The sequence below is a fragment of the Streptomyces sp. NPDC046308 genome, from assembly GCF_055588065.1.
Map to the genome: position 1 here is coordinate 1,054,504 of NZ_JBVJFB010000001.1, position 459,880 is coordinate 1,514,383.

Consider the following 459,880-nt stretch of genomic DNA (forward strand, 5'->3'; position numbering starts at 1 on the left):
CGGGGCCGAGCCAGGGAGCGCACTTGCGCAGGTAGGCGGGGACCGACCAGAGGTCCGCGACGATGTCGGTCGCCTCGAGCATCGGCCACGCCCGGTGGAGGGCCTTCCGCAGCTCCCGGTCCTGGAGCAGCGCCCTCCGCAGCAGGTGGGGCGGGGCGTCGCTGTCGTCCTTGTCCATCAGGATCGTGGCCAGCTCCTCGAGGATCTGGTCGTGCGCCTCGTTGTGCGGGGTGCCGGACTCCACCGCGTCGAACGCCACCGCCCAGTCGTCGGCGCTCAGCCACAGGTCGGACCAGGGGGTCTCGACCTCCATCCCCTCGGTGGGCGGCTCCTCGTAGATGCGGACGGCCGCCTCGATCGCCTTCACCAGGCCGGCGGACGACTTCAGCCGGGCCACGTCCGCGTCGGTCTCGGCCCCCGCCGCGGCCCCTTCGGCGACGAGGTCGCGCAGGGTGCAGGTCTGCACACCCTCCTCGCCGAGGCTGGGCAGGACGTCGGCGACGTAGGCCAGGTAGGGCTCGTGCGGGCCGACGAAGAGCACGCCGCCGCGGCGGTGGCCGAGGCGGGGGTCGGAGTAGAGCAGGTGCGCCGCCCGGTGCAGGGCGACGACGGTCTTGCCGGTGCCCGGACCGCCGTCGACGACGAGGGCGCCGCGGGATCCCGCCCGGATGACGGCGTCCTGGTCGGCCTGGATGGTGGCGAGCACGTCGCGCATCCGCGGCGAGCGGTTGGTGCCCAGGCTGGCGATGAAGGCGGACTGGTCGTCGAGCGCGGCGTGCCCTTCGAGCCCGTCGGCGGTGAACACCTCGTCCCAGTAGTCGCTGATGCGGCCGCGGGTCCAGCGGTACCGGCGGCGGCTCGCCAGGCCCATCGGATTCGCGTGGGTCGCCGCGAAGAAGGGCTCGGCCGCGGGGGAACGCCAGTCGACCAGCAGCCGGTGCCCGGTGTTGTCGGTGAGGCCGAGGCGTCCGATGTACAGCGGCTCGGCGTCGTCGGCGCCGACGACGTGCCCGAGGCACAGGTCCAGGCCGAAGCGGCGCAGGGTGCGCAGGCGGCTGGTCAGGCGGTGGATCTCCGCGTCGCGGTCCATCGCCTCGCGGCCGATGCCGCCGGGTGCCCTGCGCGCGGCCTCCAGGCGGTCGGACAGTTCGGCGATCGACTGGGCGAGGCTCTCCGAGATGGCCGCGAAGTGCTGCTCGTCGCGGTCGATCAGTGCCGCGTCCGCCTTGCCGGAAAGGCGCTCGGGAAGGTCGAACGCGCTGGTCGTGGTCGGGGAGTTCACGGCATCAGCTCCGATCCGAGGTCGTATGACGGACAACTCGACAACAGCACACACACGTGGTGGATCTCCCGTTTCTGCAGGTCGGCGCTCGGTCCGCGAAGTCTGCACCACGGCCGGGGCCTTGCCGCAAGCCCCCCGGTGCGCTATAAGTTGAGAGTGGCAAGGAGCGGATCGACCTCCTTGCCTTTTTGTATGCCCTCTCGGCCTCCCGCCCTCCGGGCTCGCCGCCACCGTGCGGCTCGACCCTGTGGTGGCCCAGGTGGAGATCCCGTCGGGCCGGGCTCGACGAGGGCTTCGGCGACAGCCCGGTGCTGCTCGCCACCCGCCTCGACGAGGACCTCGACGAGGCGGGGGCGCAGCCGGTGGTCCCCTCGGACCGGTGCGGGGCGCGCCACGTCAGCGCCATCGCGCACGTGTGGTCCGGCGCCCCGGCGGCGCCGGACCTCTGATCGGGGATCAGGCGGTGGCGAGGGAGATCTCGGTCGACTTGATCAGCGCGACGACCTGCGAGCCGGCGGACAGCCCGAGCGCGTCGACCGCGTCGGCGGTGACGGCCGCGGTCAGGTGACCGCCGCTCACGTTCATCTTCACGGCGGCCATGGCCGGGCCGGTGGCGATGTCGGAGACGGTGCCGGTGAGCTGGTTGCGGATGGAGATGTTCTCGACCGGGCCGGTGGCCAGGGCCACCTCGGTGGCCTTGACGAGCGCCTTGACGCCGGAGCCCGTGGTGAGGCCGAGGTCCTTGACGGCGTCGGCGGTGATGGCCGCGGTGATTTCCTGCCCCCCGTCCAGCCTGACCTTGACCGTCGCCATGGCCTCGCCGACGGTGACGGCGGTGACGGTGCCTGCGATCTGGTTGCGGATGCTGAGCGTCATGAAGGTTCGACCTCTTATGTGGACGTGTCGTGCGGCCCGGAGGGAACCGCCCCGGACCGACCGTAGGCCCCGGGATCCGGCTCGCACGGACCCCCTCGCATCCGCCCGCGGGAACCACCCGCCCGGCTGGCGCCCACGGGTGGGAGCGGCTACAGCCGCCGCTTCTGACCAATCTCCGATTCAGCCTCGAGCATCACCCCTGTTCCTTTCAGAGCATGATGAGCAGCCGGGTTTTCGGCTTGAGCTTCCGGTTCACCGAACGGCTCTGCACGTAGACCTCCAACTTGGGATTCCGGCCCGCCTTTACCGAGACCGTTCCCTGGATTCCCGTGCCGAAGAGAAGGCTGCGCGCCGCGTCGCCCGTATAGGCGCGGTCGGTGTCCTTCTCGACGACGATGACTTCCTTGTCGGGCTGGACCTGGACGCGGGTGCCCAGCTGGTAGTAGCACGATCCGCGTTCGTACGTCACGCCCGGATGCGAGTCGACGAAGGACCGGATCTCGACCTCGGTGTCGACCTTCAGGAGGCGGTACTTGTCGGCCGGGACCGGTTCGAGGTTCGCCCGCACGTCGTCGACCGAGATGTCCTGGCCGACCGCGAAGAGGTTCTTCGTGCCGCGCACGCCCTGCTCGCGGCCCCGGAGGAAGCTGGTGGCGGCGGCGCGTACGGTGCCGATCGCCTCCTCGACGCCCTCCTGGGAATCCGCGTCCCAGATGGCGATGTTGCCGGCCGGGAAGCCGTAGTTCTGCGCGGTGCGCTTCGCCAGGGAGTTCGGGACCAGGATCGCCGAGGTCCAGTGGCCCGGAAGCGCGCCCATCTTCGCGGCGATCCTGTCGAGCCAGGGGCCGAGGATGGTCATGTCGCCGTCGTGCCGGCGGTCGCCGCCGGAGGCGTTCTCCTCGCCGTCCGTGACCACGATCTGGAGGAAGCTGTGCTCGCCGTACTCCTCCCAGATGTGTCCCAGGTCGTCCAGGGACTTCAGGGAGGCCTCGATGAGGGCCGTGGCGCCGTTGTTGACCTTGTAGAGACCCCGCATGGACGGAAGGTGCTTCACGTCCATGTCCCAGACCAGGTTCTCCACCCTGTGGTCGAAGGAATAGAGGCTGATCCGGGTCTCGTGACCGAGGCTGTCCGATTCGGCTTTCAGTCCCGCCACGAATTCGTCCACGACCCGGATCAGTTGGTGCTGGTGCTGGTGCATGGAACCCGAACTGTCCACTACCAGCGCGACGTGGTTCACCTTGTGCTGGATTTTGTTGGCGGACATGTCTGTGCTCCTTTTCGAGGCTCCCCGAGTGATGTCTCCACACTATGGGGAGGCACTGACAATGGAGCTTGACGAGCCGTCACCCGCCTTTCAGAGCGGTTCGCCCAGGGGTCCGTACTCCTCTTCCAGGTTCCGGGCCCAGTGGGCGGCGAAGTCCGGTTGTGTGCCGTCGGCGTCGGTGAATCCGTACTCCCGGTACAGGCCCCACGTGGCGAGGGCGCGTCCGGTCCTGGTCATGATCCGGGGATCGGCCGCGAGTGCGACGACCGCCCGGCCGAGGTAGGCGGGGGTCTCGGAGTGGGCGAAGTTCGGGTCCTGGGCGGCGCCGTCGCGCCAGTTGGCCTCGGTGACACCGAAGTGGTCGAGCAGGGCCTCCGAGCGCAGGAAGCCGGGTGTGATGGCGACGGCCGCGACGCCGTGCGGCTTGAGCTCGGCCGCCTGGGCGACGGCGAGCCGGATCACCGCGGACTTCGCCAGGTCGTAGAAGAACGAGCCGCGGTAGCGGGCGGTGTTGCCGTCGGTGACCTCCACGACCAGGCCGCTCCCGCGGGCGACCATGAGGGGGAGCGCGAACCGGCTGGTGATGACGTGGGTCTCCACCGCCTGCCGCAGCAGTCGGAGTCCGGTCTCCAGGTCCTGTTCCCACAGGGGGTGTTCCCAGTCGGTCATCCGGTCTGCGCCCCATACGGAGTTGACCAGGACGTCGAGCCGGCCGTCCTGCTCCGCGGCGATCCTGTCGACGAGGGCTTTCACCTCCTCGGGACGGCTGTGGTCGGTGCGGGCGGGGATGCCCAGGCCGCCCGCGGCGGTGACCTGCTCGGCGGTCTGCTCGATCGTCTCCGGGCGGTCCATGTCGGAGCGCCCGCCGGCGCCGCTGCGGCCCGTGACGTACACCGTCGCGCCGGCGGCCCCGAGCTCGACGGCGATGCCCCGTCCGCCGCCCCGGGTGCCGCCGGCGACGAGAGCCACCTTTCCTGCCAGCAGGTGCGTGTCGGTCATTTCGATTCCTCCGGGTCGTGGTCGGGGCGCGCGGGGATGTGCGGGAGCAGTACGGTGTCGAGCTCTTGCCGGAGCCGCTGCGCGAGGGTGCCGCGGCGGTCGAGCGCCCAGGTCAGGCCCGCTCCGGCGGTGATCGCCTGCACGGTGCGGGCCAGTGCCGTGACGTCCGTTCCGGCGCGCAGCTCACCGGCGTCCGCCGCGTCCGCCAGCAGCGCCTCGACCGCATGCCCCTGGGCCTGGTGAACGGCCAGGGCGTGCGCGTAGAGCTGCGGATCGGCGAGGTCCGTGCACAGGAACGCCAGATGGTGGGCGTAGGTCTCCGGCGTGTCGATACCGGCCACCGATTCCGCCGTGAGCGCCGCCAGGGCTTCGAGCGCCGAGGCGTGTTCCCCGCGCACCCGGCCGGCCCGTTCGCCCGCGTGCTGCGCGGACTGGTCGGCGAGGGCCAGGAGCAGACCGCGCTTCGATCCGAAGCGCTGGACGAGGGTGCCGGGCACCAGCCCGACCTCGCGCGCGACGGCGGCCAGCGTCAGGCCGGTCGGACCGCTCCGGCCCATGACCCGGGCCGCGGCGCGCAGGATCACCGCGTCCTCGACCCCTCGGGGACGTCCCACAGCGCCACTCCGTTCGTTAATAAATGCTCGTTCATTTATTAAAGCGTGCGCTCCGCGTCGCCGCAAGCTCCGAACCTCCACGCGGGCGTCGCCCCATCCGGGCACGGAACCCGCCGCGGCCGGGACTCGGCCTTGCGCCCCCGCCCGCCCCCTGGCCTACTACGGGAACGACGGACAACTCCCGCCGCGGCCGCCCGGCTGGCGCGCGCCGCGGCAAGATAGCAGCCTTTCCCGGGAGCGCCGGGATGTTTGTCCGATGGTGATGTCCTCCCGCAGTCGCGCCACCCCTGCCACTAGCGTCCCGTGACACCCCCGGGAATGCGGGTGTGCACCGCACGGCACGTGCGGCCCCTCCTGCCCCGCCACTTTCCCGGCCCATGGAGCGAGGAGGCACAGTGCTGTCATTGCGGCGGAGATCCTTCAGCGGCTTGTCAGTGGCCACGAGATACACGATCGGAAGCGGTGTCGTCATCGCCGCGCTTGCCCTCACCCTGATCGCCCTGCTGATACCCGTGGACCGATTCGGCAGCACCGCCTCGGCCGCCACAACGGGTCCGGCCGCGGCGGACGACGACGGCCTCGGGACGATGAGCACGGCGTACGGACCGCTGACGGCCGCCGACCGGGACTTCGTCCGCAAGGTACGGCTCGCCGGGCTGTGGGAGCTACCCGCGGGACGGCAGGCGCAGCAGCGCGGTACGCGCCCCGCGATCCGCACGGCCGGGGAACACCTCGTCGACGGCCACACCGAACTGGACCGGCAGGTCATCCAGGTCGGCCAGGCCCTCGGCGTCGATCTGCCCAACCAGCCGTCCGCGCAGCAGCAGGACTGGCTGGGCCAGCTGACCCGCGCCAAGGGAGATGAATACGAACGACTGTTCGTCCAGCTGCTGCGCCGAGCGCACGGAAAGGTCTTCGCACTGCTGGCGGGGATACGGGCGCAGACCCGCAACTCCATGGTGCGAGCCCTCGCCACGTCCGCCAACGCCACGGTCCTGGACCACATCACGGTCCTCGAGGACAGCGGACTGGTCGACTTCGACACGCTCTCCGACAATGTCCGAACGACGAAGTGAAGTGATCGCATGAGTCAAAAGGGCCACAAACGCCCCCGGTTGTCGAACAAGCTCCTGGCTGTGGTGTCCGCCCTCGTGCTGGGCGGTGGCGGGGTCGCCATCGTCGCCGGAAACGCGTCCGCGGGCCAGGAGGGCGACCGCGCGACGAAGGTGGCGGCCACCATCGACTGTCCCGACGTCGGGGAGAAGATCACCGCGGTGCCCGAGCAGGCCAAGACCCAGGTGGACGAGGGTCTCGCCAAGCTCGACGACCAGGTGGCCGACGCGTACCGGCGCCTCGCCGCCGGCGAGGCGAAGGGCAACGCCCTCCTCGGTGAGCTCAAGCAGCAGCGGGACAAAGCCATCTCCGGCATGGCCGACGCGATCGGCCAAGGGGGCCAACCCCCGCAGGAGATAAAGTCGTTGGGCGCCTGCACGATGAAGGAGGCACCCGTCGCGAACGACGGCGAGGCAGGCGGCGGGGGCGACCTGAGCGCCGCCGCCAAGAGCGGCGCCGGGGGGCAGAAGGGCGGTCCGGCGAAGAGCGACTTCGTCAGCATCAACAAGGTCAAGCCGAACGTGCGCACCCCCGCCGCGTCGGGGAACGCCTCGAAGGGCTCCTTCAGCTCGCAGTGCGGCCGCAACGAGAACGGCCACTTCAACCCCGACAACGTGATCGTCGCACCCGGCGTGTCCAACGGCGCCCACCACATGCACGACTACGTGGGCAACAAGACCACCGACGCCTTCTCCACCAACGACAGCCTCGCCGCCTCCGGCACCACCTGCGGCAACGGTGACCAGTCGAGCTACTACTGGCCCGTGCTGCGACTGCGCGACGGCAAGGCCGAGCGGGACGCCAAGGCTCCCGGCGGCGGCCAGGACGCCAACGTCGGCACCATCCTCAAGCCGAAGCAGGTGTCGATCACCTTCAAGGGCAGCCCCGTCGACAAGGTCACCGCGATGCCCCGCTTCCTGCGCATCATCACCGGTGACGCCAAGGCCTTCACCAACGGCAACGCCAACGCCAACGCCTCCTGGAGCTGCACGGGCTTCGAGAACCGCCAGTTGAAGGACAAGTACCCGGTCTGCCCCAAGGGCAGTGACGTGGTGCGCACCTTCACCTTCCAGAGCTGCTGGGACGGCCGGAACGTCGACAGCGCCAACCACCGCACGCACGTGGCCTTCCCCGACAAGAACGGCCGCTGCCAGAAGGGCTTCAAGGCCATTCCGCAGCTGGTCATGCGCCTCACCTACGGGGTGGCGCCGGGTGCCCGCTTCGCCGTGGACAGCTTCCCCGAGCAGCTGCACAAGCCGGTGACCGACCACGACGACTTCATCAACGTGATGTCGAACGGCCTGATGAACAAGGCCGTGAGCTGCATCAACGACGGGCGCACCTGCCGCTGACCCCGCCTGACCCCCTGGTCCGTACCGGTCCGGTTCCTCGAGATCCGGGCCGGTACGGGCCCTTCTGCTCCCGGGGCGGGGCGTTCCTCACCCCCACCACCGCGCCCGGCCCCGGGAAAGGTGTCGGCCCGAAGCCGACTTCGGGCCGACACCGCACACAACAGCCCGGCCCGGCCCCGTGACGAGGGGGCCGGGCCGGGCTGTTCGCGGTTCAGGTATCGCTTCGGGGGTCGTTACGGGAGTCGTTCAGAGGCCGTTGACGCGGGCCATGCGTCCGACGACGAGGGGGGTGAAGTCGGCGGTGATCACGCGCGCCGCCCTGCGGCTCACGCGCGAGTGCTGGCGTCGCACCTGGGCCATCAGCCGGCGGCTGCGCAGGGCCATCTCCAGTTCGAAGCGGGTACGGGGGTCGCGCAGGCCGGTGCCGAAGAGCTTCTCCAGCTGGCGCATCCGGTAGCGCACGGTCTGCGGGTGCACGCTCAGGGCTTTGGCGGCCTCCGGGGCCCCGCCGCCCTCCAGCCAGGCGAGCAGGGTCACCTCCAGGCGCTCGCTCTGGCGCGGGGTCAGGTCGGCCAGCGGCCGCAGCCACCGGGCGGCCAGCGCGTGGGCGAGCGGTTCGTCCTGGAGCAGCAGCAGGGTCGAGAGGTGGTCGTCCACGAACACGGCGCGGAGCTCCAGGCCCGGGCGCGCGGGGGTCAGGGCGAACAGGCGCAGCGCCCAGCGCAGCGAGGAGGCCGTGTCCCGGAGCGGGACCGCGTGCCCCACGGCGGCGAACCGGCCGCGGAGCAGCTGGTCCAGCGGGGCGCGGGTGTCCGGGTCGAGGCTGGGCACCAGCAGGCACGGCCGGCCCGCGAACGTGCCGGTGAGGGCGTCGGCCAGTACGGCGGCGAGCTGCTGGGCCTCGACGGGCGAGGCCGGCACGATGGCCCGTACGGCCGGGGGGAGGGGCCAGCCGGCCGCCTCGGCGAGTTCGACGAGGGAACTCTCGGAAGCGGCCCGGTCGTCGGTGAGGGCGTTGAAAAGGTCCTCACGGGCGCGGTCGCCCGCGCCGCCGCCCGCTCGGGCACTGTCCCGGGCGCCCTCACGGGCACCCTCTCGAACGCCCTCACGGACGACCTCGTAGCGGCCTTCGTGCGTGACCTCGCACTCGTCGTTCCTCTGGAGGGCAATTCCGACCTTGATCCGGGCCCTGGTCCCGGCCTTGGTCTCGGCCTCGACTCCAAGGGTGTCCATGTCCATGTCCGTGTCCGCGATGTCGTCCTCGCTCTCGTCCGGGTCCTCGTCCCGGCCCTCGTACTCGTCCTCGTCCGGTGTCTGTTCCCGGGTTTGCTCCTGGTAGCCGAGCGCGGTGAGGAGAGCCTCCTCCACGCACTGCCTGAGCAACTCGTCATCGATGGCATCGTTGTCATCGATAAGTGCGGAAAATTCCGGAATTCCATGCAGAAGCTCCTCCACTATCTCGCCGGCCAGCGCGGGCAGTTCTTTGCGCAGGACGCGGGTCCACTCGCCACGCGGGCGGGACCAGATGCGGTTCAGAAGTTCGCACATCGTTTTCCTCGTTCGTGCCGGGGTGAGGCTTGTCCGGGGAAGAGCGACAAGCCCGCCGAGGTTGCCCCCTGCGCCAACATCCTTGTCTGGCACGGGAGTTGCGGCCCTCGTACTCCCTCCTGAGAGGTCCGGCCACTTACGGTCCCGTAATTTTGCGGCGTTTTTGCCGTCCGGGACGCGTAGGTGACAGGCGGCGCGGTGGCCAGTCGCAACCTCCGCTGGAGGGGAATCTTCCGGTGTTGTTCGATGCGTCGGAGACGCGCTGCGAGAAATTATCACGTTTCGATAAATCCTGTGGAGCTGGTGTGCAGCTCCACGATGCTGCTGCACTCCGGCCCCAAGTTCCCTCGGCCGGCGCGGAGTTTCACAGCGCTGCCGGGCACAGAGGACACAACGACCCCCGGGTGCCCGAGCGCCAGGTGGAGTGCTCGGAGCCCAGGCGCACAGGAGAACTGGATGCCCCTGCCCCAGCCTCACATGTCCCGCTCACACAGAGCCCGCCGCAGAAGCCGTCACGCGGCAGCGGCAACGGCACCGACCGCCGGCCGGAGGGCCGTCCGGCGGCCCTCCCTCCTTCCCACCGCGGGCAGACTGCCGACCGGTGTGATCAGCGCCGCCGGCGCGGCCGTCGTCTCCCTCGTCGTGGCCGCCCGCGCGGGCGCACTGACCCAGCTGTGGGACTTCCTCGACTACGGGGCGGGCGTGCTCTCGCTCGTCTCGCTCACCTCCACCGTCCTGTGGGGGCTGGTGGCCAGCGACCGGCTCCTGCTGGGGTCCGGCCACCGGCTGCTCGCCCAAGGGGTGCACCGCGGCCTCGCGGTGGCGGGGCTGGGTTTCCTGGCCCTCCACATCTGGGTCAAGATCGCGGAGCAGCGCACGACGGCCGCCTCCGCGGCGGTGCCCTTCACGGACGTCGGCCAGCCGGTCCTGATCGGCCTCGGCTCGCTGGCCGGATACCTCTTCCTCGCCGTGGCGATATCCGGTGCCGTGCGCAGCGCGTTCGCCACCAAGGGCCGCTCCCTGTGGTGGCGGGCCCTGCACTTCGGGGCCTATCCCGCGTGGGGCGCGTCCCTGGTGCACGGCCTGAAGGCGGGCCGGCCCGCCGACGTCTGGGTCACGGCGTCCTACGCGCTGTGCCTGGCCGGCGTCGCCGGAGTGCTCGCCTTCCGCCTCAAGTCCCGTATGGGCGACGTACCGCCCCGGCCGGCCGGCCCGCCGACCGCGCCACAGCCGTCCGTCGTACTGGCGGCCGTGCCCCGGCCGAGACGGGGTACGGCTCCGGTCGCCATCGACCGGCCGGCCCCGCCGCCGGCCCGGCCCGACGACCCGCCCCGCGCCGCCGTGTACGCCCCGAGCCGGGCCGGTGGCGCTCTGGGCGGGAACGGCGAGCAGGTCGCCACCGGGGACCGGTGGCTGTGACCGGCCTTCCGACCCCCAGCCTGGGCTGCGTGGGCGCCCCCAGGCTGCTGGCCGGGCTCGACCAGGCGCCCAGGCTCGACCGCGTCGCCCATCTGACCGCGCACGGCTCGCTGCCGCGCTACCGGCCGGACGAACTGGTCGACCTCTCCGACAACATCGACCTGCGGGGCCGCGGCGGGGCGGGCTTCCCCTTCGCCCGGAAACTGCGCGCCGTCATGCGGTCCGCCCGGGGCGGCGACGGACAGACCGCTGTAGTCGTCAACGGCAGTGAAGGCGAACCGAGTTGTCTCAAGGACACCGCGCTTCTGCTGCACGCCCCCCATCTGGTGCTCGACGGGGCCCTGCTGGCCGCCGCCGCGATCTCCGCCGACGACGTCGTGGTGGGGGTCACCCGGACGGACGTGGAACAGTCCGTCCGGGCCGCCATCGCGGAACGCGGCCCGGCCGGCCGCCGGGTGCGGGTGACGATGCTCCCCGAGCGGTTCGTCACCGGAGAGGGAACCGCCCACATCAACGGCCTCAACGGCGGTGACACGCTGCCGTCCGGACAGAAGGTGCGGACCAGCGAACGGGGCCTGGGCGGCATGCCCACCCTGCTGTCCAACACCGAGACCTTCGCCCAACTCGCCGTCGCCGCACGGCTCGGCGCGCTGGACTACCGTACGACCGGCCTGCCGAACGAGCCGGGCACCGTCCTGCTGACCGTTGCCGGCACCACCGTCGTCGAGACGCCGACCGGGGCCGCGCTCTCGTACATCCTCGACCTGTGCGGCACCGATCCCGGTCAGGGCGTACTGGTCGGCGGCTATCACGGCAAATGGCTCGATCCGGGGTCCGCCCGCGCCGCGGAGGTGTCCCGGCAGTCCCTCGACTCGCTCGGCGCGCGGCTGGGGGCGGGGGCGGTGCTGCCGCTGCCCGAGGACACCTGTCCGGTGGGCGAGGTGGCGCGGGTGACCCGCTGGATGGCGAACGAGTCGGCCGGGCAGTGCGGCCCGTGCGTACGGGGGCTGCCCGCACTGGCCGACGTACTGGAGGACGCGATCCGGGGAGGGGGCAGAACCGCCCTCGACATGGTGGAGACGCGGCTCAAGGCGGTCCTGGGCCGCGGAGCGTGCAGCCATCCCGACGGCACCTCGCGCTTCGTGGCCTCGGCGCTCAGCGTGTTCCCGGACGAGTTCCGCGACCACGCCCTCGGCAGCGGGTGCGGCCGGCGGGTGCTGGGGGCGCTGCCGTTGCCCGAGGACGAGAGTCCGGAGCGGCTGGTCGTGGACTGGACCCTGTGCCGGGGCCACGGGCTGTGCGTGGACATCCTGCCCGACGTCGTACGGCTCGACGCGGACGGCTTTCCGGCGCAGGCGTCCATGCCGGTGCCGGGCCGGCTGCGGCCCAAGGCGCTGCGCGCGGTGCGGCGCTGCCCGGCCCTTGCCCTGCGCATCCAGGACTGAACCATTGCGCCGGGTTCAATCTTGGCGCGATCTGACAAATTCCCAGGGAATTCCGCTTCCACCGCCCGGCGCCCCGTATCAATTACCGGGGGCAAGAAAACGCGGAACCGAACCTGAAGGAGAGACCGTGAAGAGGATGCGTCGTGAGATATTCGCCGGGTCGGCGATCGCGGTACTGATGCTGACGGCCGCATGCGGTAGCGGGGACAATTACTCGGGAAAGGGGACATCGGTTCAGCCGGTGGGCGACAGCAAACAGGTCGGCAATGGCTACGACGACGTCTACGGCAGCGGATCCGGGGCCGACCCGTCGGGTGCGGCCGGCAAGAACGGTCCGGCCGGCCAGCTGAAGGTGCAGGAGATCGGGACGGTCGGTTCGGGCGTCGCCGACAGTCAGGGGTTCACCCTCTACCGCTTCGACAAGGACACGCCCAAGCCCCCCAAGTCCAACTGCGAAGGGGACTGCGCGAAGGCCTGGCCCGCCGTCTCCGCGGACGACGTCTCGGCAGGTGAGGGGATAGACAAGAGCCTCCTCGGCTCGGTCGCCCGGGCCGATGGCACCCGCCAGCTGACGCTCGCGGGATGGCCCGTGTACCGCTACGCGAAGGACACCAAGGCGGGCGACTCGCTCGGCGAGGGGGTCGGCGGGACCTGGCACGTGCTGGGGCCGGACGGAAAGCCGGCGGCTCCGGCCAAGAGCGGTGGCGCGGACGGCGGAAAGGGCGGCGGCGCGGCGGAGGGGACATCCGAACTCAGCGTCAATCAGAACGCCCAGCTCGGCCCCATCATCGCGGATGCCGAGGGCCGGACGCTCTACCGGTTCGACAAGGACAGCGCCTGGCCGATGAAAATCGGCTGTGTGGACGGCTGCACGGACACCTGGAAGCCCGCAAAGCCCGTCGACAAGGAAAATGTGACCGGAATTGCCGCCGAATTGGTGGGCAAGGTGAAGCGGCCCGACGGTACCGAGCAATTGACGATCGACTGCTGGCCGGTCTACACGTTCACCGGTGACAAGGAACCCGGGGACATCAGCGGCCACAACAACAAGGGCCTCTGGTTCGCCGTCACCGACAAGGGCAAGAAGGCGAAGGTCACCGGCTAGGACCGGGGCGGACCGGCCCCACCCGGCACGGTCCCCCGGCACACACCCCACCGCCCTGCCCGCCCCTCGACGCGTGGTGCCCGGGACCCCTCCCCACCCGGGCACCACGACCCTTGTCCCGACCAGCCAGAGAGGTCGCCATGCCCTCGTCCACCGACCGCCGCACCCGGCGGACGGGCTCGCCACGCGTGACCCTCGCCGCACTGTGCCTGGCGGCCCTCCTGTGCGGCGGCTGCGGCGCCGGGCAGACGGCCGCGCACCGCACCTCGAACTCCGCGCAGCAGACCTCGACCTCCCCGAGCGGCACCTCGATCGAGGAGATCGCCGCGGCCATCGGCTGTACGGCCGAAGTGAGCGTGGAGGCCGACGAGTTGCGGCAGGGGGGCTGCCAGACCGAACAGGGCGGCCCGTACCGCATGGTCACCTTCGCCGCCGAGCAGGGGCTGCGCTCCTGGCTGACCGAGGCCAAGACGTACGGCGGCCTGTACCTGGTCGGGGACCGGTGGGTCGTCACCGCGGGGACGGAGGACGCCCTCGCGGGGGCACGCGGCAGGCTGGGCGGCGCCCTGGAGAAGGGCGACACGCACGCCGGCCCCTCCGAGCACCCCGGATCCCCCGAACACGCGGGATCCCCCGAACACGCGGGGTCCTCCGAACACGCCGGATCGCCCGAGCATGCCGAGCCCTCCGGACACGCCGAGCACTCCACCCAGCCCTGAACTCCCGTGGCGTGTCGGCCAGTTGTCCTGATTTCAGCTCGTTCGCGAGGAGCACAAGGCACGACCCTTCGGGATGATTCGGCCGGGCGGTGCGTGCAACAAGGTGGAGCCGTAAGCGACTTCACCGAAAGGAACGCTTCGTGCTCCTGAAACGCTTCGCACCACTGCTCGCGGCCGCCGGACTCCTGGCCTCCACCGTGCCCCTGCTGTCGGCGACCCAGGCATCGGCGGCCCCCGCCGCGGACCACCTGCGGCAGAAGCCCGCCTGGCACCGCTGCAGCCCCGAGCAGCCGGCCTCGTACGAGTGCGCCACGCTCGAGGTGCCGCTCGACTACCGGCGTCCCGAGGGGCGCACGATCGACCTCGCGATATCCCGGATCAAGAGCGAGAACCCGGCCAAGCGACACGGCGCCATGCTGCTGAACCCGGGTGGCCCGGGCGGTTCCGGGCTCGACCTGCCGCTGATGATGAACGAGGCGATGCCCAAGGAGGTCCGGGACCAGTACGACCTCATCGGCTTCGATCCGCGCGGGGTCGGCGCCAGCGACCCGATCACCTGCGGGCTGGACGAGGCGGAACAGAACTTCGACCGCGCCTATCGTCCGGAGACCTTCGGCTCCGACGTGACGTGGGCCCGCACCGTCGCCGACAAGTGCCGTGAGAAGGCCGGTTCGGTGCTCCCGTACATCACCACCCGCAACACGGCGCGCGACATGGACACGATCCGCGCGGTGCTGGGCGAGCGCAAGCTCTCGTACCTGGGCTACTCGTACGGGACCTACCTCGGCGCGGTGTACACGCAGATGTTCCCGGACCGCACGGACCGCTTCGTGCTCGACAGCGGCGTGGACCCGCAGCGGATCTGGCGCGGCATGATCCAGGTCTGGGCCACCGAGGCCGAGCCGGCCTACGCGCGGTGGACGCGGTGGGCGGCGCAGCGGTCGGCGGAGTACGGGCTCGGCGACAGTCCGAAGGCCGTGTCCGACACCTTCTGGGCGCTGGTGGCGCGCGCCGACAAGGAGCCCATCGACCTCGAGGGCATGAAGGTCGACGGCGACATGATCCGTGCCGCGCGCGGGGTGTTCTTCTACCCGGCGCAGGCCACTCCCCTGATCGCGGCCCTGAAGGCCGCGGCCGAGGGCAGGCCGCTGCCCGAGGGCATGACCGTGACGGAGCTGAAGCGGCTGCTGACCGGCGGCGCGGCGGCCGAGCCCGCCACGGACAACGGCACCGCCGTGTTCTGGGCCGTGGTGTGCGGGGACACGGGCAGCTGGCCCCGCTACACCGAGCAGTACGAGCGGGACGCGGCGAAGGACAAGGCCAGGTACCCGCTGTACGGGGACTTCGCGTCCAACATCAAGCCGTGTGCCTTCTGGGACCGGCCGGTCGAGGCGGCCACGCCCATGAACAAGAGGGCGAACGTGCTGACCGTGCAGAACGAGTGGGACTCGCAGACCCCGCTCGTCAGCGGGCAGGGCCTGCACCGCGCCCTCAAGGGATCGCGGATGGTGCTGGCGGCCGGCGGTGAGGGCCACGGGGTGTACCTCGTCGACCCCGCCTCCTGCGCCAACGCGCCGGTCCACGCGTACCTGACCACGGGCAAGCTGCCCGCCCAGGACGTGACCTGCCAGAACCCGCCGAACGATGCGCGCCGGCGCGGGTCCCTCGCCCCGTCCAAGCCGCTGCCGATCCCGTCCGGACCCGGGCGGTTCTGACACCGCCCCGACCTCCGGCCCAACGCCGGCCGCGGACGGCTACCGGTTCGTGGGGGACGCCTCCGCGGCCGCCTTGATACGGCGGCCGAAGTCGGGGGCGTCCTTGCGTGCGGCGCTCGCCGCGAGGCCGACGAGCAGCTTGCCGAGGCCGTGTCCGTGCAGGGTGTTGAAGATCCGGACCCGGGTGCGGCCGCCGGAGACGGCTTCCAGGTCGTAGCCGCCCTCCGCGGTGACGAGGTTCTTGCTCTGCTCCGTCCAGCGGATCAGGCGCGGCGGGTCGAAGCCGTCGATGCGGAACTCGCGGGCGGTCTTCATCCCGGCGTCCTTGACCGTGCTGCGGAAGACCGTGCCGAGGGCCGTGGGGCCGTCCGGGATCCTGGTGATCTCCTGGACGCGCGGGCTGAAATCCGGGTCGTTGCGCCCGTCGGCGAGGTAGGCGAAGACCTCCTCGATCGGCCTGTCGATCTCGACGCTCGCCTCGAACTGTCCGGACATGATGGCTCCTCGCTGTGACGTCCCGTGATCCACGATCCCAGAGCGCCCTTCCCCGCGCGCGCGGAGCGGCTCACCGGGCCGCTCCGCGCGCCTCGAACCCGCGGCCGCTCTTGCGGCCCCGCAGCGGTCAGCCTTCGATCAGGGGGGTCAGGCCGTCGAGGAGTGCCTTCAGGCCGAGGCTGAAGAGCGCGTCGAGACGCAGGTCGTAGCCGTCCTCGAAGGATCCGACCACCTTGGCGAAGGTCGGGAAGCGGCCCGATTCCACCAGGGCTCCCAGGGCGGGGGCGCGACTGTCCATCCACTGCTCCTCCGACTGGCCCGTGGCGGCCTCGGCGTGCGCTTCCAGTTCCAGGTGCGCCGCGAGGCCGTGGACGTGGCTGTAGAGCAGGACGTGGATGTCGAACAGCGTGGTGGGGTCGAGGCCGTGGCCGTCGAGCGCGCCCAGCATCCACTCGCCGTGCACCATCAGGTTGGGTACGAGCAACGGGCGCGTGAGGGACCCGAGCTGGGACAGCCACGGGTGCTTCCGGTAGAGGCCCCACAGGGTCCGGCCGCCCAGCTCGACGCGGGCACGCCAGTCCGCCGGGGCGTCCGCGGGGTAGGACTCCTCGCCGAACGCGGCGTCGGCCATGTGCAGGACGAGGTCCTCCTTGCTCGGGACGTACCGGTACGTCGACATCGCCGCGACGCCGAGCCGGGCCGCGACGCCGCGCATGGAGAGCGCCGGGAGTCCTTCGGCGTCGGCGATCTCGATGGCGGCGCGCACGATCCGCTCCAGGCTCAGCTCCTGCTCGGGGTCCGGGGCGGACGACGGGCGTCTGCGGGCCGGCGCGGCGGGGGCGGCCCGCGCCGCTGGGGCGGGGGCGGCTCCGGCGACGACCGTGCCGATCCGCGGCCGGGCCTCGACGAGTCCCTCCAGACGCAGGGTGGTCAGGGCCTTGGTCGCGGTGGCGAGCGCGACGCCCCATTCCGCGGCGAGCTGCCGGGTCGAAGGGACCCGGTCCCCGGGGGCGAGTTCACCCTGTGCGATGCGCTGCCGGACCGCGGCGACGATGCGCAGGTAGGGCGGGGCCCCCGCTGCCCCTGTGGCCTTCGTCACGTCCTGCCGCCTCCCTCGCCTGTACTAGTGCAGAGGGTAGCAGCGGCAACGTCGCGCGAGGGCGATCCTGTCCTAGTACACCTGTCGTGCAAGGCCAGTTGAAGGGTCTGCGCGTACGTCGTACGTTCAGAGCTCGTACACCGTACACACACGGAGGACCCCCTCATGCTGACCGTACTCGTCTCCGGTGGCGGAATCGCCGGTCCCGTCCTCGCCTACTGGCTGCGCCGCCACGGCTTCGCGCCCACCGTCGTCGAACGCGCTCCGGGCCCGCGCCCCGGCGGCCAGGCCGTGGACATCCGCGGCGTGGCGCTCGAAGTCGTTGAGCGGATGGGCCTGCTGGACCAGGCGCGCCTCGTACGGACCCGGATGCGCGGCATGTCGATCCTCGGCCCCGACGGCCAGGAGGTCGACCGCTCCACCGAGGCGACCTTCAGCAGCGGCCGGCTCGACAGCGAGGACATCGAGGTGCTGCGCGAGGACCTGGTGCGGATGGTGCACGAGCACACGCGCTCGGGCGTCGAGTACCTCTTCGGCGACAGCATCACCGCGCTCGACGAGGACGAGAGCGGTGTGCGCGTCGGCTTCGCGCACGGGCCGTCCCGCACCTTCGACCTCGTGGTCGGGGCCGACGGCCTCCACTCCGCCGTACGTCGCCTGGCCTTCGGCCCGGAGGAGCGCTTCACGCACCATCTGGGCAGCTACCTCTCGGTGTTCAGCGCGGAGAACTTCCTCGGCCTGGACGAGTGGCAGGTGTGGCTGCGGGACGGGGACGCGGGCTTCGGCATCATGCCCGTGCGCGACAACACGGAGCTCAGGATCGCCTTCGGCTTCGAGTCCGGCCCGATGGCCCCCGAACTGCGCGAGGGCACCGCCCTGCGGCAGCGCGTCGTGGACAGGCTCGCGTCGATGCGGTGGGAGGGCACCCGCCTGGCCGAGGCCGCCCGGACGGCGCCCGACTTCTACTGCGACGCCATGGCCCAGGTCCGTATGAACCAGTGGTCGCGGGGCCGGGTGACCTTGCTCGGTGACGCCGGCTACTGCCCCTCCCCCCTCTCGGGGCAGGGCACCAGCCTGGCCTTGGTGGGCGCCCACGTGCTGGCCGACTGCCTGGCCCGGGACAAGGGCGACCACCGCGCGGCGTACGCGCGCTACGAGCGGCGGATGCGCCCCTTCGTCACCCTCAACCAGGCCCTGGCCACCGAGAACCCCGGCGGACCCGCCTCCGAGGACTCCGTGGCCCACGCCAAGAACGCCCTGTCCCTGGACGGTTGACCCGGCGGGGCGACGGTTCAGCCGAGCAGCGCGTAGACGGTCGAGGCCGTGGCGGCCGGTTCCGCCGAGCCCTCGGGGGTGAGGGTGATGTCCGCGAAGGCCATCCGCTTGCCCAGCTTGGTGACCCGTACGTGGATCAGCAGGTCGGCGCCCACCACCGGCCGCTGGAAGCTCGTCGACTGCTGGACGGTGGTCATCGGCCCGTACCCGCCGCGGGCGGCGGAGATCGCGATGACGGTGGCCGTGTCGGCGGCGGCCATCATCGCCTGGCCCGAGAGCCCGCCGCCGTCGCGGGCCAGCTCTCCCGACCAGGGCAGGCGCAGCACGGCGTGCCGCTCGCCGGTCTCCTGGACGGTCAGTCCGAGGGCGAGCACCCAGGGGGCGAAGTGGTCGGCGAGGATCTTGTCTGCGTCTGCGGGAGAGAACGTCACCGGGGCATTGTGGCGGCCCGGCCGGACCGCCACAATCCCCTTTCGGACGGTTCCGGTCAGAGCGAGGCGGCCAGTTCCGTCCCCTGCCGGATGGCCCGCTTGGCGTCGAGCTCGGCGGCCACGTCGGCGCCGCCGATCAGGTGCGCCTCGACGCCGGCCGCGCGCAGCGCCTCGTACAGGTCGCGGCGCGGCTCCTGGCCCGTGCACAGGACCACGGTGTCGGCGGGCACGAGGCGCTGCTCGCCGTCGACGGTGATGTGCAGGCCCTCGTCGTCGATCCGGTCGTACGCGGCACCGGCGACGGAGACGACCCCGCGGTGCTTGAGCTCGGCGCGGTGGATCCAGCCGGTGGTGGTGCCGAGGCCGGCGCCGACCTTGGTGGCCTTGCGCTGGAGCAGGTGGACGCGGCGCGGCGGCGCGGGACGCTCGGGCTTCGCGAGCCCGCCGGGGCCGGTGTACGCGGTGTCCACGCCCCAGTGGCGGAAGTAGACCTCGGGGTCCTGGGAGGCGCCCTCGCCGCTGTCGGTGAGGAACTCGGCCACGTCGAAGCCGATGCCGCCGGCTCCGACGACGGCGACGCGCTCGCCGACGGGGGCGCCGTCGCGCAGCACGTCGAGGTAGCTGACGACGCTGGGGTGGTCCACGCCCTCGATGTCGGGGGTGCGGGGGGTGACGCCGGTGGCGACGACGACCTCGTCGAAGCCGCGCAGGGTCTCCACGTCGGCGCGGGTGTTCAGGCGGACCTCCACACCGCTCTCCGCGAGCTGGGTGGCGAAGTAGCGGATGGTCTCCTCGAACTCCTCCTTGCCCGGGATGCGGCGCGCGACGTCGAGCTGGCCGCCGATGTGGCCGGAGGCCTCGAAGAGGGTGACGGCGTGGCCCCGGCCGGCGGCGGAGACGGCGCAGGCGAGTCCGGCCGGGCCGGCGCCGACGACGGCGACGCTCTTCTTCGTGCGCGTCGGGGACAGGACGAGCTCGGTCTCGTGGCAGGCGCGCGGGTTGACCAGGCAGGTCGTGATCTTGCCGCTGAAGGTGTGGTCGAGGCAGGCCTGGTTGCAGCCGATGCAGGTGTTGATGGTCTCGGAGCGGCCGGCCGCGGCCTTGGCGACGAAGTCGGCGTCGGCCAGGAAGGGGCGGGCCAGCGACACCAGGTCGGCGCGCCCGTCGGCGAGCAGTTCCTCGGCGATCTCCGGGGTGTTGATGCGGTTGCTGGTGACGAGCGGGACGCTCACCGCGCCCATCAACCGCTTGGTGACCCAGGTGTAGGCGCCGCGCGGGACGGAGGTGGCGATGGTGGGGATGCGGGCCTCGTGCCAGCCGATGCCGGTGTTGATGATGGTGGCGCCGGCCGCCTCGATCTCCTTGGCGAGGTGGACGACCTCGTCGAGGGTGGAGCCGCCGGGGATGAGGTCCAGCATGGACAGGCGGTAGATGAGGATGAAGTCCTCGCCGACGGCCGCGCGGGTGCGTCGGACGATCTCCAGCGGGAAGCGGACGCGGTTCTCGTACGCGCCGCCCCAGCGGTCGGTGCGCTTGTTGGTGGCGCCGGCGATGAACTCGTTGATCAGGTAGCCCTCGGAGCCCATGATCTCGACGCCGTCGTAGCCGGCGAGCTTGGCCAGGCGGGCGGCGCGGACGAAGTCCTCGACGGTCCGCTCCACCTCGATGTCGCTGAGCGCGTTCGGCACGAAGGGGCTGATGGGGGCCTGGAGGGCACTGGGGGCGACCAGGTCCTTGTGGTAGGCGTAGCGGCCGAAGTGGAGGATCTGCATCGCGATCTTCCCGCCCTCGGCGTGCACGGCCTCGGTGATCACCCGGTGCTCGGCGGCCTCGTCCTCGGTGGTGAGGCGGGAGCCGCCCTCGAAGGGGCGTCCGGCGTCGTTCGGGGCGATGCCGCCGGTGACGATCAGGCCGGCGCCGCCGCGGGCGCGCTCGGCGTAGAAGGCGGCGAGGCGTTCGAAGCCGCCCGCGTGCTCCTCGAGGCCGGTGTGCATCGAGCCCATGATCACGCGGTTCGGCAGGGTGGTGAAGCCGAGGTCCAGCGGGCTCAGCAGGTGCGGGTACCGGCTCTGGGAACTCTGCGGATTCATCGGGGTGTGCCTCCTCGCGCGGGGGTGATGACTCTGTTCTAGCGAGGGCAAGCCGGTTTTGCAACTAAGTGCATAACCCCGGGCGTGCGCCCCTCCCCCGGATGCGGGCGCCGCACGACCTCCCGGGCGCCACCTGTGTCGGACCTCACGCGCCGGTTGATCCCTCCGTGCTCCGAGCCGCCCGTCCGATGCGTCCGGGAGGGCCGTCCGCCCTCCTTGTCGGCCCCCTCCCCCCTCACTAGCGTCCGCCGCTGAGACCTCACACCGGTGGGGTCGGAGAGTGGGGACAGATGAAGAATGCGCTGCGGCGTTCCCTTGCCCTCGCCGGGGCACTGGCCGTCCTGCCGCTGATGACCGTCTCCGCGCAGGCGGAACCTCCGGGGCCGCTGTCCGCGGAAGCGGTCGCCGCGATGGCCCCGGAACGACAGGCCGAGGCACTGGGGCCACTGCGGGCGGCGGCCGATGCCGCGGCCCGGGTGGGCCAGGGGGCACGGGCGGACATCTACACGCAGGTGGAGATGGCGTCCGACTACCGCTCGGTCCGCGTGTACCTGACCGATCCCGGCCGCGGCCGGGAGTTCCTGGCCGCGGTGCACGAGGCCGACCCCGAGGTGAACGCCAAGCTGATCCACATCGTCCGGGCGAAGAAATCCCGCAAGGAACTCATGAAGGAGATCTCGGGGTTGACCGGCGGCGCCGGCCTCCCCTTCACGGTCTCCCTCGCCGGCAGCTCCGTCGACGGCTCCGCCATCGACCTCTCCGTGGACAAGCCCGAGGCCGCCCGGGCCTACTTCGACTCCCCGGCGGTGGCCCGGCAGCGCGAGGCCGCCGGCGCGACCCCCGTCCGCATCACCCAGGCACCGCCGTCGCGGCCGCTGAACCGCTGGAACGACACCTCCCCCTTCTACGCGGGGGCGGCCCTCGGGCCGGCCTCCGGCAGCCGGTCGTACTGCACGAGCGGAATCCCGGCCGTCAGCACGTGGGACGGCCGCCAGTGGCTGGTCACCGCGGGCCACTGCTACAACGTCGGCGACAACGTCTGGGCCGCCGGCGGCAACTACATCGGCCAGGTCAAGTTCAAGAAGCCGGAGATCGACTCCGCCTTCATCGAGGCACCGACCCACCGCTACACGTGGGACGGCGTGGACGCGAACGGCTACACCCGCTACCTCAACGGGGTGCGCAACGTCGCGGTCGGGGACTTCACCTGCCAGCTCGGGTACAACTCCAAGGTCGTCTGCAACATCCGTACGGTGTACGCGGGCAACGCCAGGTGGAACGTCAACGGAACCGACGTCTGGGGCAGTTACGGCGTGCCCCACGCCGGTGGCATCGTCGGCCGCGGCGGCGACAGCGGCGGCCCGGTGATCTTCATCAACGACCCGAACTCACGGCAGCTCAACGGCATCGTCAGCTACGGCTGGGGATGCAACGCCGCGCAGGAGTGCAGCACCGGACTCGGCTGGGTCGACGTCTGGGCCATCTTCAACGGCTTCGCCATCAAGCTGAACCCGTCCTGACCGGTAGGGCCCGACCTGACCCCGGCCCGGCGGGCCGGGGTCATCCGTACGTCCGGACCGTTCAGACCCGGTGGAGCCGGACGGTGACGATCTGGAACGGGCGCAGGGTCAGCGGGACCGCGCCCGCCGGGGTGGGGGCGCCCACCGCCGAGCCGGCCAGCGGGCGCTCCAGCAGGTCGCTCTCGACCGCGGCCGCGAGGGGGAAGTCCGCCGTCAGGAGCGCCGACGCGCGCCCCCCGAGGGACTCGTAGAGGCGGACGACCACGTCACCGCTGCGGTCCTCGGCCAGTTTCACCGCCTCCACGACCACCGCGTCGTCGTCGACCGCGATCAGCGGGGTGACCGGGCCCGCCCCGGTCAGGGTGCGCTCGGGCAGGTTCAGCGCGTGCCCCCCGCGGACCGCGTCCCCGATGGACGCGCCGGGCGCGAGCGAGAACCGCAGGGTGTGGGCGCCCTGGTCGGTCTCGGGGTCGGGGTAGCGCGGGGCGCGCAGCAGGGAGAGCCGGACGGTGGTGGTCTGGCCGCCGTCGGGCCGCACGTCCCGGGTGACGTCGTGCCCGTACGTGGAGTCGTTGAGCAGCGCGACCCCCCAGCCGGGCTCCTCCGCGTGGATCCAGCGGTGTGCGCAGATCTCGAACTTGGCCGCCTCCCACGAGGTGTTGGTGTGCGTGGCCCGGTAGACGTGCCCGAACTGCGTCTCGGAGGCGGTCCGTTCGGCCTTCACGTCCAGCGGGAAGGCCGCCTTGAGGAACTTCTCCGTCTCGTGCCAGTCCACGTCCGTGACGATGTCCACCGTCCCGGACCCGGCCCGCAGCGTGACCGCCTGGACGGCGGTGGAGGAGCCGAAGGAGCGGGTGACCCGGACGGTGGCGGCCGCCGGCCCGCTCTCGGCGACCTCCATGGCGTCCCACTCCACCAGGTCCGTGACCCGGTTGCGGTAGAACGCGTCGACGTCCCAGGCGTCCCACATGTTCGGGAAGTCGGGGTGGATCTGCAGCAGGTTCGCCGCGGAGCCCGGAGCGAGGGTCTCGCGGCGCGCCGCCAGGTCGTAGACGGACACGATCAGCCCGCGGCCGTCGATCTCCACCAGCAGCCGGCCGTTGGCCATCACGTGCCCGCCGCCGTGCCGCTCCTCCACCGTGACCGGCTCCCCGGGCTCGGCGGGGCGCCCCGCCCCGCCGGCCGGGACACCGCGCCGGGCGTGCGGGGCACAGTTGAAGACCAGCTCCTCGGCGCCCTCCCCGGCGAGCGCCCGCTGCGCGGCGAGGGTGATCCCCCGCAGTTCCTCGCGCAGCCGCGCGTACGTGGCGCGCGCCTCGCGGTGCACCCAGGCGATGGAGGAACCCGGCAGGATGTCGTGGAACTGGTGCAGCAGCACGGTCTTCCAGATCCGCTCCAGGTCCTCGTACGGGTACCCGTACCCCGGCACCTTCACGGAGGCGGTGGCGGCCCACAGCTCGGCCTCGCGCAGCAGCGACTCGCTGCGCCGGTTGCCCTGCTTGGTCTTGGCCTGGGAGGTGTAGGTGCCGCGGTGCAGCTCCAGGTAGAGCTCGCCCGCCCACACGGGCGCGTCCTCGTACTCGGCGCGGGCCTTCTCGAAGAAGGAGTCCGGGCGCTCGATGCGGACCTTCGGGGAGCCTTCGAGGTCCCGCTGGCGCCTGGCGCGGGCGAGGTGTTCGCGGGTGGGGCCGCCACCGCCGTCGCCCCAGCCGAAGGGGACCAGCGACCGCGAACCGCGTCCCTTCTCCCGGTAGTTGCGGGCGGCGTGCGCCAGCTGGGCGCCGCCGAGGTCGCAGTTGTAGGTGTCGACGGGAGGGAAGTGCGTGAAGACGCGGGTGCCGTCGATGCCCTCCCACCAGAAGGTGTGGTGGGGGAAGGGGTTGACCTGGGACCAGGAGATCTTCTGGGTGAGGAACCAGCGGGAACCGGAGAGCTTGACGATCTGCGGCATCGCGGCGGTGTAGCCGAAGGAGTCGGGGAGCCAGACGTTGTTCGTCTCGATGCCGAACTCGTCGAGGAAGAACTTCTTGCCGTAGAGGAATTGCCGGGCCATGGCCTCGCCGCCGACCATGTTGGTGTCGGACTCGACCCACATGCCGCCGACCGGCACGAACTGCCCGTCCGCGATCTTCTTCTTGATCCGCTCGAAGAGCTCGGGCCGGTGGGTCTTGATCCAGTCCAGCTGCTGGGCCTGGGACATCGCGAACACGAACTCGGGGTACTCGTCCATCAGGTTGACCATGTTGGACGCGGTGCGCGAGACCTTGCGGACCGTCTCGCGCAGCGGCCACAGCCAGGCGGAGTCGATGTGGGCGTGGCCGACGGCGCTGATCCGGTGCGCGGAGGCGCCGGCGGGGGCGGCCAGCACCCCGGCGAGCTCGGCGCGGGCCGCGGCCGCCGTACCGGGGACGTCCGTCAGGTCCACCGCGTCCAGGGCGGAGCCGATGGCCCGCAGGATCTCGTGGCGCCGGGCCTCGCGGGTGTCGAGCTGGACCATCAGGTCGTAGAGCACCTCCAGGTCCTGGACCAGCTCCCACACCTCGGTCTCGAAGACGGTGAGGTCCATCCGGGCGAGCCGGTAGAGCGGCTGGTCGCCGCTGGTCAGCCGGTCGCCCTCGTACGTGGCCGCGTGGTCGACCAGGACCGGGTTGGAGGCGGCCTCGACGTACCACTCGACGCGCTCGCCGCCCTCGGCGCGGTCGGCCACCCGGACCCAGTCGTTGTAGGGGTTGAGCGCCTTGATCTCACCGCCGTCGGCCCGGTGGACCAGGCCCTCGCACTGGAAGCCGGGCATCATCCGGTCGAAGCCGAGGTCGAGGACGGCCTCGACGGTGCGGCCGGCCCAGTCGGCCGGGACGGTCCCGGTGACCTTGAACCAGGTGGTGCCCCAGGCCGGGCCCCACGGATCGCCGATCGTGCAGGGCCCGTACGGCGCCGCCAGGCCCTCGGCGACGGGGACGGGCTCGCCCGGCGCCTCCCAGCGTCCGACGGTCAGCGGGACGGAGCGGGAGTGGACGGCGGGCTTGATCCGCTCCTTCAGGACCCGGCGGAGACGGTGCTCGGTGATGCTGCGGTCGTCGTGCATGACGGCTGCTCCAGGGACTGGGTGGTCGGTACGGACAGTGCTGCGGGCGGGCTCAGGCCTTGACCGCTCCCTCGCCCACGCCCTTGAAGAAGAAACGCTGGAGGACGAAGAAGAGGAGCATCATCGGCAGGAGCGCGGCCATCGCACCGGCCGCGATGAGCCGCTGGTCGTTGACGGTGGTGGCGCCGGCCAGGGTCTTCAGGCCGAGCTGGAGGGTGTAGTGGTCGCTGTTCGTGAGGACCAGCAGGGGCCAGAGGAAGTCGTCCCAGGCCCCCATGAAGCTGGTGATGCAGACGACGGCCAGGGCGCCCTTGGCGGCGGGGAGGAAGATGCGGGTGAAGCGGGTCCACTCGCCGGCCCCGTCCAGGACCGCGGCCTCCTCGACCTCCTTGGGCACGGCGAGGAACGCCGCCCGCATGATCATGATGTTGAGCACGGAGACCGCGCCGGGGAGCCAGACCCCGACGAGGGTGTCGACCAGCCCCATCTCGCGGACCGTGAGGAACATCGAGATCATCACGGACTCGAAGGGGAACATCAGGGTCGCCACGAGCACGGTGAAGACGGCCCGGCGGCCCTTCCAGGCGGCCCGCGAGAGGGCGTAGCCGCCCATGGCCGCGAAGAGCAGGTTCGAGGTGACCGCGAGGACCGCGACGGTGAGCGTGTTGCCGACGTACTGGAGCAGCGGGAAGGACTCGGCGACCCGGACGTAGTGGTCGAGGGTGGGCTGCGCGGGCAGCACGCCGTCGTACACGTTCTCGGTACGGCCGCGGATCGAGGTGAGGAACTGCCAGACGATCGGGCCCAGCATGATGACGAGCATCAGGACGAGTGTGGCGTAGCGGGCGGCCGGGCCGACCCACCGGCGCCTGCTCCCCGGGGAGGTTCGGGGGCTCAACTCTCGTCTCCCTTCGACAGGCGGCGGCCCAGCAGGCTGAAGACCAGGGTCAGGAGGAACAGCAGGATGGAGAGGGCGCACGCGTAGCCGGTCTCGCCGGAGAAGCCGAGGCCGACCTGCCGGATGAGGAAGGGCAGCGTGCGGGCGCCGCCGCCGGGGCCGCCGCTCTCGCCGCCGAGGATGTAGATCTCGGTGAAGACGCGCAGCGCGGAGATGGCGGAGAGGGTGCCGACGAGCAGCATCATCGGCTTCACCTGGGGGACGGTGATGCTGAAGAAGCGGCGGACGGGGCCGGCGCCGTCGATGGCGGCCGCCTCGAGGAGGGAGGCGGGGACGTTCCCGAGGGCCGCCAGGTAGAAGACCATGTAGTAGCCGAGGCCCTTCCACACGGTCACGAGCATCGCCGAGACCAGCAGCATCGTGCTGTCCGTCAGGAACGGGATCGGCTCGGAGATCAGGTTCAGCCGCTCGAAGACGGTGTTGACGAGACCGTCGCTGCGCAGCACCCACTGCCAGATCAGCCCGACGACCACGGCCGAGGCGATCACCGGGGTGTAGAAGGCGGACCGGAAGAACCCGATGCCGGGGATCTGGGCCTGGACGAGCACGGCGAGGGCCAGCGGGAGGAGGACCAGACAGGGGACGACGACCGCCAGGTACAGCACGCTGTTGCCGGTGGCGACCCAGAAGTCGGGATCGGCGAAGGCGCGCCGGTAGTTGTCGAGGCCGACGAAGGTGCCGCCGCGCAGGATCCGGGCGTCGGTGAAGGAGAGGACGACGGTGTTGACGAACGGCCAGAGGCTGAACAGCGCCACCATCGTCAGACCGGGGGCGAGGAACAGGTAGGGGGTCCACCACCTGCGGTGGACCAGGCCCGTATCGGCCTCCGAGGCACGCTGCGCGGCGCGGCGCCGCCCGCCCGCGGCCGTCACTTGTCGGCCGCGGCGGTGAGGAGCTTGTTCGCCGCTTCCTCGGCCTTCTTCACCGCCGTCCTCGGGTCCTGCCCGCCCGTGATGGCCTTCTGTACCTCGCGTACGACGGCGTCGCCCACCTGGTTGGTCCACTGGACGGGGGTGTTGGCGTCGAGCGCGGCGGTCTTCAGCTGCTCGGCGCCCACCGCCCGGGCCAGGGTCTCCGCGTCTTCGCCGTCTCCCTTGTCCGAGAAGAACGGGTCGGCGAGGCCCTGCGCGTGGGACGGGTAGATCGTGGCCTTCCTGGAGAACTCCACCTGGTTGGGGCCGTTGGTCACCCACTTCGCGAACTCGGCCGCCGCGTCGGGGTGCCTGGTGTCCTTCCTGATGCCGAGGGACTGGGCGTAGATGCCGATGTGGCCGAGCCTGCCCGTGACGGCTCCCGCGACCCGGGTCTTCGCGTAGACCTGCGGGGCGTTCTGCTTGATGTCCTTGACGAAGCCCGGGGAGCCCGGGCCGAACACGATCTTTCCGCCGCCGTAGAGCTGGTTGATGTCGTCGGACTTGAGGAGGGACTCCCTGGGCATGGCGCCCTTGGCGTACAGGTCCTTCATCCGCTCCACCCAGGCGACGGCCTGATCGGTGTCGAAGGTGAACCGGTCCTGCTTCTCGCTGAGGATCGGGACGCCCATCTTCTGCCAGTCGCCGGGCAGCCGGCCCTTGGGATCGGCCATGAAGGCGGAGTACCGGCCCCCGGACGAGGCGGCGATCTTCTCGGCGTAGTCGAAGAACTGCTCCACGCTGGTCGGCGGCGCGGCCGGGTCCAGGCCGGCCTTCTCGAAGAGCTCCCTGTTGTAGGTGAGGATCTCGGGCGTCACGTACCAGGGGTACGCGTACACGCTGTCTCCCTTGCCGGGGAGCCTGAACTGCTCCCAGGCGCCCGGCACGTACTCCTTGGCCGCCGCCCCGTCGAGCTTGGCCACATCGGCGAGCATGCCGCGGTCGGCGAGGAGCTGGAAGGAGTCGGTGGAGAGGTTGACCACGTCGGGGAGGGCTCCGGCCTGGGCGTCCGCGACGAGCTTCTCGTTGTAGCCGTCGCCGGGGACGTCCTCCCATGTGACCTCGACCTCGGGGTACTTCCGCTCGAAGGCGTCGATGACCCCCTGGACGTAGGCCGTGAACGTGGGCTTCAGCTGGAGGGTCCGGAAGGTGATCTCGCCGGCCACCCGGCCCGTCCTCTCGACCTCCTTCGCGTCACCGGCGCCACCGCCGAGGCCGCAGGCGGCGGTCGAGAGGAGGGCGCCGGTCAGCAGCATGGCCACGGCGGTACGGGTCGGGTACGAACGGGTCATCGTCGCCGCCTTTGCAGAAGTCCGGCCTCTTTGCCGGAGGCGGTGCCCACCGTCGCCCGAAGTCAGGACCCCGTCAATGAGGCGGAGCAACCATTGGCCGGTGACCCCCGGACCGCACATGCCCCAACCGGCCTGCGGAGAAGGCCGGATAACCTCAAGTCGGCTGGGTTGACCTGGACTGATGCGCTTTAGTGCACAGCCGGTTGAGCGCGTTGTCGATTCGATGGCGAAGCCCGGCCGGACGCCGACTTCCGAGCGGTTATGGCCGGTTCGAGAGGGTGTGCACTAATGCGCTTTACCCGCACGCCGCGAAAGCGCTTTGGCATCGCAGCGCCCCTCCTGGGGAGTGCGGCGGGCGCACTGAACACGTTCGGGGCGGGGTCGGCCGGGCTCCGCCGCCCGCCCCGAGGTTGGCTTCCCGGCGGCGAGCGGGCTGATAATGCTTCAGACCCCCTGGTCACGACTGGTGACCGCCCCTTCGGGGGGTGGCCGACAGCCGCGCGAAGCGGCTGCCCTGACGTAGTGGAAGGCGATCGCGTGAGCCCCAAGCACCACCGCCCGGCGCAGAAGAACGACGACCAATTACTGCAGTCCTCCCGCCCGGCCGCGACTCAGCAGCGGGTGGCGACGCCGCCGGTGGGGCTGATGGCGTTCCAGGCCGGTGCGGGCAACGCCGCGGTGGTGCAGATGCTCCGTCGGACCGCTCACTCGCCGACTCCGGAGCAGCACCGGCACACCGACGGATGCGGACACCCGCAGACCGAGCAGCCCGCGGTGCAGCGGTCCGCCGTCCACGACGTCCTGCGCACCCCCGGGCGCCCCATGGACAACGCCACCCGTACCGATATGGAAGCCCGGCTCGGCGCGGACTTCTCCGACGTCCGGATACACAACGACAGCGCCGCCAAGGCCTCCGCCGCCGAAGTCGGCGCCCGGGCCTACACGTCCGGCAGCCACGTCGTCATCGGTGACGGTGGCCACGACAAGCACACCCTCGCCCATGAGCTCACCCACGTCATCCAGCAGCGCCAGGGCCCCGTCGCAGGCACCGACAACGGGACGGGTCTGAAGGTATCCGACCCGTCGGACCGGTTCGAGCGCGAAGCGGAGGCGAACGCCAAGCGGGCCATGGCGGGCGGCTCGGCGGCCGCCCCGGACGTGCAGCGCCGCGCGGCGGCTTCACCCGCCCCCGGCTCTCACCCCTCCGTGCAGCGCGTCGCGACCCCCCAGGACCGGATGACGGTCGCGTACTGGGAGGACAAGGCGGGACTGGGCGCGTCCAGCAGCAGCGCCGCGAAGGACCGCACCAAGCAGATGACCGCGTCCAAGGCGGCCGCGAAGAAGTTCAAGGCCCACAGGCCTCCGCGGACGATCGACGAGATCGTCAAGACCGTCGGCCCCAAGCTCCTGACCGATCTGGCGGCGATGGGGGCGGACTCCGGGAGGATGGAGCTCTACCGGTCCATGAGTTTCGAGGAGGCCCACAGCGCCCTGACGTACTGGGGCGACACGGCCTCCCGCGACGCGCTGCTGGAGTACGTGGCGTCCGGCGAGGGCTCGGCCAAGGGCTTCAGGGAGCAGGGGTTCGGGGGCCTGACGATAGGCGCCCACCTCGGCGACCAGGGCCAGGCCGACGCCTACTACGACACCCTGGGTGCTCCGTACGCGGTCCAGCTGAAGTTCACCCTGAAGCCGGGGGCGCACGAACTCCTCTTCAACCAGGACCACATGGCTCTCGGGCCGGGCTACAAGAACGACCTGATCCGCAAGGCGAACGAAGACGGCGGGGCCTACAAGAACGCGAACGCGAACGAGGGCACCCTGGGCGGGTACATCGGCGTGAAGGCCGAGGACAAGGAGCCCTACAGCCTGGGCATCGCGCAGGGGGCGAACGGCAAGAACGGCAGGGAGCTCGGTGCGAGCCAGCTGCTCTTCCAGCTGTTCGTCGAAAACGTCGAACTCGTGAAGAACAGGTCGGGACAGGACCTGCCCTAGCCGAGTCAGGACGGATTGCCGCGGCTGCCCCGAACCGCTTCGGTCCGGGGCGTCCGCGCAGGGGGGGCCGGGCAGCGCCTACCGCATCGGGTACTGCGCCTTCTCCGCGAGCCTGCCGTCCTTGAAGCAGAAGCGGAGCACGGTCTCCTTGCCGTTCTCGGGGGCGCCGCTGGAGAGGTACCAGGAGCAGGTGCTGCCCTCGGGCTCGGCCGGTCCGCCCTCCTTGAGGGCGCTCTTGACGAAGCTTTCGCCCGACGGGAGCCGGCCGCGGACGTCGCTCTCCGCGTCGCCGGTCGTCACGGACGCGTAGACCGACGGGTCGACCAGGGTCTTGTCGGCCATGTCGAGGACCTTCCCCATGCCGAAGACCACGGCCACGAGGAGGCCCACACCCAGCACCAGCGCCACGCCGCACCCGATCAGACAACCCTTGCGCTGAGCCACGCCCGTTCCTCCATGTCGCTCCGTGTCCGGCGGCGGTCGCCTGGACACTGACACCCTCGCAAGGGACGGTGGCTCGGGGCTGTCCTCGAAAGTCGTCGGCCGTCACTACGATCGTCGTCCGAGGTCGGGCCGCCCTTCCGGGCAGGCCGTGCGGTCCTCCGCCGGAACCGTCGTGGTCGTCCGCGAGGGCGCGGACGAGGAGATCCAAGGCGCCGCCGGATGCCCGCGGGTCAGGCCGTGGCGGTCACCAGGTCCCCGGGGTCCGTGTTGGCCCCGCACAGGATGACGGCGACCCGCTCCCCGAGCGGCTCCGGCGCGCCGCGCAGCGCCGCCAGTGCGGTGGCCGCGCCCGCCTCCACCACGATCCGGTGCTCCTCCCAGAGGGCGCGCCGGGCCGCGGTGATCGCCGCGTCGGGCACGAGCACCGAGGTCACGTGCTCCTGCTGCGCGGCGGCGAGCGCGTCCGCCGAGACCCGGGTGGCCCCCAGGGAGTCGGCGGCGACCGAGTCCACGGCCACGTCCACGACCCGGCCCGCCGCCAGGGCCGCGTTCAGGGCCCGGCAGTTCTCCGGCTCGGCCGCGACCACCCGTACGCCGTGCCGGCGCGCGGCGGTGGCGACGCCGGCGAACAGTCCGCCGCCGCCGACCGCGACGACCACGGCGTCCAGCCCGGGCAGGGCGCTCCGGATCTCGTCGAGCAGCGTCCCGGCGCCCGCGGCGATGAGCGGGTGGTCGTAGGCGTGGCTGCTCAGCGCCCCGCTCGTGGCGGCGAACTCCTCGCAGGCGGCGAGCGCTTCGGCGTAGCGGTCGCCGACGAGCCGGACCTCGGCCCCGTATCCGCGCAGCCGGTCCACTTTCACGCGCGGGGCGTTGGCGGGCAGGAACACGGTCGCGGGCACGGACAGCGCGCGGGCCGCCCAGGCGCAGGCGAGACCGGCGTTGCCGCCGGAGGCGATGGTGACTCCTGCGGCCGGGAGGGCGCCGGCCTCGTGGTGCGCGGCGAGGAAGTTGCGGGCGCCGCGCGCCTTGAAGCTGCCGGTGTGCTGGAGGTACTCCAGCGCGTACCAGACCCCCTCGTCGGCGGCCGGGGCCACCGCGACGGGCCGTACCGCGCCGGCGATCCGGTCGGCGGCGGCGAGGACGGCGGCGTGGTCGAGCTGCTGGACGGGTGCTGCCTGCACGGTCTGTCTCCCTGTCAGTCGGTGGGCCGGGCGGCCTCGATCAGCTGGCGCAGGGCGCCGTAGTACACCTCGTGGTCCGTCAGGGGCGGCAGTACGTCGGCCGGTGCGCCGGACAGCACGGGGAACTCCGCCGGATCCAGCGCGGCCAGGGCGGCCCGCGAGGCGGCGGTGGCCGCGGCCGGGTCGCGGTGGTCGACGAAGGCCGCGCTGCCCAGGGTGAGCAGGTACATGCGGCGGTAGACGGTCATCGCCTCGGCGGCGGTCATCCCTGCGGCCACGCTGTCGGCGAGGGCGGGCTCGACGAGCCGGGCGAGGAGCTGGCGGCCGAGCCAGGGCCGGCCGCCGCGCAGCACCAGCAGTCCGGGGTGGGCGGTGAGCAGCAGGTAGAGCGCGCGGAACCGCTGCTCGGTGGCCTGCGCCCAGTCCGTGCCGGCGGGGATCTCGGGGAGCTGCGCGGCCAGGTGCTCGGTGCACAGGTCGAGCAGTCCGGCGAGGTCGGTGCAGCGGCGCTGGACGGTGGCGTGGGAGACGTCGAGCCGGTCGGCGAGGGCGCGGAAGCTGAGGCGTTCCGGCCCTTCCTCGTCGAGGATCCGCAGGGCGGTGACGGCGATGGCCTCGGGGGTCGCCCGGTCCAGGGCGTCTGATCGGCGCGGCATGAGATACACCGTAACATACGGCGTATCACTTCTTTCGTGTGACAGCGATTGCAGCCATATTGCTGGTCATTGGCCGACAACCAGCGACTCTTATTGACAGTGGGTAATCGCATCGCTGCACTGGGCGCACGCCTGCCCCCACGTCAAGGAGACTCAGTGCCGCCTCGTCTGCGTGCGTCGCTCCCCTGTCTGACCGCGGCCGCCCTGTTCGCCCTCGCCCTCTCCTCCGCCCCGGTGGCGGCCGAGCCCCGGGCGACCTCGGACACCCCGCTCGCGCTCACCCCGCCCATGGGCTGGAACAACTGGGCGCACTACATGTGCGACATCGACGAGGCCAAGGTCGTCGCCAACGCCGACGCGCTCGTGTCGACCGGGCTCGCCGCCAAGGGCTACGACACGGTGACGGTCGACGACTGCTGGATGACCAGGAGCCGGGACGCGCAGGGCGCTCTGGTCGTCGACACGGCGAAGTTCCCGCACGGCATGGCATGGCTCGGCGACTACCTGCACGCCAAGGGCCTGAAGTTCGGCATCTACCAGGATGCCGGCTCCCTCACCTGTGAGAAGTACCCGGGCAGCGGCGCGCCCCAGGGCGGCGGGGCGGACCACTACGCCCAGGACGCCCGGCAGTTCGCGTCCTGGGACGTCGACTACGTGAAGATGGACGGCTGCAACCTGTGGGTGCCCGCGGGGCAGACCAAGGAGCAGGCCTACCGGGACGCCTACAACGCCGTGGCGAAGGCACTGCGGGAGAGCGGCCGGGACATGGTCCTGTCGGCGTCCGCGCCCGCCTACTTCCAGCAGGGTGAATGGGGCGGCTCCGACTGGCACAAGGTCCTCGGCTGGGTCGGCGAGACCGGCCAGCTGTGGCGCGAGGGCAAGGACATCAAGGTCTACAACCCGGCGACGCCCGCCACCTCACGGTGGGGTTCGGTCCTCGGCAACTACGGCTACAACCGCTGGCTCGGCCGGTACGCGGGCCCCGGCAACTGGAACGACCCCGACTTCCTGATCGCGGGCGCCCCCGGGCTCACGGCGGCCGAGAGCCGCAGCCAGGTCGCCCTCTGGGCCATGATGGCCTCCCCCTTCATCCTGTCCTCCGAGGTCTCCCGGCTGACCCCCCAGGGGCTCGCGGCCCTCGGGAACACCCGCATGATCGAACTGGACCAGGACCCGATGGGCCGTCAGGGCGCGGTGGTCTCCTCCAACGCCACCTTCGAGATCCTCACCCGGCCGCTCGCGAACGGCGACCGCGCGGTGGCCGTGCTCAACCGCTCGACCACCACCCGGGACATCCGGGTGCCGCTCGACGAGATCGGCCTGAGCCACTGCACGGCCGACGCGCAGGACCTGTGGAACGGCAGCCGCCGGGAGGTCTCCGACGCGCTGACCGGGAGGCTGGCCGGGCACGACACCGCGGTCTGGCGGCTCAGCCCGCGCGGGTGCGCCGAGGCCGTGCCGACCGGGCAGGTCGTCGGTGACGGCGCCCGGTGCGCCGACGGCGCCAACACCACCGGCGTCGGCGCGGTCGTGATGGCCGCCTGCACCGGCGCCCCCGACCAGCGGTGGACCCTGGGCGACGACGCGAGCCTGCGGCTGGCCGGCGAGTGCCTCTCCGCGGGCGACGACGGCCTCGTGGAGCTGGCCGACTGCGCGCCCCCGCAGGACCGCCGGCCCGGCCAGAGCTGGGCGCACCTGCGCGGCGGAGCCCTCGTGGAGCGGGAGAGCGGAATGTGCCTGACCGCGCCGGCCGCCGCCGCGACGCCGGACGCCCCGGCCGCGCGCCTGCGGCTGACCGCCTGCGGCGACCACCGGGTCGACCAGGCCTGGGCCCTGCCGGTCTGACGGCCCGAGCCCACGCATGAGGAACCCGATGCCGCGAAGCGGGCGCCGGCTGCCCGGCTCCCGCCCCCGCCCCCGCCCGCTCGCCCTCGCCGCTCTTCCCGCGGCGCTGCTGGCGCTGATCTGCGCGGGGCCCGCCCCCGGGGCCACCGCCCCGGGGGCGGGGTCGCCCGCACCTGCCGCCGTACGGCCCGACGCGCGGGTCGCCGTACCCGCGCACGCGGGCGCGCCCCGGCCCCGGAGCTTCGACACCGCGCCCGCGCGGGCCGCCCTGGAGCGGCTGCTCCCGCGCCACCACGGCCAGTTCACCCTGGTGCCCGACACGGCCGCCGGTCCCGACACCTTCACCGTGTCCGGGACCGCCGGTGCGATCACCGTGCGCGGCAGCACCGGAGCCACCCTGCTCACCGGTGTCGGCTGGTACCTCCAGCACGTCGCCGGGGCCGACATCGGCTGGCCCGGCGAGAGCATCGGCCTGCTGCCCGCCCGGCTGCCGGCCGTCCCCGCGCCGGTCACCCGCAGCGCGCAGGTCCCGCACCGGTACGCGCTCAACGACACCGACGACGGGTACTCCGGCCCGTACCGCACCTTCGAGGAACACCAGCGGCAGATCGACCTGCTCGCCCTGCACGGCATCAACGAGGTGTTCGTGCAGGTGGGAGCGGAGTACCCGTACTACCGGGCGCTCCAGGACTTCGGCTACTCCCCCGAGGAGCTGCGGCAGTGGATCCCCGGCCCCGCCCACCAGAGCTGGTGGCTGCTGCAGAACCTGAGCGGTTTCGGCGGCCCGGTCACCGAGCGGCTGATGCGGGAGCGGGCCGACCTGGGCGGGCGGATCGCCGAGCAGCTGCGCGGCCTCGGCATGACCCCGGTGCTGCCCGGCTACTTCGGCACGGTGCCGCCGCGGTTCGCCGCGCGCAACCCCGGGGCCGCCACGGTGGCCCAGGGCGACTGGGCCGGCTTCGAACGTCCCGACTGGCTGGACCCCGCCTCGCCCGTCTTCCGGAGGCTGGCCGCCGCGTACTACGCGGAGCAGCGCGCGGTGTTCGGGGACAGCACGATGTACCGGATGAGCCCGCTGCACGAGGGCGGACAGACCGGGTCCGTGGACGTCGGCGCGGCGGCGGGCGCCATCCAGGAGGCGCTGCACGCCGCCCACCCGGGCGCGTTGTGGGCGGTGCTGGGCTGGCAGGACGACCCGACCCCGGAGCTGCTGGCCGGGGTGGACACGTCGCGGCTGCTGATCCTGGACGGGCTGTCGGACCGGTACAACCGGCTGGACCGTGAAGCCCGTTGGGGCGGCGCCCCGTACGCGATGGGCACCATCTACAACTTCGGCGGGCACACCACGATCGGCGCGAACACCTCGGTGTGGCTCGAACGGTTCGGCCCCTGGCGCGCCAAGGACCACAGCGCGCTCGCCGGGATCGCCTACCTGCCCGAGGCCACCGGGACCAACCCCGCGGCCTTCGACCTGTTCACGGACCTCGCCTGGGAGCCGGGGACGATCGACCACCGGCAGTGGTTCGCCGATTTCGCGGCCCGCCGCTACGGCCGGCCCGACCCCGCGGCCGCCGCGGCCTGGGAGGAGCTGCGCAAGGGGCCGTACAGCACCTCCTCGGGGCTGTGGTCGGAGTCGCAGGACAGCCTGTTCACCGCCCGGCCCGGCCTGACCGCGGCCGGGTCGGCGTACTGGAGCCCCAAGTCGATGCGCTATCCGGCCGGTTCGGTCCGCAGGGCGCTGGACCGGCTGCTGGAGGTGGCCCCGGAGCTGCGCGGCTCCAGCGCCTACCGCTTCGACCTGGTGGACACCGCCCGGCAGGCCCTCGCCAACCACTCGCGCGTGCTGCTGCCGAGGATCAAGGCGGCGTACGAGGCCAAGGACCTGCCCCTGTTCCGCACGCTCACGGCCGAATGGCGGGAGGGCGAGGCGAAGCTGGACGCGGTGACCGGCTCCGACCCGAACTTCCTCCTCGGCAGCCGGCTCGCCGCGGCCCGCGCCCGGGGCGCCGACCGGGCCGAGCAGGACCGGTACGAGTACGACACCCGGTCCCTGCTCAGCGTGTGGGGCCGCCGCAGCACCAGCGAGGGCGGCTTCCTGCACGACTACGCGAACCGCGAATGGAGCGGCCTGGTCTCGGAGCTGTACGCGAGGCGGTGGGCGCTCTACTTCGACTCGCTGGAGGAGGCGCTGGTCCGGCGGGCCGAGCCGCGGGCGATCGACTGGCCCGCCTTCGAGGAGGAGTGGGCCGGGCGCACCACCCGGCACCCGGACCGGCCGAGCGGGGACCCGTACCACCTGGCCGCCGCGGTCGCGGCGGCCCTCCCGCCGGCCCCCACGGCCTGACCCGCGCCGCGGGAACGGCACCCGGCCGGGCCCGCGGCGGCACGGCGTCGCCGCGGGGACGGCCGGGCGCGGCACACTTGCGGTGTGGAGGCAGACCCGAGCCGGTCCGCGCGGCCGCGGCGCGTGACGGGCGCCGTCAGCGGGATCGTCGCGGCCGTCGCCGGGCTGGCGTTCGCGGAGCTGGCGGCGGCCGCCGTGCGGCCCGAGTCCTCGCCGGTCCCCGCCGTCGGCGGGGCGGCCGTCGACCTGACGCCGGTGGCCGTCCGGGAGTGGGCCATCCGACTGTTCGGCACCGCGGACAAGCTGGTACTGACGCTCGGCATCGTCGCCGTCCTGGTCGTGATCGCCGCCCTGGCCGGGCTGCTGTCCCTGCGCCACCTGCCCGCCGGGATGGCGGTCGCGGGCGGGTTCGGGCTGCTCGGGGCGGTGGCCGCGCTCAGCCGTCCGGAGGCCACCTGGCGGGACGCGCTGCCCTCGCTGCTGGGCGGACTGACCGCGGCCGGGGCGCTGTTCCTGCTGGTCACGGCGGCGAAGCGGCCCCGGCCGGCGGGGGCGCCAGCCGGCAGGGGCCGGGCCATGGACCGGCGCCGCTTCGGCCGGCTGGTCACCGGGGTCCTGGCGGCCTCGGTCGCGGCCGGCTTCGCCGGGCGGCGCCTGGGCGCCCACGGTTCGGCCGGCGCCACCGCCTCCCGGGCCCGCTTCGTCCTCCCCCGGCCCACCGTGCCCGCGCCGCCGGTGCCGGCGGGCGCGGACCTGCGGGTGCCGGGGCTGTCCCCCTTCCTCACCCCCGACCGCGACTTCTACCGAGTGGACACCGCCCTGGTCGTCCCCCGCGTGGACGCGGACACCTGGCGGCTGCGCATCCACGGCGAGGGCGTCACGCGGCCCCTCACCCTCGGTCTGCGGGAACTGCTCAGCCGGCCCCTGGTCGAGCACGACATCACCCTCACCTGCGTGTCGAACGAGGTCGGGGGCCCGTACGCGGGCAACGCCCGCTGGCTCGGCGTGCGCCTCGCCGACCTGCTCCGCGAGGCGGGGGTGCGGCCGCCGTCCCGGGGCGGGCCGGCCGACCAGCTGGTGTCGCGTTCGGTGGACGGCATGACCATCGGCACGCCCGTCGAGGCCGTCATGGACGGCCGCGAGGCACTGCTGGCCGTCGGCATGAACGGCGAGCCGCTGCCCTTCGCGCACGGCTTCCCGGTCCGGATGGTCGTACCGGGCCTGTACGGGTACGTCTCCGCGTGCAAATGGCTCACCGAGCTGCGGCTGACCACCTTCGGCGCGTACGACGCCTACTGGGTGCGGCGGTCCTGGGCGCAGCAGGCCCCGGTCAAGACGCAGTCGCGGATCGACACCCCGCGCCCCTACGCCGACCTGGCGCCGGGCCGGGTGGCGGTCGCCGGGGTGGCGTGGGCGCAGCACCGCGGGATCGAGGGGGTCGAGGTACGGGTGGACGGCGGCCCCTGGCAGCGGGCGCGGCTCGGGGCCGCGGACGGGGTGGACACCTGGCGGCAGTGGGTGTGGCCGTGGGAGGCGACGCCCGGCGGACACAGGCTGGAGGTCCGCGCGACGGACGGGACGGGAGCGGTCCAGACCGGGGTCCGCGCCGGGACCGTGCCGGACGGGGCCACGGGGTGGCACTCGGTGGAGGTACAGGTGAAGGCCCTCGGCTGATCGCCGGGCCGCTCGACGGCCGGACTGCCCGCCTCGACGACCGGACTGCCTCGGCCGGACCGCCTCGGCGGCGCATCCACGGAATGATCCGAACACGCTGATCGTCGTGACCGCACCTCGGCGACATGCCCGGTGCGCTGGGGCAGTGCGGCAACACACCGCAGCGCCGGATCGCCGACCGGCTCGCGCAGGACCGGCCGGATCTCGTCGCACGGAACTTCCGTACGCTGTCCGCCCCGGGCGGCCGGGGCCCGGACGCGCTGGGCCGGCTGAGCACGGAACCGGCGCCGCCGCGCGCCTGCCGGGAGCCGTCCGCGTCACTCCCGGAAGGCCTCCGGAGTGCACCGGGCGGCACCCCCGGTTAGCGTGCGTGACGAGGCCTGCGACCGCGGGGTGGGGGATCCTCGCCTTCGACCCGCATGGAGGCACCGCTGTGCGCCGTTCCAGGATCCTGGCCCTCGCCTGTCTGAACCTGCTGCTGGGCGCCTCGCTGACGGCCGGGTGCGCCCTGAGCCGCGCCGAGAGCGCCGCGAAGGACTGCCCTGCCGGCCAGATCTCCCGGGGCGGCACGTGCCTTCCGGGCGACACCCAGGACTTCACCGCACGGCAGGTCACCGAGGCCCTCGCGAAGTACAAGCTGACGGCGGCGATGGCCGAGGTGTGGGTCGACGGGGAACGCGTGGCGACGTCCGCGGCCGGGGAGACCATGACGGGCTTCCCCGCGACGACGGACATGCGCTTTCGCATCGGGGCGGTCGCGATCCCCTATCTGACGACCGCGCTGCTCAAACTCGTCGACGAGGGCGAGGTCACGCTGGAGGACAAGATCTCCCGGTGGCGCCCGGACCTGCCGCACGCGGACGAGATCACGCTGAAGATGCTGGCCTCGACCTCCTCGGGGTACGCGGACTACGTCACGGACAAGGGCTTCGTCGACGCCCTCTACAAGAACCCCTTCCGCACCTGGACGGCGGAGGAGCGCGTGCGGATCTCGGTCTCCAAGCCCCTGGTGCTGCCCCCCGGTTCGGGTTTCGCCTACTCGCACGCCAACTGGGTGATCCTGCGCGACATCATCGCGAAGGTGAGGCGCAGGCCCCTCGAGGAGGTGATGGTCCAGGACGTCCTCAAGCCGCTCGGACTGAGCCACACGGCCATCTCCTCCAAGGCCGACATCCCCGAGCCGGTGCTGCACTCCTTCGACAACGAGCGGGGCGTGTTCGAGGACGCCACCTACTGGAACCCCTCGTGGACGCTGGCGCCGGGCTCGGTCATGACGGGCACGCTGGAGGACGCGGCGAAGTCCTTCGCCGCGATCGGTGAGGGGAGGCTGCTGACACCCGAGTCGCACAAGGCCCAGCTCACCGGCGTCGTCAAGATCAAGGGGGACACCTGGTACGCGCTGGGCCTGCCCGTGCAGAACACCTGGATCGTCCAGAACCCGTCCTTCGCCGGCTACGCGGGCACGGTCGCCTACCTGCCGTCCAAGAGGATCGCCATCGCGACGGTGGCGACGCAGGGTCTCGGCAGCACCGTCCAGAACGCCAGCTCCAACGTACTGCAGGCGATCGCCGGCCACGTGGCCCCGGAACGGCCCCTCACGCTGGGATGACGGTCCGCCGCCCGCCGGGAGCGGTCCCGGCGGGCCGCGGACGCGTCAGTTTCCGGCCAGGCGGACCGGCAGCGTCTCCACGCTGTTGCCGATGAAGCTGCGCTGGTGCGGGAGTTCGGCCTCGGGGATGGCGAGGTCGGGGAAGCGGGTGAAGAGCCGCTCCAGGGCGGTCGTGGCCTCCAGGCGGGCGAGCGGGGCGCCCACGCAGTAGTGCGCGCCGTGCCCGAAGGAGAGGCTGCGGGCGGCGGTGGGGCGGGTGATGTCGAAGCGGTCGGCGTCCGGGCCGTGGAAGGCCTCGTCCCGGCCGGCGGCGGTGTAACCGGCGAGCACGGGGGTGCCCTGCGGGATGACGGTGCCGTCGAGGGTCAGGTCGCGCGTGGGGTAGCGGAAGGGGAACCAGCTGACCGGTCCGTCCCAGCGCAGGGTCTCGTCCACCACGTCCGACCAGGTCGCCTTTCCGTCGAGGACGAGGGCGAGCTGGTCGCGGTGGGTGCACAGGGCCCGGACGGCGTTGCTGATGAGGTTGAGGGTGGTCTCGTGGCCCGCGACGAGCATCAGCCGCATGGTGCCGGTGAGTTCGGCCTCGCTGAGCTCGTCGCCGTCGTCCTCGCGGGCGGCGATCAGGGCGCTGGTGAGGTCCTCGCCCGGGGACTCCCGGCGGGTGGCGGCGATCGTGCCCATCAGCTCGACCAGCTCCCGTACGGCGGCCATCGCCTCGGCGGGGGTGGTGTCGGTGGCGATGATCACCTTGTTGGACAGGTGGTGCAGCCGTCCCCGGTGCTCGGGGTCCACCCCGAGCAGCTCGCAGATGACGCTCATCGGAAGCGGCAGGGCGAAGTGCTCGCGCAGGTCGGCGACCCCGTCGGGGGCCTGCGCCGCGGCCCGGGCCAGGTCGTCGAGCAGCTCCGCCGTCAGCTCCTCGACGCGCGGGCGCAGCCGTTCCACCTGGCGGGCCGTGAAGGCCCTGCCCACGAGGGCGCGGAGCCGGCGGTGGTCCGCGTCGTCGGCGGTGTGCATGCCCTGGGCGTTGGCGAAGGCCCGCAGCGGCCAGTCGCGCGGGATGGTGCCGTCGTGCAGGGCCGGGAAGTGCCGGGCGTCCTTGGCCACTTCGGGGTGGCCGAGGAACTCCTTCAGCGCCTCGTGGCCCAGGACGACCGCTCCGGGTACCCCGCCGGGGAGCACGACCTCCGCCACCGGGCCGTGCGCGGCGCGCAGCCGGGCGTTGAGGGCGTGCGGGCAGCCCCCGGCGGGGTCGATGACGTACGGGGCGTCCGGGGCGGACGGGGCGGGTGAAATCGGGGACGACAAGCCGGCTCTCCTGACCTGGGGACGGAACTCGGTCAACAGTGCGGCTTCGGGCGCGGGTTGGACAAGACCGTCCCCGTCGCGTCTCAGAACCAGGTGAGGCTGAGCGCGAAGGTGGTCCCGGCGGTGGCGCCGGTGGAGTCGGTCGCGGTGGCGGTGACCTGGACCGTGCCGCCGCCCCAGGGCTTGCCGGTGATCCGGCCGGAGGCGGTGTCGAGGGTCAGACCCCAGGGCAGGCCGGTGGCGGCGTAGCGGACGGGGGGCTTTCCGCCGGTGGCGGTGAGCTGGACGGTGCAGGACTGGTTGAACTTGCACGTCTGCGGGCCGGGGTTGGCGAGCCTCAGGTCGCCAGGGGTGGGCGTCGGGGTTGGGGTGGGGGTGGGTGTGGGTGTGGGCGTGGGGGTGGGCGTGGGCGTGGGCGTGGGTGTCGGCGTGGTGCCGCAGCCCGGGGTGGCCTCCGGCGGCAGCGGGACCCGCCAGACCTGGGTGTCGTTCTCCGATCCGACGAGCAGGCTCGTGCAGTCGGCGTACGTCACCGTCTCGCCCTGCGACTGGGCCGGGAGCGCGACGTCCGCGAGCTTGGCCCCCGCGGTGTCGTACACGGAGGCCGTGTTGGCACCGAGCGGTCCGCCGCTGCGCAGGGCGTACGAGGCACCCGACGGGGAGAACGCGCCGTCGGTGGCGAACACCGGGCCGGGCCGGACCGCCGTGAGGGTGTTGACCTGCCCGGTCACGGGAGGCAGCGGGGCCTGGTACAGCTGGCCGGCGGCTCCGATGACCTTGCTCGCGACGTAGAGCCGGCCGGTCGCGGGGTCGGCGAGCAGGGACTCGGCGTCGTGCCTGCCGTCGGCGTAGGAGAAGCGGTACGTCACCGGGGTGACCGTGGCGTTCGCCAGCTGGTCGGGCTCCGCGAAAGAGTGCACGGTGATCTCCGCGCGGCCGCTGAAGTTGTCGCCGATGTCCCCGACCAGGATCGCCGGGCCGCCCGAGGCGTCCCTGCCGAGGGCGAGGGCCTCCCAGTCGGTGTTGCCGACGCCGGAAAGGGTGTAGGTGGCCAGCAGCCGGCCGGTGGCACCGTTGCAGTCGACGGCGAAGACCTGGTTGGTGTTCCCGCTGTCGTTGACGGCGTAGAACACGCCGGGGTGTTTGCGGCTCATGGCGAGACCGCTGAACTCGGCCAGGCCGCCGGGGAGGGTGCACTTCTTCTCCGGCGCCAACGCTCCGGTGCCGGAGACGGCCGGTGTGGCGGAGACGGCCGGGGAGCCGGAGACGGCCGGGGAGGCGGTGGCACTGGCCATCCAGGCGACCGCGGGCAGGAGCGTGGCGAGGGCCGCGGTCGCGAGGGCGGCGGCCCGTGGGGGCGTCAGGAATCGGGACATGCGCACAATGTGCGGGGACATCGGTTGGTCTGCCAGGCCCGGTTCCCTCCCGTTCGAGCATCGTTCAATGCCGAGGGGGCATGTCCCGTCGGCGCACCGTCGGCGCATCGTCGGCGCACCTCAGCGCACGGGCTCGCGCACCGGCCCCTTGTGTCCGGCCTGCGCGATGAACGCGCGGGCCGCGCGGCTCAGCGGCCGACGGGCGTGGGCGATGCCCACCGGGCGAAGCAGCGGCGGGGTGAAGGAACGGATCTCGGCCCGGCTCCCGAACGCCCTCGACACCACGTCGCGGTACCAGATGAGGGAGCCGCGGCCGTCCGTCACACCGGTCACCCAGGCGAGCCGTTCGTCGACTTCGAGGCAGGGGACGGGCCGCACCCCGAGGCAGCTGAACATGGCCTCCATCTCGGTGCGCCGGCCGGTCCCCGGGGTGGGCAGGACCATCGGCAGCCCGTCGAGCATGCGCAGCGGCATCGGGTGGGGCAGCCGGGAGCCGAGCGGGGAGATCAGCACCACCTCGCGCTCCTGGATGAAGTGGGTGGAGAGCTCCTTGTCGACGGGCAGGTCCACCAGGGCCAACTCGGCTCGCCCCTGTACCAGTTCCTCGACGAGGACCTCCCTGCTGCCGCGCTGCTGGAGCCGGACGTCGACCGTCGGGTGCCGCTCGGTGAAGGCCCCGACCAGGTCGGTGGCCAGGTCCAGGGCGAGGGTGGGGGTGGTGACGAGGGTCAGGACGGCCCGGGTGTCCCTGCCGTGGGGGGTCCCGATGTCGTCGATGGCCTCCACCGCGTTGAGCACGGTACGGGCCAGCCGGACGACCCGGGCCCCCTCCGGCGTGAGGTCCACCCCCCTTCCCCGGCGGGCGAGGAGCTCGACGCCCAGATCGCGTTCCATGGCCTGGACGGCCCGGGACAGGGCGGACTGGGCGACGAAGACCGAGGCGGCCGCGCCGGTGATGGACCGGCAGTCGGCGACGGCGACGAGGTAACGGAGCTGCGCCAGCGTGGGGGTCATGACCGGACGGTAACCTCGCGAGGCCGTACCTGTAAGGGCTCGTCGGGTGAACAACTCCACGGTGGCCGGTTTGCCTTCATGCCCGGGCGGCGGTGAGGCATGCCGGTGCGGCATGCCCGCGGGGACGCGGTGCGCCGGGCCGCGCCGCGGGCGCGGCCGACCCGGGCCCGGTAACACCGCAGGCCACGGCTGGGCCGGGGCGGTTCGCGGGTCCGCTCGGGGTGCGCGCCGGGTGCTCCGCCGGTGCCGCGCGAGCGAAACACCTTACTCCGCATGGCTGTTGACAGTGCACGGAGACCACCGCACGATGCAACGCGGCATGAGGGTGTTTGACCACTGTTCAAGCCTGCCGCAGTCCGGCAGACGTGCGAGACCGCCGCACTCCCCTCCTCGCGCTCTGTCGCGTTCCCCGCTCTCCGCTCGGCCGTTTCCGCCGTTTCGCCATTCCCGCCATTTCCGCTACTTTCCGCCGTCCCGCCGTTCCGCCGTCCTGGACTCCGCCATGTCACACAGCACTGGAAGAGGAGCGCCCGTGACCCCCCACTCCCCGCAGTCCGCCGTCCCCCGCGATCTGGTCGTCGCGGTCAGTCCCTTCGAGGAGCCCTGCCCGGCCGTCGTGACCGCCGCCGAACGCGCCGGGGCCCTCGGACTGCTCGACCTCGGCCGGGACGCGAACGCCGCGCGGAGCGGACTCGCGGAGTCGGGCCGCCGGCTCGGCGGCAGCGGCAGGTACGGAGTGCGGGTGCCGGCGGCCTGCCCGCTCGGTCCCCGGGAGCTGCCGGCGGAGGTCGACACCGTGCTGCTCGCCGACCCCGCGTGGTACACCCCGGAGCGGGTGGCCGCGTGGACGGCGGCGGCGGGCCGGCCCCGGGTGTGGGCGGAGGTCACCAGCCTGTCGGAGGCTTCGGCCGCCGTGGCCGCGGGGGTGGACTCGCTCGTCGCCAAGGGCCACGAGGCCGGCGGCCGGGTGGGCGCGGCGACCACCTTCGTACTGCTCCAGCAGCTGCTCGGGGACCCCGCGATCCGGGTGCCCGTACGGGCCTTCGGCGGGATCGGGCCGCACACGGCGGCCGCGGCCGTCGCGGGCGGGGCCGCCGGGGTGCTGCTCGACGCCCAACTGGCGCTGACCGTCGAAGGAGAGGCGGCGCTGCCGGCGGAAGTCGCCGCCGCGCTGCGGGCCATGGACGGTTCCGAAACCCGGCTCGTCGACGGGCACCGGGTGTTCGCGCGGCCCGACCTCACCCCGCCCGAGGGTCCGGTTCACCTGCTGCTCGGCGCCCGGGACCTGCGGACCCGACTGCTGCCCGTCGGGCAGGACGGCGCCTCGGCGGCCCGGCTCGCCGAGCGGCACCGGACCACCGGCGGTGTGCTCCTCGCCGTACGGGCGGCCATCGGCGGGCACCTGGCGGCCGCGGCCCGGACCCGGCCGCCGGCCGTCGCCCAGGGGCCCATGACCCGGGTGAGCGATCAGGCGGCCTTCGCCGAGGCGGTGGCGGCCGCGGGCGGCGTACCGTACCTGGCGCTCGCTGTCATGGAGGGCCGGGACGTACGCGGGCTCCTCGCCGAGACGGCCGAACGGCTCGGGGAGCGCCCCTGGGGCGTGGGCCTGCTCGGCTTCGCCCCGCCCGGGCTGCGGCGCGCCCAGCTGGCGGCCGTGACCGAGGCCCGCCCGCCGCACGCGATCATCGCCGGGGGCACCCCCGCGCAGGCGGCCCCGCTGGAGGCGGCCGGGATCCGCACCCACCTGCACGTGCCCTCGCCCGGCCTGCTGGAGCGCTACCTCGCCGAGGGGGCGCGGCGGTTCGTCTTCGAGGGGCTGGAGTGCGGCGGCCACGTCGGGCCGCGCGCCTCGTTCCCGCTGTGGGAGGAGCAGATCGAGCGGCTGCTGTCCTGCCCCGAACCGGAGACGCTGGACCTGCTGTTCGCGGGCGGGATCCACGACGAACGGTCCGCCGCGATGGCGGTGGCGGCCGCGGCTCCGCTGGCCGAGCGCGGCGCCCGGATCGGGGTGCTGATGGGCACCGCCTACCTGTTCACCGAGGAGGCCGTGGCGGCGGGCGCGGTCCTGCCGGGCTTCCAGCGGGCAGCCGTGGAGTGCGCGGAGACCGTACTGCTGCGCACCGCGCCCGGGCACGCCACCCGCTGCGCGGACACCCCGTACGCCGAGACCTTCGAGGCGACCCGGCGGCGGCTCGCGGAGAGCGGCGTCGAGCCGCGCGCAGTCTGGGAGGAGCTGGAACGGCTCAACCTGGGGCGGCTGCGGATCGCCAGCAAGGGGCTGCGGCGCGCGGCGGACCGACTGGAGGCCGTGGACGAGGAACAGCAGTACGTGGAGGGGTTGTTCATGCTCGGTCAGGCCGCGACCCTGCGCACCGCGACCACCACGATCGCCGCACTGCACGCGCAGGTCACCGAGGGAGCCGCGGCACTGCTGGAGCGCCGGGCCCGGGACTTCGCCGACGAGGCACCTCAGGCGGCCGACCCGCTCGACATCGCCATCGTCGGCATGGCCTGCGCCTACCCCGGCGCGCCGGACCTCGCCGCCTACTGGGCGATGGTCCTCGCCGGCACGGACGCCGTCACCGAGGTGCCGGCCGAGCGCTGGGACCCGGAGCTCTACTACGACGCCGACCCGGCCCGGGCCGGGGAGCGCACGCCCTCCCGCTGGGGCGGCTTCCTCGGCCCGGTGCCCTTCGACGCCCTCGCGCACGGCATCCCGCCCGCCTCCCTCGCCGGGATCGAGCCGGTGCAGCTGCTGGCCCTGGAGATCTCGGCGCGGGCCCTCGGCGACGCCGGCTACGGCCGGGAGCGCGCCTTCGACCGTTCGCGGACCTCGGTGGTCTTCGGCGCGGAGGCCGGTACCGAACTGGCCGGCGCGTACGGGCTGCGCGCCCTGTACCCCGCCTACCTGGGCGCGTTGCCCCCCGCCCTGGACGAGCAACTGCCGCGGCTCACCGAGGACTCCTTCCCCGGGATCCTCGCCAACGTCATCGCGGGCCGGGTCGCCAACCGGCTGGACCTGGGTGGCGCGAACTGCACGGTCGACGCCGCCTGCGCCTCCTCCCTCGCCGCCCTGGACCTGGCCTGCCGCCAACTGCGCGACGGGGACAGCGACATGGTGGTGTGCGGCGGCGCCGACGTGCACAACGGGATCAACGACTACCTGATGTTCGCCTCCGTCCGCGCCCTGTCGCCGGGCGGCCGCTGCCGGCCCTTCGACGCGGCCGCCGACGGGATCGCCCTCGGCGAGGGGGTGGGGGCGCTCGTGCTGAAGCGGCTCGCGGACGCGGAGCGGGACGGCGACCGGGTGTACGCCGTGATCAAGGCGGTGGGCTCGGCCAGTGACGGCCGGTCCCTCGGCCTGACCGCGCCCCGCCCGGAAGGACAGCGGCGGGCCCTGGAGCGGGCCTACGCACGGGCCGGCATCGCCCCGGCCGAGGTGGGCCTGGTCGAGGCGCACGGCACCGGCACGGTGGTCGGCGACAGCACCGAGCTGGGCGTGCTCAGCGAGCTGTTCACCGCCTCGGGGGCCGCCCCCGGGTCCTGCGCCCTGGGCTCCGTGAAGTCCCAGCTCGGCCACACCAAGTGCGCCGCGGGTCTCGCCGGACTCATCAAGGCCGCACGGGCCGTCCACGCGGGGGTACGGCCGCCGACCCTGCACATCGACACCCCGAACCCGGCCTGGCGGGCGGAGACCAGCCCGTTCTCCTTCGACAGCGAGGCCCGCCCCTGGGCCGTACCCGTCGAGCGGCGGATCGCCGGGGTGAGCGCCTTCGGCTTCGGCGGCACCAACTACCACGCCGTGCTGGCCGGTTACGCAGGCGCGGAGGAACCCCGGCACGGCCTGGAGGAGTGGCCGGCCGAGCTGGTCTGCTTCCGCGGCGCGGACCGCAAGGCGGCCGGCCGGGCGATGGCGCGGCTCGCGGCCCGTCTGGAGGAGAACGACGCGGCCGGCCGGCCCTGGCCGCTGCGCGACCTCGCGGCGGAGACCGCCGCCGGCTCCGGTCCGGTCCAGGTGGCGATCGTGGCCGCCGACCTCGACGAACTGGCGGCCCGCCTCGAACAGGCCCGCACCTTCACCCACGGCACGGGCATCCACGTCGCACCCGAGAAGAACGGCCTGACGGCGTTCCTGTTCCCCGGGCAGGGCAGCCAACGCCCGGGCATGCTGGCCGAGTTGTTCACGGCGTTCCCCGCCCTGCGCGCCCTCCTGGACTCGGCTCCGCCCCCGGTCGTGGCCGCGATGTTCCCGCCCGCGGCGTTCACCCCCGAGGGACGGGCGGCCCAGCGAACGGCGGTCACCGACACCCGCGTGGCCCAACCCGCCCTGGGACTGGCCGGGGCAGCGGCCCACCTGCTGCTCGGTGAGCTCGGCGTACGGCCGGACTGCGTGGCCGGGCACTCGTACGGGGAGCTCACCGCGCTCTGGGCGGCCGGGGTCTACGACACCGGGAGCCTGCTGCGGCTGAGCGCCCGCCGCGCCGAGGCCATCCTGGACGCCGCCGGCGCCGATCCCGGCGGGATGGCGGCGGTGTCGGCGACGCCGGAGGAGGTCGCCGCTCACACCGACTGCACCGTCGCGAACCACAACGCCCCCCGCCAGTGCGTCATCTCGGGCGCCACGCCCGCCATCGAGGAGGCGATCTCCGCACTGCGCGAGGCGGGCCTGTCCGCGGAACCCCTCCCGGTGGCCTGCGCCTTCCACAGCAAGGTGGTGTCGGGGGCATCGAAAGCCCTGGCCACGGCCCTGGCGGACACGCCGATGACCAACGCGGCCCTCCCCGTCTGGTCGAACACCACAGCCGACCGGTACCCGACCTCACCCTCGGACATCCGGAACCTCCTGGCCCGCCAGGTGGCGGAGCCGGTCCGGTTCGTCGACGAGGTGGAGGCGATGTACGCGGCCGGCGTCCGCACCTTCGTGGAGGCGGGCCCGGGCCGGGTCCTCACCGCCCTCGTCGGCCGGATCCTGTCCGACCGCCCCCACACGGTGATCCCGCTGGACGTACCCGGCGAGCACGGCCTGGTCCGGCTGGTCACGGCGCTGGCGGAACTGACGGCGGCCGGCGTGCCGGTGGCACCGGAGGCCCTGTTCCGCGGCCGCACCTCCCGCCTCCCCGAGCGCGCCCCGCGCCGCCCGGGCTGGCTGGTCGACGGCCACCTGGTCCGCACCGCGTCCGGCACCCCGGTCCCCGGCGGCCTCCGCCCGGCGCACCGCGTGGCCGCGCCCACTGGAGCCGTAGATCCGCACACGACCGCGCAGGGAGGCACGGGCATGACCACGAGTCGGACGGCAGGTACCGAGGAGACGATCCTGGAGTACCTCCGCGGCACCCGCGAGCTGGTCGCGGCCCAGCGGGACGTCCTGCTGAGCTACCTGGGCCTTCCGGCAGCCGGTTCCACCGGGGCCGGGAGTGTGCCGGGGCGATCCCCGCAGGGCGCCGAACGCATCGGGGCTCCGCTCTCCGACCCCCCGCCACGTTCGGCGTCCGAGGAGACGTCCGGGCGCGCGCCCGGCCCCACCTCCCCCGCCCCCGCTGAAGCCCCGGCCCTCGACCGGTCCCCCGAGGCGGTCATGCAGGTCGTCCTGGAGATCGTCCACACCCGGACCGGCTACCCCCTGGACATGCTCGACCCGGGCCTGGACCTGGAGGCGGACCTCTCCATCGACTCCATCAAGCGCGTGGAGATCATCGGCGCCCTGGCCGACCGGATCGGGCTCCCCCAGGACCCGGGCGGTTCGGCCGAGTCCGCGGTCGAGGAACTGTCCCGGATCAAGACCTTGCGCGCCATAGTCGACTGGATCACCACACACACGGCCCCACCCCCACACGCGCACCCACACCCGGCCCCGCAGCCCACCACACCCCCACTCACCCGCCTCCGCGTGGAGACCACGCCCCTTCCCACCCCCACCGCGCTCCCGGAAGCCCTCCAGGGCCTGCGGATCGGCGTGGTCGACGACGGCCAGGGCCTCGCCCGCGCGCTCTCCGCGGCACTTCAGGCGTACGGGGCCGAACCGCACCCCCTCACCGAACCCGAGCCCGGCTTCGACGGCATCGTCGACCTGACCGCCCTGCGGACCGGCTCGGAGCCCGTCCTCCCCCAGCTCTTCCCCGCCCTGCGCCGCACCCTGACGGGCGGGACGCACCGACTGCTGCTCGTCACCGCACCCGGAACCCCCGCCGCCGGCCTGCACGGCTTCGCCCGCAGCGCCGCCCTCGAATTCCCCGGCGCACTCGTCCGCGCGGTGGACGTCCATCCCAAGGAGGCCCCCGAGCAGATCGCCGCGCAACTCCTGGCAGAACTGGGCTGCGACACGGCCCACCCCTCCGTGGGCTACACGCCCGAGGGCACCCGCACCACCCGCACACCGGTACCGGCCCCCCTCTCGGCCACCGAGGGCGCCGCGCAGCCCCTCGGGCGGGACTCCGTGGTCCTGCTCACCGGCGGAGCCCGCGGGATCACCGCCCGCGTCGCCCTCGCCCTGGCCCGGACCACGGGATGCCACGTCGAACTCCTGGGCCGCACCCCCGAACCCGCCGCCACCGCCACGGATGGGTTCGCCCAGGCCCAGGACCGCGTCGCGCTCCGCGCCGCCCTGATCTCCGCGGGGCTCCGTACGCCCGCCGAGATCGAGGCCGCGGCCTCGCGCATCCTCGCCGAGCGCGAGGTGCGCGCCACCCTGGACGCGCTCACCGCGGCGGCCGCCTCCGTCCGCTACCACTGCGCGGACGTCACCGACGAGCGGGCCGTACGGGCCGTCGTGGCCGACGTACGGGAACGCCACGGCCGGCTGGACGGCATCGTGCACGGCGCCGGCGTCCTGCGCGACGGCCTGCTGGGCGACAAGCAACCGGCCGACTTCGCGGACGTCTTCACCACGAAGGTGTCCGGCGCCCGGCACCTGGCCGCCGCGGCCGCCGAGCACGGCCCGGCGCCCGCCCCGCGCTTCCTGGCCCTGTTCGGGAGCGTCGCCGGGGTCTACGGCAACCGCGGCCAGACCGACTACGCCGCGGCCAACGACGCCCTCGACGGCCTCGCGCACACCTGGGCGGAGTCCTTCCCGGGCCGGGTGCTGTCGGTCGACTGGGGCCCCTGGGCCGCGGAGGCGGGCGGGATGGTCACACCCGAGCTGGAGCGTGCGTACGCCCGGCGCGGCATCCCGCTGATCGATCCGGCGGCCGGCACCGCCGCGTTCCTGGCCGAACTGTCGCACGGGACCGACGTACAGGTGGTCCTCATGGCAGCGGCGGAAACGGAACCGGCACAGACGGCGACGGCACAGAAGGACACGGCACGGGAGGACGGAGGCGATGAGTAGCCGCCGCGACGACACCGCCCCCCGCCCCACCGACGCCGCCATCGTCGGCATGGGCGCGGTCTTCCCGGGCGCCCCCGACCTGGCCGCGTACCGCCGCAACCTCCTCGCCGGTACGGACTCCATCGGCGAGGTGCCGCCGGGGCGCTGGGACCCCGAGGTGTACTACGACCCGGCCGCCGGGGGACCCGCCGGCGGACCCGCCGCCGGCGACCGCTTCTACTGCCGCAGGGGCGGCTTCGTCGACGGCCTCGCCGCCTTCGACCCGACCCGTTTCGGGATCATGCCGGCCGCCGTGGAGGGCGCCGAGCCGGATCAGCTGCTGGCCCTGCACGCGACGGCGGAGGCGATCGCCGACGCGGGCGGCGAGGACCGGCTGCCGGCCGACCGTTCGCGGATCGGGGTGGTGTTGGGGCGCGGCGGTTTCATGGGCGTGGCCACCGCACGCCTCGACCAACGCGTGCGCACCGCACACCAGTTGGCGCAGACCCTGCGGGAGCTGGCGCCGGAGCTGGACGAGCGGCGGATCGCGGCGGTGCGCTCGGCGTTCCAGGACGCGCTGGGACCGGAGCGGCCGGACGCCTCGATCGGGCTGGTGCCGAGCTTCACGGCCGCCCGGACCGCGAACCGGCTGGACTTCCGCGGCCCCGCCTACACCCTCGACGCGGCCTGCGCCTCCTCCCTGCTGGCGGTGGACCAGGCGGTGGGACTGCTGGCGACGGACCGCTGTGACGCGGTGGTCGCGGGCGCGGTGCACCACTGCCACATCGCGACGCTGTGGAGCGTGTTCACGCAGTTGCGGGCGCTGAGCCCGAGCGAGCGGATCCGGCCCTTCGACCGCCGGGCCGATGGGACCCTGCTGTCCGAGGGGACCGGGGTGGTGCTGCTGAAGCGGCTGGGGGACGCGCAGCGGGACGGCGACCGCGTGTACGCGGTGATCCGCGGGACGGGCGTCGCCGGGGACGGCCGGGCGGCGAGCCTGATGAGCCCCCTGGTCGCCGGCCAGGTGCAGGCCCTGGAACGGGCCTGGCGGGAGGCCGGGCTGGATCCGCGGGCGCCCGGCGCGCTGGGCCTGCTGGAGGCGCACGGGACGGGCACCCCGGTCGGCGACGCGGCCGAACTGGACACCCTGGCGCAGGTGTTCGGCCCTCCCGGGCCGGGGACCGGGCGCGGCGTCGGCTTCGGTTCGGTGAAGTCGATGCTCGGGCACACCATGCAGGCCTCGGGCATGGCCGGGCTGATCAAGGCCACGCTCGCGGTGCACGAGGGGGTGCTGCCGCCGACGCTGCACCTGGAGGAGCCGCACGCCGACCTGGCCCGGACCCGGATGCGGCCGGTGACGGAGGCGGAGCCGTGGGAGCGCGGGCCTCAGCCGCGCCGGGCCGGGGTCAACGCGTTCGGGTTCGGCGGGATCAACGCGCACGTGGTCCTGGAGGAGGCTCCGGCGGCCGCGCGCCCGCCGCTTCCGGTGCGGCGGTTCCTGCCGCTGGGGGCCGCGGCCGCGCCGGTGGGGCCGGCCGCGCGGGCCGACGTACTGCTGATCGGCGCGGACACCCCGGCTGAGCTGTCGGCGCGGCTGGCGTCCGCTGCGGCGGCGTCCGCTTCTCCGGCGTCCGCTTCTCCGGCCTCCGCTTCCCCGGCCTCCGGCGGCGACGGTCCCTGCCGGGTCGCGGTGGTCGGTCCGACGCCGCAGCGGCTCGCGCTCGCCGCGAAGGTGGTGGCGCGGGGCCGGCCGTGGCGGGGGCGCGGGGACGTGTGGTTCGCACCGGAGCCGCTGGGCGGCCGGGTGGCGTTCCTGTTCCCGGGCCTGGAGCCGGAGTTCGCCCCCGTGGTCGACGACGTGGCGGACCGGCTCGCGCTCGAGCCGCCCCCGCTCACCCGGGGAGCGACCCTGGTGGAGCGGGCCCTGGACGCGATCGCGACGGGCCGCTTCTTCGCCCGGGTGCTGCCCGGGCTCGGCATCGAGGCGGACGTGCTGGCGGGCCACAGCCTGGGCGAGTGGGCGGCGATGGTGGCCGCCGGAATGTATCCGCAGGAGGCCGCCGACACCTTCCTGGACTCGCTGCGGCCGGACGACCTGCGGGTCCCGGACCTCGTGTACGCGGCGCTGGGCTGCGGTGCCCGGCGGGCCGAGGCGGCGCTGCACGGCCTGGACGCGGTGGTGGTGAGCCACGACAACTGCCCGCACCAGTCGGTGGTCTGCGGGGACCCGGACCAAGTGGCCTCAGTGGTGGCGCGGTTGCGCTCCGACGGGGTGCTCGGCCAGGAGCTCCCCTTCCGTTCGGGCTTCCACACCCCCATGTGGGAGCCGTACCTCGGCCAGGTCCGTGCCGCCTTCGGCCGGCTGCCGCTGCGGGCCGGCTCCCTCCCGGTGTGGTCGGCGACGACGTGCGCGCCGTTCCCCGCCGCCCCGCGGGAGGTACGGGAGCTGGTGGTCCGGCACCTCCTGGAGCCGGTCCGCTTCCGCGAGTTGACGCTGCGGCTGTACGAGGACGGGGGCGTGCGCACCTTCGTCACGCTGGGGCCGGGCAGTCTGCCGGGCTTCGTCGAGGACACCCTGCGCGAGCGTCCCCACCTCTCCGTTTCCACCTCCTCCCCCCGCCTGGCCGGTCTCGCGGCGCTGAGCCGCACCTGCGCGGCGCTCTGGGCCGAGGGGCACGCACCGCGCTGGGGGCTGCTGGCCGGGGCGGCCCCGGCGGCCGGTTCGACGCTTCGCCCCGGCCCGGCCGCGCCGCGGCCGGCACCCGCCGGGCCGCGGCCGGCACCCGCCGGGCCGGGGCTGCGCATGCCGCTGGACCTCGGGTCCCCGCTGGTCCGCCTGGGCGAGGCGGCCCGCACCTCGCTGACCGGCCTCCTCACCCCGTCCGCCGCGCCCGCCGCCGGTCCGGCGCCCTCCGCCGCCCCGAGCCCGGTCCCGGCGGCCGGACCGGCGCCGGGAGCGGTCCGGCCGGTGCTGCTGTCCGCCCTGGACGCGGTGCTGGCCGACGCCGGCTCGGCCGCCCGGACCGTCACCGACGCCTGGTCGGCCGCTGCCGAGGCGCCCGGTCGCGGCGGTACGGGTTCGGGAGGGGCCACGGGGAAGGAGCTCCTGCGGCTCTCGCTCGCCGCGCTGCCCTCCGTACGCGACCACTGCGTGTACCTCCAGCCCGAGGGCTGGCCGGAGGACTCCGACCGGTTCCCCGTCGTGCCCATGACCACCATGCTGGAACTGGCCGCCGACGCCGCCCTGCGGCACGCCCCGCCCGGTCTCGCCGTCGTCGGCTACGAGGACGTACGGGCCCTGCGGTGGCTCGCCGTCGAGCCGGCCGTAGACGTCGAGGTCCGGGTGCGCGGTGACGGGCCCGGCCGCTCGCACGTCACCCTCGGGGAGTACGCCTCGGTGGTCGTGCTGCTCGGCGAGCGCTTCGGGGAGCCGCCCGCGCCCGACGACACGCCGCTGAGCGACCCAGGGCCGGCGCCCGTCAGCGCGGCGGCCCTCTACCGGGACCGCTGGATGTTCCACGGGCCGCGCTTCGCCGGGGTCCACGAGGTGCGGACGGTCGGCTCGGACGGCATCCACGGCGTGCTGCGGGCCCTGCCCGACCAAGGCGCGCTCCTGGACGCCGCCGGGCAGCTCTTCGGGCACTGGATGCAGCTGCGGCTTCCCGTGGACCGGCTGGTCTTCCCGGCGACCGTGGACCGGATCCGGTTCTTCGGGCCGCCGCCGGCGCCGCGGGAGCTGGTCACCGCGACCGCCCGGATCCGTGAGGTGCGCGACGTGACCGTGCGCGGTGACCTCGAACTGCGGCGGGCCCGCGGCGGGGTGTGGGCCCGGATCGACGGGTGGACGTACCGCCGGTTCGGCGCCGACGAGCGGGTCTGGCCGATGAAGTTCACCCCTGAGGTCTGCGGGATCGGCGAGCCCAGGCCCGAGGGCTGGTGCCTGGCCCGGCGCCGCTGGACCGACCCCGCCTCGCAGGAACTGGTGATGCGCCGCTACCTGGGCGCCGCCGAGCGGGCGGTCTACGAGCGGCTGTCGCCGCGGGCCCGGGCGCCCTGGCTGCTGGGCCGGATCGCCGCCAAGGACGCGCTGCGCGGGCTCCTGTGGGACGGCGGAGCCGGGCCGGTGTTCCCGGCGGAGGTGCCCATCGGGAACGACGCGGCCGGCCGGCCGCTCGCCGAGGGCCCACTGGCCGGGGGGTACCGGCTGTCGATCGCCCACAAGGACCGGATCGCGGTCGCCCTGGCCGACCCGGCGCGGGCGGTCGGCATCGACGTGGAGCCGGTGACCGCCGACCCGGACGCGCTCATCCGGATCGCCCTCGGGCCGGACGAACTCCGCCTCGCCGAACGGCTGGCGGCGCGCGGGGGCACGGGGCTGCCGACCGCGCTGACCGCCCTGTGGTGCGCCAAGGAGGCCGCCGCCAAGGCGGAGGGCAGCGGGCTGGGCGGCCGGCCGCGGGACTGGCGGGTGGCCGGCGACCCGGATTCCGGCGGTCTGCTCGTGACGTCCCCGGACGGGCACCCGTACCCGGTCCGCACGACCCGGCTCGGCCATCCGCTCACCGGCGTCCCGTCGGCCGCCGCGCCCGCCGGCCCGCCGCCCGCCGACCCGCGCCCCGTCGCCCCGCCACCCGACCACGTCGTCGCCTGGACCGCCCGCCCGACCGCGCCCTCCCCCGTCCCCTTCCACCTCACGGAGAACCGTCATGGCAACTGACATCCTCGCCGAGATCACGGGCATGCTCGTGGAGATCGTCGGCGACGAGTACCTCCTCGCGGAGGAGGTCACGATGAAGACGACCTTCAACGAGGACCTCGCCCTGGAGAGCATCGAGTTCGTCGCCCTCGCCGAGCTGCTCCACCACCGCTACGGCGCCGAGGTGGACCTGATGGGCTTCCTCGCGGAGAAGGACATGGACGCGATCCTGGCCATGTCCGTGGGCGAGCTCGTCACCCACATCGGCCGGATCACCCACACGTCCCTGGCCCGGGTCTCGGCGGGGACCTCTCCCGCGTCGGCCGGCTGACGCCATGGCCTTCGTCCTCGCCGACTCCCTGCGCTTCCACGTCCAGCGGCTCCCGGCCACCGAAGGAGCCGACGCCCCGGACCGCCCCGTCGTGGTCTTCCTGCACGGGCTGGTCGTCGACAACCTCTCCTCCTTCTACTGCCCCCTGGCCCTGCCGGTGGCCCGGGCCGGGCACGAGGCCGTCCTCTACGACCTGCGCGGCCACGGCCGGACCGAGCGGCCGGCCTCCGGCTACGACAGCCGCACCGCCGTACGGGACCTCTTCGCGCTGCTCGGCGCGCTGGGCCTCGGGCAGCGCCCGGTCCACCTGGTCGGCAACAGCTACGGCGGGACCCTCGCCCTGCACGCCGCCCTGGCCCGGCCCGACCTCGTCGCCGGGCTCACCCTCCTCGAACCGCCGCTCGGCGGGGCGTGGGTGGAGAACATGGTCGACACCCTGTCGGCGGCCGCGCTCAGCCTGGAGGACAGCCCGGTCCCCGCCGAACTGCTCACCCTGCGCCTGCGCAAGGCCGCCAACCTGACGGCCGTCGCCGACGCCCTCCTCAACCGCACCTCGCTCATCGACGACATCGCCGCCAGCCGCACCTTCACCCCGGCCGACTACGCCCGGCTGCGCTGCCCGGTCCTGACCGTCTGCGGCGAGCACTCCGAACTGGTCCCGGGCGCCCGGGAGCTGGCCCGCCACGCCCCGCGGGGCACGCTGCGGATCCTGCCGGGCCTGGGGCACGACGTGCTGAAGGAGAGCAGCGGGGTGCTGCGGGAGTCGGTGCTGGCCCATCTCGACACGACGGCCGCGCAGGCCTCGCCGACCGTGACGGCCACGGCGGCGCAGGCGGCGGCCCGGCCGCGGGCGGGAGCGCTGGTCCGGTGAAGGTGCTGTTCACCGTGCCCCCGCTGGCCGGGCACGTCAATCCGACGGTGGCCGTCGGGGCCGAACTGGCCGCCCGCGGGCACGAGACCGCCTGGGCGGGGCCGGCCTCGGCGCTGTCCCAGCTGCTGCCGGCGCAGGCCCGGATCCTGCCGGCCGGCGAGGAGTCGGGCGGCGAGTACGCGGCGCTGCACGAGCGCTGGCGCGACCTGCGCGGGGTGGGGGCGCTGCGGTTCCTGTGGGAGGAGGCGCTGGTGCCGCTGGCCCGGGCGATGGTGCCGGGGGTGGAACGGGCCGTCCGCGCCTTCGAGCCGGACGTGCTGGTCGCCGACCAGCAGGCCCTGGCCGGGCCGCTGGTCGCCCGGCGGCTCGGCGTCCCGTGGGCGACCTCCGCCAGCACGTCGGCCGAACTGACCCGGCCCTTCGCCGATTTCCCGAAGGTCGGGGAGTGGGTGGCCGGGCAGATCTCCGGTCTGCTCGCGGAGTTCGGTGACGCGGCGACGGAGCCGGGGGGCTGGGACCCGCGGTTCTCGGAGCGACTGGTCCTGGTCTTCTCCACACCCGAACTCGTGGGGACCGCAGGGGACTTCCCGGCGCACCACGCCTACGTCGGGCCGGCCTTCGGGGCCCGGCCGGCCTCCCCCGGATTCCCCTGGCAGCGGCTGGACCCGGCGCGGCGGCGGGTGCTGGTGTCCCTGGGCACCCTCAACCAGGAGGCCGGCGCCCGCTTCTACGGCGCGGTGCTGGGAGCCGCCGAACGGCTTGCCGAGGACGTCCAGTTCGTACTGGCGGCGCCTCCCGCCCTGATCGGGCCGGTGCCCGGCCACGTGCTGCTCCAGGAGAGCGTCCCGCAGCTGGAACTGCTGCCGCACCTGGACGCGGTGCTCTGCCACGCCGGTCACAACACCGTGTGCGAGGCCCTCGCCCACGGACTGCCGCTGGTCGTCGCCCCGATCCGGGACGACCAGCCGATCGTGGCCCGGCAGGTGGTCGAGGCCGGAGCCGGCATCCGGGTGCGGTTCGGCAGGACCCGGGCCGAGGAACTGCGCGACGCGCTCACGGCCGTGCTGGACGATCCCGGCCCCCGCCGGGCCGCCCGGCGGATCCAGGCCTCATTCGCCGCGGCGGGCGGGGCTGCCGCCGCGGCCGACCGGTTGGAGAAGCTGCTATGACGCCACCCCCGATCTCCCGGGTCCGGTGGACCTCCGCGGTGTTGCTGGCCGCGCTCGCCACCGGCACCGTACGCGCCGGGCGCCGGCTGCGGGCCATCCCGGTGCTGCCCGTGCCCCCGCCCGCGGGGGCCGACGTACCGCGGCCCGCCGGGTGGCGGCTGCTCACCGCCGGCGGTGTCGAGCCCGACCCGGCCACCTTCCTCGCCGCCTGCGCGCACGCCGAGGCGGAGGGCCTGCGGGTGCTGGACCTGCTGCCCGCGGACCTGCCCGCCGAGCGGGCCCTGGGCCTGCTGCGGCTGGTCGACCCCGCCCGGTACCGGGGGGACCGGCTCGGCGAGGGGCGCGGGGCCGGCTTCGCCGTGCTCGTCGCCGAGGAGGTGCTGGCGCGGGCCGAGGTGGATCCGCTCGGGCCGCGCGCGGATCCGGCGGAACTCTTCGCGCTGACCCGTCGGCTGAAGGAGTACGCCGCCGACGCGACGGGCCTGGCCATCGCCCCCGGCCTGAGCTGCGGCGGACCCGCCGAGCCCGGGGGGCCCGCGCGGGTCGCCGAGCTGCGGGCCCAGGGGCTGCCGCCGGGGGCGCTGGCCGCCGCGCAGCTCGGCGGGCTGGCCCTGCTGGCGGGCGCCGCGCTGCGCCAGGGCCGGTGGGGGGCGGCCGCGGCCGGGCTGTACTGGCTCCAGCCGTACCTCGCCCTGGGCGGCCCCGGCTCCCCGCTGCGCCCCGCCGGTCTGGCCCGGGCCACCGTGGCCCGGCCGCTGCGCTCGCTCGGCGCCGCCCTGCGTACGGCCGCGGCGGCCGGGCGGGGCGGGGCGGGCGGGGACCGCGCGCGGGACACCGCCCGGGCCGCCGCCTACCAGGCCGAACTGGCCTCGGGTGCGGGGCGGTTCCTCGAACCGCGCCGCACGGACTGCCCGTGGTGCGGCTCCGGCCGCCTCGCCGTCCGGGTCCGGGTGCCCGACCTGCTCCAGGGCAAGCCCGGCCTGTTCACGCTGGAGCAGTGCGGGGAGTGCGGGCACGTCTTCCAGAACCCCCGGCTGACCCCGGAGGGACTGGAATTCTACTACCGCGACTTCTACGACGGCCGAGGCGGCGAGGGCGCGGGCACGGTCTTCGGAAGGCTGGGCGCCGCCTACCGGGGGCGCGCCGAGATGCTCCTCCCGCACGCCGATCCGGGGTCCTGGCTCGATGTCGGCACCGGGCACGGGCACTTCTGCAACGCGGCGCGGGCCGTCTGGCCGCGGACCCGGTTCGACGGGCTGGACATGGGCGACGGGGTCCGCGGGGCGGAGCGCCGCGGCTGGGTGGAGACCGGATACCAGGGTCAGTTCCCGGAGTTCGCGTCGAAGCTCGCGGGCCAGTACGAGGTGGTCAGCATGTACCACTATCTGGAGCACACCCGGGATCCGCTCGCGGAACTGGACGCGGCGGCCGCCGTGCTGGCCCCCGGCGGGTTCCTGACCATCGAGCTGCCCGACCCGGAGTCGCGGATGGCGCGGCTGCTGGGCCCGCTGTGGCTGCCCTGGTTCCAGCCCCAGCACCAGCACCTGATGCCCGCCGCGAACCTGCGCGAGGCGCTGGCCGACCGGGGGTTCACCGTCCTCGCCGAGGAGCACGGACCGGCTCACCAGGGCAACGACTTCTTCGGCGCGGTGGTGCTCGCGGCGACCGCGCTGGCCCCCGACCCGGACCGTCCGTGGGGTCCCCCGGCCACGGCCGGCGCGCGGGCCCGCGCGCACGCCGTTCGGCTGGCCGCCCTGCCGGCCTTCGCGGGCGCGGCGGTGCTCGACGCCCTGCGCACGGCGGCGGCCCACCGCACGGACGGCGGCAACGCCTACCGGATGCTGGCCCGCAAGGACGCGTCGTGAAGCGCGCGCAAGCCCCGGGGCCGCACAGCGCCGCCGCGGCCGACCCGGGCACCGGGCCCGGAACCGACCGGGCCGGAGGGGATGCCGTGGCCCCCGCCGCGGCGGAGCCGGCCGGCCCCGCCGGAGCCGGCCTGGCCCGGCGGGCCACCGTCGATCCGCTGTTCCGGCTCGTCGCCTACGCCCTGGAGGCCGCGCACGGACGGCCTCCGGCCGCCGTGTGGAGCGCGCCGTACGCCTTCCACCTGGGCTCCCCCGGCCTGGTCGCGGCGGCCGGCTGGCCGACGGCGGCCGCCGCGGCCCCGCGCTCCGACGGCCTGGTACGGCTCAGCTCCCTCGCCCACCCGGCGGAGAGCTGCGATCTGCCGCTGACGCTGTCCGGGCCGCCGCCCGCCGCCCCCGACTGGGCCGTGCGGCCGTACACGGTGCTGCGGGCGCTGGCCCGCGCCGGCTACGGCCGCGGCGGGTCGGACCTGCACGTGCAGGGCTCCCTCACGGGGGCCGCCGGGCTGGCCACGGCCGAACCCGCCGAGTGCGCGGTGGCGTTGGCGGTGGCCGACGTACACACGCCGGCGGGTGCGCGTCCGGACCGCGCGGAACTGGCCGGGCTGCTGGCCGCAGCGCTGCCGGACGGGGACGACGGCCTGCGCCGGGCGGTGCTCTTCGCCCGGCCCGGCCGGGCCCTGCTGGTGGGTCCGGGGCCCCGGCGGCGACAGCGGTACGTGACCTTCGACCCGGCTGCGTCGGGAGACCGGCTGGTGCTGGTCGCCGTGCGCGGCGAGGCCGCGGACCGGGCGCGGGAGCCGGCCCGGGCCGTGGCCTGCGCCCGGCGGGCCGGTGCGCTCAGCGCGTGGCACCCCGGGCCGCGGCCGGGGCGCAGCGTGCTGGTGCTGCTTCCCGAGGCACGACTGACGGCGGTACGGGCCGCGGTCGCGGAGGACTTCCGCGGCCGCGGGATGCCCGTACCGCGCTTCCTGAACATCGCCGTCGCCGGTGCGGCGCGGCGCGAGGAATGACACCGGGTCGCCGGACCCACGACAGGGAGGAAACACCCATGCCCACCCCCACCCCCGCACCCTCACCCAGGGCCGGGCTGAGACGCCGGGCCCGCTGGTCGGCGCTCGTGGCCGGCCTCGGCGCGCTCGGCCTGCTGGGCGCCTTCACCGTGGCCAACTCGCAGGCGGCGGAGCATGTCCCGACCGCTCCCGCGGCGGCGGCCGCGGCCGCGCTGCCGGCCTACGACCACGTGGTGGTCGTCGTGTACGAGAACAAGCAGTACGGGGAGATCATCGGCAGCGCGAACGCCCCGTACGTGAACCAGCTGGCCAACGGCGGCGCGAGCCTGACCGGCATGAAGGCGCTGACCCATCCCAGCCAGCCGAACTACTTCAACCTCTTCTCGGGTGCCACCCAGGGCATCACGGGCGACGGCTGCTACACCCCGCAGTCGATGACGGCGGCCAACCTCGGCCAGGAGCTGATCGCGGCGGGCAAGACCTTCGCGACGTACAACGAGGACCTGCCGAGCGAGGGGTCCACGGCCTGCACGAACGGCCAGTACGCGCAGAAGCACAACCCGTGGTTCGCCTTCAAGAACGTGCCGCTGAACACCGGGAAGACCTGGACGCAGTTCCCGCAGAACAACTTCGCGGCGCTGCCGCACCTCTCCTTCGTGGTCCCCAACCAGTGCAACGACATGCACTCGTGCTCCGTGAACACCGGGGACACCTGGACGCGGAACAACATCGACGCCTACGCGCAGTGGGCGAAGGCCAACAACAGCCTTCTGGTGCTCACGTGGGACGAGGACAACTACCTCGGCTCGAACCAGATCGCCACCGTCTTCTACGGCGCGAAGGTCAAGACCGGCAAGTACGCCACCGCCTTCAACCACCACCACCTGCTGCGGACCTTCGAGGACCTCTTCGGCACGGCGACGCACGCGGGCAACGCGGCCAACGTCCAGCCGATCAGCGAGGTGTTCGACACCTCGACGGAGCCCACCCCGACACCGACACCCACTCCCACCCCGACACCCACCCCGACCCCGACACCGACACCGACCCCCACTCCGGGTGACCTGAAGCTGGCCAACCCCGGCCCGCAGACCTGCAAGTTCAACCAGTCCTGCACCATCCAGCTCACCGCCACCGGCGGCAAGCCCGCCTACCGGTACGCCGCCACCGGCCTGCCCTGGGGCCTGTCCGTCGACGCCGGCTCGGGACGCGTCTCCGGCAAGCCCTGGAGCAGCGGCACGGTCCAGATCACGGCGACGGCCACCGACTCCACCGGTGCCACCGTCACCGCCGCGTTCCCGCTCACCGTCAACTGGTTCTAGGCCGGGGCGTACGGCCCGGCCGCTCCCGAGGAGGCATGCGTGTACCTGTCGACCAGCCGGGCCGCGGACATCGCCGGTGACACCCCGGCCCCGAAGGGCCCGCTGCGGGCCGTCCCCGGCACGGTGTTCGCGCTCGGACTGGTCAGCCTGGTCACGGACGTCTCCGCGGAGATGGTCACCGCCGTCCTGCCGCTGTACCTGATGGCCGGGCTCGGCATGTCGCCGCTCGCGTTCGGCGCCCTGGACGGGCTCCACCAGGGCGCCACGGCGCTGCTGCGCCTCGCGGGCGGCCGGATCGCCGACCGCACCCACCGCCGCAAGCTCGTCGCGGGCACCGGCTACGCGCTCTCCGCGCTCTGCAAGGCGGCCCTGCTCGCCGTCACGACCCCCTGGTCGGTCGCGGCGGTACTGGCCGTCGACCGGACGGGCAAAGGGCTGCGCACCGCCCCGCGCGACGCGTTGATCTCGCTGTCCGTGCCGCCCGGGGAGCAGGGCCGTGCCTTCGGGGTGCACCGCGCGCTGGACACGGCGGGCGCGCTGCTGGGGCCGCTGGCCGCGTTCGGGGTGCTGTGGATGGCGGTGGACGGGTACGAGGCCGTGTTCACCGTGAGCTGCTGCATCGCCGTGCTGGGGGTGGTGATGCTGGCGCTCTTCGTACGCGAGGCCCCCGCGCCCGCCCCCGCCCCGGCGCCCGCGATCGTCCCCGCGCCCGCGCCCGCGATCGTCCCGGCCGCGGCAGCGCCCCGGGCTCCGCTGCCCCCCGTACGCACCCTCCTGCGACTGCCCGGCCTGCGGCGGCTGTGCCTGACCGCCGCCGTGCTCGGCCTGTTCACCGTCGGCGACGCCTTCCTCTACCTGCTGCTCCAGCGCCGGCTCGACCTGTCGGGCGCGTACTTCCCGCTGCTGCCCGTCGGCACGGCGGCCGTGTTCCTGCTGGCCGCGCTGCCCGTGGGCCGGCTCGCCGACCGGCTGGGTCGCCGCCGGGTCTTCCTCGGCGGGCATGCGCTGCTGCTCGGCGCCTGCCTGCTGCTGCTCGCTCCGGTGCCGGCCGGGGCGCCGCTGGTCGCGGGCGTGCTGGCCCTGCTCGGTCTGTTCTACGCGGCCACCGACGGCGTGCTGATGGCGGCCGCCGGGCCGCTGCTCCCGGCCGGGCTGCGCACCACGGGCCTCGCGGCGCTGCAGACCGCGCAGGCACTGGCACGGTTCGCGGGTTCGCTGCTCTTCGGCGCGGCCTGGACCCTGTGGGGGCCGGGCCAGGCCCTGGGCTTCGCGGCGGGCGGGCTGCTGCTGTCCCTGGCGGCGGTCGCCGTGTCCGGCGGGCGGAGGGCGGGGCGGTCGTCGTAGGGTCGGTCCATGCCTGGAACACAGCGGACTCTCGAAGGCAGGGTGGCCCTCGTGGCCGGGGCGACGCGCGGCGCGGGCCGCGGCATCGCGGTCCAACTGGGCGCGCGGGGCGCGACGGTGTACGTGTCCGGGCGCAGCACCCGCGGCAAGCGCTCGGAGTACGACCGGCCCGAGACCATCGAGGAGACCGCCGAGCTGGTGACCGCGGCGGGCGGCCGCGGGATCGCGGTGGTCGCCGACCACCTGGTACCGGCCGAGGTCGAGGCGCTGGTGGGGCGGATCGACACCGAGCAGGGGCGTCTCGATGTCCTGGTCAACGACATCTGGGGCGGCGAGCGGCTCTTCGAGTGGGACAGCACGGTCTGGGAGCACGACCTGGACAAGGGTTTGCGTCTGATGCGGCTCGCGGTGGAGACCCACGCCGTCACCAGCCATTTCGCGCTGCCGCTGATGCTGCGCGAGCCGGGCGGGCTGGTGGTGGAGATGACGGACGGCACCACCGAGTACAACGCGTCCAACTACCGGGTGTCCTTCTTCTACGACATCGCCAAGTCCACCGTCCTGCGCATGGCGTTCGCGCTGGCGCACGAGCTGGGGCCGCGCGGGGCCACGGCGGTGGCGCTGACCCCGGGCTGGCTGCGCTCCGAGATGATGCTCGACAGCTTCGGCGTGACGGAGGAGAACTGGCGGGACGCGCTGGCGAAGGTCCCGCACTTCGCCATCTCCGAGACCCCGGCCTACGTGGGGCGGGCGGTCGCGGCCCTCGCCACGGATCCGGAGGTCGCGCGCTGGAACGGCCGCTCCCTGTCCAGCGGACAGCTCGCGCAGGAGTACGGCTTCACCGACCTCGACGGCAGCCGGCCCGACTGCTGGCGCTACATGGTCGAGGTCCAGGACCCCGACCGCCCCGCGGACACCACCGGCTACCGCTAGGGGGTCCTGCCGGTCGGAGGCCTGCATGGCGTCGGCCCACACCTCCCCGCGGTCCACTGTGGTGACCGCGGACGTGGGATGTCCGGCGAGGCGTCTCTAGCGTTCCGGCCATGACGAGCCAATCTCCCGCAGCTCCCGGACCCTTCGCGCACGGCTGCGGCGTGGACCTTTCGGGGCGCACGGCCCTGGTGACCGGTGGCGGCAGCGGTATCGGACGGGCCTGCGCGCGGGCGCTGGCGGACGCCGGCGCCCTGGTGCACGTGGTGGACCTCGACGCCGGGGCGGCCACCGCCGTGGCCGAGGAGGTCGGCGGCCGCCCGCATGGTGTGGACCTCGCCGACGCCGCGGCGCTGCGCGCACTCCCCGACGAGGTGGACATCCTGGTCAACAGCGCCGGGCTGCAGCACGTGGCGGCCATCGAGGACTTCCCGCCGGCCCGGTTCGAACTGATCCAGAAGGTGATGGTCACCGCGCCGTTCCTGCTGATGCGGCAGTGCCTGCCGTACATGTACGGGGCCGGGTGGGGGCGCGTGGTGAACATCTCCAGCGTGCACGGCCTGCGCGCCAGCCCCTTCAAGTCCGCCTACGTCGCGGCCAAGCACGGCCTGGAGGGGCTGAGCAAGGTGGCCGCCCTCGAAGGCGCCCCGCACGGGGTGACGAGCAACTGCGTCAACCCCGGTTACGTACGCACCCCGCTGGTCGAGCACCAGATCACCTCGCAGGCCGCCGCCCACGGCATCGCACCCGAGGACGTGGTCACGGACGTGATGCTGGAACGCGCCGCGATCAAGCGGCTGATCGAGCCGGAGGAGGTGGCCGCGGTGGTGGTGTGGCTCTGCGGTCCGCTCACCGGCTACGTCACCGGCGCGTCGGTGCCCGTCGACGGCGGCTGGGGCGCGCACTGAGCAGCGGCCGCTGCTGCGGGGGCCTGAGTACGCGTACTCAGGCCCCCGGCCGTCCTTGCGGAGAGGCTGTCGGCATGAACACACACCGCGGCCCCCGGCCCGTCGTACCGGGAGCGTTCGCAGCGGCCGTCACCGGTGCGGTCCTGGCCTACGGAGCCGTGCGCTTCTTCTCCTGGGTCGAGCGGCGCGGCGCCCGGGCGTGCGAGGACTCCGCCGGCCTCTGCTGGACCTGGTGGGACTGGGCGGCCGTCCCCCTCGCCCTGACCGCCGCCCTGATCGTCCTGACGGCGGTCTACAAGCCGCTGGGCATCGGGCCCCGGCTCGCCGTCGTCCCGCCGACGGTCCTGCTCGCGGTGTTCCCCCTGGCCGCCGCCCGGGCGGACTTCGGCTGGTGGGCCTCCGCCCTCGCGGGCGGGGCGTGGGCGGGCTGCCTCGCACTGGCCGCGTGGGACCGCTACCGGACCGCCGGGCTCTCGGCCGCGGCCGTACTCCTCCTCGCCTCGCTCGTCGTCCTGTACCGCTGACCCCCGCGGCGGCGGCGCCGCGTCAGCGTCCCGCCGTGGGGTGCGGGCATCCCGGGAGCTCCGGCCGGTCCTTCGTGCGGACGACGGGCAGCCAGGCCGTGGGAGGTACGGACCCGCGCGGGAGGCGGACGCGGAACCAGCGGGTCGACTGCAGGTCCTCCTCGTTGATGACGGGCTGCCCGTCGGGCAGCTGACACTCGGCGGCGAGGACGTCGCCGTGCCACACCCGGGTCGGTACGACGTTGTCGGCGGCGTAGGGCCGCAGCGGATCGACCGCCAGCCCCAGACTGCACTGGGGGTCGCGGTCGACCCGCCCCTGGCAGCCCCGCTCCGCGTTGAACACCCGGACCGTGCCCGCGCTCGCGCCCGCCCGGCCCTGCAGGGCGGACGGGCCCTCCCGTACCGCGTCCGACCACAGGGTCGCGCCGGCGATCCCGCACAGCGCGGTGGCGAGGACGACGGCGCGGGCGCGGCGGCCCCGCGGCCGCCCCACCCCCGGCCCGCGCGCGCCCTGTTCGGCGGCGATGCGGGCGAGCAGGCTTTCGGCGGTGTGCGGGGCGCGCGCCGCGTGGGTCGGGGCGAGGCAGTCCGCGGCCAGCGCGCGCCAGAACGGCGGCACGGCGGGGTCCAGGCGCAGCGGCGCGCGCCCCTCGCCGTACGCCTGGACCGCGGCGCCCCGCGCCATGGGGGTGGCTCCGGCGAACGGGGAGGCTCCGGACGCGAAGACCTCGTGGATGACGACGCCCAGGGCCCAGATGTCGGCGGTCGGCCGGATCTGCACGCCCAGTTCCCCGAGGGGCGCCCGCCAGCGCTCGGGCGGGAGGTAGTCCAGCGTGCCCATGGGGGGCGCGTACCCGTGCGTGCCGGTCATCTCGGTGGCGAGCCCGAAGTCCGAGAGCCGCACGGAGCGGCCGGCGCCCAGCAGGACGTTCTCCGGCTTGAGGTCGGCGTGGACCCAGCCCGACCGGTGGAGATGGGCGAGCCCCTCGCAGATGCCGGTGATCAGCCGGGCCCGGTCGGCCTCGGCCACGCCCGCGTCGAGGAGTTCCCGCAGGCTGCCCGCGGCCCGCTCCATGACCAGCACGATCGCGCCGTCCAGGGCGGGTCGCTCGGGTGCGGCGAGGACGAAGGAGTCCAGCAGGCCGATCAGCCGGGGATGGCCGGCCCTGCGCCCGAGTTCGACCTCGCGGTGGGCCGATTCCACGATCCTGCGTGCCTGGCGCGGGGCGAACCCGGCGGTCGGCATGATCTTGAGCGCGACCTCGGCGGGTCCCGGAGCCCTGCCCGCGGGAGCGCCGCCGCTGCGGTCCGGGTGGCCGTCGCACGGCCGTGCCGCGTAGACCGTGGACCAGCCGCCGGCCCCGATCACGCCGGTGACCGTCCAGTCCCGCACCCGGTGGCCGGGCGGGAGCAGCTCCCCGGCTTCGCATGCGGTGGTGTCGCGCAGGCCGTGCGGCGGCGTCATCGTGCGCTCTGCCGCTCCCGCCCGCCGGCCCCCGTCAGGGGCGGCAGCAGCGTGAGGTGTTCCTCCCGTACGAGCCCGAACCGCAGCGCGAGCCCGACGATCTCCTCCCGCTTGCCGTTGCGGCGGTCGCTCTTGCCGGGTTCGCGGAGGTCCGGTCCGCCGATGCGCAGCTTCTCCTCGGCGAGGTAGTCGATGTGCGAGCTGATCGCACGCGCGGTCAGCGCGCCGCCGGTGACGTGCCCCTTGAGCCGCTCGACGATCTGGGGGGTGGTGGGCACCGCGACGCGGGACTGGTCGCGCAGGCGCGGTTCGCAGAGCGCGACGAGGACGAGGAAGTACGCCGCCGTCTCGTCCAGGGAGTACGCGGTGACCGTGAGACGGCCCCAGGGGGCGCCGATGGCGTCCGGGTCCAGGTAGACGTGGTCGGGCGCGAACACCTGGAAGGACACCCCGACGTCGCCGCGCGTGGGCAGCACCACCCGCGAGAACTCGAACGGGACCGGCGCCCCGACCCGTCTCGGCGCGACCCTCAGGTACTCCCCGGCTCCCTCCGGGTTCTCCACCAGGTAGCTGTGGGTGGTGCTGTGGTTCGTCAGTTGCCAGTGGTCGTCGGTCACACGGATCTCCCCGGCGAGGCGGGAGATGGCCGCGTCGGCGAGGCGAAGCTCGACGGGGGTCGTCGCGGAACCCCGTCCGAAGCGGGCGACCTCGCCAGGTCCGAGGCGTAACGTCACCGCCCCACCGTACGGTTCGCCGCCGTCGGTGCCACCGCATCCCTGCGGGAGATGGACGACCACGCCGCTCACCGCGCCCCCTGTTCCACGCGTCGTACCGGTCCGACGATGGGAACAATACTCATCTTCCGCGCGAGTTCAGGGGCGCACTTCGGCCACTTCGGGCGGGGTCACCCTGGCGAGATCCGCACCCCGTTCAGAGAGCGGGAGCGCCCGACACCCGAGGTGCGACCGAGCGGTCGCCGAAGGCGGTCCACGGCCGCCATCCGCCGCTCGGCCGGTCCTGGACTCGGGTGCGCAGCCGGCCCTCGGCGGTGACGGCGAAGACGTGCGTCCGGCCGGTCGAGTCGAGCGCGGCCGTCGGCGTGGCCGCGAGCCTGATGCCGGGCTCGCCGAACTCGCCGCCGGGAGCCCAGCCCCCGCCCGGGGTGGTCTGCCACCGGTGACCGAGTCTGGCGCCGCCGGGTGTCAGGGAGAACGCCTCCAGCCGGCCGTCGGCGTTGGCGGCGAACGCCGGGGCGGCGGCGCTCCAGCCGGACAGGGACAGCCACTCGTCCCAGCCGCCGCTCGGCACCGACTGCCGCCGGGAGAAGGTCCCCGTGCCCGAGGGTCCGAGCGCGGCGACGGTGAGCCGGCCGCTGCCGTCCAGGGCCACCCGCGGTGCGGCGCCGGCCGCGGTACCGAAGCGCTGCCAGCCCGCGGTCCAGGAGCCGCCCGGGCTCTCCTGCCACCGGTGGTGGATCCCCGCGCCGCCGGGCGAGAGGGCGAACACCTCCAGCCGGCCGTCGGCGTTCGCCGCGACCACCGGCGGAGCGCCCGCGGCCCCGCCGAAGCCGGGCTCCCACGGGTCCCAGGCCAGGGATCCGGGTGAAACCTGCCGACGCCGGGCGAGGGAGGCGCCGCCGGGGCTGAGGGCGAACGCCTCCAGCCGGCCGGCCGCGTCGCGGGCGACGGCGGGGGCCGCGCCGGCCGGGCCGCCGAACTCCTCCCACTCGTACCAGCCGCCGTCCGGCCGCTCCACCCGGTGGTGCAGGTTGACGCCCCCCGGAGCGAGCGAGAACACCTCCAGCCGGCCGCCCGCGTTGCGGCCGAGCGTGGGGACCGCACCGGCCGGCCCACCGAAGGCCTCCCACGGCGACCAGGTGTCGGAGTCCGGGTCGAGCTGGACCCGCCGCAGCATCGAGCGGTCGGAGGCGTCGAGCGCGAACACCGTGAGGCGGCCGCCGACGTCGAGTCCGGCCACCGGGTTGTCCGGGCTCTGCCACGGCGGTGGAGTCTCGCGCCAGTGCAGGGGCGCCACGTGCAGCCCGTTGCGGAACCAGCCCGCGGCGCTGGCGTACCACGCCTCCCCGTCGGCGACCACCTCCACGGCGTGAGCGGCGACATGGCCCGCGTAGCCGGCGAGGTCGAAGCGGAACGGGTCCCGGGACGCCAGCACGTCCGTGCCCTCGTAGCCGTTCCGGGGCCCGAGGAACAGGTAGTACCAGCCGTCCCGTTCGACGACGTACGGCGACTCGGTGACCGAGACGGTCGTGTCCGTCGTCGCGTCGGTGAAGGCGACGCCCGGCTCGCTCCAGTGCAGCAGGTCGGCGGACCGCCGGTGGGCCACGACGTGGTGGCCGCCCGCGCCCGACAGCTCGGTGTAGTACATGACCCACTCGCCGCCGACCCGCAGCACCATCGGGTCGCGCGCCGCGAGCCCGCGGAACAGTGGGCCGGACGGCTCGCGCGTCCAGGTGAACAGGTCGTCGGACGTGGCCAGACCGATCGCGGCACCGGTGCGCCCGCCCGCCGCGTAGAACATCCAGAACCTGCCGCCCGCCTCGACGACGTGGGGCGCCCACAGGTGTTCCTCGCCGAAGTAGGAGGGGTCGAGGGTGAGCGCGTCGGCGTGGGTGGTCCACGGCCCGTTCGGGCTCGGCGCGCAGGCGTGGGCGAAGGAGGTCTCCTTCGCGCTGTCCGGGGACTCGCCGCGCGGCGCGCTGTCCCCGACGATGCCGAACAGGTGCCAGCGGCCGCGGGCCTTGATCAGGGTGTGGTCGTTGAGGTAGCGCGGGCCGTCGGCGGTGGACGGGTCGTAGACGTGGGCGAAGGGTCCCGCGCCGGCCCACCGAGGGGGCGGCACGGCGTCGGCGGCGTCGGCGGCCGCGGCCCGGCCGGCGCCCAGGAACGGGAGCGCGCCCGCCCCGGCGGCGCCCTTCAGCAGGTTCCGTCGGCTGATCGCAGGCATGGGTCTCCCTCCGGAGGGACCGTGTCGCCGGCCGTGCCCGGGCGGGCACGGCCGACCACGGTCGGGTGTGGGGCGGTCGGGAGGCGGGTCAGTCGAGGCCGGGGCCGGCGGTGTCGCTGAGCCAGCTCCACTCGGACCAGGTGGAGAAGCCGGTCTGCCACTTGTGGTGGACACCGGCGCGGCTGGTGCCGAAGATCTCGATCCGTCCGTCGGCGTTGGCGGCCGCGGTGACCTCGGTTCCGCCGCCGCCGAAGGCGGACCATGCGTCGTAGGGCGCGTTGGCGGCGCGCTGCCACATGTGCATCGCCGTACTGGCGTTCACGGCGAAGACCTCGACCCGGCCGTCCGGGGTGTGTTCGCTGGTGAGCTGCGCGTCCGCGGGCCCGCCGGTGGGTTCCCACTCGGACCAGCCGCCGGGGCCGGTCTGATACTTGTGGAACACCCCGGCCGGGCCGGAGGCGAAGACCTCCAGTCGGCCGTCGGCGTTGTGGGCGGCGGTGAGGTCACGGCCGCCACCGCCGAAGGTGTCCCACGCGGACCAGCCGCCGTTGGGGTCCGTCTGGTACTTGTGCTGGAAGCTGTCGCGGCCCAGGGCGAACACCTCCAGACGGCCGTCAGGGGACTTCTCCATCTCCACCCGGCTGTCGGCGGGTCCGCCGCCGGTGGGTTCCCATGGCGACCACCCGCCGTTGGGGGCGCTCTGGTACCGGTGGAAGAGGCCGGCCGGGCCGGAGGCGTACACCTCGATGCGGCCGTCGGCGTTCACACCGGCCGCGGTGTCGCGCCCGCCGCCGCCGAAGTCCTCCCAGTTCGACCAGCCGCCCGAGGGGGAAAGCTGCCAGCGGTGCTGGAAGGTGGCGCCGCCCAGGGCGAACAACTCCAGACGGCCGTCGGCATTGGGTGCGATCGCCAGTTCGGCGTTGCCCGGCCCGCCCAGCGGTTCCCAGGCGGACCAGGTGCCGTTCACTTCCTGCTGCCAGGCGTGGTGCACGCCCTCGGCGCCCGCGGCGAACACCTCGAGGCGACCGTCGGCCGACCGGGCCGACACCACCCGGCCCGACTCCGCCGGATACACCGGTGGCGTGGGACGCGGTCCCCTGCCCGGGACGCAGGGCAGCACGACGCCGCGCTCCGCCAGATAGGCCTCGGGGTCGATGCCGTACGAGGTGGACCGGTCCCCCCAGATCCGCAGGTGGAGGTGGGGGCCGGTGGAGTTGCCCTCGGCGCCCATGAGGGCGATCTGCTGGCCGGCGGCGACGTGGTCGCCGACGAAGACGTCGCGCCGGGACATGTGCCCGTATTCGGAGATCCTGCCGTCGGGGTGCAGGACACGGATCCACTGGCCGTAGTCGCCGGTGTACCCGGAGATCGTCACCTCGCCGTCGCCGACGGCGTAGATCGGCGTACCGACGTCGTTGGCGATGTCCACGCCGTTGTGGCCGCTGTGGTAGTGCTGCGACACGATGCCGCCGGCCGGGCACGCGGCCGCCGCGGGGCCCGTGGTCCGGGCTTCGGCGGGCATCGGGGCCACCAGCGAGGACAGCAGGGCGGCCGTGGCGGCGGTGGCCGCGAGGACGCAGGTCAGGGCGCGTCGGGAGAGTCGGGAAAGTCGGGGAGGCACGCCGGTCACGCCTTGCGCAGCCGGTCGACGATGCCGTCGATGTCGCGCTGCATCATGTCGTGCCGGATGAAGTGGCCGCCGGGCAGTTCGTACCACTCGTGCGGGATCCCCGCGTTCCCGAGGAGGGAACGGAACTCCCGCTGGCCCGCGAGCACCTGGGTCTCGTTGGCCGTGTCGAACCAGTTGACCGGATCGGGGCTGGTGCCGGCGACGAGGAAGACCCGCTTGTTGCGGTAGCTCTCGATGCGCTGCACCGGGTTGTCCGCGTTCACCCGGGCCTCGTCCCACAGCGGCGCCCCGTAGACGGTGCCGCCGTTCAGGTCCAGGAGGGCGGAGGAGGCGTTGGCCCAGTGGACCACGAGGCCGTTGTCGCGGCGCAGGCTCGCCGGGCCGGAGTGGGCGCTGACCGAGGCGAAGTGGCCCCAGTACTTGGCCGCGTACTTCAGGGCGCCGAAGCCGCCCATCGAGAATCCGGACACGGCCCGGCCGTCGTACTCCGCGTACGTGCGGAAGTTCGCGTCGACCCACGGGATCAGCTGCTCGATGTGGAAGTGCTCCCAGTTCCGGGGGCCCGCGTTGGAGTTCACGGGGTTGGAGTACCAGCCCGCGTGGCCTCCGTCGGGCATCACCACGATGAGCGGCCTGCCCGCCGTCCAGGCGCGGATCCCCTCGCGGTCGAAGGTGATGAAGTCCTGGTCGGTGCCGCCACCGTGGAAGAGGTAGAGCACGGGGTACCTGCGTCCGCTCCAGTGGTAGTCGTCGGGGAGGAGCACGTTGACGGCGGGGTTCCAGCCGATCGCCCCTGTCTGGAACCGGTAGTACCACATGCGGGCGTCGACCTCGCCGCGCTCGACGATGTGCAGGCCGAAGCCGTCGCCGACGGCCGAGGCGGTCGATGCGGCGGCGAGGACACCGGCGCCGCCCATGGCCAGCGCGGCCGAGAGGCCTCCGGCGGTCTTGAGGATGCTCCTGCGGCTGGGGTGCTGCGCGCTCAAGGTGACCTCCTGGTCGCGAGTCTGACGGCGTGTCGGTGATCGCGGACCGGCCGGCCTGTCGATCCGGCCGACACCGGCGTCACGTTAGGACCGCGCCCACCGCCCAGGCCATCCGGAACGTTCCGGAGTGACACGCCGGTTCCGTCGCCCTTTCATCGAGGTGCTCCACGACAGAAGGGAAGACAATGGCGTTGGATGGTTTACGTCGCGCGTTCGCAAGACTGGCTTTCGTGGCCGGTACATGGGCGTTGGTCGCCGGCATGACCGCCCCGGTCGCCCTCGCCGCCCACCCGCCCGTTCCGGGCCCGGGCGACGACCGGTCCGGCGTCTCCCACTACTTCGGCGGCCCGCGGGGTCTCGCCATCCCGACGGTGCCCTGTGATCCGGCGGGCCCGTCGGCCGCCGACGCCATCATGGCCGACCAGCTCAACCCGCAGTTGCACGCGAAGATGGCCGGCTACATGAACGCCTACAAGGTGTCGTGCGCGCGGATGGTGACCCAGGCGGTGAAGGACCGGGGGCTCAACCAGCGGGCCGCGGCCATCGCCATCGCCACGGTCATCGTGGAGACCAGCATCAACAACTACTCGCAGGCCGTCGACCACACCAGCCTCGGGCTGTTCCAGCAGCAGGACTGGTGGGGCAGCCGGGAGGAGCGGCTGAACCCGGCCTACGCCACCAACGCGTTCTTCGACCGGGTGGACCAGCTGTATCCGGGCGGCTCGTGGAACAACGAGGGGATCGGCGAGGTGTGCTGGCACGTCCAGCAGCCGAGGGAGGACCTGCGCGGTCTGTACGAGGTCGAGGCGGCCGACGCGATCGTCATCGCCAACGCACTGTGGTCCGGTACGGGGGGCGGCCCCAGGCATCCGTACGGTGCGGGCCGGGTGGTGTCGGGGCGGTCCGCGGACGGGCGGCTGGAGGCCTTCGCCGCCGGCGCCGAGGGCGTGTACCACTCGTGGCAGACGGCGGTGAACGGCGGCTGGTCGCAGTGGCGGTTCGAGGGCGGCCCGCGTGACGCGCAGCTGGCCGTGGCGTCCAACGCGGACGGCCGGCTGGAGGTGTTCGCGCTGTCGGGCGGCACCTTCGACCACATGTGGCAGACCGCGCCCGCGGGGGCCTGGTCCGCCTGGGCGAACTTCGGCGGCGGGGGGTACCGGCTGGCCGCGGGGAACAACGCCGACGGGCGCATCGAGGTGTTCGCGTCCAACGCCGGCGGGGTGTTCCACCGCTGGCAGACCGCGCCCAGCGGCGGCTGGGCCGAGTGGGAGGGGGCCGGCGGCGGCCCGGCCAACGCCCGGCTCGCCATGGAGAGCGCACCCGACGGGCGCCTCGAGGTGTTCGCGCTCTCGGACACGACCTTCGAGCACCTGTACCAGACCGGGGTCAACGGCGGCTGGTCCGCCTGGGAGAACTTCGGCGGCGGCGGACGCGACCTGGCCACCGGCCACAACCAGGACGGCAGGCTGGAGGTGTTCGCGTCGAACGCCAACGGTGTCTTCCACCGCTGGCAGACCGGCCCGGGCTCATGGTCGGAGTGGGCCGGCATGGGCGGGATCCCCAACGCCGAGCTGACCGTCTCACGGTCGGCCGACGGCCGGGTCGAGGTGTTCGCGATCAACGCCGACACCGCGAGCCACGCCTGGCAGACCCGTCCGAACGCGCCGTACGCGGAGTGGGAGACCTTCGGTGGCGGCGGCACCGAGATCGGGGCGGGCACCAACGCCGACGGCCGCATCGAGGTGTTCGCCACCAGCCACGCCGGCGTCTTCCACCGGTGGCAGACCGGCTTCGCCACCTGGTCGCAGTGGGGCTGGCTGAACGATTCCGGCCCCGCGGTCGGCTAGGGGGTGGTGTCAGTGCGCTGAAGTATCCTTCCGGCCACCGCACACCGCCTCGGAGGACCAAGAGAATTGTCCGGCCTGTCTGCTTTCCCGCTGCCTTTCCATGCGTCCCGTTCCATATCGTTCGCGACACCCCGAACGCTGCGGGAACTGCAGATGACGCAGTGCAGCTCGCACATCCGGGCGAAGCCCGGGTGGTTCCACAAGATGAACGACCCCGAAATCGTCGCCAGGTGGACGAAGGAAGCGCTCGCCCAGGGGCTCACCGAGGCGCAAGTTCGCTACGTGCTCGCCGAACTCGCGCACTACGCCGCGCTGCGGGACGCGCGAACCGGCGTCGAGGTGTCCGCCGTCGACGGGGTGTGGCAGTCGGACACACTGGTCGACGACAAGCTCAGGACCCGGCTGCGTGAGGCGGTTCGCGTTCTGGAGCAGGTCCCCGAAGCAGAACAGGACTGGCATCCCGGATCCGACGGCCAGGTGCTGGATCTGGTGCACCCCTCGCTGTTCTGCCTGGTGCGAGAGGTGAGTGGCGCGCCCGAGGAGGCGTGGCAGAACCCGACGGACCGCTATTCGAAGTACGAGTTCTCGGAGAGGTTCCAGTGGCTGCCCACGGACGTCGACGTCAGCGACGACGGCGAGGTCACCTTCCGTTCGTACGTCAACAACGTCCACCCCGAAACGCACCACGAACTGCTCTCCGTCCTCCCGGACGTGTTCGCGCGCATGCGCCCGCTGCTGGAGAACGTGCTCACCGACCTGCGTCACCCGCGGCCCCTGCGGATCGAGGCCGACCCCTACGGGTGGTACGACTCGGAGCCGGAGTATCCGGACAAGTCCTCGTACGACGATTCCGAGGCCTACGCGGCGGCCCTGCGTACGTGGGAACGGGCGCAGGACGACTGGTGGGAGAACCGCCGCCCGGTCGTCCCGGACGCCCCGGTCTTCACCCCGCCCGAGGTGCCGGGCCCTGCCGCCCGCGTCGACCTGCGCGGCCGCCGCCTCCAGGTCATCGTCAAGCTCGCCACCATTCACCTCACCCCGGACAAGCCCGAGTACCCCGGCGGTTCCTGGCACGTCGAGGGCATGCTGAACGAGCGGATCGTCTCGACCGGCATCTACTACTGGGACAGCGAGAACATCACCGAAAGCCGGCTGAGCTTCCGTGCGGCCCTCGACGACCCGGACTACGAACAGAACGACGACAACGGTCTGCGCGAGGTCTACGGCCTGGAGGACGAAGACGCGCTGAACCAGGTGCTGGGATCGGCATCGACCCCGGCGGGCCGCTGCCTGGCGTTCCCGAACATCCTGCAACACCGCGTCAGCCCGTTCGGCCTCACGGACGCCACCCGCCCGGGACACCGCAAGATCCTCGCGTTCTTCCTGGTCGATCCGTCGGAAAGGATCGTCTCGACCTCCGATGTGCCACCGCAGCAACCATGGTCCGACACCTCGACCATGACGCTCGAACAGGCACGGGACTACCGCGAACAGCTCATGCGGGAAAGGAAGTTCTTCGTCGACGAGCACAACGAGCAGCTCTACGAGCGGGAGTTCTCCCTCTGCGAGCACTGAGCGCGAACCAGCCCCAGGTCGGCGACCTGGGGCTGGTTCGCCTGCCCGGCCCCCCGCTGGTGGTCAGGCGTGCTTGTCCGCGGGGTGGTGGGTGGGCTGGACCGACCAGGTCGGGGGTTCGTCGTTGCCCGAGTCCTCGTCGCTCTCCGCGTCGGCGAAGGTCGCCTGGACCTTGTCCGGGGCGTGGTGGACCGGGGCGTAGACGGCGTAGAGCTGCATGGGCTTATCGCCGATGTTGGTGATGTTGTGCCACGTGCCGGCGGGCACGAAGACCGCCCAACCGTCCTCGACCTCCTGGTCGAAGTCGAGGTGGTCCTTCGAGCGGCCCATCTGAACGCGGCCGCGGCCCGCGTCGAGGCGGAGGAACTGGTCGGTCCCCGGGTGCGCCTCCAGACCGATGTCCTCCCCCACCGGGATCGACATGAGGGTCAGCTGGAGGTACTTCCCGGACCAGGCGACCGAGCGGTAGTTGGTGTTCTCCAGCGTGGCCTGCTCGAGGTCGAAACTCTGGGGTTCGGGCCCGATGTCCTTGATGGTCATGCTTCTCTCCCGGTCGACGGAGGTGGTACGCGTTCGGGCGCAGGTTTTGCGCCGGGTCAACCCTTTCAGACTCACCGGGGTGTCACGGGCCGACGCCAGGGACACTCGAGCCGAGCGGTCACGGGATCCAGGACGCGGGGACCGCCGCGCCCCGGCCCCCGGCCCTTCGCCCTTCCGCCGGACGCCGAGGTCCGGGTCAGGACAGCCGTGGGGGGTGGGTGGGGCGCACACCCCTCGGGCGGGAAGTGTGGCGACGCGCACCATGTGCCGCTGACCTGGGCGTTTCTATGGTGTGGCCACACGGAAACGTCCCCGCCCCCGTCCGGAAGTGGTACTCATGGCCGCCTCTGCCACACCGTCCCCAGCCCCAGCCCCAGGCAGCATCAAGCGCGTCGTCGCCGCCAGTCTCGTCGGGACCACCGTCGAGTGGTACGACTTCTTCCTCTACGGCTCGGCCGCCGCGCTGGTGTTCAACACGCTCTTCTTCCCCTCCGACGACCCGCTGGTGGGAACCCTGCTGGCCTTCCTGACGTACGCGGTCGGGTTCGCGGCCCGGCCGCTCGGCGGTGTCGTCTTCGGCCACTTCGGCGACCGCATCGGCCGCAAGAAGCTGCTGGTGCTCAGCCTGCTGATGATGGGCGGCGCGACCTTCGCGATGGGCCTGCTGCCGACCCACGCCTCCATAGGCGTCGGCGCGCCCGTCCTGCTGACCGTGCTGCGGCTGGTCCAGGGCTTCGCCCTGGGCGGCGAATGGGGCGGCGCCGTCCTGCTGGTGTCCGAGCACGGCGGCGACGAGAGCCGCGGCTTCTGGGCCTCCTGGCCGCAGGCCGGCGCTCCCGGCGGCAACCTGCTCGCCACCGGTGTGCTGGCGCTGCTCGCCGCGGTCCAGTCCGACGAGGCCTTCCTCGCCTGGGGCTGGCGCGTCCCCTTCCTGCTCTCCGGCGTCCTGGTCGTCATCGGCCTGTGGATCCGCATCTCGGTCACCGAGTCCCCGGTCTTCCTCGAAGCCCGGGAGAAGGCCGCCGAGGAGGCCGCGGCCGGGCGCGAGGACGAGCCGCCGGTCGTCGAGGTGTTCCGGAGGAGTTGGCGTCAGGTGCTCACCGCGATGGGCACACGCTTCGGCGAGAACATCTCGTACTACGTCCTCACGGCGTTCCTGCTGGTCTACGTCACCGTCCACCTCCAGCTGCCGAAGAGCGAGGCGCTCAACGCGGTGCTGATCGGGTCGGCGGTCCACTTCGTCACCATCCCGATGTGGGGGGCGCTCTCGGACCGACTCGGCCGCCGCCCGGTGACCCTGATCGGGGCGCTCGGCATGGCGGGCTGGGCGTTCGTCTTCTTCGCCCTGCTGGACTCCCGGTCCTTCCCCGCCCTCGCCTTCGCGGTCACCGTCGGCCTGCTGTTCCACGGCGCGATGTACGGACCGCAGGCCGCCTTCATCTCCGAGATGTTCGACACCAGGGTCCGGTACTCCGGCGCCTCGATGGGCTCCCAGCTCGCCTCCATCGTCGGCGGGGCGCTCGCCCCGATCATCGCGGTGGAGCTGCTGAAGGAGTACGGGACCTCCACGCCGGTCTCCCTCTACCTGTGCCTCGCGGCGCTCGTCACCGCCGTGACCGTCTGGGTGGCCCGGGAGACCCGCGGCCGCGACCTGGCCGTGGACGGGAGGCCGTCCGCCGCCGCCGAACCGGTCCGCGGACTGCGGGACTCCGAGCCGCTCGGCAGGTGATCCCCGTATGCTCCCCGCCGTGACAGCACCAGGCACCCAGCACGCCCACACCGCCGTACGCCGGCTGCTCGACCTGCTGGCCGAGGGAGCGCCCGCCGAGGACTACGCCCGTCCCGCCGCCGAGGCCCGGGACGCCGGCGCGGCGGCGGGCGAGCTGGCCGACATCGCCGAGGCCACCGACGTGGCCCTGCGGATCCGGCGGACCCTCGGTCAGCACCGGCGGCGCGAGGCCGAGCTGACGGCGTTGTTCGACACGGCGAGCGACCTGGCCGCGCTGCGCGAGCTGGACGCGGTGCTCCGGGCGATCGTGCACCGGGCCAAGCTGCTGCTCGGCACCGACGTCACCTATCTGTCCCTCAACGACGAAGCCGCCGGCGATACGTACATGAGGGTCACGGACGGCTCGGTCGCCGCCGCGTTCCAGCAGGTGAGGCTCGGCATGGGTGAGGGGCTCGGCGGCCTGGTGGCCCAGACCGCCCGTCCGTACGCCACGGGCGACTACCAGGCCGACTCCCGCTTCCACCACACGTCCGCCATCGACGGTGCGGTCGGGCAGGAGGGACTGCGGGCGATCCTCGGAGTGCCCCTGCGCGTCGGGGCGCGGATCATCGGCGTGCTGTACGCGGCGGACCGCGCTCCCCGGGAGTTCTCCCCGGAGGAGGTGGCGCTGCTGTCCTCGCTGGCCGACCACGCGGCCATCGCGATCGACGGCGCCCGGCTGCTGGAGGAGACCCGGGCCGCCCTGGCCGATCTCAACTCGGCCTCCGAGACCATCCGGGCGCACAGCGAGGACGTGCGCCGGGCGGAGCGGGCCCACGACCAGCTAACCGACCTCGTCCTGCGCGGGGGCGGGGTCGACGAGGTGGCCGCCGCCATCGCCGTCATCCTGGACGGCGCCCTCGTCGTCCACGACGCCCACGGGGCCGAGCTGGCCCGTGCCGGAGCCGGGCCCGTGCCCCCGCCCGGCCGGGCCGTGGAGGCCTCCCGGGTCAGCGGCCGGGCCGTCCCGCAGGACGGGACCTGGGTGTGCGCGGTGCTGGCCGGGCCGGAACTCCTCGGCAGCCTCGCCCTGACCGGCCGCACGGCCCTGTCGGACACGGACCGGCTGCTGTTCGAGCGCGCGAGCGTCGTCACCGCGCTGCTGCTGTTGCTGCGCCGGTCCGTGGCGGAGACCGAGGACCGGGTGCGCGGGGAGCTCCTCACCGACCTCCTCGCCCTGACCACGGACCCGGGCGCCCTCGCGGCCAGGGCCCGGCGCCTGGGCGTCGACCTGTCCCGGCCGCACTGCGTCTTCGTCCTGCACGGCGATGTGGCCTCGCGCCACCGCCTCCTCGCGGCGGCCGCCCGCAGCGGTCCGGCGCGGGGCGCTCTCGCCGGGATCCACCACGACCACGTGGTGCTCGTCGCGCCGGTCGGGGCGCCGGGCCCGACCGCCAAGGCGCTGGCGGCGGAGCTGGGTCAGGCCGTGGGCTCCCCGGTCACCGTCGGCGCCGCGGGTCCGGCCACGGGGCCGGCGGGGCTGTCGGCCGCGCACGGTGAGGCGCACCGCTGCCTGTCCGCACTGCGCGCCCTGGGCCAGACCGGGCGGGGCGGTGCCTTGCCGGAGCTCGGTTTCGTCGGCGTGCTCCTCGGCGATCAGGCCGATCTGGTCGGGTACGTACGGAACACGCTCGGTCCGCTGCTCGACTACGACGACCGGCGCGGCACGGACCTGGTCCACACCCTGGACGCGTACTTCGCGCAGGGCACGAGCCTGACCCGGACGAGGGCGGCGTTGCACGTCCACGTCAACACCGTGGTGCAGCGCCTGGACCGGGTCGGCCGGCTCCTCGGCGAGGACTGGAACTCCCCGGCTCGCACGCTGGAGATACGGCTCGCTCTGCGGCTGCACCGCCTCACGCACGGGCTCTGACGCGGCTACGGGGTGGTGGCCGCTCCCGTCTCCGCCTGTCACCGACGCGCATCCAGAACGCCGTACGCGCCCTGCGTACGGCGTTCGCACGTGCGCTAGGGTGGTGGCATGCCAGCCGACGAGAAGCAGCAGAGTCCCGGCGCGCCCGCCGCCTCCCCGGTCCCCTCCGTCTGGACCCGCCCGCGCCGCAAGGAGCAGCAGCCGGCGCTCAGCCGGGACCAGATCGTCGTGGCGGCCGTGCGCATGCTCGACGCCGACGGCATCGAGGCGCTGAGCATGCGCAAGCTGGGCACCGGGATGGGCGCCGCAGCCACCTCGCTGTACCGGCACGTGGCCAACAAGGACGAGCTCATCGAGCTGGTCGTGGACGAGGTCTACGGCGAGCTGGAAGTACCGGAGATCACCGACCCCGGGGCGTGGCGCGAGGCCCTCGCGAGCAGCGGTCACAGCCTGCGCGACATGGTCCTGCGCCACCCCTGGGTGGCTTCCGTCCTCGGCCAGGTCGGGCTGGCGTACCTCGGCCCGAACCTGATGCGCCTGTCGGAGCGGATGCTGCGGCTGGCCCAGGCGGCCGGCTTCCCGCCCGGCGAGGCGGAGCTCGCGATGAAGGCCGTCATCTCCTACGTCATCGGCGCCACCACGAGCGAGGCCTCCTACCTCTCCCTCCTCGCCCGCAGCGGGAAGAGCGAGGCGCAGTGGCTCGAGTCGCTGCTGCCCGCGGCCCAGGAGGCCCTGGAGGAGCACCCGCTGACGCACGACCACGCCGCGGCGAAGCACGGCATGGACCCGGCGCGGATGCGCGAGGAGAACTTCGACTACGGCCTCCAGCGGGTCCTGGACGGCCTGGAGGTCCGGCTCAGGCGCGGCTGAGCCCGCCCTCGGGCAGGCGCAGTTCGCGGCCTTCCCCCAGCGGGGCGAAGAACCGCTCCACGTCCGCGCCGGACACGTCCGCCAGGTCGGCCGGCGACCAGCGCGGCCGGCGGTCCTTGTCGACGACCTGAGCCCGGACGCCCTCGACCAGGTCGGGCGAGCGCAGGGCGTGGCAGGACACGCGGAACTCCTGGGCGAGCACCGGCTCCAGGGAGCCGAGGGCCACGGCCCGGCGCAGCGCGGCGAGGGTGACCTTGAGCGCGGTCGGGGACTTGGCCAGGATCGCCTCGGCGGCCTCCTTGGCGGCGGGCACGCCCTGGGCGAGCAGCCGGTCCACGATCTCCTCGACGGTGTCCGCCGCGTAGCAGCGGTCGATCCAGGCGCGCCGTTCGGCGAGTTCGCCGGGCGGCGGCGTCTCGTCGAACCGGGGCAGCACCTCGTGTGCGGGGGCCGTCGCGAGGGCGGCGGCCAGCTCCGGCAGGCGGTCGGCCGGTACGAAGTGGTCGGCGAGCCCGCACAGCAGCGCGTCGGCTGCCCCCACGGCGGCGGCGGTGAGCGCGAGGTGGGTGCCGAGCTCACCGGGGGCCCGCGAGAGCAGGTGGGTGCCGCCGATGTCGGGGACGAAGCCGATGCCGGTCTCCGGCATGGCGACGCGGGAGCGTTCGGTGACGATGCGGACGGAGCCGTGGGCCGAGACGCCGACGCCGCCGCCCATCACGATGCCGTCCATGAGCGCCACGTACGGCTTGGGGTAGCGGGCGATCCGGGCGTTGAGCCGGTACTCGTCGCGCCAGAAGTCCTCCGACGCGGTGCCGCCGGCCTTGGCGTCGTCGTGGATGGCCCGGATGTCCCCGCCCGCGCACAGCCCGCGCTCCCCGGCCCCGCGGATCAGGACCTGGTGGACGGCGGGATCCTCCGCCCAGGCGGCGAGCGCCTGGTCGATCCGCAGCACCATGGGGTGGGTGAGGGAGTTGAGGGCCTTGGGGCGGTTGAGGGTGACCACTCCGGTCCGGCCCTCGACGTGGAACAGGACCGTGCTGTCGGTGCTGCCGGGGTTCCCGGCGATGTCGTCTTCGCTCTTCACAACGATCAGTATGTCCGGACGGGCTTCCCCGGCGGCCGCGTCACGCACCAGTTGTCCGCGTCAGCCGCGAGGGCGGGCCCGGTGGGCCCGCCAGGCGGCCAGGGCTTCGGTGCGGGCTCCGTCGGGATGCCGGGCGTGCCAGTCGCGCAGGAACCGGTTGAACTCGAACTGGGCTTCCACCTCGCGGGGTTCGGCCGCCCGGGCGCGGGTGGCGTGCCAGTGGGCGACGGCCTCGGCGAGGGTGCGACCCGCCTGCCGGGCGACGTACTCCCGCATGAAGGCGTCGAAGTGGAAGGCGGGACCGATCTCCCGCACGAAGTACTCCCGCAGCACCTGGCTGCACCGCTGCCCCGGCGGGATCACGCTCGACCCGTCCACGGGAGCGGTGAGCCGGCGTCCGGCGCGGCGGGGCGCGGGGGCCGCCGGCGCGGGAAGACCATCGAGCGCGGCGGCGAGCCGGGCCGTGACAGCGGCCTTGCCGCCCCCGGCGGACAGGCCCATCCGGCGTGCCAGCGCGCTCAGTTCGGCCAGCGTCCAGTACCAGCGCAGCAGTTCCGCCCCGGTCAGCGCCACCGTCAGGGCCGGCCGGGATTCCCCCGTATTCGTACTCACGTTCCCATCGTAAGGGGCGCCGCGCAGGTGTCGAACACGGCGGCGAGTCCACGGGTCCCACCCTCGGGTTCCCCGCGATGTCGCTTATGTTCGGACGTGTCCAGTCCCCTCGCCTGACGGAGGCCCCATGACCGACGACCCGAACCGCCTCACTCTGGGCGGGGACACGGCACTGGTCCTCATCGACCTCCAGACGGGCATCCTGGGCATGCCCATCGCCCGGCCCGCCCCCGAGATCCTCGCGAAGGGCATCGCGCTGGCCGAGGCGTTCCGCGCACGCCGGCTGCCCGTGGTCCTCGTCAAGGTGGCCTGGTCCCCCGACGGCGGCGATCTGCCCACCTCCAACGTGGACCGCCCGGGTCCGGCCGCGGCTCCGCCCCCGGCGTTCTCCGAGATCCCCGCGGAGCTCGCCGTCCTCGGTGACGCGGTCGTCACCAAACGGCACTGGGGCGCCTTCACCGGTACCGAGCTCGACCTCCAGCTGCGCCGCCGCGGCATCCACCGCATCGTGCTGGCCGGCATCTCCACCAGCGCCGGGGTCGAGTCCACCGCCCGTACCGCGTGGGAGCTCAGCTACGACCTGGTCTTCGCGGAGGACGCCACCGCCGACACCGACCCCGACTCCCACGCCCACACCTTCGGCAAGATCTTCCCCCGCATCGGCAAGGTCAGCAGCACCGACGAGGTCATCGCGGCCCTGCGGTCCCCTTCGTAGGTGCGGGGTCCGGCCGCCGCGGGGCCGGACGGCGGGCCCCGCGCGGAGGCCGGGGAGGGTTCACCCGTAACCGGGAGGACTCCCGTGGGTTAGCAGCTCGGAAGACGAGGGAGTCCGCATGGCACAGCAGCACAGGCAGTCCCTGCGGCCGCGCCTGCGGTACCGGTTCGACCGTCTGGTGGCCGGGGGGACCGCCGCCCTCATCGGCTGGCTCGCCCTGGCCTGCCTCGCCGTCGTGATCCCGGCGAGCACGGTCCTCGTCTGGGCCGACCGCGGCGCTCCGACCACCCTCTCCGGCCGGCTCACGGCCGTGTGGGTCAGCGTCGGCCAGACCCTCAAGATCGGCGGCGCGGTCGGCTCACCCGTCTACGTACTGGCCTCGGTCACGCTCGCCCTGGTCGCGCTGCTGTTCGTGTCGACGCTGGTCAGTCTGATCACCACCGGCATCAACCGGCGGATCATGGCGCTGCGCCGCGGGCACTCCACCGTGGTGGAGGCGGGGCACACCGTCGTCCTCGGCTGGTCCGATCAGGTCTTCCCGGTGATCGGGGAGCTGGTGGCCGCCAACGCCAACCAGCGCCGTTCGGCCATCGCCGTCCTGGCCCCGATGGACAAGGTGGAGATGGAGGACGAGATCTCCACCTCCGTCGCGAGGACCGGTACGACGAGGATCATCTGCCGCAGTGGCCGCACCACGGATCCCACGGTGCTGGCCCGGTTGAGCCCGCAGACCGCGAAGGCCGTGCTCGTCCTGCCGCCCGCCGGGGAGAGCGGAGACGCCCACGTCGTGAAGACCCTGCTCGCGCTCGACGCCGCGGTCCCCGGACCCGGTGACGCGGTGGTGGTCGCCGCCGTCCGTGACACCCGCAACCACCTCACCGCCCGGCTGGCGGCGGGGCCCGGCGGGCACGTCCTGTGCGTCGACGACATCATCGCGCGGCTCCTCGTACAGACCGCCCGTCAGCCCGGACTCTCCCTCGTCTACCAGGAGTTACTGGACTTCGCGGGCGACGAGTTCTACACCGCCGCCGCCGGGGGCCTCGCCGGCCGCACCTTCGGCGAGACCCTTCTGGCGTTCACCTCGTCCTCGGTGGTCGGCCTGCTGCGCGGTGACGGCGTCGTCCTCAACCCGGACCCCGGTACGGTGATCGCCGCGGGCGACCGGATCGTCCTCGTCTCCGAGGACGACGACACGGCCGTGCCCCTGGACGCGGCCGCCCTCGTCGAGGAGGACGCGATCCGGACGGCCCGTCCGCGGGCCCCGCTGCCCGAACGCCTGCTCCTCCTGGGCTGGAACCGCCGTGCCCCGCTCGTCCTGGAACAGCTCGACCAGTTCGTGAGCCCCGGAACCACCCTGGACGTGGTGGCTCTCGGCGGCGAAACGACCCTGCGCACCAGCCCCGAGGCCACCGCGGTGCGCGACCGCCTCGAAGTGTCCTTCCACGGCGGGGACATCACCGATCCCCAGGTCCTGGCGAAGCTGGACGTGCCGTCGTACGACAGCGTGATCGTCATGGCCGAGCCGGCGCCCGGAACGGAAGCGGCCACCGTCATCGCCACGAACACGGACATCGACACGGATACCGGGACGGACGACCGGACGCTGGTCACGCTGCTGCACCTGCGCGCGATCGGCGGGGCCGCGCAGCGGGAACTCTCCCTCACCACCGAGATGTCGGACGACGGCAACCGGCTGCTGGCCCCTGCCCGGGAGGGCGCCGACTTCATCGTCAGCGGCCGTCTCATCAGCCTCCTCATGACCCAGATCTCGGAGAGCCGCTACCTCGCCGACGTGTTCGAGGAGCTTTTCAGGGCTGAGGGGAACGAGCTCCACCTGAAGCCCGCCTCCGACTACGTCCGCACCGGCCGCGAGGTGGCCTTCGCCACCCTCGTCGAGTCGGCGCGCCGCCGCGGTGAATGCGCGGTCGGCTACCGGCTGCGCGCCCGGGCCGCGACGGGCCCCGACTTCGGGGTGCGGCTCAATCCCGACAAGCGCGAGCGGGTCCGCTTCGGCGAGCACGACTGGCTGATCGTGCTCGCCGAGAGCTGAGGCACTTCGGTGGAAGGCCGGCTGAGCCGGAAGAGGGCTACTGCGGGCCTGCGATTCCCAGGTGCGCCGCCAGGGTCATGAAGGCCGCGGTCAGGGCGGGCACGCCGGCCTGGGTCAGGTAGCCCACGAAGCCTCCCATCAGTTGCTGGAGCCGTGAGGGCGAGGGCTCGTCCCCGGCCGCCTCTCCCTGCAGCTCGTGCAGGGCCCGCCGCGCACCGTCCTCCTGGTCGGTGGACAGGCCGAGCCGGGGGACGAGGCCCAGCATCAGCTCCACGAACGGAGCCACGGCCGCCGCCGTTGCGGAGTCGGCCGAGATGGTGGTGGAGGTCTGTTTGCCGTGGTCACCGCTCTGGAACTGGCCGGTGGCCGCGCCGTGAATGGTGATGTTCCGGGTTCCCTGGTCGTCGGCCATCTTCCCGTCCTTGTCTGGTGTCTCGTGGGTGCGCGGAGCGCAGGTCAGCCGTTCGAGGGTGTGCCGAGGCACTCGGTTCCCGCCGGGCCGCCGAAGGACGAGCAGGGGACGCGTTCCAGGGGCGGCTCCTGCGGCGTCGGCATCCTGGTCACGCCGGGAGCGATACGGACCCTGGGGAACTGGGCGAAGGCTCCGGCCAGGGCGCTCGCGCCGGCGTCGCTCACGTCGGTGCTGGACAGGCCGATGTAGCGCCCCGTCGTGAGGTTGAGCGTGCAGGTCCCGGTGCCGTTCGGGTACTTCTCCTGGCGGCCGCTGCTCTCGTCGGTACCCCTGCCGTTCGGGTCGAACGGGCTGGGGGAGGCGGGCCCTTCGTCGCAGCCGAACCACTCGGGCTCTCCGTTGAAGGGGCGGGAGAACCCACGCGTGTTGCCCGTGATCTTGGCCGAGAGGCTCATCTTCGTGTGGAGGGGTACGACGAACTCACAGGTGCGCGGGGGCGGCGGCCCCGCGTTCTGGTCGAGGTTCAGAGGCGGTTGGACGCAGGGTTGTGCACCCGGCGTGTCGGGGGTGACGGTGACCTCGAAGTCCGTCGCACCCAACTCGACGTGTACCAGGGCGGTTCGTGGTGCACCGGTGGGTCGGTCTCCGGTCAGCCGCAGGCACTCCCGTCTGGCGGGCTCGTCGTCGGGGCTGGTCGTCGTGGCGCACACGGTGCGTTCGCCGTCGGCCTTGACGGTGCATGCCGCGGAGGAAGGGCCTTCCTCACATCCCCAGTAGACGAGGCTCACACCCTGCGGGAGCGGTTGGGCGGGAATGACCTGTACGGGGCCCCGCTCGCCCTTGACCACCTGCGAGACCTTCGTGCAGCTGGTTTTGCCGGTCCCGCCCGGGCAGGGGCCTTCCGGGACGCCGGGCATGTCCCGCACCTCGAAGAGGCTGGTCGCGACGTGGACGTGCAGGGGCACGGTGGGCGGGGCGGCGGAACCGCCGCCCATGTTCAGGACCGTGACGGTGCCGCCCGCTGCCGCGAGCAGCGAAGCTCCGATCACCACCTTGGCGAACAGCGAAAGACCGACCGGATCCACGGGTGGAACGGGGGCTCCCGTGCCCGGTGGCGGGCCGTGCGTCGGCGTGGGAGGGCCCGCCGGAGGATGCGGGGGCGGCGGCTGGCCGTGCGCCGAGGAGGCCGAGCTCGTGTCGGGGTGTGAGCCGGGGCCCGGGTCCGATCCGGCGCCGTGGTCCGAGCCGGGGCCGTGGTCCGATCCCGATCCGGTGTCCGATCCGGTGTCCGGACCCGCGCCCGTGTCCCCTTCCGTGCCCCCGCTCGTGTCCGTTCCCGTACGGGGATCGGGGCCCGGGAACGGCGTCGGACCGGGCGCGGTCAGGGCCTGGGCGCCTTCGGCGACGGCGGCGCCGGTGTGGTCACCGAGGGCGTACCAGGCGGCCGCGGCCACGCCGAACGCGGCGGCGGCGGCCGCACGCTTGCCCGTCACCCACGAGCGCACGCCGGATTCGTAGGTGAAGTAGGCATGGGCCTGCTCGTCACCGGCCTGGCGGGCCGAGGCCAGGCCCCGGGTCAGGATCCGCCCCCATGCGCCCCAGCGGAGGGAGCACGCCAGAAGGGGGGCCGCGGCCCTGGTGAGAGCGACGCCCAGGTCCGGCCGGCCGGCCCGGCCGACGGCGTCGGCGAGTCCCGCGATCAGCAGGCTGTGGTCCGCCAGTGCCGCGGGCCCGGTCCGCCGGGCGGACACCCACGCGGTGAGCCGGGCCACGGCCTCGGCGAGCTGCCGGGCGTCGAGCGCGAGGTGCTCCGGCAGCGTGCCGCTCGGATCGGCGGCCAGGCGGACGTGCTGCCCGGTGACGCTCAGCACTCCCAGCCGGGCCAGCCGACCGACGGCTTCCTCGACGGCGTCGGTGGTGGCGCCCGGTACCAGCGGCGTGAGCACCTCGACAGTGGTGTGCGCGTCCGGCACCGTCGCGAGGAGCGACAGGACCTGCCGGGGCACGCCGACGAGCCCGGCCACGGCCCCGCGCAGCAGTCCGGGAACCTCGGCGGGCGCCGGCAGCAGCGCCGTCCCCCCGTCCCCGCCGGGGCGTGCCAGGGCGGCCGCCCTGATCAGCGCGTACGGATTGCCCTCGCTCGCCCGCCACAACGAGGCCGCCGTGTCCGCCTCGGCCGGCAACAGCGGACGTTCCAGTTCCCGGGCCAGCAGCTGCAACCCGGCCGGCGCGGGGAGACCGGCGAGGGCCACGTCCCCGCCCTCCCCCCACAGCAGGCGTTCGCGCGAGCTGAAGGCCAGGGTGGCGGACGGCATCGCGTCCTGCAGCCGGGTCAGCTCCCGGGCCGGTACGTCGAGGTCGTCGACGACGACGCAGAGCCGGAGCCCGGCGAGGAGGCGGTGCAGCTCCCCCTCCCCCGGGCGGTATCCCGGGGCGTCGTAGCAGGCCTCGAAGACGCTCTGGGTCAGGTCGTCGACGTCCTTGCCGTGCCCGCTCAGGAACACGACGCCGTCGTGGTGGCCGATCTCGAACACCGCCTGCCGGATCAGGGTGCTCTTGCCGATCCCCGCGGGCCCGTGCACCCCGGCCGGTTCGTTGCCGGTGATGCTGCGGACCAGCGAGGCCAGCTCGCCGTCCCTGCCGAGCGGCGGCCGGCTCGCACGGCGCGGCAGCCGTTCGATGCGTGCGCGGCGTACCGGCTTGGGCCGTTCGGCCGGGCCCACCACCGTCACGGCGGAGTGCGTCGCGTTCACTGTGATGCTCAGGACGTCGTTGTTGTCACCGGTGACGAATTGACCGAGGGCGTCGCCGCCCACGGACAGGCTCCGGTCTCCACCCGCCATTGTCCCTCCCGCCTTGGCGTACGGAACGTCTCGGCCAGCATTCCGCGTCCGTGCGCGGCGCGATACCGGAATGGCGTACTCCTCGTCCCCGCCGAGGAGATGAATCGTTTTACCCCGAACCGCCACCGGCGGCCCGGCTCCGCACGCGCTGCGGAGCCGCGACCACCGATCCGCCGTGGCTCCCGGCACGGTCCAGGGGACGTACCACCGCCGTACGGCCGTCAGGGGGCCGAGTGGACCTCCAGGGCGGTGCGGACCGCGGATTCCAGGGCTCCTTCGATCCACGCCGGCTTGATGGAGGTGTGGCAGCCCGCGAAGTGCAGGTTCCCCTCGGCCTTGCGGACGTGCGGGAAGAGTTCGGTGTGCTGCCCGGGCAGCAGGACGGAGGCCTCGCCGTACGCGTACGGGTCGCGCATCCAGGACTGGGTGCGTCCGACGCCGGTGTAGAACACCTCGATCCGCTGCCCGAACACCTCCTGCACGCCGGCGAGCGCCCTCGGGTAGCGCTCCGCGTCGTCCAGGGAGTCCCACTTCAGGGCGTCGTCCGACCAGCTGTAGGAGGCGAGCACCACACCGCCCGGGCTGCCCTCGACGGGGTAGGACGGCTGGAACATGAACCGGTTGGGGTTGTCGGTGGCCGAACCGCCGCCGATGACGTGCGCCGCCTCGGGCTGGTCGCGGGTGACGGCGCGGCAGGCGGCGTAGTGGGCGCGCTGGGCCTCGGAGATGTGGCCCTTGGGTACGGAGGGGTGGGCGCCCAGCAGGATCCCGTCGGCCGGGGTCCGCCCGACCTGGTAGTTCCGGTACAGGCCGGGCTTCACGGCCTCCAGCTCGCGCTTCCAGTCGGCCTCGTCGAACTCCCACCAGCGGCGGCTGAACTCCAGCAGCACCTTGGTGGCCGCGTCGTAGTGCAGTTCGGTGATCGCGCGCCGCTTGCCGTAGGAGAGGGCGGGGGCGATCGGGATGTGCCGCAGTCCGGAGAAGGGGACGGTGACGATGGCGGTGTCACCGGTGAAGCTCTCGCGCCGCACGGCGCCGTCGCGGCCCTCGGAGACGGTGTCGACGGTGACCTTGCCCTCCCCGTGGGTGATCCGGGTGGCACGGCGGTCGAGCCGCACGACGTCCTCGACCCGGGCGTAGAGCGCGTCGGCCAAGGTGGCGGTGCCGCCGGGCAGTTCGAAGAAGGCGGTGTCGGGGCTGATCAGCGAGGCCCCGATGAAGCTGTGGATGAAGGCGAGGTGCAGCCGGGAGGTGAGGTTCTCGACGGTGCCGATCAGGTCGATCGTGCGCTCGTCGAGCCCCGCTTCCTCGGTCAGGTAGCGGTACATCGACATGTGGCCGTACCGCTGGATGACGTGGGCCCAGCCCTCGACGAGCGCCTTGTCCTTCTTGCCCTCGATCTCCTTGCGCACGGGCGCGAAGGCGTTCCGCACGATCTGCGCGGCGGGCAGGGACTCGTAGGCCGCGGGGACGCCGAAGGAGCGGTTGAGGGCCTGGGGGCTGCGCGCGTAGTCGGCGCGGCGCACCCGGATGCCGTTGACGAGGATCCACGTACGGTAGGCGGGGCGGCCGGAGCCGTCGACGTCGACCAGGTGGAAGCGCCGGCGCTTCAGGCCGAGGCTGTCGATCAGCCCGGTGACCAGCGGGTGGCTGTCGGGGATGCGCATGGCGCCGGCCTCGGCGTACTGCTTGGGGTCCGCGAAGGCGGCGTCCGACTTCTCGTGGCCGCCGGTGCGGAAGGTCTTGACACGGCCGCCCACGCGGTTGCCGTTGGCCTCGATGACGGTGACCTGGTGGCCGGCCTCGCGCAGCAGGTGGGCGGCGGTGAGCCCGGCCGGCCCGGCGCCCACGATCAGCACCTTCTTGCGGCTGCGGGAGCGGGGCAGGCCGGTCTTCAGGAGGACGTCCGCGTAACGGGGCACCAGGGGCTGGTCGTCCTCGTCCCGTACGAGGATCGCCCGGGCGATGGTCAGGCAGGTGTCCCAGTCGGGGCGCGCGGAGCCGGAAGGGGCGTTCGGGGTCCCGGCGTTCGCGGCGGCGACCGACAGCCCGCCGGCGCCCGCGACGGCGGCGGCTCCCGCGATGACGGTACGGCGGGAGGGGCGCCGGGCGGGCGCGGGCGACGCGGGCGATGCCGCGCCGGGGCCGGGCGCGGGATCGGGGGTGGGGTCGGGCGTGGGGGAAGAGTCCATGATCATGGGTCAACTCTCGTTGCCCGCCCTCCGCCCGGACGCCGAAAGCGGGCCGGGCGGGAAATGATCACCCGGACGTGCGGGCCGGTCAACCCGGTGCTGACGAACGGGGTTTCGCACCCGGAACGGCGGCTCGGGGGCCGGTCAGCGGACCCCGCGCACCCGCTGGCTCGTGAGTTCGTACCGGGCCCCGACGACGGCGAGGCTCCCGGCCGCGACCCTGGCCGCCAGCTCGGGTTCGGCCCCCAGCCTCGACCGCACCAGGCGCACGTTCGCGGTGATCGCCGCGTCGATCCGGGCCGCACCCCGCAGCGTACGGTCGATCGCGGGGTGGATCTGGTCGATGAGGTACTGCATGTGGCCCGGAAGCGGTGGTCCGCCGTCGTCGGCCCGGACGGCGGCGGCGACGGCCCCACACGACTGGTGCCCGAGGACGACGATCAGCGGGATGCCGAGCTCCAGCACCCCGTACGCGATGCTCCCGAGCACCGCCTCGTCCAGCACCTCGCCCGCCGACCGCACCGTCAGCAGGTCGCCGAGGCCCTGGTCGAAGACCAGCTCGGGGGGAACGCGGGAGTCGACGCAGCCGAGGACGACGGCGAACGGGTGCTGTCCGGCCACCACGGTCCGGCGCACCGTCCGCGTCTGGTCGGGATGTCGCTCGTGGTACGTGCGCCAGCGCGCGTTCCCCGCCACCAGGGCGCCGAGCGCGGTCTGGGGCGAGGTGGGCCGCGACACCGCCGCCCCCGCGGCGCGGACCGGGTTCGGGGTCCCGCGGGAACCGGACCCCAGCCCGGCGCCCACCGCCACCGCACCCGTCAGTACCGCCCGTATCACCCGGCGCCTGCCCGGGCCCTCGTGTCGTGGGGACATGCCGGATCCCGTCGTCCGCCGTTCCTGACCCTTCACACGCGGGTCCAGTCTCAGCGGGCCCCCTCGGTGGCGCAATCGGGGGCCGGGCATTCATCCGTGTGGCCCTGTCGTTCGAACCGGCGTGCAGGGTCGGTGCAGGTCAGTGCAGGTCGGACCGCGCGGGCGTGTCGTCGAGGAAGCCGCCCGACTGGTGCTGCCACAGCTTCGCGTAGGCGCCCTCCGAGGCGAGCAGTTCCTGGTGGGTGCCCTGCTCGACGATCCGCCCGCCGTCGAGGACCACGAGCTGGTCCATGCCGGCGACGGTGCTCAGCCGGTGCGCGACCACGAGCGCCGTCCGCCCTTCCATGAGCCGCCACAGCGCCTCCTGCACGAGGATCTCGCTCTCGGAGTCCAGGGCACTGGTCGCCTCGTCGAGCAGCAGGATCGGCGCGTCGCGCAGGATGGCCCTGGCGAGGGCGACCCGCTGGCGCTGTCCGCCCGACAGCTTGACCCCGCGCTCGCCGACCATGGTGTCGAAACCGTCCACGAGCCCTTCGGCGAACTCCGTGACGTGCGCCGCCTCCGCAGCGCGGCGGATCTCGGCCTCGGTGGCGTCCGGCCGGGCGAACGCGATGTTCTCCCGCAGCGTGCGGTGGAACATCGCCGGGTCCTGCGGCACGTACGCGATCAGGCTGCGCAGGTCGGCCTGGGACAGCCGGCTGATGTCCTGGCCGCCGATCAGGATCCGGCCGGCGTCGACGTCCGTCATCCGCAGCAGCAGCCGGGTGAGGGTGGTCTTGCCGCCGCCCGACCGGCCGACGAGCCCGATCTTCGAGCCGCTGGGCACGGCCAGGTCGAGGCCCTCGAAGAGCGGCTTCCCGCCCCCGTGGGCGAAGGTGACCCGCTCGAAGCGGACGTCGGCGGATCCGGCGGGCCGCAGCGGTTCCGGGGAGACCGGGTCGAGGACGGTCGGCGGCGTCAGCAGCAGCTCGGTGAACTGCGCGGCCTCCGTCATCGAGCTCTCCAGGCGGCGGTAGATCTGGTTGAACTCGAACATGATGCGCGTGGCGCTGGAGTAGTACGCGAAGGCGACCACGACCGCCTCCACCCCGCGGCCGCTGCCGGCGAGCGCGATGGCCAGCAGCAGGCCCAGCGCGTTGGTCAGCACGGACATCGGCGCGACGATGGTGTCGATGCGCAGGTTGCCGTAGTCCCACGAGCGCAGGGTGAGCCGCCGCGACTCGGCGACCCGCGAGCGGTGTTCGGCGGCCTCGCGGTCCTCGGCGGCGAACGCCCGTACCGTGTCGATGTTCATCAGGCTGTCGGCGACGTGCCCCGAGACGCGGGCGATGGCCGCCTCCCGCTGGACGACGAGCGCCTGGCGGCGTCGGATCAGGGGGGTCACGCACAGGGCCGTCAGCACGATCGGCACCAACAGGGCGCCCACGAGCAGCGGTTCGTAGTGCCAGAGCACCACCGATCCGAAGATCAGCGGTACGAACCTGCCCACGAGCGAGAACGTCAGCGTGTCGACGAACTCCTCGAAGCGGGAGGCGAAGCTCAGCACCCGCTTGGTCAGGGACCCGGCGAAGTTGTCGTGGAAGAAGGCGGCGTCCTTGGCGAACAGCTCGTCCATCCCGATCACGTACAGCTGCTCGATGCCGCGGGCGTCGAGACGGTTCAGGCAGTGCAGTCCGAGGCGCCAGAGCCCTTCCGCGAGCAGTAGGACGGCGGCGAAGCCGAGGACGTAGGGGAGCATCGGGCCGATGTCGAAACCGGTGCCGGCGGCGGCAGCGGTATCCTTCCCGGCGCCCTCGGCGATGCGTGCGACGAGCTTGGCGACGACCAGGGGCGCGATGTAGTCGATGCCGATGTTGCCCAGCGCCGGGAGCAGCATCGCGGGAACCGTCAGCCACTTGAGGCGGGCGAGCTCCCGTCCGTAATAACGAAGGGCGAGGAGCACCGGGCCCCGGCCCGGCGAACCTTTGCGTGATTCAGGCAATTCCATCCCAACCCTGCTTTGGCGGACCTACAGGACAGGATTGGCAGTCTCCCGCGACGGCACCGGCGCAGTCCAAGCGTTTTTCGCGGAGAGGGCGGCCTAACCGGCCGCCAGCACCGCGGGGGTGGGGCCGTCGGGGCGGACGGTGAGGCCGTACACGGCGCGGGCGGGGAGCGAGCGGAAGCGGGGGACGTGCGCGGGCAGCAGCCGCTCCAGGAGGACGGTCGACTCGCGGAGGGCGAACTGCATGCCGAGGCAGGCCCGGGGGCCGATGCCGAAGGGGAGGTAGCTCCCCGGGTGGGTGGGGCGCCGGCCGGGGGTGGTGAAGCGCCCCGGATCGAACCGGGCGGGGTCCTCCCACAGTCCGGGGTCCCGGTGCGTGAGGTGGGGGCAGACGATCACGTCGGTGCCGGCCTCGACCGCGTATCCGGCGAGGACGTCGTCCTGCGCCGCGCAGCGCGGCAGGATCCACGCGGAGGGGTAGAAGCGCAGCGTCTCGTTGACGAGTGCCTGGACGGCCCGGCGCCGCTCGGGGGACCCCTCGGCGCCTGCGGCGAGGGCCTGTTCCCGTGCCCCCGGGTTCCGGTCCAGCAGGAGGTAGAGCCAGGTCAGGGTGGTGGCGGTGGTCTCGTGACCGGCGACCAGCAGGGTGACCAGCTCGTCGCGGATCAGCCGGTCGGTGTACTCGGGGCGGGTTCCGGCCGCGTCCAGCAGGACGTGCAGCAGGCCGGGGCCGTGGGGTCCGGCCCCGCCCGTGCGGGCGGCCGCGATGGCGCGGCTCGCCACGGCGTCGATCCCGGCCAGCTCGGCGGAGACGGCCTGCCGGGCGGCGGCGCCGTCGGCGGGCAGCTGGGGCAGCGCGGCCACCACGGTGGGTACGGCGGCCAGTTCGCGCTCGGTGGTGGGGTCGAGGGGGTGACCGGTCAGGGAACGCCAGATGGTGTCCAGGGCGAAGCGGCGCATCTCCTCGCCGACGTCGAGGACCTCCCCGCTGCGGGCGTACGCGGCCCAGCGCGCCGCGGTGGTCCGGGCGGCGGCGGCGATCCGCTGCTCGTAGCGGCGCATGCCGGGGCCGGTGAACTGCGACTGCAGCAGCTTGCGTTGCCGCTGCCACGCCTCGCCCGTCGCGGCCAGGACCCCGTCGCCGATCAGCAGCCGGGCGCGGTGCGAGCGCTTCACGTACCGGTCCGGGTGGAGCGCGAGCACGTGCTGCACGGCCTGGGCGCCGGTGACCAGCACGGTCGGGCGCGGCCCGAGCCGGAACGCGGCTACCCCGCCGAGGTGTTGGCGGGCCTGGACGAAGAGGTCGATCAGCTCTCCTCCCCCGTCCCGCCACTCGGTGACGAGGCCGGGATCCAGCTCGGGGACCCGGCGGCCGTCGCAGGACGGACTCGGGAGGGGACCGGGGCGGGCGTGGGTGGCCACGGGCGTGCTCCTGTTCGGTGGCACCGGGTGCGGTCATCACGCACTGTAAGGGAGCCACCGCACCACGCGACACCCCGCCTCGGCCCGGGGGCGGGGTCCCACGGGGCGGCGGGCGGAGGCCGGCGGCGGCGGGCGGAGGCCGGCGGGTTCTGGCCGAACTCCGCCGGAATCCGACTGCCGTTCGCCTGGCGTATGCGCCGCCGTCACGCCAGGCTCCCCCTCCGGTACCCCGGGCGCGCTCTGCTGAGGGCGCTCAACCACCCTCAACCGCAGAGGTCGTTCCCGCCATGGCAGAACTCAACCGCCGCCGCTTCCTGCAGCTCGCCGGCGGCGCCACCGCGCTGACGATGCTGAACGACAGCATCGCCCGCGCCGCCGCCATCCCCGCCCAGGGCACCACCGGCACCATCGCCGACGTCGAGCACATCGTGGTCCTCATGCAGGAGAACCGGTCCTTCGACCACTACTTCGGCGCCCTGCGCGGCGTCCGCGGCTTCGGCGACCCGCGCCCGGTGACGCTGCCCAGCGGCAAGTCCGTCTTCCACCAGTCCGACGGCACGAAGGAGACGCTGCCCTTCCGCCCGCCGTCCGACGACCTCGGCATGGAGTTCCTCCAGGGCCTGAACCATGACTGGGCAGGCGGACAGAGCGCCTTCAACAAGGGCAGGTACGACAACTGGGTGCCCGCCAAGACGGCCACCACCATGGCCCACCTGACGCGCGAGGACATCCCCTTCCACTACGCCCTGGCGGACGCCTTCACCATCTGCGACGCGTACCACTGCTCGTTCATCGGCTCCACGGACCCCAACCGCTACTACCTCTGGTCGGGCCACACGGGCAACGACGGCCAGGGCGGCGGCCCGGTCCTCGACAACGCCGAGGCGGGCTACGGCTGGACCACCTACCCGGAGCGGCTGGAGGCGGCCGGGATCTCCTGGAAGGTCTACCAGGACATCGGCGACGGCCTCGACGCCGCCGGCTCCTGGGGCTGGATCAGCGACGCCTACCGCGGCAACTACGGCGACAACTCGCTGCTCTACTTCGACGACTACCGGAACGCCAAGCCGGGCGACGCGCTGTACGAGAAGGCCCGCACCGGCACCAATGCCAAGGCCGGCGAGGGCTACTTCGACCAGCTGCGCGCGGACGTCGCCGCCGGCACCCTCCCCCAGGTCTCCTGGATCGCCGCCCCCGAGGCCTTCAGCGAGCACTCCAACTGGCCTTCGAACTACGGCGCCTGGTACATCGCGCAGGTCCTGGACGCCCTCACCTCCAACCCGGACGTGTGGGCCCGTACGGCGCTGTTCATCACCTACGACGAGAACGACGGCTTCTTCGACCACGTCGTCCCGCCGTACGCCCCCGCCGGCGCCGCCCAGGGCCTGTCGACCACGCCCACCGCCCTGGACGTCTTCCCCGGCAAGCCCGGCTACGTCGCCGGACCGTACGGCCTGGGCCCGCGCGTGCCGATGCTCGTGGTCTCCCCCTGGAGCACCGGCGGCTACTCCTGCTCCGAGACCTTCGACCACACCTCCGTCATCCGCTTCATGGAGAAGCGCTTCGGGGTGACCGAGCCGAACATCTCGCCCTGGCGCCGCGCCGTCTGCGGTGACCTCACCTCCGCCTTCGACTTCGCCCGCAAGGACACCGGCACGGCCCCGCTGCCCGACACCGGACCCTGGTTCCCGCAGGACCGCGAGCGCCACCCCGACTTCCGGGCCACCCCGCCGGCCGTGGGCGTCATGCCCCGCCAGGAGAAGGGCCTGCGCCCCACCCGCGCGCTGAAGTACGCCCCGTACGTGGACGGCGCGGCGCTCGTCGCGGAGGGGAGGTTCCGGCTGACGTTCAGCGGCGGCCCGGACCTTGGCGCGCAGTTCCACGTCACCTCCGGCAACCGCAGCGACGCCCCCTGGACGTACACCACCGAGGCCGGCAAGTCGATCGGGGACACCTGGAACACCGCGTACTCGGCCGGGGTCACCGACCTGACCGTGCACGGCCCGAACGGTTTCCTGCGCGCCTTCCGCAACCCCGGCACCACCCCCGGTCCGGAGGTCACCGCCCGCCACAACGCCGCCACCGGGAACCTGGACCTGACCGCCACCAACGCCGGGTCGTCGACGGCCACCCTGACGGTCACCAACTCCTACGGCGGCGGGCCCAAGCGCCTGACGGTGGCCAAGGGCGCGACCGTCACGTACAGCGTCTCGCTGAAGAACACGCGGCGCTGGTACGACGTGACGGTCACCGCCTCGCAGACCCCGGACTTCGTCCGCCGCTTCGCGGGCAAGGTCGAAACGGGCGCGGCCGGCCTCTCGGACCCGGCGATCCTCACGAACCAGTCCTCCTGACCCACCACCGCCCTCGTGCCTCCGGGCCCGTGTCAGCCGATGGCCACCACGACCGGGCCGCCGGTGGGGTCGGCGCGGGAGGTCCAGGACGGGGGCAGTCGCAGGGAGCGGGAGGGGGAGGCAGCGGCCGGGATCCGCCGGCGCCACAGGAGGTGGCCGTCCTGGTGGACCGTCACCAGCGGAGCGGTCAGGGGCTCCCCGGAGCGCAGGAGGAGCGGGCGCGCGGCGGTGCCCGTGAACCGGTTCGGCGTCACCCACAGGAGCGGGGCCCGGACCTCCAGCGGGGGGCCCGGCTCCGGCCAGGGGGCGCCCGCCAGGTGGGCCAGTACCGAGGCCGCCGCGGCTGCTCCCTCCCCGGCCGCGGTGGCCGCGCGTTCGATGCCGTGGAGGGCGTTGCCGACCGCGAAGACGCCCGGGGCGGAGGTACGGAACGACGCGTCCACGCCGGGGCCCCGGGTGCCGGGGTCCAGGGGGATGCCGCCGCGGCGGGCCAGCTCGTGGTCGGGGATCCAGTCGCCGGTGAAGACCACCGTGTCGCAGGCGAGGACCCCCGACCGGCCGTCCCGGTGGCGGACGGCCACACCCGTCAGCCGGCCCCGGCCGCGCAGTTCGCCCACCGTGGTCCGGGTGAGCAGCGGCACCCCCGCCACGGCGGCGGCGCGCGGGCTCTCCGTGACCATCGCCACCACGTCCGTACCCGCCCGCCGCAGCGGGCGCACCGCGTGCCGGGCCACCGGTTCGGCGCCCACGACGACGGCCCGCCGGCCGACGGGCAGGCCGTACCGGTGGACCGACTGGAACAGCTCGCCCGTGCTGAGTACGCCCTGCGGGCGGGAGCCCGGCACCAGCCGGGCGCTGCGGGGGCGCTCCCGGGCGCCGGTGGCGAGGACCACGGCCCGGGCCGTGATCCGCTCCGTGCCCGCCGGGCTCGTGGTCTCCAGGGACAACGGTCCGGCCCAGCCGGTGGCGGTGACTGCGGTGCGGACCGCGGCCCCGGCGGCGGCCGCCGCCCACGCGGACCGCCGTGCGTACTCGGGACCGCTCAGCCAGGGACGCGGCGGCCGGCCGAAGCCGCCGTGGTGGAGGTGGCGCGGCAGTCCGCCCGGCTCCGCGTCGCGTTCCAGGACCTCGACCCCGCCCGCGCCCGCCTGCGCCAGCCGGGCGGCCAGGGCCAGTCCGGCGGGCCCGGCGCCGACCACGAGTACGTCGACCGTACGGTTCACCGGCGGGCCTCCTCGAACAGCGCGCGGACGGCTGCCCCGCAGTGGAAGCCCTGGCAGCGGCCGCCCCGGGCGCGCGTGCGCCGCCGCAGGCCGTCCACCGAGGCGGGCGGGACGGTCCCGGCGAGCGCGTCCCGTATCTCCCCACGGGTCACGCGCTCGCAGTGGCAGACGATCCGGCCGTACTCCGGATCCGCCGCGATCATCGCCGCGTCGCGGTAGGGCCGGGGGAACGCCTCGCCGAGGTTCGGCATGCGCACCGGCTCCAGCTCCCGTGCTCCGGCCACCGGCAGGCCACCCTCGGCGAGCAGTTCCACCACGTGGGCGGCGATCGCCATCGAGGCGGTCAGTCCGGTGGACCGGATGCCTCCGACGGTCACGTACCGCTGCGCGGGATGCGCCCGGACCGCGTAGTCCTCCTGCCCGGTGGCCGCCCGCAGCCCGGCGTAGACGGCGGTGACCTCCTCCTCCAGGAGCGCCGGCAGGATCCGCCGGCCCTTCTCCCGCAGCAGCGCGAGCCCTTCGGCGGTGGATCCGGTGGCGGTCTTGTCGTCCAGGTCCTCGGCGGTCGGCCCGAGCATGACGTTCCCGTACACCGTCGGCGTCACCAGCACGCCCTTGCCGCGCGCGTCCGGCACCGGCAGCAGGATGTGGCGTACGAGGCCGCGGGCCAGTTCGTCGAAGACGATCAGCTGGCCGCGCCGGGGCGTCACGGTGAAGTCGGCGTGGCCGAGGAAGCGGTCGATCTCGTCGGCGTACAGCCCCGCCGCGTTGACCAGGTGCCGGGTGCGCAGCGGCCCCCGGCCGGTGGCCAGTACGTGCGGATCGCCCGGGGCGACCGACCGTACCGGGCAGTTGAGGTGCAGGTGGACGCCGGCGCGGACGGCCTGCGTGGCGTAGGCGAGGGTGGTCGTCCAGGGGCAGATGACCGACTCGTCGGGCACGTGGAGCGCGCCCAGCACGCCCGGCCCGAGCTCCGGCTCGCGGGCCCGCACCTCCGCGGCCGGGAGGATCCGGGCCGTGCGGTGGCCGTTGCGTACGGCCTTCTCGGCGAGCCCCGGCAGGGCGGCGAGCTGCTCCTCGTTCCAGGCGACGAGCAGCGCCCCGAGCGGTTCCACCGGGATGCCGCAGTCGGCGGCGTACGAGGCGAGCAGCCGCTGTCCGTCCCGGACGAGCCGGGATTCCAGGGAGCCGGGCACGGCGTCGAAACCGGTGTGCAGGATGGCGGTGTTGGCCTTGGAGGTGCCGTTGCCGACGTCGTCGGAGGCGTCGACCAGGGCGATCCTCAGGGGCAGCCGGGCCAGTTCGCGGGCGATGGCGGAGCCCACGACGCCGGCGCCGACGACCGTCACGTCGTAGGCGGAGCCGGCCGGCAGCGGGCCCCGGGTGGTGACGGTGGTGACGGTGGTGCGGGGGGTCCGAGCGGCGCCGGGGGTCCGAGCGGCGCCGGGGATGCCAGGGGCGCCGGGGCCGGCCGTCATGCCGGGCCGTCGAGCAGGGCCGACACCGCCGTCCGGAACCGTGCGCGGCGCTCCGCGGCGTCGGCCGCGCCGGCCCTCGGCTCGTAGACGGCGGACGGTTTCCACTCCGGGACGGCCTCGTGCACGGTGAGCGAGGCGTCGAGGCCGAGCCGGGCGGCGGCCCCCACGCCGAGGGCGGTGGCGTCCGGCAGCGCCGACACCTCGACGGGGATCTGCAGCAGATCGGCCTGCGCCTGCATGAGCAGCGCGGACCGGGAGAGTCCGCCGTCGACGCGCAGGGTGGTCAGGGGCGCGCCGAGATCGGCGGCGACCGCGTCGGCGAGTTCCGCCACCTGCGCGGCGATGCCGTCGCACAGCGCGTGTACGAGGTGCCCGGCGGTCGTGTCGAGGCCGAGGCCGGTGACCGAACCGCGCAGGTCGCCCCGCCACCAGGGGGCGGCGAGCCCGGCGAGCGCGGGGACGAAGGTGACGCCGCCGGCGTCCGGGGCGCTCCCTCCGACGACGTCGATGTCCGCGGCTCCGGAGATGACCCCGAGGTCGGTGAGCCACCGCACGGCGGAGGCGGCCGTGTACACCTGTCCGTCCAGGCAGTAGCTGGTCTGCCCGCCGAGCCGCCAGGCGACGCAGCCGACCAGCCCGGAGGTGCTGCGCCGGGGCAGCGGGCCGGTCTGCGCGAGGAGGAACGCCCCGGTGCCGTAGGTGCACTTGGCGGTGCCGGGCTCGGTCACGCGCTGGGCGAGCAGCGCGGCCTGCTGGTCGACGAGCAGTCCCGTCAGCGGCAGCCGGGGCCCGAACGCGGTGGTGGCGGCGACGTGGGTGTCCGCGTCGACGACTTCCGGCAGCCGCTCGCCGGTGAGGCCGAACACGTCGAGTGCGGCCGGGGACCAGTCGACGGTGTCGAGGTCGAGCAGCTGGGTGCGGCCCGCGGTCGCCGCGTCGGTGACGAAGGCGCCGCCGGTGAGCCGGTGCACCAGCCACACGTCGCTGGTGGTCACGACGCCCCGCCGGGTGAGGCTGCGGCGTATCCAGGCCATCTTCGGCGCGGCGAAGTAAGGGTCGAGCGGCAGGCCCGTCCGTTCCCGCAACGCCTCGGCGTGCGCGGCCAGTTTGGTGCACAGCTCCTCGGCCCGGCGGTCCTGCCAGACGATCGCGTCGGTCAGCGGCTCACCGCTCGCGGGGTCCCACGCGAGCACGGTCTCGCCCTGGTTCGCCACGCCCACCGCCGCCACCGGCTCGCCGGCCGCCGCCAGGGCGGCCCGCCCGGCGTCGAGGACCGAGTCCAGCAGCTCGCGCGGGTCGACCTCCACGCGGCCGCCCGGCAGGTACCGGGGCCGTACGGGGGCGGAGGCGGAGCCGATGACCCCGCGTACGGGACAGATGACGAGGGCCTTGGTTCCCGAGGTGCCCTGGTCCACAGCGAGCACCGGGCCCGTCATCACCACTCCGTCCCTGGATCGACATGCGTGTGATCGTCGCCTCGGAAGCCTTCACCAGCGGACGTCGCCCGTCAAGATCCGTCCCGGCGGGCACCGGCCGTCCGGAGATGCGGCTGACGCAAATTCATCTGCCGCACGTGGCTTGATAGTTGCATTTGAAAGGTTCCCTGACGGTTCCATGACCCCAACGCTCACACTCGATCTATAGTGATCGCCGATCACCAGGCGCGAAGGCCATGCGATGTGAGGACCGATGACCACGACCACCGCAAGACGCGCCCGTCCCGGCCACCCGTCGACCGGGACGAGGTGATGGCGGGCGGCGACTTCCGGCCCGTCTACCACCCCGCCGGCCACGACAACGAACTGCGCGTCGCCGTACAGGACCTGCGCACCGGCCGCTGGGTGTCGATGGCCCAGTTACTGGACCGCACGGACGGCTGGGGGCTGTGGACCCAGCGCACCCAGGTGCTCGCCGCGGTCGCCGCCGGCTCGGACGTGGTGCAGGCCTGGCGCGCCGAGGAACCGCGCAGTGTCGCCGCCTCCGTCATGCACACCCGGGTCGTCGTGGAACGGGCCGTCCGCGCCCACCGTGCACGGCACCCGCGCACGCGCGAGCTGTGGCGTGAGGCATGGGAGGCCTGCCGCGACACCGCCGAGGCCAGCCCCGCCGACCCCGTGCCGTGGGTCTGCCTGCTCGCCCTCGCCTCCCTCGACGAACACCGCTCGATGGACGAGCACCGGCTCCGGGCGCCCGCCGTGATGCTGCCCCCCGGCCCCTGGGGCATCCTCGCGCAGGCCGACAAGCGCGACCCGCACAACCGCGAGGCGTACCACCGGATGCTCCAGTTCGTCTGCGCCGGCACCCCCGGACCGCTCACCGAGGCCGCCAACTTCGTACACTGGGCGGCCGGTTCGGCGTCGCCCGGATCCGCGGTCCACCTCCTGCCGCTCTATCTCAGCATCGAGCGCTACCGCCGCGAGCGCGGCCAGGAGCGGGCGCTCGACCTGCACTGGGTCACCGAGGACGCCGTCCGTGACGCCGGCCACGCGCTGGACACCTGGTTCCGGTACGCCGACCTGCGCCGCGCCTCCCCGCTCGACCTGAACCACCTCGCCCACGCCCTGTGGGGAGCCAACCGGTTCGACGAGGCGGCCCAGGTCTTCGACGTGATCGACCGGTACTGGACCACGCTGCCGTGGGCCTACCGGACCCGCGACCCGGCCGACCAGGAACTGGCCGCGGAGGTCTTCCTGCAGGCCCGGTCCCGCAGCCTCGCCGGCCGGGACTGACCGCCGCTCCCCCGCTCACCGGCGACCCCGCGGCCCCACCGGCTCACCGCCCCACCCCCCGCCCCCGTCCCCGCGCTCCACGACCCCCCGGAGGTACCTCCCCATGTCCCGAACCGCGCCGACCGTCCGCCAGGACCGCAAGGCCCCGCCCCGGCAGGACGAGGAGGAACGACTCAGAGAACTGGGCTACCAGCCCGTCCTCGCCCGCCGGATGGGCGGCTTCGGGAACTTCGCGATCAGTTTCTCGGTCATCTCCGTCCTGTCCGGCTGCATGACCCTGTACGGCTTCGGCCTGGGCACCGGCGGTCCGGCCGTGATGATGTGGGGCTGGGTCGGCGTCGGGGTCTTCGTCCTCTGCGTGGGTCTCGCCCTCGCCGAGGTGACCAGCGCCTATCCCACCTCGGGAGCCCTCTACTACATGGCCGACCGGCTCGGCGGCCGCCGCTGGGGCTGGTACACCGGCTGGCTCAACCTGCTCGGCCTGCTCGGCGCCATCGCCGGCATCGACTACGGCGCCGCCCTGTTCACCGGCGCCTTCCTCAACCTCCAGTTCGGCTTCGTGCCCACCGCCGGCTCGACCTTCCTGATCTTCCTGGCCATCCTGCTGCTGCACGCCGTGCTCAACCTCTTCGGCGTCCGCCTCGTCAGCGTGCTGAACTCCGTCAGCGTGTGGTGGCACCTGGCCGGCGTCGCCGTGATCGTCGGCGCCCTGGCCTTCGTACCCGACCACCACCAGTCGCCCTCGTTCGTCTTCACCGAGTTCGTCAACGACACCGGCTGGGCCAACCCGTTCTACGTGGCCGCGGTCGGCCTGCTGCTCGCCCAGTACACCTTCTCCGGGTACGACGCCTCCGCGCACCTCTCGGAGGAGACCTCCAACGCCTCCGTCTCCGCCGCCAAGGGCATCGTCCGGGCCATCTGGGTGTCCTGGATCGCCGGGTTCGCGCTGCTCGCCGGACTCACCTTCGCCATCCAGGACTACGCCGCCGTCCAGGGCAGCGCCACCGGCGTCCCGCCGGCGCAGATCTTCCTCGACGCCCTCGGCTCCGGAGGAGCCAGCGCCCTGCTCCTCGTCGTCATCGTCGCCCAGCTCTTCTGCGGCAACGCCGAGGTCGCCGCCGCGAGCCGGATGGTCTTCGCCTTCAGCCGCGACAACGCGCTCCCCGGCTCCGCCCTGTGGCGCAAGGTCAGCAGCCGCACACAGACTCCGGTCCCGGCCGTCTGGCTCTCGGTCGTCGTCGCGGGCGTCCTGGCCCTCCCCTCCCTCTACTCCGCCACCGCCTACGGGGCCGTGACCGCCATCAACGTCATCGGCATCACCCCGGCCTACGCCATCCCGATCTACCTGCGGCTGCGCGCCGGCAACCGCTTCCAGCCCGGACCGTGGAACCTGGGCCGCTGGAGCAAGCCGATCGGCTGGACCGCCGTCGTCTGGGTGGCCGTCGTCACCGTCCTGTTCTGCCTGCCGCAGAAGTCCCCGGTCACGATCGACTCGATGAACTACGCCGTGATCGCCCTCGCGGTGGTCCTGGTCCTCGCCAGCGCCTGGTGGTACGCCGCCCGCCGCTCGTACGGAACCCCGTCGGCCTACGGCAACGCCCGGGAACAGGCCGAGATCGCCGAGGGCATCGTCTGATCCCTCCCCCGTACGCACTGCTCCCGGACATGACCCAGGGGCCGTTCCGGATTCCTCCGGAACGGCCCCTTTTTTCCCGTGGTCACGGGCCACGCGTCGCCAATACGGCTGCCCAGCAACGGACTTCAGCGGGGCGCGGCGTGATGAGATGATCGTCCGCCGCCGCACGTGACCGGGTGAGGGGAAGCGTCCTCCCGGCCCGTGGCACCGCCGGCTCCCGCTCCTTCCGCGCACTGCGCCCCGCGCCGCGCACGTCGAGAGGTCTTCAGCATGTCCGTGGTCGGTTCCCGTCTCAGCGTCCTGTCCGAGGACTTCGCCGCCGCCCCCCAGCGTCATTTCGCCCGGCTGAGGGAGCGGGACCCCGTGCACTACGAGCCGGCGATCGACAGCTACTTCCTCTCCCGCTACGAGGACGTCAGACGGGTCCTGACCGACCACGAGGCGTTCACCACCGAGACGCTGCAGGTGCGCGCCGAGCCGGTGATGCGCGGGCCGGTCCTCGCCCAGATGACCGGAGCCGAGCACACCGCCAAGCGGAAGATCGTCGTGCGGGGTTTCACCGGCCCGGCCCTGCAGGACCAGATACGCGCCGTCCACGCCAACGCCGCCGAACTCCTGGCCCCGTACCTCCCGCTGGGCCGGATGGACCTGGTCAACGACTTCGGCAAACCCCTGGCCGTCCAGGTGACGCTCGACGTCCTCGGCCTGGACCGGGCGGACTGGCAGCAAGTGGCCGCCTGGCACGGCGGGGTCGCCGAGTTCATCACCAGCATGACGCTCACGCCCGAGCGCCGCCGCCACTGCATCGACTGCGCGGAGCAGTTGGAGGCCTATCTCGTCCCCGTCATCGAACAGCGCCGCCGCCACCCCGGCGAGGACCTGATATCGAAGCTGTGCACCGCCGAGTTCGACGGCATCGCCATGAGCAACCGCGATGTCACCGCCCTGATCGTCAACGTGCTGGCCGCCGCCACAGAGCCCGCGGACAAGACGCTCGCGCTGCTCTTCAAGCACTTGATCGACCACCCCGGGCAGCTGGCCCAGGTCCGCCGGGACCCGGAGCTGCTGCCCGCCGCGATCGCCGAGACCCTGCGCTTCACCCCGCCGGTCCAGCTCGTTCCCCGCCAGGCGGCCGAGGACTGCGTGTTCGCGGGTACGACCGTCCCGGCGGGTGCCACCGTCTTCTGCATGATCGGCGCGGCCAACCGCGACCCCGGTGCCTTCACCGCCCCGGACACCTTCGACATCCACCGCCCGGACCTGGGCACCGCCCGCTCCTTCACCGCGGCCGCCCAGCACCTGGCCTTCGGCACCGGACTCCACCAGTGCGTCGGCGCGGCCTTCGCCCGCGCCGAGATCGAGACCGTCGCCGCGATGCTCCTGCCCCTCCTGGACCAGGTCCGCTACAGCCCCGGTTTCCGCTACCGGGAGACCGGTCTTTACACCCGGGGCCCCGTCTCCCTGTCGCTGGACTTCACTCCCGTCCACGACGGTGGAACCCGGCTACGGCGAAGCCCGTCTTGCAGGGCGGCCTCCGCCGGGGCCGGCCACGCGCCGTCCACCCCGGTTCCGGAAGCCGCACCTGCCCAACCCCCCACTCCCCAGGCGAAGACGACGACGATGACATCCACGACCTCCACGACCTCCACGACCTCCACCGACATCACCAAAGCCATCAACGACCTGCTGTTCACCCCCGGCCTCGACCTCGACGAGGCCGTCGAGCGGCACTTCACCCCCGACTACCGCCAGCGCACCGACGGCGTGTGGAGCGACCGGGCCGGCTTCGTGCAGCACATGACGCGCCTGCGCACCCTGGTGCGCAGCGGACACATAGAGGTCCACGACGAACTGCGCGACGGGCCGCGCTACGCGGACCGCCACACCGTCACCATCACCCGGAACAACGGGCGCACCTCCAGCACCGAGGTCTACCTCTTCGCCCGGATGGCCCCCGACGGCCGCTTCCAGTGCGTCGAGGAGACCACCCTCCTGATCACCGGCCACCCCGACGACGGAAACCTCGGCAGCGTCAAGTGATCTGAGCAAGGCCCCGTCGACATGTGTGCGACGGAGGAACCGACCCACAAAAGAGAGCGCTCTCTCCGGGCCTCCCCGCCTTCGGGCAGGGGGGTCCGGTGCTGGAACGAGGAGGATGGAAACCGCCATGGTGTCCGTGGGAGAAAGACTCAGCAGGGCGCGCGTGCGCGCCTTCATCGGCCGGGACGAGGAACTCGGGCGCTTCGGGGAGGCCTTGGCGGGTGATCCCCGGGCGCCGTTCGCGTTCTACGTGTGCGGGCCGGGCGGCATCGGGAAGTCGACGTTGCTGCGGCGCCTGGCGGACCACGCCCGTGCGGCGGGACGGCTGCTCGTCGAACTCGACGGCCGGTTCGTCAGCCGGGACCCGGCCGAATTCGAGCAAGCCGCCGGCCCTTTCCTCGACGTTCCGGGCACGGTCCTGTTCGTGGACTCCTTCGAGCACTGCCAGTGGCTGGAGAGCTGGCTCTGGCACCACTTCCTGCCCCGCGCCGCGGAGGACACCCTGGTGGTCCTGGCCGGACGGCGCGCTCCGCAGCCGCAGTGGACCGCCGACCCCGCCTGGTCCCGGCTCCTGCACGTGACCGAACTGGGTCCGTTCTCCGCGGAACAGGCCCGCAGCCTGCTGGTCTCGGCCCGGATCCGGCCCGAACTGCGCGACCGCGTACTGCGCTTCGCCGGCGGCAACCCGCTGGCCCTGTCCCTCGCGGCCGCGGCGGGATCGGCGGCCTGCGCCCGGGAGGAGATCTGGGCCCCGTCGGCGGACGTCCTGCGCACCCTGCTGGCCGGGTTGATCGGCGAGGTCCCCACGGCCGCCCACCGCCGCGCCCTGGAGGTGGCGGCGCAGGCCCACTCGACGTCCGAGGAACTGCTCGCCGCGGTCCTGCCCGAGGAGGAAGCCCATCCGCTCTTCTCCTGGCTCAGGGACCTGCCCTTCATGGAGTCCACGCACCGGGGGCTCCACCCGCACGACGCCGCCCGCGAGACCCTGGCCGCCGACCTGCGCTGGCGTGCCCCCAACGCGTTCGAGACGATGCGCCAACGCCTCGCGGACGAGTACCTGCGCATCCTGCGGGAGGCACCCGAGGAGCGGGTGTGGACCGTGACCGACGAGCTCTTCTACCTCTTCCGGGAGGGCGAGACCCTGGCCCGGCTGCGCACCTGGTCCCGCGAGGACGAGGTGCACGACCGTCCGCTGCACCCGGACGACCTCGACGTCGTGCTGCGGATGGCCGAGGAGACCGAGGGGCCCGCTTCCGCGGAACTGGTCCGCTACTGGGCGCAGCGCCAGCCACAGGCCTTCAGCGTCTACCGTCTCGTGAGCACGGGCCGGGTCGTGGCCTTCACGGCCCGGCTGGCCCTGCCGGCGCCCCCCGACCCCGAGGACCTCGCCACCGATCCCGTCGTCGCCGCCGCGTGGGCCCACACCGACGCCACCGCCCCGGTGAGCCCCGGCGAACACATCGGGATAAGCCGCTTCTCGATCTACCCCGAGCGCTACCAAGTCCCTTCGCGCGTGATCGACCTGAGCAGTTCCCGGGCTCAGGCGGAGGCGGCCCGCGCCCGCGGCCGCGCCTTCGGCTTCGCCGTCTTCCGGGACGCCGAGACCTGGGCCGAGCGCGTCAAGGGCACGCTCGCCGACACCGGGGCGCGCCCGCGCGTCGGCGCTCACACGTACGGGCTGTTCGGCGTCGACTGGCGCCGGCTCCCCGTGGAGACGTGGCTGCTGCACTTCATAGCGGCCCCCGACGAACCGGTCCCGTCCGGCCCGTCCGCCGTCTCGCGCACCGCCTTCGACCAGGCCGTGCGGGAGGCGTTGGCGCACTGGCGCGACCCGGGCGCCTTCGCCGCATGCGCCCTCATGCGTACGCGGCTCGCGGCCGACCTCGCCGAACCGGTCGCGGAGTTGCGCATCCTGCTGCGCCAGGCCGTCGACCAACTCGCCCGGGACCCGCGCGGGGTGCGCGCCCGCGAGGCCCTGACGGCGGGCCACTTCTCCGGCGCCCCCACCCAGGAGGCCGCCGCCCGCCGCCTCGGCCTCCCGTACGGCACCTACCGTCGCCACCTGCGCCAGGGCCTGGACCTGCTCTGCGAGGCCCTGTGGCAACGGGAGCTGCACGGAGCCCCGTAACGAGGGCTGCGGCGTCCCTCCGGCGGGGTGGACAGGGACGGACAGCAGTGGACAGTGCCCGTCCCCGCCGGGCCTGGAGAGTGGACACCGGCCGACGCGAGTCTGTGCGCCATGAACGCAGCACGCACACAAACGGACCGCGCCGTACGCCGGGCCACCCGGCCGGGAGCGGTGCTCGCGGCGCTCGCCGCGGCCCAGTTCACCGTCATGCTCGCCACCTCGATCGTCAACGTGGCACTCCCGCAGATCCGTGCCGGGGCCGGCCTCTCGGACGGCGGCACCACCTGGGTGGTCAACGCCTACGGGCTCGCGTTCGGGGCACTGCTCCTGGCGGGTGGTCGGCTGGCCGACCTCCTCGGCCACCGCCGGGTCCTCGTCTCCGGGCTCGCCCTGTTCGCGCTGGCCTCGCTGACGGCGGGACTGGCCGGCTCCTCGGGCGTGCTGATCGCGGCCCGCGCCTTCCAGGGCCTCGGCGCCGCCGTCATCGCCCCGGCCGCGCTCGCCCTGGCACTGGACGGGTCCCCGTCCGGCCCCGGGCGCGGCAGGGCACTGGGCGTGTGGGGAGCGGTCTCCGGCGCGGGAGGAGCGGGCGGCGTCCTGCTCGGCGGGGTCCTCACGCAGGCCTGGGGCTGGCCCTGGATCTTCCACTCGGTCGCCATCGGATCGGCGCTGGTCGCGGTCGCGGTAGCGGTGCTCGTACCACCGGCGCCCGAGCGTGCGGCCGGGAGGACCGCCGGAGGCTTCGACCTGCTGGGCACGGCCACCGTCACCCTCGCCCTGACCTGCCTGGTCTGGGGCCTGACCACCGCACGCGGCGCCGGCTGGACCGCCTCGGCGGTGCTGGGCGCCCTCGGCGCCGCGGCCGCGCTGCTCGCGGCCTTCGCCGTGATCGAGCTCCGCCGGCCGAACGCGCTGGTCCCGCCACGGCTGTTCCGTACCGGCCGGGTCGCCGCGGGCAACCTGCTGATGGTGCTCTTGGGGTCCGTGTGGATCGCCCTGTTCTTCTTCCTGCCGCTCTACCAGCAGCAGGTCCTCGGCTCCGGCCCGCTGGTCACCGGCCTCGGCCAACTCCCCCTCGCAGCCGCCAACATGGTCGGCTCCACCCTCGCCCCACGGATCTCCCGGCGCATCGGCGCGACCGCCACGGTGACCGGCGCCCTGCTGACCGAGGCCGCCGGATTCCTCTGGCTGTCCCGGATCCGCGCCGACGGCAGCTACCTCGCCGACCTCCTCGGCCCGAGCGTCCTGATCGGCCTGGGCCTGAGCATCGCCTTCGTGCAGCTGACCGCCCTGTCCGTGGACGGCGTCCCACGGAAGGACGCGGGGCTCGCCGGCGGTCTGGTGAACACCTCCCGGCAGGTCGGCGGCGCCATCGGCCTCGCCGTCCTGGCCACCCTCGCCGGCACCGTCACCACCCACGCGGCCACCCACCAGACACCACTCGAAGCACTCACCGCCGGCTACCGCGTGGCCTTCGGCGTCTGCGCCGCCGTCCTCGTCGCCACCGCCGCCCTCACCCCGCTCCTCACCCGCCGCACCTCCGGAACCGCCGCCCCAGCCCCGGCCCCGCAACCCGCCGCAGACGGCCGCTGCTGACCACCCGACCGTACGCACCACCGACAGCACGCCGACCGAGAGGAAGAACAGCCGTGTTCACCATCGACGAGACCGCTCCCGCCATCGTCCGCCTGTCCACCGTGATCGACGCCCCGCTGGAGCGGGTCTGGGCCCTGCACACCGACATCGACGCCTGGCCCACCTGGAACCCCCACATCGACCAGGCAGAACTCGACGGCCCGCTGCTGCCGGGCCACTCCTTCACCTGGAAGACGCACGGACTGGACATCACCTCCACCGTCCGCGAGATCGTCCCCGGCGAGCGGCTGGTCTGGGCCGGCCCGGCCCACGGCATCGAGGGCGTCCACGTGTGGACCTTCGAACAGACCGGCAGCCAGGTGAGCGTCCACACCGAGGAGTCCTGGAGCGGCGCCCCCGTCGACGCCGCGCCCGACGACCTCGGCCGGGCCCTGCACGACTCACTGACCGCCTGGCTCGCCGCCCTCAAGACCCGCGCCGAGCAGACCGACTGACACCCCCGCCCCACCCCACCACAGAAGCCCGCCCCTACCCCTCACCGCCACGCAAAGCGAGGTTCCCGCCATGACCACCACCCCCAAGCCCTACCTGACCGGCCACTACACCCCCGTCGTCGACGAGATCACCGCCACCGGGCTCACCGTCGAAGGCACCCTGCCCCCCGAGCTGACCGGCCGGCTCATCCGCAACAGCCACAACCCCAAGCCCGGCGTCACCCCCACCCACTGGTTCAAGGGCAGCGGCATGGTCCACGGCATCCGGCTTCGCAACGGCCACGCCGAGTGGTACCGCAACCGCTGGGTGCACACCCCCGCCCTCGACGGCGCCCCGTACATGACCGATCGCGGCCCCGACCTGACCGCCAGCACCGCCGGCACCCACGTCATCGAACACGCCGGACGCCTGCTCGCCCTGTGCGAGGCCAACCTCCCCTTCGAACTCACCCGGGACCTCGACACCGTCGGCGCCTACGACTTCGACGGCAAACTGACCGGCGCCATGACCGCACACCCCAAGCAGGACCCGGTCACCGGCGAGCTCCACTTCTTCGGCTCCTCACCGTTCCCGCCCTTCCTCACCTACTACGTAGCCGACACCAAGGGACAGATCAGCCACAGCACCGAGGTGCCCGGAGCGACCGCCGCCCTCAAGCACGACTTCGCCGTCACCCGCCACCACGTGATCTTCATCGAGGGCAACGTCACCTTCGACCCCACCGAACACTCCGGCATCCCCTACAGCTGGAACGACCAGCAGCCCGCCCGCATCGGCGTCATGCCCCGCGGCGGCGAAGGCGCCCGGCACGTGCGCTGGTTCTCCATCGAGCCGGGCAACATGCTGCACGCCGCCAACGCCTACGAGGACGCCCAGGGCCGCATCGTCCTGGAAGGCCCCACCGTGGACCGCGAGGGCTTCCGGCTCTCCTGGAACTGGTGGGTCGGCGCGCCCGGACGCGGCAGCGAGCCCGTCTCCCGCTCCTACACGCGCCGTTGGGTGATCGACCTGGCCGACGGCACCGTGGGTGAGCAGATCATCGACGACCTGGCGGTCGAGTTCCCAACCCTCAACGAGGAGTACCTGGGCACGGAGAACCGCTACGGGTACGCCATCTCCTTCCCCGACGAGAACGGCTTCGGCGGCTATGGCGTCGTCAAGTACGACCGCACCACCGGTGCTCGCCGCATCCACCGGGTCGGTGACGCCCGCATGCCGGGCGAGGCCGTCTTCGTCCCCGCCGCCCGTGCCACGTGCGAGGACGACGGCTACCTGCTCACCGTCGTCTCCGACCTCAAGCAGGACGCCTCCCAGCTGCTGGTCCTGGACGCCTCCGGGCTGGACCGGATCGCCACCGTCCACCTGCCCCACCGGGTGAGCGCGGGACTCCACGGCTCGTGGATCCCCGACAGCGGCCCGGAGGCCGACGTGAGCTGAGCACGGCGCTCGCCGGCACGAGAACACACAACCCCGGGGAGCGAGCGCGCCGCTCCCCGGGGCTGCCCGCTACCCGGAGCGTTTGGATCCGGCGATCTTGATCAGACGAAGAGGGATGCACCGGGTCCGCCGTCCCGGGCGCCGCTCCGGCCGTGTCGGTCAGGTGGCGAGAGGGACCGCGTAGGAGGGGACGAAGCTCGTGACGATTGAGGGAGGGGCCCGTATGACGGCATCGGGAGGGCGTCGGCGTGAAGGGGGTGTCCGCGTTCCGTCGTTGGGGCGGGACGTCGTGTTGGCGGTGGGTCTGGTGGGGATATGTCTCGGCGGGGCGGCCGTCTTCGTCAAGGCGGCCCTGGAGACGGGCGGCGACGCACCCGTGCTGCCGATCGCCACCGTGCTCCTCCTGGCCGCCGGAGTGGCGCTCGCGCGGTGGAGCATCACTCCAGGCCTGCGTCGCACCACTGGGCTGCGGCCGGGTCCGCCCGGCCCGATGGGGCCGCCGCAGCCGGAGTCGGAGACCGCCCGCCTGCCCGAGGTCGACTCCGACGCCTTGGACCACACGGCGGTGGACGCCGACGGCTTCGAGCACACGGTCGCCGCGCTGTGCGCTCGGGACGGCTGCCCTCAGGTGGAAGTGGTGGGCGGAGCAGGGGACTTGGGAGCCGATGTGATCGCCACGACGGCGGACGGACGGCGCGTGGTCATCCAGTGCAAGCAGTACGGCGAGGGCCATCGGGTCGGTTCCCAGGACCTCCAGCGCTTCGGCGGCACCTGTTTCGCCGTCCACGAGGCCGATGTGGCCGTCGTCGTGACCACGAGCGACTTCACCGCCCCGGCCACGGAGTACGCGGCCGCCTGCGACATCGTCTGCGTCGACGGGGGCGGCCTGGCCGCGTGGACGGAGTCCCTGGCGCCGCCTCCCTGGGACGCCGCCGCCGCGGTGCGCGCGGAGGGGTGACGTCCCGGCGCACCGCGCGCTCCGGGGCCCGAAACGCATGTCCGGCTCGGTTCACCGGTGAAGGAGGCCCGTCCGGCCCCGGAGGTGCTGCTTGACCCTGTCGCCGGCGGCAGGGTTGCACGATGACCGGCATGAACAGCACCGCAGAGCAACAGGGTCGTCGTCGTCACCGGGGCCGGTACCGGGATCGGCCGGGCCACCGCCCTCGCCTTCGCCGCCGAGGGCGAGCCGGAGCGGATCGTCCGGACCGAGCTGGAGGCACACGGCCGGCTGGACGTGCTCGTCAACAACGCGGGCATCGTGCGCAGCGGCGCCCTCGGCACGCTGACGCCAGACGTGATCGCAGTTCAGCTGGCCACCAACCTCGTCGCCCCCCCTCCTGCTGGCCCAGGCCGCGCTGCCGCGCCTGGAGAAGGCGGGCGGGGTGATCGTCAACGTCAGTACGTCAGTGGGGCAGCGGGCCTGGCTCGGCAGCTCGGTCTACGCGGCCACCAAGTCCGCCCTGGAGTCGCTGACCCGCAGCTGGGCGGTCGAGCTGGCGCCCCGCGGGATCCGGGTGGTGGCGGTCGCGCCCGGCGCGATCGACACCCCCATCGGCGAGCACCAGGGCCTGACGCCGGAGCGGATGGCAGCGGTGCGGGAGTGGCAGCTGGCGCACACTCCACTGGCCCGGATCGGCCGCCCCGAGGAGGTGGCCTGGACGGTCACCCAACTTGCCGCATCGGACGCGCCGTTCGTCACCGGGGTGGTGTAGATGACCGGCGGGCGGATCCCCCCGGCGGCCTGAACGGCCGTCGGGGGGTGCCGAGATGGATCAAGGGGCCGGTTCAGATTGCTCTGACTCGATCTCGGGCGAAGGGCTCGCGACTGCTCCCGCGGGCGCCGAGGGCGGTCGCCGCGGCAACGATCGACAGAGCCGCGAGCAAGGCGAACAGCGCCGGGTAGCCGCCCACGGGATGGGCCAGGACGGCACCTGCGAAGGGGGCGAGGGCTGCCGCGGCATGGGCGGGTGCGCCGAGGAGTCCGGAGAGTCGGCCGTAGTGCGTGGTGCCCCAGCGGTCGGTGACGGCGGTGGCCTGGAGGAGGGTGAGGTTGCCCCGGATCACGCCGGCGAGGACGGAGACGGCGACGAGGAGGGCGTACGGTCCGGCGACGGTGGCGAGGGCTGCGGTGGTGAGGGCGCCGAGGGCGATCAGGGTGACGGTACGGGCGGTGACGTCCAAGTGGCGGGCGAGGGTCGCGTAGAGGGTGCGGCCGAGGGTTTGGCCGGCGCCGCCGAGGCCGAGGGCCCAGGCGGCTTGGGTGGTGGTGTAGCCGCGTTCCAGGAGGAGAGGGACGAGGCCGATGACAACGGCGTACATCGCGAAGGCGGACAGGGTGAAGGTGACGGCCAGCATCCGGAACGCGCGGCTGCGTACGACTCGTTCGTGGCCGGCGGTGACGTGCGGCGGGCTTGGAGGGGCCGGCGGCCAGGGGGCCCTGAGGGCGAGAGCGTGCGCCGGAACGGTAAGGGCCGCGAGGATGGCGGCGAGGACCGTGTAGGTGGCGCGCCAGGACATGTGGTCGGCGAGGATCGCGGTCAGGGGTGCGAAGACGGTCGAGGCGAGTCCGCCGGCGAGGGTGACGATGGTGAGGGCGCGGACGTGGTCGGGAGCCCACCAGCGGGTGAGGGCGGCGAAGGCGGGCTGGTAGAAGGTGGCGGCCATCGCCGCTCCGGCGAGTAGCCATCCGGTGGAGAACACGGGCAGGTTGGGGGCTGCCGCGATCACGAGCATGCTGAGGGCGCCCAGCACGGAGCCTGCGGTCATGACCAGGCGGGGTCCGCGGTGGTCCAGGACGCGGCCGACGTAGATGCCCGCGACGGCGGAGACGACGAGGGCGGCGGAGAACGCTGCGGTGGTCGTGCCCGGGCTCCAGCCGGTGTCGGCGGTGATGGTGGGGTTGAGGACGGGGAAGGCGTAGTAGACGATGCCCCAGCTGGTGATTTGGCTGAGGCAGAGGGCGGGCAGGACGGCGCGTGGCCGCGACCGGTCCCCTGTTCCGGTCGCCACCACGTCGGCCTGAGTGTCGGGCACGGTTCAGCAGCCGCCGGAAGAGGCGGTCGCAGCACCGATGGTGAGGGTGGCCGGGGCAGCGCAGCAGCCACCACCGCTCTCCTCGGCAGCCGCCGGCTCGTCGAAGAGGCCCGCCCCGCCGCACACGCCGGTTTCGGGGAGGGTGAGCTCGACGCGCTCGGCGGCCTCCCGGTCACCGGCGAGGGCGGCGGCGATGGAACGCACCTGCTCGTAGCCGGTCATGGCGAGGAAGGTGGGGGCGCGGCCGTAGGACTTCATGCCGACGAGGTAGACGTCCTTCTCCGGGTGGGAAAGCTCGTTCACGCCGTGGGGGTAGACGGTGCCGCAGGAGTGCTGGTTGGGGTCGATCAGCGGGGCGAGCTCGGTGGGGGCCTGGAGGCGTTCGTCGAGGCCGAGACGGAGCTCGTTCAGGAAGGTGAGGTCGGGGCGGAGGCCGGTCAGGACGATGACCTCGTCGACCGCGTCCAGGCGGCGGCCGTCCTCGCCGACGAGCACGATGCGGCCCGCGTCGTTCTTCTCGATGATGTCGGTGCGGAATCCGGTGACCGCGTCGGCGTAGCCGTCGTCGACGGCGGCCTTGGCCGCGAGGCCGAGGGCTCCGCGGGCGGGCAGCTGATCGGCTTCGCCGCCGCCGAAGGTGGAACCGGAGATGCCGCGGCGCAGGATCCACGTGGTGTGCGTGCCCTCGCCGTCCACGGACTTGGCGAGGTCGGCGAGGTAGGCGAGGGCGGTGAAGGCGGATGCGCCGGAGCCGATGACCGCGATCCGCTTGCCCGCGTACCTGGCATGGACGGCGGGGTCGTCGAGGTCCGGGACCCGGTAGGTGATCCGGTCGGTGGCGGCCTTCTCGCCGAGCGCGGCCAGGCCGCTGCCGCCGGCGGGGCTCGGGGTGGTCCAGGTGCCGGAGGCGTCGATGACGGCGCGGGCCAGGACCCGCTGCTCGCGGCCGTCGGCGCTCTGGAAGTGCACGACGAAGGGCTGGGTCTCGCGGTCGGCGTCGACGACGCGGTCGCGGCCGGTGCGTGAGACGCCGGTGACGGTCGCGTCGTAGCGGACCTGCTCGCCGAGGACGTCGGCGAGGGGCTGGAGGTAGAGGTCGGCCCAGTCGCCGCCGGAGGGGTAGGTGTCCGCGGCGGGCTTGGTCCAGCCGGTCGGGGCCAGGAGCTTTTCGGCGGCGGGGTCGACGACCTCGCCCCAGCGGGAGAACAGCCGCACGTGCGCCCACTGGCGTACCGCGGCTCCGGCGGCCGTGCCGGCTTCCAGGACGAGGGGTTCCAGGCCGCGGTCGATGAGGTGGGCGGCGGCTGCCAGGCCGGCTGGGCCGGCCCCGATGACGACGACGGGCAAATCGGTGGTGGCTGGCGCGTTCACGGTCGACTCCCTGGCTGTTTCGATACATGTCGATGCCTTACGTTGCCAGAATGACACTTGTTTCGACATCCGTCAACATAGATATCTATCGAAGCAGCGACGGTAAGGGCAGGGTCGCCTAGTTCGATGTGTGTCAACATAGACGCATGTCGAATGCGAAGGTTCTGCCGCTCCTGGCGCCCGAGGCCGTCGTCCCGTGCTGCCCCCCGCTGACCGAGCGCCCCATGTCCGCAGACGAGGCCGAGGTCGCGGCGAAGATGTTCAAGGCCCTCGGCGACCCGGTCAGGCTGCGGCTGTTCTCCGCCGTCGCCTCACACGAGGGCGGCGAGGCGTGCGTGTGCGACATCTCCGACGTCGGCGTTTCCCAGCCCACCGTCTCTCACCACCTGAAGAAGTTGAAGGAGGCCGGGCTGCTGTCCTCGGAGCGGCGCGGCACGTGGGTGTACTACCGGGTCGAGCCGTCCGTCCTCGCCGCGATGGGTGCGCTGCTGGCCGGCGCGGCGAAGGCGCCGTGATCAGCGTGCGGATCGAGGCGCTCCTGCCCGAGTACGCCGAACAGGTGCTCGGGATCTACCAGGCGGGGATCGACGAGGGCGACGCCACCTTCGAGACGCGGGCGCCCGAGTGGGCCGCGTTCGACAAGGCCAAGCTGCCCGACCACCGCTTCGTCGCCCTCGATGACGCCGGCGTCGTACTTGGGTGGGTCGCGGCGAGCCCGGTCTCCGACCGGTGCGCGTACGCGGGCGTGGTCGAGCACTCCGTATACGTCCACCCCGACGCCCGCGGCCAGGGTGTCGCCCGCGCCCTCCTGGACGCCCTGATCACCTCCACCGAGGCGGCCGATCTGGACGATCCAGTCCGGGATCTTCCCCGAGAACACCGCCAGCCTCGCCCTCCACGAGCGGGCCGGTTTCCGGATCATCGGCACCCGGGAGCGGATCGGCCGGCACCACGGCGCGTGGCGGGACGTCGTCCTGCTGGAGCGCCGCAGCACCGTGGTGTCGTAGGCCCCCTGACGGCGGGCCTGGAGAGGCGGACCCAGGACCCGGAGGTCCTGACAAGCCCCGAGCGGGCCCGCGGTGGCATCCCCCGAAGTTCGGGTCGGGATGTAGCGGCTGCGTCCCTGACCGGCGAGGATGCCTGTCGTGAGCACTGACCAGAAGCTCGTCCCCCTCCGTTCGACACGATCGGTGCCCGTGGTGTTCGGCGCGGGAGCCGGGATCGGGGTGCTGGGCGGGATGATCGGGCTGGGCGGTGCGGAGTTCCGCCTGCCGCTGCTGATCGGCCTGTTCGGCTTCGCCGCCCTGTCGGCGGTCATCCTGAACAAGGCGATGAGCCTGGTCGTCGTCCTGGTCGCGCTACCTGCCCGCCTCGCCGCGGTCCCGGCGGCCGAGGTGGCCGCCCGCTGGCCGGTCGCGGTCAACCTGCTGGCCGGCAGCCTGCTCGGCGCCTGGGCCGGAGCCGCCTGGGCGGTGCGGATGCGCTCAGCCACCCTGTACAAAGTCCTCGGGGCGCTGATGGTGCTCATGGCCGCCGCCCTGGTCCTCACTCACACGACCACCCTGGGCACCCTCGATCTGCCGACCGCGGCGCAGATCCCTGCCGGCGTCGTGGCCGGGTTCGGCATCGGCGTGGTCGCCGCGATCATGGGCGTGGCCGGCGGCGAGCTGCTGATCCCGACGATCGTGCTGCTCTTCGGAGAGGACATCAAGACCGCCGGGAGCCTGTCACTGCTGGTCTCCCTGCCGACCATGCTGGTGGCCTTCGCCCGCTACAGCCGTGAGGGCAGCTTCGCCGTCCTCGGCGCGAACCTGCGCTTCACCGCGGTCATGGCGGCAGGCTCGGTCGCCGGCGCCGTACTGGGCGGCCTGCTGCTGGGTGTGTTCCCGGACGTGGTCCTCATCCCCGCGCTGGCCGTGATCCTGCTGGTCTCCGCGGTCAAGCTCGCCCGTCACGACTGACGTCCGCGCACCGCGAACCTGCCGCCTGGCTCACAGGACCCGTGGAGCAGGTCTGGATGTGGCGGGCGGCATCTCAGGCTGGGCGACGGACGCCGATGAGGGTGGTAGAGCCGGTGGCGTGGTTCATCGGCGGCACGGGTGCCTTCCCTGGCGATCCGGCCGCCGGTGCCGCGCAGCCGCAGGGCGGCGAAGGGTGCGGGGGCGGGGCGGAAGCCGGTGCACCAGATGACCGCGTCGGCTCCGGCCCGGGTGCCGTCGGCCCATTCGATCCCGTCCGTCGCGAACCGGGTGAACATCGGCCCGGCGGTGAGGAGTCCGGCGTCGCGGGCGGCAGGTGTACGGCCAGGCAGCGCCGGGGGCCGTCTGGGCGTCGAGGATGACGTGCTCGATGCCCGGACGCCGCAGGTGGTAGCCGGCGGCGAGCCCGGTCTGGCCGCCGCCGATCACCACCACATCCGTGCAATGCGTCAGGCCGCGGGCTGCTCCGTGTCGGTCTTGCCACGCATGAAGATGACCGCCACCAGGGCCAGACCGACGATCACGCCGAGGAGTTGCATGCCGACGAAGCCGGGAACGGAGGCCGGGGCGATGCCCGCGAACGTGTCGGTGAAGGCGCGGCCGATGGTGACGGCCGGGTTGGCGAAGGAGGTGGAGGAGGTGAACCAGTACGCGGCGCCGATGTAGGAGGCCACGGCGACAGGGGCGAAGCGGAGGCGGTCGGTACGGGCCAGGCCGAAGATCAGCAGGATCAGGCCCGCGGTCGCCACGACCTCGCCCAGGAGGAGGTTCCCGGCGGAGCGGTCGTGGGTGGACCACTTCACCAGGGGCTCGCCGAACATGGCGTCCGCCAGGATCGCGCCCACGATCGCGCCGACGATCTGCGAGGGAACGTAGACGGCCAGCTCGCGGGCGTTGACACCGGCGCCGCCACGGCGGGCGGTCCACCACTCGGCCAGCGTGACCGCGGGGTTGAAGTGGGCGCCGGAGACGGGGCCGAGGAGTGCGATGAGGACGCCGAGCCCGAAGACCGTGGCGGTGGAGTTGGCCAGCAGCTGCAGGGCCACGTCCTGGGTGAGCTTCGTGGCCTGGATACCCGAGCCGACGACGACCGCCACCAGGGCCGCGGTGCCGACCAGCTCGGCGGCGGCGCGGGCGAACAGCGGGGTGCGGGGCGGGGTCGCGCCGGGGGCGGGCTGCGGCACGTCGGCAGACAGGGGGCTGCCGACGGGCTGGGTGGCGGTCAAGGCGGATTCTCCTCGGGCAGGTGAGGCAAAGCGCGGAAGGCTAGGGGCAGGACCGCTTGAGGTTCGCTTCTGCGGTGGCCCGCGCGGTCCGGGCGAGGTCGGCGAACTGAGCGGCGAGGACTTCGATGACCTCCGGGCGCAGGCGGTAGTAGATGTACCTCCCGCACGGCTCCGTATCCACGACCCCGGCCTCCCGCAGCACCTTCATGTGGTTGGAGAGGTTCGTCTGCTTCGCGCCCGTCTCCTCCACCAGGTGAGTGGTGCACAGGGTTTCACGGGCGAGCAGGGTCACGATCCGGAGCCTGAGCGGGTCGGCCAGAACCCGGATCAGATCAGTGTCGACTGACGTCATCATCCGCTGATAGTGTCACATCACTAAAGGCTGATACCAGCCCTGGCTGAACTGTGCCGCCCGAGGACGGCGGTACCGCAGTCGTGCCCGCCACCCCTAGGAAAAGCCGATGCCCGCGAACCCGCTCGCGTCCGTCCTGTTCGTCTGCATCCACAACGCCGGCCGCTCCCAGATGGCCGCCGGGTTCCTGCGGCACCTCGCCGGGGACCGCGTTGAGGTCCGCTCCGCCGGCTCCGTGCCCGGCGACCAGATCAACCCCTCCGCAGTGGCCGCGATGGCCGAGCTCGGCATCGACATCTCCGACCAGACCCCCAAGGTGCTCACCCCCGAGGCCGCCCAGGCGTCCGACTACATCATCACGATGGGCTGCGGCGACGCCTGCCCGTACTTCCCCGGCAAGACCTACCTCGACTGGCAGCTCGAGGACCCGGCCGGCCAAGGCGTCGAAGCCGTCCGACCCATCCGGGACGAAATCAAGGGTTTGGTCCAGGGCCTGATCTCTGAGATCGACGCACAACAGAGGGCGAACTGACCCCCGGGGGCCCGCACGACTGAGCGCGGCGGCCCTCCGGTTGTCGAACGTAGCGGACCCTGGCCCCACGATCGCTTCGGCGGCCGGGTCGGCTGCGATGGTCACCGGATCTGCCGCGCCGTCGCCGGCCAGGGCTCGGAGGGCTGTGAGCATGTCGGCGACCGTGAGGTTCAGGGCGGAGAGCCGGCTGGGTGTGGTCACCGATGACGACCACCGAGCCGTCGACCGGGCACGCGACCAGGTGCTCGCAGCATCTGCGAGATCCCTGACAGCCTGGCGTCGTCATACCGCACCGAGCTGACGGAATTCGTGCGGAGCACGAGGGAACAGGGACGAGAGGATATTCGACTGCAACCCTCCGTCCAGGGCGGACGCCAGGAACTTCGTGCAGGATACGGAGAAATGCTCCCACCGGTCGCCGCGCGTCTCGTTCACCATGACGGTCCATTGGTCCGGCTCAACGCCCGGCCGAACAAGCCAGTAGAGGCATTCTCCGTTGTCCGTGGTCGCCCATGGGATCACGCGGGACCCCTCGACCTCCAGTTCCGCCGGCTTCTTCTCGAATTTCCACAAGTCTTCCAGGTCTTCGGCCTGGTTTCTTGCCCATTCGATGAGGTCGTAGTTCGCATTGGGGCAGCCGGGCTCCAGGACGTACAGATAGTCGTCCCAGTTGCTTCCTCCATAGACGTGGATGAGCTCCTTGTAGTCGGCGGGAAGTTCATCCCCGAGGCTGCGCTCGACCTCACCCCAATCCTTCTGGCGAGGCTCGCTTGGAGCCGGAGCGATTTCGAGAAGACGCGTCAGGGCGTTGTTCATGGTGGGGGACCTGTTTCTCAGGGCAAGGGGCCAGGACGGCAGGAGCGTCGGGGCTGTATGCCCTCGATGCGCCGCCCTCCCGTGGGGATTGTTCCGGTCTCGTTGCATCCAGGGGTGACCTGCAAGGGATGGTCTCCCCGGACTCGACTGCGGCCTTCGGGTGAGCGCGTGTGCACGCTCGCCTGAGCTGCTGTTACTGACCTTGAAGGTGGGTTGTCGGACGGGCTGACGGTTGGTGATCGTCGCGGTATGCCGGGTGTATGAGGTATCTGCAGGGCGGGGGTCTGACCGCGGAGAGGCAAGCGTTCCTTGAGCGGATCCGGATGGAAGCAGCGGCGATGTTTGCCGCCGGGCGGGGCAGTACGGACATCGCGAAGGAGTTACGGGTCAGCGTCCGGTCGGTCCAGCGATGGCGGCAGGCGTGGAAGGCGGCCGGTCGGAACGGGGTTAGATCCCGCGGCCCGGCGTCCAAGCCGAAACTGAGTGTCGCACTGTTCGCCGTGCTCGAGGAGGAGCTGGCCAAGGGCCCCGTCGCGCATGGCTGGCCGGACCAGCGATGGACGCTGGCCAGGATCAAGACGCTGATCGGCCGGCGGTTCCACAAGTCGATGACGCTGTCGGGGATCTCGCAGATGCTGCGGCGTCATGGCTGGAGTCATCAGGTTCCGGCCCGTCGGGCGGTCGAGCGTGACGAGGCGGCGGTGGCCGGCTGGATGAAGGATGTATGGCCGCGCGTGGAACCACCGCGGCGGCGCTCGGGGCCTGGATCGTCTTTGAAGACGAAGCCGGTTTCTCGATGACGCCGCCGACCTCCCGCACCTGGAGCCGGCGCGGCAGCACACCGGTCATCCGGGTCCGCGGCCGATCCCAGCGCCGTTTCTCCATCGCTGCCCTGTGCTGCTACAAACCCGGCGAACGCTCCCGACACACGGATCACAAGGCCGGGGGCCGCAAGAGCTTCGCCTGGACCGAGTACCGCGACCTCCTCATCGCTGCCCACCGGCAACTCGGCGCGCCCATCGTCCTGGTCTGGGACAACTTGAACGTCCACAAAGACCGCCGAATGAAGGCCTTCATCGACGCGCAGGGCTGGCTCACCGCCTACCACCTGCCGTCTTACGCGCCCGACCTCAACCCCGTGAAAGGCATCTGGTCAATCCTTCGCCGGACGACCCAGGCCAACATGGCCTTCACCGACTCCGACCACCTCATGCGTCGGCTCCGACGCGGCCTCCGCCAGATCCAACACCACAGCGACATCATCGACGGATGCCTCATCGCTACCGGCCTCATCCTCAGGTCCCGCTCCGACGGACCATGCTGTGAGCCGCCGCAGCATGCGCTCCTGTGAAGCTGCGCTCAAGGAACCGGAGGTGGAACCCCGATCGGTGGTCGAGTACGCGCTCAACCAGACCGCGGGACCGAGGACCACACGCCGAACCACTGCTCGGCACCGAACTCCTCGAACCGCTCCATCTCGGTGAACCCCAGATTCTCCGCGACACGTACCGAGCGGTCGTTGGCCACCTGGGTGCAGAGCACCACCGCCTCGCCGGGAAACGCGTCGGCGAACCAGCCGAGCGCCGCGGCGCATGCCTCAAGAGCGTACCCACGCCCCCACGCCTCCGGCAGGAGCATGTAGCTGAGCTCGGCCTCCCCGGCATCAAGACGGACGTGCCCCGGACGCTCCGCGTCCCGTCGGTCGAGCGTGACAATGCCGATCATCGCCCCGTCGTGATCAACCACGAACACGCCAGGACGTCGCCCGGGCACCTCAGGCACTGCACTCTCAAGCTCAGCACGTGGTCGGGGACCACCGAGGTACGTCCGCACCTCTGACGAGGCGAACAGGTCGATGAACGCCGCCCGGTCCCGGGCCTCGGGCTCGCGGAGCACGAGCCGCTCGGTCCGCAACGGGGCGGGCGGCCAGACAACGGGTCCAAGCTCAGCCATGACAGGCAACCTACCTACTCCCCCCGTGGCGGGAGCATCAGGCCCCGACATCACGCCTCCAACCTCAGTAGCCGCCTCCGCGATGCGATCGGCGAAAGCATCCAAGGATCGCCGGGCACGGCTCGCTGACCACCACTCAGCGCTACCTGCACCACGACGCCGGCCAGTTCACCGCAGCTGGTGCCGCCAGCCACGGCCGTCACCGCAATCTGACCCGCACTGACCGCCCTCGTCCCCAACCGGTCCCCAAAAACGATCAAGGGGCCGTTTTGGATTGCTCCAAAACGGCCCCTGATCTGCGACTCTCTCGAGTCGGGACGACAGGATTTGAACCTGCGACCCCTTGACCCCCAGTCAAGTGCGCTACCAAGCTGCGCCACGTCCCGATGTGCCTGCGACCTGGGGTTTCCCCTGCCCGGTGGCACATGCAGAACATTACCCCACGCTGAGGGGTGTGCATGCACGGGTGACCCCCGGAGGGGAGGATGGGGAGGTGAACGCACGGGATCGGGATGTCGAAGGGCGGGCGCGCAGTGCGCGTCCCCGGGACGGGCTGGGGCGGCCGTTGCCGTACGGCGAGGCCGGGGTGGAGCGGCAGCCCGAGGGGGTGGTGCGCTCGCCCGGGGAGACCGTGCGGGAGGCGCAGCGGCTGCTGGACGCGGGGATGCCGTTCCACGCGCACGAGGTGTTCGAGGACGCCTGGAAGTCGGGGCCCGAGGGTGAGGCCCCGCTCTGGCGGGGGCTGGCGCAGCTGGCGGTCGGGCTGACGCACGCCGCGCGCGGGAACGCGGTCGGCGGGGCGCGGCTGCTGCGGCGCGGCGCCACCGGGATCGAGGGGCTGGACGGCAGGCCGTACGGGATCGACGTGCCGGGGCTGGTGCGGTGGGCGCGGGAGCTGGCCGGGCGGGTGGAGGCCGGCGGGCCGGCCGTCGATCCCGTACGGGAGGCGCCGCGGCTGACGGGCGGCGGGCCGAAGTAGGCCCCAACGCGCCGCGCCCGGCCGGCGGCCGGCTGAAGCAGGTCCCAGCGCGCCGCAGCGAGCCGGCGGCCGGCTGAAGTAAGTCCAACGCGCCGCGCCCGGCCGGCGGCCGGCCGAAGCGAGGCCCGGCACGCCACGACTGGCCGGCGGCCGGGTGGAGCAGGTCCCAGCGCGCCGCAGCGGGCCGACGGTCGGCTGGAGCAGGTGCCAGCGCGCCACGGCTGGCCGCCGGCGGCCGGCCGAAGCGAGGCCCGGCGTGTCGCGGCTAGCCGGCTGCGGGCTGGAGCAGGTCCCAGCGGTTGCCGTACAGGTCCTCGAAGACGGCGACGGAGCCGTACGCCTCGTGGCGCGGCTCCTCCAGGAAGCGGACGCCCTCGGCGGTCATCCGGGCGTGGTCGCGGGCGAAGTCGTCGGTGTAGAGGAAGAAGCCGACGCGGCCGCCGGTCTGGTCGCCGACGCGGGAGCGCTGGGCCTCGTCCTTGGCGCGGGCCAGCAGCAGGGCGGTTTCGGTGGCGCCGGGCGGGCGGACCACGACCCAGCGGGAGCCGTCCGGGCGCGCGGTGTCCTCGGCCAGGTCGAAGCCGAGGGCGCGGGTGTAGAAGTCGATGGCCTCGTCGTAGTCGTTGACGACCAGGGCGGTGAGGGCGATGTGGGAGGGCATGGCCCTATTGTGCGCCGACGAGGACGACCTCCAGGGTGCGGGGGCCGTGGACGCCCTCCACCCGGTCCAGTTCGATGTCGCTGGTCGCCGAGGGGCCCGAGATCCAGGTCAGCGGCCGGGTGGGGTCGAGGCGGGCGAGCGCCTGCGGAACGGAGTCGACCAGCTGCTCGGGGACGCGGACCACGCAGATGTGGTGGTCGGGGATCAGGGTGATGCGGCGCCTGCCCTGGTCCGGGCCGCCGTCCAGGACGATCGTGCCGGTCTCGGCGACGGCCAGGGCGCAGCCGGTCACCACGCTGTCGACGGCGTCCAGTTCGTACGGGGTGGACTCGGCGCGGTCCCGGACGAGGGCCGCGTCGGCGGCCGCGAGCCAGTGCGCGGGCAGGGCGGGCGGGACGAGGACGGTCCGGGCTCCGCGCGCGGCGAGCAGCCGGGCGAGGAGCGCCGGGAGGCCGGCCCCGTCGGTGCGGTGGACCTTCGCCCGGTACTCGGACAGGTTCGCGGCCAGCAGGTCGGCGCTCTCGGCCGGGGTCCGGTCGCCGTGTACGCGGAGGTAGTCGCGCGGGATGTCCCCGGCGGGCCCCGCGCCGGTAGGCCGCTCCGGCTCGGGCAGTGCCCGGCGGATGCGGGCCAGGATGCGGTCCCTGCTGCTCACTGCGGGTTCCCCCGTTCCCGGGCCCACCAGTCGCGGAAGGATTCGGCGGGTACGGAGGGCAGCTCGCGGCTGTCGGTCCAGGCGCGCCCCGGGCCGGGGAGCCGGCGGGGCGCCAGCCGGCGGGCGCGGGCCAGCAGCCGCTCCCCCACCCGCAGCGCGCCCGGGTGGTCCAGGAGCAGCCGGGCGGCGCGCATGGCGGCCCGTTCGGCGGTGTGGCCGTGGGCCGGGCGGATCCGTACGCGGACGCCGTCCCGGGTCACCGGGCCGCCCTGGGCCACCCGTTCGCGCAGGTGGACGAGGACTTCGGGGATGTCGATGGCGACGGGGCAGACCTCGTAGCAGGCTCCGCACAGGGTGGAGGCGTAGGGCAGCGAGGCGTCGATCTCGCTTCCCGTGCCGCGGAGTTGGGGGCTGAGGATGGCGCCGATGGGGCCCGGGTAGACGGATCCGTAGGCGTGACCACCCGCGCGTTCGTAGACCGGGCAGACGTTGAGGCAGGCGGAGCAGCGGATGCAGCGCAGGGCCTGCCGGCCGGTCTCGTCGGCGAGGGTGTCGGTGCGGCCGTTGTCGAGGAGGACGAGGTGGAAGGCGGAGGGGCCGTCGCCGTCGGCCCCCCGCGAAGGTCCCAGCCCGGTCCACATCGTCGTGTACGGGTTCATGCGCTCGGCCGTCGAGGAGCGCGGCAGTGTCTGCAGGAAGATCTCCAGGTCCCGGAAGGTCGGGACGACCTTTTCGATGCCCACGACCGAGATCAGGGTCTCGGGCAGGGTCAGGCACATCCGGCCGTTGCCCTCGGACTCGAAGACGACCAGCGTGCCGGTCTCGGCGACCATGAAGTTGGCGCCGGAGACGGCGACCTTGGCGCGCAGGAACTTCTCGCGCAGGTGCAGCCGGGCCGCCTCGGCGAGTTCCCGCGGGTCGTCGCCGAGCGGTTCGGGTGCGGGGCGTCCCCAGTTCCCCATCTCGGTACGGAAGATGTCGCGGATCTCGGCCCGGTTGCGGTGGATGGCCGGGACCAGGATGTGGGAGGGGCGGTCGTGGCCGAGCTGCACGATGAGCTCGGCGAGGTCGGTCTCGTACGCGGCGATCCCGGCGGCCTCCAGGGCCTCGTTGAGCCCGATCTCCTGGGTGGCCATCGACTTGACCTTGACGACCTCCCGCTCCCCCGTGGCGCGCACGAGGTCCGTGACGATCCGGTTGGCCTCGTCCGCGTCCGCCGCCCAGTGGACGGTACCGCCGGCGGCCGTCACCGCCGCCTCCAACTGCAGCAGGTAGCGGTCGAGATGGCGCAGCGTGTGGTCCTTGACGGCCTTGCCCGCGGCGCGCAGCCGGTCCCAGTCGGCCAGTTCGGCGACGGCCCGGGCCCGCTTGTCGCGGATGGTGTGCGTGGCGTGCCGGAGGTTGGCGCGCAGCACCTCGTCCCGTACGGCCTCGCGGGCCGCCCCGGGGAAGGCGGGGAAGGCGGGCATGCCCAGGTGGACTCCGGTCACGACAGCGGCTCCTCCTCGGTCGCGGCCAGGATCTCCGCGAGGTGCACGGCCCGCAGCGGGGCGTCCGCGCGGCGCAGCAGTCCGTCGAGGTGGGCGAGGCAGGAGTTGTCGGCCCCGCACAGCACCTGTGCGCCGGTGGCCGCGGCGGCCGTGATCTTGTCGGTGCCCATCGCGGTGGACACGTCCGGGTTCTTGACGGCGAAGGTGCCGCCGAATCCGCAGCATTCCTCGGCGCCCGGCAGCTCGACCAGTTCCAGTCCCTTGACGGCGGCCAGCAGCCGGCGCGGCCGGTCCCCCAGGGCGAGACCCCGCAGACCGTGACAGGAGGGGTGATAGGTGACGCGGTGCGGGAAGTACGCGCCCACGTCGGTCACCCCGAGCACGTCGACCAGGAACTCGGTCAGCTCGTGGACCCGTGGTGCCAGGGACCGCGCCGCCTCCGCCAGCGCGGTGCCGCGCCCCTCCGCCGCCGCCTTCCGGCCGATGCGCGGGTAGTGCTCGCGGATCATCGCGGCGCAGGAGCCGGAGGGCGTGACCACGTACGGGTAGCCGGCGAAGGCCTCCGCGGTACGCCGGACGAGCGGTTCGGTCTCGTGCCGGTAGCCGGTGTTGTACTGCGGCTGCCCGCAGCAGCTCTGGGCCGCCGGGAAGTCCACGTCGACGCCGAGCCGCTCCAGCAGACGTACGACGGCGACGCCGGTGCGCGGGTACAGCGCGTCGTTGACGCAGGTGACGAACAGGGCGACGCGCATGACGGGCAGAATAGCCGGGTGAAGAAGTTCTCAGTGATCGGCATAGGCGCGGGCGACCCGGACCATCTGACCCTCCAGGCGGTCAGGGCGATCGGCGCGGCGGACGCATTCCTCATCCTGGAGAAGGGCGAGGAGAAGGCTGACCTGACCGGGCTGCGGCGCGCGATGCTCGACGCGCACGCCCGGCCGGGCCACCGGCTGGTGGAGGGCCGCGACCCGGACCGGGACCGGACCCCCGCCGACTACACGCCCACGGTGGACGGCTGGCGCAGCGCGCGGGCCGAGATCTTCGAGCGGTTCATCGCGGAGGACCTCGCGGACGGCGAGACCGGGGCGTTCCTGGTGTGGGGCGACCCCTCCCTGTACGACTCCACGCTCGCGATCCTCGACGAGGTGCTGGAGGCCGGCCGGGTGGCCTTCGAGCACGAGGTCGTGCCGGGCATCAGCAGCGTCTCCGCGCTGCTGGCGCGGCACCGGACCAATCTGAACCGGGTCGGACGCCCGGTCCAGATCACCACCGGGCGCCGGCTCGCCGAGGGCTGGCCGGACGACGTGGACGACGTGGTCGTGATGCTGGACGCGCGGCACGCCTTCACCGCCCACCTGGACCAGGACCTCTACATCTACTGGGGGGCCTACGTGGGCACCCCCGACGAGATCCTGGTCTCGGGGAAGCTGGCGGAGGTCGCGGGGCGGATCGAGGAGCTGCGCACCGAGGCCCGCGCCCGCAAGGGCTGGATCATGGACACGTACCTGCTCAGGCGCGGCTGACGGCCCGCCCGAGGTACTCGGGCAGGGCGGCGGCGAGGCGGGCGTACTCCCCGGGCCGGTTGTAGATCTGCCCGCAGACGCGGATGCCGCCGCCGCCCGGGCGGGGCCAGATCAGGACCCGCACGCGCAGCCGCGCCGCGAGCTCCTCGCGCAGGGCGCGCGCGCCGTCCGGGGTCTCGGCGACGCCGGGCGGCAGCAGCAGGGCCCGCATCGCGAGGCCGTCGGTGTGCGGGAGCGGCGTGAGCCCGGGGACGTCGGCGAGCAGCGCCGCGCCGTGGGCGGCGAGGGCGCTGTTGTGGGCCCGGACCTTGGCCGCGTCGAGGCGTTCGATCAGGTCCAGTCCCTCGGCGGCGGCGAGCCAGCCGGTGTAGTCGGCGGTGGCGCGGTTCTCGACGGAGCGCGGGAAGCCGTGGTGGTCCTCCCAGGACGGTACGAGCGCGCGGACGCGGCCGCGGTGCTGCGGGGCGACGGCGAGGACCGCGCTGCCGGAGGGGGCGTACCCCCATTTGTGGAGGTTGCCGAACCAGAAGTCGGCGCCGCCGGCGAGGGGGTCGGCGAGCATGCCGGGGGCGTGCGCGCCGTCGACGACGGTGGTGACCCCGCGCTCCCGCAGGTCGGCGAGGAGCCGGGGGGAGGCGATGATCCGGGCGGTGGGTGAGCTGACGTGGTCGAGTACGGCCACGCGCGTACGGGGCGTCAGCGCGGCCAGCACGGTCTCGCGTACGGCGTCCTCGTCGGGCAGGTGGGGATCGAGGGCCACGGTGGTGACCGGGGCGCGGCGGGCGGCGGCCGCGACGACGGTGCCGTAGCCGTGGTCGGTCACCAGGATCTCGTCGCCGTCGGCGAGCGGGACGGCGTCCAGGGCGAGGTTGGCGCCTTCGGTGGCGTTCGAGACGAACGCGAGCCCGTCGGGGTCGGCGGCCAGGTGCGCGGCGATCCGGGCGCGGGCCGCGGCGAGGCGGTCCGGGACGGAGAGGAAGAAGGCGTCGGGATCGGCGTGGGCCTCGGCGCGGAGCGCGGCCTGGGTCTCCTGGACGGGGACGGGGACGGCTCCGAAGGAGCCGTGGTTCAGGTGGGCGACGCGGGGGTCGAGGCGGAACAGGGCGGGCCCGCCGGGGAACCCTGCGGGCGGCTCGGCGGGGGAAGGGGCTGAGCGGGTCGGCTCGGGCATGCGACCTCCGGGGGTAGCGGCGCGGTTGTCGCCCGGATCATCTCCCGGCGGCCGCCGTGGCCGGTAGACCGCCACCGGCGGGCCGAGCTGCCGGGCGGGCCTGCGGGGCTCCGCCCCGGACCCTCCCCCGGACTCCGTCCCGGACCCTCCCCCGGACTCCGTCCCGCACCCTCCGCCGGACTCCGTCCGGGGGAGGAACCCCCACGCCTCGAACGTCGGCGCGGCTGGATGTCACGGCTCGCGGCCGCTCGTCGCCGCGTAGTACTGGAGGTCCTGGACCTCCACCGTGGGGTCGACCCGGTACGGCAGGTCGACCTTCGCCGTGGCCTCGCCCTCGCGGACGGTCTGCGCCGAGCTGGTGCCCGCCCTCAGCGGCAGCAGCCGGGAGTGGATCCCCGCGGGGGCCTCGTGGCTGCCCTTCACCGGCCCGACGGTCGTACGGACCACGGCGGGGCCGGAGAGGAAGCTGAGCACCTCCACCGTGTCCCGGGGCGGGGCGCTTCCCTTGCGCAGGGACATCACCAGCGACTGGTCGCCCGTCGGGTCGGCGTTCGCGAACTGGGTGCGCGCGGTGAGGTACAGGGTGTCCCGGACGATTCTCGGCCAGCTGCCCGTCTTGAACCGGGTCAGGTAGTACGAGCTCAGGTCCAGGTAGGCGTACCCGTTGTGCAGGGAGGGCGCGAACTGGCTGCCCTCGGAGTAGTCGTTCCAGGTGGTGAGCTGCACCCAGTCCGCGCCGTCCTCGATGGCGTGCGTCCAGGTGGAGCGGAGGGTCGCGGTGTTGCCGGCCTCGTCGTAGATCCCCTGGTTGGGGCGGGCGTCCTGGACCGACACGGGCTGCATCCAGATCTTGCCCATGCCGTGGGCCCGCTGCACGTCGCGCGTGGAGCTCTCCTGGCCGACGTAGCTGCGGCTGCCCCACTCGGAGAACCCGTGGCTGATCGGGGCGAACTCGCCGCTGTGGGCGCCGAAGTCGAGGAAGAGCGGGACGAAGGCGGTACGGATGCCGTGCTCGGACCTGAGGGCACCGATCACCTCGGTCCACCAGGCCACGTCCTTCGCCTCCGCCTTGAAGGGGGAGACGACGAGCCGGCCGTCGGGGAGCCGGTGCGCGGCGGGGGCGTCGGCGAGCGTGGCGATCGCCTTCGCGAGCTCGCGGGGGTCGTCGGTCTTCAGCGAGGTCATGTCCGGCATCAGCATGATCTTGAATGCCGGGTCCACGGAACGGGCCGCGGCCATCAGCAGGTTGGAGCGGTCCCAGTTCTTGCCGGAGAGGGAGAGCAGGTCGAGGGTGAAGCCGTCGATGCCCGCCGCGCGGGCCGTGCGCACCTCCTGCTGGAGGTTGGCGTACTCCCAGTCGCCGCTCTTGGGTGCCACGGGCAGGGGCCGGTCGCGCAGCAGGCCGCCGTACTTGCCGTGCTTCCCGCTCTCGCCGTCGGGGTCGAGGTAGTTGCGGGTGTAGTAGTCGGTGTCCGCGCTCGCGTTGTCGAGGGAGAGCGGGTACGGGGTGAAGTAGTGGGCGAACACCAGCTTCCCGCCCGCTGCGCCGGAGCGCAGGGCGGCGGGCGGCGGCATGTCGAAGGGCAGGGCGCCGGAGGGGCGTTCGGCGCCGGTGTCCACGGCGCCGTTGGGGTTGCCCTTGGCGGCCGCGCCCCTGGTGGGGGCCGGGATGTCGGCCGGCGGCGCGGTGGCCGGGCCGGTGGCGCCGGCCGTGGCGCCGGTGGCGGGATCGGTGGCCCGGGGGAGGTCGGCGGGCGGGACCGGGCCGCCCTGTACGGACGTCCCGTCGAGGGGGTCCCAGGCGATGCCGGTGGCCGCGCAGACGCCGACCAGGAAGAAGGCGGACAGCAGCAGGGAGAGCAGCGGTCTTCGGCCGCGGAAGGCCGGCCGACGGCGGTGCGACGCGGGCCGGGGCGCGCCGGGCCCGCCGCCGGCCGCGCCGGACGCGCGGGTCGGGCGCCGCCTCCCGCGGCCCCTCCCGTGCCCCGTCCCGTGCTCCGTTCGCCGGTCCGCTGTCATGCTGGTCCCTCCCGCGCATACGCCCCGAGTGGGGGCTGCACAGCAGTAGAGCCCATGGCCGGCGTGCGGACAACCGTTCCCGGGTGCCCGGGCCCGGGCACCTACGTCACCCGGCCCACCGGAGCTACGCCGCCGCGCCGAGGAGGGCCGACGCCGCCCGTCGGAGCGGGCGGTCGGGTCAGTCGGAGCGGGGCGCGGCGATGTCGGCGTTCTCCAGGATCCCGATGGCGTCCGGTACCAGGATCGCCACCGAGTGGTAGGAGCTGACCAGGTAGGACATGACCGACTTCTGGTCGATGCCCATGCAGCGGACGTTGAGGCCCGGTTCGATCTGCTCGGGGATCGCGGCCGGACGCAGGCCGATGACGCCGCCGTTGTCCTCCCCGGTGCGCAGGGCCAGGATCGAGCTGGTGTGGCCGCCCACCACCGGGATCTTCCCGCACGGCAGCAGCGGGACCCCGCGCCAGGCGGGCACCTGTTTGCCGTGGACCTCGACGGTGTCGAGGGCGAGGCCGCGCTTGTTGCACTCCCGCAGGAAGGCGGCGACGGCCTTGGGATGCGCGAGGAAGAAGGCGGTCCCCCGGCGCATGCTGAGCAGGTCGTCCATGTCGTCGGGGGTGGGCGGGCCGGACCAGGTGCTGATGCGCTGTCCGTAGTCGGCGTTGTGGAGGAGGCCGAACTCCCGGTTGTTGAGCAGTTCGGACTCCTCGCGTTCGCGCATCGCCTGCACGGTGAGGCGCAGTTGCTGCTCCAACTGGTTCATCGGGTCGTTGTAGAGGTCGGCGACCCGGGTGTGGATCCGCAGCACGGTCTGGGCGAGGCTCAGCTCGTACTCGCGCGGCTGCAGCTCGTAGTCGGCGAAGGTGGTGGGCAGCAGCGCCTCGCCCGCGTGGCCGGAGGCGAGCTCGATGTCGGCCTCGCCGCGCCGGTTGACGGGCCGCCTGCCGTTCTCGACGTACTGCTCCAGGTGGGTCCGCAGGCTGTCCGCGCGGCCCAGCACCTCCTGGAAGGCGCTCCACCGCAGCACCATGACGGTGCCCGCGGTGGCGGCCCGGACGGAGTACGCCCAGCGCGGATCGGCCTGGCCGAGGGCGTCGTCGCCGAGCTGGTCCCCGTCGGCGACGACGCCGAGGAGTTCGCTGCCGCCGTACTTGCCCGACGCCCGCTTCTCGACGCGGCCGTGGGCGATGATGAACACCTCGGCGACGGGGGCGCCCGCGTCGACGAGGACGTCTCCGGCGCGCAGGTCGCGTGTGACGAAGCGCCGGGCCAGCTCGTCCAGTACGCCGGAGTCGGCGTAGCCCTTGAGGACGGGCAGCTCGGTGAGGGTCGGGGCGAGGATGCGTACGTCGTCCGCGCCGGCCTGGACGAAGGAGACCCGGCCGCGCCCGACGGCGTGGGTCAGCCGGCGGTTGACGCGGTAGGTGCCGGCGCCCAGGTCCACCCAGGGCAGCATGCGCAGCAGCCAGCGCGAGCTGATGCCCTGCATCTGGGGGACGGACTTGGTGGTGGTCGCGAGATTGCGGGCCGCGGCGGTGCTCAGGCTCAGCTGCCGTTCGTCTGCGGGGTCCGGGAGTGGCTGCGCCTCTGCGGTCATGCGGGGTTCCTCCCTGCGTCGGTCCACGCGGAGCGTGCTGCACGCTCACCGTGGGGCGCGGGGCGCCGGGCGCGGTAGCGGCACCGGGCCGGGGGCTGTTGAAAATCCCCCCGGGTTGAAGGCCTGCACGTCTGTGCGAACTCTCGGGTGTGCGTACATCCGTGCAGGCTTTCAACGCCGCCGGATCTTCAACGGGCGTACGGGCACCGGACCTACCGCGCCGGGGGCCGCCCCGGCTCCATGGGTGGGTGTGCCGACCCGCAGGAGGAGCCATGACAGGAGGAGCCATGGACCGCGCCCCCGCTCACGCCCCGGGCCGACCCGGCGCCGCGCCCGCCGATCCGGCGGAGGTCCTGAGCCGGCTGCTCGGCGGCCGGAGCGGACTGGGGGCCGCTCCCCCGCGCGCAGATCCCGGCCCCGGCCCCGGCCCCGGCGGCATGAGCGCGCGTACGGGTACGCGTACCAGCGGGACCGGCACCGAGGGGACCCGGACCGGCTCGGGGATCGTCATCCCCCCGCTGTACTGCCCCGACGCCGTGCGGGACGACCCGGCGCTGGCGGACGCCGTGAACGAGGAACTCGTCCGGTGGGCCGACGACATCGGGATCTACGCCGGGCGCCTCGACGTGCTGCGCTCGTGCCACTTCGGCCGGCTGATGATGCTCGCGCACCCGGACTGCGACGACGCCGACCGGCTGCTCGCGGCCGCCCGGTGCGGGCTCTCCGAGTGGGCCGTCGACGACCACTGGGCCGATGACGGGGAGGACGCCGACCCGCGGCTGATCGGCCTGCGCACGGCCCTCGCGCACGCCGTGGTCGACCCGGTGCGGCTGCCGCCGCGCCACGAGCGGCAGTTCGAGGACCGGGTCACCGCCGAACCCGTGCTGCGCGCCTTCCGCTCCGCCCTGGACCACCTCGGCGAGTTCGCCTCCCCCACCCAGGTGACCCGGCTGCGCTACCAGTTGGCGGTGATGTTCGTCGGGTACAACCACGAGGCCGAGTGGCGGACGTCGGCGCGCCGGCCGCCGGTGTGGGAGTACCTGCTGCACCGGTACGAGAACGGCTTCTTCCCCTGCATGGACCTCACCGATGCGGTCGGCGGCTACGAGGTCCCCGCGCACGAGTTCGCGGACGCGCGGGTGCGGCGCACGTACATGTACGCGGGGGTCGCCACCTGCCTGCTCAACGACCTCTACTCGATGGCCCGGGAGGATCCGGGCGACACGAATCTGCCCCGGCTGATCGCGGCCGAGGAGCACTGCTCGCTCCAGGAGGCGGTGAACCGGACGGCCGCGATCCACGACGAGGTGATGCACACCGTCGAGGCGGAGTCGGCCGCGCTGGCCGCCCTCGGCTCGCCCGCGCTCGGCCGTTTCCTGGAGGGGATCCGGAACTGGATGGGCGGGGCGAAGGAGTGGCACGCCACGAGCCCCCGATACCACGCCCCCGCGGACGTCGACAGGCCGTAGCGGCCGCCCCGGTCCCGGTGCACCGGCCCATAAGACCGTACGGCCCACGACGACGCGCACCTCGTCACCGGGCTCCTCCTCCAGCCCCTCGATGCGGGCGCGCCGGCTCCCCTTCGCTCGGTGCGGCCGACCCTGCTGATCCGGGCCGCAGCAGGACGTGGGAGGGGCGTCAGCCGAGCCCGCGGGCCCGGGCCAGCAGCGCCCGCGCGGTGCGGTTGCCGCCGACGGTCTGGAGGCGGCCGCGCAGCCGCCCCACGGCGTCGTCCACGCGCGCCGAGTCCAGCTGGGGCACCGCGTCCAGCATCTCGTGCCAGGTGGCGCAGGCCCGTTCCAGGTGGCCCTGGTGCAGGTGGAGTTCGGCGAGCCGCGCCAGGGTGACGGCCCGGGCGCGGCGCTCGCCGGGCGGCCGGTGCCGCAGGGAGGTGCCGAGGGCGGTGATGGCACCGCGCGCGTCGCCGAGGGCCGCCAGCGCCTCGGCCTGTTGGTGGGCGAGCGCCGCGTGGTGGTAGTCGCCGATGGCGGCCCGCTGTCCGGCCGAGCGTTCCAGCAGCCGTTCCGCCTCGCCCAGTCGGGCCACCGCCGCCCGCCGGTCGCCGCAGCCGGCCTCGGCGACCGCCAACTGCCCGGTGACGAAGGCGGCCTGGAGGGTGGGCAGCCGTCCGGCCTCGCGGGCGGCCGCCTCCGCCAGCTCCCATGCCTGTTTGCGGTGGCCCAGGTGGTGGGCCTGGACGCTCATGGCCCGCAGGACGGGCGCCCAGCACCGCGGGTCCCCCGCCTCCTGGCCGAGCCGCAGCCCCGCCCGGTAGTACGCCTGGGCCACGCCGTGCTGGTTGCCGTCGAAGCACAGGAAGCCGGCGGTGTACGCGAGCCGTGCGGCGCAGCCCAGCAGCCGGTGGCGTACCGCTGGCGCGGCGTCGGCGCGCAGCCAGGGCGCCACGGTGGTGGCGAGGTAGCGGGTCAGGGCCGGCCGGGCCAGGCCGCTGCCGAACATCATGTCGGCGTTGCGGAAGACCGGCAGCACGGCCTCGGCGGCGTCCACGTGGTGCTGTTCGATCCGCCCGGCCGGCCGGGCGGGCGCCCCGGGCGTGTCCGGCGGCGGCCAGCCGGGGGGCCGCCAGGCGGAGGAGTAGACCGGGATCTCGCCCAGCAGGGCCGCCGCCTCGATGCCGGCGCCGCCGGTGCCCGCGGCGCCCTCGCGGACCCCGGCGACCACGGCCGAGAGGTCGGGTGCGAGGGCGTCCGGGCCGTGCGGGCCGGGGCGGGTGTGCTCGCGCGCCCGCGCGGCGCCGGCCGGCCGCGCGAGTCCGGTGTCGGCCGGGCTGACGCGCCGTCCGGTGCGCCGGCTGAGGGCCTCGGCGGCGAGGGCGACGACGTGCGCGGGAGGCCGGGTGCCGGCCAGCCAGTGGGATATGGAGGTGCGGTCGTAACGCAGGGTGAGGCCGGCCTCGGCGGCGACGCCGTTGACGGCGCGTGCGAAGTCCTGCCCGCTCCAGCGCGCGTCGGTGAGAAGGGTGCGCAGTCGTCCGTTGGGTTCACGCTTGGCCATCAGAACCGCCCAGCTCGTACACGTGTCCATCCATTCAACGCGGTCGGACATTCAACACGGCGGGGCCGGGACGGATGTACCGGGTGAAGCCGTCCTGCCCCTAACTAGACGTGTGCGCCGGGTGGCTCACGGTCACACCGCGTGGCCCTGGCGTACGGGAGCACGGCAGATCGCACGGAGCGGGACCGCCCCTCGCGGTCACTCCCGTACACCACCCCCCGCTCGGCCCCGGAGGGAGCACCAACCGGCAGGACACCCCACCGTCGCGCACGGCACCCGCGCCACTCCCAGGAAGACCGACCGAGAGGAAGGCCCGCCATGTCCGTCGACCCCAGCACCGAAGCGAGCGCCGAGCACCTGACCGCCGCCGCCCGGCAGAGCCTGAGCACCGAGGCCGCCCGGAATCTGGCCACCACGACCAAGTCCGCGCCGCAGATGCAGGGGATCAGCTCGCGCTGGCTGCTGAGGATCCTGCCGTGGGTGCAGACCGGCGGCGGCACGTACCGGGTCAACCGCACCGTGAGCTACACCCTCGGCGACGGGCGCATCACCTTCGTGAAGACCGGGAGCGAACTGCGCGTCATCCCGCCGATGCTGCGCGAGCTCGGCATGCTCCGGAACTTCCCCGACGACCAGGTGGTCAAGGCCATCGCCGACCGGTTCGTGAAGGAGGAGTTCCGCAAGGGCGACGTCATCGTGCGGCGCGGCGAGCCCGTCGACAAGATCTTCCTCATCGCCCACGGGCGGATCGAACGGCTCGGCACCGGCGCCTACGGGGACGAGGCGAGCCTGGACGTGCTGAGCGACGGCGACCACTTCGGCCACCACCCGCTGCCCGACGCCCGCTGGGAGTTCACCGCCCGGGCGCAGACGGACGTGGTGACGATGACCTTCAACCGGGGCGACTGGGACGCGGCGCTGAACAGCTCCGCCGCGCTGCGCCGGCACGCCGAGGCCTATCTGGAGGCCGAGCGGGTGGGCCGCCGGGGCAGCGACGCCGTGGACGTGTCCGCCGGTCACACGGGCGAGGTGATGCTGCCCGGCACGTACGTGGACTACGACCTGGACCCGCGCGAGTACGAGCTGAGCGTCGCGCAGACCGTGCTGCGGGTGCACTCCAGGGTCGCCGACCTCTACAACAAGCCGATGAACCAGTCGGAGCAGCAACTGCGGCTGACGGTGGAGGCGTTGAGGGAGCGTCAGGAGAGCGAGCTGATCAACAACGCGGAGTTCGGGCTGCTCCACAACGCCGACTACGAGCAGCGCGTCTACGCCCGTACCGGTCCGCCCACCCCCGACGACATGGACGAGCTCCTCAGCCGGCGCCGCGGGTCCCAGTACTTCCTCGCCCACCCGCGCACGATCGCCGCCTTCGGCCGCGAGTGCAGCCGGCGCGGCCTGTACCCGGACAGCGTGGACTTCCAGGGCCACCGGGTCCCGTCCTGGCGGGGGGTGCCGCTGCTGCCCTGCAACAAGATCCCGGTGACGCCGGAGCGGACCAGCTCGATCCTCGTCCTGCGCACCGGGGAGGACAACGAGGGCGTCATCGGGCTGCACCCGGTGGCCCTGCCCGACGAGTACCAGCCGGGGCTGTCCGTGCGGTTCATGAACATCAACGAGCAGGCGATCATCTCCTACCTGGTCACCGCCTACTACTCCGCGGCGATCCTGGTGCCCGACGCCGTCGGGGTGCTGGAGAACGTGGAGATCTCCCGATTCGACGACTGAGGGGGCCTCGTCATGACCGCTCGCCAGGAGGGCGCCCCGCAGGAGGGCGCTTCGGGGCCGCCCTTCGAGCTGCCCGAGTTCTACCTCCCGCACCCCGCCCGCCTCAACCCCCATCTGGAGGAGGCCCGGACGCACACCCGCGCGTGGGCCGCGGGACTGGGGATGCTGGACGGTTCGGGCGTGTGGGGCCCTGCCGACCTGGAGGCGCACGACTACGCCCTGCTGTGCGCCTACACCCACCCCGAGTGCGACGGCCCGATGCTCTCGCTCGTCACCGACTGGTACGTGTGGGTGTTCTTCTTCGACGACTGGTTCCTGGAACGGTTCAAGCGCACCGGTGACCGGGCGGCGGGACGGGCCGCCCTGGAGCGGCTCACGCCGTTCACGCCCGCCGATCCGCGCGCCGCGATGCCCGACCCGGGCAACCCGGTCGAGGCGGGCCTCGCCGACCTGTGGCGGCGTACGGTCCCGGGCCACTCGGCGGACTGGATCGCACGCTTCACCCTCAGCACCCGTGATCTGCTCGACGAGTCGCTCTGGGAGCTCGACAACATCAACATCGGCAGGGTGTCGAACCCGATGGAGTACGTCGAGCAGCGCCGCAAGGTGGGCGGCGCGCCCTGGTCGGCCGGGATCGTCGAGCACGCGGTGGGCGTGGAGCTGCCCGCGTCGGTCTCCGGGGAGCGGGCGCTGCGCGTGCTGCGCGACTGCTTCGCCGACTCGGTCCACTTCCGCAACGACCTGTTCTCGTACGAACGGGAGATCGGGAAGGAGGGCGAACTGAGCAACGGCGTGCTGGTCCTGGAGCGGTTCTTCGGCTGCACCACCCAGGAGGCCGCCGACCAGCTGAACAACATGATCACCTCACGGCTCCAGCAGTTCGAGAGCACCTTCTTCACCGAACTGCCCGTGCTCTTCGCCGAGAAGGGCCTCGGCCCGGACGGGATCCTCGCGGTCCTCACCTACGCACGCGGGCTCCAGGACTGGCAGTCCGGCGGCCACGAGTGGCACCTGCGCTCCAGCCGGTACACGAAGAGCCGGCCGGAGCGCACGCCCGCGGGGCTGCCCGGGTGGCTGCCCGGGCCGTCCGGACCGGGCACCACCGGCGCCAACGTGAAGGCGCTGCTGGGGCTGACCGGCGGCGCGCGGAGGGTGCGCCGGCACTCCAACGTCCCGCATCCGGTGGGGCCTTCGGTGATCCCGGAGTTCTACCTGCAGTACCGGAACGTGCTCAACCCGCACCTGGCGGGCGCCCGGGAGCGGCTCATCGAGTGGGACCGGGCGATGGGCATCCTGGACGAGGGCATCTGGTGGGAGGAGAAGGCCCGCGGGTACGACTTCGCGCTGTGTGCGGCGGGCATCGACCCGACGTGCTCGGCGCGGACGCTGGACATCAGCGCGGGCTGGCTGAGCTGGGGCACGTACGCCGACGACTGCTTTCCGCTGCTCTTCGGCACCACCCGGGCCCTGGCCGGCGCCCGGGTGCAGACGCGGCGGCTGCGCGCCTGCATGCCGCTCGACCTGTCCGCGCCGCCGGTCCCGGCCAACGCGATGGAACGGGGGCTGACCGACCTGTGGCGGCGCACGGCGGGGCCGATGGGGAGGCGCGGCCGGGAGATGTTCCGCTCGGCCATGGACCAGGTGCTGGACAGCTGGCTGTGGGAGTTGGACAACCAGGCGGCCAACCGGGTCCCCGACCCGGTGGACTACCTGGAGATGCGCCGGGTCACCTTCGGGTCGCCGATGACGGTCTCGCTCGCGCGGATGGCGCACATGGACGTGGTTCCGGAGGAGGTCTACGGCAGTTCGGCCATGCAGTCGCTGCAGGCGGCGGCCTTCGACTACTCGGCCGTCATGAACGACGTGTACTCGTACCAGAAGGAGGCGGAGTACGAGGGCGAGCTGCACAACCTGCTGATCGTCGTGGAAAACTTCTTCGACTGCGACTACCCGACGGCGCTGCGGGTCGTGAACGACCTCATGACCGCGCGGATGAGGCAGTTCGAGCACGTGGTGGCCGAGGAACTGCCCGTCCTGTACGCGGACCACGGGCTGGACGCGGCGGCCCGCGCGGCCCTCGACCGCCACGTGGACGAGCTGAAGCAGTGGATGGCGGGGATCGCCGTCTGGCACGCGGAGACCCGGCGCTACCGGGAGGAGGACCTCAAGCGCCACCATGCGCACCGCCCGGCCGTGGCGGCGGGCGCCGTGACGCCGAACCCGCCGGGCCGGGGCCGGCTGCTGCCGCCGGCCCCGCACCGCCTCCCGTGGGCCTGACCTGCGGGACTGGAGACCCCCTCGCCGGAATGCGACATTCCCCTGGTCTTACGGCGCAAGTGGCGCATAATCGTCGTCACGCGGCTCGAACGAACCCTCTTGCCGCACGTGGTCACGCATGCAAGGGGGGGCATCGTGCCGATGAGGGCATCCCGGCCGAACGGAACGCTTCCGGCGACCTCCGCCGAAATGTCCCGCCTGCTCACCGCCGTCCGGCGGGGACGGGTGCTCACCGTGGCGGGAGGCCTGCGCGAGCCGCGGAGCCTGCTGGTGCGGGAGATCGCGCGACGCCTCGCGTCCAACTTCTACGACGGCGTGGCCGTCGTCGCCATGGACCCGCTCCACGGCGGCTACGGCCTGCGCGAACTCACGGCGGAGCTGACGGCCGGGCCGAGGGCCGAGCCGGGGTGCTTACCCGGCGCGCGCGCCCTCCCCTGCGGAACGGCGAACGCCGCCTCGTGGCTCGCCGAACGGGACATGCTGCTCGTCCTGGACGGCGCGGAACAGCTCGGCCCGGACGCCCTGGCCTGGCTGCGGAACCTGCTGTCCGTGGCCCCGGGGCTGCGGATCCTGGCCGCCGGCCGCACCCCGCTCGCCTTCGACCAGGAACGCATCCACCACCTCTGACCCGCTACGCGGGCCCCCGCGTGCCCGGCGGGCCCGCGAACGGGTCCGCCCCGGCCGGGCGCGGGGCCGGCCGGGGCGGAACACGTACGACTGACGGGGCGGGATCAGCCCAGGGTCGCGATCGCCTGGTTGAAGGTCGCGGACGGACGCATGATCGCCGCGGCCTTCGCGGGGTCGGGCTGGTAGTACCCGCCGATGTCGGCCGGGGAGCCCTGCACCGCGATCAGCTCGCCGACGATCTTCTCCTCGGACTCGGCCAGCGTCTTGGCCAGCGGGTCGAAGGCCGCCGCCAGCTTCGGGTCGTCGGTCTGGCGCGCCAGCTCCTGCGCCCAGTACAGGGCGAGGTAGAAGTGGCTGCCGCGGTTGTCGATGCCGCCCAGCTTGCGGCTCGGCGACTTGTCCTCGTTGAGGAAGGTGCCGGTCGCGCGGTCCAGGGTGTCGGCCAGCACCTGGGCGCGGGCGTTGCCGGTGGTGGTGGCGAGGTGCTCGAAGGAGACGGCCAGCGCGAGGAACTCGCCGAGGGAGTCCCAGCGCAGGTAGTTCTCCTTGACGAGCTGCTGGACGTGCTTCGGGGCGGAGCCGCCGGCGCCCGTCTCGAAGAGGCCGCCGCCGTTCATCAGCGGGACGACCGACAGCATCTTGGCGCTGGTGCCCAGCTCCAGGATCGGGAACAGGTCGGTCAGGTAGTCGCGCAGCACGTTGCCGGTCACCGAGATGGTGTCCTCGCCGCGGCGGATGCGCTCCAGGGAGTACGCGGTCGCCTTGACCGGGGAGAGGATCTTGATGGTCAGACCCTCGGTGTCGTGCTCGGCGAGGTACGTCTTGACCTTGGCGATCAGCTGCGCGTCGTGCGCGCGGTCCTCGTCCAGCCAGAAGACGGCCGGGACGCCGGTGGCGCGGGCTCGGGTGACGGCGAGCTTGACCCAGTCCTGGATCGGCAGGTCCTTGGTCTGGCAGGCGCGGAAGATGTCGCCGGCGGCGACCTCCTGCTCCAGGACCGTGTTGCCCGCGGCGTCGACGACGCGGACGGTGCCCGCGGCGGCGATCTCGAAGGTCTTGTCGTGGCTGCCGTACTCCTCGGCCTTCTGGGCCATGAGGCCGACGTTCGGCACCGAGCCCATCGTGGCCGGGTCGAAGGCGCCGTTGGCGCGGCAGTCGTCGACGACGACCTGGTAGACGCCGGCGTAGCTGCTGTCCGGGAGGACGGCGAGGGTGTCGGCTTCGGCGCCGTCCGGGCCCCACATGTGGCCGGAGGTGCGGATCATGGCCGGCATGGAGGCGTCGACGATGACGTCGGACGGCACGTGCAGGTTGGTGATGCCCTTGTCGGAGTCGACCATCGCGAGGGCCGGGCCCTCGGCGATCTCGGCGTCGATGGACGCCTTGATCGCGTCGCCCTCGGGCAGCGCGCCCAGGCCGTTCAGGATGGCGCCGAGGCCGTCGTTGGGCGACAGGCCGGCGGCGGCGAGGGTCTCGCCGTAGCGGGCGAAGGTCTTCGGGAGGAAGGCGCGGACCACGTAACCGAAGATGATCGGGTCGGAGACCTTCATCATCGTGGCCTTGAGGTGCACGGAGAACAGCACGCCCTCGGCCTTGGCGCGCTCGATCTGGTCGTTCAGGAAGGTGCGCAGGGCGTCGACGTGCAGGACGGACGCGTCCACGACCTCGCCGGCGAGGACCGGTACGGAGTCGCGCAGCACGGTGGTGGCGCCGTCGGCGGCGACGTGCTCGATGCGGAGCGTGCCGGCCTCGGCGATCACGGTGGACTTCTCGGTGGAGCGGAAGTCGTTCGCACCCATGGTGGCGACGTTCGTCTTCGACTCGGGGGTCCAGGCGCCCATGCGGTGCGGGTGGGCCTTGGCGTAGTTCTTCACCGAGGCGGGGGCGCGGCGGTCGGAGTTGCCCTCGCGCAGGACCGGGTTGACGGCGCTGCCCTTGACCTTGTCGTAGCGGGCGCGGATCTCGCGCTCCTCGTCGGTCTTCGGGTCGTCCGGGTAGTCCGGGAGGGCGTAGCCCTGGCCCTGGAGCTCGGCGACCGCGGCCTTGAGCTGCGGGATCGACGCCGAGATGTTGGGCAGCTTGATGATGTTGGCCTCGGGGGTCTTCGCCAGCTCACCGAGCTCGTGGAGGGCGTCGGCGATCCGCTGGCTCTCCTCCAGGTGCTCGGGGAAGCTGGCGAGGATCCGACCGGCCAGGGAGATGTCACGGGTCTCGACATTCACACCGGCCGTCGACGCGTACGCCTGGATCACAGGCAGGAAGGAATACGTCGCGAGGGCCGGGGCCTCGTCAGTGTGCGTGTAGATGATGGTCGAGTCAGTCACCGGATGCTCCGCTCCACAGTCTGCGTCTCTCGTCTGCAACATTGCTCGACATCAAGATATCTCGTGATCGGGCCGGTCTGGACAGCCCCCTGCCGCCAGTCGGCGAGACGCACGTCACGCGGGCTCCGGCGGCCCCGGAAACGGCGAGAGCGCCGCCCACGGCCATTTCCGGCCGGGGCGGCGCTCAGGCGTACGGGCCTACGGGCCTGGTCAGGCCGCGAGGACCTTCGGGTTCGGGCCGTACTGGTTCGGCTGCGGCTGGCCCTCGCTGGCGAGGAGGACCAGGAGCCAGATGCCGCCGATCACCGGGACGAAGGCGATGAAGTACCACCAACCGGACTTGCCGATGTCGTGCAGCCGGCGGACGGTGAGGGCGATGCACGGCACGATGATCGCCAGGAAGTACAGGCCGTAGATGACCATGTTCGCGCCGACCACGGAGTCGATGATCGCGACGACGATCGCGACGGCGATGTTGAACAGGAAGAACATCCAGAACTCCTGGCGGCGCGCGCGGCCGGAGAAGTCGGCGTACTTCTTCAGAACGTCGGTGTAGTAGTGCATGGGTCCCCCCAGAGGACGGTTGGTTCGGCCCGTCCTGCTGGAGCAAGCCGGGGCAGAACTTATGCCCCCCTTACGTCGCGGTCAAGCCAGTTGACGCGGAGCCAAATCGGCTGGACCGGACGATTTCCGGCACCGATGGTGCGACCACAGAGCACAGGAGTGGCCTCATGTACTCGAAAGTCCGGAAAGTCCCTGCTGCGCGCCTACTTGACGCCCCGGCAGCCACCTCGATCGTTGGCCACATCGTTACCCCACCGCGACACCGCGGCCCGGGTCGCCGGGAGGGGGACCGGCCCCGGGCCGCGGCGGGCGTCAGCCGATGTGGAACGAGTCCCCGTAGACCTTCCAGTCGAGCGGGGTGTCGAGGTTCAGGTTGCCCTTCTTGAGGAAGACCCGCTGGGCGGTGTCGACCCGGCTGGTGTCGCTGTGCGCCTCCTCCTGCTTCATGGCCCAGACCCGGGCGTCGAGGAAGGCGTTGAGGTACGCGGTCTCGCTTCCGCCCTGGGACGGGGGCTTGGCCTTGGACAGGGCGCGCTTGCGGATGTTGCGGAAGCTGGTGGAGTCGGTGCCGTCACCGTGCATGACGATGGCGTCGTAGTAGATGAACTGGCCGAGTACGCCGATCCCGTCGGACTTGCCCTGCTTCACCGCGGGGTTGAAGTAGACCCGGTCCCGCTCGTGGTCCTGGGCCTTCTTGAACTCGGCGTCCTGGGCGGCCTTCACCCAGTCCTTGGTGAAGTTGGGGTCGAGGCCGGCGTGCGAGTCCGTGCCGTCGACCCGGCGCAGGGCGGGGAGGTACTTGGCGAGGACGTTGCCCGGCTTGACCTGCGTGTAGTACTCGACGAGGTCGAGCATGTCGCCGGTGCCGGAACAGAAGCCGATGATGCCGGCCGTATAGCCGCGGCCGTCGTCTATGTCCTCTATGTACTTGTACTGCGCCTTCCAGTCCAGCGAGGAGTTCTCCGCGCTGGAGACGATCTTCATGGCGATCTCCTTCTTCGCCGGATCGTCGAGCCCCGCGGCCGCTGCCGCCGCGGTCTCCACCGTGGGGGCGGGGGCCGCGGTGGCGTGGGCGGTGACGGGGACGGCGAGCAGCGCGCTGCCGAGCAGCGCGCCGATCGCGAGCATCTTGCGGTGGGGGGTGAACACAAGGCCTCCGTGGGGTAGTTGAGGCGTCCTGACTTCGTTAGGAAACTTTACTACCAGAGCTGATGACAGCTCAAGACCCGTGCGTCACAAGGCGATGGGCCCGGCCGTGTCAGCGCCGGTGGGCCAACGACCCGTCAGTTCCGGCTCGGTGTACCGCACTTCGGGGCGGCGAACCCGCGCACCCGGTCAGGGGTTTCCCGGGTCAGAGCCAGCCGTTGCGCCGGAAGCCGCGGTGGATGACGAAGCAGGCCAGCGCCATGACGCCGAGGACGAGCGGATAGCCGTAGGTCCAGTGCAGTTCGGGCATGTGGTCGAAGTTCATGCCGTACACCCCGCAGACCATGGTCGGGACGGCCACGATCGCCGCCCATGCCGTGATCTTGCGCATGTCCTCGTTCTGGGCGACGGTCACCTGCGCGAGGTGCGCCTGGAGGATGGAGTCGAGCAGGTTGTCGTAGGCGCCGATCTGCTCGGTGGCCCGGGTCAGGTGGTCGGCGACGTCCCGGAAGTACGCCCGGATCTCCGGTGGGATGACCGGTATCGGCATCGTGGCCAGCTGGTCCAGGGGACGGCTCAGCGGAGCCACGGCCCGTCGCAGCTCCAGGAGTTCGCGCTTGAGCTGGTAGATCCGGCCGGCGTCGCCGCGGCCGCCGTTCTCGCTGAACACCGCCGTCTCGACGGAGTCGATGTCGTTCTGCACGGCGTCCGTCACGGCCACGTAGTCGTCGACGACGTGGTCGGCCATCGCGTGCAGGACCGCCGCGGGCCCCTTGGCCAGCTGGTCCGGGGAGGCCTCCAGCTCCTCGCGGACCGGGCCGAGGGTGCCGCGGCCGCCGTGCCGGATGGTGATGACGAAGTCCTGGCCGATGAAGGCCATCAGCTCGCCGGTGTCGACCACCTCGCTGGTCGCGGTCAGCTCCTCGTGCTCCACATACCGCACGGTCTTGAAGACGGAGAACAGCGTGTCGTCGTACCGCTCCACCTTCGGGCGCTGGTGCGCGTTCACGGCGTCCTCGACCGCGAGGGGGTGCAGGCCGAAGAGCTCGGCGAGCCCGGCGAGCTCGGACTGCGACGGCTCGTGCAGGCCGATCCAGACGAAGCCGTCGCCCGCCTTGCGGACCCTGCGCAGCGCCTCCTCGACCTCGGCGCAGTCCTCCTGGCGCACGCCGTCGCGGTAGACGATGCAGTTGACCACCGCGCTGCCGAGCGGGGAGCGGGCCGGGTGGCTGAGGTCGACGGCGCGCCGGTAGCTGCGGCGCACGGCCCGGCGCAGGTTGCTGAACATGGACAAGGACGTACTCCCCTTCGGCGGATCACCGGCCAGTCTGCCATCGCCTCCGGGACGCCTCCGCCAGGGCTCAGGGACGGTCGATGAACACGCTCGTCGACTTCACCCGCGCCGTGGCCCGCGCGCCCACCTCCAGCCCGAGCTCCTCCACCGCCTCGCGCGTCAGCAGCGAGACGACGCGGTGCGGCCCGGCCTGGATCTCCACCTGCGCGTCGACCGTGCCCAGTTTCACCCCGGTCACGATCCCCGGGAAGGCGTTGCGCGCCGAGGTGTACGGGGCGTCCTCGCCCTCGCCGGCCTCCTGCGCGGCCTCGACGCAGAACGCGGCCAGGTCCGGCCCGTCCACCATCCGCCGCGTGCCCTCCCGGCGGGTGGGGAACCGGTCGGCGTCCGCCCAGCGACGGGCCGTGTCGACGCTGACGCCGAGCAGCCGGGCCGCCTGTCCGATCGTGTAGGACTCCATGGCCGGCAGCTTAGACGGCATGCACGTGGGCGTAGTCGTAGCCCTTGTCTGCGTGGAGCTTGCCGGGTTTGCGTCGTCGGCGTCCGCGGCGGGATCGGATGGGTGGTACACCTCGGACGAGGGGCTCGAAGGCCTGGCTGTCGTGCAGGTTCGCCCCCGAAAGCTCACCGCGAGCGCCGAGCTCGTCAAGGACCAGGCGGTGCAGCTTGGCCGACACCCGCGCCTTGCTCCACTCGGTGAAACCGCCGGTGAACTGTCGCCCCCGACGGCCCGGACGACGCCGTCGGCAATCGGGCCGATCACCTTTACCTTTTGAACTCTGAGGACGAAGAGACCGCAGCCCATGCGCTCGACGGTTACGTGCCCGCGAGCCCGAACATCGTGCCCACGCGTTCCCGGGGGCGACGGCTCACCTTCCGACGGGGACCCTCCGAGTCAGCGACGGCGGTCAGGTCGAGTCGAGTCGCAGGCTCGACAGCCCCATGTGCGGCACTTCTAGTCGGCCGGCGGCTTGTCCCAGGGCTTTGTGATGCCCGTGCAGACAACCAGATCGTATCTGTAGTCCTTGCTTAGCACCCCCTCTGCATCGCTTGAGAAGCTGCCAGGGTGGATGGTGTACCACCACACCCACGCGTCCTCATAAAACCAAGCAGTACCCTGCCGGATGTAGATAGTTGCCTTCACTGAGAGGTTGTTGCGATAGGAATTAATTCCGTTGGTGCCGGGGCCCATTCCGAAGCGGTCCAGGTTGTAGCAGATCGCGGTGCTGCTTGTGGCGAAAGTCAGTTCCCTGTACTGGGTGCTCTTGTAGAGACACAGCTTTCCTGAAGGGCAGGATTCGGCCGCGGCCGCGGACTGCGCCGTCGCCGCCACCCCGGTCACTGCCAGACCGCCGGCGAGTGCAAACGATGCTAACTTGCGCTTCAGCTTCACTACGCGCTTCAGGTGCATGGTGAGTTCTTCCTTCTCGTGCGATTTGGGAGCCTGCCCGGCCGGGCAAGGATTTGGCCCGGTTGGATTTCACAGGGTGTAGGCGAGTCCGTGCGTGGCTGCGATCTGTCCACTGCCGTGGCCGGCGTGGATTTTGACGGGGTTGCCGTCAAGGTTATTGATCTTGAGGGTGGTGCGGATCTGGGTGCAGCCGCCGAGCTGGGACTTGGTCAGCTTGAGGGTGTTGGTGGCTGCCTGGTGGTGGCGGGCGTCGGTGATGTTCCACCGGGCGACCGGGCTCTTGATCGGGCCCCCGCAGGTGACTCCGTCCGGCATCTGCGGCTGCGCTTCGATCCAGGTCTCGGCCTGCGTGTATTTGTAGGCAGCCGTTCCGCCGGCACAGATCCGGGAGCCGAAGATGCAGGTGGTCAGGTTCGCGTCCTGGACCACGGTGATGTCCTCACCCGTCGCGGCAGGGGTGTAGGTGTACCCGAGAGTGGTCGCCGTCGAACCGCGGGGAACATCGACGGTGCTCTGCGCCGGCAAAGTCCACCGCGCCGCGGCCGGGGTGGGCAGTCGGGCGAGTTCGGCGCCGGCGGGGATCCGCATGGTGACCTGCCGCCCGTCCTTGATGATGGTCGAGTAGGCAACCACGGACAGGCGGCAGGTGTAGCGAGCGGTGCTCGGTGCGCTGAAGAGCCACCGCAGGCCCGGTGTCAGACTCTTCTCACCGGGCGGCACCAGATTCGCCGCCCAATACGCCCCCGCCTCCACACCCTCCGCGAACTGAGTGCCGTCCCCATACCGGCAGCGGATCGCGGAGGTGATCCCGACGTTGTCACCCGCAGAGAGCGGGTTCAGACTGCTGGTGGTTAGATTCCGTGACCACAGATACGACTTTTCCCCCGCCGCCGCGTCGAACGTGATGTCCGTACCCGGTATGTCCCTGTACACGTCCCGCGCACTGGCCGGATCGACCGGGTAGTCGAACACCGACGAAGCCGCCGAGGCGGGCGAGGCCGTCATGATCGCGCTCACCGCGGCGAGCCCGACGGCTCCCCGAACGCTCCTGTGTAACTGGTGCACTCGTACTCCCTTGAGTGTTCATCAACAAACGACATTGCGCGCGTCCCGGCAGGGCAGAGTGCTCAGTTGAGGTCGGTCGTGGACACGAGGAAAGATGCGACCGCGTCGTTGAAGAGTGCCCTGCTCTCGAGGTTGACCATGTGAGCTGCCGAGGCAAACCGCTGGCGCCTGGCATCGGGAACGGTTTGGGCGATGGCCTGAGCGTTTGACGAGATGTCACTGCTGTCGAGTTCTCCGTCGAGAACCAGGGTGGGCACGCCGATGGAGGCCAGCCTGTCCGCTGCGCCGACTTCCTTCGGTGTCCCCGCACCGAGCCCGCGGGCGTGCCGCACGACGTTGGCGGACGCTGACGCATGCATCCGCTCGCGCAATGTGCGGCTGACCTGGGACGGTTCACGGTGCGGCCCGTCCACCCACATTCTGAGGAAGTGCTCCACGAACCGCTGCGCTCCACCGTCGGGCTCGCCCATCGCGGCGATCTGCTCTGCGGTGTGGTGCGCGACGTAGGGGTCGACGAAGGGCCGGCCGCTCACCCCGGGCGAGGCGAGGACCAGTGCCGACACCGACTCCGGATGGGCTATCGCCGTATCGACGGCGGTCCGCGCCCCGAGGGAAAGCCCGACGAGCGTGGCGCACGGGACATCGAGGTGGGTGAGCAGAGCGTGTAGATCGTCGTGGTTGGCGTAGTCCCCGGCCACGGTGGACGAGCGCCCGTGGCCGCGGGCGTCGTAGCGGATGACGCGATACCCCAGGCCCGCGAGCCACGAGAACTGCTCGTCCCACATGTTCAGGTCGAGCATGCCGCCGTGGAGCAGTACAACGGGGGGCCCTTCGCCGACCCACTCGCAAAAGAGCTCGCCCGCCTCGACGGGTAAGTCGGCAGCTGTGACGGCGTGTTTCCGCGCATGCGTCATCGTGGGTCGTCTCCTCGATCCGTGGCGTGCGGCGGGGCGACCGCGTCCTGTGAGAGGTCCTTGAACTCCTCGCCTAGGCGGCGGAGTACGTGCAGAGCCGTCGTGACGTCACCGGCGGTGAGATCGGACAGCCGGCGACGCAGTTCGCTTTCCTCGGCTTCCTGTATGCCCCTGATGGTGGCTTCCCCTTTCGGAGTGAGCCGTATCAGGCGCGAACGGCGGTGCTCCGGGTTCGGGGCGCTCTCAGCCAACCCCAGAGCTGTCGCATCGTTCACCAGACGCTGGACCGGCTGCCGGTCCAGGCCCAGCACGCGAGCCAGCTGAGGAACCGTTCGGGGACCGCCCCTGCGCAGTTCGTCCATCACCGCATGCTGACCGGCTGTCATCCCCGTACCCATCAGCTCCCGCTCCACGGCACGCACGACCGTGCGGTGCAGCGGCCACAGGCTGCGGATCACTTCGTACAGCAGAGGCCCCAACGAGGGCTCACCCTCTGGGCGTTCATCGACACTCACGATGTCATCATGACAGCTTAGGTGTCGATATGACTACCGGTTTAGAGGGCAAGGCCTGAGCGCGTTCACTCGTACGCGACTGGAGAGATGACGTCTGCTTACGACCCGCGGTGCGCAGGGCTGCGCAGCGCCTCCCCCGCCGCCGCCGCGATCACCTGCGCCACCGTGGACAGGGCCGGCGAGTCGAGCTTCCACTGCTGCCAGTACAGCGGTACGTCCATCGGCCGCAGGGGCTCCAGCAGCACCAGCTTCCCCGTCCGCACCAGCGGGCCCGCCTGCTGCTCCGGCACCAGCCCCCATCCCAGTCCCGCGACCACGGCGTCCCGGAACCCCTCGGAGGTCGGAATGTAGTGCCGCACCGATCCCGCCCCGGCCACCGCGTCCCCCGTCAGCGACCGGACGAAGGCGTCCTGGAGGTCGTCCTTGCGGTCGAACACGATGGTGGGCGCCTCCCGCAAGTCCCGCTCCGGTGCCCCGGTCAGGTACCGGGCGGCGAACCCGGGGCTGGCCGTCGGCAGGTACCGCGCCAGGCCCAGCAGCCGTACGCTGCACCCCGCCACGGGGTCCGGCGAGGAGGTCACCGCAGCCATCACCTGCCCCTCCCGCAGCAGCGCCGTCGTGTGCGACTCGTCCTCGCGGTGCAGTTCGACGCAGATCGGCGGGTCCTGCGGGAGGCGGGTCAGCGCCGGCAGGAACCAGGTGGCGAGAGAATCCGCGTTCACCGCGATCGGCAGCCGCACCGGGCCCGTCCCGTCGGCCATGCCCAGCTCGGAGCGCGCGTCCCGCTCCAGCCGGGCCAGCTGCCGGGCGAAGCGGACCACCACCTCCCCCGATTCCGTCGCCCGCACCGGCTTCGTACGCATCAGCAGGACCCGCCCGGTCCGCTGCTCCAGCGCCTTGACGCGCTGGCTCACCGCGGACGGGGTCACGTGCAGGGCGGCGGCCGCCGCGTCGAAGGTGCCCTCGTCCACCACCGCGAGCAGCGTGCGTACCTGGTCCAGCGGAAGCTCGTCCATCACAAGCGCTAATGGTACGTAAAAATCATTAGCTGTACTGGACCGAGGTGACTGCCTACCGTCAACGACATGACACACGGCATCCTCACCGCGGCCCTCGCCGGCTTCGGCACCGGCTTCTCCCTCATCGTCGCCATCGGCGCGCAGAACGCCTTCGTCCTGCGCCAGGGCGCGCGCCGCCACGCCGTCCTCGCCGTCGTCGCCATCTGCGCCCTGTCCGACGCGGCCCTCATCGCCCTCGGCGTCGCCGGTATCGGCGCCTTCGTCACCGCCTGGCCGGCGGCCCTGACCGCGGTCGGCCTCGCCGGGGGCGCCTTCCTGGTCTGCTACGGGGTCCTGGCCGCCCGCCGGGTGCTGCGTCCCGCCCCGGGCGCCGCCCTCACCGCGGAGGGGGCCGCCGCCGGATCCGCCCGCGGGGCCGTGCTGACCTGTCTGGCCATGACCTGGCTCAACCCGCACGTGTACCTCGACACCGTCCTGCTCGTCGGCTCCCTCGCCGCCGACCGCGGCGACCTGCGCTGGGCCTTCGGCATCGGCGCCGGCCTCGCCAGCCTGACCTGGTTCACCAGCCTGGGGTACGGGGCCCGGCTGCTGAGCGGACTGCTCGCCCGGCCCGCGGCCTGGCGGATCATGGACGGGTTCGTCGCGGCGACCATGGTCACCATGGGCGGCCTGCTGCTGGCCCGCGCCTGAGCCGCATGTCGGCGCCGGGTCGTCGGCGGGAGCCCGGCATAGTGCTGCTGCCGACGCCCGGATGACCTGACGACCCGACGCCCCGATGACCCGACGGCGACAGCCCACCACCCGACGCCCAGGAGCCCTCCGTGCCCGACCGCCCCTCCCCCGACGCGGTGCGCGCGTACCACGCCGCCCGGCCGGCCCCGCTCGTGGCCGCCACCGGGATCGTGCTCGACACCCGCGGGCGGGTCCTCGTCCTGTCCACCTCGGGCAGGACGGATCCGGAGCTCCCGGGCGGCACGGTCGGGGCCGCCGAGACCCCGGAGGCCGGGCTGGCCCGCGAGCTGCGGGAGGGCCTCGACCTCCACCTGCCCGTCGGCCGGCTGCTCGCGGTCGACTCCCGGCCGCCCGGGGCCCTCGGCCGCGCCCTGGTCGTCCACGTCCACCTCGTCGGGCCGCTGACGCCGGAGGAGGCCGCGGCGCTCTCCTTCCGGGACGGCGGGGTCACCGAGGCGCGCTGGCTCAGGCCGGAAGAGGCCTGCGAGGTCCTGCCGGCCCGCGTCGCGCCCCGGCTGCGCGCGGGCCTGGCCGCGCTGCACACCGGCTCCTTCGCCCATCTCGTCGGCGGCGTGCCGCAGCCGGGTTCCCCGGCTGGCCTGGACCCGGCCCGGCGCCTCGCCCTGGAACACTCCGGCGCCCTCGACGCGGCCAGCCACCGGGCCAGCCGGCCCAAGGCCGTGACCGCGGCGAGCGTGGTGTTCACCACCGGTGACGGCCGGGTCCTGCTGGTCCAGCCCGCGTACGGCCGAAGCGACCGCTGGAACCTGCCCGGCGGCGGCATCGACAGCGACCTCGGCGAGACGCCCCGCGCCGCCGCCCGGCGGGAGGTCCACGAGGAACTGGGCCTCGACCTCGCTCCGGGCCGGCTGCTCGCCGTGAACTGGTCGCACAAGCAAGGCCGTCCGGCACGCATCCGGTTCCTCTACGACGGCGGCGTCCTCGACGCCGCCGTCCTCGCCCGGATCCGCCTCGACCACACCGAACTCCTCCAGTGGCGCGCCGTCGCGCCCGCCGAGCTGTCGGGCCTGGTCAAACCGGCCCTGCGGCGCCAGATCACCGCCTGCCTGACCGCCCGCGCAACGGGCACCGGTCCCCTGGAGCTGCACGCCGGCCGGCCCTGAGGGCGGGGCCCGCCCGGCGCGCCGGGCCGCGGCCGCCGGGTTACCGTCGGCGGCATGGACGGTGATCGCCGCACGTGGCGCCAGTGCCTGCTCGGCGGGGCGGTCTTCGCCGTGTGCATGGCCGGCACCACCCTGCCGACTCCCCTCTACGGCCTCTACCAGGAGAAGTTCGGGTTCTCCGAGCTGATGGTGACCGTGGTGTACGCCGTGTACGCCTTCGGGGTGATCGGCGTACTGCTGCTGGCGGGCAACGCCTCGGACGCCGTCGGCCGGCGGCCGGTGCTCCTGGCCGGCCTGGGCTTCGCGGCGGCCAGCGCCGTCTGTTTCCTGTGCGCCACCGGCATGGGATGGCTGTACGCGGGACGGCTGCTGTCGGGGCTGTCCGCCGGGCTGTTCACCGGCGCGGCGACGGCGTACGTGATGGAGCTGGCACCCCGCGGCGGCGCCTCGCGGGCCACGCTCGTCGCGACGGCCGCCAACATCGGCGGGCTGGGCTGCGGTCCGCTGCTCGCCGGTGTGCTCTCGCAGTACGCCCCCTGGCCCCTCTACCTCACCTTCGCCGTGCACCTCGTCCTGGTGGCGGCCTCGGCCGGCGTTCTGCTGGGGCTTCCGGAGACCGTGACGGAGCTGCGGCCGCTGCGCACCGTACGACCGCAGCGGCCCGGCCTGCCGCCGCAGGTGCGGGCGGTGTTCGCACCCGCGGCGACCGCCGCGTTCGTGGGCTTCGCCCTGTTCGGGGTGTTCACCTCCGTCAGCCCGGCGTTCCTCGCCGAGTCCCTGGACGTGCACAACCGCGCCGTGAGCGGGGCGGTCGTCGCCCTGGCCTTCTTCTCCTCGACCGCCGGACAGCTGGCGGTCGGCCGGGTCGGGGTGGGGCGCTCGCTCCCGCTGGGCTGCGCCGGGCTCCTCGCCGGGCTGGCGCTGCTCGCGGGCGCGCTGGTGTGGGACCTGCTGGCGCTGGTGGTGGCGAGCGCGCTCGTCGGCGGCGCCGGGCAGGGCCTGGCGTTCCGCGGGGCGCTGTCCGCGGTGGCCGCGGCCTCGCCGCCGGACCGGCGCGCGGCGGTGATCTCGACGCTGTTCGTGGTGGCGTACGCGGGCATCTCGGTGCCGGTGATCGGCGTGGGGCTGCTGGCCGACCCGCTCGGCCTGGAGGGCGCCGGGCTGGTCTTCATCGCCTGCATGGCCGTGCTCGTCTCGGGCGCGGCCGCCTATCTGCTGCGCCGGCCGGTACGGGTGGGGAGCACGTCAGGCCCGGCCTGACGGCCGGGCCTGACGGGAAAAGCGGGTGGAGCGGAGGTACCGGGGTCAGACCGCCGGGACCGGGTAGGTCGGGTACTCCACGCCGGACACGTGCTGGACCACGCGGATGACCTGGCAGGAGTAGCCGAACTCGTTGTCGTACCACAGGTAGAGGATGGCGTTGTCGCCGTCGACCTTGGTGGCACCGGCGTCCACGATCGACGCGTGGCGCGAGCCGACGAAGTCCATGGAGACCGCGTCGGGGGCCGTGGTGAAGTCGATCTGGCGCTTGAGCGGCGAGTGCAGGGAGACGTCGCGGAGGTAGTCGAGGACTTCCTCGCGGGTGGTCTCGCGGCCCAGGCGCAGGCTGAGGATGGCGATCGAGACGTCCGGGACGGGGACGCGGATCGAGCTGCCGGTGATCGGCGCCTTGAGGTTGGGCAGCGCCTTGGCGACGGCGGAGGCGGCACCGGTCTCGGTGATCACCATGTTCAGCGGCGCGCTGCGGCCACGGCGGTCGGCCTTGTGGTAGTTGTCCAGCAGGTTCTGGTCGTTCGTGAACGAGTGGACGGTCTCCACGTGACCGCGCAGGACACCGTACTCGTCGTCCATGGCCTTCAGCGGCGGGACGATCGCGTTGGTGGTGCAGGAGGCGCAGGACAGGATCTGCTCGTCCGGCTTGATGGTGTCGTGGTTGACGCCGTGGACGATGTTCGGGACGTCGCCCTTGCCCGGGGCGGTCAGGACGACCTTGTCGATGCCGGGGCGCAGGTGGTTCGAGAGGCCCTCGCGGTCCCGCCACTTGCCCGTGTTGTCGATGAGGATGGCGTCCTTGATGCCGTACGCCGTGTAGTCGACCTCGGAGGGGTCGTTGGCGTAGATCACCTTGATGCTGTTGCCGTTGGCGATGATCGTGCTCGTCGCCTCGTCCACGGTGATGGTGCCCTGGAACTGGCCGTGGATGGAGTCGCGGCGCAGCAGGGAGGCGCGCTTGACCAGGTCCTGCTCGCCGCCACCGCGGACGACGATGGCCCGCAGGCGCAGGCCGTTGCCGGAGCCGGCCTTCTCGATGAGCAGGCGGGCGACGAGGCGGCCGATGCGGCCGAAGCCGTAGAGGACGACGTCGCGGCCGTCGCCGCGCTCGATCTTGTTCTCACCCGTGGCGCCGACGACGGCCGAGGCGGTGAACTCCTCCACCGACAGGCCGCGGTCGTCGGCCTTGTAGGCCTCGGCGAGCAGGGCGATGTCGATCTGCGACGGGCCGAGGTCGAGGGTGGTGAGCGCCTGCAGGAACGGCAGCGTCTCGGTGACCGAGAGCTCCTCACCGGCGATCTGGCGGGCGAACCGGTGGGTCTTGAGAATGCTGACCACCGACTTGTTCACCAGGGAGCGGCTGTGGACCAGGACCGTGACGTCCCGCTCCCGGTGCAGCTTCCCGATGATCGGGATCATCGACTCCGCGATCTCCTCGCGGTTCTTCCAGCTGGTGAACGAGTCCTCATTGACAGTCACAGGATTATCTTTCGAGCTAGGCGGTGCTCATATGCTAACCCGACGCCGCTGCGGCTCCTCAGGCGGTACCCGCCCGGGCCGGGAACGCACGTTATGTGGCGTAAAGGTGTCCCTGGTTGCGGTGGTTCGTCCTCAGAAGGTGTTGCGGCGCCGCATTCCCGCCGGGCGGCCGTCCGGGTCGACCAGGAGGCGGTTCAGCGGAGCCGCGAGCAGCCGCTGTACGGGGCCGAGGTCCGGCGGGACGTAGCGGCGCAGCCGGCCCGGCGGCCGGGGGCCGCGGCGGCCGCCCGCGTGCCAGGCGTCCAGCGCGGCGGCCGACGCCGCGAACGCCTCGAACGCAGCCGCCGGATCGCACAGCGGGTCCGCCGCGCCCGGGGTTCCCGCCCCGGCGGCCGGGGTCGGCGCGTCCAGGTGCTCGCGCATGAGCTCCAGGCGCAGTTCGCGGGCGAAGGCACGCGAGCCGTCGCCGAGACCGGCCGGGTCGCGCGGGAGCCGCGGGTCCGGAGTCTCGTCGTACACGGCGCAGCCGAGTTCGGAGTCGTGGGTCCACGAGCGGAGGTTGACATTGTCGGAGCCGACGGAGGCCCACACGTCGTCGATCACGCACACCTTGGCGTGCACGTAGACCGGGGTTCCGGCGTGGTTCTCCAGGCCGTACAGCGCGACCCGGGCGCCGCCGGCGCGGCGCAGTTCCTCCAGGGCGTCGATCCGCCCGATCAGGTTCATCGGCCCGGTGAGGCGGCCGTCCTGCTCCGGGACCGTGGGGATGACGGCCATCAGCCGCAGCCCCGGATGCCGGCGCAGCGCCCGGGCGAAGAAGGCCGCCACGCGAGGGGACCACAGGTACTGGTCCTCCAGGTAGATCAGCGCCCGGGCCCGCCGCAGCGCCTTGTCGTAGGCGCGGGCGATGCTGCGCTCGCCGTCGGGCGCGAAGGGGTAACCGCTCAGCAGCCGGTTCGGATAGGTCCGCAGCACCTGGACGGTGTGCGTGCCGCAGGGCGCCGGATCGGCGCTCTGCGGGGGCAGCCCGTCCGCGACGGTGTCCTCGCGGTGCGCCAGCGACCGCAGGCGGGTGAGCGGGCTCCGGCTGAGCGGTGCCGGATCCTCCCACCGCTCGCGGAAGACCGCCTCGACGTCGCCGACGGCCGGCCCGCGCAGGGCGAGCTGGACGTCGTGCCACGGCGGGTGCGACCCGTAGGCGGGGGCCAACGGCACCGACTGGCGGTCACCGCGGTGCGCCGCGTCGTCGTTGCGGTTGTGGCAGAGGTCGATGCCGCCGACGTAGGCGACGTCCAGCCCGGGACGGCCGGGGTGGCGCAGCACCACCAGCTTCTGGTGGTGGGAGCCGCCGGGCTGCACCCTCATGTCGAGCAGGCACTCGCCTCCGGCCTCCTCGATCTCCTCGCCGAGGTGTCGGTTCTCCGCCTCGCTGAACCGCAGGCTGTCCAGGTGCGAGCGCCAGAGCAGGCCCTTGACGACGACCCCGCGCTCGGCCGCCCGGCTCAGGACCGTCCCGATCTCCGTGCCGGGCCCGTCGAGGCGCTCGTCGGGATCGCCGCGCCAGTCGGTGAACAGCAGCAGGTCGCCCGCGCGCAGCGCGCGGATCTCCGCCAGCAGCTCCGCGAAGTACGTGGCCCCGTGGACCAGGGGCCGTACGTGATTGCCCCGCGACCAGGACGTGCCGTCCGGGCGGCGCCGGTCCAGGCGCGTCGCCGGGTTGCCCCGTTCGCCGGAGGTCAGCAGCCAGTCGGCGCCACCGGGGCCGACGGCGTCCGCCGGCCTCACGGCCGACCCGTCCGAGGATCCACCGCACCGCTCCGATCGTGCGTGCGTACGCGTGTACGTACCGCAATCCCAGGCTAGGCCGGAAGCGACGCCCCGGCCGCCGGGGGACGGGCGGCGGCCCGGTCCCCGCGCGAGGTCGTGCCGCCGGTGCAGCCGACGGGTGGGCTTCGGCGGCGCGCACCGGCGCCTGCCGCACACACGTGCTTTGCGAGGCCCTGCGTCTGAACCACCCGCGCTGGAATGTTCTGGAAGCCGACCTTCTGGACTTCGACCCGGTGGTGGACCACCAGGCGACGTACGACGTGGATCTTCTCGCTGCCGGCCTGCCCCGGGTGAAGGCAGGCCGCGGTGGCACGCGAGAACAGCACCGAGGAAATCCGCATGCTCGAAGCGACGATCATGCTCATGCACGGCGTACAACCACGCGCCCTACTCATCGCGAACGTCCCCGATCTGGTCTCCAAGCCCGCCTACCGGCCGATCCGCGCGTACGTCCGCCGAACTCGAGCACCTCGGGTACGGACATCGTTGGTTCGTCCTCGACGCGAAGGACCACGGGGTGCCGCAGAACCGCAAGCAAGGAATTCTGGTGGCTTTCAAGGGGGAAGCCGCCGAAGACTTCGTCACTCCCCTGCCCCGCCCCGAGCCCCCGGTCTCCGTGGGCGAGGCGCTCGGCGCCTCCATGGCTGCGCGTGGCCGGCCCCAGGCGGCCGCCTGGGCCGCGCAGGCCGATCATGTCGCCCCGACTCTGGCCGGTGGCTCCTTGAACCGAGGTGGAGCCGATCCGGGGCCGACGGGGGTCCAAGCGTTCCTGGGCCCGTATACGCGTGAACGGGGGCACAGTCGCAGACGAGCCCCCCGGGCGCGAGTTCCGTTGGGACCTCACACTCGGCGTCAAAGGCACGGTGGCACCGACCTTCGCGCAGGCAGCACGACTGCAGGGCTTTCCCGAAGAGGGGTCCTTCGCCGGCCGCAGAACGGCTCGCTACCGCCAGGTGGGCCACGCCTCCCCGCCTCCGGTGGGCCAGGCCCTCGGGAGAACGATTCGGGACGCACTGGGACGCCGGGCGCGGACGGATGCAAGGCCCGACCACCACTGAATCAGTGCGCTCCCCGCACGCTGACGCCCTCCGCATCGCTCCGGTCCGAGACGCCGGTGGGAGGGCGCCGTCAGCCCTCCCACCGGCGTCACCCCGCGGCACTCACTGGGTGAGCAGGTGGGCGAGGAAGCCGATCGACGGGTCCTCGGGAGTGCCGACGAGGAGGGCCCTGTCGAGCAGGCCGTTGTTGTGCTCGCAGCTGGTCTCCGGGAGCATCACGCAGGCGTGGCAGGCGGCCAGGTTGGTGCCGCCCGCGCCGGAGGTGTCGGTCTCGATGCACAGGGGATCCGCGGAGCACCACTCGGCGCGGCGAACGGCTGAACGCACCGCCTGGGCGAGTCGGTCGGTCTCGCCCTGGGCAACCAGACCGCCGAGGCTGCCCGCAGAGTCGCTGGTCGCCGTGTAGATCAGTACACCGGCCATCTCGTCGCCCGAGTAGATTCGCTCGCGGAGCGAGGCGGCCGGGTAGCCGGAGTCCAGGCTCCACTCGTTGATCATCACGTGCGCAAAGGTGTGTAGCAGGGCCATGCGTGGGGTGGCGGGAGAGACCGGGACCCGGGTCGGGTCGGAAGCCCGCTGGGCGAGGACCCGCTGGTGCCGTTGGCGGATGCGTTCCACACGCTCGGCGACCGCGGGCAGTTCGGCCCACGTGTCGATCTTCTCCTCGTCGAGCCGTAGGAAGACTCCCTCTCCGTGGACTTCCATTGCGGGCAGCCAGTCGGTGCGGCGGAGGGAGAGTTCCGCCTCGTGACCCTCGGAAGACGTCTCGGGATCGATGACCCGAGTGAAGGCCTTGAGTGCGCGGATCTCACGAAGTTTCTTCACCAGCATGGGAGTGCCGAGTCCCAGGCCGATCAGCGGTTTGCCGTCTCCTGTCGGGGGCTCGCAGACGAACTGCTCCGTGTGATGGCCCGAGTCCATGGGGTTGCCTACGCACAGCCGCTCGTACTCCAGGTCGCGCAGCGCTCGGTAGCGCTGCTCCTGGTCGAGGCCGGGAGCATCCTCCCCTGCGGGATCCTCGGCCTCCATCGCCTCGAGCAGGTCCCTCACCTCCTCGGGGCTCACCGGAGAAGCCGTCCCGTCGAAGATGTACTTCAGGTGGATCTCGATCTCGGCGATGGAGGAGCAGGTGCGGAGCTTGTCCCAGTGCTTGTCCAGTGCGTGCACCCGGGTGTCGCTCCACGGCGGGATGGACAGAGCCGAACGGAGGACCGGCTGCCACACCGAGGAGGAACCGCGCTGGAGGGTGCGGGGCGGCTGCGAGCAGGGCAGGTCGGGGGCGTCCTTGAGCCAGGGGCGCTTGCCCTCGCAGCGGATCTTCAGGTCCTTCAGGGCTCCGCGTCGGAAGGAGCCCTCCATGGAGACCTCCGGCACTCCACACGAGCAGGAGAGCACCACCGAACGGAGCGAGGAGGTGCGGCCCGAGGAGCGCAGGCTCATCCGACCGCCGCAGAATCCCCCCTCGCCGTCTCCACGCCGTCCCCGGTGCAGCCACTTCCAGTACGGGAAGTCGGCGATGTGCCCGTCCTCGCAGGCGACCACGAATCGGGAGGGCACCAGGGACTCGGAGCACTCGGCGCACTCGTTGCGCCCGGGCGGCGAGTTGAACTTGCGTACGTGATCCAGCGCGTGGCACTCGGGACAGTGATGCCACAGCGGGAAGCGACGGACCCGGATGCCGTCGCGGCTGTCGTCCCCGGAGGCCGGCGGAAGGCGGAAGCGGCTCACGCCCAGCACACGGGCGAGGCGCGGCTCGTGGATCACCGGGGCTTCGTCGCGGGGCCATTGCTCCGCGGCATCGTCGATGCCGGAGACGATGAACGACTCCTGCTCCACCGCGATCAGGGATCCGACCCCGTAGGTGGTGATGGCCTGAGCGCGGCGGACCGCACCGCGGCGAGGCAGGGTGCGGGCCGGTGCGGGGGAGCCGTCGGCGCCGCGCCGACGACGGGCAGGGGGCGGGGTCATCGGGATGCCTCCATGAACAGGACCGATTCGGCGTCGACATCACGCAGGGACCACAGGGTCTCCCACGCCTCGACATCCTCCAGGGCGTCGTTGTAGGGCTTGAGCAGCGAGGCGGCGTTGCGCCCGCGCTTCGGTGCGTAGTACAGGCCGCCGTTCGCCTGGGCCTCGTCGTACCACCAGTCGACGAACTCGTCGAAGGCGGCGGCGACGTGGGAGACCTCCTTGCCGGCGATTTCTTCCGGGGAGACCTTCCGGACCCGTTCCAGGATCATCGGGCGGATCCTTTCCCGCAGCTCGTCGACGAAGTGGTCGATGTTCCCCGCGGCCTCATCGTCTCGGGCGGCGGGAATCAGGATGCGGGCCAGGGCGACGATCACCGCGTGCAGGCCTCGATCACGGGCACGTGCCGAGAAGGGCGTCACCGAGGTGGACTCGACCTCGCGGTAGAGGGCGGAGTGGAAATGCTGGAAGTTCTCGTAGTGCGAACGGTCACGGGAACGACCCGCGTTGAGCATCACAGCCACCAGTCCGGGGTGGGCACGGCCCACGCGACTTGTGGCCTGGATGTACTCGGCGGTGGTCTGTGGCTGACCCATGACGGCCATCAGGCCGAGCCGGTCCACGTCGACGCCGACGGCGATCATGTTGGTGGCCAGGAGCACGTCCACCACGTCGCCTCCCGGAAGCCGCCGCTCGATCTGCTTCAGACGAGCCGGGATGTCGCTGGCGTCGACCCGGCTCGTCAGCTCGGAGTAGTTGCCGACGGAGCGCGGGTGGCAGTCGTCGCGTTCGGCCAGGTGCTCCAGGTGGGCCACGACGTCGTCGTGGACCTGGAGTTCCGCGGCTGACAGCAACCGCAGGCTGTTGAAATAGCCGACCAACGTCCAGTACGCGTCGCGTACCTCCTGGGTGGTCTCGGCCCGGGTCGCCTGGTGGAGCAACGTGGCGTAGGTACGGATCAACAGGGTGGACTGGCTGGTGCCGGGGGCGAGCAGGCCGACGTAGCGACGGGATGCCTTGTCGGTGGCGGGCGTCTCCACGGCGAACCACGAGTCGCGGGAATCCAGGCCGGCTGGCGGAAACTGTCGTACTTCACGGGAGAACAAGGCCTTGCCCTGTTCGGCGGCCCGGCGGATCGTCGCCGTCGAGGCGATGACCTTGGGGCGGTCGGCGAGCACGTCCACGGCCGTCTCGTAGAGACCGGTCAGGGTGCCCAGCGGCCCCGAGATCAGGTGCAGCTCGTCCTGCACGATCAGCTCCGGGGGCGGGGTCGAGTCCTCACGGTCCCGGTTGAAGAGTGCGGCGGTCTGTGCACGCCACGGCATGGAGGCGAACTTGTCGACGGTGGCAATCACCAGCGTGGGTCGGGCCCGGTACACGGTCTCGTCGACCAGATGCACCGGGAGCCCGCCGGAGAACGCGCAGCCCGTCCCCGGGCAGCGCACGTCCATCCGAACCGCGTCGGTGTCGACCGAGTAGTGGTGGGCGTCGAGGGCCGTCCCGCACCAGGGGCAGGCGTGCAGCTGGACCGGGTTCTCCTTCTGGAGAACCTTGCCGGAACGGGCGTCACGGAGCTGCCCGGAAGCGACGTCCAGAGTGTTCGGGGTGGCGGAACGACCTACCCACATGCCGAGGGAGATCTCTTCGTGGCCCAGCTCGTCGGGGTTCTCGCGGCGCATCTGCTCCATGGCACAGATCAGGATCGCGGCGCGTTCGAACTGCTGCAGGGTGAGCAGGCGCAGTGTGTACCGCATCAGGACGGTGACACCGCCACCCGCCGCGCCCAGCCGCATCCGACGCAGGAAGGTGGTCAGCGCGATCAAGCCCAGGTACGCCTCGGTCTTGCCACCACCGGTGGGGAACCACAGCAAGTCCGACACTCCCCGGTCGGGGTGGGTCGGGTCGTCCACCCCGGCCAGGCAGAGCAGCACGAAGGCGATCTGGAACGGACGCCAACTCGCCGACGCCAGGTCCGGCTCTCCGACTCGGCCCTTCTTGACCCAGTCGCTACGCGCCCGCTGGGTCGCCATGGCCCGGTTGGCCAGCCGGAAGGCCAACATCAGGTCGGGCTTGTCACGCAGCAGCGCGATGCCTTCGCGGAGTCGCCCCAGCGCCTCCGCGCAGGACTCGACCTGGGTGGACGCCGCCTCCTCGTACGGGGTGCCGACAAGCCCGGCGGCCTCGGCCCTCTTCCGCTCGATCCACCGCTCGTAGCCCGCTGCCAGCCCTTCCAACGCGGCGATCACCTCGACGTCGGCTGCGTCGGCGAGACCCGACATGGTGAGCGAACTGGCGTCGATCTCCGGGTTGGAGTCGGTGAGCAGCACCTCGAACGAGGGCACGAACTCGGTGCGCACCTCCCCCACGCCCGCACGCACCACGTCGGTGACGCCGACTGGAGGCGGGGTCCAGTCCCACACCGCCGCACAGCCGTGGCCGGCGGCGAAGGTTGGGGCGTGCCTGTGCAACAGCCGGCTGGTCTCCAGCTCGGGATCCGCGGCGGACACGACGACGGGACGCTCGACGAACGCGCTCGATCCGTTGGCGGCGCGGACCGTCAGGCCGGCCTGGAACAGGGCGAAGGCGTCCTGAAGTTCCTGCTCGCCCACCCTCTGAATATTGACCAGGGTGACCGTGACCGTGACGGTGCCGGTCTCCGGCGACGGGCGGCGCACGTGCACGTCCAACCTGGCCGTGTTCTCGATCAGGTCGCGCGAGGCGCCGCGCCCCGGGTGCCTCACGTCGACCGGGGTGTCCGGCAGATCCAGCTCCACCCGGCGCCAGTTCTCGCGCTGGTCGGACGTGGTGCGGGCCTCGCTGCGACGGGCCGAGACCTTGCGGCCCTGGGCGTCCTCCGGCTCGTACACGGCTGCGCGCGCCGAGACCACGATTTCCTGGCACGCGGCCACGTCGACCGCGAAGGTCAGCCCTACCGTGGAGGGCCGCCGGTCACCGGCGCTGGGGCGTTCGACGGCCATCCCCGACTCCTCGGGGCTGTCCGCCCCGATCAGGGGCTCCTCGTCCAGGCCGTTCTCCTCGGCAACATCCTCCTGGAGGCGAAGGAAGGCGGTGGCGTCCGCCGGCCTCGGAAAGAGGACGCCCATGGGGTAGCGGTTGATCGGCGCGTCCTGGTCCAGTACTTCGGCCCGATTCTCGGCGGAGGCATCGATGTCGGGGCCCAACAGCTCTCGGCGGAGCCGGGCCACCAGGTCCTCGCGGACCTCGTAGTGCATGGCATGCCGCCCTGCGTGGATGGTCATTCCTGCTCCTCCTCGGAACCGGCGAAACGCCGAAACCGTCCGATTCCACTGATGCGGGGGGCGATCCACACCCCGTGGTCGCCCAAGCCCGCGTTGGCCCCGGCCGCAGTGCTGCCGGCCACCGACTCCAGGCAGTCGATCCGCAGGCCGTGGATCTCCTGGGGCCACTGGATCTCCCAGGCCGTGCCGATCTTCAGCACGGAGTACAACTCGCTCCTGAAGGACTCGGAGGCGTCGCCGATCTCCCGCCCCTCGTGCAACAGCACATATCGGGGACTCTGATCCGGACCCATGGTGAGGGTGTCGCGCAGCCGAAACGTCACGTTGTCTCCCGGCCGCACCTGCTCCAGCAAGTACGACTGGGCGTCGAGGGCGCTGTTCGAGGCATCGGTCGGTTCCACGGAGCAGATGTCGCCGGCTCTCACCTCGACGCCGTCGCGCCGCCAGTTCTGCCGCGGGTTCGGGACTCCCCGGTACCAACGCCCTGTCGGCCGGTGTCTGAGCAGCGTCACCGTGTCCGGCGCCGCCAGGCGGTACAGGTCCTCGCGAGCCCTGGTCATCGCCACGTAGAGGGCCCGCGCCTCGGCGGGTACGTCGAGCTCGTTGTTGCGCCGTCGCAGCTCGGCCACGGTCGGCGGGACGAGCAACACCACCCTGTCGAACTCCAGACCCTTGGAGCGGTGCACCGTGGACACGACCAGCCGAGCCGGCTCCGGGTCGGCCAGCTCGTCCGGGAACCGGCGCTCGGCCACCAGCCTGCGCAGCCGCGTCACGTCGAGCGTGCCCCGACCGTTGCCGCGCGCCGCCGTACGCAACGCCCGCCAGATCCGGTCCGGGTCCGTGCCGTCGGGCAGCGGCATTTCGCCGAGCAGCACGCGCAGCCGATCCTCGGTGAGCGTGGCGGCCTCGGTGCGGCGCAGGACTTCGGCGGCCCAGTAGGGCACCGGCCGGTCCTGGAGCGGGCGCCGCAGAGCGTGCGGCACCCCCTGGGCGTGCAGCAGTTCCGAGACGAGGAGAGCCTGCCGATTGTCGCGCGTCAGGATCGCGCAGGTGCCGGGAAAGGAGCGCAGCGAATCCAGGGTGAACGCGTCGGTGAGCGAGCCCAGCTCGGGAAGATCGAGCAGCAGCTCGCGCAGCTCCCCGTGAAGCCGTTCGGCCGCCGCGTCCGGGCCTTCGGGGGTGCTGCCGATGCCCTGCACGGCAGGGCCGAGCGGGAGTGCGATACGAGCTTCGGGGGTGACGGCCCGGAAGTTCTGCGTCAGTCGCAGCTCCACCAGGTCGTCGGAGTAGGAGGCGCGCACCCAGCGCAGAAAGAGGTCGGCGCGATCAGCGTATTCCTCCGGGTCCTGGATCTGGAAGTCGTAGATCGCCTGGGCCGAGTCGCCGACCAGCGTGAACCCACACCAGTCCTGGAGCCGATCGAGCAGCGACTCCACCATCTCCCGGCGTACGCCCACCAGGTCCTGGACCTCGTCCACGATCACGTGCGTGGGCGGCCCGGTCTCCAGGTGCTCGAGCGCCCCCTTCTCGATCGCCCGGGTGGCCGCCCGGATGCGGTCGTCGAACGAGAGCGTCGACCACGCACCCTCCGGGTAGGCCTGCATCAGCAGGGAGTATGCCCAGGAGTCGAAGGTCTGCGCCCGCACGCGGCGGGCGTGTTCGCCGTGTGTGGCAATCCGGTCCCGCAGTTCGCGCACGGCGGCTCGGGAGAAGCTCAGGACCAGCAGTTCGGATGCATCCAGAGCCTCGCCCGGGTCGCTGTGGCCCACGAGCGCCTCCATGCGGCGCACCAGCGTGTGGGTCTTGCCCGCACCCGCCCCGGCGGTGACCAGCAGGCGGGCGTCCCACGGCTGGTCCACGACGGCCTGCTGCTCGACGGTGAGGACGGGCCCGTCCTCGAGGGAGAAGGTCACTTCTTGCTCCACAGGTGCTCGAACTTGGTGAAGGCAAGGGCGGTGTCGAAGTTCCGGATGTTGTCGCGCACGTTGAGGATCAGGCAGGTGTCCTTGCCGCCGTTGCGGAGGCCGCGCAGACCGCGTCCGATCATCTGCTGGTACACATTGGGGCTGTAGACGGGCCGGGCGACGACCACCGCGCGGGTGGCGGGGGCGTCGAAGCCCTGCGTAAGGACGCCGTAGTTGGTGAGCACACGAATCCTGCGGTCGCGAAACTCCCTTACGCGGGCCCGGCGGTCGCTGTCTGAGGTGGTGGAGTCCACCGAAGAGGCGGAGATCCCGCGGTCCTTCAGACGGGCCGCCAAGTACTTGGCGTGCTCCACCGAGGTGGCGAACACGAGGACCGGCCAGTCGTCGGGCATCGCCGCGATCTCCGACACGATCCGGCGGCTGCGGTCGTGGTCGTCTGCCAGCCGCTGCTCGGCGGCCTTGGAGAGCAGGCTGAACTGCTCGGCGCTCTCCCGCTCCTGGCGGGTCAGCTCGATGGTGCCGCCGGTCAGCTCGCGGTGCTCGACCTGCGCCAGCACTCCCAGCTCCTGGAGGTAACCGTAGGCATCCTCGGAAGGGAAGACGCCCTCGTCCAGCCGGCGACCGCCGAACCGGTTGACGAGACGGCGGGTCTCCTCCTCGTGGTGACCACGGAAGGGCGTGGCGGTGAGACCGAGCAGGTGCCGCTCGGTCCGGTGCTGGGTAAGGCCGAGCAGACTCAGGATCTCGGTATAGCGGGGGCTGGTCGCCACGTGCGCTTCGTCCACCACGACCAGTGCGGCTTCCCTCAGCCAGGTGTACCGGTCGGTGTCCAGGCACGACTGCAGTTTGGCGTCGGTGGCCACGACGAGCTGCGGCCCGTCGGTGACGGGGGCCGCCTCATTCGAGGTCCACAGCCGGTTGATCGTCAGTCGGGTCTGAGCACCGGCCCTGCTCCAAACGAACTGCCAGCTCTGCACCGCCTGTTCGCACAGTTCCTCCGTCTGGGCGATCCACAGGATCGGGCCCTTGAGAACGCCGGCCTGCTTGACCCAGCGGATGACTGCTTCGGCAGTCACACGCGTCTTGCCTGCCCCGGTGGGCAACGACAGCATGGCGCGCTGCGGGGCCAGCCGGTCCAGCATCTCGAAGATGTTGAGGGCCAGTCGTTCCTGGTAGTCGTGCAGGCGCGGGAAGTCGCGGGGCCCGTCCACGGTCAGGCTCTGTTCGAGGGTCGGCGCCCGGTAGCCTGCGAACGGGGCCGGCAGTCCGAGGTCGGCGACGAACGAAACCGCCGCAGAGCCCCCGGTGTAGGACGACGGAGCGGCCGGGAAGCGGTCCTGGATGTCACGGACGTGGGCTTTCAGCACGGTGTCGCCGTGTGCGTTGAACGCCATCTGCGCGATCCGGCGGCCGGTGGGCTCCTGCCCGCCCAGTTCCTGACGCTCGGCCTCCATGAGTCCGGCGGGCAGCCTGTCACGCAGGGCCTCGGCGCCGATCAGCAGCTCCAGCTTTGCCGTCACGTCCGCGGCCTCGCGGACGGCCTTCATCTCGGACCGCACCTTCTCGTCCTGCTCTTGGCGGCTCTGGGCGTCCAGCACTGCGCGGCAACCGGCCTCGCCCATCCGCAGACCCATTTCGCGGTCCACGGCCCTGAGCGCGCCGAGCCGGTCCAGCGAGTCCAAGACCTTGATCACGTTGCCCTGGCGGGCGCTCTCCAAAGACTTCACCTGCGCGCCGCCGGGGGTACGGACGACCTCCTCCAGTGTGGAGCAGCGCAGCAGGGAGTACGTGCCGACGGCGGTCCCCATCTTCTGCCGCAGCGTCGGGAACTCCTCGGACAGCGGTACCGGCTCCACGGTCGACTCGTGCCGGGTCTCGCGGCTGACCACGTCGTCGTGGCGCAGCATGCCCCAGTGGTCGACCATGAGGTCGGCGGACTCCTGGTCCGGCATCAGCAGCGCCGGCACGCGTGCGGCCCTGAGCGAGCGGTACTCCTCCGGGTTCGCGGCGACGGCGATCGCGCCGTCCTCCCGGGTGTCCCAGGCGTCACCGATCCGGCAACGGGTCAGGGAGCCCTCGGGGAAATCGATCTCCAGGCGGGTCAACAGGGCGTAGCTGGAGCCTATGAACGCATCGTCCTCGCTCTCCTGGAGCTTCTCCAGCAGCTGTTCCCACTGGCGGGGACGCACCTTTTCGACGCTGTCCGCGAGTCCCAGCTTGCGGGCCTTCTCCTGGCTGATCGAAGCCACCGGGAGCACGTCGCCGTAGGCGGCGAGCTGTGGGCCCACAGCCTCCTTGAGGAGCTTGAGACCCTGGGAGGTCCTGACCCGGCCGTGCCGGGAGAGCATCCACCGGATCGGGGATTGCGCCGTCCGGCGCGTGCCGGACTGCATCCCGATCTGCAGAGTCCAGTTCTCGATCAGCGCATCCTCGGGCAGCGCCTGGAGGAAGGCGGCACGAGCCTCCTCCGACAGCCGCGTCAACAGGTGCAGCGGTCCGCCGACGGGAGCGCCCTCCACTCGGGTCCTCGCGAGGGTCGGACGGCTCGCCCGGTCGTCGAGAGTGCGACAGTACGCCGCGTGCGCCGCCTCCCGGTACTCCTCGAACCAGGGCTCCGCCTCCGGCTTGTAACCGGAGGTCGGGCGGTCGCGCAGACCCAACTCACGGAAGAAGCCCGCGTCGTCGGAGTGGAACCGCATGTCCACCGCGATGCCGGGATCGCTCTCCGCGGTGACGACGACTCCGGGCAGCATGCAGTCCCGCATGGAGTGGAAACGGCCGTCCGCCGTCCGCACCATCAGGGTGTCCATGGGGACCGGTACCCGCTTGGTCACCTCGTGGCCCACCACCGAGGCACCCGCCCGATGGAACAGCTCCCAGAACCGACTCCACTCCTGCGGTCCGTACGAGTCCAGGCCCTGGTCGAGGATGCTCACGAAGCGCCCCCGGACATCCGCTTCCTGGATCCCCAGGGTGGTGAGGGCGGAAGAGAGCGACGGGTCGTCGGAGAGGGCGCGGTCCACATAGACCAGCGACTCCCGCAGGCCGTCCTCCTCGACCCTTCGGTACACGACACCGCTCACCGGGGCGACCATGCCGTGCTCTTCGGTGAGCACGATCCTGGCCTTGCCGGCCGCGGCGGCGCAGGGGGCCTTCGACTCGATCATGTCGGCGAGGATCCGGATCGCCGTCGCCGAGGCCTTCGCCGAACCGTCGGAGACAAGCGCCTCCAGCCATTCGACGACCGTGGCCCGCTCCCGTCCGGCTGCTTGCAGGAAGTGCTGGATCTTGCCCGACCTCAGGTCGGTGGCCTCGGTGGAATGGTGCACCCAGTCGCGGGGCCGCTCGGCGTAGGACCGCCAGATCCGCAGCCAACGGGACTGCGAGCCACTGTCCTTGCCCAAGTCGGGGGTGACATTCAATCGGCCGGGAATGCGCATGACGCCGTCTTGGTCCGGCAGCGACGGCCGCACCGCGGTCGCGGCCCAGATCTGTTCGGTGAGCAGGCGGTCGGCCCAGCTGATGACCTCCACGCCCTTGGTACGCCCGGGCAGCAGCGGGAGGTAGGCGCCGGGATCCTCGGCGGGGGCCAACTCGGGCAGCGAGTCGACCACCAGACGGGCCGCGACCTGGATCATCTCGACGTTGAAGGGCGAGGAGTCCAGCAGGTTCTGCCGGTCCTCGTTGGTCTTCCAGGCGCCGTTCAGGATGCCACTGAGGGTCATCTCGTACTTGGTGGGGAAGAAGGACCAGAACCTGCCCCGTCCACGGGCGTCGGCAGCGCTGAACAGGTCGGTCTTGTCGTCCTTGCGGTAGGCGGGCACGGCCCAGGACACGTCGATGGACACCCTGTCGTGCAGTTCGCCGGCGTCTCGGCGGGCCGCTGCGGTCGGCTCGTGCGTGTGGGTGAAGACGCGCCACTGCGAGGTGGCCGGCGGCTTGCCGACGCGCTCCTCGTATATGGTGCGCCGGCTGCCGTCCTGCTCGGCCCGCAGTGCCCGGCGGGCGATAGGACGCGGTCGGCGATCCTCCAGGACCACCTGGCCCACGTGTGGGGAGAACAAGTGGAATCCGGACGGGAATTCCTCGCGGACCTCGTGGCTGGCCGAACTTTGATGCCCGTGCATGTCCTTGCCGAGGCGGTCGGCAGCACCGGGAAGCAGCGGCAGGCGGACCACTGTGGTGGCCCACTCCAGCAGCTCGTCCAGCAACTGGTCCCGCAGGCGTTCCGCCGCCATGTCCAGCTCGCGGGCCATCCGCAGCACGGGCGTCTCGAAGTCCTCACCGTGCCGCTCACGCACACCCGGGACGTTCCGGATCAGCTCTTGCGACCAGGCCCGATCGAAGCCGAAGCTGCCGCTTCGGCTGAAGAACTCGGGAGCGTCGGTCACTACGAGGACCGACTTGACGCCCACTCCGAACCGGCCGATCTGGCCGCCACGCTTGTGGGACATGCTCATGCGCAGGATCGTCTCGGCTCCCTCGGGGGTCACCGGGCAGCCCTGGTTGGCGCAGTAGAGATGAGTGTCGGTGAGCACGACGTGGATACGACCGCCGGGCTCGTCACGGATCTCGTCGGCAGCGTTCTGGGCCAGCTCGAAGAGCTGCCTGTCGCCATACCCGCCCTGGGTGATACGGCGTTCGCTGTTGGCGTGCTCGGGGATCAGGCCCGGGTCGACACGGTAGGTCTCCAGGACGCGAAGCGACTGGTCGACGACGGTGCGGATCACGGGGAACGGCGAATCGGCCACGAAATGGTTCCACTTCAGGACGAAGGGATGGATAGGGAGAAGCGACGGACAGCGCTGATCTACAAGCGGGTTGCTCTGTGGGCACAACGGTGGCGACGCATTGGCGGCCGGTTAGGTTCCGGATCGGGCGACGGGGAGCACTGCGAGGACCGCGGGACGTGGCGCGAGGAGAGATGGAGCCATACGAAAAACACGGAGAGGGCCCCACACCTGGCTGCGATCCGCAGGCGACAAAAGGGCACAACCGTGCCTAGGAAAAGGGGTGTTGCTGTGGTCGCCTTGTGGGCTGCCAAGATCGAACTCAACCACGAGTTCCCCATGGGCGCAAGAGCCGTCTTTCGGCCGATCCGCTGCGCGATCCGGTCAGGATATCCAGGTAAATACGATCCAAACCGGGCGGAACTGCAGATTCCCTTTTTGCATGCACCAACGATTCGCCCAGGCCGAACGCCCTCATCGTCAAAGAACCTTTGACAAGCGGGAACATCGTCAACAGCGGTGCGGTACCGTGGCTCTCACCCAGTGATCCAAGTGGAAGCAGGTGGGACGTGAAGGCAGCTGAGGACTTCGGCCCCTGGCTGGCGCGCCAGCTCAAGAACGCCAGGAAGAGCCAGACCGATCTGGCCGATGAGCTGGGCATGACCCGCGCCGCCGTCTCGGCCTGGATCGTGGGTCGCTCGGTCCCCCGGGACGAGACCATCCGACGCATCGCCGAGGTGTTCAACACCGACCTGGAGACCATTCACACCCGCAGCACCGACGCCCAGGTGGGACTGCCCGTCTCGTGGTACCACCGCCCCGCCCACCCCGACGGGGGCCGTGAGTACGGCAACGCCGCCGCGTTCGCCTTCGAGGCCGACGTCTCGATCCTCGCCCGCGAGGCCACGCAGAACAGCCTTGACGCACGCCTCGACCCCGCCGAACCCGTGCGGGTCCGTCACACCCTGCACGAACTCACCGGCGAAGCCCTTGCCCGGTTCCGCGAGGCTATCGACTGGGAGCAGTTGCTCCCGCACTACGAAGCGCTCACCGCCGACCACGGCAGGCAGGGCAAGGTGTCCCGCACGATCACGGCCGGCCTGTATGACATGTACCAGCGTGACCGCCTGGTGCTGCTCCGCGTCGACGATTACAACGCCACCGGCCTGACCGGCGGAGATTACGACAACGGGCTCTTCGCCGCCGTCGTGCGCCGGCAGCTCGACAGCCACAAGAAAGACCTCGGGGCGGGCGGCTCCTACGGCCTGGGCAAGGCCACCCTCTGGGCCACCAGCCGACTCGGCCTGGTGCTGATCAACTCCACCCTGTCCGAGCCTCACGAGGGGCGGACCGAGCGCCGCCTGATCGGCCGGCTCGACCTCCCCTGGCGCGAGGTCGACGGCCGGGAATTCGCGGGCCCGGCTTGGTTCGGGCGTCCCGACCCGGATGCCAGATCGACAGACGTGGCCCGGTCCTGGTGGGCCGACGAGGAGACCGTCGAGCGACTCCACCTCACCCGCGAGAGCGCAGCTCCGGGCACCTCCTTCCTCATCGTCGGCGCCCACGACGTCGCCAGCCTGGCGCCCGTCACAGGCACCTACGACGAGGAAACCACCGAGGACGACAACTCCATCCACCGTATGCACGCCCGACTCGTTGACGCGCTCGGCCGCAATTTCTGGGCCGCGATGACCGGCAGTGACGGCCACAAGCCGCACTTGGAGGCGTCTGTCCGCAGCTACCGCAACGGCGAGGTCCTCATCGCCGAGGAACGTGTGGATCCGGCCGTCACCCAGCCCTCCCGCACCCGCGCCCTGCGCGCGTTCCTGGAGGGCAACACCGTCGACCGCCTCACCGCCCCCGGCCAGGTCGCCCGCGCCACCGTGCAGTTGAACGTGCCTCTGCACGGCGGCGAGGTGCGCGGCGGCGTGCCCCATGAGGCCGTTCTGCTCGTCACCCAAGCCGAGGACGCCGACGGCCGGCCCAACCGGCTGGTCTCCATGCGGGGCAATCGCATGACGGTCAAGGACAGTGCCGTCACCAACGTACCGATCGGCACCAACCCCTTCCAGGCCGTTCTTCTCGCCGGCCGAGCGGCGGGTCAGGACGCCCCCGGGGCCGAGGAGGCCGAGGAGTTCCTGCGCGCGTCCGAGCCGCCGGAGCACAACAAGTGGAGCCAGACCGAGGAACTCCGTCTCAGCTACTCACCGTCGGCCCACCGCCGCATCGCCGCCCTGACCACCACCGCCAACAACGCGGTGCGCGACCTGGTCGCCGTCCCCCGGGCCAAGCGTCGCAGCGGCGGAGAAGCCAAGATCGCCAGCCGACTCAAGGTGGGCGGCGGCACGAAGAAGGCGCGCGCCACCGCGGCTGCGATCCTGCCCGAGCTGGACAACGTGGACGCGCTGGTCGACGAGACCGGAGCCTGGTCCGTCACCGTCGATCTGCTGGTGTCGGCGAGCATCGACACGGACCGTCCGATCACACCGGTCGCCAAGTTCGACGTACGCTCCGGTCCCCGTCCCGCCGCGCCCTGGAAGGACCTCGTCGCCGTCAGCGGCTGCGAGGTCGTCGACGGCGCCCTGCGTCTGAGCCCCGGGAGCCGCAAGGCCGTCTTCCGGGGGGTCACCGACGTGTCGCGCCATCCGGTACGCGCCCAACTCAGCGGCCTCGTCGTCGAACTCCGCAGCGGAAAGGGGGAGCAGGCGTGAAGGTCTACCCCTACCGGCGGCTCACCGGCAACGTCTCCTGGCGCATCGAGAGCGCACAGCTCAAGGCCGAGGGAGACCCTTGGGAGGACGTCGAGAGCAAGTACGTCTCCACGGTAGAGCGCGTCCTGGCCCTCGGCCCCGATGAGGACCGCCCTGACTGGACCCAGGCTCGGCTCCACCTCTCCGCAGGCATCCCGGCCAAGGCGATGGACCCCACAGGGCCCTGGCAGGACGTCAAGGTCCTCGCCGTGCTCTCCGAGCGCGCCACGAACACCCGTGTGTCCGTGGAGTTGTCCCCGCCCTCGGACGACGGCCGGGAATGGAAAGCCCAGTTGGACATCCACCGCTGCGACCTCCTCGATCGTGCCACGCTCACCGTCCACGTCGTCGCCGTCGTGGACGGCGTTCCCGGCCGGGTGATCGCCACCTCCGACGTGGAGTGGTTCATCGACGTCATCGATCCAACGCCGTCGCTCGCCCGCGAACTGGACGTGAAGATGGTCGATTTCGCCTCGGGAGCAAGCCGGCTTCAACGCTTCAAGGACTCGCCCTGGCTCGTCGACACCACCGGACGGATCCCAGTCGTACGTGTCAACACCGGCTTCGACGGGCTCGGCGACCTGTTCGGCGCGGATGGCGGCAACGGCGCGGAGAAGACCGTCCGTGAACTGCTTCTCGCCCAGATGTGCTCGGAGGTCTGGACGGCCGTCTTCCACTCCGCCGTCGGCGACCTGGACATCGAGGAGGACGGCACCCCGCTGGTCCCGCACGGCTGGCAGGGTGAGGTGCTGCGGGAGATGCTCCCCGACATGTATCCCGACCGCGAGCCCGAGGATGCCCTGCGCGAGGTCCACGCAGCCCGCACCGGGGCCTCTGCCTCCGGCTGGGGAGAGCTCCAGCCCCGCATCCACTTCGCCGCCTCCCGGCGTGCAGGCGTCCCCCGGACGCTCTCCACCACCATTCGCGACCTGGAACGACTTACACAGGGGGACGACGCATGACCGAGCGGCCCAGTTACCTCCCGGAGCGCCTCGCGCTGCTCGCAAACGCCGAGGCCGCGGAGTTCCTCACCGAGGGACTGCTCGCCGGCCGCGAGGACGTGCCGAGCATCAAGCTCAATCAGGCCACCGAACCGCTGCCGCACGCCGACCGGCGGGGGGATCTGTCACCCGTCCGCGACCTGGCCGAGGACGCCATGGCGCACTGCCTGCACAATGGGCTCAAAGCCACTCAGGCGGACGCCTGGCTGGCTCCTCGCCTGCACGCGGCGCTCCGGCTCACCCGTCGTGAGGCGGCGGACCCCGACTTCTGGAACTACCTCGCCCTTGGGGTTGCCCCGGACTACGTGGTCTGGCGGCACCTGTCGGACCCCAAGGACGGCAAGGTCGCCAAAGTGGCGGCAGACCGTTTCCGGGGGCAGTACCACAAGCAGGCTTTCTCCCGCCTCTGGTGGGCGGCAGAGCTCTTCCGCAACGGGTCCGACTACGGCCCCGTCGTCACGGCCTGCGGTCTCCAGGACATCCTCAACACCGCCCTGCGCATGTCCGCGATCAACCATCGGCCCACCGCCCAGGCGATCGTGCGCTTGGTCGAGAAGGGCGTCGTCACCACCGGCCGCGAGGTGAACGCCCTGGCCGGAGCCGTGAACGCCTCAGCGGCGACGCTGATGTACGACGTGATCGCCCCGGACTCCGAGCGCGAGTCCCGTTCGTTGCGCACCTGGATCGAGGAGGCCGAGACCGCCCGCCAAGTGTCACGAACGGCCCTGCCGACCGGTCCCGACGAGGAACCGGCGCCGGCACTCTCCGTGAGCACGCTGGTGGACTACTTCGCAGACCTTCTCGCAGATGCACCCGTCCGGGGGCGGGCCGGCTTCGAGGAGGTCGACGGAGAGGACTGATCCTCGGGCCTCGGGCAGGTGGAACCGCACTCGTACGGGTCGCCGCAGCCTTCCTTGCGGAGGACGGCGCGCTTGTCGTCGGCGGCCCAGGTCCACTTCTCCCGCAGCTTCTCCTCCGGCGCCGGCGGCCTGGCAAGCGCGGCCGCCAGCACGTGCATGCCGAACAGCGGGGGCACTGCATTGCCCACCTGCTGCGACTTGTCGCCTCCTTCCCAGGGGTAGTTGGGCGGAAACGTCTGGAGAATGCCGGCCTCGGGGATGGTCATGCGATCCGGATCGTGCGGGCTGCCGTCCGGACGGCGGACGGCGTTGCGGGAGACCTTCCCCGTCACGGTGAACGACGGTTGTCCGTCCGTACGGACTCCACGCTTCTTCGGATCTCCACCACTGCCGTAGTTCGAGACGATCTCGAAGGAGGACGTGCGGCCGTCGGGCCGCTCCGCGGTGGCCATGAGCACGTCCCGCATGGGAACCCAGGGCTTGAGCGGGGCCTCCGCGCCCTCGATGGGCAGCGCGGCCTGGCCGGCCGACACCACCACGTTCTCGTCGTCGGGTCCGCCGTGCCTCGGGTTGAGCGGCTTGTAGGAGTGATGGGTCGGGGTGGGGAGCGGGGGGGCGCCGTGTTCGGCCAACCGCGCGATCAGGATCGTCCGGCGACGCGTCTGGGGTACTCCGAACGCCTCGGTGTGCAGGGTCACGACCTTGGCGACCTTGTACCGCACCCTCCCCCCTCCCTCGCGGGGCAGGCCCTCCTCAAGCGCTTCCTTGTAGACCTTCCAAAGCTCCGCGACCGCGGGCACCTGCTCCAGGACGATCACGTCGAAAGGCCGCCCCTCTCGGTTCGGGCAGCTGAGAGCCTTGATCGCGTACCGCAAGGGCTCCAGGACCAGAGCGGTTCTGGAGTCACCACCCGATGCCTCCAGCTTCGCCAGCTGCTCGTCGATCTTCTCCTCGCAGGCGCGTTCGTCCACCAGAGCGCGGATGAGCTCCTTGACCTCGTCCAGGGCCTTGCGTCCGGCGCCTCCGCCGGCGATCGAGTACGTCTGGCACGGCGGACCTCCGGCCAGCACGTTCAGTTCCTTGGGCAACTCGTGGAACCTGTCCCGGCGCACCGCACTGACGTCCGCGTGCCATGTCGGGAGCCCCGCCTTGTAACGCGTCTCACAGGCGTCCTTGTCCCACTCGATCCCGAGGGAAGGCACGTCGAGCAGGTGAGCGGCTACGTCAAGACCGCCCGGACCAGCGAAAAGGTCCAGAATGTACGGATTCTCAAGGAATCGAGCGCGTGCGTCCGAGCTGGTCATGTGGCGAAAGTTTAGCCTCCGGCGATCGGTGCAACCTACGGAGCCGAAGCATTCACCATGCCCCGCCCTCCGACCCAGGTCAACGCCGACAGGAGGAACCCCGGGAAACACCTCAGGGCCATCCGGAGATGGCCCTGAGCTTCGGAAAAATCCGACATCACTGTCGGGACGACAGGATTTGAACCTGCGACCCCTTGACCCCCAGTCAAGTGCGCTACCAAGCTGCGCCACGTCCCGATGCCCGCTGACCTGGGGTTTCCCCTGGCCGAACGCGCATGAGAACGATACCGCATTTCAGCGGGTGGTCGCGCGCACCTTTTCCGCTACCGGTTCCCCGGCTACCGCGTCGGCCACATCGGCGGGTCCCGGCGGGACGCGTCTCAGCCCGCCGGGCGGGTGAGCTCCGGGTGGGCGGCGATCAGCCGTTTCGGGGCGGCCAGGAGCCAGGAGTCGGTCAGGATGGAGCGCAGCTCGGTCGCGTCCGCCAGGGCCTTGAGGCGGACGCGGATCCAGGCGTAGTTGTCGTCGTGGCCCGGACGCACGAAGAACTTCTCCGGCTCCGCCGCGATCAGCTCGGCGCGGTCCTCCTTGGGGCACTTCACCCCGATCGAGGTGTCGTCGTCGGCCAGCGCGACGAAGATCTTCCCGCCGACCCGGAAGGTCGGCATGCCCCAGGCGAGCTTCTCGCTGCTGTCCGGGAGCGACAGCGCGATCAGGCGGACGTCCTGCGCGGTCGTGGCCATCCCCGAGACTCCTCTCCAGCCACCGGTGAACCCTGTAGGACGACCGTAGCCCCCGCCACTGACCATCGGGCTCGCGCCGCCGGTCCGCCGCGCGGGCCTACGCCCCGGCCGCCTGTGCCCGGTCCTCCCGTGCGTGCACCAGCGCCACCAGCTCCGCGGCCAGCGCCTTGACGGTGGCGAGCCCCGCCGTCCCCCACCGCCGCGGCACCACGTCCACCGCGCACACCGTGCCCAGGACGATCCCGCGCCGGTCCGTCAGCGGCGCGCCCACGTACGAGCGCACCCCGCTCTCGTCGACGACCGCGTTGCCCGCGAAGCGCGCGAAGTCCCGTACGTCCTCCAGCACCAGCGCCCGCCGCCGGACCACCACGTAGGGGCAGTAGCCGTGGTCGCGGGCCAGGACCCGCGCCGGGTACCCGCCGGCCGGGGACTCGGCCGCGTGGTGCAGCCCGGCGAAGAACTGCCGTTCCTCGCCGATGAAGTTGACCCCGGAGTGCGGGGCTTCGAGCACGTCGGCGACGCGCCGCGCGAAGGCGTCCAGTTCGGCGTCCGTCCGCTCCCCCAGACCCAGCTCGCGCAGCCGGACGGCGCGTGCGGGTGCCTCCCGGTCCACCGGTGTGAGCAGCAGGTGTCCGGTCGATTCGTAGTACGTCATGGCGGTTCCCCCGACTCCGAAGACGAAGAGCTGGCTGTGGCCGTGGTTGTGGCTGTGGACATGCAGAGGAGGTGGCGGACCAGGGCCGCCAGTGCGCCCGTACCCGAACTGGTCAAGCGCGCGTCGCACCGTACGACGGGCACCTCGGGCCCGAGCCCCACCGCTTCGCGGACCTCCTCGGGCGCGTAGCGGTGGCCGTCGTCGAACTCGTTGACGGCCACGATGAAGCCGATCCCGCGCCGCTCGAAGAAGTCCACGGCGGGGAAGCAGTCCTCGAGGCGGCGCGTGTCGGCGAGCACCACCGCCCCCAGCGCGCCCGCGCACAACTCCTCCCACAGGAACCAGAAGCGGTGCTGGCCCGGCGTGCCGAAGAGGTAGAGCACGTGGCGCTCGTCGAGGGTGATCCGGCCGAAGTCGAGGGCGACGGTCGTGGTGGTCTTCGCCTCGACGCCGTGCGTCGGGTCTTCGGCCGAGCCGAGGTCGCTGAGCAGTTCCTCGGTGCTCAGCGGTTCGATCTCGCTGACCGCGCCCACGAAGGTGGTCTTGCCCGCGCCGAAGCCACCCGCGACCAGGATCTTCAGGGTCGCGGGAGCGGCAGCGGGGGCGGGGGCTTCACAGACGTTTTCGCAGGCCATCGAGCACCGCCCTCAGGAGTGACTGGTCAGTGGCGGCGTACCCGTCGCCGCCGATGCCGGGGAACCGGGGTGCCTGCGCCATGACGGCCCCGTGTTCCACCAGGTCCGACAGCAGCACCTTCACCACCGCGGCCGGCAGCCGCAGTTGCCCGGCCACCTCGGCGACGGTGACCGCGGCCGCGCCGGCGCAGAGCCGTAGCACGAGGGTGTGCTCGGCCCCGAGCGGGATGCGCGGGCGTACGCCGGTGGCGGTCACCAGCGAGAGCAGGTCGAGCGCGACCCCGGGCCGGGTCCGCCCGCCGCTGGCGGTGTACGGGCGCATCACCCGGCCCGCCGAGTCGTCGAGCCAGGGTGTGTCCCGCCCCTTCGCGTACGCCCCCGTGGCGCGGACCCTCATCGCCCCGGGTCGGCGGTGGGCCGCCGCGGCGGGGCCGCCAGGTACGGACGGACGCTCTTGACCAGCATCGCCATCTCGTAGCCGAGCACCCCGGCATCGGCCTCGCGGTCGGCGAGGACGGCCAGACAGGTCCCGGATCCGGCCGCGGAGACGAAGACGAGCGCGGTGTCGAGTTCGACGACGACCTGCCGTACCTCCGAGCCGGCACCGAACCGGGAGCCGGCGCTGCGGCCCAGCGAGTACAGGCCGGAGGCGAGGGCCGCCAGGTGGTCGGCGCTGTCGGCGTCCAGGCCGTGCACGCAGGTGACGAGGCCGTCGGCGGTGAGGAGTACGGCACTGCGCGTGTACGGCACGCGCTGCACCAGGCCGCTGAGCAGCCAGTCGAGGTCCGAGAGCCGGGTGCCGGTCTTCGTCGCCACTTCGCCGCCCATGTGGGTGTGCTCCTTGCTGAGGTGAGGTGTCGGGGTCATAGCTGGTTCTCCGACTGGGCGAGGCCGAAGCCCCGTTGGAAGGCGGCCATCAGGCCCGGATCGTGCAACGGCTGCTCGGCGCCCGCGGGCGGTCGCGGTACGGGGGCCTCGCGCAGCTGCGGTGCCAAGTGCTGCTGCGCCCGCCGTCGGGGCAACGCGGGCCGCTCCTCCCCGCCCTCGGGCTCGCCGCCCCGCTGCAGGGGCAGCAACCCGGCCGCGTCCCCGCCGCGCACCCGCGCAGCACCCCCGGCCGAAGCCGAATCCCCCTCGCCCGGAAGGGCACCGCCTCCGGGCACCAACCCGCCCGGATCCTCGGCCCAGGACCCGCCCCCCGACCACGGCCCGGGCTGGGCCCAAGGCTCGACCGAAGCCGAATCCGCCCCTCCGGAGGCCGCCCCGTCGCCAGGCACGGGCCCGTCCGAGGGCTCGGCCCCCAGGCCGGTCACGGCCCCGGCCCGAGCCTGGTCCTGCGCCCCCGGAGCGGGGGACGCGGCCCGGGCCCCAGGCTCGGCCGAAGCCGAATTCGCGCGTCCCGGACCGGCTCCGTCCCCGGACACCGACCCAGCCGGGGTCCCCGTCCACGGCTCGGCCGACGAGCCGGTCCCGTCGTCCGGCCCTGACAGGGTGGGGGCCGAATCCACACCGCCCTGAGGGGTCCACCGGGGCGCGGGCGCGGCCGGTGCCTCAGGCCCGGACCGGGCCCCAGCCTCGGCCGACGCCGAATTCGCACCTCCCGGATCTGCTCCGCCCCAGGGCGCAAGCTCCCGCCGTAGCCCGCCCGGGGTCTCGGCCCGAGGCTCGGCCACCGCATCTGCCACCCCCGCCGAGCCGCCGTCCCTGAGCTCGGCCGAGGGCGAGGGAACGGGCGCGGCCGGGGTCGCCGACCAGGGCTCGGCCCCGGACCACGCCGCAGGCTCGTCCCTGAGTACGGGCCAGTGGCCTGCCTCCGGCATCGACTCCGCAGCCAGGCCCGTCACGGGCCCGGCCGAAGCCGGGTCCCCCGCTCCGCGAGTCGGGAGCGTCGCGGGCGCGGCCCGGTCCTCGGCGGAGCCCGCCGTGCCCGCTGCCGCAGCGGCCTCGGGCCATGCTGTCTCCCCGTCCCCGCGGACAGGCCAGGAACCGGCCTCCGACCCGGGCTTGGACGCGGGCCAGAGCTCGGCACCCGTGCCAGTCACGGTCGTGGCCGCAGCCGGATCCCCCGCGACCGGTGCGGGGAGCAGGGCAGCCCCGGCCGCAGCCGGATCCTCCGCACGCGGTGCAGACAAGGACGCAGGCTCTGCCCAAGCCTCGGCACCCGGGCCGGTCACGGCCCCGGCCGAAGCCACACCCGCCGCGGACAGTGGCGCGGCTTGGGGCCAGGGGTCGGCCTTGGCGGGAACCGGGCCCCTCACACCCGGCGCGGAGAGTGACGCGGCCTCGGGCCAAGAGCCGGCCCCGGCCGAAGCCGGGCCCCCCACACCCGCCGCGGACAGTGACGCGGCCTCGGGCCAAGAGCCGGCCGCGGACGAAGCCGGGCCCCCCGTACCCCGTGCGGGGAGTGGCGCGGCCTCGGGCTCAGAACCGGCCCCGGACGAAGCCGGATCCTCCGCACGCGGTGCGGGCAAGGACGCTGGCTCGGCCCAAGCCTCGGCACCCGGGCCGGTCACGGCCCCGGCCGGAGCCGGGCCCCCCATACCCGGCGCGGAGGATGGCGCGGCCTCGGGTCCAGGGTCGGCCTGGGCGGGAGCCGGGCACCCCGTACCCCGCCTGGGGAGAGGCGCGGGGTCGGCTCCGGCGGGAGCCGGGTTTTCCGCGACCCGTCCGGGGCGGGGCGCGGGGGCGCGTGGGGGTGGGCCCGAGCGTGGTGCGGGTACCGGCAGGGGCGGCAGGTCCGGGGCGGCCGGGGCCCAGGGCTGCGGTGCGGGGACCGGTTCCAGGCGGGGGGCCGAGGGGGGCTCCCCCGTGCCCCACGAGGTCGGCCGGGACCCGCCCGCCGCGTCGGCGGCGCTCGGCGCCTCCGCCCCCAGCAGCTCCTGCGGCAGCACCAGCACGGCGAGCACGCCGCCGTAGATGTTGGACTTGAGCTCGACGGCGATCCCGTGCCGGCGGGCCAGCGCCGACACGACGAACAGCCCGATCCGCCCGTCGGCGAGCAGGTGCCGGACGCTGACCTGGTCGGGGTCCGCGAGCAGGGCGTTCATCCGGTGCTGTTCCTCCACCGGCATGCCCAGCCCCCGGTCCTCCACCTCGACCGCGATCCCCGCGGTGACCCGCTCGGCGCGCAGCACCACATCGGTGTCGGGCGCGGAGAACACCGTGGCGTTCTCGACCAGTTCGGCCAGCAGGTGCACCACGTCCGCGACGGCGTGTCCGCGGACACTGCCGCCGGCCGGGGGCACGACCTTGACGCGGGTGTACTGCTCGACCTCGGCGACCGAGGAGCGGAGCACCTCGCTCAGATCGATCGGCCGGGTCCACTGGCGGCGGGAGGCCGCCCCGCCGAGCACGGCGAGGTTCTCGGCGTGCCGGCGGATCCGGGTGGCGAGGTGGTCGACGTGGAAGAGCTCCCTGAGCAGGTCCGGGTCCTCGACCGTGTCCTCCAACTCGTCGAGGAGCGCGATCTCCCGGTGCACGAGGGATTGCAGGCGGCGCGCGAGGTTGACGAAGACCTCGACCTTGCGCTCGCTGTCGGACGGCGTGGCCGGTCCGGCCAGCCGTACGAGGGTCGCGTGCGCCTGTTCCCGGGCGCCGCGCAGCTCCTGGGAGAGCAGCCAGAACTCGTCCACGCCGGCCGGGTCGCCCCCGACGAGCGGTCCGGTCGGCCCGCCCCGCACCGGGCGGGGCGGGGTCTCGCCCCGTTCCAGCAGGTCGGCGGCGGTACGCAGGTCCTGGCGGCCGCGCACGCTGGAGCGGCGCAGCGCCTCGCACCGGTCCCGTACGGCCTTCGCCCCGCGCTGGGCCCCCAGCAGAGCCGCAGCGAGGGCCCCGACCACGAGCAGGGCGCAGCCCGTGAGCACCGGCCAGAGCCGGGCATCGCGGTCGCCCGCGCCCCCGCCGAGCTGGAGGGTGAAGATCACCGCGGCGGCGCCGCTGAGCCCGGCGGCGAGCGTGGGCAGGACGGCGGCGCGCACCAGCAGGGGCCGTATCTGCCGGCCGGGACCGGTGACGGCGTGTCTCGACGGGGCGTGGCGGGCGGCGCGGAGTCCGGACATCGGCGTCCTCGGTACGTTCGGTACGTGGGGCCCGGCCCCCAGCGTTCCGGGGCCCGGTGTTGATCACCGGATACCCACGCTAGACCCCGCCGTCCCGCCCCGGAACGCCAGTTGGGCAACTTCGAGGGGGTGCTTCCCGCTCCCGGTGGAGCGCTCGTACAGCCGCCCGAATGCGCCGCCCGCCCCGCTCCCGGGACGGGCGGCGGCGCCGTCAGGACCCGACGGCCTCGGTCTCCTCGCGGGTCACGGCCCGCGGTCGCTCCTCCGTGATGACCGGGCCCGGGGTCGCGGCCGGGGCGCTGACCGCGCCGCCCGCGACGAACGGCCGCCACCAGGGCTGCGCCGGGGCCTCGTCGGCGCCCGGCTCGAACGGCTGGCCCGGGATCGGCAGCGCGATGGCCGCTCCGGCCCCCTCGGCGGCGGCCAGTGTGCCCTCGCCCGGCTCGTCCCACGGGTGCAGGGCGAGGTTGAAGGTGCCCCAGTGGATCGGCAGCATCGTGCCGTGCGGGGCGCCGCCCTGGAGGTCGAGGTGGGCGCGCATGCCCTCCTCGGGCGTCATGTGGATGTCGGGCCAGTACTCCGAATACGCGCCGATCTGGATCATCGTGGCGTCGAAGGGCCCGTGCTCGGCGCCGATCTCCGCGAAGCCGGGGAAGTAGCCGGTGTCCCCGCTGTGGTAGATCCGGTGCTCGTCTCCCGCGACGACCCAGGAGGCCCAGAGGGTGTGCTGCTGGTTGCGCAGGCCGCGGCCGCAGAAGTGCCGGGCGGGGGTGGCCGTGAGGGAGAGGCCGGCGATCTTGACGGTCTCGTTCCAGTCCAGCTCGCGCAGGCGGTCGGGGGACACGCCCCAGCGCTCCAGGTGCGCGCCGACGCCGAGCGGGACGGCGAAGACCGTGTCCGTACCGGCCAGGGCCTTGATGGTGGGCAGGTCGAGGTGGTCGTAGTGGTCGTGCGAGATGACCACGACGTCGACGTCGCCCAGCGAGGCCAGCGGGACGGGCACGGGGTGCAGCCGCTTGGGACCGGCGAAGGGGAAGGGGGAACAGCGCTCGCCCCACACCGGGTCGAAGAGCACCCGACGGCCGTCGATCTCCGCGAGCACGCTGGAGTGGCCCATCCAGGTCAGCCGGAGCCCGCTCGCCGGCGGCTTCGCCAGCTCCGCGAGGGTGGTCGGGTAGACGGGAATGGGCGCGGCGGGCCCGCGCCGGGCCCGCTGCTCCCGGTGGAAGTAGACCTTGGCGAACTCCGTCATGGAGCCCGAGGGTCTGTTCCGGGCGCCGACCGGGTTCTGGAAGACGCCGTCGGCGAAGTTCGGCGAGCGGCGGATGCGCTCCAGCCGGGCACCGGACGGGTCCGCGCCGAAGGCTTCGGGCCGCAGGGCACGCAGCCGGGGACGCAGGGGACGGGAGCCGGTCAAGGCGCCTCCAGGGAGGATGGAGTAAGGGGTGGTCGTCTCTCTACGACCATCCCAACGCACACCGGCCCCGAAGGATTCCGCTCGCCGCCCCCGTCCCCCCGTCCCGTCCCCGCCCCGTCCCCGTCCCGTCCCGTCCCCGTCCGCGTACGTACGTACGGCTACAGCGGCAGCAGGTCGGGCCGCTTCGCCTCCAGGTGGTCCCCCGAGGACTCCCCGCGCAGCCGCCTGCCGATCCACGGCACGAGGTGGTCGCGCGCCCACTGGATGTTGTCGCGGGTCACGTCCACCGAGCCGCGCGGCCGCTGCGGCGGCCACGGCTGGTCGGGGTCGGTCGGCACGTCCAGCCCGAGCACCTGCGCCGCGCGCAGCGCGACCCGCGTGTGTCCCTCGGGCGAGAGGTGGAGCCGGTCCGTGTCCCACGCCCGCCGGTCCTGTACGGACTTCAGCGACCACAGGTCGAGCACCGGGCAGTCGTAGCGGTCGGCGATGGCGCGCACATGCGCGCTGTACGTCGCCACCTTGCCCCGGAGGTGCTTGAGGACCGGCACGCCCCGGGTGTCGAAGCCGGTCGTGATCATGACCTGGCCGACCGCGCCGGAGAGGTCGGCCACGGCCGCCTCGAACCGCTCCGCCACGTCGTCCGGGTCGCTGCCGGGCCGGATGATGTCGTTTCCGCCCGCACAGAAACTGACCAGGTCGGGCGCGAGGGCCTTGGCCCTCGGAAGCTGATCGGCCACGATCTGGTCGAGGAGCTTTCCGCGCACCGCCAGATTCGCATAACGGAAGTCGTGCTCGTCGCGCTGGTCGGCCAGGAGTACGGCGAGCCGGTCCGCCCAGCCGAGATACGAATCCCCGGGTCCCGGGTCCCCGACGCCTTCGGTGAAGCTGTCCCCGATCGCCGCGTACGAGCCGATGGTCTTGAGTTTCGTCGTCGTCGCTGCCACGAGAACCCATACTTCACTCCCGTAACCAACCTACGCCAACGTAATGAGGGGTTGACGGACCGTGATCTGTACCACGTGGGGGATAAGGAATAAGTACACGTGAGGCCGGGACCCCCCTCGGGTCCCGGCCTCACGTGTGTCCCTGCGCCGACGGCGGGTGCCGTCAGATGGTCACGCCCTTCGAGCGGAGGTAGGCCAGCGGGTCGATGTCGGAGCCGTACGAGGGGCCCGTGCGGATCTCGAAGTGGAGGTGCGGGCCGGTGGAGTTGCCCGTGGAGCCGGAGAGGCCGAGGGTCTGCCCGGCGGTGACGCTCTGGCCGGAGGAGACGGACAGCTGGGACAGGTGGGCGTACTGGGAGTACTTGCCGTCCGCGTGCCGGATGACGACCTCGTTGCCGTACGAGCCGCCCCAGCCGGCGGAGACGACGGTGCCCGCGCCGACGGCCCTGACGGTGCTGCCGGAGCTCGCGATGAAGTCCACGCCGGTGTGGTAGCCGGAGGACCACATGCTGCCCGCGGCCTTGTACTGGGTCGAGACGCCGGTGCGGGCGAGCGGGGCGACGAAGCCGGAGGCCGACTGCTGCGCGGCGGGTGCCCCGGCCTCGGAGTCCTGCTGCGCGGGGGCGGCCTTGGCGGCCGGCTTCGGCGCCGGCTTCGGCGCCGCCTCGGGGGCGGACTCCGGAGCGGCCTCGGCCTCCGCCTCCGCCTCGGGGGCGGCCTCGGGGGCGGCGTCGGGGGCGGCCTCGGGGGCGGCCTCGGGGGCGGCCTCGGGGGCGGCGTCGGGGGCGGCGTCCACCGGGTCCACCCCGCCCGGACCGCCGAGGTGCAGCTTCAGGCCGGGGTGGATCAGCGACGGGTTGCCGCCGACCGCCTCCCGGTTGTCGGCGTACAGCTGCTCCCAGCCACCGGAGAGATGGCGCTCGGCGGCGATCACGGAGAGGCAGTCACCCGGCACGACCGTGTAGACGCTCGGGGCGGCCTGCACGGCGGCGACGGGCGCGGCCTGCAGCGCGACGGGGACCTGAGGAGCCACCGCGGGGGCCACCGCGGTCGCCGCGGCCGGGGCGCCGGCCGCCTGTGCGCCCGCGGCGCCCATCAGCGGCAGCGCGAGGGCCGCGCCACCGGTGCCTGCGACGGCGAAACCGCGCGATATCGAAAGGGACTTGGGACGGCGGTGCTTACCCTTTGCAGGCATGGCGAATTCCTCTCCGGCGCCTGCGAGGTGAGCTGTCGGGTTCGGACTGGAGATGTCCGGCCGTACATGCACTGGACACGTACGTCTTCACCCCGAGCCGTCCCGGCGAAAGATCTCCGAAAAGATCTCCGGGACAGCGGCCTACCTGGTTCCCCCGCTCCTGCCGCGCGAATAGTCGGGTGCGGTTTCCGGGCGGCGGCAGGATTCGGCGATCCACCCGGATCGATCGCGAAGGTAAACCCTTGCGACGGCGGGGAACAAGCCACGAATTTCCTGACGGAATCACAGGAATGAGAAATCGGCTGAATTCTGGTCACCCTGCGTCCATTAGTCGCCGTCAACAACCGCTCCGACGCGGCCATTCGGCCTTCGTGATCAGGCACTCACGGTCACCGTATGATCTGGCTCACGGGGACGTGCCCGATCTCGCCTCCGGATATGGCAAGTTGGCGCCAAACAGCTCAATTCGGACAGAAATCTCACCACGAAGCGGAGGAGTTCCCGTGACCCAGCAGATACAGGAGCCGGAGCTGACCGGAGTGCGCAATTTCCGTGATGTGGGCGGATTGCCGACTTCTGATGGTCGAAGGGTCAGGACGGGACGACTGTTCCGAAGCGGACATCTCGCACATGCCACTGAAACCGATGCAGAATTCCTCGCCTCGCTCGGCCTCCACACCGTCTTCGACTTCCGCAACGCCGCCGACCACGCGCTGGAGGGGCCGGACGTGGAACTGCCCGGGGTACGGAACGTGAACATCCCGCTCTCGGATCCGGCCGACGGCAAGGAGTTCTGGCGGCTGGTGCGCGAGGGCGACCTCGACCAGCTGCGCACGATCCTGGGCGACGGCAGGGCCGCGGCCCGGATGACGAATTCCTACCGCAGGATCATCGAGCAGCGCACGGCCGAGCACAGCCGGGTCGTGCACGCGCTCGCCGAGGACAGCGTCCCGGCCCTCCTGCACTGCGCGGCCGGCAAGGACCGGGCCGGCCTGTCGATCGCCGTCACCCTGCTCGCGCTGGGCGTCGAGCGCGACGCGATCGTGGCGGACTACCTGGAGTCGAACGCCCCGCACCGCCGCTACCGGGTGCACCGCAGCAGCGCGGCCGACGAGGCCCGCTCCCCCGAGGTGATGGAGCTGCTGGCACCGCTCTTCGACGCCCGCGCCGAGTACCTGCTCGCCGCCTTCGAGACCATCGACGAGACCTGGGGCGGGGTGGACCCGTACCTGGCGGAGGGCCTCGGGCTGAAGCCCGAGACCCTCGGCCGGCTGCGTGAGCGACTGCTGGAGTAGACCGCCCGGAGCGGGCCGTCAGCGCTGGGCGACGGCCTGCTTCACCAGCGTCCTGCCGAAGTCCCACATCAGCCCGGACCCGCCGTGCGCCTCGTCCATGACCGCGCGGAATGCGCCGACGAACCGGTCCACGTCCCGCTCGTCGACGACCAGCGGCGGGATCAGCTTGATGACCTCCAGGTGGTCCCCGGAGACCTGGGTGAGGATCCGGTGCTTCTGGAGCAGCGGCACCACGACCATCTGGGCGAAGAGCCCCTTGCGGGCCGCCTGCAGCATCGTCCACCGGCTGCGCAGCCCCAGCGAGGACGGCCGGCCGAACTCGATGCCGATCATCAGCCCGCGCCCCCGCACCTCGTGCAGCAGCTCGTACTCGTCCACCATCGCCGCGAGCCGTCCGCGCAGCAGGTCCCCCGTCGCCCGGGCGTGCGCGACGAGCTCCTCGTCCTCCATGACCGACAGCACCGCCAGCCCGGCCGCCATCGCCTGCGCGTTGGAGCCGAAGCTCGCGGAGTGCACGAGGACCCGGTCCATGGACGAGTAGACCTTCTTGAAGATCCAGTCCTTGCCCAGGGTGGCACCGACCGGCACGTAGCCGCCCGACAGCGCCTTGGCCACGCACACCAGGTCCGGTTCCACGCCCGGCTCGTGCTGGTAGGCGTAGAAGTCACCGGTACGTCCGAGGCCGGTCTGCACCTCGTCCGCGATCAGCAGCGCCTTGTGCCGGTGCAGCAGTTCCTGCGCGGCGGCGAGGAACCCGGGCGGGGCCTCCAGGACCCCCTTCCCCTGGATCGGCTCGACGACGAAGGCGGCGACGTCGCCCTTGCGGAGCTCCCGCTCCAGGGCGCCCAGGTCCCCCAGGGCGATCTTCGTGTCGGGGAGGAGGGGGGCGAAGCCGTCGCGGAACCCGCCCTCCCCGTTCACCGACAAGGAGCCCGTGGTCAGGCCGTGGAAGGCGTGGTCGCAGTAGAGGATCCTGGGCCGCCCGGTGGCGAACCGGGCGAACTTCAGGGCCGTCTCCACCGCCTCGGTGCCGCTGTTTCCGAAGAAGACCCGGTCCAGGTGCGGGCTGTACGAGAGCAGCTTCTCGGCCAGCAGCCCGGGCAGCGGCTGGCAGTCGAAGCGGGTGAGGTCGGCGAGCTGCGCGTCCAGTACGTCGTGCAGGGCCCGGCGGACCACCGGGTGGTGGCGGCCCAGGCCCATCACCCCGAAGCCGGCCAGCATGTCGAGGTAGTCGTTGCCCTCGGCGTCCCAGAAGTGGGCGCCCTCGGCCCGCTCGTAGACCTTGTCGAAGCCGATGGTGTGGAGCATGCGGGGCAGTTGGTGGTTGAGGTGGCGGGCGTGCAGCTCGTACCGCTCCCCTCCGCGGGCGGCCAGCAGGGCGCCGAGGTCGAAGCCCTTGCCCCCGGCGCCCGCTCCCTCCTCCGCCGGGCTCATGCCGACGCGTCCCGGTTGCCGCCGATCGTCTCCCGGGCCGCCCGCAGGGACTCCTTGAGGGAGCCCATGGTGGCGAGGACGGCGGTGGGCTCGTAGCCGCAGTGCGCCATGCAGTTCGCGCAGCGCGGGTCCTTTCCGCGGCCGTACTTGCTCCAGTCGGTGTCGTTGATCAGCTCCCGGTACGTCGGCACGTAGCCGTCGCTCATCAGATAGCAGGGGCGCTGCCAGCCGAAGAGGGAGTAATTGGGAATGGCCCAGGCCGTGCAGGGGAAATCGGCTTTCCCTTCCAGGAAGTCCAGGAAGAGCGGCGAGTGATTGAGCCGCCAGCGCCGCCGATTGCCGCCCGCGAAGGCCTTCCTGAAGAGTTCCCTGGTCTGGTCGACGCCGAGGAAGTGTTCCTGGTCGGGGGCCTTTTCGTAGGCGTAGGCGGGCGAGATCATCATCTCGTCGACCTTGAGGTCGTCATTGAGGTAGTTGAGCACCTCGATGATCGTCTGCGGGGTGTCCGTGTTGAAGAAGGTGGAGTTGGTGGTCACCCGGAAGCCGCGCTTCTTCGCCTCCTTGATGGCCGCGACCGCCTCGTCGAAGACTCCTTCCTTGGCCACGGACTCGTCGTGGCGCTCGCGCAGGCCGTCGATGTGCACGGCGAAGGCGAAATAGGGGGAAGGGGTGAACTTCTCGATCTTCTTGCGCAGGAGCATCGCGTTGGTGCAGAGGAATACGTACTTCCGCCTCGCCACCAACTGCCGGACGATCTCGTGGATCTGCGGGTGCATCAAGGGCTCGCCACCCGCGATGGACACCATGGGCGCGCCGGACTCCAGCACGGCGCCGACCGCCTGGGCGACCGGCATGCGCTGCTTGAGCACCCCGGCCGGGTGCTGGATCTTCCCGCACCCCTCACAGGCCAGGTTGCAGGCGTAGAGCGGTTCCAGCTCGACGATCAGCGGGAACTTCTCACGCTTGCGGAGCTTCTGTTCGAGAAGATAGGTCCCGACCCTGATGGACTGGCGCAGCGGCATGGCCATCTGGCTCACCTCCTGGGGAGCAGCAAAGAACGGTGCCATTCGTAAAACGCGGGCAGTACGGCACGCAGAACGCGGAAGGCCGATATTCCCCCGCGCACCGTGCCGATACGGACGAGCTCATGCTCCGGAGCGTCCACGATCACCCGGACGGCCGCAACCGGGCGGCCGCCGCCCGGGGAGGGCCCGCCTCGGGTGGCGGTCCACAGGGTGGCCGCGGACTCCATGTCGACCGCGATGGCGCCGGTGGCGCGCAGCTGCGCGCGCTCCTGGCCGCGCACGACGTGGTCGGATCCGGTCAGTGCGCCGGTGTGCACGGTCCGGCCGGGCGCGGCCCGGGCCAGTGCCTCGGCGAGCAGGGCGGTGCCGGTGCAGCTGACGGCCCCCTGCCGGTCCCGGGTCTCCTCTGCGACGACCAGGTCGCCGGGGTGCATGCCGGGGACCAGCCCGGCGCAGAACCCGGTGGCGAGGACGGCGGCCCGGACCATCCCGGGCCGGTCCAGTGCCCGGGCGACGGCCCGCTCGGCCGCGCGCGGGCCCATTCCGGTGCGCAGCAGGGAGTAGCTCCCGACCGGGGCGCGGGCCGCCCCGGGCGCGGCGCTGCGCAGCGCCGCCTGCTCGATGCGCAGCGCGCAGGCGACCAGCAGCGGCTCCAGGTTCCCGGCCCCTTCCCCCCCGCTCCGCCGCGGTGCGGCGGACATCAGCGGGCCCCACCGGGGGCGAACGGTTCCCCGTACAGGTAGCGGCCGAGCGCGGTGAGCGGGAACACCTGCCGGTACAGGTGGTAGTTGATGGAGAAGTCCCAGGGGAAGCCGGTGCCGGTGAAGTGCGGCTCGTCCCAGGAGCCGTCCTTCCGCTGCGTCTCCACCAGGTAGCCGATGCCCCGTTCGACGGCCTTGCCCTCCCGCTCGCCGGCCGACAGCAGGGCCATCAGCGCCCACGCGGTCTGCGAGGGGGTGGAGGCCCCCTTCCCGGCCCAGGACGCGTCCTTGTAGGAGCGCTGGTCCTCGCCCCACCCGCCGTCCTCGTTCTGTACGCTCTCCAGCCAGCGCACGGCCCTGCGGACGGCGGGATGCCCGGGCGGGATGCCGGCGGCGACGAGTGCCGGGACCACCGAGCCGGTGCCGTACACGTAGTTGGTGCCCCAGCGGCCGAACCAGGCGCCGTTCTCTTCCTGTTCGGCGAGCAGCCAGGCGATGCCGCGCCGGGTCCTGGCGTCGCCGGCGCGGCCCTCGAAGGCGAGCATCTCCACGACGTGGGCGGTGACGTCGGCCGAGGGCGGGTCGATGACCTCGCCGAAGTCGCAGAAGGGCAGCCGGTTCGGGAAGGGGCTGGTGTTGTCGGCGTCGAAGGCGCCCCAGCCGCCGTCCTTGGACTGCATGCCGAGGTTCCAGGACACCCCGCGGGCGATGGCCCCCTCGACGCGGGCCGGGTCCGGGTGCTGGATCCGGCGCAGTGCGAGGACGACCTCGGCGGTGTCGTCGATGTCGGGGTAGGTGTCGTTGTGGAACTCGAACGCCCAGCCGCCGGGGGCCAGCCCCGGCCGCCGCACGGCCCAGTCCCCGGTGCGGGTGATCTCCTCGCCGAGCATCCAGTCGGCGGCCTTGACCAGCGCCGGGTGGCCGGGGTGCAGGCCCGCGTCGGCGAGGGCGATCGCGGCCAGGCAGGTGTCCCACACCGGGGACTGACAGGCCTCGATCATCCGGGCGCCGTCCTCGCGCCACACCGCGAAGCGGTCCAGGGACTCCAGTCCGGCGCGCAGCACCGGGTGCCGGAGGTCGTAGCCGAGCAGGTGCAGGGCGATGACGGAGTACACGGCGGGCGGCTGGATCCCGCCCCAGCAGCCGTCGTTCTCCTGCCGCTCGACGATCCAGCGGCCGGCGGTGGCCATCGCGGCCTTGCGCAGCCGGCGCGGGGCGAACCGCCGGTAGACGTGCAGGGCCTTGTCCATCCGCTGGAAGGCGCCCTCCCACGTGGTCAGCGGGGCAGGGCGCCTTGCGGGGTTCGGCACCCGCGCGTCGGCGTGGAGCTCGTCGAGGGCGAAGGGGGCCGGGCGGACGGGGCGCAGCGCGGAGACCACGGTGAGCGGGACGATGGTCTGGCGGGCCCAGCAGCCGAAGTCGTAGATGTTCAGGGGCACCCAGGAGGGCAGGAACACCAGCTCGGGCGGGAGTTCGGGCAGGTGGTCCCAGTTCCACCAGCCGAAGAGGGCCAGCCAGATCCGGGTGAAGACGCGGGCGGCGGCGATCCCGCCATGGGCGCGGATCCAGGCCGAGGCGCGGGACATGTGCGGGGCGTCCGGGGCGTCCCCGGCGAGGCGCAGTGCGACGTACGCCTCGATGGTGGCGGACAGTTCGGGCGGGCCGCCGTGGAAGGTGGCCCAGGTGCCGTCCTCCCGCTGCTCGCCGCGGATGAAGAGGGCGGCGGCCCGGGTGGTGGCCTCGTCCCGGATGCCGAGGAACTGCCGCAGCAGCAGGTCCTCGGCGTCCATGGTGACGTTGGTCTCGAGGTCGCCCTTCCACCAGCCATCAGGGTTCTGGCGGTCCAGCAGGTGCCGGGTCGCCCGCGCGGTGGCCTCGTACACCCCGGGCGGGGCGCCGTCCGGCGGCTCGGGCAGGTCCGCGGCGGTCCGGGCCGGGCCCGCCCGTTCGGGTCCCGGGCCGGCGGGCGCGTCCTCGAGCACGCTCACGCGCACCCGGCCCCCGGGCCCGTCTGGTGGACCGGCCTCCGGGCCGAAGCCCGGCGCCGCGTCGCCCGGTGCCCGCGCCGGGCCCGGCCGGTCCCCGGCCGTGCCCACGCGCACCCGGCCGCCGTCCGCTCCGGGCGTGCCCGGTGGGCCGTAGTCGGCGCGCGGGCCGGCGGCGCCGTAATCGGCCTGCGGGCCGGGCCCCGCCGCGTGGGGCGGGGCCAGGGATCCCGCTTCGGCGGCCGGGCCGCGGGCGTGCCCCACGGCCGGGCCCGGCGGAAGGCCCGGGGTCGATTCGCTGCCAGCAGCAGCGCCCTCGGTGCTGCCGTCGGTCGTCGCTGTCATGGCTTCCCCTTAGAACAGTGTCCTCTGCTGTGCTGGGGTCTGCCGTCGGCCGGTGCACGCCACGCTCAGATGGCGGCACCGGCCGGCGACTCGCGATTCATATCCGCTGTCGGGTGGCGATCACCTCTTGCGCACGACGACGAAGTCGGCGAGGTCCACGAGCTGTTCGCGCACGCGCTGCGGCATGTCGACGTCGTCGAGGGCCCGGATCGCGATGGCGTGCTGGCGGCGTGCCTCGTCGGCGGTCCACTGGCGGCCGCCGGCCTGCTCGATGAGCGCCGCGCGGGCCGCGAACTCCTCCTCCGAGAAGTTCTCGAAGTCACTGGCCTTGGCGTCCGCGGCGAGCAGTTCGGCGAGCTGCTCGGAGGCCGGGCCGCCGGCGGCGAGGGCGGCGACCACCGGCAGGGACTTCTTGCGCTGGCGCAGGTCGCTCCAGGTCTGCTTGCCGGTGGCGTCCGGGTCGCCCCAGATGCCGAGCAGGTCGTCGACGGCCTGGAAGGCGAGGCCCAGGTGGTAGCCGTACTCCTCCAGCTTGTCGGCCGTACGGTCGTCCGCGCCGCCGAGCACCGCGCCGATGGACACAGCGCAGGCGAGCAGCGCACCGGTCTTGTTGCCCTCCATCTCCAGGCACTCCTCGACGCTGACGCGCTCGCGGTGCTCGTAGGAGATGTCCTGTGCCTGGCCGTCGATGAGCTTGCGGCTGGCGGTGGTCAGCCGGCGGGTCGCCCGGCCGGCCTCGACGGTGCCGAGCTCCAGCAGCACCTCGTTGGCGAGGGCGAAGAGGGCGTCGCCGACGAGGATCGCGAGGGCGGGTCCGTGCACCTTCCACACCGTGTCGCGGTGGCGGCGCTGCTCGTCGCCGTCCATCAGGTCGTCGTGCAGCAGCGAGAAGTTGTGCACGAGCTCGACGGCGACGGCGCCCGGGATGCCGACTTCGGCCGCGGCGCCCGCGGCCTCGGCGGAGAGCAGCGCGAGGGCGGGGCGCACGGCCTTGCCGCCGTCGCCGTCGGCCGCGTTGCCCTGGGCGTCGATCCAGCCGAAGTGGTAGGCGGCGACGGTGTCCATGGGCGCGGCGAGCCGGTCCACGGCGGCGCGGAGCGCGGGGGTCGACAGTGTGCGGCCGCGCTCCAGGAGGGCGAGCGTGTCCGCCTTCTCCACGCCCCTTCCGGCCGTGCCCGCACTGGCATCCGTGTTCTCGACGGCCGGATTCCCCGGGTTCACTGGCTCTCCTCTTGTTCCTGTACCTGCTGTGCCGGTGTTGCTGGTCGTGCTCGTCGTGCTCGTGGTGATCGTCATGCCGCCTCCTGCAGAGGGTGGTCGCGGTGGCGGCCGAGCGCGGCGAGTGCGGCGTGCGCCGCGCTCATTCCGCTCCGGACGGCGCCCTCCATGGTCGCGGGCCAACCGGTGGCAGTCCACGCACCGGCGAGGTAGAGCCCCGGCGTGTCGGTGCGCGCCCCCGGGCGCAGCCGGCCGACCCCGGGGGTGGGGGCGAAGGTGGCCGTCCGCTCCCGGGTGACGAAGAAGTCCCGCACTTTGGCGCCCCGCGCGGCGGGGAGCAGCCGCTCCAGTTCGGGCAGGTACTTGGCCCGCAGGACCGAGACGGGCTCGTCGATGTCGTCCTGTGCCGCGGACTGCGAGAGCGCCAGGTACTGGCCGCCGTCGGGGAGTCCGGAGGACTGGGTGCGGTCGAAGACCCACTGCACCGGGGAGCCGAGTGCGGCGAAGAAGGGCTGCTTGAGCACCTTGCGCTCGTAGACGACGTGGACGTTGAGGATGGGCGCGGTGCCGATGTCGAGCAGCTTGTCGGGGTCGGCGAGGGCGCCGGCCGGCAGCAGTCCGTGCGCCTCGCGCTGCGGGACGGCGAGGACGACGGCGGCGGCGTCGAGGGACTCGTCCTCGGTGTCGACCCGCCAGGTGCCTTCGGGGGTACGGGAGACGCCGGTGACCCGGGTGCGCAGCTCGGTGCGGACGCCGGCCGCGTCGAGGGCCTTGCGGGCGAGCCCGTCGTGCAGGTCGCCCAGCGGGACGTGGGCCCAGCCGATGTCGGCGGCGCCGTTCTCGGAGAGCAGGCCGGTCTTGAAGACCATGGCGGCCAGGCCCAGCGAGGACTGGCCGGCGGTGGCGTTGAGGGTGGCGATGCCGACGAGGTCCCACAGGGCCTCGATGGCGCGCGGGCTCTGGCCGTAGCGACCGAGCCAGGTCGCGAAGTCCAGGCCGTCCAGGGCCGGGTCGGCGGGGTCGAGGCGGCGCAGCGCGAGGGCGGCGCGGCCGACGCTCGCGCGCTCGGCGAGGGACAGGTGCGGGTAGCGGGCCAGCGACCCGGCCAGGTGCAGGGGCACGGGCAGGGCGCTGCGGCGCAGCCGTCCCAGGCGCGGGCCGCCGGGGTGGGCGACGTCGAGGACGGGTACGTCGAGCCGGTCCTGGAGCGGGGCGAGGGCGGTGCCTTCGACGCGGTCGAGGAACCACCGGTAGGCGGTGCAGCACCGCAGGTAGACGTGCTGGCCGTTGTCGACGTCGAGGTCGCCGCGCTTGAAGGAGAAGGCGAGCCCGCCGAGCCGGGGGCGGCCTTCGAGCAGGGTGACGCGCAGCCCGGCGTCGGCGAGTTCGAGGGCGGTGGTGACCCCGGCGAGGCCGCCGCCGACGACGACGGCGTGGTGTTCGGTGCCGGTCATGCGCCCTCCCCCGTGGTGCGGCGGCCCTCCGGGCCGGCCGGTCGGTCCTGCGCGGACGGGGCCGCCGCGCGTGCGGCGGCCCGCCCGGCGCGGCCGGAGCCCGCGGGAAGAGACGCGCCCGCCGTCGCGGTGGTTGCCCCGGCGCCGTCCCGGCCGGGACGGCCCGCCGGGCTGGCGGTCCCGTCCGCGCGGCGCGCGCTGACGGACGCCCGCGTGCGGTGGGCCCACGCAGCCCGGTGCGCCCCGGCGGCGGCGGTCACCGGGGCGTCGGTCGTGCCCGGGCGGCGCGGGGAGCCGGGCGCACTCGTGCGGTCGGCCCGTACGGCGCCGTGCGGCTCGGCCGCGCATGCCGGGTACCCGCCCGGGGCCGTCGCCGGGGTCCGGGTGGTGGGAGCCATCAGGGCCGCCTCCGCGTGCTCTGGCGGGAGATGGTCCGTGCGTCGAGGCCGGACAGGCCGCGCACGGCGACGTACGCCTTCTCGTGGGGCGGCAGCGAGACGCGGCCCCGCAGCACCGCCTCCGGTTCCCGCTCGATGCGGTCGAGGAGGCGGCGGTAGATGCCGGCCATGGCGGCCACGCAGGCACCGCTGCGCCGATCGAGCATCGGCAGCAGCCGGTATCCCTCGACGAACAGGGCGCGGGCGCGCCGGACTTCGTGGTGGACGAGCCCGGCGAAGTCGGAGCCGGCGGGCGCGCGGTCGCCGTGGAAGCCTTCCGAGCAGCCGAACTTGGCGAGGTCCTCGGCGGGCAGGTAGGTGCGTCCGTTGCCCGCGTCCTCGCGAACGTCCCGGAGGATGTTGGTGAGTTGCAGGGCGAGGCCGAGGGTGTCGGCGTACTCGGCGGCGCGCCCGGAGTCGGCCGCGCCGGCCGTGGTGCCGAAGACGCCGAGCGAGAGCCGGCCGATGGCCCCGGCCACGCAGCGGCAGTAGACCTTGAGGTCGTCCCAGGTCTCGTAGGTCTCGCCGCGGACGTCCATCAGGACGCCGTCGATGAGTTCGTCGAGGCCGCCGAGCGGGATCGGGAAGCGGCGGGCGGCGTGCGCGAGGGCGACGGCGACCGGGTCGGTGTCGTCCTCGTCGATCTCCTCGGCCACGATCCGCCCGAGCAGGGCGCGGGTCTCCTCCAGCCGGGCCAGCTTGGCCTCGGGCGCCAGCGTGCCGTCGCCGATGTCGTCGACGCGCCGGGAGAAGGCGTACAGCGCCGACATCGCCTGCCGCTTGTCGGCGGGCAGCAGCCGGATGCCGTACGCGAAATTGCGCGCCTGTGAACCGGTGACGGCCTCGCAGTAGCTGTAGGCCGCCGAAATAGGTGCGGACATCGCAGCCGGTGCGGACGCGTGTGTGGGGCCCTCCACGGTCGGGCTCACCCCTTTCTCGGCGCTGTGCGCAGGACGGCGGCAACCTCGCGGAGCAGGCCGCTCTTGGTGGGCTTGGGCGGGCCGGGGAGTACGTCGAAGCCGGCGGCCGTGACGGCTCGCAGGGCTGCGCGCCCTCCTCCCACGAAACCCGCGAGCAGCAGCCGGAGTCTGCCGTGCACGCTACCCACGAGCGGGGTGCCTTCATTCAGCAGTTCGCGTGCGCGCTCGGTTTCGAATGCGACCAGGGAGCGTACGGACGCGCCGGCGGACGGGGCCGCCAGGTCGGCCTCGCTCACGTGGAAGCGCCGCATGTCCTCGGCGGGCAGGTAGATGCGGTCGTTGCCGAGGTCCTCGGCGACGTCCTGGATGTGCTCGACGATCTGCAGGGCGGTGCAGACGGCGTCGGAGCGGCGGACGCGCTCGGGGGTGCTGGTGCCGGTGAGGGAGAGCACGAGGCGCCCCACCGGGTTCGCGGAGAGCTCGCAGTAGCCGACCAGGTCCCCGTAGGTCTCGTAGCGGGTGACCCGCTGGTCCTGCCGGTTGGCCTCGATGAGCCCGAGGAAGGGCTCGGGGGTGAGGCCGTGGGCGCTGACGACGGGCTGGAGGGCGAGCAGCAGCGGGTGCCGCGGGGGGCCGTCCGTGCCGCCGAACACGCGGCGCAGGTCGGCCTCGAAGGCGTCGAGCATGGCGAGCCGGTCGTCGGCGGCGGCCGGGTCGAGGCCGAGGAGTGCGGCGTCGCGTCCGCCGGGTGCGAGGTCGCCGTCGCCGATGTCGTCGACGAGGCGGGCGTATCCGTAGACGGCCGTCAGTCCGTCGCGCCAGGCGCGCGGGAGGAAGGCGGGGGCGACGGGGAAGTTCTCCGCCGCCGCCTTGTCGAGGGTGGCGCTCACGTGGACCGTGTCGGACGGGGGCCGGATGCCGTGCGCCGCGGTCACCGCCCGCCGCCCGGGGCGGGGACGGCCGTCGTGCCTGGGGGCCGGAGAATTCCCGTAGCCATTGCCGTCACATCTCCCGTTCTACACTGCCGACCCAATACATCCTATTTCGGACACGCCGCCGGGGGTTTGCCCGGGGCTGCCCCAGGGCCGTTCACCTGCGGGGAATCGTCCCCTCTTGCCGCGATTCAGGACCGCTTCAGCTTACGCTGTAGAACGCCGCGGAGGCCTCTGGGGTATTCGCTCCGGCGTCGAATGTCGCAGCGGAATGCGAAAGCACACCGAAGGCCCCCACCACGCACGGCAGCGGGGGCCTTCGAAAGGAGCGGACGAGCGCCGCGCGGGGCGCCCTGCGACCCGGAGGTCAGCCGTTGGAGGCCTTCTCGTAGGCCGAGACGACTTCCTCGGTGGGCCCGTCCATCAGGAGCTCGCCCTTTTCCAGCCACAGCACCCGGTCACAGGTGTCGCGGATGGACTTGTTGTTGTGGCTCACGAGGAAGACCGTGCCGGCCTTCTCCCGCAGTTCGCGGATGCGGTTCTCCGAACGCACCTGGAAGCTGCGGTCACCGGTGGCCAGTGCCTCGTCGATCATCAGGACGTCGTGGTCCTTGGCCGCCGCGATGGAGAAGCGCAGTCGCGCCGCCATGCCGGACGAGTAGGTGCGCATCGGCAGGGAGATGAAGTCGCCCTTCTCGTTGATGCCCGAGAAGTCGACGATGCCCTGGTAGCGCTCCTTGATCTGCTCGCGGCTCATGCCCATCGCGAGACCGCCGAGGACGATGTTGCGCTCACCGGTGAGGTCGTTCATCAGCGCCGCGTTGACACCCAGCAGCGAGGGCTGGCCGTCGGTGTAGACCTTGCCGGCCTCGCAGGGCAGCAGGCCCGCGATGGCGCGCAGCAGGGTCGACTTGCCGGAACCGTTGGAACCGATCAGGCCGATCGCCTCGCCGCGGTACGCCGTGAAGGAGACGCCGCGCACGGCGTGGACCCGGCGGACGCCGGGGGCGTCGCCCTTGCCCCGGCGGATTATCTTGCTCAGCGCCGCGGTGGCGCTGCCCTTGCCGGAGCTGCCGGTGTTGACCCGGTAGACGATGTGGACGTCGTCGGCGATGACGGTGGGGACGCGCCCCTGGGAGTTCTCAGCCACGGCCGTAACGCTCCTCAGCCTTCCAGAAGTACACGAATCCCCCGAGGCCGATCAGGACGGCCCAGCCGACCGCGAACGCCCATACGTGCGGCGGCAGGTTCTCCGCGCCGTAGTTGTCGATCAGCGCGAACCGGACCAGGTCCATATAGATCGCGGCCGGGTTCCACTGGAGCACGTCGGCGATCCACTGGGGCTTGTCCTCGAGCATCGTGCTGATGGAGAACATGACGCCGGAGGCGTACATCCACGTGCGCGTGACGAACGGCATCAGCTGCGCGAGGTCGGGGGTCTTGGACCCGGCCCGCGCGAAGATCATGGCGAGGCCGGTGTTGAAGACGAACTGCAGCACCAGCACCGGGATGACCAGCAGCCAGGACAGCTGCGGGAAGTTCCCGAAGCAGATGACGATCACGAACACGACGATCATCGAGTACAGCAGCTGCTGGAGCTGCTGCATCGAGAAGGAGATCGGCAGGGAGGCGCGCGGGAAGTGCAGCGCGCGGACCAGCCCGAGGTTCCCGGGGATCGCCCGGACACCCGCCATCAGCGAGCTCTGGGTGAAGGTGAAGACGAAGATCCCGATCACCAGGAAGGGGATGTAGACCCCCGGCGGCATGCCGCGGTCCGCCTCCAGGATGAGCGCGAAGATCAGCCAGTAGACGAGCGCGTTCAGCAGTGGGGTCGCCACCTGCCAGACCTGGCCGAGCTTCGCCTGGCTGTACTGCGCGACCAGCTTGGCCCGGGAGAAGGCCATGATGAAGTGGCGCCGTCCCCAGAGCTGGCGCACGTACTCGCCCAGGCGGGGCCGGGCACCGCTGACGGAGAGGCCGTACTTCCTGGCGAGCTCCGCGGCGCTGAGCCCCGCGTCGTCGGACGGCGGCCTGCTCGTGGCGAGGGCGCCGTCGTGGGTTGTGTCACTCACAAGTTGAAACTTTCGTCTTCAAGATGCGGCCAGGTGGGCATCAGGCTGGTGGCGCGAGGCCCGTGATCGCGCCATGTTCCCAGACGCGGGCCGGTCAGATGACAGGTGGTCGGCCCAGGCGGGTCAACCGCCAGACCGTACGCCATCTCATGGGGCGGCGGGGTCCGCAGGGAGTGGTCCATCCCTCACGGAATCCGCCGAACCAGGCCTTGAGCGCCGGCGCCGAGGGCCTGCGTACGAGCGTCAGCAGGAGCCAGACGCCCAGGTAGACCGGGACCAGCGGAGCGGGCAGGTTGCGGCGGGCGAGCCACACCCGGTTACGAGCCACCATACGGTGGTAGACGGCGTGCCGGGAGGGGGCGGTGGTCGGATGCAGCAGGACCATGTCCGCCCGGTAGTCGATCAGCCACCCGGCGTCGAGCGCCCGCCAGGCCAGATCGGTCTCCTCGTGCGCGTAGAAGAACTCTCCCGGCAACGCCCCGACCTGCTCGAACACCTTCGTGCGGACGGCGTTGGCGCCGCCCAGGAAGGTGGTCACGCGGGAGGAGCGCATCGGGTCCGAGGCGCGCAACCGCGGTACGTGGCGGCGCTGGGTCTCGCCGGTGTCCGGATCCGCGATCCGGAAACTGACGATCCCGAGTCGGGGGTCCTCCGTGAAGGCCTGGCGGCACAGCTCGGCGGTGTCGGTGCGCTCCAGCAGCCCGTCGTCGTCCAGGAAGAGCAGGGCGTCCACCTCGCCGCCGCCGGGGCCGAAGGCCTCGATGCCGACGTTGCGGCCGCCGGGGATGCCCAGGTTCTCGGGCAGCGTGATGCTGCGCACACCCTCGGGCAGACCGGTGACCTCGACGCCCTGGCCCACCACGACGACCTCGACGGGGTCGCCCTCCTGGCGGGCCACCGAGTCGAGGAGCGCCTTGAGCTCGTCGGGCCGGTTGCCCATGGTGATGATGACGGCGCCCAGCCGCATCGGGGCGGTCACTTGAGCCTGCTGGAGGCCAGGATCGACACCAGGTGCAGCACGGTCTGCAGCACCGCGATGGCGGCCAGGACGGCCACACCGACGCGGGACCAGTACAGGTCGCCGCGCATCTGGTCCAGGACGGCCAGCACCAGGATGAGCAGCGAGGCCTCGATGCCGAGGACCAGGCGGTGGAACTTGAGCGCGGCGGCGGCCCGGCGGGCGAGCGCCATGCCGGACGAGCGCGGCTCGGCCGCCGCGTCCTTGACCACCGGCTTGCCGGCCTGGTGGCGGGCGACGCCGACCAGGTCGGTCTCGGCCTTGATCAGGATCGCGCCGAGCGCCGCGAGGGTGCCCAGGAAGGCCCAGAGCCAGTCGATCCGCCCGGTGCCCCACAGGTCGGCCGCGCGCAGCCCGAAGCCCACGAGGACGGCCGCGTCGCACAGGTAGGCGCCGACCCGGTCCAGGTACACGCCGGAGAGCGAGAACTGCTTCTTCCAGCGCGCGACCTCGCCGTCGACGCAGTCGAGCAGCAGGTAGAGCTGGACCGCGACCACGCCGAGGACGGCGCCCGGGATGCCCGGGACCAGCAGGGCCGGGAGGGCGAGGACACCGGCGAGGGTCATCACGTAGGTCAGCTGGTTCGGCGTGACCTTGGTGGTGACCAGGAGGCGGGTGATGCGCAGGGAGATCTCGCGCATGTAGAGGCGCCCGCCCCAGTGCTCGCCGCTGACCCGGTCCTTGACGCCCGCCGGGTGCACGACGGGCCGGAGTTCAGCTACGGATGGTCTTGGCATAGTCGGCGTAAGCGTCCCTGATCTCGGCGGCGGACAGGTTGAGGTGCTCCAGGATCGTGAAACGTCCCGGGCGGGTCTGGGGGGCGTACTCGACGGCCGTGACGAACTCGTCGACGCTGAAACCGATCTCCTCCGGCGCCACCGGCAGACCGTGCCGGCGCAGCACCTCGGTGATGAGGCCGGACTGCTCGGCGGCCCCGCGCAGGTGCATGGCGAAGGCGGCGCCGATGCCGACCTGCTCGCCGTGGAGCGCGGAGCGCCCCGGGTAGAGCAGATCGAAGGCGTGGCTGATCTCGTGGCAGGCGCCGGACGACGGGCGGGAGTCCCCGCTGATCGACATGGCGATGCCGGAGAGCACCAGCGCCTCGGAGAGCACGGTGAGGAACTCGTCGTCGCCGCAGCCGCCGGGGTGGCGCAGCACGGACTCGCCGGCGGTACGGGCCATGGCGGCGGCCAGGCCGTCGACGGGCTCGCCGTTGGTCCGGTGCGAGAGCTCCCAGTCGGCGATCGCCGAGATGTTGGAGATGGCGTCGCCGATGCCGGCGCGGATGAACCGCACCGGGGCTTCCTTGATCACGTCGAGGTCGATGACCATGGCGATCGGGGTCGGGACGCCGTAGGAACCGCGGCCGTTGTCGTTGTCCAGGATGGACACCGGCGAGCAGATGCCGTCGTGCGAGAGGTTGGTGGCGACGGCCACCATGGGCAGGCCGACCCGCGCCGCGGCGTACTTCGCCACGTCGATGATCTTGCCGCCGCCCAGGCCCACGACGGCGTCATAGCGGCGGCCCTTTATGTCGTCGGCCAGCTTGACCGCGGAGTCGATGGTGCCGTCGACGACCGCGTACCAGTCGGCGTGCGGCAGCACGGGCTCCAGCTTGGCGCGCAGCGCCACGCCGGAGCCTCCGCTGATCGCGATGGCCAGCTTGCCGGAGGCGGAGATCCGCTGGTCGGCCAGGAGGCCGGCCAGGTCGTCCATCGCCCCGCGACTGATGTCGACGACGACAGGCGAGGGGATGAGCCTCGTCAGTACTGGCATGCGATCGTCCGGCCCTTGGCGAGGTCGTCGTGGTTGTCGATCTCGACCCACTTGACGTCGCCGATGGGGGCCACGTCGATGGTGAAGCCGTCGTTGACGAGCTGCTGGTAGCCGTCCTCGTAGTAGAGGTCGGGGTCGCGCTCGAAGGTGGTCTTCAGGGCGCCGGCGAGCTGCTCGGCGGCCTCGGGCTCGATGAGGGTGACACCGATGTACTCGCCGGTGGCGTCGGAGGGCTCCATCAGCTTGGTGATCTTCCGGACGCCCTTGCCCTCGGCGGTGACGACCTTCATCTCCTCGTCGGCCAGGTTCTTGACCGTGTCGAGGGCGAGGATGATCTTCTGGCCGTTGCCGCGGGCGGCGAGCAGGGTCTTCTCGACGGAGACCGGGTGGACGGTGTCGCCGTTGGCGAGGATCACGCCCTGCTTGAGGACGTCACGCGCGCACCACAGGGAGTAGGCGTTGTTCCACTCCTCGGCCTTGTCGTTGTCGATCAGCGTGATCTTGACGCCGTACTTGGCCTCCAGGGCCTCCCGGCGCGCGTACACGGCTTCCTTGCGGTAGCCGACGACGATCGCGACCTCGGTCAGGCCGACCTCGGCGAAGTTGCCCAGCGTCAGGTCGAGAACCGTCAGGCTCTCCTCGTCACCCTCGGGGCCGACCGGCACGAGCGCCTTGGGCAGGGTGTCGGTGTAGGGACGCAGACGGCGTCCGGCACCGGCAGCGAGTACAAGGCCGATCATGCTGGTTCTCCTTCGTCATGTACGGCGGGTGCTCCGGAGGAGACCCAGAATCGGATGCTCTCGACGAGCACCACGAGTGCCACGAACACGGCCGTGGCCGTGAGCGCGACGGGGAAGTCCGCTTCGCGCGACGCGAGGACGGCCGCCAGGACCGTGAGCAGCAGGACCCGGCCTTCGTGGCCGCCGATCGTCCGCACCAGCCAGTGCGGGGGCGCGCCGGTGCCGCCGCGGATGCGGTACACCGTGTCGTAGTGATGGTAGGCGACCGCCGCGATCAGGCCGAACGCCGCCGGAAGGGCACCGGGGACGTCCGCCTTGGCGGCGAGGATCAGCACGGTGGTGTACTCGGCGGCCCGGAAGACGGGCGGGATCAGCCAGTCGAGGGCGCCCTTGAGGGGCACCATCACCGCGCCGGCCGCGAAGAGGGCGTAGAGGCCCGCGGCCGCGACGGTCGTCCAGCTGCCGAAGGGCTGCCACCAGGCCGCGAAGAGCAGCTGCGCCGCCGCCAGTACCGCGACGGCGAAGGTACCCGGCGACTTCGCGCGCAGGAGGAACAGCGTCCGGTCGATCAGCTCCACCAGCGGGCCCGAGTCTGCCAGGTCGGCCAATGCCCGGGCCGCGCGGTCGGTGCGGGTCGCCTTGCGGGTCAGGGAGCGCAGGACTCGGCCGGCGGTGGTGTAGAGCGCGCCGAAGGCGCAGCCGACGAGGAGGGCGTAGAAGACGATCCGGGGGGTGGTGAGGGCGGTCAGCACCGCGATCATCGCCCAGCGCTCGCCGATCGGCAGGATGATCATCCGCCGGACCCACACGGTCCAGCCGACGCTGTCCAGCCGGTCCGAGAGCGCCGCCGTGGGACTCGTGTTGGCGGTGGCGTCGTGGTTGGCCTCGTTGAAGGAGAAGTCCACGACGTGCCGGCAGGTCATGAGGATCATGGCGCCGACCGCCAGGGCCCAGACGTCGTCGCCGTTGCGGGCGGCGCCGAGCGCGAGGCCCGCGTAGAAGGAGTACTCCTTCGCGCGGTCGAAGGTGGCGTCGAGCCAGGCGCCCATCGTCGAGTACTGGAGCGAGTAACGGGCGAGCTGCCCGTCGGTGCAGTCCAGGACGAAGGAGACGAGGAGCAGTACGCCGGCCGCCACGTAGCCCCAGCGCTCACCCGTGGCCGCGCAGCCGGCCGCGATCAGCGCGGTGATCAGCGAGGCGGTGGTGACCTGGTTCGGGGTGAGGCCGCGGCGCGCGCACCAGCGGGCGATGTAGCGCGAGTACGGGCTGATGAAGAAGGTGGTGAAGAAGCCGTCGCGGGACTTCACGGCGGTCCGTAGGCGGACGGCCTCGTCGTCGACGGCGGCGACGGCGGCGGTCGCCGCCTCCCGGTCCGCAGGGCCGGCGGGGACCGTGGCGACGAGCGTGCCGAGCTCGGGGCGCTGGACGGCGGTCCCGGCGGCCTCGACCGAGGCGGCGAGCCGGTCCGCGTACGGGCCGGCGCCGTCGGCTGCGGCGCCGGTGGCGAGAGCGGCGGCCTTGTCGAGGGCGTCGCGGCCGCCGGGCAGGACGGCGAGGGCGCCGGTGACGGCGCAGGCGTCGAAGCGCGGATCGGTCAGCGCGAGGCGCAGCGCGTGCAGGTGCCCGACGAAGGCGCTGTCCACGACGGCCACCCGCTCGTCGGCGGGTACGGCGGCCAGTGCGGCGGCGGCGTCCTCGGGACCGGTGGCGGGGCGGACCTCGAAGCCGAGGGAGCGCAGCTCGTCCGAGAGCGGTGATCCGGGGACCGGCAGGCCGGTGAGGATGACGGTCGGCAGACGAACTCACTCCTTGTAACGGATTCCGGACGGTCGCCCGGTGGCGCGGCGGCACGTCGGCAGAGGCTATCGGATGAATGGAAGCAGGGGTTCATCACCCGTTTAAGCCCCGACGAGCCGAATATGGCGGCCCGGGGCCGGGTCGCGATCATCATCGGTGATCACGGCGCGGTACCACAAACGGCGCCGGTGTTACGGTGGACACGCCCCTGAACGAGTCGAGTGGAAGTGGAAGAGGTGGGTTGATGACCGTCGTAGTGGTCGCGGCCATGCGCAGCGAACTCCGGTGCATCCCCCTTTCCCCTTTCCTCCGGGCATCCGGCCGGGCCTGATCACACAGCTGGGCCTCGTCGGCCGGAGCCCCCGTTCCAAGGGTTCACGTTGACCGACAAGAACACCTCCACCGACAGCGACGCTTTCACCGACGCCGACACCTTTACCGGCGACGCCTTTGCCGGCGACGCCTTTGCCGGCGATGCCTTCAAGGAAGCCTTCTTCGCCGTGCACCGCGGCCTGCCCCGGCAGGCTCCGGGCTCCGACGCGAGCACCCGCCGGCTGCTGTCCCTGTGCGGACCGCTGCCCGAGCGGCCGCGCGTCCTCGACCTGGGCTGCGGTCCGGGCCGCAGCGCCCTGCTGCTCGCCGCCGAGGCGGGCGGTGCCCGCGGCGCCGAGGTGACCGCCGTAGACCTGCACGCCCCCTTCCTCGAAGAGCTCCGCACGGCCGCCGCGGCCCGCGGGCTCGCCGGCCGCGTCCGCACCGTCGAGGCGGACATGGGCGCCCTCACCGGCGAGGACTTCGAGGACGGCTCCTTCGACCTCGTCTGGGCGGAGGGCTCCGCCTACATCCTCGGCTTCGACGCCGCGCTCGCGCGGTGGAAGCGGCTGCTCGCCCCGGGCGGCACCCTCGTGCTGACCGAGTGCCAGTGGACGGTGCCCGAGCCGTCCGCGGGCGCCCGCGCCTTCTGGGACCCGCACTGCGCGCTGCGCACCACCGCCGGCAACCTCGCGGCCGCCCAGGCCGCCGGGTACCGGGTGATCGGCGTGCACCACCTGCCCGACTCGGACTGGGCCGAGTACTACGAGCCGCTCGCCGAGCGGGTCCGCACCCTTTCCGGCGCCGCCGGCGCCGACGCCCCGGCGATGGCCGCGGCCCTGGCCGGGACCCGCGAGGAGCTCGCCGTACGCGAGCGGCACGGGCACGAGTACGGGTACACGGGCTACGTCCTGCGCCCGGTGACGGCCGGGGACGGCGACGCCTGGCCCACCCGCCCGGAGACCGCGGCCGACGTGGCCGCCGTACGGGAGGTGAACCTGGCGGCCTTCGAGACCCCGCTGGAGGCGGACCTCGTGGACGCGCTGCGTACGGAAGGTGCCTGGCTGCCCGGGCTGTCCTACGTGGCCGAGGCCCCGGACGGGTCGGTGGCGGCGCACGCCCTGCTCACCGCGTGCGAGGTCGACGGGGTACGGGCGCTCGCGCTCGCCCCGGTGGCCGTCGCTCCCGCGTTCCAGCGCTCGGGCGCGGGCAGCGCCGTCGTACGGGCCCTGCTCGCGGCGGCCCGCGAGCGCGGGGAGTCCCTGGTCCTCGTGCTCGGGCATCCGGAGTACTACCCGCGCTTCGGTTTCACCCCGGCGTCGCGGTTCGGGATCCGGGCGCCCTTCGAGGTCCCGGACGAGGCGGTGCTGGCGCTGGTGCTGGACCATTGCGTTCCGGTACCGGCGGGCACGATCCGGTACCCGGCGCCGTTCGGGGTCTGACGCCCGCGCGACGTCAGGTGATGTCGCAGGTGATGTCGCAGGTGATGTGATCCGCCCCTCGTCGCCTAGCACGCGACGGGGGGCGGACATGCGCGGATCTCCGAAGTGGGGACAAGCCTCTTTTGTACGGCAGACTGAAGGCCGAAGTCCGAAGCGAAGGATGGGTATGCCGACCACACCAGCCACCGCCGCGAACAGCGCGTCCAACGGCACCGGTACTCAAGAACCGATCATGCTCGAACTGGTCGACGAGTCCGGCAACACCATCGGCACGGCGGAGAAGCTCTCCGCCCACCAGGCGCCCGGGCAGCTGCACCGGGCGTTCTCGGTGTTCCTCTTCGACGAGCAGGGCCGTCTGCTGCTCCAGCAGCGGGCCCTCGGGAAGTACCACTCCCCCGGCGTCTGGTCGAACACCTGTTGCGGTCACCCCTATCCCGGGGAGTCGCCGTTCGCGGCCGCGGCCCGGCGCACCCACGAGGAGCTGGGGCTGTCGCCCTCGCTGCTCGCGCAGGCGGGGACGGTGCGCTACAACCACCCGGACCCCGCTTCGGGTCTGGTGGAGCAGGAGTTCAATCACCTGTTCGTGGGACTCGCGCAGACCGCCGTGCGGCCGGATCCGGAGGAGGTCGAGGCCACTGCCTTCGTCACCGCCGAGGAGCTGGCCAAGCGGCACGCCGAAGTGCCGTTCTCGGCCTGGTTCATGACCGTGCTGGACGCGGCGCGGCCCGCGATCCGCGAGCTGACCGGCGACGCGGCCGGCTGGTAGTCCGGACGCCGTCCCGCCGGAGGCCGTCCCGCTGTGGGCCGTGCCGTCCCGCTCGTCCGGCGCTCAGCCGGCGGTCGGCGGGGCGGCGAGCGGCAGGGCGGCCCAGATGACCTTCCCGCCGGTCGAGGTGTGCTCGACGTCGCAGACCCCGCCGGCCTCCCGCGTCACCTCCCGTACGAGGAGCAGGCCCCGGCCGCCGGTCTGGCCGAAATCGGCCTCCAGCGCCTTGGGCCGGTACGGGTGGTTGTCCTCGACCGCCACCCGTACCCACTCGCGGCCGATCGCGACCTCGACCGCGACCTCCGGCGAGAGGAGCGCGGCGTGCCGGACCGAGTTCGTCACCAGTTCGGAGACGATCAGGAGCAGGGAGTACACGAGGTCCTGGTGGGCCGGCACTCCTTGGCGCCCGAGCAGGTCCCGGACGGCCCGGCGGGCCTGCGGAACGGATTCTTCTACCGCGGGCGCCGTGAACCTCCAGACGCCCTCGTACGCGAGGGGGTCGGCCGGAGCCTCCGGCGCCCCCTCCCTGGCTGGCGGGACGCTCCCGCTGACATCCATCTTCCGTCCCCCGTCTTCACGCTCGATCGTCTCCACGCGTCAAGAGTGGGGACCGGGCTGGTCCGGGCCGGACCGCTGACCAGAAGTCAGCGTCATTCGGGCACATTCTGACCGCTGGCGTATGACAGAGTCAGTTGTTCGACTGTTCCTGATCTTCTGCCGCACGCTTTGCGGCCGCCTCGCGGGCCCCATCCACCGAAGCCGTCTCCCGCGGCTCCTCGTCTTCCCTGACCAAGCCCAGGATGCGGCGGGCTCCCAGGCCCAGGGCGATCAGGCTCAGGCCGTCGAACAGGAGGGCGAGGGAGAAGAAGGTTCCGATCACGTACAGACTGTTGCCGGGCCAGTCGGAGAGGATCAGGACCCCCAGCAGGACCCCGAAGGCCCCCTGGACGAGCGCGAGCCCGAAGTTCGAACCGCGCACCACCAGCGCTCCGACCAGCCGGAACAGGCCGCCCGTCAGAAAGAGCAGCGCGGCGAACATGGTCAGCGCCTCGGCGCTCGCCTCCGGACGGCGCAGGATCACGAAGCCCGCCGCGAGGTTGATCGCGACGACGACGGCGAGCCAGAAGTAGCTGCTCCCGCGCGACTGCACGGCCTGCAGCAGGCCCACCACACCCCCGATCAGGAGCAGCCAGCCGAAGAGGAACATCGAGGTGAGCGTGGCGAGGCCGGTGTAGACGAGGCCGACCAGACCGGCCAGCACGAGGATCACCCCGAGCAGCGCCAGCAGCCCGTAACCGCGGTGGAGCTTCTTCTTCTCCTGCTGCGGCTCCCGGCCCCCGGCCCCGGCCCCGGTACGGTCTGTACGGTCTGCACGGTCTGTGCCCATGGACGCGCCACCTCCTCGCACCCCCGGACGGACTCCCTTGATCATAGGTATGACCGCCCGGGATAGCATCCGGCGCATGGACGCAGACCTCGACGCCAGCCTGCTGCACACGGTCGCCGACGGGGTCGCCACCGTCGTCATCTCGCACCCCGCCAAGCGCAACGCGATGACCGCCGCCATGTGGCGGGCGCTCCCGGAGCTGCTGACGGGCCTGGCGGGCGACCCCGCGGTCCGGGCGCTCGTCCTGACCGGTGCCGGGCCGACCTTCTGCGCGGGCGCCGACATCTCCTCGCTGACCGGAGCCGCCGGGGACGACGACCCGCGGGCCCTCGCCGTGACGGCGGAGGAGGCCCTGGCCGCCTTCCCGAAGCCGACCCTGGCGGCGATCCGCGGGTTCTGCGTGGGCGGCGGGAGCCAGCTGGCGGCGGCCTGCGACCTGCGCTTCGCGGAGGAGGGAGCGTCGTTCGGGGTGACCCCGGCGAAGCTGGGCATCGTCTACCCGGCCTCCTCCACCCGCAGGCTCGCGTCCCTGGTGGGCCCGGCCTGGGCGAAGTACCTCCTCTTCTCGGCGGAGTTGATCGGCGCGGACCAGGCGCTGCGCGCCGGGTTCCTGAACGAGCTGCTGCCGGCCGGGCAGCTGGACAAGCGGGTCGCCGAGTTCACCCGGATCCTGGCCTCGCGCTCGCAGCTGACGCAGGCGGCGGCCAAGGAGTTCGCGGACGGCCGGACGGACCGGGACGGTCACTGGGACGCCCGGGCGGCGGAGAGCGACGACGCCGCGGAGGGCGTCGCCGCGTTCCTGGAGCGTCGGGCGCCCCGCTTCACGTGGACGCCCTGAGGCACTGACGGCCCGGCTACACCAGGGGGTTGTTCGCCCGCAGCCGGGCGACGAGCCCGGCGGGCGCCTTCTCCGGGGAACCGGCGTCGTAGGGCGGCTGGGGGTCGTACTCGGTCATCAGCTGGACGGTCTGGGCGACCTCGTCCCCGGCGATCCTGCCGAGCAGGGCGAGGCCCATGTCGATCCCGGAGGACACTCCCGCCGCGGTGACGTACTTCCCGTCGAAGACCACCCGCTCCCCGGTGGGCTCCGCCCCGAACTGCGGCAGCTGGTCGAGGTACAGCCAGTGGCCGGCGGCCCGCCGCCCGTCGAGCAGGCCGGCCGCGGCGAGCAGCAGCGAGCCGGTGCAGACGGACGTGGTCCACGTGCTGGTGGCGTCGACGGCCCGCAGCCACCGCGTGACGGCGGGGTTCTTCATCTCCAGCTCCGGGTGCGGCCCGCCGGGCACGAGCACGATGTCGGGCCGGGTCACCTCGCCGAGCCCCTTGTCGGCGACGAGCGCGAGCGAGCCGTTGTCCGTGCGCACGGGCCCCGGGCGCTCGGACACGAACACCACCTCGGCGCCCGGCAGCCGCCCGAGGGTGTCGAAGGGCCCGATGGCGTCGAGGGCGGTGAAGCGGTCGTAGAGCAGTACGGCGATCTGCATGGCTCCTCCGGAGCGGTCGATGTGTGGTGCGTTGTCCGAGCTAGCGGGCTGCGCCGAAGCGGCGGCGGTACTCCGTCGGGGGCTGGCCGAGCGTCTTCACGAAGGCCCGGCGCAGGGCCTCCGGGGTGCCGTACCCGCAGGCGCGGGCGACCTGGGCGATGCCGGCGGAGCCCTCCTCCAGGAGGCGCCGGGCGTGTTCCACCCGCACCCGCTCCACGTACCGCCCCGGGGTCACCCCCGTCTCCGTCTGGAAGGCCCGCGCGAAGTGGCGCGGGGACAGTCGGGCCCGCGCGGCGAGCGCCTCGACGCTGAGGTCGCCGTCCGGGTGCTCGGTGATCCACTGCTGCACGTCGCGCAGCGGCTCCCGCCGGGCGGTCTGGGCCGCCAGCTGCGCGCTGAACTGCGCCTGGTTGCCCGGCCTGTGCAGGAACACCACAAGGTGCCGGGCGATCGTCAGCGCTACGTCCTTCCCGTGGTCCTCCTCCACCAGCGCGAGCGCCAGGTCGATCCCGGCCGTGACCCCGGCCGAGGTGGCCACCGGTCCGTCCCGTACGTAGATGGGGTCGGGCTCCACTTCCACGGCCGGGTAGTCGCGCGCCATCTGTTCGCACACGTACCAGTGCGTCGTGGCCCGCCGCCCGTCCAGCAGCCCGGCCTCGGCCAGCAGCAGCCCGCCCGTGCACACCGACACCAGCCGCTCCGCGCCACCCCCGTGGGCGCGCAGCCAGTCGGTGAGCCGCGGCTCGAAGTCGCCGGTGTACCGGCCCCCGGGTACCAGCAGGGTGGTCCCGGCGCCCGGCCGGGCGCTCTCCAGGTCCGCGTCCGGCACCAGCGTCAGCCCGCTGCTGGTGCGGACCGGCGCTCCTGCCGGGGACACCGTTCCGATCGTGTAGGGGAGCAGCCCCGGGAACCGGGCCACGGCGGCGAACACCTCCACCGGTCCGGTCACGTCCAGGCTCTGCACCCCGTCGTAGAGGACGACGAGCACGTTTCGCGACGACATGACCCCATGGTGTGACACCGGGCCGGATGGCTGCAATGACGTGGTTCCCACCTATGCGGCCATCCGGGGGACGTCCGTCCGCCCGGATAGGATCGGGACATCATGACTGCAACCCTCGTCGCCAAGAAGCTCACCGCCGCGCACGGTGAGCGCACGCTCTTCGCCGATCTCGACCTCGTCGTCGCCCCCGGCGACGTCATCGGCCTCGTCGGCGTGAACGGCGCCGGGAAGTCCACCCTGCTGCGCCTGCTCGCCGGGCTGGACGCTCCCGAGACCGGGGAGCTGCGGCTCTCCCCGCCGACCGCCGCCGTCGGCCACCTCCCGCAGGAGCCGGAGCGGCGGCCCGCCGAGTCGGTTCGGGACTTCCTGGCGCGCCGTACGGGTGTGGCGGCCGCGCAGGCGGAGCTGGACGCGGCGACGCAGGGGCTGGTGGACGGGACGCCGGGCGCGGACGACGCGTACGCGACCGCGCTGGACCGGTGGCTGGACCTCGGCGGCGCCGATCTCGACGAGCGGGCCGAGGAGGTCGCCGCCGAGCTCGGCCTCATGGTGGGCCTGGACCTGCCCATGACGGCGCTCTCGGGCGGTCAGGCGGCCCGCGCGGGTCTCGCCTCGCTGCTGCTGTCCCGCTACGACGTCTTCCTCCTCGACGAGCCCACCAACGACCTGGACCTGGACGGCCTGGAGCGGTTGGAGCGGTTCGTGAAGGGGCTGCGCGCGGGCACGGTCGTCATCAGCCACGACCGCGAGTTCCTGACCCGGACCGTCACCAAGGTCCTCGAACTGGACCTGGCCCAGCAGCAGATCAACCTCTACGGCGGCGGCTACGACGCGTACCTGGAGGAGCGCGAGCGCGCCCGCGACCACGCCCGCGAGGAGTACGAGGAGTACGCGGGCAGGAAGTCGGCTCTGGAGGGCCGCGCCCAGATGCAGCGCAACTGGATGGACAAGGGCGTGCGCAACGCCCGCCGCAAGGCCTCCGACAACGACAAGATCGGCAAGAACCTGCGCGGGGAGTCCAGCGAGAAGCAGGCCGCCAAGGCCCGCCAGACGCAGCGGGCGATCGAGCGGCTGGAGGTCGTGGACGAGCCCCGCAAGGAGTGGGAGCTGCGCATGGAGATCGCGGCGGCCCCGCGCTCCGGCTCGGTGGTGGCCACCCTGCGCGAAGCGGCCGTCAAGCGGGGCGACTTCGCCTTCGGCCCGGCCAGCCTGCAGATCGACTGGGCGGACCGGGTGGCGATCACCGGGCCCAACGGCGCCGGCAAGTCCACCCTCCTCGCCGTCCTGCTGGGCCGGCTCGCCCCGGACTCGGGCTCCGCGACCCTCGGCTCCGGCGTCCTGGTCGGTGAGGTGGACCAGGCCCGCGGCCTGTTCCTCGGCGACGAACCTCTGCTGGAGGCCTTCTGCGCGGCGGTCCCGGAGACCGAGCCGGCCGAAGTGCGCACCCTGCTGGCCAAGTTCGGCCTCAAGGCGGCCCACGTGCTCCGCCCGGCGGCCACCCTCTCCCCGGGCGAGCGCACCCGTGCGGCGCTGGCGCTGCTCCAGGGCCGCGGGGTGAACCTGCTGGTCCTGGACGAGCCCACCAACCACCTCGACCTCCCGGCGATCGAGCAGCTGGAGTCCGCCCTCGACGCCTACGAGGGCACCCTCCTGCTGGTCACCCACGACCGCCGCATGCTCGACGCGGTGCACGTGACCCGCCGCCTGCGGGTCGAGGACGGCAGGGTCACCGAGCTCTAGCCGGGTGCGCGCGGGCCCGGGGCGCGGGCGGGATCACGCGCCCGGGTCGGCCGGGGGGCGGCGCGTGCGGGCCAGTTTCCGGGCCACGAAGGCGCGCGGGAGGTGCCGGACCGCGAGGGCGTACGCCTGGTAGCGGCGGCCGGTGATGCTGACCGGGCGGCGCAGGGCCAGGTCCTTCAAGGCCTGGGCGACCACGGCCTCCGGTTCCAGCCAGACCTCGTCGCGCAGCGCGCTGACGTCCATACCGGCGCGCTCCTGGAACTCGGTGCGGGTGAAGCCCGGGACCACGGCCAGCACCCGGACCCCGTACGGCGCCATGTCCACCCGCAGCGACTCGCTGAACGCGGTGATCCAGGCCTTGGCGGCCCCGTACGTGCCGGTCGGCAGGAGCCCCGCGACCGAGGAGACGTTGAGGACCGCGCCCCGGCGGCGTTCGCGCAGGCCCGGCAGGACGGCGTGGGTGAGCCGCAGCGGGACCTTCACGAGCAGGTCGAGCATCCGCTCCTCGTCCTCGAGGGGGCTGTACGGGAACGGCGCGGGCAGTCCGAAGCCCGCGTTGTTGACCAGCACGTCCACGGGCCGGGACCGGTCGGCGAGCCGTTCGGCGACCGCCGCGCAGTCCCCCGCGTCCAGCAGGTCGGCGGGCAGCACCTCGCACTCGGTGCCGTATTCGCGGCCCAGTCGGGCGGCGACGGCCTCGAGCCGGTCCTTGTCGCGGGCGACGAGGACCAGGTCGCAGCCCTTGGCCGCGAAGCCGCGGGCGAAGGCCGCGCCCAGTCCGGCGCTGGCCCCGGTGATCAGTACGGTGGTTCCTGCGGTGGTCAAGAGGGTTTCACTTCCTTGTGCTGACGGACGTGGTGCCGGCGGGAGAGGCGTAGGCCTGGGCCACGTCGACGAGGAACCGGGCCTCGTCCGCGAGGTCCCCGCCCTCCTGCGAGGTGTGGATCGCGGCGGGCAGCTCCAGCGCGGCGGCCTCGCCCGGCCGCCCGGGCAGTCCGTCGAGCCTGGCCTGCCGCGCCTCCTTCAGTACGCGGGCCAGCGCGGCCGCGCCGGCCCGCTGCTCGGGGATCCCCTGTCCGGCGGCCTGGCCGCGGGCCCTCTCCAGCGCGCCCGGGGCCACGTACTCCCCCAGGATCAGGATCGCGTCGCGCGTCTCGATGACCTTGCGGTAGACGAGCAGGTTGCGCGGGACCGGCGGCCACAGCAGCTCCACCACCCGGCCGGCGCGCGGCTTGTTCAGCGCCACGTGCGGGACGGCTTCGACCAGGTCGCGCCAGAGCGGCCACAGCCGCCAGGCGGTGGCGGTGTCGGCGGCGGTGCGGCGGAGGGTGAAAAGGGTGGGCACGAGGATGGCGGCGGCGCGCAGCAGGCCGTGCAGGTTCATCAGCAGCGGGAGGGCGGGCATCGCCCAGGTGCTGCCGAACAGGGCCTTGAGCAGGTAGGCCAGCCAGAACAGTCCGGCGAGCGCGGTGCCGAGGCCGAACAGGCGCAGTCCGGCGGCGAGGCCCCGGCTCTCGGTGCGCCGGCTGTAGCGCCAGCACAGGGCCACGCAGACGGTGTTGGCGATGACGTGCGCGGAGATCAGCACCAGCCAGTACGCGAGGGAGGGCACCGGGTCACCGGCCGGCGGCATGGTGTGGGTGCCGTGGCCGGGGGCGGCCGCGTCCAGGGCCAGGAGTGCGCCCAGCCACGCCAGCGTGGCGACCCAGGAGCCGAGTTGGAGCCGGCGGCCGCGGGTGGCGGCGGCCACGAAGTAGATCACGGCGCCCGCCGACAGCACGCCGATGAGGTTGCGGACGAGGCCGATGGTGTGGGCGTAGTCGGCGCCGCGCTTCATCGCGTGGGTGACGACGTCCGGGAGGTTCAGGGTCATCGCGGCGGCGGCGGTGGCGACGGCCAGCCACAGGCCGCGCTGCTGGGGGGAGCGCAGGGCGCCGGGCGCGCGGAGCAGGACGGCGGCCCACAGGCAGACCACGCTGGGGACGGCGAGCCAGTCGCCGAAGGCGGTGAGGTCAGCTGCCATCGTTGCCCCGCTCGTAGCCCATGGCCGACTCCAGCCGGGCCAGCGTGCCGCGGTCCCGGTCGGCACGGCGCGGGCCGGCGTTCGCCGTGCGGATGCGGATCATGCTGGCGAGCATTTCCGCCTCCTGCTCCTGGCGGGTGGTGTAGTTGGTGCGCCCGAGCACCGTCGGAGCTTCGCCGTCGGTCTCCTCGCCCTCCAGCGAGTTGTGCCCGAAGAGGATGTGGCCGAGCTCGTGGAGGACGATGTGCTCCCGGTGCAGCGGGGTGGTCTGCGCCTCGTAGAAGACGTAGTCGACGCTGACCGTGCCCACCCACAGTCCGCAGATCCCGGCCTCCGCCGCCTCCTTGGGGAGCGGGTGGAGGCGGATGGGGCGGCCCCGCTGCTCGGCTATCCGGTTGCACAGGACGTCGAGGGAGAAGGGGTGGGACAGATCCAGATGGCTGAGAATGTTCTCGCACCGTTTGCGAATGCTGAGTTGCCGGTGGGGCATGTGATCCCTCTTCGGACCCTTTCCGGGACAGCGTCGGTAGGCGTGTATGGGCATGGGCATGACGTCCTGTGCCTTCAAGGCGGCCTCGGGGATTGCGGTCCTGAGGGGGAAACGCGGAAGCCCGTCCGCCGGATGACGAACGGGCGTTCCACCATGCCTACAGATCTTGTACGCGAGTTGGCAAGACAAGTCCCCAGGTGGGGAACCTATTCGGCCACCGCGTACGAGGACCCTGACGCGCCGGGTGGCTGCAAGCCGCCCCCGACGGTGCCTACCGCTTGCGGCGCTCCTCGCCGGCCGTGAGGCCCGCGCGGCGCAGCGCGTCCGCCATGGCGCTGTTCGCGGGGGCGGGGGCCCCGCCGCCCTGCCGCCGGCCCTGACCGCCCTGGCCCTGGCCTCCTTGACCCTGGCGCTGGCCCTGGCCGCCCTGGCCGCGCTCGCCCTGGCCGCGGCCGCCCTCTCGGGCCCCGCCGCCTGCGCCCCGTTGCTGCGGGGGACGGCCGCCGGAGCCGCCGCCCCGCCTGTCCTCGCGCTGCCTGGGGGCGCCCGCCCCGCGCTCGGCCCCGGCCTCGTCCTCCAGGCGCAGGGTGAGCGAGATCCGCTTGCGCGGGATGTCCACGTCCATGACCTTCACGCGGACGATGTCGCCCGGCTTGACCACGTCCCGCGGGTCCTTGACGAAGTTCTTCGACAGCGCCGAGACGTGTGCCAGGCCGTCCTGGTGGACGCCGATGTCGATGAAGGCACCGAAGGCCGCCACGTTGGTGACGACGCCCTCCAGGATCATCCCGGGGGCCAGGTCGCCGATCTTCTCCACGCCCTCCTTGAAGGTGGCCGTCTTGAAGGCGGGGCGCGGGTCGCGGCCGGGCTTCTCCAGCTCGCGCAGGATGTCGGTGACCGTGGGCAGGCCGAAGGCCTCGGTGACGAACTGCTCGGGGCGCAGGGAGCGCAGGACGGAGGTGTTGCCGATCAGGGCCGCCACCTCGCCGCCCGCCGTCTTGCCCATGGCCCGCACCACCGGGTAGGCCTCGGGGTGCACGGCCGAGCCGTCCAGCGGGTCGTCCCCGCCGCGGATCCGCAGGAAGCCCGCGCACTGCTCGTACGCCTTCGGGCCGAGGCGGGCCACGTCCTTGAGCCCCTTGCGGCTGCGGAAGGGGCCGTTGGCGTCGCGGTGGGCCACGATGTTCTCGGCGAGGCCGCCGCTGATGCCCGACACGCGCGAAAGCAGGGGCGCGGAGGCCGTGTTGACGTCCACCCCGACGCCGTTCACGCAGTCCTCGACGACCGCGTCGAGCGAGCGCGACAGCTTCACCTCGGACAGGTCGTGCTGGTACTGGCCGACGCCGATCGACTTCGGGTCGATCTTGACCAGCTCGGCGAGCGGGTCCTGGAGGCGGCGGGCGATGGAGACGGCGCCGCGCAGCGACACGTCCATGCCGGGCAGTTCCTGGGAGGCGAAGGCCGACGCCGAGTACACGGAGGCGCCCGCCTCCGAGACCATCACCTTGGTGAGCCCCAGTTCGGGGTGGCGCGTGATGAGGTCCCCGGCGAGCCTGTCGGTCTCGCGGGAGGCGGTGCCGTTGCCGATGGCGATCAGCTCGACCGCGTGCTCCTTCGCGAGGCGGGCCAGCTTGGCGAGGGACTCGTCCCACTTGTTGGCGGGCACGTGCGGGTAGATCACGTCCGTGGCCACGACCTTGCCGGTGGCGTCCACGACGGCGACCTTCACGCCGGTACGGAAGCCCGGGTCCAGGCCGAGCGTGGCCCGGGTGCCGGCGGGCGCCGCGAGCAGCAGGTCGCGCAGGTTGGACGCGAAGACCCGTACGGCCTCGTCCTCGGCGGCCTGGCGCAGCCGCATGCGCAGGTCGATGCCGAGGTGCACCTGGATCTTCGTACGCCAGGCCCAGCGCACCGTGTCGCCCAGCCACTTGTCGCCGGGACGGCCTCGGTCGTTGATGCCGAAGCGGCGGGCGATCATGCCCTCGTACGTGGACGGGCCGGCGGCCGCGTCCTCGGGGGCCTCGGGCTCCAGGCTGAGGTCGAGGACGTCCTCCTTCTCGCCGCGCAGCATGGCGAGGACGCGGTGGGAGGGCAGCGCGGTGAACGGCTCGGCGAAGTCGAAGTAGTCGGCGAACTTGGCGCCCGCCTCCTCCTTGCCCTCGCGGACCTTCGCGGCGAGCCGGCCGCGGCCCCACATGCGCTCGCGCAGTTCGCCGATCAGGTCGGCGTCCTCGCCGAACCGCTCGGTGAGGATGGCTCGGGCGCCTTCGAGGGCGGCCGCCGGGTCGGCGACGCCCTTGTCGGCGTCGACGAACGCGGCGGCCGCGGCGGCCGGTTCCACGGACGGGTCGGCCAGCAGGCCGTCCGCCAGCGGCTCCAACCCGGCCTCGCGGGCGATCTGCGCCTTGGTGCGCCGCTTGGGCTTGAAGGGGAGGTAGATGTCCTCCAGCCGGGCCTTGGTGTCGGCCGCGTTGATCCGGGCCTCCAGCTCGGCGTCGAGCTTGCCCTGCTCCCGCACGGAGTCGAGGATCGCCGCGCGCCGGTCCTCCAGCTCGCGCAGATACCGCAGCCGCTCCTCGAGGGTGCGCAGCTGGGCGTCGTCGAGCATCTCCGTCGCTTCCTTGCGGTAGCGCGCGATGAACGGCACGGTGGAGCCGCCGTCGAGCAGCTCGACGGCGGCCTTCACCTGCCGCTCCCGTACGCCGAGCTCCTCGGCGATCCTGCCTTCGATGGACATCGTCACGATCGGGTCCCGCCTGCCTTCGTTTGCACTGGAAGGCTGCCAATTGTGGCAGGTGGCGGGGACGGACGGCGGGAGCCCCGTCCGTCAGCCCCTGCCCATGAGGTCCGCGGGGAAGGCGCCGGCGGTCACCGCCTTGATCACGAGGGCGCCGCCGAGTTCGGTCAGGCGGGCCACGCCGTCCTCGCCGAGGCGCTCGTACGGGGCGGCGTCGAGACGGTCGGTGTCGTCCTCCAGCCGCTCGCGCAGGGCGACGCCCTGCTCGGTCAGCTCGCCGGCGGCGTCGAGCACGCCGCGCTCGCGCAGCCGGTCGGCCGCGGCGTCCAGGTCCTCCTGCCCCCAGCCGCGCATGCCCTTGAGCCACTTCGGGGTCATGCCCTTGCCGGTGGCGGTGTGGCTGACCAGTGCCTCGACCGGGTCCAGACCCGCCAGGAGCAGGGCGGCGAGGTGGCCGTCGCCGCGGTGTTCGCGCAGCAGGGTGGTGGCGTGCCACAGCCGCAGGTGCGGCTCCCGCGGTACGGGGAGGTCGGCGTGGGCCGCGTAGAGGGTGCGGGCGTGCCGGGTGCAGCCCTCGGTGGCGCGCATCGCGAGGTCGGCGGCCTCGGCGAGTTCGGGCGAGGCTATCGTCTCGGCGCCGAGGAGCCGGCGCAGGCAGCCGTCGGCGGCCCGCAGCCGGGCGGCGAGGGCCTCCTCGGGGGTGGTGGTCTCCCAGACGGCGGGCAGGTGCCGGGCGACCAGGTCGTGGCGGTAGTTGTAGAAGGTGGCGGTGACCGCGCCCGCCCCGACTGCCCCCATGGCGGCCGACCGGTGGGCGAGGTTGACGGCCACCGGGTCGGTGACGCCGAGGGCGGCGAATTCCTTGGCGATCTCCGGCGAGAAGTACACGGCGGCGTGCAGCGGGTTGATCGCGGCGTGCCAGCAGCGACGGGCGGCGAGCAGAGGAGAGGTCATGCGCCGCACGCTACCGACTGTTCGGTACGCCGGGTAGGGCGACGGCCGGTGGTGCGCGTCTCACCCCGTGGACACCTCCCCCGCGTCCCCGGCCGGCCGCACCCCGGCGTCGGCGTCACCGCACATCGCCTGCCCGTACAGGGACTTCAGCGCGTCGTCGACGGGGTGGTGCTGCGGCTCCCCCGAGCCGTCCGGCCCTTTCCACCTCTGGAGGTTGACCGCGACGGACATCTGTCGGCGGCCGTCGGCCCGGGTCAGGGAGATCGTGCCGGCACCCCAGACCGTGCCGTCGTGCCCCCAGAAGGTGCCGCAGTCCGGGACGACGACCTTGTGCAGGCCGAGGCCGTAGTCGATCGTCGATCCGTCCAGGGCGATGACCGGGACCGTGCGCTGCATCTGGGCCAGCGAGGACCGGCTGACGATCTTCCCGTCGAGCAGCTTGCCGTAGAAGCGGTTGAGATCGTCCATGGTCGACACGAGGGCCGCCCCCGTCCCCGTCCAGGACATGTCGTAGACGCTGTAGTCGCGCGGCGGGTCGATCAGTCCCCAGAGGGCCTCGTACATCCGCGAGTGCGGTCCCTCGATACGCGGCCCGGTGGGAAATCCGGTGTGCCGGAGCCCGGCGCGCTCGATGACGTTCCGGGTGATGTACTCCTCGGCCGTGGTGCCGGTCACCTGCTCCAGGAGTTGACCGAGGAGCAGGTAGTTGGTGTTGGAATACACCCCGGGAGTGGCTCCGGGCTCGCTCGCCGGAGGCGCGTTGACGCCCATCGCGATGAGCTCGGCCGGGCGGAACCGCCTGAAGCGGTTGTCGTCCAGGCTCTGGGGCGACATGTCCCGCAGCGAGGGGAACGCCTCGCGGATGTAGTCGGGAAGGCCGCTGGTGTTGTTGAGGAGCATCCGGACCGTGATCTTCCTGCCGCGTTCCCCCGGTACCAGTTGCGGCAGGTGGTCGCCGATCGGTGCGTCGAGCCGGATCCGGCCCTGCTCGACCTGTTGCATGACCGCGGCGGCGGTGAAGGTCTTGGTGATGCTGCCGACGCGCTGGCGCATGTCGGGCCTGACGGGACGGCCGGTCCCGACGTCGGCGACCCCGGAGGCCCCGCGCCAGGTCCGGCCGCCGTCGCGCACCTCGGCGAACACCCCCGGGACTCCGGCCCGGTGGACACCGTCCAGGGCGGACTGCAGCTCCGCGGGCTCGAAAGCGGTCGTCGGGCTCGCGGGAGCCGCCGAGGCCGTGCCCGCACAGAGACTCAGTGCGGCCGCGCTCGCGCATACCGCCAGTCGGATCCTCGACACGTCTGTCCTTTCGTCATGGGTGGGTTGGTGTTCGCGGCTCATGCGGCGAGGGCGCGCCGCAGTGCGGCGGCGAGTTCGGCGTTCTGCCGCTGCGAGACCTCGGCGGACAGGATCGCCTGGGAGCCGTGGAAGGTGCCGGGCCACTGGTGCAGTTCCACCGACACGCCCGCCCGCAGCAGGCGCACCGCGTAGTCGATGTCCTCGTCGCGGTTCGGGTCGAACTCCGCGGTGGCGATGTACGCGGGTGGCAGGCCGGACAGGTCGGCGGCCCGCGCCGGCGCGGCGTACGGGGTGGCGGGCCGGGAACCCAGGTAGTGCCGCCAGGCCGTGGCGATCTGGTCGCGGTTGAACCAGGGGGTGTCGGTGAAGTTCCGTGCCGACCACGTCTCCTGACGGTCGTCCAGTCCCGGCTGGTTGAGCAGTTGGAAGCGGATCGCGGGCCCCTGCTCGTCACGGGCCCGCAGCGCGGTCGCGGCGGCGAGGTTCGCACCGGCGCTGTGTCCGCCGACCGCGATCCGCGCCGGGTCGACGCCGAGTTCGTCCGCGTGGCCGGCCGTCCAGTCCAGTACGGCGTAGGCGTCGGCCAGGGCGGCCGGGAACGGGTGCTCGGGCGCCAGGCGGTAGCCCACCGAGACCACCACCGCCCCGGAGAGGCCGGCGATCCGGGCGGCCCAGGGGTGCTCGGTGTCCAGGTCGCCGAAGACCCCGCCGCCGCCGTGCAGCCAGACGACGGCGCCCTGGGCCCGGTGCGGGCGGTAGATCCGCACCGGCACGTCCGGGTCGGCGGGCACCGTGCGGTCCTCGACCTCCATGTCCGACGTGTCCGGCGCGGGCGCCGCTGCGGCGCGCTCGGCGAACTCCTTGCGTGCGGCGACCGGGTCGCTCAGGTCCAGCGGGGCGAGCAACGGGATGAATGCTTCGAGTTCGGGATCCATGACGCCCATCCTCACGGCCCGCACCCGGGCGGGTCGTCCGCCGTCCGTCGCGCGTCCGGCCCCGATCGCGCGCCGAACGGCGCACCGGCCGCTGCCTATCCTTGCGCCATGGAGGCACTGGCCGTTCGGCTGTCGGGACTTGATGCGTACGCCGAGGGCGCGATCCGCGTCGTCGCGTTCTACGACACGCTGATGCGCCGTCGGGTGGACCTCCCGGCGCTCGCCCGGGCTTCGGCGGGCCTCGCCGAATGCGTGGCCGGGTTCCGGCTCCACGGCACGGGGCGGGTGGTCCGCGTCGCGCCCGACGGCGGACCGGTGTCCGCCCCGCCGCCCGCCGCGTCCTCCAGCGCGCCGATCACCCTGGACGAGGAGGAGGTCGGCACGGTGTGGCTGGAGCGTCCCGGCCCGCCGAACCCGCTCGACGACGTGCTCCTGGACCGGCTCGCCCTCGCCGCCGCCGCGGTCGTCGAACGGTACGGGCCGGCCCCCACCACCATGGCCGACCCCGCGCTCGTCGAACTGGCGATCAGCTCCGACGGCGACGAGGCGGGCCGGGCCCGGGCGCTGCGGCTGCTGGGTTTCGCCGCCGACCAGCCGGTCCGCGCCGTCGCCGTACGGTCGCGGCTGCCGCTCGACCGGATCGGCGCCCTGGCGTGCCCGGCCCGCCCGGTGAAGGCGGCGACGGTCGGGGGCGTGGGCGTCGTCCTGGCCGGCGCCGTCGACCCGGCCCGCTTCCCGGCGGACGTACGCGCGGGCATCGGCGCCGCCGGCAGCCCCGACCGCTCCTGGCGGCAGGCCCGTACCGCCCTGCGCTTCACCACCGCGCGCGAACCCGTCGTCCGCCACGACGACCTGGGCGCGCTGGCCCTGCTGGCCGACGTACCCCGGGCCGCGGCGCGCGCGAATCCCGACGTGGCCGCGGTCGCCCGCGTGGCCGCCCACCCGGAGGACCTGGCGACCCTCGACGCCTACTGCGCCACCGGCTCCCTGCGCCGGGCCGCCGACCTCCTGCACCTCCACCACAGCAGCGTCGCCCGCCGGATCGACCAGATCGGAAAGGCCATGGGCCTCGACCTGACCGACCCCTCCGCCCTCCTGCGGGCCACCCTCGCCCTCACCACCTGGCGCCTCCTCGTCGACTGAACCGCCGGCACGCCGGCCGTGAGGAGCAGGACTCCCCCGGGTCCTCAGGCCCGATTCGGCCGATCCGCAGGGCCGGACGCGATGCGGCGCAGCGCTGCTCCGCGCCTCCTCGGCATGGGTCGCGCGGGCGCCGGCGGGATGCGGAGCCGGCGGCTGCGCCGCAGGTCGCGGGCCACGGGCGGGCCGTGCCGGGCCGTCGGCGGGGTGTGCCCGGCGCGCGGCACCCACGGCGCACGCCCGGCCCCGTCCGCCCTACCGTGACGGCCGAATGGCGATCGTGTGACAGCAGGGGCCATGGACATGACGTGAGCGATCACGGGTGAATACGGTCGAGCCACAAGACCTGGAACCGACCTGCCTCCCCTACCACTTGGAGTCATTCGTGCACCGCAAAGTCATCGCCCCGAGCGTGCTCGCCGCTTCCCTGCTGCTGGTGATCCCGGCGTCGGCGGCGAGTGCCGGTCCGGGTGCCCCGGGAATCGGCGACCCCTACTACCCGGCCAGCGGCAACGGCGGATACGACGTGTCCCACTACGACCTGCGCCTGCGGTACCAGCCCAAGACCGACCTGCTCGAAGGCACCGCCACCCTCCTCGCCACCGCCAAGCAGGACCTGTCCCGCTTCAACCTCGACTTCGGCCTCAAGGTCAGCGAGATCCGCGTCAACGGCACCAAGGCGAAGTTCGCCACGTCCGGCTCCCACGAGCTGGAGGTCACCCCGGCGAAGCCGCTGGCCCCCAACACCCCGCTGACCGTCGTCGTCAAGTACGCCGGGAAGCCCTCGGAGTTCAAGGTGGACGGCTGGACGGCCTGGCAGCGCACGCCCGACGGCGGGGTGGCGGCCCAGGAGCCCGACTCGGCGGCCTGGTGGTTCCCGAGCAACGACCACCCCCTGGACAAGGCCACCTTCGACGTCTCCGTCAACGTCCCCGACGGCACCCAGGCCATCAGCAACGGCGTACTCCAGTCGCAGACCTCGCGCCTCGGCTGGACCCGGTACAACTGGCGGTCCAACAAGCCGCAGGCCACCTACCTCGCCACCCTCGCCGTCGGCAAGTTCGACATCACCACCGACACGACGGCGAGCGGGCTGCCGATCGTCAACGCCTACAGCAAGGACCTCGGCGACAACGCGGGCTCGGCGCGCGCGAGCGTGGAGCGCACCGGCGAGGTCACCGAGTGGCTGGAGGGGGTCTTCGGCCCGTACCCCTTCAACGCGCTGGGCGGTTACGTGCCGAACGTGAACGCCGGCTACGCGCTGGAGACGCAGACCCGCCCGTTCTACGGCCCGCGCCAGTTCCAGAACGGCGCCAACGTCTCGGTGGTCGTGCACGAGCTGGCCCACCAGTGGTACGGCGACAGCGTGTCCGTCGACGGCTGGAAGGACATCTGGATCAACGAGGGCTTCGCCCGCTACAGCCAGTGGCTGTGGTCGGAGAAGGAGGGCGAGGGCACCGCGCAGGAGCTCGCCGACTGGGCCTACGCCCTGCGCCCGGCCGAGGACGCGTTCTGGCAGGTCAAGCCGGGTGACCCGGGTCCGGAGAACCAGTTCCACGGAGCCGTCTACGACCGCGGGGGCATCGCCCTGCAGGCGCTGCGCAACGAGATCGGCGACGAGAAGTTCTTCCAGATCCTCAAGGGCTGGCCGACCGAGCGTGCCTACGGCAACGCCAAGGTCGGGGACTTCGTGCGCTACGCCGAGAAGGTCTCGAACAAGCCCCTCGCGCAGCTCTTCGAGACCTGGCTCTACACCCCGGGCAAGCCGGCGGCCTCGGCCCTGAACCCGGCGGCGGGCAAGCCCGCGGCCCGCTCACAGCAGGCCGCTCCCGCGAAGCCCGCCGCGGAGCCGAAGTCCTGGAAGAAGATCGCGGAGACGAACACGATCCACACGCACGGCGAGCACTGAGTCCCGTCAGCGGGCGGCGGCGCGCCATCGGGCTCGCGCCGCCCGCGCGATGGGCAGGTACCGCAGCCGCTCCGGCAGCAGCGGTACGAGGAGGCGCAGGGCCGTGCTGAACCCGCGGAGCCTGCGCTCCTGGGCCGCGCTCCACTCCAGCCCGAGGGCGGCCCGCGCCTCGGGCGGCATGTACCCGACGGTGACGAAGGCCCGCAGGCGCAGGAACGCCGCCCGCAGGGCGGGCCAGGTCAGCCGCAGCAGCACGCGTACGGCGAGGGAACCGGCCTCGGGCCGGGGCAGCGGCACATCGGTGGCGATCAGCTCGCGGGCGACCTTGGTGGGCTCTATCTCCTCGGCCAGCATCCGGCCCCAGTACGTCCAGTACTCCTCGATGCTCTGCGGCATGTCCCGGTCGTGGATGCCGAGGATCCGGCCCACCTGCAGCCACTCCCGGTAGAGCTGCCGCTCCTGGGCGGGGGTGAAGCGGCGCAGCAGGTAGCGCCCGGCGTACAGGTAGACGGGGAAGCCGGTGGCGTGCACCCAGGAGTAGCAGGCGGGGTCGAGGGAGTGGTAGCGGCGGCCGCGGGTGTCGGTGCCCTGGATCTCCTTGTGCAGGCGGCGGACCCGGCGGCCTTCCTCGGCGGCCTCCGCCCCGCCGTACACCCACAGCTGGACCGAGCGCAGGGAGCGCTCGCCACGGCCCCAGGGGTCGGTGCGGAAGACGGAGTACTGGTCGACGCCGGCCCCGATCGCGGGGTGGGCGACCTGCAGGGTGAAGGCGGCGGGCAGCATCAGCAGGGCCCGGACGTCGCCGGCGATGGTCCACAGCACCCCGCCCGGGGGCGGCGGCTCGGGATCGGTGCGGGGGCGCGCGGGGCGGCTTCCGGACGCGTGGGCTGCCGTTCTCTCCATGTCACCAGTATGCGAGCACCGGATGGCCCCGAGCCGGACAGAAAGTCGCTGCACGGGTGTTACCCAGAGGTAACCGCGGCTGCTTGGATGACGGAGCCGATCTTCCCGCAGGAATGATGGAGTCCCCCATGCCGCAGAACTCCCCCCGTCGCCACCGTGCCGCCGCGGCGGCCGTAGCGGCGGTCGCCGCCGGCGCCCTGGCCGCCACCTCCGCGCCCGCCGCCGCGGCCGCGGAGGGCGCCGCCGCCCCGCGGCTCAGCGTCCTGTCGTACAACGTGTTCCTGATGAGCAAGAACCTCTACCCGAACTGGGGCCAGGACCACCGGGCCGCGGAGATCCCCAAGGCCTCCTTCTACCAGGGCCACGACGTGGTCGTGCTCCAGGAGGCCTTCGACAACGGCGCGTCGGACGCGCTGAAGGCCAACTCCGCCGCGCAGTACCCGTACCAGACCCCGGTCGTCGGCCGCAGCAAGAGCGGCTGGGACGCCACGGGCGGCGCCTACTCCTCCACCACCCCGGAGGACGGCGGCGTCACGGTCCTGAGCAAGTGGCCGATCGTCCGCAAGGAGCAGGTGGTCTACAAGGACGCCTGCGGCGCCGACTGGTGGTCCAACAAGGGCTTCGCCTATGTGGTGCTGAACGTGAACGGCGCCAAGGTGCACGTGGTCGGCACGCACGCCCAGTCCACCGACTCCGGCTGCGGCGCGGGCGAGGCGGCGGACATGCGCGCCCGCCAGTTCCGCGCGATCGACGCCTTCCTCGACGGGAAGAACATCCCGGCGAACGAGCAGGTCATCGTGGCGGGCGACCTGAACGTCGACTCGCGCACGCCCGAGTACGCCGCCCTGCTCGCCAACGCCGACCTGGCGGGCTCCGACACCCGCACGGGCCACCCGTACTCCTTCGACACCGCGTTGAACTCGATAGCGAACTACCGCTACCCGACCGACCCGCGCGAGGACCTGGACTACGTGCTCTACCGCAAGGGCAACGCCCGCCCCGCGAACTGGGAGAACAACGTGGTCAAGGAGCAGTCGGCGCCCTGGACGGTCTCCAGCTGGGGCACCTCCTACACCTACACCAACCTCTCGGACCACTACCCGTTGATCGGCCGCTGACAGCCGCGCACCGCACCCGGTCCGTCCCCCCGGGTGCGGTGCGTCGGCTCCACCGGTCACGGGGCCGCGTACGGCTCCTCGTACAGTTCGTCGATCAGTGCGCCGTACTTCTCGCGGATCACGCGGCGGCGGAGCTTGAGCGAGGGCGTGAGCTCCCCGCTGTCGGGGCCCCACTCCCCGGTCAGCAGCCGGTACCGCTTGATCTGCTCGGTCCGGTTGAGCCGGGCGTTGGCCGCCTCGACCGCGCGGGCGACCTCCTCCCGGACGGCCGGGTGCGCGGCGAGCTCGGCCGGTGAGGCGGCCTCGATCCCCCGGGCGGCGGCCCAGACCGGGGCCAGCTCGGGGTCCAGGACCAGCAGGGCGACGAGGTAGGACCGGCCGTCGCCGTGGACGAGGGCCTGGCCGATCAGGGGGTGCTCCTTGACCGTGTTCTCCACCAGCGCCGGCGAGACGTTCTTGCCGTTCGAGGTGATGATCAGTTCCTTCTTGCGGTCGGTCAGCCAGAGGAACCCGTCCTCGTCGAGCCGGCCCACGTCCCCGGTGGGGAACCAGCCCTCGTCGTCGGACGCGCTCTCCACCGTGCCGTCCGGCCGCAGGTAGCCGCCGAAGACGGTCGTGCCGCGGGTGAGGATCTCCCCGTCCTCGGCGAGCCTCAGCTCCAGCCCCTCGATCGGGCGGCCCACCGAGCCGAGCCGGAAGCGGTCCGGGCTGTTGACCGTGCACACGCCCGCCGTCTCGGTGAGGCCCCAGGCGTCCATGATCGTGATGCCCCAGCCGGCCCAGAAGCGGACCACGTCGATCGGCATCGGCGCGGTGGCGCTGGCCGTCCAGACCAGCCGGTCCAGCCCGGCCAGGCGCAGCAGCGGGTCCAGCGCCTGCTCCTTCGCCCGGGCGTACGAGGCTTCGAGCGCGGCCGGCACCTCCTCGCCGCGCTCCCGGTGACCGGCGCGGGCACGGGCCAGGTCGTTCGCGGCCTCGATGGCGGTGCGCTGGGCCTCGGGCAGCTGCGCGAGGACCGCGCGGACCGAGGCGGCGAGCTTCTCCCACACACGGGGCACGCCGAAGAACTGCACGGGGTGCAGTTCGCGGACCGCCCCCGCCACGGCGGCGGGGTCGGCGCACAGCCGCACGTGCGCGGCCCGCAGCAGGGGCAGGTAGATGCCGAGGACCCGCTCGGCGATGTGCGCGAAGGGCAGGTAGCAGAGGTGCTCGGCGTGCTCGGGCAGGTCCACGTGCCGGTCGAGGCGGATCGCCTGGAGCATGAGGTTGCGGTGGGTCAGCCGCACGCCCTTGGGGTCGCCGGTGGTCCCGGAGGTGTAGACGACGGTCAGCGGGTCCTCGGGGCGCGTCTCGCGCCAGGCCTTCTCGAAGGCGTCGGCGCGGTGCAGCCGCGCGCCGCCGGCGTGCAGGGAGCCGTATGTGGAGTGCCCGCCCGCGTCGGCCGCCTCGGCCACGACGAGGCGCTCCAGCGGGACGGTCGCGTCGGCCAGCAGCGGCTCCCAGCGCGGGAGTTCGCGGGCGCCCTCGACGACGGCGACCCTGGCCCGGCTGTGGCGGGCGATGTGGGCGATCTGCTCGGGCGCGGAGGTCCCGTACACGGTGACGGGCACGGCGCCGAGGTGGACGAGGGCGAGGTCGCTGAGCCAGTGCTCGGGGCGGTTGCCCATCATCATCAGGACGTGCTCACCGCGCTCGACCCCCAGGGCGGCGTAGCCGGAGGCGAGGACGGCCACCTTGCGGCGGACCTCGCTCCAGGTGAGGGTCGCCCAGTCGGCGGAGCCGGGGCCGGCGCGCCACGAGAGGGCGGGCAGCTGCCCGTGCTCGGCGGCGTTGCGGGCCAGCAGGGCGGGGAGAGTGATCTCTTCGGGTCGTCCGGGCAGTCGCAGGTTCGTGGTCATGGGCAGCTCCTGGCCGTTTCACATCGTTGGTGCGACAGCAATACTGTTGAACCCAAGCTGTGGAGCAGAGAGCGAGGCGCAGACGATGGCCGACCAGGCAACCGAGCCGATGCTCACCGTCGACGAGCTGGCGGCCAGGGCGGGTGTCACCGTGCGCACCGTACGGTTCTACAGCACCCGCGGGCTTTTGCCCCCTCCCGTGATCGGCCCTCGTCGGGTGGGCCACTACGGGCCGGAGCACCTGTCCCGGCTGGCCCTGATCGAGGAGCTGCAGCACCAGGGCATGACCCTGTCCGCCATCGAGCGCTATCTGGACGCGCTGCCCGACGACCTGAGCGCCCACGACCTGGCGATCCACCGGGCCGTGGTGGCCAGTTGGGCTCCGGACGCGGCCCGGGAGGTCTCGCGCGAGGAGCTGGAGAAGCGGGCCGGGCGGGCCCTGTCGGACACCGACGTGCGGCGGCTGACGGCGATGAACGTGCTCGCCGCCTCGGGTGACGGGTTCCGGGTGGACGTGGGGCTGCTGCGGCTGGGGGTCGCGCTGCTCGACGTGCCGATCGCGCACGAGACGATCCTGGCGGCCCGCAGGGTGCTGATGGAGCACGCCAGGTCGGCCGCGCACGAGCTGACGGCGCTGTTCCGGGACGAGGTGTGGGGCCCGTTCACGCGGGACGAGAGCGATCCGGAGCGGGTGGAGTCGATGAAGGCGCTGTCGGCGCACATGCAGCCGATGGTGGTCCAGGCCCTGGTGACGGCCTTCCAGCGGTCCCTGCGCGAGGAGTTGCGGGCGGCGTTCACCTCCGAATCCGGGTAGGTTCAGGGCACATGGCAGTCATTCACCGCACCACGATGTCGCCCGGCAAACTCGAACTCCTCGCCGACTGGCTCCCGTCGCGGCCCTGGTACCGGGGCGCGAAGGGACCGGCCGCTCTCGCCAAGGCGGGCGGCTTCCGGCTCGACGACCCCGAGGGCGAGGTGGGCATCGAGTTCATGGTGGTCACCGACACCTCGGGGGACACGCCCGTCACCTACCAGGTCCCGCTCACCTACCGCGGAGCGCCCCTGGAGGGCGCGGGAGAGGGCCTGATCGGCACCTCCGAGCACGGGGTGCTGGGCCGCCGCTGGGTCTACGACGGCGCCCACGACCCGGTCCTGGTCGAGCAGTTGCTCGCGCTGCTGGCGGGCCGGGCCGCGGCGCAGGCCCAGAGCGAGAGCGGGGTTGCCGACCCGACGGTCGAGATCCGTTCCGAGGGGGCCGGGGTGCCGGCGGGCCTGACCGGTCCCGGGCTCGTGACGGACACCGCCGACGCCACCGTCGTCACGGTGGGCCCGGTGGGGCTGGAGCGGCCCGTGCTGGCCCTGACCCTGGCCCGGGAGCTGCGTACGGGCCCGGCCCCCGCCTCGGACGGCGTCCGCGGGCGGGTGCTGGCCCCCTGGTCCGCCCCGGACGGCACCGAGGCCCGTACCACCTTCGCCTTCCTGGCCGACTCCGGCCGGTAGGCGGTGGCCGCCCCGGGCCCGCTCGCGGGCGGGCCCGGGGCGGGCGGGATCAGTCGCCGTACGTCTCGCCGCGCTCGGCCTTCTCGACGAGGGAGGCGGGCGGGGTGAAGCGCTCGCCGTACTGGGCGGCCAGTTCCCGGGCGCGGGCCACGAAGCCGGGCAGCCCGCCCTCGTAGCCGTTGACGTACTGGATCACGCCGCCGGTCCAGGCCGGGAAGCCGATGCCCATGATGGAGCCGATGTTGGCGTCGGCGATCGAGGTGAGGACGCCCTCGTCGAGGCAGCGGACGGTGTCCAGCGCCTCGGAGAAGAGCATCCGCTCCTTCATGTCCTCGAAGGGGATCTCGGCGTCCGGCTTGGCGAAGTGCTCGCGCAGGCCCGGCCAGATGCGGGAGCGCTTGCCGCTCTCGTCGTACTCGTAGAAGCCCGCGCCGCCGCTGCGGCCCGGGCGGCCGAACTCGTCGACCATCCGGTCGATGACGGTGTCGGCGGGGTGCTCGGTCCAGGTCCGGCCCTCGGCCTCGAAGGCCTTGCGGGTCTCGTTGCGGATCTTGCGCGGCAGGGTGAGGGTGAGCTCGTCCATCAGGGAGAGCACCTTGGCCGGGTAACCGGCCTGGGCGGCGGCCTGCTCGATCGAGGCGGGCTCGATGCCCTCGCCGACCATGGCCACGCCCTCGTTGATGAACTGGCCGATGACGCGCGAGGTGAAGAAGCCGCGCGAGTCGTTGACCACGATCGGGGTCTTGTTGATCTGACGGACCAGGTCGAAGGCGCGGGCGATGGCCTCGTCGCCGGTCTGCTGCCCCTTGATGATCTCGACGAGCGGCATCTTGTCGACGGGCGAGAAGAAGTGCAGCCCGATGAAGTCGGCGGGCCGCTTCACGCCCTCCGCGAGGCCGGAGATCGGCAGGGTGGAGGTGTTGGAGCACAGCAGCGCGTCGGGCGCGATGACGTCCTGGATCTCCTGGAACACCCTGTGCTTGAGGGCGGTGTCCTCGAAGACGGCCTCGATGACGGCGTCGCAGCCCGCCAGGTCGGCGGCGTCCGCGGTCGGGGTGATCCGGGCGAGCAGCTCGGCGCGGTGGGCCTCGGTGCTCCGGCCGCGCGATACGGCCTTGTCGAGGAGCTTCTCGGAGTACGCCTTGCCCTTGGCGGCGGCCTCGGCGCTGACGTCCTTCAGGACCACCTCGATGCCCGCGCGGGCGCAGGAGTACGCGATGCCCGCGCCCATCATGCCGGCGCCGAGGACGGCGACCTTGCGGACCTCGCGGGGCTCGATCCCCTGCGGGCGGCTGCGGCCGGCGTTGACGGCCTGGAGGTCGAAGAAGAACGCCTGGATCATGTTCTTCGCGGTCTGCCCGGTGACCAGCTCGGTGAAGTAGCGGGCCTCGATGGTCAGCGCGGTCTCGAAGTCCACCTGGGCGCCCTCGACGGCGCAGGCCAGGATGTTGCGCGGGGCCGGGTACGGGGCCCCGTTCAGCTGCTTCTTCAGGTTGGCCGGGAAGGCCGGGAGGTTCGCGGCGAACCGCGGGTTGGCCGGCGTACCGCCCGGGATCTTGTAGCCGGGCACGTCCCAGGGCTGCTTCGACTCGGGGTTCGCGTCGATGAAGGCGCGGGCCTTGGCGAGCATGTCCTCGGGGGTCTCGGCCAGTTCGTGGACGAGGCCGTTCTCCAGGGCGCGCTTCGGGCTGTACTGGGTGCCCTGGAGCAGCACCTTGAGCAGCGCGTCGGCGATGCCCATGAGGCGGACGGTGCGGGTGACGCCGCCGCCGGCCGGGAGGAGGCCGAGGGTGACCTCGGGCAGGCCGATCTTGGAGCCGGGGGCGTCGAGGGCCACGCGGTGGTGGGAGGCGAGGCAGATCTCGTAACCGCCGCCCAGGGCCGCGCCGTTGATGGCGGCGACGACGGGCTTGCCAAGGGTCTCGATGCGGCGCAGGGAACGCTTGATCTCGGTGCCGGTGTCGAAGGCGAGCTGCGCGTGCTCGGGGCGCAGCCGGATCATGTCCTTGAGGTCGCCGCCCGCGAAGAAGGTCTTCTTGGCGGAGGTGAAGATGATGCCGCGGATGGAGTCCTTCTCGGCCTCGGCGCGGTCGGCGATCGCGGCGATGGAGTCCTTGAAGGCCTGGTTCATCGTGTTCGCGGACTGGTCGGGGTCGTCGAGGACGAGGGTGACGACGCCGGTCTCGTCCTGTTCCCAGCGGATCGTGGTGGACTCGCTCATGGTCACTGCTTTCGTGTCGGTCCGTGCGGAGGAGGGTCTGGGGACAGAACGGTTCAGAGGCGTTCGACGATCGTGGCGACGCCCATGCCGCCGCCGACGCAGAGGGTGACGAGGCCGTAGCGCTTGTCCTGGCGCTCCAGCTCGTCGACGATCGTGCCGAGGATCATCGCGCCGGTGGCGCCGAGCGGGTGGCCGAGCGCGATGGCGCCGCCGTTGACGTTGACCTTGTCGAGGGAGAGGCCCATGTCCTTGACGAAGCGCAGCACGACGCCCGCGAACGCCTCGTTGATCTCGACCAGGTCGATGTCGTCGATGGTCAGGCCGGCCTTGGCGAGGGCCTTGCGGGTGGCGGGGGCGGGGCCGGTGAGCATGATGGTGGGCTCGGAGCCGGAGACGGCGGCGGAGACGATCCGGGCGCGCGGGGTCAGCCCGCCCCGCTCGCCCGCCTCGCGGGAGCCGATGGCGACGAGCGAGGCGCCGTCGACAATGCCGGAGGAGTTGCCCGCGTGGTGGACGTGGTCGATCTTCTCGACCCAGTGGTACTTCTGCAGGGCGACGGCGTCGAAGCCGCCGAGCTCGCCGATGTCGGCGAAGGAGGGCTTGAGCTTGGCGAGGGTGTCGGCGGTGGTGCCGGGGCGGACGAACTCGTCGTGGTCCAGGACGACCAGGCCGTTGCGGTCGGTGACCGGGACGACCGACTTCGCGAAGCGGCCCTCCTTGATCGCGGCGGCGGCGCGCTCCTGCGAGAGGGCGGCGTACTCGTCCACGTCGCGCCGGGAGAATCCCTCGATGGTGGCGATCAGGTCGGCGCCGATACCCTGCGGGACGAAGTTGACGTCCCAGTTCGTCATCGGGTCGTTGAACCAGGCGCCGCCGTCCGAGGCCATCGGGACGCGGGACATGGACTCCACGCCGCCCGCGAGGACCAGGTCCTCCCAGCCGGAACGGACCTTGGCGGCGGCGAGGTTGACGGCCTCCAGGCCGGAGGCACAGAAGCGGTTCTCCTGTACGCCGGCCACGGTGTCCGGGAGGCCCGCCGCGATGGCCGCGATCCGGGCGATGTCGGAGCCCTGGTCGCCGACCGGACCGACGACGCCGAGCACGATGTCGTCGATGGCGGCGGGGTCCAGGCCGGGGTTGCGCTCGCGCAGGGCGTCGATGAGTCCGACGACCAGCTCGATCGGCTTGGTGCCGTGCAGGGCGCCATTGGCCTTGCCGCGGCCGCGCGGGGTGCGGATCGCGTCGTATACGTAAGCTTCGGTGCTCACTGGTCAAGCCTTTCGGAGTGTTCTGGGCGGAAGGGTTCCGGGAGGTTCAGCCGAGGAGGGAGCGGCCGATGATCTCTTTCATGATCTCGGTCGTGCCGCCGTAGATGGTCTGGATGCGGCCGTCGGTGAAGGCCCGCGCGACCCGGTACTCGGTCATGTATCCGTAGCCGCCGTGGAGTTGGAGGCAGCGGTCGGCGACGCGCTTCTGCAGCTCGGTGGCCCACCACTTGGCCATCGAGGCGTGCACGTGGTCCAGTTCGCCGTTCGAGTGGTCGGTGATGCACCGGTCGAGGAAGGTCCGGGTGACCGCGACCTCGGTGGCCATCTCCGCGATCTCGAAGCGGATGTGCTGGAGCTTGGACAGCGGACGGCCGAAGGCCTCGCGCTCCTTCACGTACCGTGTGGTGATCTCCAGCAGGTGCTCGGCGGCCGCGATGCCGGCCATCGCGATGCCCATCCGCTCCTGCGCGAGGTTCGTCATCAGGTGGACGAAGGCCCCGTTCAGCTCGCCGAGCAGGTTCTCCTTCGGGACGCGGACGTCGTGGAAGAACAGCTCGGCGGTGTCCTGGGACTTCTGGCCGATCTTGTCGAGGTTGCGGCCGCGCTCGAAGCCCTCCGCGCCGCGCTCGACGACCAGCAGCGACAGTCCGTGCGCCCCGCCCTCGGGGGTGGTCTTGGCGACCACGATCACCAGGTCGGCGAGGATGCCGTTGGAGATGAAGGTCTTGGAGCCGTTCAGCACCCAGTGGTCGCCGCGGTCCTCGGCGGTGGTGCGGATCCCCTGGAGGTCGGAGCCCGCCCCCGGCTCGGTCATCGCGATGGCGGTGATGGTCTCCCCGGAGCAGAATCCGGGCAGCCAGCGGCGTTTTTGCTCCTCGGTGGCGAGCGAGGTCAGGTACGGGCCGATGATGTCGTTGTGCAGGCCGATGGCCAGCCCCGGGGCGCCCGCGCGGGTGAACTCCTCCGCGATCACGGCGGCGTAGCGGAAGTCGGTGTTCCCGCCCCCGCCGTACTCCTCGGGGACGGCGAGGCCCAGCAGCCCCTGCCGGCCCGCGGCCCGCCAGGCCTCGCGGCTGACGATGCCGTCCTTCTCCCACTGGTCGTAGTGCGGCAGCACCTCCTTGGTGAGGAAGGTGCGCACGGTCTCGCGGAACGCCTCGTGGTCGGCGTCGAAGATCTGGCGTTTCATCGGTCGGCTCCCTAAAGCCAGTTCTTGACGGTTTCGATCAGCCGGGCCGGCTCCGGCCCGACGGGCGTGACGTTCAGCATCGTGACGCCCGCCTCCCGGAAGGCCTCGACGCGCTCGCGGACGTAGCCTTCGGGCCCGCACAGGGTCATCAGCTCGCAGAACTCGTCCGGTACGGCGGCGGCCGCGTCGCGCTTGCGGCCGGAGAGGTAGAGCTCCTGGATCTTGCGGGCCTCCTGCTCGTAGCCGTAGGCCACGGCGAGGTCGTTGTAGAAGTTCTTGCCCACCGCGCCCATGCCACCGACGTACAGGGCGATCTGCGGGCGCGCCAGGTCCCGTACGGCGGCCGCGTCCTCGCCGATGGCGAGCAGGCCCCCGGCGACGGTCCGGAGCGGGCCGAGCTCCGGCGCCCGCTTGGCCGCGCCCTCGGCGAGGGGCCCGCCCCACACCGCGGCGGCCTTCTCCGGGATGAAGAGGGTCGGCAGCCAGCCGTCCGCGATCTCCGCGGTCATCCGCACGTTGGCCGGGCCGAGGGAGGCGATGTAGACGGGGATCGCGTCGCGCACCGGCCGGGTGAGGATCTTCAGGGGCTTGCCGAGCCCGCTGCCGCGCTCCGGGGGCAGCGGCATGTCGGTGATGCCGTGGTGGTCGATCGTCTCGCGGCGCCAGATCCGGCGGCACAGTTCGACGGTCTCGCGGGTGCGGCCGAGCGGCTTGTCGTACGGCTTCCCGTGCCACCCCTCGACCACCTGTGGGCCGGAGGCGCCGAGGCCGAGCAGGGCCCGGCCGCCGGAGAGCGCGTCGAGGCCGGCGGCGGTCTGGGCGATGAGGCCGGGGGTGCGGGAGTAGACGTTGAGGATGGCCGAGCCGATCTTCATGCGCTCGGTGCGGGCGGCCAGGTAGCCCATGATCGTCGGGGAGTCGAAGCCCCAGGCCTCGGCCACCCACACCGCGTCGAGCCCGGCGGCCTCCAGCTCGGCCGCCCGGTCCGCCGCCTGCCGCGGGTCACCGGCGTAGTCGAGCATCATCGACAGTTCCATCAGACGTCCTTCGGGAGCAGGGCCGGTACGTCCCAGTCGGCGGCCACGGATTCGGTGTGCGCCCCGGGCCGGGCCGGGCCGCCGGTGACGGCGGACGGGGTCGCGGAGAAGCGGGGCGCCGGCGCGGGCTGGGTGATCCCGCCGAAGTCGGTGAAGGTGCCGCGGGCGGCCAGGTGCGGGTGGTGCGGGGCCTCGCGCAGCGAGAGCACGGGCGCGACGCAGGCGTCGGTGCCCTCGAAGACCGCCGTCCACTCCTCGCGCGTACGGGTCCTGAAGCGGGCGGCCACCACCTCGCGCAGCTCGCCCCAGCGGGCGAGGTCCTTGCGGGCCGGGGCCCGGTCCGCGATGCCGAGGAGCTCCGTGAAGGTGTCGTAGAACTGCTGCTCCAGCGCGCCGACCGCCATGTACCCGCCGTCGGAGGTCTCGTAGGTGCCGTAGAAGGGGCAGCCGCCGTCGAGCAGGTTGGCGCCGCGGCGGTCCTGCCAGCCGCCGGCCGCCATCATCCCGTGGATCATGGCGGTGAGGTGGGCGGTGCCGTCGACGATGGCCGCGTCGACGACCTGGCCGGTGCCGGTGGTCCGGGCGTGCTGGAGGGCGGCGAGGACCCCGATCACGAGGTAGAGCGAGCCGCCCGCGTAGTCGCCGACCAGGTTGGCGGGGACGGCCGGGGGCTCCCCCGGGTTGCCGATCATGCCGAGGGCGCCGGTGACGGCGATGTACGCGATGTCGTGCCCGGCGCTCTGGGCGAGCGGGCCCTGCTGGCCCCAGCCGGTCATCCGTCCGTAGACGAGCCTCGGGTTGCGGGCGTGGCAGTCGGCGGGGCCGACGCCGAGCCGTTCGGCGACCCCGGGTCGGAACCCCTCGACGAGGACGTCCGCCCGCTCGACCAGGTCCAGGACGCGGGCGGGCCCGTCGGCGGACTTCAGGTCGACCAGGACGGAGCGCTTGCCGCGGTTGGTGAGGTCGTAGGCGGGGTCGACCGCGAGAGCGCCGCCGGCGGGCCGGTCCACGCGTACGACGTCCGCGCCCAGGTCGGCGAGGAGCATGGCGGCGAACGGTCCGGGACCGATGCCCGCGAGCTCGACGACGCGCAGTCCGGCGAGCGGGCCGGGCCCGCTCTCGTCCCGGTTCCCGTTCCCTGTCACTGCCATCGGGCCCCCAGCGGCTCTGGTGTGCGAGGTGTGCGGCTGTATGACACAACTGATGTAACACCGGTGATGCTAGGAACGCGTTCCACCGAGCACAAGCCCCCGTGCGGCGTTGGGTCGGTATCCGTCGACCCCCTGTGTTTGGATCGGCGAAAGCGAGGCCAAGATGTAGCGCCACCCCCCTGATCATTCGCCGGGGGGCTGTGTACTCTGAACACGCTTTCGAACTTGTTCAAGCGTTCAACCAGAAATATGGGGGGCCGGTGCGCAGTCGCCGACTTGTAATTTCCGCTGCCGCGATAGCAGCAGGCGTGGGTCTGATCCCGGGCGTGGCACAGGCCGACCCGGCTCACCCCGACGCCCACGGTGCGACCGTTCCCGACCTGGACCTGGGCAAGACCAAGGGTTCCAAGGCGCAGGGTCACGCCTTCACCAGCCCCGCCGAGCGCTCGGTCCGCAAGGCCCTGCCCGCCGGGAAGACCGGGGCGGCCGCCGCCCCGCAGGCGCAGTCCGTCGCCGCCAACCCCGACCTCGCGGTCGGCGTGTACGCGTACGGCACCACCGCGCACGGGGTCGAGCTGGACACCGTCATCACGAGCGCCCCCAGCACGCTCGAGGTCACCATCGCCTGGGGCGACGGCAAGACGGACGTGCTGAGCGCGTCCGGCGACACGACGCTGACCACGGCCCACACCTACGCCGAGGTCGGCTCCTACACGGTCAAGGTCACCGTCAAGGACACCGCCAACGCCGTCTCGGCCGTGAACGAGGTCGTCTTCGTCACCCAGGGCTCCGACTTCACCCCGTACGCGCCCACCCGCCTGCTGGACACCCGTGACGGGACCGGCGCGGTCAAGGGCAAGGTCGCCCCGTACGGCTCGACCCGCGTGAAGGTCGGCGGCAACGGAGCGATCCCCACCGGGGTCACCGCCGTCGTCCTCAACATCACGGTGACCAACACCACGAGCGCCGGGCACATCACGGCGTTCCCCGAGGGCACCGAGCGTCCGACCACGTCGAACGTCAACTTCAAGGCCGGCCAGACCGTCCCGAACCTGGTCATCGTGCCGGTCGGCAAGAACGGCTACGTCGAGCTGGCCAACCGCGGCGGCCAGTCGGTCGACCTGATCGCGGACGTCACGGGTTACTTCAGCTCCACCGCGTCCAGCGGCTACACCCCGATCACCCCCTCCCGCTTCGTCGACACCCGCGAGGGCCTCGGCACGGTCAAGGGCCAGCTCGGCGGGCGGAAGACCTTCTCGACCCAGATCAGCGGCCTGCGCGGCGTGCCCCAGGGCATCACCGCCGTGGCGCTGAACGTGACGGTCACCAACCCGAAGGAGGCCGGCCACCTGTCGGTCTTCCCGGGCGGCGGCGCCACCCCGACCGCGTCCAACCTGAACTTCACCCCCGGCCAGACGATCGCCAACTCGGTGATCGTGCCCGTCGGCGCGGACGGCAAGATCAGCGTCTTCAACGGCGCCTGGGCGGGCACCGACGTCGTCGTCGACGTCGTGGGCTTCTACAGCAAGGACAGCACGAGCGCCTTCGTGCCGCTCGAGCCGGAGCGTCTGCTCGACACCCGCGACGCGGCGACCTGGGCCTGGGGCCCGCTGGGCGCCCGTAGCTACGTCTACATGCCGCTCTCGTACAACGCGCCGAGCATCACCGGCTTCGTGATGAACTCCACGGTCACCAACACGAACGGCGACGGGTTCCTCACGGTCACCCCGGACCCGAACTCGATGGACGACTACGACAACGGCACCGAATTCTGGCCGACGCCGCCCAACTCCTCGAACCTGAACTGGACGAAGGGCGACACCGTCCCGAACCTGGTCCAGGCGAGCACCGGGAGCAACGGCATCGTCGACTTCTGGAACCAGGGCTGGGAGGACATCGACCTCGTCGTCGACCTCTTCGGCCTGTACCAGCAGGGCTGATCCACCGACAGGTGGCTCTCACAGCGCCCCGGGCGCGGCCGCAAGGCCGCTCCCGGGGCGCTGCGCGTACCGGGGGGGGCCGGTTCCCGCCACACCTGCCCGCGCGGACCGCGGGGCGTCACGCTAGCCTCGGCCACCACCGGCACGACCGACGCCACCCGCACCGCCGACACACTGACACACCGACCCCCACCCGGGAGGAGCGCTCATGAACGCACGGGTCCCGCAGGACCGGCCCGAACGGGCCTACGACGTCGTGCTCTTCGGCGCCACCGGGTTCGTGGGGGCGCTCACCGCCGAGTACCTGGCCGCCCACGCGCCCGCCGGCTGCCGGTGGGCCCTCGCCGGCCGGGACCTCGCGAAGCTGGAGCGGCTGCGCGAGCGGCTGGCCGGGATCGACCCGGCGTGCGCGGCGCTGCCGCTGCTGCGGGCGGACGCCGCCGACGCCGGAGCCCTGCGCGAACTGGCCGCGTCCACGCGGGTGCTGGCCACGACCGTGGGACCGTACGTCTGGTACGGGGCCGCCCTCGTGGCCGCCTGCGCCCGCGCGGGCACGGACTACGTGGACCTCACCGGAGAGCCGGAGTTCGTGGACCGGATGTACGTGGAGCACGACGCGCGGGCCCGGGAGACCGGTGCGCGCCTCGTCCACGCCTGCGGCTTCGACTCCATCCCGGCCGACCTCGGGGCGTACTTCACGGTCCGGCAGCTGCCGGAGGGGGTGCCGCTGACGGTCGACGGATTCGTCCGGTCCAACGCCCTCTTCTCCGGCGGGACCCTGGCCTCCGCGCTGACCGCGCTGTCCCGCGGGCCCCAGACCCTGGCGGCCGCCCGCCGGCGCCGGCTGCACGAGCCCCGGCTGCTCGGGCGGCGGGCCCGCGGGCCGGCCGGCGCGCCGCGGTTCAGCCGGGAGACCGGCACCTGGGCGCTGCCCCTGCCCACCCTCGACCCGCGGATCGTGGCCCGGTCGGCGGCCGCCCTGGAGCGGTACGGCCCGGACTTCCGCTACCGGCACTACGCCTCCGTCCGGCACCTCCCGGTCGCGGTCGGCGGTACGGCGGCGCTGGGCGCGACGGTGGCCCTGGCCCAGGTGCCGCCGGCGCGGCAGTGGCTGATGAACCGCTGGGAGCCGGGCTCCGGGCCGGACGCGGAGCGCCGCGCGCGCAGCTGGTTCAGCCTGCGGTTCGTGGGCGAGGGCGGCGGCCGCCGCGTGCTCACCGAGGTGTCGGGCGGCGACCCGGGCTACGGGGAGACGGCGAAGATGCTGGCGGAGTCGGCGCTGTGCCTGGCCTACGACGCCCTGCCGGACGCCGCCGGACAGCTGACGACGGCCGTGGCGATGGGCGACGCCCTCGTCGACCGCCTGCGGAAGGCGGGGATCACCTTCCGGGTGGCCGACGCCCGCTGACGCCGCCGGGGCCGGGCCCGGCTCCGGGCCGTCGGTGGGCCGGGGCCGGGCGGTCCGGGAGAAGCGGCCTAAGCCGTGGCCTCGCGCAGGGCGCGGCGGCACAGGGAGTCGGCGTGCCGGGTGGTCTCGGGGATCCGGAAGCGGGGGCTCAGGGCCAGGGCGTGGGCGCAGGCGTTGTCCAGCGAGACCCGGTGCCCGACGGAGACGTAGACCGGCTTGATCCCGTCCTGCGTCCGCAGCGCCCGCCCGACCTCGGCCCCGTCGGCCGCGAGCAGCGCGGCCGCGTTGCCCCGCCGGGCGCCCGGTTCCTCGTGGGTGAAGGTGAACGGGTTCTTCGCGACGCCGATCGTCGGGAGCCCGGTCACCACGCCGAGGTGGCAGGCGAGGCCGAAGCCGCGCGGGTGGGCGAGGCCGTAGCCGTCGCAGACGACGAGGCCGGGCCCGGTGGTCAGGGCGTCCAGGGCGGCCAGGACGGTCGGCAGCTCGCGGAAGGCGAGCAGCCCGGGGACGTACGGGAAGCTGACGTGCCCGACGGCGGTGGCCTCCTCGACGACCTCCAGGGTGGCGGCGTCGAGCACCACGGCCGCGGCGGCGACCAGGTCGCGCTCGTCGTCGTAGGCCACGTCCACCCCCGTGACCAGCCCGCGGCCCGGCGGCGGGCCGGACTCGGTGAGCACGACCCGATGGCGCAGTTCGTCCTGTACCGCCCGGGCTTCGACCTCGTCGGCGGGAGTCTTCACACTCGTCATGATGGAGCGAGAGTAACCTGACGATCATGTTCGTCATGGAGCTCACCTACACCGCACCCCTCGAGGCCGTCGAAGAGGAGATGGACGCCCACCTGGCCTGGCTGGCCGGCCACTACGCCGCGGGTGTCTTCCTCGCGTCGGGCCGCAAGGTCCCGCGCGACGGGGGCGTGATCCTGGCCGGCGGGGTGTCCCGGGCCGAGATCGAGGAGATCGCGGCCGAGGACCCCTTCTCGGTGGCGGGCGTCTGCGCCTACCGCATCACCGAGTTCCTCGCCACGAGGACCTCGGCGGACCTGGCCACGGTGCGGGAGAACCCGGTCGTCTAAGGCCTCTCCCCCGGCCACGCCGACGCGACGGCGCGGCCGGTCAGCGCCGCTCCAGCCGCGCCACCCGGCCCTTCTCCCCCGCCGCCCAGCACCCGCCGTCCGCCGCGCAGTCGACGGTGTCGAAGGAGCCGGGCTCCAGCGCCCGCCAGCTGCGGCCGCCGTCCGTGGTCACGTCCGTGCCCGTCGGCCCCACCGCCAGGGCCGCCCCCCGGCCGTACGGGAACCAGGCCGCGCCCGAGCGGTACGCCGGCGGCGGGGCCGCCGCCTGCCGCCAGCTGCGTCCCCCGTCGGAGGAGACGGCCGCGGCCCGCGGGGAGGCCTGCCCGGTGCGGTAGTCGCCGCCGACCGCGAGTCCCGTCGTACGGTCGCGGAAGGCGAGGGCGAAGACCCCGCGCGCCGGGTCGCCCGCCGGGACGGTGGATTCGGCGACCCGCCAGGTCAGACCGCGGTCAGCGGAGTGCAGGACCCGCGCGCTCGCCCCGCCGCCGGTGGCCAGCCAGGCGTCGCGCGGGCCCGCGCTGACCAGGCACTGGCCGCTCGCGGCGAAGCCCGCCTCGCCCGGCAGCGCCTCGGGCATGCCCGCAGCGGGCAGGACCCGCCAGTTCCGCCCGCCGTCGTCCGTGGACAGGATCCGGAACCTGCCGTCCACCGGATCGCTCATCGCCAGTCCGTGCCGGGCGTCGAAGAAGGTCAGGCAGTCGTAGAAGGCGCGCGGGTCGGAGTTGCGGAAGGTCTCGGTCCAGGTGGCGCCGCCGTCCTCGGTGCGCAGCACCCTGGAGGCCTCGCCCTCCCCGATCGACAGGGCCACCGCGCGCCGGGCGTCGAAGGCCTCGATGTCGCGCAGCTCCAGCCCCTCCGCGACCGCGCCGGGCGGCGAGACGTCCTGCCAGCTGCGCCCGCCGTCCACCGTGCGCAGCACGGTGCCTTGGGAACCGGCCACCCAGGCCGTGCTCCGGCTGACCGCCGCGAGCCCCCGGAAGCGGGCGGTCTTCCCGGTCTCCTTCAGCCCCCAGCCCGCGCTCCGTAAGTCCTGCGCCGCCGGGGCCCCGGCGGACGGTTCGGAGGGCTCCCCGGCCGGGTTCCCCGGGGCCGTCCCGGCCTGCGCGGGGGCGGCCAGCGCCCCCACGACCAGGACTGCCGCGCACAGGCCCGCTCCCACATCCAGAAGTCTCATGGCGCCGGAAGCTAACGCACCCCCGTTTCGCCGTCCAGAGTGCCGTGCTTTGGGCCTGTGGAGTGATCGGTAACCAGCCCTTCTTCGGCCCGTCCGGGTCCTGCGGGAACCACTGGCCGTCCTTCGGGCTGCTCCCCTCTCGCGGTCACTCTGTGCGATCACACAGGTGGGTTCCGGCCAATCGGTGACACAGCTCACGCAACTGCCCATGCACGCATTTGCCGATTCCGGCGTCTATCGGGTTGCCGGGCTCCACCCCAAAGCCCGGCAGCAGATCCGCCGCAAGGGAGTGAGCCTTGATCACTGTCATCGAGCAGGCCGCACAGGCCCGTCTGGTCGCCACCGCGCCGAAGGTCGAGACCGTGCCCGTCACCCTCTGCTACGACCGTGCGGATCCGTTCGCCGTGCGGATGGCCTTCCCCGCCCCGGCGACGCTGGAGGGGATCGAGGTGTCGTGGACCTTCGCGCGCGAGCTGCTGGAGTCCGGGCTGGACCGCCCGTCGGGCCGGGGCGACGTACGCGTGCGCCCGTACGACGGCGACCGGACGACGATCGAGTTCCACGCCGCGGAGGGCGTCGCGATCGTGCTGATGCTGACGGCCGAGCTGCACCGCTTCCTGGAGCGGGCGGCGAGCGTGGTGCCGCCGGGCCTGGAGCACCTGTACCTCGACATGGACCACAGCCTGGCCGAGCTGATGCGCGACACCTGCTGAACCCGGGCCGCCCGATATTCGATTGCGGGCGGCTCCGGCCGCCCGTAGCTTCGTTGATGCCACACTGCCGTCGAAACGGAGCAGGACGTTGCTCTTCTGAGGTCCGAGACACCGACCACCGACCACCGTGACCCCCGTCGTCACCGGCTGAGCGTCGGCTGTCTCCCCGCGTTGCACGCACCACTCACGCAACCTGGAGGCCTCCATGAGCCACGCCCCCGCATTCATCACCTGCTCCGACCTGTCCTTCGACTGGCCCGACGGCACTCCCGTCCTCGACGGCTTCCAACTCGCCGTCGGCCCCGGCCGCACCGGCCTGATCGGCCTGAACGGCTGCGGGAAGTCCACCCTGCTGAAGCTGATCGCCGGTGAACTGACCCCGTCCGGCGGCCACTCGTCGGTCTCCGGCTCGGTCGGCTACCTTCCCCAGACGGTCACCCTCGACACCGCGCTGCGCGTGGACGAGGCGCTCGGCATCCGGGCCGTCCGCACCGCGCTCCACGCCATCGAGGCGGGCGAGGCCACCGAGGCGAACTTCACCGCGGTCGGCGACGACTGGGACGTCGAGGAGCGGGCGTTGGCCGCGCTCGACCAGCTCGGTCTCGCCGGGATCGGCCTGGACCGCACCGTCGGCGAGCTCTCGGGCGGCGAGTCCGTGCTGCTGCGGCTGGCCGCCCTGCTGCTCGCGCGGCCCGACGTCCTGCTGCTGGACGAGCCCACCAACAACCTGGACCTGCGGGCCCGGGGCCGGCTGTACGCGGCCGTCGAGTCCTGGTCCGGGGTGATGCTCGTGGTCAGCCACGACCGGGAGCTGCTGGAGCGGGTCGACCAGATCGCCGATCTGCGCGACGGCGAAGTCCGCTGGTACGGCGGCAACTTCACCGACTACGAGGAGATGCTCGCCGCCGAACAGGACGCGGCCGAACGGATGGTCCGGGTCGCGGAGGGCGACGTACAGCGGCAGAAGCGCGAACTGGCCGACGCACAGGTCAAACTGGCGCGCCGCAAGCGGTACGGACAGAAGATGTACGAGAACAAGCGCGAGCCGAAGATCGTGATGGGCGCGCGCAAGCGGGCGGCGCAGGAATCGGCCGGCAAGCACCGGATCATGCACACCGAGAAGCTGGCGCAGGCGAAGGAGCGGTTGGACCAGGCGGTGGAGGCGGTGCGCGACGACGACGAGATCCGGATCAAGCTGCCCGCCACACAGGTCCCGCCGGGGCGCCGCGTGCTGACCCTGAGCGATCTGCGCCTGCTCCACGGGGCCCGCGTACCGGGCGAGTGGGAGCTGCGGGGGCCGGAGCGGATCGCCCTGGTGGGCCGCAACGGCTCGGGGAAGACCACGCTGCTGCGTACGGTCGCGGGGCAGCTCGCACCCGAGTCCGGGGTGGCGCAGACGCACGTGACCACGCGGTTCCTGCCCCAGCGGCTGGACGTGCTCGACGAGAGCCGCACGGTCGTGGAGAACGTGGCGCGGTTCGCCCCGCAGGCCACGAACAACCTGGTCCGGGCGCGGCTCGCGCACTTCCTCTTCCGGGGCGCCCGGGCGGACCGGCCGGCGGGCACCCTGTCGGGCGGCGAGCGGTTCCGGGCTGCGCTGGCGGCGCTGCTGCTGGCCGAGCCCGCCCCGCAGCTGCTCATGCTCGACGAGCCGACGAACAACCTCGACCTCGCGAGCGTGCGGCAGCTGACCGGGGCGCTGGAGTCCTACGAGGGCGCCCTGGTGGTGGCGAGCCACGACGTGCCGTTCCTGGAGTCGATCGGCATCACGCGGTGGCTGCTGCTGGACGGGGAGCTGCGGCCGACCACGGCCGAGGAGGTCCGGGAGACCCTCTGGCTCGGGTGAGCGAGCCCGTTTCGCCGCCGCCCGCGAACGCCCGACGCGGTGGGCGGCGGCGAAGCGGAATCCGTTCCGGCCGTCAAGAGTAAAAGTTTCGATCCCCCTGACGGCGTGATTTTGCGCCCTCGGACGCCCTTCACACCCCCCGTAAACTGCACAGATAACTGGATGCAACGGGACATAAACCTGCCCGGGGGTTGGCTGGCCTTGATGTCGCGCTTAACCTACGACTCCGTAGGCTACGGAACCGTAGGTAATTCGCTTTGCACCCAGGAGTACCCGTGACGATCACCTCTCCCCACCTCGGCAGCTCGGAGGCGTGGACCGACGCCAAGTTGCTGTTCGCGCTGGAAGAGGTGGTCGAAAAGGAGCTCAACCGCCATCTGAAGGTCACCAAGGACTGGATGCCCCACGAGTACGTCCCGTGGAGCGACGGCCGGAACTTCCCGGGCTTCTTCGAGGACGGCGAAGCCTGGGACCCGCAGCAGTCCAAGGTCACCGACATCGGCAAGATCGCGCTGGTCGTGAACCTGCTGACCGAGGACAACCTCCCCAGCTACCACCACGAGATCGCCACCCTCTTCGGGCGCAACGGCGCCTGGGGCACCTGGGTGCACCGCTGGACGGCCGAGGAGGGCCGCCACGGCATCGTGATGCGCGACTACCTGCTGGCCTCGCGCGCCGTGGACCCGGACAAGCTGGAAGCGTTCCGCATGCAGCACATGTCGGAGGGGTTCGAGTCCGACAACCGCCACTCCATGCTGCACTCGGTGGCGTACGTGGCCTTCCAGGAGCTCGCCACCCGCATCTCGCACCGCAACACCGGCCACCAGTCCGGTGACCCGGTCTGCGACCGGATGCTGGCGCGCATCGCGCAGGACGAGAACCTGCACATGATCTTCTACCGCAACCTGCTGGGCGCGGCCTTCGAGCTCGCCCCGGACCTCACCATGGAGGCCGTGCGGGACGTCGTGGTCAACTTCCGGATGCCCGGACACGGCATGCCCGGCTTCGAGCGGATGGCCGCGCAGATGGCGATCGGCGGGGTGTACAACCTGCGGATCCACCACGACGACGTGCTGAGCCCCGTGATCCGCTTCCTGAAGATCATGGACATCGACGGTCTCGGCCCCGAGGGCCAGAAGGCCCAGGAGGAGCTCGGCCTGTTCATGAACGGCCTGGACAGCGAGGCCCGCAAGTTCGACGAGCGCCTGGCCGCCCGTGCGGCCCGCATCGCGGCCCGCAAAGGCTGACCTCAACGACTGACCGCAACAGCTGACCTGATTCCGCTCGCTCGGGCGGGTGACGCCGATTGCCCTGGCAGAGCCGTGCTCTGCCAGGGTTTCGCGTCATGACCTCGCTCCAGGTGGACATCGACCAGCTGACCCGTCTGACGCGCGCCCTGGACTCCTCGCTGGTCTCCCTGCGGGAGGCACGGCGCGCCCTGGACCACGTACGGGCCGACCAGCTGGGCACGGCCGACCTCGACGCGGCGTGCGACGGCTTCCAGGAACGCTGGGCCCACGGCACGCGGGAGCTGACCCGACGCGTCAAGACCGTACGGGAGGGCGTGGACCGCAGCGCCGCGCAGTACGCGGAGCTGGAGGAGGCCGTCCGCGCGGCCTTCCGCCGGGTGGCGGCCGCGCATGGCTGACCTCGCGGCGCTGGGCTTCGACCCGGCGCCCGGCGATCCGGCCGCGGTCCTGGCCCTGACGACGAAGCTCACCGCGTCGGCCCAGTCCCTCGGGGAGGCCTCGCGGGTCGTGAAGGACCTCGTCTCCCACAGCGCGCAGTGGCAGGGCGAGGCCGCGACCGCCTTCCGCGCCTCCCTCTCGCAGGAACTGCCCCGCTACCTGGGCGCGGCCCACACCTCCCTCACGGAGGCCGCCCGCCGGCTCACCGGCTGGCACGACACCCTGGTCGCGCACCGCGCGCTGGCCGCCCGGTACGAGGCCCAGGCCGCCGCGGCCAAGACGGAGCAGGCCCTCTCCGACACCCGCCGCCTGGCCCGCGAACTCGCCGCCGAACACGCGGCGGCGGCGAGCCGCGTCGCCCGCACCCTGAACGCGGCGACGGACCGCCTGGCCCCGAAGGAACCGGGCCTGCTGTCCTCGATCTGGCACAAGATCACGGAAGACCCGGGCGACGCCTTGTCGAACGCGTCGGCGATCCTGGGCTTCGTCGGCGCCCTGGTGTCACTCGCCTGCCCGCCTGCCGGGCTCGCGATCATGCTCGTCGGGAGCGGCCTGTCGTTGGCGGCCCTGGCGGTTCACACCTCTGACCCGAAATTCCGGAAGTCCCTCGGCGACGGCGTCATGAAGGGTGAGTTCGACGCCGACTTTTGGAAGAGCAGCGTGACCCTGGTCGGCGACCTCGCAGGCACAGTCCCGGGCGTGGCAGCGGTCGCCTCGGGCGCCAAGGCCGGCACCGCTGCCGCCCGCGCAGCGATGGCGGCCGCCCCCGAGGGCAGTGCTCTGGCAGGGCTGTCTCCTGGAGCCACCGCGTTCCGGCAAAGCGCATGGACCAGCGCCGAAGAGCTGCGGCAGGTGGAGAGTCCACTCACCGGATGGGCCATGCGCTCAGCGACTCAGGGCACCCGAGACCGTGTGGGTGTGGCCGTGGCCGGTACAGGTGCTGCGACCGCCGGACTCGACTACGCCCCGGACAACGAAACGGTTGAACACGGCTCGACGGCGGTGGACGGTGCCCGAGGGGCTCTGGACGACGCTCCTTCAGCCCTCAGGAAATCGGGGCGCGTCTGGTCGGGGCTGAGGCCGTGAGTATCCCGCCGGTATGGTTTCGCCTGCCCCCGGGCTTTCACGACATCGGCCCCGACGACAGGGCCTCTTTGCTCACCGTCGCCGAGGCCCTCGGCGGTCCTGATGCCCAACGGGAACTGTCCCGGCTCGCGGACGGTCTGGAGGAACTGACAGGGCACGGCGTCCTGCACACGGCGATCGGATTTCACCCCGAGGAACCTGTCGGTATCGCCACGTCACTGTTCTCGCTGACCATCCAGCGTGCCGAACAACCCAATCCCCGGCTTACCGTGGCACGCACCGCCCTGGCCATCGCACGGTCCTCGTTGTGGGAGAGCTCCATCCGCAGGTTCGTCGATCTGCCATCGGGGCTCCCGTGCTGTCTGGTCGCCGGGATCATTTCCGTGCCCGATGTGGAGCAGCGTCTGTTTCAGGCCAGGGTCGCGACTGTGCATCCGGATGGACTCCATCTGCTCCTGCTCGATATGACCAGCGCCTCCACCGAACATGCCGAGGCGTACACGGACATCCTCGAAGCCGTGGCGCACACCCTCCTCTTCAGCGACCCCGAACCGAGCGCTCCGGCAGCGGCCGGGACTTCACGCATCCTGGAGGTGCTCCTGTGAGCTTCACGCTCACCAAGGCGGCATGGGACCACCCTTCGACGGTGGTCGGCTACAAGCGCTTGGTCATCCGTCGCCTCGGATGGGTGCTCAGTCTCGGCGGTCCGCCTCTGATCACTCTGCCGTGGGTCGGCCGCATCCCGCATGCAGGAACGGTCTTTGCCCTCATCACGCTGCTGGTGGCACCGCTTCTTCCCTGGGTGGTCATCGCCTATTTCCGCCGACGGCGCATCGTCGCCGTCCTGCAGGCCTACCCCTGGCGAGAGTGGCCGTGCCGGCACCCCACCCGCGCACCCGAGAGCCCCGCGACTTTGGACGTCCGGTTCCGGGAGGACCTCACGGTGACGTTCCGGATCATCCCGTTCCCCGTTGCGCTGGCCGCGCTGGAGGGCGGGCACCCGGACCGGATCTGGTTCGCGGGGGATCCTCGCTTCGGTGGGGTCGTTTCGCCCGTCGGGGGGCACTACCCAGTGCGGGTCGTGCCGCATGTGCCGCGCCGTGAGGAGTGCGGTGGCGAGGGGTTCGACCTCGCCCGGCAGGTGGGGCTGGTCCGGGCGAGCGGCAAGGGAACGCGGACCTGATCAGCGGCGGGGGCGGAGGGCTAGGCGCTCGGCTTCCGAGAGGCCGCCCCAGACGCCGAAGCGCTCGTCATTGGCCAGGGCGTACTCCAGGCACGCCGCCCGCCCCTCGCACGCCCCGCACAACCGCTTCGCGTCGCGCAGCGACGAGCCCGGCTCCGGAAAGAAGAAGCCCGGGCCCGTCTGGGCGCACAGGGCGAGTTCGTACCAGGCGGTGTCAGTGGCTGCAGTGGTGTTCATCGACATGCCGCAGATACTGACCGCCGCGGATGGACGTCCGATCAACGCCTGATCAACACCTCGGCTGTCAGTCCTCGTGTTTGGCGCGGCTGGGCTGGACGCGTTTGGGTTCGCCCGGCATCTTCGGGTAGTCCGGGGGGTAGGGCATGTCGCCGAGGCCGTGCTCGTGTTCGTCGCGGGCCGCGAGTTCCAGTACGGCGTCCAGGGCGAAGGCGTGCTCGTCCATGTCCGCGTGCAGGTCGCCCAGTTCGGCGAAGCGGGCCGGCATCGTCACGATGTCGAAGTCGCGGGGCTCCGCGTCGTCCACCTCGTCCCAGCGCAGTGGTGCCGAGACCGGGGCGTGCGGGCGGGGGCGGATGGAGTAGGCGGAGGCGATCGTGCGGTCGCGGGCCGTCTGGTTGTAGTCGACGAAGATCCGCTCGCCGCGCTCCTCCTTCCACCAGGCCGTCGTGACCTTGCCCGGCATCCGGCGTTCCAGTTCCCGGCCGAGGGCGATGGCGCACCGGCGGACCTCGGTGAAGGTCCAGCGTGGGGCGATCGGCACGAAGACGTGCAGCCCGCGCCCGCCCGAGGTCTTGGGCCAGCCGCGCAGGCCCAGTTCCTCCAGCAGGGCGCGCAGCTCGTGGGCGGCCGCCACCGCGTGGTGGTAGTCGGTGCCCGGCTGCGGGTCCAGGTCGATGCGCAGTTCGTCGGGGCGGTCGGTGTCCTCGCGGCGTACCGGCCAGGGGTGGAAGGTGAGGCAGCCCAGATTGGCGGCCCACAGGACGGCGGCCGGCTCGGTCGGGCAGATCTCGTCGGCGAAGCGGCCGCTCGGGAAGGAGATGTGGGCGGTCGGAATCCAGTCGGGAAGGTTCTTCGGGGCCCTCTTCTGGAAGAAGGACTCGCCCTCCACCCCGTCCGGGAAGCGTTCCAGGGTCGTCGGCCGGTTGCGCAGGGCGCGCGTGATGCCCTCCGCGACCGCCAGGTAGTACTCGGCCACGTGCCGCTTGGTGAGGCCGCGCTCCGGGAAGTACACCTTGTCCGGGCTGGACAGCCGTACCGTCCGCCCGCCCGCCTCCAGCTCGATCGCATTACTGGCAGCACCCATGTGGGCCACGGTAGGCGGGCCTGCTCGTGCGCGCATACCGGGCGCGGCCGGACGTACCACCGCAGAATCGAAGGCATGGATCTGCCAGTGATGCCGCCCGTGAAACCGATGCTCGCCAAGTCCGTGGTGAAGATCCCGCCGGGCATGCAGTACGAGGCCAAATGGGACGGCTTCCGGGCCATCGTCCATCGCGACGGCGACGAGATCGAGCTCGGCAGCCGCACGGGCAAGACCCTGACCAGGTACTTTCCCGAGCTGGCGGAGGCGCTGAAGGGCAATCTGCCCGACCGCTGCGTCGTGGACGGTGAGATCGTGATCGTTCAGGGCGGGCGGCTCGACTTCGACCGGCTGACCGAGCGGATCCATCCCGCGCAGTCCCGTGTCGCCCTGCTGGCCGAGACCACCCCCGCCAGCTTCGTCGCCTTCGACCTGCTCGCGCTCGGCGACGAGTCGTTCCTCGACGCGCCGCTCACCGACCGCCGTGCCGCCCTGGTCCGGTCCCTGTCCACCGCTCGGCCCCCCGTCCATCTCGCGCCCGCGACCACCGATCCCGCGCTCGCGCAGGAGTGGTTCGAGCGGTTCGAGGGCGCCGGGCTCGACGGAGTGATCGCCAAACCGCTCGATCTCCCCTACCGGCCCGATGCCCGCCTCATGTACAAGATCAAGCACGAACGTACCGCCGACGTGGTCGTCGCGGGTTTCCGTTTCCACAAGAGCGGTCCGATTGTCGGATCGCTGCTCCTCGGCCTGTACGACGCCCACGGCACCCTCCAGCACGTGGGCGTCTGCGCCGCCTTCCCCATGAAGCGCCGCGCCGAGCTGGTGGAGGAACTCGCACCCCTGCGGATGCCCGACCCGGCCGGACACCCGTGGGCCGCCTGGGCGGAGGAGTCGGCCCACGAGAGCGCGCGGCTGCCGGGCGCGCAGAGCCGCTGGACCGGCAAGAAGGACCTGTCCTGGGTGCCGCTGCGCCCCGAGCGGGTCGTCGAGGTGAAGTACGACCACATGGAGGGCGACCGCTTCCGGCACACCGCGCAGTTCCACCGGTGGCGGGCGGACCGGACCCCGGAGAGCTGCACCTACGCGCAGTTGGAGGAGGTCGTCGGCTACGACCTCGCGGAAGTGCTCGGCCCGGCCGTCGGCACCACAGGCACCACAGGCACCACCGATTCCGCCGGTTCCGCCGACTGAGCGGCCCAACCCGCCCCCGCCGTCAGCTCCTCCCACTCCGCCCGGTCCGGCCCAGCCTCGTGCGGGGAATAGTCCGGCCGCGCCGCCAGCCAGCGCGCCACCCGAGCCTTGACCTCCGGATCCGCGTACGCCCGCTCCGGCGGCTCGGCCAGGTGCCGTACCCTCGCCCGCGCCCGCATCACCTCGGGGTCCTCCAGCGCGCAGTCGAACAGCGCGGCCACCTCGCGCGCCGTCCCCGTCCGCCCGAGCCGGGTCGCGAACCGCTCCCCGATGGCCGCGTCGGCGACCACCTGGAAGTCGAACCACGGTTTCAGCGTCCGCACCGCCCAGTCGTGGTGGTCGACGGCGAACCGGGCCGATCCCGGGTCCCGGTGCGCCGTACGGGCCACCCGGCGCGCGGCCCACAGCGCGAGCGAGGCGCCCTGCCCCAGCGTCGGATTGGTGTGCGTGATCGAGTCGCCGACCGGCACCAGCCCGGTCACCACCGGGCCCTGCTCGTCGACGAGCGCACTCCACCGGTTGTCCAGGCTCGCCGTGGCCCGTACGTCCGACAGGGGTTCGGCCCCCAGGGCCAGCCAGGCCGCACCGGGCGGGAAGGCACGGGCCGCCCGCTCGAAGACGGCCGGGTCGCGCAGCGCCGAGCGGGTGGTGTCGGAGGTGTGCACGAACAGCGTCACCGCGAATACCCGGTTGTCGGCCGGGAACACCGCGCACCCGGCGAAGGCGCCGCCGGTGACCGCCCAGGGCCGGCGCGGCCCCTCGTCCATGCCCTCGGGCAGCCGGTACCAGCGGCAGAAGTACGCGAGGCCGGTGCGGTGCCGTTCCACGACGGGCGGCCGGCAGCCCGCCTCGGCCAGCCTGCGCTCGACTCCCCCGCGCCGCCCACCCGCATCCACCACGAGGTCCCCCTCGTAACTCCCCGCGTCGGTGGTCACTCCCGTCACCTGGATCCCCGGGTGCTCGGCCGGTCCCGGGACGGTGGTCAGGCCGGCGACCGGCTCGCCGTACCGGACGACGACGCCCGCCTCCGCGCGCAGGACCGTCGTCAGCGCGCTCTCCAGCACGATGCGCCGCGCCTGGAGCATGACGAGGTCCTCGTCGCCGGGGCGAGCGGGGGGCCGCTCCTCGAACCAGTCCAGCTCGTGCCGCTCCCGCGCACCGAGCCGGAGCATCTCCGCGTAGACGTCGGGCAGTTCGTCGCGCAGGACGGTGCGTGCGGCCCCGAGCAGCGCGTGCGGCTGGGCGGCCTGCGGTACCGTCGGCCGGCGCCAGCCGAAGAAGTCGCGGTCGAGGGCGGTGCCCGGAGCGCGCGTATCGCGCTCGAAGAGCTCCGCCGTGTGTCCGTGCCGCGCCGCGAGGAGGGCCGTGGCCAGCCCTCCGACTCCTCCGCCGATGACGAGTACATGTGCCATGGAGCGTCCCCCCGAACCCGTTGGACCGTCGGACCATGGGACCGTCGGAACGTACGACGATCACACCGTCCAGAGCCTGCGCGGACGGACGGCGACCGAAACCCGCACAACTGTCCGATACGAGCCGTACGCGCCCACCCGCCGGGCCGCCGTTCGGCCAGGCCCCGCCTTGCTCAGCCGCTGACCAAGCCGGCCCCGGCCCCCGTAACCGCACCCGTAACCGCTCCCTCACCCGCTCCCGCACCAGCACCCGTGCCCGCGCGGTGCGCCGCCAGGGCCCGGCGGACCTCCTCCTCGATCAGGTCGGCGTTCACGGCGACCGCCGCACGCACCCCCTGCGCCGCCGCGCCCGCGACCTGCTCCATCGGGGCGGTCACGTTGCCCGCCGCCCAGACCCCGCGCAGCGCGGTAGCGCCGCTCACCGGGTCGGACTCGACGCAGGTGCCGAGGGCGTGCCCGTCCCGCTCCACGACGGTGGTCGGCAGGCCCAGGCTGGTCAGGACCCCCGAGCGGGCGGTGAACCGCGGGGCCACCACCAGGGCCGCGCACTCCACGCCGGAGCCGTCGGCCAGGGTCACCCCCGTCAGCCGGTCCTCCTCGACCGCGAGCCCGGTCACCTCTCCCTCGACGACCCGGACACCCAGGGCCGCCAGCAGCTCCCGGTCCGCGTCCGTGAGCCGCCAGGTGTGCGCCAGCAGGGTGGTCCGTTCGCTCCAGTGCCGCCAGAGCTGTGCCTGGTGCACGGCGACGGGTCCGTCGGCGAGCACCGCGATCGGCAGGTCCCGGACCTCCCAGCCGTGGCAGTACGGGCAGTGCAGCACGTCCCGGCCCCAGCGCGCCCCGATCCCCGGCACCGCGGGCAGCTCGTCGACCAGGCCGGTGGCGACCAGCAGCCGCCGCGCCCGGACGGTCGAGCCGTCCCCGCAGCGGACCAGGAAGCCCCCGTCGGGCAGCCGGTCCGCGGCGATGGCCGTGCCCGGCCTGATCTCACCGCCGTAACCGGCCACCTCGGCGCGTCCCCCGGCCGACAGCGCGGCCGGGCTCTCCCCGTCCCGGCCGAGGTATCCGTGCAGGTGCGCGGCCGGGGCGTTGCGCGGGCTGCCGGAGTCGAGCACCAGTACCGAACGGCGGGCCCTGACCAGCGTCAGCGCACCGGCGAGGCCGGCGGCCCCGCCTCCCACGACCACCACGTCGAATACGTCGTCCCTCGCGTCCGCGTCGCCTGGATTCCTCGAGTCCTGTGCGTTGTCCATGCCTCCGAGGGTCCGCCCGCAGGCTCCGGCTTGACAAATGTTCTTGCCGAAGTGGCAAATGGAGCCATGGCCACCGAGGAGCGGGACAAGGAACTCGCCGGCGTGCTCACCGCCGTGGGCCCGCGACTGCGCGCCCTGCGCCGGCAGCGCGGCACCACGCTGGCCCAGCTCAGCGAGACCACCGGGATCTCCCTCTCCACCCTCTCCCGGCTGGAGTCCGGACAGCGCCGGCCGACGCTGGAGCTGTTGCTCCCGCTGGCCAGGGCGCACCGGGTGGCGCTCGACGAGCTGGTCGGCGCCCCGGAGACCGGGGACCCGCGGGTGCGCCCGCGCCCCTTCGTCCGGCACGGCAGCACCTACGTGCCGCTGACCCGCAAGTTCAGCGGGGTGCACGCCTTCAAGCAGATCCTCCCGCCCCTCGAAGGCCCGCCGCCCGAGCCGCCCGAACTCCAGGTCCACGAGGGCTACGAGTGGCTGTACGTGCTGTCCGGGCGCATCCGGCTGCTGCTCGGCGAGCACGACCTCGTCCTCGGCCCCGGCGAGGCCGCCGAGTTCGACACGCGCACCCCGCACGCCTTCTTCAACGCGGGGCCGCGGGCAGCGGAGTTCCTCAGCCTCTTCGGCCCCCAGGGCGAACGCATCCACGTCCGCGCCCGGCCCACCACTTCACCGGAAGGACGTCCATGACCACCACCGGAGAGCGCCCCGAGCGGGCCGTGCCGCAGCCCAACGCCGTCGTCGGCGTGGGGCTGGTCGTCATCGGCCCGGACGGCCGGGTGCTGCTCGGCCAGGCACACGACGGCCGCTGGGAGCTGCCGGGCGGCAAGGTCGACCCCGGGGAGGGCTTCGAACAGGCCGCGGCCCGGGAGCTCGCCGAGGAGACGGATCTGCGCGCGGCCCCCGAGGCGATCCGCGTCCTCTCCGTGCAGATCGACGCGAAGTCCGGCCTGACCCGGCTGACGGCGGCCGCCGTCACCACCTCGGCGGAGGGGGTCCCCACCGTCACCGAGCCGCACAAGATCGCCCGCTGGCAGTGGTTCACCCCGGCCGAGATCCCCGCGGCCCTGTACGCGCCGTCGGCGGCCGTGCTGCGCAGCTGGCGCCCGGACCTCGCGAGCCTGCCGCACGTCCCCTCGTACGACTACCCCACCACGAGTCCCGCCCCGGGCACGGGCGCGACTCCGGGCACGGGCCCGGCCACGAGCGCCTGAGGCCTCTCGGAACGGCGCTGAAGCCAGCCGAAACGGCCCTGAGGTCTGCCGATACGGCCCTGAGGCAGCCGACACCGCAGAAACGCCGGCCCGACCTCACGCCGTGAAGGTCGCCGCCACCGTCGCGGCCGTCACGGCCACCATCGCGGCCTGCAGGTCGCGGACGGCCGCCCGGACGCTCTCGGCCGCCCACTGACCGGCGGCTATCTCCGCCGTCCTCGGGGCCACCGCGTCGCGGCGCCGGTCCGGGAACGCCAGCCGGTGCAGGCCTGTCGCGTGGATCAGCGCGATGAGGCCGGCCGTGCGCTCGTCCGGCTCGGCGCCCTCGATGACGACGGCGTGCAGCCGCTCCCGCAGGGCGCGCTCGGCCGCGCCGTCGGTCTCGGGGTAGCGCTTCTGCGGGAACATCCCGAGCACCTTGTGCACTTCCGCCGTCACCAGGCCGCGCTCGACCAGGCGCTCCACCGCGGCGCCGACCGCCTTGGTCTGGTCCCTGGTCAGCCAGTCCGTCACCCGGCGCTTGGCGCGTCCGCGCAGCCAGCCCTCCATCGACAGGATCCGGCCGTCGAGCAGTTCTTCCCCGGTGGGCGTGGTGTCGCGCAGCTCCAGGTACTTGTCGGCCACCGACACCCGCTCGGCCATGACCAGTTCGAGCAGGATCGCGGCCGCGGCGGCCCAGCCCGCAGCCTGGCGCCGGCGCGTCTCCCCGGACTCGTCGTCCAGGGACAGCAGCACGATCTCCTCGGCCAATGTGATTCCCATGTCCGCTCCCCCGTCCGCCGTACTCCACAGGTGTCGTAGGGGAGGACGTCCGACCGCCGACGGAAGTTCCGATTCCGGTACGTGTCCGCCCGGCGCCCGGCTACCCCGCTACGTGTCCGCCCGGCGCCCGCTCCCGCCCCGCTACGTCCGCACCACCGCCTTCGGCGCGAAGTTCCCCTCGCCCAGGTCCTCGGCCAGCAGCCGCTTCGCGATCGCGTCGGCCGCCACCCGCAGTTCGGCGCTGCGCGGCCGCCCCTTGTCCTTCTCCAGCTGGTCGCCGAGCCACTGGGCCCACGCCGCCGAGATGATCGCGGCCTCCCGCTGCCCGGCCCGGGTGAGGGAGAAGAAGCTGCCCTCGCGGGTGAGGTAGCCCTCCTCCGTCATCCGGTCGAAGACCGGGAGCAGCACCTCCGGCGGCACCGCCCGGCGCGCCGCGATCAGCCCGATGCTGGCCGTGCCGACCGTCCGGGTCATCAGCTCCACCTGCATCACCGTCCACGCGCCCGCGATGTCCAGCCGGGTGTCGCTGGCCTCGACGATCGCGCGCGCCGTGTCGGCTCCCATGTTCCGTACGAGTTTGCCGACCGCCAGCTCCAGCAGCTTGGCCGAATTCCCGCTGGCCGTGGCCGGGGAGGCGAATCCGTCGCCCATGTCCGTGGAGCCCGCCCGGGCGCTGTCGCGCAGCTTGACCTGCTTGAGGAAGAGCCCGGTGAGAAAGCCGAAGACCGCCACCGGCACGGTCCAGAGGAACACCGTGTGCAGGGCCTGCGCGTACGCGTCGATGATCGGGGCCGCGGCCTCCGGACTGAGCCGGTGCACCCCTTCGGGGGTCGACGCGGCCTCGGCCAGCCGTGCCGGGTCCTGCCCGGTGGTCCGCGCCGCCTCCGCGATCCCCGCCTTCAGTTCCGGCCCGAGGTGGTTCGCGTAGATCGTCCCGAAGACGGCTGTGCCGAAGGCGCTGCCGAGCGTACGGAAGAAGGTGACCCCGGAGGTGGCGGTGCCCAGGTCGGCGTAGTCGACGGTGTTCTGCACGGCGATCGTCAGGACCTGCATGGACAGGCCGATGCCCGTGCCGAGGACGAACATGTAGAGCGATTCCAGCAGGGTGCTGGTCCCCGGTTGCATCCGGGACAGCAGGTACAGGCCGACGCCCGTGACGGCGTTGCCGACGATGGGGAAGATCCGGTACCGGCCGGTCCTGCTCACCACGTTGCCGCTGAAGACGGAGGCGATCAGCAGTCCGAAGACCATGGGGAGGGTCCGGACGCCCGAGATGGTGGCGGAGTCCCCGTCGACGTACTGGAGGTAGGTCGGCAGGAAGGTCATCGCGCCGAGCATCGCGAACCCGACGACGAAGCTCAGTACGGAGCACACGGCGAAGACCGGATTGCCGAAGAGCCGCATCGGCAGCATCGGTTCCGCGGCCCGCGTCTCGACGAGGCAGAACAGGGCCAGCGCGACGACGCCGAGCGCGAACAGGCCGATGATCGTCGGCGAGGTCCAGGCGTACTCGTTCCCGCCCCAGCTGGTGGCCAGGATCAGCGCGCTCGCGCCGACCGCGACCAGGGCGATGCCCAGGTAGTCGATGACCGGCTTGCCCGAGGACTTCACCACCGGGATCGTCTTGGCGGCCGCGATCACCACGAGGATGGCGATCGGGACGTTGACGTAGAAGCACCACCGCCAGGTCAGCTGGTCGGTGAAGAACCCGCCGAGCAGCGGTCCGATCACGGTGGCGACGCCGAAGACGGCGCCGATCATGCCCTGGTACTTGCCGCGTTCGCGCAGGGGCACCACATCGGCGATCAGCGCCATGGCGGTGACCATCAGGCCGCCGGCTCCGACGCCCTGGACGCCGCGCCACACGATCAGGAGCGTCATGTTGCCGGCCAGGCCGCACAGGAAGGAACCGCTGATGAAGACGATCGCGGAGATCTGGAAGATGAGCTTTCGGCCGTACAGGTCGCCGAACTTGCCCACCAGCACGGTCGACACGGTCTCGGCGAGCAGGTAGGAGGTCACCACCCACGACATGTGGTCCCCGCCGCCGAGGTCCCCCACGATCGTGGGCAGGGCCGTGCCGACGATCGTCTGGTCGAGGGCCGCGAGCAGCACTCCCAGCATGATCGTGCCGAAGATGATGTTGCGCTGCCGCCGGTCGAGCACGGGTGGCGCGGCGTCTACGGCAGGAGCAGTGGTCACCCTCGCACTCTCACAGCGCACCCGCCCCGCCGCATGCGGCGCTGCGCCGTACGGGGGACCCGACGGCCCGCCGCACCCGCCCGCCGGCGCGGCCACGGCGGCGCGTCCGGGTCAGCGCAGGTACGCCAGCCCCGGGTGCTCCGCCGCGTACCCGTCGAGCAGCCGCCGCGCCACGGCCACGGAGTCCACCAGCGGGTGCAGGGCGAAGGCCTTGACCGCGGCCGCCCGGGACCCGCTCGCCGCGGCCGCGAGGACCTCCCGCTCGACCGCCTTGACGGCCGTCACGAGCCCCACCGCGTGCAGCGGCAGCTGTGCGACGCCGACCGGGTGGGCGCCGTTCGCGTCGACCAGGCAGGGCACCTCGATGACCGCCTCGGCGTCCAGGACCGACAGCGTCGAGCCGTTGCGGACGTTGAGGATCAGGGTGGCCCGCTCGTCCCGGGCGATGGCCCGCATCAACGCGAGCGCGACCTTCTCGTACCCGCCGGACTCCAGGTCGCTCTCGTCGCGCTCGCCGACGCCGGCCGCCTCGCGGTTCTCGGCCATGTACGTGGCCTCGCGCTCGGCCCGGGTCCGGTCCCAGGCGGCCAGCGCCGCCCCGGCCGGCTGCCCGTCCCGGCCTGCCTCGGCGTAGAAGCCGCGCTGCTGGTCGCGCAGGAACGCCCCGCGGGTCTGCCCGGCCTCCTGGTAGGCCCGTACGGTGTCACGGTTGAAGTAGTAGTAGTGCAGGTACTCGTTGGGAATCGCACCGAGGGAGCGCAGCCACTCGGCCCCGAAGAGCCGGCCCTCCTCGAAGGACTCCAGGGCCTTGGTGTCGGCCAGCAGCCGGGGCAGTTCGTCGCGGCCGCCGATGCGCAGCCCGCGCACCCAGCCCAGGTGGTTGAGGCCGACGTAGTCGATCCAGGCCTCCTGCGGCCGGGCCCCGAGCAGCCGGGCGATGCGCCGGCCGAGGCCCACGGGGGAATCGCAGATGCCGATCACCCGCTCGCCGAGCTCCTCGGCCATGGCCTCGGTGACCAGTCCGGCCGGGTTGGTGAAGTTGATGACCCACGCCTCGGGGGCGACGCGCGCGACGCGGCGCGCGATCGCGCGGGCCACCGGCACGGTCCGCAGCCCGTACGCGATCCCGCCCGCGCCCACCGTCTCCTGGCCCAGCACCCCCTCGGCGAGGGCGATCCGCTCGTCCGTGGCGCGTCCTTCCAGGCCGCCGACGCGGATGGCCGAGAACACGAAGTCCGCGCCGCGCAGGGCCTCGTCGAGGTCGCCGGTGGTGGTGACGGCCGGGGCGTCGGGTACACCGGCGGCCTCCGCCTGGTCGCGCAGGACGCGGGCCATGGCGGTGAGCCGAGCCGGGTCCTCGTCGTACAGCGTCACATGGGACACCCGGCCCTCGGCGTGGTCGCCGAGGAGTGCTCCGTAGACGAGCGGCACCCGGAAGCCGCCCCCGCCGAGGATCGTCAGCCGCACGTCCCTACCGCCCTTCGCCCGTGCCGGTGCAGAGGCCACCGTGGGTGCCGGTGGCCGTGGCAGCTCCCGTGGCGGTTCCCGCACCACGATCGTGCCCGAGGTGGCTCCGGCGGCGCCAATGCCACGATCGGTGACACGATCGGTGGCACCGAACCCGCCGCGCGCCCGCCGGCACCAGTCTGCCCCGGCCGCTCACTCCTCCAGCGACGGCACGGCGCGCAGCCTGGCGCCCTGCTGGTGCGCGACCGCGCCACCGCCCCGCACGGGACCCACCGGGGCGCCCTGCGGCATCGACAGGATCAGGGTGATCCGCGTCAGACCCATCTCGTCCAGCATCCGACTGGTCTCGGCCACCATCCGGCAGCGCACCAGCCCCCACCGCGGGTCGGGGTGGCGCACGGTGCGGACCGCCCCGTCCATCTCGGCGGCCTCGGCCCCGCGCATGCTCAGCCAGTGCGGCACCCCGTACCGGTAGGCGGCCTCCATGAACGGGTCACGGGCCACTTCCTGACGGATGCTGCGCAGCCCCTCGTCCTCGGGAGCCGCGACCAGCGCGGCCGCGAACTGCGCCAGCAGCGGTACGCACCAGGCCGGTTCGTGGTCCTCCAGCACGCCCGCCGCGTCCGGGTGGAACAGCACGAAGCGCAGGAAGTTGTCGTCCGGCAGGGCCGTCGGGTGCGGCCGTACGGACTGGAAGAGCTGGTCGAAGGCGGAGTTGGTGAGCGCGACGTCCCAGCGGTGGTCCACCAGGAAGCTCGGGTGGGGCACCGACTCCATGAGGGCCGCGTAGTCGCACAGGTAGTCACGCTGCGCCGGGTCCTCGGGCAGCCGGTTCTCCTCGGCCGCCCGCCACGTGGGCGGCGGGTCGCGGTCGACCATGACGCGGAACAGCCAGAAGCACTGCCGCTCGCTCATCTCCAAGGCCTCGGCCAAGGCGAGCAGTTTGCGGTCCGTCCACTCCTTGACGAGGCCGCGTTCCCAGTTTCCGTACGCGCGCACGCTGATGCGCAGCCGGGCGGCGAGGTCCTCCTGGCTCAGCCCCAGCTCCTCGCGGCGCTGGCGCAAAATCTCCTTGCGTCGCTCCGACCGCACGACGCCTCGTGCGGACTCCTCGCCCGCCAGGCGCTCCTCACCGGCTCGGGCGAGGCCATCGGACGGGCCCACCGCTGCGAGATGTGGCACCGAGAGCTCCCCCTCCTCCGGTCTGGATCTTCATTTCCGTGTGGCGATCCTGCTACCGACTTCATTCGAGTGTCAACTATTGTGGCAATTCCAGCCTCTTGACAGCTCATTCCCGCCACAGCTGTGGCACGTTCTAGCCCTTACAGGCGAGAGCGGCTAGATTCCAGAAGCCGACCATGTGCCGTACCGACTTCGCGCGATCTAGGAGAACCACTGGTGACAGACGGCTTCCCGGCTCCCGTCGCGGTGGCCAACGCACCCCTGGCAGCCACCATCACGCGTGTCGCCGAACTCGCGGGCAAGATGGGCCGCGACCTGAACCAGGTCTTCGACCTGCGGCGGCTCTCGGAGGCCTCCGGCGTGCCCACGGACGTGGTGAGGACCCTCCTCGACGGCAGGCCGGCCGGCGAACCCGATCTGCAGACCCGGTTCCTCCAGCGGCTCGACCTGCTGCGGCGCACGCGCGTCAAACCGAACGGCCGCCGCTACACGCAGCAGGAGATCGCGGACGGCGCCGGCATGTCGCGGCAGCAGGCCGGGGCCCTGATCAACGGTGACCGCCGCCCCACCATGGAGCACTGCGACGCGATCCAGCGCTTCTTCGGGGTGCACGCCGGGTTCCTCACGGCACACGACTCCGACGCCCTCACCGACGCCCTTCAGCGGACCGAGCAACAGCTGCTGCAGGACTTCGCGGGGCGCGCGCGGGAAACCGTACCGGCCTCGGCCGCATCAGCGGGCGATCCGCTGGCAAGACTCCTCCAGAACCACGGTGTACGGGGCATCGCCTGGCGCGCCGCCCAACTGCCCAGCGACAAGCACCGGGACAAGGTGACCGAATGGCTGGACATGCTCCTCGAAAGCGTCAAACCGAATGAATCCTGACCCAGTCGAAAGTCTGGGTCTGATCCTTGAGTCCTGATCCGGATCCGCGCCGACGGGGAGAACGGTGAGCATAGGCAGAGAGCAGCGGCGGTTGTGCGGGGAGCTGGTGGCCGGCATCCGGCTGACCGCCCCCGCGGAACCCGTGGAACTCTACGCTGCCCTCTGCGAGGGCATGAGCAGACACCGCGGCCGACGGGTGGACTTCCGGATGGCCTCGTTCCCCCCGCGGACGGCCAGCGGCCTGTGGCTCGACATGGCGGACCGCGACCTCGTGGTCATCGAGGAACGCACCGCGCCCGACCATCAGCTGGTCATCCTGGGCCACGAGCTGTGGCACATGAAGGCCGGCCACTGCAGCCACCACGTCGACGGGGCCGCCGTCGCCGCGCGCCTGCTGTCCGACGAGGCCGACATCGGCGAGACCGTCCGCCGGGTCGCCGCGCGCACCCGCGCCGACGTCCAGGAGGAGACCGAGGCCGAGACCTTCGGCTTACTGCTGGGAAGTCGGTGCCGGAACTGGCTGGCCGGATCGGCCGGCCACCGGGCTCCGGTCCAGCGCGACCAACTGGCGGGCCGCATCGAGGCGTCGCTGGGCTACCGGGGGCACAGGAACGACCGTTGAACGGCGAGGACTACTACATACCCGCGGCCGCGATGGCGATCTCACTCGCCTTCAAGCTGCCGGCCCTTCGGCACAACTGGCGTGACCCGCTCCTGCGGTCGGTCGTCGCCCTGCTGACCCTGGCGGGAGCGGTGTTCTTCTTCGCCGCCCCGCCCACCATCGCGGCGGTCAACCGCTGGACCGGGATCGTCAACGTCTCGGCCCCCCTCGTGTACTGCCTGATCACCGCCTTCAGCGCCTCCTGCCTGGTCCTGATGGTCAACTGGCGGGGCGGGGAGCCGGAACAGACCCGACGCGTCTCGCGCCGCTGGATCAAGGGCTACAGCCTCGTCATCGCCGCCCTGGTCGTGCTGTTCGCCCTCGGTGACACCCCGGTGGAGCGGCTGCGCGACTTCGACACCTTCTACGCGAACACCCCGTACATCGGGATGATGATCGCCCTCTACCTGCTGGCCCACCACGTGGCCGCGGTGGTGATGGTGGTCCTGTGCTGGCGCTGGTCGCTGCAGGTGCGCGGCTGGCTGCGGGTCGGCCTGATGATCATCGTCTCCGGCTACATCTTCAACCTCACCTACGACGCCACCAAGATCTCCGCGGTGGTCGCCCGCTGGCTGGGCCACAACCTCGACGACCTCAGCACCTACGTCGCCCCGCCGCTCGCGGCCCTGGGCGCCCTGATCAGCGCGATGGGCTTCGTGGTCCCCCTCGTCTGCCAGCGGCTGTCGGACCACTGGCAGACCTGGGCGACGTACCGCCGGCTCGGCGCGCTGTGGCAGGAGGTGCAGATCTCCGCGCCCAGCGGCACGCCCTCCGTGCAGATGGCCTGGTGGTCGGCGGCCGAGCTGCGGGTGATCCAGCGGGAGTCGGACATCCACGACGGCTTCCTGCACCTGGGCCCGTACTTCGACAAGGGCCTGCGCGACGACGCGTACGAGAGCGCCGTCGCCACCGGAGCCGACGAGGAGACCGCCCGCGCGGTCGCGGACGCCGCCATGGTCGCGGCCGCCGTACGGGCCCGTTCCGCCGACCCCGAGGGCAAGATCATCGGCGAGGACGAGGAGACCCCGCTCGACACCCCCGACGTACCCCGCGACCTGCTGCGGATCTCCCACGCCCTGCGGCATTCACCGGTGGTGCAGGCGGTCCGCCGGCAGGTGGCGGTGTAACGGGCGCCGACCGGCGGGCTCAGCGGGCCGCGGTCACCGCCGTCTTCGGGAACAGGTCCTGGAACGGCCCCGCCGAGTCGATCCCCTCCCGCCCGTAGGGCGCGTCGAAGCTCCACACCATGAAGAGCAGGAACACGATCAGCGCGCTGAACAGTCCGGCGAGCAGCAACTCCCGCCCGGAACGGCGGATCTGCAGGGTGAAGATCAGCCCGACCGTGACCACCCCGCCGACGAGCAGCCCGAACCAGACCACGCTCGGCAGCGTGGACTCGGAGCTCTGGGTCCGCGAGTGGCGGGCGTCGTCGGCGGCCGCGATGTGGTCCAGCAACGGCTGGTAGGCCTGCGCCTGCAGCTCGGTGGCCGGGCTCTGGTGGGTGACGTCGCTGCGCAGCTTGCCCAGGAGCCGGGCGCCCTCGGCCGACGCGCCCTCCCCTGAGGTCAGCAGCGGCCAGTCCACGGCGACGGTGTGGGTGACGTACGCGTCCACCTCGCCGCGGATCCGGTCGCGGACCGCGGCCGGGTAGACGTCGGCGCGCTGGGTGACCTCGTACAGCGCCTGGGCCTCGCGGCGCACGCTGTCCTCCGCGGCGCCGCGCGCCTCCCAGACGCCCGCGATGGCCAGGCCCAGCACGATCGCGTAGACCACGCCCACCATCATCGTCATGTACTCGATGACGTCGGGGGTTTCGCTGGTGTCCTCGTCGTCCGCGGCCCGGCGGTGCCGGATCGTGGTGATGGCGAGGACGACGGCGCAGACGAGCGCCATGGCAATGGCCAGGACCAGCCATTCGGACACGTGGGTTCTCCCGGTGTGGGTGGGGTGGGTGGAGTGGGCTGAGTCGGGTGGGTCGGGCGGGTCGGGTCGCGCCGGGCGCGGCGGGGTCAGCCGCGGCTCTTGGAACGCGGGCGCAGGGCGGCGGCGGCGAGCACGGCCGGGGTGGTGACGACGACCATGAGCATCATGGTCGACATGCCGTTCGGGCCGCGCCGCTCCAGTGCCACCGCGCGGTACGGACGCACGTGGAAGGCGCTCACGCGGGCGACCGCGGCCCGGGGCCCGGGCGGGGCGGCGGCGGGCGCCGTCGTCCTCTCCTCGGCGGGATCCGGCGCGGGCTCCGGCGGCTCCGCTTCCCCGGCCGCCGCCTGCGCGGCAGGCTCCGCCGGATCCGGCGCGCCCGGCGGCCGCACCGGCTCCGGCAGTCCGGGCCGCGCCGGCCGTCCGGGACGCTCCGGGGCGGCGGCCGGCACGGGCGTCCGCCCCGGGTGGTGCACGGTCGGCCGGTCGGCGCCGGGCACGGCCGCCCGTACCGAGGGCCGCCCGGAAGGCCGTGCGAGGGGCCCCCTCGGCTGCGGCCCCTTCATCGGCACGCACAGGTCGACGCGGGCGCCGCGGCCGTGGCCGTCGCCCGCGACCGCCACGTGGCCGTGCAGCGGGCAGAGCGCCGCCACCAGCCCCGCCCCGGCGAAGTACTGCCAAGCGGTCACGCGCGTCCTCCCGAATTCCGCGGCGATGCATGGTCACCGGTCACCGGTCACCGGTCACCGCTGAAGAAACGATCAAGGCCCCGGTTCGACACGCCGCGCAGGGAACGCGAACCCGGACGCGGGGATCACGTCACCCGGTCGTGCGTCCGCGCGAGCGTGCGCCCGGCCCCGCCCCGCACCGGTGATGCGGCATGATGGCGCCATGGGGACCCAGGGGGAGAACGCCCGACTCATCGCCGGGCGTTACCGGCTGGACGCCAAGCTCGGCCGCGGTGGCATGGGCGTCGTGTGGCGCGCCACCGACCAACTGCTCGGCCGGAGCGTCGCCGTCAAGGAGGTCGCCCTCGATCCCGCGCTGTCCGAGGACGAGGCCCTGCTCCAGCGCGAGCGCACGCTCCGCGAGGCGCGCGCGGCCGCGCAGCTCAAGCACCCGCACATCATCGTGGTGCACGACATCGTCGAGGACGACGAACGCCCGTACATCGTCATGGAGCTGGTCGAGGGCGTCTCCCTCGCCGACCGGCTCTCCCGTACCGGCCCGGTGGACCCCGCGGAGGGCGCCCGGATCGGGATCGCCCTGCTCGGCGCCCTGCGCACGGCGCACGCCGCGGGTGTGCTGCACCGGGACATCAAGCCGGCGAACGTGCTGCTGGAGGCGCCGGGCGGCCGGCCCGTCCTCACGGACTTCGGCATCGCGCAAGTGGCGGGCGCGACGACGCTGACCTCGACGGGGGCCTTCGTCGGCTCCCCGGAGTACACCGCGCCCGAACGGATGTCCGCGCAGACGCCGGTGGGGCCGGAGTCCGACCTGTGGTCGCTGGGTGCCCTGCTGTGCGCTGCGGTGAGCGGCGCCTCCCCGTTCCGGCGGGACTCGCTCGGCGGGGTGCTGCATGCGGTGGTCTACGACGAGATCCGGCCGCCCGCCGCGTGCGGGCCGCTGCTGCCGGTGGTGCGGGGGCTGCTGGAGCGCGATCCCGCCGAGCGGCTCGGCGCGGAGCAGGCGGAGCGGCTGCTGCGGGCCTATGCGGCGGCGGCGCCCGAGTACACGCCGACGCAGGACGTGGTCAGGCCCGCCGCACCGGTACCCGTACCGGCGCCCGTACCGACTCCGCCGCCCGCACCGCTGCCGTCGGTGCCGACGTCCGTGCCCGCCACGGCGCCCGTGACCGCCCCCGGGGCCGCGGCCCCGGCGGTCCCCTCCCCCGCGAAGCGCCGGCCGGCTGCCGCGCTGATCGCCGGTCTGCTGGTGGCCGCGATCGCCGGCGCGGGCGTATCGGCCGCCGCCCTGCTCATGAACGACGACGATCGCCCGCGGCAGGCGTCCACGAGCGGGGGCTCGGGCGGCCGCAGCGCGGCCACGGACGCGGTCACCTCCGCACCTCCCGCATCCACCACGCCCGCGCCCACCACCCCCACGCCCTCCTCCGGCGGCCCCGGCGGGCGGACCGGGACGGCCAGTCCGGCGGCGCAGCCGGTTGCCCCCTCGTCCGACGACAAGGCCGCCCCCGCCGGCTACCGCGTGGTCGAGGACCCGGAGGGCTTCTCGCTCGCCGTCCCCCTCGGCTTCACGCGCAAGGTCGAGGGACCGCGGATCTTCTACATGTCCCCCGGCGAGACCTTCCGCATCGGCATCAAGGTGGCTGATCCGGAATCGGGCGGACCGCTCGCCGTGCACCAACGGGCCCACGCCAGGGGGCCGTCGAACAACCCCGGCTACCGGGACGCCGAGGTCGTCGCCCGCACGCACGACGGCCACGACGCCGCCCTCTGGCTGTTCACCTGGAACGGCTTCTCGGCGGCCGAAGGCCCCCGGCACACCCGCGACCTGTGCTGGGAGGAGGGCGGCCGGCTGTACGACGTGTGGGTCTCCTCGCCGGTCGGGCGTTCCGGCGAGGCCCGCGGCTACTTCGACACGGCGGTGCGGACCTTCGTACGGACCGGCTGAGCGGCGGACCGGGACCGTTCCGCCCACTGCACCCACCCGGCGCAGCCCTAGGGGGTGTCCCGCCGCGGGGGTGTGGTTCGGATCGACAGGGCGGTCGGCAGGGCCACGAGGAGGAGGCCGCCGACCGCGCACCACAGGGTGGTGGTGTAGGAGTCCAGCAGCCGGGCGAACAGGTCGGTGTCGTCCGAGACCCCGTCGAAGTGGCTCAGCAGGACGGTGCCGAGCACGGCCCCGCCGATCGACTGCCCCAGATGGTGGGCCGCGCCGAGGGCCGCCGAGGCCCCGCCGGCGTGCCGCGGGGTCACCCCGGCGGTCGCGAGGGAGTAGAGCGGGACGAGGGTCAGGCCCAGACCCGCGCCCGTGAGCAGCAGGCCGGGCAGCACCCCGACCACGTAGGTGGTGGCGCCCCCCACACCGGCCAGCAGGCCCAGCCCGAGGGCGGTGAGCAGCAGGCCGGGCAGGATCAGGGCGCGCGGTGCCACGCGGGGCAGCAGGCGGGCGGAGACCTGGGTGGCGGTCACCAGGGCGGCGGCGAGCAGGGGCAGGTGGGCCGTCCCGGACGCGGCCGGTCCCTCGCCGCGGATCTGCTGGGCGAAGAAACCCAGGGCGGGGAGGAGGGCGACCGTGGCGGCGCCGGTGAACAGGAGGGCCAGGAGGGAGCCGAGGCGGCTGCGGTCGGCGAGGAGGTTCGGCGGGAGCAGCGGGCCGGACGCCGTGGTCTCCCACCACAGGAAGGCGGCGAGCAGCGCGACGCCGCCCACGAGCGGCAACAGGGTCAGGGGGAGGGCCCAGCCGGCCGTCCCGGCCTCGACGAGGCCGTAGGTCAGCGCGGCGAGTCCCGCCGATCCGAGGAGCACCCCGGGTCCGTCGAACCGGGCACCGGTACGGCCCCGACCGTCCGGCAGCAGGGTGAGCGCGCCGATCAGGGCGAGCACGGCGAGCGGGATGACCGACCACAGGGCCCAGCGCCACGCCAGGGTCTCGGCGAGCCATCCGCCCGTGAACACGCCGAGCGCGCTGCCGCCCGCGGCGAGCGCGGCGTAGATCCCGAAGGCCCGGCCGCGTTCGCGGGGGTCGGTGAAACCGGTGGCCACCAGGGACAGGGCCGCCGGGACGAGCAGGGCGGCGCAGGCGCCCTCCAGGGCGCGGGAGGTGATCAGCAGCCCGGCGCCGTCGGCCGTGCCGCCGAGCGCGGCGGCCACCGCGAAGCCGATCAGGCCGGTCACCAGCATCCGCCGGGCCCCGAGCAGGTCGGCGAGGTGCCCGCCGAGCAGCAGCAGTCCGCCGAGGGCGACCGAGTAGGCGGTGAAGGCCGGGCCGATGCCGTCGCCGCTGATGCCGAAATCGGAGTGCGCCCGCGGGGCCAGCAGGTTGAACTGGGCCGCTGCGACGAGCACGAGCAGCTGCGTCAGGGCGAGGACCGCTAGGCCCCACCACCGCCTCGGGTGCGGGGGCGCGAAGGCGGGCGGGTCGCCGGGGGCGGGGCCCGGGGGCGGGCCGAAGCCGTCCGCGGGGCCGAAGTGGCCGGGCGGCGTGGGGGCGTACGCGGGCGGTGTCCCGTACGAGGAGGCCTCCTGCCGGGACTGCGCCGGTACGAGGCGGGGGTCCGGCGCCCCGGCGGGCGTGCCCCCGGCCGGAGCCTCGCCGCCGACTCCGGGTCCGCCGCCGACTCCGGGTCCGCCTCCGAGCCCGGCTCCGCCTCCGCCTCCGGCCCCGGCTCCGGCTCCGGCTCCGGGAGGCGACACCGGGGCGTAGTCCAGCAGCTGGGCGGCGTGGCGCCCCAGTTGGGCCAGTACCTTGCCCGGGAGCCATTCCCCGGGTGCGTCCGCCGCCGTACGCGCCGCCACCTCGTCGGGGGTGGGCCGCCGGGCCGGGTCCTTGTGCAGGCACGCGCCGACGAGGCCGACCAGCGACTCCGGCACGCCGGTCAGGTCGGCCTCCTCCTCGGCGATCCGGAAGAGATGGGCGTTCAGACCGGTGTCCCTGGCGCCGAAGAGCATGCGCCCCGTGGCGGCGTACACGAGGACCGCGCCGAGGCAGAAGACGTCGCTGGCGGGGGTCAGTTCGAGTCCGCGCACCTGTTCCGGGGACATGAACCCCGGCGAGCCGATCAGCATGCCGGTACGGGTGTGCAGGCTGTCCCCGGTCAGGCTGTCCATGGCCCGCGCGATGCCGAAGTCGATGACGCGGGGCCCGTCGACGGTGACGAGCACGTTGGACGGCTTGAGGTCGCGGTGGATCAGGCCCGCGTCGTGCACGGCCCGCAGCGCGAGCGCGAGCCGGTTGGCGAGGGTCCGTACGGAGTCCTCGGGCAGCGGACCGAACTGCCGGGCGACCACGGTCTGCAGGTCGGGCCCCGGGATGTACTGGGTCGCCACCCAGGGCACGGCGGCCTCGGTGTCGGCGTCGAGCACCGCCGCCGTCCAGCTGTCGCCCACCCGGCGCGCGGCGGCCACCTCACGGGCGAACCGTCTGCGGAATTCAGGGTTCCCGGCGAACTCCGCCTGGACCACCTTCACGGCGACGGTACGGCCGCCCTCGGAGCGGCCCAGGTAGACCAGGCCCATGCCGCCCGCGCCCAGCCGGGCGATCAGGCGGTACGGTCCGATACGGGTGGGGTCTTCGGCGATCAGCTGATCCACGGACGGAAGGCTAGTGCAGCTGTCCCCTATGCGAGGGCTGTCAGGCGAAATGCCCTCCCGACCGCTCGTTCCACACGGTCGGCCGCCCGTCCGACGGCCCGATCCGGAAGGAGCCCGTCACGTCGCGGGAGCCGCGCGGCCCCCGCCGGGTCCGCGCACCCAGGTGGACACTTCACGGTGGGGTTTCCCTGCCGTGGCCGCCCGGCGGGCACGCGTGAGGGGCGCGACCCCGAAAGGTCGCGCCCCTCACGTGGTGGTCATGCGCGGCTCAGGCCTCCGGGGAACCGCCGAAGCGCTCGCGGTAGGACTCCAGGTCCTCCTCGGTGACCCGCGCGAAGAGCACCGGCGGCACGGTGAACGGCGTACCGGCCGGGACCGCGTCCAGTGCCCTGGCCTGCTCGGGGGTGATCCACGTGGCCGTGTCGTCGGCGAGGTCGAAGGAGGAGCGCATGGCGCGCGCCGAGGCCGGGATGAAGGGCTCGGAGACCACCGAGTAGAGGTGGATGAGGTTCATCGCGGTGCGCAGGGTGAGCGCCGCGCCGTCGAGGTCGGTCTTGACCTCCAGCCAGGGGGCCTTCTCGTCGAGGTAGGCGTTGCCGGCCGACCACAGGGCGCGCAGCGCGGCCGCGGCCTTGCGGTACTGGAGGGAGTCCATGTGGCCCTCGTACTCGGCCAGCAGCTCGGCGATCTGCTCGCCCAGCTTGGCCTCGGCCTCGCCGGCGGGGCTGCCGGCGGGGACGTCGTCGCCGAACTTCTTCCGGGAGAAGGTCAGTACGCGGTTCACGAAGTTGCCGAGGGTGCCGCCGAGGTCCTTGTTGACCGTGGCGGCGAAGTGCTCCCAGGTGAACGACGAGTCGTCGGACTCGGGCGCGTTCGCGATGAGGAAGTAGCGCCAGAAGTCGGCCGGGAGGGTCTCGAGCGCCTGGTCGGTGAAGACACCGCGCTTCTGCGAGGTGGAGAACTTGCCGCCGTAGTACGTCAGCCAGTTGAAGGCCTTGACGTAGTCGACCTTCTTCCACGGCTCGCGGGTGGCCAGTTCGGTGGCGGGGAACATCACCGTGTGGAACGGGACGTTGTCCTTGGCCATGAACTGGGTGTAGCGGACGTCCTCGGCCTCGTACCACCACGACTTGTAGTCGCGGTTCGCCGGGTCCAGGTCCGACCACTCCTTGGTGGACCCGATGTACTCGATCGGGGCGTCGAACCAGACGTAGAAGACCTTGCCCTCGGCGGCCAGCTCGGGCCACGTATCGGCCGGGACCGGGACGCCCCAGTCGAGGTCACGGGTGATGGCGCGGTCGTGCAGGCCCTCGGTCAGCCACTTGCGGGCGATGGAGGAGGCGAGCTGCGGCCACTCCTCCTCGTGCTCGGAGACCCAGGCCTCGACCTCGTGCTGGAGCTTGGACTGCAGGAGGAAGAGGTGCTTGGTCTCGCGGACCTCCAGCTCGGTGGAGCCGGAGATGGCCGAGCGGGGCTCGATCAGGTCCGTGGGGTCCAGGACGCGGGTGCAGTTCTCGCACTGGTCGCCGCGGGCCTTGTCGTAGCCGCAGTGCGGGCAGGTGCCCTCGACGTAGCGGTCGGGCAGGAAGCGGCCGTCGACCGGCGAGTAGACCTGCCGGATCGCGCGCTCCTCGATGAAGCCGTTCTCCTGGAGCCTGCGCGCGAAGTGCTGGGTGATCTCGCGGTTCTGCGCGGAGGAGCTGCGGCCGAAGTAGTCGAAGGACAGCTCGAAGCCGTCGTAGACCGCCTTCTGGGCGTCGTGGGCCTGCGCGCAGAACTCGGCGACCGAGATGCCGGCCTCCTTGGCGGCGAGCTCGGCGGGGGTGCCGTGCTCGTCGGTGGCGCAGATGTAGAGGACGTCGTGGCCGCGCTGGCGGAGGTACCGGGAGTACACATCCGCCGGAAGCATCGACCCGACCATGTTGCCCAGGTGCTTGATCCCGTTGATGTACGGAAGCGCGCTGGTGATCAGGTGTCGAGCCATCCTCGGATGCTCCATTTCCTATGTGCGGTACCACGTGACGTGACGGACTGTGAGTGCGGTTCATCGTATCGAACCGCCGAAAGGCCACGCGCCGCATTTGTTCATGGGTGGACGTAACGCAAAAGCGAGGGCAGTGACCTCTCCGTCACGGCCCTCGCGATCGGGCCCATGGTACAGGCGGCCCGTCGGCCACCGGACCGGTGGTCGGGCGGCACCGGCAGCGGGCATATGCATACGTGCTGGCTGAAGCCCCGTGCGATCGACATCGATCACAAGTCGATCATCGCCGACGCAATGCTTCCAGGTTTCTTCTCTGCGCCCTCCGAGTGCGCCCGCGCTGCTTTCCTGTTCTGCGCACAGGGGATGAGGTGGAGCGGTGAACGATGGCGGACCGGAGGAGTCCGGTGGGGCCGTGGGACTACCGAGCCGGCGTCGGCGGCCGACTCCCATGAGCCAGTGGCACCCGACGGCGCGCCTGTCGTACTGGGCCTTCCACGCCAACCGGCGGCCCGCGTACATGCGCTTCGCGTACCTGCACCTGGGGTCCGACGCGGCGGCGGAGGAGGCCGTGGACGCCACCTTCGATTCGATCATGGGCCAATGGCTCCGGATGCTCCACATGGACCGTCTCGACGCCTACGCGTGGACCGTGCTCAAGCACTGCCTGGTCGAGCGGCAGGGCCGGCGTCACCCCTGGCAGCCGCAGCCCGAGCCGATGGACATCAGCGCCTTCGAGGCCGCCCTCAAGGAGGCCCACGCCGACCAGTACGAGGTGCTGACCGACACCATCCGCTTCTACTCCGCCGTCTCCCGGCTCGCCGAGCGCCAGCGCGACGCCGTACTCCTGAGGTACGGGCTCCAGTGCACCCCCGGTGAGGCCGCGGCCGTGATGGGCGTCGACGAGGCCACGGTCCGCTCCTACCTCGGCCAGGCCCACCGGCGGCTCGCGCGCCTGCTCGACACGTCCGCCGAATCAGCCGAATCCGCCGGCTCATGAAGCGGTACGAACCCCAGGAGCGGCGGGACGGCGACGGAACCCCCCGCTCGCTCGCCGAGTTCCTCGCCCGGGCCGGCGTGCGCGACCGCTACCGGTACTACGACCTCGGCGCCGCCGAGGCCCGGCTGCTGCGGGCGACACCGCACGGGCCGGTCCCCGGGCACCGGGCCCGGCGCCGGTCCGCCTACGGCTGGAGCGACCCGGCCCGCGACTGCCCGCTCGACGCCGAACGGGCCCGGCGCGACCTCAAGGCCGTCTGCCTGGCCTCGGTGTGCGCGCCGGGGGCCGGGGCGCACCTCGACCACTTCGGCGCCGGTGGGCGCACCGACCTGGCCGGCGCCGTCGTCTTCGGCTGCCTGCTCCACCTCGCCGGGCTGCGCGAGGGGTCCCGCTTCTGGTGGCAGTTCGCGGCCGGTTCCGGGAGCCCGCCGACCGCCGCCGCCGCGTACTGCCTCTTCCTCGACCACTCCCGGCGCGGTGAACACCACGACGCCCGGCACTGGGCGCGCGAGCTGGGCCGCCGCGGCTTCCGGCCGGGCGGCCGGCGGGACCTCCGGGAGGTCCGGCTGTGCGCGCAGGCGGCCGTGCTGCGCTACGTCGACCAGTTCGAGGACCCCGACCTGGGCCCGGTGCCGCTGCCGCGGCCCGGGCTGTCCGGGGTGCTGGCCGCCTTCCTGGCGCCGCCCGTCTCGGTGGCGGCGACGGCGCCGGCCACCGTCCCCGCACCGGAGGCCACGGTCCGGCCGGCCACCGGACCGCTGCGCCACCCGGCGCTGACGGCGGCGGCCCGCGGGACCGTCGTCCAGGGCGGGACGGGCGAGGCCCTGGCGGAGGCCCGCCGCGCCCTGGCCGTCGTACGCGTCCTGGAACAGCACCCGCTCGGGGTGCGGGCCGCCCAGCTGGGCCGGGAGTCGGGCCTCGCCGAGGGGGAGCTGCGCCCCATCCTGTCGATGCTGTGCGAGGAGGAATACGCGTACCGCCCGGGCGCGGGGGTGTACGCGCGCGGGCCCGCCCTGGACCGGCTCGCCGCCCCGGGCGGCCACGGCCTGGCCGGCCAGCTCCAGCGCACCCTGGCCCTGGCCCGGGACAGCGCGGGCGCCGCGGTGTACCTCGGCCGGTACGCCGGGGGTGAGGTCCGGATCACCCAGATGGCGGACGGGCCCGCGACCCCGCCGGTGCGGGAGTGGGTCGACTTCCGGGCGGCCGCGCACGCCAGCGCGGTCGGCAAGTGCCTGCTGACCCAGCTCGACCACGACCGCCGCGCCGACCACGTGGCCCGGCACCGGACCGCCCGACTCACCCCGCGGACGATCACCGACAGCAGGGTGCTGTTCAGCGCGCTGGACGCGGTCGCTCCGGGCGCGCCCGTCTTCGATCTGCTCGAGTACTCCCCCGGGGTCGTCTGCTCGGCGGTCCCGATCGCCACCGGCGACGCGGCCGGGAGCCTCGCGCTGTCGCTGCCGGCGACCCATGCCCACCGGCTGCCCGAGGCCACCGCGGCCCTGCGCCGCAAGGCCGTCCCGGTCCTCCTGGCCCTGCTCCTGACCGGCGCGATCCCCCCGGAGGCCCCGGCCGCCGCCCCGGCCCCGGCGGACGCCCCCGCCGCGCGGCCCCCGGCTCGGCCCGTGCCGATGAGGGCGCCGGTCACCCCGGAGACCCTCCGCCACCTGCGCCGCCTCTTCCGCACTCCGCTCACCGGAGCCACGGCCACCCCGGGCGGCCCGCACCTGGTCAGCGACACCACGGCCGGGGCGGCCTACCTCTTCGACGCCGCCCCGGCCGGCGACCAGCCCCGCCTGTCCCTGCCCCACACCTTCACATCGGTCACCCCGGGCAGCCTGACGAGCCCGACGGGCCTGGTGGTCCTGGGCACGTGAGGGCAAAAAGAAGAACCCCACACGATGTGTGGGGTTCTTTCTTGTGTCCGAGGGGGGACTTGAACCCCCACGCCCGATAAAGGGCACTAGCACCTCAAGCTAGCGCGTCTGCCATTCCGCCACCCGGACCAGGTGGTCGGCCCCGGTTTCCCGCGGCGACATGGACAACAATAGCAAAGGATCGGCGGGCTTCCGACCACATATCCGCGGGGTGGACGTCCGCCACGCCGGGCTGACCTGCGGGCATGCCCCGACGGGCGTAGCGAGACGTGGTGTCTCGCCGGGGGCGGGCGGGGTGGGTGACGGCGCCGCGGGACTTCCGGATGCCGATACCGGCTGGACAGGAGGGAGGCGGAGCGGTCGGATGGCTGCGCACACATCCGGGGGGGAGCCGCGCATGGAAACCGAGCACCGCGTCAGCACGCTGGAGCTGTTCTTCGACCTCGTCTTCGTCTTCACCATCACGCAGTTGACGGTGCTGCTGGCGGACGACCTGACGCCGCGGGGCGCGGGACAGGTGGTGCTGATCTTCACCGTGCTGTTCTGGATGTACGGGGGCTACGCGCACCTGACGAACCAGGTGCCGCCGGACCGGACCGTCCGGCGGGTCCTGCTCATGCTGGCCATGGGGGCGTTCCTGGTGTGCGCGCTGGCGGTGCCCACCGCCTTCGGCGCCGGCGGGATCGCCTTCGGCCTGGGGTACGTGTTCGTCGTCCTCGTGCACAGCGCCCTCTACACGCAGGCGCACGGCTTCGGGGTGCTGTGGTTCGCGCTCCCCAACCTGCTGTGCGCGCTGTCGGTGCTGGCCGCCGGGTTCTTCGACGGGCCGCCCGCCTGGGGGCTGTGGCTGCTCGCCCTGCTGATCCAGTTCGCCGTGCCGCAGCTGGTGCAGCGGGTGGCGGCGAGCGGGGCGGAGCCCGCCGAGGCCGTGGCCGCGGTGACGACCGTCAGCGACCAGCTCGGCGGCATGAGCTCCGGGCACCTCGTGGAGCGGCACGGGCTGCTGCTGATCATCGTCTTCGGCGAGTCCGTCATCGCGATCGGCATCGGGACCGGCTCGCTGCCGCTGTCCTTGGGGATCGCCGGGGGCGCCTTCCTCGCCCTCGCCGTCGCGTCCGCGCTGTGGTGGATGTACTTCGTGCGCGACGAGGGCCGGGCCGAGGAGGTCTTCGCCGAGACGCCGCCGGAGAACCGTTTCAAGCTGGCGATGCTCGCGTACTACTACGCCTTCCTGCCCATGCTGCTCGGGATCGCCGCCTTCGCGGCCGGCGTCAAGAAGACCATCGGGCACCTGGGCGAGCACCTGCACACCGGGCCGGCGCTCGCCCTCGCGGGCGGGGTCGCCGTCTACCTCGCCGGGGACCTGGCCTTCCGAGCGGTGCTCGGGATCGGCCCGGCCCGGTTCCGGGCGGCGGCGCTGGTGCTCGTCCTGGCGACGGTCCCGGTCGGCACGGGCGCCTCCGGGCTGTGGCAGCTGGTGGCGCTCGTCGTCGTGCTGCTGGGGACGCTGGGAGCCGAGGTGCGCTGGACCCCGGGCTGCACGGCGGCGCCTACGGGCAGCTGATGACCTGGCCCGCGTAGGAGAGGTTGCCGCCGAAGCCGAACAGGAGGACCGGGGCGCCGCTGGGGATCTCGCCGCGCTGGACCAGCTTGGACAGGGCCATCGGGATGCTGGCGGCCGAGGTGTTGCCGGAGTCGACGACGTCGCGGGCGACGACGGCGTTGACGGCGCCGATCTTGGCGGCGAGCGGCTCGATGATCCGCAGGTTCGCCTGGTGCAGGACGACCGCTGCCAGGTCCTCCGGGGTGATCCCGGCCTTCTCGCACACCTTGCGGGCGAGCGGCGGGAGCTGGCTGGTGGTCCAGCGGTAGACGGACTGGCCCTCCTGGGCGAAGACCGGCGGGGAGCCCTCGATGCGGACCGCGTTGCCCATCTCCGGGACCGAACCCCACAGCACCGGGCCGATGCCCGGCTCCTCGCAGGCCTCGACGACGGCCGCGCCGGCGCCGTCGCCGGTGAGCACGCAGGTGGTGCGGTCGTTCCAGTCGGTGATCTCGGTCATCTTGTCGGCGCCGATGACCAGGGCGCGGGTGGCGGAGCCGGCGCGGATGGCGTGGTCGGCGGTGGCCAGGGCGTGGGTGAAGCCCGAGCAGACGACGTTGATGTCCATCACGGCGGGGCCGCCGCCCATGCCCAGCTTGGCGGCCACGCGCGCGGCCATGTTGGGCGAACGGTCGATCGCGGTGGAGGTGGCGACCAGGACGAGGTCGATGTCGTCGGGGGTCAGGCCGGCGCCGGCCAGCGCCTTGCCCGCCGCCTGGTAGGCCAGCTCGTCCACCGGCTCGTCCGGGCCCGCCATGTGGCGGGTGCGGATGCCGACGCGGGACCGGATCCACTCGTCGGTGGTGTCGACCATGGCCGCGAGGTCCTCGTTGGTGAGCACTTTCGCGGGCTGGTAGTGCCCTAGCGCCACCACGCGTGAACCGGTCATGGGCGGGGTCCCCCCTTGTACGGAAGTCAGGATCACCCAGCTTTGCCTGCTACTGGTGGGTACGGGTGCGTGTGACCCGACAGGATTCCGGCCCCGGATTTTGGAGCTTCCCGAGGATCCACCTGCCGGGAGCGTCGCGGGAAGCGGAACCGGGAGAATGAGGTCGTCGGATACCGGCGAGAAAGCAGAGAAGGGGAGGGCAGATCACCATGGGACGGGTCACCGAACGTCGTCGCGTCGTCCGGATCCGGAACGGCGGGGCGGGCGTCCGCCCGGACACGCTGGTGGCCGAGGAGCCGCTGGAGATACGTCTGAACGGCAAGCCGCTCGCCATCACGATGCGTACGCCGGGCGACGACTTCGCGCTGGCCGTGGGCTTCCTGGTCAGCGAGGGAGTGCTCGCGGCCGCCTCCGACGTGCAGGCCGTGACCTACTGCGAGGGGGCCACGGAGGACGGTTCGAACACCTACAACGTGGTCAACGTGCAGCTGGCCGCCGGGGTCCCGGTGCCGGACATCACGCTGGAGCGGAACGTCTACACCACCTCCTCCTGCGGCCTGTGCGGCAAGGCGAGCCTGGACGCGGTCCGTACGGCGACCCGTTTCCCGGGGATCGCCGCCGATCCGGTACGGGTGCCCGCGGAGGTCCTGTGCGAGCTCCCGGACCGGCTGCGCGCGGCCCAGAAGGTCTTCGACCGTACGGGCGGACTGCACGCGGCGGGGCTGTTCACGGCGCGGGGCGAGCTGCTGGACCTGCGGGAGGACGTGGGCCGGCACAACGCGGTCGACAAGATCGTCGGCCGGGCGTTCCAGGCCGGCCGGCTGCCGCTGACGGGCGCGGTCCTGCTGGTGTCGGGCCGGGCCTCCTTCGAGCTCGTGCAGAAGGCCGTGATGGCGGGCGTCCCGGTGCTGGCGGCCGTCTCCGCACCGTCCTCGCTGGCGGTGGACCTGGCGCTGGAGTCGGGGATGACGCTGGTCGGCTTCCTGCGGGGCCCGGACATGAACATCTACGCAGGCGAGGAGCGGATCACCCTCTAGCCTTCCGGCGGCCGCGGCGGGCGGTGCCGGCGGCCGGCTTCGGGGTCGGGGGGTCGATGCGGTGGAGGTCGAGGGTGGCCGGGAGGGGGGTGGTGCCCGGGCCGCCGGACTCGGCCCAGGCGATGATCTCGTCGGTCGCGGTGTCGTCCAGGGCCCAGCCGAACCAGGTCGCGCGGGCGCCGCGGCGGCGGGCTTCGGTGGTGGGCTGCACCACGATGACGTTGGCCTGGGCGCAGGGGCCGAGGCATTCGCTCGTACGGACGGCCAGGCGGCCCCCCGAGGCGGCCGCGGCCTCGCGCAGCCGGGCGAGTTGGCCGGCGTGGTCGGAGCCGGGGTTCTTGCGGGGGTCGCCGCAGCAGCACCCGCGGCAGACCACCAGGGTGCAGGGACGTTCGGCGTGGGCGGCGAGCGGGCGTATCCAGGTCACCACCGCACGTTATCGGGCCTGGCCGGTGGGCTGTTGGGCCACGGACGAGACCTCCGCCACACGGTCGGCGGCGGGTTGCCGCTCCGGGTCCCCGGCGCGGCGACGGGCGATGACAGCGCAGACCATCAGCTGCATCTGGTGGAAGAGCATCAGCGGGAGCACGGCGAGGCCGGCCTGGGCTCCGAACAGCACGCTGGCCATGGGGAGTCCGGCGGCCAGGCTCTTCTTCGACCCGGCGAACTGGATGGCGACGCGGTCCGCGCGGCCGAAGCCGAGGCGGGCCGAGCCGTACCAGGTGACGAGGAGCATGACGGCGAGGAGCACCGCCTCCACCAGCAGCAGGGCGCCGAGGCGCGGCAGGCTGACCCGGTGCCAGATCCCCGCGGTCACGCCCGCGCTGAAGGCGGCGTAGACGACGAGCAGGATCGAGCCGCGGTCGACGTAGCCGAGGACCTGCTTGTGGCGGACGAGGAAGCCGCCGACCCAGCGGCGCAGGGACTGTCCGAGGAGGAAGGGCAGCAGCAGCTGAAGGGTGATCTTGAGGAGCGAGTCGGGGGAGAAGCCGCCCGCGTGGCCGCCGAGCAGACCGGCGGCGAGGAGGGGGGTGAGGACGATGCCGGCCAGGCTGGAGAAGGAGCCGGCGCAGATCGCGGCGGGCACGTTGCCGCGGGCGATCGAGGTGAAGGCTATGGAGGACTGGACGGTCGAGGGGACCAGGCACAGGAAGAGCAGGCCGGCGTAGAGCGGCTGGGTCAGGACGGCGGGGACGAGACCGCGGGCGGCCAGGCCGAGGAGCGGGAAGAGCAGGAAGGTGCAGGCGAGCACGGTGAGGTGCAGCCGCCAGTGGCGCAGCCCGTCGAGGGCCTCGCGGGTGGAGAGCCGGGCGCCGTAGAGGAAGAAGAGCAGGGCCACGGCCGCGGTGGAGGCGCCGTCGGCGATCGGGGCGGCCGCACCGCGGGCGGGGAGCAGGGCGGCGAGGCCGACGGTGCCGAGCAGGGCCAGGACGTACGGGTCCAGGGGGAGCCGGGCGGGGAGGTGCGGGCGGCGCATGTGCGGGGTGCTCACTTGCTGTCGGGGGGAGGTGGCGCCCGGGCGGGCGAGCCCGGGCGCGGTGCTCCCTCCATGGTCGACGGTGGGCGGTGATCGGGAAACCGGTACACCGCACTCACTGTCATCACGTCCCGCGATGGCCGGGCGGGTGTCAGTCCCCTTCGGTCCCCGTGGCGGACGCCGGTGCGGGGGCGGGTGCGTCGGTGGCGGCGGCACCGGCGGTGGCGGCGGCCGTGGCGATCAGGGCCTGCGCGAGGTTCTCCTTGCGCATCCGCAGGTCGACGTAGAGCAGGGCGTTCACCAGCGAGGGGAAGGCGTACTGGAAGAGGGAGCTGAGCACGCCGCCGACCAGGACGGCGACCGCGTACACGATGAGCCCGACGATGATCTTCTGCGGATCCGCGTTGCCCTCGCTGCCCTCCGCCATGGCGGGGAACAGCGAGGCCATGCCGACGAAGCCGAACGGCAACTGGATGGCGTAGCCGATGGCTCCGGCCACGAGGGACCCGACCAGCGAGATGCCGAACACGCGCCACCATCCGCCGCTGACCAGCGCGGAGGAGCGCCGCATGGACGCGACGGGGCCGAGCCCCTCGCACACGGCGACGGCGGGCGCGAGGCTGAACCGGGTCATGAGCCAGAACGCGACGGGCATGTAGAGCAGGAAGCCCGGGATCAGCAGGGCGAGGGCGGGCGGCGGACCGGAGCCGTCGGCGGACATCACGATCAGCGGGACGCAGACCGCGCACAGGACGAGGATCGGCCCGCCCACGATCAGCCCCGTCAGCAGCAGGGTGCCGAGCACCGCCGGCATCCGGGACCAGGCGCGGCTCCACATCGCGACGAAGGTCGTGGGCCGGCCGACCACGGCCTCCTGCACCACCGCGGGAGACAGGGCGGCGATCATCGCCGCGCCCAGCGTCACCACGACCAGCAGGAGCACGGCGGCCGGTACGAAGGACAGGAACAGGGCCCCCACGTCTGCGCCGTCGGCGTCCTCGCCCGGCGGGAGGTCGAGGACGGCGGCGAACCGGTCCTGCGTGACGGCGACGGTCACGCCGATCGCGGCGACCATGATCATGACTCCGACGGCCTGCACCGCGAGCATGACGCCGATCAGGGGCTTGGCGTACCGGCGGAAGGCCGTGAAGGCGCCGCTCAGTATCTCGCCCACGGCGAGCGGCTGCAGGGGTATGACGCCGGGCTGGGGCGGCGGCGGGAACGGCGGCGGCCAGCTCCCTCCCCACGCCGGATTCGGCTGTCCCGGGTACGGTCCCGGCCCCGTGTTGTACGACATCAGTTGTCCCCCTCGAAATGAAGGGACACGGTAACCCGCCCCGGTGCGGCCCGCAGCAGCCGCCCCCGGCTCCCGTGGACCGCTCGTGCGCAGGTCAACGGCCACGACGCCGACCGGCGACCGTGGGAACGGCCTAGCATCAACGGTGTGTACGACCCGGTCCAGTTGCGTACGTTCCTCACGGTGGCCCAGACGCTCAGCTTCACGCAGGCGGCGGGGCGGCTCGGCGTGCGGCAGTCCACGGTCAGTCAGCACGTGCGGCGGCTGGAGGAGGCGACGGGACGGCCCCTGTTCGTCCGGGACACGCACAGCGTGGAGCTGACGGAGGACGGCGAGGCGCTGCTCGGCTTCGCGCGGACGATCCTGGAGGCGCACGAGCGGGCGGCGGCCTTCTTCACGGGGACGCGGCTGCGCGGGCGGCTGCGGTTCGGGGCCTCGGAGGACTTCGTGCTGACGCGGCTTCCGGAGATCCTGGAGGGCTTCCGGCACGAGCACCCCGAGGTGGATCTGGAGCTGTCGGTGGAGCTCTCGGGGACGCTGCACGAGCGGCTGGACGCGGGCCGGCTCGATCTGGTGCTGGCGAAGCGGCGGGGCCCGGGTGACGAGCGGGGCCGTCTGGTGTGGCGGGACCGGATGGTGTGGATCGGCGCGGAGGGGCTGCGGGTTGACCCGGAGCGGCCCGTTCCGCTGATCGTCTTCCCGCCGCCGGGCATCACCCGGGCCCGGGCGCTGGACGTGCTGGAACGCGAGGGCCGGGCCTGGCGCATCGCGTGTACGAGCGGCAGCCTGAGCGGTCTGGTCGCGGCGGCCCGGGCCGGGCTGGGCGTGATGGCGCACACCCGAGGGCTGATCCCGCCGGGCCTGGTGCGGATCGGCGGGCTGCCTGAGCTGGGGCCGGTGGAGTTCGCGCTGCTCCGCGGGCCGCGCGCCTCCGCCGCGGCCGAGGCGCTGGCGGCGGCCGTGCTCCGCGGCGCGGACCGGCTCAGCCGCTCCGGCTGACCCGCCCGCGCCGCCGGGACCCTCGGAACGTCGCACGTCAGAGGCATGGGACGGAGGGTCACTGGGGAGGTCTTGTGGAGGTATCCGATTGCTGATCAACGCCCCTTGACCGTGAGGTACGTTCACCGCGGCGCGCGGAGAGGAGCGGGGTTTTGCGCGAGATCACCGTCCCACCGGTCGTCACGGGCGCGCCCGTCGGCGGCCTGGCCGACGTCGTCTTCCGGCACGCCCACGAGGATCCGGACCGGGTGGTGCTCGGCCGCAAGACCGACGGTGTCTGGCGGGACGTCACCTCCGGGGAGCTGGCCGCCGAGGTGCTGGCGCTCGCCAAGGGACTGCTGGCCCAGGGCGTGCGCTTCGGGGACCGGGTCGCCGTCATGTCCCGTACCCGGTACGAGTGGACCCTCTTCGACTTCGCCCTGTGGGCGATCGGCGCCCAGCCCGTCCCCGTCTATCCGACGTCCTCCGCCGATCAGGTGCACTGGATCCTGTACGACACCGACTGCACGGCCTGCGTGGTCGAGGACGAGGACCAGGCCATGACCGTGGGCTCGGTCATCGACCGGCTCCCCCACCTGCAACGGCTGTGGCAGCTCGACGCCGGGGCGGTGCAGGACCTCGTCGCGGACGGCAGCCGGGTCGCCGAGGACGTCGTGCACCGCCATCGCCGCGCCGTGACGCCCGACGCGACGGCGACCGTCATCTACACCTCCGGCACCACCGGCCGCCCCAAGGGGTGCGTGCTGACGCACGCCAACTTCATGTACGAGGCGGACACCCTGGTGACCCGCTGGGAGTCGGTGTTCCAGGGCAGGCAGGGCGAGCAGCCGTCGACCCTGCTCTTCCTGCCGCTGGCGCACGTCTTCGGGCGGATGGTGGAGGTGGCCGCCGTCCGGGCGCGGGTCAAACTCGGCCACCAGCCCGTGCTGGCGGCGGCCGAGCTGCTGCCCGACCTGGCCGCCTTCCGGCCGACCTTCGTGCTCGGGGTCCCGTACGTCTTCGAGAAGGTCTTCGCCGCCGCGCGCCGCAAGGCGGAGGCGGAGGGGCGTTCGGGCCCCTTCGACCGGGCGGTGGAGACGGCCGTGCGGTACGCGCAGGCGCGCGAGCGGAAGGCGTTCGGCATCGGGCCGGGGCCCTCGGCCGGGCTGCGGATGGAGCACCAGCTCTTCGAGAAGCTCGTCTACGGGAAGGTCCGCGAGGCGATGGGCGGCCGGGTGCGGCACGCCATGTCCGGCGGGTCGGCGATGTCGCGCCGCCTCGGGCTGTTCTTCGACGGCGCGGGGATCACGGTGTACGAGGGATACGGGCTGACCGAGTCGTGCGCGGCGGCCACCGCGAACCCGCCGGGCGCGACGAAGTACGGCACGGTGGGCCGGCCGATCCCGGGCAGCGCGGTGCACATCGCGGACGACGGGGAGGTGTGGCTCCAGGGCAGCCACATATTCGCCGGGTACCTCAACGACCCGCGCGCCACGGAGGCGGTGCTGCGCGGCGGCTGGCTGGCGACCGGGGACCTGGGGCGGCTGGACGAGGACGGCTACCTCACGATCACCGGCCGCAAGAAGGACATCCTGGTGACCTCCAACGGCAAGAGCGTCGCGCCGGCCGCGCTGGAGGAGCGGGTCCGCTCGCATCCGCTGGTGTCGCAGTGCGTGCTGGTGGGCAACGACCGGCCGTACATAGCGGCCCTGCTCACCCTGGACATGGACGGGATCGCGCACTGGCTGTCGATGCGCGGCCGGCCGCAGCTGCCGGCCGCCGACCTGGTGAACGACCCCGAGCTGGCGGCGGAGGTCCGCCGGGCGGTGGTGGCCGCCAACACGCTGGTGTCGCAGGCGGAGGCGATCCGCACGTTCCGGGTGCTGGGCGAGCAGTTCACGGAGGAGCGGGGGCTGCTGACGCCCTCGCTGAAGCTGAAGCGCCGGGCGATCGAGAAGGCGTACGCCAAGGAGGTCGCGGCGCTCTACTCGTCGTGAGCGGGACGCCCGGCGTCACCCCGGAGGGGGCGTCGGCCTGGGCGTGACCCGGCGGGTGGCCGAGCGCAGCGCGAAGGCCATGACCACTTCGAACACGCCGAGCAGGACGAGCCACAGGCCCAGCAGCCGCGTCAGGGCGACCGCGGAGTCCACCGGGAAGCAGAGCACGACGATGCCGGCCACGACGCCGAGGGCGCCGAGGGCGAAGGTCAGGCCCCGGTGCACCAGTGCGCGGTCGGCGATGGCGACGTAGGCCGTGAGCACTCCGGTCATGAGCCAGAACACCCCGACGATCAGGGTCAGCGCGCCGATCGTCTGCATCGGATGCCGCAGCACCAGGACGCCGGCCAGGAACGCCAGCAGGGCGATCAGGACGCCGGCCAGTCTGCTGCCGCCCCCGTCACCGCTGTGGGAGAAGGCCGAGACGAAGCGGAAGCCGCCCGCCACCAGCAGCTGCAGCCCGATGATCACGGCCAGGATGTGCAGCGTCTCGTCGGGCCAGACGAGCACCAGGATGCCCGGAATCAGGGTCGCGAGGGCGAAGCCGAGGGCCCAGTGCCACGAGTTCCCGAGCTGCCCGAGGACGTCCTCGGGGTCGCTCTGCGCGTGCCGCGGCGCCGCGTCGGAGGGTACGGTCATCACGCCTCCAGGGACAGCCGGACGGCATGCGGGGGTGCCACGAGCCGCCGGACATGCTTTTTACCTTTCCGATCCACTTTAGACGGATATGACCTGGTTCGCCGCGCCGAAGGCGGGCCCGCCCGCCAGGGCCGGGGACCGGGGCGGAGCCCTCGCCGGCACCCGTGGGCCACGATCGCCCTTTCGTCGCGGTCGCCGCAGGTCCGACCCCTCCCCGACCGTCCTTCCACCGGCCCCACAGGGGAACTGACGACCCGTCATTTCTCTGTGCCACAAATATTGACGGTGCGTCAGCTCACGCACAGAATGCGGGGATTCCGACCGGAGGGGATCCCCCGACATGTTGCGACCGATCCGCACCCTGGCCGCCGCGGCGGCGGCCCTCGCGCTCGTCTCCGCCTGCAACTCCGCCTCCACGAACGGCACCGGCCCGGGCGGGCCCGGCGACGGCCCCGGCAACTCCCGCGGGGTCACCGCCGACTCGATCAAGGTCGGCGGCATCGTGTCGATGACCAGCGCCAGCGGCTACAGCAAGAAGGACACCGACCTCGGCGCCAAGGCCCGCTACATGCGGGCCAACGCCGAGGGAGGCGTCAACGGCCGCAAGATCGACTACCTGGGCGCGGAGGACGACGGCCAGGACCCGGCGAAGAACCTGGCGGCCGCCCGCAAGCTCGTCCAGCAGGACGAGGTCTTCGCCGTCTCCCCCATGAGCTCGGTGACCTTCTCCGGAGCCGACTTCCTGGAACAGGAGAAGGTCCCCACCTTCGGCTGGGGCACCCTGCCCTCCTTCTGCGGGTCCAAGTACATCTACGGGTTCAACGGCTGCCTGGTCCCCACCCCCGGCGGCACCCTGAACCAGACCTGGCCCGAGGGCATCGCCACGATCCTCGGCGGGGCACAGGGCAAGTCGGTCGCCGTCATCGCCAACGACAGCGACGCCGGGAAGTTCGGCATCCGGACCTTCCAGCAGGGCTTCACCAGCGCCGGGTTCACCGTCTCCTACGCCAAGGCCTCCGTACCGGCCACCGCCGTCCCGAGCGACTGGTCCGCGTACGTGAAGGAGCTCCTGGAGAGCAACGGCGGCAAGGCCCCGGACGCCGTGGTCTCCGTGATGCAGACCCCCAACAACATCGGGCTGTTCACCGCGCTCAAGCGCAGCGGGTACAAGGGGCTCCTGTCCGACCCGACCGACTACGACCCGGGCCTGCTCGCCAAGGACGCCACGAAGCAGGCACTGGACGGGGTGCACGTCCTGCTGCAGTTCCAGCCGTTCGAGTCGACGGACCCGCAGATGGCGCAGTTCAAGGCGGACATCAAGGCAGCCGCGGGCGGCCGGGATGTGCCGCTGAGCATGCACATGCTCACCGGGTACATGTCGGCCGACCTGTTCCTGTCCATCGCGCGGAAGGCGGGCAAGGACCTGACCGTCGAGTCCTTCCAGAGCGCGGCGCAGGGCTTCTCCGACACCGGCACCCTCGTCGGCGACCGGGCGGAGCCCAAGGGACAGAAGAACAGCTTCGGCTGCGGGGCGCTCGTACAGCTGAAGAACGGCGCGTACGAGGTCTCCGTCCCGTTCAAGTGCCACGAGCCCATCCCCTTCAAGTAGGGCTGCGGCATGGGAGATCTGCTCGTCTTCGTACTGAGCGGTCTGGTCTCCGGCGCCCTGTACGCACTGCTCGCCACCGGGCTGGTGCTGTCGTACTCGGCGTCCGGACTGTTCAACTTCGCGCACGGGGCCACCGCCTACCTGTGCGCGCTCACCTTCTACGAGCTGCACTCCGGGCTGGGCTGGCCGGCGGTCCCGGCGGCGCTGCTGGTGGTGTTCGTCCTGGCGCCCGGGCTCGGCTGGGGGCTGGACCGGCTGATGTTCCGGCGGCTCGCGCGGGTCGGTGAGACGGCCCAGATCGTGGCGACCATCGGTCTGCTGGTGGCGCTGCCGGCCGCCGGGCTGTGGGCGGTCGACCTGCTGGCGGGCGCGGGAGCGCCGGTGAAGCCGGCGGAGAACCAGTTCGGGCTGCCGGGGGTGGGACCGAGCCCCGCCCGGTCCTGGCAGCTCGCGGAGGGCGTCGGCATCGACTCCGACCAGCTGATCACCTGGGTGGTGACGGCCCTGGTGGCGGTGGCCCTGTGGGTGCTGATGCGGCACACGCGCCTCGGCCTGCGGCTGCGGGCCGCCGTCGACAACCGTTCACTGACCGAACTGCGCGGGATCAGCGCCGACCGGCTGTCGTCGGCGGCGTGGATGATCGCGTCGGGGCTGGCCGGGCTGGCGGGGGTGCTGGCGACGCCGCTGCTGGGGCTGTCGGCGCACGACTTCACGCTGTTCCTGTTCGTGTCGGCGACGGCGGCGGTCATCGGACGGTTCGCGTCCGTGCCGCTCGCCTTCGCGGGCGGGCTGGGGCTGGGGGTGCTGCAGAACCTGGTGGCCGGGTACGCGTCCTTCGCCGAGGGCATCACGGGCTTCCGTACGGCGGTGCCCTTCCTGATCCTGTTCGGCGGTCTGCTGGCGCTCACCCGCAGGGCCCGGACCGCGGGGGTCGCGGCCGCGGACGCGCCGCCCGTCGACCATCTGGCGGGGGCCTCGTGGGGGCGCCGGTGGGGGGTGTGGGCAGCGGGCGGCGCCCTGCTGTGCCTGGCGTTCTACACCGTGACCACACCCTTCTGGAGCGGGCTGCTCGCGCAGGGGCTGGCCATCGCGCTGGTGTTCATGTCCTTCACCGTGGTGACCGGGCTGGGGGCGATGGTGTCCCTGGCCCAGGGCACCTTCGTGACCGGGGCCGCGCTCGTCGCCGGGCTGCTCATGAGCCGCGGCTGGCCGTTCGTGGCCGCGCTGGCGGTGGGCACGTGCGTGGCGGCCCTGCTGGGGGCGCTGGTCGCACTGCCGGCGCTGCGGCTCGGGGGCAGGTCCCTGGCGCTGGCCACGCTGGCGCTGGCGTTCCTCGCCGACCAGGTCCTCTTCCAGCTGAGGTGGCTGCGGAACGGCGACTCCGGGTGGTCGGTCCCGCGGCCGGTGTTCGGGCCGGTGGACCTGTCCGACGACCGGGCGCTGGGAGTGGCCCTGGTGGTGCTGGTCGCGGTGGTCGCCGCGGGGCTGAGCGCGCTGCGGAACTCCCCGTCGGGGCGGGCGATGCTGGCCGTACGGTCCGCCCCGGCGGCGGCCGCGGCCTCGGGGGTGTCCGTGCTGCGGACGAAGCTGCTGCTGTTCACGCTGTCGGCGGGGCTGGCCGGGTTCGGGGGCGTGCTGTACGCCTCCTACAACACCCGCGTCACGGCGACCGACTTCACGGCCCTGACGGGGCTGGTGTGGCTGGCGGTCGTGGTGGCGGCGGGGGTACGGCGGCCGCAGTACGCGGTGGTGGCGGGGCTGGTGTTCGCCGTTGCCCCGCGGGTGCTGGCGGATCATGTGACGGCGTCGGCCCACCTCCCGGTGATCCTCTTCGGCTTGGCGGGGTTGGCCCTGGCCAACGATCCCGACGGGTACTGCGCGGCCGTGCCGGTACGGCTGGCGAAGCGGCGGGCCGCCGCTTCCCGGGGCTCCGCCTCGAACGCCGGCGAGGCCGAACTTTCAGCCCCTCCGGCGTTTGAGGAGCGGGGTCCGGGGCGGAGCCCCGGGGAACGGGCGAAGGGCGGGGTGGGGGAAAGCCCCGCAGGGCCGGCTCTGGAACTGCGGGGCGTCTTCGCCGGGTACGACGGGGGGATCGTGTTGCACGGGGTGGATCTCAGCGTCCGCAAGGGGGAGATCCTCGCCGTGCTCGGGCCCAACGGGGCCGGGAAGAGCACCGCGTGCCGGGTGGCCGCCGGGCAGCTGCCGGTCACGGGCGGCGCGGTGTTCGTACGCGGGCGGGACGCCACCCGGGACGGCCCCGTGCGGCGGTCGCGGGCCGGGGTGCTGCTCGCCCCCGAGGGCCGGGGGATCTTCCCCGCGCTCACCGTCGAGGAGAACCTGGCCCTGTACCTCACGGAGGCGGCGGCCCGGGCCGCCGTGTACGCGCGCTTCCCCCGGCTCGCGGAGCGCCGCGCCGTCCCCGCCGGGGCACTGTCCGGCGGGGAGCAGCAGCTGCTGGCCCTGGCGCCGCTGCTCCAGCGGCCGCCCGAGGTGCTGATCGCCGACGAGCCCTCGCTCGGGCTCGCCCCGCGCGTGGCGGACGAGGTGTACGCGCTGCTCACCGAGTTGCGCGACGCCGGGACGGCGCTGCTCCTGGTGGAGGAGAAGGCCGCCGGGATCCTCGGGATCGCCGACACCGTGGCCTACCTCTCCCAGGGCCGGGTCTCCTGGTGCGGTCCCCGGGCCGAGGTGGAGGCGGACCGGCTCACCGAGGCCTACCTGGGATTGGGGACGAGCGGGATCGGGACGAGCGGGGTGGGGTCGTGAGCGGCTACGTGCTGGAGGCCAGTGGGGTCAGCGTCCGCTTCGGCGGGGTCAAGGCGCTGACCGGGGTGGACCTCGGGATCCGGGCGGGCGAGGTGTGCGGGCTGATCGGGCCGAACGGGGCCGGGAAGACCACGCTCTTCGACGTCCTGTCCGGGATCCGCCGGCCCGACCAGGGGCGGATGCTGCTGGACGGGGTGGACATCACCCGGCGCTCCCCCGTCTGGCGGGCCCGGCACGGGATGCGCCGTACCTTCCAGCGCCGGCAGTTGTTCGGGCAGCTCAGCGTGGCCGACAACGTCCTGGTGGCGCAGGAGTGGCGGGGCGGCGGGGGCGGGCCGGCCGCCGATCTCCTGGCCCTCCCGGCCCGGCGGGCCCGGGAGCGGGCACGCCGGGTCCGCGGCGAGCGGGTGCTGGCCGACTGCGGGATCGGCGCGCTCGGGGCCTCGTACGCCGGCAGGCTGCCCGTCGGGCAGGCCCGGATGGTCGAACTGGCCCGGGCGGTGGCCGATCCGCCGCGGGTGCTGCTGCTGGACGAGCCGGCGTCCGGGATGTCGGCGTCCGAGCGCGAGCAGCTGGCCGGGGTCGTACGGCGGCTCGCGGCCGAGGAGGGCTGCGCGGTGCTGCTGGTCGAGCACGACGTGGCCTTCGTGATGGACCTCTGCGCGCGGGTGGTCGTACTGGACCTCGGGACGGTGCTGGCCGAGGGGACGGCGGCCGAGGTGCGGGCGGACCCGCTGGTCCGGGAGGCGTATCTGGGCGCCGCGTGAGGGCCGTCCGGGCGGCCTCGTGAGCGCTCCGCGGATGGCGGGAATAGGTCGTACGAGGGGCCGGTTGTCGCCCCTCGTACGACGCCGTACCGCCGCCGACCCGAGGAACGACCAAACGTGAACCAGCAGGTCCCCACCCTTCAGCTCAACAACGGCTCCCTCATGCCCCAACTCGGCTTCGGCGTCTGGCAGGTGCCCGACGAGGACGCGGAGCACGCCGTCGGGACCGCGCTGGAGGCCGGTTACCGCAGCATCGACACGGCCGCCGTCTACGGCAACGAGAAGGGCACCGGCAAGGCCGTCGCCGCGTCCGGGCTGCCGCGCGAGGAGCTGTTCGTCACCACCAAGCTGTGGAACGGCCGCAAGCAGCGGTGGGGCCGGGACGAGGTGCTGCGCGCCTTCGACGACTCGCTCGGCAAGCTGGGCCTGGACTTCGTCGACCTGTACCTGATCCACTGGCCGCGCCCGATGCGCGACGACTTCGTCTCCATCTGGAAGACCTTCGAGGAGATCGCGGCGAGCGGCCGCGCCAAGGCGGTCGGCGTGTCGAACTTCCGCCCCGAGGACCTTGAACGGCTCGCCGCCGAGAGCGCGCTGGTGCCGGCCGTGAACCAGGTCGAGCTGCACCCCCTCTTCCCGCAGGCCGAGCTGCGCGCCGTGCACGCCGCGCGCGGCATCGCCACCGAGGCCTGGTCCCCGCTCGGCCAGGGCAAGGAGCTGCTCACCCTTCCGGCGGTCACCGCGCTCGCCGACAAGTACGGGCGCAGCGCCGCCCAGGTGGTGCTGCGCTGGCACCTGCAGCACGGGAACATCGTGATCCCGAAGTCGGTGACCCCCGCGCGCATCCGGGAGAACCTGGACGTCTTCGGTTTCGAGCTGGAGGCCGCCGACGTGGCCGCGCTGGACGCCCTGGGCGCGGGCGCGGCGGGCCGCCGGATCGGGCCGGACCCGGCCGAATTCGACATCTGAGGGCGACGACGGGGTGAATCTTCCCGAAGGGCTCTACCGGATCCGCAACGTGGACAGCGGGCTGGTGCTCCAGCTGGAGGGCGCCTCCCGGGTGCGGGTCGGCCCGGACGGGCCGCCCGCGCCCGAGGCCGCCCGCCGGTGGCGGATCGCTCCGGTGCACGACGGCGGCGGGATCTTCCACGTGGTGAGCGAAGACAACGAGCGGCGCCTGGACGTCGCGAACGCGTCGACGGACAGCGGCGCCCGCGTGCAGGTGTGGCGGGCCAACGCGTTCGGCGCGCAGGAGTGGATCGTCGAGGAGCACCTCGACGATCCCGGGGTGGTATCCCTGATCGCCTGCATCAGCGGCCTGCCGCTGGAGACGGACGGGGCGGGCCGGGTTCGGCAGGGCGAGGACACCGACTCGCCGGCCCAGTGGTGGCGCCTGGAGCGGGTGTAGCGCGCGGCGCCCGGAGCCGGTGTGGCGCCCGGAGCCGGTGGCGCGCGGCGGGGGGGGGGGGGGGGGGGGGGGGGGGGGGGAAACCCCCCCCCCCCCCCCCCCGCGCCCCTCAGACGCGTAAGAAGCCGCGTACCCGGTACGTCGGCTCCGCGCGCGGGACGTCCTGGTCGGGCAGCAGCTCCAGCCGGGCCGCCAGCTCCTGCGCGGTGATGCCGCGCGGGGCGATGCGGGAGGCGTACCGGCCCGCGAGCAGGGCCTCGGCGGAGGCGCGCGGGCTGCGGCCCTGACCGTGGCCGGTGAAGAGGGCCTCGCCGGCCGGGAGCAGGCCCGCCCGGGCGGCGTAGGCCTCGACGTCCCCGGAGGCGTCGGCGGGGGTCGGGGACAGGTGCGCGGCGAACACGGCGTCGATGTCGCTGCCCACGTCGTGCGCGGAGTCCTTGTCCACGGTGGTGACGAAGACCCCGCCGGGCCGCAGGACCCGGCCGACCTCGGCGATCACCGCGGGCACCAGTCCCGGCTGCCGCAGCAGGTGCAGGAGCCACACCGCGCTCACCGCGTCCACCGAGCCCGACCGCACCGGCAGCCGGGCCGCGTCGGCGAGGGCCACGGGGACGCCCCGCCGCAGGGCCATGGAGGCCATGGCGTGGGAGGCGTCCGCGCCCAGGACGCGCAGTCCGGGGCGGGTCAGCCGACGGGTGACGATGCCCGTGCCGCAGCCGAGGTCGAGGAGGGTTTCCGCGTCGGCCGGGAGCAGCCGCAGGACCGCGGCGGCCGCGGCCTCGGCCCGTGGGGCGCCGCCGCGGCTCGTGTCGTAGGCCGCGGCCTCGGCGTCGTAGTCCAGCAGGGGTCTCGCGGTCCGTATGTGCGTGGTCATCAGCTCGCGCCGTGGGCGGGGGCGAGGGCTTCGACGCGTTCGGCGAGCGCGAAGTCGGTCTCGGTGACGACCCCGCCCGCGTCGTGGCTGTTCACGGCGAGCCGTACGGTGTTGTAGCCGAGGGTCAGGTCCGAGTGGTGGTTCAACTCCTCCTGGACCGAGGCGATGTGGGCGACGAGGGCGCTCGCGGCGAAGTGCCCGCCCAGCCGGTAGGTGCGGATGATCCGGTCGTCCTCGAAGGCCCAGCCGGGCAGTTCCCGCAACCGGTCCTCGATCTCCTTCTGTGACAGCGGCTCACTCGGCATGCACCGGCTCCTTTTCCCCGTGACGTGTAGTCAAGGTTCCCACAGTGCACGCCGGGGCAACCCTTTCGCGCCATAGTGCGCTCGGGTGCTTCTGCGCCTTCCGCGCCCGTGGCGGCCCCCCATATGCTCCTGCGCCGGACATGACTGTTACCAGCGGTAACCAGGGGGCATTCGCCATGACCAGCACAGGGAGTTCCAGGCGTACGTTCATCGCGGGGGCGGGCGCGGGCGCCGTCGCCGGCGCCGGTGCGCTGTCGACCGGGATCGCGACCGCCCCGGCCGCGGCCGCCGCGCCCCCGGGAGCCCCGGCGGGGCCGGACGGCCGGCGCGTCGCCGTCCTGGGCGGCGGGGTGGCCGGTCTGACGGCGGCGCACGAACTCGCCGAGCGCGGCTACGCCGTCACCGTGTACGAGCGCCGGGCGCTCGGCGGCAAGGCGCGCAGCATGGACGTGCCCGGCAGCGCCCGCGGGGGCCGCCGGCCGCTGCCCGCCGAGCACGGCTTCCGCTTCATCCCCGGCATCTACCACAACCTGCCCGACACCATGCGGCGCATCCCCTTCCCCGGGAACGCGAACGGCGTGTGGGACAACCTCGTCGCACCGCGCGAGATGATGTTCGCCCGGGCGGCCGGCCGCGAGGACCTGCGCGCGCCGATCCCCTGGCCCGAGCACTCCCCCGCCGAGCTGACGCCCGAAGAGGTCCGCCGGGCCCTCACCGGCATCCTGCAGACACTGGTGCGGCTCCCCCTCCACGAGACGGCGTACTTCGTCGACCGCGTGCTCGTCTTCCTCACCAGCTGCGACGAACGGCGGAGCGAGGTCTGGGAGCGGACCCCGTGGTGGGACTTCGTGCGGGCCGCGCAGATGTCGTCCGAGTACCAGCGCATCCTCGCCGTCGGCATCACCCGCAACATCGTCGCGACCAAGGCCGAGGAGGCCTCCACCCGTACGGTCGGCACCCTCGGCGAGGCCTTCGTCTTCAACCTGCTGGGGCGCGGGGCGGACGGCCCGCCCGACCGGATCCTCAACCTGCCGACCAACGAGGCCTGGATCGACCCGTGGGAGGCCCATCTGCGCTCGCTCGGCGTGGAGTTCAGGATCGGGTGGACCGTACGGGAGGTGCAGTACGGGAACGGCCGGGTCAGCGGGGTGTCCGTCGAGGGCCCGGACGGCGCTCGGCAGACGGTCACGGCCGACCACTACGTGAGCGCGCTGCCCGTCGAGCACGCCCGCCGCACCTGGAGTGCCGGGCTGCGGGCGGCCGATCCGATGCTGGGACGCTGCGACAGGCTGGAGACCGACTGGATGACCGGCATCCAGTTCTACCTGACCGAGCGGGCACCGCTGGTGCACGGGCACCTCAACTGCATCGACTCGCCCTGGTCGTTGACGGCGATCCAGCAGGCCGAGCACTGGCCCGCGCGGAACTTCCCGGCCGACTACGGGGACGGCACGGCGGTCGACTGCCTCTCCGTGGACATCTCCGAGTGGGACAAGCCGGGGATCCTGTACGGGAAGACGGCCAAGCAGTGCACCCGCGAGGAGGTGGCCCGCGAGGTGTGGGCGCAGCTGAAGGCCTCCCTCAACGACACCGGGAGGACGCCGCTGAGCGACTCGAAGCTGCACTCCTGGTTCCTGGACCCGGGGGTGGACGGGCTCGGCACCCCGCACCCCACCAACCAGGACGAGCTGCTGATCCACCCGGTGGGCACCTTCCACAACCGGCCGAGCGCGGGGACCCGCGTCCCGAACTTCTTCCTCAGCGGGGACTACGTCGCGGTGGACATCGACCTGGCGACGATGGAGGGCGCGAACGCCTCGGCCCGCGCGGCCGTCAACTGCCTCCTGGACCGGGACGGTTCGCCGGCCGGGCGGTGCGCGGTGCGGCCGCTGTACCGGGCGCCGGAGATGGAGTCCGCCAGGCGCCACGACCTGTGGCGCCACCGCCTCGGCCTGCGCAACCTCTTCGACCTGGGCTGACGGGCAGGTCCCCCCGGGGCTCGGCTCGGCTCGGCTACCGTCGTCGGCATGACCACCACGACGCCCGCGGCCGCTCCGACGGTCGGCGCCCTGCTCCGCGCGTGGCGGGAGCGGCGCGGTATCAGCCAGCTGGAGCTGGCGGGCCGCGCCGACTCCTCGTCGCGGCACATCAGCTTCATCGAGACCGGCCGGTCCCGGCCGAGCGAGGAGATGGTGCTCAGGCTCGCCGACCGCCTCGACGTGCCGGTCCGGGAGCGCAACGCCCTGCTGCTGGCGGCGGGTTACGCCCCGCGCTACGCGCAGACCGCGCTGGACGACCCGTCGATGGAGACGCTGCGCGAGGGCATCCAGCAGCTGCTGACCGGGTACGAGCCCTACCCGGCGCTGGTCGTCGACGCCACCTACCACGTCGTCGCCGCCAACCGGGGCATCCTGATGCTGCTGGACGGGCTGCCCGAGCACCTGCTGGCCCCGCCGCTCAACGCCATGCGGATCACCCTGCACCCCGAGGGGCTGGCGCCCCGGATCCGCAACCTCAGGGAGTGGCGCGGACACCTCCTGGCCCAGATGGAACGGCAGATCGCGCTGGCCCGCTCCGAGCCGCTGGGCGCGCTGTACGAGGAGGTGTCCGCGTACCCCTTGACGCCGGCCGCGGAGCGCCCGGGGGACGGGGAACCGGCCGAGCCCGTCCCCTACATCGCGCTGCCGCTCGTCATCGAGCACGACGGCCACCTGCTGTCCTTCGTGTCGTCGATCGCGACCTTCAACACGCCGATGGACGTGACCGTCGCCGAGCTGGCCATCGAGACCATGCTCCCGGCCGACCCGGCGACGGCGAAGTACCTGCGCTCACTCGTGGACTGAGCGCAGGGCGAGCTGCTGGAGCAGGGCGAAGCCGGCGACGGTGAGGCCCTGCACCGCAATCCACACGGTCCCGGCGACGGTGGGCGTGAACCAGACGGCCAGGGAGACGAGACTCAGGGCCGCCCAGGCGTAGTTGGTCTCGATGACGGCCTTCACGGCGAGCGCCGGGGGCCGGCCGCGCGAGGCGAGCAGGCCGACGGCGGCCCCGTACGCCACGAGCAGCACGCCGAGTCCGAGCAACAGCCCCTGCCCGACGCCGAGCAGCCGTGCGAGCGGGGCGGAGAAGGCGACGTACGCGAGCCCGTTGCCGGTGGTGACGACGGAGTCGAGGGCGAGGAAGCGTCGCAGCATGACCTGCGGGACGCCGGTACGGGCGATGCTGCCGAGCAGGGTCGCGGACATGGGGAATCACCCTCCATAGAGGTGGAACGGTCAAGTGGGGAACGGTTTCCGGGGCCGAGTGCGCGGCCCCGGAATCCGATGGCCCCACTGTGCCGGGCGGCCCGGAGGGGGTCGATTACCTCCGAGGTCATGCCAACCCTTTTTGAGCCGTACGGCAGGAAACGTTGGGGTTCCCCTGGTTCGGGCCGGGGCGGGGGGCTAGGCTTCACGGAGCCCGATCCACTCGAACGCCTTGTCGACATATGGAGAATCCGCCGGTGCGAGCCGCCGTCCGTCCCGAGCTCGCCGCGATCCGGCGGCGCGTCGAGGCACTGTCGGAGCGGCGCGGACACGATCCGGCCGACGCGGTGGGCGTGGAACGGCTGAGTCACCTGTCCGGGGTCGAACCGGGGCGCATACCGCAGGTGCTGGCGGGCACGGCCGCCGAAGTGCCGCTGGAACAGCGCGTGCACCAGCGGTTCCTGCTGCTGCGCGCCACCCGACGGGACAAGCACGGCCGGGAGTGGCCGCTCGCCGCCATCGCCGACGACTTCGACGCGCCCGGGGCCTCCCTCGGGCCGCTCAACGCGGGTACCGGGCTGCCGCGGATGGGGCACGCGGCGGGCGTACAGCGGTTCTTCGGGGTCTACGCCGGCTTCCTCCTGGCCGACAGCAAGAGCGCCGTGGAACGGGCCCTCGCCCTCTCGGCCACCGCCACCGCCCCGGACGGCCGGGACGACCTCGCGCACCTCTCGTACCTGACCGGCATGACCCCGCAGGCCATCCGGCTCACTCTGGATGGCGAGCCGCCCCGGCTCCCCCTCAAGGAGCAGGTGCACCAGCGGTTCGAGCACCTGCGCCGGACCCGCGTGCGCGAGGACGGCCAGGCCCATTCGCTGGCGGCCATCGCCAGGTCCTTCGACGCGTCGGGGCAGTCGCTGACCCGCCTCGCACAGGGCGAGGGCCTGCCCAACCTCGCCGCGGCCGCCGGGATCCAGCGGTTCTACGGGGTCGAGGGCGGTTTCCTGCTGGCCGACGACACCGAGGCGCTCGCCACCGCGCTCGCGCTGATCGAGGCCGAACTGGAGTCCGCGAAGCGGGAGCGGGAGAACCCGATGCTGGCCGTGATGCGGGCGCACGACGTACGGAGCATCGTCACGCGGGCCGGCCGGCTCTCCCCGCGGGGCTGGAAGTCGCTCGCCGACCACCTGGACGACCTGCTCGCGCGGGAGGGCCGGCTCGGGCGCCCGGTGGAGCCCGACGGGGAGGGAGCGCCATGAGGACCACACGGGCGATGCGCAGGCTGGGCGGCGATCTGCTCGCCGGCGCGCGGCTGACGCCGCCGGCCTGCGCCGCCGAGATCATCGGCGCGCTGTGCACCGCGTACGGCCGGCGGCGCGGCGGCCGGAAGGTCGACTTCCGCTTCGCCTCCTTCCCGCCCGACACGGCCAGCGGGCTGTGGCTGGAGATGGACGCTCGCGACCTCCTCGTCATCGAGGAGCACACCCGCCCCGAGCACCAGCTCGTCATCGCCTGCCACGAGTTGTGGCACGTGGACGAGGGCACCTGCGACAGCCACGGGCTGGGCATGGCGGTGGCCGCCCGGCTGACGGGCACCGCGGACGGCGGGTCCGGCGGCCTCGCGGAGCTGCTCCGGTCGGACAGCGGTCTGGGCGCGGTGGTCCGGCAGGCCGCCGCCCGCGCCGACCGGGAGGATCCCGCGGAGATCAGGGCCGAGATCTTCGGCCTGTACCTCGGCAAACTCCTCAAGCCCTACCTGCCGCCTCCCCGGGAGGAACAGGTCCCCGAGGCGATCGAGCGCATCAAGACCTCGCTCGGCTGGGGGCGTTGAGTGTCACACCGGTGACCCGCGACCCGCCCCCGCCGCACCCCTTGCGCCGATGCCCTCAGCACGGCCCCGACAGAGAGCACGACACGATGACCCAGTCTTCCCCGCCCCGCCACGCCGTCGTCATCGGCGGCAGCATGGCCGGCCTGCTCGCGGCCGCCGTCCTGGCCGAGCACGCCACGGTCACGATCATCGACGCGGACACCCTCCCGGCTCGCCCGGCGCCGCGTCGCGGACTGCCGCAGGCCCGGCACGTCCACGTGATGTGGTCCGGCGGGGCGCGCGCGATCGAGGACATCCTGCCCGGCATCACCGAGGACTGGACGGCGGCGGGCGCGATCCGCCGCAGCCTGCCCACCGACCTGGTCACCAAGACCGCCGAGGGCTGGATCCCGCGCTACCCGGAGATGCAGTTCAACATCTCCTGCAGCCGCGACCTCCTCGACTCGGTCGTCCGGGCCCGGGTGACCGCCCTGGACGGGGTCTCCACCCTCCAGCGCAGCCGCGTCCGCGGCCTGGAGGGCACCGCGGCCCGCGTCACCGGTGTCCGCGTCGACACACCGGAGGAAGAGGACAGACTCGTGGCCGCCGACCTCGTGGTCGACGCGAGCGGCCGCGGCTCCCGCGCCCGCACCTGGCTGCAGGAGCTCGGCGTGAGCGGCATCCGGCAGGCGGAGGTCGACTCCGGCCTGGTCTACGCGACCCGGATCTTCGAGGCGCCCGCCGGAGCCCACGAGTCCGGCTTCCCCATAGTGAACGTCCAGTCCGACCCCCGCGTGCCCGTACCGGGCCAGACGGCCACCATCGTGCCCATCGAGAACGGCCAGTGGCAGGCGACGCTGTCCGGCACCCGCGGCGGCCAGCCCACCGGTGATCCCGACGCTTTCATCCCGTTCGCCAAGGGGATCCGGGACCCGATCGTCGGCGAGCTCCTGGAAGGCCGCAAGCCCCTCACGGACGTGGCCGTCACCAAGGGCACCGCCAACCGCCGGATCTTCTTCGAGAAGGTCGAGCTGCCCGACGGTTTCTTCGCCGTCGGCGACTCGGTCGCCACCTTCAACCCGCTCTACGGGCAGGGCATGACCGTCGCCGCCCAGGGGCTGCTCGCCGTACGGTCCCTGCTGCGGGCCAAGGGGCTCGCCCACCCCGGCTTCGGGCGCGAGGCGCAGCGCGCGATCGCCCCGCAGGTGGCCACCGCCTGGGACCTGGCCACCTCGCAGGACATCCTCTACCCGGGCGCCACCGGCATGAAGCCGCGGACCGGCGCCGGACTGCTCAACGGGTACGTCAGCCGGCTGATGACGGGGGCCACCACCCGGGAGGCGCTCACCGCGGCCTTCCTCCAGGTCATCACCATGAGCACCGCGCCCACCCACTGGCTCCGGCCTTCGGTGGTCTGGAACGTCCTGCGCGCCTCCGACCGCGGCGCGCTGAAGGCGCCGCCGCTCACCGCCGCCGAACGGAGCGTCGCCGGCCTCGACCAGCGGGCCGATCCGGTCGATCCCGTCGGCCGGGCCCGGTGAAGAGCGGCCTGATCCTCTACGTGCCGGGGGCGCTGCTGATCCTGATCCTGCTGGTCAAGGCGCCCACCCTGCACAGGAGGTGGGACCAGCCCCCGATGCGGGCCGTCTGCGCGCTGCTGGTCATGGGATGCCTGGTGCTGTTCCTGGCGGCGCCGCCGACGATCGCGGCGGTCAACCGCTTCACCGGCGTGGCCAACTTCTCGGCCCCGCTGGTCTTCGGCCTGATCACCGCGTTCTCCGGGTCGTGCGTGGTGCTGGTCCTGCAGTGGGGCGGCGGCCCGCCGGCCGTGGTGCGCCGGGCCACCCGGCTGACGGTGGCCGTGTACGGCGGGGTCGCCGTGGCGATCATCGTCCTCTTCGCGATCGGCGAGGCACCGGTGGAACGCCTGCGGGACCTGGACACGTACTACGCCGACACCCCGTGGATCCGGGAGATGATCGTCTGCTACCTGCTGGCGCACACGGTCGGCAGCTCGGCGCTGACCGTGCTCACGGGGCGGTGGCTGCGCCGCACCCACCCGTCCCTGCGACCGCTGCGGACCGGGCTGGCCCTGATCATGACCGGCGGGCTGCTGGACCTCGGCTACCTCGTCGCCAAGTGGACCGCGCTGGGTGCCCGCTGGAGCGGCCGCGACTGGGACGGCCTGTCCACGGACGCGGCGCCGCCGCTGGCCGCGGGGGCGGCCCTGATGGTGGCGACGGGCTTCATCGTGCCGCTGGTCGGCGGGTCGGCGACCTGGCGGGACTTCAGCGAGTACCGCGGGCTGCACCCCCTGTGGAAGGCCCTGCGGGGCTTCGCCGCGTCCAGCGTGCGGACGGTTCCGCTCACGTGGTGGTCACCGGTCGGGATCCGGCTGATCCACCGCGAGTCGGTCATCGACGACGGGATCCTGGCCCTCACCCGCTGGTTCGACCCGCGCGTGCGCCGGGCGGCGTACGAGGCCGCGCGCGAGCAGGGCATGAGCGAGGACCGGGCCGAGGCCGTCGCGGACGCCGCCATGCTCGCCGCCGCGTGCGGCCGCAGGACCGCCGCCACCGCCACCGACGCGGACCCCGGCCCGCACACCGCCACCTCGGCCGAGGCCGAGGCCGGCGACTGCTCCGTACCGCTGCGGGACCGCGAGCCGCCACGGCTGTCCGGCCGGCCCCTGACCGCCCTGGCCCGCGAGTTCCGCGGCTCCCCCATCGTCGCCGCCGCCCGGGCCGCCGCCGTACGCGGCTAGGGGGTGGAACCCGGGGAAACGCAGGGGCCGGGGAAAGGGAACGCCCCGGGCCCGAAGGCCCGGGGCGTCCGGCGTACGCGCGGCGCGGTCAGAGCTCCGCGAGGTCCAGCCCGGCCTGCGCGGCGGCCGCCTGGACGGTCTGCTCCAGCAGGACGGCGATGGTCATCGGGCCGACACCGCCGGGCACCGGGGTGATCAGCGAGGCGCGCGCGGCGGCGGACTCAAAGTGGACGTCGCCGACGTTGCCCTCGTTGTACCCGGCGTCCAGGACCACCGCGCCCGGCTTGATGTCCTCGCCCCGGATGAACTCGGCCTTGCCCACGGCGGCGACCAGGACGTCCGCCTGGCGCACGATCGAGGGCAGGTCCACGGTGCGGGAGTGGCAGTAGGTGACGGTGGCGTTCTGCTCCAGCAGCAGCATCCCGGCCGGCTTGCCCAGGATGGCGCTGCGCCCGACGACGACGGCGTGCTTGCCGGTCAGGTCCACGTCGTAGGCGGCGAGCAGGCGCATGATGCCGCCGGGAGTGCAGGAGACGAAGCCCGGCAGCCCGAAGCCCATGGCGGCGAAGGAGTGCATGGTGACCCCGTCGACGTCCTTGCCCGGTGCGATGGCCTCGAAGGCGGCGCGCTCGTCGATGTGGTGCGGGACGGGGTGCTGGAGCAGGATGCCGCTGATCTCGGGGTCCTCGGAGAGCGCGGTGAGGGTGGCCACCAGCTCCTCGGTGGTGGTCGCGGCCGGCAGCTCGACGTGGCGGGAGGTGATCCCGGCCTTGGCGCAGCGGTTCTGCTTCATGCGTACGTACGTGACGGACGCGGGGTCCTCGCCGACCAGCACGGTCGCGAGGCAGGGTGCGGTGCCGGTGCGCTCGGTGATCTTCGCCGCGTACGCGGCGGTCTGCTCCGAGATGCGGCGGGCGAGGGCGGTGCCGTCCATCAGGCGGGCGGTGCCGGTCGCGGCCTGGGCCGACGGGGCAGTCTGGGCAGTCGTCACGGGGTCTCCTGAACGTCGCTGCGGATCGCGGTTCGCCCAGGCGCGCGGCAGTCGACGTACCGGAGGTCCCGGGGAGGTCCCCGGGAGCGGATGTCCGGAGGTCCGCAGACCCGCGGGTACGCCGGGCCGCTCCCCGGTGGTGATCCACCCGAACGCCAGTCACGGCCCGCCGCCCACTGTAGTCGACATATCGGGTGGATGACCGGCGCCCGACCTGGGACGATCGATACATGACGCGCACTTTCGACCATCTTGTCGCCGAGGCCGAGTCCGTCTCCGTGGACGGCTGGGACTTCTCGTGGCTCGACGGCCGGGCGACCGAGCAGCGCCCCTCCTGGGGCTACCAGCGACTGCTGGCCGAGCGCCTGTCCCGGGTCCGCTCGGCGCTGGACGTCCAGACCGGCGGCGGCGAGGTCCTCGCCGGGTCCGGGCCGCTGCCCCCGCTGATGGCCGCCACCGAGTCCTGGCCGCCCAACGTCGAGAGGGCGACCCGGCTGCTGCACCCGCTGGGCGCGGTGGTGATCGCCGACTCGGACGAGCCCCCGCTGCCCTTCGGCGACGAGGCCTTCGAGCTGGTGGCCAGCCGGCACCCGGTGACCATCTGGTGGGAGGAGATCGCGCGGGTGCTGACGCCGGGCGGCACCTACCTCTCGCAGCAGGTCGGCCCGGCCAGCGTCTTCGAGCTCGTCGAGTACTTCCTCGGCCCGCAGCCGGAGGAGGTCCGGCGCGGCCGGCACCCCGACGACGCGGTCGCCGAGGCCACGAAGGCCGGCCTCGAAGTCGTCGATCTGCGCTCCGAACGTCTGCGGACGGAGTTCCACGACATCGGAGCCGTGATCTACTTTCTGAGGAAGGTGATCTGGATGGTGCCCGGCTTCACGGTCGGGCAGTACCGGGACCGGTTGCGCGAGCTGCACGAACAGATCGAACGCGAAGGTCCGTTCGTCGCGCACACCGCCCGCTTCCTCATCGAGGCCCGCAAAAAGGGCTGAAGGGAGGGTGGACGGATCCACGCCGAATTGGTTGCGTGGCCACAGCGTGGCGCAGGTCACTCAATTCAGCGCGTAACGAATCGACTCGGGCATGCGATGAACCGACAGGTGTCCTCGCGCGGCCCGGAATACAGACCCCCCTCGGGTCTGTTTCCCGAGTTCGCGCGATGATGTCCCGCTTACCCCTTATCTGTTCGCAACGAGAGGCTCCTTGTGTCGCTCAGCCCGTCCCGTACGTTCCCTCCGGAGATCGCCGAATCCGAGGCCCTGGTCGCGCTCGTCGAGCGCGGCCGCGAGCAGGGTCACATCAACGGTGACGACGTGCGCCAGGCCTTCGAGGCCGGCCGCATCCCGGTGGACCAGTGGAAGCGGGTCCTGCGCAGCCTGAACCAGGTCCTGGACGAGGAGGGTGTCGCCCTCCATGTCAGCGCGGCGCCCGCCACCAAGGCTGCCGCGAAGAAGCCCCGCAAGGCCGCCGCCGCCCCGGCCCGTACCGTGGCCAAGAAGGCCGCCGCCGCGCCGCGCCCCATCGGCGCGCGCAAGACCTCGGCCGCCGCCACGGCCACGGCCACGGCCACGGCCTCGGCCTCGGCGATATCCGCATCGCCGGCCGCCGCCGCCCCCGAGGAGGCGTCGGCCGAGGCCGCCGCCGAGCCGAAGAAGCGCACGGTCAAGAAGACCGCCGTCAAGAAGACCGCCGTGAAGAAGACCGCCGCGGCGAAGAAGACCAGCGCCAAGGACGCCGACGAGGGCGAGACCCCCGTCGTGGAGGGCGAGGACTGGGCCGCCGAGGACCTGGCCGACGAGGCCGAGGAAGAGGCCCCCAAGGCCGGCGGCACCCAGGGCTTCGTCCTGTCCGACGACGACGAGGACGACGCCCCGGCGCAGACGGTCATGGTGGCCGGCGCCACCGCCGACCCGGTCAAGGACTACCTCAAGCTGATCGGCAAGGTGCCGCTCCTCAACGCCGAGCAGGAGGTGGAGCTCGCCAAGCGCATCGAGGCGGGTCTCTTCTCCGAGTACAAGCTCGAAGAGGAGGAGGACCACAAGCCCGCCTTCAAGCGCGAGCTGGAGATCCTCGTCGAGGACGGCCGCCGGGCGAAGAACCACCTGCTGGAGGCCAACCTCCGCCTCGTGGTCTCCCTCGCCAAGCGCTACACCGGCCGCGGCATGCTCTTCCTGGACCTGATCCAGGAGGGCAACGTCGGTCTGATCCGCGCCGTGGAGAAGTTCGACTACACCAAGGGCTTCAAGTTCTCCACGTACGCGACCTGGTGGATCCGGCAGGCGATCACGCGTGCCATGGCCGACCAGTCGCGCACGATCCGCATCCCCGTCCACATGGTCGAGATCATCAACAAGCTCGCCCGCGTGCAGCGCCAGATGCTCCAGGACCTCGGCCGTGAGCCCACTCCGGAGGAGCTGGGCAAGGAACTCGACATGACCCCCGAGAAGGTCATCGAGGTCCAGAAGTACGGCCGCGAGCCGATCTCCCTGCACACCCCGCTGGGTGAGGAGGGCGACAGCGAGTTCGGTGACCTCATCGAGGACTCCGAGGCGGTCGTACCCGCGGACGCGGTGTCCTTCACCTTCCTCCAGGAGCAGCTCCAGTCGATCCTGGGCACGCTCTCGGAGCGCGAGGCGGGCGTCGTCTCGATGCGTTACGGCCTCAACGACGGCCAGCCGAAGACCCTGGACGAGATCGGCCGCGTGTACGGGGTCACCCGTGAGCGCATCCGCCAGATCGAGTCCAAGACCATGTCGAAGCTGCGCCACCCGTCGCGTTCCCAGGTGCTGCGCGACTACCTCGACTAAACGGCAGGGTGGCGGCCTCCCCGGCGGTGCACGGCACGCCGGGGAGGCCGCCATCTGTCGGGTCAGCGCGCGGAGTGCTCCAGCATGTGCTTGAGCTTCTCCTCGCCGCGGGGCATCTCCTTGCGGACCGCGGGCTTGACCACGAGGGGAACGAGGGCCCGGCCCATGCCGTGGCCCTCGAAATCGACGGACAGGGTGACGCGCGAGCGGGTCCCGCCGTCGAGGGGTTCGATCCTGCCCCGAACGTCCGGCCGGACCGGCCCGGCGACGCCGTGGAGGTGCCAGCTCCGCGGCGGGTCCATGGCCGTGTACTCCATGGTCGTGGGGATCCTCCGCCTGCCGATGCGCCGGGTGACGAGGATCCGGGAACCGACGTGGACCGGGAGGTCCCCCAGGGGAACGGCGGACAGGGCGCTGTCCTGCCACTCCGGCAGGTGCGTGGGGTCCGTGACGTACGCGTAGACGTCCTCGGGCGTACGGTCGATCTCGATGCTCTTGCTGATCGCGGACATGGCGACCCCTGGAGCCCCCCTGGGCGGCTTCTCCCTCCAAACTACCCCGCGGGCGAAACGGCGGCGCGCTGCTTGCGAGCGGCCATCACGGCGTACACGAGGACGCCCGCGAAGAGGAACAGCACGCCCTGGTAGACGGCGGCGTAGCCGGAACCGGCGACCAGCCACATCGAGAAGGCGAACGCCAGGCAGGCGAGGACGGCGTCGCGGACCAGGCGGCCGGGCCGGACCCGCTCCGGGCGGCCCGAGGCCAGGAAGTGGATCTGCGCGGCGGTGGAGAGCAGGTACGGGACCGTCGCGGTGAAGGTCGTGACGAGGACCAGGACCTCGAAGACGCGCTGGGAGCCGGCCGTGTAGTTGTAGACGGTCAGCGCCGAGGCGAGGGCGACCGTGACGAGGACGCCGGCCACGGGGACGCCGCGCTTCTTCGTCTCGAAGACCTTCGGGAAGAGTCCGTCCTTCGCGGCGGCGTACGGGGTCTGCGCGCTGAGCAGGGTCCAGCCGTTGAGCGCGCCGGCCATCGAGATCACGGCGGCGCCGGCGACGAGCGTGCCGCCCCAGGTGCCACCGAACATGACGTTGACGGCGTCGCTGAAGGGGGCCTCGGAGGAGACCAGCTTCTCGTGGGCGACCAGGCCGAAGACGGCGAGGGTGCCGAGCAGGTAGACGGTGGCGGCGCCCAGGGTGCCGAGGATCGTGGCCCGGCCGACGTTGCGCTCCGGGTCGCGGACCTCGCCCGCGCTGACGGCGGCGGACTCGACGCCCAGGTAGCTGAAGAGCAGGATCGCGGCGGAGGCCGAGACCGCCCCGACCGCGCTCTGGCCGGTGGCCTGGAAGGGGCCGAGGTTGGCGGGGTCGAAGAAGAACAGCCCGCCCACGGCGACGAGCAGCAGCGGGGCGAACTTCAGCACGGTGGAGACCAGTTGGACGGCGCCGACGTACCGGGTGCCGGCCAGGTTGGCGAGCGCCGGGAGCCACTGCACGCACAGGGCGGCCAGGCACATGGACCACTTGTGCGCGCCGACGGCGGGGAAGAGGACGCCGAGGTAGCCGACGGCCGCCACCGCGAGCGCCGCGTTGGAGACCCAGGTGGTGATCCAGTAGCTCCAGGCGGCGAGGAAGCCGGCGAAGTCGCCGAAGGCGGCGCGTGCGTAGACGTACGGTCCGCCGGTCTGGGGGTGCCGGTTCGCGAGCCGGCCGAAGACGAGGGCGAGGGCGATCGCACCGAGGGTGAGCACGGCGAAGGCGACAAGGCTGATGGTGCCGAAGGGGGCCACCGAGGCGGGGAGGAGGAAGATCCCGCCGCCGATGATGTTGCCCATGACCAGGCAGGTGGCGACGGGGAGGCCGAAGCGGCGCTCACCCTGCGGGCGGGGCCCGGCGGTCCCGGGAGCGGAACCCGGGGCCGGGGCCGGGGGGGTTATGGTGCTGGTCATCGGTGGTGCGCCTCTGGGTGTCTCACATGCTGGGCAGTTCGACACATGCTCGGCCACCGCACGGGCCGTACCAAATCAGCGCGTTTCGTCCTGCGCGGGCACCCTGGCGGAAGGAAGGATTCCGCCGCCGGCCCCCTCCGGCCGGGGATCTTGCACCGGCTCCGGCCGCAGGCCGAGCGGGACCTGCGGGCCGTCCGCCTCCCGCAGCCAGCGGCGCAGTACGCCGTGCACCGCCTCCGCGCCCACCGGTTCCGCCGTCGGTTCCGCTCCGGGGTCCGGGTCCGCTGCCGGGTCCGACAGCACCGTGGGCCACATCAGGAACGGGTGCCCCTGCTCCCCGCCCAGGCCGCCGTGCGAACCGATCTGCTCCTCGAAGGCGTGCACCGCGCCCGTGTCCGGGTCGTACGCCGAGTTCACCATGATGTCGGCCACGTGCGGGAAGGCGTCGGTCCGCCGGACGGCCTGCGCCGCGCCGGGGCCGAAAGGGGACAGCAGCTCCTCCGCCTCGCCGGGCACGTCGAGCCGGGCCGCCGCCCCGTCCGGGCCCAGCACCACCCCGTCCACCAGCAGGAAACCCACGCCCGGATGGTTGGCCAGGGTCGCCAGCAGGGCGGGGTGCGCGCGCTCGACCTGCTCGCGCGAGGCCCGGCCGGGGACGTCCGGGAAGGAGATCAGCGCGAGGTTGCCCGAGGCGAGCACCACCGGGTCGGACCCCGGCCCCGGGCGCGCCTCCTCCCCCTCCTCCACCGGCCGGTGCAGGGCTGCGAGGACGGCCGCCCGGGCCTCGGCGCCACTGCGGGTGCGGCCGGCCCGGCGGGAGACCGGCAGCCCGCAGCCCGCCCGGACGAGGTCCTTCAGGGTCAGTCCGTAGCGGCCCAGGAAGGTCTCGCCCGGGCTCTGGCCGTGGTCCGAGAGCAGCACGATCCGGTACTCCCGCGGGGCGTGCTCGGCGACCCGGGCGATCAGCGCGAGGCTGCGGTCCAGTCGCGCCAGCACCTGGTCGGTGTCCCGGCCGCGCGGGCCCGAGTGGTGTGCGACCTCGTCGTAGGCGACCAGGTCGGCGTAGACCGCGGCGCGGCCGGCGAGCATGTCGCCGATCACCGCCGCGACCACCACGTCCCGTTCGACCACGGTCGCGAAGGCCCGGATCAGCGGGTACAGCCCACCGCGCGACACCCGGGGCCGGTCCCCGCGGATCCGCGCCCGCAGCGACTGGCCGATCTCCCGGACCACCTCGGCGACGAAGGACACGGCCGTGCGGACGGCGTTGGCCGGATCGGAGAAGTACGCGAAGTAGCCCGCGCGGGACCGGTTCGCCCGGCCCCGCCGGGCCGAGACCGAGAGCACCAGCGCCAGTTGGTCGGCGCCCCCGCTGAACAGGTTGCCCCGGCTGGCCCCGTCGAGCGTGAGCAGCCCGCCGTCCCCGGTGCGCGCGACCGCCCGCCGCTGCAGCTCGGCGGCGCTGGTGGGCCGGTTGCACACCATCACCTCGCCGGTGTCCTTCTCGTACCAGCGGAAGGCGGGCACGTCGAAGTTGGAGCCGTGCAGGATGCCGAGCTGGCTGGCGCCGGTCTGGCTCGACCAGTCCGTGCGCCAGGGCGTGACCCGGTGGCTGCGGTCCAGCCAGCCGGCGACGGTGGGCATCAGTCCGCTGCCGCACGCGCCGCGCAGCACCTCGTACCCCACCCCGTCGAGCTGGAGGAAGACCAGGCCGGGCGCGGCCTCGCCGGCCCCCGGCGCGCCCGCGCCGCTCCCCCGGCTACCGCTGGGAGGTACCCCCAGCCTGCGGCGGCGCCGGTCGGCGAGCCGGTAGAGGCGGCGCCGGTACGCCCCGTCGTCGCGCACCGCGAGTGCGGTGGAGGTCGCGGACGCCACCGCGGACATCACGGCGGCCACCACCACCGCCGTCTCGGGGGCCGCCTCCCCCCGCCAGGCGGGGATCAGGCTGAGCGCCATGAGCAGGAGCGAACCGTTCAGGAAGAAGACGAGCAGCCCGAGGACGAGGGCGGGCACCAGCAACAGGGCCCGGACGAGCACGGGCCAGACCACCGCGCTCAGCAGACCGAAGGCGCCCGCGCCCCACGCCGCGGTCAGCCCGATCTGCGTGATGCTGTCACCGTCGTCGGACTGGAGCCGGAAGTCCGGCAGGATCCCGGCCAGGGCGAGCATGGTGAGGGTGGACGCCGCCCAGACGAGGGTCACCCGCAGCAGGGCGCTGCCCGCGGTCCGCCACCGTCCCCGCCACACGCCGCCACCTCCCGCGAGCCCCGTCCCGCCTTCCAGGCTCGCACAGCCGGGCCCGCCCGGCCGGGCGGAACGGAGGGCGCACCGGAGTGCGCAGGGGGCCGGTCAACGGAGGGGACGGCGCGCGGGGACCGCGTACGGCGTGACGGTGCGCGGCCGGACCGCGTGCGGCGGGGTGTCAGGTGCCGTCGTAGCCGGCGGTCGGCATGGAGAGCCTGCGGTGCACCTCGGCCTTCATCGCGGCGGTGTACTGCGGCTCGGCCTCCCCGGCGGTCTCCAGCCGTACGCCGCGCCGCTCGCACTCGGCGGTGAACTCCTCGACCGAGCGCAGCGCGCGGGCCAGCACCCGGCGGTTGGCGGCGACGAAGAGGTCGACCTGTCCGGCGTCGACGTCGGACCAGAGCCCGCAGTGGTCGGCGCGCAGCCCGTAGACGAGCAGCTGCCTCGTGACGACGTAGCCCCGGTCGGCGGCCCAGCGCGCGCACATGGCGTGCTGGCCGCGGGTGTCCACGGCGAAGGGGTCGGCGTCCAGATCCTCGAGCGGGGCCAGGCTGGTGATCGCGGCCACGCGCAACTCTTCCATGCCGCCGGACCCTACTCCGATCCGCCGCCGCAGAGGAGGGGCCCGGCACTTCCGGTTCCGGGCGGATCCTCGGGGCAGCATCTAGTGCTGTGGCCGGGAAGGTTTGCCGGGTTGCGGCGTCCGGTGCGGTGCATCGCAAGGCGGAGGGCCTCGGCTCGTACTGGACGTACTCGCGAGGGCCGACAACGCGGCGAGGTGCCGTGCCTGGGGGCACCTCCCAGCGGTAGCTGGGGGAGCGTCGCAACCCGGTGAACCTTTCCGGTCACAGCACTAGGCTCGTGGACGAGGGCGGGGCGGGGCCGAGGGAGGGAGGGCCGAGTGCCGGTGGAGATCACCTGGTGGGGCCATGCCACGTGCACCGTCGAGGACTCCGGGGTGCGGCTGCTGACGGACCCGTTGTTCGCCCGGCGGCTCGCGCACCTGCGGCGGCGCCGCGGGGCGGTGCCCCCGCCCGAGGCCGCGGTGGCGGACGTGGTGCTCGTGTCGCACCTGCACGCCGATCATCTGCACCTGCCGTCGCTGGAGCGGCTCGCGCCCGGCACCCGGCTGGTGGTGCCGCGCGGGGCGCGCCGGGCGGTGCCGGGGCTGGCGCGGGCCGCGGGGCTGCGCGGACTGCGGGTGACCGAGGTGGAGGCGGGCGAGGAGATCACCGTACGGGAGGGCGTGCGGGACGGCGTACGGGTCCGGGCGGTCAGCGCGCGGCACGACGGGCGGCGGCTGCCGTTCGGGCCGCACCTCGCGCCCGCGCTCGGGTACGTGGTCCAGGGCTCGGCGCGGACCTACTTCGCCGGGGACACCGGGCTGTTCGACGCGATGGCCGAGGAGGTCGGGCCGGTGGACGTGGCCCTGCTGCCGGTGGGCGGCTGGGGCCCGTACCTGGGCCCGGGGCACCTGGACGCGGGGCGGGCGGCGCAGGCACTGGCCCGGCTCGCGCCCGCGGCGGCGGTACCGGTGCACTACGGGACGTACTGGCCCGTCGGAATGGACGCGGTGCGGCCGCACGAATTCCACGCGCCCGGCGGGGAGTTCGAGCGCCGGGCCCGGCAGCTGGCCCCGAAGGTGGCCGTACGGGTCCCCGGGCACGGTGAGCGGGTGCGGCTGCCGTGACGTGGCGCGAACTCGCGGCTGCGGCCGGCCAGGTGCCGCCGGAGACCACCCAGCAGGCGGTCGGCTACCCGGCGTTGTTCCTGCTGGTGGCTCTGGGCGCACTGGTGCCGGTGATCCCGACGGGCGCGCTGGTGAGTTCGGCGGCGGTGGTGGCGTTCCACCACCAGTCGCTCCCGTTCGGCGTGTTGCTGGTCGTCGCGGTGTCTGCCCTGGCCGCGTTCACCGGGGACATGGCGCTGTACTGGCTCGGGCGGCGCGGGGTCCGCTCGCGCAACGGCTCGCGGTGGCTGGCGGAACTGCGCGGCCGGGCCACCCCCGAACGGCTGGAACAGGCGCGGACCGGGCTGGACGAGCACGGGGTCATGGTGCTGGTGCTCTCCCGGCTGGTCCCGGCGGGCCGGATCCCGGTGATGCTGGCCTGCCTGCTGGCGCAGATGCCGCCCCGCCGGTTCGCCCGCGGCGACGCCCCCGCGTGCCTGGCCTGGGCCGTGACGTACGGCCTGATCGGCATCCTGGGCGGCTCGCTGTTCTCCGAGCCCTGGAAGGGCGTGGCGCTGGCGGTGGGCCTGACCCTGCTGATCAGCGCGGGCCCGGCGCTCTGGCGGCGGCTGCGCGGCCGGGGCCCGGGCCGGAGCCGGAGCCGGCGAGCGGAGGACTAGACCTCAACCGCCCTTCGGGTCCTAGGGTCTTGTCCGTCGGGGCAACGAACAGCAGCGAACGGAGCGGATCCACCATGGAGTACTCGCACAGCGACGCGGAACTGGTCCGGCAGCCCATCGGCTACTGGAGCTGGGCCGCCTACGACGCGGTCGTCACCCGCACCCGGGGCGCGCTCGCCGGGATCGGCACCACCCAGCCGCAGTGGTGGGTCCTGGCCCAGGTGGCCCTGGCCGAGGAGGTGAGGACCCGCGCGGAGGTGACCGAGGTCCTGCGCGGCTACCTCGCCGTGGGCGAGGAGGCCCTGGGCGAGGAGATCGACACGACCATCGCCCGCGGCTGGATCACCCAGGACGCCGGGGAACGCCTCGGGATCACCCCCGAGGGTCGGAAGTTCTACGAGGAGGCGGCCGCCCTCCAGGAGCGGTTGTGGGACGAGCGGCACGCGGGCATCTCGGACGAGGAGTACCTGACCACCCTCAAGGTGCTGCAGCGCTTCATCCACAACACCGGCGGGCGGGCCCGACACCACTAGGAGGCGGCCGCGCCTCGCTCGGGGCCGGGCTCGGGGTCGGGGTCCGGGTCGGGCTCGGGCTCGGGCAGCGTGCGGGAGGCGCCGATCGGGAGGTCCCAGAGGTGCTCGCGGGGCAGCCCGGCACGGGACCATGCGGCCCGGGTGCGGTGCAGGGGTTCCAGGACCGGTTCCGCGGAGAGCACGAAGGTGGCCCAGTGCATGGGGGCCATCCGGAGCGCCCCGAGGTCCAGGCAGGCCCGGACCGCCTCCTCCGGGTCGGCGTGGACGTCGCCGAGCCACCAGCGCGGGGCGTAGGCGCCGACCGGCAGGAGGGCGAGGTCGATGCCGGGGTGGCGGCGGCCGATCTCGCCGAACCAGTGGCCGTAGCCGGTGTCGCCCGCGAAGTAGACCTTCCGCGGGGTCGGGCTCCGGGTGTCGGTGAGGACCCAGCCGCCCCACAGGGACCGGCAGGTGTCGGTCAGGGACCGCTTCGACCAGTGGTGTGCGGGGACGAACTCGAAGCGTACGCCGTCCAGTTCGGCCGACTCCCACCAGTCGAGATCGGTGACCCGGGTGAAACCGCGGCGGCGGAACCAGCCGGCGAGGCCGGCCGGGACGAACAGCGCCGTGTGCCGGGGCAGCCGCTTGAGCGTGGGGGCGTCGAGGTGGTCGTAGTGGTTGTGGCTGATCACCACCGCGTCCACCGGCGGCAGGTCCTCCCAGCGCACGCCGACGGGAGTCACCCGGGCCGGGGTGCCGAGGATCCGCCGGGACCAGACGGGGTCGGTCAGTACGGTCAGCCCGCCGGTCCGCAGCACCCAGCTGGCGTGTCCGGCCCAGGTGACGGAGACCGTCCCGGGGGGCGCGGCGGGCAGCGGGCCCGGCTCGTACGGCAGGTCGGGGATGCCGCGCAGCCCTTCGGGACCGGGCCGGAAGGCGCCCTCGCGGGCGAGCCGGGCGAAGGCACGGACGCCGGGGAGCGGGGTGGTCAGCCGGTCCGCGAAGGAGCGGGGCCAGCGGCGGTGTTCGCCGAGCGGACGCGGCTGCGGGTGCTGTTGCGGATGCGGGTGCGCAGTCGGGTGCGCAGGCGGCTTTGGCGGTGCCGGTGCCGGTGTCCGCGTCGGCCGGGGCCCGGGCGCCGCGGGCACGGGGGCGGCGGGGGCGGCGTCCGTCCGGTCCCTCATCGAGCAGTCTCCGTTCAGCGGGTCGGGGCAGGCGGGTCGGGGCAGGCTGGTCGGTTCATCGGCGCGTGTCGGGAGGTCAGGCCAGCCCGGCCAGGACCGATCCGAGCAGGTCAAGGGAGCTCCGTACGTGCGGGAGTGCGAGGGGATCGCGAGCGGTGAGCGCGGCCAGCCGCTCCTCCGGAGTGGCGCCCAGCAGGGGCCCGGTGGACAGCCTGACCCGCAGCGCGCCCAGTTCGTCCGCGAAGCGCTGCCCGCCGGGCGTCGGCGCGCCGAGCCGGCCGCCGAGCCAGTCCTCCAGTTCCATGGCGTCGCCGACCCCCTGCCGGGCGAGTCCGGCGCGCAGCGGGGTGAGGTCGGCGTAGAGGTGCCGGCCGGCCTGCGGGGGCCGGGCCAGCGCCCCGGCCGCGAGGAGCTCCCGGTGCGCGGCGGCGGCCACCACACCGTGCAGTGCGGCGGCCGCGTAGGCGCGTCCGGCGACTGCGTCGGGTTCGTCGAGGGCGTGGGCGGCGGCGCCCGCCACGGGCCCGGCGACCATCGCTCCGGTGGCGGTGAGGACGTCGAGGGTGCGGGCGCGCAGCCAGGTCCCGCGGGCGGTGCCGGGGAAGCGGATGACGGCGGCGGGCCAGCCGGCCGGCAGCAGCGCGCCGGACAGGTCGACGAGGACGGCCGCCTGCTCGGGGAGCATCTCGGCGGGGCTCAGGACCAGGGTGTCGTGGGGCCGGTGGACGGTGTCGCGCCAGCTCTCGTCGCTGACGACGAACAACCCGGCGGCCTCGGCGGCCTCGCACGACTCCCGCAGCATCTCGGGCGGCGGGACGGTCGCGGTCGGGTCGTCGGCGACCGACAGCAGCAGCACCCGCGGGTCGCCGCCCTCGGCACGCACCCGCCGTACGGTCTCCAGGAGCGCGTAGGGGTCCGGTACGCCGCCGCACTCGGCCGGGGTCGGCACGTGGTAGGCCCGCCGTCCCAGCAGCCGGACCTGCGGGGTCCACCAGGCGGGACAGGGCCGGGGCAGCATCACATCGCCCCCGTACGCCCCGAGCAGGGCGAGGAGCAGAGCGGGCGCGCCGGGTCCGGCGGCGACGTTCTCCGGGGAGGTGGTGAGACCGCGGCGGCCCCAGTACCGGCAGGCGGCATCGCGCATGGCTTCCCCGCCGCCCGGGGGCTCGGGGGCGGCGCGTCCGGCGGCCGCGGCGAGGACGGAGAGCAGTTCGGGGAGCACGGGCAGGCCCGGCTGGGGGGCGGGCGGGCCGTACCGGACCGGGCCGCGGCCCTCCGTCGCCGTGCGCTGCGTCCCCGCCACCGTGTGCCGCCTTCCGCGCTCGTCCGGCCACGCCCCGGTGGCCCCGGCCTCGACCCGACCTGACTCGGCCTGATCCTGAGCCCTGATCCTGACCTTTATACGATTATTTCTGGCCGTATGCCCGTTACCTGGACGTAGGGAGCCGGCCGCGGGCGCCGGGCCTCAGCCCTTCCGCCCCACCAGGGCGAGCAGCCTGGTCTGCGCGTTCGCACCGGCCGGCACCTCCAGCGGCGCCGCGAACATCCCGCTCGCCGCGAGCGCGTCGGCGTACGGCATGACCTCCTTGATGGAGAACTCGACCAGGCCGTCCGGCAGCCTGTCGTCGGCGCCGATGCCCCGCGCGAGGTCCCAGGCGTGCACGACGCAGTCGGCGGTCAGCTCCGAGCAGTACGCCGAACCGAGCGCGGGCCCGTACGAGAGGCGCACGGTCCGGTCCAGGGCGCCCGACGCGGCGAAGGCGGCGTGCGCGGCGGCCGAGGCCTCTTCCCAGGCGGCCACCGGGTCCTCGCCCAGCACGTCGCCGGAGAACGCGTCGCCGAGCTCCCCGACCGTGCGGCCCTCGGTGACCAGCGGCGGGACCCAGAGCTGCTCGCCCGTGACGTGGTTGACCAGCTCCCGCACGTTCCACTCCGTGCACGGGGTCGGCGCGTCCCACTGGTCGTCCCTCACGGCGCGCACCCGCTCACCGAAGAGCCGCAGCGCCCGGGCGTGCTGTTCGAGCAGCGTCTCCGGCATGGCCCTCACCGTCCTCTGCCATGACAACGCCCCCTGGGGCCACTCTCCTCGCACCCGCATCGCCCTGCCACCGACCGGCCGCGGATGCGACCGATCGCCTTGCCACGCAGGGCTGGTGTCCACATGTCAAAACGCCCATCTCAGATGACGAACTGATCGTCTACGGTGGTCGCAACGCTTTCGACGAGGAGGGCCGGCCATGTCCGCCGCCAAGGAAACCGCCGTCTACACGCACGGCCACCACGAGTCGGTCCTGCGCTCGCACCGCTGGCGCACCGCCGAGAACTCCGCCGCGTACCTGATCGCCGAGCTGCGCCCGGGGATGTCCGTCCTGGACGTCGGCTGCGGCCCGGGCACGATCACCGCGGACCTGGCCGAGCTGGTCGCGCCGGGCGGGCGGGTCACCGCCGTCGACGCGGCGCGGGAGGTCGTCGAGCAGGCCCGGGCGCACGCGGCGGAGCGCGGGGTGGACGGGATCGAGTTCGGCACGGCGGACGTCCACGCGCTGGACTTCCCGGACGACTCCTTCGACGTGGTCCACGCCCACCAGGTGCTCCAGCACGTGGGCGACCCGGTGCAGGCGCTGCGCGAGATGCGGCGGGTGTGCCGGCCCGGCGGGATCGTGGCCGCGCGCGACGCCGACTACGCGGCGATGACCTGGTACCCGGCGACGCCGGGCCTGGACGCATGGCTGGACCTGTACCGGCGCGTCGCCCGCGCCAACGGGGGCGAGCCGGACGCCGGGCGCCGGCTGCGGGCGTGGGCCCGGGAGGCCGGCTTCACCGACGTGACCGCGTCGGCGACGGCCTGGTGCTTCGCCACCCCGGAGGAGGCCGCGTGGTGGTCGTCGCTGTGGGCGGACCGTACGACGGCCTCCGCGTACGCGGCCAGGGCCACCGGCGGGGGGCACGCGTCCGGCTCCGACCTGGCCGCCGCCGCGGAGGCCTGGCGCGCGTGGGGTGCGGAGCCCGACGCCTGGTTCTCGGTCCTGAACGGCGAGATCCTCTGCCGCGCCTGACCCACGGGCCCGCCCTCCCGGGGGCTCCGCCCCGGCGGCGGTGGGGCGGCCGGGTGCCTACCGAGGGGGCCGCATGCGGAAGTCGTAGCGGGCTGGGAGCGGGCGGTCGGTGAGGGAGGACCACGCCTCGGACAGGGTCTCCTCGCCCTCGCGGAGGTCCGGGATCTCGAAGCCGTCCTCGAAGACCCGGCGCGCCGCGGCGACGTGCCCCTCCGCCGCCAGCAGCCGCGCGGCGAGAAGCCGGAAGCGGCCCTGTTCCCGCAGGGCGGGCCGGAGCCGGTCCCAGACGCGGCGGGCTTCCGGGAGGCGGCCGGCGGCCAGCAGGGCCGCCATCGCCTCCTGGCCCAGCGCGGCCTCCGCCGCGGCCCACGTCTCGCCGCCGCGGCTCTCCCCCGCCAGGTCCTCGAAGGCCGCCTCGTACCCGTCGGCGGCCCGCGCCGGATCCCCGGCCAGCGCGTCAGCCACCGCCAGGCACCTCAGCAGCGGCCAGCGCGACGGCGCCAGCGCCAGCCCGCGCTCCCAGCTCCGTACGGCCTGCGCCACGTCCCCGGCATGCCACTGGGCCACGCCGAGGTGGTACTCGGTCAGCGGGTCCGCCGGGGCCGTCTCCAGCATGTCCCGCCAGTGTGCGGCGACCAGGCTCGGGCCCGGCGGAACCACCCGCCGCGGGGTGGGGAGGACGCCCGTGCGCCACAGCTCCACCCAGGGGGCCTGCTCCTCGCCGAGGGTGGACTCGCCGAAGGGGGTGCCCGGCAGTTCGAAGCCCCCGCACATCACCTCCAGCGCGCCCCAGCCGGAGCCCGCCGCGAGCCGTTCGCCCGGTTCGGTGTCGGCGCACTCGCGCCAGGCCTTGTACGCCGCATCCACCCGCTCCGCCGGCAGTGCCCGCGCCAGCGCGTGCTCGGCCGCGCCGCGGGCCGCAGCCCAGTCGGCCCCGTGCACCGCGGCGGGTTCCGCGGCCAGCGGCCCGTACGCCTCCAGCCAGCTGAACTCCCCGCCGCCCTCCAGCCGTACGTGCTCCAGCTGGGTGCGGGCCAGCCCGGCCTGGATCTCCGCGTAGCCGCTCGTGCCCGGCTCGGTCAGCCACTCCTGCCAGCGCCGGCCGCCGCCGCCCGCGCCCCACACGAACAGCTTGCGCCCGCGCAGCCGCCCGGTGGAGGTCTGCGCGAGCCCCCGCCCGGCCGCGTCCAGGGAGGCGATCCAGGGTCTGGCGCCGGGTTCGACCTCGTAGAAGAAGTCGGCCGGGTACTCGCTGCGCAGCGGGTACGTGCGGTCCGCGCCCTCCCACTGCGGTACGGGGATGCGGCGCAGCACGCGCTCGTACCCGAAGTGCCAGGCCTCGTCGGCGGGGGCGAGCACCCGGGTGTCCGCGTCCTCGGGTACGGCGATGTTGGACCACCAGTACACGGGCGCCGGCCGTTCGTGCGGGTTGCGCACGCGGACGCCGACGTAGAGGAACTCCGAGTCGGCGGGCAGCCACAGGTCCACCTGGAAGGGCAGGTCGCGCAGCCGCTCCCACTCCCACAGCCGGACCATCACGCCCCCGTCCGGGGCGGGGACGAGCGCGGCGTGCAGGGGGGCGCAGGCGAGGGTGGTGTGGCCGGTCGCGCCGATGTTCCACTCGATGCCGCCGGAGTACCAGGCGCCGTTCAGCGCGAAGTTCGCGGGCTGGAACACCGGGTTGCGGTAGAGCAGTTCGCGGCCCGTCGGCAGGTGCAGGAGCGAGTGGACGCGCCCGCCCAGCTCCGGGAGCACGGTGACCCGCAGGTGGTCGTTCTCGATGACGATCGTCTCGAACTCCCGCTCGGGCCGCTCCCGTCGGTACCCGTCCCGGATCCGGACGGGCAGCAGGGAGCGCAGCGGCTCGTACCCGATCTGCCGTGCCATCTCGCGCGGCAGCCCGTCGCGCGAGCGGTCGTCCAGCGTGTGCACGCCGTCGGGCGCGCGCAGGGCGGGCAGCGGGTTCTCGGCGCCCAGCGGGGCTGCGGGAAGGGTCAGTACGGCGCGGCGGACGGTGGTGGCCATGGGGAAATGGAACACGCCACGGCGGCCGGTGCACAGGGGTTCCGCGGATCACCACCGGTCAGGATTACGCAAAGCCCGTCGCGTGGTCCTACCGGAAGGCGCCCGCGACCAGATCGGCCAGCAGCGCGCCGGCCCGCCCGTCCGGGTCCAGATCGGGGTCGTAGACGGTGACGTTGATGCCGACGCAGCGCGGTGAGCGTGCCAGTACGCCGAGCAGCTCGGCGAGTTCGTCGGGAACCAGCCCGCTCGGGTCCGGGCTGTCCACGGCCGGCATGACGGCCGGGTCCAGCACGTCGGCGTCCAGGTGCACCCAGAATCCGGCGGTCTCCGGCGGGTGCAGCCCCTCCAGTGCCGCCCGCGCCACCGGTCCGGCCCCGCGCTCGCGGATCTCCCCGACGGTGGCCGCGGAGATCCCGGCCGCGCGCAGTTCCGCGAGGTCGGGGTCGCCGTCCCGCAGGCCGAAGAGCCGTACGTCCTCGTCGCGCAGGTAGGGGGCCCGCCCTTCCAGGTCGGCGAGATCGGCCTGGCCGCGGCCGGTGGAGAGGGCGAGCTCCTCGCCGCCGGCCGCGCCGACGGGCCCGTTCACGGCCTCGTTGCCGGGGTGGCGGAAGTCCGCGGAGCCGTCGATCGCGGCCAGTCCGTACCGTCCGATCCGGCGCATGGCGAGGGCCGCGCCCAGCTGGATCGAGCAGTCGCCGCCGAGGACGACGGGGAACTCCCCGGCCCGCAGGTGGCGTTCGATCCGGTCGGCGAGCGTGACGGTGTAGGCGGCGAGGGCCTCGGCGTGGAACACGCCGTCGCCCTCCCGCCAGTCGCCGCGGTCGTAGCGCGGCGGGACGACCACCCCGCCCTCGCGCGCGCCGAGCCGGGCGAGGAGGCCCTGTTCGCGCAGGGCCCCGGCGAGCTTGTAGACGCCGGGTACGGCGCCGGGCGCGGGCGGGCGCAGGCCGAGGTTGGACGGGGCGTCGAGGAGCACCAGGGTTCGCATGCCCTCATCCTGTGCGATGAGGGCCCTCGCGGACCTGCATTTCGGCGGTGATCGCCCAGCGCTCGTGGTCGCGCCAGGCTCCGTCGACGTACAGGAAGTCGGGGGAGAGCCCTTCGAGGCGGAAGCCCGCTCCCCGCACGAGGGCGAGGGAGGCGGTGTTGCCGGGCTGGACGTTGGCCTCCAGGCGGTGCAGCCCGAGGCCGCCGCCGGCTTCGGGGGCGAAGGCGTGGGCGAGGACCAGCCCGAGGGCTTCGCGGAACAGGCCCCGGCCGGCGGCGTGCGCGAAGGCCCCGTAGCCGAGGGCTCCGCACTGGAAGGCCCCGCGCACGATGTTGTTGACGTTGACGAAGCCGGCGATGGCTCCGGTCTCCCGCTCGCAGACCAGGAACCCGGCGCGGCCCTCGCCTTCGGTCAGCCGGGCCGCGTACGGCTCGTACTCCTCGATGGTGGCGGGCGGCGCCAGCCACGGGCGGTGGAGGTCGCGGCTCTCGTGCACGCGTGCGGTGAACTCGGGGCCGTCGACGAGCCGGAAGGGGCGCAGGCCCACGCGCTCGCCCTCCCGGAGGTAGCTCGGAAAGGTCATCGCCCCAGGCTAGAGCCGTGACACCCACACCGGCGTGATCAAGGACGCCACGAGCCCGGACCCCTCCCCGGCACGACGCTGCGCCGGGCCGCGCGGCAACACCCCCTAGCTCTCCAGCGGCAGGCGGGGGACGTCGGTGCGGTCGATGCCGAAGACCTGTGCGTACAGGGACAGTTCGGCCTCCAGGGCCCGGATCATGGTGTCCGCCCGGCGGAAGCCGTGGCCTTCGCCCGCGAACGCCACGTACGCGTGCGGCACCGGCCGGCCCCGCAGGGCCGCCAGGAAGCGCTCCGCCTGGGCCGGCGGGCAGACCGCGTCGTCCAGGCCCTGGAGCAGGACGAACGGCGCCGTGATCCGGTCGGCGCGGGCCACCGGGGAGCGCTCGCGGCACAGCACGGGCAGGGTCTGCGGCGGCCCGGCCAGGCTCTCGACGTAGCGGGACTCGAGGTCGTGGGTCTCCTCCGCGAAGCCCAGCAGGTCCAGCACCGGGTAGATGATCGCGGCGCAGGCGTACAGGTCGGTGGCGGCCAGCGAGGCGGCCGCCGTCCAGCCGCCGGCGCTGGCGCCGCGGATGGCGAGCCGGGCGGGGTCGGCGGTGCCCTCGGCGGCCAGCGCCCGGGCCACCGCCGCGCAGTCCTCCACGTCGACCACGCCCCACTGTCCGCGCAGCCGCTCCCGGTAGGCGCGGCCGTAACCGGTGGACCCGCCGTAGTTGACCTCGGCCACGCCGATGCCGCGCGAGGTGAAGTACGCGATGTGCAGGTCGAGTACGGGCGGCACGTGGTCGGTGGGGCCGCCGTGCGCCCACACCACGTACGGGGGCAGTTCGTCGGCGGGGGCCCGGCAGGCCGGGTGGTGCGGCGGGTAGACGTGGGCGTGGATCTGACGGTTGTCCGAGCCGAGGAAGGTGCGGCTCTGCGGCTCGGGGTAGTAGGCCGGGTCCACCGGGTCCGCGCCCTGCGCGCCGATCACCCGGGCGTGCCCGGTGGCGGTGTCCAGCTCGACCACCTCGTACGCGCTGCGCGGGCTGGCGGCGACCCCGTAGACCCGGGTGCCGTGCACGGCGAGCGTCGGCTGCCAGGCCGTCCACGGCCCGGCCGCGTCGACCAGGTCGCCGCTCTCGGCGTCCAGGATGCCGAGTACCGGGGAGCCCTGGCCGTGCAGGACGGCGAGGAGCCCCGTGCCGGCGCCCGCGGCCCGGGTGGCGCCGTCGGGCAGCGCTGCGATCCAGCGCAGTCCGGGCTTCCACAGCGGGCCCCCGAACTCCTCTTCCCTGGGGCACAGGTTGACGGCTCCACCGGTCTGCGGGTCCACCCGGTACGGGTTCCACCAGCCGCCCCGGTCGCTGACGGCGAGGAGGGTTCCGCCGGCGGTCCAGTCCACCTGGGCCACGGACTCCTCGGGGCCGCCGAGCACGGTCCGGACATCGGTCAGCGTGGCGTCCGCGGTGATCTCGGCCAGCTTCAGCTCGGTGCCGTCCCACGGCATCCGGGGGTGGTCCCACACCAGCCAGGCCGCGTGCCGGCCGTCCGGGGAGAGCCGGGGCCCGGTGGTGAACCGGTGCCTGTCGTCGGTCAACTCCCGCACCGCGGAGCGGTCTTCCGCCGCCGATCCGTCGAGCGGTACGGCGGCCAGCACCCGGCGCACGTCGGTCGGGGCGGGCCCGGTGAACTCCTCCAGCACGCACCACGCCTCGCCGCCGCGCAGCACCGGATCGGCCCAGCGCAGTCCGCCGCCGGTCCCGGACAGGGGGGTGAGGGGGCGCGGGGCCGGGGCGCCGGGCGCGTCCGGCTCGTACGCGTACAGCCGCTGGTCGGTGAAGTGCACGAAGACCAACAGCGGTCCGCCGGAGGGCCGTTCGGCTCCGGCCCAGGGCCGGCCGCCGTACTCGGTGACCCGGCTGCGCACGTTCCACGGCGCGGGCAGCTCGGTCAACTCGGCCTGCGCGTCGGCGAGTCCGCGGCGGACGAGGGTGCGGCGGCCGGCCTCCCGCGGCCGGGGCTCGGTCCACCACACCTCGGGGCCGACCGTGCCGACGTACTCGGGCCGCCCGTCGAGCGCGGCGGCGAGCGCGGCGTCGATGGGCGAGGGCCAGCTTCCGTAGGGCCGGGTCGGCGCGGCCATCACCGGGGCCCGCTCACAGGGACCGCAGCGCGTGGTCGAGTACGCGGACACCGAAGTGCAGGGCTTCGACGGGGACCCGCTCGTCCACACCGTGGAAGAGGGCCCAGTAGTCGAAGCCGGGCGGCAGCTTCAGCGGGGAGAAGCCGTAGCCGGTGATGCCGAGGCGGGAGAACTGCTTGGCGTCGGTGCCGCCCGCCATGCAGAAGGGCACCACGTGCCCGTCCGGGTCGAACCGCTCGACGGACTCGCGCAGGATCGCGTACGTCCGCCCGTCCACCGGGGCCTGGAGCGGCACCTCCCGGTGGTGGAACTCCCAGTGCACGTCGGGGCCGGTCAGCTCGTTCAGGGTGGCGGTGAACTCCTCCTCGCCGCCCGGCAGCATCCGCCCGTCGACGTAGGCGGTGGCGTGCTCGGGGATCACGTTGAGCTTGTAACCGGCGCTCAGCATCGTCGGGTTGGCGCTGTTGCGCACAGTCGCCTCGACCAGGGCGGCGGCCGGGCCGAGCTTGCCGAGGACCGTGTCGAGGTCGAATCCGGGCCGGCGCGGGTCGACCGACAGGTCCTGGAGGGCGGCGAGTTCGGTGATGCAGGCGGCGACGGTGGCGGTGAGCCGGACCGGCCACTCGTACGCGCCGATCCGCGCCACGGCGGCGGCGAGCCGGCTGACCGCGTTGGCCTTGTTGGGCTTCGAGCCGTGGCCGGCGGTGCCGCGCGCGGTCAGCTTCAGCCAGGCCGTGCCCCGTTCGCCGGCGGCGATGGGGTAGAGGGCCGGCCGGCCGGCGCCGGTGTGCACGGTGAAGGCGCCGGACTCGCCGATGCCCTCCGTGCAGCCCTCGAAGAGGTGCGGGTGGTGGTCCGCGAGGAAGCCCGACCCGTCGACGGCGCTGTCCTCCTCGTCGGCGGTGTAGGCGATCACGATGTCCCGTCGCGGCTTGGCTCCGGCCCGCGCCCAGGCCCGTACGACGGCCAGCACCATCGCGTCCGTGTTCTTCATGTCGACGGCGCCGCGGCCCCACACCACGCCGTCGCGGATCTCGCCGGAGAAGGGGTCCACGCTCCAGTCGGCGGCCTCGGCGGGGACGACGTCGAGGTGGCCGTGGACGAGGAGGGCCTCCGCGCCGGGATCGGTGCCCTCGATCCGGGCGACGACGTTGGTGCGGCCCGGGGTGCGTTCCAGCAGGACCGGCTCCAGGCCGGCCGCCGCGAGCCGCTCGGCGACGTATTCGGCGGCGGGACGCTCGCGGCAGTCGCCGCCGCCCCGGTTGGTGGTGTCGATGCGGATGAGGTCCGAGGTGAAGGCGACGGCCTCGTCGAGGGCCACGTCGTCAACGGCGTCGACGGCCTCCGCGAGCGCCCCGTCATTGATTGCGTGCATGTCAGCCATACTGCTCCTCCACGGCCGCCGAGACGACCGTCGTGACCGCCTTGAAGGCGCGGATCCCCTCGTACATCGTCTCGCTGGTGTACGCGACCCTGCGTTCCCCGCACTGCTCGACGCCCGGGACCACCGTCGCGGTCATGGCCAGGTGCTCGGCGTCGAACTCCAGCTCCACGGTGAACGGGCCGCCGCGGACCGGCTCGTACCGTACGGCGAGGGCGGCTGCCTCCTTGGCGGCGGCCCGGATGTCGGCGGCGGTGCGGGCGGGGGTCCGGCAGACGGCGGCGTAGCGCGAGACGTGGTCCTTGACCGCGACGGTCACCGCGTCGGGGGCGTAGCCGGCCGCGTCGACGCAGGTCAGGTCGTCGCCGGTGACGAGGACGACGGGGACGCCGTACTCGGCGACGACGTGCGCGTTGAGCAGCCCCTCGCTGGCGCGGACCTGGTTGACCCAGACCCCGGTGATGGAGTTGGCCAGGTAGGTGTGGGCGAGGACGCCCTCGGTGCCGGCGCCGGTGTGGTAGCCGACGAAGGCGATGCCGTCGACGTCGCCGTGCTGGACGCCCTCGACCATGGAGAGGGTCTTGTGGCGGCCGGTGAGCATTTCCGCGCGGGCGTCGAGCCGTTCCAGCAGCAGGTTGCGCATGGTCCAGTGCGCCTCGTTGATGACGACCTGGTCGGCGCCGCCGTCGTGGAAGCCGAGCACGGCGGCGTTCACGTCGGAGGTGAACAGGGACCGGCAGCGTTCCCACTGGGGGGTGCCGGGCAGCACGTCGGCGGGCCAGGTGACGCCGGTGGCGCCTTCCATGTCGGCGGAGATGAGGATCTTCATCGGGCCCCCGTGCGGTCGGATGCGCAGGGCCCCACCCTAACCGCAGCGCCCTTCCCCGGCCCGGGGCCACGCCCGGCCCCGGCGGGTCCGTTCAGTTCACCCGATCCGGTGAGGCCGGGTACCCGGCCCCACCGGCAACGGCCGGGCTCAGGCCTCGACTTCGGCGGCGAGGTTGGCCAGCAGGGTGTCGTAGATGCGGGCGAGGCCCTTGGGCGCGAAGGTGCGCTCGAAGAAGCCGCCGATGCCGCCTGCGCCGTTCCACACGGTGGTGACGACGGCCTTGGACTTGCCCTCGCCGGCCGGGGTGACCACCCAGGTGGTGACCATGGAGGAGTTGCGGTCCTTCTCCACGAGCTGCCCGTCGGTGGGCTCGGTGACCTCCAGCAGGCAGTCGCGCACGCGCTTGCTGGTGGCCTGGAGCTTCCAGTGCACGAGGGTGCCCTCGCCGTCGCCGCCCTCGCGCACCTCGTACTCGCTGAAGTGCTCGGGCAGCAGCTTCTGCCGGGTTCCGCTGTAGTCCGCCAGCGTGTCGAAGACCGTCTCCGCGTCGGCTCCGATGATGCGCTCCGTGGTGGCCTCGACCTGCGCCATGCCTGTTCCTCCAGCAGTTGTGTCCGCTCGTCACGGCGAAGCCAACCACCTCCGGGGCGGTGGCCCAAATCCGGGTCAGACGTGGCAGCGGACGTACACCAGGAGGGTGTCGTCCGGCAGCCCCGCGAGGTGGGCCGCGGTGCCCAGGGGACCGGGGGCGGCCGGCGGGGTGTGCGGGCAGATCGCGGGGTCGTCGCAGGCTCCGTGGACGGGCCGGCACCCCTCCTCCCACCACCAGCCGTCGAGGGTGAGGAGGTTGTACGGTCCGGTGGCCCGCTCGGCCTCGCGTGCGACGAACTCCTCCCGGGTGCGCTCGCCGACCCACCGGCGGGGGTCGGCGGGGTCCAGGAGGGCGAACCGGAACTCCTCGTCCGCGGGGTCGAGCGGCAGCCCGGCCGTCCACGCGCGGAACGCGGCGGCGGGGGTCTGGGCGAGGTAGACGGCATGGGACGCCCGGTACCGCTCGGCGTACGCGTGCGGATCCACCCCTGGCGGTCGGACCGGTTCGAACTCCTTCCACGGCCGGCCGGGCGGGTGGGTGCGCAGCAGCTCGTGCCAGCCGTCCCAGACGACGCCGGCGAGCCGCGCGGCGCGCTCGCGCGGCTCGGACACGACGAGGAGCCCGCGCGGTCCGCCCGCGCACCGGCCGGGGCGGCTCGGTTCCCGGGTGCCGTCCCACAGCGGCTGGTCGTGGACGAGCCGGGCGTCCCCCTCGTACTGCGGCAGGACGCGGTGCCCCCATCCGGCGGCCCCTCCGGCGATCCGCCAGTGGTCCCAGATCCACAAGTCGTCCGAGTAGGGCCGGTCCCCCTCCATGCGGAAGGGCTCCATCGCCTCGGCGACCGCCTCCTCCAGCCGGTGCCGGGCCTCGCCCGGGAGACACACGGTCAGTCCGTATCGCGCCATGCCGCGCAGAGTGGCACACCGTCCGGCCGCTGACCAGCGCGTTTCCCACACCGCACGATCATGGGAACGTTTGTTCTATTCTCGGGACAGAGCTACCGAGGGAGGCGCTCATGCGCTGGGACAACCTGACCGAGGGCGCCACGGGGCCCGCCGCGCTCTTCGGGGCCGACGCCGTCGTGACCCGCACGATCGACACCCCCGAGTTCCGGGGGATCACCTTCCACGAGGTGCGGGCCCGGTCGATCGTCAACCGGGTCCCCGGCGCCTCGCGCATGCCGTTCGAATGGACCGTCAACCCCTACCGCGGCTGCAGTCACGCCTGCGTGTACTGCTTCGCCCGCAAGACGCACAGCTACCTCGACCTCGACACCGGAATCGGCTTCGACTCGCAGATCGTCGTCAAGACCAACGCCCCCGAGCTGCTGCGCCGCGAGCTCGGCTCGCCCCGCTGGAGCGGCGCGCACATCGCCATGGGCACCAACGTCGACTGCTACCAGCGCGCCGAGGGCCGCTACCGGCTGATGCCCGGCATCATCGAGGCCCTGCGCGACCACGCCAACCCCTTCTCCATCCTCACCAAGGGCACGCTGATCCTGCGCGACCTCCCGCTCCTCCAGGAGGCCGCCGAGCTCACCGAGGTCGGGATCTCCGTCTCCGTCGGCTTCACCGACACCCCGCTGTGGCGGACCGTCGAGCCCGGCACGCCCTCCCCCGCCGCGCGGCTGGGCGCCGTACGGACGCTCACGGACGCCGGCATCGAGTGCGGGGTGCTGATGGCCCCGGTGATCCCCTTCCTCGGGGACCACCCCGAGCAGCTGCGGGCGACCGTCCGCGCCATCGCCGAGTCCTGGGCGACCTCCGTGACACCCCTGGTACTCCATCTGCGCCCCGGCGCCCGCGAGTGGTTCACGGCCTGGCTCGGCGAGCACCACCCGCACCTCGTGGAGCGGTACGAGCGGATGTACGCGGGCGGCTCGTACGCCCCCACCTGGTACCAGCGCCGGATCACCCGCCAAGTCCACGAACTCGCGGCCGAATTCGGCATCGGGCCGTCCCGGCGCGGCGGGGCCCGCCGGCTCGTCACCCCCGAGCGCCCGGCCGAGGAGGCGCCCGCCGGGGCCACGCAGCTGACGCTGCTGTGACCTCGGACGGCCGCTGAAGGCTCATCACATCGGGCCAATAAGCAGCCAGATCCCGCCTTCCAGGCGCGGTTTCCGGGACGATTCCGCCCAGAACCCTCGGCTGGGAGGCCCCATGCTGCACCCCTTGAAGAAGCGCGCCGCTGTCCTGCTGTCGATCGCCACCGTCGCCGCCGCCCTCGCGAGCCCGGTCACCGCGGCCCCCGCGGCGGAGCGGGCCGCCGCGCTGCGGTGGACCGGCTGCGCGACCCCGCGCTATCCCACGTTGCAGTGCGCCTCCCTCAAGGTCCCCCTCGACCACGCCCGGCCCGCCGGGCGCCAGATCTCCCTCGCGCTGACCCGGGTCCCCCACACCGCCGCCACCTCCCAGGGGCCGCTGCTGGTCAACCCGGGCGGGCCGGGCGGCAGCGGCCGCAGTCTGGCCGGGTTCATCGCCTCCGCCCTGCCCAAGGACGTGGCCGCGCAGTACGACGTGATCGGCTTCGACCCGCGGGGCGTCGGCAAGAGCGAGCCCGCCCTCGACTGCGCGGCCGGCCACTTCGCCCCCGTCCGGCCGGACTCCGTACCGAACGACGAGGCGACCGAGCGGGCCAACCTTGACCGCGTGCGGGCCTTCGCCGAGTCCTGCCAGGCCAAGCACGCGGACGTGCTGCCCCACATCGGCACCGTCGCGGCGGCTCAGGACATCGAGGCGCTGCGCGCCGCCCTCGGCGCGGAGCGGATCAGCTACTTCGGCTACTCGTACGGCACCTACCTGGGCGCGGTGTACGCCAAGCTCCACCCGGGCCGGGTGCACCGGCTCGTCCTGGACTCCGTGGTCGACCCGGGCGGGGTCTGGTACGAGGACAACCTGGCCCAGGACCAGGCCTTCGACACCCGCCACAAGGCGTTCCTGGCCTGGGTGGCCGCGCACGACGCCACCTACGGGCTCGGCACCGACCCGGCGGCGGTCGAGGAGCGCTGGTACGAGATGCGCGGGGCGCTGCGGGAGACCCCGGCGGGCAGCAAGGTGGGCGCGGCCGAGCTGGAGGACACCTTCATGCCCGGCGGCTACTTCAACGGCTACTGGCCGAACCTGGCCGAGGCCTTCGCGGCGTACGCGCTGAAGCAGGACCCGAAGCCGCTGGTGGCGGCGTACGAGCGGTTCGGCGCGGTGGAGCCCTCCGCGGGCAACGGCTACAGCGTCTACACGGCGGTGCAGTGCCGGGACTCGGCCTGGCCGCGGGACTGGAACCAGTGGCGCGCGGACATGTGGCGCACGCACGCCAAGGCGCCGTTCATGACCTGGAACAACGCCTGGTACAACGCCCCGTGCGCCTTCTGGCCGACGGAGCCGCTGGAGGCCCCGGACGTGGCCAACGCCGATCTGCCGCCCGCCCTCCTCCTCCAGGCGACGGACGACGCGGCGACCCCGTTCACGGGCGCGCTCAGCATGCGGGACAAGCTGAAGGGCTCGGCCCTGGTCGTCGAGGAGGGCGGCGGCAACCACGGCATCGCGCTCAGCGGCAACAAGTGCCTCGACGACAAGGTGTCGGCGTACCTGAGGACGGGGCAGGCCGCGGACGCCACCTGCGCCGCCCAGGCGCCCCCGAAGCCGACCGCGGCGACGCGCGCGGTGCCGCCCTCGGCGGGCGGCGCGGCCCTGCACGGCCTGCTCGGCTTCCGGGGCTGATCAGGCGAGCGCGCGCAGGGCGGCCGTCGCCGCCACCGCGAGGCGGGGATGGGACTGGGCGCGGGTGAGGACTTCGCGTGCGCGGGGGTCGGCGAGGGCGCCGAGCCCCTCCACGCAGGCCAGGGCCACCCGCCAGTACGGGTCGTTCGGGGACAGCAGCCGCGACAGGGTGGTCACCAGGGCCGGTACGGACTCGGGGGCGCGCAGGGCGGTGAGCAGCCGGACGGGCTGCAGGGCGTAGGCCGTGCGCAGCCCGTTGGTGGCGAGGGCCGCGGCCGCCCGGGCGGTGCGCGGGTCGTCCAGGACGGCGAGCGCCTCGGCGGCGGCCGCGCAGCGGGGCGGGTCGCGGTGGTTGAGCAGCAGGACGAGGGACTCGAAGGCCCGCCGGTCGCCCGCGAGGCCGAGCCGGTACGCGGCCAGTTCGCGGGCCCACAGGGGCAGTCCGGCGGTGGTCAGGGAGGCCGCCAGGTCGTCGGGGCCGGCCACGAGCAGGACCTCGTACTCGGGGGACCGCCCCGCCTCCGCCCGCAGGCGCTCCAGCACGTCGTTCACGCGGCCACCCTAGGCCGGGACGGGGGTCGCCACGCCGCGTTCGGGGAGATCGGGGACGGCGGTTGATCGATGATCGATGATCGGTACATTTGGGCGGTACAGGTCACATCTCCGCGCTCTGGCGCACCAGTTACCGACGAGTTACTGTCCTTGTAACGCAATACGTACGAGGGCGGCCTGGTGACGCAGCCGCCTCGTGTCGGTCGGTTCGTTCTTCGCACGGCGTGACCCCGGGACAGGGTTCCGCCGGTTCCGCCCTCCGGGGCCCATCCCTGCGGGTTCTCCCGCCGGGCTTCTTTCCCTTGGGCCCTCTCCCTCGGGGACCCTCACCGCACCGCATCCCGCACGGCATTCCGTACGGCTTCCCCCACGGGTCTCCGCGCGGCTCTCCGTACGGCACCAGCGCGCGCTGTGCGGCGCGCGCCCCTCAGTCGTCACCCTCTTCCACTGGAGTCCCTCGATGGACCGTCCGTCCAGTCAGCCCACCCTCCAGACCATCGCCGTCGTCGGCCTCGGCACGATGGGCACCGGCATCGCCGAGGTCCTCGCCCGGGCCGGCCGCGAGGTCATCGGCATCGACGTGAGCGAGAGCGCGGCCCGCCGCGCCGCCGCCTCCCTCGCCTCGGCCACCGCGCGCTCCGTCACCCGGGAGCGCCTCACCGAGCAGGAGCGGGCCGACGTGCTCGCCCGCTTCCGCACTTTCACCGACCTGGCCGCCGCCGCCGAGGCCGACCTCGTGATCGAGGTCGTGCCCGAGTCGTACGAGGTCAAGCAGCAGGTGCTCCGCGAGCTCGACGCGATCGTGCGCCCCGACACCGTCCTGGCCACGGGCACCAACGCCCTGTCGGTGACCCGGCTCGCCGCCGAGTCCCAGCGCCCCGAGCGCGTGCTGGGCCTGCACTTCTTCAACCCGGCGCCGGCGATGAAGCTGGTCGAGGTCGTCTCCTGCGTGCTCACCGCGCCGACGGCCGTGGAGGCGGTCACCGAGCTGGCGCGCGCCCTCGGCAAGGAGCCCGTCGCGGTCGGCGACCGCCCCGGCTTCGTCGCCGACGGCCTGCTCTTCGGCTACCTCAACCAGGCCGCCGCCATGTACGAGGCGAAGTACGCCTCCCGCGAGGACATCGACGCGGCGATGCGGCTCGGCTGCGGTCTGCCCATGGGCCCGCTCGCGCTGCTCGACCTGATCGGCGTGGACACCGCCCGGACCGTCCTGGAGGCCATGTACGCCTCCTCCGGCGACCGGCTGCACGCCCCGGCCCCGATCCTCGGGCAGCTCGCCGCCGCGGGCCTGACCGGGCAGAAGGCGGGCCGCGGGTTCTACACGTACGAGGCGGCCGGCAGCTCCACCGTCGTCCGCGACCTCCAGACCCCGCCGGACGGCTCCCTGCTCGGTGCGGGCCGTCCGGTCGCCTCGGTCGGCGTGGCCGGCTCCGGCACCATGGCGAGCGGCATCGCCCAGGTCTTCGCCCAGGCCGGCTACGACGTGGTGCTGGCCGCCCGCAGCCAGGAGAAGGCGGACGCGGCGAAGGCCGCCATCGGCAAGTCCTTGGGCCGTGCGGTGTCCAAGGGCCGGCTGACGCAGGAGGCCGCGGACCGGACCCTGGACCGGATCGCCCCGGCCGGTTCGCTGGACGCCTTCTCCGAGGTGGACCTGGCCGTGGAGGCCGTCGCCGAGGACCTGGCGGTCAAGCAGGAGCTGTTCGCCACCCTCGACAAGGTCTGCAAGCCGGGTGCGGTGCTCGCCACGACCACCTCCTCGCTGCCGGTGATCGCGGTGGCCCGGGTGACCTCGCGCCCGCAGGACGTCATCGGCATGCACTTCTTCAACCCGGCGCCGGCGATGAAGCTGGTCGAAGTGGTCCGGACCGTCCTGACCGCCGACGACGTGCACGCCACGGTCCGCGAGATCTGCGTGAAGGTGCGCAAGCACCCGGTGGACTGCGGGGACCGGGCCGGCTTCATCGTGAACGCACTGCTGTTCCCGTACCTCAACAACGCGATCAAGATGGTCGAGCAGCACTACGCCGGCATCGACGAGATCGACGCGGCGATGAAGCTGGGCGGCGGCTACCCGATGGGGCCCTTCGAGCTCCTCGACGTGGTCGGCCTCGACGTCTCGCTGGCCATCGAGAAGGTCCTCCACGAGGAGTTCCGCGACCCCGGCCTGGCCCCGTCCCCGCTGCTGGAGCACCTGGTGGCGGCGGGCTGCCTGGGCCGGAAGACCGGCCGCGGATTCCGTGAGTACGCCCGCCGGTAACCGGTCGGGCCACGAGCCGGATGCGTGGGGAGGGCTGCTCGGGTCCGCCGGACCCTCACGGCGGACTGACCCTCCCGAGCCCAGTGCGGGCTCTCCCCCGCATCCACCCCTCTCCCACCCCCCGCAGGCGCGCTCCCCTGCGCGAATGAAGTACTTTCGCTCTATGTCCCAGCCCGCCAAGACCTCGCCCCGCGCCGCCACGGCCTCCGACACCCCGGAGAGCCCGGCCGGCACCAAGGCGGCCGCACAGCGGCTCAAGATGCGCCGCGAGCTCGCCGCCGCGGCCATGGAGCTGTTCGCGACCAAGGGGTACGAGGCGACGACGGTCGACGAGATCGCCGCGACCGCCGGGGTGGCGCGCCGGACCTTCTTCCGGCACTTCCGGTCCAAGGAAGAGGCGATCTTCCCGGACCACGACGACACCCTGACCCGCGCCGAGGCCGTCCTGGACGTGGCGCCGGCGCACGAGCACCCGCTCGACACGGTGTGCCGCGGGATCAAGGAAGTCATGAAGATGTACGCCGCCTCGCCCGCGGTGTCGGTGGAGCGCTACCGGCTGACCCGGGAGGTGCCGGCGCTGCGGGAGCGGGAGATCGCCTCGGTGGCCCGGTACGAGCGGCTGTTCACGCGCTACCTGCTGGCCCATTTCGACGAGACCGACCACCACGACGGCAACGACGACCCGCTGCTGGCCGAGGTGGCCGCCTCCGCGGTGGTGACCGCCCACAACCACGTGCTGCGGCGCTGGCTGCGGGCGGGCGGCCAGGGGGACGTGGAGGCGCAGCTGGACCACGCCTTCTCGATCGTCCGGAAGACCTTCGGGACGGGGATCGGCGCGGGCCGCACCCTGAGCACCGCGCCGGCCGCGCCCGCGGCGGTGCGCACGGAGGGCGAGGTGCTGGTCGCGGTGGCCCGCACGGACGCCCCGCTGGACGAGGTCATGCGGACCATCGAAGAGGCCCTGCGCACCAAGTAGCGACACCCGTGGCGACGCTCGTCACAGCGGCCGCCCCCGTTTCGGGGGCGGCCGCTTTTTTGTGTCCGGAGTATGTCCGGCTTGCCCCTACTCGCCGGTAACTCTGATCGATCATCGCTCATCGGTGCAGGTCAATCGGCAAATGAGAGAAAGTTTTGGCACGCGGTGCCTTGCTAGGTGACACGGGGTGCCATACGTTGAATCTCGTCCGGATGTCCCCGCGACCCGCGCCCACACCGCGCGGAACGCGCCCCGGATGCCTGCGTCACCAGGCCCCGCACGCCCCCCACCACGGGGACGTCGCCCAGCACCACCGCACCAGCCGGACCGACGGCACACACCACACGCTCCACGCACCCCGATTACCTCAAGCGCACCCTCATCAGCGCTACGCCGGAGGCTCTACCGTGAAGGACATCCTGGACGCGATTCAGTCGCAGTCCGCCACCGCCGCAGACTTCGCAGCCCTGCCGCTGCCCGACTCGTACCGTGCGATCACCGTGCACAAGGACGAGGCGGAGATGTTCGCCGGGCTGACGACGCGCGAGAAGGACCCGCGCAAGTCCATCCACCTGGACAACGTCCCCGTGCCGGAACTGGGCCCGGGCGAGGCCCTCGTGGCCGTCATGGCCTCGTCGGTCAACTACAACTCCGTGTGGACCTCGATCTTCGAGCCGGTCTCCACCTTCAGCTTCCTGGAGCGCTACGGGCGCCTTTCGGAGCTCACCAAGCGCCACGACCTGCCCTACCACGTCATCGGCTCCGACCTCGCGGGCGTCGTGCTGCGCACCGGCCCCGGCGTCAACGCCTGGAAGCCCGGCGACGAGGTCGTCGCGCACTGCCTGTCGGTCGAGCTGGAGTCCTCCGACGGTCACAACGACACGATGCTCGACCCCGAGCAGCGGATCTGGGGCTTCGAGACGAACTTCGGCGGCCTGGCGGAGATCGCCCTGGTCAAGTCGAACCAGCTGATGCCCAAGCCGGACCACCTCAGCTGGGAGGAGGCCGCCTCCCCCGGCCTGGTCAACTCCACCGCCTACCGCCAGCTGGTCTCCCGCAACGGCGCCGGCATGAAGCAGGGCGACAACGTCCTGATCTGGGGCGCCAGCGGCGGCCTCGGCTCCTACGCCACCCAGTTCGCCCTCGCCGGCGGCGCCAACCCGATCTGCGTGGTCTCCTCCCCCGAGAAGGCCGACATCTGCCGGGCCATGGGCGCCACCGCGGTCATCGACCGCAACGCCGAGGGCTACAAGTTCTGGAAGGACGAGCAGACCCAGGACCCCAAGGAGTGGAAGCGCTTCGGCAAGCGCATCCGCGAGCTGACCGGCGGCGAGGACATCGACATCGTCTTCGAGCACCCCGGCCGGGAGACCTTCGGCGCGAGCGTCTACGTCACGCGCAAGGGCGGCACGATCACCACCTGCGCCTCCACCTCCGGCTACATGCACGAGTACGACAACCGCTACCTGTGGATGTCGCTCAAGCGGATCATCGGCTCGCACTTCGCCAACTACCGCGAGGCGTGGGAGGCCAACCGCCTGATCGCCAAGGGCAAGATCCACCCCACCCTGTCGAAGGTCTACTCCCTGGAGGACACCGGGCAGGCCGCCTACGACGTCCACCGCAACCTCCACCAGGGCAAGGTCGGCGTCCTCGCACTCGCCCCCGAGGAGGGCCTGGGCGTGCGCGACCACGAGATGCGCGCCAAGCACCTCGACGCGATCAACCGCTTCCGCAACGTCTGAGTCGGCTCAAAGGCCATAAGGATCGCCTGAGATGACAGAGCGCCAGAAGGACCGTCCGTGGCTCATGCGGACGTACGCCGGCCACTCCACGGCCGAGGCGTCCAACGAGCTGTACCGCCGCAACCTCGCCAAGGGCCAGACGGGTCTGTCGGTCGCCTTCGACCTGCCGACCCAGACCGGCTACGACCCCGACCACATCCTCGCCCGCGGCGAGGTCGGCCGGGTCGGGGTCCCGGTCTCCCATCTGGGCGACATGCGACGGCTGTTCCAGGACATCCCCCTGGAGCAGATGAACACCTCGATGACGATCAACGCCACCGCCATGTGGCTGCTGGCGCTCTACCAGGTGGCCGCCGAGGAGCAGGGAGCGGACGTCTCCCAGCTCCAGGGCACCACGCAGAACGACATCGTCAAGGAGTACCTCTCGCGCGGGACGCACGTCTTCCCGCCGGGACCGTCCCTCCGCCTGACGACGGACATGATCGCGTACACGGTCAACCACATCCCCAAGTGGAACCCGATCAACATCTGCTCGTACCACCTCCAGGAGGCCGGGGCCACCCCGGTCCAGGAGATCTCGTACGCCATGTCCACGGCGATCGCGGTCCTCGACTCGGTGCGCGACTCGGGCCAGGTGCCCGAAGAGCGCTTCGGCGAGGTCGTCGCCCGCATCTCCTTCTTCGTGAACGCGGGCGTCCGCTTCATCGAGGAAATGTGCAAGATGCGCGCCTTCGGCCGCATCTGGGACAAGATCACCCGTGAGCGCTACGGCATCGAGAACGCCAAGCAGCGCCGCTTCCGGTACGGCGTCCAGGTCAACTCGCTCGGTCTGACCGAGGCGCAGCCGGAGAACAACGTCCAGCGCATCGTGCTGGAGATGCTCGCGGTCACCCTCTCCAAGGACGCCCGGGCCCGCGCGGTGCAGCTGCCCGCCTGGAACGAGGCGCTGGGCCTGCCCCGGCCCTGGGACCAGCAGTGGTCGCTGCGCATCCAGCAGGTCCTCGCCCACGAGAGCGACCTGCTGGAGTATGAGGACATCTTCGCCGGATCCCACGTCATCGAGGCCAAAGTCGACTCCCTGGTCGCCGACTGCCTGGCCGAGATCGACCGGATCCAGGAGATGGGCGGCGCCATGGCCGCCGTCGAGTCCGGATACCTCAAGGGCGAGCTGGTCTCCTCGCACGCCGAGCGGCGGGCGCGGATCGAGGCCGGCGAGGACAAGATCGTCGGCGTCAACTGCTTCCAGCAGACCGAGGAGAACCCGCTCACGGCCGACCTGGACGGCGCCATCATGACGGTCGACCCGGCAACGGAGGCGCTCACCGTCGAGCGCATCGTCCGCTGGCGGGCTGAGCGTCAGGAGTCCTCGGACCGGCAGGGGAACGGCGATCCCTACGTCTTCCCCACCACCCAGCAGGCCCTGGAGCGCCTCAAGGAGGCCGCGGCCGGCACCGAGAACCTGATGGAGGCCACCCTGGAGTGCGCCCGGGCCGGTGTCACCACGGGCGAGTGGGCGGGCGCGCTGCGCGAGGTGTTCGGCGAGTTCCGCGCCCCGACCGGGGTCTCCTCGGCCCCCGTCGCGGTCACCGCCGAGCCCGGCACGCCGATGCACGAGGTCCGCGCGAAGGTGGCCCGTACCGCCGACGAGCTCGGCTCGGGCCGGCTGCGCCTGCTGGTCGGCAAGCCGGGCCTGGACGGGCACTCCAACGGCGCCGAGCAGATCGCCGTCCGGGCCCGCGACGCGGGCTTCGAGGTGGTCTACCAGGGCATCAGGCTGACCCCGGAGGAGATCTCCTCCGCGGCGCTGGCCGAGGACGTGCACTGCGTGGGACTGTCCATCCTGTCCGGCTCGCACAGCGCCCTCGTCCCGGACGTCCTGGAGCGGCTCCGTCTGGCGGGGGCGGGTGACATCCCCGTCATCGTCGGCGGCATCATTCCGAACGCGGACGCCGTGGCGCTGAAGGCGGCCGGCGTCGCCGCCGTCTTCACCCCGAAGGACTTCGGCATCACGGAGATCATCGGACGTATCGTCGACGAGATCCGCAAGGCCAACAAGCTCGCCCCCCTCGACATGAACAACGAATTCGTTGCAAGCACGGAGGTCCCCGCATGACCACGCCCGTCCACCCGGTGAACCGCCTTCGCCCGCGTCGCTCCTGCCTCGCGGTACCCGGCTCGAACCCGCGGTTCCTGGAGAAGGCCCAGGGCCTGCCGGCCGACCAGGTCTTCCTGGACCTGGAGGACGCCTGCGCGCCGCTCGCCAAGGAAGGCGCCCGCCACACGATCGTGGACGCGCTGAACAACGGCGACTGGACGGGCAAGACCCGGGTCGTGCGCGTCAACGACTGGACCACGCACTGGACGTACCGCGACGTCATCACGGTGGTCGAGGGCGCCGGCCAGAACCTCGACTGCATCATGCTGCCGAAGGTGCAGGACGCCCAGCAGGTCGTGGCCCTGGACCTGCTGCTGACGCAGATCGAGAAGACCATGGGCTTCGAGGTCGGCAAGATCGGCATCGAGGCGCAGATCGAGAACGCCAAGGGTCTGGTGAACGTCGACGAGATCGCCGCCGCCTCGCCCCGGCTGGAGACCATCATCTTCGGCCCGGCCGACTTCATGGCCTCCATCAACATGAAGTCGCTGGTCGTGGGCATGCAGCCGCCCGGCTACGGCGCGGACGCCTACCACTACATCCTGATGCGGATCCTGATGGCGGCCCGCATGCACAACCTGCAGGCGATCGACGGCCCCTTCCTCCAGATCCGTGACGTGGACGCCTACCGCGAGGTGGCCGGCCGGGCGGCGGCGCTGGGCTTCGACGGCAAGTGGGTGCTCCACCCCGGCCAGGTCGACGCGGCCAACGAGGTCTTCTCCCCCTCGCAGGAGGACTACGACCACGCCGAGCTGATCCTCGACGCGTACGACTGGTGCACCTCGGAGGCCGGCGGCAAGAAGGGCTCCGCGATGCTCGGCGACGAGATGATCGACGAGGCCAGCCGCAAGATGGCCCTGGTCATCGCGGGCAAGGGCCGCGCCGCGGGCATGCAGCGCACCAGCAAGTTCGAGATCCCGGAGGCGTAGGGCCATGCAGTTCGGACGCACGTACGAAGAGTTCGAGGTCGGGGCGGTCTACAAGCACTGGCCCGGAAAGACCGTCACCGAGTACGACGACCACCTCTTCTGTCTGCTGACCATGAACCACCACCCGCTCCACATGGACAGCAATTACGCCGAGAACACGACCGACTTCGGCAAGAACGTGGTCGTGGGCAACTACATCTACTCGCTGCTGCTCGGCATGTCCGTGCCGGACGTCTCCGGGAAGGCCATCGCCAACCTGGAGATCGAGTCGCTGCGGCACGTGGCGCCGACCTTCCACGGCGACACGATCTACGGCGAGACCACGGTCCTCGACAAGACGCCTTCGAAGTCGAAGAACGACCGCGGCATCGTCTACGTGGAGACCAAGGGCTACAAGCAGGACGGCACCCTCGTCTGCGTCTTCCGGCGCAAGGTGATGGTCCCGACCGAGACGTACATCAAGGAGCGCGGCGGCGAGCAGCCCGGCCGCCCCCAGCTGAAGACCCAGGAGAAGTAGCCATGGCCCGACTCGCCCAGACCGCCGGGCTCACGGACGTCCAGCGGGAGATCCTGAAGACCGTCCGGGAGTTCGTCGACAAGGAGATCATCCCGGTCGCGACCGAGCTTGAGCACCGCGACGAGTACCCGCAGCAGATCGTCGACGGTCTGAAGGAGCTCGGCCTCTTCGGGCTGATGATCCCGGAGGAGTACGGCGGCCTGGGTGAGTCCCTTCTCACGTACGCCCTGTGCGTCGAGGAGATCGCGCGGGGCTGGATGTCCGTCTCGGGCATCATCAATACCCACTTCATCGTGGCGTACATGCTCAAGCAGCACGGCACCCAGGAGCAGAAGGACCACTTCCTTCCCCGGATGGCGCTGGGCGAGGTGCGCGGCGCGTTCTCGATGTCCGAGCCGGCGCTCGGCTCCGATGTGTCGGCCATCTCGTCGAAGGCGGTGAAGGACGGCGACGAGTACGTCCTGAACGGCCAGAAGATGTGGCTGACGAACGGCGGCAGCTCCACCCTGGTGGCCGTTCTCGTCCGGAGTGACGAAGGCCACCCCGAGGGCACGGCGCCCCACAAGTCGATGACGACCTTCCTCGTCGAGAAGGAGCCCGGCTTCGGTGAGGTCCGTCCCGGTCTGACCATCCCGGGCAAGATCGACAAGATGGGCTACAAGGGCGTCGACACGACCGAGCTCATCATGGACGGACTGCGCATTCCGGCCAATCGGGTCCTCGGAGGCCAGACGGGCCGAGGGTTTTACCAAATGATGGACGGGGTCGAGGTCGGCCGCGTGAACGTGGCGGCGCGTGGCTGTGGCGTCGCTCAGCGTGCTTTCGAACTGGGTGTCTCTTATGCCCAGCAACGTCACACTTTCGGCAAGGCGATCGCCGAACACCAGGCCATTCAGTTCAAGCTGGCCGAGATGGCTACCAAGGTCGAAGCCGCCCATGCGATGATGGTGAATGCAGCGCGCAAAAAGGACTCCGGGGAACGAAACGACCTCGAAGCAGGGATGGCGAAGTACCTCGCCTCCGAGTACTGCAAGGAGGTGGTCGAGGACGCCTTCCGCATTCACGGCGGATACGGGTTCTCGAAGGAGTACGAGATCGAGCGTCTCTACCGGGAAGCTCCGATGCTGCTGATCGGTGAAGGTACCGCCGAGATCCAGAAAATGATCATCGGGCGACGCCTGCTCGAGGAGTACCGACTCCAGGGCTGAAAGTCCCTTTTGCGGCGAATCATCCATGGGTTCGTCGCGAAAGGATCACTATCAGTCACTGGCCGACGGCCATCGACTCGGCTTCTGGCTTGCCCAGTTGTTGCGTGCAACCGATAGCATTCCAGTAAAGCCGCCGTCCCGTCCCCCTGTTTGCGGCGCGGCAATCACCCGCTACGAAGGTCATCCATGCCCCACAGCCAAACCTCTGCACCTCGCGACAGCCTCCTTGGCGTACGCCTCGCGCGCGGAGCATCGCCGTGGCTTCTGCCGACCGTCGCCACCGCGGCGCTCAGCCTCACCCGGGCCCGCAAGTCCGGACGCTGGGCCGCGGCGGCCGTGCCCGCAACCGCGCTCGCCGCGGGCATGCTGTGGTTCTTCCGCGACCCCGAGCGTGAGATCGCTCAGGGCCGTGTCATCTCCCCCGCCGACGGTGTGGTGCAGAGCATCATGCCGTGGAAGGACGGACGGACCCGGGTCGCGATCTTCATGAGCCCGCTGAACGTCCACGTCAACCGCGCGCCCCTCGCGGGCACGGTGACGTCCGTGGAGCACATCCCCGGCGGATTCGTCCCGGCGTTCAACAAGGAGAGCGAGAACAACGAGCGCGTTGTCTGGCACTTCGACACCGAGCTCGGCGACATCGAGATGGTGCAGATCGCCGGCGCCGTCGCCCGTCGCATCGTCCCGTACCTGCCGGCCGGCACCAAGGTGGAGCAGGGCGAACGCATCGGTCTGATCCGCTTCGGGTCCCGCGTCGACATCTACCTCCCCGAGGGAGTCGAGGTCGCGGTCGAGGTCGGTCAGGCCACCACCGCGGGGGTGACACGAATTGACCGTGACTGACCCTGAGACTCCGGCCGCCGGCTGGGTGCCCGAGCCTGCCGAGGTGGAGTCCGCAGAGGACGACATGCCGCTCTCGCTGCGGCTGTCGATAGCGGACACCCTCACGCTCGGCAACGCGACGTGCGGATTCATGGCGGTGTACTTCACCACCACCGGGATCCTCATCCCGCACCTCACCGGCAGTGGCGAGTCGGGCATGGCCCGCAACAGCGCCGCGACGGCAGTGATACTGATGCTGCTCGCCGCGGTCTTCGACCTCTTCGACGGCATCGTGGCCCGCAAGCTGCGCAGCTCGCCGATGGGTGCCGAGCTGGACAACCTGTCCGACCTGATCAGCTTCGGCCTGGCTCCGGCCTACTTCGTGCTCGTCTACGGCATGGTCGCCGTGGACGCGCACCAGAAGATGTCGGCGCTGGCCGCGATCGTGGTGCTGCTCGCCGTGGTGCTGCGACTCGCGAGATTCAGCTGCGTGACGATGAAGGACGGCATGTTCCAGGGCATGCCGAGCCCCTTCGGCGCGCTGACGGTCGTCTCGATCGTGCTGCTGGAGCTGCCGTTCGTGCCGACCCTGCTGGCGATCATCGGGGTGGCCTGGCTGATGGTGAGCCGGGTCGAGTACCCGAAGCCGCGGGGCGTTCTCGCCGTGGCGATGCTGTGCTGGATCATCAGCGCGATGGGGCTGCTGGCGGCCTGGGCGTTCGACGCCCCGGGCGGTCAGCTGCTGCTCCAGACCGGCTGCGCCCTGCAGATCGCGATGGCGGCGACGATTCCGCTGTTCGCGACGACCCGCCGGGCGAACACGTTCCGCCACAACAGGCGCGAGGCCCGAGCGGCTACGCTGCGCTGAGCTCAGCTGTATGAGGGCCCCCGGATGCCTTGGGCATCCGGGGGCCCTCTTCTGTGCTGTGCGGGGTCTCCCTGGTCCGGGGTCGGCGGCGGGGCGGGGAGTGTCCGGGGTAGGCATGATTTATGGCCCCCGAGCCACATTGCACAGCGCGGGGCGAATCGGGCCACAAATCACGTTTTACACCCCGGACACTCCCCGCCCCACCGCCGACCCCTCCCGCCGTCCCGCCACCGGTACACGTGCCTGAGGGCGGGGGTGCCGCGGGGCCGGGTGTGGTGGTGGGGCGGGGGTCGTCCGGGGTGTAAAACGTGATTTGTTGGCCCTCTGTCCCGGGACGCTTTCCGACTCCCCGTGGGGCCATAAATCATGCCTACCCCGGGCGACCCCCGCCCCGCCGCCGCACCCGGTCCCGCGGCGCCCCCGCCCGGCCCCCCGTCGAGCCCCCGGCCCCGGCGTAGGCTTGATGTCGGAAAACCGCCAGCCGCAGGCGACTCCGCCCCCGATCCTGGAGCCATGCACACCGATACCGAGCGCTGCGTGAGGGCCGTGCAGTCGAAGGACGCCCGCTTCGACGGCTGGTTCTTCACCGCCGTGCTGACCACCCGGATCTACTGCCGGCCCAGCTGCCCCGCCGTGCCGCCGAAGGTCGAGAACATGACCTTCCTGCCCAGCGCCGCCGCCTGTCAGCAGGCGGGGTTCCGGGCCTGCAAGCGGTGCCGGCCCGACACCAGCCCCGGCTCGCCTGAGTGGAACGCACGGGCCGACGCCGTCGCACGCGCGATGCGCCTGATCCAGGACGGAGTCGTCGACCGGGAGGGCGTACCGGGCCTCGCGACGAGGCTCGGGTACTCCACCCGTCAGGTGGAGCGGCAGCTCAACGCCGAGCTCGGGGCCGGCCCGCTCGCCCTCGCGAGGGCCCAGCGCGCGCAGACCGCCCGGCTGCTCATCGAGACCTCCGAGCTGCCCATGGGCGACGTGGCCTTCGCGGCCGGCTTCTCCTCCATCCGTACCTTCAACGACACCGTCCGCGAGGTCTTCGCCCTGTCCCCGAGCGACCTGCGGGAACGGGCCGTGAAGGCCGGCCGCCACAAGAACGACCCGCCCCGGATCCCGGGGACGATCAGCCTGCGGCTGCCGTTCCGGGCCCCCCTGACCCCCGACAACCTCTTCGGCCACCTCGCCGCGACCGCCGTCCCCGGCGTCGAGGAGTGGCGTGACGGCGCCTACCGCCGCACCCTGCGCCTCCCCCACGGCACCGGGATCGTCGCCCTGGCCCCGCGGCCCGACCACATCGCCTGCCGCCTCGCCCTGACCGACCTGCGCGACCTCACGATCGCCATCAGCCGCTGCCGGTGGATGCTCGACCTGGACGCCGACCCGGAGGCGGTCGACGAGCAGCTGCGCTCCGACCCGCTGCTGGCCCCGCTCGTGGACAAGGCCCCCGGACGCCGGGTCCCCCGTACGGTCGACGCTCAGGAGTTCGCCGTACGGGCGGTCCTGGGTCAGCAGGTCTCCACCGCGGCGGCGCGCACGCACGCGGCGCGGCTGGTGACCGCGTACGGCGAGCGCGTCGAGGACCCCTTGGGCGGGCTGACGCACCTCTTCCCCTCCCCGCAGGCGCTCGCCGCCCTGGACCCGGAGGCCCTGGCCCTGCCGCGCAGCCGCCGTACGACGCTGACCACCCTGGTCTCGGCGCTCGCGGACGGTTCGCTGCCCCTCGGCTTCGACAGCGACTGGGAGGCGGCGCGGGCGCAGCTTTCGGCGCTGCCCGGCTTCGGCCCGTGGACCACCGAGATCATCGCGATGCGGGCGCTCGGCGACCCGGACGCGTTCCTGCCGTCCGATCTGGGGGTGCGGCGGGCGGCGGGCGGCCTCGGGCTGCCGGCCGGTCCGGCCGCGCTGACCGCCCGCGCGGCCGCCTGGCGGCCCTGGCGCGCGTACGCCGTGCAGTATCTGTGGGCCACCGACGCCCACCCGATCAACCACCTGCCCGTCTGAGGAGCACACCATGCGAGACACCGTGATCAGCGCCAAGCGGCACGCCGTCGTCGACAGCCCCTACGGCCCGCTCACCCTGGTCGCCACGGACGGCGTCCTCAGCGGCCTCTACATGACGGACCAGCGCCACCGGCCGGCCGAGGAGTCCTTCGGGGAGCGGGTCGCCGCGTCCGAGGAGCCCTTCCCCGAAGTGGTGCGCCAGCTGGCCGCGTACTTCGCCGGGGAGCTCACGGAGTTCGACCTGCCGCTGCGTCTGGAGGGCACCGATTTCCAGCGCAGCGTCTGGGAGCAGCTCGTGCGCATCCCGTACGGCGAGACCTGGTCGTACGGGGAGCTCGCGGCCAGGCTGGGCAAGCCGAACGCGTCGCGCGCGGTGGGTCTGGCCAACGGCAAGAACCCGGTCGGCATCATCGTGCCGTGCCACCGGGTGATCGGCGCCTCGGGCGGCATGACGGGCTACGGCGGCGGCCTCGACCGGAAGGTGCGGCTGCTGGCCTTCGAGGCCGGTGAGCCGCTCCAGGACCGGCTGCTCTAGTCCGCGCTGCAACGTCGCGTCGCGGGGGCGCCGTTCGCCCAGGACTGCGCGGAGCCCATCTCCGTGGGGCGCGAGCCGGCCTGAGGTGGGTCACCACCCGGCGCACCCCGACGGTCGCGCTCCGCATGCGCACGCGTCGGGGCGGGCGTATGAAGGAGGGACCGCTACAAGATCGGAGCCGGGCATGGACGACTACCCGCTTCTCAACATCTTCTGGACGATGTTGTGGCTGTTCCTGTGGATCATGTGGTTCTTCCTGCTCTTCAAGGTCATCACGGACCTGTTCCGTGACCACAGCCTCAACGGCTGGGCGAAGGCGGGATGGCTCATCTTCGTGCTGCTGCTGCCGTTCCTCGGTGTGTTCGTCTACCTCATCGCGCGCGGGAGGAGCATGGGCGAGCGGGATGTGAAGCAGGCCCAGGAGAACGAGGCGGCCTTCCGGCAGTACGTGCAGCAGGCGGCGGGCCCCGGCGGCGGTTCGGCGGACGAGCTGCACAAGCTGTCCGCCCTGAAGGACAAGGGCGACATCACCCAGGAGGAGTTCGACCGCGCGAAGGCCAAGCTCCTGGCCTGACCCGCCCCTGCGGGCTCAGACGACGAGGAGCGGGACGAGCAGCGCGAAGGCCGCGCCCGCTTCCACGGCGTAGCCGTAGAGCGAGGGGTGCTGGACGGGGGCGGCGAGCAGGACGACGCTCTGCTGAGCGGCGGCCGCCGCCACCCATTCGGCGTCGGCGCCCAGGTTGCCCTCGTACCAGCCCTCGCAGGAGCCGGGACCGCTGACGGCGAGCAGGTCGTCCTCGCGGCGGTACAGGGCCCGCCATTCGGCTGCGGGCACGGACCAGCCGTCGAAGTCGGTGAACCGGGACCAGCCGCCCTCGCGGATGGCGGTGTCGAACATCCAGACCGGCATCCCGTCGGGGGTCACCTCGCCTGCGGACTGCTGGTCGGTCGTGAAGTGGACCATGGGAAGGGCGTCGGGCCCGTCGGCGGTGCTGGGCCAGGCGTACATCGTGATCATCAGCTGATTCTGTCCTGCTCGAAGTAGGCCTCGTGGTCACGAAGCGCCCGGGCGGCGGCCGTTCTCCAGTTCCACGGTGCCCTCGCCCGACAGCAGGACCCGGCAGGCCTCCTCGGTGCGCCGGCCGAGCGATCCGGGGAGGTAGGCGGTGAGTTCGGCGGGGTCGACGAGCCGCCAGGAGATCAGCTCCTCCTCCTGGAGCCTGATCGAGGCGAGCTGTCCGGCGTCGAGGACGCCGCCGTCGTAGACGTACGCGACCAGCGGGGGGCGGCCCTCGCCGAGGGACCAGTCGACCGCGAGCAGCCGGCCGAGCGGGAGGTCGAGGCCGATCTCCTCGGCGCTCTCGCGGCGGGCGGCGGTACGCGGCGACTCGCCCTGGTCCGACTCGATCGTGCCGCCCGGCAGGGTCCATCCCTCACGGTAGTTGGGCTCGACGAGCAGGACCCTGCCCTCGGCGTCCCGGTAGAGGGCGGCCGCGCCGGCCAGCACCTTGGGCAGGCTCGCGATGTACGTGGCGAAGTCATCCGTGGTGGTCACTCCGCCACCCTACCGAGATCACGCACCGGGGCCGTCGGGTCCGTCCCCGCGACCCGGGCCCTTGGACCCGGCGACGCGCCGCAGCCGCGGGTGACGGTCGGGCCCTGCTCGGTGAGGGCGTCGCCGACCATGGCCCGGACGGCGTCCCGCATCCCGTGCAGGGCGTGGTGGCGGGCGGGTCCGGCGCCGGGGTCCTCGCGGAGTTCCTTCACCAGGGCCCAGCAGAGCAGCAGCATGACGATGACGAAGGGCAGCGCGACCAGGATGGTGGCCGTCTGCGGGACTTCAGGCGGAGTGGTCGGGCGCGCCGTCCGCGGGACCGTCGGATCCCCCTCCCGTGGTGTCCGGACGTGCCTGTTCCAGTGATTCCGCGCTCATGCGGCCACACTATGCAGGCGTATATCCCTATTTAGGGGCATGCCGCGCCGCGTGTGGCCCAGGCCACTCATGGGCATAGGAGGATCCTCCGGATAAGCTCATGGCGGCGCGACTGCACTGTTCGATAGCAAGGGAATAGCAAGGTGACGGACGGAGCAGTAACTGAGGCCGCGCGCGTGCTCATCGCCGCGGACAAATTCAAGGGCTCGCTCACGGCCGTTCAGGTCGCGGAGCGGGTGACGGCCGGGCTCCGCTCGGCGGTACCGGGCGTGGAGATCGAGACCCTCCCCGTCGCGGACGGCGGCGACGGTACGGTCGCGGCCGCCGTGGCGGCCGGTTTCGAGCGTCGGGAGGTACGGGTCACCGGACCCCTCGGCGACCAGGTCACGGCCGCTTTCGCGCTGCGCGAGGGCACCGCGGTGGTCGAGATGGCGGAGGCCTCGGGGCTGCAGCTGCTGCCGGCGGGCACCTTCGCCCCGCTGACGGCGACCACGTACGGCTCGGGCGAGCTGCTGAAGGCCGCGCTGGACGCGGGCGCGCGCTCGATCGTCTTCGGTGTGGGCGGCAGCGCCACCACCGACGGCGGCGCCGGCATGCTGGCCGCGCTGGGCGCGGTGTTCCTGGACGCGAACGGCGAACCGGTCGGTCCGGGCGGCGGCGCGCTGGCCGACCTGGCCTCGGCCGACCTGTCCGGTGTGGACCCGCGCTTCGCGGAGGTGGAGTTCGTCCTCGCGAGCGACGTGGACAACCCGCTGACCGGCCCGAAGGGCGCCCCGGCGGTCTACGGCCCGCAGAAGGGCGCCTCGCCCGAGGACGTGGCGACGCTCGACGCGGCGCTGGCGCACTTCGCGGTGGTGCTGGAGAAGTCGATCGGCGCGAAGGCCGCGGAGTGCGCGGTGCTCCCGGGTGCGGGCGGCGCCGGCGGCATCGGCTACGGCGCCCTGCTGCTCGGTGCCACGTTCCGTCCCGGCATCGAGCTGATGCTGGAGGTGCTGGGCTTCGCGCCGGCCCTGGAGCGGGCCACGCTGGTCATCACGGGTGAGGGCTCGCTGGACGAGCAGACCCTGCACGGCAAGGCACCGGCGGGCGTCGCGGCCGCGGCTCGCGCGGCGGGCAAGCCCGTGGTGGCGGTGTGCGGCCGACTGCTGCTGGGCCAGGAGGCCCTGGAGGCCGCCGGCATCCGCAAGGCGTACCCGCTCACGGACCTGGAGCCCGATCCGGCGAAGTCCATCCCGAACGCGGGTCCCCTGCTGGAGCAGGTCGCCGCCAACATCGCCGCCGACGTCCTCTGACACGCCCCGGCACGGCCCCCGAGGCCCGGACCCCCGCCCCGGGGTCCGGGCCTCGGCCGTCCCGGAGCCGGGTGTGGCGGCCCGGAGGACGCCGGGAGAACCCCGGGGGCGGCCGAGCGCCCCTCTCGCGGGCCCCGGTAGCCGCCCCCAAACACCCGGACAGTGTTAGAAATGGCTCATGACCGGACGTAATGGTCGCCAGGCGACCGGGTGGGGCTCGCGCCTGCTCGGGCGCCTGTCCCTGGGGGCGCGCAGTGTCGCCGGTCAGGTCTTCGCGCTCCAGGCGGTGATCGTGGTGCTGCTGATCGCCGCAGCCGCGGCGGCCCTGGTGGTCCAGGCCCGGTACGACAGCGAGCGCGACGCGCGCCACCGCTCGCTCGCGGTCGCCGAGGGCTTCGCCCACTCCCCCGGGCTCGCGGCGGCGCTGGCCTCCCGCAATCCGACCGCCACGCTCCAGCCGCTGGCCGAGGCCGCCCGCCGGGCGTCGGGGGTCGACTTCGTCGCGGTGATGTCCACCGACGGGGTCCGCTACACCGACTCGCGGCCCGAGCTGATCGGCCGGCGGGCCACCGGCGACCTCAGCCGCGCCGTCTCCGGCCACTCCTTCACGGAGACCTTCACGGGCGAGCCGAGCGACGCCGTCCGGGCCGTGGTCCCCGTGCGGAACGCCGAGGGCGCCGTCGTCGGCCTGGTCGGCACCGGCATCGAGGTGGAGAACGTCTCCATGGTGGTCGAGGGGCAGCTGCCGCTCCTCCTCGGCGCCGCCGCGGGCGGCCTGCTGCTCGGCACCGCGGGCGCCGCCCTGGTCAGCCGTCGGCTGCGGCGCCAGACCCGGGGCCTCGGCCCCGCCGAGATGACCCGGATGAACGAGCACCACGAGGCCGTGCTGCACGCCGTGCGCGAGGGCGTGCTCATCATCAGCGCGGACCACCGGCTCGTCCTCGCCAACGACGAGGCGCGCCGCCTCCTCGACCTCACGCCGGACTCCGAGGGACGCACCGTCGACGACCTCGGTCTCGACCCGCGCACCACCGAGCTGCTCACCTCCGGCCGGGTCGTGACGGACCACGTGCACCTGGCGGGCGACCGGCTGCTCGCGATCAACGTACGGCCCACCAAGCCGTTCAAGGGCCGGCCCACCGGCAGCGTCGTGACCCTGCGCGACTCCACCGAGCTCGCGGCGCTCTCCGGCCGGGCCGAGGTGGCCCGCGGCAGGCTCCAGCTGCTGTACGACGCCGGAGTGCGGATCGGGACGACCCTGGACGTGACGCGGACCGCGGAGGAGCTGTCGGAGGTAGCGGTCCCGCGCTTCGCGGACTTCGTCACGGTGGAGCTGCTGGAGCCGGTGCTGCGCGGTGACGAGCCCTCGGGGGTCTACACCGAGATGCGCCGGGCCGCCATCTCGGGCGTGCGCACCGACTCGCCGCTCCAGCAGGTCGGCGACATCATCCGCTTCGTCGTGCCGACGGCCCCGATGGCGGCGGCCCTGGACGCCGGGCACGCGGTGCTCGCGCCCGATCTGAACGCGGCCATGGGCTGGCGGGCCCAGGACGAGACCGGGACCCGCGAGGCCCTCGAGTACGGCCTGCACTCGCTGATCTCCGTACCGCTCCAGGCGCGGGGCGTGGTCCTGGGCATGGCCAACTTCTGGCGGGCCGACACCCCGGAGGCCTTCGAGGAGGAGGACCTGTCCTTCGCGGAGGAACTGGGTGCGCGCGCGGCCGTCTCCATCGACAACGCCCGCCGCTTCACCCGCGAGCACGCGATGGCCGTGACCCTCCAGCGCAGCCTGCTGCCGCGGGTGCTGCCCGAGCAGAACGCCGTGGAGGTGGCCTTCCGCTATCTGCCCGCGATGGCGGGGGTGGGCGGGGACTGGTTCGACGTGATCCCGCTGCCGGGCGCCCGGGTGGCCCTGGTCGTCGGGGACGTCGTCGGGCACGGGGTGCACGCGGCGGCCACCATGGGCCGGCTGAGGACCGCCGTCCACAACTTCTCCACCCTGGACCTGCCACCCGACGAGCTGCTGGGGCACCTGGACGAGCTGATCAACCGGATCGACCAGAACGAGAGCGGGGGCGGCCGGGACGGGGACGGGGAAGACCCGCCGGAGGTGCCCGGGCCGGCCGCGATCACCGGCGCCACCTGTCTCTACGCGGTCTACGACCCGGTGTCCGGGCGGTGCGCGATGGCCAGCGCCGGGCACCCCGGGCCCGCGCTGATCCACCCCGACGGCCGGGTGGAGTTCCCCGAGCTGCCCACCGGGCTCCCGCTCGGCGTGGGGGGCATGCCCTTCGAGGCCACCGAGTTCACGCTGCCCGAGGGGAGCCGGCTGGTGCTGTTCACCGACGGCCTCGTGGAGGACCGCGGCCGGGACTTCGACACCGGCCTGCGGCTGCTCGGCGAGACGCTGGCGCGGCCCGGCCGCAGCCCGGAGCAGGCCTGCGCGGACGTGCTGGCCGCGATGCTGTTCCCGGTGCCGAGCGACGACATCGCCCTGCTGATCGCCGACACCCGGCGGCTGGAGGCCGACCGGATCGCCGAGTGGGAGGTGCCGGGCGAGCCGGCGGCCGTCTCGCGGGTGCGCAACGCGGGCGCCGCGCAGCTCGCCGCCTGGGGACTGGAGGAGATCTCCTTCACGACCGAGCTCATCCTCAGCGAGCTGATCACCAACGCCATCCGGTACGGGAGCGCGCCCGTCCGGGTGCGGCTGCTGCGCGACCGCACCCTCATCTGCGAGGTCTCCGACGGCAGCAGCACCTCCCCGCACCTGCGGTACGCGGCCACCACCGACGAGGGCGGGCGGGGGCTGTTCCTCGTCGCGCAGTACGCCGAGCGGTGGGGTACCCGCTACACCGACCGCGGCAAGGTCATCTGGGCCGAGCTGCCGCTGACCGGGGGCGGGGAGCCGCGGGAGCCGGACCCGCCGGACCTGGACGCCCTGGAGGACATGGCGTGGTGACCGTACCGGCCGCCGTCACACCGGCCGGGTGCGGGCCAGCAGCACCGCCACGTCGTCCTGCTGGTCGCACGGCAGCAGCGAGCGCAGGACGCCGTCGCACAGCTCCTCCAGCGGCTGCTCCGGGCGGCGCAGGGCCTGGGCCAGCTGGTCCATGCCCTGGTCGAGGTCCCGGTCCCGGGCCTCGATGAGGCCGTCGGTGTAGAGCACGAGCAGGCTCCCCGCCGGCAGGGGCACCTCCTCGGTGCGGAACTCCTGCCCGCCGGTGCCCAGCGGGGTGCCGGGCGGCCCGTCGAGGAAGGAGACGGTCCCGTCGGTGGCGACCACGGCGGGCGGAGGGTGCCCGGCGCGGGCGACGACGCAGCCGCCGGACGCCGGGTCGTACACGGCGTACACGCAGGTCGCCATCTCGTCCTCGCCCAGGTCGGCCACCACGGCGTCGAGCGAGCCGAGCATGCGCTCCGGGGACACGTCGTGGCGCGCGAGGGTCCGTACCGCCGTGCGCAGCTGTCCCATGACGGCCGCCGCGTGGATCCCGTGGCCCATGACGTCGCCGATGACCAGCCCGGTCCGGCCGCCGGGCAGGGGGATGACGTCGAACCAGTCGCCGCCGACGTCGTGGTCGCTGGCGGGCAGGTAGCGCCCGGTGAGCGCCAGGCCGGGGACCTCGGGCAGCGCGCTGTTGGTGAGGCTGCGCTGGAGGGTCAGGGCGGCCTCCCGCTGGCGGGTGTACATCCGGGCGTTGTCGATGTTGAGGGCCGCGCGGGCGACCAGCTCGTCGACGAGGACGCAGTCCTGCTCGTCGAAGGGCTCCCGGTCGCGCGTGCGGGTGACGGTGACCGCGCCGAGTACGGTGCCCCGCGCGACCAGCGGGACCAGCCGGGCCGAGCCCAGGGTGGCGAGGTAGGCGCGCAGGGCGTCGGCGCGCGGTGAGGTGATCAGGGCCGGGATGTCCGACACGTAGAGGTTCATGGGCCGGCCCTCCGCGACGATCCGCTCGTAGTGGCTGCCCACGGGGATCTGGAAGGTCTGGCCGGGGGTGAGCCTGGCGGTGGGGGCCGTCGGGTCGGGGAAGCGGGCTGCCATGCGGCGCAGGACCCCGCGGGTGGAGGCGGCGGGCACGGCGCCCTCGTCGGGGCCCAGGACCGCCTCCAGGAGCTGTACGTCGGCCGAGTCCGCGAGCTGCGGCACCAGCACGTCCACGATCTCCTCGGCCGTCCGGTGGAGGTCCAGGGTCGTTCCGATGCGGGTGCCCGCCTCGGCCAGCAGCGCGAACCGGCGCTGGGCCCGTCCGGCCTCGGTCTGCGCCCGCTCGGCCTCGGTGATGTCGATGAGGGAGGCGATCACCCCGAGGGCCCGGCCGGAGCCGTCGAGCAGCGGTGCGTACGAGCAGGACCAGGTCCGGTCGTGGTCGGGGTCGGCGGGGGTCCGCCCGGTGCGGCGGACGTCGACGACGGCGGTGCCCCGGTCGAGGACCTGCCGCATCGTCGCCTCCAGGGCGACGGCGTTGACCCCGGGGACCACCTCGGTGAGCCGTCGGCCGACGTGCTCGGCGGCACTGACGCCGTTCATGCGGGCCAGTGCGTCGTTGACGCGGAGGAAGCGCAGGTCGGGGCCGAGGGTGGCGAGGCCGATGGGCGACTGTGTGAAGAGGCTCTGGAGGGCGGCGAGGGAGTCCCGCATGTGGAGGACCTCGGAGGTCTCCACGGCGATGAGCAGGGCGCCCTTGCGGCCCTGCGGGTCGACGGCGGGCACGATCCACATCTCCATGGGGACGCGGTGGCCGTCGCGGTGGCGCACGGGCAGGGTGCCGACGACGGTCTCACCCGCCTGGACGCGCCGGGTCAGCTGGTCGGCGAGCTCCCGGTTGGCGTCGGGGACGAGGACGGCGGTGCCGAGGCGGCCGATGACGTCCTCGGGACGGTGCCCGAGCAGGTCCTGGGCGGCCAGCGACCATTCGACGACGCGGCCGTCGGCGTCCTCGCGCCACAGGGCGATCGGCAGCAGCTCGCGGAGCACGCCGGCGTACCCGACAGCCCCCACCGGCTGTTCCGGCACCTCGCTCGTCGACTGGTAAGTGTCCAATGCACCGACCTCACCCCGGGGGGCTGATTCCTACCGATTCACCCTATCCGAGGCATCGGCGCGGGGCCTCCAGACTCCGGCCCGACCCGGGGCGGCTGCCGGGGCCGGCGCCTGCGGGCACATTTCGGCGGCAATGCCGCTTCACGCCAACTCTCCCCTTTTACCGGAGAGTTGCGATCGATCTGACCTATGTTCTCTGGGCCACGTCCCGTCGCCCCAGGAGGTCAGATTGCAGTCCAGGCGCATATTCGCCGTTCCACGCCTGTTACGCCGTTCCCACCTGCTCATAGCCTTCGGCCTCGGCTCGCTGCTGATCGGCCTGACCCCGTGGCTCGGGGTCTCCAGCACGGCGGCCGGCCGGGCCCCTGCTCCCCGGCCCACGCCCGTGCCCCAGGACCAGCAGACGGCGAAGCAGTCGCCGCACCACGGCGTCGCGCCGGCGAACGCCATGGAGCCGACGGCCCCCGTCCTCGACCGGACCGGATGGACGGCCACCGCGAGCGACGAGGAGACCGCCGGCGAGAACGGCCGCGCGGCCAACGTCCTCGACGGCAACACGAGCACCCTGTGGCACAGCAAGTGGAGCGGCACGCCCACCCCGCTGCCGCACACCCTCACCATCGACATGCGGCGGACCTCGGTCGTCTCCGCGCTCGTCTACCGACCCCGCACGAACGGGCCCAACGGACGCGTGGGCGAGTACGCCATCAGCCTCAGCACGGACGGACAGAACTGGGGAACCCCGGTCGCCACCGGCACCCTCGCCGACGACGCCGCCGCCAAGACGCTGGGCTTCGCCCCGCAGGCCGCCCGGTACGTGCGCCTGACGGCCCTGACCGAGGCCGGCGGCCGCGGGCCCTGGAGCTCCGCCGCCGAGATCGACATGCTGGGCGACCCCGGCACCCCCGCGGCCACCGTCGACCTGTCCCGGACCGGATGGACGGCCACCGCGAGCGACGAGGAGACCGGCAGCGAGAACGGCCGCGCGGCCAACGTCCTCGACGGCAACACGAGCACCCTGTGGCACAGCAAGTGGAGCGGCACGCCCACTCCCCTGCCCCACACCCTCACCATCGACATGCACCGCACGTCGGTCGTATCCGCGCTCGTCTACCACCCGCGCGCGGACGGGCCCAACGGGCGGGCGGGCGCGTACAGCGTCCAGACCAGCACCGACGGCTTCACCTTCGCGGCGCCGGTGGCCTCGGGCACCTGGCGGGACGACGACACCGTCAAGACCGCCACCTTCACCCGGGCCGAGCACGCCCGGTACGTACGTCTCACCGTGACCAGCGAGGCCGGCGGCCGCGGCCCTTGGACCTCCGCCGGCGAGATCCGGCTGAGCGGGCCGGCCAGCCCGGCCGTCCACGGCTCCTGGGGCCGGATCACCGGCTTCCCGCTGGTGCCCGTGGCCACCGCCGTCCTGCCCGGCGACAAGCTGCTGGCCTGGTCGGCGTACGCGGTCGACCGCTTCGGCGGCAGCAACGGCTACACCCAGACCGCCATCCTGGACCTGAAGACCGGCAAGGTCACCCAGCGCCGCATCGACAACACCGGCCACGACATGTTCTGTCCCGGCATCGCCATGCTGGCCGACGGCCGGGTGCTGGTCACCGGGGGCAGCAACGCCGAGAAGGCGAGCGTCTACGACCCGGCCACCGACGCCTGGTCCGCCACCACCAGCATGAACATCGCCCGCGGCTACCAGGCCATGACGCTGCTCTCCACCGGCGAGGCCTTCGTCCTGGGCGGTTCCTGGAGCGGGGCGGCGGGCGACAAGGCCGGCGAGGCCTGGTCACCGGACACCCGCACCTGGCGCAAGCTGCCGGGCGTTTCCGCCGTCCCGGCGCTGACGGCCGACCCGGCCGGACCCTACCGGGCCGACAACCACATGTGGCTGTACGCCACTTCGGGCGGCAAGGTGCTCCAGCTCGGTCCGAGCAAGCAGATGAACTGGATCTCGACCACGGGCCAGGGCGCCATCACGCCCGCCGGCACCCGCGCCGACAGCCAGGACGCCATGACCGGCAACGCCGTCTCCTACGACATCGGCAAACTGCTCACCCTGGGCGGCTCCCCCGCCTACCAGGACAGCCCGGCCACCCGGCGCGCCTACACGGTGGACGTCACGGGCGACCAGGCCCGGGCGGCCCGTACCGGGGACATGGAACACGCCCGCGCCTTCAGCAACAGCGTCGTCCTGCCCGACGGCAAGGTGGCCGTCTTCGGCGGGCAGGCCTATCCGGTGCCGTTCAGCGACGCGACCTCGGTGCTGACGCCCGAGCTGTGGGACCCGGCGACCGGAGCCTTCACCCCGCTCGCCTCGATGGCCGTGCCGCGCAACTACCACAGCGTGGCCAACCTGCTGCCGGACGGGCGGATCTTCTCCGGGGGCGGGGGCCTGTGCGGCGACTGCGCCACCAACCACGCCGACGGGGCGGTGTTCACGCCGCCGTACCTGCTGAACGCGGACGGATCGCCTAAGCCGCGTCCGGTCGTCTCCGGTGGCGTGCCCGCCAGGACGGCGCCCGGCACCTCGCTCACGGTGAGCACCGAGGGCCCGGTGGCCTCCTTCGTCCTGATGCGGGCGGCGGCCGCGACCCACTCCACCGACAACGACCAGCGGCGGGTCCCGCTGGTGTCCACGGCCAACGGAGCCGGCTCCTACACGGTGTCCGTCCCCTCCGACACCGGTGTGGTCCTGCCGGGCACCTACATGCTCTTCGCCCTCGACGCCCAGGGGGTCCCGAGCATCGCGAAGTTCCTCACCGTCTCCTGACCCGGGCGAGCCCGGGGTGGCCCCGGGCGGCCCCGAGCGGTGTCCGGTCGCTTCGCGGCCGGGCACCGCTTCCCTTTCGCTACGCCGTCCGCACGGCCCGGGCCGTGTCGTCCGCGCCGAGGACTCCCGCGATGCCCCGGGCGAGGCACGGGATGCGGTGCGCGGGGATGCCCGCGATGTTGATCCGCCCCGAGGTCGTGCCGTAGACGGCGTACTGCCTGCGCAGCTGGAGCATCTGCGGCGCGGTGAGCGGCAGCATCGAGAACATGCCCTTCTGCCGGGCGAGGGAGCGGGCCTGCTCGGCGCAGCCCAGGGCGCTCAGGTGGGCGGTCAGATCGGCCCGGTTGGCCATGATCCGGTTGCGCATGGCGTCCAGTTCGCCGCGCCAGGCGGCCCGCAGTCCCTGGTCCTCCAGGATCGTGGTGACGACGGCCGCGCCGTGCTCGGGCGGCATCGAGTACAGCGTGCGGGCGGCGTTCTGCAGGGCCGTCTCGGCGTGCCGCACGGCCCGGGCCGAGGACCCGAGCACGATGGCGCAGCCGACGCGGTCGCTGTAGAGGCCGAAGTTCTTCGAGCAGCTGACGGCGATCAGCATCTCCGGGACGCGCTCCGCCAGCATGCGCGTGGCCAGCAGGTCGGCCTCCAGGCCGTCGCCGAGACCGTGGTAGGCGAGGTCCACGAAGGGCACCCAGCCGCCGCGGACGGCGGACTCGGCCAGCGCCTCCCAGTCGTCGAGCAGCGGGTCCACGCCCGTCGGGTTGTGGCAGCACCCCTGGAGGAGCACCACGTCGTCCCGACGGGCTTCCCGCAGTTCCCGCAGGACGCCGGCCGTGTCGAAGCCGCCCTCGGCGTCGCGCCAGCCGTACGTGCGGACCCGCAGCCCGGCGGCCTCCAGGATGGGCCGGTGGTTGACGTACGCCGGATCGCTGATCCACACCGTGGTGCCCGGGCGGGTCCGGCAGATCAGGTCGGCCAGCAGCCGCAGCGCGCCGGAGCCGGCGACGGTCTGGACGGCCGCGGCCCGCTCGGCCGGCCCCTGCGGGCCCAGCACGAGGTCCAGCAGGGAGCGGTTGAAGGCGGCGTTCCCGGAGAGCCCGCGGTACTCCTTGGACTCGGAGCGCTCCGCCAGGCGCATCTCGGCCTCGCGCACGGCGGCCATGACGGGGGTGGTGCCCGTCTGGTCCCGGTAGACCCCGAGGACGAGGTTCAGCCGTTCGGGCCGCTCGTCGCTGCCGAACTCGTAGGTCAGGTCCCACAGCGGGTCGGTGGGCGGCGGGGGGAGGAGCTCAAGCATTTGCGGGAACCTCGGGTCTGGGGCGGCGGTTGGCGAGGACGACGCCGGCGGTGATCAGCGGGACGCCGACGAGTACGGCGAGGGTGGGTGTCTCACCGAGCAGGGGGACGGCGAGCAGGACGACGGCGACGGGGCTGAGGCTGCCGACGACGGAGCTGCGCTCGGCGCCGAGCCGGCGGATGGCGAAGGCGTACAGCAGGCCGGCGCACAGCCCGACGCCGAGCCCCTGCACCAGGAGGAAGAGCGCGATGTCACCGCCCGCCGCGTGCGCGATGCCCGTCGGGAGCACCCCGGTCAGGACCAGGACCGCGATCACGGCGAAGGAGGGCAGGCACAGCAGTCCGATCGATCCGACGGGATCGAGGTCCACCTCGCGCAGGCCCACCGTGTAGAGGGCCCACAGTCCGCTGGCGACCAGGAGGATGCCGGAGCCGGCGAGGACGTCGGTGTCCACCGGGACGACGTGGCGCCAGACGAGGGCGGCGACACCGGTCGCGATCAGCACGAGTCCGGCGGCCTGCGTACCGCGCGGGACCCCGTGCCCCCGTCGGATCATGAGCGCGGAGACGAAGAGCGGGACCATCCCGGGGACGATCGAGCCGACGAAGGCGGCGGAGGTCAGGGCGCCGCCGTGCATCGCGGCGAGGAAGAAGGGCACCCCAGCACCGCAGATGATCTTCGCTGCCGGTCCGGGCCGTACCGCGGCGATGCGGCGACGGCGCCGCCACAGGGCGGGGAGGAGCACGACGAGGGGCACGCCGAAGCGCAGCAGGGCCGCGTCGGCGGGCAGCAGGGAGGAGGCGCTCAGGGCGCGGGCGCTCAACGCGAAGGCCGCCCAGATCGCCACGGTCACCAGCAGGGCCAGCAAACCCTCGGCCTGCGGGGAGAGCCGCGGGAGGCGCCGCGGGGAAGGCTTCGGGAAGGGCCGCCGGGAAAGCCGTGGGGAGAGCCCGCGCCGGCCGGGGTGTCCGGCACGCGGGCCCGCCGCATCGTGAGGCCGGGCCGCCCGGGTGGTGTGCGTCGCGACCAAGGAAATTGCTCCAGCCTCTGGGACTCGGACCGGTCCGGTCCGTTCCCGGGCAACGCTAGGGCTTCGGGCGGGGCAGCCGATTGCCAGTTCTGCCTCTCGGACATACGTTTGGGGCAGAATCTGCCAAGGAGTGGCCGTGGACGCAGTCGATCTGCAGATCATCCGGGAATTGCAGGCCGACGGACGCCTGTCCAACCAGGACCTGGCCGACCGCGTGCGGCTCTCCCCGTCGCCCTGCCTGCGCCGGGTCCGGCGGCTGGAGGAGGCGGGCCTGATCCGCGGCTACACGGCCATGGTCGACCAGGTGGCCTTCGGGCTCCCGGTCACCGTCTTCGTGCGGATCCGCCTGGAACGCCACACGGCGGAGGCGGTACGGCTCTTCGAGGAGCACGTGGCCGTCATCGAGCACATCCAGGACTGCTACCTGATGGCGGGCAGCAGCGACTACCTGCTCCGCGTGGTCATCGAGGACCTGGAGGCCTACGAGGCCCTGGTGCGCCACCGCATCCACGCCATCCCGGGAATCGCCTCGATCGAGTCGAGCTTCGCGTACGGCAGCGTCAAACAGTCCCGGACGTATCCGCGGCCCGCCCCCGGCGCGTCGCGGCGCGCGTGAGCGATCCCGGCGCCCCTGCCTATCCGGAGCCTTCGACCGCCGCCTCGAAGACGGCGAAGGCGGCCTCGTCGAAGAGGACGAACCGCACCTCCCGCACCTCGGTCCGGGCCGCCCGCACCGTCTCCACCGCGATCCGTGCCCCGTCGTCCATGGGCCAGCCGTAGATGCCGGTGGAGATGGCCGGGAAGGCGACCGTACGGGCCCCCAGCTCGTCGGCGACCCGCAGCGATTCGCGGTAGCAGGAGGCCAGCAGCTCCGAGCGGTCCTCCTCGCGCGACCAGACCGGGCCCACCGTGTGGATGACGTGCCCGGCGGCGAGCCGGCCGGCCGTGGTGGCCACGGCCTTGCCCGTCGGCAGTCCCCTGCCGTAGTGGGAGCGCCGCAGGTCCTCGCAGGCCGCGAGGATCTCCGGCCCGCCGCGGCGGTGGATGGCGCCGTCCACCCCGCCGCCGCCGAGCAGCGAGGAGTTGGCCGCGTTGACGATCGCGTCGGCCTTCTCGGCGGTGATGTCGCCGAGCACCAGGGTGATGCGGACCATGGGGACGTCCTTTCGCGCAGGGCACGGTGCCCGGACTACGGTGCTGAGCCGCCGTCAGGCGTCTTCGCGCAGGTGGCGCCAGACGGCCTTGGCGGCGTTGTGGCCGGACATGCCGTGCACTCCGGGGCCCGGCGGGGTCGCCGAGGAGCAGAGGAAGACCGCCGGGTGGGCCGTCGTGTACGGGGAGAGGGAGATCTTCGGGCGCAGCAGCAGCTGGAGGCCCGAGGCGGCGCCGCAGGCGATGTCCCCGCCGACGTAGTTGGGGTTGCGGGCGGCGAGCTGGGGCGGGCCGGCCGTGGCGCGGGCCAGGACCAGGTCGCGGAAGCCGGGGGCGAAGCGCTCCAGCTGCCTCTCGACGGCCTCGGTGAGATCGCCGTCCCAGCCGGCGGGGACGTGCCCGTACGCCCAGAAGACGTGCTTGCCCTCGGGGGCCCGGCCGGGGTCGAGCAGGCTGGGCTGCGCGGTGATGAGGAAGGGGTTGCGCGGGGCCCGGCCGCCCGAGGCCAGCTGGAGGGCCGCGTCGATGTCGGGGGTGCGCGGGCCGATCTGGACCGTGCCGGCGCGGCGCGGCTCCTCGGCGGTCCACGGGACCGGGCCGTCCAGCGCGTAGTCGATCTTGAAGACGGAGGCGCCGTACCGGTAGCCGTCGTAGGCGCGCCCCAGCCGGGCGATCCGGGCCAACGCGGTCGGCGAGGTGTCGAAGACGTACGCGCGGGCCGGCGGGAGGTCGTCGAGCCGCTTGACCTCGAAACCGGTGTGGATCGTGCCGCCGAGGTCGCGCAGGTACGCGGCGAGCGCGTCGGAGACGGACTGCGATCCGCCGCGGGCCATCGGCCAGCCGTTCGCGTGCGCGGCCAGCGCGAAGACCAGGCCCACGGCCCCGGTGCCGATCCCGCCGAGCGGAGCGATGACGTGGGCCACGAGCCCCGCGAACAGGGCCCTGGCCCGCTCGTCGCGGAAGCGGCGCAGGAGCCAGGTGGACGGCGGCAGCCCGGCGAGCCCGAACCGGGCGAGGGTGACGGGGTCCCGCGGCAGCGCGGTGTTCGGCAGGGACATGAAGTCCCGGGCCAGGGTGTCCCACTTGCCGAGGAACGGGCCGACCAGACGCCGGTAGGCACCCGCGTCCCGCGGCCCGAACGACGCCGCCGTCTCCGCGACCGAGCGGGAGAGGACCGCGGCCGTGCCGTCGTCGAACGGGTGCGCCATCGGCAGCGGGGCGTGCAGCCACTCCAGCCCGTACCGCTTCAGCGGCATCGTGGCGAAGACCGGGGAACCGGCGCCGAGCGGATGCACCGCGGAGCACGGGTCGTGCCGGAAGCCGGGGAGGGTGAGCTCCTCGGTCCGGGCACCGCCGCCCACCGTTTCGGCGGCTTCGAAGACGGCAACCGAGAAGCCGCGCCGGGCCAGTTCGACGGCGGCGGTCAGCCCGTTGGGCCCCGCCCCCACCACGACCACATCGAGAATCGACGGCACTTGCGACTCCTTCGTCTCCGACGGCCCTGCTCTTCCAGGATATTGCGCCCCGCTCGGCGGCCCCGACACCCCTGGAACGGCCCGGGGTCCGTCCGGGGACCCTAGGCCCCCCGCAGCAGCTCCCGGATGCGTACGGCGGTGGCCTCGTCGCGGCCGACGGCGAACGGCAGCGCGTTGTCGCGGTCCACCCGGAAGGGGACCCCGTCGACCGTGCTCTGCGCCCCGCCGGCCTCGGCGACCAGCAGCAGTCCCGCCGCGTGGTCCCAGGCCGAGGGCCAGGTGAAGGCCAGCCCGTCCATCTCGCCGCGGGCCACCTTCAGGTACTCCAGGCCCGCCGAGCCGCACGGCCTGGCCGCCACCCCGGGCACGTCCAGCCGGGCGAGGGTCCGCTTGTTCTCGTCGGAGGTGTACAGCGGGTGCGCGATGGCGACCCGCAGCGTGGCGTCGGCCTCCGGCGAACCGCTGTGGATCCGCTCGCCGTTGACGTACGCGCCCTGCCCGCGCACGGCGGTCGCCAGCTCCTCCAGGGCCGGGGCGTAGGTCCAGGAGGCGAGGATGTCCCCGCGCACGGCCAGCGCCACCAGGGTGCAGAAGGCCGGGTCGCCGTTGACGAACTGGCGGGTGCCGTCCACGGGGTCGACGATCCACACGGGGGCGTCCGCGCGCAGCGCCTCGTACACCGTCGGGTCGGCGTGCACGGCCTCCTCGCCGACCACGGCGGAACCGGGCAGCAGCCGCGTCAGGGAGGCCGTGAGGTGTTCCTCGGCCCGGCGGTCGGCGACGGTCACCAGGTCGTGGGGGCCGCTCTTCTCGTCGACCTCGTGCTCGGCGAGCTGCCTGAATCTCGGCATGATCTCGATCGCCGCCGCCTTGCGGACGGCCTCTTCCACATCGGACAGGCCATGGGCCAGGAACTCATCGATCATGCCTCCAGCAAAGCACGGTCGGCCGACAAACCCCACCGCCGTTCCCGGACGTCCGCCTGGACACCGGGTGGCCGCGCGGTGAACCGCCCCCGGGCCGGCCCCGGAATTCAGCCCGCGAGGGGGAACATGCAGGCCCGCCGACCCTCGGGCGAGGCCAGCCACTCCAGCCTCTCGGCCGTGCCCGTGCCCGGCAGCGGGGTGTGGAGCACGATCGCGAGGTCGGGGCGGGCCGGCACGCGCAGCTGCGTCGATTCCACGTAGAGCGCGCCGGCGACCGGGTGCTCCATCTGCTTCTCCGTCTGGCCGCCGGGCCGGACGTCACCCCGGTCCCACAGCTCGGCGAACTCCGCGCTGAGCTCCCGCGCCTCCTCGATCACGGCTCGGAAGCCCTCGTCGTGGGGGTTCTCGGAGCAGGCCGCCCGGTACTGGGCCACCACCACGCTGGCGATCCGCTCCCAGTGCGCGGCGCGGGACCGGTAGATGGGGTCGGTGAAGAAGGCGATCAGGCAGTTCTGCACGATCTCCGGGCGCATCCCGAACACCAGCGCGGCCGCGTCGTTGTACGCCACGGTGTTCCAGTACACGTCCATGATGTGCGCCGGGAACGGCATCCAGGCCTCGATCAGCCGCTTCAGGCCATCGCACATGCCCTGGTCGTCGGGGGCGACCTCCAGGGCCGGCGGGTTGAGCCCGGCGAGCACGTACAGGTGTCGGCGCTCGGCGCTGCTCAGCTTCAGCACCCGGCCCACCGAGTCCAGGACCTGCGAGGACACCGTGATGTCGCGGCCCTGTTCCAGCCACTGGTACCAGGAGACCCCGACCCCGGCGAGCACGGCCACCTCCTCGCGGCGCAGGCCCGGGGTGCGCCGGCGGGCCCCGCCGTCCGGCAGGCCGGCCTCGGCCGGGGTGATCCGCGCCCGCCTGCTCATCAGGAACTCGCGCAGTTCCGTCCGGCGGTGCGCATCGGTCGCTGTGGCCACGAAGTCCCCCTCTTCGGCTGCCTGGTGGTGCCGCCAACAGGATAAGTTCCCACTCTGCACGGACATTCCCGGGCCACGAAGGTAATGGTCATGGCGATCGACACACATCCCACGACCACCGGGCCGCGCCCGGCGACCACCGATGACACCCGGCTCTCCGGACGCGCCCGGCTGGTCCTCTTCGTCCTCTGCGCCGCCCAGTTCATGGTGGCGCTCGACTTCTCCGTCCTGAACGTGGCCCTGCCGGTGCTCGGCGAGGACCTGGGCCTCGGCCGGTCCGCCCTCCAGTGGGCGGTCACGGCGTTCGCGCTGCCCTCCGGCGGCTTCCTCCTCCTGTTCGGCCGGATCGCCGACCTGTACGGCCGCAGGAAGCTGTTTCTCACCGGCCTCGCGCTCTTCGGCGCGGCCTCCGTCCTCGCGACCCTCGCCTGGGACCCGGCGTCCTTCCTGACCGGGCGCGCCCTGCAGGGGCTGGGCGCGGCCGTCATCGTGCCCACCGGCATGTCCCTGCTGACCACGACGTTCCCCGAGGGCCCGCTGCGCGACAAGGCGCTGGGCATCTCCGGCACCCTGCTGTCCCTCGGCTTCACCGTCGGCATGGTGCTCGGCGGTGTCATGACCGACACCCTGGGCTGGCGCTCCACGATGGGCCTGCTCGCGGTCGCCTCGGTGGTCGTCCTGGTCCTCGCCCCGGGCCTGCTGCCGGAATCGCGCACTACCGAGCGGCCGCGCCTGGACGTGCCCGGCGCCGTCACCGTCACCGGCGGACTGCTCGCGCTGATCTACGCCCTGACGACGGCGGCCCAGCGCGGCTTCGGCGACCCGGACGTCTGGGGCACGCTGGTGGCCGGACTCGTCCTGCTCGCCGCTTTCGTGGCGGTGGAGTCGAAGTCCCCGGCGCCGCTGGTCTCGCTGCCGATGCTGAAGCGGCGCACGATCGCCTGGGGCAACATCGGCGGTCTGGTGACGTTCTCGATGATGTCGACGGTCGTCTTCGTGCTGACCCTCTACCTCCAGGAGACCCTGGAGCTGTCGTCCTTCCGCACGGGCCTGGTCTTCGGCGTCCAGGGCCTCGCGTCCGTCCTCGCCGGTTCGTACGCCTCGAAGGTGATCGGCCGCTTCGGTGCCCGCCGCACCCTGGTCGGCTCGCTGCTCGGCCAGGGCCTGCTGGGCGTCGCGCTGCTCGGTGTGGGCACGGGGTCGGGCGCCCTGCTGGCGACCGCGGCCGTGTCGCTGGCCAGCATGTGCCACCTGGGCGCGATCGTCTCGTACGGAGTGGTGGTGACGAGCGGTGTGCCCGACGAGGAGCAGGGCCTGGCGACCGGCCTGGTCACGACCACCCAGCAGGTCGGCATCACCATCGGCATCCCGCTGCTCGGCGTGCTGGCCACCACGCAGGCCTCGCTGTTCGACGGGGTGCGCACGGTCCTCGCGGTCGACGCGGCGGTCGTGATCGCGGCGGCCGTCCTGGTCGCCCTCGGCCTCGGCCGTCGCGGGGCCTGAGCGCCGGCCGCCCCGGGCGGTCCCCGGTGCGGCCCCTCACCGGGGCCGGACCGGGGACCGCCCGGGGACGGTTCGAGTACGCGGCGGGGTGTCAGTCCCGCAGCGCCGGGATGACGTACTGGCCGTACGCGTCGATCGTGGCCTCGCGCGCGTCGTGCATGTCGTACACGGCGAACTGGTCGACGCCGAGGTCGCGCAGGGCCCGGAGCTTCTCGATGTGGGCCTCGGCCGGGCCCAGGAGGCAGAAGCGGTCGACGATCTCGTCGGGGACGAAGTCCGCGGACGGGTTCCCGGCGCGGCCGTGGTGGCTGTAGTCGTAGCCCTGGCGGGCCTTGACGTAGTCGGTGAGCTCGTCGGGCACCATCGAGGAGTGCTCGCCGTAGCGGGTGACGAGGTCGGCGACGTGGTTGCCGACCATTCCGCCGAACCAGCGGCACTGGTGGCGGGCGTGCGCGAGGTCGTCGCCCACGTACGCGGGGGCCGCCACGCAGATGGTGATCCCGGCCGGATCGCGGCCGGCCTCGGCGGCGGCCTCGCGGACCGACTTCACCATCCACTCGGTGAGGTACGGGTCGGCGAGCTGGAGGATGAACCCGTCCGCCTTCTGCCCGGCGAGGGCCAGGGCCTTCGGCCCGTACGCCGCCATCCACACCGGCAGCCTGCCCTCGCGGACCCACGGCAGCCGGACCGGGTTGCCGTCGACGAGGGCCTCGCGGCCCTCGGCGAGGTCCCGGATGACGTCGATGGCCTCGCCGAGCCGGGCCAGGGTGTTGGGTTTGCGTCCGGCGACCCGCATCGCCGAGTCGCCGCGGCCGATCCCGCAGACGGTGCGGTTGCCGTACATGTCGTTGAGGGTGGCGAAGGTGGAGGCGGTGACCTCCCAGGTGCGGGTGCCCGGGTTGGTGACCATGGGGCCCACGTGCAGCTTGCGGGTGTGCTCCAGGATCTGGCTGTAGATGACGAACGGCTCCTGCCACAGCACCGCGGAGTCGAAGGTCCAGCCGTAGCGGAAGCCGTTGCGCTCGGCGCGGCGCATGAGGCTGATGACCTGCGAGGCGGGCGGGTCGGTCTGCAGGACGAGGCCGAAGTCCATGGGGCGGCTCCTTGACGCTTACAGGTACTGGCAGGTGGAGCGGGGGATGAAGGTCCCGTGGCCGGCCCGGCCGGTGAATTCGCGCTGCTCGATGACGAGTTCGCCGCGCGACAGCACGGTGTCGACGCGTCCGGTGATCCGCTTGCCCTCGTACGCCGAGTAGTCCACGTTCATGTGGTGCGTCTCGGCGGAGATGACCTGCTCGGCGTGCGGATCGTAGAGGACGATGTCGGCGTCGGAGCCCGGCGCGATGGTGCCCTTCTGGGGGTAGAGGCCGAACATCCGGGCCGGGGTCGCGCAGGCGATCTCGATCCAGCGACGGCGGCTGATGTGCCCGTCCAGGACCGCCTGGTGCAGGAGGTCCATCCGGTTCTCCACACCGGGCAGTCCGTTGGGGATCTTGGAGAAGTCCCCGCGGCCGAGCTCCTTCTGGCCGCGGAAGCAGAAGGGGCAGTGGTCGGTGGAGACCACCTGGAGGTCGTTGGTCCGCAGCCCCCGCCACAGCGCCGCCTGGTGCTCCCGCGGCCGCAGCGGCGTGGAACACACGTACTTGGCGCCCTGGAAGTCCGGCTCGGCGAGGTTGTCGGTGGACAGGAACAGGTACTGCGGGCAGGTCTCCCCGAAGACGGGCAGCCCCTTGTCGCGGGCGGCGGCCAGCTCGGCCACCGCCTCCTGCGCCGAGACGTGGACCACGTACAGCGGCGCGCCGGCGACCCGGGCGAGCTGGATCGCCCGGTGGGTCGCCTCGGCTTCGAGGAGCACCTTGCGGACCTCGCCGTGGTGGCGGGGGTCGGTCTCCCCGCGCGCCAGGGCCTGTTCGACGAGGACGTCGATCGCGATGCCGTTCTCGGCGTGCATCATGATCAGCCCGCCGTTGGAGGCGCCGCGCTGCATGGCGCGCAGGATCTGCCCGTCGTCGCTGTAGAAGACGCCGGGGTAGGCCATGAACAGCTTGAAGGAGGTGACGCCCTCCCCGACGAGGAGGTCCATCTCCTTCAGGGTGCTCTCGTTGACGTCCGAGAGGATCATGTGGAAGGCGTAGTCGACGGCGCAGTTGCCGTCGGCCTTGGCGTACCAGGTGTCGAGTCCCTCGCGCAGGGAGTGGCCCACGCTCTGCACGGCGAAGTCGACGATGGTGGTGGTGCCGCCCCAGGCGGCGGCCCGGGTGCCGGTCTCGAAGGTGTCCGAGGCGGAGGTGCCGCCGAAGGGGAGTTCCATGTGGGTGTGGGCGTCGACCCCGCCCGGGATCACGTACTTCCCGCTCGCGTCGATCGTGCGGTCGGCCGTCCACGGCTCGGCGACCGCCGAGCCGTGTGCGGCCAGCGCCGCCACGCGGCCGTCCTCGATCAGGACGTCCGCGTGCAGTTCGTCGGCGGCGGTGATGACGAGGCCGCCGCGGATCAGGGTGCGGATGCTCATGGGAGTCCCCCTACTCGATGCTGCGCAAGGCCTGTTCGAGGATCTCGGCGCCCTCTTCCGCCTCGGCGACGGTGAGGGACAGGGGCGGCGCGATGCGCAGCACGCTGGTGTTGTACCCGCCGCCCTTGCCGAGCAGCAGGCCGCGTTCGCGGGCCGCCTCCAGGACGGCGGAGGCGGCGTCCGGGTCGGCCTCGTCGGTGCCGGGCTTGGTCAGCTCCAGCCCGGCCATCAGGCCCCGGCCGCGGACCTCCCGTACGGCGGGTGCGTGCGCGGCCACGGCGCGGAGCCGGTCCAGGAGCAGGCCGCCGACGCGGCGGGCGTTGCCCTGGAGGTCGTGCTCCAGCAGGTACGCGAGGTTGGCGACGCCGGCCGCCATGGTGACCGGGGAACCGCCGAAGGTGGAGATGGAGTTGGAGTCGATGCAGTTCATCACCTCGGCGCGGGCGACCACGCCGCCGATGGACATGCCGTTGCCGATGCCCTTGGCGAAGGTGAGGATGTCGGGCGGGCCGTTCTGGGCGTGCGCCTGCCAGCCCCAGAAGTGCTCGCCGGTACGGCCCCAGCCGGTCTGCACCTCGTCGCTGATCCACAGGATGCCGTGGCGGTCCAAGACCTCGCGGAAGGCCCCGTACAGGCCGTCGGGCGGGGAGGTGAAACCGCCGACGCCCTGGATCGGCTCGGCGATGAGGGCGGCCACTCCCCCGCGGGCCTGGCCGAGCACGTCCTCCAGGTCGGCGACGGCCGCGGCGGTGAAGTCGGCGTCGGAGAGGTGGGCGAAGGGGCCGCGGCTGCGGACCGCGCCGTGCACGTAGTACGTCTGGAGCGGCGAGAGGCTGGTCGGGGACCAGCCGCGGTTGCCGGTGATGGAGACCGTGGAGAAGGACCGGCCGTGGTAGCTGTTGCGCATCGCCAGGATCTGGTTGGAGCGGCGGTACGTCGTCGCGAGCAGCAGGGCGGTGTCGTTGGCCTCGGTGCCGGAGGTGGTGAAGAAGACCCGGGCGTCGGGGATGCCGGACAGGGCGGCGACCCGCTCGGCCAGCTCGATCATCGGCCGGTTCAGGTACAGGGTGGAGGAGTGGATCAGCCGCCCGGCCTGCTCGGAGACGGCCTTGGTGACCTCGGGTAGGGCGTGGGCGGTCATCGTGGTGAGGATGCCGCCGAAGAAGTCGAGGTAGCGGTTGCCGTCGGCGTCCCAGACGTGACGGCCCTCGCCGTGCGTGAGCTCGATGGGGTGCTTGTAGTAGAGCGCGAGCCAGTCGGGCAGGACGGTGCGGTGGCGGCTGTGGAGCGGGGTGGGGTCAGTCACGGCTGTACGAGCCCTCCGTAGGCGTCGGGGCGGCGGTCCCGGTAGAAGGCCCACTGGTCGCGGACCTCCTTGATCAGGTCGAAGTCCAGGTCGCGGACGAGGAGTTCCTCCTCCTTGTCGCTGGCGACCTCGCCGACGAACCGGCCGCGCGGGTCGACGAAGTAGCTGGTGCCGTAGAAGTCGTTGTCGCCGTACTCCTCCTGGCCGACGCGGTTGATCGCGGCGACGAAGTACTCGTTGGCGACGGCGGAGGCGGGCTGCTCCAGCTGCCACAGGTACGAGGACAGGCCCCGGTGGGTGGCGGAGGGGTTGTAGACCAGCTGGGCCCCGGCCAGGCCGAGGGCGCGCCAGCCCTCGGGGAAGTGGCGGTCGTAGCAGATGTAGACGCCGACCTTCCCGACGGCGGTGTCGAAGACGGGCCAGCCGAGGTTGCCCGGGCGGAAGTAGTACTTCTCCCAGAAGCCCTTGACCTGGGGGATGTGGTGCTTGCGGTACTTGCCAAGGTAGCTGCCGTCGGCGTCGATGACGGCGGCGGTGTTGTAGTAGAAGCCCTCGCTCTCCAGCTCGAAGACCGGGACGACGATGACCATGCCGGTCTCTCGGGCGAGGTCCTGCATGCGGCGGACGGTGGGGCCGTCGGGGACGGCCTCGGCCCAGCGGTAGTGCTCGGGCTCCTGGACCTGGCAGAAGTAGGGGGCGTTGAACACCTCCTGGAAGCCGATGATCTTCGCCCCCTGGGCGGCGGCCCGGCGGGCGTGCTCCTCGTGTTTGGCGATCATCGATTCGGTGTCTCCGGTCCAGGTGGCCTGGACCAGCGCGGCGCGGACGACTTGGGCCATGAGCTGCTCCTCGCGACGGGAACGCCGAGTTCTACGCACGTAGATGATGTCCGTAGGGAGTAGAACGTAGGCCCCGTCACAGCGCGGGGCAAGACCGCCGTGCGCTGTTGGAGTAGTCGATCAGGTTACGTCGCCGCGCGGTCGATTGCGGTCACCAGACGGGCGGGTTGGAGGAAGCTTGTCGGACCGGCGCCCCGCCCCGCGCCCTGCGGCGCAGCCGGACAGCGCGACGCAACCCCCGGGGCTCCGCCCCGCCCCCCACCGGGCTCCGCCCGGACCCGCTCCTCAAACGCCGGAGGGGCTGCATTGCGCGGCGGAGGCCGAAGTGGTGCGGCACGGCTGGACGGCGCGGCTCAAAGCCCGGGGCTCCGCCCCGCACCCCGCTCCTCAAACGCCGGAGGGGCTGAATTTGCGCGGCGGAGCCGGATGGTGGGGGCGGAGGCCGGAGTGGTGCAGCACGGCTGGCCGGTGCGGCTCAAAGATCGGGGCTCCGCCCCGGACCCCGCTCCTCAAACGCCGGAGGGGCTGGATTTGGTGCGGCGGGGCTGGATTTGGTGCCGCGGGGCTGGATTTTCGGGGGGAGGCCGGATGGTGCGCCAGCACCGGAAGGTTGGTCAGCCGGGGCGGTTGGGGTGGGGGTGGGTGTGTGTCGGGGTGATCCCCGCAGGGTGCCAAACGCACTGCCGCCGAGCTGTCCGACCCCTCGTCACGTTTGGCGCCCGAGGAGACGCCCCGGCGCGCGCCCGCCCCCACCCCAACCGACCCCCACCCCGACCCCGCCCAAGCGGCGCAGCCAACCCGCGCAGCCAACCCGCGCCGGGTTCAGGCCGCCCCGAAGCCCGCCACCCGCAAGGCGTGGGCGAGGTCGCGGTGGTGGGAGCCGGGGAGGGCGCGGGCTGCCCGGAGGAGGCGGGGGGCGAACCACTGCGGGTCGCGGCGGGCCAGCCCGGCCGCCTCCTCCGCGGTGCGGACCCGCACGAACGCGCCCAGCAGGGCGTCGGCCTCGCGGGTGCGGCCGGCTTCGCCGAGGGCGAGCGCGGCGTCCGCGACCTCGGCGACGGGTCGGGCCACGCCCTGGCGCAGCAGGGCGTCGCAGTCGGCCTCGCGGCCGGCGTCGCCGAGCGCCGCGGCGGCCGCCGCGAGCCGCGCGGGCGGGAGCGAGCCGGCCTCCCACAGCAGGGTGGCCCAGTCGGCCGCGAGCCCGGCGCGGGCCAGCTCGGCGGCCAGTTCGGGCAGCCGCTCGGCGGGCCCGGCGGCGGTCTCGCAGAGCAGCGCGTGCGCCTCCCCGCTGCGGCCCTGAGCGCGCAGCGCGATCAGTTCGCCGGCGACGGCCCGCGCGGCCCCGCCGGCTGCCTCCGGAGCGGCCTGGCGGGGCGGCGTCACGGGCTCCGGCCGGGGCCGGCCGAAGCGGGCGCCCCGGGGCAGCGGCCCCTGCGGCGGCCCGAAGCGCGCTCCGCGCGGGGCGGGCCGGCCGTGCTCCTCCCCCGGGCCGTCGGGCTCCGGCGCCCCCGCGTCGGCCGGCTGCCCCGGCGGCGGGGTGAAGGCCGGTACGTCGGGGGCCGCCGACCCGGCGTACCGGGCACCCCCCGCCCGTCGTCCTCCGCGCAGCCACCGTCCCTCGGCCCGTCCCACGGCGCCGTGCCCGCCCGGGGCGTCGGCCCCCTCGGGCGCCCGACGCGCCGGCCCGCCCGGCGGATCGTGCCGCTCGGCCGACCCCTCCGGCCGCTCGGCCGCCGGGCGGAGCCGCCGGGGAAGGGCTCCGCCCCACCCTTCCGGTGCCTCGGACCAGCCGGCCGGTTGGTGCGCCCGATCGGCGGGCTCGGGCCGTTGGCGGGGGACGGCGGGCAGGGGCGAGGCGGGTTCCGGGGAGGCCGGTTCCGGGCCGGCGGGCAGCAGGGCGGCCAGGCGCGCGGCCACGTCCTCGTGGCGGGCCGCGGCGCGGGCCACGTCGTCCTGGGTCCAGGAGAGTTCGCGGGTCAGGGCGTCCGTCTCCGCCGGGTCGGCGCAGACGGCGAGCCGCGCCGTCAGGTCGCGCAGGGCCGTCTCCGCGTCGGCCCGCTGGGCGGCGGACGCCGCGAGCAGGGTCCGCAGCTCCTCCTCGCCGCCCGGCAGCCGGTCCCACGCGGTGACGGCCGCCGTCCGCAGCTGCGCCGCGTATACGGTCTCGCGGGCCGCGGACTCCGCGCCCCGCGCCCCCGCCAGGTCCCTCAGCAGCGACTCCACCACGTCCCACGGCGGCATCGCGGCCCCTTCCAGACAGGCCCGCATGCCCTCGGGATCCCGGCGCAGGAACTCCCCGTACCAGCCTGCCCCGGGATCCAGCCTCTGGGTCAACCCCCGCAAGTATCCCGAGAGTTGACTGATCGCCAGTGAAGTCGCGGTCTCCATGACCGCATTGGACCCCACCCGTGTTACGGGCGGGCTACGGGAGTCTCAAAGCTTGACGGCGATCGCGGTGTGCGGCCGCTTCCCGCGCCGCGCCAGGGTGGCGGGCACGTCGACCAGCCAGTACTGCCAGGTGTACTTGCGCGACATCAGCTTGCGCACCCGCCGCAGTCCGCTCTCGTCGAGCAGCCGGGCCTCGCCCTCGTGCACCGGCGCTCCCTCCCGGACGCGCCCGCGCACGTCGCACGCGGTGACGGTGACCCGCCCGTTGTTGCGGATGCGCTTGACCTTCCACGTTTCGGTACGCGTCCACACGTACAGCTCACCGCCGTCGGCCACCGCCCAGACCGGCGTCGCGACGGGCGTGCCGTCCTTGCGGAAGGTGGTGAGACTGATGTAGCGCGCTCTGCCGAGTTCCTCGAGATCCATGACGCGACCCTAGTGCTGTGGCCCGTCCGGCGGGGGCGGGGGCGTCCTTCTGCTCGGCGCCGCGGCACCGCGGGCCGTTTTCGCGGGGGTGCGGCCCTCCTCGTCGGCGGGTGCCGGGCCGTCGGGGGCGGCGCACGCCGCGAGCAGCAGGCCGCCCGCGAGGAGGGCGCCGAGGATTCCGAAACCGAGTCGCTGGGACGCGTTCGTGGCTGACACGCCTTCACGCTTGCCCCGCGCCCCGGCGCTCCCACCGCCGATTGGGCCGTTCGGCCCGTCGGCCCGCCCGGACGGACCGGTCCGGTCCGGCGTCAGGCGGGAACGACGGCGCAGCGCGTCAGCAAGTCGTCCAACGAGAGCCCGAGCGTCCCCGCGAGAGCGGCGACCGTGAAGAAGGCGGGGGTGGGCGCCCGGCCGGTCTCGATCTTGCGAAGGGTCTCGGCGGAGAGCCCCGCGCCGGCCGCGACCTCGACCATGCTGCGGCCGCCGCGCGCCTCGCGCAACAGGGCGCCCAGCCGCTCGCCGCGCTCGCGCTCTTCGGGGGTGAGGGGGGTACGGACCATGCGGTCATCCTACCCCCGGACGCCAATAACTATCCCGTCATTGTTATACCGGTATAGTTATTGGCATGGTGGAACTGAAGACGGACCGGGAGATCGACGAGATGCGCGCCGCGGGCCGGGTGGTCGGCCGCGCCCTGGCCGCCGTACGGGAGGCGGCGCGCGTCGGGATGACCCTGCTGGACCTGGACGAGGTGGCCCGCGGGGTGCTGAAGGAGGAGGGCGCGACCTCGCCCTTCCTCGGCTACCGGCCGCGGTTCGCGCCGGTGCCCTTCCCCGGCGTGGTGTGCGCCTCGGTCAACGACGCGATCGTGCACGGCATCCCCGACGGGTATCGGCTGCGCGACGGCGACCTCGTCAGCGTCGACTGCGGGGCTAAGCTGCGCGGCTGGGTCGGGGACGCGGCGGTGAGCTTCACCGTCGGCCGGGCCCGGCCGGCCGACCTGCGGCTGATCGAGACCTCCGAGGCGGCCCTCGCGGCCGGGATCGCCGCCGCCGTGCCCGGCAACAGGATCGGGGACATCGCCCACGCCGTCGGCACGGTCTGCCGCGCCGCCGGGTACGGCGTCCCGGACGGCTTCGGCGGCCACGGCATCGGCCGCGCCATGCACGAGGACCCCGGCGTGCCCAACGAGGGCCCGCCGGGACGCGGTATGAAGCTGCGCCCCGGCATGGTCCTCGCCATCGAGCCGATGCTGATCGCGGGTGGTACGGACGACTACCGGTGCGACGCGGACGGCTGGACCCTGCGCACCGTCGACGGCAGCCGCGCCGCGCACTCGGAGCACACGGTCGCGATCACCGCCGGCGGCCCGAGGATCCTCACCGCCCCCTGAGCGCTACGGCCTGCCGTGCGGGTGGACCACCATGGCCGAGCCGCCGCCGCGTCGGCTGGTCTCGGCCGCCGCCAGCCAGCGCCCGTCGGGCAGGCGCTGGACCCCGGTGGCCGCGCCGATCTCCGGGTTCTGCCGGAAGCCCTGGCCGAGTGCCTCCAGCTCGGCGCGGAGCGGGCTGTTCCACAGACCCGGCTCCAGCTCGGTGGTGGCCTGGTTGCGCTGGCTGGCGCGCGGCGCGGCGATCGCGTCGACCAGCGGCAGGCCCCGGTCCAGGTGGCCGATGAGGGTCTGCAGGACGGTGGTGATGATGGTGGCGCCGCCCGGCGAGCCCACGGCGAGCACCGGCCGGCCGTCCTCCAGCACGATGGTCGGGGACATGGAGGAGCGCGGCCGCTTGCCCGGGCCGGGCAGGTTCGGGTCCGGGACACCGGGCGCGGCCGGGGCGAAGGAGAAGTCGGTGAGCTCGTTGTTCAGCAGGAATCCGCGGCCCGGCACGGTGATCGCGCTGCCGCCGGTGGACTCGATGGTCAGGGTGTAGGACACCACGTTGCCCCAGCGGTCGGCGACCGTCAGGTGGGTGGTGTTCTCCCCCTCGTACGTGGTCGGGGCGGCCTGCCCGGTGGTGGCGCACGGCACCGGGCTGCGCGGGTCGCCGGGGGCGAGCGGGCTGGTCAGCGTACGGTCCGGCTTGATCAGGCAGGCGCGCGAGTCGGCGAAGCGCTGCGAGAGGAGTTCGCGCGTCGGCACGTTCGAGGCGGCCGGGTCGCCGACCCAGCGGCCCCGGTCGGCGAAGGAGATCCGCGAGGCCTCGATGAACCGGTGCAGGTACTGCGTCTCGGAGAGCTTCGAGAGGTCGGTGCGCTCCAGGATGTTGAGGGCCTCGCCGACGGTGGTGCCGCCGGAGGAGGAGGGCGCCATGCCGTAGACGTCCAGGCCTCGGTAGCCCACCCGGGTCGGGTCCTGCCGCTTGGTGGCGTAGGCGCGCAGGTCGCGGGTGGTCAGGTCGCCGGAGCGGACGATCCGCGTCGCCGCCGGGTCCACCGGGGGCTTGCGGACGGCTCGGACGATCTCGTCGGCGAGGGGGCCGCGGTAGAGCGCGGCCGTGCCCTTGCGGGCCAGTTCGGCGTACGTGGCGGCCAGGTCCGGGTTCTTGAAGGTGGAGCCGACCACCGGCAGGGCGCCGCCGGGCAGGAAGAGCTTCGAGGTGTCCGGGAAGTCCCTGAAGCGGGCCTCGTTGAGCTGGGTCTGGGCGCGGAAGGTGCTGTCCACCGTGAAGCCGTCGCGGGCCAGTTTCTCGGCGGGCTTCAGGAGTTGGCGCAGCGGGCGGGTGCCCCACGCGTCGAGGGCGCTCGTCCAGGTGGCGGGGGTGCCGGGGACGCCGACGCCGAGGCCGCTGGTCTGGCCCTCGGCGAAGGGGATGGGGACGCCGTTCTCCTGGAAGAGGGTCTCGCCGGCCGAGGCCGGCGCGGTCTCGCGGCCGTCGATGGTGTGCACGCGGCGGGACGCGGCGTCGTAGTAGACGAGGTAGCCGCCTCCGCCGATGCCCGCCGAGTAGGGCTCGGTGACCCCGAGCGCGGCGGCGGTGGCGACGGCGGCGTCCACGGCGTTGCCGCCGGAGCGCAGGACGCCGATCCCCACCGCCGAGGCGTCGGCGTCGACGCTGGCGACGGCCCCGCCGTAGCCCGCGGCGACCGGGACCTTCGCCGGCGGGGCCGGGGACCCGGCGGCGGACGGCGGTGCGGCGCCGGTCGAGACGAGTGCGGCGACGACGGCCAGCAGCGGTAACGTGCGGGCGACGGGACGGTGCATCCGGACCTCCAGTGGCAGCGTGGCGCCGAGCCTAGCGCCGAGCCCCCCGCCCCGTCAGGCGCCCTGCGGCGTGGACCGTTGGCCGGGGCCCGTACTCGCGCGGGCCGGGACGGGGCAGGGGGCCGGGGCAGGGACCGGGCAGGGCCGGCGATCTTCCGCACCGGGTGTCCCGGTGCCGCCGTCACGGCGCCCGTGCTGGGGCCGGGAAGGTTGGCCGGGCGTGGCAACCGGGTGAACCTTTCCGGTCACAGCGCTAGCATCCCGCGCATGAACGACGACGTGCGCAACATCCTGCTCGGGGTGATAGCCACCGCCCTCAGCGGCGGGCTCGGCTGGTTCGCCCGCACCTACCTCTGGCGGCGCGCGCTCCGCCGCAAGCAGGCCTTCTTCGGCCTGCCCACCGGCTCCGACTGTCTGTTCGTGGTCAACCGGCAGATGGGCGGCACCGATTCGTCCCTGCACCGCAACGACGCGTTCGCCCTGCTGGAGATCTCCTCCCTGATCAAGGACTGCGGGGCGACGGTCCGGATCGTCACCCAGGACGGCGCCCGCCAGGGCTTCGGCGAGCGCGCCGAGTTCTGCGTGGGCGGCCCGGCCTCCAACACGCGGACGACCGCGCACCTGGCCTCCATGCTGCCGGGGGTGCGGACCGACGTCGGGCTGGCGTCGGGGCATCCGGACCGCGGGGCCATCCGGGTCGGCGGGGAGGCGTACCGCTGGGTGAAGGGCGAGGTCGAGCACGTCCTGCTGGCGCGGCTGACCACGGAGCAGGGCTCGCGGCCGGTGTTCCTGCTGTCAGGGCAGACCGCCATCAGCAACCAGGCCGCGGCCCGTTACCTGGCCCGGCACCACGAGCGGCTGGCCCGCAAGTACGGCAAGGGGTCGTTCTGCCTCATGCTGAAGGTCATCAACTCCGACGCCTACGGGCCCGACGTCACGGAGCTGGTGGCGGACGTCACCGGGCCGGCCCGGACACCCGAACCGGCAGCCGCGTGATCCCGTTGATGAAGTTCGACACCAACCGCCTTGGCGTGCCCGCGAGTTCCGGCGCGGGCATGGACGCGCACCACTCCTCGTAGAGGATGCGCAGCTGGAGCCGGGCGAAGTGGGCGCCGAGGCAGACGTGCGGCCCGTCCCCGAAGGAGACGTGCGGATTGGGGGTGCGGCCGAGGTCGAGGCGGCCGGGGTCGGTGAAGACCCGCTCGTCGTGGTTGGCGGAGGCGTGGAAGACCACCACCTTGTCCCCGGCCCGGACCCGCCGCCCGGCCAGTTCGGTGTCGACGGCGGCAGTGCGGCGGAAGCTGAGCACCGGCGGGTGGACGCGCAGGAGTTCGTCGACGGCCCGGTCCACGGGAACCTCCGCGCCGGCGAGCCTCCGGTAGGCGTCCGGGGCGTGGGCCAGTGCGAGCAGGCCGCCGGGGGCGGCGCTGCGCACGGTGTCGTTGCCGGCGACGGTCAGCAGGAAGAAGAACATCTCCAGTTCGGCCGGTTCGAGTCCGCCCTCGGCCAGGGCGGTCATCAGGTCGTCGCCGGGGTGCGCGCGCTTGTGGGCGGCCAGTGCGCGGGCGTACGCGAACATCTCGCCGAGCAGCGCCGGGGAGCGCGGGTTGAGGGGTGTGCCGTCCGGTCCGGCCACGGGCGCCGGGGCGTCCTCGGGGTCCTGGTAGCCGATGATCCGTACGGTCCACGCCAGGAGCAGGGCGCGGTCGGCGGCCGGGACGCCCAGCAGGTCGGTGAGGTTCAGCAGCGCGTACTCGTCGGTGACGGTGCGCACGAGGTCGGCGGCGCCGTCCTCGGCGCCCTCCCGCGCGGCGGCCAGCAGGACGCGGGCGCGTTCCCGTACCCGGCCGGCGAAGGCGTCGACGCGGGCCGGGGTGAAGGCGCGGGAGACCAGCCGGCGCAGTCCGCCGTGCTCCGGTGGGTCCTGGTTGAGCATGGTGCGCCGCAGGAACGGCAGGTCGGCCGGGTCGGGGTCGCGGATCTGGGTGGCGCCGAGCCGGGAGGAGTACGTCCGGTGGTCGCGCAGGACGCGGACGACGTCGGCGTGCCGGGTGACGGCCCAGAACCCGGGGCCCGCCGGCCAGCCCTGGATCTCCGGCTCCGGCTGCCAGGCCACCGGATGGTGCTCGCGCAGCAGCCGGTAGGCCTCGTGCGGGATGCCCTCGGCGTAGATCCGGGGGTCGAAGACGTCCGGGACGTCCGCGGCGTGATCCATGGGGCCACCGTGACGGGTGCGCGGCCCTGCCCGCAAGGGGTACGGCCGGCCGACGCGGCCGGCTGCGGGCCGGCCGCGCACGTCACCGCTGGGTGCAGTCGGCGGCCGGGAGGACGGTGTCGGTGCCGTGCAGGGTGACCTGGGTGACGACGTCGGGCACGGCGGAGGTGCCGACGGTGCACACCAGCTGGTTGCGGGCCGGCTCCGAGAGGGTGCCCACGGCGAACGGCAGGTGGATGGTCAGCCCCTTGCCCGGCGTGTACGCGCTCACGCTCACCGCCTGTTCCTGCCCGTCGGGCACCCGGGGCAGCGCCGTGGTGAGGCCGGCCTCCTGGGCGGACGGGGTGGGGCCGTTCAGCAGCAGCCGCACGAGCGGCACGGGCGCGAGGGTGTACTCGGGGTTGATCACGAACGGGACCGGTACGAGCCGGTCGCCCTCCTTGGAGACGTAGTAGAGGACGGCGGCGTTCTTGCCGTTGGGGACCTTGACGGTGGCGGCGTGGCCGCTCTCGATCACCCCGGTGCGCTTGATCCCGCAGCCGGTGAGCAGCAGGGCGCAGCCCGCCAGCGCGGCCGTGGCCGCCGTGACCCGGGCTCTCGTCTTCCGCCCTCTCATACGCGGGCCTCCAGCGGCATGTCGAGGGTGAAGAGTGCTCCCCCGGTGGGCCCGTTGCCCGCCCGGAGGGTGCCGCCGTGCAGGCGCACGTTCTCCAGGGTGATGGCGAGTCCGAGGCCGCTGCCCGCGGAGCGGGTCCGGGCCGCGTCGGCCTTGAAGAAGCGGTCGAAGATGTGCGGCAGCACCTCGGGGGCGATGCCGGGCCCGCTGTCGGCGACCTCGATGAGCAGCCGTTCGCCGTCCGCGCCCGGTGCGGTCCGTACGGTGATCCGTACGGGGGCGCCGCCGTGCCGCAGGGCGTTGCCGACGAGGTTGGCGAGGACCACGTCGAAGCGGCGGGGGTCGAGGCGGGCGCGCACGCGTTCCGGCAGCCGGGTGACGACGCGCTCGTCGTCCCAGTGGCGTCGTTCGAGGGTCTTGCGGACGGCTTCGGCGATGTCGACGTCGTCGAGGTTGAGTTCGGCGGCGCGGGCGTCGAAGCGGGAGATCTCCATCAGGTCCTCGACGAGGACGGCGAGTTTGCCGGTCTCGGCACTGACCAGGCGCAGGGCCTTGGCGGTGTCGGCGTCGAGGTGCGAGGCGTCCTCGTCGAGGACCTCCGTCACGGCGAGCATCCCGGCGAGCGGGGTGCGCAGTTCGTGCGAGACGTCGGAGGCGAAGCGGCGGGCCCGGGTCTCCGCGTCCTGCAGTTCGCGCACGGACTGCTCGAGGGCGCGGGCGGTCTCGTTGAAGGTGCGGGCGAGTCCGGCGAGTTCGTCGGCGCCGCGGACCTCGATGCGGGTGTCGAGGCGGCCGCGGCCGAGGTGCTGGGCGGCCCGGCGCATGTCGCGGACCGGCCGCAGCACGCTGCGGGCGGCCAGCAGCGCGGGGACGATGGCGATGGCCAGCCCCGGGACGGCGCCCTGCTGGGCGGCCTCGACCATGGCTTCGACGGTCTGCTTCTCGGTGGAGAGCGGGACGCTGGCGTAGAAGACGGCCCCGGTGGACTCGGTGTAGCCGTTGTGCTCGAAGAGGGCGGGGACGCCGATCGTGAGCCACGGGTTGCCGCGCTGGTCCTCGGCGCGCTGGAAGGCGGCGTACTGGTTGTTGCGGACCTTCGTGCGCAGGTCGTCGGTGATGACGGTGGAGGTGGGCGTGCCCGGGTTGGTGGAGACGCGCAGGCCGGCGTACTCCCCGAAGACGATCCACGGGTGGGGTTTGCCGCGCTTGCCGAGCTCGGTGACGATGCGCTGGAGTTCGGGCTGGGTGAGGGGGAGGCGGATCTCCTGCTGCTCGACCTGGTCCCGCAGGGTGTTGACCGCGGTGTCCTGCGTCTGCTTGAGGATGGCGTTGCGCGCCTGCTGGTAGGTCAGGGCGGCGGTGGTCACCGCGCTGATCGCGGCGACCAGCAGGAAGGCCGCTATCAGCCGGGTGCGCAACCCGAGCGGTGCTATGCGTCGCACCCCGGCCTACAGGGGACCGAAGCGGTAGCCGAAGCCGCGCACGGTCTGTATGTAGCGGGGGCTGCCGTCGGGGTCCTCGATCTTGTGGCGCAGGCGGCGGACGCAGGCGTCCACGAGCCGGGAGTCGGCGTGGTAGCTGTGGTCCCAGACGTACTCGAGGAGCTGCTGGCGGGAGAAGACCTGCTCGGGTGAGGCCGACAGGTGCAGCAGCAGCTTGATCTCGCTGGGGGCGAGGGCGACGCGCTCGCCGTTCTTGGCGACGGTCAGCCCGGCGCGGTCGATGGCGAGTTCGCCGTGGACCGCGATCTCGTTGCGGGTGCCCACGGGGTCGCTGAGCCGGCGCAGTACGGCCTTGATGCGGGCTTCGATGACCTCGGTGCGGGCGGGTTTCACGATGTAGTCGTCGGCGCCGGCCTCCAGGCCGATGACTATGTCGAAGTCGTCGCCGCGCGCGGTGAGCATGATGATCGGCACCTCGCTGTTCTCGCGGATGCGGTGGCACACCTGCACCCCGTTCATGCCGGGCAGCATCAGGTCGAGGAGGACGAGTTCCGGGCGGAAGCCCGCCATCAGGGCGAGCCCCTCCTCACCGGTCTCGGCGGAGCTCACTTCGTGGCCGCGGCGGCGCAGGCCCAGGCCCACGCCCTCCCGGACGGACGGGTCGTCCTCGATCAGCAGTACACGTGGCATCCGGTCAGTATGCCAAGTCGTCGTGTGGCGCTTCCTCCCGCTATCGGCCGACCTTTCGCCGCAGGGAGTCCAGCAGGTCGGTGATCTCCGTCAGGCGCAACGGCCGGGCGAGGAGGACGACGACGAGAGCGAGGGCCGCGGTTCCCGCGCCGACCGCCGCGAAGTCGCCGAGGCCTTCGGCGGCCCGTGCGGCGGCGTACGCCGCGCCGGCTGCCGGGACGCAGGCGACCAGGAGCCGCAGGTGGGTCCGTACGGCCGTGGCGCGCCGCTCGGTACGGGTCCCGGTGCGCGGGCCGAGCCGGCGGGAGAGGGTGTACGCGGTCACGGTGGCGCCCGCGAGGAAGGCGAGGGAGGTGGCCGCGGCCATGCCGGTGACCGCCCAGCGGGGGGACAGCAGGAAGAAGGCGGCGGCGGACAGCCCGGCGTTCAGCGCGGCGATGACCAGGTTCAGGAAGAAGGGGGTCCGGGTGTCGGAGAGGGCGTAGAAGCCGCGCGAGAGCACGTACTGCGCGGAGAAGGCGACCAGGCCGGGGGCGAAGGCGACGAGCATGCCGGCCATGACCTCGATGCCGGCGGCGTCGGTGCGGCCGTACTCGAAGACGCTGCCCATCACCCAGGGGGCGAGGGCCGCGAAGAGCGCGGCGGCGGGGACGACGAGGGCGGCGCTGGAGCGCAGCGCGTAGGAGATGTCACCGCGCAGGGTGGCGAGTTCGCCGTCGGACGCGGCCGCGCTCATCCGGGGCATCAGGGCGGTCACGAGGGAGACGGTGATGATGCCCTGCGGGACGACCCACAGCTGGTAGGCGTTGCTGTAGGCGGCGTATCCGGCGCCGGGGATGCCGGCCAGGTCGGCCTCGACACCGGCGGTGGTGGAGAGCCGGGTGACGACCCAGTAGGCGATCTGGTTGGTGAGGACGAGCATGACCAGCCAGCCCGCGTTGCGCAGGGGGCGGCCGAGGCCGCTGCCGCGCCAGTCGAAGCGGGGGCGCCAGCGGAAGCGGGCGGCGCGCAGCGAGGGGACGAGGGCGAGGGCCTGGACGACGATGCCGGCGGTGGTGCCGAGGCCGAGCAGGCGGGTCTCGCCGGCGGTCAGGCCGTCCGCGGCGTCGTGGGAGACGTACAGGAAGAGCCCGAAGACGGCGATGATCACGAAGTTGTTGAGGACCGGGGTCCACATCATCGCGCCGAACCGGCCGCGGGCGTTCAGCACCTGGCCGAGCAGGGTGAAGAGCCCGTAGAAGAGGATCTGCGGCAGGCAGTAGCGGGCGAGCGCGACGGTGGTGCTCTCCTGGGCCCCGCTGTAGTCGGTGTACGCCCCGATGATCAGCGGTGCGGCGAGGACGGCCAGGGCGGTGAGCGCGACGAGCGCCGCCGCGCAGGCGGTGAGCAGGCGGTCGGTGTAGGCGGCGCCGCCGTCGGCGTGCTCCTTGGCGGCCCGGACCAGCTCGGGGACGAAGACGGCGTTGAGCGCGCCGCCGACGAGCAGCATGTAGATGATGTTCGGGACCGTGTTGGCCACCGCGTAGCCGTCGCCGAGCATGCCGACGCCCAGCGCGGCGACGACGACGGCGGAGCGGACGAAGCCGGTGGCGCGGGAGACGACCGAACCGGCCGCCATGAGCGCGCCGCTGCGCAGCACCGAGGTCTTGGCCGGTGCCGGGCCTCCATCGGCCGGGGAGCCGTCGGCCGGGGCGGCGGTGTGCCGGGCGTCGGTGGCCGTCACCGGCGCGCCAGGTAGGCCTGGAACGCCTTGTAGAGCGCCGCGTTGGCCACTCCGTCCATCGGGGTCTCCCATTCGCCGAGCGTTTCGACGACCTGCCCGCCGGTGCCGAGCTTCCAGCGCAGCAGCCCGAAAGAACGTTCGTCGGGGTCAAGGGTGGAGGGTACTCCGCGCATGTCGTACTCCTCGGCGCCGAGGGCGTGCGCGTCGCACATCATGCGCCACTGCAGGGCGTTGCTGGGACGCACCTCGCGCCGGTGGTCGGCGGAGGCGCCGGTCTGGTACCAGACGCGCTTCCCGGCGACGATCATCGTGTGGGCGGCGAGGATCTCGCCCCGGTGGATGCCCAGGTAGAGGCGCATGCGGCCGGGCTGCTCCGCGTTCAGGACCCGGTACTGCTGCTCGTAGTACGCGAGGGAGCGGCCGAGCCGGAAGCCGTCGCGCTCCTCGGTGACGCACAACAGCCGGTAGAACTCCGGCAGGTCGGCGGAGGTGCCGAGGACCGTCTCCACACCGGCTTTCGCGGCCTTGCGCACATTGCGCCGCCACTCCTGGTTCAGACCCGACCACAGGTCGTCCAGGGAGCGGTCGGCCAGCGGCACGCGGAAGACGTGGCGGGGCTGGGCGTCGCCGTCGTCCTCGCCGCCGCACCGCTTCCAGCCGCGGGTGCGCAGGCGGTCGGCGAGGGCGGCGCCCACCGGGTCGACCTCGGTGGCGAGCACGTCGGATATCTGCCGGCCGGTCCCGGCCCCGGCCTTGGCGGTGGCCGCGTCCCAGCGGCGGTAGGCGGGGGTGGGGCCGATGCGGACGGCGAAGGCGCCGGCGGAGCGCATGTGGCGCATGAGGGGATTCAGCCAGCGGTCGATGCGCGGGTCGGACCAGTCCGCGACGGGACCCTCGGGAAGGTAGGCGAAGTATTTCCGGGTGCCGGGGAATTGCCGGTAGAGAACGAGTCCGGCGCCCTCTATTTCACCGCCGGGGTAGTGCCATCCGACCTTTTCCGACCGCCAAAGGTCCTTTACCGCGGCCCAGGACGGGTACTGGAGGAAGCTGGCCCGACCGTGCCGGGAAAGGAACGCCTGGTATTCGGCGTCGGACAGGGTGCGCACCGTGAGCTCCCGGTCCTGGTCGCGGTACTGCTGGGCGGGGGTCACGAGCAGTGCACACATGGCTGTTCGGCCTTCCTGTACGTCCCGGACGGGCGGCGGGGATCGGGATGCACAGGACTCTCACAGCCGGCCATGACCGGACTGCGCGGCGATTGTGACCGGACGGTGACCGTTTTGCTGCGGTCCATGTCACAAGCGTCGCGGCGACATTTTCCGCGGATTGCGCAACCTAGAGTCGTCTTGTTCGCATCTGGGTTTGCGAACGGATGATTCTTGGGAGGGATTTACGTTGAGCCGCACACGCCGCACCGCCATGGCGGGTACCGCACTTCTGGCCGCCGCGCTGACCGCCTGCTCGGGCGGGAGCGACAGCGGGAGCGGTGCGTCGGGCAAGGCCGATATGAAGCCGAAGGCCGACATGGCGGTCTCGGTGAACCTCACGGGCGACCAGGTCAAGGCGGGCCAGCCCGTCACGGTGACCGTCGCCGAAGGCAAGCTGGCCCAGGTGAAGGTGACCGACGCGAAGGGCGCGGAGCTGCCGGGGAAGATAGCCGACGACGGCAGGACCTGGACCTCGGAGCGCAACGCGGCCCCCGGCGCGGAGTACAAGGTCGAGGCCCAGAACACCGAGAGCCAGAGCGCCACCACGCAGTTCAAGACGAGCGCCGCCGACAAGGTGAACAAGGTCTCGATCAACATACCCAAGGGCAGCACGGTGGGCGTGGCGATGCCGGTGTCGATCGTCTTCGACAACCCGGTGGCGAACAAGGCCGAGGTGGAGAAGCAGCTCAAGGTCACGACCTCGAACAACACCGAGGGCTCCTGGGGCTGGATCAAGGACTACTCCGGCAACGACCGCGTCGACTGGCGGCCCAAGGAGTACTGGAAGTCCGGCACGGACGTGAAGGTCGAGATGAACCTGAACGGCGTGGACTCCGGCAAGGGCGGCGGCCTGTTCGCCAAGGACTACAACACCGAGTTCAAGATCGGCAAGGACCGCCGGATCGAGGTCAGCCTCGACAGCAAGAAGTTGTCGGTGACCGAGGACGGCCAGGCGCAGAAGACGATCCCGATCTCGGCCGGCACTCCCGGCGGCAAGAAGGCGTCCTGGTCCGGGAAGATGGTGATCATGACGAAGGAGGGCACCATCCGGATGGACTCCCAGACGGTGGGCCTGGACGACGCCTACGACAAGATGGTCGACTACTCGATGCGGCTCACCTGGTCCGGCATGTACGCGCACGCCGCTCCGTGGAACTCCGCCAACTTCGGCCGCGCCAACAGCAGTTCCGGCTGCGTGGGGATGAGCGACGCCGACGCCAAGGAGTTCTTCGCGCAGTCCCAGATCGGCGACCCCTTCGAGGTCGTGGGCTCGGGCTCCAAGGGCAACGCCGACATCGGCAACGGTTACGGCGAGTGGAACCTGACCTGGGACGCCTGGAAGGCCAAGAGCGCCGCGAACGGGACCCCGCAGAACGGCTGAGCGTCAACCGCCCGTCCACTGACTCTCGTTCAATTGTTACCACCACGTAACTTACCGACGGGTTACCTCCAGTAACCCCCTCCCGTTACCGTCGGGTCACTTTGACAACCCCGGCGTACGCGAGGAGCGCTTGATGGAACGCACCACCACCGCCGCAGCCGTGGCAGCCCTGCTGGCGGCAGCCGCCCTGGGCCTGGCCCCCCACCAGGCCCAGGCGGCTCCCGCCCCCGCCGCGGCGGTCGCCGCCGACGCTCCGGCGGCCTCGCCGGAGCTGCGTTTCCACGACATCCCCGGCTCCGGCGGCATCACCCTCAAGGGCAACGTCTTCACCCCGGCCGGGGCGGTGAGCGGCCGGAAGTACCCGCTCATCGTGTTGCCCACCAGCTGGGGCATGCCCCAGATCGAATACATCGCCCAGGCCCGGAAGCTCGCCGACTCCGGCTACGTCGTGGTCAGTTACACCTCGCGCGGCTTCTGGCTCTCCGGCGGCGAGATCGAGGTGGCCGGCCCGCCGGACATCGCCGACGTCAGCGCCGTCATCGACTGGGCCCTGGCCAACTCCCCCGCCGACGCGGACCACATCGGCCTCGGCGGAGTCTCGTACGGCGCCGGCATCAGCCTGCTGGCCTCCGCGCACGACCCGCGCGTCAAGGCCGTGGTCGCGATGAGCGGCTGGGCCGACCTCATCGAGTCCATCTACTCCGGCCGCACCCAGCACCTCCAGGCCGCCGGGATGCTCGGCGCCGCCGGATACCTCACCGGCCGCCCCGGCCCCGAACTCCAGTCGATCCTGGGCGACTTTCTCGGCTCCCGGCTGGACCGGGAGCAGCAGATGATCGACTGGGGCAGGAAGCGTTCGGCCGCCGAGCAGGTGGACCGGATCAACGCCAACGGCGCCGCGGTCATGCTCGGCAACGCCTGGGGCGACACCATCTTCCCGCCCAACCAGTACGCGAAGTTCTACGAGCGGCTGACGGGCCCCAAGCGCCTGGAGTTCCGCCCCGGGGACCACGCCACCGCCGAGGGCACCGGCCTGCTCGGCCTGCCCAACGACACCTGGACCAACGCCCACCGCTGGTTCGACCGCTACCTCAAGGGCGAGCGCAACGGCGTCGACACCGAGGCCCCGGTGCAGATCAAGTCCCGCAGCGACGAGGGCTACGAGGGCTACGCCGACTGGAAGTCGGTCGGCTCGGGCGGCCGGGAGAGACTCGCGCTCTCCGACAGCGAGCACGTCTTCGCCAATGTCGACTCCGGCGCCAACGGCGGGATCATCTTCCTCTCCAGCATCCTCGACCAGTTCGTCAAGGCGCCCCCGACGGCCTCGATACCCCTGCTCCCCCGCGCCTTCGCCGCCGTATGGCAGTCGGAGCGCCACGACAGCCCGCGCCGCGTCCGCGGCACCGTCGCCCTGCACACCACCGTCACCCCCACCAAGGCCGACGGCACCTTCGTCGCGTACCTCTACGACGTCGGCCCGCTCGGCATCGGCAAGCTCGTCAGCAACGCCCCGTACACCTTCCACGGCCGCACGCCGGGCCAGGCGTTCGGGGTGGACCTGGAGCTCTTCTCCACCGCGTACGACGTGCCCGCGGGCCACCGGCTCGCCCTCGTCATCGACACCGTCGACCCGCTCTACATCGAGCACAACCCCACGGGGGCGCAGCTGACCTTCTCCTCGCCGCGCTCCGATCCCTCCTACGTCTCGGTCCCGCTGCGCGAGCAGTGACCGGCGGCTGCCGCCCGCCCCTCAGTGCTTGAGGATCTTGGAGAGGAAGTCCTTGGCCCGATCGCGCTCCGGAGCGGTGAAGAACTGCTCCGGAGCGCGGTCCTCGACGATCCGCCCGTCGGCCATGAAGACCACCCGGTTCGCGGCGGAGCGGGCGAAGCCCATCTCGTGCGTGACCACGACCATGGTCATGCCCTCGCGCGCGAGCTGCTGCATGACCTCCAGCACCTCGTTGATCATCTCCGGGTCGAGCGCCGAGGTGGGCTCGTCGAAGAGCAGGGCCTTGGGGTCCATGGCGAGGGCCCGGGCGATGGCGACCCGCTGCTGCTGGCCGCCGGAGAGCTGGGCGGGGAACTTCTCCGCCTGGTCGGCGAGGCCGACGCGGTCCAGGAGCTCCCGGGAGCGCCGGTCCGCCTCGCCGCGCCCGCGTCCGCGGACCTTGACCTGCGCGAGCGAGACGTTGGCGAGGACGGTCTTGTGCGCGAAGAGGTTGAAGGACTGGAAGACCATGCCGACCTCGGCGCGCAGCCGGGCCAGCTCCTTGCCCTCGGCGGGCAGCGGTTCCCCGTCCAGCAGGATCGTGCCCGACTCGACGGTCTCCAGCCGGTTGATGGCCCGGCACAGGGTGGACTTCCCGGAACCGGAGGGGCCGATGACCACCACCACCTCCCCGCGGCCCACGGTGAGGTTGATGTCCCGCAGGACGTGCAGCCGGCCGAAGTGCTTGTTGACGTCCCTCAGCTCGATCAACGGATCGACGGTCATGCGCTGCCCTGCCCCCTGGGTACCGGTGTGTCGAGGTCAGCGCAAACTATCCAGCCGCGGAAGGGCACTTCGCCTCGACACGCCGGGCACCGGGGCACCGGGCGCCCGGGCCTCAGCCCTCGGAGGCCTCCGCGTACGCCTGGCTGAGTTCGGGGGATCCGGTCATCGCCCAGGACACCCCCGATTCGATCACGTTCAGCTCGCGGCCCGAGGCGAGCAGGATCACCGGCTGGCCGTTGGGCCACACCTGCCAGCCGGCTCCCGGGATGGTCCGGACGATCACGGTCCCGAGGTAGAAGCCCGCGTCGTTGCCGAGCCAGGGCACCACCTCCGGGTCCCGGCGCCAGCGGGGCATCAACTGGTCCAGCGCCTCCAAGGAGCCCTGGCTCCCGTCGAGTTCGAGTCCGGCCGCCCGCGCGTGGACGCGCAGCATCTCACACTCCGAGAAGAGCTCGGCGACGCCCTCGGGATCGTCCGCGAGGGCGGCGGCGAGTCCCGCACCCTGTTCCGTTTCACGCCGGTTCAGCCAGTTGGCCAGGAAAGGGATGTTCATACCGCCCAGCGTCGCACCAGGATCCGCCGCTGGCCACAGGGCGCGCCTGGATCGGCGGCCCGGATGACGGCGGGCGAGGGCGGTCCGCCGCGGCCTAGCGGTCGAGGTCGAGGTCCACGACGACCGGGGCGTGGTCGGACGCGCCCTTGCCCTTGCGCTCCTCGCGGTCGACGTAGGCGTCGGTGACGGCCTTGCCGAAGGACTCGTTCCCGTACACCAGGTCGATGCGCATGCCCCTGTTCTTGGGGAAGGCGAGCTGGCGGTAGTCCCAGTACGTGTAGGGGCGGTCGTACTTGAGGGGACGCGGCACCACGTCGGAGAGCCCGGCGGCCCGCAGGGCCTCCAGGGCGGCCCGCTCGGCGGGGGTGACGTGGGTGAGACCGGCGAAGACGGCCGGGTCGTAGACGTCCTCGTCGGTCGGGGCCACGTTGAAGTCGCCGAGCACCGCGAAGGGGCGCGGGCCGGCCGCGTCCTGCGCGACGGCCGTGGTCAGCGAGCGGAGCCAGTCCAGCTTGTAGCCGTAGTGGTCGTGCTCGACCTCGCGGCCGTTGGGCACGTACACCGACCAGACCCGGACCCCGCCGCAGGTCGCGGAGATCGCGCGGGGCTCCTGGACCCCTTCGTAGTCGGGCCCGCCGGGCAGCCCGAGGACCACGTCGTCCAGGCCGACCTTGGAGAGCACGGCCACGCCGTTCCACCGGCCGGTGGCGTTGACGGCCGATTCGTAGCCCAGCTCGCGCAGCTCGGCGTGCGGGAACTGCTCCGCCGAGCACTTGGTCTCCTGGATGCACAGGACATCGGTGCCGGAGCTCTCCAGCCAGGCCAGCAGACGGGGCAGCCGGGCGGTGACGGAGTTGACGTTGAAGGTGGCGATACGCATGCGTTCCAACCTACCCCCCGGCACCGACACTCACAGGTCCGTGCTGTCCCCCGCCGTGAGTCGGCCGTGGTCGGTGCCGCCCAGGGCGTCCAGGGCGAAGTCGTAGATCGGCCTGGCGATGTCGGAGAGGTAGGCGTCGTGGATGTCGAGGGCCCGGCGCGGCTTGACCTCGCGGAGGTAGTCGATCACCTCGGCGACCTTGTTCCAGGGGGCGTGCACCGGGAGCATCAGGGTCTCCACCGGGACCCCGGGCACGGTCAGGGCGTCCCCGGGATGGAAGACGGAACCCTCCACGAGGTAGCCGACGTTCGTGACCCGCGGCATGTCCGGGTGGATCACCGCGTGCAGCTCCCCGTGCACCTGGACCTCGAACCCGGCGGCGGTGAAGGTGTCGCCGTGGCCGACGGTGTGCACCCGGCCCGGATAGGCGGCGGCGAGCTTGTCGGCGACGCTGCGCAGGGTCCACAGCCCGGCCGCGGGGTTGGCGTCGAGGGCGGCCCGCAGCCGGCCCTCCTCGAAGTGGTCGGGGTGTTCGTGCGTGACCAGCAGGGCGTCCGCCCCCAGGCCCGCGTCGGATTCGCTGAAGGCGCCCGGGTCGATGACGAGCGTGCGCCCGTCCTTCTCCAACTGGACGCAGGAGTGCAGCCGCTTGGTGAGCTTCATGATCCCAGGCTAGTGCTGTGACCGGCCCGAGTCAGGGGGTGGTCGTGGAGACCACGTAGACCCGGGGCTTCTCGGGGTCGGTGAGGTCCACCGTGATGTCCCGGGTGGGGCGCGGGTCCGGCTGTTCGAGGGTGGTCCCGTACCAGGTGGCCTCCGGGCTCCAGCTCCAGCCGGCGACCTCGGAGTCGTGCGCGGAGATCGATACCTCGCCCCGCTTCAGCCCGGCCCGGCTGGTGCCGACGGAGGCGAGGAAGGCGTCCAGGTCCTCGGGGGTCACCGCGAACGCGGTGAACAGCCGGCTGGTGCGCCAGTTGTTCGTCTCCAGGAACCCGACCCGCCAGGCCTTCGGCGGGATCGGGACCTCGTAGATGCTGCGCTGCACCTTGGAGGGCCAGCCGGGGCGCACCTCGGACGCGCCGACCTTGGCGGCCTTGTCCCGGCCGCTCTCGCGGCTCTGCTGGGTGGAGATCGCGAGGTACCCCGCCGGTACGCCGATCAGGAGCACGATGATGATCGCGGTGATCCAGCGGCGCTTGACGACGTGCCTGCGGTCCTCGGCGAGGGGCGGCGGCGTGGCGTCCGCGTCGGGTGCGGGGGCCTGGTGGGGCAGGGAGGGCGGTGTCACTGTTCGTCCTGGTCCTCGGATCCGGCGGGGTCGCGCCGGCCCAGCTGCTGCGCGTAGCGCTCGTACCGTTCGTAGCGCTCGACCCGCCGACGGGTGGCGCGGCGGAAGCGGCGGGCGACGAGCCGGGCGAGGTCGGCGGCGCCGACCATACCGGCCTCGGGGCCGAGCTGGGCCTTGGCGATGCGCGCCTCGGGGCGGTAGCCGCGGCCGGTGAGATGGCGGCGGAAGGCCTCGCGCGCGGGGCCGATCAGCAGGTCGTCGGCGGCGCTGACGCCGCCGCCGATGACGAAGCAGGAGGGGTCGAGGGCGGCGGCGAGGTTGGCGATGCCGACGCCGAGCCACTGGCCGATGTCCTGGAACAGTTCGACGCACATGGCGTCGCCCTCGCGGGCGAGCTCGGTGATGAGCGGCCCGGTGATCTCGTGGACGTTGCCGCCGACCCTGGCGATGATGTTGTACGCGACCGGGGAGTCGGCGGCGGCCAGCTCGCGGGCCTCGCGGACCAGGGCGTTTCCGGAGCTGTACTGCTCCCAGCAGCCGCGGTTGCCGCAGGGGCAGCGGTGGCCGCCGGGGACGACCTGCATGTGGCCGAACTCGCCGGCGACCCCGAAGCGGCCGCGCTTGACCTGGCCGCCCTCCAGGATGGCCCCGCCGATGCCGGTGCCGAGCGTGATCATGACGAGGTGGTCCTCGCCGCGGCCGGCGCCGAAGCGCCACTCGGCCCAGGCGGCGGTGTTGGCGTCGTTGTCGACCATGACCGGGACCGCGAGCCGGGACTGGAGCGCGTCGCGCAGCGGCTCGTCGCGCCAGGCCAGGTGGGGTGCGAACAGCACCCGGGAGCGGTCGGCGTCCACCCAGCCGGCGGCCCCGATGCCGACCGCGTGCACGTCGTGCCGGTCGGAGAGGTCCAGGACCAGCTCGACGATGGTGTCCTCGACGACCTTGGGGCTCTTGGACTTGTCCGGGGTCTCGGTGCGGATCTTCTCCAGGATGATGCCGTCGGCGTCGACGACCCCGGCCATCACCTTGGTGCCGCCGATGTCGATGCCGACCGTCGGCACGCGCGGGGCGGTCAGGTGCGACCGGCGCTCCCGGGTTCCGATGGTCCGCAGGACGGTGCCTCGCGCCGACCCCCGGTGGGTGAGCGTGAAGTCCCGGTACGTGCTCATCGAGTCGTGTCGTCCCTCTTGGCTGGGGTGGTACGGGAAGCCGGGTCGGCTGCGCCGGGTGGGGCGTCTGCCCCCGATTCTGCCACTCGCTCCAGTTCGTGGCTCAGTTCGTCCAGCTCGGAGCCGCCGGCCATCTGCCGGGTGAGCTCGTCGAGCGTGATCGAGTCGCGGGTGTGGCTGCCCGCCATGGTGCCGCGCTTGAGGAGGACGAAACGGTCCCCCACCAGGTACGCGTGGTGCGGGTTGTGGGTGATCAGGACCACGCCGAGGCCCGCGTCGCGGGCGGCGGCGACGTACTTGAGGACCACCCCGGACTGCTTCACGCCGAGGGCCGCGGTGGGCTCGTCGAGCACGAGGACCTTGGCGCCGAAGTACACGGCGCGGGCGATGGCCACGCACTGGCGTTCACCGCCGGAGAGGGTGCCGATGGGCTGGTCGACGTCGCGCAGGTCGATGCCCATGCGCAGCAGCTCGGCGCGGGTGGTCTCGCGCATGAGGGGCACGTCGAGGCGGCGGAAGGGGCCGCGGCCCCTGGTGGGCTCGGAGCCGAGGAAGAAGTTGCGCCAGACCGGCATCAGCGGGACGACGGCGAGGTCCTGGTAGACGGTGGCGATGCCGCGGTCCAGGGCGGCGCGCGGGTTGGGGAGCACGGTCTCCTCGCCCTCGATCTCGAAGGTGCCGGCGTCGTGCCGGTGCAGGCCCGCGATGATCTTGATGAGGGTGGACTTGCCGGCGCCGTTGTCACCGAGGACACAGGTGATCTCGCCCGCGGAGACCTCCAGGGAGACCCCCTGGAGGGCGCGGATGTTGCCGTAGTACTTGCTGACGTCGGTCAGCCTCACGAGTGCGTCGCCGGTCATGCCCGTGCCTCCGCCCGCTTGCGGACCCATGCGTTGAGCAGCGTGGCCAGCAGGAGCATCGCGCCGAGGAAGAACTTGAACCAGTCCGGGTTCCACTGCGCGTACACGATGCCGTTGCTGGTCATGCCGAAGATGAAGGCGCCGACCGCCGAGCCGATGGCGGAGCCGTAGCCGCCGGTCATCAGGCAGCCGCCGATGACGGCCGCGATGATGTAGAGGAACTCGTTGCCGACGCCCTCGCCCGACTGGACCACGTCGAACGAGAAGAGGATGTGCTGCCCGGAGATCCAGGCGCACAGGGCGACGCCCATGTAGAGGCCGATACGGGTCTTCACGACGGGCACGCCGGTCGCGCGGGCCGCGTCGGCCCCGCCGCCCACGGCGAAGATCCAGTTGCCGGCGCGGGTGCGCAGCAGGATCCAGGTGGCCACGGCGACGATGGCCAGCCACCACAGGATGGTGACCTTGAGGGTGACCGAGCCGACGTTCCACTGCGAGGCGAAGAGGGCCCGGGCGGAGGAGAAGCCCTCCATGTCGGCGATGGTCTTGGTGGAGACCGAGCCGCTGATCAGCTTGGTGAAGCCGAGGTTCAGGCCGGTCAGCATCAGGAAGGTGCCGAGCGTGATGATGAAGCTGGGCAGCCTGGTGCGGGTCAGCATGAAGCCGTTGAAGAAGCCGATGGCGAGCGTCACCAGCAGGGACACCGCGACGCCGACCCAGACGTTCGCCGTCATCTGGTAGCTGAACATCGAGCTCACCAGCGCGGAGGTCGTGACCATGACACCGGCGGAGAGGTCGAACTCGCCGCCGATCATCAGCAGGGCCACCGGAGCGGCCATGATCCCGATGGTGGAGGCCGAGTACAGGATCGTGCTCAGGCTGGAGGCCTGCAGGAAGCTGGGGGCGGCGAAGGAGAAGAAGACGAAGACGGCGGCGGCGCCGACCACGGAGCCCAGCTCCGGGCGGGCGAGCAGTTTCCGCACGGCGGAGGTGGGCGCGAGCCGTTCGTCGACGGCGGCGGGCGCGCTCATCGGCTGCCCCGCTTGATGAACTCCTCCAGCTTGGACGCCTCGGCGGCGGTGACGATCTGCGGTCCGGTGAGCACCGGGCGGTCGCCGCCGAGCACGTTCGCGTTGTAGCGGTACAGCCAGAGCAGGTCGATGGCCTCGTAGCCCTGGAGGTAGGGCTGCTGGTCGACGGCGAAGCCGAGGGCCCCGGACTTGAGGTCGCGGGCCACCGACGCGTTGAGGTCGAAGGTGTCGACCTCGGCCTTGCTCGCCGCCGCGTCCTTCGCCTTGATCGCGGTCGGGGCGAAGGGGGCGCCGAGGGTGACGATCGCGTCGACGGCCGGGTCGGCCTGGAGCTTCGCCTGGATCGACGCCTGGACGGAGGGCATGTTGGTGCCCTCGACGTACAGGTTCTCCATCGTGCCGGAGAAGGTCTTCTTCGCCCCGGCGCAGCGCTGCTCGTGGCCCACGTTGCCCTGCTCGTGCAGGACGCAGACGGCCTTCTTGCGGCCGCGCTTGTTCAGCTCGGTGCCGACCGCCTCGCCGGCGATCTCCTCGTCCTGGCCGATGTGGGTCAGCGCGCCGTACTCGGCGGACTGGGCGGAGCCGGAGTTGACCGTGATCACCGGGATGCCGGCCTTCACGGCCTTGGCGATGACGTCCTTGAGGGCCTCCGGCTTGGCGAGGCTGACGACGATCCCGTCGACCTTCTGGTCGATGGCGTTCTGCACGAACTGCGCCTGCTGCTGGGCCTGGTCGTCGTGGGCGTAGACGAAGTTGATGTTGTCCTTCGCCGCGGCCTCCTTGGCGCCCTTCTGGACGATGTCCCAGAAGGTGTCGCCGTCGCCCGCGTGCGTGACCATCGCGAAGGTCCAGCGCGGGGTGGAGACGGCGGGCCGGCCCGCCTCGGCGGCCTTCGCCCGCTCCTCGGCGCGCTTGCCCCCCGTACTGCTGCAGCCCGCGAGCGAGGCCCCCAGTACCGCCGCGAGCACGGCGCCCACGACGCGCACCCCTGTCCGAACCCTAGCCACGTCGCCGTGCCCTTCCCTCGTCATCAATGCGGTCCGCCGTCGAGCCGGTCACCAATCCGGTCATTCCGGCTCCATTCCGGTCCAGCCGCTCAGTATCCGCCACAGTCGACCATGAAGGGTCATCGGGGCACGCGGGCGCAGGTTGACATGCGCGGGCGGATTGACAGGTTCCGCCGACAGGGTCAGGTTGAGTGCATGCGCATCGGGCTCATCGGAACGGGCCGGATCGGGTCCTTCCACGCGGCGGCGCTCGCCCGCCACCGGGATGCGGGCTCGCTCCTGCTCGCGGACGCCGATCCCGCGCGGGCGGCGCGCCTCGCCGACCGGCTCGGGGCCACTGCCGCGCCCAGCGTGGAGCAGGTCTTCACCTGGGGCGTGGACGCGGTGGTCGTGGCGTCGGCGACCGAGGCGCACGCGGATCTGGTCGTACGGGCGGTGCGCGGCGGGCTGCCGGTGTTCTGCGAGAAGCCGCTGGCCCCGGACCTGAACCGGACCCTGGCGGCGCTGCGCGAGGTGAGGGCCGCGGGCGGGTTGCTCCAGGTGGGGTTCATGCGCCGCTTCGACGCGGGCTACGGCACGGCCCGGGAGCTGGTCCGTTCCGGCGCCCTGGGGCGGCTGCACACCGTACGGACGACGACGGCCGATCCCGCGCCGCCGGCCGCCGCGTACCTGGCGACCTCGGGCGGGCTGTACCGGGACTGCCTGGTGCACGACTTCGACATGGTCCGCTGGGTGACCGGGCGCGAGGTGGTCGAGGTGTACGCGGCCGGATCGGACGCCGGTCCGCCGCAGTTCCGGGAGACGGGCGACGTCGACACGGCGGCCGCCGTGCTGACGCTGGACGACGCGACCCTGGTCACGGCCACCGGCACGCGGTGCAACGGCGCCGGGTACGACGTACGGATGGAGCTGGCCGGGGAGCTGGACCAGGTCTCGGTGGGACTGGACGACCGGACTCCGATCGCCTCCACCGAACCGCACGGCCCGCCGCCGGCGAGCAAGCCGTGGACCGGCTTCCTGGAACGTTTCGCCCCGGCGTACGAGGCCGAGCTGGCGGCCTTCATCCGGCTGGTGCGGGGTGAGGGGCCCAACGCGTGCGACGGCCGGGAGGCGCTGGCGGCCTTCCGGATCGCGGAGGCCTGCGAACTCTCGCGCCGGGAGCGGCGCCGGGTCCGGCTGGAGGAGCTCCCGGACCTGCCGGTTCTGTAAGCGGGGCACGGGGGCCACCCTAAGCCGGGTGATCACCTGTGGCTGCGACGCTTTCCGGCCACCCTCGGGCGGTGGTGACGGCGCGCCGTCCCCAGGCGGTGCCACCCAGGACCAGCAGGGCGCCCGCGTATCCGAGGAGCCCCGGATCCTCCCCTCCGATGGCGATGCCCGCGGCGGCCGCCCACAACGGCTCGGTGCCGAGCAGCAGGCTGACCCGGGAGGGCGAGGTGCGGCGCACGGCCCACATCTGCACGAAGAAGGCGAAGAGGGTGCAGAAGACGGAGAGGAAGGCCAGCCCGGCCCACTGCGCGGCCCCGAAACCGGCCGCGGCGGCCCACGGGCTCGCCCCGGTCCCGGGCGCGGCGGCCAGCAGCGCGAAGACGAGCACGGCGCCGCCGAGCTGCACGGTGGTCAGCGACAGCGAGTCGGCGTCCCGGACCGCCTCGATGCGGGCCATGAGCAGGACGTGCAGCGTCCGGGCGAGGGCGGCGCCGAGGATCAGCAGGTCACCGAGGCCGGGCGCGGTGAATCCCGCGCCCTGGGTGAGCAGCACGACACCGGCCACGGAGACGGCCGCGGCCCCGAGGAATCCACCGGAGGGCGCCTGCCGCCGCGTCGCGGCCTCGGCCAGCGGGGTGAAGATCATGGTCAGGCTGATGATCAGCCCGGCGTTGGTCGCGGAGGTGTGGACGACCCCGTAGGTCTCCAGGAGGAAGATCCCGCCGAGCACGAGGCCCAGCAGCCCGGCGGCGCGGGACTGCGCCGGGGACAGGGCGCGCAGCCGCGACCAGCCGGCGACGGCGAGGACGGGCAGGACCAGGGCGAACCGCAGCACGAGCACGGCGATGACGGTGTGCGCGGTGGTGATGCCCTTGGCGGCGAGGTAACTGCCGCCCCATACGACGGCGACGGCCAGGACCGGCAGGTCGGCGAGCCAGGCGGCCCGGCGGGGGGCTCCGACGGTGGGCGAGAGCACGGTCAACGCAGGTCTCCGAGAACTCGTCAGGGGTGGAGACATCGGCGGCTCGCACGGGTGCAGGGGGCACGCTACCGGAGCCGATCATGCCGGGCGACCCGTTTCCCGGCCGCCCGCGCCGGGCCCGTAGCATCGGGCGCATGGCTGATCTCTACGCCCTGGACCTGGCGTTCGACCTGCTCGACACCACGCCGGAAGCCGTGCTCGCGGAGGTCCGGCGCCAGCTGGCGCCGGACAGCGGACTCCTCTGCGCCCGCGGCCCGGCCCGGCGCGTCCGGGGCGTGCTCGTCGGAGAGTTCGCCCCGACCGAACACGGCGGCTGGGCGCTGACGGCCCGCCAGGAGATCCACGCGGAACAGCTGCCGGAGCTGGAGGACTTCCTGCTGGTCGTGGCCCCCCACATCCGCCCGCCGGGCCCGGTCGGCCGCATCCGCCACTACGAACACGAGGCCCCCGACCTGCTGGTCCTGCGCGAGGGCCGCGTGGTCCAGCTCGTCCTCGACCCCCGCTGACTCAGGTGAACGTGCCGAAGGGCTGACTAGGTGAACGTGCCGAAGGCGGCCCGCCCCTTCGGACGGTAGGTGTGGATGGAGGTGCCGACCGAGGTCGTACGGGAGTCCGTCACCTCGAAGGCGGTCGGCAGTCCGCCGGTCGGGAACAGCTTGCGGCCCGCGCCCAGGAACACCGGGAAGACCAGCAGGTTCAGCTCGTCCACGAGGTCCCGGGCGAGCAGCCACTGCGCGAGCTGCCCGCTGCCGTGCACCTGGAGCTCTCCCTCCAGCGCGTCCTTGACGCGGACGATCTCGCTCTGCAGGTGCTCCCCGTCGAGCACGGTGACCGGGCCCCAGGCGGGCTCCTCCAGCGTGGTGGAGGCCACGTACTTCGGCAGCCGGTTGAGGTTGCCCGCGATGGGGTCGGCCGGATCGTCGTGGTGCGGCCAGTACCCGGCGAAGATCTCGTACGTCCGCCGCCCGAGCAGGAACGCCCCGGTCCGCCCGTAGACGTCCTTGACGAACTCCAGCATGCCCTCGTCGGCGAACGGCACCAGCCACCCGCCGTACTCGAACCCGCCGCTGCGGTCCTCCTCCGTGCCCCCGGGCGCCTGCATCACGCCGTCGAGGGTCACGAAGGTGGTCAGGGTCAGCTTGCCCATGGCTCTGCGCTCCCAGCTCGGTCGTCCCTACACGAAGGCAGACTCCCGGACCTCGGAAACCTCATCGCGACGCCACGCACACCGCCGCGCGCGAACGCGAGGTCGGATTCCTGCCAGCGTCCCGGAGCGCTCATGGATTTGATTGAACTCGCAACCAGATGGTGGCCGATCGAGGAGGAACGTCATGGACGGCAAGGTGGCACTGGTGACGGGCGGCAGCCGGGGGATCGGGGCCGCGACCGTCTTGCGGCTGGCCGAGAAGGGCGCGGACGTCGCGTTCACCTACGTCAACGGCGTGGAGGCCGCGGCCGAGGTGGCCGGGAAGGTCGAGGCGCTCGGGCGGCGGGTGCTCGCGGTGCGGGCCGACGCCGGGGATTCGGGGGCCGGCGCCGAGGTCGTGGGGCGGGTCGTGCGGGAGTTCGGGCGGCTCGACGTGCTGGTCAACAACGCCGGTGTGGGTGTGCTCGGACCGCTGGAGGCGCTGACCGCGGCCGATGTGGACCGGGTGCTCGCGGTCAACGTGCGCGGGGTGTTCACCGCCGCGCAGGCCGCGGCCGCCGAACTGGGGCAGGGCGGGCGGATCATCACCATCGGCAGCTGCATGACCCAGCGGGTGCCGGGGCCCGGCGGAACCCTCTACGCGATGAGCAAGTCGGCGCTGATCGGGCTGACGAAGGCCCTCGCCCGGGAGCTGGGCGGGCGCGGGATCACCGCGAACATCGTCCACCCGGGGCCAGTGGACACCGACATGAACCCCGCCGACGGGCCGTACGCCGACCCGCAGGCGGCGATGACCACCCTGGGACGCTTCGGCACGGCGGGCGAGGTGGCCGACATGGTGGCCTTCCTGGCCGGGCCCGGGGCGGCGTACGTCACGGGGGCGGAGTTCGCGGTGGACGGCGGCCACGCCGCGTAGGGCTCGCGTTTGTGCGCGGTCCGCGAAGGTCCGAGCTGCTCCGGCAGGTCACGCCAAGGTGAGCAGGGGAATCTCGGGGCACCTGGGCCCTCGTCGTACGGCCAAGCCGGGGCGGAGCGGGTAGATCGGCGCCGACCGGGGCATCGCGGTCGGCGCCGTACGGAAAGGGACTCGTTCGGTACCGGGAGTGACGCGGACAGTGGTTCCAGCGCTGAAGGGCATGGGGTGCCCTCTCGAGCGCGCCCCGGCATCAGTCGCTCTGCTTCCCGATCCCAGAGGCCACCACGCATGCACCCACCCTTCGGCATCCCGGATCAGGACACGATGGAGCTCTTCCCCGGTGACATCGGTGCGTACGGCACGGCGCAGGCGCCGCCGGGCCCGGCCGCCGCCGAGGCCCCCGTCTTCGTCGACACGTCGGGGCGCAGACAGCGCCGGGTGCGCCGCTGGAGCTACCTGCTGGTGGTACCGGCCGTCGCCTATGTCGTGCTGCTCTTGAGCACCCTGCTGGGCGGCCCCACGTTCCAGTCGCCTTTCCTGCCCTCCGCTCAGGCTCCCCACACCCCCGCGCCCGGGGGCACGGGAGGGGCCGGCACCGCCGGCCCCGCCACCCGTGGTCCGGCGAGCAGCAGCACGCGCTCCGCCCCGGCCGCCTCGCACAGTGGCGCCGCACCCTCCCCGGCTGCCACGACCGTGACCGCCCAGGGGACGCCCAGCACCGGGCAGGGCCCGACGAAGGCCGCGACCGGTCCGGCAGACCCGGGTCCGTCGCCTCGCGGCGGAGGCCGGGGCCGCGTCACCGCTCCTCCCGGCCAGGGTGGCGGCAAGCCCACCGGCCGTCCCTGAGCCGGCCACATCCGGCACGTCCGTCACGCCGGACCGGCCCAGCACAGTGCGGGCAGCCGGCACCGCACCACCCCACGCAGCAGGCAGGAAGTGCCACCCTTGTCGAAGAACCGTCGCCGCCGCCCCCACGGCAGGCACAGCACCGTAGTACGCAACGTCCCCCTGCGCACCCACTGGCTGTTGCTGACCGCGCTCGTGCTCACCCTTTCGGCGGCGTTGCTCCTCCAGGGCTACACCCAGCACCTGTTCGACTCCACCCCCGACGGGGCTCACCGTGAGCAGGGTCCGGGAACGTCCGTACCGGCGAAGATCAGCTCCGGCGGGCCGGTGATCGAGGGGGAGGCGGCCCGCACCGCTGCCCCGGCGGCCCGCACGATCGCCCTGACCTTCGACGACGGCCCCGACCCCGTCTGGACCCCGAAGATCCTCGACGTGCTGCGCCGCAACGCCGTGCCCGCGACCTTCTTCACCGTCGGCACCCGGGTCGCCGAGAATCCCGACCTCGCCCGCCGGATCGTCGACGAGGGCCACCAGATCGGCCTGCACAGCTTCACCCACACCGATCTCGGCGCCGCGTCCGCCTGGCGGCGTTCCCTGGAACTGCGCGAGACCCAGCTCGTCATCGCCGGCGCCACCGGCGTCACCACGCCGCTGCTGCGCCCGCCGTACTCCTCCACCGGCAAGGCGCTCGACGACGCCGACTGGAGCGCCGTCGTCCAGGCCGGGCAGGAGGGGTACCTGACCGTCCTGACGACCCTGGACAGCGAGGACTGGCGACGCCCGGGCGTGGAACAGATCGTCGCCGGCGCCACACCCAAGGACACCGCCGGGCAGATCGTGCTCCTGCACGATGCGGGCGGAGACCGCACGCAGACGGTCGCCGCGCTCGAGGAGCTCGTGCCGCGGCTGAAGGCCTCCGGCTGGACATTCGCCACGGTGGGCGACGCGGTCGCCCTGCGGGGGGCCGTGCAGCCCGCCGCGACCACGGACCGGTGGCAGGGCCTCGCCCTGATCACAGCGATCCGTACCAGCGACCGGATCCTCGAAGCCCTCTCGTGGCTGCTGTGGGCGGCGGGCGCGATCAGCCTGCTGCGTGCGGTCGCCGTCTTCGTCGCCGCACGCCGGCACGTACGGATGCGCCGAAAGCCGTGGGGTGCTGCGGTCACCGAACCCGTGAGCGTCATCGTCCCCGCCTACAACGAGAGCGCCGGCATCGAGGCGGCCGTCCGCTCCCTCGTGGCCTCCGACCACCAGCTCGAGGTCATCGTCGTCGACGACGGCTCCACGGACGGCACCGCCGACATCGTCGAGGCTCTCCGGTTGCCCGGCGTACGGGTCATCCGGCAGCAGAACGCCGGAAAGCCGGCGGCCCTCAACACGGGTATCGCGGCCGCCTCCTGCAATCTGCTCGTCATGGTCGACGGCGACACCGTTTTCGAACCGGACGCCGTCCGCATGCTCGTCCAGCCCTTCGCCCACCGCCGGGTGGGCGCGGTCTCCGGCAACGCCAAGGTGGTCAACCGGGGAGGACTGCTCGGACGCTGGCAGCACATCGAGTACGTCGTCGGCTTCAACCTCGACCGCCGTCTGTTCGACCTGGCCGAGTGCATGCCCACCGTGCCCGGCGCCGTCGGCGCGTTCCGCCGCGAGGCACTGCTGCGGGTCGGCGGTGTCAGCGACACCACCCTGGCCGAGGACACCGACCTCACCATGGCCCTGTGCCGGGACGGCTGGCGCGTCGTCTACGAGGAGCGGGCCAAGGCCTGGACGGAAGCACCCGCCTCGCTCGGTGCCCTGTGGAAGCAGCGCTACCGGTGGTGCTACGGCACCCTCCAGGCCATGTGGAAGCACCGGGGCGCCCTCGCCCAGCGGGGGCAGGCCGGCAAGCTCGGGCGACGCGGTCTGGGCTACCTGCTGATGTTCCAGGTCCTGCTGCCCCTGCTCGCGCCCGTCGTGGACGTCTTCGCCGTCTACGGCCTGGTCTTCCTCGACCCCCTGCGCATCCTCGGCCTGTGGACGGCGTTCCTGCTCCTCCAGGTCCTGATGGGCCTGTACGCGTTCCGCCTGGACGGGGAGCGGCCGGGCCCGCTGTGGAGCCTGCCGCTGCAACAGTTCGTCTACCGCCAGCTCATGTACCTGGTGGTGATCCAGTCCGTCTTCACCGCCGTCACCGGCTCCCGACTGCGCTGGCAGCGGATGGAGCGCTACGGCAGCCTGCACGTACCCGCCACCCCCTCCGAGCCGCTGACCGCGGTGCCGTCCCGGCCGTCCGGCCCTTCGTACGGCCGACCGCCCGCGCCCGGGGCGCCGCAGGTTGCCGGGGCTTGGGACGGTCCCGCGGCGGAGCCGCACGGCGGCTACGGGGCGGACCCTGCCTGGGCGCCCCACGCACCGGCACCGATCCCGCACAGCCCGCAGGACCACATCTGGCCCTCACAGGTGCACCGCGACCTGTAGTCCGCAATCCGCCGGAAGCGGCGGAAGCCCCGGCGGGCCCGCAGGCCCGCCGGGGCGGGGTAGCGCTCGGGAGCCGGCTCAGCCGTTGACGTTGACGGCCTTCCAGGCGGCCGCCACCTGCTGGTACTCCGCGCTGGTCGAGCCGTACAGGTCGGCCGTCGCCTGCAGGGTCGCCGTGCGCGCTCCCGCGTAGTTGGTGGTCGACGTCATGTAGGTCGAGAGCGCCTTGTACCAGATCTTGTAGGCCTTGGTGCGGCCGATCCCGGTCACCGTCGAACCGTCGTAGGTGGGCGAGTCGTACGAGACCCCGTTGACGGTCTTCGCGCCGCTGCCCTCGGAGAGCAGGTAGAAGAAGTGGTTGGCCACGCCCGAGGAGTTGTGCACGTCGAGCCGGCCCACGGTCTTGGACCAGTAGTCGGCCGAGGCGCCGTCCTTGCTGGGCTTGTCCATGTAGCGCAGCGGCGTGCCGTTGCCGCGGATGTCGATCTTCTCACCGATGAGGTAGTCGCCGACGTCGGCGGAGTTGTTGGCGAAGAACTCCACCGAGGTGCCGAAGATGTCGCTGGTGGCCTCGTTGAGGCCGCCCGACTCGCGGCTGTAGTTCAGCTTGGCCGTGGCGGCGGTCAGGCCGTGGCTCATCTCGTGGCCGGCGACGTCGAGGGAGGTGAGCGGCTTCTGGTTGGCGGCGCCGTCGCCGTAGGTCATGCAGAAGCAGGCGTCGGACCAGAAGGCGTTGACGTAGGCGTTGCCGTAGTGGACGCGGGAGTAGGCGGCCTTGCCGTCCCCGGCGATGCCGTTGCGGCCGAATTCGGACTTGTAGAAGTCCCAGGTCACGGCAGCGCCGTAGTGGGCGTCGGCGGCGGCCGTCTGGCGGTTCGACGGCAGTCCGTCGCCCCACTTGTCGTCGGCGTCGGTGAACAGGCTTCCCGCGCCGGTGGTGCCTCCGTTCAGGTCGTAGGTCTTGTGGCCGCCGCGGACGCCGTCGGTCAGGCTGTAGGACGCCCCGCTCTGCGTGGTGTCCAGCGTGACGGAACCGGAGTACTGGCTCGTACCGGTGCCGGTGTCGATGGCCTCGTAGGAGTACAGCTCGGCCCCGGTGGCGGCGTCCGTGATGACGTGCCGCTCGCTGGGGGTTCCGTCGTGCTGGGTGCCGGTGACGACGGCCTCGTAGGCGAAGACCGGGGTTCCGCTCGCCGCCCAGACGACCTGGCGGGCACCGGCGGGCGCGGCCTTGAGGGAGGAGCGGGCGGCGGCCGGGGCTATTCGGGCCTCGATGCCCTTGGTGGTCTTGCGGCGGCCGTCCTTCTTCTGGTGGACCACCAGATCCCCGCCGAGGACCGGCAGCCCGGCGTAGGTGCGCTCGTAGCGGGTGTGGACCGTACCGTCGGCGTCCTTGATCACATCGCGGGCCACGAGACGCTCGTCGTCGGCCAGGCCGATGGCCCGCGCGGTGTCGGCCGCCGTGTTCTGGGCCGCGGTGATCGCCTGGACGCGCGCGTCGGCGGTGAGGGCGAGCGCGGTGGCTCCCTCCTCGCGCTCGGCCGAGGCGTTGGCGGAGCCGCTCTGGACGGAGATCGCGACCATCGCCGCCGACGCGACGACGGCGGCGGCGCGCAGCACTCGGGTGCCGCTGCGGGGGGCGCGGGATGAGGACGTGGGGAGGGTCACTCGTGCTCCTTCAATTGCCGTGGGGGGCCAGGCGGTTGAGATTGCCAGGAAGAAGCAGTGGATTGACAGGTATGCAACAAGAATTTGACCAGCTGTTGTCCGGAGAGAGGGGAGCGATGTTCGCTGAGCGACCAAAAGTGGAACATTGTGCTCCCCCGGACGCGGCGTGCACCGCGTCCGGGGAAGGGCGCGGCCGTTACTGGACGCCGGGGATCTGCCGGGCCTTGAACGCGGCGCGCACGGCGTCCGCGGCGTTGGCGCCGTACATCCGCTGGGCGGTCGAGACAGTCGTCAGGGCGGCGTCCTTGAACGACGTGTCCGGCGCGAAGCCGAACTGGGCGTTGACGATGATGCGGTCGGCGGTCCGGGCGCCCAGGGCGTTGCGGATGTCGAAGAGGGCACGGGACCAGATCTCCCCGTCCGCGTGGACCTCGCCCTCCAGGTCGCCGTACACCTTGTTCCCGTCGACGCGGCGCAGGCAGTGCGGGGCGTCGCTGTAGGAGGCCGCGTCCCAGTCGGCGACGCAGGCCAGGTCGGCCCGCCGCGGCCAGCCGTACGCGGCGGCCGCATGGGCGCCGACCTCGACGGCCAGGTAGTCACCGAAGGCCTCGCCTATCGCGCCGGCCTCGGGCGAGGTGCCGAAGCCGGGGACCTGGGCGTTGTGCACCGCGTGGCCGTATTCGTGGACGATCACCTCCGCGTCCTCGGCGTCGTCGACACCGCCCTTGCCGAAGCGGATCTCGGCCTTCTTGTCCGAGAAGAAGGAATTGTCCGCGCCCCACTGGCTGATGCGGATCGGCTGGACCCGGTCGTTGGCCCCGGGCAGTTCGGTGCCGAAGCCCAACCCCTGCAGGTACTCCTGGGCCTCATTGACCCAGAAGTAGCCCATGACCTGCTCGAACTGGTCGTCGCTGCGGTTGTACGCGGTCGCGTCCGCGGGGTTCGCCGAGGAGCCGGTGTCCGATCTGACGTACGCCCACCGACCCGACAACCGGCCGCTGGCGTCCAGGTTGCGGAGCGCGGCCGTGGTGTAGGCCGAGGCGGGCACGGCGCCGGCGGAGTCCTTGGCGTCGGCCAGGGTCTGATCCCCCGAGGACTGAACGGGGTTGACCATGAAGATGCGGGCCTGGGGCAGTGCGGCCGCCGGGGCGGACCCGGACCCGGACGCCGAGGCGGGTCCGGTCAGGGCGACCAGGGTCAGGGCGGCGGTGGCCGTGGCGGCGGCCGCGGTGTTCAGAGCGCGGGGTGTGCGGCGGGACATGGACATCCTCCTGTGAGGGGCGCGTCGTGTCGGAGAAGGGACGCCGAAGGGCGGGGTGCGGCCGTGATCCTCGCGCACGACCTCCGACCCGCGCCAGGCCCGCGTTCCGGGAAGTTCCGCCGCACACGGCGCCATTCGGGCACGCGGATGCGGGCCATGACCGCTTCAAAGGCGGGTGCGTCGCCGCCCTGGCCCGCGGCGACGGTCAGGGCCAGGGGCCGTGCACGGTCGTCGGTGGCGAGGTGGACCCGGGTCGTCTCTTTTGGATCTTGCCGGTCAAGGCCGCGTCGGTCCCCCAGCTACCGCTGGGAGGTGCCCCCAGCCGCCGTGCATCTCAAGGCGGAGGGGCGCCCGAGGAGTGGACGTACTTGGGTGCCCGACAACGCGGCGAGGTGCGGTGCCAGCCGACGCGGGTCTGGGTGCACCTCCCAGCGGTAGCTGGGGGAGCAAGATCCGAAAGAGGACGACGTCCGCCGACACGGCGGTCAGGGTGTTCTGCCAGGTTGCGTCGACAGCTCTCTGATCGGCCGTTTGCGGGCGGTCCGGAGCAGGCCGGCTCGTCGGGCAGGTCCCGCCGGAGCGAGTGGGTGCGAGCGTTCGGCGATGATCAGCCCACCGCCCGGCCGGCTGCTCCCGCGGGACGTCAGGGGAGCCAGCGGCCGTTCGTCATCAGTTGGCGGTCCGCGATCTCGTTGACCTCGCGCCACGCCTGGATCCACTCCGGCTCGATCCGGAAGTAGGGGTAGGGCGTGGCGTAGCCGCTCGGGTCGAAGCCCGTGTGGGCCGCGAACGCCTCCCGCACGCCCGGCGCGAGGTCGGCCGCCTCCAGCGGGCTCGCGGTGCCCTCCACCAGGACCACGTCCCGGGTGACGCCGAAGGCCAGGCGGACCCGGCCGTTCGCGATCAGGTTGCGGGCGGTGGGGTTGGTGCGCTGGGTGGAGACGAGGAAGGTCCCGTCGTCCCAGAGGAAGGAGAGCGGGACCATGCAGGGGACGCCGTCCGCGTCGGCGGTGGCGACCCACACGTCCACGTCGTTCTCGAAGCGGGCCAGGGTGTCCTTGATGCGCTCCTCGCGCGGGCGCGGCGGCGCGGGGACGGCCTGGATGGTCTGCTCCGTCATACGGGTCTGCTCCTGTCCGCGACGGCGGACCCCGGGCGGGACCGCCGCGCCCCACTGTGCCCCACCCGTCAGGGAGTTCACACCGCAGACGGTAGAGCAGGGGCAGGCCCGGGGAATGCCGAGGGGGCGCGCCGCGTCGCGGTGCGCCCCCTCGGGCCGTGCACGACCCCGGGAGTGTCGGCTCCCGGGGCGGTCGAACGGGGAGGCGTCAGCCGCCCAGCTCCTGGTGACGGGCGCTCAGCGCGGCCTCGCCGGTCTCCGTCAGGGAGCCGTAAAGGCGCAGGCGGGAGAAACCGCCGTCCGGGAAGATGTCGATCCGTACGTGGGTGCCGACCGCCGGGGCGTCGAGGACGAACCGGTGGTTGGTGTCGGGCTGCAGGCGGGTGCGCGGCAGGAACTCCGTCCACTCGCCCTCCTCACCCGCCTTGATGGAGAGGGAGGCCCAGCCGGCCGAGTTGCCCTTGAGGTACGCGGTGTCGATCTCGACGGCGCGGATCTCGGACTCGGTGACGAGCTGGTAGCGGATCCAGTCGTTGCCGTTGTCACGGCGGCGGGCGGTCTCCCAGCCGTCGTCCATCTTGCGGGAGCGGCCCGGGTTGATGGTGTTGGTCGGCGGGGAGTAGAAGCGGTTGGAGGCGTCCTGGACGGAGCCGCCGTTCTCCAGGGCCACCACGTCGAAGGAGCCGAGCGCCGCGAGCCACTTCGGGTCCGGCAGGACCTCGCCGTAGACGCGCAGGCGGGCGATGCCGCCGTCGGGGTGCTGGTTGACGCGCAGGTGCGTGAAGCGCTGCGGGGCGGCGACCTCGAAGCCGTTGGCCGCGTGGCCGCCGACCGGGGTGCGCTCGACCAGGGTCGTCCACTTCACGTCGTCGCCCAGGAGCTCCTCCGGGGTCGGCGCCAGGGCGCCCTCCCAGTTGGTGCCCTCGATGGAGACGGCCTGCGGCATGTTGCCGCGGAAGTGGGCGGTGTCGACGACGATGCCGCGGATGACGCCGGGGGCGCCCAGGCGGACGAGCGCCCAGTCGTGGTCCTCGGCGGTCGGCCAGGGCTGGGTGGCGGAGAGGCCACGGCGGCGGCGGGTCTCCCAGCCGTCCATGATCTTGCCCTTGTGGCCGAAGTGCTCGGGGTCGAAGTGCGCGGCCTCGGCGATGAGGAGGTTCTCGCGCTGGGCGAAGAACTCGTCGTTGGCGGCGATGACACCGGCGCCCAGCTCACGGGCGGCGAGGTTCGCGTACTGGGTGAACGGGAAGTCCGCGGTGCGGTAGTCCGCGTACGGGTCGCCGCCTCCGTACGGGTTCGCGTTGCCGGTGAAGGAAGGAATCGCCACTGTCAGTTCTGCCTTTCGAGGAGGAGGCCCGTGGGCTCGGTCGGGGTGCCGTGGTCGGCGATCTGCGTACCGCGCAGCCAGGTGGACTTCACGACGCCGTGCAGGGTCTTGCCCGCGTACGCCGTGACCTGGTTGCGGTGGTGGAGTTCGGCCGGGTCCACAGTGAACGTTTCTTCGGGGGCGAGCACGGCGAAGTCGGCGTCGCGGCCGACCTCGATCGCGCCCTTCTGCGCCAGGCCGGCCAGCGCGGCCGGGGCCGCGGACATCCAGCGGACGACGTCCTCCAGGGTCCGGCCGCGGCGGCGCGCCTCGGTCCAGATGGCGGGCAGGCCCAGCTGGAGGGAGGAGATGCCGCCCCATGCGGTGGAGAAGTCACTGGTCTTCAGGTCCGCGGTGGAGGGCGAGTGGTCGGAGACGATGCAGTCGATGGTGCCGTCCGCGAGCGCGTCCCACAGGAGGTCCTGGTTGGCGGCCTCACGGATGGGCGGGCAGCACTTGAACTCGCTGGCTCCGTCGGGCACTTCCTCGGCCGTGAGGGTGAGGTAGTGCGGGCAGGACTCGACGGTGATCTTGACGCCCTCGGCCTTGGCGGCGGCGATCAGCGGCAGCGCGTCGGAGGACGACAGGTGCAGTACGTGGACGCGCGCGTTCAGCCGCTTCGCCTGGGCGATCAGGTTGCCGATCGCGGTGTTCTCGGCGTCGCGCGGTCGGGACGCGAGGAAGTCGGCGTACTTGGGGCCGGGGACGACGGGGGCGGCGTCGAGGTGGTGCGGGTCCTCGGCGTGCACGATCAGCAGGCCGCCGAAGCCGGTGATCTCGGCGAGGGAGGTGGCCAGCTGCTCCTGGTCGAGCTCGGGGAACTCGTCCACGCCCGAGGGCGACAGGAAGCACTTGAAGCCGAAGACGCCGGCGTCGTGCAGCGGCGCCAAGTCCTTGACGTTGTCGGGCAGGGCGCCGCCCCAGAAGCCGACGTCCACGTGCGCCTTGGCGCGGGCGACCTCCTGCTTGACGCGCAGGTTGTCGGTCGTGGTGGTCGGCGGCAGGGAGTTCAGCGGCATGTCGAGGATCGTGGTGATGCCGCCGGCGGCCGCGGCGCGGGTGGCCGTCCAGAAGCCCTCCCACTCGGTGCGGCCCGGGTCGTTCACGTGGACGTGGGTGTCGACCAGGCCGGGGAGCAGGACGTCGTCGCCGAAGTCCTCCAGCCGGGCTCCGGCCGGTACCTCGGCCTCGTACGCCAGCACGGCCGTGATCTTCCCGCCGGCGACGGCCACCGAGGCGGCGCGCGTCCCCTCGGGGGTGATGACGCGCGTCGAGCGCAGTACCAGTTCCACAGCCACGTCGGACACCGGAACCTCCCCATCTACTTCCACAGAGCGAAATTCAACGTTCTGTTGACGGAGTCTTCCCGGCGATCCGGACCCAGTCAAGAGCGCCCGGACGGACCACTGACACACCGGGACCGCCCTTGGATGTTTCCACAGGATGGAATTAAGATTTCACTATCCAGAATGTAGCTACCACCACCGGAAATCGGGCAGGTAACTTTCCGAGGAGGTCCGCCACCCGGACAAACCGCCTCTGACCGGCGGCGACGGTCCCGACCCCAGCACTGGGACCGACGCCGACCGCCGGGTAGGCTGCTCCCTTGCCTGCCAGCACCGAAAGGACCGCGCCGTGCCGACGTCCAGCGCCAGCACCACCGACGCTTCCTCAAAGACCCCTGCCGCCAGCGGTGGCGTCCAGTCCCTTGAGCGCGCCTTCGATCTGCTCGAACGCATGGCCGATGCCGGGGGCGAGGTCGGCCTCAGCGAGCTGTCCGCCGCCAGTGGCCTGCCCCTGCCCACGATCCACCGCCTGATGCGCACGCTGGTGGCGTGCGGTTACGTACGCCAGCAGCCCAACCGACGGTACTCCCTCGGGCCGCGCCTGATCCGCCTCGGCGAGTCCGCGTCGCGGCTGCTGGGCACCTGGGCCCGCCCCTACCTCGCCCGCCTGGTCGAGGAGACCGGCGAGACGGCGAACATGGCCCTGCTCGACGGGGACGAGATCGTCTACGTCGCCCAGGTGCCGTCCAAGCACTCCATGCGCATGTTCACCGAGGTCGGCCGCCGGGTGCTGCCGCACTCCACGGGCGTGGGCAAGGCGCTCCTGGCCCACACCCCCGCCGACGAGGTACGCGCCCTCCTCGCGCGCACCGGCATGCCGGCGGCGACCGAGAAGACCATCACCACGCCCGAGGGCTTCCTCGACGCGCTGGAGCAGGTCCGCAAGGCGGGCTACGCGGTCGACGACAACGAGCAGGAGATAGGAGTCCGCTGCCTCGCCGTCTCGGTGCCGAACTCGCCGACCGCCGCCGCGATCTCCATCTCGGGCCCGGCGGGTCGGGTCACGGAGGCCGTGGCCGAGTCCTTCGTGCCGATCCTGCAGGGCGTGGCCGCCGAGCTGTCGGTGGCCCTGTCCAACCAGACCCCCGCCTAGGCGGTAGGCGCACGTACGCGAAGGCCCCGGCCGCCCCTCGGAGCGAGGAGCGGCCGGGGCCTTCGCGTGCCCGGTCCGGACGCGCGGCAGGCTTGCGGCCCCGAGCCCTCGTACGCCGTTCAGGAGGCCCGTGCGCCGCTCAGGGCGCCGGGTCCGGTGCCCGGCTCCGGGGCGGGCGTCAGGCGGCCGTCGGCCATCGTCGCCGTGCGGTCCATCCGCTCCAGGTGGGCGTGGTCGTGGGTGACCACGACCGTGGCCGTGGAGCGCTCGCGGGTCAGGGTGACCAGCAGGTCGAGCACGGCGGCGCCGCGCTCGTGGTCCAGGGCGCTGGTCGGCTCGTCGACCAGCAGGACGGCGGGCTCGTTCATCAGGGCGCGGGCGATGTTGATCCGCTGGCGCTGGCCGCCGGAGAGCTGGTGCGGCCGCTTGTCGGCCTTGTCCGCCAGCCCCACCGCGTCCAGCAGCTCCAGCGCGCGGCGGCGCAGGGCCTTGGAGGGCCGCCCGGAGAGGTGCGCCATCACCTGGAGCTGTTCGGCGGCGGTCAGCGAGGCCAGGAGGTTCGGCTGCTGGAAGACGATGCCGATCCTCTCGCGGCGCAGGGCCGACTTCTCGGCCGCGCTGAGGGCCGCCGTGTCCCGGCCGGCGACGACGACCCGGCCGCGGTCCGGGGTGACCAGGGTGGCGGCGACCGCGAGCAGGCTGGACTTGCCGGAGCCGGAGGGTCCGATCACCGCCGTCAGGGTGCCGGCGGGCACCTCCAGGCAGACGCCGTCCAGGGCGGTGAGCCGGCTCTCGCCGTCGGGGTAGGTGAGCGTGACGTCGTGGACGAGCAGGGTCATCGGGCGCTCCCGAGGGCGGTCAGCGGGTCGACGGCGGTGATCCGCCGGATGGACAGGGCCGCGCCCAGCGCGCCGAGCACGATCATGATCGCTGCGGGGACGAGGACCGTGGCGGTGTCGAGTACGAAGGGCACGTTCCCGCCGCTGATCAGCGCGCCGAAGCCGGCGGCCAGCGCGGTGCCCAGCCCGGTGCCGATGGCCAGCATGACCACGGCCTGGCCGAGGGCGTCCTTCAGCAGGTACGGGGTGGAGGCACCCAGTGCCTTCAGGACGGCGATGTCACCGCTGCGCTGGATGGTCCACACGGTGAAGAAGGCCCCTATGACCAGGGCGGAGATGACGAAGAGGAAGCCGCGCATCAGCTGGAGGGAGCCGTTCTCGGCCTGGTACGAGCCTATGGCGCCCAGCGCCTCGTCGACGGTCTGCGCCCTGGTGGCGGCGGCCGCGTCGGCGGCCCCGAGGTCCACACCGCTGCCGGAGACGGCGACGACGGTGGCGAGGGTGTCGAGGGAGGTGCCGGGGTTGCCGATGCGCTGCCAGTCGCCGAGGTCCATCCAGACCACCGGGGTGTGGCTGTAGGCGGCGGTCCCGGAGACGGCGGCCACGGTCAGTTCGAGCGGGCCGATCTTGAGCTTGGCGCCCGCGGTGAGGCCGCCGAGCTCCTTCGCGGCCTTCTCGGCGAGGACCACCTGCCCTTGGGTGAGGCCCGCATCGCGGGGGCCGAGCCGGCCGGCGGGGTCCACGCCGAAGACCGAGACGGCGGCGGTGCGCCCACCCGAGACGGCGTTGGTGGTGCGGATTCCGAGCGGTTCCGCCGAGGTCACCCCGGGCTGCTTGCGCCAGGCCAGCCAGGCGGACTCGGGGACCTGCGAGTTGGTGAAGGACACCTTCTGGTCCCCTGCGGGCGCGGCGAAGGCCAGGTGCGAGGCGGGCAGGCCGGTGATGGCCGAGATGTTCTCCCGGGCCAGGCCGGAGGTGAGCCCGGACAGCAGGCCGACCAGCAGCGTGATCAGCAGGACGACCGAGCCCATGAGGGCGAACCGCCCCTTGGCGAACCGTAGATCTCTCCATGCGACGAACATGTTCCCCACCTTGGTCTTCCGCGTGGACACAAGGCATCGCGCCACAGGAGGGATCCTGGTGTCGAACGGCGCACCGCTACATCAAACTTTCGGTTGACCGGGGCCCGTCGCGACCGACTTACGCTGGTCCGGTCATGACTGCTGCCGCTGCCCCCCTCGCCCCCGTTTCCCGCCTCCCCGTTTCGCGCGCCCTCACCCCGGTGTCGAAAGTGCTGCGGCTGTGCCTGCACGCGCTGCTCTTCGGGCTGCTCCTGCTCGCCGCCGGGCGGGCCGTGACCGACTCGGCGCCCCGCGCCGGCTGGGTGATCGCCGCCTGCGCGGTGCTGGCCGCCGTCTACGCGGGCGGCGTACGGACCCCCGCCGTGCACAGCTCGCCGCGCGCCGGGGCGGTGTGGCTGGCCGGGCTCGGCGCGGCCTGGGCGGCGCTGCTGGCGCTCTCCCCCGACGGGCTGTGGATCGCCTTCCCGCTGTACTTCCTGGAGCTCCACCTGCTGCGGCTGCGGTGGGGCGTCGCGGCCGTCGCGCTGACCGCCTGCGCGGCCATCGGCGGGTTCCTCGCGCACAGCAGCGCGGTGACCCCCGGGGCCTTCCTCGGGCCGCTGCTGGGCGGGGCCGTGGCGGTGGCGACCGTACTGGGCTACCAGGCGCTGTACCGCGAGAGCGAACGCCGCCGCGAGCTGATCGAGGAGCTCATCACCACCCGGGCCGAGCTGGCCGAGGCCGAACGGGGCGCCGGGATCCTGGCCGAGCGGGAGCGGCTGGCCCGGGAGATCCACGACACCCTCGCCCAGGGGTTGTCCTCCATCCAGCTGCTGCTGCGGGCCGCCGAGCGGGCGCTGCCGCGGGAGGCTCCGGCGCTGGAGCACATCGCCCGGGCCCGGGAGGCCGCCCAGGAGAACCTCGCCGAGGCGCGCCGCTTCGTACGGGCCCTGACCCCGCCGGACCTGGAGCACGGGTCGCTGGCCGCCGCGCTGGAGCGGCTGTGCGCGGGGGTGCCGGGGCCGCGGGTGCGGTTCTCGCTGAGCGGCACCCCGCGGGTGCTGCCCACCCCGTACGAGGTGGCGCTGCTGCGGATCGCACAGTCGGCGCTGGCCAATGTGGTGCGGCACGCGCGGGCCGGGCGGGCCGAGATCACCCTGACCTTCATGGACGCCTCGGTCACGCTGGACATCGTGGACGACGGGCACGGCTTCGACCCCTCCTTTGCGCCGTCGGGCGAGGGCGGGTTCGGGCTGCCGGCCATGCGCGCGCGGGCCGAGACCCTCGGCGGCCTGTTCACGGTGGAGTCCTCCCCCGGCCAGGGCACCGCCGTGGCCGTCACCCTGCCGCTGCCCCTGGAGGCCTGACGATGACGATCCGGCTGCTGCTGGCCGACGACCACCCGGTGGTGCGCGCCGGGCTGCGGGCGGTGCTGGACACCGAGCCGGACTTCGCGGTGGTCGCGGAGGCCGCCACCGCCGAGCGGGCGGTGGAGCTGGCCGGCTCCGAGCCGGTGGACGTGGTCCTGATGGACCTCCAGTTCGGTACGGGCATGCACGGTTCGGCGGCGACGGCGGCGATCACGGCCGCACCGGGAGCACCCCGGGTGCTGGTGCTGACCACGTACGACACGGACGCGGACATCCTGGCGGCGGTGGAGGCGGGCGCCTCGGGCTACCTGCTCAAGGACGCCCCGCCGGAGGAGCTGGCGGCGGCGGTGCGGACGGCCGCGGCGGGCCAGTCGGCGCTGGCCCCGGCGGTGGCGCTGCGGCTGATGGACCGGATGCGGACCCCGGCGCAGGCGCTGACGAAGCGGGAGCTGGAGGTGCTGCAGCTGGTCGCGGACGGCCTGTCGAACCAGCAGATCTCGAAGAAGCTCTTCCTCAGCCAGGCCACGGTCAAGTCCCACCTCGTGCACGTCTACGCCAAGCTGGGCGTCGACTCGCGCACCGCGGCGGTCGCGGCCGCCGCCACCCGCCGCCTGATCCGCACGCCGTGACCCGGTCTCGGTGGGGCTGCCCCCCCCCGTAGCGGAACACCGCCTGCCCGGGCCTGAGCGGCGCTACGCCACCCAGTGCGGGCGGTCCACCGCCGACGGCAGCGGGACTCCGTCGTGGAAGGCGCTCGCGAGGCGGCGCACGCCCTCCTCCAGGCGGTCCGCGGGGAGCGTGTAGGGGATCCGGAGCCGGTGTTCGAAGGTGCCCGGGTCCACCCCGAAGCGGGCGCCGCGGCCGATGTGCACGCCGGCGGCCGCCGCGCGCTCGGCCAGGGCGGAGCTGACGGCCTCGCCCAGGTCGACCCAGAGCGAGAGCCCGCCCGGCGGGACCCGCCAGGACCATTCGGGCGTGTGCCGCTGGAGGGCCCGCACCAGGGCCTCGCGCCGGCTCCGCAGCTGGGCGAGGCGTGCGGGCAGGGTCCGGTCCATGTCGTCCATCAGCGGGAGCGCGACGAGCTGGTCGAGGACCGAGCCGGTCATGTCGGCCGCGACCCGCACCGCGGTCAGCTCGGCGATCATCTTCGCGGTGGCCCGCACCCAGCCCACGCGCAGGCCGCCCCAGTGGGTCTTGCTGAGCGAGCCGATGGTGATCACGTGGTCCGCGCCGCCGCGCGGGGCGAGGGAGGCCAGCGGCGCGGGGGCGGGCACGTCCAGCGCGATGTCGGCGATGGTCTCGTCGACGACCAGCCAGGTCCCGGTGGCGCGGGTCGCCGCGAGCAGCCGCAGCCGCTGCTCCGGCGGCATCAGCGCGCCCGTCGGGTTGTGGAAGTCGGGGATCACGTACGCCATCCTCGGCACGGTCTGGCGCAGGGTGGACTCGGCGATCTCCATGTCCCAGCCCGCGTCGGAGACGGCGATGGAGCCGGTCCGCAGCCGCGCGTGGCGCAGGGCGTCGAGGGCGTTGGCGTAGGTGGGGTTCTCGGTGACGACCCGGTCCCCGGCCCGGCAGAGCAGGCTGACGACCAGGCTGAAGGCCTGCTGGGCGCCGGAGGTGAGCAGGATCTGCTCGGGGCGGGTGGGCAGCCCGCGCCGGGTGAACCGTTCGGCTACGGCGGTCCGCAGGTCGGGCAGGCCGAAGGGGTGGTAGCCGGGGCTGCGGGCGAGCTGGGGCAGGCGCGGCGCCGCCCAGGCGAAGGCCTCGGCGAGGCTGCCCTCGGGGGCGCCCATGGCGGCGATGGCGAGGTCGATGCCCGGTTCGCCGTCCGCGCGGCCGCCGACCCCGCCGACGATGGCGTGCGCGCCGACCGGCCGGTGGCCGTCGGGGAGTTCGGTCCAGGTGCCGGAGCCGCGCCGGCTGCGGACGTAGCCGCTCTCGCGCAGCAGGTCGTAGGCGCCGGTGACGGTGGCCCGGCTGGCGCCGACGGCCTCGGCGAGTTCGCGTTCGGCGGGCAGCCTGACGTGCAGGGCGATCCGGCCGTCGAGGATCAGCGTGCGGACGGCGTCGGCGAGCGCGCGGTAGCCGGGGCGGGCCAGGAGCTCCGCGGGCAGCAGCGCGGCGAGCTGCCGGCTGCCGATGGTTCTGTCCGCTGTCTGGACCACTCGCCCGTTTGCCATGCCAACCTCCCCTGATTGGCTCTGACGGCCAGGCCAATCGAGGACCAGACTCGCCGTATTGGCCCCTGATTGGCAAGGAGACGGCGAGATGCTGACCGACCGAGACGAACGTGCCCTGCTGGCCGCCGCCGAGAACCGGGTCTGCCGGCCGCTGCGCGTCGGGGCCGTACTGGACTCCGTGCGCCGCACTCTGGCGCGGCGCTCACGGGATTGCGCACAGGAGCGAGAATCGGTGGCATGTCAGCCAACTCCCCCGCCGGTTCCGGCTCCGGGTCCGGTTCCCCCTCCGATCCGCCCGTGATCGCGGGCCTGCTCCTGGCGGCCGGCGGCGGCCGCCGGCTCGGCGGGCGCCCCAAGGCCCTGCTCCCCTACCGCGGCCGCCCGCTCGTCGAGAACGCCGTACGGGTCCTGCGCGAGGCGGGCTGCGGCCCGGTGCACGTCGTCCTCGGCGCCTCGGCCGCCGAGGTCCGCGAGCGGGCCGACCTGGCCGGCTGCGTGGTCGTGGACAACCCGGACTGGGCGGAGGGGATGGGCTCCTCCCTGCGGGTCGGACTCACCTCGCTGGCCGGTACGGGTGCCCGCGCGGCCCTCGTCTCGCTGGTGGACCAGCCGGGCATCGGCCCCGCGGCGGTGACCCGGGTCCGGGAGGCCTACCGCTCCCCCGCGAGCCTGGTGGCGGCGGCCTACGGCGGGGAGCGCGGCCATCCGGTGCTGTTCGGGGCGGACCGCTGGGCCGACATCGCGGCGACGGCGACGGGCGACAGGGGCGCGCGGGTGCACCTCGCGCGACACGCCGAAGAGGTCATGCTGGTGGAGTGCTCCGACATCGCGGAGGCCTTCGACATCGACACACCGCCCGACCTGGTGCGTCTCCTCTGAGCACCGTGTGACGGCGATGGCACTGAGGGCCACCGGGGCCCGGGATCTGTCGACCCAGAGAATCTCGATATCAACAAACCATTGAACTTCCACCATGAGGAAATTACTATCCACTGGTCAGAAGCGCCCTGAACCCCCAGACGGCGCCCGCGACCGTATTGCGGAACTCTCCACACCCGACGGCACTGCGTGCCGTCTCGCGCGAGCATTCCCCCGCGGCCGCCAGGCACCGCCGCTGAAGGAGTGACAGATATGTCCGCACCAGCGCCGTCCCCGCTGGCCATCGTCGACGCCGAGCCCCTGCCCCGGCAGGAGGAAGTCCTCACCGAAGCGGCTCTCGCCTTCGTGGCCGAGCTCCACCGGCGGTTCGCCCCCCGCCGCGCCGAGCTGCTCGCCCGCCGTGGCGAGCGCCGTGCCGAGATCGCCCGGACCTCCACCCTCGACTTCCTCCCGGACACCGCACAGGTCCGCGAGGGCGACTGGAAGGTGGCGCCGGCCCCGGCCGCGCTGAACGACCGTCGTGTGGAGATCACCGGTCCGACGGACCGCAAGATGACCATCAACGCCCTGAACTCGGGCGCCAGGGTCTGGCTCGCCGACTTCGAGGACGCCTCGGCCCCCACGTGGGAGAACGTCGTCCTTGGCCAGCTCAACCTGATCGACGCCTACGAGCGCCGCATCGACTTCACCGACCCGCGCACGGGCAAGGCGTACGCCCTGAAGCCCGCCGACCAGCTCGCCACCGTCGTGATGCGGCCGCGCGGCTGGCACCTCGAGGAGCGCCACCTGCGCTTCGAGGGCGGCCCGGCCTCCGGTTCGCTGGTGGACTTCGGCCTGTACTTCTTCCACAACGCGAAGCGCCTGATCGACCTCGGCAAGGGCCCGTACTTCTACCTGCCGAAGACGGAGTCGCACCTGGAGGCGCGCCTCTGGAACGAGATCTTCGTCTTCGCCCAGGACTACGTCGGCATCCCGCAGGGCACCGTGCGCGCCACCGTCCTCATCGAGACGATCACCGCCGCGTACGAGATGGAGGAGATCCTCTACGAGCTGCGCGACCACGCGGCCGGCCTGAACGCGGGCCGCTGGGACTACCTCTTCTCCATCGTGAAGAACTTCCGTGACGGCGGCGCGAAGTTCGTCCTGCCGGACCGCAACGCGGTGACGATGACCGCCCCGTTCATGCGGGCGTACACCGAACTGCTGGTCCGCACCTGCCACAAGCGCGGCGCGCACGCCATCGGCGGCATGGCGGCCTTCATCCCGTCCCGCAAGGACGCCGAGGCCAACAAGGTCGCCTTCGAGAAGGTCAAGGCCGACAAGGACCGCGAGGCCGGCGACGGCTTCGACGGCTCCTGGGTCGCCCACCCCGACCTGGTCCCGATCGCGATGGCCTCCTTCGACGCGGTCCTCGGCGAGAAGCCGAACCAGAAGGACCGGCTGCGCGAGGACGTGCACGTCGCCGCCGGCGAGCTCATCGCGATCGACTCCCTGGACGCGAAGCCGACGTACGAGGGCCTGCGCAACGCGGTCCAGGTCGGCATCCGCTACATCGAGGCCTGGCTGCGGGGACTTGGCGCCGTCGGCATCTTCGGCCTGATGGAGGACGCGGCCACCGCCGAGATCTCCCGCTCGCAGATCTGGCAGTGGATCAACGCCGGCGTGGTGTTCGAGAACGGCGAGACCGCCACCGCCGAGCTGACCCGCAGGATCGCGGCCGAGGAACTGGCCGCCATCCGCGCCGAGGTCGGCGAGGAGGCCTTCGCGGCCGGCAAGTGGCAGCAGGCCCACGACCTCCTGCTCCAGGTCTCCCTGGACGCGGACTACGCCGACTTCCTCACCCTCCCCGCGTACGACCAGCTGGTCGGCTGATCCCCGGACTCGGCTGAACCGCACAGCGGCCGAACCCACCGGCTCCGCCCCCGTCGCCTTCACGGCGCGGGGGCGGAGCCGTTTGCGTTCCACAACAGGAGGAGCAGGCTCCCGAACGACCGATCGGTCGTTACTCGTTCGTAACGTGACTGTACCTAGCGGTAACAACGGGGCCCGTGTCACCTTTCCGATGCCACCGGCCGGCGGTACCCCCACTTTCCCAGCCATGCGACGCAGTCGTCGCCGACTTCGGCATGGCCGAAAACGCAGGAGTTCCGCAGTGATCGGATTCCGCAACGTCAGCAAGGACCGGTACCGCAGTCGGGTGCGACGACTGGCCGGGGCCGGATTGGTCCTGCCGCTCGCCGTCGGCGCGCTGGTGGCGGGCGGCGCCGGGACCTCCGTGGCCAGCCCCGGGACCGGACCCACCGCCGTGGTGTCCATGGGCGACAGCTACATCTCCGGCGAGGCCGGACGCTGGAAGGGCAACACCCTCACCAACACCGGGAGCCGCAACGGGACCGACCGGGGCTGGGTCAGCGGCAGCACCTACGATCCCGGCAGGGTCTACGGGACCACCGCCGGCGGGTGTCACCGCTCCGACTCCGCCGAGGTGCGCAGCGCCGGGGCGATCGCCGCCGTCGCCGTGAACCTGGCCTGCTCCGGGGCTGTTTCCGACAATGTGTTCCGCGCCTCCAGCGGCGGCGTCGCCTTCAAGGGCGAGGCGCCGCAGGCGGACCAGCTCGCCGCGGTGGCCGCGAGCCACGACGTCAAGGTGATCGCGCTGTCCATCGGCGGCAACGACCTGGGCTTCGCCGACATCATCAAGGACTGCGCGCTCGACTTCGTCCTCTGGAACTCGTACTGCTACGACGACCAGCAGTACGGGGTCGACCAGAAGATCGACGCGGTCATGGGCAAGGTCGGCAAGTCCGTGGACGAGGTGCGGGCCGTGATGCGCGCGGCCGGGTACGCCGACTCCTCGTACCGGATCGTGCTGCAGTCCTACCCGTCGCCGATCCCGCGGGGCGCGGAGAACCGGTACACCCAGAGCGACTGGAGCCGGCTCAACACGGGCGGCTGCCCCTTCTGGAACCGGGACTCGGACTGGGCGCGGGACTCGCTCGTGCCGCAGATAGCCGACCGGATCAAGGGGGTCGCCGCGGCCAAGGGGGTGCAGTTCCTGGACCTTCGGGACATGATGCAGGGCCGTGAGGTGTGCGCCAAGGCGAGCAAGCAGGTGAGCTCCACGGTGCCGGCCTCGGCGAAGACGAGCGAGTGGGCGCGCTGGATCGACAACAACGAGACGCAGGGCCTGGTCCAGGAGTCGATGCACCCGAACTACTTCGGCCAGCTGGCGGCCGGCCGCTGCCTCGCCCTGGTCGTCGCCCAGCCCGCGGGCTCCGGCTTCAGCTGCGGGAACACCGCGGGCGGGGACCACAGCGGGATGTTCCTCACCCCGGTCCCGTAGCGACCGATCGGGGCGGGGAAGAGGCGGGAAGGCGCTAGAAGGAGCCGTCCAGCACGGAGAGGACGTTGCCCGCCGGGTCCTTGAACCAGGCGATGGTGGGCCCGCCTTCCGCCTCCCGGACGATGCCCTTGTCGTCCGTGTCGAAGCCCTCGTAGCGCTCGAACCGGACGCCGCGCCCGGTGAGTTCGTCGACGGCCCGCTCGACGTCGTCGACGGGGAAGTTGAGGATCGTGAAGCTCGCCGGCTCGTGGTCGTCCTTCTGGTAGACCATGACCGTGTTGTCGCCCGCCAGGTGCAACGACAGCAGGCCCATGTCCTTGTTCTCCGAGACGCGCAGGCCGAGGGTGCCTTCGTAGAACTCCTTGGCCCTGCCGATGTCGTCGACGGAGAATCCGCTGAATGCCTTGGTGTCTGCGAACATGACCGTTCCTTCGATCCGACGCTCCCCGTTCTCCATCGTCCCTCCGGCGGCGTCGGCCGTCGACCGACGGAGGACGCACGGACCGTCCGGGGCCGGTCACCGCGCGTGGGCCCCGGCAAATCCGGATGATCGGCGCGGCGCGGGCTGGCATGCTCTGGCGCATGGCAGCCCGTACCGCACGTCCCAGCCTCTACATCTCCGTCGACATCGAGGCCGACGGACCCATCCCCGGCCCCTACTCGATGATCAGTTTCGGGGCCGCCGTCGCCGGCCGGCAGGACGGCGCTTCGTATACGGCCGCCGATCCGCAGGAGCGGACCTTCTACCGCGAGCTGCGGCCGGTCAGCGACGCGTACGTGCCCGAGGCGCTCGCCGTGAGCGGGCTGGACCGCGACCGGCTGGTGCGGGAGGGCGCCGACCCGGCGGCGGCCATGGACGCCTTCCGCGCCTGGGTGCGGGAGGTGTCGGCCGAGGCCGGCGCGCAGCCGGTGATGTGCGGCTACCCGGCCCCCTTCGACTGGACCTTCCTGTACTGGTACCTGATGCGGTTCGGCGGGGACAGCCCCTTCGGCCACTCCGGCTGCCTGGACATGAAGACCCTCTACGCGACGAAGGCGCGGGTGCCGCTGCGCGCCGCGGTCAAGGGCCGGATGCCCCGCGAACTGCTGTCCCGGCGGCGGCACACGCACCACGCCCTCGACGACGCGATCGAGCAGGCCGAGCTGATGAGCAACCTGATGCTGTGGGCTCCCCCGGGGCGGCCGGAGCCGGAGCCGGAACCGAAGTCGGAGTCCGAACCCGCTCGGCAGTCGTGACGGGCACGCGTACGGCGACGCGCACGTCACACCCGCAGTGGGTGACGTGCGCGCCGCCGTACGGTCCGGCGGCGCCGGTCAGTGCACCGGTACCGGTTCGGGGGCGGCTCCCGCGGCCACGCCCTTCTTTGCGCCGAGGTGGTTGAAGGCCAGGTTCAGCACGATGGCCACGACGCAGCCGGTGCTGATGCCGGAGTCGAGGACGACCAGCAGGTCCTTCGGGAAGGCGTGGTAGAAGTCGGGCGCGGCGATCGGGATCAGGCCGATGCCCACGGAGGCGGCGACGATCAGGGCGTTCTCGCCCCTCTCCATGGCCGCGCCGGCCAGGGTCTGGATGCCGCTGGCGGCGACCGACCCGAAGAGGACGATCCCGGCGCCGCCGAGGACCGGCAGCGGGACCACGCCGATGACGGAGGCGGCCATCGGGCACAGGCCCAGCAGGATCAGGATGCCGCCGCCCGCGGCGACCACGAACCGGCTGCGCACCTTGGTCATGGCGACGAGCCCGATGTTCTGGGCGAAGGCACTGCACATGAAACCGTTGAACAGCGGGCTGAGCGCGCTGCCGAGGGTGTCGGCGCGCAGGCCCCCCTCGATGGTCCTGGCGTCCGCGGGCCGGCCGACGATCTTGCCCAGCGCCAGGATGTCGGCGGTGGACTCGGTCATGCAGACGAGCATGACGATGCACATCGAGATGATCGCGGCGACCTGGAACTGCGGGGCGCCGAAGTGGAACGGCGTCGGGAAGCCCACCACGGACGCGTTCTTGACGGCGTCGAAGCTGGTCATGCCGAGCGGCAGGGCGATGAACGTGCCCGCGACCAGGCCCAGCAGGATGGAGATCTGCTGGAGGAAGCCGCGCAGGAACTTGCGCATCAACAGGACGATGACGAGGGTGACGGCGGCCATGCCGATGTTCTTCATCGAGCCGTAGTCGGCGGCGGTGCTGTTCCCGCCCTGCGACCAGTTGAAGGCCACGGGCAGGAGCGAGACGCCGATGAGGGTGATGACCGTACCCGTGACGACCGGCGGGAAGAAGCGGACGAGTTTGCCGAAGTAGGGGGCGGCGAAGAAGCCGAGGATTCCGGCGACGACGATCGCGCCGAAGATGACGGGTATGGCGTCCGCCCCCTCCCCCTTGCCTATGGCGATCATCGGGGTCACACCGGCGAACGAGACGCCGTTGACGAAGGGGAGTTTGGCGCCGATCTTCCAGAACCCGAGGGTCTGCAGGAGGGTGGCGAGGCCGGCGGTGAAGAGCGAGGCGCCCATCAGGAAGGCGGTCTCGGTGGCGGAGAGCCCCACGGCAGGGCCGACGATCATGGGCGGGGCGACGACACCCGCGTACATGGCGGCCACGTGCTGGAGACCGCTCGTGAACATCTTCAGCGGGGGCAAGGTCTCGTCGACCGGGTGTTTCTCCCCGGAGACCTGCGGTACTGCGACTGCGTCTTTGCGAAACCTGGGCATTGCGGCCACGGCTTCCTCCGGTCGGGTAACACGTCGGCAGGGACGTGGGTGTCTTGGAGGTGGTGCGAAAGGAATGCGAGTCGAGCCTGTATGGAGTTGTGGGTGGTGCGACTGCGTGTCCCAAGGGGTGCGGAAACAGTTCGCCCAAAACCGGTTCCGCGCTGTGTTCCCAGCCGCGAGGGCTGGAGGTGCCGTGGCCATGGCGCGAAGCGCGCGCGGCAGCGCAAGTGGCACGGGTCACCGCCCCGGGGCGCCCTCGGATTTCCTCGGGCGCTACCCGGGAACGGCTGCCGCGGACCCCGCTCGGGTCCGCGGCCGCCGGCCGGGGGCCGTCCCCCCCGGCCGGACTTCTGGGGGTACCTCCCAGCGGTAGCCGGGGGAGGGTCAGGCCTGTGCGGAGATCCGCGCCAGGCGCTGGGCCTCTTCCCGGGTGGACACCGCGATGGCGTCCTCGTCGGCGAAGAGGAGGCGGTTGTTCTCGACGATCTGCTTGCCGTTGACGAACGACGCGGTCACCGGGGCGGCCGCACCGAAGACCAGCGCGGTGACCGGGTCGGCGATCGAGGAGTGCAGGAAGGTGCTCAGGTTCCACAGCACCAGGTCGGCGCACTTGCCGACCTCCAGCGAGCCGATGTTGTCGGCGCGGCCGAGGACCTGGGCGCCGCCGTGGGTACCGAGGCGCAGGGCCTGGCGCGCGTTCAGGGCGCGCTCGCGGTGGACCGGGTTCAGGCGGTTGATGAGGAGCGCGTTGCGCAGCTCGGTGTGCAGCTCACCGGACTCGTTGGAGGCGGTGCCGTCCACGCCGAGGCCGACCGGGACACCGGCGGCGAGCATGTCCGGGACGCGGGCGATACCGGCGGCCAGACGGGCGTTGGAGGACGGGCAGTGCGCGACACCGGTCTTGGTCCGGGCGAACGCGGCGATGTCGGAGTCGTTCATGTGGACGCTGTGCGCCATCCACACGTCCTCGCCGAGCCAGCCGGTCGACTCGAAGTAGTCGGTCGGGCCCATGCCGAACAGTTCCTTGCAGAACTGCTCTTCCTCGACGGTCTCGGAGCCGTGCGTGTGCATGCGCACGCCCAGGCGGCGGGCCAGCTCGGCGCCCTGCTTCAGCAGCTCGGTGGAGACCGAGAAGGGGGAGCACGGGGCGACGGCGACCTGGGTCATCGAGTCGAAGGAGGCGTCGTGGAACTTCTTGACGGTCGCCTCGGTGTCGGCGAGCGCACCCTCGAGGGTCTCGACGGCGTGGTCCGGCGGCAGGCCGCCGTCCTTCTCGCTGCGGTCCATGGAGCCGCGGGCGAGGGTGAAGCGGACGCCCATCTCGGAGGCGGCGCGGATGATCGAGCCGGAGAGGTCGCCGGAGCCCTTGGGGAAGACGTAGTGGTGGTCCATCGCGGTGGTGACGCCACCCTTGGCCATCGCGGCGAGGGAGCCCTGCGCGGCCGTGTAGGTCATCTGCTCGTCGATGCGCGCCCACGTCGGGTAGAGCGCGACCAGCCAGTTGAAGAGGTTGTGGTCGGTGGCCAGACCACGCGTGATCCACTGGTAGAAGTGGTGGTGCGTGTTGACCAGACCGGGGGTCACGAGGTGCCCGGTGCCGTCGATGCGACGTACGACGTTCTCGAGGTTCTCGGGGGCCTTGCCCGCGCCGATCGACTCGATCCTGTTGCCGGCGACGACGATGTGACCCGAGGCGTACTCGGTGTCGTTGGCGTCGACGGTCGCGATCGCACAGTTCTCGATGACGATGCGCTCGACCGCGCTGTCAGGGGCTGCCGATGCTGCCATGGGACTTCCTCGTGCTTTCAGTGGCGGTATGGGCACGGCAAGGCCCAGGAGATTTGAGTGCCGGAGCCGGGGGCCTTGACAGCTGACAGTACTGCCGCCCCGAGTGATGCGTCCGGGTGCCGATTCAGGAAGCTGGAGTGTGTCGCGCGGTCCCGGGGCCACTGCGGAGCCCCGGGACGCGCGTGCCGCGTCAGAGGTTGGTCATGTCCACGGGGATACGGGCGTCGACGCCGTCCCGGAGAACCGTGGCCTCGATCAGACCGTACGGGCGGTCCGCGGCGAAGTAGACCTCGTTGTCGTTCTTGAGGCCGAAGGGCTCAAGGTCCACGAGGAAGTGGTGCTTGTTCGGGAGCGAGAAGCGGACCTCGTCGATCTCCGAACGGTGGTTGATGATGCGCGAACCCATCTGGTACAGGGTCTGCTGCAGCGACAGGGAGTAGGTCTCCGCGAAGGCCTGCAGCATGTGCTTGCGGGTCTCGGCGTAGGACTTCTCCCAGTTGGGCATCCGCTGGTCGTCGTCGGACCAGCCGAAGCGCCAGCGGGCCGACACCTGGGTGGCGAGGATGCGGTCGTACGCTTCCTTCAGGGTCGTGTACTTGTCCTTCACGTAACCCCAGAACTCGGAGTTCGTGGAGTTCATGACGACGAGGTCCTTGAGGCCGGAGATGACCTCCCAGTTCTTGCCGTCGTACGTGATCTGGGTGACGCGGGTCTCGCCGCCGTCGCGGACGAACGAGTGGTTCACCTCGTCGGAGCCGATGAACTTGGAGTTGGCGTCCGAGGTGGCGATCCGGGACCAGGCGTACTCCTCGATCCGGATGCGCGCCTTCTGGATCGGCTCCTGGCTGTTCACGAACCAGCGCGCCAGGTGGATGCCGAACTGCTCGGCGGACTCGATGCCGTACTCCTTGGCGAACGCGTACACCGTGTTCTTGGTGGTGTCCGTCGGCAGGACGTTGGCGTTCGAGCCGGAGTAGTGGACGTCGTCCATGTCGCCGGAGAGGGCGACCGAGACGTTCAGGTCCTTGATGTGGTGGGTGTCGCCGTCCCGCGTGATCTTGACGACGCGGTTCTCTGCTTTGCCGTACTGGTTCTGGCCCAGAATGGTGGCCATGCTAGCTCCCTCGGTAAACGGAGTAGCCGAACGGGTTGAGCAGCAGCGGTACGTGGTAGTGCTCGCCCGGGTTCACCGCGAAGGTGATGGTGACCTCGGGGAAGAACGCACCGCTGTCCCTTACGCGGGGGGCGTCCTGCTGTGCCTCGGCGGCTTGCCTCTTCGAAAAGTACGTCTCGGTCTCGAAGTCGAGACGCACGTGGGTGGTGCCCTCCGGCAGCGCCGGCAGGTCCTTGCAGCGCCCGTCCGCATCGGTGGCGGAGCCGCCCAGGGCCGCCCATTCGCCGTCCGGACCCGTACGGGCCGACAGGGAGATGGCGACGCCCTCGGCGGGCTTGCCGATGCTGGTGTCCAGGATGTGCGTGGACACCGACGCGGTGGTCTCGGTGCTCATGATCGGGCTCACTCTCCTTCAACGAGTTCGACGAGGCGGGTCAGGCGGATCTTGTTGATCTTGACGAGCTCGCCGCGGGCGATTTCCCGCTCCCGCTCCGGCGAGTTGTCGATCCGGACCTTGACCGCGTCCCGCATGAACTCACCGGTCGCCCCGGTGGCGCAGATGAGGAAGACGTGGCCGAACTTCTCCTGGTACGCCAGGTTCAGTTCGAGGAGCTCGTTCTTGAGCTCCTCCGAGGCGCCGGCCATGCCACGCTGCTCGCGGGCGGAGGTCGGGTCTCCCGGCTTCGGCCGGCCGATCGGCGCGTGGCCTCCCATCGCTTCGCCCAGGTCCTCCGCGGTGAGCTCCGCCATGGCGGCTTCGTTCGCGGCGAACAGGGACTCTGCGGTGGCGAAGGGGCGCTGGGCGAGCATCTTGCTCCCCCACGCCGAACTGGCGCACACCTCGTGCAGCTCGGCCGTGGCCGCGCTGTCGTCCAAGGTGTTGAACCGGGTGAGACCCGGGGTCGGACTCGAAGTCACGGTAGGCCTCCGTGGCCTGTTGTTGCTTTGACGGGCTGCGCATAGCTAACGCCCTCGACAACACGGCGTCAACACTTTGTTGAAACTTCCCGTACACAAAAGCCGCCGCCCGGGTGAATTGGGCGGCGGCTCGTCACTCAGGGTCAGCAGTCTTTCACTCCTGGCTGCTCTTGGCACCGCCTTTGGGGCCGGAATCCCGGTTCAAGTAGTTGTAGACCGTGAAACGGCTTACGCCCAGGGCGCCCGCGACCGTTTCCACACCGTGCCGCACGGAGAAGGCGCCCCGCGCCTCCAGTATCCGCACCACGTCCTGCTTGGACTTCCGGTCGAGCTGCGACAACGGTACGCCGTGCCGGCGCTCCAGGGCCGCCAGGATGTGGTCCAGCGAGTCCGAGAGCTGCGGCAGCCGTACGGCCAGCAGGTCCTGGCCCTCCCAGCTGAGCACGACGTCGTCCGGCTGTGCCAGGGCCGGGTCCATCAGCTCGCCGCCCATGGCGTCCACCAGCGGCTTGACCGCGGTGACGAAGGGGTGGTCACGGGGCTCGGTCATGGGGTGTCCTCCCCGATCACGTTGACCTGGAGCGAGACACGCGTGGCTCCGGCCCCCAGGGAGTCGCGCAGCAGCGCCCCCACCGCGGCCAGCACCTGGTCGGCCTCGCCCTCGGCGGTGTTGCCGAACGGGCCGACGTCCACCGCGTCCAGCTGGGCCTTCTGGATGACCTCACGCGCGGCCACGGCATGGGCAGGAGCCTCTTCGAGGTCGAAGGGCTCGGTCGTGAACTCCACTCTCAATCGCACGCCGTCAAGCTACCGCGCTGTGTCGATTTTCCGGCAGTCCGCACTTGACATCCGCGCGGGACCCCATGCAGTCTTCCATCAAGCAGAAACTAACTTCCGCAATACGGAAGGAGCGCACACCCCTCATGGGATACACGGACCAGCGCTTCGATGTAAACCTTTCGATCCTCTTCACGGAACTCCCGCTCCTGGAGCGTCCCGCGGCCGCCGCCGCGGCGGGCTTCACGGCGGTCGAGCTGTGGTGGCCCTGGATCGAGACCCCCACCCCCGCCCAGGAAGAGCTGGACGCCCTCAAGAAGGCTCTTGAGGACGCCGGCACCCAGCTGGTGGGCCTGAACTTCTACGCCGGCCAACTGCCGGGCCCGGACCGCGGCGCGGTCTCGGTCCCCGGTGCGGAGTCGGAGCGCTTCAACGCCAACATCAACGTGGCCGCGGACTTCGCGGCCTCGGTCGGCTGCAAGGCGCTGAACGCCCTGTACGGCAACCGCGTCGAAGGCGTGGACCCGGCCGTCCAGGACGAGCTCGCACTGAAGAACCTGGTCGTGGCGGCCCAGGCCGCGGACCGCGTCGGCGCGATCCTCCTGATCGAGACCCTCAACAAGCCCGAGTCGCCGCTCTACCCGCTGGTGAGCGCCCCGGCCGGCATCGAGGTGGTGGACAAGGTGAACGAGGCCACCGGCCTCGGCAACGCCAAGTTCCTGCTCGACCTGTACCACCTGGCGATGAACGATGAGGACCTCTCCGAGGTCATCGAAAAGTACGCCGCCAAGACCGGGCACGTCCAGATCGCGGACAAGCCCGGACGAGGTGCCCCCGGCACCGGCGAGCTGCCCCTCGAGGAGCTGCTCGACCAGCTGAAGAAGGCCAGATACGAGGGCTACGTAGGCCTGGAGTACAAGGCCGCCGACGCTGCCGCGTCCTTCGCATGGCTGCCGGCCGAGGCCCGCGCCGCGAAGTAGGCGGACAAAGTCCAGGCGATCAGCCAGGCACGTCACGAACTTTTCGTACAAAGCATTAAGAGAAGGACCCTCATCATGAGCAACCTCCCCAAGATCGCGTGGATCGGGCTCGGCATCATGGGCTCCCCCATGGCCGAGAACCTCCTGAAGGCCGGCTACTCGGTCACCGGCTTCACCCTGGAGCAGGACAAGCTGGACCGTCTGGCCGCCGCCGGCGGCTCCGCGGCCGGCTCGATCGCCGAGGCCGTCAAGGACGCCGACGTCATCATCACGATGGTGCCCGCCTCCCCGCAGGTCGAGGCCATCTCCTACGGTGAGAACGGCATCCTCGAGAACGCGAAGTCCGGCGCGCTGATCATCGACATGTCGTCGATCACCCCGCAGACCTCGGTCGACCTCGCGAAGAACGCCGCCGAGAAGGGCATCCGCGTCCTCGACGCCCCGGTGTCCGGCGGCGAGGCCGGCGCCATCGAGGCCGTCCTGTCGATCATGGTGGGTGGCGAGCAGGCCGACTTCGACGCCGCTCTGCCGATCCTCGAGGCGCTCGGCAAGGTCATCGTCCTGTGCGGTCCGCACGGCTCCGGCCAGACGGTGAAGGCCGCCAACCAGCTCATCGTCGCGGTGAACATCCAGGCGTGCGCCGAGGCCGTCGTCTTCCTCGAGAAGTCCGGCGTGAACCTCCAGGCCGCCCTGGACGTCCTCAACGGCGGTCTGGCCGGCTCCACGGTCCTGACCCGCAAGAAGGACAACTTCCTGAACCGCGACTTCAAGCCCGGTTTCCGGATCGACCTGCACCACAAGGACATGGGCATCGTCACCGACGCCGCCCGCAACGTCGGTGCGGCCCTCCCGGTCGGCGCGGTCGTCGCCCAGCTGGTCGCCTCCCTGCGCGCCCAGGGTGACGGCGGCCTGGACCACTCCGCCCTGCTCCGTGCGGTCGAGCGCCTCTCCGGCGCTCAGATCTGAGCACTTCCCCTCTCGCAGGGGATCCGAGTCTCCGGACGGCGCCGGTGCTGACACCTGTCCTGTCGCGCCCAAGTGCCGGCGCCGTCCGGATCACCACTCGCCTTTTCAACTTCGTTCAACAAACTGTTGACGTTTAGTTGCCGCCGAAATTAGGCTGTTCCGCATGACGGAAGACGCTTTCCGTCAGCAGTTACCCGTACGGAAGGTCACCATGTCGAAGCGCACGCTGACGACCGAGTCCGGCGCCCCGGTCGCCGACAATCAGAACTCCGCCACCGCCGGCGTCGGTGGCCCGCTCCTGGTCCAGGACCAGCAGCTCCTCGAGAAGCTTGCCCGCTTCAACCGTGAGCGCATCCCGGAGCGTGTGGTGCACGCCCGCGGTTCCGCCGCGTACGGCTACTTCGAGGTGACGGACGACGTCACCGCGTACACCAGCGCCGCGTTCCTGAACACGGTCGGCAAGAAGACCGAGACCTTCCTGCGGTTCTCCACCGTCGCCGACTCGCTCGGCGGCGCGGACGCGGTCCGCGACCCGCGCGGCTTCGCGCTCAAGTTCTACACCGAAGAGGGCAACTACGACCTCGTCGGCAACAACACCCCGGTGTTCTTCATCAAGGACCCGATCAAGTTCCCCGACTTCATCCACTCCCAGAAGCGCGACCCCTTCACGGGCAAGCAGGAGCCGGACAACGTCTGGGACTTCTGGGCGCACGCCCCCGAGGCGACGCACCAGATCACCTGGCTGATGGGTGACCGCGGCATCCCGGCGTCGTACCGTCACATGAACGGCTACGGCTCCCACACGTACCAGTGGACCAACGAGTCGGGCGAGGCCTTCTTCGTCAAGTACCACTTCAAGACCAACCAGGGCATCCGGTGCCTGTCGAGTGAGCAGGCCGCCGAGCTCGTCGGCAAGGACGCGAACTCGCACCAGACCGACCTGCTCCAGGCGATCGAGCGCGGTGTGAACCCGAGCTGGACCCTCTACGTCCAGATCATGCCCGCCGCCGAGGCCGCGGACTACCGCTTCAACCCGTTCGACCTCACCAAGGTGTGGCCGCACGCGGACTACCCGCTGCAGCGCGTGGGCCGTCTGGTCCTCGACCGCAACCCGGACAACGTCTTCGCCGAGGTCGAGCAGTCCGCCTTCTCCCCGAACAACTTCGTCCCGGGCATCACCGCCTCGCCGGACAAGATGCTCCAGGGCCGTCTCTTCGCGTACGCCGACGCCCAGCGCTACCGCCTCGGTGTGAACCACACCCAGCTGCCGGTCAACGCCCCGAAGGCGACGAAGGCCGACAACTACGGCCGCGACGGCGTCATGGCGTTGCGCAACGGCTCGCGCCACGACAAGAACTACGAGCCCAACTCGTACCAGGGCCCGGCCGAGACCGGCCTGGCGCTGGGCGCCCCGAAGGCCGTCTCCGGCTACACGGGCACCCACGAGGCCCCGGCCCACACCAAGGACGACGACTTCTTCCAGGCCGGTGAGCTCTACCGCCTGATGTCGGAGGCCGAGAAGCAGCGTCTGGTGGCGAACATCGCCGGCGGGCTGTCTCAGGTCACCCTCGAGGACGTCATCGAGAAGAACCTGGCTCACTTCCACGCCGCGGACGCCGACTACGGCCGTCGCGTCGAGGAGGCCGTGCGCGCCCTGCGCGACGCCTGAGCCGCACAGCTGTACCGGGGGCCTGACGGGAGGTCGGGCCCCGGGTGCTGAGCCCGACCCGTGGACCCGGATGAGGGGTGGTACGCGGCGAGGGCAGGACGAGGACCGTGGCGGGCGTGCGAGCCAGTGCGGTGGTAATGGGTTCCGAGGCCCGTCTCTTGACCTGAGGGAGACGACGCCGGAGTTCTCGTCGCCGACCGCCACGGTCCCAGCCACTCCTCTCCATGAGGGGCCACGCACAGGGCCCCCTCACACACAGAGGAGAACCTTCCGACTCCGCCCGGCGGTGCGAACGTCCTGTCGCGCCAGCCTCGCTCCGTCGGGCGGTAACCACCAGAGAGCCGAGTCACGGACGGTCCCGTGACTCGGCTCTTTGCCGTTCAGACCGAACGGGCCGCCGTCCGGATGGTCCAGGACCGCCTCGGGCTCGGACGGCACGGGGGTGTGGGAGGACTCGACCTCGGCGAGGGTGGCGGCCCGTGCGATGGGCGCAGAACCGCTGGAGCTCCGGGTTGACCGCATGGTCCCGCGTGGCAACGAGGAACCAACTGGCCTGGTCCGCCAGGCCGGATCGTCGAGCCCGGCGCCCAGGACCTCCGCGCGCGGGGCGCCCTGCGTCACCCACACCAGCAGCTGCTCCTCCCGCGGCAGGTCCCCGCAGAAGTCGGAGGTGCCGTCACGGGCGGTCCAGCTGCGTCCGTCGTCGTTGTCCAGGTGGCCGCCCCAGGAGCGCCCCACGAGGACGGCCGGGGCGCTGACACCCCCCGGGGCACGGTGGTCGGCGTTCACGTCCCCCTCCAGGGAGTCCAGGGTGTTCTGCGCGGAGACGACCTCGCGGCCCACGTACGGACTCCTCAGCCCGCCGGGCACCCCCGGCAGTCCACACCGATCCCCGCCGCCCCACCGCATCCCGGCGCCCTCTCCCCTGCCCCGTTTCCACGAGGGGGAGCTACCGGGCCGGCCCCGCAACCCCGCAACCCCCGTACCCCCCAACGCCCTGCGGCCCCTGCCCCTCCTTCCGGAGGGGCAGGGGCCGCAGGGTGTGTACGGGGTGCGATCAGACCTTGAGGGTCTTGATCGCGGTCGGGGCGTGGCCCGGCTCGGTCGCGAGCTCCTCGAACTCGGTGACGTCGCTCATGTCGACCGTCTTGCTCATCGCGATGTTGGTGACGCGCTCCAGGATCGCCTCGACGACGACCGGGACCTGGAACTCCTGGGCCAGCTTCTTGGCCTCCTCGAAGGCCTCGCCCAGCTTGTCCGGGTCGGTGACGCGGATGGCCTTGACGCCCAGGCCCTCGGCGACCTTGACGTGGTCGACACCGTAGACACCCAGCTCGGGGGTGTTGATGTTCTCGAACTCCAGGTTGACCTCGAAGTTGATGCCCAGGCCGCCCTGCGCCTGACGGATCAGACCCAGGTAGGCGTTGTTCACGAGGACGTGGACGTAGGGGACCTTGTGCTGCGCGGCGACCGCGAGCTCTTCGATCATGAACTGGAAGTCGTAGTCGCCCGAGAGCGCGACGATCGGGGTCTGCGGGTCCGCGGTGGCGGCACCGATGGCGGCCGGGATGGTCCAGCCGAGCGGGCCGGCCTGGCCGCAGTTGATCCAGTGGCGCGGGCGGTAGACGTGCAGGAACTGCGCGGCCGCGATCTGGGAGAGACCGATGGTGGTGACGTAGCGGGTCTCCGGGCCGAAGGCCTTGTTCATCTCCTCGTAGACGCGCTGCGGCTTCAGGGGGATGTTGTCGAAGTGCGTACGGCGCTGCAGGGTGGCCTTGCGCTCCTGCGCCGAGGCGGCCCAGGCGGAGAAGTCCGGCAGCTTGCCCTCGGCCTTCAGCTCCTTGGCGATCTCGATGAAGAGCTCCAGCGCGACCTTGGCGTCGGAGGCGATGCCGAAGTCCGGGGCGAAGATCTTGCCGAGCTGGGTGGGCTCGATGTCGACGTGGACGAACTTGCGGCCCTTGGTGTAGGCGTCGAGGTTGTAACCGGTGTGACGGTTGGCCCAGCGGTTGCCGATGCCGAAGACGAAGTCCGACTCCAGGAAGGTCGCGTTGCCGTAGCGGTGCGCGGTCTGGACGCCGACCATGCCGGCGGCCAGCTCGTGGTCGTCCGGGATGGTGCCCCAGCCCATGAGGGTGGAGATGACCGGGACGCCGGTCAGCTCGGCGAACTCGACCAGCAGGTCGGAGGCGTCGGCGTTGATGATGCCGCCACCGGCGACGATCAGCGGGCGCTCCGACTCCAGCAGGAACTGCAGGGCCTTGGCGGCCTGGGCGCGGCTGGCCTGCGGCTTGTAGACCGGCAGCGGGGTGTAGGTCTCGGGGTCGAACTCGATCTCGGTCAGCTGGACGTCGATCGGCAGGTCGATCAGGACCGGGCCGGGGCGGCCGGAGCGCATCAGGTGGAAGGCCTCCTGGAACACGCCCGGAACCTGCGCGGCCTCCAGGACGGTCGTGGCCTTCTTGGTGACGGGCTTGGCGATCGAGGCGATGTCGACGGCCTGGAAGTCCTCCTTGTGGAGCTTCGAGACCGGAGCCTGACCGGTGATGCACAGGATCGGGATCGAGTCGGCGATCGCGGAGTACAGGCCGGTGATCATGTCGGTGCCGGCCGGGCCCGAGGTACCGATGCAGACACCGATGTTGCCCGCCTTGGCCCGCGTGTAGCCCTCGGCCATGTGCGAGGCGCCCTCGACGTGGCGGGCCAGCGTGTGCGCGATCCCGCCCACGTTCTTGAGCTCGCGGTAGAACGGGTTGATCGCAGCACCGGGCACGCCGAACGCTTGTTCGACACCCTCGAGCTTGAGGATCTCAACTGCAGCGGCGGCGGCTGTCATACGAGGCATCAGGTTCTCCTGCGGGTCTGGCGGTCAGGCTTTTCCGTCATCCGGAAGTTTTGTTCTGCTATACGGAACAAGCTAAGCGGCGGCTTCGTCGGCGTCAAGGCAGTGGGGGACCCCGGAACCGACCAAAAGCCGCGTCTTGCTCGGTGAGTTGCACAAATGACCGATCCGGCGACCCGAATCCCCTGGAAAAGGCGTGCGCCCTCGCCCCCGCGGTCGCCGGTGGTGGACCATGGACCTACGCACAGCGACGAGGGGGTACAGGTCTCATGGCGGAAGCGGTACCGGTGCGCTGCCCGGCGTGCCTGCGCGACAACGGCTACACCGCACCGGTCTTCCCCTGCGCCTGCGGAAGCCCGGTGCATCCCCCGCTGGACCTGGCCGCGCCGCCCGTGCCGCTGACGCACCGCACCTGGTCGGACAGCTGGGTGGCCGTGCGGTGCACGGCCTGCGGGCGGGAGAGCGAGTGGCCGCAGCCCGAGCTGGGCTGCGGATCGTGCGGGACGGTGGTGCGGATCCCGGTGCACCCGCTGGAGGGGGTCGACTCCGGAGACCGGGCCGCAGGCGGTGCCGGTGCGGGTGCGGGTGCGGGTGCGGGTGACGAGCCCGGACCGGCGGAGGCCGGCGGCGGGGTACGGAGGGACGGCGCGGCCACGGGGCAGGGGTCGGGCCCGGTCCCCGGCGGCCCGGACCGCCCCCGGTCCGACCCACGGCCGGATCCCCGCGAGGCGGGGCCCGGTCCGCGCGGGGCGGGGGCGGCGGGCGGCCCCGCCGACGCGCGGCCCGCACACGTGCCACCGCCGGCGCCGGCGCCACCGGCCGCTCCGCTGCCGCGGCCCGCCTTCCGGCCGGTGACCATCCGTACGGCCCGCGACGCGGTGGCCACGGCCGCGCTGTACCTGCGCTGGCTCGGTTTCCAGGACGTACGGCAGCCCGACGCGCGGCCGATCCCCTCCGCGGCCGTGGACCTGCGGGCCCCGGGACTGGTCGCCCAGGTGGACCCGACCACCGCGCCGGCCGGGCTGCGGGCGGTGGAGTGCGTCTGGCTGAACGGCCTCACCGCTTCCGCGACCAGCGTCTACTTCTCCCTCGCCGGGTACACGGAGGACGCCCGCACCCGCGCGGACGATCTCGGGATACCGCTGTTCGTCATGGACCTCACCGGGATGCCGCAGCCGGTCAACGACCCGGCGGACGAGCTGGTCGGGTCGGGGGCCTAGCTTTCCAGGGCCGCCCTGGGCGTCGGCGGGGTCCGCGGGAGGGGCGCTTAAGCTCGTAGGCGTTGCCTGCTTACGTCCTTACGCCTGCCGAGGAGAGCCCGATGAGCCTGTACGACATCCCGCTGACCACCCTGTCCGACGAGCCCACGAGCCTCGCGGCGCACAAGGGCAAGGCGATCCTCCTCGTGAACACGGCCTCGCAGTGCGGGCTCACCCCGCAGTACTCGGGACTGGCGCGTCTGCAGTTCAAGTACGAGGAGAAGGGCTTCACGGTCATCGGTGTGCCCTGCAACCAGTTCGGCGAGCAGGAGCCCGGCAACGCCGAGGACATCCAGACCTTCTGCGCGGCCGGTTTCGGCGTCACCTTCCCGATCCTGGAGAAGTCCGAGGTCAACGGCGAGAACCGGCACCCGCTGTACCGGGAGCTGGTGAAGACCCCGGACGCGGAGGGCGAGGCGGGGGACATCCAGTGGAACTTCGAGAAGTTCCTGATCTCCCCGGCCGGTGAGGTCGTCGCGCGCTTCCGTCCGCGTACCGAGCCCGAGGCCCCCGAGGTCATCGCCGCGATCGAGGCGCACCTCCCGGCGTAGGGGCGCGGCCGCGTACGGGACCCGCCGTACCGGCTCGGGTCAGCGCAGGTCGGCCTCGTCGTACTCACCCGTCGAGCCGGCGGCCGTCTGCTCCCGCAGCTCCACCCGGCGGATCTTGCCGGACACGGTCTTCGGGAGCTCGCCGAACTCGATGCGGCGGATCCTCTTGTACGGGGACAGCACCGCGCGGGAGTGCTCGAACAGCACCCGGGCCGTCTCCGGCCCGGGTTCCCAGCCGCCCGCGAGGGTGACGTACGCCTTCGGGACCGCCAGCCGCAGCTCGTCGGGGGCGGGGACGACGGCGGCCTCGGCGACCGCCTCGTGCTCCAGCAGGGCGCTCTCCAGCTCGAACGGGCTGATCTTGTAGTCGGAGGCCTTGAAGACGTCGTCGGAACGCCCCACGTAGGTGAGGTACCCGTCGGCGTCGCGGGCGGCGATGTCGCCGGTGCGGTAGAGCCCGTCCGCCATGGCCTCGGCGGTGCGCTCCGGGTCGTCGCGGTAGCCGGTGGTCACTCCGGCGGGCCGGGCGCCCAGGTTCACGCAGAGCTCGCCCTCGTCCGGGGACTCCTTCCCGGTGACGGGGTCCAGCAGCACGATCTCGTAGCCGGGCGCCGGTCGGCCCATGGAGCCGGGCTTGACCGGCACCCCGGGGAAGTTGCCGACCTGGAGGGTGGTCTCGGTCTGGCCGAAACCGTCGCGGATGGTGACGCCCCAGGCCTCGCGGACCCGGTCGATGACCTCCGGGTTGAGCGGCTCGCCGGCGGCGACGGCCTCGCGCGGGGGCCTGGCCAGCCGGGTGAGGTCGGATTGGATCAGCATCCGCCACACGGTGGGCGGGGCGCAGAAGGTGGTCACGCCGTGCCGGTCCATCTCGGCCATCAGCCGCTCGGGGTCGAAGCGGGTGTAGTTGTGGACGAAGACGGTGGCGCCGGCGTTCCACGGGGCGAAGAGGTTGGACCAGGCGTGCTTGGCCCAGCCGGGCGAGGCGATGTTGAGGTGCACGTCGCCGGGGCGCAGCCCGAGCCAGTACATGGTGGAGAGGTGCCCGATGGGGTACGAGGCGTGCGTGTGCTCGACGAGCTTCGGGCGGTCGGTGGTGCCGGAGGTGAAGTACAGCATCAGCGGGTCGGTCGCGAGGGTCTCCCCCTCGGGCGTGAAGGCGGTGTCCGCGCCCTGCATGTCCGCGAGCGGCCGCCAGCCCGCCGGGATCTGCCGTCCGGCGGCGATGCGGGTGTAGCCGCCCGGCACCTCCTCGAACTTGACCGTGTCCTCGGCGCGCGCGATGACGTGGCGTACCCCGCCGCGCTCGACGCGGTCGCGCAGGTCGGCCGGGCCGAGCAGGGGGGTCGCGGGGATGACGACGGCGCGCAGTTTCATCGCGCCGAGCATCACCTCCCACAGCTCGCGCTGGTTGCCGAGCATGACGAGGATCCGGTCGCCGGGCGCGACGCCCTGCTCGCGCAGCCAGTTGGCGGCCGCGCCGGAGAGTGCGGCCAGCTCGGCGAAGGTGAGGGCCTCGCTGGTGCCGTCCTCCTCGACGATGCGCAGGGCATCGGCGCCGTTCCCGGCCGCGATGTGGTCGAACCAGTCGAGCGCCCAGTTGAAACGGTGGGGGCGGGGCCAGGTGAATCCGCTGTGGGCGGCCTCGTAGTCACCGCGGCGCTCCAGCAGGAAGTCCCGCGCGGCGAGGAACTGGGCGGTGGCGCTGTTCTGCGTACTTTCGGTCGTCATGGCAGGTATCGTGCCGCGTCCGCCGTACGGACCACCAGTGCGACGCCCGGCGCGAGTTGACCGTTGGCGAGGATCCGGCCACGGCCGGCCGGATCACCGACTCCCGGCCGGAGCCGTTCGCACGGCCGTGAGCAGGCCGCTCGACCAGTCCATGCGGAGGGGTACGGCGGCAGCCCGCGCGGCCTTCGACCTCCGCCGGCAGGTGTTCGACGGCGGCCCCGTGGCCCTGCGGCCGGCCGGGTTGCGGAAGGAGGTCGTCGAAGCCCCGCGCGGCGCGGCGCGCCCCGCCGCGCAGGGCCGGCGGGGAATCCGCGGTCCGGCTCGGCATGCCGTCCGTCCCGGGACCACGCGGCCGGCGTGCGCCCCGTACAACTCCGCTTGGCACGGGCCCGGTTAGCGGGGCTCAGCTTCGGTACGCCGTCCCGAAGCGCACGGAAGCCCTGCCGGAAGCCCCTCCGGATGCCTCGCCCGCGCGCCTGCCCGTCTTCTCCGCCTCCCCGGTCATGTCGGCGATCATCCGCTCCCCCTCGGCGACGATCTCCTCCTTCTGCGCCTTCGAGACCCGGTCGAACAGCTCTACGGTGAGCACCGCCCCCTCCGACTTCCACAGCCCGGCGACGAACCCGTCGACGAGCAGGGTGCAGTGGGCCTGGTTCCCGCTCCAGGTACGGCCCTTGATCTCGGACGCGATCACGCGGGTGCGGTCGGCGTGCGAGAGGAGCAGGTTGTCGAACTCCGGGAGGAAGCGCGGCGGGGCCGGGGTGTCCGGGTCGGGGCGGGGCGCGTCGGGCAGGTCGAAGAGCTCGACGCCGTTCTCGTCCCGGAAGACCGCCAGGCCCGGCCGCAGCCGCTCGAAGGCCTCGCGCAGCCGGGTGAGCCCGGCCCAGACCTGCATGTCCTTGACGGAGGCGGGCCCGAAGGCGGCGAGGTAGCGCAGGACGACGTCGTCCACGGGCTGCGCCGCCCCGGCGGGCCGGCCGAGCCAGTGCTCGACGGTGGTGAGCCGTACCTGCCCACTGCTCCCCCACACGCCGCGCGGGGTGACCTGGACCAGCGGCAGCCGGCAGCGGGCGGCGACGGACAGCGACTGCGGGTCGGCCCCCGGCCACTCGCGAAGCAGCTCCTCGCGGATCTCGGCCATGGTGCGCGGCGCGCTCTCGACGAAGGTACGGGCCCGTTCGGCGAGCCGGTCCAGGTCCACCCCCACGAGCCCCTTGCGGAAATAGCCGACCTCGCGGTCGCGGGCGGGCTGGACAAGGGGGCGCAGGGTCAGGGCGTCGTGCGCGGTGTGGGTGTGGATGGTGGAGCGCATGGTGACCATCCGGACCACCTCCCGGGACTCCATGAGCCCGGCGAGCTCGGCGGGCCGGAAGCCGGCGAGGCGGGCGTGGAGCTGGAAGTACGGCGGCTTGACGTTCTGCGCCTGGAGTCCGAGCAGGTGGGTGACGGCGCCCTCCGCGGACATCTGGGCGCGGCTGAGCAGCAGCTGGCGGGCAAGAGTGGCACGGTTCAGAGCGCGGGTGCCGAGCACGGGATGCGTCGTCATGGAGGCCATGCCAACAAGCTAACCCCCCTTGCGGACAGCCTCCGTCCGCAACTCCCCGCTGGCGCACCTCCTCCCCTTGCGCTGTCCCCAGCAAGGCGGAGCGCGGCCTTGCCCGAATCGGTCACCACAGTGGTCGATGTGCCTCTGCCCAGCAGTACGTACAGGGCATGTCTAACGGTCCAGGCACCCTCGTAGCGGTCGCCGAACTTGTCCGTCTCGCCTCCCTCGGCCGCGGTGCCACCCCAGAAGGCTGCGTCAGACGCGCACTCGACCTCTCGCTCTCGGGCCAGCCCCGAACGTCTCGGTCGATCCTGGTCAGCGACCGAGCGCAACGGCCAGGAAGGCCGCGGTGATCGCCGGTAGCAGCATGACAATGGCGTACCGCACGCAGCGGTTCTTGGCTCGGGCGATCCTGCTGGTCTCCCTCAGCGCACGGAGCAGCCGAGGCTGGGGATCTGCGCCGTCCCGCCTGAGCCCAGCCGACAAATCGGCGCGCGTCTCTGCACGCACCACGTCTTCGTAGTATGCGAGGAGGCCGTGCCTCTCGCTGGCTCGTGCCCCACGGCGCGGGGCGAGAGCCAGGAGCAGGAACACCAACGCCCCTGTCGTGGTGGCCGCTGCCATCCACCACAAAGGGACGGCCCACACAACATCGAGGGGACGCCGTACGAGAAGGAGCCCGAAGAGCGTTCCCCCCGTAGCCAGAAGAATGGCTGCCTTGCCGTCAGCCCGGCCGATCTCCAAATAGTTCTGCGCGATGAGCTCTCGCGACAGAACCACCACGTGGTCCGCGTCCGAGGCATGGCGTTCGGGCCGAGTTCTCAACTGGGCGAGGCGAGACGGTAGAGCCCACATCACGGCGCCCCTCCGTGGAAGCCGTTCATGCCGCTGCGCGGTACACCCGTGTCGCCTATCCTGCGCAAGACCTCATCGCCCTGGGGTACGCCGACTTCGCTGAGGAGGCGCGCCAGGTTCACCCCGACGAAGCCCCGGTCCTCTTTCGTCAGTCCCTGAAGCGTTGCCGCCAGCGTCCGCTCCCATCCGTCCCGCTCGGTGAGCAGGTCGCCGTGTGCGACCGTCCAGTCGAGCACCTCCCTGGCCTGGTCGGGATGGTGAAGCAGCCAGAGCGCCGCCAGACCGACCGGCCCGCCGGCCACCACCTCGCGGTAGAAGCGGTACGCCGCGCGGTGGGCCTCGCCGAAGCCCGGCGGAAGGAGGAGCTCAGCAGGATGGCTTGAAGCCGGTAGGAGGCCGGCTGGAGGGTCCAGGAACCAGTAGGTCAGGCCCGCCCCGTCGATGTTCCGCGGCTGACCGGGGGGCTCGACCTGAGCGGTCCCGTACAGGGTCGGCGGCTGTCGAAGGGGATCAGAAGCACCCTGCAGTCCGGCACTTCCACGGATGGCCTGGTCGATCAACCGGCGCGCGGCGTCCTCCGTCAGGCCGCTGCGTGCCGCGACCACCGGATTGCTGACGTTCCAGGCGACTTCGTAGCGTGCTCGCGAAGGCGTTGATGTCGCAGGACCCCGGCGTGGCACCTCCACCACGATCCGGCGTTCTGCCAGCGAGACCCACCCGATCGAGTCGAACTCCCGTCGGAAGGCCGCCCCGATCGACGGTCGGGGGTATCCCCAGATGTCTCCGCCCCGGGGTGGCTCGAGGCGATCCGCTTCCTGATCCGAGAGGAAGACGAGCGCGCGATCCGAAGACGATCCGAACCGTTGCCGCAGCAGCTGCCGAACCGGTGAAGAACTGACCGACGTAAACAGTGGCCTGCTCATGACGCACTCCTCCTTCGCGATGTGTTCGTGTGATCTCGGTGGCGCCCCAGTAGGAAGCGGATGACTCCCCGACGATGGCGAGCGGTACGGGAGAGCTCACTCACCACTAGGTCGAAGGCTGTCCTCTGGAACATGTCGGGGTCGGCTTCAACCCGCCCAAGCCCTTGGGCCACCGCTTCGTACGTGGCCGGGTCGTCGAGACCCAGCACAACGAGGGCAAAACCCTGAGCCGGGTGGCACTCCAGAATGCGGGCCAGGCTCATCCGGACCGCACCCGGTGTACCCGGCTGAGGGAACGTCGAGAGGGACATGGAGTGGATCACGTGCACCGCCAGCGTGTGACGTGGTGTTCCCCTGCCGTCTCCCAGCCACCTCATCACCGCCTCCAGGACCTCGATGTGATTCGCCTGCTCGGTGAGGAGGGCGCCCAGCGCGAAGGAGACGGCGGAACGCAGTTTCGCGTCCAACTCCGGAGAGGAGCCACCAAGGACGTTGTCCAGGAGTTTGAGGGCGGCGGCCGGCCGGGCGAGCCCGTAGCTGCCCCCACAGGTCTCGGCGACAGTGCAGCGGAGAACTACGGATGACCGGCTGCTCCACCGACGCATCTGCTCCTTGACCGCACCGGAAACCAAGGGGTACTGGACGAGCTCTCCCAACGCCACCGCGACCAGCCGTCGGCGCCAGCGGTCCTCCGAGGAGGCGAACCGGTCCAGCTGAGTCAGCACGTCGGGGCCGGTGGCATGCGCGAGCACCCGGCCGATCGCCTTTCCAGCTGCCAGATCGAGGCCCGGCTGATAGTTCAGCTGCTCCAAAGCCCCCCACAGCGCCGCCGGCATGCCTTCGAAGTCCAGCCAAAGGTGGCGAAGAAGTGTCGCCGCGCGGTGCCTGCCCGAGAAAACGATCGGCTGCACGGGGTATCGAAACCGGTCCGCGGGAGAACTGCGTGGTGGCTCCGGGCATGCACCGATGGCTTCGAGGCGGTCTTCGAACGAGGGGCCGAGGACATCCGGCAACTGATCGTCCGGGGCCTGGTTCTGTCCCGTCCTTGCAACACGTGCACCGAGCATTGGCCGCATCTCGGCGGCGAACTGCTCGATCACCGTGCGGTCCTGTCCAGGGAGCAGAGCGACGGCCGCCATCAAGGAGACCTTGTCGGCACTGTGCCGAGCCTGAGCGAGCGCGGACCGGGCGGCGGCCTCGGTGCCGGTCAGGAGGTCCTCGAGCACGGACCCGATTGGTGCCGACGTCTCCGCGGACTGCCGCAACCCCTCCGCCAGGTCGACGGCATCACCGGGCAGTGGATGGGTCGAGAGGTAGGCAGTGGACTCGGGGGAGGCCAGGTTCCGCAGTGCGGTGTCGAGTTGCGGGCTATCGAGCCCCCCTTTGGCAGCCACGAGCCGCAGTCGCCTCTCTGCGACCTCGTGCGGTCCGGGTGCGGCATGCGCCTCTTCCCACCGGCTGGCGTCTGGCGGCAACCGGGCATCCTGCGCCATGGTGACGACCAGGTGAGCCCCGGCACCGCGCAACGCCTCGGCCAGGCCCGTCAGCCGCACTTCGTCGAGGGCCCGGGCCGAAGCCGCCGGCAACCCCTGCAGGAGGTACCCGCGGCCGGCCTTCGGCCGCCATGCCGACAGATCCGCCATCGCATCCAGGCCCGTGACACCGTCCTCGCCGTGCCTTTCAGCAAGAAGGGCGAACGCCGCCGTGCCGGCGCCCGTTCCGGCCCTCGCCCTGAGCAGCACGATCCGGCTGTCCAACGCCTTCCGGCAGCGTACGTACGACGGCGGTTCGACGAATCCGTGCAGCCTGTCGCGCACCTCTTCCGCCGGATAAGGCCCTTCTCGCAGGCGCGGTTTGAGGATTCCCTCGATGGCTTCGTCGTTCGACGCGGCGATGTGCAGGAAGTTGAAGTCGCCTCCGACGTTCCCCATGAACGCAACTCCGTTGTCCACCCTTTGGTGGCTCTCACGGAGGGAGTTCTGTTGCCCGGTCCCCGGTCCAACCGACGGATCGGCCTGATCGGCGTCCGTCTGGTCGTCCGGCTCGGCGGCCGGTCCAGGTCCGGCGTTCACCGGTGGTCCCCGTCACCGGTCCGCTTGACACCCGCAACGTTGTCTCCGCTGCCCCAGTGCTGGTTGGTCCCGCGGTACGTGGTCGCTGGTGCGGTATAGGTGAAGTCACGACCGACGTTGCCCATCACTGCGGCACCTTCCCCGACGTGCTGGGAGTTTCCGCGGTACTCCGTTCCGGAACCCTTGTCCGGTGCCACGGCGGGCTCCGCCGGCACCGCAGCTACGGGTTCCTCACGCGGCCGGATGCCCGCCCGCACGAGGTTCCCGGAGGGCGAAGGAACGTACAGCCAGGCCCGCTGCGAGAAGTTCTTGCCTTCGACGGTGGCCGACACTTCGACACATCGGTCGGGGTGGAGCCCCGTGTAGGCACCCAACACGACGTCTTCGTAGACCCGCTCCGAGACGATTGCGGCGAGGTGGGTCACCTCCTCGCTCGCCGCAGCGAGGATGGCCTTGACCGGACGCGAATCCAGCAGCCGATGCATGTCGTTGCGGGCCGTGCCGTTGCCGTCCCCGGGCTCGCCCCCGTCGGGCAACGGGCCGACGTGGATGCTGGCCCGGAGCCTGATCCGCGGACCAACGGCCTGCCGGTTGTACGAACCGAGCACGTCGTCCAGAACTCCCAGGAACGGCCAGAGCACGAAGGGCAGGTGCACCGGATCGAACCCGAAGACGACGCCGTCTCCCGTATTGGCGGGAAATCGCTGGGCATCGCGCAGCTGGTGCAGACCGGCCCGCTCCAGGGCCTGGTCCACCAGCTGGGGAATGAGCTGGCTGACCGGTCCGTGCTGAGCGGCCGGCAGTCCGGTGAAGTCCTTCGCGTCAACGGCGAACAGGGCGCGGTAGGGCGGGAGCGGCCGGCTTTCGGCATACGGAACAGGCACGGGTACAGACATGGAGGTCTCCTCACGGATGGTCCGGCAAGTAGCCGTAGTCGGGCTTGCTTCGAGGTTCCATCCGCGCCGCTCCGCCGAGTGCACAGCGCTGGGCGCACGGGGTGTGTCCCGGTTCACAGGCCGCCGTCCTCAGTCGGCCACCGCCCAGCGCTGCAGGGCTTCCACATCCCTGATGACGATCACCCTCCGCGCCGTTTCGACCAGCCCGACGGCCCGCAGCTGCCCCAACCCGCTGATGACCGCATTGCGTGTCACGCCGATCGCCTGCGCGACCTCTTCCTGATTCAGCCCCGTCAGCCGGACGGCGTTGCTCTCCGCCATCTGATCGGTGAGCACGGCCAACCTCAGCAGTGTGCGCGCCAGCCGCACGACCAATGGCAAGGTCTGCAGTTCTGCTCGGTGGATGTCGGACTCGCGCATCCTGGCGAGTGCCTGGCGCATCAGATGCATGACCAGTCCACGCTCCTCGACGAACTGGACGAAGCGCTGTGCGTCCAGAACGACTGCAGCGCAGGGCGTCAGGGCAACGACATCCGCCGTCCGCGAGGTCCCGTTGAAGACCGAGACTTCTCCGAGGAGGTCCCCCGGCCCTCGAAACGCGAGCCACGTCCTGGCTCCATTCGGTTCTCGGCAAACCACCTTGGCCAACCCGGAGGTGAGGGCGAGGAGGTGCGTCCCCGGGGATCCCTGCCGCAGCAGCACGCTGCGCTCGGGGTACATCCTGGTCACGCCTTGACTGCGCAGGTCGCGCCAGACTTCATCGGACAGCACGCGTCGCCTTCCCATCACGCCCACACCGGTGCATCTCGGACCCACGAGTTGTACGCCGATATTGCGGGCGGCATCGACGATCAGCTGACGTTGACCGAAAGCGATCGTGGCGGTCCCGCCCAGCGGGTCTCACCATGGCTGTCTCCGGGCGCGCCATGGAACCAGGACTCCTGAGCGATCCGATCGAACGCCCCTGATTCACTTACGGGCCGTGAGATCGGCGAGGAGGGCCACAACCGTGGCGGTTCCCACGACAGCGGCACCGGCTTCTGGTACGTACAGAGCCAGGATGGTGACGAGCAGACCGACCAGCAGAAGGACAGCAACACGCACGCTTGCGGGTTCCATGGACATTCGCCTTCCTTACGGGAGAGAACGGGGATGTGCATCCAGCGTGTGTCCCTCACGGAAGACCTTGACGACCTGAGACGCCACCTGACAGCTTCGGCCAAAATCCCCCGCCGCCCAACATGTTCTCGGCCGAGAATCGAAGATCTCGTGCACACCCGTCGGCCCGTCTGGTTCACAGGATGAAACAGGCCGACAGGGGGAATCGCATGGCGGGCGCCCAGTCTTGGAGGAAGCCGGACCTACACGGACGCCCCGTGCTCAAGAAGCTCAACGACGGCCTGCACGATCTACGACTGGACGCTGGGCTGCCGTCTGCACGCAGCATCCGTGACCGGATCGGGCAGGACGCCCAGGACTACTGGATCGTCAACCACCAGGCAGTGCTGGACACCTTCCAGAGGCCGGACCTCCCCAAGCTGGGCCGCCTGGAGCTCATCGTCACCGTCCTGTCCGAGGACTCAGGTCACGACGACCCCGAGGGCGAAGTCAAACGGTTCAAGGGGCTATGGAAGCAGGCGTACGACGAGACGGTCGCGCAAGCATCCGTGCAACCACCGCCCGAAGCCGCTGCTTCGGGCGTCAGCGACGAAGCGGGAATCCCCACCGACTCAGTGGATGCACCCGGCCAGGATGCCGAAGACGCGCAGCAACGAAGTACGCAAGGCACATCAGCTAATAAGGAGACGCCTCCTGACGTCGACGAAGCAGCTGCACGCGTCAACTACGCCGAGGAGTCCCTGAAGGGGTTGATCATCAACGCGGCGCAGGCCCTATGGGACGACAAGGATGCGCTGAGGGTCTTCCTCGGTGTCGTACGCCGCGGTGAAGGATTCGTCAAGCTGGCTGACGCCGTAGGTGAGAGCAGGCCGGCGAACGCCACGTACTACGGGGTCAAAAGCAGGGAGTTCGAGGTGGCCCCTTCGCCGGCGCGACATGAGTTGGTCATGCTGCACCGTCTCCTCCAGAAACACAGGGTCAAGCGACAGTGGTCGTTCACCTACCTGGGAGAAAAGACAGGCATTCCGTCAGATGCCTGGATCCGTTGGTACACCCACGAGGAGCTACCGACTCGTGAGGCGGTCGTGGCCTTCTCTCACGTGGCACACCTGATGCTCGAGGACCATGTGCTTCTCCTCGGGCTTTGGGAAGCGGCCCACGAGACATTGGAGGCGCAGTGTGGCTTCGATGACCTACCGGAACGTGTCAGCTTCGACGAGGCATGGTCGATGCGGGATCCGGCGACACCAACCTTGTGGGCACTCGCGGGGATCGCAGGAGAAGAACGGCGTGCGTACGGTCCTGACCTCGCAACCGGAACTGCTCCGGCATTCGTCGTGGCAGGGCCACGGGGGGTCAGGGCGGTCCACAGCACTGGTGAACATCTCACGCGCTCTGCTCGCTGCCAATGCCCTCGTCGTTCTGGTCGCACCAAGAGCCTCCCCCTTGCGAGAGGTGGCCGGTCAGAGCGGGGTAGTGGACTGCTTCGTACGCGATGAGCTCGGTACCGACGAACTCGAGGGAGCCCTGTCGTCGGCGTCGCCCGAAGAGCCGATCGTCGTAGTGATGGACGACGCAGAGGTCCTCGACAATTGTGACGCCGGACGTCTACTCAAGAGCGTCGTGCATCACGGATTCGAAGAAGGAACGGCTCTGGTGGTGGGCTGTCGCGAAGACAAACTCCCGTTCGGCTTCGGTTGGGCCGGGGAGACGAAGAAGGCCCACCGCGGCCTTCTGTTGTCCCCTCAGGAGCGGAGCACCGGCGATGTGATCGGCATCAGAATCGGCGACTCCATCACTGGCTGGCCTATCGCCCCTGGTCGGGGTTGGCTGCACCTCGGGGACGGCAAGCTGCTGCCTGTCGCTGTGCCGGGCTGAGGCCAGCCAAGAACACCTGGCCGCAGGGTCTGACCAGCCATTCCCTCAGGAGACCTGGGGAGATCCGAGGAGAACGCGCAGCGCGCCGCAAGAGCGCCCTTCCCCTCATCCCTAGCTGCCCCCGCCGCGACCAGATCATGCTTCACCAGCCCAAGCAAGCGACTACAGATGAAGTCCTACGTGGTTCACGATGAAGCGCTTCCCATCGGAGTCGAAGGCGAAGTAGATCCGTCCCACCTCGTTAGGCGACGCCGCATCCCGAACCTTGATGTGCGGCAGTCCGTCGAAGCGCTTCCCGTCAAACGTAAAGTAGCGCTTCTCCTTGTCCTTGCTCAGCTTCTCGTCGCTAGGTGCAAACTTCAGTCCGTGGTTGTCGTAGAACCACTGGGGCAGCCTGGGCATATTGCCAGGGTTGGCGTACAAGTCCATCGCGGCCTGCGCAAGGGCGATCAGCTGGTCGGTCATCTCTTGGGGGTACGGATAGCGAGAGTCCTTCCAGGTGCGCCCTGCTCTCGCCGTGAACACGATGTGTTCCCCCGACGCCTTGGTGAGAGCCTTGAACGTGGGAACGGCGTCCGCTTCCAGGGCCGGGATCTCACTCCAAACATCGAGTACGGCCGCCTGTCCGCTCCCGCTCTTCGACAAGTCGAGGTACTGATTTTTCCAATAGTCCCGGTCCTGGCGCAGCGCCTCGGCGGTGGCTGCGTCATCTCGCGCCTTGTCGCGTTCCTCCATGCAGCTTTGCGCCATTTCCTCCCAGGAGCTTGCGTCCTCTTCGAGTTGTCGTAGGCGCTTTTCCAACGCTTCGAGTTCGGCTGTCGTGTCACCGGCGGCCTGGGCGCGGGACAGCTGCTCGGCAGCCCTCCGCGCGCCCGCGCGGTGCGAAGCCTGCCGCGCCCGCTCCCACGCCGTGTCACTGCCACGAGCGATGACTGAGAGATGGGCGAGCGACGACATCAGCCGCTGTTCCACGAAGGACGTCTCGGACACCTCCTCACGCATGTAGACGGGATGCTCCAGGCCGAGGTCGGGCCACACCAGTCGGGCGCCTCCGCTGGGTACGGCCACCTGCTCGTGGGTCCGGCGGACAGCCTGTGCAGTCACATAGTTCAAGGTCACCACCTGAGCCAACCCAGCGAGTTGTCCCGAGGCATCAACGGCCGCGCTCCACCCCGCCTGGTCCCTGGGATACACCAGGAGAATGGGGAGGCGTGTGCGCAGCGCCAGGGAATCAAGGAGAACTGACGCGTGGCTCTCGTCGCGGATCCTCTCGTAGCGCCCCGTGGCAAGCTGGCTCAGCACCCGCACTTCGAGTTCCTGGTCGCTGAGCACCGCCCGCAGCAGGTTTGGGCGCTTCAGCGGAGGGTCCTGCACTGGCGCGATCCATCCGTCGGGGATCTGCCGACCCATGACGATTCTGAGCCCGCCACTGCCGTCCTCCGACTGAGAGATGGTGACCCGTGTGACGAACTGTGCCGGACCTGCAGACAATGGCTGGTGGATGGTCATGCGCAGGGCGCGGGTATGTTCATCGCCCGCCACCGTCCAGCTCACCGTGCGGTCAACGTGGCTGGGAACCCTGCCGACGAGCACCGCCCGGCCATCCTGGCCGAATTCGGTTACCGACGGCGCCGGTATGCGTCCGCCGTGGCTGAGCCACACGGCTAGATGGTCACGTAGGCGCTCAAAGACGTGGCCCGGCTTCTCCTGGGCAGACCGGATGTCGAAACTTACGGCATACAGCGCCTGCACGGCGGCTCCCCTCACCCCAGATGTCCTGCCCAACGGACTGGTTGACCCTCGAACGCGGTCAGGACTCCGCTTGCGCACACCGTAGTGCCGCCATGCCGAAGTGCGTAATGCCCTGCGCGGGGGCTTCAGCGCCAACCGTCAGGGCAGCCGAAAGGTATGCATGCTGGTTCCTGAGCAGGCAGGCAGTCTGAGCGGGGCCCGAACCGCTTCCGTAAGCGTCCTCCGCTCAGCCGCCCTGTGGCGCTGAGCGTTCCGCGCCGCCTGCGGCGCCTCCGGGGCATGGCGCAGGGTTCGGTCAGTTTTGTACCAGGGGACGAGGCGCCGCCCGGGTTGCTGGTTTTCGTTCGCGTCGAGGGAGCGGACGGGGAAGTCGTCGCGGGGATCCCTCTTACGGGTGCGGTAGCGGACTGGGCTGCGATGATGACGGCATGCCAGAGCCGGGGACCACTGCCGTCGTCATCGTTCTGCCCGATGCCGGTCCGCTCCTCGAGGCGGCGTGGCGTATCGATCCGGCTCTGGTGCGTCGTGGGGTGCCGGCGCACGTCTCGCTCCTCTACCCGTTCGTGCCTGAAGCGGCGCTGACGGAGCAGGACGAGGAGGGTGTGCGTTCCCTGGCTGCGGGTTTTCCGGCAGCCGATCTGCTCTTGGAGGAGGTCGTGACAGCGTCCGGCTTCGTCGCCGTCGCCGTTCCGGGGCTCCAGACGATCGTCGACGCGTTCCGCGCCCAGTGGCCCGGGTTGCGGCCGTACAAGGGCCGCTTCGGGGCCGAGCCCGCCGCGCATCTCACGGTCGCCATGGGTGCGGACAACCCGACGGCCGCCGCCCGTGTCCGCGCTGCGATCGGCAGCCTGCTGCCGCTGCGGACCCGTGCGGCGGCGGTCCAGCTGGTGGTGCTGACGGAGGAAGGTTGGCAGTCACGGTTCGCCGTGCCGCTCGGCGTCCCGGCCGGGCCGTGAGCCGGCTGCACGGCCACACCTCTGTGCGTCGTCGTCTGCCCGCCCGAAGCCGGTGCTGTGGGCGGGCATTGCGGGACCGTTCGCCTTCTCCCCCGATCAGCGGCGGCCGGTGGCCAGGATGACGAGGAACTGGCCGCCGCCCGCCTCCACGGCGGCCGTCACCGGCAGCCCCGGCAGCAGTCGGGAGAACCGGTCCACCAGCCAGTCCGCCGCCTCTTGGGCGTCCTTCCTGGTCGGACAACGGCCCACCATCTCGCGTCCCCCCTTGCGCTCCAGCCTGTCGGCGACGGCGATCAGCGGCGCGGGTTCGACCACGTACAGGCGTTCCGGCCAGGCGATGACCACCTTGACCGCACCCTTGCGGCTGTTGCACCCGCGGTGCGCGAGCCGCTCGGCGACCTTGGCCTTCCGGTCGGCGGTCCGGCTGTCGACACTGGGCCCCCGCGGGTCGTTCACCGACTCGTCGGGGTCGACCGGTTCGTCACAGACCCAGCACCGCCAGCCGTCGCGCTCGGCCACGTCATCAAGAAGACTCATCCAGGCAAACTAGCCTGTGCGGCCGCCACCCGCGCGCACCAGGGCCACCGGTCGCGACGGGTGGGGCCGCCGGACAGCGCCTAGTCGGGAGCGGTGGTCGTGATGTGGTGGAGGAGGTCCGTGTAGAGGGGGCGTTTGTCGGGGCGGGCGTGGGTGGCCGCGTGTTTGAGGGCGGGGACGGCGTCTTCGCCGAGGGTGATGAGGGCTTCGGCCGCGGTTTTGCGGATGGTGGGGTGGCGGTGCTCCAGCAGGGCGGTCATCGCCGGGATGGCGGGTGGCCAGGGGGCGTGGGCGAGGGTGCGGAGCGCCGTGCGGACGAGGTCCGGCTGGGGGTCGGCCAGCAGGAGCGACGTGTGGTGCAGGTAGGTCGGGCGGTCCAGCAGGGCGCGCGAGGTGCGGTGGGCGTGCAGGCGGATCCCGGGCCTGGGGTGGTGCAGCAACTCGTCGAGCAGAGGGCGTAGTTGGGGGTCCCGGTCCGCGGCCGGGGTGGGGCGTGCCTCGGTGAGTCGTGTGAGTGCCCGGTGGATGCGGGCCGGGTCGCCGGTGCGGGCCAGGGTCAACAGGTCCTGGCGGGACGGGAGCCGGGTGGGTTCCGGTGGGGTGCGCTCGCGCAGGGCGGTCAGGGCGGCGGCGTCCTGCCGGGCGGAGTCGTCCGGGTGGCGCAGTGGACCGTCCACGAGGAGGAGGCGGTCCGCGAGGTCGTCGTGTCCTTCCGCGCGCAGGCGCCGGCAGGTCCGCGTCAGTACGGGGGTGCGCAGCAGGGGGCGTCCGGCGAGCAGGTCGAGGAAGCCACGGGCGCCGGTCTCGAGGCGGTCGGCGAGGTGCTCCGCCAGGACGTCGGCGGGGACGCGGCGCAGCGCCTGCGCGACCGCGGAGCGGACGGCCGGCGGGTCGTGTTCCCACCATTCCAGCAGGAGCGGGACCAGCGGTTGCAGGTCGCACGGGGCGAGCCGCTCCGCCGCGCGGGCGACCCGGTCGCGGAGGACGCCGTCCGCGCGGAGTTCGGTCTCGGCGACGGCGCTCAGGGTGCGGGCCAGGCCGGCACTGACCGGTATGTCGACGCGGCCCCGCAGAAACGCCTGGAGCACCGGGAGCCCCGCCTCGGGCTCGGGCCATTCCAGGAGCGCCAGGGCAGCGGCGCGCCGACGGTCGGGAGCGGCTGCCCGCAGCATGGCCAGCAGGCGCTCCCGCAGGGCGGTCGAGCGGGGCTGGTCGAGGTCGTCCTCGTGCACGGTCCGCGGCCGGGTCGCCGGCGTGTGGGCGGTCTCGGTGAGCGTCCAGGGCGGTGCGTCGAGGGGCTGGAGGTCCGTCATCCAGTCGACGAGGGCGGCGCGGACCTCGGGGCCGGCCGAGGCGTGGACGTCGATCAACGCGGTCAGTCGGTCCCTGGAGCCGGGTGGGTGGGGGCGCCGGCGGAATGCCCGGAGGGTGCTCGGGGTGCGGGCCGCGGCGGCCAGCGCGGTTCGCCACTCCTCGTCCGGATGCGCGGCCGCGGGGGACGGCGGGAGCGCGAACGCGTCCCGGAGCACGGCGGTCTCGGCCTGCCGGGGGTCGGCGTCCAGCCGGGCCGAGGCGAGTGCCTGGTCGAGGTCGGCGCGGACGAGCACCGCGCCGAGGCCGCGGAGCAGCGACAGGGTGGACCGGTTCCCCGAGGGTACGGGGGGCAGTGCGCGTACCGCGTCGGCGGCGGTCGACCGCTCCACCGCCGACAGGATCGGCGCGACGGCTTCGAGTACGGCGATCAGTTCGGGTCGGTCCGCAGCCCCGGCCTCGGCGAGGGCGTCGAGGAGGACCGTGGTGGAGCGGGCGAAGGCCGTCAGTTCCGCGGTCGTCCAGGGGGCGGGGCAGAGCCGGAGCGTGAGTCGCAGTACGCGGCCCCGGGCGGCGGGTTCGGAGCCGGCGAGGCGGAGCCAGTCCGCCAGCATGGGCCGTAGTGCGTGCAGCCGGGTGGGGTGCGGCAGTTCCTGCCGTTCGGCGAGGCGGAGCGCGGCCGACGGGTTCCAGCCCGCGGCCGACGCGACGAGGTCCAGGTCGAGGTCGAGGTCCGCGGCGGCCCCGGCCGGGGGCCGCGGCGCGGCGGGCGGGGTGATCCCGTACGCGGCCATGGCCGTCGACAGGTCCTCGACCGTCCCGCAGGCGAGGCCGATCCGGCCGGCCGCCAGCAGGGCGAGCAGGGTGGGCGCGACCCGTGGTGCCTGGTCGGCCAGCGCGAGGACCGAGCTCGCCGGCAGGGTGCGGTCGAGGCCTTCGAGGAGCAGTTCGCGGGCGCGGCCGTCCTCGCCGTGTTCGGCGGCGGAGAGGACGGTCGCCAGGTACGCGCCGCCGAGGATGGTGCGCAGCGCCTCGACGATCCTGGCGCGCAGGCCCGGATTGTCGTGGTGGCCGAGCCAGTGGAGCAGTGCCGGTACGGCCGTGGGCGTGCCCGCGCGGACCAGGACCTCGGCCGCGGTCTTCTTGATGTTCATGTTCGGGTGGCCGAGGCACGCGGCGATCGCGGTGGAGGCCCACCGGGCCCGCGCGTGCCCCAAGGCGAGCAGGGCCTGCCGGACGGTCTGGACGTCCTGCGCGGCGGTCAGCGTGATCAGGGTCGCCGACAACGCCTGCGCGTCGTCCCCCGTGGCGTCGCGGGCGAGCAACGCGATCACGTGCTTGCGTACGTGCCGGTCGCGGTGCCGCAGCAGGCGGTGGGTCCGCGCACGGGTGCTCGGGCTGGGGGCGCGGAGCAGGAGTTCGAGCAGGATCGCCTGCTCGCCGCCGGTCAGTCCGGGCCGGTCCAGCAGATCCAGGGCCAGGGACGCGACGAGTGCGTGTCCGGCCTCTCGTGCGGTCGCCGCGTCGAGCAGGCAGACCGGCCTGATGCGGCCGCGCTCGTGGAGACGGCGGCCCAGGCCCTGTACGGCGTCCAGGACCTCCTGGGGCACCGCGGGCTCCCCGGCCGACTGCCCGTTCTCGGACCGGGGGACGGCCGGGCCCGGCTCCCGGGAGGCCGCCAACTCGGCCACGACGCGCAGGAGCAGGTCGGCGATGACGGGCAGCGTGCCGGCGCTGCCGTGGGCGGCGAGTCTGCACAGGGCCGCCACCGGCTGGTCCGGGTCGAGGTGGGAGCTGAGGAGAGCCAGTTCCCGCTCGTCCGGGCCGCCGAGATCCGCGGCGATGCGGGCGGGCAGGTCGGCGGGGTCGAGGCGGACGAGGAGGGCGCGCCGCCGGGCCGGATCGTGGGTCAGGTGCCACAGCACTTCAAGGGCGGTGTTCCGGACCGCGCGCAGATGCGGCGCGATCACGCCCGGGCCCGCGCCGACGGCCGCGCCCGAGCCGGCGCCCGGACCCGTGCCCGCGCCCAGACCCGCGCCGGCGACCGCGTCCGCCCCCTCCTGCGCGCAGAGGCCGAGCCCTTCCCTCAGTTCTTCCGCCGTCCGCTGCCCGCCGATGGCCTCCAGAGCGTCCAGGGCCGCGGCGGGCGCCGCGGGCAGGAGGGCGAGCACCGCCTCTTCGGCGTCCGTGTGGCGCAGCGCGCGGATCGCGGCGAGGAACGGCCCCGGCGCGGGCGCCGACGGCAGGACCCGGGTGATCGCGTCCCCGACGGGCAGCTCCCCCGCCCCCTGCGCGGCCAGGGCGACCAGCAGGGTGAGCCGGCGGGGCCAGCTCGGATCGTCGGCGGGCGCGTCCACCAGTTCACGGAACATCACCTGCCGGCAGGTGAACAGGACCGTCGCGACCTCGTGGGGTGTGATCGTGTGGTCGGCCAGCGCCAGGCCGATGATCGACGGGACGTGCGGATCCGTGGGGAAGTGCCCGCGCCGGTGGAGCCCGCGCAGGCAGGTCACCGCGGGCCCGCCGAACAGCAGGGGGTCCCGTGCGGCGAGGGCCGTCAGCGCGCCGATGTCGCGGCGGTCCGCCAGGTCACCGAGCACTTCCATCCCGCGCCGGCGAAGACCGGGCGGCAGGTCCGGATCGTCGATGACCTGTCGCAGCAGCCCGCCGTGCCCGTGATGGGCGGCGGCCGTGAGCGCGGCACCGGTCGCGTCGGGCCGTGCGATCACCGACTCGGCGGTGAGGAAGGGGGCCAGGAGTCCCGGCGGCAGGGGATCCAACGCCGTCCACGGCTCGGCGAGTTCACTCAGTGCGGCGGCGACCACCCCGGCCCCGCTGTCGGCGTCGAGCAGGCGTGTCACATGTCGCCGCACCAGTGCGGGGGCCAGCAGACCGGCGTGCAGCCCCTCCCGGGCCAGCCGCAGGGCCTCGGCCCGCAACACCGGGTCACCGCTGTCGACCAGCTCGTCGACGAGTTGCGCGGGCCGGTGCGCGCGGGTGACGGTCGCCTCCCGCACGGCCTGGTACAGCAGCTCGCCCCGCGGCTCCTGCCGGATCACCGTCGGGTCGTTCGTCAGCTCGGCGAGCAGCCAGGCGATCCGTACGCGGACGGGCAGTTCGGCCGTACGCCACGAAAGCCGGCGGGACTTCGGGAGGTACGGCCCCAGTCGTTCGTGGAGCCGCGCCAGGACGAGCAGTGACTCCGGCGAGCCCTCCACCGACGTCGGCAGCAGTCGCGCGAGTTCGGCGGCCTCGGCGGCGTCGCCCGTCCGGCCCGAGGTGACGCGCTCGTCGAGCAGGACCAACCCCAGGTACCGCAGCCGGGGATCCTCGTGCCGGATGAGCCGCCCGAAGACGGCCGGCGGGCAGAGCCGCGCGTCGAGACGGCCGGACAGCCAGCCGACGTCGGCTCGACGCAGCGCATCGTCGAGGGGCTGGTCCGCGGGCGTCGTCATCGTCGGATGCTAACCGGGACGTTCCCGGCCCCACCAGCAGGATTCCCCCGGAGCGTCCCGCACCCCCGTCGATGCGGCGGCCCCATCGCGTTGACGGGTGGGCATACGCCCACTACGGTGGGCATGTGCCCACTCGGGGTCCTCGGGGTGGGCTTTGATCAGGTTGAGGACGGGGTTCACCGACTTCGTGCCGACCCGGAAGAGGTGGAAGAGGTTGCTGTGACTGCGATTGCGCTCGGAATGCCGGCCGTGCCGACGAAGCTTGCCGACCGCAGGGTCAGCCGCAAGATCCAGGTCGGCTCGGTCGCCGTCGGCGGCGACTCACAGATCTCGGTGCAGTCGATGACGACCACCAGGACCTCCGACATCGGCGCCACGCTCCAGCAGATCGCAGAGCTGACCGCCTCCGGCTGCGACATCGTGCGCGTGGCCTGCCCGACGCAGGACGACGCCGACGCGCTCGCGGTGATCGCGAAGAAGTCGCAGATCCCGGTGATCGCCGACATCCACTTCCAGCCCAAGTACGTGTTCGCCGCGATCGACGCCGGCTGCGCCGCCGTCCGCGTGAACCCGGGCAACATCAAGCAGTTCGACGACAAGGTCAAGGAGATCGCGCGGGCCGCCAAGGACGCGGGCACCCCGATCCGGATCGGTGTCAACGCGGGCTCCCTCGACGCGCGACTGCTGAAGAAGTACGGCAAGGCCACCCCCGAGGCGCTGGTCGAGTCCGCGCTCTGGGAGGCCTCCCTCTTCGAGGAGCACGGCTTCAGCGACATCAAGATCTCGGTCAAGCACAACGACCCGGTCGTCATGGTCAACGCCTACCGGCAGCTCGCCGCCGCCTGTGACTACCCGCTCCACCTGGGCGTCACCGAGGCCGGCCCCGCCTTCCAGGGCACCATCAAGTCCGCCGTCGCCTTCGGCGCGCTGCTCTCCGAGGGCATCGGCGACACCATCCGCGTCTCCCTCTCGGCCCCGCCCGTCGAGGAGATCAAGGTCGGCATCCAGATCCTGGAGTCGCTCAACCTCAAGCCGCGCCGCCTGGAGATCGTCTCCTGCCCGTCCTGCGGGCGCGCGCAGGTGGACGTCTACAAGCTGGCCGAGGAGGTCACGGCGGGCCTGGAGGGCATGGAGGTCCCGCTGCGCGTCGCGGTCATGGGCTGCGTCGTCAACGGCCCCGGCGAGGCCCGCGAGGCCGACCTCGGCGTCGCCTCCGGCAACGGCAAGGGCCAGATCTTCGTCAAGGGCGAGGTCATCAAGACCGTCCCCGAGTCGAAGATCGTGGAGACCCTCATCGAAGAGGCAATGAAGATCGCCGAGCAGATGGAGAAGGACGGCGTCGAAACCGGCGCACCCGCCGTACTCGTTCCCTGACCCCCACCCGCCACGGCATACGAAGGGCGGACCATGTCACTGCTCTCTTCCATTCGGGGACCGCGCGACCTCGATGGGCTCGGCCCGGCGCAACTCACCGCGCTGGCCGCGGAGATCCGCGGCTTCCTGGTCGAGGAGGTCTCCAAGACCGGTGGCCACCTCGGGCCGAACCTCGGCGTCGTCGAGCTGACGATCGCCCTGCACCGGGTCTTCGACTCGCCGCGCGAGCGCATCCTCTTCGACACCGGCCATCAGAGCTACGTGCACAAGCTCCTCACCGGCCGGCAGGACTTCTCCGGGCTGCGTGCCAAGGGCGGCCTGTCCGGCTACCCGTCCCGCGCCGAGTCCGAACACGACGTGATCGAGAACTCCCACGCCTCCACCGCGCTCGGCTACGCCGACGGCCTGGCCAAGGCCAACCAGATCCTGGGCCACCGGGGCCGTCCCGTGGTCGCCGTCATCGGCGACGGCGCGCTCACCGGCGGCATGGCCTGGGAGGCGCTCAACAACATCGCCGACGCCAAGGACCGTCCACTGGTCATCGTCGTCAACGACAACGAGCGCTCGTACTCCCCTACCATCGGCGGCCTCGCCAACCATCTCGCGACCCTGCGGACCTCCCAGGGGTACGAGCGCTTCCTGTCCTGGGGCAAGGACGCGCTGCAGCGCACCCCCGTGGTCGGCCGGCCGCTCTTCGGGACGCTGCACGGAGCCAAGAAGGGACTCAAGGACTTCATCGCCCCGCAGGGCATGTTCGAGGACCTCGGCCTCAAGTACATCGGCCCGATCGACGGCCACGACCTCGAGGCCATGGAGTCCGCGCTCGTCAGGGCTCGCGGATTCGGCGGCCCGGTGATCGTGCACTGCCTCACCGAGAAGGGCCGCGGCTACCACGCCGCCGAGAGCCACGAGGAGGACCGCTTCCACGCGGTCGGTGTGATCCACCCGCAGACCGGGCTGCCGGTCAAGACCGCGGGCAAGGACTGGACTTCGGTCTTCGGTGAGGAGATGGTCGCCCTCGGCCGCGAGCGCACGGACATCGTCGGCATCACCGCGGCCATGCTGCACCCGGTGGGCCTGGCGCCGTTCGCGGAGGCGTTTCCGGAGCGCACCTTCGACGTCGGCATCGCCGAGCAGCACGCCGCGGTGTCCGCCGCGGGGCTCGCCACCAACGGCCTGCACCCGGTCGTCGCGCTCTACGCGACCTTCCTGAACCGGGCCTTCGACCAGGTCCTGATGGATGTCGCCCTGCACCGGCTCGGCGTCACCTTCGTACTGGACCGTGCGGGCGTCACCGGCGCCGACGGCGCCTCGCACAACGGCATGTGGGACATGTCGATCCTGCAGGTCGTCCCCGGCCTGCGGCTCGCCGCCCCGCGGGACGCCGATCAGCTCCGGGCCCAGCTGCGCGAGGCCGCGGGGGTCGGCGACGCGCCCACCGTGGTGCGCTATCCCAAGGGCGCGGTCGGTCCCGCGGTGCCGTCGCTGGGCAGGATCGGCGGTATGGACGTGCTGCGCGCCATGGCCGGATCGGGCGGCGTGCCGCCTCGAGCCGACGCGCTTGACGGCGTACTGGCCGACGTGCTGATCGTCTCGGTCGGTGCCATGGCCCCCGTCTGTCTGGAGGCCGCCGAGCTGCTGGCTGCCCAGGGCGTCACCTCCACCGTGGTCGACCCGCGCTGGGTCATACCGGTGGACCCCGCCCTGCCGGGCCTCGCCGCGCGGCACCGGATCATCGTCACGGTGGAGGACAACGGCCGGGCCGGCGGCGTCGGTTCGGCGATCGCCCAGGCCCTGCGCGACGCCGACGTGGACCTGCCGCTGCGCGACTTCGGCATACCGCAGCAGTTCCTGGACCACGCGAGCCGGGAGCAGATCACGGCCGGGATCGGACTGACCGCCCCGAACATCGCCCGCCGGGCCGCGGCTCTCGTGAGGGCCGGCCGCCCGACCCTCGAACACAGCGGAGGAATAGCATCGTGACCACGAGCCAGCGGGTGCCGGATCCGGACCCCGCCCCCGTCCCCGCGGCGGCCCCGGCACCGCGACGCCGCGTCCTGCTCGCGTCCCCGCACGGCAGCTGCGCGGGCGTCGACCGTGCGGTCGCGACCGTCGAGCGGGCCCTGGAGATCCACGGCCGGCCCGTGTACGTCAGGAAGCAGATCGTCCACAACTCCTTCGTCGTGAAGGACCTGGAGGACAAGGGCGCGGTGTTCGTCGAGGAGACGGACGAGGTGCCCGAGGGCGCCGTGGTGATCTTCTCGGCGCACGGGGTGGCCCCCGCGGTGCGCGGCGAGGCCGCGTCCCGCAACCTCCGCGCCATCGACGCGACCTGCCCGCTGGTGGCGAAGGTGCACCACGAGGCCAGGCGGTTCGCCGACGACGGCTACGACATCCTGCTCATCGGGCACGAGGGCCACGAGGAGGTGGTCGGCACCCTCGGTGAGGCGCCCGGCCGCATGCAGCTGGTCGACGGGGCGGAAGACGTGGCCCGGGTGGAGGTGCGAGATCCGGCGAAGGTGGCCTGGCTCTCCCAGACCACCCTGTCGGTGGACGAGACGAGGGCGACGGCGGAGTTGCTGAGCCGGCGGTTCCCGCAGATCGTGGCACCGCCGAGCGGCGACATCTGCTACGCGACGCAGAACCGGCAGCAGGCCGTCCGTGCCATCGCCGGCGACAGCGATCTCGTCCTGGTCGTCGGCTCCCCGAACTCCTCGAACTCGGTCCGCCTGGTCGAGACCGCCCTCGCCGCGGGCGCCTCCGCGGCCCGGCTCGTCGACGGCTTCAGCGACATCGACCCCGCCTGGCTCGCGGGGGTGTCGACGGTCGGCCTGACCAGCGGCGCCTCGGCACCGGAGGTGTTGATCACCCAGGTGCTCGACTGGCTGGCGGAGCAGGGGTACCGCGAGACGGTGAGGGTCAGCCCGGTCGAGGAGAACGTGACCTTCGCCCTGCCCGCGGAGGTGCGTGGAGGACGCGGTACATCGACCGCGTGAGCACTGCCCCGGCCACTCTCCGCGCCCCCGCGAACACTCGCACAGATCTTCGAAAATCAAGGCGGGCGGGCGGGGCTCGCGTTGTAGCGTGAGGCCATGTCGCAACGATTAATACGCCTTGTTGCCACGCTGGTTGCCCTCTTCGGGGTCCTGGTGTCCGTGGCAACACCGTCCGCCGCCGCTGCCCCCCGCCCGCCCGTCGTGCGGTCGGCCGCCGGTGGCCCCGAGCTTCCCGCGCCGACGGGCAGGTACCTGGTCGGCGCCAGGACTCTGCACCTGAAGGACACCTCACGGCCCGACCCGTGGAAGCCCGGCACGGCCTTCCGCGAGCTGATGGCCACCGTCTGGTATCCCGCGCCCGTCCCCTCGGACCGCGAGACCCCCTTCATGTCCGCGCCGTTGTCCACCGCGGCGTTCGGCACGGCCGAACTCAGCTCCGTACGCACCCACTCCACCACCGACGCGATCGCCCTTCCCGGCCGCAGGCCGCTGGTCGTCCTGTCCCCCGGCTTCGGGATGAGCCGCGCCTCCCTGACCGGGCTGGCCGAAGACCTCGCCTCCCGGGGGTACGTGGTCGCCGCGCTGGACCACACGTACGAGGCGGTCGTGGAGTTCCCCGGGGGCCGTCTGGAGCCCTGCCTGAACTGCACCGGCCAGGGTGGTCCCGATGTGGTCCGCAGTCGCGTGAAGGACATCCGCTTCCTGCTCGACCAGCTGACCAGCCCCTCCTCCGGACTGCCCGTCGACTGTTCGCGCATCGCCGTCGTCGGCCACGCCATCGGCGGTACCAGTGCCGTCGAGGTCCTGGGCGAGGACGCGCGCGTCGACGCCGCCGCCAATCTGGACGGCACCTTCTTCACGCCTCCGCCCGCACGGCCGGTGACGCGGCCGGTCCTGCTGATGGGTGCCCAGTGGCCCACGGCCAACGGGACCCCCGCCGCCAACTGGGTCGACCGCTGGTCCGCCCTCGGCGGATGGAAGCGGTGGCTGAGCGTCCCCACCGCCGGCCACATGTCCTTCAGCGACGCCCACTGGCTCTACGAGCACATCGACCTCACGGGCACGATCCCGCCCGTCCTGGCACCGGCCCTGTTCGGGACCGTCGGTGGCGAGCGCGCCACGGCGATCACCCGGAGCTACGTCGGTTCCTTCCTCGACCTCCAGCTGCGCGGGGTCCCGAGCCCGCTGCTCGACCGCCCCTCACCGGCGCATCCCGAGGTCTCGTTCGTCCGCCCGTGACGGACGCGGCGGCTTCGACCGTGCCGTCGGCGCCGCCGCGGCCGCAAGCCGTAGCCGGAGCAACAACCGGCCCGCATCCGCCCCCGTAGGGACCGGTGCGGGCCGGTTCGGCTCGTTGCGACGGCCGGTTGCGGCCGGGTGGACTGCTACGGATGGCCGCCGGGGCGCTCGGCGACGACGATGCCGTAGCCGAATCCGGCCGCCTCCAGCCGCAGGACGATGCCGTCGAACTGGTCGACGACCTGGGCACCGAAGCGCCGGGTGAGCGGGGCGCGGTCGGCCACCAGCTTCTGCCGCATGGAGGCCATCGTCCGGGCCACCGTACGGTCGCTCACGTCGGTGATCTCCACGGGGACCAGACCTGCCTCTTCGAGCAGCGACGGGTAGTCCCGCAGTGCCATCAGTTTGTCGGCCAGGACGGCGTACTGCGGGGCCGCCGCGTCGCGTTGGACGCCGTCCCCGGGCACCGTACGGTCCAGGAAGTCGGTGAGGGCGAGGCGGCCGCCGGGTCTGAGGACGGATGCCGCCTGCCGGAGCACGGCGAGCCGGTCCGGCATCGCCATGATCGACTCGAACAGCCAGACCGCGTCGAACGACTCCGGTGCGAAGCCGAGGTCCACGGCGTCCTCGCACCGGAAGCTCACCAGATCGGCCGCTCCGCTCGCTTCGGCGTGCTGCGTGGCCAGACGTGCCTGCACCGGGCTGTTGGTGATGCCGACGACCGAGGCGCCCGTCGACCGTGCGAGCTGGACGGCAGGCGCGCCCGTGCCGCAGCCTATGTCGAGGACCGTGGTCCCAGGGCCGGCCTTGATCCGTTCCGCCATGAGATCGGTGAGGCGGCGGGACGCCTCGGCCATCGTCGCCCGGTCGGACGGGGAGTCCCAGTAGCCCATGTGGAGGCTTCCGCCCGACAGTTCGGCGAGGAACTCGCTCGTGTCGTTGTAGAAACCGTCCTCCGCCTCCTGCTGCGAGAGGTGTTCCGCCGGGGCGCCGGACCCGTGCGTCATCGCCCCTCACCGCCAATGCCGTCGAGCACGCGCTGCTCGACGGCGGGCTCCAGCCCGCGGGTGCCCCCCGCCTGCCACGGCGGCTCGCCCTCCCGCTCCAGCCAGGACCATGAATCGGCCAGGGTGTCCCGGAGCGGTCGGGTGGTGTCGAGTCCCGCGCCGTGGGCGGCGGAGACGTCGACGTCGTTGATGCCTCCCCGCATCGCGGCGGGCAGCCACAGGGGGATGTCGAGATAGGGGCGGATCCCGGCGGCCAGGAGTTGCTCGTCGGGGACCCAGACCGGTTCCGCGTCGGAGCCCGTCACCTCGCGCATCGTCTCCAGGAGATCGCCCATCGTGTGGCGGCCCCGGGCGCACACGGTGTTGAACGCACCTCCGATACCGCGCTCGACGGCGTCCAGCATCCAGGGGGCGTGGTCGCGGACGTCGATGTACTGGAAGGGGTCGGACGGCCGGCCGGGGGCCAGCACCCGCCCGCCGCGTCGTATGCGGCGCAGCCACCAGGTCAGCGAGCCGACGTCTTCGTACGGGCCCAGCATCGGCCCGGGGCGGGTGATCAGCGCGCGCTCGCCGAAGGTCCGCTGGACGGCGAGTTCGCAGCCGCGCTTGGCCACCGGGTAGAAGGCGTCGGCCTCGTCGTCCGGATCGCCCTCGACGGTCGCGGCGCTCTCGTCGGCGCCGGCCGGAGCCGGCGGCCGGTACACCGCCCAGCTGGATACGTAGCCGTAGTGCCCGACCCGATCGGCCAGCAGCGCGCAGGTGTCGCTCAGCACGCGGGGGGAGCCGGTCCAGGTGTCGATCGCCCCGTCCCACTTCTGGTCGCCGATCGCCCGGCGCAGGGCCGTTGGATCGGTCCGGTCCGCGACCAGGGGCTCGACGCCGTCGGCGGCGGGGCGGCTGCCGCGGTTGAGGGTGGTGACGTCGTCACCGCGCTCCAGTGCCGCGTCGACGATGCTGCGTCCCACGAAATGGGTTCCGCCCAGCACCAGAAGTCTCATGACGTCCTTTCGGAGGAAGGTGGTCCGGGCCGGGCCCGCGGTCGCACGGGCCCGCGGAGGCCCGGCCGGCGGCCCGGGTGTCGCGATGGCAAAGGTGTCGGGCCGTCTCACGGCCCGGCCGCCGCGGGACCCTGGCCGCCGGCCGGTGCCCCTCCCGCAGCGGCCGGACCCGTGCGGGTGGATCAGGGCCCGGTTCCTGGGGCGCCGTGTGTCAGGCGCCGGTGCGCACCGCGGAGATGGCCACCGTGGCGTAGTTCATCGTGAAGCTGCCGCCCATCGCGTCGATGGCGGCACCGGCTCCGTCGAGCACCTCGGCCATCTTGTCCGGGGGAAGCCGGGTGAAGGCGCCCAGCGTGGGCATCTGGTCCAGCCAGGCGTCCCGGGTGTAGGTCCACTCCCAGTCGAAGCGCCACTGCTCCGGCTCCCCGAAGCCGCCGGCCTCGCGGATCCCGTCGGAGGTCTTCGTGAAG

At 72.6% G+C, this 459,880-nt stretch carries 373 protein-coding genes, 3 tRNA genes, 11 pseudogenes and 2 riboswitches (2 of these 389 running past the window's edge); of the genes and pseudogenes, 161 read left to right on the forward strand and 226 right to left on the reverse strand.

Annotated elements, in window-relative coordinates; genetic code table 11:
• Positions 1–1,282, reverse strand: partial view of an RNA polymerase recycling motor ATPase HelR gene (gene helR / locus ACZ6JT_RS04720; protein ID WP_469207164.1) — the 5' portion only. It extends 908 nt beyond the left edge of the window; the window shows 1,282 of its 2,190 coding nt (coding positions 1–1,282); its start codon is at positions 1,280–1,282; its stop codon lies off the left edge, out of view.
• Between the two features lie 275 nt (positions 1,283–1,557).
• On the opposite strand from helR, the pseudogene ACZ6JT_RS04725 reads away from it, so the two are divergent.
• Positions 1,558–1,731, forward strand: a pseudogene (locus ACZ6JT_RS04725) (molybdopterin-dependent oxidoreductase); the annotation flags it as partial.
• A 7-nt stretch (positions 1,732–1,738) separates the two neighbouring features.
• Here ACZ6JT_RS04725 and ACZ6JT_RS04730 read toward each other — a convergent pair.
• The 4 genes from ACZ6JT_RS04730 to ACZ6JT_RS04745 all read right to left on the reverse strand — a co-directional run bounded on the left by ACZ6JT_RS04730 (position 1,739) and on the right by ACZ6JT_RS04745 (position 5,038).
• Positions 1,739–2,158, reverse strand: coding sequence for a TOBE domain-containing protein (locus ACZ6JT_RS04730; protein WP_469207166.1), 420 nt, complete (start codon positions 2,156–2,158; stop codon positions 1,739–1,741).
• A 208-nt stretch (positions 2,159–2,366) separates the two neighbouring features.
• Complete coding sequence (locus tag ACZ6JT_RS04735) at positions 2,367–3,425, reverse strand: vWA domain-containing protein (RefSeq protein ID WP_469207168.1); 1,059 nt, start codon at positions 3,423–3,425, stop codon at positions 2,367–2,369.
• A gap of 90 nt (positions 3,426–3,515) precedes the next feature.
• Complete coding sequence (locus ACZ6JT_RS04740; RefSeq protein WP_469207170.1) at positions 3,516–4,424, reverse strand: SDR family oxidoreductase; 909 nt, start codon at positions 4,422–4,424, stop codon at positions 3,516–3,518.
• Positions 4,421–5,038: a TetR/AcrR family transcriptional regulator gene (locus tag ACZ6JT_RS04745; protein ID WP_469207172.1), complete on the reverse strand. Its 618-nt coding sequence runs from the start codon at positions 5,036–5,038 to the stop codon at positions 4,421–4,423. The genes ACZ6JT_RS04740 and ACZ6JT_RS04745 overlap by 4 nt, the downstream gene beginning before the upstream one ends.
• 434 nt (positions 5,039–5,472) lie before the next feature.
• Between ACZ6JT_RS04745 and ACZ6JT_RS04750 the strand changes: the two genes are divergently transcribed.
• Positions 5,473–6,114: a DUF4142 domain-containing protein gene (locus tag ACZ6JT_RS04750; protein ID WP_469207174.1), complete on the forward strand. Its 642-nt coding sequence runs from the start codon at positions 5,473–5,475 to the stop codon at positions 6,112–6,114.
• A gap of 9 nt (positions 6,115–6,123) precedes the next feature.
• Positions 6,124–7,503: a DUF1996 domain-containing protein gene (locus ACZ6JT_RS04755; RefSeq protein ID WP_469207176.1), complete on the forward strand. Its 1,380-nt coding sequence runs from the start codon at positions 6,124–6,126 to the stop codon at positions 7,501–7,503.
• A gap of 246 nt (positions 7,504–7,749) precedes the next feature.
• On the opposite strand, the gene ACZ6JT_RS04760 is transcribed toward ACZ6JT_RS04755, so the two are convergent.
• On the reverse strand, positions 7,750–9,051 hold the full coding sequence (locus ACZ6JT_RS04760; protein ID WP_469207178.1) for a PucR family transcriptional regulator: 1,302 nt from the start codon (positions 9,049–9,051) through the stop codon (positions 7,750–7,752).
• A 603-nt stretch (positions 9,052–9,654) separates the two neighbouring features.
• Here ACZ6JT_RS04760 and ACZ6JT_RS04765 point away from each other — a divergent pair.
• The 5 genes from ACZ6JT_RS04765 (at position 9,655) to ACZ6JT_RS04785 (ending at position 15,454) form a co-directional block, all read left to right on the forward strand.
• On the forward strand, positions 9,655–10,470 hold the full coding sequence (locus tag ACZ6JT_RS04765; RefSeq protein ID WP_469207180.1) for a hypothetical protein: 816 nt from the start codon (positions 9,655–9,657) through the stop codon (positions 10,468–10,470).
• 29 nt (positions 10,471–10,499) lie between these two features.
• Positions 10,500–11,915: an NADH-ubiquinone oxidoreductase-F iron-sulfur binding region domain-containing protein gene (locus ACZ6JT_RS04770; protein ID WP_469207182.1), complete on the forward strand. Its 1,416-nt coding sequence runs from the start codon at positions 10,500–10,502 to the stop codon at positions 11,913–11,915.
• 136 nt (positions 11,916–12,051) lie between these two features.
• Positions 12,052–13,020 carry an SCO0930 family lipoprotein gene (locus tag ACZ6JT_RS04775; RefSeq protein WP_469207184.1) on the forward strand — a complete coding sequence of 323 codons (969 nt, stop codon included), beginning with the start codon at positions 12,052–12,054 and terminating at the stop codon, positions 13,018–13,020.
• 140 nt (positions 13,021–13,160) lie between these two features.
• Positions 13,161–13,739: a hypothetical protein gene (locus tag ACZ6JT_RS04780; protein WP_469207186.1), complete on the forward strand. Its 579-nt coding sequence runs from the start codon at positions 13,161–13,163 to the stop codon at positions 13,737–13,739.
• A 140-nt stretch (positions 13,740–13,879) separates the two neighbouring features.
• Positions 13,880–15,454 carry an alpha/beta hydrolase gene (locus ACZ6JT_RS04785; RefSeq protein WP_469207188.1) on the forward strand — a complete coding sequence of 525 codons (1,575 nt, stop codon included), beginning with the start codon at positions 13,880–13,882 and terminating at the stop codon, positions 15,452–15,454.
• Positions 15,455–15,493: 39 nt separating this feature from the next.
• Here ACZ6JT_RS04785 and ACZ6JT_RS04790 read toward each other — a convergent pair whose 3' ends face one another.
• Together ACZ6JT_RS04790 and ACZ6JT_RS04795 are read right to left on the reverse strand one after the other, a co-directional pair.
• Positions 15,494–15,949, reverse strand: coding sequence for an SRPBCC family protein (locus tag ACZ6JT_RS04790; protein WP_469207190.1), 456 nt, complete (start codon positions 15,947–15,949; stop codon positions 15,494–15,496).
• A 127-nt stretch (positions 15,950–16,076) separates the two neighbouring features.
• The gene (locus ACZ6JT_RS04795) at positions 16,077–17,048 is read right to left on the reverse strand and encodes a GntR family transcriptional regulator (protein WP_469207192.1); all 972 of its coding nucleotides are present in this window, start codon (positions 17,046–17,048) and stop codon (positions 16,077–16,079) included.
• A gap of 165 nt (positions 17,049–17,213) precedes the next feature.
• On the opposite strand from ACZ6JT_RS04795, the gene ACZ6JT_RS04800 reads away from it, so the two are divergent.
• A complete protein-coding gene (locus tag ACZ6JT_RS04800) occupies positions 17,214–18,323 on the forward strand; it encodes an FAD-dependent monooxygenase (protein ID WP_469207195.1) in 1,110 nt (369 codons plus the stop codon).
• A 17-nt stretch (positions 18,324–18,340) separates the two neighbouring features.
• Here ACZ6JT_RS04800 and ACZ6JT_RS04805 read toward each other — a convergent pair whose 3' ends face one another.
• Both ACZ6JT_RS04805 and ACZ6JT_RS04810 read right to left on the reverse strand, forming a co-directional pair.
• Positions 18,341–18,754: a PaaI family thioesterase gene (locus ACZ6JT_RS04805; protein ID WP_365468750.1), complete on the reverse strand. Its 414-nt coding sequence runs from the start codon at positions 18,752–18,754 to the stop codon at positions 18,341–18,343.
• A gap of 56 nt (positions 18,755–18,810) precedes the next feature.
• Positions 18,811–20,844 (reverse strand): NADPH-dependent 2,4-dienoyl-CoA reductase, encoded by a 2,034-nt coding sequence (locus tag ACZ6JT_RS04810; protein WP_469207197.1) that lies wholly within the window; start codon positions 20,842–20,844, stop codon positions 18,811–18,813.
• A 290-nt stretch (positions 20,845–21,134) separates the two neighbouring features.
• On the opposite strand from ACZ6JT_RS04810, the gene ACZ6JT_RS04815 reads away from it, so the two are divergent.
• On the forward strand, positions 21,135–22,364 hold the full coding sequence (locus tag ACZ6JT_RS04815; RefSeq protein WP_469207200.1) for a chymotrypsin family serine protease: 1,230 nt from the start codon (positions 21,135–21,137) through the stop codon (positions 22,362–22,364).
• A 61-nt stretch (positions 22,365–22,425) separates the two neighbouring features.
• On the opposite strand, the gene ACZ6JT_RS04820 is transcribed toward ACZ6JT_RS04815, so the two are convergent.
• From ACZ6JT_RS04820 to ACZ6JT_RS04835, 4 genes are read right to left on the reverse strand one after another with little or no spacing between them, the layout of a single operon-like run.
• Positions 22,426–25,449 (reverse strand): alpha-mannosidase, encoded by a 3,024-nt coding sequence (locus tag ACZ6JT_RS04820; RefSeq protein ID WP_469207202.1) that lies wholly within the window; start codon positions 25,447–25,449, stop codon positions 22,426–22,428.
• 52 nt (positions 25,450–25,501) lie between these two features.
• Complete coding sequence (locus ACZ6JT_RS04825; RefSeq protein ID WP_469207204.1) at positions 25,502–26,347, reverse strand: carbohydrate ABC transporter permease; 846 nt, start codon at positions 26,345–26,347, stop codon at positions 25,502–25,504.
• The gene (locus ACZ6JT_RS04830) at positions 26,344–27,219 is read right to left on the reverse strand and encodes a carbohydrate ABC transporter permease (protein ID WP_469208194.1); all 876 of its coding nucleotides are present in this window, start codon (positions 27,217–27,219) and stop codon (positions 26,344–26,346) included. The genes ACZ6JT_RS04825 and ACZ6JT_RS04830 overlap by 4 nt, the downstream gene beginning before the upstream one ends.
• Before the next feature lie 56 nt (positions 27,220–27,275).
• Positions 27,276–28,610, reverse strand: coding sequence for an ABC transporter substrate-binding protein (locus ACZ6JT_RS04835; protein WP_469207206.1), 1,335 nt, complete (start codon positions 28,608–28,610; stop codon positions 27,276–27,278).
• A gap of 585 nt (positions 28,611–29,195) precedes the next feature.
• Between ACZ6JT_RS04835 and ACZ6JT_RS04840 the strand changes: the two genes are divergently transcribed.
• Complete coding sequence (locus ACZ6JT_RS04840; RefSeq protein ID WP_469208196.1) at positions 29,196–30,605, forward strand: eCIS core domain-containing protein; 1,410 nt, start codon at positions 29,196–29,198, stop codon at positions 30,603–30,605.
• 78 nt (positions 30,606–30,683) lie between these two features.
• Here ACZ6JT_RS04840 and ACZ6JT_RS04845 read toward each other — a convergent pair whose 3' ends face one another.
• The 3 genes from ACZ6JT_RS04845 to ACZ6JT_RS04855 all read right to left on the reverse strand — a co-directional run bounded on the left by ACZ6JT_RS04845 (position 30,684) and on the right by ACZ6JT_RS04855 (position 32,886).
• Positions 30,684–31,049, reverse strand: coding sequence for a hypothetical protein (locus ACZ6JT_RS04845; protein ID WP_469207208.1), 366 nt, complete (start codon positions 31,047–31,049; stop codon positions 30,684–30,686).
• Between the two features lie 230 nt (positions 31,050–31,279).
• Positions 31,280–32,230, reverse strand: coding sequence for a serine/threonine dehydratase (locus ACZ6JT_RS04850; RefSeq protein WP_469207210.1), 951 nt, complete (start codon positions 32,228–32,230; stop codon positions 31,280–31,282).
• A gap of 14 nt (positions 32,231–32,244) precedes the next feature.
• Complete coding sequence (locus ACZ6JT_RS04855; RefSeq protein WP_469207212.1) at positions 32,245–32,886, reverse strand: TetR/AcrR family transcriptional regulator; 642 nt, start codon at positions 32,884–32,886, stop codon at positions 32,245–32,247.
• 156 nt (positions 32,887–33,042) lie between these two features.
• Here ACZ6JT_RS04855 and ACZ6JT_RS04860 point away from each other — a divergent pair, with 156 nt between their 5' ends.
• From ACZ6JT_RS04860 to ACZ6JT_RS04875, 4 genes are all read left to right on the forward strand, one after another.
• Positions 33,043–34,731 carry a ricin-type beta-trefoil lectin domain protein gene (locus ACZ6JT_RS04860; RefSeq protein WP_469207214.1) on the forward strand — a complete coding sequence of 563 codons (1,689 nt, stop codon included), beginning with the start codon at positions 33,043–33,045 and terminating at the stop codon, positions 34,729–34,731.
• A 28-nt stretch (positions 34,732–34,759) separates the two neighbouring features.
• Complete coding sequence (locus tag ACZ6JT_RS04865; RefSeq protein WP_469207216.1) at positions 34,760–37,075, forward strand: alpha-N-acetylglucosaminidase; 2,316 nt, start codon at positions 34,760–34,762, stop codon at positions 37,073–37,075.
• A gap of 84 nt (positions 37,076–37,159) precedes the next feature.
• Complete coding sequence (locus ACZ6JT_RS04870; protein WP_469207218.1) at positions 37,160–38,749, forward strand: molybdopterin-dependent oxidoreductase; 1,590 nt, start codon at positions 37,160–37,162, stop codon at positions 38,747–38,749.
• Between the two features lie 433 nt (positions 38,750–39,182).
• The gene (locus ACZ6JT_RS04875; protein WP_469207220.1) at positions 39,183–40,358 is read left to right on the forward strand and encodes a serine hydrolase domain-containing protein; all 1,176 of its coding nucleotides are present in this window, start codon (positions 39,183–39,185) and stop codon (positions 40,356–40,358) included.
• Positions 40,359–40,403: 45 nt separating this feature from the next.
• On the opposite strand, the gene ACZ6JT_RS04880 is transcribed toward ACZ6JT_RS04875, so the two are convergent.
• The 3 genes from ACZ6JT_RS04880 to ACZ6JT_RS04890 form a co-directional block, all read right to left on the reverse strand.
• A complete protein-coding gene (locus tag ACZ6JT_RS04880) occupies positions 40,404–41,666 on the reverse strand; it encodes a cytochrome P450 family protein (RefSeq protein WP_469207222.1) in 1,263 nt (420 codons plus the stop codon).
• A gap of 83 nt (positions 41,667–41,749) precedes the next feature.
• Positions 41,750–43,042: a putative Ig domain-containing protein gene (locus ACZ6JT_RS04885; protein WP_469207224.1), complete on the reverse strand. Its 1,293-nt coding sequence runs from the start codon at positions 43,040–43,042 to the stop codon at positions 41,750–41,752.
• Between the two features lie 120 nt (positions 43,043–43,162).
• Positions 43,163–44,056, reverse strand: coding sequence for a LysR family transcriptional regulator (locus tag ACZ6JT_RS04890; protein ID WP_469207226.1), 894 nt, complete (start codon positions 44,054–44,056; stop codon positions 43,163–43,165).
• A gap of 532 nt (positions 44,057–44,588) precedes the next feature.
• Here ACZ6JT_RS04890 and ACZ6JT_RS04895 point away from each other — a divergent pair.
• The 12 genes from ACZ6JT_RS04895 to ACZ6JT_RS04950 all read left to right on the forward strand — a co-directional run bounded on the left by ACZ6JT_RS04895 (position 44,589) and on the right by ACZ6JT_RS04950 (position 66,332).
• Positions 44,589–51,380: an SDR family NAD(P)-dependent oxidoreductase gene (locus ACZ6JT_RS04895; protein WP_469207228.1), complete on the forward strand. Its 6,792-nt coding sequence runs from the start codon at positions 44,589–44,591 to the stop codon at positions 51,378–51,380.
• Positions 51,373–56,076 carry a beta-ketoacyl synthase N-terminal-like domain-containing protein gene (locus ACZ6JT_RS04900; protein ID WP_469207230.1) on the forward strand — a complete coding sequence of 1,568 codons (4,704 nt, stop codon included), beginning with the start codon at positions 51,373–51,375 and terminating at the stop codon, positions 56,074–56,076. Before ACZ6JT_RS04895 ends, ACZ6JT_RS04900 begins: the two co-directional genes overlap by 8 nt.
• Positions 56,066–56,386, forward strand: coding sequence for a hypothetical protein (locus tag ACZ6JT_RS04905; RefSeq protein WP_030723954.1), 321 nt, complete (start codon positions 56,066–56,068; stop codon positions 56,384–56,386). Before ACZ6JT_RS04900 ends, ACZ6JT_RS04905 begins: the two co-directional genes overlap by 11 nt.
• Before the next feature lie 4 nt (positions 56,387–56,390).
• Entirely contained in the window at positions 56,391–57,257 is an 867-nt protein-coding gene (locus ACZ6JT_RS04910; RefSeq protein ID WP_469207232.1) for an alpha/beta fold hydrolase, read from the forward strand.
• Positions 57,258–57,259: 2 nt separating this feature from the next.
• A complete protein-coding gene (locus ACZ6JT_RS04915; protein WP_469208198.1) occupies positions 57,260–58,426 on the forward strand; it encodes a glycosyltransferase in 1,167 nt (388 codons plus the stop codon).
• Complete coding sequence (locus ACZ6JT_RS04920; RefSeq protein ID WP_469207234.1) at positions 58,423–60,291, forward strand: class I SAM-dependent methyltransferase; 1,869 nt, start codon at positions 58,423–58,425, stop codon at positions 60,289–60,291. Before ACZ6JT_RS04915 ends, ACZ6JT_RS04920 begins: the two co-directional genes overlap by 4 nt.
• Positions 60,288–61,304, forward strand: coding sequence for a galactokinase (locus ACZ6JT_RS04925; RefSeq protein WP_469207236.1), 1,017 nt, complete (start codon positions 60,288–60,290; stop codon positions 61,302–61,304). Before ACZ6JT_RS04920 ends, ACZ6JT_RS04925 begins: the two co-directional genes overlap by 4 nt.
• A gap of 38 nt (positions 61,305–61,342) precedes the next feature.
• Positions 61,343–62,626, forward strand: coding sequence for an alkaline phosphatase family protein (locus ACZ6JT_RS04930; RefSeq protein WP_469207238.1), 1,284 nt, complete (start codon positions 61,343–61,345; stop codon positions 62,624–62,626).
• Between the two features lie 39 nt (positions 62,627–62,665).
• Complete coding sequence (locus tag ACZ6JT_RS04935; RefSeq protein ID WP_469207240.1) at positions 62,666–63,970, forward strand: MFS transporter; 1,305 nt, start codon at positions 62,666–62,668, stop codon at positions 63,968–63,970.
• 9 nt (positions 63,971–63,979) lie between these two features.
• Positions 63,980–64,903, forward strand: a complete 924-nt coding sequence (locus ACZ6JT_RS04940) for an SDR family oxidoreductase (protein ID WP_469207242.1) — start codon at positions 63,980–63,982, stop codon at positions 64,901–64,903.
• Between the two features lie 110 nt (positions 64,904–65,013).
• On the forward strand, positions 65,014–65,808 hold the full coding sequence (locus tag ACZ6JT_RS04945; RefSeq protein WP_469207244.1) for a 3-hydroxybutyrate dehydrogenase: 795 nt from the start codon (positions 65,014–65,016) through the stop codon (positions 65,806–65,808).
• Between the two features lie 74 nt (positions 65,809–65,882).
• Positions 65,883–66,332, forward strand: coding sequence for a hypothetical protein (locus ACZ6JT_RS04950; RefSeq protein ID WP_469207246.1), 450 nt, complete (start codon positions 65,883–65,885; stop codon positions 66,330–66,332).
• A 22-nt stretch (positions 66,333–66,354) separates the two neighbouring features.
• Here ACZ6JT_RS04950 and ACZ6JT_RS04955 read toward each other — a convergent pair whose 3' ends face one another.
• From ACZ6JT_RS04955 to ACZ6JT_RS04975, 5 genes are all read right to left on the reverse strand, one after another.
• Positions 66,355–67,797, reverse strand: coding sequence for a serine/threonine-protein kinase (locus ACZ6JT_RS04955; RefSeq protein WP_469207248.1), 1,443 nt, complete (start codon positions 67,795–67,797; stop codon positions 66,355–66,357).
• Positions 67,794–68,603 (reverse strand): serine/threonine protein kinase, encoded by an 810-nt coding sequence (locus ACZ6JT_RS04960; protein ID WP_469207250.1) that lies wholly within the window; start codon positions 68,601–68,603, stop codon positions 67,794–67,796. The genes ACZ6JT_RS04955 and ACZ6JT_RS04960 overlap by 4 nt, the downstream gene beginning before the upstream one ends.
• A gap of 124 nt (positions 68,604–68,727) precedes the next feature.
• The gene (locus ACZ6JT_RS04965; protein ID WP_469207252.1) at positions 68,728–70,761 is read right to left on the reverse strand and encodes a DUF8189 domain-containing protein; all 2,034 of its coding nucleotides are present in this window, start codon (positions 70,759–70,761) and stop codon (positions 68,728–68,730) included.
• A gap of 88 nt (positions 70,762–70,849) precedes the next feature.
• The gene (locus ACZ6JT_RS04970) at positions 70,850–72,382 is read right to left on the reverse strand and encodes a DUF8189 domain-containing protein (RefSeq protein WP_469207254.1); all 1,533 of its coding nucleotides are present in this window, start codon (positions 72,380–72,382) and stop codon (positions 70,850–70,852) included.
• Between the two features lie 5 nt (positions 72,383–72,387).
• Positions 72,388–73,308 (reverse strand): alpha/beta hydrolase, encoded by a 921-nt coding sequence (locus ACZ6JT_RS04975; RefSeq protein ID WP_469208200.1) that lies wholly within the window; start codon positions 73,306–73,308, stop codon positions 72,388–72,390.
• Positions 73,309–73,562: 254 nt separating this feature from the next.
• On the opposite strand from ACZ6JT_RS04975, the gene ACZ6JT_RS04980 reads away from it, so the two are divergent.
• Positions 73,563–75,224, forward strand: coding sequence for a PLL family lectin (locus tag ACZ6JT_RS04980; protein ID WP_469207256.1), 1,662 nt, complete (start codon positions 73,563–73,565; stop codon positions 75,222–75,224).
• Between the two features lie 66 nt (positions 75,225–75,290).
• Entirely contained in the window at positions 75,291–76,799 is a 1,509-nt protein-coding gene (locus tag ACZ6JT_RS04985) for a DUF4246 domain-containing protein (RefSeq protein WP_469207258.1), read from the forward strand.
• 63 nt (positions 76,800–76,862) lie between these two features.
• On the opposite strand, the gene ACZ6JT_RS04990 is transcribed toward ACZ6JT_RS04985, so the two are convergent.
• Positions 76,863–77,339, reverse strand: a complete 477-nt coding sequence (locus tag ACZ6JT_RS04990; protein ID WP_469207260.1) for a cupin domain-containing protein — start codon at positions 77,337–77,339, stop codon at positions 76,863–76,865.
• Positions 77,340–77,676: 337 nt separating this feature from the next.
• Here ACZ6JT_RS04990 and ACZ6JT_RS04995 point away from each other — a divergent pair, with 337 nt between their 5' ends.
• The 3 genes from ACZ6JT_RS04995 (at position 77,677) to ACZ6JT_RS05005 (ending at position 81,850) form a co-directional block, all read left to right on the forward strand.
• Positions 77,677–79,068, forward strand: coding sequence for an MFS transporter (locus ACZ6JT_RS04995; RefSeq protein ID WP_469207262.1), 1,392 nt, complete (start codon positions 77,677–77,679; stop codon positions 79,066–79,068).
• A gap of 7 nt (positions 79,069–79,075) precedes the next feature.
• Positions 79,076–80,980 (forward strand): helix-turn-helix domain-containing protein, encoded by a 1,905-nt coding sequence (locus tag ACZ6JT_RS05000; protein WP_469207264.1) that lies wholly within the window; start codon positions 79,076–79,078, stop codon positions 80,978–80,980.
• A 108-nt stretch (positions 80,981–81,088) separates the two neighbouring features.
• Positions 81,089–81,850, forward strand: a complete 762-nt coding sequence (locus ACZ6JT_RS05005; RefSeq protein WP_469207266.1) for a TetR/AcrR family transcriptional regulator — start codon at positions 81,089–81,091, stop codon at positions 81,848–81,850.
• Here ACZ6JT_RS05005 and ACZ6JT_RS05010 read toward each other — a convergent pair.
• Positions 81,837–82,934, reverse strand: a complete 1,098-nt coding sequence (locus tag ACZ6JT_RS05010; protein WP_469207268.1) for an enoyl-CoA hydratase/isomerase family protein — start codon at positions 82,932–82,934, stop codon at positions 81,837–81,839. The two genes, ACZ6JT_RS05005 and ACZ6JT_RS05010, sit on opposite strands and share 14 nt — an antisense overlap.
• Positions 82,935–82,994: 60 nt before the next feature.
• A complete protein-coding gene (locus ACZ6JT_RS05015; RefSeq protein ID WP_469207270.1) occupies positions 82,995–83,546 on the reverse strand; it encodes a DUF6434 domain-containing protein in 552 nt (183 codons plus the stop codon).
• Positions 83,547–83,673: 127 nt separating this feature from the next.
• Between ACZ6JT_RS05015 and ACZ6JT_RS05020 the strand changes: the two genes are divergently transcribed.
• Positions 83,674–84,261 carry an isochorismatase family protein gene (locus ACZ6JT_RS05020; RefSeq protein WP_469207272.1) on the forward strand — a complete coding sequence of 196 codons (588 nt, stop codon included), beginning with the start codon at positions 83,674–83,676 and terminating at the stop codon, positions 84,259–84,261.
• Between the two features lie 118 nt (positions 84,262–84,379).
• Positions 84,380–86,311, forward strand: coding sequence for a CASTOR/POLLUX-related putative ion channel (locus ACZ6JT_RS05025; protein ID WP_469207273.1), 1,932 nt, complete (start codon positions 84,380–84,382; stop codon positions 86,309–86,311).
• Between the two features lie 37 nt (positions 86,312–86,348).
• On the opposite strand, the gene ACZ6JT_RS05030 is transcribed toward ACZ6JT_RS05025, so the two are convergent.
• The 6 genes from ACZ6JT_RS05030 to ACZ6JT_RS05055 form a co-directional block, all read right to left on the reverse strand.
• Positions 86,349–86,723, reverse strand: coding sequence for a hypothetical protein (locus ACZ6JT_RS05030; protein WP_469207274.1), 375 nt, complete (start codon positions 86,721–86,723; stop codon positions 86,349–86,351).
• 44 nt (positions 86,724–86,767) lie between these two features.
• Positions 86,768–89,566, reverse strand: coding sequence for a hypothetical protein (locus ACZ6JT_RS05035; protein WP_469207276.1), 2,799 nt, complete (start codon positions 89,564–89,566; stop codon positions 86,768–86,770).
• Positions 89,567–89,787: 221 nt separating this feature from the next.
• The gene (locus ACZ6JT_RS05040; RefSeq protein ID WP_469208202.1) at positions 89,788–91,758 is read right to left on the reverse strand and encodes a flavin monoamine oxidase family protein; all 1,971 of its coding nucleotides are present in this window, start codon (positions 91,756–91,758) and stop codon (positions 89,788–89,790) included.
• Between the two features lie 144 nt (positions 91,759–91,902).
• Positions 91,903–92,631: a carbonic anhydrase gene (locus ACZ6JT_RS05045; protein WP_469207279.1), complete on the reverse strand. Its 729-nt coding sequence runs from the start codon at positions 92,629–92,631 to the stop codon at positions 91,903–91,905.
• A gap of 139 nt (positions 92,632–92,770) precedes the next feature.
• Entirely contained in the window at positions 92,771–94,618 is a 1,848-nt protein-coding gene (locus tag ACZ6JT_RS05050) for an ABC transporter ATP-binding protein (protein WP_469207280.1), read from the reverse strand.
• A gap of 93 nt (positions 94,619–94,711) precedes the next feature.
• Positions 94,712–96,037, reverse strand: coding sequence for a cytochrome P450 (locus tag ACZ6JT_RS05055; protein ID WP_469207282.1), 1,326 nt, complete (start codon positions 96,035–96,037; stop codon positions 94,712–94,714).
• Positions 96,038–96,324: 287 nt separating this feature from the next.
• Between ACZ6JT_RS05055 and ACZ6JT_RS05060 the strand changes: the two genes are divergently transcribed.
• Positions 96,325–98,391, forward strand: coding sequence for a phosphocholine-specific phospholipase C (locus ACZ6JT_RS05060; protein ID WP_469207284.1), 2,067 nt, complete (start codon positions 96,325–96,327; stop codon positions 98,389–98,391).
• A gap of 32 nt (positions 98,392–98,423) precedes the next feature.
• On the opposite strand, the gene ACZ6JT_RS05065 is transcribed toward ACZ6JT_RS05060, so the two are convergent.
• From ACZ6JT_RS05065 to ACZ6JT_RS05075, 3 genes are read right to left on the reverse strand one after another with little or no spacing between them, the layout of a single operon-like run.
• Positions 98,424–99,614 carry an NAD(P)/FAD-dependent oxidoreductase gene (locus ACZ6JT_RS05065; RefSeq protein WP_469207286.1) on the reverse strand — a complete coding sequence of 397 codons (1,191 nt, stop codon included), beginning with the start codon at positions 99,612–99,614 and terminating at the stop codon, positions 98,424–98,426.
• Positions 99,611–101,092, reverse strand: a complete 1,482-nt coding sequence (locus ACZ6JT_RS05070) for an FAD-dependent oxidoreductase (RefSeq protein ID WP_469207288.1) — start codon at positions 101,090–101,092, stop codon at positions 99,611–99,613. The genes ACZ6JT_RS05065 and ACZ6JT_RS05070 overlap by 4 nt, the downstream gene beginning before the upstream one ends.
• A complete protein-coding gene (locus tag ACZ6JT_RS05075) occupies positions 101,089–102,528 on the reverse strand; it encodes an FGGY family carbohydrate kinase (protein WP_469207290.1) in 1,440 nt (479 codons plus the stop codon). Before ACZ6JT_RS05075 ends, ACZ6JT_RS05070 begins: the two co-directional genes overlap by 4 nt.
• 312 nt (positions 102,529–102,840) lie before the next feature.
• Here ACZ6JT_RS05075 and ACZ6JT_RS05080 point away from each other — a divergent pair, with 312 nt between their 5' ends.
• The 9 genes and pseudogenes from ACZ6JT_RS05080 (at position 102,841) to ACZ6JT_RS05120 (ending at position 114,865) form a co-directional block, all read left to right on the forward strand.
• Positions 102,841–103,821, forward strand: coding sequence for a hypothetical protein (locus tag ACZ6JT_RS05080; RefSeq protein ID WP_469208204.1), 981 nt, complete (start codon positions 102,841–102,843; stop codon positions 103,819–103,821).
• Between the two features lie 103 nt (positions 103,822–103,924).
• The gene (locus ACZ6JT_RS05085; protein ID WP_365468920.1) at positions 103,925–105,457 is read left to right on the forward strand and encodes an amino acid permease; all 1,533 of its coding nucleotides are present in this window, start codon (positions 103,925–103,927) and stop codon (positions 105,455–105,457) included.
• Between the two features lie 270 nt (positions 105,458–105,727).
• Positions 105,728–107,497, forward strand: a complete 1,770-nt coding sequence (locus ACZ6JT_RS05090) for a cytochrome P450, cyclodipeptide synthase-associated (protein WP_469207293.1) — start codon at positions 105,728–105,730, stop codon at positions 107,495–107,497.
• Between the two features lie 127 nt (positions 107,498–107,624).
• Positions 107,625–109,625: a P-loop NTPase family protein gene (locus tag ACZ6JT_RS05095; RefSeq protein WP_469207295.1), complete on the forward strand. Its 2,001-nt coding sequence runs from the start codon at positions 107,625–107,627 to the stop codon at positions 109,623–109,625.
• 111 nt (positions 109,626–109,736) lie between these two features.
• Positions 109,737–111,221, forward strand: a complete 1,485-nt coding sequence (locus tag ACZ6JT_RS05100) for an MFS transporter (RefSeq protein WP_469207297.1) — start codon at positions 109,737–109,739, stop codon at positions 111,219–111,221.
• A 53-nt stretch (positions 111,222–111,274) separates the two neighbouring features.
• The gene (locus ACZ6JT_RS05105) at positions 111,275–111,715 is read left to right on the forward strand and encodes an SRPBCC family protein (RefSeq protein WP_469207299.1); all 441 of its coding nucleotides are present in this window, start codon (positions 111,275–111,277) and stop codon (positions 111,713–111,715) included.
• A gap of 70 nt (positions 111,716–111,785) precedes the next feature.
• Entirely contained in the window at positions 111,786–113,153 is a 1,368-nt protein-coding gene (locus tag ACZ6JT_RS05110) for a carotenoid oxygenase family protein (protein ID WP_469207301.1), read from the forward strand.
• A gap of 307 nt (positions 113,154–113,460) precedes the next feature.
• On the forward strand, positions 113,461–114,111 hold the full coding sequence (locus ACZ6JT_RS05115; RefSeq protein ID WP_469207303.1) for a restriction endonuclease: 651 nt from the start codon (positions 113,461–113,463) through the stop codon (positions 114,109–114,111).
• A 186-nt stretch (positions 114,112–114,297) separates the two neighbouring features.
• Positions 114,298–114,865: pseudogene (locus tag ACZ6JT_RS05120) on the forward strand (SDR family NAD(P)-dependent oxidoreductase).
• A gap of 73 nt (positions 114,866–114,938) precedes the next feature.
• Here ACZ6JT_RS05120 and ACZ6JT_RS05125 read toward each other — a convergent pair.
• Entirely contained in the window at positions 114,939–116,186 is a 1,248-nt protein-coding gene (locus ACZ6JT_RS05125) for an MFS transporter (RefSeq protein WP_469207305.1), read from the reverse strand.
• A 3-nt stretch (positions 116,187–116,189) separates the two neighbouring features.
• Entirely contained in the window at positions 116,190–117,557 is a 1,368-nt protein-coding gene (locus ACZ6JT_RS05130) for an NAD(P)-binding domain-containing protein (RefSeq protein ID WP_469207307.1), read from the reverse strand.
• A gap of 146 nt (positions 117,558–117,703) precedes the next feature.
• Between ACZ6JT_RS05130 and ACZ6JT_RS05135 the strand changes: the two genes are divergently transcribed.
• The 3 genes and pseudogenes from ACZ6JT_RS05135 (at position 117,704) to ACZ6JT_RS05145 (ending at position 119,518) form a co-directional block, all read left to right on the forward strand.
• Positions 117,704–118,072, forward strand: a complete 369-nt coding sequence (locus tag ACZ6JT_RS05135) for an ArsR/SmtB family transcription factor (RefSeq protein WP_469207309.1) — start codon at positions 117,704–117,706, stop codon at positions 118,070–118,072.
• Positions 118,069–118,564 (forward strand): annotated as a pseudogene (locus ACZ6JT_RS05140) (GNAT family N-acetyltransferase). The gene ACZ6JT_RS05135 and the pseudogene ACZ6JT_RS05140 overlap by 4 nt, the downstream one beginning before the upstream one ends.
• Positions 118,565–118,702: 138 nt before the next feature.
• On the forward strand, positions 118,703–119,518 hold the full coding sequence (locus ACZ6JT_RS05145; protein ID WP_469207311.1) for a sulfite exporter TauE/SafE family protein: 816 nt from the start codon (positions 118,703–118,705) through the stop codon (positions 119,516–119,518).
• A gap of 107 nt (positions 119,519–119,625) precedes the next feature.
• On the opposite strand, the pseudogene ACZ6JT_RS05150 reads toward ACZ6JT_RS05145, so the two are convergent.
• From ACZ6JT_RS05150 to ACZ6JT_RS05165, 4 genes and pseudogenes are all read right to left on the reverse strand, one after another.
• Positions 119,626–119,847 (reverse strand): annotated as a pseudogene (locus ACZ6JT_RS05150) (pyridine nucleotide-disulfide oxidoreductase); the annotation flags it as partial.
• A 25-nt stretch (positions 119,848–119,872) separates the two neighbouring features.
• Positions 119,873–119,971 (reverse strand): annotated as a pseudogene (locus tag ACZ6JT_RS05155) (NAD(P)-binding protein); the annotation flags it as partial.
• Between the two features lie 14 nt (positions 119,972–119,985).
• Positions 119,986–120,762 carry an aquaporin gene (locus ACZ6JT_RS05160; protein WP_469207313.1) on the reverse strand — a complete coding sequence of 259 codons (777 nt, stop codon included), beginning with the start codon at positions 120,760–120,762 and terminating at the stop codon, positions 119,986–119,988.
• A 40-nt stretch (positions 120,763–120,802) separates the two neighbouring features.
• Complete coding sequence (locus ACZ6JT_RS05165) at positions 120,803–121,117, reverse strand: ArsR/SmtB family transcription factor (RefSeq protein ID WP_469207315.1); 315 nt, start codon at positions 121,115–121,117, stop codon at positions 120,803–120,805.
• Between the two features lie 106 nt (positions 121,118–121,223).
• Here ACZ6JT_RS05165 and ACZ6JT_RS05170 point away from each other — a divergent pair, with 106 nt between their 5' ends.
• Complete coding sequence (locus tag ACZ6JT_RS05170; RefSeq protein WP_469207317.1) at positions 121,224–121,646, forward strand: arsenate reductase ArsC; 423 nt, start codon at positions 121,224–121,226, stop codon at positions 121,644–121,646.
• Between the two features lie 282 nt (positions 121,647–121,928).
• On the opposite strand, the gene ACZ6JT_RS05175 is transcribed toward ACZ6JT_RS05170, so the two are convergent.
• On the reverse strand, positions 121,929–122,462 hold the full coding sequence (locus tag ACZ6JT_RS05175; RefSeq protein ID WP_469207319.1) for an SMI1/KNR4 family protein: 534 nt from the start codon (positions 122,460–122,462) through the stop codon (positions 121,929–121,931).
• 260 nt (positions 122,463–122,722) lie between these two features.
• Between ACZ6JT_RS05175 and ACZ6JT_RS05180 the strand changes: the two genes are divergently transcribed.
• Positions 122,723–123,813 (forward strand): IS630 family transposase gene (locus tag ACZ6JT_RS05180; protein WP_469207321.1). Its coding sequence is split into 2 segments (ribosomal slippage): positions 122,723–123,166 and positions 123,169–123,813, totalling 1,089 coding nucleotides; the frame shifts between segments, so codons are not numbered across the junction.
• Positions 123,814–123,866: 53 nt separating this feature from the next.
• Here ACZ6JT_RS05180 and ACZ6JT_RS05185 read toward each other — a convergent pair.
• On the reverse strand, positions 123,867–124,415 hold the full coding sequence (locus ACZ6JT_RS05185; protein ID WP_469207324.1) for a GNAT family N-acetyltransferase: 549 nt from the start codon (positions 124,413–124,415) through the stop codon (positions 123,867–123,869).
• A gap of 312 nt (positions 124,416–124,727) precedes the next feature.
• Positions 124,728–124,801: transfer RNA gene (locus tag ACZ6JT_RS05190), tRNA-Pro, on the reverse strand.
• 107 nt (positions 124,802–124,908) lie between these two features.
• Between ACZ6JT_RS05190 and ACZ6JT_RS05195 the strand changes: the two genes are divergently transcribed.
• Positions 124,909–125,394, forward strand: coding sequence for a DUF309 domain-containing protein (locus ACZ6JT_RS05195; RefSeq protein ID WP_469207326.1), 486 nt, complete (start codon positions 124,909–124,911; stop codon positions 125,392–125,394).
• Positions 125,395–125,659: 265 nt separating this feature from the next.
• Here the strand turns inward: ACZ6JT_RS05195 and ACZ6JT_RS05200 are convergent, their stop codons facing one another.
• From ACZ6JT_RS05200 to ACZ6JT_RS05215, 4 genes are read right to left on the reverse strand one after another with little or no spacing between them, the layout of a single operon-like run.
• The gene (locus tag ACZ6JT_RS05200) at positions 125,660–126,055 is read right to left on the reverse strand and encodes a VOC family protein (protein ID WP_351287312.1); all 396 of its coding nucleotides are present in this window, start codon (positions 126,053–126,055) and stop codon (positions 125,660–125,662) included.
• Positions 126,056–126,059: 4 nt separating this feature from the next.
• On the reverse strand, positions 126,060–126,710 hold the full coding sequence (locus tag ACZ6JT_RS05205) for a LutC/YkgG family protein (RefSeq protein WP_469207328.1): 651 nt from the start codon (positions 126,708–126,710) through the stop codon (positions 126,060–126,062).
• Positions 126,707–128,179 (reverse strand): lactate utilization protein B, encoded by a 1,473-nt coding sequence (locus ACZ6JT_RS05210; RefSeq protein ID WP_469208205.1) that lies wholly within the window; start codon positions 128,177–128,179, stop codon positions 126,707–126,709. Before ACZ6JT_RS05210 ends, ACZ6JT_RS05205 begins: the two co-directional genes overlap by 4 nt.
• Before the next feature lie 17 nt (positions 128,180–128,196).
• Complete coding sequence (locus ACZ6JT_RS05215) at positions 128,197–128,952, reverse strand: (Fe-S)-binding protein (protein ID WP_469207330.1); 756 nt, start codon at positions 128,950–128,952, stop codon at positions 128,197–128,199.
• An 18-nt stretch (positions 128,953–128,970) separates the two neighbouring features.
• On the opposite strand from ACZ6JT_RS05215, the gene cobF reads away from it, so the two are divergent.
• Positions 128,971–129,723, forward strand: coding sequence for a precorrin-6A synthase (deacetylating) (gene cobF, locus ACZ6JT_RS05220; RefSeq protein ID WP_469207332.1), 753 nt, complete (start codon positions 128,971–128,973; stop codon positions 129,721–129,723).
• On the opposite strand, the gene ACZ6JT_RS05225 is transcribed toward cobF, so the two are convergent.
• The 3 genes from ACZ6JT_RS05225 to ACZ6JT_RS05235 all read right to left on the reverse strand — a co-directional run bounded on the left by ACZ6JT_RS05225 (position 129,710) and on the right by ACZ6JT_RS05235 (position 134,510).
• Complete coding sequence (locus ACZ6JT_RS05225) at positions 129,710–130,894, reverse strand: aminotransferase class V-fold PLP-dependent enzyme (protein ID WP_469207334.1); 1,185 nt, start codon at positions 130,892–130,894, stop codon at positions 129,710–129,712. The two genes, cobF and ACZ6JT_RS05225, sit on opposite strands and share 14 nt — an antisense overlap.
• Before the next feature lie 231 nt (positions 130,895–131,125).
• Positions 131,126–132,913, reverse strand: a complete 1,788-nt coding sequence (locus tag ACZ6JT_RS05230) for a glycoside hydrolase family 71 protein (protein ID WP_469207336.1) — start codon at positions 132,911–132,913, stop codon at positions 131,126–131,128.
• Positions 132,914–133,091: 178 nt separating this feature from the next.
• The gene (locus tag ACZ6JT_RS05235; protein ID WP_469207338.1) at positions 133,092–134,510 is read right to left on the reverse strand and encodes a family 2B encapsulin nanocompartment shell protein; all 1,419 of its coding nucleotides are present in this window, start codon (positions 134,508–134,510) and stop codon (positions 133,092–133,094) included.
• Between the two features lie 272 nt (positions 134,511–134,782).
• On the opposite strand from ACZ6JT_RS05235, the gene ACZ6JT_RS05240 reads away from it, so the two are divergent.
• Positions 134,783–135,979: a family 2 encapsulin nanocompartment cargo protein terpene cyclase gene (locus ACZ6JT_RS05240; protein WP_469207340.1), complete on the forward strand. Its 1,197-nt coding sequence runs from the start codon at positions 134,783–134,785 to the stop codon at positions 135,977–135,979.
• Between the two features lie 169 nt (positions 135,980–136,148).
• Here ACZ6JT_RS05240 and ACZ6JT_RS05245 read toward each other — a convergent pair whose 3' ends face one another.
• Positions 136,149–137,525 carry a hypothetical protein gene (locus ACZ6JT_RS05245; RefSeq protein ID WP_469207342.1) on the reverse strand — a complete coding sequence of 459 codons (1,377 nt, stop codon included), beginning with the start codon at positions 137,523–137,525 and terminating at the stop codon, positions 136,149–136,151.
• A 318-nt stretch (positions 137,526–137,843) separates the two neighbouring features.
• On the opposite strand from ACZ6JT_RS05245, the gene ACZ6JT_RS05250 reads away from it, so the two are divergent.
• The 3 genes from ACZ6JT_RS05250 to ACZ6JT_RS05260 all read left to right on the forward strand — a co-directional run bounded on the left by ACZ6JT_RS05250 (position 137,844) and on the right by ACZ6JT_RS05260 (position 142,157).
• Positions 137,844–139,253, forward strand: a complete 1,410-nt coding sequence (locus ACZ6JT_RS05250) for a family 2B encapsulin nanocompartment shell protein (RefSeq protein ID WP_469207344.1) — start codon at positions 137,844–137,846, stop codon at positions 139,251–139,253.
• Between the two features lie 12 nt (positions 139,254–139,265).
• A complete protein-coding gene (locus tag ACZ6JT_RS05255; protein WP_469207346.1) occupies positions 139,266–141,530 on the forward strand; it encodes a terpene synthase family protein in 2,265 nt (754 codons plus the stop codon).
• Between the two features lie 189 nt (positions 141,531–141,719).
• Positions 141,720–142,157 carry a hypothetical protein gene (locus tag ACZ6JT_RS05260; RefSeq protein WP_469207348.1) on the forward strand — a complete coding sequence of 146 codons (438 nt, stop codon included), beginning with the start codon at positions 141,720–141,722 and terminating at the stop codon, positions 142,155–142,157.
• 104 nt (positions 142,158–142,261) lie between these two features.
• On the opposite strand, the gene ACZ6JT_RS05265 is transcribed toward ACZ6JT_RS05260, so the two are convergent.
• From ACZ6JT_RS05265 to ACZ6JT_RS05315, 11 genes and pseudogenes are all read right to left on the reverse strand, one after another.
• Positions 142,262–144,481, reverse strand: coding sequence for an NADP-dependent isocitrate dehydrogenase (locus ACZ6JT_RS05265; RefSeq protein ID WP_469207350.1), 2,220 nt, complete (start codon positions 144,479–144,481; stop codon positions 142,262–142,264).
• 210 nt (positions 144,482–144,691) lie between these two features.
• The gene (locus ACZ6JT_RS05270) at positions 144,692–145,045 is read right to left on the reverse strand and encodes a DUF805 domain-containing protein (RefSeq protein WP_469207352.1); all 354 of its coding nucleotides are present in this window, start codon (positions 145,043–145,045) and stop codon (positions 144,692–144,694) included.
• 312 nt (positions 145,046–145,357) lie between these two features.
• The gene (locus ACZ6JT_RS05275; protein WP_469208207.1) at positions 145,358–146,173 is read right to left on the reverse strand and encodes a chitosanase; all 816 of its coding nucleotides are present in this window, start codon (positions 146,171–146,173) and stop codon (positions 145,358–145,360) included.
• A 223-nt stretch (positions 146,174–146,396) separates the two neighbouring features.
• On the reverse strand, positions 146,397–147,479 hold the full coding sequence (gene corA / locus ACZ6JT_RS05280; RefSeq protein ID WP_469208209.1) for a magnesium/cobalt transporter CorA: 1,083 nt from the start codon (positions 147,477–147,479) through the stop codon (positions 146,397–146,399).
• A 73-nt stretch (positions 147,480–147,552) separates the two neighbouring features.
• Positions 147,553–147,945, reverse strand: a complete 393-nt coding sequence (locus ACZ6JT_RS05285) for a TOBE domain-containing protein (protein WP_469207354.1) — start codon at positions 147,943–147,945, stop codon at positions 147,553–147,555.
• Between the two features lie 34 nt (positions 147,946–147,979).
• A pseudogene (locus ACZ6JT_RS05290) lies at positions 147,980–148,108 on the reverse strand (IS5/IS1182 family transposase); the annotation flags it as partial.
• A 332-nt stretch (positions 148,109–148,440) separates the two neighbouring features.
• Positions 148,441–148,896, reverse strand: coding sequence for a peptidase inhibitor family I36 protein (locus ACZ6JT_RS05295; RefSeq protein ID WP_469207357.1), 456 nt, complete (start codon positions 148,894–148,896; stop codon positions 148,441–148,443).
• A 69-nt stretch (positions 148,897–148,965) separates the two neighbouring features.
• The gene (locus ACZ6JT_RS05300; RefSeq protein ID WP_469207359.1) at positions 148,966–149,913 is read right to left on the reverse strand and encodes a hypothetical protein; all 948 of its coding nucleotides are present in this window, start codon (positions 149,911–149,913) and stop codon (positions 148,966–148,968) included.
• Between the two features lie 110 nt (positions 149,914–150,023).
• Positions 150,024–150,875 (reverse strand): alpha/beta fold hydrolase, encoded by an 852-nt coding sequence (locus tag ACZ6JT_RS05305; RefSeq protein ID WP_469207361.1) that lies wholly within the window; start codon positions 150,873–150,875, stop codon positions 150,024–150,026.
• Positions 150,872–151,390 (reverse strand): MarR family winged helix-turn-helix transcriptional regulator, encoded by a 519-nt coding sequence (locus tag ACZ6JT_RS05310; protein ID WP_469207363.1) that lies wholly within the window; start codon positions 151,388–151,390, stop codon positions 150,872–150,874. Before ACZ6JT_RS05310 ends, ACZ6JT_RS05305 begins: the two co-directional genes overlap by 4 nt.
• 98 nt (positions 151,391–151,488) lie before the next feature.
• Positions 151,489–152,406, reverse strand: a complete 918-nt coding sequence (locus ACZ6JT_RS05315; protein ID WP_469208211.1) for a LysR family transcriptional regulator ArgP — start codon at positions 152,404–152,406, stop codon at positions 151,489–151,491.
• A 69-nt stretch (positions 152,407–152,475) separates the two neighbouring features.
• Between ACZ6JT_RS05315 and ACZ6JT_RS05320 the strand changes: the two genes are divergently transcribed.
• From ACZ6JT_RS05320 to ACZ6JT_RS05330, 3 genes are all read left to right on the forward strand, one after another.
• Complete coding sequence (locus ACZ6JT_RS05320) at positions 152,476–153,099, forward strand: LysE/ArgO family amino acid transporter (RefSeq protein ID WP_469207365.1); 624 nt, start codon at positions 152,476–152,478, stop codon at positions 153,097–153,099.
• Between the two features lie 131 nt (positions 153,100–153,230).
• A complete protein-coding gene (locus ACZ6JT_RS05325) occupies positions 153,231–154,265 on the forward strand; it encodes an NUDIX domain-containing protein (RefSeq protein ID WP_469207367.1) in 1,035 nt (344 codons plus the stop codon).
• A 54-nt stretch (positions 154,266–154,319) separates the two neighbouring features.
• Positions 154,320–155,525, forward strand: a complete 1,206-nt coding sequence (locus tag ACZ6JT_RS05330) for an MFS transporter (RefSeq protein WP_469207369.1) — start codon at positions 154,320–154,322, stop codon at positions 155,523–155,525.
• Between the two features lie 45 nt (positions 155,526–155,570).
• On the opposite strand, the gene ACZ6JT_RS05335 is transcribed toward ACZ6JT_RS05330, so the two are convergent.
• From ACZ6JT_RS05335 to ACZ6JT_RS05345, 3 genes are all read right to left on the reverse strand, one after another.
• On the reverse strand, positions 155,571–157,016 hold the full coding sequence (locus tag ACZ6JT_RS05335; RefSeq protein ID WP_469207371.1) for a glyceraldehyde-3-phosphate dehydrogenase: 1,446 nt from the start codon (positions 157,014–157,016) through the stop codon (positions 155,571–155,573).
• A gap of 132 nt (positions 157,017–157,148) precedes the next feature.
• Positions 157,149–158,801 (reverse strand): phospholipase D family protein, encoded by a 1,653-nt coding sequence (locus tag ACZ6JT_RS05340; RefSeq protein ID WP_469207373.1) that lies wholly within the window; start codon positions 158,799–158,801, stop codon positions 157,149–157,151.
• 74 nt (positions 158,802–158,875) lie between these two features.
• The gene (locus ACZ6JT_RS05345) at positions 158,876–159,208 is read right to left on the reverse strand and encodes a hypothetical protein (protein ID WP_469207375.1); all 333 of its coding nucleotides are present in this window, start codon (positions 159,206–159,208) and stop codon (positions 158,876–158,878) included.
• 44 nt (positions 159,209–159,252) lie between these two features.
• On the opposite strand from ACZ6JT_RS05345, the pseudogene ACZ6JT_RS05350 reads away from it, so the two are divergent.
• Positions 159,253–159,360: pseudogene (locus ACZ6JT_RS05350) on the forward strand (hypothetical protein); the annotation flags it as partial.
• A 346-nt stretch (positions 159,361–159,706) separates the two neighbouring features.
• The gene (locus tag ACZ6JT_RS05355) at positions 159,707–159,901 is read left to right on the forward strand and encodes a DNA cytosine methyltransferase (RefSeq protein WP_469207377.1); all 195 of its coding nucleotides are present in this window, start codon (positions 159,707–159,709) and stop codon (positions 159,899–159,901) included.
• Positions 159,902–160,003: 102 nt separating this feature from the next.
• On the opposite strand, the gene drmB is transcribed toward ACZ6JT_RS05355, so the two are convergent.
• The 4 genes from drmB to ACZ6JT_RS05375 are packed head-to-tail and all read right to left on the reverse strand — an operon-like array spanning position 160,004 to position 171,805.
• On the reverse strand, positions 160,004–161,869 hold the full coding sequence (drmB, locus tag ACZ6JT_RS05360) for a DrmB family protein (protein ID WP_469207379.1): 1,866 nt from the start codon (positions 161,867–161,869) through the stop codon (positions 160,004–160,006).
• A complete protein-coding gene (locus ACZ6JT_RS05365; protein ID WP_469207381.1) occupies positions 161,866–165,129 on the reverse strand; it encodes a helicase-related protein in 3,264 nt (1,087 codons plus the stop codon). Before ACZ6JT_RS05365 ends, drmB begins: the two co-directional genes overlap by 4 nt.
• Complete coding sequence (locus ACZ6JT_RS05370) at positions 165,126–167,042, reverse strand: UvrD-helicase domain-containing protein (RefSeq protein WP_469207383.1); 1,917 nt, start codon at positions 167,040–167,042, stop codon at positions 165,126–165,128. The genes ACZ6JT_RS05365 and ACZ6JT_RS05370 overlap by 4 nt, the downstream gene beginning before the upstream one ends.
• Positions 167,039–171,805 carry a DEAD/DEAH box helicase family protein gene (locus tag ACZ6JT_RS05375; protein ID WP_469207385.1) on the reverse strand — a complete coding sequence of 1,589 codons (4,767 nt, stop codon included), beginning with the start codon at positions 171,803–171,805 and terminating at the stop codon, positions 167,039–167,041. Before ACZ6JT_RS05375 ends, ACZ6JT_RS05370 begins: the two co-directional genes overlap by 4 nt.
• 548 nt (positions 171,806–172,353) lie before the next feature.
• On the opposite strand from ACZ6JT_RS05375, the gene ACZ6JT_RS05380 reads away from it, so the two are divergent.
• The 3 genes from ACZ6JT_RS05380 to ACZ6JT_RS05390 are packed head-to-tail and all read left to right on the forward strand — an operon-like array spanning position 172,354 to position 176,395.
• Positions 172,354–174,495 (forward strand): helix-turn-helix transcriptional regulator, encoded by a 2,142-nt coding sequence (locus tag ACZ6JT_RS05380; protein WP_469207387.1) that lies wholly within the window; start codon positions 172,354–172,356, stop codon positions 174,493–174,495.
• Entirely contained in the window at positions 174,492–175,496 is a 1,005-nt protein-coding gene (locus tag ACZ6JT_RS05385; protein WP_469207389.1) for a hypothetical protein, read from the forward strand. The genes ACZ6JT_RS05380 and ACZ6JT_RS05385 overlap by 4 nt, the downstream gene beginning before the upstream one ends.
• Entirely contained in the window at positions 175,493–176,395 is a 903-nt protein-coding gene (locus ACZ6JT_RS05390) for a DUF6339 family protein (RefSeq protein ID WP_469207391.1), read from the forward strand. Before ACZ6JT_RS05385 ends, ACZ6JT_RS05390 begins: the two co-directional genes overlap by 4 nt.
• Here the strand turns inward: ACZ6JT_RS05390 and ACZ6JT_RS05395 are convergent.
• The 11 genes from ACZ6JT_RS05395 to ACZ6JT_RS05445 form a co-directional block, all read right to left on the reverse strand.
• The gene (locus tag ACZ6JT_RS05395) at positions 176,320–177,699 is read right to left on the reverse strand and encodes a DNA cytosine methyltransferase (protein ID WP_469207393.1); all 1,380 of its coding nucleotides are present in this window, start codon (positions 177,697–177,699) and stop codon (positions 176,320–176,322) included. The genes ACZ6JT_RS05390 and ACZ6JT_RS05395 overlap by 76 nt on opposite strands.
• A gap of 163 nt (positions 177,700–177,862) precedes the next feature.
• Positions 177,863–177,936 (reverse strand) — tRNA-Pro (locus ACZ6JT_RS05400).
• 143 nt (positions 177,937–178,079) lie between these two features.
• Positions 178,080–178,442 carry an MmcQ/YjbR family DNA-binding protein gene (locus ACZ6JT_RS05405; protein ID WP_469207395.1) on the reverse strand — a complete coding sequence of 121 codons (363 nt, stop codon included), beginning with the start codon at positions 178,440–178,442 and terminating at the stop codon, positions 178,080–178,082.
• A 97-nt stretch (positions 178,443–178,539) separates the two neighbouring features.
• Positions 178,540–179,097: a GAF domain-containing protein gene (locus ACZ6JT_RS05410; RefSeq protein ID WP_469207397.1), complete on the reverse strand. Its 558-nt coding sequence runs from the start codon at positions 179,095–179,097 to the stop codon at positions 178,540–178,542.
• The gene (locus tag ACZ6JT_RS05415) at positions 179,094–179,732 is read right to left on the reverse strand and encodes a GTP-binding protein (protein WP_469207399.1); all 639 of its coding nucleotides are present in this window, start codon (positions 179,730–179,732) and stop codon (positions 179,094–179,096) included. Before ACZ6JT_RS05415 ends, ACZ6JT_RS05410 begins: the two co-directional genes overlap by 4 nt.
• Entirely contained in the window at positions 179,710–180,129 is a 420-nt protein-coding gene (locus ACZ6JT_RS05420) for a DUF742 domain-containing protein (RefSeq protein WP_469207401.1), read from the reverse strand. Before ACZ6JT_RS05420 ends, ACZ6JT_RS05415 begins: the two co-directional genes overlap by 23 nt.
• Positions 180,126–180,560 (reverse strand): roadblock/LC7 domain-containing protein, encoded by a 435-nt coding sequence (locus ACZ6JT_RS05425; RefSeq protein ID WP_351287346.1) that lies wholly within the window; start codon positions 180,558–180,560, stop codon positions 180,126–180,128. The genes ACZ6JT_RS05420 and ACZ6JT_RS05425 overlap by 4 nt, the downstream gene beginning before the upstream one ends.
• Before the next feature lie 35 nt (positions 180,561–180,595).
• Positions 180,596–183,790, reverse strand: a complete 3,195-nt coding sequence (locus ACZ6JT_RS05430; protein WP_469207403.1) for an ATP-binding protein — start codon at positions 183,788–183,790, stop codon at positions 180,596–180,598.
• A 211-nt stretch (positions 183,791–184,001) separates the two neighbouring features.
• Positions 184,002–185,207 carry an MBL fold metallo-hydrolase gene (locus ACZ6JT_RS05435; protein ID WP_469207405.1) on the reverse strand — a complete coding sequence of 402 codons (1,206 nt, stop codon included), beginning with the start codon at positions 185,205–185,207 and terminating at the stop codon, positions 184,002–184,004.
• 158 nt (positions 185,208–185,365) lie between these two features.
• Positions 185,366–186,151, reverse strand: a complete 786-nt coding sequence (locus tag ACZ6JT_RS05440; RefSeq protein ID WP_469207407.1) for an SGNH/GDSL hydrolase family protein — start codon at positions 186,149–186,151, stop codon at positions 185,366–185,368.
• A 163-nt stretch (positions 186,152–186,314) separates the two neighbouring features.
• Complete coding sequence (locus ACZ6JT_RS05445) at positions 186,315–187,346, reverse strand: M23 family metallopeptidase (protein ID WP_469207409.1); 1,032 nt, start codon at positions 187,344–187,346, stop codon at positions 186,315–186,317.
• A gap of 2 nt (positions 187,347–187,348) precedes the next feature.
• Positions 187,349–187,534: riboswitch (cyclic di-AMP (ydaO/yuaA leader) on the reverse strand.
• Positions 187,535–187,849: 315 nt separating this feature from the next.
• Between ACZ6JT_RS05445 and ACZ6JT_RS05450 the strand changes: the two genes are divergently transcribed.
• A complete protein-coding gene (locus ACZ6JT_RS05450; protein WP_469207411.1) occupies positions 187,850–188,641 on the forward strand; it encodes a tyrosine-protein phosphatase in 792 nt (263 codons plus the stop codon).
• Between the two features lie 18 nt (positions 188,642–188,659).
• Here ACZ6JT_RS05450 and ACZ6JT_RS05455 read toward each other — a convergent pair whose 3' ends face one another.
• The 16 genes from ACZ6JT_RS05455 to ACZ6JT_RS05530 all read right to left on the reverse strand — a co-directional run bounded on the left by ACZ6JT_RS05455 (position 188,660) and on the right by ACZ6JT_RS05530 (position 206,494).
• Complete coding sequence (locus ACZ6JT_RS05455) at positions 188,660–190,075, reverse strand: aspartate aminotransferase family protein (RefSeq protein WP_469207413.1); 1,416 nt, start codon at positions 190,073–190,075, stop codon at positions 188,660–188,662.
• Positions 190,072–191,103: an adenosyl-hopene transferase HpnH gene (gene hpnH / locus ACZ6JT_RS05460; protein WP_469207416.1), complete on the reverse strand. Its 1,032-nt coding sequence runs from the start codon at positions 191,101–191,103 to the stop codon at positions 190,072–190,074. The genes ACZ6JT_RS05455 and hpnH overlap by 4 nt, the downstream gene beginning before the upstream one ends.
• A gap of 5 nt (positions 191,104–191,108) precedes the next feature.
• Complete coding sequence (locus ACZ6JT_RS05465) at positions 191,109–191,801, reverse strand: phosphorylase family protein (protein ID WP_469207418.1); 693 nt, start codon at positions 191,799–191,801, stop codon at positions 191,109–191,111.
• Positions 191,801–194,131, reverse strand: a complete 2,331-nt coding sequence (gene shc / locus ACZ6JT_RS05470; RefSeq protein WP_469207420.1) for a squalene--hopene cyclase — start codon at positions 194,129–194,131, stop codon at positions 191,801–191,803. The genes ACZ6JT_RS05465 and shc overlap by 1 nt, the downstream gene beginning before the upstream one ends.
• Before the next feature lie 120 nt (positions 194,132–194,251).
• Positions 194,252–195,427 (reverse strand): polyprenyl synthetase family protein, encoded by a 1,176-nt coding sequence (locus ACZ6JT_RS05475; protein ID WP_469207422.1) that lies wholly within the window; start codon positions 195,425–195,427, stop codon positions 194,252–194,254.
• Positions 195,424–196,803 carry a hydroxysqualene dehydroxylase HpnE gene (gene hpnE / locus ACZ6JT_RS05480; RefSeq protein ID WP_469207424.1) on the reverse strand — a complete coding sequence of 460 codons (1,380 nt, stop codon included), beginning with the start codon at positions 196,801–196,803 and terminating at the stop codon, positions 195,424–195,426. Before hpnE ends, ACZ6JT_RS05475 begins: the two co-directional genes overlap by 4 nt.
• Complete coding sequence (locus ACZ6JT_RS05485) at positions 196,800–197,201, reverse strand: hypothetical protein (protein WP_469207426.1); 402 nt, start codon at positions 197,199–197,201, stop codon at positions 196,800–196,802. The genes hpnE and ACZ6JT_RS05485 overlap by 4 nt, the downstream gene beginning before the upstream one ends.
• Positions 197,201–198,121, reverse strand: a complete 921-nt coding sequence (gene hpnD / locus ACZ6JT_RS05490) for a presqualene diphosphate synthase HpnD (RefSeq protein ID WP_469207428.1) — start codon at positions 198,119–198,121, stop codon at positions 197,201–197,203. Before hpnD ends, ACZ6JT_RS05485 begins: the two co-directional genes overlap by 1 nt.
• Positions 198,122–198,165: 44 nt before the next feature.
• A complete protein-coding gene (hpnC, locus tag ACZ6JT_RS05495; protein WP_469207431.1) occupies positions 198,166–199,095 on the reverse strand; it encodes a squalene synthase HpnC in 930 nt (309 codons plus the stop codon).
• A 364-nt stretch (positions 199,096–199,459) separates the two neighbouring features.
• The gene (locus ACZ6JT_RS05500) at positions 199,460–200,242 is read right to left on the reverse strand and encodes an ABC transporter ATP-binding protein (RefSeq protein ID WP_365469074.1); all 783 of its coding nucleotides are present in this window, start codon (positions 200,240–200,242) and stop codon (positions 199,460–199,462) included.
• The gene (locus tag ACZ6JT_RS05505; RefSeq protein WP_469207433.1) at positions 200,235–201,164 is read right to left on the reverse strand and encodes an ABC transporter permease; all 930 of its coding nucleotides are present in this window, start codon (positions 201,162–201,164) and stop codon (positions 200,235–200,237) included. Before ACZ6JT_RS05505 ends, ACZ6JT_RS05500 begins: the two co-directional genes overlap by 8 nt.
• Positions 201,165–201,258: 94 nt before the next feature.
• Positions 201,259–202,131 (reverse strand): glycosyltransferase family 2 protein, encoded by an 873-nt coding sequence (locus tag ACZ6JT_RS05510; RefSeq protein ID WP_469208213.1) that lies wholly within the window; start codon positions 202,129–202,131, stop codon positions 201,259–201,261.
• Between the two features lie 8 nt (positions 202,132–202,139).
• The gene (locus ACZ6JT_RS05515) at positions 202,140–202,919 is read right to left on the reverse strand and encodes a CDP-alcohol phosphatidyltransferase family protein (protein ID WP_362797907.1); all 780 of its coding nucleotides are present in this window, start codon (positions 202,917–202,919) and stop codon (positions 202,140–202,142) included.
• The gene (locus ACZ6JT_RS05520) at positions 202,897–203,958 is read right to left on the reverse strand and encodes an iron-containing alcohol dehydrogenase family protein (protein ID WP_469207436.1); all 1,062 of its coding nucleotides are present in this window, start codon (positions 203,956–203,958) and stop codon (positions 202,897–202,899) included. The genes ACZ6JT_RS05515 and ACZ6JT_RS05520 overlap by 23 nt, the downstream gene beginning before the upstream one ends.
• Positions 203,946–204,698, reverse strand: coding sequence for a phosphocholine cytidylyltransferase family protein (locus ACZ6JT_RS05525; protein WP_469207438.1), 753 nt, complete (start codon positions 204,696–204,698; stop codon positions 203,946–203,948). The genes ACZ6JT_RS05520 and ACZ6JT_RS05525 overlap by 13 nt, the downstream gene beginning before the upstream one ends.
• Entirely contained in the window at positions 204,695–206,494 is a 1,800-nt protein-coding gene (locus tag ACZ6JT_RS05530; RefSeq protein WP_469208215.1) for a DUF5941 domain-containing protein, read from the reverse strand. Before ACZ6JT_RS05530 ends, ACZ6JT_RS05525 begins: the two co-directional genes overlap by 4 nt.
• A 501-nt stretch (positions 206,495–206,995) precedes the next feature.
• On the opposite strand from ACZ6JT_RS05530, the gene ACZ6JT_RS05535 reads away from it, so the two are divergent.
• A complete protein-coding gene (locus tag ACZ6JT_RS05535) occupies positions 206,996–208,249 on the forward strand; it encodes a GNAT family N-acetyltransferase (protein WP_469208218.1) in 1,254 nt (417 codons plus the stop codon).
• A 166-nt stretch (positions 208,250–208,415) separates the two neighbouring features.
• Complete coding sequence (idi, locus tag ACZ6JT_RS05540; protein ID WP_030712872.1) at positions 208,416–209,015, forward strand: isopentenyl-diphosphate Delta-isomerase; 600 nt, start codon at positions 208,416–208,418, stop codon at positions 209,013–209,015.
• Positions 209,016–209,078: 63 nt separating this feature from the next.
• On the opposite strand, the gene ACZ6JT_RS05545 is transcribed toward idi, so the two are convergent.
• A complete protein-coding gene (locus ACZ6JT_RS05545; protein WP_469208220.1) occupies positions 209,079–209,573 on the reverse strand; it encodes an ATP-binding protein in 495 nt (164 codons plus the stop codon).
• Positions 209,574–209,703: 130 nt separating this feature from the next.
• On the reverse strand, positions 209,704–210,402 hold the full coding sequence (locus ACZ6JT_RS05550) for an HdeD family acid-resistance protein (protein WP_469207440.1): 699 nt from the start codon (positions 210,400–210,402) through the stop codon (positions 209,704–209,706).
• A gap of 76 nt (positions 210,403–210,478) precedes the next feature.
• Here ACZ6JT_RS05550 and ACZ6JT_RS05555 point away from each other — a divergent pair, with 76 nt between their 5' ends.
• Entirely contained in the window at positions 210,479–211,240 is a 762-nt protein-coding gene (locus tag ACZ6JT_RS05555; RefSeq protein ID WP_469207442.1) for an enoyl-CoA hydratase/isomerase family protein, read from the forward strand.
• Between the two features lie 16 nt (positions 211,241–211,256).
• Here ACZ6JT_RS05555 and ACZ6JT_RS05560 read toward each other — a convergent pair whose 3' ends face one another.
• Positions 211,257–211,886, reverse strand: coding sequence for a DJ-1/PfpI family protein (locus tag ACZ6JT_RS05560; RefSeq protein WP_469207445.1), 630 nt, complete (start codon positions 211,884–211,886; stop codon positions 211,257–211,259).
• Positions 211,887–211,926: 40 nt separating this feature from the next.
• Positions 211,927–212,889 (reverse strand): GlxA family transcriptional regulator, encoded by a 963-nt coding sequence (locus tag ACZ6JT_RS05565; protein WP_469207447.1) that lies wholly within the window; start codon positions 212,887–212,889, stop codon positions 211,927–211,929.
• Positions 212,890–212,991: 102 nt separating this feature from the next.
• Here ACZ6JT_RS05565 and ACZ6JT_RS05570 point away from each other — a divergent pair, with 102 nt between their 5' ends.
• A complete protein-coding gene (locus ACZ6JT_RS05570) occupies positions 212,992–214,629 on the forward strand; it encodes an ABC-F family ATP-binding cassette domain-containing protein (RefSeq protein ID WP_469207449.1) in 1,638 nt (545 codons plus the stop codon).
• A 33-nt stretch (positions 214,630–214,662) separates the two neighbouring features.
• Here ACZ6JT_RS05570 and ACZ6JT_RS05575 read toward each other — a convergent pair whose 3' ends face one another.
• The 7 genes from ACZ6JT_RS05575 to ACZ6JT_RS05605 all read right to left on the reverse strand — a co-directional run bounded on the left by ACZ6JT_RS05575 (position 214,663) and on the right by ACZ6JT_RS05605 (position 223,067).
• Entirely contained in the window at positions 214,663–215,454 is a 792-nt protein-coding gene (locus ACZ6JT_RS05575; protein ID WP_469207451.1) for an SDR family NAD(P)-dependent oxidoreductase, read from the reverse strand.
• 7 nt (positions 215,455–215,461) lie between these two features.
• Positions 215,462–216,652 (reverse strand): MAB_1171c family putative transporter, encoded by a 1,191-nt coding sequence (locus tag ACZ6JT_RS05580; RefSeq protein ID WP_469207452.1) that lies wholly within the window; start codon positions 216,650–216,652, stop codon positions 215,462–215,464.
• A complete protein-coding gene (locus ACZ6JT_RS05585; RefSeq protein ID WP_469207454.1) occupies positions 216,642–217,142 on the reverse strand; it encodes a hypothetical protein in 501 nt (166 codons plus the stop codon). Before ACZ6JT_RS05585 ends, ACZ6JT_RS05580 begins: the two co-directional genes overlap by 11 nt.
• 271 nt (positions 217,143–217,413) lie before the next feature.
• Positions 217,414–219,885 (reverse strand): Tex family protein, encoded by a 2,472-nt coding sequence (locus ACZ6JT_RS05590; protein ID WP_469207456.1) that lies wholly within the window; start codon positions 219,883–219,885, stop codon positions 217,414–217,416.
• A gap of 84 nt (positions 219,886–219,969) precedes the next feature.
• Complete coding sequence (locus ACZ6JT_RS05595; protein WP_469207458.1) at positions 219,970–220,833, reverse strand: SCO6745 family protein; 864 nt, start codon at positions 220,831–220,833, stop codon at positions 219,970–219,972.
• A 60-nt stretch (positions 220,834–220,893) separates the two neighbouring features.
• Positions 220,894–222,021, reverse strand: coding sequence for a serine hydrolase domain-containing protein (locus tag ACZ6JT_RS05600; RefSeq protein ID WP_469208222.1), 1,128 nt, complete (start codon positions 222,019–222,021; stop codon positions 220,894–220,896).
• 149 nt (positions 222,022–222,170) lie between these two features.
• Positions 222,171–223,067 carry an alpha/beta hydrolase gene (locus ACZ6JT_RS05605; protein WP_469207460.1) on the reverse strand — a complete coding sequence of 299 codons (897 nt, stop codon included), beginning with the start codon at positions 223,065–223,067 and terminating at the stop codon, positions 222,171–222,173.
• 108 nt (positions 223,068–223,175) lie between these two features.
• Here ACZ6JT_RS05605 and ACZ6JT_RS05610 point away from each other — a divergent pair, with 108 nt between their 5' ends.
• Both ACZ6JT_RS05610 and ACZ6JT_RS05615 read left to right on the forward strand, forming a co-directional pair.
• Positions 223,176–224,210, forward strand: coding sequence for a PucR family transcriptional regulator (locus ACZ6JT_RS05610; RefSeq protein WP_469207462.1), 1,035 nt, complete (start codon positions 223,176–223,178; stop codon positions 224,208–224,210).
• 382 nt (positions 224,211–224,592) lie between these two features.
• Positions 224,593–226,116 carry a M1 family metallopeptidase gene (locus ACZ6JT_RS05615; RefSeq protein WP_469207464.1) on the forward strand — a complete coding sequence of 508 codons (1,524 nt, stop codon included), beginning with the start codon at positions 224,593–224,595 and terminating at the stop codon, positions 226,114–226,116.
• 6 nt (positions 226,117–226,122) lie between these two features.
• Here ACZ6JT_RS05615 and ACZ6JT_RS05620 read toward each other — a convergent pair whose 3' ends face one another.
• Positions 226,123–227,019, reverse strand: a complete 897-nt coding sequence (locus ACZ6JT_RS05620; protein ID WP_469207466.1) for an oxygenase MpaB family protein — start codon at positions 227,017–227,019, stop codon at positions 226,123–226,125.
• 128 nt (positions 227,020–227,147) lie between these two features.
• Here ACZ6JT_RS05620 and sph point away from each other — a divergent pair, with 128 nt between their 5' ends.
• Positions 227,148–228,137, forward strand: a complete 990-nt coding sequence (sph, locus tag ACZ6JT_RS05625) for a sphingomyelin phosphodiesterase (protein WP_469207468.1) — start codon at positions 227,148–227,150, stop codon at positions 228,135–228,137.
• 56 nt (positions 228,138–228,193) lie between these two features.
• Here sph and ACZ6JT_RS05630 read toward each other — a convergent pair whose 3' ends face one another.
• The gene (locus ACZ6JT_RS05630) at positions 228,194–230,035 is read right to left on the reverse strand and encodes an AMP-dependent synthetase/ligase (protein ID WP_469207470.1); all 1,842 of its coding nucleotides are present in this window, start codon (positions 230,033–230,035) and stop codon (positions 228,194–228,196) included.
• A gap of 85 nt (positions 230,036–230,120) precedes the next feature.
• Between ACZ6JT_RS05630 and ACZ6JT_RS05635 the strand changes: the two genes are divergently transcribed.
• Both ACZ6JT_RS05635 and ACZ6JT_RS05640 read left to right on the forward strand, forming a co-directional pair.
• Positions 230,121–230,849, forward strand: coding sequence for a MerR family transcriptional regulator (locus ACZ6JT_RS05635; RefSeq protein WP_469207472.1), 729 nt, complete (start codon positions 230,121–230,123; stop codon positions 230,847–230,849).
• An 11-nt stretch (positions 230,850–230,860) separates the two neighbouring features.
• Positions 230,861–231,535, forward strand: a complete 675-nt coding sequence (locus ACZ6JT_RS05640) for a maltokinase N-terminal cap-like domain-containing protein (RefSeq protein ID WP_469207474.1) — start codon at positions 230,861–230,863, stop codon at positions 231,533–231,535.
• A 49-nt stretch (positions 231,536–231,584) separates the two neighbouring features.
• Here ACZ6JT_RS05640 and ACZ6JT_RS05645 read toward each other — a convergent pair whose 3' ends face one another.
• The 5 genes from ACZ6JT_RS05645 to ACZ6JT_RS05665 are packed head-to-tail and all read right to left on the reverse strand — an operon-like array spanning position 231,585 to position 238,401.
• Positions 231,585–233,756: a 3-hydroxyacyl-CoA dehydrogenase NAD-binding domain-containing protein gene (locus tag ACZ6JT_RS05645; RefSeq protein WP_469207476.1), complete on the reverse strand. Its 2,172-nt coding sequence runs from the start codon at positions 233,754–233,756 to the stop codon at positions 231,585–231,587.
• A 53-nt stretch (positions 233,757–233,809) separates the two neighbouring features.
• Positions 233,810–235,024 (reverse strand): acetyl-CoA C-acetyltransferase, encoded by a 1,215-nt coding sequence (locus ACZ6JT_RS05650; protein WP_469207478.1) that lies wholly within the window; start codon positions 235,022–235,024, stop codon positions 233,810–233,812.
• A gap of 46 nt (positions 235,025–235,070) precedes the next feature.
• Entirely contained in the window at positions 235,071–236,213 is a 1,143-nt protein-coding gene (locus tag ACZ6JT_RS05655; protein WP_469207480.1) for an acyl-CoA dehydrogenase family protein, read from the reverse strand.
• A gap of 11 nt (positions 236,214–236,224) precedes the next feature.
• Positions 236,225–237,250, reverse strand: coding sequence for an LLM class F420-dependent oxidoreductase (locus ACZ6JT_RS05660; protein WP_469207482.1), 1,026 nt, complete (start codon positions 237,248–237,250; stop codon positions 236,225–236,227).
• Positions 237,250–238,401, reverse strand: a complete 1,152-nt coding sequence (locus tag ACZ6JT_RS05665) for a CaiB/BaiF CoA transferase family protein (RefSeq protein ID WP_469207484.1) — start codon at positions 238,399–238,401, stop codon at positions 237,250–237,252. The genes ACZ6JT_RS05660 and ACZ6JT_RS05665 overlap by 1 nt, the downstream gene beginning before the upstream one ends.
• Before the next feature lie 326 nt (positions 238,402–238,727).
• Here ACZ6JT_RS05665 and ACZ6JT_RS05670 point away from each other — a divergent pair, with 326 nt between their 5' ends.
• Together ACZ6JT_RS05670 and ACZ6JT_RS05675 are read left to right on the forward strand one after the other, a co-directional pair.
• Positions 238,728–240,341 (forward strand): PKD domain-containing protein, encoded by a 1,614-nt coding sequence (locus ACZ6JT_RS05670; RefSeq protein ID WP_469207486.1) that lies wholly within the window; start codon positions 238,728–238,730, stop codon positions 240,339–240,341.
• 208 nt (positions 240,342–240,549) lie between these two features.
• Positions 240,550–241,749, forward strand: a complete 1,200-nt coding sequence (locus ACZ6JT_RS05675; protein WP_469207488.1) for a saccharopine dehydrogenase family protein — start codon at positions 240,550–240,552, stop codon at positions 241,747–241,749.
• 68 nt (positions 241,750–241,817) lie between these two features.
• Here ACZ6JT_RS05675 and ACZ6JT_RS05680 read toward each other — a convergent pair whose 3' ends face one another.
• The gene (locus tag ACZ6JT_RS05680) at positions 241,818–242,498 is read right to left on the reverse strand and encodes an endonuclease V (RefSeq protein ID WP_469207490.1); all 681 of its coding nucleotides are present in this window, start codon (positions 242,496–242,498) and stop codon (positions 241,818–241,820) included.
• Between the two features lie 26 nt (positions 242,499–242,524).
• Between ACZ6JT_RS05680 and ACZ6JT_RS05685 the strand changes: the two genes are divergently transcribed.
• Positions 242,525–242,824 (forward strand): YciI family protein, encoded by a 300-nt coding sequence (locus ACZ6JT_RS05685; RefSeq protein WP_469207492.1) that lies wholly within the window; start codon positions 242,525–242,527, stop codon positions 242,822–242,824.
• Positions 242,825–242,864: 40 nt separating this feature from the next.
• Here the strand turns inward: ACZ6JT_RS05685 and ACZ6JT_RS05690 are convergent, their stop codons facing one another.
• Positions 242,865–243,998 carry a WD40/YVTN/BNR-like repeat-containing protein gene (locus ACZ6JT_RS05690; RefSeq protein WP_469207494.1) on the reverse strand — a complete coding sequence of 378 codons (1,134 nt, stop codon included), beginning with the start codon at positions 243,996–243,998 and terminating at the stop codon, positions 242,865–242,867.
• Between the two features lie 296 nt (positions 243,999–244,294).
• On the opposite strand from ACZ6JT_RS05690, the gene ssgD reads away from it, so the two are divergent.
• The 7 genes from ssgD (at position 244,295) to ACZ6JT_RS05725 (ending at position 250,514) form a co-directional block, all read left to right on the forward strand.
• The gene (gene ssgD / locus ACZ6JT_RS05695; RefSeq protein ID WP_469207496.1) at positions 244,295–244,711 is read left to right on the forward strand and encodes a spore wall synthesis regulator SsgD; all 417 of its coding nucleotides are present in this window, start codon (positions 244,295–244,297) and stop codon (positions 244,709–244,711) included.
• 205 nt (positions 244,712–244,916) lie between these two features.
• Positions 244,917–246,557, forward strand: a complete 1,641-nt coding sequence (locus tag ACZ6JT_RS05700) for an ABC-F family ATP-binding cassette domain-containing protein (protein WP_469207498.1) — start codon at positions 244,917–244,919, stop codon at positions 246,555–246,557.
• Between the two features lie 275 nt (positions 246,558–246,832).
• A complete protein-coding gene (locus ACZ6JT_RS05705) occupies positions 246,833–247,804 on the forward strand; it encodes an acyl-ACP desaturase (protein ID WP_469207500.1) in 972 nt (323 codons plus the stop codon).
• Between the two features lie 98 nt (positions 247,805–247,902).
• Entirely contained in the window at positions 247,903–248,205 is a 303-nt protein-coding gene (locus ACZ6JT_RS05710; RefSeq protein ID WP_469207502.1) for a hypothetical protein, read from the forward strand.
• Complete coding sequence (locus ACZ6JT_RS05715) at positions 248,198–249,331, forward strand: hypothetical protein (RefSeq protein ID WP_469207504.1); 1,134 nt, start codon at positions 248,198–248,200, stop codon at positions 249,329–249,331. The genes ACZ6JT_RS05710 and ACZ6JT_RS05715 overlap by 8 nt, the downstream gene beginning before the upstream one ends.
• Complete coding sequence (locus tag ACZ6JT_RS05720) at positions 249,328–249,936, forward strand: hypothetical protein (protein ID WP_469207506.1); 609 nt, start codon at positions 249,328–249,330, stop codon at positions 249,934–249,936. The genes ACZ6JT_RS05715 and ACZ6JT_RS05720 overlap by 4 nt, the downstream gene beginning before the upstream one ends.
• The gene (locus ACZ6JT_RS05725; RefSeq protein WP_469207508.1) at positions 249,933–250,514 is read left to right on the forward strand and encodes a hypothetical protein; all 582 of its coding nucleotides are present in this window, start codon (positions 249,933–249,935) and stop codon (positions 250,512–250,514) included. Before ACZ6JT_RS05720 ends, ACZ6JT_RS05725 begins: the two co-directional genes overlap by 4 nt.
• Here the strand turns inward: ACZ6JT_RS05725 and ACZ6JT_RS05730 are convergent, their stop codons facing one another.
• On the reverse strand, positions 250,515–250,757 hold the full coding sequence (locus tag ACZ6JT_RS05730; RefSeq protein ID WP_469207510.1) for a WhiB family transcriptional regulator: 243 nt from the start codon (positions 250,755–250,757) through the stop codon (positions 250,515–250,517). It abuts the gene before it with no gap.
• Positions 250,758–250,818: 61 nt separating this feature from the next.
• The gene (gene ligD / locus ACZ6JT_RS05735) at positions 250,819–251,838 is read right to left on the reverse strand and encodes a non-homologous end-joining DNA ligase (protein WP_469207512.1); all 1,020 of its coding nucleotides are present in this window, start codon (positions 251,836–251,838) and stop codon (positions 250,819–250,821) included.
• Between the two features lie 75 nt (positions 251,839–251,913).
• Here ligD and ACZ6JT_RS05740 point away from each other — a divergent pair, with 75 nt between their 5' ends.
• Entirely contained in the window at positions 251,914–253,029 is a 1,116-nt protein-coding gene (locus tag ACZ6JT_RS05740; protein ID WP_469207514.1) for an ATP-dependent DNA ligase, read from the forward strand.
• Here ACZ6JT_RS05740 and ACZ6JT_RS05745 read toward each other — a convergent pair.
• Entirely contained in the window at positions 252,945–254,441 is a 1,497-nt protein-coding gene (locus ACZ6JT_RS05745; RefSeq protein ID WP_469207516.1) for an NAD(P)-binding protein, read from the reverse strand. The genes ACZ6JT_RS05740 and ACZ6JT_RS05745 overlap by 85 nt on opposite strands.
• A 173-nt stretch (positions 254,442–254,614) precedes the next feature.
• Entirely contained in the window at positions 254,615–255,694 is a 1,080-nt protein-coding gene (locus ACZ6JT_RS05750) for an NAD(P)/FAD-dependent oxidoreductase (protein WP_469207518.1), read from the reverse strand.
• A gap of 66 nt (positions 255,695–255,760) precedes the next feature.
• Between ACZ6JT_RS05750 and ACZ6JT_RS05755 the strand changes: the two genes are divergently transcribed.
• Positions 255,761–256,381, forward strand: a complete 621-nt coding sequence (locus tag ACZ6JT_RS05755; RefSeq protein WP_469207520.1) for a helix-turn-helix domain-containing protein — start codon at positions 255,761–255,763, stop codon at positions 256,379–256,381.
• A complete protein-coding gene (locus ACZ6JT_RS05760; RefSeq protein WP_469207522.1) occupies positions 256,378–256,905 on the forward strand; it encodes a nucleotide triphosphate diphosphatase NUDT15 in 528 nt (175 codons plus the stop codon). The genes ACZ6JT_RS05755 and ACZ6JT_RS05760 overlap by 4 nt, the downstream gene beginning before the upstream one ends.
• A gap of 96 nt (positions 256,906–257,001) precedes the next feature.
• Here the strand turns inward: ACZ6JT_RS05760 and ACZ6JT_RS05765 are convergent, their stop codons facing one another.
• The 4 genes from ACZ6JT_RS05765 to ACZ6JT_RS05780 form a co-directional block, all read right to left on the reverse strand.
• Positions 257,002–257,667 (reverse strand): GOLPH3/VPS74 family protein, encoded by a 666-nt coding sequence (locus ACZ6JT_RS05765; protein WP_469207524.1) that lies wholly within the window; start codon positions 257,665–257,667, stop codon positions 257,002–257,004.
• A 141-nt stretch (positions 257,668–257,808) separates the two neighbouring features.
• Positions 257,809–259,869, reverse strand: coding sequence for an MDR family MFS transporter (locus tag ACZ6JT_RS05770; protein WP_469207526.1), 2,061 nt, complete (start codon positions 259,867–259,869; stop codon positions 257,809–257,811).
• Between the two features lie 111 nt (positions 259,870–259,980).
• Entirely contained in the window at positions 259,981–261,336 is a 1,356-nt protein-coding gene (locus ACZ6JT_RS05775; protein ID WP_469207528.1) for a 6-phospho-beta-glucosidase, read from the reverse strand.
• 192 nt (positions 261,337–261,528) lie between these two features.
• Entirely contained in the window at positions 261,529–262,518 is a 990-nt protein-coding gene (locus ACZ6JT_RS05780) for a helix-turn-helix domain-containing protein (protein WP_469207530.1), read from the reverse strand.
• Positions 262,519–262,734: 216 nt separating this feature from the next.
• Between ACZ6JT_RS05780 and ACZ6JT_RS05785 the strand changes: the two genes are divergently transcribed.
• The 3 genes from ACZ6JT_RS05785 to ACZ6JT_RS05795 all read left to right on the forward strand — a co-directional run bounded on the left by ACZ6JT_RS05785 (position 262,735) and on the right by ACZ6JT_RS05795 (position 265,191).
• Positions 262,735–263,403, forward strand: a complete 669-nt coding sequence (locus tag ACZ6JT_RS05785; protein WP_365469225.1) for a helix-turn-helix domain-containing protein — start codon at positions 262,735–262,737, stop codon at positions 263,401–263,403.
• 64 nt (positions 263,404–263,467) lie between these two features.
• Positions 263,468–264,025, forward strand: coding sequence for a toxin-antitoxin system, toxin component (locus tag ACZ6JT_RS05790; protein ID WP_351291935.1), 558 nt, complete (start codon positions 263,468–263,470; stop codon positions 264,023–264,025).
• Complete coding sequence (locus ACZ6JT_RS05795) at positions 264,022–265,191, forward strand: MAB_1171c family putative transporter (RefSeq protein WP_469207533.1); 1,170 nt, start codon at positions 264,022–264,024, stop codon at positions 265,189–265,191. The genes ACZ6JT_RS05790 and ACZ6JT_RS05795 overlap by 4 nt, the downstream gene beginning before the upstream one ends.
• Before the next feature lie 19 nt (positions 265,192–265,210).
• Here the strand turns inward: ACZ6JT_RS05795 and ACZ6JT_RS05800 are convergent, their stop codons facing one another.
• Both ACZ6JT_RS05800 and ACZ6JT_RS05805 read right to left on the reverse strand, forming a co-directional pair.
• On the reverse strand, positions 265,211–265,987 hold the full coding sequence (locus ACZ6JT_RS05800; RefSeq protein ID WP_469207535.1) for a bestrophin-like domain: 777 nt from the start codon (positions 265,985–265,987) through the stop codon (positions 265,211–265,213).
• Between the two features lie 86 nt (positions 265,988–266,073).
• Positions 266,074–266,676 carry a hypothetical protein gene (locus tag ACZ6JT_RS05805; RefSeq protein WP_469207537.1) on the reverse strand — a complete coding sequence of 201 codons (603 nt, stop codon included), beginning with the start codon at positions 266,674–266,676 and terminating at the stop codon, positions 266,074–266,076.
• Positions 266,677–266,878: 202 nt separating this feature from the next.
• On the opposite strand from ACZ6JT_RS05805, the gene ACZ6JT_RS05810 reads away from it, so the two are divergent.
• Entirely contained in the window at positions 266,879–268,621 is a 1,743-nt protein-coding gene (locus ACZ6JT_RS05810) for a serine/threonine-protein kinase (RefSeq protein ID WP_469207539.1), read from the forward strand.
• A gap of 47 nt (positions 268,622–268,668) precedes the next feature.
• Here the strand turns inward: ACZ6JT_RS05810 and ACZ6JT_RS05815 are convergent, their stop codons facing one another.
• Together ACZ6JT_RS05815 and metG are read right to left on the reverse strand one after the other, a co-directional pair.
• Entirely contained in the window at positions 268,669–271,263 is a 2,595-nt protein-coding gene (locus ACZ6JT_RS05815) for an MFS transporter (protein WP_469207541.1), read from the reverse strand.
• Between the two features lie 268 nt (positions 271,264–271,531).
• Positions 271,532–273,247, reverse strand: a complete 1,716-nt coding sequence (gene metG, locus ACZ6JT_RS05820; protein WP_469207543.1) for a methionine--tRNA ligase — start codon at positions 273,245–273,247, stop codon at positions 271,532–271,534.
• A 448-nt stretch (positions 273,248–273,695) separates the two neighbouring features.
• On the opposite strand from metG, the gene ACZ6JT_RS05825 reads away from it, so the two are divergent.
• Entirely contained in the window at positions 273,696–274,244 is a 549-nt protein-coding gene (locus tag ACZ6JT_RS05825) for a sigma factor-like helix-turn-helix DNA-binding protein (protein ID WP_469207545.1), read from the forward strand.
• Between the two features lie 824 nt (positions 274,245–275,068).
• Positions 275,069–275,788, forward strand: a pseudogene (locus ACZ6JT_RS05830) (IclR family transcriptional regulator domain-containing protein); the annotation flags it as partial.
• Positions 275,789–276,165: 377 nt separating this feature from the next.
• Here ACZ6JT_RS05830 and ACZ6JT_RS05835 read toward each other — a convergent pair.
• Positions 276,166–276,250 (reverse strand) — tRNA-Leu (locus tag ACZ6JT_RS05835).
• Between the two features lie 268 nt (positions 276,251–276,518).
• Here ACZ6JT_RS05835 and ACZ6JT_RS05840 point away from each other — a divergent pair.
• Positions 276,519–277,685 (forward strand): low temperature requirement protein A, encoded by a 1,167-nt coding sequence (locus tag ACZ6JT_RS05840; RefSeq protein WP_388473381.1) that lies wholly within the window; start codon positions 276,519–276,521, stop codon positions 277,683–277,685.
• Here the strand turns inward: ACZ6JT_RS05840 and ACZ6JT_RS05845 are convergent.
• The gene (locus ACZ6JT_RS05845; protein ID WP_030720623.1) at positions 277,672–278,613 is read right to left on the reverse strand and encodes a beta-ketoacyl-ACP synthase III; all 942 of its coding nucleotides are present in this window, start codon (positions 278,611–278,613) and stop codon (positions 277,672–277,674) included. The two genes, ACZ6JT_RS05840 and ACZ6JT_RS05845, sit on opposite strands and share 14 nt — an antisense overlap.
• 209 nt (positions 278,614–278,822) lie before the next feature.
• On the opposite strand from ACZ6JT_RS05845, the gene fdhD reads away from it, so the two are divergent.
• Positions 278,823–279,650: a formate dehydrogenase accessory sulfurtransferase FdhD gene (gene fdhD, locus ACZ6JT_RS05850; protein WP_030720626.1), complete on the forward strand. Its 828-nt coding sequence runs from the start codon at positions 278,823–278,825 to the stop codon at positions 279,648–279,650.
• On the opposite strand, the gene ACZ6JT_RS05855 is transcribed toward fdhD, so the two are convergent.
• From ACZ6JT_RS05855 to ACZ6JT_RS05865, 3 genes are all read right to left on the reverse strand, one after another.
• Positions 279,640–280,077, reverse strand: coding sequence for a (2Fe-2S) ferredoxin domain-containing protein (locus tag ACZ6JT_RS05855; protein ID WP_469207548.1), 438 nt, complete (start codon positions 280,075–280,077; stop codon positions 279,640–279,642). The genes fdhD and ACZ6JT_RS05855 overlap by 11 nt on opposite strands.
• 9 nt (positions 280,078–280,086) lie before the next feature.
• Positions 280,087–281,127, reverse strand: a complete 1,041-nt coding sequence (locus ACZ6JT_RS05860) for a bile acid:sodium symporter family protein (protein ID WP_469207551.1) — start codon at positions 281,125–281,127, stop codon at positions 280,087–280,089.
• A gap of 151 nt (positions 281,128–281,278) precedes the next feature.
• On the reverse strand, positions 281,279–282,424 hold the full coding sequence (locus tag ACZ6JT_RS05865; protein WP_469207553.1) for an oxidoreductase: 1,146 nt from the start codon (positions 282,422–282,424) through the stop codon (positions 281,279–281,281).
• A 147-nt stretch (positions 282,425–282,571) separates the two neighbouring features.
• On the opposite strand from ACZ6JT_RS05865, the gene ACZ6JT_RS05870 reads away from it, so the two are divergent.
• Together ACZ6JT_RS05870 and ACZ6JT_RS05875 are read left to right on the forward strand one after the other, a co-directional pair.
• Entirely contained in the window at positions 282,572–283,423 is an 852-nt protein-coding gene (locus ACZ6JT_RS05870) for a LysR substrate-binding domain-containing protein (RefSeq protein WP_469207555.1), read from the forward strand.
• A gap of 152 nt (positions 283,424–283,575) precedes the next feature.
• The gene (locus tag ACZ6JT_RS05875; RefSeq protein ID WP_469207556.1) at positions 283,576–285,399 is read left to right on the forward strand and encodes an AMP-dependent synthetase/ligase; all 1,824 of its coding nucleotides are present in this window, start codon (positions 283,576–283,578) and stop codon (positions 285,397–285,399) included.
• Positions 285,400–285,414: 15 nt separating this feature from the next.
• On the opposite strand, the gene ACZ6JT_RS05880 is transcribed toward ACZ6JT_RS05875, so the two are convergent.
• Entirely contained in the window at positions 285,415–286,038 is a 624-nt protein-coding gene (locus tag ACZ6JT_RS05880) for an HdeD family acid-resistance protein (protein ID WP_469207559.1), read from the reverse strand.
• A 340-nt stretch (positions 286,039–286,378) separates the two neighbouring features.
• Here ACZ6JT_RS05880 and ACZ6JT_RS05885 point away from each other — a divergent pair, with 340 nt between their 5' ends.
• The 6 genes and pseudogenes from ACZ6JT_RS05885 to ACZ6JT_RS05910 all read left to right on the forward strand — a co-directional run bounded on the left by ACZ6JT_RS05885 (position 286,379) and on the right by ACZ6JT_RS05910 (position 292,588).
• Positions 286,379–287,647: an ABC transporter substrate-binding protein gene (locus tag ACZ6JT_RS05885; protein ID WP_469207560.1), complete on the forward strand. Its 1,269-nt coding sequence runs from the start codon at positions 286,379–286,381 to the stop codon at positions 287,645–287,647.
• A 9-nt stretch (positions 287,648–287,656) separates the two neighbouring features.
• Positions 287,657–290,413, forward strand: a complete 2,757-nt coding sequence (locus ACZ6JT_RS05890; protein WP_469207562.1) for an ABC transporter permease subunit — start codon at positions 287,657–287,659, stop codon at positions 290,411–290,413.
• A gap of 8 nt (positions 290,414–290,421) precedes the next feature.
• Positions 290,422–290,943, forward strand: a pseudogene (locus ACZ6JT_RS05895) (ATP-binding cassette domain-containing protein); the annotation flags it as partial.
• Between the two features lie 120 nt (positions 290,944–291,063).
• Positions 291,064–291,180, forward strand: a complete 117-nt coding sequence (locus ACZ6JT_RS05900) for an ABC transporter ATP-binding protein C-terminal domain-containing protein (protein ID WP_469208224.1) — start codon at positions 291,064–291,066, stop codon at positions 291,178–291,180.
• A gap of 162 nt (positions 291,181–291,342) precedes the next feature.
• On the forward strand, positions 291,343–292,149 hold the full coding sequence (locus ACZ6JT_RS05905; protein WP_469208226.1) for an aldo/keto reductase: 807 nt from the start codon (positions 291,343–291,345) through the stop codon (positions 292,147–292,149).
• A 13-nt stretch (positions 292,150–292,162) separates the two neighbouring features.
• On the forward strand, positions 292,163–292,588 hold the full coding sequence (locus ACZ6JT_RS05910; protein WP_030720657.1) for an RICIN domain-containing protein: 426 nt from the start codon (positions 292,163–292,165) through the stop codon (positions 292,586–292,588).
• Positions 292,589–292,697: 109 nt separating this feature from the next.
• Here ACZ6JT_RS05910 and ACZ6JT_RS05915 read toward each other — a convergent pair whose 3' ends face one another.
• Both ACZ6JT_RS05915 and ACZ6JT_RS05920 read right to left on the reverse strand, forming a co-directional pair.
• Complete coding sequence (locus ACZ6JT_RS05915) at positions 292,698–293,462, reverse strand: class I SAM-dependent methyltransferase (protein ID WP_469207565.1); 765 nt, start codon at positions 293,460–293,462, stop codon at positions 292,698–292,700.
• Positions 293,462–293,767 carry a 4a-hydroxytetrahydrobiopterin dehydratase gene (locus tag ACZ6JT_RS05920; protein ID WP_030720662.1) on the reverse strand — a complete coding sequence of 102 codons (306 nt, stop codon included), beginning with the start codon at positions 293,765–293,767 and terminating at the stop codon, positions 293,462–293,464. The genes ACZ6JT_RS05915 and ACZ6JT_RS05920 overlap by 1 nt, the downstream gene beginning before the upstream one ends.
• A 176-nt stretch (positions 293,768–293,943) precedes the next feature.
• On the opposite strand from ACZ6JT_RS05920, the gene ACZ6JT_RS05925 reads away from it, so the two are divergent.
• Entirely contained in the window at positions 293,944–295,746 is a 1,803-nt protein-coding gene (locus ACZ6JT_RS05925) for a hydroxysqualene dehydroxylase (RefSeq protein WP_469207568.1), read from the forward strand.
• A gap of 48 nt (positions 295,747–295,794) precedes the next feature.
• Positions 295,795–296,610, forward strand: a complete 816-nt coding sequence (locus ACZ6JT_RS05930) for a helix-turn-helix domain-containing protein (RefSeq protein WP_469207570.1) — start codon at positions 295,795–295,797, stop codon at positions 296,608–296,610.
• Here the strand turns inward: ACZ6JT_RS05930 and ACZ6JT_RS05935 are convergent.
• The gene (locus ACZ6JT_RS05935) at positions 296,596–297,012 is read right to left on the reverse strand and encodes a hypothetical protein (protein ID WP_469207572.1); all 417 of its coding nucleotides are present in this window, start codon (positions 297,010–297,012) and stop codon (positions 296,596–296,598) included. The two genes, ACZ6JT_RS05930 and ACZ6JT_RS05935, sit on opposite strands and share 15 nt — an antisense overlap.
• 257 nt (positions 297,013–297,269) lie before the next feature.
• Here ACZ6JT_RS05935 and ACZ6JT_RS05940 point away from each other — a divergent pair, with 257 nt between their 5' ends.
• From ACZ6JT_RS05940 to ACZ6JT_RS05955, 4 genes are all read left to right on the forward strand, one after another.
• Complete coding sequence (locus tag ACZ6JT_RS05940) at positions 297,270–298,271, forward strand: hypothetical protein (RefSeq protein WP_469207574.1); 1,002 nt, start codon at positions 297,270–297,272, stop codon at positions 298,269–298,271.
• Positions 298,268–298,843 (forward strand): toxin-antitoxin system, toxin component, encoded by a 576-nt coding sequence (locus ACZ6JT_RS05945; RefSeq protein ID WP_469207576.1) that lies wholly within the window; start codon positions 298,268–298,270, stop codon positions 298,841–298,843. Before ACZ6JT_RS05940 ends, ACZ6JT_RS05945 begins: the two co-directional genes overlap by 4 nt.
• An 86-nt stretch (positions 298,844–298,929) precedes the next feature.
• On the forward strand, positions 298,930–300,363 hold the full coding sequence (locus ACZ6JT_RS05950) for an NAD(P)/FAD-dependent oxidoreductase (RefSeq protein WP_469207578.1): 1,434 nt from the start codon (positions 298,930–298,932) through the stop codon (positions 300,361–300,363).
• Positions 300,360–301,586 (forward strand): MAB_1171c family putative transporter, encoded by a 1,227-nt coding sequence (locus ACZ6JT_RS05955; protein WP_469207581.1) that lies wholly within the window; start codon positions 300,360–300,362, stop codon positions 301,584–301,586. Before ACZ6JT_RS05950 ends, ACZ6JT_RS05955 begins: the two co-directional genes overlap by 4 nt.
• A gap of 88 nt (positions 301,587–301,674) precedes the next feature.
• Here ACZ6JT_RS05955 and ACZ6JT_RS05960 read toward each other — a convergent pair whose 3' ends face one another.
• The gene (locus ACZ6JT_RS05960) at positions 301,675–302,520 is read right to left on the reverse strand and encodes a bifunctional 5,10-methylenetetrahydrofolate dehydrogenase/5,10-methenyltetrahydrofolate cyclohydrolase (RefSeq protein WP_326593492.1); all 846 of its coding nucleotides are present in this window, start codon (positions 302,518–302,520) and stop codon (positions 301,675–301,677) included.
• 154 nt (positions 302,521–302,674) lie between these two features.
• A riboswitch (ZMP/ZTP riboswitch) is annotated at positions 302,675–302,750 on the reverse strand.
• A 57-nt stretch (positions 302,751–302,807) separates the two neighbouring features.
• On the opposite strand from ACZ6JT_RS05960, the gene ACZ6JT_RS05965 reads away from it, so the two are divergent.
• Both ACZ6JT_RS05965 and ACZ6JT_RS05970 read left to right on the forward strand, forming a co-directional pair.
• Positions 302,808–303,569, forward strand: a complete 762-nt coding sequence (locus tag ACZ6JT_RS05965) for a methyltransferase domain-containing protein (protein ID WP_469207583.1) — start codon at positions 302,808–302,810, stop codon at positions 303,567–303,569.
• Positions 303,570–303,782: 213 nt separating this feature from the next.
• Positions 303,783–305,384: an RNA polymerase sigma factor gene (locus ACZ6JT_RS05970; RefSeq protein WP_469207585.1), complete on the forward strand. Its 1,602-nt coding sequence runs from the start codon at positions 303,783–303,785 to the stop codon at positions 305,382–305,384.
• A gap of 62 nt (positions 305,385–305,446) precedes the next feature.
• Here ACZ6JT_RS05970 and ACZ6JT_RS05975 read toward each other — a convergent pair whose 3' ends face one another.
• The 4 genes from ACZ6JT_RS05975 to ACZ6JT_RS05990 form a co-directional block, all read right to left on the reverse strand.
• A complete protein-coding gene (locus tag ACZ6JT_RS05975) occupies positions 305,447–305,896 on the reverse strand; it encodes an SRPBCC family protein (RefSeq protein ID WP_469207587.1) in 450 nt (149 codons plus the stop codon).
• A 41-nt stretch (positions 305,897–305,937) separates the two neighbouring features.
• The gene (locus tag ACZ6JT_RS05980; RefSeq protein ID WP_469207589.1) at positions 305,938–307,332 is read right to left on the reverse strand and encodes an amino acid permease; all 1,395 of its coding nucleotides are present in this window, start codon (positions 307,330–307,332) and stop codon (positions 305,938–305,940) included.
• Positions 307,333–307,407: 75 nt separating this feature from the next.
• A complete protein-coding gene (locus tag ACZ6JT_RS05985; RefSeq protein ID WP_469207591.1) occupies positions 307,408–309,579 on the reverse strand; it encodes a phage holin family protein in 2,172 nt (723 codons plus the stop codon).
• A gap of 175 nt (positions 309,580–309,754) precedes the next feature.
• Positions 309,755–310,159, reverse strand: coding sequence for a hypothetical protein (locus ACZ6JT_RS05990; protein ID WP_469207593.1), 405 nt, complete (start codon positions 310,157–310,159; stop codon positions 309,755–309,757).
• Between the two features lie 318 nt (positions 310,160–310,477).
• Here ACZ6JT_RS05990 and ACZ6JT_RS05995 point away from each other — a divergent pair, with 318 nt between their 5' ends.
• The 3 genes from ACZ6JT_RS05995 (at position 310,478) to ACZ6JT_RS06005 (ending at position 312,458) form a co-directional block, all read left to right on the forward strand.
• Positions 310,478–311,266 carry an MBL fold metallo-hydrolase gene (locus ACZ6JT_RS05995; RefSeq protein WP_469207595.1) on the forward strand — a complete coding sequence of 263 codons (789 nt, stop codon included), beginning with the start codon at positions 310,478–310,480 and terminating at the stop codon, positions 311,264–311,266.
• The gene (locus ACZ6JT_RS06000; protein ID WP_469207597.1) at positions 311,263–311,925 is read left to right on the forward strand and encodes a DedA family protein; all 663 of its coding nucleotides are present in this window, start codon (positions 311,263–311,265) and stop codon (positions 311,923–311,925) included. Before ACZ6JT_RS05995 ends, ACZ6JT_RS06000 begins: the two co-directional genes overlap by 4 nt.
• A gap of 74 nt (positions 311,926–311,999) precedes the next feature.
• Positions 312,000–312,458 (forward strand): MarR family winged helix-turn-helix transcriptional regulator, encoded by a 459-nt coding sequence (locus tag ACZ6JT_RS06005; protein WP_469207599.1) that lies wholly within the window; start codon positions 312,000–312,002, stop codon positions 312,456–312,458.
• On the opposite strand, the gene ACZ6JT_RS06010 is transcribed toward ACZ6JT_RS06005, so the two are convergent.
• The 3 genes from ACZ6JT_RS06010 to ACZ6JT_RS06020 all read right to left on the reverse strand — a co-directional run bounded on the left by ACZ6JT_RS06010 (position 312,455) and on the right by ACZ6JT_RS06020 (position 315,659).
• Positions 312,455–313,621, reverse strand: a complete 1,167-nt coding sequence (locus ACZ6JT_RS06010) for an MBL fold metallo-hydrolase (protein WP_469207601.1) — start codon at positions 313,619–313,621, stop codon at positions 312,455–312,457. The two genes, ACZ6JT_RS06005 and ACZ6JT_RS06010, sit on opposite strands and share 4 nt — an antisense overlap.
• Before the next feature lie 76 nt (positions 313,622–313,697).
• Complete coding sequence (locus ACZ6JT_RS06015) at positions 313,698–314,924, reverse strand: aminotransferase class I/II-fold pyridoxal phosphate-dependent enzyme (RefSeq protein WP_469207603.1); 1,227 nt, start codon at positions 314,922–314,924, stop codon at positions 313,698–313,700.
• Between the two features lie 162 nt (positions 314,925–315,086).
• Entirely contained in the window at positions 315,087–315,659 is a 573-nt protein-coding gene (locus ACZ6JT_RS06020) for a TIGR03086 family metal-binding protein (protein ID WP_469207605.1), read from the reverse strand.
• 199 nt (positions 315,660–315,858) lie between these two features.
• Here ACZ6JT_RS06020 and ACZ6JT_RS06025 point away from each other — a divergent pair, with 199 nt between their 5' ends.
• The gene (locus tag ACZ6JT_RS06025) at positions 315,859–316,677 is read left to right on the forward strand and encodes a methyltransferase domain-containing protein (RefSeq protein ID WP_469207607.1); all 819 of its coding nucleotides are present in this window, start codon (positions 315,859–315,861) and stop codon (positions 316,675–316,677) included.
• A 57-nt stretch (positions 316,678–316,734) separates the two neighbouring features.
• On the opposite strand, the gene ACZ6JT_RS06030 is transcribed toward ACZ6JT_RS06025, so the two are convergent.
• From ACZ6JT_RS06030 to ACZ6JT_RS06065, 8 genes are all read right to left on the reverse strand, one after another.
• A complete protein-coding gene (locus ACZ6JT_RS06030) occupies positions 316,735–318,702 on the reverse strand; it encodes a DUF5107 domain-containing protein (RefSeq protein ID WP_469207609.1) in 1,968 nt (655 codons plus the stop codon).
• A gap of 88 nt (positions 318,703–318,790) precedes the next feature.
• A complete protein-coding gene (locus tag ACZ6JT_RS06035) occupies positions 318,791–319,690 on the reverse strand; it encodes an arginase family protein (protein WP_469207611.1) in 900 nt (299 codons plus the stop codon).
• Positions 319,691–319,694: 4 nt separating this feature from the next.
• Positions 319,695–320,273 (reverse strand): GNAT family N-acetyltransferase, encoded by a 579-nt coding sequence (locus tag ACZ6JT_RS06040; protein WP_469207613.1) that lies wholly within the window; start codon positions 320,271–320,273, stop codon positions 319,695–319,697.
• A gap of 105 nt (positions 320,274–320,378) precedes the next feature.
• Positions 320,379–322,397: a prolyl oligopeptidase family serine peptidase gene (locus ACZ6JT_RS06045; protein ID WP_469207615.1), complete on the reverse strand. Its 2,019-nt coding sequence runs from the start codon at positions 322,395–322,397 to the stop codon at positions 320,379–320,381.
• A 13-nt stretch (positions 322,398–322,410) separates the two neighbouring features.
• A complete protein-coding gene (locus tag ACZ6JT_RS06050; protein ID WP_469207617.1) occupies positions 322,411–323,772 on the reverse strand; it encodes a M20/M25/M40 family metallo-hydrolase in 1,362 nt (453 codons plus the stop codon).
• A gap of 1 nt (position 323,773) precedes the next feature.
• On the reverse strand, positions 323,774–324,607 hold the full coding sequence (locus ACZ6JT_RS06055) for a M55 family metallopeptidase (protein WP_469207619.1): 834 nt from the start codon (positions 324,605–324,607) through the stop codon (positions 323,774–323,776).
• A 147-nt stretch (positions 324,608–324,754) separates the two neighbouring features.
• On the reverse strand, positions 324,755–325,198 hold the full coding sequence (locus ACZ6JT_RS06060) for an SRPBCC family protein (protein WP_030715419.1): 444 nt from the start codon (positions 325,196–325,198) through the stop codon (positions 324,755–324,757).
• Between the two features lie 75 nt (positions 325,199–325,273).
• Complete coding sequence (locus ACZ6JT_RS06065; RefSeq protein ID WP_469207621.1) at positions 325,274–326,104, reverse strand: hypothetical protein; 831 nt, start codon at positions 326,102–326,104, stop codon at positions 325,274–325,276.
• A gap of 110 nt (positions 326,105–326,214) precedes the next feature.
• On the opposite strand from ACZ6JT_RS06065, the gene ACZ6JT_RS06070 reads away from it, so the two are divergent.
• Together ACZ6JT_RS06070 and ACZ6JT_RS06075 are read left to right on the forward strand one after the other, a co-directional pair.
• Positions 326,215–327,246 carry an Rv2578c family radical SAM protein gene (locus ACZ6JT_RS06070; protein ID WP_469207623.1) on the forward strand — a complete coding sequence of 344 codons (1,032 nt, stop codon included), beginning with the start codon at positions 326,215–326,217 and terminating at the stop codon, positions 327,244–327,246.
• A 112-nt stretch (positions 327,247–327,358) separates the two neighbouring features.
• Complete coding sequence (locus ACZ6JT_RS06075; protein ID WP_469207625.1) at positions 327,359–328,915, forward strand: alpha/beta hydrolase; 1,557 nt, start codon at positions 327,359–327,361, stop codon at positions 328,913–328,915.
• Here the strand turns inward: ACZ6JT_RS06075 and ACZ6JT_RS06080 are convergent, their stop codons facing one another.
• Entirely contained in the window at positions 328,916–329,467 is a 552-nt protein-coding gene (locus tag ACZ6JT_RS06080) for an adenylosuccinate lyase (protein WP_469207626.1), read from the reverse strand.
• A gap of 460 nt (positions 329,468–329,927) precedes the next feature.
• Between ACZ6JT_RS06080 and ACZ6JT_RS06085 the strand changes: the two genes are divergently transcribed.
• The 12 genes from ACZ6JT_RS06085 to ACZ6JT_RS06140 all read left to right on the forward strand — a co-directional run bounded on the left by ACZ6JT_RS06085 (position 329,928) and on the right by ACZ6JT_RS06140 (position 344,051).
• Positions 329,928–331,724, forward strand: coding sequence for a 3-hydroxyacyl-CoA dehydrogenase family protein (locus tag ACZ6JT_RS06085; RefSeq protein WP_469207628.1), 1,797 nt, complete (start codon positions 329,928–329,930; stop codon positions 331,722–331,724).
• A gap of 163 nt (positions 331,725–331,887) precedes the next feature.
• On the forward strand, positions 331,888–332,700 hold the full coding sequence (locus ACZ6JT_RS06090; protein ID WP_469207631.1) for a TetR family transcriptional regulator: 813 nt from the start codon (positions 331,888–331,890) through the stop codon (positions 332,698–332,700).
• Between the two features lie 407 nt (positions 332,701–333,107).
• Complete coding sequence (ccrA, locus tag ACZ6JT_RS06095) at positions 333,108–334,445, forward strand: crotonyl-CoA carboxylase/reductase (protein WP_469207633.1); 1,338 nt, start codon at positions 333,108–333,110, stop codon at positions 334,443–334,445.
• Positions 334,446–334,476: 31 nt separating this feature from the next.
• On the forward strand, positions 334,477–336,558 hold the full coding sequence (locus ACZ6JT_RS06100) for a protein meaA (protein ID WP_469207635.1): 2,082 nt from the start codon (positions 334,477–334,479) through the stop codon (positions 336,556–336,558).
• Positions 336,555–337,529, forward strand: a complete 975-nt coding sequence (locus ACZ6JT_RS06105) for an HpcH/HpaI aldolase/citrate lyase family protein (RefSeq protein WP_249768874.1) — start codon at positions 336,555–336,557, stop codon at positions 337,527–337,529. The genes ACZ6JT_RS06100 and ACZ6JT_RS06105 overlap by 4 nt, the downstream gene beginning before the upstream one ends.
• A gap of 4 nt (positions 337,530–337,533) precedes the next feature.
• Positions 337,534–338,046 (forward strand): MaoC family dehydratase, encoded by a 513-nt coding sequence (locus ACZ6JT_RS06110; RefSeq protein ID WP_030715386.1) that lies wholly within the window; start codon positions 337,534–337,536, stop codon positions 338,044–338,046.
• A gap of 2 nt (positions 338,047–338,048) precedes the next feature.
• The gene (locus ACZ6JT_RS06115) at positions 338,049–339,254 is read left to right on the forward strand and encodes an acyl-CoA dehydrogenase family protein (RefSeq protein WP_030027413.1); all 1,206 of its coding nucleotides are present in this window, start codon (positions 338,049–338,051) and stop codon (positions 339,252–339,254) included.
• A gap of 186 nt (positions 339,255–339,440) precedes the next feature.
• Entirely contained in the window at positions 339,441–340,097 is a 657-nt protein-coding gene (locus ACZ6JT_RS06120; RefSeq protein ID WP_030010161.1) for a phosphatidylserine decarboxylase, read from the forward strand.
• Complete coding sequence (gene pssA, locus ACZ6JT_RS06125; RefSeq protein WP_469207639.1) at positions 340,084–340,944, forward strand: CDP-diacylglycerol--serine O-phosphatidyltransferase; 861 nt, start codon at positions 340,084–340,086, stop codon at positions 340,942–340,944. The genes ACZ6JT_RS06120 and pssA overlap by 14 nt, the downstream gene beginning before the upstream one ends.
• Before the next feature lie 513 nt (positions 340,945–341,457).
• A complete protein-coding gene (locus ACZ6JT_RS06130) occupies positions 341,458–342,942 on the forward strand; it encodes an AlkA N-terminal domain-containing protein (RefSeq protein ID WP_469207641.1) in 1,485 nt (494 codons plus the stop codon).
• A gap of 10 nt (positions 342,943–342,952) precedes the next feature.
• Complete coding sequence (locus ACZ6JT_RS06135) at positions 342,953–343,477, forward strand: methylated-DNA--[protein]-cysteine S-methyltransferase (RefSeq protein ID WP_469207643.1); 525 nt, start codon at positions 342,953–342,955, stop codon at positions 343,475–343,477.
• 184 nt (positions 343,478–343,661) lie between these two features.
• Positions 343,662–344,051, forward strand: a complete 390-nt coding sequence (locus tag ACZ6JT_RS06140; RefSeq protein WP_469207645.1) for an SHOCT domain-containing protein — start codon at positions 343,662–343,664, stop codon at positions 344,049–344,051.
• A gap of 15 nt (positions 344,052–344,066) precedes the next feature.
• On the opposite strand, the gene ACZ6JT_RS06145 is transcribed toward ACZ6JT_RS06140, so the two are convergent.
• The 3 genes and pseudogenes from ACZ6JT_RS06145 to ACZ6JT_RS06155 form a co-directional block, all read right to left on the reverse strand.
• Positions 344,067–344,495, reverse strand: coding sequence for a hypothetical protein (locus ACZ6JT_RS06145; protein ID WP_376620428.1), 429 nt, complete (start codon positions 344,493–344,495; stop codon positions 344,067–344,069).
• A 36-nt stretch (positions 344,496–344,531) separates the two neighbouring features.
• Positions 344,532–345,032 carry an NUDIX domain-containing protein gene (locus ACZ6JT_RS06150; protein ID WP_385816138.1) on the reverse strand — a complete coding sequence of 167 codons (501 nt, stop codon included), beginning with the start codon at positions 345,030–345,032 and terminating at the stop codon, positions 344,532–344,534.
• 18 nt (positions 345,033–345,050) lie between these two features.
• A pseudogene (locus ACZ6JT_RS06155) lies at positions 345,051–345,310 on the reverse strand (BCCT family transporter); the annotation flags it as partial.
• A gap of 243 nt (positions 345,311–345,553) precedes the next feature.
• Between ACZ6JT_RS06155 and ACZ6JT_RS06160 the strand changes: the two are divergent.
• Complete coding sequence (locus ACZ6JT_RS06160; RefSeq protein WP_469207648.1) at positions 345,554–346,702, forward strand: glycerate kinase; 1,149 nt, start codon at positions 345,554–345,556, stop codon at positions 346,700–346,702.
• 178 nt (positions 346,703–346,880) lie between these two features.
• The gene (locus ACZ6JT_RS06165; protein ID WP_469207650.1) at positions 346,881–349,661 is read left to right on the forward strand and encodes a SpoIIE family protein phosphatase; all 2,781 of its coding nucleotides are present in this window, start codon (positions 346,881–346,883) and stop codon (positions 349,659–349,661) included.
• 15 nt (positions 349,662–349,676) lie between these two features.
• Here the strand turns inward: ACZ6JT_RS06165 and ACZ6JT_RS06170 are convergent, their stop codons facing one another.
• On the reverse strand, positions 349,677–351,743 hold the full coding sequence (locus ACZ6JT_RS06170; RefSeq protein ID WP_469207653.1) for a SpoIIE family protein phosphatase: 2,067 nt from the start codon (positions 351,741–351,743) through the stop codon (positions 349,677–349,679).
• A 229-nt stretch (positions 351,744–351,972) separates the two neighbouring features.
• On the opposite strand from ACZ6JT_RS06170, the gene ACZ6JT_RS06175 reads away from it, so the two are divergent.
• On the forward strand, positions 351,973–354,522 hold the full coding sequence (locus ACZ6JT_RS06175) for a discoidin domain-containing protein (RefSeq protein WP_469207655.1): 2,550 nt from the start codon (positions 351,973–351,975) through the stop codon (positions 354,520–354,522).
• A 79-nt stretch (positions 354,523–354,601) separates the two neighbouring features.
• On the opposite strand, the gene ACZ6JT_RS06180 is transcribed toward ACZ6JT_RS06175, so the two are convergent.
• Both ACZ6JT_RS06180 and ACZ6JT_RS06185 read right to left on the reverse strand, forming a co-directional pair.
• The gene (locus ACZ6JT_RS06180) at positions 354,602–355,816 is read right to left on the reverse strand and encodes an amino acid aminotransferase (RefSeq protein WP_469207657.1); all 1,215 of its coding nucleotides are present in this window, start codon (positions 355,814–355,816) and stop codon (positions 354,602–354,604) included.
• The gene (locus ACZ6JT_RS06185) at positions 355,809–356,684 is read right to left on the reverse strand and encodes a DMT family transporter (protein WP_469207659.1); all 876 of its coding nucleotides are present in this window, start codon (positions 356,682–356,684) and stop codon (positions 355,809–355,811) included. Before ACZ6JT_RS06185 ends, ACZ6JT_RS06180 begins: the two co-directional genes overlap by 8 nt.
• Positions 356,685–356,982: 298 nt before the next feature.
• Here ACZ6JT_RS06185 and ACZ6JT_RS06190 point away from each other — a divergent pair, with 298 nt between their 5' ends.
• Positions 356,983–357,462, forward strand: coding sequence for an Lrp/AsnC family transcriptional regulator (locus ACZ6JT_RS06190; RefSeq protein WP_030715441.1), 480 nt, complete (start codon positions 356,983–356,985; stop codon positions 357,460–357,462).
• Between the two features lie 19 nt (positions 357,463–357,481).
• Here the strand turns inward: ACZ6JT_RS06190 and ACZ6JT_RS06195 are convergent, their stop codons facing one another.
• The 4 genes from ACZ6JT_RS06195 to ACZ6JT_RS06210 form a co-directional block, all read right to left on the reverse strand.
• Positions 357,482–358,000, reverse strand: coding sequence for an O-acetyl-ADP-ribose deacetylase (locus ACZ6JT_RS06195; protein ID WP_469207661.1), 519 nt, complete (start codon positions 357,998–358,000; stop codon positions 357,482–357,484).
• A gap of 54 nt (positions 358,001–358,054) precedes the next feature.
• Complete coding sequence (locus ACZ6JT_RS06200; RefSeq protein ID WP_469207663.1) at positions 358,055–359,473, reverse strand: phytoene desaturase family protein; 1,419 nt, start codon at positions 359,471–359,473, stop codon at positions 358,055–358,057.
• A gap of 101 nt (positions 359,474–359,574) precedes the next feature.
• Positions 359,575–360,399: an inositol monophosphatase family protein gene (locus ACZ6JT_RS06205; RefSeq protein WP_469207665.1), complete on the reverse strand. Its 825-nt coding sequence runs from the start codon at positions 360,397–360,399 to the stop codon at positions 359,575–359,577.
• Positions 360,400–360,506: 107 nt separating this feature from the next.
• Positions 360,507–361,328: a helix-turn-helix transcriptional regulator gene (locus ACZ6JT_RS06210; RefSeq protein ID WP_469208229.1), complete on the reverse strand. Its 822-nt coding sequence runs from the start codon at positions 361,326–361,328 to the stop codon at positions 360,507–360,509.
• Positions 361,329–361,469: 141 nt separating this feature from the next.
• On the opposite strand from ACZ6JT_RS06210, the gene ACZ6JT_RS06215 reads away from it, so the two are divergent.
• Positions 361,470–362,882: an MFS transporter gene (locus ACZ6JT_RS06215; protein ID WP_469207667.1), complete on the forward strand. Its 1,413-nt coding sequence runs from the start codon at positions 361,470–361,472 to the stop codon at positions 362,880–362,882.
• 91 nt (positions 362,883–362,973) lie between these two features.
• Here ACZ6JT_RS06215 and ACZ6JT_RS06220 read toward each other — a convergent pair whose 3' ends face one another.
• The 8 genes from ACZ6JT_RS06220 to ACZ6JT_RS06255 all read right to left on the reverse strand — a co-directional run bounded on the left by ACZ6JT_RS06220 (position 362,974) and on the right by ACZ6JT_RS06255 (position 370,913).
• Complete coding sequence (locus ACZ6JT_RS06220; protein WP_469207669.1) at positions 362,974–363,975, reverse strand: TIGR03842 family LLM class F420-dependent oxidoreductase; 1,002 nt, start codon at positions 363,973–363,975, stop codon at positions 362,974–362,976.
• An 18-nt stretch (positions 363,976–363,993) separates the two neighbouring features.
• Positions 363,994–365,394, reverse strand: a complete 1,401-nt coding sequence (gene hydA / locus ACZ6JT_RS06225) for a dihydropyrimidinase (protein WP_469207671.1) — start codon at positions 365,392–365,394, stop codon at positions 363,994–363,996.
• Positions 365,395–365,404: 10 nt separating this feature from the next.
• Positions 365,405–366,700, reverse strand: coding sequence for an aspartate aminotransferase family protein (locus ACZ6JT_RS06230; protein ID WP_469207673.1), 1,296 nt, complete (start codon positions 366,698–366,700; stop codon positions 365,405–365,407).
• Entirely contained in the window at positions 366,697–367,539 is an 843-nt protein-coding gene (locus ACZ6JT_RS06235; protein WP_469207675.1) for a nitrilase-related carbon-nitrogen hydrolase, read from the reverse strand. Before ACZ6JT_RS06235 ends, ACZ6JT_RS06230 begins: the two co-directional genes overlap by 4 nt.
• Positions 367,540–368,361: 822 nt before the next feature.
• The gene (locus ACZ6JT_RS06240) at positions 368,362–369,873 is read right to left on the reverse strand and encodes a hypothetical protein (protein ID WP_469207677.1); all 1,512 of its coding nucleotides are present in this window, start codon (positions 369,871–369,873) and stop codon (positions 368,362–368,364) included.
• A 99-nt stretch (positions 369,874–369,972) separates the two neighbouring features.
• Positions 369,973–370,353: a PPOX class F420-dependent oxidoreductase gene (locus tag ACZ6JT_RS06245; RefSeq protein ID WP_469207679.1), complete on the reverse strand. Its 381-nt coding sequence runs from the start codon at positions 370,351–370,353 to the stop codon at positions 369,973–369,975.
• A gap of 9 nt (positions 370,354–370,362) precedes the next feature.
• Positions 370,363–370,569: a hypothetical protein gene (locus ACZ6JT_RS06250; protein WP_469207681.1), complete on the reverse strand. Its 207-nt coding sequence runs from the start codon at positions 370,567–370,569 to the stop codon at positions 370,363–370,365.
• Positions 370,570–370,661: 92 nt separating this feature from the next.
• Positions 370,662–370,913, reverse strand: a complete 252-nt coding sequence (locus tag ACZ6JT_RS06255; protein ID WP_469207683.1) for a helix-turn-helix domain-containing protein — start codon at positions 370,911–370,913, stop codon at positions 370,662–370,664.
• Between the two features lie 65 nt (positions 370,914–370,978).
• Between ACZ6JT_RS06255 and map the strand changes: the two genes are divergently transcribed.
• The gene (map, locus tag ACZ6JT_RS06260) at positions 370,979–371,746 is read left to right on the forward strand and encodes a type I methionyl aminopeptidase (RefSeq protein WP_469207685.1); all 768 of its coding nucleotides are present in this window, start codon (positions 370,979–370,981) and stop codon (positions 371,744–371,746) included.
• 3 nt (positions 371,747–371,749) lie between these two features.
• On the opposite strand, the gene ggt is transcribed toward map, so the two are convergent.
• Positions 371,750–373,555, reverse strand: a complete 1,806-nt coding sequence (ggt, locus tag ACZ6JT_RS06265; protein ID WP_469207687.1) for a gamma-glutamyltransferase — start codon at positions 373,553–373,555, stop codon at positions 371,750–371,752.
• Positions 373,556–373,822: 267 nt separating this feature from the next.
• On the opposite strand from ggt, the gene ACZ6JT_RS06270 reads away from it, so the two are divergent.
• Positions 373,823–374,551 (forward strand): hypothetical protein, encoded by a 729-nt coding sequence (locus tag ACZ6JT_RS06270; RefSeq protein ID WP_469207688.1) that lies wholly within the window; start codon positions 373,823–373,825, stop codon positions 374,549–374,551.
• Here the strand turns inward: ACZ6JT_RS06270 and ACZ6JT_RS06275 are convergent.
• From ACZ6JT_RS06275 to ACZ6JT_RS06300, 6 genes are all read right to left on the reverse strand, one after another.
• On the reverse strand, positions 374,511–375,770 hold the full coding sequence (locus tag ACZ6JT_RS06275; RefSeq protein ID WP_469207690.1) for a cytochrome P450: 1,260 nt from the start codon (positions 375,768–375,770) through the stop codon (positions 374,511–374,513). The two genes, ACZ6JT_RS06270 and ACZ6JT_RS06275, sit on opposite strands and share 41 nt — an antisense overlap.
• An 82-nt stretch (positions 375,771–375,852) precedes the next feature.
• Positions 375,853–376,386: a hypothetical protein gene (locus ACZ6JT_RS06280; RefSeq protein WP_469207692.1), complete on the reverse strand. Its 534-nt coding sequence runs from the start codon at positions 376,384–376,386 to the stop codon at positions 375,853–375,855.
• Positions 376,383–377,828 carry an ATP-binding protein gene (locus ACZ6JT_RS06285; protein WP_469207694.1) on the reverse strand — a complete coding sequence of 482 codons (1,446 nt, stop codon included), beginning with the start codon at positions 377,826–377,828 and terminating at the stop codon, positions 376,383–376,385. Before ACZ6JT_RS06285 ends, ACZ6JT_RS06280 begins: the two co-directional genes overlap by 4 nt.
• A gap of 6 nt (positions 377,829–377,834) precedes the next feature.
• A complete protein-coding gene (locus ACZ6JT_RS06290; protein WP_469207696.1) occupies positions 377,835–378,518 on the reverse strand; it encodes a response regulator in 684 nt (227 codons plus the stop codon).
• Between the two features lie 40 nt (positions 378,519–378,558).
• Positions 378,559–380,241 (reverse strand): murein biosynthesis integral membrane protein MurJ, encoded by a 1,683-nt coding sequence (gene murJ / locus ACZ6JT_RS06295; protein WP_469207698.1) that lies wholly within the window; start codon positions 380,239–380,241, stop codon positions 378,559–378,561.
• Positions 380,238–381,407, reverse strand: coding sequence for a lipid II:glycine glycyltransferase FemX (locus ACZ6JT_RS06300; RefSeq protein WP_469207700.1), 1,170 nt, complete (start codon positions 381,405–381,407; stop codon positions 380,238–380,240). Before ACZ6JT_RS06300 ends, murJ begins: the two co-directional genes overlap by 4 nt.
• Before the next feature lie 253 nt (positions 381,408–381,660).
• Here ACZ6JT_RS06300 and ACZ6JT_RS06305 point away from each other — a divergent pair, with 253 nt between their 5' ends.
• Together ACZ6JT_RS06305 and ACZ6JT_RS06310 are read left to right on the forward strand one after the other, a co-directional pair.
• The gene (locus ACZ6JT_RS06305; protein WP_469208231.1) at positions 381,661–382,830 is read left to right on the forward strand and encodes a L,D-transpeptidase; all 1,170 of its coding nucleotides are present in this window, start codon (positions 381,661–381,663) and stop codon (positions 382,828–382,830) included.
• Between the two features lie 133 nt (positions 382,831–382,963).
• Entirely contained in the window at positions 382,964–384,559 is a 1,596-nt protein-coding gene (locus tag ACZ6JT_RS06310) for a CocE/NonD family hydrolase (protein WP_469207702.1), read from the forward strand.
• Between the two features lie 21 nt (positions 384,560–384,580).
• On the opposite strand, the gene ACZ6JT_RS06315 is transcribed toward ACZ6JT_RS06310, so the two are convergent.
• The 9 genes from ACZ6JT_RS06315 to ACZ6JT_RS06355 all read right to left on the reverse strand — a co-directional run bounded on the left by ACZ6JT_RS06315 (position 384,581) and on the right by ACZ6JT_RS06355 (position 392,112).
• Entirely contained in the window at positions 384,581–385,324 is a 744-nt protein-coding gene (locus tag ACZ6JT_RS06315; RefSeq protein ID WP_469207704.1) for an amino acid ABC transporter ATP-binding protein, read from the reverse strand.
• A 112-nt stretch (positions 385,325–385,436) separates the two neighbouring features.
• Complete coding sequence (locus ACZ6JT_RS06320) at positions 385,437–385,877, reverse strand: DUF6278 family protein (RefSeq protein ID WP_469207706.1); 441 nt, start codon at positions 385,875–385,877, stop codon at positions 385,437–385,439.
• Positions 385,878–385,971: 94 nt separating this feature from the next.
• Positions 385,972–386,757, reverse strand: a complete 786-nt coding sequence (locus ACZ6JT_RS06325; protein ID WP_469207708.1) for an exodeoxyribonuclease III — start codon at positions 386,755–386,757, stop codon at positions 385,972–385,974.
• A gap of 30 nt (positions 386,758–386,787) precedes the next feature.
• On the reverse strand, positions 386,788–387,420 hold the full coding sequence (locus tag ACZ6JT_RS06330; protein WP_469207710.1) for an MBL fold metallo-hydrolase: 633 nt from the start codon (positions 387,418–387,420) through the stop codon (positions 386,788–386,790).
• A 31-nt stretch (positions 387,421–387,451) separates the two neighbouring features.
• Positions 387,452–388,045, reverse strand: a complete 594-nt coding sequence (locus ACZ6JT_RS06335) for a hypothetical protein (RefSeq protein WP_469207712.1) — start codon at positions 388,043–388,045, stop codon at positions 387,452–387,454.
• Positions 388,042–389,214 carry an ROK family glucokinase gene (locus ACZ6JT_RS06340; RefSeq protein ID WP_469207714.1) on the reverse strand — a complete coding sequence of 391 codons (1,173 nt, stop codon included), beginning with the start codon at positions 389,212–389,214 and terminating at the stop codon, positions 388,042–388,044. The genes ACZ6JT_RS06335 and ACZ6JT_RS06340 overlap by 4 nt, the downstream gene beginning before the upstream one ends.
• Positions 389,211–390,104 carry an ATP-binding cassette domain-containing protein gene (locus ACZ6JT_RS06345; RefSeq protein ID WP_469207716.1) on the reverse strand — a complete coding sequence of 298 codons (894 nt, stop codon included), beginning with the start codon at positions 390,102–390,104 and terminating at the stop codon, positions 389,211–389,213. The genes ACZ6JT_RS06340 and ACZ6JT_RS06345 overlap by 4 nt, the downstream gene beginning before the upstream one ends.
• Positions 390,071–391,105: an ABC transporter permease gene (locus ACZ6JT_RS06350; RefSeq protein WP_469207718.1), complete on the reverse strand. Its 1,035-nt coding sequence runs from the start codon at positions 391,103–391,105 to the stop codon at positions 390,071–390,073. The genes ACZ6JT_RS06345 and ACZ6JT_RS06350 overlap by 34 nt, the downstream gene beginning before the upstream one ends.
• Positions 391,102–392,112 (reverse strand): substrate-binding domain-containing protein, encoded by a 1,011-nt coding sequence (locus tag ACZ6JT_RS06355; RefSeq protein WP_469207720.1) that lies wholly within the window; start codon positions 392,110–392,112, stop codon positions 391,102–391,104. Before ACZ6JT_RS06355 ends, ACZ6JT_RS06350 begins: the two co-directional genes overlap by 4 nt.
• Before the next feature lie 195 nt (positions 392,113–392,307).
• On the opposite strand from ACZ6JT_RS06355, the gene ACZ6JT_RS06360 reads away from it, so the two are divergent.
• Positions 392,308–393,321 (forward strand): Gfo/Idh/MocA family protein, encoded by a 1,014-nt coding sequence (locus tag ACZ6JT_RS06360; RefSeq protein ID WP_469207722.1) that lies wholly within the window; start codon positions 392,308–392,310, stop codon positions 393,319–393,321.
• Between the two features lie 19 nt (positions 393,322–393,340).
• Here ACZ6JT_RS06360 and ACZ6JT_RS06365 read toward each other — a convergent pair whose 3' ends face one another.
• Positions 393,341–394,303 carry a DMT family transporter gene (locus tag ACZ6JT_RS06365; protein WP_469207724.1) on the reverse strand — a complete coding sequence of 321 codons (963 nt, stop codon included), beginning with the start codon at positions 394,301–394,303 and terminating at the stop codon, positions 393,341–393,343.
• 134 nt (positions 394,304–394,437) lie between these two features.
• Between ACZ6JT_RS06365 and ACZ6JT_RS06370 the strand changes: the two genes are divergently transcribed.
• On the forward strand, positions 394,438–394,809 hold the full coding sequence (locus tag ACZ6JT_RS06370) for a hypothetical protein (RefSeq protein WP_469207726.1): 372 nt from the start codon (positions 394,438–394,440) through the stop codon (positions 394,807–394,809).
• A 26-nt stretch (positions 394,810–394,835) separates the two neighbouring features.
• Here ACZ6JT_RS06370 and ACZ6JT_RS06375 read toward each other — a convergent pair whose 3' ends face one another.
• Complete coding sequence (locus ACZ6JT_RS06375; protein ID WP_469207728.1) at positions 394,836–395,450, reverse strand: dihydrofolate reductase family protein; 615 nt, start codon at positions 395,448–395,450, stop codon at positions 394,836–394,838.
• Between the two features lie 184 nt (positions 395,451–395,634).
• Between ACZ6JT_RS06375 and ACZ6JT_RS06380 the strand changes: the two genes are divergently transcribed.
• From ACZ6JT_RS06380 to ACZ6JT_RS06390, 3 genes are all read left to right on the forward strand, one after another.
• Positions 395,635–396,366 (forward strand): SDR family oxidoreductase, encoded by a 732-nt coding sequence (locus tag ACZ6JT_RS06380; RefSeq protein WP_469207730.1) that lies wholly within the window; start codon positions 395,635–395,637, stop codon positions 396,364–396,366.
• 288 nt (positions 396,367–396,654) lie between these two features.
• Positions 396,655–397,212 (forward strand): hypothetical protein, encoded by a 558-nt coding sequence (locus ACZ6JT_RS06385; protein ID WP_469207732.1) that lies wholly within the window; start codon positions 396,655–396,657, stop codon positions 397,210–397,212.
• Between the two features lie 99 nt (positions 397,213–397,311).
• Positions 397,312–399,669: a bifunctional polysaccharide deacetylase/glycosyltransferase family 2 protein gene (locus tag ACZ6JT_RS06390; RefSeq protein ID WP_469207734.1), complete on the forward strand. Its 2,358-nt coding sequence runs from the start codon at positions 397,312–397,314 to the stop codon at positions 399,667–399,669.
• A 78-nt stretch (positions 399,670–399,747) separates the two neighbouring features.
• Here the strand turns inward: ACZ6JT_RS06390 and ACZ6JT_RS06395 are convergent, their stop codons facing one another.
• The 6 genes and pseudogenes from ACZ6JT_RS06395 to allB form a co-directional block, all read right to left on the reverse strand.
• A complete protein-coding gene (locus ACZ6JT_RS06395) occupies positions 399,748–401,253 on the reverse strand; it encodes a M4 family metallopeptidase (protein ID WP_469208233.1) in 1,506 nt (501 codons plus the stop codon).
• Between the two features lie 280 nt (positions 401,254–401,533).
• Positions 401,534–402,598: a M4 family metallopeptidase gene (locus ACZ6JT_RS06400; protein ID WP_469207736.1), complete on the reverse strand. Its 1,065-nt coding sequence runs from the start codon at positions 402,596–402,598 to the stop codon at positions 401,534–401,536.
• Positions 402,599–402,735: 137 nt separating this feature from the next.
• Positions 402,736–402,855 (reverse strand): annotated as a pseudogene (locus ACZ6JT_RS06405) (IS5/IS1182 family transposase); the annotation flags it as partial.
• Between the two features lie 386 nt (positions 402,856–403,241).
• Positions 403,242–403,718, reverse strand: coding sequence for a pyridoxamine 5'-phosphate oxidase family protein (locus ACZ6JT_RS06410; RefSeq protein WP_469207738.1), 477 nt, complete (start codon positions 403,716–403,718; stop codon positions 403,242–403,244).
• A gap of 208 nt (positions 403,719–403,926) precedes the next feature.
• The gene (gene alc, locus ACZ6JT_RS06415) at positions 403,927–405,045 is read right to left on the reverse strand and encodes an allantoicase (RefSeq protein ID WP_469207740.1); all 1,119 of its coding nucleotides are present in this window, start codon (positions 405,043–405,045) and stop codon (positions 403,927–403,929) included.
• Between the two features lie 2 nt (positions 405,046–405,047).
• Complete coding sequence (gene allB / locus ACZ6JT_RS06420) at positions 405,048–406,382, reverse strand: allantoinase AllB (protein ID WP_469208234.1); 1,335 nt, start codon at positions 406,380–406,382, stop codon at positions 405,048–405,050.
• Positions 406,383–406,719: 337 nt separating this feature from the next.
• Between allB and ACZ6JT_RS06425 the strand changes: the two genes are divergently transcribed.
• Positions 406,720–407,523 (forward strand): IclR family transcriptional regulator, encoded by an 804-nt coding sequence (locus tag ACZ6JT_RS06425; RefSeq protein WP_030715241.1) that lies wholly within the window; start codon positions 406,720–406,722, stop codon positions 407,521–407,523.
• Positions 407,524–407,642: 119 nt separating this feature from the next.
• Here ACZ6JT_RS06425 and ACZ6JT_RS06430 read toward each other — a convergent pair whose 3' ends face one another.
• Positions 407,643–408,362, reverse strand: coding sequence for an ABC transporter ATP-binding protein (locus ACZ6JT_RS06430; RefSeq protein WP_469207743.1), 720 nt, complete (start codon positions 408,360–408,362; stop codon positions 407,643–407,645).
• Positions 408,359–409,444 (reverse strand): ABC transporter permease, encoded by a 1,086-nt coding sequence (locus ACZ6JT_RS06435; protein ID WP_469207745.1) that lies wholly within the window; start codon positions 409,442–409,444, stop codon positions 408,359–408,361. Before ACZ6JT_RS06435 ends, ACZ6JT_RS06430 begins: the two co-directional genes overlap by 4 nt.
• A 134-nt stretch (positions 409,445–409,578) precedes the next feature.
• On the opposite strand from ACZ6JT_RS06435, the gene ACZ6JT_RS06440 reads away from it, so the two are divergent.
• Together ACZ6JT_RS06440 and ACZ6JT_RS06445 are read left to right on the forward strand one after the other, a co-directional pair.
• Positions 409,579–410,790 carry a sensor histidine kinase gene (locus ACZ6JT_RS06440; protein ID WP_469207747.1) on the forward strand — a complete coding sequence of 404 codons (1,212 nt, stop codon included), beginning with the start codon at positions 409,579–409,581 and terminating at the stop codon, positions 410,788–410,790.
• A gap of 2 nt (positions 410,791–410,792) precedes the next feature.
• The gene (locus ACZ6JT_RS06445; protein WP_469207749.1) at positions 410,793–411,422 is read left to right on the forward strand and encodes a response regulator; all 630 of its coding nucleotides are present in this window, start codon (positions 410,793–410,795) and stop codon (positions 411,420–411,422) included.
• Between the two features lie 63 nt (positions 411,423–411,485).
• Here the strand turns inward: ACZ6JT_RS06445 and yczR are convergent, their stop codons facing one another.
• Positions 411,486–412,973: a MocR-like transcription factor YczR gene (gene yczR / locus ACZ6JT_RS06450; protein ID WP_469207751.1), complete on the reverse strand. Its 1,488-nt coding sequence runs from the start codon at positions 412,971–412,973 to the stop codon at positions 411,486–411,488.
• A 237-nt stretch (positions 412,974–413,210) separates the two neighbouring features.
• Here yczR and ACZ6JT_RS06455 point away from each other — a divergent pair, with 237 nt between their 5' ends.
• From ACZ6JT_RS06455 to ACZ6JT_RS06465, 3 genes are all read left to right on the forward strand, one after another.
• The gene (locus ACZ6JT_RS06455; RefSeq protein WP_469207753.1) at positions 413,211–413,852 is read left to right on the forward strand and encodes a nucleotidyltransferase family protein; all 642 of its coding nucleotides are present in this window, start codon (positions 413,211–413,213) and stop codon (positions 413,850–413,852) included.
• 252 nt (positions 413,853–414,104) lie between these two features.
• Positions 414,105–415,724, forward strand: a complete 1,620-nt coding sequence (gene aceB / locus ACZ6JT_RS06460) for a malate synthase A (protein WP_469207755.1) — start codon at positions 414,105–414,107, stop codon at positions 415,722–415,724.
• Between the two features lie 280 nt (positions 415,725–416,004).
• Positions 416,005–417,195: a GDSL-type esterase/lipase family protein gene (locus ACZ6JT_RS06465; protein WP_469207757.1), complete on the forward strand. Its 1,191-nt coding sequence runs from the start codon at positions 416,005–416,007 to the stop codon at positions 417,193–417,195.
• A 34-nt stretch (positions 417,196–417,229) separates the two neighbouring features.
• Here the strand turns inward: ACZ6JT_RS06465 and ACZ6JT_RS06470 are convergent, their stop codons facing one another.
• A complete protein-coding gene (locus ACZ6JT_RS06470; RefSeq protein ID WP_469207759.1) occupies positions 417,230–417,616 on the reverse strand; it encodes a VOC family protein in 387 nt (128 codons plus the stop codon).
• Between the two features lie 161 nt (positions 417,617–417,777).
• Here ACZ6JT_RS06470 and ACZ6JT_RS06475 point away from each other — a divergent pair, with 161 nt between their 5' ends.
• Positions 417,778–418,431, forward strand: a complete 654-nt coding sequence (locus ACZ6JT_RS06475; protein ID WP_469207761.1) for a 3'-5' exonuclease — start codon at positions 417,778–417,780, stop codon at positions 418,429–418,431.
• A 78-nt stretch (positions 418,432–418,509) separates the two neighbouring features.
• Here ACZ6JT_RS06475 and ACZ6JT_RS06480 read toward each other — a convergent pair whose 3' ends face one another.
• The 7 genes from ACZ6JT_RS06480 to ACZ6JT_RS06510 all read right to left on the reverse strand — a co-directional run bounded on the left by ACZ6JT_RS06480 (position 418,510) and on the right by ACZ6JT_RS06510 (position 424,519).
• Positions 418,510–419,910, reverse strand: coding sequence for a nucleobase:cation symporter-2 family protein (locus tag ACZ6JT_RS06480; protein ID WP_469207763.1), 1,401 nt, complete (start codon positions 419,908–419,910; stop codon positions 418,510–418,512).
• Positions 419,911–420,285: 375 nt separating this feature from the next.
• A complete protein-coding gene (locus ACZ6JT_RS06485) occupies positions 420,286–421,689 on the reverse strand; it encodes an 8-oxoguanine deaminase (RefSeq protein WP_469207765.1) in 1,404 nt (467 codons plus the stop codon).
• Between the two features lie 190 nt (positions 421,690–421,879).
• A complete protein-coding gene (gene pucL, locus ACZ6JT_RS06490; protein WP_469207767.1) occupies positions 421,880–422,803 on the reverse strand; it encodes a factor-independent urate hydroxylase in 924 nt (307 codons plus the stop codon).
• Between the two features lies 1 nt (position 422,804).
• The gene (gene uraH / locus ACZ6JT_RS06495; RefSeq protein ID WP_469207769.1) at positions 422,805–423,197 is read right to left on the reverse strand and encodes a hydroxyisourate hydrolase; all 393 of its coding nucleotides are present in this window, start codon (positions 423,195–423,197) and stop codon (positions 422,805–422,807) included.
• Between the two features lie 8 nt (positions 423,198–423,205).
• Entirely contained in the window at positions 423,206–423,721 is a 516-nt protein-coding gene (gene uraD / locus ACZ6JT_RS06500; RefSeq protein WP_376613137.1) for a 2-oxo-4-hydroxy-4-carboxy-5-ureidoimidazoline decarboxylase, read from the reverse strand.
• Positions 423,722–423,875: 154 nt separating this feature from the next.
• Positions 423,876–424,271, reverse strand: coding sequence for a helix-turn-helix domain-containing protein (locus tag ACZ6JT_RS06505; protein ID WP_469207771.1), 396 nt, complete (start codon positions 424,269–424,271; stop codon positions 423,876–423,878).
• On the reverse strand, positions 424,268–424,519 hold the full coding sequence (locus ACZ6JT_RS06510; RefSeq protein WP_469207773.1) for a thiamine-binding protein: 252 nt from the start codon (positions 424,517–424,519) through the stop codon (positions 424,268–424,270). The genes ACZ6JT_RS06505 and ACZ6JT_RS06510 overlap by 4 nt, the downstream gene beginning before the upstream one ends.
• Before the next feature lie 125 nt (positions 424,520–424,644).
• Here ACZ6JT_RS06510 and ACZ6JT_RS06515 point away from each other — a divergent pair, with 125 nt between their 5' ends.
• The 3 genes from ACZ6JT_RS06515 (at position 424,645) to ACZ6JT_RS06525 (ending at position 428,113) form a co-directional block, all read left to right on the forward strand.
• Complete coding sequence (locus ACZ6JT_RS06515; protein WP_469207775.1) at positions 424,645–425,478, forward strand: TIM barrel protein; 834 nt, start codon at positions 424,645–424,647, stop codon at positions 425,476–425,478.
• A 75-nt stretch (positions 425,479–425,553) separates the two neighbouring features.
• Positions 425,554–426,444 carry a 2-hydroxy-3-oxopropionate reductase gene (locus ACZ6JT_RS06520; RefSeq protein WP_469207777.1) on the forward strand — a complete coding sequence of 297 codons (891 nt, stop codon included), beginning with the start codon at positions 425,554–425,556 and terminating at the stop codon, positions 426,442–426,444.
• 211 nt (positions 426,445–426,655) lie between these two features.
• Positions 426,656–428,113 carry a catalase gene (locus tag ACZ6JT_RS06525; RefSeq protein WP_469208236.1) on the forward strand — a complete coding sequence of 486 codons (1,458 nt, stop codon included), beginning with the start codon at positions 426,656–426,658 and terminating at the stop codon, positions 428,111–428,113.
• Between the two features lie 249 nt (positions 428,114–428,362).
• On the opposite strand, the gene ACZ6JT_RS06530 is transcribed toward ACZ6JT_RS06525, so the two are convergent.
• Positions 428,363–428,956 (reverse strand): hypothetical protein, encoded by a 594-nt coding sequence (locus ACZ6JT_RS06530; protein WP_469207780.1) that lies wholly within the window; start codon positions 428,954–428,956, stop codon positions 428,363–428,365.
• Between the two features lie 214 nt (positions 428,957–429,170).
• On the reverse strand, positions 429,171–430,958 hold the full coding sequence (gcl, locus tag ACZ6JT_RS06535) for a glyoxylate carboligase (RefSeq protein WP_469207782.1): 1,788 nt from the start codon (positions 430,956–430,958) through the stop codon (positions 429,171–429,173).
• Positions 430,959–431,383: 425 nt separating this feature from the next.
• Between gcl and ACZ6JT_RS06540 the strand changes: the two genes are divergently transcribed.
• Positions 431,384–432,175, forward strand: a complete 792-nt coding sequence (locus ACZ6JT_RS06540; RefSeq protein ID WP_469208238.1) for a hypothetical protein — start codon at positions 431,384–431,386, stop codon at positions 432,173–432,175.
• Positions 432,176–432,276: 101 nt separating this feature from the next.
• On the forward strand, positions 432,277–432,765 hold the full coding sequence (locus tag ACZ6JT_RS06545) for a glutathione peroxidase (RefSeq protein WP_376613151.1): 489 nt from the start codon (positions 432,277–432,279) through the stop codon (positions 432,763–432,765).
• Positions 432,766–432,804: 39 nt separating this feature from the next.
• Here ACZ6JT_RS06545 and ACZ6JT_RS06550 read toward each other — a convergent pair whose 3' ends face one another.
• The 8 genes from ACZ6JT_RS06550 to ACZ6JT_RS06585 form a co-directional block, all read right to left on the reverse strand.
• Positions 432,805–434,496, reverse strand: coding sequence for an AMP-binding protein (locus ACZ6JT_RS06550; RefSeq protein ID WP_469207784.1), 1,692 nt, complete (start codon positions 434,494–434,496; stop codon positions 432,805–432,807).
• A gap of 403 nt (positions 434,497–434,899) precedes the next feature.
• On the reverse strand, positions 434,900–436,051 hold the full coding sequence (locus tag ACZ6JT_RS06555) for a winged helix DNA-binding domain-containing protein (RefSeq protein ID WP_469207786.1): 1,152 nt from the start codon (positions 436,049–436,051) through the stop codon (positions 434,900–434,902).
• 306 nt (positions 436,052–436,357) lie between these two features.
• Positions 436,358–436,897, reverse strand: a complete 540-nt coding sequence (locus tag ACZ6JT_RS06560; protein WP_469208240.1) for a Pycsar system effector family protein — start codon at positions 436,895–436,897, stop codon at positions 436,358–436,360.
• Positions 436,897–437,820, reverse strand: a complete 924-nt coding sequence (locus ACZ6JT_RS06565) for a hypothetical protein (RefSeq protein WP_469207788.1) — start codon at positions 437,818–437,820, stop codon at positions 436,897–436,899. Before ACZ6JT_RS06565 ends, ACZ6JT_RS06560 begins: the two co-directional genes overlap by 1 nt.
• Positions 437,817–439,751 (reverse strand): hypothetical protein, encoded by a 1,935-nt coding sequence (locus ACZ6JT_RS06570; protein ID WP_469207790.1) that lies wholly within the window; start codon positions 439,749–439,751, stop codon positions 437,817–437,819. The genes ACZ6JT_RS06565 and ACZ6JT_RS06570 overlap by 4 nt, the downstream gene beginning before the upstream one ends.
• A 137-nt stretch (positions 439,752–439,888) precedes the next feature.
• Positions 439,889–440,788 (reverse strand): hypothetical protein, encoded by a 900-nt coding sequence (locus ACZ6JT_RS06575; RefSeq protein WP_469207792.1) that lies wholly within the window; start codon positions 440,786–440,788, stop codon positions 439,889–439,891.
• Between the two features lie 129 nt (positions 440,789–440,917).
• Entirely contained in the window at positions 440,918–441,559 is a 642-nt protein-coding gene (locus tag ACZ6JT_RS06580; protein ID WP_469207794.1) for a Crp/Fnr family transcriptional regulator, read from the reverse strand.
• A 198-nt stretch (positions 441,560–441,757) separates the two neighbouring features.
• Entirely contained in the window at positions 441,758–441,913 is a 156-nt protein-coding gene (locus tag ACZ6JT_RS06585) for a hypothetical protein (RefSeq protein WP_469207796.1), read from the reverse strand.
• A 251-nt stretch (positions 441,914–442,164) separates the two neighbouring features.
• On the opposite strand from ACZ6JT_RS06585, the gene ACZ6JT_RS06590 reads away from it, so the two are divergent.
• Positions 442,165–443,406 (forward strand): hypothetical protein, encoded by a 1,242-nt coding sequence (locus ACZ6JT_RS06590; RefSeq protein ID WP_469207798.1) that lies wholly within the window; start codon positions 442,165–442,167, stop codon positions 443,404–443,406.
• A gap of 67 nt (positions 443,407–443,473) precedes the next feature.
• Positions 443,474–443,785, forward strand: coding sequence for a hypothetical protein (locus ACZ6JT_RS06595; RefSeq protein ID WP_469207800.1), 312 nt, complete (start codon positions 443,474–443,476; stop codon positions 443,783–443,785).
• 162 nt (positions 443,786–443,947) lie between these two features.
• On the opposite strand, the gene ACZ6JT_RS06600 is transcribed toward ACZ6JT_RS06595, so the two are convergent.
• Positions 443,948–445,537 carry a PspA/IM30 family protein gene (locus ACZ6JT_RS06600; RefSeq protein WP_469207802.1) on the reverse strand — a complete coding sequence of 530 codons (1,590 nt, stop codon included), beginning with the start codon at positions 445,535–445,537 and terminating at the stop codon, positions 443,948–443,950.
• A 428-nt stretch (positions 445,538–445,965) separates the two neighbouring features.
• Here ACZ6JT_RS06600 and ACZ6JT_RS06605 point away from each other — a divergent pair, with 428 nt between their 5' ends.
• Positions 445,966–446,493, forward strand: coding sequence for a 2'-5' RNA ligase family protein (locus ACZ6JT_RS06605; protein ID WP_469207804.1), 528 nt, complete (start codon positions 445,966–445,968; stop codon positions 446,491–446,493).
• 96 nt (positions 446,494–446,589) lie between these two features.
• Here the strand turns inward: ACZ6JT_RS06605 and ACZ6JT_RS06610 are convergent, their stop codons facing one another.
• Positions 446,590–447,030, reverse strand: a complete 441-nt coding sequence (locus ACZ6JT_RS06610) for a hypothetical protein (protein ID WP_469207806.1) — start codon at positions 447,028–447,030, stop codon at positions 446,590–446,592.
• 80 nt (positions 447,031–447,110) lie between these two features.
• A complete protein-coding gene (locus ACZ6JT_RS06615; protein WP_469207808.1) occupies positions 447,111–451,796 on the reverse strand; it encodes a HEAT repeat domain-containing protein in 4,686 nt (1,561 codons plus the stop codon).
• Between the two features lie 219 nt (positions 451,797–452,015).
• Here ACZ6JT_RS06615 and ispG point away from each other — a divergent pair, with 219 nt between their 5' ends.
• From ispG to ACZ6JT_RS06635, 4 genes are all read left to right on the forward strand, one after another.
• Positions 452,016–453,170, forward strand: coding sequence for a flavodoxin-dependent (E)-4-hydroxy-3-methylbut-2-enyl-diphosphate synthase (ispG, locus tag ACZ6JT_RS06620; RefSeq protein ID WP_469207810.1), 1,155 nt, complete (start codon positions 452,016–452,018; stop codon positions 453,168–453,170).
• A 33-nt stretch (positions 453,171–453,203) separates the two neighbouring features.
• Positions 453,204–455,153, forward strand: a complete 1,950-nt coding sequence (dxs, locus tag ACZ6JT_RS06625) for a 1-deoxy-D-xylulose-5-phosphate synthase (RefSeq protein WP_469207812.1) — start codon at positions 453,204–453,206, stop codon at positions 455,151–455,153.
• A gap of 14 nt (positions 455,154–455,167) precedes the next feature.
• A complete protein-coding gene (locus ACZ6JT_RS06630; RefSeq protein WP_469208242.1) occupies positions 455,168–456,166 on the forward strand; it encodes a 4-hydroxy-3-methylbut-2-enyl diphosphate reductase in 999 nt (332 codons plus the stop codon).
• A 96-nt stretch (positions 456,167–456,262) separates the two neighbouring features.
• Positions 456,263–457,405 (forward strand): alpha/beta hydrolase family protein, encoded by a 1,143-nt coding sequence (locus ACZ6JT_RS06635; protein WP_469207814.1) that lies wholly within the window; start codon positions 456,263–456,265, stop codon positions 457,403–457,405.
• Between the two features lie 146 nt (positions 457,406–457,551).
• Here ACZ6JT_RS06635 and ACZ6JT_RS06640 read toward each other — a convergent pair whose 3' ends face one another.
• The 3 genes from ACZ6JT_RS06640 to ACZ6JT_RS06650 form a co-directional block, all read right to left on the reverse strand.
• Complete coding sequence (locus ACZ6JT_RS06640) at positions 457,552–458,412, reverse strand: SAM-dependent methyltransferase (RefSeq protein WP_469207816.1); 861 nt, start codon at positions 458,410–458,412, stop codon at positions 457,552–457,554.
• Positions 458,409–459,410 (reverse strand): NAD-dependent epimerase/dehydratase family protein, encoded by a 1,002-nt coding sequence (locus ACZ6JT_RS06645; RefSeq protein ID WP_469207818.1) that lies wholly within the window; start codon positions 459,408–459,410, stop codon positions 458,409–458,411. The genes ACZ6JT_RS06640 and ACZ6JT_RS06645 overlap by 4 nt, the downstream gene beginning before the upstream one ends.
• 211 nt (positions 459,411–459,621) lie before the next feature.
• Positions 459,622–459,880 carry the final stretch of a class I SAM-dependent methyltransferase gene (locus ACZ6JT_RS06650; RefSeq protein ID WP_469207820.1) on the reverse strand. The gene runs 548 nt beyond the window's last position, so only the last 259 of its 807 coding nucleotides appear in the window; its start codon lies beyond the right edge, outside the window — the gene reads right to left on this strand; the stop codon is at positions 459,622–459,624.

Bases quoted from the DNA above. Each gene is read 5' to 3' on its own strand.
- ACZ6JT_RS04780 (WP_469207186.1), top strand. From the start codon at position 13,161: ATGCCCTCGTCCACCGACCGCCGCACCCGGCGGACGGGCTCGCCACGC.
- ACZ6JT_RS06205 (WP_469207665.1), bottom strand. From the start codon at position 360,399: ATGATCGATGAGTTCCTGGCCCATGGCCTGTCCGATGTGGAAGAGGCC.
- ACZ6JT_RS05025 (WP_469207273.1), top strand. From the start codon at position 84,380: ATGGCACAGCAGCACAGGCAGTCCCTGCGGCCGCGCCTGCGGTACCGG.
- ACZ6JT_RS05430 (WP_469207403.1), bottom strand. From the start codon at position 183,790: ATGTCCGGACTCCGCGCCGCCCGCCACGCCCCGTCGAGACACGCCGTC.
- ACZ6JT_RS05545 (WP_469208220.1), bottom strand. From the start codon at position 209,573: ATGGATGTCAGCGGGAGCGTCCCGCCAGCCAGGGAGGGGGCGCCGGAG.
- ACZ6JT_RS05570 (WP_469207449.1), top strand. From the start codon at position 212,992: ATGACTGCAACCCTCGTCGCCAAGAAGCTCACCGCCGCGCACGGTGAG.
- ACZ6JT_RS05175 (WP_469207319.1), bottom strand. From the start codon at position 122,462: ATGAACAACGCCCTGACGCGTCTTCTCGAAATCGCTCCGGCTCCAAGC.
- ACZ6JT_RS05275 (WP_469208207.1), bottom strand. From the start codon at position 146,173: ATGCTCGCGATCGGCGCGCTGCTCGGCAGCGCGCTGCTCGCCGTCCCC.
- ACZ6JT_RS05915 (WP_469207565.1), bottom strand. From the start codon at position 293,462: ATGACCACGCACATACGGACCGCGAGACCCCTGCTGGACTACGACGCC.
- ACZ6JT_RS05005 (WP_469207266.1), top strand. From the start codon at position 81,089: ATGCCAGCCGACGAGAAGCAGCAGAGTCCCGGCGCGCCCGCCGCCTCC.
- ACZ6JT_RS05840 (WP_388473381.1), top strand. From the start codon at position 276,519: ATGGAAACCGAGCACCGCGTCAGCACGCTGGAGCTGTTCTTCGACCTC.
- fdhD (WP_030720626.1), top strand. From the start codon at position 278,823: ATGGGACGGGTCACCGAACGTCGTCGCGTCGTCCGGATCCGGAACGGC.
- ACZ6JT_RS05390 (WP_469207391.1), top strand. From the start codon at position 175,493: ATGACCGAGCGGCCCAGTTACCTCCCGGAGCGCCTCGCGCTGCTCGCA.
- ACZ6JT_RS06145 (WP_376620428.1), bottom strand. From the start codon at position 344,495: ATGATCACGATGTACGCCTGGCCCAGCACCGCCGACGGGCCCGACGCC.
- ACZ6JT_RS05415 (WP_469207399.1), bottom strand. From the start codon at position 179,732: ATGGCCTGCGAAAACGTCTGTGAAGCCCCCGCCCCCGCTGCCGCTCCC.
- ACZ6JT_RS06320 (WP_469207706.1), bottom strand. From the start codon at position 385,877: ATGAACATCCCTTTCCTGGCCAACTGGCTGAACCGGCGTGAAACGGAA.
- ACZ6JT_RS06110 (WP_030715386.1), top strand. From the start codon at position 337,534: ATGCAGTTCGGACGCACGTACGAAGAGTTCGAGGTCGGGGCGGTCTAC.
- ACZ6JT_RS06020 (WP_469207605.1), bottom strand. From the start codon at position 315,659: ATGCCGGAGACGCTGCTCGAACAGCACGCCCGGGCGCTGCGGCTCTTC.
- ACZ6JT_RS05245 (WP_469207342.1), bottom strand. From the start codon at position 137,525: ATGGCCAAGCGTGAACCCAACGGACGACTGCGCACCCTTCTCACCGAC.
- ACZ6JT_RS05605 (WP_469207460.1), bottom strand. From the start codon at position 223,067: ATGGATCCCGAACTCGAAGCATTCATCCCGTTGCTCGCCCCGCTGGAC.
- ACZ6JT_RS04980 (WP_469207256.1), top strand. From the start codon at position 73,563: ATGGCGTTGGATGGTTTACGTCGCGCGTTCGCAAGACTGGCTTTCGTG.
- ACZ6JT_RS06130 (WP_469207641.1), top strand. From the start codon at position 341,458: ATGCACACCGATACCGAGCGCTGCGTGAGGGCCGTGCAGTCGAAGGAC.
- ACZ6JT_RS05045 (WP_469207279.1), bottom strand. From the start codon at position 92,631: ATGTCCCCACGACACGAGGGCCCGGGCAGGCGCCGGGTGATACGGGCG.
- ACZ6JT_RS06290 (WP_469207696.1), bottom strand. From the start codon at position 378,518: ATGCCACGTGTACTGCTGATCGAGGACGACCCGTCCGTCCGGGAGGGC.
- ACZ6JT_RS05930 (WP_469207570.1), top strand. From the start codon at position 295,795: ATGACCACCACGACGCCCGCGGCCGCTCCGACGGTCGGCGCCCTGCTC.
- ACZ6JT_RS04945 (WP_469207244.1), top strand. From the start codon at position 65,014: ATGACGAGCCAATCTCCCGCAGCTCCCGGACCCTTCGCGCACGGCTGC.
- ACZ6JT_RS05420 (WP_469207401.1), bottom strand. From the start codon at position 180,129: ATGAGGGTCCGCGCCACGGGGGCGTACGCGAAGGGGCGGGACACACCC.
- ACZ6JT_RS06040 (WP_469207613.1), bottom strand. From the start codon at position 320,273: ATGACCTTTCCGAGCTACCTCCGGGAGGGCGAGCGCGTGGGCCTGCGC.
- ACZ6JT_RS05255 (WP_469207346.1), top strand. From the start codon at position 139,266: ATGACCGCTCGCCAGGAGGGCGCCCCGCAGGAGGGCGCTTCGGGGCCG.
- ACZ6JT_RS06215 (WP_469207667.1), top strand. From the start codon at position 361,470: ATGGCGATCGACACACATCCCACGACCACCGGGCCGCGCCCGGCGACC.
- ACZ6JT_RS06105 (WP_249768874.1), top strand. From the start codon at position 336,555: ATGACCACGCCCGTCCACCCGGTGAACCGCCTTCGCCCGCGTCGCTCC.
- drmB (WP_469207379.1), bottom strand. From the start codon at position 161,869: ATGACCCCGCCCCCTGCCCGTCGTCGGCGCGGCGCCGACGGCTCCCCC.
- ACZ6JT_RS05170 (WP_469207317.1), top strand. From the start codon at position 121,224: ATGCCCGCGAACCCGCTCGCGTCCGTCCTGTTCGTCTGCATCCACAAC.
- ACZ6JT_RS06340 (WP_469207714.1), bottom strand. From the start codon at position 389,214: ATGAGCACGTACCGGGACTTCACGCTCACCCACCGGGGGTCGGCGCGA.
- ACZ6JT_RS05965 (WP_469207583.1), top strand. From the start codon at position 302,808: ATGACGCGCACTTTCGACCATCTTGTCGCCGAGGCCGAGTCCGTCTCC.
- ACZ6JT_RS05185 (WP_469207324.1), bottom strand. From the start codon at position 124,415: ATGGCTGAGCTTGGACCCGTTGTCTGGCCGCCCGCCCCGTTGCGGACC.
- ACZ6JT_RS05755 (WP_469207520.1), top strand. From the start codon at position 255,761: ATGGCCACCGAGGAGCGGGACAAGGAACTCGCCGGCGTGCTCACCGCC.
- ACZ6JT_RS06520 (WP_469207777.1), top strand. From the start codon at position 425,554: ATGAGCAACCTCCCCAAGATCGCGTGGATCGGGCTCGGCATCATGGGC.
- ACZ6JT_RS06555 (WP_469207786.1), bottom strand. From the start codon at position 436,051: ATGGCCTCCATGACGACGCATCCCGTGCTCGGCACCCGCGCTCTGAAC.
- ACZ6JT_RS05580 (WP_469207452.1), bottom strand. From the start codon at position 216,652: ATGGCAGCTGACCTCACCGCCTTCGGCGACTGGCTCGCCGTCCCCAGC.
- ACZ6JT_RS06400 (WP_469207736.1), bottom strand. From the start codon at position 402,598: ATGTCCCGCCGCACACCCCGCGCTCTGAACACCGCGGCCGCCGCCACG.
- shc (WP_469207420.1), bottom strand. From the start codon at position 194,131: ATGACAGCGACGACCGACGGCAGCACCGAGGGCGCTGCTGCTGGCAGC.
- ACZ6JT_RS06180 (WP_469207657.1), bottom strand. From the start codon at position 355,816: ATGCTTGAGCTCCTCCCCCCGCCGCCCACCGACCCGCTGTGGGACCTG.
- ACZ6JT_RS05270 (WP_469207352.1), bottom strand. From the start codon at position 145,045: ATGCACTACTACACCGACGTTCTGAAGAAGTACGCCGACTTCTCCGGC.
- hpnD (WP_469207428.1), bottom strand. From the start codon at position 198,121: ATGTCCGCACCTATTTCGGCGGCCTACAGCTACTGCGAGGCCGTCACC.
- ACZ6JT_RS06560 (WP_469208240.1), bottom strand. From the start codon at position 436,897: ATGTGGGCTCTACCGTCTCGCCTCGCCCAGTTGAGAACTCGGCCCGAA.
- ggt (WP_469207687.1), bottom strand. From the start codon at position 373,555: ATGCACCGTCCCGTCGCCCGCACGTTACCGCTGCTGGCCGTCGTCGCC.
- ACZ6JT_RS04995 (WP_469207262.1), top strand. From the start codon at position 77,677: ATGGCCGCCTCTGCCACACCGTCCCCAGCCCCAGCCCCAGGCAGCATC.
- corA (WP_469208209.1), bottom strand. From the start codon at position 147,479: ATGTTCAGCAACCTGCGCCGGGCCGTGCGCCGCAGCTACCGGCGCGCC.
- ACZ6JT_RS06315 (WP_469207704.1), bottom strand. From the start codon at position 385,324: ATGACCGTCGATCCGTTGATCGAGCTGAGGGACGTCAACAAGCACTTC.
- ACZ6JT_RS05550 (WP_469207440.1), bottom strand. From the start codon at position 210,402: ATGGGCACAGACCGTGCAGACCGTACAGACCGTACCGGGGCCGGGGCC.
- ACZ6JT_RS05865 (WP_469207553.1), bottom strand. From the start codon at position 282,424: ATGTCGTACAACACGGGGCCGGGACCGTACCCGGGACAGCCGAATCCG.
- ACZ6JT_RS06140 (WP_469207645.1), top strand. From the start codon at position 343,662: ATGGACGACTACCCGCTTCTCAACATCTTCTGGACGATGTTGTGGCTG.
- ACZ6JT_RS05845 (WP_030720623.1), bottom strand. From the start codon at position 278,613: ATGACCGGTTCACGCGTGGTGGCGCTAGGGCACTACCAGCCCGCGAAA.
- ACZ6JT_RS05075 (WP_469207290.1), bottom strand. From the start codon at position 102,528: ATGACGGGCCCGGTGCTCGCTGTGGACCAGGGCACCTCGGGAACCAAG.
- ACZ6JT_RS06195 (WP_469207661.1), bottom strand. From the start codon at position 358,000: ATGGTCCGCATCACCCTGGTGCTCGGCGACATCACCGCCGAGAAGGCC.
- ACZ6JT_RS04930 (WP_469207238.1), top strand. From the start codon at position 61,343: ATGCCCACCCCCACCCCCGCACCCTCACCCAGGGCCGGGCTGAGACGC.
- ACZ6JT_RS06280 (WP_469207692.1), bottom strand. From the start codon at position 376,386: ATGAGAGGGCGGAAGACGAGAGCCCGGGTCACGGCGGCCACGGCCGCG.
- ACZ6JT_RS06275 (WP_469207690.1), bottom strand. From the start codon at position 375,770: ATGGATCACGCCGCGGACGTCCCGGACGTCTTCGACCCCCGGATCTAC.
- ACZ6JT_RS04815 (WP_469207200.1), top strand. From the start codon at position 21,135: ATGAAGAATGCGCTGCGGCGTTCCCTTGCCCTCGCCGGGGCACTGGCC.
- ACZ6JT_RS05685 (WP_469207492.1), top strand. From the start codon at position 242,525: ATGTTCGTCATGGAGCTCACCTACACCGCACCCCTCGAGGCCGTCGAA.
- ACZ6JT_RS05080 (WP_469208204.1), top strand. From the start codon at position 102,841: ATGGCGGGCGGCGACTTCCGGCCCGTCTACCACCCCGCCGGCCACGAC.
- ACZ6JT_RS06445 (WP_469207749.1), top strand. From the start codon at position 410,793: ATGACGATCCGGCTGCTGCTGGCCGACGACCACCCGGTGGTGCGCGCC.
- ACZ6JT_RS05085 (WP_365468920.1), top strand. From the start codon at position 103,925: ATGTCCCGAACCGCGCCGACCGTCCGCCAGGACCGCAAGGCCCCGCCC.
- ACZ6JT_RS05225 (WP_469207334.1), bottom strand. From the start codon at position 130,894: ATGCCCGAGCCGACCCGCTCAGCCCCTTCCCCCGCCGAGCCGCCCGCA.
- yczR (WP_469207751.1), bottom strand. From the start codon at position 412,973: ATGGCAAACGGGCGAGTGGTCCAGACAGCGGACAGAACCATCGGCAGC.
- ACZ6JT_RS04890 (WP_469207226.1), bottom strand. From the start codon at position 44,056: ATGACCCCCACGCTGGCGCAGCTCCGTTACCTCGTCGCCGTCGCCGAC.
- ACZ6JT_RS05980 (WP_469207589.1), bottom strand. From the start codon at position 307,332: ATGACCAGCACCATAACCCCCCCGGCCCCGGCCCCGGGTTCCGCTCCC.
- ACZ6JT_RS05485 (WP_469207426.1), bottom strand. From the start codon at position 197,201: ATGGCTCCCACCACCCGGACCCCGGCGACGGCCCCGGGCGGGTACCCG.
- ACZ6JT_RS05515 (WP_362797907.1), bottom strand. From the start codon at position 202,919: ATGCCAAGACCATCCGTAGCTGAACTCCGGCCCGTCGTGCACCCGGCG.
- ACZ6JT_RS05640 (WP_469207474.1), top strand. From the start codon at position 230,861: ATGGCAGTCATTCACCGCACCACGATGTCGCCCGGCAAACTCGAACTC.
- ACZ6JT_RS04965 (WP_469207252.1), bottom strand. From the start codon at position 70,761: ATGCCTGCGATCAGCCGACGGAACCTGCTGAAGGGCGCCGCCGGGGCG.
- ACZ6JT_RS05060 (WP_469207284.1), top strand. From the start codon at position 96,325: ATGGCAGAACTCAACCGCCGCCGCTTCCTGCAGCTCGCCGGCGGCGCC.
- ACZ6JT_RS05925 (WP_469207568.1), top strand. From the start codon at position 293,944: ATGACCAGCACAGGGAGTTCCAGGCGTACGTTCATCGCGGGGGCGGGC.
- ACZ6JT_RS06045 (WP_469207615.1), bottom strand. From the start codon at position 322,397: ATGGCCGCGCCGACCCGGCCCTACGGAAGCTGGCCCTCGCCCATCGAC.
- ACZ6JT_RS06300 (WP_469207700.1), bottom strand. From the start codon at position 381,407: ATGTGTGCACTGCTCGTGACCCCCGCCCAGCAGTACCGCGACCAGGAC.
- ACZ6JT_RS04900 (WP_469207230.1), top strand. From the start codon at position 51,373: ATGAGTAGCCGCCGCGACGACACCGCCCCCCGCCCCACCGACGCCGCC.
- ACZ6JT_RS04910 (WP_469207232.1), top strand. From the start codon at position 56,391: ATGGCCTTCGTCCTCGCCGACTCCCTGCGCTTCCACGTCCAGCGGCTC.
- ACZ6JT_RS06345 (WP_469207716.1), bottom strand. From the start codon at position 390,104: ATGGGTCCGCAAGCGGGCGGAGGCACGGGCATGACCGGCGACGCACTC.
- ACZ6JT_RS06060 (WP_030715419.1), bottom strand. From the start codon at position 325,198: ATGGCGCAGGTCGAGGCCACCACGGAGCGCATCATCGGAGCCGACGCG.
- ACZ6JT_RS05345 (WP_469207375.1), bottom strand. From the start codon at position 159,208: ATGAGCATGATCGTCGCTTCGAGCATGCGGATTTCCTCGGTGCTGTTC.
- ACZ6JT_RS06050 (WP_469207617.1), bottom strand. From the start codon at position 323,772: ATGCACGCAATCAATGACGGGGCGCTCGCGGAGGCCGTCGACGCCGTT.
- ACZ6JT_RS05070 (WP_469207288.1), bottom strand. From the start codon at position 101,092: ATGACGGCCGGCCCCGGCGCCCCTGGCATCCCCGGCGCCGCTCGGACC.
- ACZ6JT_RS05465 (WP_469207418.1), bottom strand. From the start codon at position 191,801: ATGTCCGCCGCACCGCGGCGGAGCGGGGGGGAAGGGGCCGGGAACCTG.
- ACZ6JT_RS06645 (WP_469207818.1), bottom strand. From the start codon at position 459,410: ATGAGACTTCTGGTGCTGGGCGGAACCCATTTCGTGGGACGCAGCATC.
- ACZ6JT_RS04905 (WP_030723954.1), top strand. From the start codon at position 56,066: ATGGCAACTGACATCCTCGCCGAGATCACGGGCATGCTCGTGGAGATC.
- ACZ6JT_RS04990 (WP_469207260.1), bottom strand. From the start codon at position 77,339: ATGACCATCAAGGACATCGGGCCCGAACCCCAGAGTTTCGACCTCGAG.
- ACZ6JT_RS05455 (WP_469207413.1), bottom strand. From the start codon at position 190,075: ATGAGCCCGGCGGAGGAGGGAGCGGGCGCCGGGGGCAAGGGCTTCGAC.
- ACZ6JT_RS06640 (WP_469207816.1), bottom strand. From the start codon at position 458,412: ATGACGCACGGGTCCGGCGCCCCGGCGGAACACCTCTCGCAGCAGGAG.
- ACZ6JT_RS05595 (WP_469207458.1), bottom strand. From the start codon at position 220,833: ATGACCTCTCCTCTGCTCGCCGCCCGTCGCTGCTGGCACGCCGCGATC.
- ACZ6JT_RS05935 (WP_469207572.1), bottom strand. From the start codon at position 297,012: ATGTCCGCGACCCTGCTCGGCAGCATCGCCCGTACCGGCGTCCCGCAG.
- ACZ6JT_RS05250 (WP_469207344.1), top strand. From the start codon at position 137,844: ATGTCCGTCGACCCCAGCACCGAAGCGAGCGCCGAGCACCTGACCGCC.
- ACZ6JT_RS05825 (WP_469207545.1), top strand. From the start codon at position 273,696: ATGAGCCAGTGGCACCCGACGGCGCGCCTGTCGTACTGGGCCTTCCAC.
- ACZ6JT_RS06325 (WP_469207708.1), bottom strand. From the start codon at position 386,757: ATGCGTATCGCCACCTTCAACGTCAACTCCGTCACCGCCCGGCTGCCC.
- ACZ6JT_RS05230 (WP_469207336.1), bottom strand. From the start codon at position 132,913: ATGACAGCGGACCGGCGAACGGAGCACGGGACGGGGCACGGGAGGGGC.
- ACZ6JT_RS06310 (WP_469207702.1), top strand. From the start codon at position 382,964: ATGGAACGCACCACCACCGCCGCAGCCGTGGCAGCCCTGCTGGCGGCA.
- hydA (WP_469207671.1), bottom strand. From the start codon at position 365,394: ATGAGCATCCGCACCCTGATCCGCGGCGGCCTCGTCATCACCGCCGCC.
- ACZ6JT_RS04920 (WP_469207234.1), top strand. From the start codon at position 58,423: ATGACGCCACCCCCGATCTCCCGGGTCCGGTGGACCTCCGCGGTGTTG.
- ACZ6JT_RS06470 (WP_469207759.1), bottom strand. From the start codon at position 417,616: ATGTTCGCAGACACCAAGGCATTCAGCGGATTCTCCGTCGACGACATC.
- ACZ6JT_RS06455 (WP_469207753.1), top strand. From the start codon at position 413,211: ATGTCAGCCAACTCCCCCGCCGGTTCCGGCTCCGGGTCCGGTTCCCCC.
- ACZ6JT_RS05410 (WP_469207397.1), bottom strand. From the start codon at position 179,097: ATGACGTACTACGAATCGACCGGACACCTGCTGCTCACACCGGTGGAC.
- ACZ6JT_RS05405 (WP_469207395.1), bottom strand. From the start codon at position 178,442: ATGGCCACGACCGCGCAGGACGTCCGCCTGATCGCGCTGTCGCTCCCG.
- ACZ6JT_RS04755 (WP_469207176.1), top strand. From the start codon at position 6,124: ATGAGTCAAAAGGGCCACAAACGCCCCCGGTTGTCGAACAAGCTCCTG.
- ACZ6JT_RS05565 (WP_469207447.1), bottom strand. From the start codon at position 212,889: ATGTCGTCGCGAAACGTGCTCGTCGTCCTCTACGACGGGGTGCAGAGC.
- ACZ6JT_RS05165 (WP_469207315.1), bottom strand. From the start codon at position 121,117: ATGATGACGTCAGTCGACACTGATCTGATCCGGGTTCTGGCCGACCCG.
- ACZ6JT_RS06330 (WP_469207710.1), bottom strand. From the start codon at position 387,420: ATGAAGCTCACCAAGCGGCTGCACTCCTGCGTCCAGTTGGAGAAGGAC.
- ACZ6JT_RS05645 (WP_469207476.1), bottom strand. From the start codon at position 233,756: ATGAGCGAGTCCACCACGATCCGCTGGGAACAGGACGAGACCGGCGTC.
- ACZ6JT_RS05555 (WP_469207442.1), top strand. From the start codon at position 210,479: ATGGACGCAGACCTCGACGCCAGCCTGCTGCACACGGTCGCCGACGGG.
- ACZ6JT_RS06245 (WP_469207679.1), bottom strand. From the start codon at position 370,353: ATGGATCTCGAGGAACTCGGCAGAGCGCGCTACATCAGTCTCACCACC.
- ACZ6JT_RS06070 (WP_469207623.1), top strand. From the start codon at position 326,215: ATGCGCTGGGACAACCTGACCGAGGGCGCCACGGGGCCCGCCGCGCTC.
- ACZ6JT_RS06235 (WP_469207675.1), bottom strand. From the start codon at position 367,539: ATGGCCCAAGTCGTCCGCGCCGCGCTGGTCCAGGCCACCTGGACCGGA.
- ACZ6JT_RS06565 (WP_469207788.1), bottom strand. From the start codon at position 437,820: ATGAGCAGGCCACTGTTTACGTCGGTCAGTTCTTCACCGGTTCGGCAG.
- ACZ6JT_RS05050 (WP_469207280.1), bottom strand. From the start codon at position 94,618: ATGGAATTGCCTGAATCACGCAAAGGTTCGCCGGGCCGGGGCCCGGTG.
- ACZ6JT_RS06255 (WP_469207683.1), bottom strand. From the start codon at position 370,913: ATGGTCCGTACCCCCCTCACCCCCGAAGAGCGCGAGCGCGGCGAGCGG.
- ACZ6JT_RS05315 (WP_469208211.1), bottom strand. From the start codon at position 152,406: ATGGACGAGCTTCCGCTGGACCAGGTACGCACGCTGCTCGCGGTGGTG.
- hpnH (WP_469207416.1), bottom strand. From the start codon at position 191,103: ATGGCCATGCCGCTGCGCCAGTCCATCAGGGTCGGGACCTATCTTCTC.
- ACZ6JT_RS04790 (WP_469207190.1), bottom strand. From the start codon at position 15,949: ATGTCCGGACAGTTCGAGGCGAGCGTCGAGATCGACAGGCCGATCGAG.
- ACZ6JT_RS06350 (WP_469207718.1), bottom strand. From the start codon at position 391,105: ATGAGCGCGCCCGCCGCCGTCGACGAACGGCTCGCGCCCACCTCCGCC.
- ACZ6JT_RS06100 (WP_469207635.1), top strand. From the start codon at position 334,477: ATGACAGAGCGCCAGAAGGACCGTCCGTGGCTCATGCGGACGTACGCC.
- ACZ6JT_RS05635 (WP_469207472.1), top strand. From the start codon at position 230,121: ATGGCCGACCAGGCAACCGAGCCGATGCTCACCGTCGACGAGCTGGCG.
- ACZ6JT_RS06395 (WP_469208233.1), bottom strand. From the start codon at position 401,253: ATGGTCGCGATCTCCGTCCAGAGCGGCTCCGCCAACGCCTCGGCCGAG.
- ACZ6JT_RS06435 (WP_469207745.1), bottom strand. From the start codon at position 409,444: ATGTTCGTCGCATGGAGAGATCTACGGTTCGCCAAGGGGCGGTTCGCC.
- ACZ6JT_RS05900 (WP_469208224.1), top strand. From the start codon at position 291,064: ATGGACCTCTGCGCGCGGGTGGTCGTACTGGACCTCGGGACGGTGCTG.
- ACZ6JT_RS05560 (WP_469207445.1), bottom strand. From the start codon at position 211,886: ATGCAGATCGCCGTACTGCTCTACGACCGCTTCACCGCCCTCGACGCC.
- ACZ6JT_RS05235 (WP_469207338.1), bottom strand. From the start codon at position 134,510: ATGACCGCAGAGGCGCAGCCACTCCCGGACCCCGCAGACGAACGGCAG.
- ACZ6JT_RS04955 (WP_469207248.1), bottom strand. From the start codon at position 67,797: ATGACGCCGCCGCACGGCCTGCGCGACACCACCGCATGCGAAGCCGGG.
- metG (WP_469207543.1), bottom strand. From the start codon at position 273,247: ATGGCTCGACACCTGATCACCAGCGCGCTTCCGTACATCAACGGGATC.
- ACZ6JT_RS05585 (WP_469207454.1), bottom strand. From the start codon at position 217,142: ATGCCCCACCGGCAACTCAGCATTCGCAAACGGTGCGAGAACATTCTC.
- ACZ6JT_RS05710 (WP_469207502.1), top strand. From the start codon at position 247,903: ATGACCTCGCTCCAGGTGGACATCGACCAGCTGACCCGTCTGACGCGC.
- ACZ6JT_RS04775 (WP_469207184.1), top strand. From the start codon at position 12,052: ATGCGTCGTGAGATATTCGCCGGGTCGGCGATCGCGGTACTGATGCTG.
- ACZ6JT_RS04760 (WP_469207178.1), bottom strand. From the start codon at position 9,051: ATGTGCGAACTTCTGAACCGCATCTGGTCCCGCCCGCGTGGCGAGTGG.
- ACZ6JT_RS05945 (WP_469207576.1), top strand. From the start codon at position 298,268: ATGAGGACCACACGGGCGATGCGCAGGCTGGGCGGCGATCTGCTCGCC.
- ACZ6JT_RS05960 (WP_326593492.1), bottom strand. From the start codon at position 302,520: ATGGACGGCACCGCCCTCGCCCGCCGCATCTCGGAGCAGACCGCCGCG.
- ACZ6JT_RS04975 (WP_469208200.1), bottom strand. From the start codon at position 73,308: ATGGGCGGCGCCGGTGTCCTCGCCGCCGCATCGACCGCCTCGGCCGTC.
- ACZ6JT_RS06010 (WP_469207601.1), bottom strand. From the start codon at position 313,621: ATGAGGGACCGGACGGACGCCGCCCCCGCCGCCCCCGTGCCCGCGGCG.
- ACZ6JT_RS05760 (WP_469207522.1), top strand. From the start codon at position 256,378: ATGACCACCACCGGAGAGCGCCCCGAGCGGGCCGTGCCGCAGCCCAAC.
- ACZ6JT_RS05920 (WP_030720662.1), bottom strand. From the start codon at position 293,767: ATGCCGAGTGAGCCGCTGTCACAGAAGGAGATCGAGGACCGGTTGCGG.
- ACZ6JT_RS06585 (WP_469207796.1), bottom strand. From the start codon at position 441,913: ATGTCCATGGAACCCGCAAGCGTGCGTGTTGCTGTCCTTCTGCTGGTC.
- ACZ6JT_RS05810 (WP_469207539.1), top strand. From the start codon at position 266,879: ATGGGGACCCAGGGGGAGAACGCCCGACTCATCGCCGGGCGTTACCGG.
- ACZ6JT_RS06375 (WP_469207728.1), bottom strand. From the start codon at position 395,450: ATGGGCAAGCTGACCCTGACCACCTTCGTGACCCTCGACGGCGTGATG.
- ACZ6JT_RS05880 (WP_469207559.1), bottom strand. From the start codon at position 286,038: ATGACCGTACCCTCCGACGCGGCGCCGCGGCACGCGCAGAGCGACCCC.
- ACZ6JT_RS04865 (WP_469207216.1), top strand. From the start codon at position 34,760: ATGCCGCGAAGCGGGCGCCGGCTGCCCGGCTCCCGCCCCCGCCCCCGC.
- ACZ6JT_RS06475 (WP_469207761.1), top strand. From the start codon at position 417,778: ATGGCAGCCCGTACCGCACGTCCCAGCCTCTACATCTCCGTCGACATC.
- ACZ6JT_RS05035 (WP_469207276.1), bottom strand. From the start codon at position 89,566: ATGGCGGGTGGAGACCGGAGCCTGTCCGTGGGCGGCGACGCCCTCGGT.
- ACZ6JT_RS04735 (WP_469207168.1), bottom strand. From the start codon at position 3,425: ATGTCCGCCAACAAAATCCAGCACAAGGTGAACCACGTCGCGCTGGTA.
- ligD (WP_469207512.1), bottom strand. From the start codon at position 251,838: ATGGGTGCTGCCAGTAATGCGATCGAGCTGGAGGCGGGCGGGCGGACG.
- ACZ6JT_RS06610 (WP_469207806.1), bottom strand. From the start codon at position 447,030: ATGAGTCTTCTTGATGACGTGGCCGAGCGCGACGGCTGGCGGTGCTGG.
- ACZ6JT_RS04820 (WP_469207202.1), bottom strand. From the start codon at position 25,449: ATGCACGACGACCGCAGCATCACCGAGCACCGTCTCCGCCGGGTCCTG.
- ACZ6JT_RS05740 (WP_469207514.1), top strand. From the start codon at position 251,914: ATGGATCTGCCAGTGATGCCGCCCGTGAAACCGATGCTCGCCAAGTCC.
- ACZ6JT_RS05620 (WP_469207466.1), bottom strand. From the start codon at position 227,019: ATGGAGAGAACGGCAGCCCACGCGTCCGGAAGCCGCCCCGCGCGCCCC.
- ACZ6JT_RS06135 (WP_469207643.1), top strand. From the start codon at position 342,953: ATGCGAGACACCGTGATCAGCGCCAAGCGGCACGCCGTCGTCGACAGC.
- ACZ6JT_RS06440 (WP_469207747.1), top strand. From the start codon at position 409,579: ATGACTGCTGCCGCTGCCCCCCTCGCCCCCGTTTCCCGCCTCCCCGTT.
- ACZ6JT_RS05950 (WP_469207578.1), top strand. From the start codon at position 298,930: ATGACCCAGTCTTCCCCGCCCCGCCACGCCGTCGTCATCGGCGGCAGC.
- ACZ6JT_RS05715 (WP_469207504.1), top strand. From the start codon at position 248,198: ATGGCTGACCTCGCGGCGCTGGGCTTCGACCCGGCGCCCGGCGATCCG.
- gcl (WP_469207782.1), bottom strand. From the start codon at position 430,958: ATGCCTCGTATGACAGCCGCCGCCGCTGCAGTTGAGATCCTCAAGCTC.
- ACZ6JT_RS04740 (WP_469207170.1), bottom strand. From the start codon at position 4,424: ATGACCGACACGCACCTGCTGGCAGGAAAGGTGGCTCTCGTCGCCGGC.
- ACZ6JT_RS06380 (WP_469207730.1), top strand. From the start codon at position 395,635: ATGGACGGCAAGGTGGCACTGGTGACGGGCGGCAGCCGGGGGATCGGG.
- ACZ6JT_RS05655 (WP_469207480.1), bottom strand. From the start codon at position 236,213: ATGAAACGCCAGATCTTCGACGCCGACCACGAGGCGTTCCGCGAGACC.
- ACZ6JT_RS05665 (WP_469207484.1), bottom strand. From the start codon at position 238,401: ATGGCAGTGACAGGGAACGGGAACCGGGACGAGAGCGGGCCCGGCCCG.
- ACZ6JT_RS05395 (WP_469207393.1), bottom strand. From the start codon at position 177,699: ATGACCAGCTCGGACGCACGCGCTCGATTCCTTGAGAATCCGTACATT.
- ACZ6JT_RS06525 (WP_469208236.1), top strand. From the start codon at position 426,656: ATGTCGAAGCGCACGCTGACGACCGAGTCCGGCGCCCCGGTCGCCGAC.
- ACZ6JT_RS05285 (WP_469207354.1), bottom strand. From the start codon at position 147,945: ATGGAGTCCTACACGATCGGACAGGCGGCCCGGCTGCTCGGCGTCAGC.
- ACZ6JT_RS05295 (WP_469207357.1), bottom strand. From the start codon at position 148,896: ATGCACCTGAAGCGCGTAGTGAAGCTGAAGCGCAAGTTAGCATCGTTT.
- ACZ6JT_RS05240 (WP_469207340.1), top strand. From the start codon at position 134,783: ATGACAGGAGGAGCCATGGACCGCGCCCCCGCTCACGCCCCGGGCCGA.
- ACZ6JT_RS05260 (WP_469207348.1), top strand. From the start codon at position 141,720: ATGTCCCGCCTGCTCACCGCCGTCCGGCGGGGACGGGTGCTCACCGTG.
- ACZ6JT_RS06220 (WP_469207669.1), bottom strand. From the start codon at position 363,975: ATGGACTTCGGCCTCGTCCTGCAGACCGACCCGCCCGCCTCGCAGGTC.
- ACZ6JT_RS06570 (WP_469207790.1), bottom strand. From the start codon at position 439,751: ATGGGGAACGTCGGAGGCGACTTCAACTTCCTGCACATCGCCGCGTCG.
- ACZ6JT_RS06595 (WP_469207800.1), top strand. From the start codon at position 443,474: ATGGACGACGCAGAGGTCCTCGACAATTGTGACGCCGGACGTCTACTC.
- ACZ6JT_RS05730 (WP_469207510.1), bottom strand. From the start codon at position 250,757: ATGTCGATGAACACCACTGCAGCCACTGACACCGCCTGGTACGAACTC.
- ACZ6JT_RS05020 (WP_469207272.1), top strand. From the start codon at position 83,674: ATGACCGACGACCCGAACCGCCTCACTCTGGGCGGGGACACGGCACTG.
- ACZ6JT_RS05525 (WP_469207438.1), bottom strand. From the start codon at position 204,698: ATGATCGGCCTTGTACTCGCTGCCGGTGCCGGACGCCGTCTGCGTCCC.
- ACZ6JT_RS05680 (WP_469207490.1), bottom strand. From the start codon at position 242,498: ATGACGAGTGTGAAGACTCCCGCCGACGAGGTCGAAGCCCGGGCGGTA.
- ACZ6JT_RS06485 (WP_469207765.1), bottom strand. From the start codon at position 421,689: ATGGCAGCATCGGCAGCCCCTGACAGCGCGGTCGAGCGCATCGTCATC.
- ACZ6JT_RS06385 (WP_469207732.1), top strand. From the start codon at position 396,655: ATGCACCCACCCTTCGGCATCCCGGATCAGGACACGATGGAGCTCTTC.
- ACZ6JT_RS06505 (WP_469207771.1), bottom strand. From the start codon at position 424,271: ATGACCGAGCCCCGTGACCACCCCTTCGTCACCGCGGTCAAGCCGCTG.
- ACZ6JT_RS06515 (WP_469207775.1), top strand. From the start codon at position 424,645: ATGGGATACACGGACCAGCGCTTCGATGTAAACCTTTCGATCCTCTTC.
- ACZ6JT_RS06030 (WP_469207609.1), bottom strand. From the start codon at position 318,702: ATGGCCACCACCGTCCGCCGCGCCGTACTGACCCTTCCCGCAGCCCCG.
- ACZ6JT_RS06005 (WP_469207599.1), top strand. From the start codon at position 312,000: ATGGAGTACTCGCACAGCGACGCGGAACTGGTCCGGCAGCCCATCGGC.
- ACZ6JT_RS06210 (WP_469208229.1), bottom strand. From the start codon at position 361,328: ATGAGCAGGCGGGCGCGGATCACCCCGGCCGAGGCCGGCCTGCCGGAC.
- ACZ6JT_RS04855 (WP_469207212.1), bottom strand. From the start codon at position 32,886: ATGCCGCGCCGATCAGACGCCCTGGACCGGGCGACCCCCGAGGCCATC.
- ACZ6JT_RS06035 (WP_469207611.1), bottom strand. From the start codon at position 319,690: ATGCGAACCCTGGTGCTCCTCGACGCCCCGTCCAACCTCGGCCTGCGC.
- ACZ6JT_RS05095 (WP_469207295.1), top strand. From the start codon at position 107,625: ATGGTGTCCGTGGGAGAAAGACTCAGCAGGGCGCGCGTGCGCGCCTTC.
- ACZ6JT_RS06605 (WP_469207804.1), top strand. From the start codon at position 445,966: ATGCCAGAGCCGGGGACCACTGCCGTCGTCATCGTTCTGCCCGATGCC.
- map (WP_469207685.1), top strand. From the start codon at position 370,979: ATGGTGGAACTGAAGACGGACCGGGAGATCGACGAGATGCGCGCCGCG.
- ACZ6JT_RS05610 (WP_469207462.1), top strand. From the start codon at position 223,176: ATGGAGGCACTGGCCGTTCGGCTGTCGGGACTTGATGCGTACGCCGAG.
- ACZ6JT_RS05090 (WP_469207293.1), top strand. From the start codon at position 105,728: ATGTCCGTGGTCGGTTCCCGTCTCAGCGTCCTGTCCGAGGACTTCGCC.
- ACZ6JT_RS06120 (WP_030010161.1), top strand. From the start codon at position 339,441: ATGCCCCACAGCCAAACCTCTGCACCTCGCGACAGCCTCCTTGGCGTA.
- ACZ6JT_RS04885 (WP_469207224.1), bottom strand. From the start codon at position 43,042: ATGTCCCGATTCCTGACGCCCCCACGGGCCGCCGCCCTCGCGACCGCG.
- ACZ6JT_RS06550 (WP_469207784.1), bottom strand. From the start codon at position 434,496: ATGACGACCGAAAGTACGCAGAACAGCGCCACCGCCCAGTTCCTCGCC.
- ACZ6JT_RS06575 (WP_469207792.1), bottom strand. From the start codon at position 440,788: ATGTCTGTACCCGTGCCTGTTCCGTATGCCGAAAGCCGGCCGCTCCCG.
- uraH (WP_469207769.1), bottom strand. From the start codon at position 423,197: ATGAGCACCGAGACCACCGCGTCGGTGTCCACGCACATCCTGGACACC.
- ACZ6JT_RS05445 (WP_469207409.1), bottom strand. From the start codon at position 187,346: ATGCCTGCAAAGGGTAAGCACCGCCGTCCCAAGTCCCTTTCGATATCG.
- ACZ6JT_RS05990 (WP_469207593.1), bottom strand. From the start codon at position 310,159: ATGGAAGAGTTGCGCGTGGCCGCGATCACCAGCCTGGCCCCGCTCGAG.
- ACZ6JT_RS04940 (WP_469207242.1), top strand. From the start codon at position 63,980: ATGCCTGGAACACAGCGGACTCTCGAAGGCAGGGTGGCCCTCGTGGCC.
- ACZ6JT_RS06065 (WP_469207621.1), bottom strand. From the start codon at position 326,104: ATGGCGCGATACGGACTGACCGTGTGTCTCCCGGGCGAGGCCCGGCAC.
- ACZ6JT_RS05660 (WP_469207482.1), bottom strand. From the start codon at position 237,250: ATGGAACTGTCGATGATGCTCGACTACGCCGGTGACCCGCGGCAGGCG.
- ACZ6JT_RS05750 (WP_469207518.1), bottom strand. From the start codon at position 255,694: ATGGACAACGCACAGGACTCGAGGAATCCAGGCGACGCGGACGCGAGG.
- ACZ6JT_RS05030 (WP_469207274.1), bottom strand. From the start codon at position 86,723: ATGGCCGACGACCAGGGAACCCGGAACATCACCATTCACGGCGCGGCC.
- ACZ6JT_RS06270 (WP_469207688.1), top strand. From the start codon at position 373,823: ATGAACGACGACGTGCGCAACATCCTGCTCGGGGTGATAGCCACCGCC.
- ACZ6JT_RS06090 (WP_469207631.1), top strand. From the start codon at position 331,888: ATGTCCCAGCCCGCCAAGACCTCGCCCCGCGCCGCCACGGCCTCCGAC.
- ACZ6JT_RS05365 (WP_469207381.1), bottom strand. From the start codon at position 165,129: ATGACCATCCACGCAGGGCGGCATGCCATGCACTACGAGGTCCGCGAG.
- pucL (WP_469207767.1), bottom strand. From the start codon at position 422,803: ATGGCCACCATTCTGGGCCAGAACCAGTACGGCAAAGCAGAGAACCGC.
- ACZ6JT_RS05320 (WP_469207365.1), top strand. From the start codon at position 152,476: ATGACACACGGCATCCTCACCGCGGCCCTCGCCGGCTTCGGCACCGGC.
- ACZ6JT_RS05425 (WP_351287346.1), bottom strand. From the start codon at position 180,560: ATGGGCGGCGAAGTGGCGACGAAGACCGGCACCCGGCTCTCGGACCTC.
- ACZ6JT_RS06370 (WP_469207726.1), top strand. From the start codon at position 394,438: ATGGCTGATCTCTACGCCCTGGACCTGGCGTTCGACCTGCTCGACACC.
- ACZ6JT_RS06635 (WP_469207814.1), top strand. From the start codon at position 456,263: ATGTCGCAACGATTAATACGCCTTGTTGCCACGCTGGTTGCCCTCTTC.
- ACZ6JT_RS06085 (WP_469207628.1), top strand. From the start codon at position 329,928: ATGGACCGTCCGTCCAGTCAGCCCACCCTCCAGACCATCGCCGTCGTC.
- ACZ6JT_RS04810 (WP_469207197.1), bottom strand. From the start codon at position 20,844: ATGAATCCGCAGAGTTCCCAGAGCCGGTACCCGCACCTGCTGAGCCCG.
- dxs (WP_469207812.1), top strand. From the start codon at position 453,204: ATGTCACTGCTCTCTTCCATTCGGGGACCGCGCGACCTCGATGGGCTC.
- ACZ6JT_RS05675 (WP_469207488.1), top strand. From the start codon at position 240,550: ATGAACGCACGGGTCCCGCAGGACCGGCCCGAACGGGCCTACGACGTC.
- hpnE (WP_469207424.1), bottom strand. From the start codon at position 196,803: ATGACCGGCACCGAACACCACGCCGTCGTCGTCGGCGGCGGCCTCGCC.
- ACZ6JT_RS05040 (WP_469208202.1), bottom strand. From the start codon at position 91,758: ATGGACTCTTCCCCCACGCCCGACCCCACCCCCGATCCCGCGCCCGGC.
- ACZ6JT_RS05000 (WP_469207264.1), top strand. From the start codon at position 79,076: ATGCTCCCCGCCGTGACAGCACCAGGCACCCAGCACGCCCACACCGCC.
- ACZ6JT_RS06055 (WP_469207619.1), bottom strand. From the start codon at position 324,607: ATGAAGATCCTCATCTCCGCCGACATGGAAGGCGCCACCGGCGTCACC.
- ACZ6JT_RS05510 (WP_469208213.1), bottom strand. From the start codon at position 202,131: ATGCGGCTGGGCGCCGTCATCATCACCATGGGCAACCGGCCCGACGAG.
- ACZ6JT_RS05520 (WP_469207436.1), bottom strand. From the start codon at position 203,958: ATGCCAGTACTGACGAGGCTCATCCCCTCGCCTGTCGTCGTCGACATC.
- ACZ6JT_RS06115 (WP_030027413.1), top strand. From the start codon at position 338,049: ATGGCCCGACTCGCCCAGACCGCCGGGCTCACGGACGTCCAGCGGGAG.
- ACZ6JT_RS06075 (WP_469207625.1), top strand. From the start codon at position 327,359: ATGCTGCACCCCTTGAAGAAGCGCGCCGCTGTCCTGCTGTCGATCGCC.
- ACZ6JT_RS06165 (WP_469207650.1), top strand. From the start codon at position 346,881: ATGACCGGACGTAATGGTCGCCAGGCGACCGGGTGGGGCTCGCGCCTG.
- ACZ6JT_RS05630 (WP_469207470.1), bottom strand. From the start codon at position 230,035: ATGACCACGAACCTGCGACTGCCCGGACGACCCGAAGAGATCACTCTC.
- ACZ6JT_RS05975 (WP_469207587.1), bottom strand. From the start codon at position 305,896: ATGTCCGCGATCAGCAAGAGCATCGAGATCGACCGTACGCCCGAGGAC.
- ACZ6JT_RS05885 (WP_469207560.1), top strand. From the start codon at position 286,379: ATGTTGCGACCGATCCGCACCCTGGCCGCCGCGGCGGCGGCCCTCGCG.
- ACZ6JT_RS05330 (WP_469207369.1), top strand. From the start codon at position 154,320: ATGGACGGTGATCGCCGCACGTGGCGCCAGTGCCTGCTCGGCGGGGCG.
- ACZ6JT_RS05215 (WP_469207330.1), bottom strand. From the start codon at position 128,952: ATGCGCGTCGCCCTGTTCGTCACCTGCGTCAACGACGCGCTGTACCCG.
- aceB (WP_469207755.1), top strand. From the start codon at position 414,105: ATGTCCGCACCAGCGCCGTCCCCGCTGGCCATCGTCGACGCCGAGCCC.
- ACZ6JT_RS05475 (WP_469207422.1), bottom strand. From the start codon at position 195,427: ATGACGATCACCACGAGCACGACGAGCACGACCAGCAACACCGGCACA.
- ACZ6JT_RS05690 (WP_469207494.1), bottom strand. From the start codon at position 243,998: ATGAGACTTCTGGATGTGGGAGCGGGCCTGTGCGCGGCAGTCCTGGTC.
- ACZ6JT_RS05210 (WP_469208205.1), bottom strand. From the start codon at position 128,179: ATGCCCGCCTTCCCCGCCTTCCCCGGGGCGGCCCGCGAGGCCGTACGG.
- ACZ6JT_RS04950 (WP_469207246.1), top strand. From the start codon at position 65,883: ATGAACACACACCGCGGCCCCCGGCCCGTCGTACCGGGAGCGTTCGCA.
- ACZ6JT_RS06430 (WP_469207743.1), bottom strand. From the start codon at position 408,362: ATGACCCTGCTCGTCCACGACGTCACGCTCACCTACCCCGACGGCGAG.
- ACZ6JT_RS06545 (WP_376613151.1), top strand. From the start codon at position 432,277: ATGAGCCTGTACGACATCCCGCTGACCACCCTGTCCGACGAGCCCACG.
- ACZ6JT_RS06410 (WP_469207738.1), bottom strand. From the start codon at position 403,718: ATGACGGAGCAGACCATCCAGGCCGTCCCCGCGCCGCCGCGCCCGCGC.
- ACZ6JT_RS05200 (WP_351287312.1), bottom strand. From the start codon at position 126,055: ATGCCCTCCCACATCGCCCTCACCGCCCTGGTCGTCAACGACTACGAC.
- ACZ6JT_RS05110 (WP_469207301.1), top strand. From the start codon at position 111,786: ATGACCACCACCCCCAAGCCCTACCTGACCGGCCACTACACCCCCGTC.
- ACZ6JT_RS05700 (WP_469207498.1), top strand. From the start codon at position 244,917: ATGAGCCACGCCCCCGCATTCATCACCTGCTCCGACCTGTCCTTCGAC.
- ACZ6JT_RS05765 (WP_469207524.1), bottom strand. From the start codon at position 257,667: ATGGGAATCACATTGGCCGAGGAGATCGTGCTGCTGTCCCTGGACGAC.
- sph (WP_469207468.1), top strand. From the start codon at position 227,148: ATGCCGCAGAACTCCCCCCGTCGCCACCGTGCCGCCGCGGCGGCCGTA.
- ACZ6JT_RS05135 (WP_469207309.1), top strand. From the start codon at position 117,704: ATGTCGAATGCGAAGGTTCTGCCGCTCCTGGCGCCCGAGGCCGTCGTC.
- idi (WP_030712872.1), top strand. From the start codon at position 208,416: ATGCCGACCACACCAGCCACCGCCGCGAACAGCGCGTCCAACGGCACC.
- ACZ6JT_RS06305 (WP_469208231.1), top strand. From the start codon at position 381,661: ATGGCGGGTACCGCACTTCTGGCCGCCGCGCTGACCGCCTGCTCGGGC.
- ACZ6JT_RS06360 (WP_469207722.1), top strand. From the start codon at position 392,308: ATGCGCATCGGGCTCATCGGAACGGGCCGGATCGGGTCCTTCCACGCG.
- ACZ6JT_RS04800 (WP_469207195.1), top strand. From the start codon at position 17,214: ATGCTGACCGTACTCGTCTCCGGTGGCGGAATCGCCGGTCCCGTCCTC.
- ACZ6JT_RS05890 (WP_469207562.1), top strand. From the start codon at position 287,657: ATGGGAGATCTGCTCGTCTTCGTACTGAGCGGTCTGGTCTCCGGCGCC.
- ACZ6JT_RS05100 (WP_469207297.1), top strand. From the start codon at position 109,737: ATGAACGCAGCACGCACACAAACGGACCGCGCCGTACGCCGGGCCACC.
- ACZ6JT_RS06025 (WP_469207607.1), top strand. From the start codon at position 315,859: ATGTCCGCCGCCAAGGAAACCGCCGTCTACACGCACGGCCACCACGAG.
- ACZ6JT_RS05905 (WP_469208226.1), top strand. From the start codon at position 291,343: ATGCCCCAACTCGGCTTCGGCGTCTGGCAGGTGCCCGACGAGGACGCG.
- ACZ6JT_RS05745 (WP_469207516.1), bottom strand. From the start codon at position 254,441: ATGGCACATGTACTCGTCATCGGCGGAGGAGTCGGAGGGCTGGCCACG.
- ACZ6JT_RS05860 (WP_469207551.1), bottom strand. From the start codon at position 281,127: ATGCGCCGCCCGCACCTCCCCGCCCGGCTCCCCCTGGACCCGTACGTC.
- ACZ6JT_RS05305 (WP_469207361.1), bottom strand. From the start codon at position 150,875: ATGACGCATGCGCGGAAACACGCCGTCACAGCTGCCGACTTACCCGTC.
- ACZ6JT_RS04730 (WP_469207166.1), bottom strand. From the start codon at position 2,158: ATGACGCTCAGCATCCGCAACCAGATCGCAGGCACCGTCACCGCCGTC.
- ACZ6JT_RS06615 (WP_469207808.1), bottom strand. From the start codon at position 451,796: ATGACGACGCCCGCGGACCAGCCCCTCGACGATGCGCTGCGTCGAGCC.
- ACZ6JT_RS04835 (WP_469207206.1), bottom strand. From the start codon at position 28,610: ATGACCCGTTCGTACCCGACCCGTACCGCCGTGGCCATGCTGCTGACC.